This is a genomic window from Sphingobacterium sp. UBA7631, from assembly GCF_002483935.1.
Classification (GTDB): domain Bacteria; phylum Bacteroidota; class Bacteroidia; order Sphingobacteriales; family Sphingobacteriaceae; genus Sphingobacterium; species Sphingobacterium multivorum.
On record NZ_DLIX01000002.1, the window covers coordinates 57,672 to 519,044 of the forward strand.

Here is a 461,373-nt window from a genome sequence, read left to right on the forward strand (position 1 = left end):
AAATATTTTCTCTGCTGTAGTTTTCGGGATGCGGTATATGGACTGATCTTTCCTTTAATTTTTGGGATAAAAATGCCCAGTCGATCTGATGTTTAAATGATAGCCAAACCGCCAATCCTCCTTGTGGAGAAGTATAGCTCACATGATCCTGCAGATATTTGTCTACTTGGGCGATCATGAAATCACGTTTCTTTTTGTAAAGCAGCGTTGCTTTTCGGATATGTCTACGAATTGTTCCATCCTGAATGAGTTCCAGGACAGCTTGCTCCATAATATTGTCACCTTGTATATCGATGATGTAGCGAAGTTCGGTAACCTGCTGGAGTAACTGCTCGTTTCTTGTCGCCAGATAACCGATACGGAGTGCTGGTGCAACAACTTTGCTGAGTGTACCGATGTAAACAGTATTGATCAGTTCCTGCTGTGAAGCGAGTGGGTAATAGGGCGCTTGTTCAAAATGAAATTCGTAATCGTAATCGTCCTCAATGATCGTGAAGTTATGTTGGTTGGATAATGCTATTAATTGTGATCTCCGTTCTTTGCTTAAGGTCACAGTGGTTGGATATTGTCGATGTGGAGTAAGATACAGTGCCCTAATATTGCTTTTTTTCAATAAATGTGGGAGAAGTTCATCAACAATAAGACCATCGGTATCGACAGGGATCGGAATCAATCGCGCACCTGCTTTTTCAAAGATTTTCCAGGCTGAATGGTATCCAGGGGACTCCACAAAGATATAATCATCGTGCCGTAATAGGCATTGGGCGACCAGGTACATGGCCATTTGACTTCCACGACTGATGCATAGGTTATTTTTATCAATGTGCATGTTGCGCTCGATGTTGAGCATATTGGCGATTTCTTCCCGAAAATCAAGATGTCCTCGGGGATCGGCATAACCCATCATTTTCCAACGTGCGCTGCGCTTAAAAATCTGACGATAGGCCCGTCCGAGCTGTTCTATCGGGGCAATCTTGCTGTCTGGATTACCATCATCGAATATAATACGTGTGGGGGCTTGATGATCAGATAATTCGATCTTTTGTGCAACATATAGGTTAGAGCCATAAGGTAATTGAGCCGCTACAAATATACCTCTACGTGCCTGACTAACCAGCCAGCCTTCGCTCAACAGCAACTGTATGGCATCAATTACCGTGTTTCGGTTTAATTTTAGTTGGGCTGCAAGAGATCTGCTACTGGGTAAGGCCGTTCCTTTCGCCAATCGACCTGATTGTATATCAGCAGCAATGTTATCCGCTATTTGGATGTAAATCGCTTTTGAAGAGGATCTGTCAATATCTATCGTTAAATTCCAAGGTCTAAGCATGAGGCTATTGTATCGGGTAATTGTTCAAATATACAATTGTTCTGCAGGATTAAAACACATCGGATAGATGATGCATGATCAGTGCTGCGCTATTCTATTTAAGATGAGTTGTTTTGTTTATTGTACGTGACGGCTGGACTAGGAATAAATAACCATCTTGGACTAGGAATGAAAGGAGATTTAAGTTGATTTTTGAGTTTTACTAATCGAAGTCATTCATGAAACCATTTCCCGTTTTTGAGAAAGTTGATATTGCGATCGAACGAGCCCTTGGTTGCTTTGTTTATGATAAACAGCAGCAGGCCTATTTAGATCTATGTGGTGGTCATGCCGTTATTTCTGTTGGGCATAGCCATCCGCATGTTGTTGAAGAAACTATACAACAGATGAATAAGATCGGATTTTATTCAAATGCAGTTACAAACGATCTTCAGGATCGTTTGGCCGAGCGCTTGGGCAGTGCCTGTGGTTATCCTACATATGCTGTTTTTTACAGTAATTCGGGGGCCGAAGCAAATGAAAATGCACTGAAGTTAGCTTCGTTCCGTACGGGAAGGAGGAAAGTATTGGCGATGTCAAATGCGTTTCATGGGAGAACCTCAGCCGCGGTTTCGGCAACGGATATCCGGTCGATTCGTGCACCATTAAATGACAGTGAACAATTTGTCTTTACACCCTTCAACGAGATCTCCAGTTTGAAAAAACAATTGGAAACCGAAGAATATTGTGCTGTAATCATTGAACCTATTCAAGGTGTCGGGGGGATTCATCGGGCAAGTCCTAGTTTCTTACAGGAAGTAAGAGCAATCTGCACGAAAACTGGGACTATGCTTATTTTGGATGAAATTCAATGCGGGTATGGGCGCACGGGACGTTTCTTTGCACATCAGCATGCTGGGATAGAAGCCGATTTAATTACGGTGGCCAAAGGGATTGCAAATGGCCTCCCGATGGGGGCGACAATTATTTCGCCTAAAATAAAGCCGGTCACGGGGCAATTGGGCACTACTTTTGGCGGTAGTCATGTGGTTTGCGCGGCGGCACTGGCTGTACTTGATGTCATCCAAAAAGAGCAATTGATTGATAATGCCGCAGCTGTAGGTGAATTTCTGTTGAGAGAATTAAGAAAAATTCATGGCGTAAGTGAAGTGAGGGGGCAAGGATTGATGATTGGCGTAGAGTTTGAAAACGATATTCAACACCTACGGGAAGAACTTTTGTTTTCTGAAAAGATTTTTACAGGATATGCAGGACGCTATACCCTCCGCCTATTACCGCCGCTCTGTTTCACCATGAATCACGCGGAGACATTTTTGAAGAGTCTACGGAAGCTTGTGCATAAAGAGAAACTAGCCGATGATGTTTCGGTATATTGATTGGACCCGCTGTATTGATTTTTTGCGAAGTTTTAACGAAGGATTCTCCAGATGAGCTGTTGCGCTTTGATAAATGTTGTAAAAGAAGTAATTTCACATCTAGCGTATTTAATCAGTAATAGCGTATAATGGATTTCAAGACAACAAAAAAATATTTGCCTACAGCGGGTTTAGTGAGTATTAAGGAAGATAAATTATTATTGGCGTATAGCAACAATAGAAAGGCATGGTATCTGCCAGGTGGGAAGATTGATGCAGGGGAGGAAGCCCTGCAGTCCCTACGTCGCGAGATTTTGGAGGAGTTGAATATCAATCTGGATCCGGATAAAATCTCGTATTATTGCCATGTAACAGCTCCGGCGTACGGGCTTGTGCCAGAGGTTATCATGGAACAGGATTGTTTTCTGTACCCATTAACAGAGCAGATCGAACCCAGTAATGAGATTGGCGCCGTTCGTTATTTTTCACACCAAGAGTACCAGAAAGAACCTATCCAGGTCATTGGCGTTTTGCATGTGTTTGACAAGTTGAAGGCTGACGGATTGATTTAAAAAATCCTGTCGCCGCTAGATGCCATAGCCTTCATTGAGGCAGCTGATACCCTTTGTGTCTTTTAAAGGAATAATTTTTTGGCTTTTGGTATCCATTCGCCATGCCTTGATGATTTTGTCGAAATATTCTTTGCTTTCATCGACCCGGCTAATAGCTATAATTTCGCTGTCTGGTTTGTCAACTTGCTTGCAGTTGCATAAGCTGAGTTGCTCGTTGGACTTCAGTTTTTGAATATTGATGGTATCCAAAATCTTGTATTTGACTTTACCTTTGCTATCATCGGGTAACAATTCCTCTAAAATACAAACACCATTTTTGGCATTTGTAAAATAGCCGGCAGCAAAGCGAAAGTCTCCTTGGGTATTCTTGTCGGTTTCAATAAGCGCACCAGTTGTATAGGTATAAGATTTTAATTCAGCAATTTCATTGATCTCACGGAATACTTTCCCATATAAGGGGTTTTTCTGATCGTTAACGGTCTTGAAACTGGACCAACTGCAAATGGATAGCATTGCAATGGGTATAATTAGTATATATCTCATGGTTTTCAAAAATTAAAAACGTTGTTTAAGTTAACAAATCTTTCTGTTATATTAAACAACGTTTTTACTGCAGCACTATTGTGTTGACAGACTTTACTAGAACTTATTGCGAGTTTATTTAGCCTGTGATTCTTGCGTCTTTTGAGATTCTTTATATACTTTGTTGTCCTCGTCATCCATTTCCATGTCGAGATCTTCTTCTTTGTATTTTCCCATTTTTAAGTGAAAGTTATCTGGAGTGCCCGTAATTCGCATAGGTATCCCAAAGATTCCAAAAGGAGGTAAGCCCAGTCGAAAACCCAGGTTCATCCGCCCATCTAAGGTCACTTGACCTTCAAAACGAGGCCTGAATCCCATCATTTTCATTTTCGTGCGTTCGATGGTCATCACATTATTTTTGATATGGGATTTAATAACAACTTTTTTCACTTCGCCATCTTTCAATTTTTCCTTGGAAGTAGATTGACTAATTCCATTAAGTAACTTGAAGCCTCTGAATTTAATTTGATTCAGTGTTAGGGATCCATCGCCGACGATGGAGGGCATTACTGGTTGCATATTGCCATTCAATAAACCACCCAATTTATAATCCAATGAAACCAGGCCATAAGCATTTTTGGCAGAGCTAACCATTTCTCTGAATAGCGGTATCTCTTTGTAAGCGCGTTGAATATCAAAGCTGTCAGCTTTCACAGCATAATCAAAACTTGCTCTACGTGGATTTATAGGACGATAGCTTCCGTTCATATCTACTTTCAGTCCCGCTAGTTCAAAGTTTGTCTTATGAAGAATCATCTTACCGTCTTTTACCTGTAGGTCACCTTTGAAGTCTTTGATATTCATTTTATTATATGCTATGGCATTGACAAGCCCCAAGACCTGAACGTCCAAATTTTTAGGCAGAAGAACTACACCACTTTGCGAAGAGCTTGCAGTCGTCGATGTGGCCGGAGAAGCAAAAACCATAAAATCATCCACATTGATTTTCTTGCTGCTGAGTGTAAATTGCCCCTTTAACGGTGCTTGACTACTTGTTGCATAATTAATAATGTTGTTGAGATATCCTTTGATGGAAATATCATTCTTCGCATAGGCTACCAAGAATTTATCGAAATTCATTTTCTCCTGATAAAAACTGAAGTTCCCACTTCTAATTGCAATAGGCTGTGGAAGCATGTCGGACTGAACCTGGATGTTTCCAATACTTAACTGACCACTATTTTGGAGTCGGTTATAATGACCATTGGTGGCATCGCTCTGTAAACCTTTTAAACTGAAATCCGTATAGATAAAACCATCGACATTGGTACCATCTAATGCAAAGAGTTTATAAATAGGGCCGAGATTAAGCTTACCCTTGGATTGTATGCTGTACTTTATATTATTGAAGTTCTTGAGGTCTGCATTCAAGAAAAATGGTTCGCCAGCAAATGTAAATGATACCGGTAGGATTTTGACATTCAGATCTCGAAGTGAGCCTTTTTCGTTATTGACAAAAGCTTCGACCTGAATATTTTCCATCGGGATAGGATAATCATTTGACTTGATCAAGCCATTCTTCATCACGATGGATGTATTGGTTTCGGGAAAAATGTTTCGTTTGAGATCCACATAACCTTTTGCCATGAGGTTGACATCCACTAATCCTGCCAATTCAACTTGTTTAATGGGATAGAAATTTTTGATATCTGCTAAATTAAATGAAGCTTTTAAATCCGAGTTGACCGCAATTTTATTAAAATCTGTTATTGAAATAAAACCCTTTATATAGTTGTTAAGCGCCTGAACAGAAATATCATGGATTGCTATTGATGCACTTTTTAATTGGCCATCGGGATCCTTTGCTTCCAGACGATAAGCAATTTTGTCCAACCCCTGTGGGAGGTTCGCCAATTTGAATTTACCATCTACGAGTGTATTTTTGATATCAAAAGTAGGAATGGATGCAATGTATTCCTGTTCGCGTTTTTGAAGTCCTACCTTACGAATAGCTTTGGCGTATGTTCCGTCGATTTTTGCGTAAAGATTCCATTTTCCACCAAATGAAAAGTCTGGGAATTGTAGGGATTCATTGAGTTTACCGAGATCAAGATCACTTTTTATGTTGGCATGCACGGTTACAGGGTGTAAACCCGCAATGTTGCCCTGTGCATTGAAATAGCCTGAAGCAACTTTAAAGTCAAATTGTTTCAGATCAATTTGTAGTGAGTCTGGATTCAGTGCCGGCAGGTCTATCCGTAATTTTGCATTCCAGTCTGTCAGCGGATTGGTGGATTGTTTATACGCGAGAAAGCCATTGTTGACCATGAGTCCAAGGGAAAGATTAGGCATTTTGTTGTTGTCGACAATATAGTCTCCTTCTAAATTGACAAAAACCTCCGATGTACCTTTCACGGAGAGGTCCTTGATCCAAGAAGCGTAGCTATTTGGGACTAATGAAAGTAATTCGGCCAAGGTGCTTTCCTGTGATTTTAATTTGAAATCCAGGTGATAACCATGGGAGATAAAAGACAACAACCCACGGAAACGAACCGGTAATTGATTTATTTTAATATCATTTCGTTCGAAGACGAAAGATAAGGTATTGGTATTGATCCGTGTTAGCAAATTGGCATCGATCGACTTTTTGTCCACATACAATTCATTGTCAAAGGAAAATGAAAAGGATGCAATTTTTGCACGTGTGTTCAAGTCAAAGATATTTGACATCAGATCTCCCTTACCCTCATATTCCAGATCTTTTGCCTCTATCTGTAGCGGAATGGAGCGATCTTCATAATGGAGATTTGTTTTTTCAAGTTTAATCAGTTGGAAGGCTAAAGCACTGCTTTCGGAATTGTCTTGTGTTTTTGTAGCATCAGCGGAGCTAGATTTATAAATATTGTAATTGGCATTTCCCAAAGAATCAACCAGGATATTGATCTTCCCGCTGTTCACGATAAACTTGTCGATTACAATTTTAGATTTGAGAAGACTCATAAGGTCCACGCCAAAACTGACTTTTTTTGCAGCGAGCAGCGTGTCGTTTTTGAAAGGTTCGGCCCCTTTTAGTAAGACATCATCCATCGATGCAGTAAGCAAAGGGAATTGATCAAAGAAGGTTAATCTTACTTCGGAATAATTTAATTCACCTGTAATGTGCTCGTTTACGAGCGATTTGACCTTGCTGTTTACTTCATTTTCGAATATATAAGGAATAGATAATATGCTGATAACGAGTAGTACGGCGATGCTTGTAAAAACGATAGCGATACGTTTCACAACTTTTATAAATGTTGCTTTTGACACTTTGGAATTTTTTGTGGTTACAAAAATCAGAAAATTATTATTAATCTCAGTTATGTGATGCATTTATTTTGAAAAGGGCTTGGATTATGTCGTTTTTCATTGACAAGAGGCCGCGTTAAAGCCTTTCTTGCGAAGTGCTTTGCATAGGCTTTTAAAAATTTCATGTATTTTTGCAGCGTGAAATTTCGATTTAAAAATGCCGAACAGAAGAATAGTATCATCCTGACTGCCTGTTTGTTTTTGTTGTTGTTGATTGGGGGGGGCTTGCTCGGTATTATCCATCATAAAGTAGACCTCCTTAAGAAGAGGATACTGATCGATTTTGCAGATGAGAATATGTTGCTTGTCAAAAAGCAATTGGAGTTGTTGCAGCAAGATCTATTCCTTTCGGAAAAAAAGATCTTAAATCAGCCCGCCTTTGATCTAAAAGAAAGTGCTGACTCGCTGTTGGTCGTTTTGCCGGTTGGACAAGCGGACTCTGTCAATCAGCGAATGCTTACCTTGTTACGCACACGGACAATAAATCACCGACTATATCACATTTATCTGGATGTAGTAAAATTGAATGCCTATTTCGCGGAACTCAATTTCGGAAGACGAGCTTATTTCGAGATTTACGACGACCGTGGATTATGTGTGTATTCTCCAGATAATCGAAAGTGGGGCAAGCGGGCCAGTACAGCAGTTGCAAAACAAGGACAGATTGTGAAATCTGATTTTCTTCAGCTGGACGTTATGGTCAATTCGTATCCCTGTAACATTCTTTTAGTGGGTGGTGAAATCAAGGTGTATGTCTTGTTGCTGAGTATTGAAGAGGAAATCCAAGAATTGCTAACGTATAGCATCTTGCTTGGTGTGGGCTTGATGTTGGTAGCTATGGTGTTAATCTACTTTAATATCGTGGAGCGTCGCAAGATTCAGCAACTGAAACTGCAATCCCTGAAGCAAGAGAATGAATATACGCGCATGCAGTTGGTTCAACTGCGGCAGCAGATCAATCCGCATTTTTTATTCAATACATTTGGGTCGCTTCAATACCTGATTGGAAAGGACAATGATCTTGCGAAGTCTTTTATTGGCAAGATGACAAAAGTCTACCGGAAGATGCTCCGCACAGATGAAGCCGAATGGTCATCATTAGGGGAGGAGCTGGAATTGGCCAAAGCCTATTTCTTTTTACAGCAGGTGCGGTTCGGAGCGGCCTTAAGTGATATGGAAATTCGGCTGCCAGCAACATGTTTGGATCGGAAAATTCCACGTTTGGGCCTGCAGATGCTGGTAGAAAATGCGATCAAGCATACCCGTATTTCGATCGAACATCCGCTGAAGATTCAGATCATCTATCTTGTTGAAGAAAACGTGCTGGAAATCCGCAATAACTGGCAGCCCAGACAGGGGGCAGAGCTGGAAGGTGAGGGGTACGGACTTAATTATTTAGCATCCATCTATCGTTATTATGCGATGTCGGGCTTTCGGTACGGGATAGAATCGGACTTTTTTTCGGTATACTTACCACTCTCATCCAGTTGAAAATGAAGAATAAAAGATGGTCGGTTTACGTGTTCATGTTTTTGTAGCGCGTGTTCATACCTTTAAACTGCGTGTTCATCGCTTTGCATACTTTTCTGTATAATATTTTTAACAAATTTGGCTCCTAATCTAGAAATATTAGTTCGTGGTTAGCCTAATCCTATCCGATCAAATAGCATAAATTTTAAGTATAAATGACTTGGAATTGACCTGCTTGGAATAGACAAAATTACTTTCTAATCGTTCTGTAGTAAGCTAAAATTAGCTTATGGATAACACGAGATAATAGCTTGATGATTCGTCATCACTTTTGAAAAACACATGGAGTGCAACGAGCTCAGATATCACCTTTGAAAACAAGGGCTCAAAATATTTATTTGATGAAAAACACTTACACTAAGTTAGCCATAGGTCTTTTATTTTCCGCTGGTCTAATGCAATCTTGTTCATTATTGCAAACAGTAGGCCTGCGAAAAAAAGAAACGGTTACTTCTGCTAAAGATTCTATTGCCAAGAAAGATACGACAGCTGCGTACGGCAAATTGTTTAAAGATGCCCGGGTTGATACTGGTATGTTTACGGTAATTCGTAAGGAAAATAATTACTATTTTGAAATTCCATTGAAAAAGATGGGGCAGGATATTCTGTTGATACAGAAGCTGTCTTCCGTTCCATTGGCTTTAAATGAGGCTGGGGTAAACAAAGGAATGAATTATGAAAATAAGGTCATCCGGTTTACACTCCGCAAGGAGAAGAAGGAGGTGTGGGTTTCGGAGATTAAGCCTCAGGTTGAAGTCCCTAAAGGTGACGCAATAGCCGCTTCGGTATACGATAATTACCGCCCTTCTTATATTGAATCTTTTAAGATTGAAAGTTATTCAAAAGATTCAAGTGCTGTTGTAATCAAAGTCAATAAGGTATTTGATGGTTCAGAAAAGAGTTTTACGGATGTGTTTACTTCCTTGGGTTTGGGAACTTCACCTAAAACCAGTATATCTACAGTTGAAGATATCAAATCTTATGCGAATAATATCGTTGTGAAGTCTGTATTTTCTACCAAGGTGACGGAAGGTAATGAATCTGTACCGGTTTCTTTGGAAATTACAAGTAACCTTTACGAACTGCCTGAAACGCCTATGGTTGCCCGGTTTGCAGATCCAAGGGTTGGTTTCTTTACTTCGCCGCGTTGGTATTTTAACGATAAACAACAAGAACTGGATAAGAAAAATCTGGTCAATCGCTGGCGTTTGGAACCGCGTGACGAAGACAAAGCGCGCTATCTGAAAGGGGAGCTGGTCGAACCCAAAAAACCGATTGTCTTTTATTTGGACCCAGCGACCCCAAAACAATGGCGTCAGGCCATTATTGATGGCGTACATGATTGGCAGGTCGCCTTTGAAGCTGCTGGCTTCAAAAATGCAATTCTGGCCAAACAACAGCCCGATAGTGTCAAATTTGATCCAGACGACGCTAATGTTTCTTCTATTGTATACGCAGCATCTGCTCAAGCTAATGCCATGGGGCCATCTGTTGTTGATCCACGCTCAGGGGAGATATTAGAAGCTGACGTGATTTGGTGGCACAACGTCATGACTATTTTGAACAGTTGGATGCGCATACAGACCGGTATCGTAGATACATCAGTACGTGCTAATGTTTTCTCCGATGAGAAAATGGCACATGCTATTCGTTTTGTGTCGTCCCATGAAATTGGACACACGCTTGGATTGATGCACAATATGGGCTCTTCGGCAAGTTTCCCTGTTGATTCGTTGCGTAGCAAAAGCTTCACCGCTAAAATGGGAGGGACCGCTCCTTCCATTATGGATTACGCACGTTTCAATTATGTGGCGCAACCTGAAGATGGTGTGGAACAGATTACTCCCGTGATCGGTGCTTACGACAAGTACGCCATTGGCTGGGCCTACCGCTGGTATGGCAAAACACAGCCTTGGGATGAAATCCCTTTGCTGAGAAAGGAAATTGATAGCCATGTACATGATCCTATTTATCATTACGGTGAACAGCAAGACTCTAAAAATATCGTTGATCCGCGGGCTCAATCGGAAGATCTTGGTGATGACGCCATGAAGGCTGGCGAATATGGTATGCTGAATCTGCGTCGCATGATGCCTAATATTATCAATTGGACAACCAATGTCGGCGATGATTACTACCGTGCCGGTAAGTTGTATATGGGCGTGGTTGGACAATGGTATGCATATGCTGATCATGTTTTAAATAATATTGGTGGTATTTACCTCGAAAATGCTGTTTTGGGTGATCAAAAAGATGCCTATAGCCCAGTACCAAAAGACAAACAACTACGTGCTTTGGAGTACCTCAAGAAGAATGTCTTTTACATGCCCGAATGGTTGTTCGTTCCGGAGCTGATGGCAAAAACTTTTCCATTGAAAGATTCTCCGATAGGACCATTTGAGTACGCTCCTTATAACTTACAACGTGAATTTCAATACGCTATGTTGTATAAACTGGTCAATGATGAACGTTTGCTGCGTATGGTTGAGATGGAAAATCTTTTCGGAAGTAAGAAAGCATGGAGCGCACCGGAGTTTTTAACTTCTGTACGTCAGACGGTTTTTGCTAAAACCATCAGCGGACAATCGTTGGATCTTAAAACACGGATGCTGCAACAAAACTATGTGGATGTGCTGATGGTCTCTACCAACAAATCGATGGAGAAACTAAATGCGAAGAAACTAGCAGGTATCGAGCAGCTGGTTGAAGCGACGCAACCTGACCTATGTTTACATCCACAACATGCATCCTCTTCAAAAGCTGGACTGCGGAATGTACATGTCACTGGTATGATCCGTACTTCGGATATGCTGACTTATAAACGCGCTGAATTATATGAGATTTACCAGTTGTTGAAACAAAAGCAGCGGACTGGTGATGCGACGACAAAATCGCATTACATGGATCTTTTATTGCGTATTGCAAATACCTTAGAATTAAACTAATATATTAACATCTACCAAAATGAATAAGTTTTTAATACCGTTGACCTTCATGTGTGTGCACGTTGCGCATGCGCAGGAATCCAGAGAATTGAAAGGAAAGGTTCTGGATGCGGTCACTTTAAAACCTGTCGTGGGGGCGACAGTTGTCGTTGAAAGTTCGGCAGTAGCAGAAGATATCGGTGTACCTAATCAGGTGCAGCAGTCGGCATTGGGTTCATTGACCGATGCGGCTGGTGAATTTCGCTTAAAAGTGCCTAGTAATTTAAAATATGTAACGATTAGCTATGTCGGGTACCAGCGTATTCAGGTGCCGGTATTTCAGGATCATAAGACAATCTTGCTTCAGCCAAGTGGTGAATCTTTAGATGAAGTGATCGTAACAGGTTATACGGATATCAAAAAACGTAAGAATACGACGGCTTACAATAAAATCAATGTCGCTGATATCAAACAAACCGGAGTTTCATCGATCGACGAAATGTTGGCTGGTCAGGTCGCAGGCTTGCAGCTGAGTAATTTTAATGGTGGACCTAACAGCGCGCCACAGATCCGTATCCGGGGTACGGTATCACTCAATGGCACACAAGACCCCTTATGGGTCATCGATGGCTTACCGATTGAAGGAGCTGAATTGCCCAAACGAATTGACAAAGACAATTTAAATAGCTTGAGTAATCTTCCGATTGCGGGTATCAATCCTGACGATATCGCCGATATTACGGTATTAAAGGATGCAGCGGCGACTTCCATCTATGGCGCGAGGGCGGCAAATGGAGTCATTGTGATTACCACAAAAAGGGGGAAATCTGGACCTGCAAAACTGCAGGTATCAGCAAATACTTTTGTGACGCAACGTCCGGATTTCGGTAAACTCAACCTGATGGATGCCAATGAAAAAGTGGACTTTGAACTCTTGATGGCCGACCGCACCGATTTAAATTATCGTGCGGATAAGGGGGCCGTTATGCGGATATTAAACAAAGCAAATGCATTGGATGCTTACCGTTCGGGTGGTTTGGCAGCCTTATCACCTGAAGTACAGCAGTCAATCAATCAATTGCGCACACAACAGACGGATTGGGGAAAAGAACTTTATCGTCAAGCTTTGAATCAGCAGTATTCAGCTTCAATTTCTGGTGGTAATGACGGGCATCGTTATTATTTGTCCAGCGGTTTTTACGATGAGAAGGGAGCAACAAAAGGAGCAGATCTTCGTCGTTATTCTTTGACATTAAATAATGACTTCAATATTAACGACAGATTCAAAGCTGGAATCAATCTATTAGGATCCGTTTCAAATAGGCAGAACCCAATCCAGGATGACGATGCCTTTACTAATCCTAGTAATTATATGCGTTTGGTTAATCCATACTTGACTGTACGTGATCAATCTGGTAAATACAATTATGATCCGGATATTGAAGGCTATGAAAAAGATACCTATATTCCTTTCAATGCTATAGAAGAAAGGGAGAATACCAAATATACGTTAACGAATAAGGCACTGAAAGCGATTGGTTACCTGGAATATACTATTATTCCACAATTGTCATTACGCTCCGAATTTGGTTTGCAGTTTGATGAAAACAGCACAGAAAAATTTGCCGATCAGGAAAGTTATAATACGCGCAAGTTGCGGGCTTCGACGCGGTATTACGATTCTGCAACTAAAACGTATAAATATTTCTTGCCTACAGGAGGTAAGATCGAAAATATCAATAATAGTATCTTCCAATATAATTGGAAAACTTACCTAAAATATAACAAAACTTGGAACGACAGACATGAGCTGGAATTGATGGGAGGAACAGAGCTGCGCCGTAGTACGAATAAAGCCGTATCAACCAAAGGTTTTGGCTACAATCCAGCGACTTTAACTACACAAAGTATTGTTTTTCCAAATAGTAATGATCAAACAAACGCCAAATTCCTTCAGTATAGTAAGGGATATATCGAGAACTCATATGCCTCTTTTTATGGAAATGCGACCTATACGTTTGATCGTAAATACAACGTCAATGGTAGTATTCGTTATGACGGCTCAAATATGTTCGGTGTAGATCCGCAATATCGTTTCTTACCAATCTGGTCTTTGTCCGGATCCTGGAACGTACTTGAGGAGGACTTCATCAAAGGAAAAACGGCGTTATCGGATCTCCGTTTACGTGCTTCCTACGGTATCCAGGGCAATGTCGATCGGAATACCTATCCATTTATCGTTGGAAGGTATGGAAATTCGACTTTAATTCCGGGTTATAATGAAGGAACAGTTACGGTTGAGATACCTGCAAATGATAAATTACGTTGGGAGCGTACGCAATCTTATAATGCTGGAGTTGATCTAGGTCTATGGAAGAATAGATTGAATATTACGGTTGACTATTACAACAGAAAAAGTACCGACCTAATAGCTTATAGTGCATTGCCTTTAGAAAACGGTTTCCAGAATGTGCAGGTCAATTGGGCCTCAGCACGAAACCAAGGTGTAGAACTGACCATATCAAGCCGTCAGATTCAAACAGATAAATTCTCCTGGTCAACGGACTTTAATATCGCACATAATGACAATAAGTTATTGAAGGTTATGAATGATCCGAAGGCTTATGCACCAGAGGCACAGGAAGGGCGCCCAATCAGTGGTCTATATGTGCTGGAAACGGCTGGACTGGATAAAGATGGTGTGATGCAATTTAGAAATCAAGATGGATCGGTTTCAAGCTTTGAAGAGTTTTATGGTTTATACGATCCTTGGGCTGATTTCTTGCCGGGTTATATGTCGCAAACCGACATGACAGCTGCAGAATACCGTTCTAAATTTAAATACAAGGGTAGTAAAGATCCGAAGTTTATCGGTGGTATGACCAACCGTTTCCGTTATGCTAACTTTGACTTGGCGATTTCAGCTGTCTTCAATCTGGAGCGTTGGGTAAGCCGTACACCGACTTATAATCCAGCGAAGGTCGACCGCGGACAGAATTATACAACAGATCTTTTGAATGTCCTACAAAAGGGTGGTAATATGCCTGCTTTGGGAAGTATAAGTTCTGAATTAAATGACCGCTGGATGGCCTACGCGTGGTTGGAGAGTAATGATCCAATCAATTCATTCAGCCAGTATGATATTTGGGCTAAGAAAATGAGTTATGTCCGTATCAATAGCGTACGTTTGGGATATACACTACCTCCTGCACTAAGCAAAAAAATTGGTGCAAGCAATTTACGCGTGAATGTAGAAGGACGTAATCTATTTGTTTTCGGAGCAAATTATGAAGGGTATTTTGATCCGGAGACTTATGGAAACTATTATGCGCAGCCGATCAGCAAATCTTTTGCTTTTGGTCTGTCAGCAAGTTTTTAATTCTTTTAACTGATTTATAACATGAAAAAAATAGTTTATTTTGGAATGGTAATGGCTGCTAGTGCATTGGCATCCTGCAATAAATATTTAGATATACAACCGGTAGGAACGGTCATTCCTGCCTCGGAAAGTGATTTTAGAGGGTTAATGACAAGTAGTTATACTGGTTTTCCTGCGCATAAGTCTTATTTGTCCTTGCGTACAGATGAACTATTGTTGGATGAAAGTTCGACAGATGCGGCTAGAACCAAAGATATCTATCTTTGGAACGATCAAAACCCCGATCCTGCAACAATTGCTTATCCTTATTTGGCATTCTATAAAAGTATTTTTTATACGAATCAGATCATCAGTACGATCGATGACAAGTTGGCTAGTAATGGTACAGTAGACCAGATCAAGGGTGAAGCTTATCTCATGCGGTCTTATGCTCATTTTGAGTTGTTAAATCTTTACAGTGAGGTCTATTCGGCGAGCAATGCAGGGCTTCGGGGCGTTCCTTTATCAACAAAGATTGACCTGGAACAACGTTTTGTTCCCGCGACCATTGGAGAGTCTTATACGCAGATCCTGACTGACATGGAAAAAGGGACAGCGTTACTGACTGTGGATGATCAGGCAAAAGGTGTTAACTATCGCTTTAGCAAACGCGCTGCTTTTGCAATGGCCTCACGCGTTCATTTATACCGCGGTGAGTGGCAGGAAGCAATTGATGCCGCTAAAAAAGCTTTGGTTATAAATGACAAATTGGTTGATCTCAATGTTGCTGGAAGCCTACTTCCGAATGATTTTGAATCCACAGAGATGATTATGGCTTTGGAAAAAGTATCTGTTCCTGGAGTACGTACAAGTTCCTTTATTTCACCGGCCTTATTAGACAGTTATTTAGCAGGTGATTTGAGAAAAGGTCGTTACTTCCAAAAAAGTGGGGGCGATTATGTATCCCTCAAAGGTGGAGACAACCGTTTTAACGTGAGTTTTAGAAATGCTGATCTTTATTTGACGATGGCCGAATGTTATGTTCGTCTGGGAAATACAGCAGAAGCATTAAAATACCTGTCTGCTTTAAAGAAAAACAGATTTACCGCAGATGCATACGCCAAAGAAACGAAGGCCGACGCAGGTTTGTCAAAGGAGCAATTGCTAGATGCGGTTCTGCTGGAACGCAAGCGTGAACTGGCGCTAGAGGGATTACGCTGGTATGATCTAAAACGGACGACAAGACCGGCGATCACACACAGTAGTTTCGGTAGGACGGTAACCCTGCAGCAGAACGATCCACGTTATGTGATTCGTTATCCACAGGAAGCAATCAATAATAATCCCGATCTGTTAAAATAATCGATTTTTTTTTATCCTATATATATTAATCCATTTTCTTTTTTTGGGGAAATGGATTTTTTATTACATTCAACCCATGGGATGGAAAATACTGATTGTCGAAGACGAAGACTGGGCTTTTGTAGGCTTAAAGGAAATGTTGACTGCGCTCTATGGAGAAAGCGAACTGATCTTTACCAATGCAAAAGAGGTTCAGGAAGCGGTGACGACGATCAATAGAAATCAATTCGATCTGATTTTTATGGATATCCACCTGATGGATGGGCTGAGCTTTGAAATTTTTAAACAGGTATCGATCGATGTGCCACTGATTTTTACGACTGCTTACGAACAATATGCATTGGAGGCCTTCCAAAATAAGGGTTATGCCTATCTGTTAAAGCCTTTCGATAGCGACGAGTTGGCGGAGATCATGAAACGTATCGAACCGCTACTACCCAACGTAGAACCTCGGCTCAAACAGCGCTTCCTAGTGAAATACGGTAATTTTTTAAAGTCGCTGGCCATTGCTGATATCGCCTATTTTATGGCAGAAGACAAAGAACTGTATGCCGTAGAAAAAGGATCGGGAATTGCATATATTATTGAAGATACCATCACACATCTCGTTTCACAGGTGGATCCCACAGTTTTCTTTCAGATCAATAGGAAATTCCTTGTTCGGATAGATGCCATCCAGTCCATGTTAAAGATTAGTCGAAATCGAATCAAGTTAGAGCTAATGCCTTCAACCCCAGAAGGAATTGTCGTCATTGTTAGTGAGGAACGGTCCCCGAAGTTTCAAAAATGGCTTGATCAATAATGGTGAGTTAGCTAACGAAAAAATATTTTTCTAGACATAATTATAAATTAAATTGCTGAATATTAATGTTTTTTGTTTTTAGTTCTTAAAATCTAGTAATTCAATGGATTTTGTTATATATTTGCACTCGAATAAAATCTATTAAACAAGTAGTTTTTATTCGAGTGCAAGAAGCCGCCGTGTTTTTTGTTTTTAATCACACTTAACTTATTTAGTAAAGCATTCTTACGATGTACGCAAAACTTAAATACATTCCTATTGCTGCTATAGCATTATCGGGGGTCAATATGAACAGGCTCTATGCTCAGCAGCGGGCTATACAAGGAAAAGTTGTCGATGCCAATACCGGTCACCTACTTCCTGGAGTAAATGTTCGCATTTCGGGGCAAAATCAAGGAACCTTAACGAATTCAAAAGGAGAGTTTACAATCAATGTCACAGGTGACGTATTACCTGTATTGGAATTTTCTTTTGTTGGTTATGAATCTCAACAGCTAAAAGCAACAAGCACAAACTTAACATTGTCCTTGAAACCCTCCAGTACAGATCTGGAAGAGGTGGTGGTCGTGGCTTACGGTACTGCCAAACGTACAAACATAACGGGATCGGTCAGTACAGTAAGCAGTAAAGCGATCGAAAATAGACAAGTGTCAAATATTACCAAAGCATTAGAGGGACAGGTACCGGGCTTACAGTCCGTGGCGTCCTCGGGACAGCCAGGTACTGAAGCAGCCATCCGTATTAGGGGTATCGGCTCCATTAATGCCTCCAGTGCACCTTTGATCGTGTTAGATGGTAGTCCCTATGCAGGAGATATTAACTCCATCAATCCGAATGACATTCAGTCCATCTCTGTTTTAAAAGATGCAGCATCAAGTGCACTTTATGGTTCCAGAGGGGCAAATGGGGTGATTATCATTACCACAAAGTCGGGTGTGACTTCCGACAACACCAAGATTAATCTCAATTTTACACAGGGCTATTCAACACGTGCAGTTCGTGACTATGATCAGGTGTCGACCGATGAATATTTTCAACTCTATTGGGAAGCTTTAAGAAATAAAAACCTATCAAATGGCCTTACGGCAGAGCAAGCGGCGTCCAATGCAAGTAAGACCGTATTGACAGATTTAAATATTAATCCTTACGGCAGTCAATACCCACAGCCGGTCGGCGTAGATGGTAAATTGGTTGCTGGAGCAAAAGCGCTTTGGAATGATCCATGGACCGACGTATTGCAACGTACTGGGGTGCGTACACAGGCAGACCTCGGATTTAGCGGTGGTAGTGCAAAGAGTACCTACTACATTTCAGGAGGTTATCTCAATGATCAAGGAATTGCAATTGAATCGGGCTTTAAACGCTATAATCTGCGTGCAAATATTGACAGTAAGGTCAAGTCTTGGTTAAATGTAGGCCTGAATATAGGTGGTAGCAGTACACAACAAAAATATCCGCAGTCTGAAGACAGTAATACGGCTAATATTATAAATTTTACGAGACTGGTCCCGTCTTTTTATCCGTACTATGAGCGGAATGCGGATGGCTCATATGTCCTTGATGGAGCCGGAAACAAGATTTACGATTTTGGAGAATATCGTCCAAGTGGTGCGACTCCACGTAATAATCTGGCAGCATCTCTTCCTTTGGATCGAAATGATATCCGCCGTGAAAATCTATCTGCACGAACCTATCTGGAAGTGTTGTTTTCTAAAAACTTAAAGTTCAAGTCGACTTATAGTCTTGATTATCTCAATGGAAATACGCACGACTACACTAATCCATTGTTGGGCGATGGTGTGAACACCGGGGGGTATGTGTATCGTTCAAACGTCCGTACGGTCGCACAGACCTGGAATAATTTGCTGACCTATGAAAAGCAGTTTGGTTTGCATTCCCTCAATGTATTGGCCGGACAGGAATACTATGATTTTAACAGCAGTAATATAAATGGTAGCAGACAACAGTTTGTACTTCCTTATTTTGACGAACCTGCTGCTGCATCTCAACTTAATAATTTTACAGGATCCAGTGTTGATTATAGGTTACTGAGCTTTTTGGGAAGAGCGGAGTATAACTATGATAACAAATACTATTTTTCAACTTCCTTACGGACAGATGGCTCATCTCGTTTTTCGCCGGATAAACGTTGGGGTACATTCTGGTCTGTGGGCGGCTCATGGAAACTGAAGCAGGAGGATTTTCTGAAGGATAATACAACGGTTAATCAGTTAACCGTCAGAGCGAGTTATGGTGGACAAGGAAACGATAATTTAGGTACCTATTATGCTTATAAAGGACTTTATACGATTGCCAATAGCTTAGGTAAGGGCGGTACCTATACCGGCAGGTTGGCTACACCGGATCTAAAATGGGAGTCGAACCTTAATTTGAATGTGGGGGTTGACGTATCCGCTTTTGAGAACCGAGTGTCGTTAAGTGTGGAGTACTTTAACCGTCGAAGTAAAGACTTGCTATTTACAATGCCAATGGCTTATTCAACAGGATATACAGGCTATGATGCAAATATAGGAGCGCTGAAAAATACAGGTGTCGACGTGGATATTCGTACTGTCCCGGTTCGAAATGAAAATTTTAAATGGAATTTAGACGTCAATCTTTCGCATTATAAAAACAAGATTACAGCTTTGCCAAAAGATAACAAACCGATCATTACAGGGAATAAACTCCTGCGCGTAGGCGGAAGTATCTATGATTTTTATCTGCCGGAATGGGCTGGAGTAAATCCAGATAACGGTCTGCCGCAATGGTATACTGCTGATAAGGACGGTAATAAAACAGGTGAAAAAACTTCGGAATACAGTAAGGCCGGTAATTTTATTGCCGGAACTTCATTGCCAGATCTTGTCGGCGGGATTCAAAACAGTTTCACCTACAAAAATTTTGATTTGTCTGCTTTATTGAGTTTTAGTTTGGGTGGACAGATATTAGATAACGATTATATTCAGCTTATGCATAGCGGTAATAATCCAGGACGCGCTTGGTCAAAGGAGATCCTCGAGCGCTGGACGCCTGAGCATACGCAGACCGATGTGCCTAAATTGACAACTGATAACTTGAATTGGACTTCTTCGTCCACACGCTTTCTTTACAGTGGCACTTATGCACGCCTTAAAAATGTAAGTTTAGGTTATCGATTACCTTCGGATTTATTGAAGCGGATAGGTGTAGAAAAACTTCGCGTCTTTGCAACAGCCGAAAATCTATTGACATTTTATGGTCATCAAGGAATGGATCCAGAACAGACGGTAAATGGGGCGACCTATTTTCGCTATCCGGCAATGCGAACAATCTCTGGTGGTATTCAGCTTGTTTTTTAATGCCTTATTGTTAATCTGAGAATTTAAATGAAAATCATGAAACTAAAAATTGTATATATCATATTGGCGCTCTTCCTAGTGAATGCATCATGTAAGGATGCGCTTGAGCTGGATCCGACGACCGCAGTGCCTGAAGGTGAAGTTTTTAAAAACACCGACAATGTTGCTACGGTGATCAACGGTACCTGGAAGTATTTAAATGATACCTATTTTACCTATGCTAATCCGGGATATACAGCGGTGATGCGTACTAGTGATGCGATGGGAAGTGATGTGGCGGTGACCACCAAATATGGCTATCGTGATGCTTATGCCTTTACCGAATTGACAAATAATCGATCAAATCGTGTCAATTCTTTTTGGATTATGTTGTATAAGGTGATCGATAACATGAACAATGTCATTGCAAAGGTAGATGGGGCCGAAGGCTCTACTGAAACTAAAAATGTGTTAAAGGGAAGAGCTAAAGCATTACGTGCATTTTCCTACTTAAATCTGGCCACATTTTATCAGTTTAGTTACCTCAAGGACAAAAATGCGAAATCTGTTCCGATTTATACCGAACCCAGTACACTATCGACTGAAGGAAAATCAAGGTCAACACAGGCAGAAGTGTATGAACTTATCTTGAAAGATCTCAAAGACAGTGAAAGCTTGTTGGCTTCTGCTGGTCGAGCGGATAAATACGAAATCAATGCAGAGGTTGTTTATGGTTTGCTCGCTCGGACTTATCTGCAGGTTGGCGAATGGAAACTGGCCGCAGCGTATGCTGAAAAAGCAGCTCAGAAGTATAATTTAATGACTCCGTCAGATTATCAGGCGGGTTTTAATGATCTTGGAAATAGCGAGTGGATTTGGGGGCATCAGCAAACTAACGAGCAAAATGTGGCAAGTTATACATTTCATTATTTGGATGTTTCGTCAGCTGGATCTTATTACTATAGTTTTATGGCCGATCCTTATTTTAAAGATTTATTCGATACCAGTGATGTGCGTTACGCTTTATTTGAATGGGATAATTTACCCGGTCGGGAGGGCTTTCTACGGTATAAGAAGTTTAAGTTTAAATCGAATTTGATCGGTGACATTGTGTATATGCGTGCTTCGGAAATGGTTTTGATCGCTGCCGAGGGGTACGCACGGGCTGGTGAAAAAGATAAAGCAGTAGCAGCCTTGAATAAGCTGCGTGCAGCGAGGAATGCAAAGCTGTTTTCAGGAAATGATACGGATCAATTAATTGCAGCGATCCTGATTGAAAGACGAAAAGAGCTTTGGGGGGAAGGATTTGCCCTGTCGGATATTCTTCGGACACAAGGAAAGGTTGCACGAAAATCTTATGTTGATGCAGACGGCAAGCCTATTCAAGTCCAAATTGTGGGTGCAGATGGCAAACCGAAGCTAGTGAACGGGCAGGGGCACCGGGTTATTAAGTTTCCTAATGGATCTAATTTTGTGGAAAATAGCCCTTATTATTTGTTTGCTATCCCATACGAAGAGACTGTGCGGAACCCGAATCTGTAAAGTTAGTTGTTGGTTTATTATTGAAGAAATCCGGTGTACCCTGTGCATCGGATTTTCTTTTTTCCCGCTCGCCCTTCTTCTTAGGCTGTATATTGTGGTTCCTTATGTTGAAGAATGCTTCCTTTTTTTAGTGTCGCCCTGTTGGCCCTGCTGCGCGTTGGGCTCTTCTCGATTTAAAGGTTGTCATCTTTTTTCTCTCGTATGGTATTTTTTCAGCTGGCTTATCGTGTTACTGTAAATTTGGACAAGAGATTGCGTCGGTAAATAGGGTGAGGGTTAGTTTTCCACATTATGTTAATAACGTTGTTGAAAACCTGTTTAAAAGAAAAATACAGTTATTAACAGTACTTATTAACATTATGTTGATAACCTTTCTTTTTCTTCTTTTTGCTTTTGTTCATCCAGATGATGTATCCTGTGATGGGCAAGGAAGCACAAAAGAGACTGGCAAGGCAAGCGATAATTTTTGTTGTGAGTCCACCGATGGCACCGGTATGAATATCATAGTTAAGTGCACCGAGCTTATCCCCATACTGCAATTCGTTGCTGGATTTGACTGCTGTAAGACTGTTTTCTTCTTTATTATAATAAAGCCAGTCAAATACACCACTTCGTTTTTCATGATGTCTCACCTGTATATCCATTGCTGTTTCGGTCTCTTTTTTTAGTCGGATCGACATCATTTCAGCATCCGGATAATTTGCCAAGGCATACCGCAGCGCATTGTCCTGAAATTTCTTTTCCACAGCGGGCAAGGGTATAGGGGAGCTACGTGTGGAAGAAGCTGTTGGCGACTGCAATAAATTGAATGTTGCGCTATAGGTCTTTTTAAAATCCGGAAAAGCAAAAGCGAGTCCCGTAATGGCAAAAATCAATCCGATAAATAAACTGTAAAATCCGATGACATTGTGGAGGTCGTGGTTCAGTCGCTTCCATTTGACTTTGGTATCTAACCAAAAACTGCGCTTGAGATTCTTGCCCTTCCATTTTTTTGGCCACCAAAGAACAATACCACTAAGTAAGATAAGGACAAAAATGACCGTTGACCAGGCGACGATAGGGTGGCCATATTGCTTGCCGAAGAGGAGGTTTAGGTGAAGCTGAAGCACTAACTGAAAGAACTCTGTTTTTGAATTCTCTACTTGCTGTACCTGGCCAGTATATGGATTGATGAAAACGCGTTTGTAATAGCGGTAATAATTCCAATGGCCAAATGCTTTTTCGTCCGTTTTTATGGCACGAAATACCCAGGTACGATTCTTCGAAGGATAGAGATCAACCCGCGTGATTTTTTGATTTTTTTTGAGGCTTTTCTGTGCGCTGTCAAGAAGTGTGCTTAATGGTAGTGGAGTTTTTGAGTGGATGGTTGTATCGGAGATAAAATATTTTTCAGGATAAGCCCAGAGCTTGAGCTCATCCTGAAAGGTGTATATGCTGCCCGTCAGGCTTAGGATGAATACCACAACTCCGGTGATGATTCCGAGCCATTTATGCAACCAAAGAATGACGGTCTTAAACATATTAAAATTTATAATTGATGTTAAATGAGGCCAACATACCTTGTCCTTTGACGTATTCTTCATTTAAGGCACGATATTGACTGACAACAGGGTAATAGTTTTTATTGAATAAGTTTTCTACACCCATACCGATAGACCATTGTTTGTTTACTTGGTAATTTCCATTTAAGTTAAATAGGTCAACAGTTTTAACGGGGCCTTCACTGTTTTTGTAGACGCCTTTATCGTTTGGAAGAAAGCGATCCCGGGACCCGGTATGTACCCAAAAAAGCTGAAAGGTTAAGGGTTTGATTGGCGTGTAATAGATGTATCCCGTTGCTTTGTCTGGCGAGATCCGTGAACCATTGAGGTAGGATTTTGATCCATCGTCTTTTTTTGACTTTCCTTCCACATAGGCATAGGTTCCACCGATGGTCAATTGAGGCGAAATATGAGCGCTTAATGCAATTTCGTAACCATACACATCTTCTGGAAGACGTTGTGGCATCAGGTAACCGCCAATGTCCACCAGTTCAACACCCATTTTTGAAGTACTGTAGTAATAAGATGCTGATAGCTGGAAAATGCTGTAATTGCTTGAGAATCCGATTTCGTAATTATTGGTGATAATAGGATCAGTTTTTAGGCTATCTAAATCATTATCTGTTGCCCGACGTACAATACGGCCAAGTTCATTGATCGCGAAACCTTGAGAGAAACTCACGAAGGGATTAAAGATCGCGAATTTGTTGTAACGCAAACCTGCATTGAAGGTCGCTCCTTTGTAGGGGATATTGCCTCCTTTTACAGCAATACTTCCTTCGTTGTTGGGACCTGTAGCGATGGTATTGAAATCCTTTATTTTGACTGTTGCATTTTCATAACGTACACCGCCTTTAAAGATTAAGTTTTCTAGGAAATCAATTTTTACCTGGGCGTATGGAGCAACGTTTAACATATTCATATAGGGAATATAGACCCTGCCATCGGTCAGATTTTGATCCGTAACATCATTTAATAAATCCACACCATAGGTGATATCCGCATTGGAACCCAATACCTGGAAAGGTGTGTTTAGGTTAACGCGTAGGCCTTTTTTCTCCGAGTTGATCTGTGTTTGTCCCGGACCGTACCATGCAGAGGCTTTCTCAACATAACGGTTCATGGATCGAAATGTATTGTAGTATGCAGAAGCAGTTAAGGATGTCGAAGCGAATAGATTACTTTTAGTATAGGTCAACATGGCATTATGGTTATACGGAGTTCCGGCAGGTTTGCCTGGATCATCGCCTTTTACGCCTATCGTTGGCGTTTGACCATATACACCTGTTTGGCTGATGTATCTGTTGTGTTGGTTACTTCTGTAGAAGTTGTACACTGCTGTAATATTGGAACTACTATCGATACGGTATCCGGCCTTTAAAAATGCATTGTATTGATAGGTGTTCGAAAGACCGTCTGTCTGACCAAGGGGAACTCCGTCGCCATCGCGCTGCAAGCCAACGTAATCGGCCGAACCGCTAACGGTATAATTCCATCTGTTTTTTTGTCCGTACAAGGTTTGTCCTATGCGATATCCCATGGTGCCGGCGCTGTGTACGGGATTGAATGTTGTTCGTAGACTGGTGATTCCTTGGATAGCTGCAGCGTCTTTGGAGGGATTGCGTGTAATGTAATTGATAATCCCGCCTGCCGATCCATTTCCATAGATGGATGTGGCACCTTTGATAACCTCCACGCGCTCGATGACACTCGGGTCAATGGTCCGGAGATCACGTTGTCCATTCATCAAAGGTGTAGATTGCGGAATTCCATCGATCAACACCAGTACAGATCGCCCACGCAGTGTTTGTCCAGAATTGGTCGCTTTGTTGGTTGAGGTTCCCAAGCCCGGGATGGTATTACCCAAAATTGTGGAAAGATTGGTGCTTATCTGACTTTGAGCTTCGATTTCTTTTGTGGTTAAAATAGAAACTGAAGAAGGAACAGTTGAAATGTTTTCCGCTTTACGTCCAGCTGTTACGATAATTTCATCTAAAAGTTGAGTAGAATTGAGCTGAAATAACAGGGGCTGTTGAACGGTATCTAAATTAACCATTTTTTCAACCGTTGAAAAGCCTGTATAAGACACACGCAATTGAATGGGATTATTCAACGGTCTTTTGGCAAAAATGAATTGTCCAAGTTGATTAGAATAGCCGACGTTTTTTCCGTCAACTTTGATATTCGCTTGACTTAATGGTTTATTGTCACTGTCCTTGACAATTAGGGATAATTCTTGTGCATTGAGTTGAGCGCTTAAAAGCAAAAGTATTCCACTGCTGAACATTGTATAGCATGTTCTATTTTTCATGGTAATTTATTTAGATCAAATATAAATTAATGCGCAAATATAGTTTATTTTATCATTGTGCCAACAGCTATACGTTATTTTTTTGATTTTTATAGATGTTAGGTCGTGATTTTCAAGTTCATTTTGTCGCACTTGATGCATATGAATTGGTAAGCAAATGTTTACGGGCAGGGGGTTACACGAATTGAATGCTTTATTAAAGATTTATTGATCTTGGATGATTAATTTAGCATACTGTTTTTTGTGTGTCGCAGGCTTAGAGATTTTAACGTAATTATAAATTCATGAGAAGAACATTTTTTGCTTTTTTTCTTTTTGTTTCGTCGTACTCAATCGTCGTCGGACAAAAAATCCACTCACTCGCGTTTGCTTCTCCACAGGCGATGCGAGATTATTTTACCTATGCTAGCGACAAAAAAATTGTCAGTGGTCATCGGGGAACGATTGAGGCTGGGCTTCCAGAAAATTCGATTGCGGCATTTGAGGCCGTGCTGCAAAAAACAACGGCTATTTTTGAAATCGATCCGCGTTATACCAAGGATAGTGTTGCTATTTTGATGCATGATGCGACATTGGATCGAACCACAAATGGAAAAGGAAAAATAGCAGACTATACCTGGGATGAATTGCGTAAACTGAAGCTAAAGGATCAGGCTGGAAATGTGACCAACTATGGTATTAACACACTTGATGAAGTTATTAAATGGGCAAAGGGTAAAACTATCCTCAACTTAGATAAAAAAGACTTACCATTGGCGGCTACAGCAGCAATACTAAAAAAATACAATGCCTACAGTTGGGTGTGGGTTACGGTACATAATACTGAACAGGCAGCGTTTTATTTGGCGCAGAATCCAGAACAGTATATGTCCATGCATATCAAAGATCAAGCTGCATTGGAGAAGTTTAAATCCGCTGGATTACCCTACGACCGTATGATTGTCTATATCGGGCCAGAACTAAAGGATTCCAATCAGGCGATGTATCAATTTTTCAACAGAAAGGGTGTGATGTGCATGATTTCAGCAGCACCTACCTACGATAAATTGAAGACAAAGGCAGAACGTGCCGAGAAGTATAAGGCCATATTTGCGGAAGGAGCCTCCATTCTTGAGTCTGATCTTCCTATGGAAGTTGGCGAAGTAATCGATTCGTTTTGACGAATTATTATCAATCCAAATCGATATTGTCATCTAAAAATTTAAGATACTTAGGTGATTCATCGTCGAAAATGTCTCTTCCTTCCATCATATAAGCGCGGAGAAGATATTCCTGGGCAGACTCGCTATTATTGTCTTCCAAATAGCACTGTCCTAAGCGCAGCATGATAAAAGGGTTTTCATAGGCATTTTCGATAATGTTCTGTTTTGCCTTTTCAAAATGGGAGAGTGCATTGCGAAAATCGTCCATTAAGAAAAAGGCATCTCCAATGGAAGCTTCGAGCCAGAGGCTTTCCGCATGAACATTTTGCGGACTAGGGACTAGATCAAGCGCTTCGGTCCACACCCGAATAGCTTCCTGATAGTTGCCTTCATCACATTGGATGTTTCCTTCCTCGCTAAGTTGGTCTATTCTGTCTAATGTTTGATCATCCATAGCATTTTATTCTTTAGAGTGCTATACGAAGATAAGAAATCTACAGAAAAAAAGCGGAAAAATTAACTTCTTCCGCTTTTTTGAAATTGTTTTAATCTACATTTATTCTACATCAAACCACAATTTAGTGAGTAATGTATTGCTGCCCTGACGTGCGATAGCTTCCTGATAGCTCGTTCCGTTGAGTGATTGTTCGGTTCCCGGGTAGAGAAAACGCAAAGGAATTTTGCCATTTAAAGCACCAGCTTTCGCTGGTGTTAATTGCGGATAATCTAACCTACGCCATTCTGCAAAGGCTTCTAAGCCCTGTCCATACAAGGCAATCCATTTTTGTTCGCCAATGGATTTTTTGTAGCTATTGGAATCGAACTTAATGGCTGCCTGGCTGAGATAGCTAACGATTTGATCATTGCCAACGTTGTATTGCTCCAAAGAAGCACGGATTGCCTTCTGATAGTAGTCTGCTGCGTCACCTGTAATAAATCCTCTGCTGACTGCTTCTGACAAACCAAAAAGTGTTTCCGAAAAGCTTAAGATTACTGCTGGAGCATGTGGGTCTCTAAAATAGATACCAGGTCTTGAAGTACGGGCGAATCCTAAGTTACTGGCGTCGCTTGCCGTTAAACCATTTGGTACGCCGATATATTTTTCTGGCGTTGAGGTAGTGGTTGTATCGGCATAAATACCTAAGCGCGGATCGTTAAGTGAACGCAATTTGTCGACAATTGTCTTACTGACTCTATAGTCTTCCCGTGCTTCAAACGATGCACTGACCGGATTACGATAGGGAGCGTCGCGATAGATGAGCTGTGCATTGTCTGCATTTGAAGTCAAATAGCCACTTCCTTCTGCAGCGATCTCCTGTAATGTTGTTTTGGAGAGGCTTGGTAATCGGTCTGCGATACGTAAAGCAATACGTAGACGGAGGGCATTTGTAAAACGCTTCCATTGTGCGATCTTACCGTTATAAATAATGTCTCCTTCAATATTTTTTCCACTCGGATTTAATAAAGCCTGAGCACTTTTCAGATCGTTTAATAAGCCTGTGTATACTTTTTCTTGCGTATCGTAATGTGGTGTAAGATAAACGTCAATATTTCCCGCTTCTGTGTAAGGTATTTCACCATAAGCGTCCGTAAGTAGCGAGAATACCCAAGATTGTAGGACGATTGCCACCCCCTTATAGTTGTCATTTCCTGTGCTTGCCGCCAGTTTTTGAATGATTTTCAATTGGCTAATGCTTTTCGAGTACCAGGTAGACCAACCCTCGTTAAAATCATTATTTGTAAAGATGTAACGATCGGGATCAGTATACTGTATTCTCGCCCAATGTTGAACAAATAACAAGCTAGACGCGAGGTTGTTACTTATACCCCAGTAGCTATCTGTTGTCGTTTTAATCGTACTGGTCAGCAGGTAGGCCGGCTGAGGAGTTTCTGCTTCATTCTGATTTTGGTTTACTTTTGCCAACTCGTCTTTACAGGACGCCGTTAGGCCCAGTAAGAGAAAAAGTCCTGCTATATGTTTGTTATTTATTTTCATTTTCTATCGTTATTTGTTTATCAATTAGCTGTTATCAACGGTACTTGTACCTTATTTGCTTTGTTAATTGCCAGTTACTTGTATAAATCCGTAAGTTTTGTTCTATTTTTAATCCGATTGTTTCATTTTCTTAAAACTTCAGGTTCAAATTGAAACCAAAGCTTCTGGTTGTCGGCAATTGCAAACTTTCCAAACCTTGGGCATTTCCTGTATTAAAAGCTGTTTCCGGATCAATGTTGGGCGCATTTTTATGAATAATCCACAAATTACGACCTACTAAAGAGAAAGATGCTCCCTGAAAACCAATTTTGGAAATCCAGCGATTGGGTAATTGGTAACCTAGTTTTACCTCGCGCAACTTGACATAGGAAGCATCGAATACATTTGCTTCATTGGTTCTATATAACGTTTTATAATATTGTTGTGCCGAAACAACTTTCGTGTTTTCCGAACCATCTGCATTAACGCCATCTGCAATAATACCGTCATCATAGGTAATACCGTTGACAGTATAACTCAAGCCGCCATGTTCAGCATCTCTTCCTGGAAGCGTGGAGGCTAATACTCCTGTTCCTGTACCGGTAGCATTCGTGCCAGAATACAGCTTTCCACCATGTTTGATGTCGATCAAAAAGCTTAGATCAAAGTCTTTGTAACGGAATTGATTGGTAATGCCACCTAACCAGTTGGGTGTAAATTTTCCAAAATAATGGTTGACAGGGTCGGTAGCAGGTGTCCCATCTGCATTTACAATAATACGTCCGGCGTCATTTCGTAAAAAGCCGGTTCCGTAGAGAGTTCCGTAGGGTTTCCCGACTGCAGCCAGGACCTGTACTGTTCCCGAAGAACCGATCGTATAGCTTTTTAATAATCCGGCATCATCTAATTCTACGACTTTACTTTTATTCGTCGCAAAGTTTACATTGATGTCCCATTGAAAATCCTGTTTTTTTAACGGGGTAACACCGAGTTGAATTTCCAACCCTTTATTATTGATTTTTCCGGCGTTGACAAGTTGTTTTTTGTAACCTGTTGAAGGGCTAACATCAACGCTTAGGATTTGATTGATACTATTGATATCATATAAACTTAGATCCAAACGTACCCGACTTTTGAAGAAGGCCAACTCGGTACCTAATTCCGTCGAGGTTGTTGTTTCAGGTTTTAGATCTGGATTTTTCTTGATGTCATTGACTGATAATTGCGGGCTATTTCCGTAAGGCGCACTAAAAAGATAAGAATCTATTAAATTAAATGGATCGGTGTCTTTACCTACTTTAGACCATCCGCCACGTAATTTCCAAAAAGAGAGTATATTGCTTTGAATAGCAAGAGCATCTGTCAATACGATACTTGCGTTTGCTGATGGGTAGAAATAAGATAGGTTATCAACGGGTAAAGTTGAAGACCAATCATTTCGTGCCGTCAGATTCAAAAAAGCATAATTCTTATAGCCTAATTGTGCGGAAGAAAAAATGCTGTAAGCTTTCAAGGGACTATACTCACCTGTTGAGATCAACGCATCTCTCGAGTTTGCCAGCGTGTATACGTCAGGTACTGCCAAACGCGGTGCCTTTTGGTTATTCCGTTGTCGGGACTGGCTTCGTATATTTCCACCCCCTAGGATGTCCAATGTGAAGTCATTGGAAAGGGGACGGTTATAATTTAAAGTAAACTCCGTATTATTTTCATTTACGGTGTAAGCATCCTCTTCGTAAGAGCCATAGGGCGTACCATTCGTGCCATATGCGATTCTAATTTTACGCCGATCCGTATAATAATCGTTACCTGTACGGAAGTTTGCCGTCAAATGCTTATTGATTTTATAGTTCAAACCAATATTGCCAAAAATGCGGTCGCGCTGCTGCTGAACCGTATTCTCTTCCGCAATGAAATAAGGGTTGCTATAATAACTATTGTTCCAATTGACTAGATTGCCGTTAGCATCCCGATAATTTTTTAGACGCGAAACATCCACTTGCCTTCCAAACCACGTAAATTGTAACATGTAACCATTTGAACGGAAACCGCCAACACCTGGTAAATTACCAGAATTCGTGCGTACATAGTTTGCGTTGGCCGTAAGGGTTAGATCTTCTGTGATTTTATAACGTGTATTAATATTGAAATTGTTTTTTTCAATGGAAGAATTTGGAACAATCCCCGTTTGATTGCTATTATTATACGAGAAACGGTAATCAATTTTGTCAGTTGCATCGGCAATTGAAATACCATTGTTTAAGGTTCTTCCCGTACCAAAGAAACTCCTGACGTTATCTGGATGTGCTACAAATGGCACGGCTTCACCATTGGAATAAAACTGAGGAATCAGTCTGCCGTCCATCTTTGGCCCCCAGCTTTCGTCCACACCATCATTTATCCCACCACCCTTGCCATCTACATAGCTAAATTTTCCATCGGCACCTTGTCCGAAAACATTTTGATAATCGGGTAAAACGGCAAGTCGTTCGATTGTATTATTTGAATTGATGTTTATTCCTAGTCCTTTGCGTTTTTTTCCGGATTTTGTTGTAATCAAAATTACACCTGCGGCGGCCCTTGAACCATATAATGCAGCGGCATTAGGTCCTTTTAGTACACTGATCGATTCAATATCTTCACTGTTGATGTCTGAGATTGCATTAGCATAATCCCGATTACCGCTCGTACCCAACTGGGAATTATCAACGGGGGTTCCGTCGATCACAAATAATGGCTGATTATTTCCCGCAATTGATGTTTCTCCGCGGATAATAATCCGGGAGGACCCCATATTACCTTGGCTATTTGTTACCTGAACGCCAGCAACCTTTCCCGCAAGTGAATTGACTAAATTACTTTCTTTAGCTTCCGAAAGATCCTTTCCTTTCAGCTCCTGAATAGAATATCCCAATGTCTTTTTTTCCTTCGAGATATTTAATGCCGTCACAACGACTTCGTCGAGTTGTGAAGTCGTTGGCAGAAGTTGAACAGTCGTGAAACCTGTAGGATTGGTTTGAACAGTCCTAGTTTCAAAGCCAATGTATTGAATGCTGATGTTGAGTGAGCTTCCGGTCGAAGGGAACTCAAATAATCCATTTGCATCTGTTTGAACCTGCTTTTTACTGCTTGTTTCGGTAACTGTAGCCCCTTGGATAGAATTGTTGTTGTTGTCGACTACCTTTCCTTTTATAGTGGTTTGTGCGTATAGCGCGCCAGTACTAAGACAAAGCGCGGCCATTACGACAAAATTTATGTTATTTTTTGCCATACTAATTATAATAGTGAGTTTATTGTTTGAGTTGGGTTATAGGAGATATTTGAAATTTACTTGTAAAAACATCCCCTTAGGACATTCGTTTTTCAAGGATATTATCTGTATGCTGTTTCATGTGTTAAAAAATGTTAATGCAAATATATAAAATCTACCTGATAACTATACTTTGTTTTTTTGTTTTTTGTAATTTTTGAGTCAGAATGATGAGATGTAGTCGTTAAAGGAGCGGGGAGGCTAATTAATCAAGTTCGTTTTCTTTCCGGAATACCTTCATATGTTCTATGCAATATGTTGCCTATCAGAATATTGATTGGCGGATACGAATCATAAACGGCGACGCACGAATTGTAAATCTTTGTATTCTTAAATAGGAAAGGGCAACATTCTTGTTCAGCCATTCCATGTAATAAAACGTATAACGCAATGATTATTTTTGGCACAAGAACAAAGGTATTAGCTAACAGATCGCAATCGGCGATTGGCAACTGTGCATATTGTGGTACTGCTCAGTCTCTTTTTGCATACAGACAAGTGAAGTATATTCATATTTTTTGGATACCCCTATTTCCATATGCCTCGGAGATTATTACCATGTGTACCCATTGCAAAAAGCTAAGTTATCAACGTGAAATCGACCCACAAACACTTCAGTCCATATCATCGGGAACTATCCGTAAAACACCTATTGGATATTTTGCGGGCTTAGTTCTGATTGGACTTTTTGTATCCGCTATTGTTATAGCAGGAATTTCCGGTGCAAAAAAGAAGGAAAAATACCTGAAAGATCCAAAGGTTGGCGATGTGTATGAGGTTTCTTATACAAAAGATGGAAAAACCATGCGTACGCTTTATCGCATCGCCAATTTAACGAAAGACTCTGTTACCTTTGACCTAAACGATTATGAAGCGGATAGCCGAAAGGGCCTACGCAAATTGCGCGAGCAACATGCAGATAGCTATTCTGAAAAGCAACGTTTATCACGAGCTGAACTTGAAGAAATGAAAAGTAAGATATCGAATATTGAAAGATTGTAATGATTATTTTTATCGTTGTTATAAACAAGCTTCAGCTCTTTACCTGATCTATTTCTTTGTTTTGACAATATTAAACTTGTGAATATAACCTACCATAAAATATTGTTTTAATGTTAGTGAATTTCCAAAATACGTCCTGTTGCCCTGACTGCCCCAATAATTTTGGGTATTCTGATTCAATATGTCAAAGCCAGTCAATTTTAGCTGTGAATTGTTTTTCAATGTGTAATAGACTGAAGCATTTAAGATATGGTAGTTTTTTCTTCCACTCAATCCGCTGGCCCGGTTATCTAGCGAGTAGGTAGATTCCAATGAAAACCCGTGGATCGGATTAATATTCAATCCTGCGCCAATTTTATGTGTTGAATAGGTTGATTCAATAAAGTCGGGGTTATCTTTTACCGAATTTATGTTTTTGTTCCAAGAATAAGTGTACTGTGGTGATATCGTCACCAGGTTTTTCCACGTGGCGGAAAATTGTTGGCTGGCATTAATCCCTATATTGGTCCCTTTATTATCAACATCATTGATGGAACTATAATTTTCATAGGTGTAGATATTGTTGTTTTGCGATAGATAGAATGACCAATTTTTATTAGCTTTTAGGTTGTATCTCAGGTAAGTATAGGCACTATAGTTATATTTTGAGCCAGCGAGAAACATCTGGGTGGTCATTTGTCCTGTATTGTTGTTTCGCCAGCTACGGCTCCCGATGCTGTTATTGACATAATTGATATTTCCATTTACATTAAACTGCAATTTCGAGGTATACTTATAGTAGGATATACTAACATTCTGTTTTTCGATATTGTTGAATATAAAAGATGTCTTTCGCGTCTACAATGGATTTAGATCCATGACGAGCTGTTGAATTCCGTAGAGTTCGGGAGACTCGAGATCTTTGTACCAGCCGAGGTTTAGATCTTTATAACGGATGTTAATATTGGGAAGCCAGTAGCCTAAAGATGATTTCTCGACCGAATTGATTTTAAGTAAATCAAAATGATTTGCCTTTACTTGATAGGCTGTTCCAAACTTTACATTGAAATCTTTGGTTGGTCTCCAGTAAAATATAATCCCCGTAATATAATCCTGGTATTTGTAACGGTAACTATTTTCATAGGGAGCAGCATGTACTTCTCCTGTACTGTCGCGGTTGATGTACACACTCTCCTGTGGTCCCTGCCGGTTGGTGACATAGGTAAAATAATAATCAAAGTTGAGTTTTTTAATAGCTTTATTGTAATAGGCCGCACTAAAATAGAGGTTGTTGGAATTATTTTGTGTTAGGTTTTTATGCCATAGACTAGTTTGAGGATTCGCTGTATCGTAAATATTGGTAAGCTGGAAAGAGCTGTCGGTCTTTTCATTGGTATTGATGGAAACCGTATTTCTAAACGATACAATATGATTTTTATGGAGTTGTTTTTCGATATAGAAACCATGTGAATAGTTCAGTGTATTTTCATTATTTCCTCCTGTACCTGTTGCGTCATTTAGTTTTTTGAGATCCGTATAGGAGCGGCTCCTTCCTAAGGTTGAGCTGTTTTTTGTATTGATACCCAAACTCGGTGTAAATTCAAAGTAGGCTGTGGTGTCCATGCGATGACGGAGCAGGGTTTTGATATTATGCCCTACAGATCTCTCCTGTTGTTGGTAATTGGATTCTGAATATTGTTTTTCCTGGTCGAATAAAGAAATTTGATTGCCTGTATTCTGATTTTCGGCTTTATTATATTTCAGCATATACATGATATTCAACTTGGTTTTCTTTCCCCAGTCATTGTTGAGGTTAAATCCTAAGCCAATATCGTTGGCTTTACCTGAATAGTTTCTACCTCCAAAATTATCAAAACCATAATTTTCGGAACGACCAAGCCCAGCTTCTTGGTTCAATTCATTGTAGTCAAAACTTTGGCGGTTAATGTTATTTCCGAAACCGATTAAACTCAGCTGGAGTGTATCCTTAAATGTATTGAATAAACCGCCAGCCTCATATTTACTCCGGGTACCGGCACTGCCATAGAGCTTACCGAAGCTCGCTCTGAGGAAATCTTTCTTAAATTTTAAATTAATCGTGATCGGCAGTTTATCTTCGTCTTCATTATCCTTTTTTGTTTCACCCTTATCACGGTACACCTGTACAGTTTTAATAAGCGAAGCGTCCAGGTTTCGTGTAGCAATACGGAGATCACTCGAAAAGAAATCCTTTTCATTTACTTTTACTTTTGAAACCTCTTTTCCTTGATAGTAAATCGAACCATCCATATTGACCTGCAGACCAGGAAGTTCTTTGAGCAATTCCTCTACGTTGGCATTGGGGCGAGTTTTGAAGAAGTTGGTGTTATATTCTAACGTATCTTTATTCATCCGCACGGGGGGAATGATATTGACGACTACTTCATCGAGACTTTTGGAATCGAGCTTTAATAGAGTGAAATCATAATTTTCTCCGTTAGGAATATTGAATTCTTGACGAAAGGGATTTGCATTGACATGTGAAATAAAAAGTGTTAGTGCGGTGCCTGTTGGAATTTTAACAAATTCAAACTTACCTTTTGTATCAGTAAGGAGATAGGAAACCACGGAAGAGTCTTTTGAATTGAGAATCGTTACAGTTGCTTTTTCTAATGGTTCCGCGTTTTGAGAAAATACCGTTCCGAGAACTTTTCCCTTCGATTGGCCTATAACTATAGTTGTGGTTGGTAATAAAATTAAAAATAAGTAAATTTTCATAAAATTTAAGTACGTATATCTTGGCTATATTGAGGGTAAAAATGATTAAATGTAAATCATTTTAATACAATATTAAAGAAATGAATTTTATATTATAAATGAAAATTTATTAAAAAAACAATCGATTGCGGATTTTATTTGTTACAATATCTTTTGAATTATTTGTTTGAAGGGCAATCTTTTTGCGATGATTATATTGTGCTTCACGATATAGCTAGCATTTCGATAAGCAATTTGAAGAAGGGTATTGTATTAAAATGAGGGTATCCAGTAAATCGGATACCCTCATGGCATTATTGGTCGATGTTGATTTTGTAAATTGCTTCTGCTTCTTTGTCATCAAATTGTCGCATTTGCGTGAGAAGTTTCTTTTTCATCCGTTTGACGACGCTTCGATAGGTAGGATCCTTGTAGACATTATGGAGTTCATTGGGATCCTTTTGAAGGTCAAAGAGTTCCCAATTTTCGATCCGTTTATAATAGCGGATCAATTTATACCGATCATCACGAACACCAAAGTGGGGGCTCACGGCATGTTCGCCATTTTCAAAATAATGATAGAACAGATCTTTCCGATGTTCCTCGCTGTTATTTTTCAGAACATGAACAAAAGATTCACCTTGCATATCTTTCGGTTTTTGGATAGCAGCTAATTCCAATAGCGTGGGAGCGATATCAGCGTTGACAATTTTAGCATTTATAGTTGAGTTTGGGTGTAACAGGGCTGGGTACCGCATGACCATTGGTGTACGAAAAGACTCCTCATACATCCAACGTTTATCGAACCAGCCATGTTCACCCATATAAAAACCTTGGTCTGAAAGATAGATTACAATTGTATTTTCAGCGAGGGATTTTCGATCTAAATAATCCAATACTTTCCCGATGTTGCGGTCCATGGATTGGGCAGTATTGAGATAATCAATCATATATCGTCTAAATTTCCATTCAGCGAGCTGTTTTCCTGTCAAATTACCCTGTTTCAACTGTTCATAAATAGGACGGTAATAGGCGATATAGCTGTCCTTTTGAGTTTGGTTCATCCGCTTGAAGTTACCGTCGGCCATCATGTCTTCCAACGAATTGAACATTTTGAGATCGTAGCCCATTTTCATGTCCTTGTCAATGGACATTTCCTGCAATGCAGCTGCCGGCCTACTTTGGTAATTGTCGTAGAAAGTAGCCGGTAAGGTGAATTTTACAGCATCATAGCTCCCAAAGTCCTTTGGATCCGGCATCCAGGTACGGTGTGTAGCTTTGTGACCGATGATTAGACAAAAGGGCTTCTCAGCATCTACGGTATCTAACCAATCAATTGCTTTTTCGGTTACGATATCGGATACATACCCTTCAGTGCGTTTGCGGCCCTCTTTGCTGATAAAATCTGGATTAAAATAGGTTCCCTGCCCAACAAGAATGTCATAATAGTTGAAACCTTGCAGTTTGTCTCCTAAGTGAATTTTACCCACCCAAGCGGTATTGTAACCTACGTTTTGGAGCTGTTTCACAAAAAGATCTTGGCTAAAGTCGAATTCAGAAGTTTCATTGTCTTTGAATCCATTTTTATGGCTGTACTTGCCCGTCAATAATGTAGCCCGGGATGGTCCGCAGATGGAATTGTTTACAAACGCATTTTTAAATAGAGCACCCTGAGCAGCGATGCGATCTATCTGTGGTGTTTTTCCGTATTTCGAACAATAGGCGCCTATTGCCTGATAGGCATGATCATCGGAAATAATGATAATGATATTAGGCTTTTTTTGTGCAAATGTATTTTTATGCAGAAATGTTGCGAGTACAGCAAATAAAAAGATCCTGAGTTTCATTGTGTTTTCGGTTTAAATTGAATGAATCAAGCTTTTTTAAGCTATGCGATTTGAAATAGTATAGCGTTAGCGAAGCATTATAATGCTGACTAAGATAATGATTATTATGTATTACATAAAATAATTAAGTGAGTGAATTTACTTTTTCATATCATTGCCGCTGTATTTTTGATTCGGATTACAATGAGAATAAAGGATAGATCAGATCTTTTTTATAGGACAATTATGGGATTTAAGGCAATATTAAGTGTATACTCTTCGCTTTAGTAGATGCTTAAAGCCCAATCATATAATCGGGCCTTTCTATCGTAAAGTGAATCAATCCTGTTAAACAGATTATCCAATAGATTTCTTATATAAAAAGAGGCGCTGATAATGATTATCAAGATGCTTGCGCATGGCATTTCGAAACACCTCAGCATTGCCCACCTTCAATATATCTACTAGGCCTCGGTGTGAGATAAAGCTTTTCGATGAGCTGGGACTGGTCAGTAAGCCACTGCTGTGCACATACTGAAAAACAGGTAAAAGCATGTTCTGAAAGTCTTTGAGAATCGTATTTCCAGTTATTTCGTAAAGCTTACCATGGAAGGCAATTTCAGTTTCAATGTCGAAAATAGTATTATCTGCATCTATAGGTTCTTTTGCAACGATCGCTTCCAATTCCTCAATGTCCTTTTCTTGTATATGTTCAAAGAGAATATCCGCCATACCTATCTCCAGAACCATACGCATTTCAAAAAGATCCTGTAAGGTCTTGTTTTCCATAATGGTCGGATAAAGTGATTTGCGTAGGGGTTTTATAAGATCTGGACTCGTTAAAACAGCTCCGCGATGTTTTTTGGACTCGATCAATCCGACCATACGCAACCGCAACATGGCTTCGCGAACCACCGTACGACTTACGCCAAGGGTTTCTGCCAGCTCAATTTCCTTAGGTAAAGCATCTCCAACCTTTAAGCCTTGATTGACAAAAAGATTGATGATTTCTTTTTCGGCACGATCTACAAGAGAAGAAGTATCAATTGTATTCAGATGTTCTATGAGCGAAGAATTCGGTTCCATATATATTACATAATAGCGCATTAGGCGCGTTAAGGCAAAGATAATTAATAAATGTGATTAATATGTTATACATAATTTAATTAAAATTTGTTTTTTACATTTTGTAATTTATATATTTGCATATATGTAATACTTAATACAAACCAATATGTATTCAAACCTAAAATTACGAACCCTTCTCAGCCTGTCTATTTTGATGGGCAACATGCTCTTAGCGCAAGCACAAGACCATGCCGTGCGGGGTAAAATTACCGATGCAAAGACAGGGGAATTGCTTGGCAATGTGACTGTAAAAGTCAAAGGGTCCAGCCAATCTTTGCAGACAAACGCTGATGGAACATTCTCGATCAGCACGAATCCCAATACCGTATTAATTATCACGTCTACGGGGTATAGACCATATGAAGTGAAAGTTGGGCAATTAAATCAATTGGATATCAAACTCGAGTCCAAGGTTGAGCAAATGGATGAAGTCGTGGTGGTCGGGTATGGAAAAATGAAGAAGTCGAATTTAACGGGGTCTGTAAGCAGCTTGGATAAAAAAGTGCTTGAAACTGGAGTTCGCTCGAACCCAGCTTCTGCTTTAGCGGGTACGATACCGGGTATTCGAGTGCAGCAAACTTCAGGAAGACCGGGAGCTGTACCCACGGTTGTGCTTCGAGGTGGGACTACGTATGGCGGCGGTGGCACGCCATTGGTTATTGTTGACGGCTTGATTAGAAATGGATTTAATGACATTAATCAAAATGACATTGAATCGATAGATGTCTTAAAAGATGCTTCTGCTACAGCAATTTATGGTGCTAGGGCTGCAAACGGTGTGATATTGATAACCACAAAAAGGGGAAAAGAAGGTGTTTCCAATATTACATTGTCGTCTAAAGTTGGTGTCAATAAATTGAACAACCCTTTTGATTTCCTAAGTGCCAAAGATTACTTAAACTGGAGTAGAAAAGGTGTTCAGGTATCTGGGCAATATCAACCGTCCCAATTGAATCAATTAACGAGTGTGGGCCCCTTTGGTACGGGGAATAAATATAAGGATGATAAAGGAAATATCCTAGATGGTAATCTTACCAGCAATGCCGTGTGGAGTACCATGTTGCTCGATGATACCAATCGTGAATTGTTGCAACAGGGATGGCAGACCATGATTGATCCTGTAACTGGAAAAGAACTAATTTTTAAAGATTTTGATTATGCTAAATATGCACTTCGTGATGCTAGTTTGACGCAAGATTATAATATCGTATTACAAGGTGGGAACGATAAAGGTAAATATTATGGAAGTGTGGGGAAGTATAACGAGAAAGGGATGCCAATCAATACTTTTTATGATCGTACAACTTTTGTGTTAAATGGCGAATATAAAGTTAAACCTTGGCTACATTCATTGTCAGGGGTGAATTTCGCGTATACGAAATGGCGTGACGCTATTAACGGAGAAGGAAACTATATGACGCGGGCACTGGGGGCCCCTCCAACAATGCGTGGTACAAATGCCAATGGAGATCTGCTCGTTGGTCGTGATTATCAAGATGGGAACCCTCTGGTAAATGATGATAAGTTCATTCGTAAAAATCTAAATCAGAAGCTTACGCTTACCCAAGCTTTTACAATTAATTTTTTGGAGAATCTTAGCTTACGCGTCAGTGGAAACTGGTTTTTTAACCAGTCTACTTCGGAGTCCTTTAATAAGGATTATATAGCCAGCCCAGGAAATTATGTTCGCACAAGAAATTCCTCGGCTTCCTATGATAAAATATATAATCAAACCTATAACGCAGTCTTAAATTACAGAACTGAAATCGCGAGTTCGCATCATATTGACGCGATGTTGGGGTCGGAATTTTTTGATACGTATAACAATGGATTTACAGCTGCGGGAAGTGGAGCTCCAACAGACGACTTTATGGATCTTGGATTAACGAGTCCAGAGGCCAATAAAAGAAGTATCGATTCATACCATGATCGACAACGTATCATGTCCTATTTTGGACGAGTAAACTATGACTATAAAGAAAAATACCTTTTGACATTGACTGCACGTAGAGATGGTTATTCGACATTACTAAATAATCGATGGGGAACCTTTCCTGGAGTTTCAGTCGGTTGGGCTCTACACCGTGAAGATTTCCTGAAGGATTATTTAGGCACTGATAAAGTCGTAAATACGTTAAAATTACGCGCTAGTTATGGAGGGAACGGTAATGTCAGTGGAATCGGATCTTATACACTTCAAGGTTCATATGGCACAAACAAGTATGATGGGCAAGTGGGGTACACCATGTCCACGCTTTCAATTCCAAACCTCAAATGGGAGAGTTTGATTACAAAAGAAGTCGGACTTGAATCCAGAATCTTAAATAAGATTGATTTGAGTCTTGCCTATTATCATCGGACGACTAAAGATAAGATTGCAAGTTTATCATTACCAGCTTCAGCCGGTTTTACTACAATTACGACCAACAATGGTGATATGCAGAATCAGGGAGTCGAAATTGGGGTGAATTATCAAATGCTGAGAAGGAAAGATTGGGATCTAAGCTTTAATTGGAATACGGCGTATAATAAGAACAAGATCTTAAAATTGCCTTTTAATGGCGTTGAAAATAACAGACAAGGCGGTTTACAGGTTTATGATCCAAAATCCAAAGAACTCATTTGGGTAGGAGGCAATCAGGAGGGGCAAGACCCGAATGTTGCTTATGCTTATGAAGCCATCGGGATCATTCGGACAAAAGAACAGTTGGATAGCTATGCCTTGCAATTGAAGGATCTGATCGGTGCACGTACATTGGTACATCCGGATGTCTATAATGCGTTGTCCAGTAGTGAGAAGAATTTATACTATCCATTAGCTTTAGGCGATGTTATGTGGAAGGATGTAAACGGAGATGGTATAATCAATTCTTATGATAGGGTGTATATGGGAAATACAGTGCCGAGATGGACGGGCGGATTTGGTGCAGCTTTGCGCTGGAAGAATATTAACTTGAGTACCCGTTTTGATTACGCATTGGGCTATGTTGCTTATGACGGACCGAGAGCCTGGTTTCTTGGAATGATGCAGGGAACATTCAATACGACAACAAGTGTATTTGATACATGGACACCTGAAAATCCAAATGCAAAATATCCGACTTATTATTGGGCAGATCAATTATTTAAAAATAATACGAGTCGGGAAAGTAGTATGTTTTATAATAAAGGAAATTATCTGGCATTTAGAGAGATTAATGTCTCTTATCGCTTGCCTAAATCCATTGCTAACCGATTAAAAATGGAAGATTTAAGCATCTCCGCCACAGGCCAAAATTTACACTATTGGTCAAAAAATACATTGTTCTCCCCTGAAAGTGGAAGTGTGGGACAAAATGGAGGCGGATACCCTCTTCCTAAAACATTTATACTTGGGCTTCAATTAACATTTTAATTCCAAATTATGAAAAAGATATTTATATATATAGGTCTTGCAGTTTTTCTGTTTTCTTCTTGCAAAGAAATTGACTTAGACCTTAGTCCCGAGGATTACTTTGCCAGCGGCAGTTTCTGGAAAAGCAACGAGCAGGTTGCTGGTGCTATGTTGGGACTCCACACCCAGTTACGTGGACAACAGCAAAACTTATGGAATTTGGGTGAACTGCGTGCGGGAACCTTAAGAGATGGTACCAGTTTTACAGGAACAGCATCATTGAACTCAGCAGGGATAATTACACAGGATATTCGTGAAAGTTCTCCTGGCATATCGGGCTGGGCTGGATTGTACGCGCCAATTTTTCAGGTAAACAATTTTATTTATCAGGTTGAGAAAGCCGATTATTTGACAGATCTGCAAAAGGGCTACTATTTGGGGCAAGCCTACGGACTGCGTGCTTTTTATTATTTCTATTTGTTTAGAACTTATGGCCGGGTGCCTTTGGTGACAGAACCACAAGCAGCAATTAATACCCCGACCTCGGCAGAAGAAGCATATAAGGCGCGAACAGAAACGGAAAAGGAAACCTTAGACTTTATCAAATCGGAAGTTGATAAATCGGAAAAATCGTTTTCAGGAAACTACGAGACTAAAAATCAAAAAGCACAATGGTCTTTGGCGGCAACAAAAATGTTAAAAACGGAGGTATATTTATGGTCGGCCAAAGTTGATGTGGATGGAAAGGCCCCAGAGAATAGTCTTGCGGAATTAAAACTTGCAAAAGCCGCTATAGAAGAAGTAATTCCTAAATATACGCTTGTCAGCAATTTTGCAGAGTCCTTTAAATCTGCCAGTGTACCAGCGATGAAAGGTAATGCTGAAATGATCTTTGTACTTCGTTACCTAAATGGAGAAGCGACTTCATTTTTCAGTAATTTCATTTATGCGGCAAGTGATGATATCACAGGCTATGTAGATGATAATGGGCAGGCAATTCCAAAAGATCCTCTTCAGGCTGGATCCACGGGTTTGATCCGTTACGAGTATAAAATGGACCTCTACAGATTATATGAAAAGGCTGATACGAGGGCAAATGCAACATTCCTTAATTTTAATAAAGGAAATACATCTGCCATAGTATTTAGAAAATTCTTGGGAACTTTGATAGACGGCGTTCGTAACTATTCTGATGATTATCCTGTTTATCGTCTATCGGAAGCCTATTTATTGTTGGCGGAAATTAAGAATAAATTGGGAGAGGATCCAACTGCTGAAATCATGGCTGTACGTAATCGGGCATACGCTGGAAAAGCACCTTTGTTTATAAATAGCAGTTTTGAGGCAAACGAATTAGCGATCTTCTATGAACGTACAAAGGAATTTGTGTCCGAGGGCAAGCGATGGTTCGATTTGCGACGCATGCAGGATTCTGCTGGAAAACCATTGGTGTTTCGTAAAGATTTGAACTTAGTCGGCGTATTGAACAATATTGATGGTCAGAAACATAAAATCTTATGGCCAATAGACTTGGGGACACTTACTGTAGATCCCAAATTAAATGATCAGCAAAATCCAGGTTATAAGGGAACCTAAAAACGAATATCCTGTCTCAATCCCACGCGAAGGTCTGAGACAGGATATTGTTAACTTTTTATATAAAATACCATATGCTAAATCAAAAAATCTCAGGATTAATTGCAGCGCCATTTACTCCTTTCGATGAAAACGGAGAATTGAATCTTGAGCTGATTCCGCAATACTATGCGATGTTAAAGCGCAACCGCGTCACGGGTGCCTTTATTTGTGGCTCTACCGGAGAAGGGGTGTCGTTGACTTTTGAGGAAAAAGTTGCAGTGATGACAGCTTGGGCCAGATTGACAAAAGAGGATGATGCATTTACACTCATGATGCTTCTGGGCGGAACAAATATCAAAGAATGCCAACAATTGGCTAGGCTGGCCGAGCAAGCAGGGGTCGATGTCGTGTCATTTACTGCACCATCTTATTTCAAACCTGCTAATGTGGATCAATTGGCAAAATGTTGTGTGGAAATTGCACGTGCGGCACCGAATACGGCTTTCTATTATTATCATATTCCTGTATTGACCGGCGGAAATTTCCAGATGATCGACCTGTTGAAGCAGATTGATGGGGTGATACCCAATTTTAAGGGAATCAAATATACACACGAAGATTTTATGGATTTTCTAAGCTGTATGAATTATGCAGATCGCAAGTATGATATGTTATGGGGAAGAGATGAGAATATGCTGTCCGCTTTGGTATTAGGTAACAAAGGAGCGGTCGGAAGTACCTATAACTACGCAGCACCTTTATACCTTGCACTTATGGAGGCTTATGATAAGGGAGAGCTTGAAAAAGCTAATGCTTTGCAGCAGCAATCTATCGATATGATCACGTTGTTAGGGAAGTATGGTGGTATTTCAGTAGGGAAAGCGTATATGAAATTAATTGGGCTTGACTGCGGAGCATTTAGATTGCCCGTGAAAAATATGTCTGTTGAGCAGTTTGAACTGTTTACGGAAGATGCGGTGAAAGTTGGCTTTCAGGGTTTTTGCGCACATTAAGTTAGCTCACTTGTTCTTGTGGGCTAACGTGTTTCCCTCAGGAGATAACTAAGAATAGCTTGGCGAGTATGTTCAACAATAAATAGATATGACAAAACAACATTGGATGGGAGTTATCGTGGGAATACTGTTTACAGGAGCTGTTGATGCGCAAGTCGGTCAATTGGAATGGCATAAAGGCATTACGTTGCCGGCTATGCAAGATGGAAAGGCGCATATTGGTTTGGCAGGACCAATAGCTGGTGTCACAGGCGATTGTCTTCTGATTGCCGGTGGAGCGAATTTCCCGCATTTACCACCCTGGGAAGGCGGTGCGAAAGAGATCCAAAAAGAAGTATTTATTTACAGAAAAGAAGGGGTAAGACTACGCTTAGCAGCGCAGGATAGTCTTTCTATGGCGGTTGCATACGCTGCCAGCCTGAGTCTACCCGATGGATTGCTGGTTATCGGTGGAGAGACTCCTGAAGGAAAAACAGCCGCTTGTCGACTAATTAAATACGATGGCTCTAACAAGAAAATTTCGGTGTCAGACTTTCCGGATCTCCCATTTCCGCTTGCCAATATGGGAGCGGTAGTTTATGGGAATAAACTCGTCATCGTCGGTGGTGAAAAGCAGGATACGGTATCGGACCAAGTGTTGCAATTGGATCTGGCGCATCTTGAAAAAGGATGGGGCTGTGTGGGAAAATTACCCTATGCCGTCTCCCATGTACAATTGTTGTCTGATAGCCAAAATAATCTTTATCTACTGGGTGGAAGAAAGGCTCATCCTGAGAGCCCTTCAACGTTATACCATGAATTATGGTGCTCTACCGATGATGGTCGTACCTGGTCTAAACAGGCAGACATTCCTTTTCCTGCTGCGGCAGGAACCGCATGTTTATTACCCGACCAAGGAATATGGTTGCTGAGCGCAGATCGGGGTGATACCTTCCATCGGGTGGAATCGTTGATCTTTGACGCTAAAAAGGAAGCGAATCCATCGAAGAGACAGCAACTTATTGATGCTAAAAACAAATTGCAAATCAATCATCCTGGTTTCGGTAGAGCAATATGGCGCTATGATTTGAATCTTAAAAAATGGAGCCGGATGGCGGATCTGCCATCGGATGGGCCGGTGACCACGACAGCGGTGGTCTGGGACGACATGATCATTTTGCCTAGCGGCGAAATTAAGGCAGGCGTTCGTACTCCTGAGATTTTAGTAGCAACATTTTCTAATAAATAGGATTGAAAAAATAAGATATAAAAAATTCATATAACCCTGATAAAGCTTAAGATGATCTCTTCTTTACGACATAAATCTTTTTACCCGTGGCTCGTTGTAGCACTCCTTTGGGGGGTCGCTCTGCTGAATTATATGGACCGGCAGATGCTATCAACTATGCGCGAAGCCATGCAGGTCGATATTCCACAATTGCAGCGTGCTGAGACTTTTGGTGTATTGATGGCCGTGTTTCTTTACATCTATGGTCTTATGAGTCCGATAGCGGGTATCGTTGCCGATCGTAGCAATAGAAAATGGCTGATCGTAGGCAGTCTTTTTGTTTGGTCAGCGGTAACTTATGGTATGGGGATGGCGCACGATTACACAACACTATTGGTACTACGGGCTATTATGGGGTTTAGTGAAGCGCTGTATATCCCGACAGCCCTTTCCTTGATCGCCGATTACCATACTGGAAAAAATCGATCGCTGGCCATTGGGCTACATATGACAGGACTCTATACGGGGCAGGCTTTAGGCGGTTTTGGTGCAACATTAGCCGCTTCAAAAGGATGGCATACTGCTTTTCATTGGTTTGGAATTATCGGAATATGTTATGCCCTCCTACTTGCAGTCTTGCTCCTGGAGAAGAAGCACGGACCGTCAACTGATGAGCGTACTTCAGAAGATCAATTACCCCTCTCTAAAAGCTTACTGCTGCTATTTTCCAATGTAGCATTCTGGATTCTATTGTTTTATTTCGCCGCTCCAAGCTTACCGGGTTGGGCCATCAAAAATTGGCTGCCAACATTGTTTGCAGATAGCCTAAATATTCCAATGGCCAGTGCAGGTCCATTGTCGACAATTACAATTGCGATCTCATCCTTTATCGGGGTTATCGTCGGCGGAATACTCAGTGACCGATGGGTGCAAAAACATATCCGCGGTCGCATCTATACCAGTGCCATTGGCCTTGGACTGACTATACCGGCTTTATTGTTTTTAGGGTTAAGTCAGACCTTACCTGCAGTTGTGGGGGCGGCAGTCTGTTTTGGAATTGGCTTTGGTATTTTCGATGCCAACAATATGCCTATTCTTTGTCAGGTTGTTCCCAAAAATTTGCGGGCAACCGCTTATGGCTTTATGAATATGGTAGGTGTATTTGCTGGAGCTGTCATCACACAATGGCTGGGAAGATTTAAGGATGAAGGCCATTTTGGGTTAGGATTTGCATTATTGGGGGCTGCGGTACTGTTAGCACTTCTCTTGCAAATCGTATTTCTTAAACCGAAAACACTGGAAAAGTAACCGCAGCTATATCCTGAATGAATAGATCATGAATATGAAACCCTTCATCCACATAATGCTTATCAGTATTTCAAAAAAAGGAGGCCTACTTTTTTGTTTGATCCTTTCCATCTTAATTTCCTTGGGACAGCCCCGGACAAAGGTAGCTTGTATTGGTAACTCCGTAACCTTTGGTTATGGCCTCGGCAATCCTAGGCTGGATTCTTATCCAGGGCAGCTTCAGTCATTGTTGGGCCAGCGGTTTGAAGTACGGAATTTTGGCCATTCAGGAGCCACTCTTTTACGTAAGGGGCATAGACCTTATTTTAAAACAGAGGAATACAAGAAGGCCTTGGATTTTAAACCCGATGTTGCCATTATACATTTGGGACTCAATGATACCGATCCGAGAAACTGGCCAAATTATAAATACTCCTTTGCATCAGATTACGCGGATTTGATTGATTCCATACGATCCGTTAATCCCAAAATGCAAATTTACATCTGTCGATTGACGCCTATCTTTAGCGGTCATCCGCGTTTTCTCTCAGGAACCCGCGATTGGTACAACCAGATTCAGGAATTGATTCCTCAGATTGCTCAAAATAATCAAGTCAGACTGATTGATCTCAACACCCCGCTTCGGTATCGAATAGATCTTTTCGACGACTACTTGCATCCAAATAAGCAAGGAGCAACAATGATTGCGAGACAGGTGGCTAATGCACTGGTACCTCTTAGCCAAAAACTACAAGTGGCCGAAACCATCGGTTCGGATATGGTGCTCCAGCGTAATTGGGAGAATAGCATCTTTGGTAAGGGCACTGCTGCCGCTGAGATCAACATTGTTTTCAATAAGAAAAGCTATAAGACTAAGGTCAATCCTGATGGTTCCTGGGAAATCAAGTTGCCCAAAATGGAGGCTGGGGGATCTTATGACATCGAAGTAAGTTCCGGCAGAGAGAAAATAGTGTTGAAAAATATTCTTTTTGGCGATGTATATCTCGCTTCGGGACAATCGAATATGGCTTTTCAACTTCGCCGTGCCGCAAACAGTGATCCGTTGATCAGAAATGCCGGTAGACTACACAATCTGCGCCTTTTTAAGTGCCGCAACCTTGTGGAGACCAATGCAGTTGCATGGGATACCGTAACCTTAAGGGAAGTAAACGATTTGGCCTATTTCAACGGCAGCTGGAGGCAAGCGAATGAAGATGAAGCAGCACAGTTCTCTGCAGTTGCTTATGCTTTTGCTGAACAAATAGCCAGAGAACAACATATTCCGATTGGCATTATTGATCTGTCTGTCGGTGGATCCAATACCGAATCGTGGATTGACCGTAAATCATTGGAAAACGATGATTTGCTGGCTTCTTATATTCATAACTGGCAAAAATCTGATTTTGTGCAGGAGTTCTGTCGGGAACGTGCGGGTCAGAATCTCGCTGGTTCGAACGTGAAAAATCAACGTCATCCGTATCAACCAGCTTACAATTTTGAAGCTGGCGTTAGCAAATGGTTAAACACCGGGTTGAAAGGAATACTGTGGTATCAAGGTGAAAGCAATGCGCATAATATAGAACTTTACGAACGTCTTTTTAAAACATTGGTTTCTTCCTGGCGGAAGAATTTTCACCAAGAACTGCCCTTTTTCTTCGCGCAGCTCTCCAGTATAGACAGGCCTTCATGGGGAGATTTTAGAAACGCACAACGCTTATTGGAGAAGGGCATTAAAGGTACATACATGGCCGTAACGCTCGATGTAGGAGATTCTTTGGATGTACATCCCCGTGAAAAGATTACAGTAGGCCAGCGCTTGGCAAATTTAGTGCAGGAACACTTGTATAACGTTGAACTGAATGCCGATCATCCTAATCCGGTCAGTTGTACACTTCATGAGGATAAGCTGGTATTGATATTTGATCATTGTAAAAAATTAAAAACTCAGGAAAATACAGCGGTAAGAGGATTTCAGCTGATGGACAATAAAGGAAGGATTTTCAATGTAAACGCAAATATCGTATCGGATAATACCATCGAGATCGTTAAACCGAATTTCCAAATCACCAAAATCCTGTATGGATTCGAACCATTCAGTAGAGCAAATCTTCAAAATGAAATTGGAACACCGGTATCCACTTTCGCTTTGACGATTCAATAAATAGAAATGAATTGATGTAAGTAGTAAAACACATGAAACAGATAAGTATAAAAGATACCGCAAAAATAATAGACAGGGATTACTTGAAGGATTTGGAAGTATTCTATCGTGATCAGCTTTTAAAAGACACTGTACCATTTTGGTTTCCACGGTCCATTGACCATGAATATGGCGGATATTTGTTCATGCGCGATCAGGATGGGACTTTGATAGATACCGATAAAGCCGTATGGATACAGGGAAGGGCATGCTGGTTGCTGGCCACACTTTACAATACGGTTGAACAAAAAGAGGAATGGCTGGAAGGAGCCCGAATCGGCTATGAATTTTTGAAAGGGCATTGTTTTGACGCTAATGGAAAAATGTATTTTCATGTTGACCGCCTAGGCGATCCTATTCGTATGCGTCGCTATTTCTTTTCGGAGACTTTCGCGGCAATCGCCTTTGCAGCCTATGCAAAAGCGACTGGAGACGAGGAGATAGCAGATGAAGCACGACATCTGTTGGGAATTTGCCTCGCGTATGCAAATGGAGAAAAATTGATCGAACCAAAGTATGAAGCCACAAGGCCAATGAAGGGAATAGGTGTGCCGATGATTATGATCAATACGGCACAGCAGATTCGTGAGACCATTGGGGATCCGCGTTGTGATCGTGTCATCAGTGATTGTATCGCACAGATTGAACGTGATTTTGTTAAGGACGATATTCGCTGCGTGATGGAACAAGTAGGACCTGAAGGTGAAATTGTCGATCATATTGACGGTCGTACACTCAATCCCGGACATGCTATCGAAGGAGCTTGGTTTATCCTACATGAAGCTAGATCCCGGGGAAACGATCCGCATTTGATTGATCTAGGCTGTCGTATGTTGGATTATATGTGGGAACGGGGCTGGGATAAAGAATATGGTGGTATACTCTATTTTCGAGATGTCTATGGAAAGCCAGTACAAGAATATTGGCAAGATATGAAATTTTGGTGGCCGCAGAATGAAACGATTATCGCAACATTACTCGCTTACCTGATGACTGGGAATGAGAAATATAAAAATTGGCATCAGCAGATCAATCAGTATGCCTATGATCATTTTCACGATAAAATCAATGGTGAGTGGTATGGTTACCTCCATCGTGATGGGAAGATTGCCCAAACCGCAAAAGGGAATTTGTTTAAAGGTCCTTTCCATCTCCCTCGCCAAGAATGGTATTGTATGCAAACTTTAAAGGAATTTAATTCTCTTAAGTAGAAGATTATGGAGCACCAAAAGTCCATTACATGTACATTGCTATCCGGTCTGCTGGTTATTCTTATTTTAATCAGTCCTTTATGCTGTCTACCGGATTCAATCAAACCTCCTTTGCTTCCTATGCCCCATGCTGTGAGCTGGAAAACAGGGCGTTATTGTTTACCGGATCTTGTCCATGTGCATATCAAAGGGGAGGTTGAAAATGCTGATAGGCAGATGTTAAGCCTCTTGTTGAAAGATTGGAATGTAACTCAGATTATTTTCGACAACTTCAAGAATAAAAATATCACCATTGTTTGTGATCACGAATTGGTTTTACCTTCGGCATCATTGGAGGCTTATCGGATCGACGTAGATGAACAGGGAATACAGATCGAAGCCAGAACGAGTGCCGGTGTTTTTTATGCCTTACAAACTCTGGGTCAACTCAGAGGCAGTGATGGCAAGTTGCCCTATTGCTCCATTACCGATTATCCTTCCTTTCGCTGGCGCGGTTACTTGGTAGACGTCGGACGAAATTTTCAGTCAATGGATGTGCTAAAAGAGCAGATCGATATCATGGCGCGCTATAAACTGAATATTTTTCACTTTCATTTCACTGAGGATATTGCTTGGCGACTGATCAGCAAAAAATATCCCGGTTTGACCGACTCGACGAATATGGAGCGTTGGAAGGGAAAGTATTATACCGTTGAGGAAATGCAAGAACTAATTCGGTATTGTCGTGATCGGCATATCCAACTTGTACCCGAAATTGATATGCCGGGACATTCAGCAGCATTTCGCCGTTATTTTAAAACTGATATGCAGAGCGATAGCGGCATAGCTATCCTCAAGGAACTGGTTAAGGAATTTGCAAACACTTATCCGGGACTACCTTATCTGCATATTGGGGGGGATGAGGTGAAAATTCATAATCAAGAATTTTTACCGATGATGACAACATGGACGGAGGATTTGGGTCTAAAAACTATTGGTTGGGAACCCGGCGGCAATTTGCAGCCAAACACAATCCGGCAGCTTTGGATGGGTGGCCCAAAAGCTATTACCAATGATTCGCCTTTTGAAGTCATTGATTCAAAGCACTTGTACATCAATCACATGGATCCTTTAGAAACGGTGACGACCTTGTTCTATAGGCAGTTGGGCGGACAGTCTGCAGAAAATGAAAAGTTAATGGGTGCTACGCTATGTTCATGGCCCGATCGCGCGGTGAAGAATGAAAACGATCTATTTCGTCAAAATGGAGTTTACCCCGCTTTATTGACATTTGCGGAGCGCAGCTGGCGAGGGGGAGGGGATTTTGCATGGCGTAGTAATATCAAAACGGATGTGAAAGGATTGGCTGATTTTGTCGAATTTGAAAAGCGTTTACTTACACATAAACAACTGTATTTTAATGGTCTTATCTTTCCCTACCACCAACAAAGTAGGCAAAAATGGATATTATACGGGCCTGTGGAAAATAAAGGCGATCTGGGTATGGCCTTAAAAAATGAAGCTACAGGAGATTTTAACGCTTTGAAAAAGATCGGCGAGTTTTACGGAGGTACCATTGTATTGCGCCATTGGTGGGCTGATGTTGTTAAAGGGGCGATTGACCGTCCACTTGAAAATAGTACCGTGTATGCCCTGAGCAAAGTGTGGAGTGAAAAAGGGGGCAACCAAGGTTTTTGGATCGGTTTTAATGATCTCTCGCGTTCGTATGCCAGTGATTCACCACATTTGGGGACCTGGGACGATCGAATGAGCACACTTTGGGTCAATGGACATAAAGTGCTTCCGCCAGATTGGCAACAGGCGGGTAAAAGGGGAGACCTTGAAATCCCCTTAATTGATGAGGGATACAGTTACCGAAGTCCTACGATGATTCAATTGCGCAAGGGCTGGAATACCATTGTAGTCAAACTGCCCGTGGGGAAATTACAAGGGAAAGACTGGCAAAATCCACTGAAATGGATGTTTACCTGTCTCCCGATTGAAAGGGAGCAGTAAATCGTATATCTAAATGCATGAATGCAGATGAAATTTTTAAAGAAAAGTAACAATAAACTTATATCGATATGAAGAAATTAGGGACAATGGTGGTATTTGCAATGTTAGCCAGTATCTGCCACGCACAGGAAGTGAATGTGTTTGTTTCAGGCGAAGAGGGCTATAAAAGCTATCGTATACCTGCCATTGTAAAGGATAAAAATGGACAGTTAATTGCTTTTGCCGAAGGTCGGGTGGATCATGCTGGCGATTTTGGTAATGTGGATATTGTTTATAAAACCAGTAAGGATAATGGAAAGACCTGGGGGCCATTGCAAGTCGCTGTGGACAACGATAATTTACAGGTGGGAAATCCAGCACCTGTAGTTGATCTATTGGATCCAGCATATCCTCAAGGACGTCTCTTACTTTTTTACAATACGGGGAATAATCATGAGGGAGAAGTGCGCAAAGGGAGTGGCCTGCGGGAATGTTGGTCAATTAGTTCATCCGATGGCGGTAAAACATGGTCCAAGCCACAGAATATTACGCTCGAGACACATCGCCCCAATCAACCGTCAGTAAATGCGCAATATACCTTTAAGGACGATTGGCGAACCTATGCGAATACACCCGGGCATGCTTTACAATTTGATTCTGGTAAGTATAAAGGACGCATTTATATTCCTGCTAACCATTCTGAAGGAAATCCAAAAGAAAATGGCAAGGACTATTTTGCGCATTCGTATTACTCGGACGATCATGGAAAGACCTTCAAGATAGGGGCGAGCGTGAAATTTGAAGGATCAAATGAAACCATGGCCGCGCAAATATCGCATACAGGACTGTATATGAATTCCCGTAATCAACAAGGTAACGTAAAATCGAGGATTGTGTCCTATTCCAGTGATGGTGGTGTCAGTTGGGATACAACCTATTATGATAAAAATCTGGCCGATCCAGTCAACCAGGGCTCGGTACTTTCCTGGCAAAAGAAAGGAAAATATGTATTGGCTGTTTGTAATGCTGCATCAACCCATAGAAGGGACAATCTAACCGTTCGTTTAAGTAAAGATCAGGGCAAAACATGGTATTTCAATCAGGTCGTTGCCAAAGCTCCCGAAGGTGTGAAAGGGGATTATGCTGCTTATTCCGATTTAGTACTTTTAAATAAAAATAAACTCGGTGTTCTATTTGAAAAAGAGAATTACAGCAAAATTGTCTTTCTGCCAGTAAATTTTAAATAATCAGGCACATCGTGTTATCGAAATAATACACATTTTCTTTCATTTCTTCCTTTTGGTTAAAACAGGAAGGAAGAAATGAAAGAAAAAAATGAATCTTCGTTTCTAATGCAGCTTGCTCCACAGGCTGTCAAATAACGCTATAAACTTAATTAAAACCAATAATCCAAAACTAAATGAGAAAAACCAAATTTTGGCTGGTGTTGAGCCTAATCGCAACTAGCCTGTCTATTTTTGCCTGCAAAAAAGACTCGACAACAACAAAAACTTCGATTCCGGAAGTAAGTAAGGCGAAGGCCTCGACTAAGCTATTCAATGCTACTGCCGTAGCGACAACAGATTACGAACTGATCTGGTCGGATGAGTTTAATAGTAACGGGGGATTTGATTCCACAAAATGGTCTTATGCAGACAGGGGCACTGTCGCATGGAATAAGTATATGACCTCCTTGCCGGCTTATGCATCCCAAGACGGGAGCAATCTTGTATTGCGTATGGATAATGCTGTTGTAGCCGGAGATCCTGTTGCCTATCATGCGGGTGGAGTTAAGTCGATGGGAAAATTTAGTATGACTTATGGTAAAGTTGAAGTGAGGGCTAAGTTTACACAAGGAAGAGGCTCCTGGCCTGCGATTTGGATGATGCCCGAACCGGCTACGGCGTATGGAGGCTGGCCAGCCTGTGGTGAAATTGATATTATGGAGCATGTCAACAACGAAAGTGTGATGTATCATACGATCCATAATAGCTCGGTTACCAATGCAAATGGTGGAAGCACCGCTTCAAAAGCGGCCACTTATAATACGACAGATTACAACTTATATACGATGATCTGGAGTCCAAACGACATTCGATTTTACGTCAACAATGTATTGCAATATACCTACGCAAGGGTTTCTGGTGGCGGAACGCAACAATGGCCATTTGACGTACCTTTTTATCTGATTTTAAATCAGGCCGGTGGAGCTGGATGGCCAGGAGCGATCACAAATGCTGACCTGCCCTTTAGTATGCAGGTTGATTATGTACGTGTGTATAAGCTACCTTTATTTAGCAATGGCGATTTCGAAAGTGGTACCATCTATCCATGGACAACATGGGGTGGCGGATCATCGGTCGTTTCCACCGACGCCCGGACAGGAAGCAGATGCATCCGCGAAACGGGCGGGGAGACATCCATTGAACAATACCTGACCGGTTTAACGCCAAATGCGACCTATCGGTTCGGTGGCTACGCCAAAGTGTCTACAGCTGGCCAGTCAGTTAGTATCGGCGTCAAAAACTTTGGTGGAACTGCAGTCAATGCGACTATTGGTACGACCAGCTATTCCAATGCTTCGGTTACTTTTACAACTGGCGCCAATAATACTACGGCTACGGTCTATTTCTATAAACCCTTGAGCGGTACTGTGTATGGTGATGATTTCTATTTAGAAAAACTGTAAAACACCTTAGTTGAAAGAGCAGCGGTTTAGTTCAACCACTGCTCTTTTAGCGATACTGCGTGATGACGAGGGCATCGGTCCGCATGGAGGATGTCGGTATAACTTCATAACTACCTAATGAAAAATTTCAGATAATGCCGAATAAGGGCCATGAATCGTTGCGGTAGTTAACGGCAGTATCTCCTTATTTCCTTAAAACGAGTGTATGTCCATTTTGATAGAGTGTCATTTTGTTTTCGTTACGTTCAAAGACGATCTTTACACCAAATTGCGGTTGGACCAGCGTGTTTCTATCCTTCGCTTTTAGCTGAAATGAAGATTGACCAACGACCTGTCCAAATACCTTGTTGCCCTCTCTCGTAATATTTATCTGAATAGGAGGTTGCTCGCTTTTATATTCGCCAATGAGACTTGAAATTTCTTCCTCCGTCAATTGTAATTCCGCAAGATCAGGAAGTGGAAAGGGCCTTTTATAAAGTTCGCCCAGACTGAACTTTAAAATTTCATTATTAGTATAATTGTTGGCATTACTAATGATAGCGACATTATAATTGCCATCATCAAAATGGCCAGCGACAGAAGAGTAACCGTCTATACCGCCTGTGTGGCCAAAGCCTACATGTTCATAGAAGGGCAATTGGAATAAGCCGATCCCATAGCCCTGATCTATTTTTTTCATCTCTTCCAGGCTTGCAGCATTGATGATTTTATGGCTAAATAATGCATTGAAAAATCTGGCCAAGTCTGCCGGAGTTGACCACACTGCGCCAGCACCAAGCGGAACTGAGTTGTCCGTGTGTGGTTCAAGGGTCCATTCTTGTGTATACCGATAAGATTCGCTCAGATCACTGCCGTTATTTTGTGGACGGCCGAATGTGGTTTGTTCCAACTTTAGTGGCTGGCAGATATACTCTTTCAATAAAGAAGCATAGTCTTTTTTCCATACTTTTTCCAGAATATAAGTAAGTAGAATGTAGTTTGAATTACTATATACATGCTTGCTGCCGGGGTCAAATTCAACTCCGCCTTTGACGATACGTTCAACAAGCTCTTTCTCTGTCTGTGGTTTAGTATTCCATGTCAAATAATCGTTGTCATCCGTGATATTGTGTAATCCGCTGCTATGATTTAACAGTTGGCGAACGGTGATTTTTCCAGCGTCTGGAATATCTTTAAAGAATGCGGAAATTGGTTCGTCTAACTTCAGTTTTCCGAGCTCAACTGTTTTTAGTACAAGTGTTGCTGTGAAAGTTTTGGAGATTGAACCTATTCCATAACGCGTATTTATGTTGGCTTTCTTTTTCTGCGCCAGGTCTGCATATCCAATCGCCTTTTGATAGAGTAATTGATCGCCTTTGCTGATCGCAATACTGCCCATCCAGACATTATTTTTATCCATAACGGCCATCAGGCTGTCCATGCGAACAGGTGTGAATTCCTGGGCTTTGAGAATGGGGCTTGATAGGGTTCCTAAGAGGAACAATAACACTGTGGTTCTTTTCATAATTTATGGGGAATAGATTTTTTGAGTTTCAAAATTAACGTGGAGGAATAGTAAAGTCCACTGATGATAAATAGAAAGGCCGGAATGAAATAATTGCCCAATTGTTCGTAACGTAGGGCTTCTTCGTGCTGTAAAATAAGTTTGCCGAATATGAAAAACTTGTTGGGCGCATAGAAGAATCCGACTCCCTGAGGATCAATAAACTTGGCCACGATGAGAAATACGGCGATGAGCATCAGGGTATAGATGATATAATAAATCATGTTTATGATCCCTTGTGTGAGCATGATAGGTACCCGTAATAAGGATAGGGATTTACGAGGAGATTCTATTGACGGGGCAATGGACGTTGACAAAATCATTTCCTTGATAAAAGTCTCTGGTAACCCGAGTTTATCTAAGATTTCTTGGAGCTGACTAGGCATGGCGTCATGGATTAATTGTGGGGGAAGCTGCTGTTGCAATGCCTCAAATATGTGGCTATTGATTTCACATAAGATATCCTGTCTTTGCTCCAAGGCTAATTTTTTTACAAGAGCCGTCGCTGTTGACATGTAGTCTTGATATAGCTGAGCTGAGGATCTATTTGTAAAGGGTATCTGGTTATAATGCATGCGTCAAAGTGGTTAAATGTTGGTTTAAGCTTGTCCAGTACGTTCTCATCTCTAAGAAAGTACTTTGGCCTTCCTTTGTTATTTTATAATATTTTCTTGGAATCCCAGTTTCCTGAGGCACCCAGTTCGATTCGACCAGGCCTTCGTTTTTTAAACGGATCAATAAGGGGTATAATGTTCCTTCAGCAATATCAATGGCCGTTTTCTTCTTGACCTCCTGGATAAGATCGTAGCCATAGTATTCCTGATCATAGGCAAGAATACCTAATACAACAAAAGAAAGACTTCCTTTTTTTAGCTGTGAAATCCATTTGTCAATAAATTCTTTGTTCATGGAAGTAAATATATAACAAAATACATAGTAATACAATGTATTGTTTTAAATTTTTAATATACCTTTTAATGAAAGAAAGTGTCCTAATTAAAAAAAGATGGGGGAAGTGGATTTGATGTTACTTCGATTGAGTTTTTGCTAAAAAAAACACTTGAAGTGGGGAACTTCAAGTGTTTAACCTAACCAATTATTAACCTAAATTTATGAAAAGTATACTTTCTCAAGTATAACAAGCTATATTCAATATCTGTGCCATTCTATTTGTTAGTTTTATAATATTTTTCTTTGTGTTATTTTTGTTACGTATTATCTCCGGATTTGGTTGATGTTATATCTTATTTGGTAATATTTTTATGTTTTTAAAGATATTCAACAGCCTAAAAAAGTTCTGAGTTAATTTTCTATACTATTTTTGACTACTTTATTACCCAAATTGTCCTTTTGTGTATATAAAAGAAAACAGCCCCTGTCCGAAAATAGGGTAATTGTTATTACACAACGTAACACTTGAAGAGTTCTTTCCACTCATCATCAAGATTGCCTCTGTATACATTTTGTTTGGCGCGGCGATACCAATATTCTGCATTCCATTGATCACCTTCTTTGCGGTGTAAATAAGCATGAACATGTGCTGCGTCGGTTCCCCCCAATTGATCGATGAGGTCGTGCGCGGTTTTCCAATTTCCTTTCAGATCATACCAAAGTGACTTTTGTACCGCTGTCCAATGCTGAAGTGGACTTTCAAGTGATTGAAATTCTTCTATTGTCATATTTTTTTATTCAGTTATTTCTTTGCTCCAAATTTCATAAATATCGTCTCCTTTCGAGCTTTTTCCTCTATGCTGCCATCTGCCATCTACAATTTCACCGTCAAAGGCCAGTTCTTGCCCAACTCGATTATTGTCTCTCGAAAAGAATTGTATTTTTTCAGTATACCGATTGTTATCGTATTGATAATTGCCCCCGCCAGTACCATAGAAACCTTTTTGTGCAGGATTAATCGCTATCCATTGAAAATAGCCATCAACCAATATTTTGATTGTTTTGCGGTCTGCTTTCGGAATATCCTGCATTTTTTCTCCTTGTTGGCGACCAGTGATGCGCCAAAGTGCGTCCAGGTCCTGCGGGACTTTTTTCTGTTTAATATAGAGATGATAGCTATTGGCTATTTTTAGGCGAAGGGAGTCTGCTTCACTCCGATACGGCAATTGAGTTGTTTTGCCGATGGCAGATGAATCCTGTGAATTATACTCGATGGCGATATTGATCAGATTAGGCTGTTTATCAAGTGGCCCACCCCAAGTATGTTGAAAACGTTTTCTGACATCATCGTAACTTATAAACGAGATATAATGATCTTTAACGAGCATTAAGTGTTTATTGATGCCATCCTGGTATAGATAGGCTCCGTCGTGAAGTTGCTGTGCCTGGATTTTAGAAAAATAAATTCCAAAAAATAGGAAGAATAGTAAGGTACAATTTTTCATAACGGGTCTAAACTTGTTTCCTCTAAAGATACAAAATAAAACAGCGATACGAATGACGGACATTGGATTTAATCGAATCAAAAAAAAGCTGACCAGTCGCCGCAGCGCCGCCAAAAAATGTTAAGCACTTTTATGAGGGGCAGTCCGGCGAACGGTCAGCTTTTCGATAGGATGTTACAACTATCTATTTGAACTTACTCGCCAATGCAGCGAGCTTGCTGGCCATATCCGTTTGTGGCTCGGCCTGCTTTTTAGGTTCATTTTTTTTGTTTTTGGGTAGCGCAGGTTTTTCATCTGTTTTCATTGACAATGCGATACGACTACGCTTTTCGTCTACTTCTATTACTGTTACCATGACGTGTTGCTGTACTTTGACGACTTCATGGGGGTCCGATATATAGCGATTCGATAATTGGCTTAGATGTACCAAGCCATCTTGATGTACGCCAATATCAACAAAGGCTCCGAAATTTGTAATATTCGTCACGATTCCTGGCAGCTTCATACCCACTTTTAAATCCCCAATGGTATTGACGCCATCTGTGAATGAGAATGCTTCGAACTTTTCCCTTGGATCTAATCCGGGTTTCGCTAATTCATTGAGAATGTCATTCAATGTCGGTAATCCAACTTCCTCTGAGATATAGTTTTTCAAAGGGATCGATTTTCGCAAGTCAGCGTCAGTCAATAGATCTTCTACTTTTTTGCCAAGGTCTTTGGCCATTTGTTCGACCAATGCATAACGCTCGGGGTGTACCGCCGACGAATCCAGTGGGTTTGCGGCATGGCGGATGCGTAGAAAGCCTGCAGCTTGTTCAAAGGCTTTATCGCCAAGGCGAGGAACTTTTTTCAGTTCGCGCCTGGAGGCAAAAGGACCGTTCTCATTCCGGTATTTGATGATCTGTTGTGCCAGGGATGGACCAAGACCGGAAACGTAGGATAAAATTTGTTTGGAGGCCGTATTCAATTCGACACCGACAGCATTTACGCAACTGATGACGGTATCATCCAATGAAGTCTGGAGTTTATTTTGATCTACATCATGCTGATATTGTCCGACACCGATCGATTTTGGATCGATCTTAACCAGTTCAGCCAATGGGTCCATCAACCGTCTACCAATAGATACTGCGCCGCGTACCGTAACATCTTGATCTGGAAATTCTTCACGGGCAGTTTCGGAAGCCGAATAAATAGAGGCTCCACTTTCATTGACCATTACGATGGTAACGTTATTTAATCCGAGTCTCCGTACAAATTCTTCCGTTTCACGACCGGCGGTTCCATTGCCGATTGCGATGGCTTGGATATCATATTTTGATACTAGATACTGAATTGTTTTTTTTGCTTCTGCAAGTCCATTGGCGCCTGTATGCGGAAAGATGGCCGTATTTTCTTTAAGCTGTCCCTGTTCGTCCAGAACAACCGTTTTACAGCCTGTACGAAATCCTGGGTCGATCGCGAGCAGCCTTTTCTGCCCTAGTGGAGCGGCTAGTAGTAGTTGACGCACATTGTCGGCAAAAACTTTGATGGCTTCTTCATCGGCTTTTTGACGTGTCAATACACGAATTTCCGTCTCCATAGAAGGTTTTAACAGCCGCTTGTAGCTATCGACCAAGGCGAGTTTTACCTGAGCTGCGGCATCGTTGGAACCCTTAATATAGATCGATTCGATACCTGGTAGGATTTCTTCTTCATTGATATCGATATCTAAATAGAGTAATTCCTCTTTTTCTCCGCGGCGCATGGCCAGCACACGATGTGAAGGTGCATTTTTCAACGGTTCAGACCATTCGTAATAATCTTTATACTTTAGTGCAGCTTCTTCCTTTCCAGGAACTACCCGTGAAACAAATGTGCTTTTTTCGAGGAATATCGCTCTCGCTTTGGCTCTCACTGTCGCATCTTCCGCAATGATCTCTGCGATGATATCGCGGGCACCGGCTAGTGCCTCCTCTGTATTCTTAACGCCTTTTTCTTCATCTATTAAACTGTCGGCAAGGGGGAGGAAATCTCCTATTTCTTGTGCTAAAATAAGATCCGCTAAAGGTTGCAGACCTTTTTCACGTGCCACACTGGCGCGAGTTTTACGCTTGGGTTTGTAAGGCAAATAGATATCTTCGAGACTGGCCATGGTTTCGGCACCCAAAAGCTGCTGCTCAAGCTCCGGTGTCAATTTTCCCTGATCGTTGATCGATTTAAGAACAGCTTCTTTACGTTTATCTAAATCACGCAGCTGCTGGAAACGATCTCTGATCGTGGTGATTTGAACTTCGTCCAAACTACCCGTCATTTCCTTACGGTAGCGTGAGATAAACGGAACAGTAGCGCCTTCGTCTAATAGTGCTATAGTCGTGCGAACTTGTTTTTCGCTAATAGAAAGCTCATTAGCAATGGTAATTTCGTGTGTTGATAAGCTCATTGTCGGTTTAATCTTAAAAAGTAGAGCTGTTGAATGGTGATTCAACAGCTCTAAGTATATCTAATTATAAACTAAAGTAGTAAAATTAAGCAGGTTTACTGGTATTGTCCTGCTCAGGAACTTTTTTATCTTCTACCTCGTTGTTTTTCGTTTCAGCAAAATGATCGTTATACCCGTACGTGATGTGAGATGGCTCTTCGCCATAATCGGGTTGTTTATGTGGGTTATGCTCAACGACACCGGCAGGTGTTGTGAATTCATATTTTTTCTTTGGTTGATCTGTTTCTGAACCTTCTACGGCTTCCTGTGGCTTAGCCCCTTCTTCGTGTGCTGCTTGAGCTTGCTCTTCAGCCAAACGAACATCATTAGGAACAGTTTCTTCTTTTACTTCTGTTTTAACGTCTATGTCTTTCTCGAAATTATTGATTTGATCTGAAATTTCACGTTTGATACCTTCTGATGCATCTTTGAACTCACGTATTCCTCTTCCTAAACCTCTCGCCAATTCAGGAAGTTTTTTGCCTCCAAAAAGTAACAAGATTGCAAACACAATTAAGATCATCTCTTGTGTTCCGATGTTTAGAAATGCTATTACTGGATTGTACATACTCTTTTTCCTCTTCTTTTGATTACTAACTAGATGCTAAGGTACATTTATATTTCTATAGTTCTTAGACCCAAAAGTAAATTTAAGATAATTTTAAGGTATTTGAAACATAAAAATTACTTAACAAAGTGCGGTTATTTGATGGGTGTAAATTGTTATATTTTTGCTAAATATTTTTTAATATGACGATAGGGCGGAAATATCTTCGTATTTTTGTGGCTATTTTTTTGGGAAATCGATTATGTTGGGAAAATTTAAAACATTTAAACCGTATTACAAAAGTACGATGGTATTGGCGGGGCCGGTGGTGATCTCACAATTGGGACATACGCTGGTGCATACCGCAGATAGTGTGATTGTTGGACATTTTGCAGGAACCATTCCATTGGCGGCAGTTTCGTTGGTACATGCTGTTTTTATGGTTGTTATGGTCATTGGTTTGGGGATAGCGTATGGCATCACGCCATTGATTGCGCAAGAGAATGGCCGTGATAATAAAAAAGAATGTGCTATTTTGTTGTCTAATAGCTTTTGGTTAAATATTATTGCGGGACTCTTGTTATTCGCATTGGTCTATTTTGGTTCAATGTTGGCGATCGATCACCTCAACCAAGATCCGGCTGTGGTGAAGGAGGCAAAGCCTTATTTACTTATTCTGAGTTTATCGATGCTTCCATTAATGGTATTTAGCACCTTTAAGCAATTTGCTGAAGGCCTGGGGTTTACTAAGCAAGCGATGAATGTAACTATTTGGGGGAATGTATTGAACATTATTTTGGCGATCATCTTTGTCAAAGGGATGTTTGGCATCAGCCCAATGGGGGTCAAGGGAGTCGGATACAGTACATTGATCGACCGTGTGTTAATGATGTCTGTGATGATGACCTATGTCTTGCGATCGCAGAAATTTAAAGGATATATTCAATACTTTAAAGTGACATTGGTCGATCGGGAGCGATTGTTGAAGATCGTACGGATCGGGGCACCCGTGGCTATGCAATATGTCTTTGAAATTGGGGCTTTTGCAGGGGCATCCCTATTAGCCGGTACCATAAGTGCGACAGCGCAAGCTTCTCATCAAGTAGCCATACAGCTGGCCGCGATGACGTATATGATGGCGAGTGGTATTGCTGCTGCTGCAACAATCAAGGTGGGGAATAGTTATGGTAATCGAAATCTTTTTCGTCTCGAACGATTTGCCATCACGTCGTATCAATTGGTGTTGATCTTTATGGTGATTACAGCGTCTTTGTTCGCGCTATTGAATGATTATTTGCCTTATATCTTTACCTCAGATCATGCCGTGGTGATTATTGCTTCTCAGCTGTTGATTATTGCGGGCCTTTTCCAATTGTTTGATGGTACGCAAGTTGTCGGTCTGGGAGTGTTACGTGGGATGGGGGATGTGAATATACCAACCCTAATCACATTTATCGCTTATTGGATTATTGGGCTACCAAGCGGCTACCTCATGGGCGTCGTATTTAACTGGGGTATCAAGGGGATTTGGTATGGGTTAACGCTGGGCCTGCTAAGCTCTTCGCTTTTACTGTACCTGCGGTTTCAATTGGTGATTAAGAAGAAAAAAATACAGTTCGAACAAAGTATGTTTAAGTAACAAAACGTATATACTAGATAACAAAAAACGGCTCTTAACAGAGCCGTTTTTTTATTCTGATTGTTAGATTACTCTATTGCTATCCCAGTTTTCCAGGTAGTCGGCCACACGTTTTAAGAAAGTACCTCCGAGAGCACCATCGATTGCACGGTGATCGTAAGAGAGTGACAGATACATCATATGTCTAATACCAATCATATCGCCATACTCTGTTTCTATGACCGCTGGTTTTTTCGTAATGGTACCGACAGCCAAGATTGCAGCTTGCGGTTGGTTAATGATAGGCGTTCCCATAATATTACCGAAAGCGCCGATATTGGTGAATGTAAATGTACCATCTTGGGTATCGTCAGGCTTCAATTTATTCGCCCGTGACCGTTGTGCGAGGTCGTTGACACTTTTACTCAACCCGACTAAGCTTAATTGGTCAGCATTTTTGATGACCGGAACGATGAGATTGCCATTAGGCAATGCTGCAGCCATACCAATATTGATGTTTTTCTTCTTGATGATATTGTAACCGTCGATCGATATATTGACCAATGGAAAATCTTTGAGAGCCTTGCTAATAGCCTCGATAAACAAAGGGGTAAACGTGATGTTTTCTCCTTCGCGTTTTTTATAAGCATCTTTAACTTTATTGCGCCACAAAACTAAATTGGTGACATCTGCCTCAACAAAAGAACATACATGGGGAGAGGTCTGTACGCTTTTGACCATATGGTCTGCTATCAATCTCCGCATACGGTCCATTTCAATGATTTCATCACTGCCATTGGCAACGGTGTGAACATGCGACGGAGCGCTGGAGGTTATTTTTGGAGATTCCGTACTCATGCCCGTGCTAGTGTTCGTGTGCTCTGCCGGAATGGCTTTTGTCGATTTTGAGGAGGAATCCCGATGCGATACATACGTTAAAATATCTTCCTTAGTCACTCTTCCCTCTGCTCCGGTACCCTGGATACGGTCAAGTTCATCCTGGGACAATCCTTCGTGACGTGCTATATTTTTCACTAAAGGTGAATAAAAGCGAAGGGTATTTTCGTATGAAGAAGATGGAATTTCAGCTGTTACATTGGGCAGCTGGTCTACACCTGGGATGTTCAATGCTATGATCTCTTCGGGAGTTGCCGCTGAAGGAGCGATATTTTCTTGTGCTTGAATCGCAGGTTCTTCATTTTCGCCTTCAATTTCTATAATTGCAACGACTTCACCAACTTGGACAGTCTGGTCTACGGTATAGCAATGCTCTTTTAAAACACCTTTTACAGGGGAAGGTACCTCTGAATCAACTTTGTCAGTTGCAATTTCCAATAAAGTGTCATCTTCCTCAATCAGGTCACCAGGTTGTTTTAACCATTTTGTGATTGTTGCCTCGGATACACTTTCTCCCATTTTTGGGAGCAAGAGTTTATATAAAGCCATATTTTTTAGCAATCTCGTTATAGAAAAACGAAGTTAAATAAATTGTGGTTTACTTTCAACAATTTAAAATATTATTCCTTAAATAACGTGTTTTTTGAAATATTATTTTACTTTATTGTGTATCCTGTTCTTTTTCTTTTACAAGCAACTTCCATAGAAGTAATAAAGCATTCATACGGGTACGTTCGATGTTGATCAGTCTGTCGTTATCAAATTGAAACTTCTTGGTTAAAATTTCCTTTTTCCCGGCAACAGCCACCCAAATAGTGCCAACTGGTTTCTCAGCTGTTCCACCACCTGGCCCCGCTATTCCAGTTGTCGCAATAGCATAGTCGGAAGAAAATGCCTTTTTTGAACCGGAAGCCATTTCGATAGCAGTCTGCTCACTTACTGCTCCATATTGGATTAGTGTTTCTTCCTCGACGTTCAACAATTGTTGTTTTAACGCGTTGGAGTAGGGGATGGTACCACCAAGGAATATCGTGCTGCTTCCCGCTACCGCGGTTATTGAAGCGGCGAGGCTACCTCCGGTACAACTTTCTGCAGTAGTCAATGTAGCACCTCGGCGGCCAAGCTCTTTAATCAGATAGGGCTCGATGCTTGTGTCATAGTCCGCGATGACATGGTGTTGTAAACGATGGAGTAGCTTTGTTTTAAAAAGGGCAACCTGGAGCATAATGTCAGATTTATTCCTGCTTTTTCCAGAGAGTCTCAATCGGATAAAGGCCAAGGTTGGTAGATAGGCCAATTTTATGCTGGAAGGAAGTTCTGCTTCGATATCCTTTATTTCTTCTGCCAAATATGATTCTCCGATTCCGCCAACCAAAATGGTCTCGTGACAGATAAATAAGTCAGGATCCTGTTTGGCTAATAGGGGCAGCACATGTTTTTCCATCAGAAATTTCATCTCAAAGGGCACGCCAGGCATAAAAATAAACCTCTTTTGGTCCTGATGGACCAGCATGCCGGGCGCGGTGCCATAGTCGTTAAATAAGACTTCACAATTCGCTAAAACATCGGCCTGCTGTAGATTGATGTCGAGCATCTTTAGATTGCGCGATTCAAATATGTTGGTCACATGCCGAAGTACATGCTCATCGCGGATCAAGGTGGTTCCAAAATATGCTGCGGCCGTTTTTTTTGTCACATCATCTTTCGTCGGGCCCAGACCTCCAGTGATTAAAATAAGATCTGCCCGCGTTGAAGCCTCTTTCAATGTCGTTGAAATAGCCTCTTCTGTATCAGGGATCGATGTCATTTGAACGATATCGACTTCGAATTGGAGCAGTTGTTTGGCAATCCAGCCTGAATTGGTATCAATAATCTGACCGATGAGAATCTCATCGCCTATGGTAATAATCTCTGCTTTCATCTTTAAAATAATTATGCGACACATCCCTACGGTGAAAAATACATATGTGGGTATGTATCGTGTTTGATTTTCTCAATCTTCTGGTGTTAAAATGTCCATGCGCTAGCGCCTAAAAAATGAAAATTCAATCCCAGAAGATTCAGTATATAAACTTACATAAAATTGCGGCTCAACGAAATGTTTAAGATGTATTTGATGGAAGAAGTTTTTTGAAAAGAAACTGAAAATTCTTTTTGGCCAATATGAATATAACATTTCAAAAAAAAAGCAGTTATTTTAAAAATAACTGCCTCCTGAACTGGCTCTTTTTGTGAGCTTAAGATCTTGTAAGATCGATGCCTTGGCACGAATGGTGACGTTGTAGCTTCGGAACCGCCCAAAAGGCATCCAGCCAAATGACATATCCCAACAATGCAGATCGCGATAGATATTGAAAGAGGTCATGACCACTTCCTTCTGTTTGAAATCGTACCCCGATTGAAAGGTGACTTTCCATTTTGGCGTAACACTGAAGTCGCCATGTAAATTCAATGTGCTTGTGATCTGGCTCTGCATTCTTCGTGTACTGGAGTTGAACGATTTTGCCATATTGAAACTGAACGATGCCGCAAGGTTCCATGGGATGTTAAAGTCCACAAATGCGTTTGGATCTGAGCTGATTCGAGCTAAGGCTTGTGCCTGTTCGGGAGTCATACCCGCTCCTGTCATTTCTTTTCTTAAAGAATCAATATTGTTATTACGTGATTTCGCAGCCTTAGGATTCAGACTATAGTCAAAGGAAAGACCAAAGTTTGTCAGGCGCGCAAGGCTACCGTCTTTAATGGCGTAGCGATTGACACGGACACCATTTTCGTTGACCGAATAAGGATCAAATGTACCGTTGAAGTTTACATTCATCTTTTGGTCGAAAAAAGCTGTACGGCCAGAGAAAGTAATTGGGGACAACTTTAGCGAGTCGGCCACAAAGTTGTAATTTCCACTGAACGTCAGACCTTGAAGAATAGGGATTTTCTTCATACCGCCATCCGTGGTGTCAGATTTACTTTTGACCTTTGCTTCGATATTATTGTCAATGGAGAAACCTATCCCCGCAGATTTTCCTGCGGAAGGGGAACCGTAGACACCCTGGCTAAAGATTGAGTATACATTTCTGTTTCCATATTGATCGTTATAATGCTGATAGAAACCATATTTTGGATCCGAAAAGTCGGGTCTATAGTTCAGGTTGATTGACGGTGTAACAACGTGTCTGATCTGCTTAAGGTTACCTATTTTAGGGAAATAATTACCATAAACCTTGGTCGAAAGTCCGGTCGATACCGAGTAATCGTATGCACGATTGAATCCCTGAACGGTATCGATACGTTGTTTATAACCTGCAGCGGTATTGTCGATGCTTTGTCGCGTACTTTGTAAATACCAACGTTCGGTATAGTTTACACTGGTATTGAACTGGAAATATTTAAAAGCATTGAGTGATAGACTGATTGGAATATTGTGTTGGAAACCATTTTGGAATTTTTTGAAACCTCCTGGTTTAAACAACAATGTATCAATGGTACTGACCGAGTTTTGCGCCTGGAAACTATAACCGACATTGATGCGTTGATACCATTTTTGTTCACCGACACGGTCTTTGCTGTCAAATGGATTAAAAGAGGATACGTTTAAGCTGATGTTGGGTAAACTCATCTGTATACTGCGTGTAGCCATGTCCTGGTTATGCGTTAAGCTGGCCGTGAGGTTTACCTTACCATCGGCAAATACTTTTCCATAACTGATGGACGATCCCATACGGTTACGGGCAAGATTTTCATAGGTATTTTGTGTACTTCCGGTTCCGGTATTTTGAAAGAAAGAACTTGTACCAAAGTTAACACTTGCAGAGAAAGATGTTCCTGGATTGGCTTCCTGCCGTTGGGTATGGTTCCATGTGACGTTAAAATCCTTATTGGAGCCGTAATTGGGTGTTCCTTCAATACCTGTTTTGGTATTGGCGTAACGGATATTAAAACCACCGTTAAATTTGTAGTTGACGGTATAGCGCGTATTGATGGAAGCTTCCCACGAACCTTTAGAATACAAGGAACCTCTAATCTCACTGTCCCAGTAATCGTTGAAGGCCAAATACCAACCGATATCCCGCATGGAGAATCCTCTGGTATAATCTTCTCCAAAAGAAGGGAAGAGAAACCCGGATGCTCTTTTATCTGGTTTTGGGAAAAATGCAAATGGAAATGCCACGGGCATCGGTACACCCATCACGACAAGGTAGGCCGGACCAGAAATAATCTGGTTCTTAGTGACAATTCCTTTGGTGATATGAATTCCAAAATGGGTATGCGGATAGGGTAGATTACAGGTACTATATAATCCCTTGTAAATAGACATTTCGTCGTAGATATTCTTTCGAACAACATTGGCCTGGATAAATCCACCATCAACTTCGGTCATAATACCGTAGGTATTTCCCTCTTGCTTTTCGTAATCGTAGTAGAGTGAATCTACTGTTTTCGGTGATTCACCATTACCCATGATGACAATAGGACGCCCTACATATTTACCACTTTTGTCGTAGATCCCAGAAGCAAAAATCTTTTTCTTGTTTCGATCAAGACGGATATAATCGGCAGAAAGTTCAAAATCTTGGTACTTTACTTTTGCTCCGCGATAAAGGTGACTGATATTCTTGGCAACTTCAGATTTCTGCGAGTCAACCGCAATAATGCTCACTTCGGCCTGCAAGCCACTTCCTTTTTTCTTGGTTGTATCGTTTACAGATTTGGTCGTATCTGCAGTTTTCGATTTACTCGTATCTTGCGATTTATTGGTCGCCGAAATAGGATCTTTACCTTGAAGTCCGTTCTGTTTTAATGGAATATTACTTTGAGCAAAGCTAGCATTGCTCATTGCAAGAATGATAAATAGTGTTAAAATGTTGATTAACGACTTCAAAATTAAAGACAAATGTTATTTTTGTGAAATAATGTTAAACTTCGAGAGACAAAATTAGTCAAAAAAGCAATAGAAAATATGTTAAATATCGTTATCTATTAAAGAAATAATATTGACGCATTTTGATTCGTTTATAGTAGAGCAAATAATTATTCAATGAAATCAGATTTAAGAATTAGAAAATGGTGTAGCGTTGTGTTCGCTACTTTGGGATTTTTTTTATTGAATTCTTTCACATTAAACAATGGGCAAGCAGTGCCTCCAGACTACCAAATAAAAACGATTGTAATTGATGCGGGCCATGGCGGTAAAGATACCGGAGCACAAGGGCGGCGATCGTTGGAGAAAAATGTAGCCCTTGAAGTTGCGTTAAAATTGGGAAAGCAGATTCAGAAAGATATTCCGGGTATCAAGATCATCTACACGAGAACGACGGATGAATTTGTTGAGCTTTACAAACGTATTCGCTTGGCGAATGCCAATAAAGCAGATTTATTTATTTCAATACACTGTAATTCCAGTGGTGCTAGCGCACATGGTACCGAAACATTGGTCTCGGGTTCGCATCGTTTGGGACAGCAAGATGCTGCAGTTCGTGAAAATGCGTCCTTGTTACTGGAATCAAACTATAAAGAAAATTATCAGGGATTTGATCCAAAAGACCCTGAAAGTGCTATCATCTTCTCCTTGATGAAAAACCGATTCCGTGAAAAAAGTATTCGTCTGGCGCAGATGATTGAAGGTGAGTATGTGAAGGCAGGGCGATATAGTAGAGGATTCTGGGAGAAAGGCTTAGCTGTATTGGCTGAAGCAGGTATGCCCGCTGTGCTTACAGAAATTGGCTTTATTAGTAATAGAGAAGAAGAGAGCTACCTATTGTCTGATGAAGGGCAACAGGAAATTGTCAATAATTTAGTTTCCGCTCTGAAAATTTATAAAAATTCTGTAGAACGCTAAACAGATTTGCTTTTATGCTGTTTTAAACTTAAATTAATGATCATTACTAAATAGATTATTTGTGAAAATTTCAAACGAGACAAAAGTCGGCATATTAGCAACAGTTGCGATAGTTTTATTATTTATTGGCTATAGCTTTCTAAAAGGAAATGATGTTTTTAGCAGCGACAACACATATTACACAACTTATGAAGCTGTCGATGGCCTAACTCCATCAAAACCTGTTTTAGTAAATGGTTATCAAATCGGTCGTGTATCAAAAATGATTCTCCTACCTGATGGCAAAATTAAGACAGAGTTCAAAATACACTCCCATTATGACGTTCCAAAGAATACAATTGCGCGGATTTCAAGCACAGATTTGTTGGGAAGTAAGGCCATTGTTTTCGAAATGGGCAACAGTAAGGAATTGGCAAAGGATGGGGACTTTTTAGCTTCAGGTGTCCAACCGAATATTATGGATAAGGTTGAACCCATTCAAAAACGGATCGAAACAATTACCATTAAACTGGATTCAACATTATCGGTTGTCAATAATGTCTTAGACAAACAGTTTCAGGATGACTTTAAAAGAAGTATTCATAGCATTTCCACTTCTTTGAAAAATGTAGAAGGCATCACCAAAGATGTCGAAGGTCTAGTGGGGGATGAAAAGGGGAGACTCAATCGAATCATGGCCAATCTCGAATCAATTACATCCAATTTTTCACAAAATGGCGAGAAAATCAATGCGATCATGTCTAATCTGAATAATATTACCGATAAGGCCGCCCGATTGGATTTTGAACATACCATGAACAAAGTAAATGCCGCAGTCAATGATTTTCAGGAGATCACGGGAAAAATCAATAGTGGTAAAGGATCTATTGGTTTATTGTTAAATGACGAAGCGTTATATAATAATCTCAATAATGCTTCAAAGGAAATGGATAATTTGATGAAGGATGTGAAAGAGAAACCCGGGAAATATATCAAACTTTCCATCTTTGGAAAAAAAGGCGAGAAATAGATTTCAGCAATCAGATCAAATAGGATACATAAAAAAGCCTGCATATTGCAGGCTTTTTGTTTTTATATGTTCACTCCCTGAGTAACGCTTTTTGGAATTTAAACAGGTGAAGGCCGACTTTGTCAGTTGCGAAAATACCTGATTTTACAAGCGGATTTTACACATCTCGTTATAAAGTTTCCTTAAGCCAGGTAAAGAATTCTCTTTGCCAAACTTGTGCGTTTTGTCCTGACAGTACCCAGTGATTTTCATCAGGTAGGTAGACCAAACGGCTCTTAATTTTTTTGAGTTGAGCCAATTGGAATGCCGCTAACCCTTGTCCGATTGGAACACGATAATCTTTTCCGCCTTGAAAGATTAAAATTGGCGTGTGCCAATTATTTGCTTTTTCAATGGGGTTGAATGCGGTATAGGATTGCTCATTTTTGCTATCCCAGTACGCCCCACCCAGTTCGTGGTTGGCAAAAAAGAGTTCTTCTGTGGTACCGTACCAGCTTCTCATGTCGAATAAACCATTGTGCGCAATGAAAGTTTTGAAACGGTTTTGATGCACGCCAGCTAGTTGATAAACAGAGTATCCACCATAACTAGCTCCAATCGCCGCGCGACGAGTTGTATCTACATAGGATTCTTTGGAGATATCGTCTATCGCTGTCAAGTAATCCCGGATTGGCTGACCGCCCCAGTCCTGAGAAATGGCTTCATTCCACTTTACCCCCCAGCCAGGCATACCCCTACGGTTTGGAGCGATGACAATATAACCTTGTGATGCAATCAATTGTAAATTCCAACGGAACGAATAGAATTGCGTCAGTGCAGATTGAGGGCCGCCTTCACAGTACAGTATGGTTGGATATTTTTTTGCAGGGTCAAAGTTTGGCGGATAGATTACCCATGAGAAAAGATCTGCTCCATCGGATGCTTTTGTGATACGCTTCTCAATTTTGTTTTCGCTGATGCTTGCATATTTTGCATCGTTGACTTTGGTGACCGGAGTTAATGCTTTGGTTTTTAGATCAAAGCTGAAGATTTCTGTTGCACGGGTAAACTTTGTCGAACTAACGATTAATTTGTCCGCTACTTGGCCTACAATCCCGGTGATGTCAAAGTCTCCTTCCGAAATTTGCTGTATTTTTGGTGAACTTTTAGCTTTGATATTGGTCGGTACTTCAAGTTCAAATAATTGAACGGTACCTTTCGTAGCAGCTGTAAAATAGATTTTTCGATTGTCACTGCTCCAGATAAAACTATTGACCGTACCATCCCAATGTGCTGTTAGATTTAAACGAATTGAGCTGTTTTTGTCAAATAGTATGATATCATTTTTGTCCGATTCATAACCATCGGTCTTCATGCTGAGCCAGGTTAGGCTTTTTCCATCGGGAGAGTATGTTGGAGCAGTATCATACCCATTCATGCCTTCTGTCAGGTTAGAAGTCGTTCCGGTAGCGATATCATAGCGATAAATATCGGTATTGGTACTGACGGCATAGTCTGTTCCGAATTTCTTTTTACAGACATACAGCACGGCTTTGCTATCTGGAGACCAGGCAAAATCTTCGGCGCCACCAAATGGTGCCTGAGGGCTATAAAAGGCTTGGTCCTTCAATAGGTCTACCGGCTCACCAACTTTGCCATCAATAAAACTCGCCACAAAAGGATGACTAAACTTACCATCATTGAAGGTATCCCAGTGCCTATAATCTAAGTTATCATAGATATAAGCGTCTGACTTTGGTAATTCGGGGTATTTATCTGTACTGTGGTATTTTTTTACCAAAACGGACTGGCTGAAGAGTATTTGCTTACCATCAGGCGAAAATTTGATATTTTCTAAGGCGATATCGCCATTTGTCAATTGAAGTGCTTCACCCTTAGATAGGTTCTTCTTCCATAACTGCCCTTTTAACAAATAAATTACGTCGCCATTTGGTTCGATCTGAACGACTGTTTCACCGCCTTTTTGATCGGTGAACTGCTGGTTGGTACCATTGATCAGAGAAACCGTATATAGATTTTTTTCACTTGAATTGCTTTCCAAATTATAATTGGAAACACCATATACCAATGTTTTGCCATCTGCAGAAAGTCCTTCGGCCGAAACACGACCAAGATCCCAAAGTGTACTTGGGTTGATTGGTTGTGGCGATTCCGACACTAATTTAAAATTGCTTTTTCCACCTTTGCTTTCTTGCGCATTGCTTAGGTTACACGCCATAATCGCTAATGTAAGTATTGTAAGTTTTTTCATCTGTTTAAACATATCTATGCCGCTGAAAAATTTCTTCGCAAGTTACAGAATTTGGTCATAAATGCTAAGTCAAGTAAAAAAATAGCCATCTCTTTCATGTAGAAATGGCTTATGAGAATTGTAAATCCCTATTTTTTAAGTAATATCTGAATCAAGACCCAGTAAAGTCGCAGATGTTGTCTATTGATCCACATGGCTATTGTCAAATTGGTACCAGTTTATTTTTGTTGAAACGCGCATCAAAATCGCCAAAATGATAAAGATGCCAATTGTTCCAGCGATAAGGGAATAATCCCGAAGTTGCATAAGGATATAGATGAAGAGATAAAATAAAGCCAGAATTGAACTCAGCAACAGCGCCGATTTCTGGTCTTTGGTAATTGATTTAATGAAACTGCCAATCAGCATAACTGTCGCTACAGAAGCGGTTAAATAAGCTAGATTAAATCCAATATGCTCGGAAAGTGCGAGTAGTAATGTGTAAAAAAGAACCATTGCCGCTCCAATTAGAATATATTGGATGATATGGATCCGTTTTTTCTTGATCACCTCGGTGAATAGGAGGGAAGTAAAGGTCAGAATGATGACTAAAATACCATATTTGGCAACCCGCGTTGTTTTTTGATAGTTGTTGATATCTGGTAAGAAGTTGATTGTAATCATGTCCGTGTTATCCAATAGGTTATTTGCAGAGGCAAGTGTAGTGGTGACGGTTTGTGCTGCTTTTTGTTCATTGCCCTCATTTCCATTTTCGAGCTTGTTATCGAACTGATAGATTGGACGGGCATCGCCAGTCCATTGTTGGGGCAGCTTCCGACTGAAAGATGGGATTTCCCATGAAGCCGAAAAATTGGATGTTTCGGTATTACGTTTGCTCGGTAAAAATGCACCAGTGAAACTTGGATTAGCCCAGTTACCCTTAGCCTGGATATTTGTCTGATCACTAAGAGGGAGGAAATTCAATGATTTGGATCCTTTTAAGTTTAGCTTAATCTTGAAACGATTGTCCGTTTTCTGCGGATCCAAAGATACCGGACAGACTAAATTTTGAGTGAATAATTTGAGATTATTAAAGTCTGGATCGAAAGTTAACTCGTTACCATCCCAATTCAAGGATGGGCGCTTGCCTAAGCCTTTAAAATCCTGGATACCGAAAATAAGCTTGCTGCCTTTCCAGTCAATTTGCTCATGAGGGACCTCGAGTTTTTCTAGGGATATTTTGCCAAAGGAACCTTCTAATGTGATGTTGCTGTTGTAAACTACGGTATTATAAATACCTCTAGCGAGATGTTGTGGCGTTATATCTGTTGCGATATTGGAAGTTTTGGGTAAGACAAATATCCATTTCAGCTCTTCTCTAAGGTTAGATTTCTCGGCTTTTTCGGCAGAAAGTGGGATACTCTCGCGATAGGGGATGGCGAGTACAGGGCTTGAGATAACCTGATCCTTTCCCCAATTTAATGTAATTCCGTCCGATACTTCCTGTTCGCGGTTTTTCCGCTCTTCAATCAAATCGCTGATTAAGGCTAGCGGAATAAGTAGTATGAGGGAAAGAAAGAAAATGACAAATAGCTTCAGGACAGTAGAATTACTGATTTTCTCAAAAATTGAGGTTTGCGCTGTCGGAGATGAATTGTTGTAGTCCATGATTTTATCGGTTTAAGTTAAGTTGAATGTTTTTGCTGTATAAGGCAATTTGAAGCTCCGTTAATTGCCAATGAAGGATTTCTTTAAATTCTAAATGATGAAAGCTCTGGAGCGATCGCCCCTTTTGAAAATGTTTTTTGTAATAACCGAAGTATTCAGGAAATAAGGTACCGCCAATAAAAATCATTGCCATGAGATACAGACTCATCTTTCCATTACCAAGCAAAAGGAATTGCATGGCAATTTCATCTTGTATCTCTGTTCCGGTTTCAGTCAGGATATGAAAGACATCGTGATTTTCCAGTTTGGGCATGACATCGAAACCTTTATTTTCATAAAAGAGCCCCAAATTATGGCCGATGCTTCCAATGGGGTAGGTCATGAAATCTGCTTTAGAGATTCCCCAGGCTTTTTTGTTCCATTTAAAGATGTTTGCATATACTTTGGAGGACCAATTGTAGAGATGCAGCATCAGTTTCAATCTAATTCCTTTCATTTAATTATGTTTTAAAAGTACTTTGGTTTTCAAAGTAAATGGATAAAAAAATTATTTGTATTGCTGTTTTATTAAATTTTCAAGTGCAATAAGGTGATTTTCAAAGGCTTTAAGTCCTTTTGTTGTTCTTTTGTATCTGGTGTTCGGCTTCCGGTCGACAAAGCTCTTTTCGACAATAATGTATTCTTCTTTTTCCAAAGTTTTTAGGTTGGAAGCAAGGTTACCATCGGTTACATCCAACAATTCTTTCAATGAATTAAAATCATATTCTTCATTGGCAGCGAGAACACTCATAATTTGGAGGCGAACTCTGTTTTCAAATATTTTGTCATATAAGGAAAGATCTAATTTCACGATTCGTACTTTTTGTAAACGATAAAACCATAGATGATGTGTAGTACACCAAATCCCAATCCCCATAATAGTAATCCGATTTCTGGAAAACATATACCAATCAAACCCAGGCAGATTTCCAGTATACCCAGGCCTTTTGCTTCGGCAAAGGTATAGATACTTCCCGCAGTCAGTGCCAGTCCATAAAAAATCAGCAGCATAGCAGCAATCAGCTGGTAGTAGCCTTGGACAAAAAACAACAAGGATATCATGCCACCCGTTAGTAAGGGGATTGAAACTGCAAATAAAAGAGATTTGCTTGTAATGTTCCAAATCGACTGCTTATTTTTTCTCGCCTTTTTACGTGCCATTAGCCAGCCGGTCACCAGGGATGTTAAGAGGACGATGAGCGCAATCATTAAAAACAGTAGGGGCCTATTCAGATTTTGGCCCAAGAGTAGAGCGGTACTTTCGGGTTGGTGTATAATATAGTATCCCAATAGCGTTCCCAGCAAAGCATAACAGCCCATGAGTACACCTGATAATCCGCTTATTGAAACAAATTTGGACGATTTTTCCATTAATGATCTGATCTGCCCAAGTTCTCTAAATAAATCTTTCTGTTCCATAAAAGTACTTTGATATTCAAAGTAAATGAATAATAATGAATTATGCAAGGGGTTGGGAGAATATTGAAAAAAAATAAAAAAAAGAGTAGAAAATACTTGCAGGATATAGGTTTGGTTTCTATCTTTGTGGCATCAAAAGAAATCCTAATGCGGAAGTGGCGTAATTGGTAGCCGCACCAGACTTAGGATCTGGCGCCGCAAGGCGTGGGGGTTCGAGTCCCTTCTTCCGCACTTGATGTCCTCCCGAACTTAAAACCTCGGGAGGATTTTTTTATGAATGCGATATAGCTAAAAAGAGTATGAATATTTCACACGAGAATGTAGATGCAATCAATGCGGTAGTCAACGTCGCATTAGCACCTGAAGATTATAATCCTCAAGTCGACAAAGAGATTAAAGCGCAAGCTAAAAAAGCAAAATTACCAGGGTTCCGTCCAGGTCAAGTTCCAGTGGGACATATCAGACGCACTTATGGTAAATCTATTTTATTTGATGAGATCAATAAATTAGTGAATGAGAAAATCACTAATTATATTGCTGAAAATAAATTAGAAGTTTTAGGTCAACCACTTCCTTTGGAAGATGATGCACAATACAGCTGGGATTATAAAGACAATTTCAACTTCAAATATGAAATTGGTCTTGCTCCTGCTTTTGAATTGCCTTTTACTGCTGAGACTGAATTTACTTCGTACGAAATCAAAGCTGATGAAGAGACATTGGCAGATCGTATCAAGAACTTGCGTCGTAGCTATGGAAAAATGACTAATCCAGAAGTATCTGAAGAAGGTGATGTATTATATGCAACATTGAAACAAGATAAAGAGGAAGGTCTAGAAAAAACAACTTCTATCCGCACAGATATCGTAGAAGATGCTAAGATCAAAAAATCATTAGTTGGTCTTAAAAAGGACGATGTTGTTAAGATTGATGTTAAAAAAGCATTCAAAACTGAAGATTTAGCACGTATCTTAGGTATCACTGAAGAGGAAGCAACTGCTTTAGACGTCACTAAATTTGAATTGACTGTTAAGAATATCAACCGCTTAGAAGAAGCTGATCTTAACCAAGAATTTTTCGATAAATTATTCGCGGAAGGTGAAGTAACAGAAGAAGCTCAATTCACAGAAAAAGTGAAAGAAGAAGTTGAGAATTTATTCAAACAAAATTCAGATCAAAGATTACGTAATGATATGTATACTTTTGGTATGGAGAAGGTTGATGTAGCTTTCCCTGAAGAGTTCTTGAAAAGATGGTTGAAAGCAACTAACCCAAGCATTTCTGAAGAAGAATTGAACGAAGGTTTTGCTGATTTCTTGAATAACTTGAAATGGACAATCATCGAAAATCGCGTTGTTACTGAAAATGGTCTTGAAGTTAAATATGATGAAGTTATCAATTTAGCAAAAGAACGTATCTACGCGCAAATTAAGATGTACAACATCAACGAAGAGCCTTCTGATGAGCAGTTGAATCAATTTGCAATTCAATTGTTGCAAGATAGAGAACAAGGTAATCGTTTGTTCGAAGAAGCTAAAGCTTTAAAAGTATTTGATCACTTGAAAGGTTTAGTGAAATTGAATGCTAGTGAAATTGAATACAAAGAATTCGAGAAATTGGCATAAGCGATTTTTAAAATAAAAAGAAAGTCCCGCCGATCTATTTGGAGGGACTTTTTTATTTTCAATGCAGCGCGTCGCCTGGTGGCAGCTTAGACACTATTCGTTTATTGTTGTTCAGATCATCCAAAGATTGTTTGTGTAGGCTGTTATATGGAGCTGAAATACAAAAGTTCTGCTGATGGCATCGAGGCGTACTCCCAGAATAGGGACAATGGGGTTGGCATAGGAGTTGGGCTGCTGGAGTTGGATGAGGTCTGCTGGATTTAAAATGGTCCGCTTGAGTTGGATGGGGTCTTCTGGAATTGAAATGGTCCGCTTGAGTTGAACGAGCTCAGCCAGAATGGAAAAAAGACCTGTTGAAATAGCCAAGGGTCTAAACGAAACGTTAATTGACCTTGCTTTTCTTTGTTTCAGTAGGAGCTGTCGTAATCGTCTTCTTGCCAAAAGGGAATAGCCTTTTCAAGAACTCTGAGAAGCTGTTAAATTCCTGCCGATAAAGTAATCCGAAAGCACTTATATACTCGCCGTCGTTGGGGCTAAGAAGAAAGTTGCGTGTATTTAGGCGATTGGAAGCACGTAGGACCAAACGGCCGTCTTTTCTTAAATAAAACATAGCCTCGGCATCGGTTGAGACCCGATCTGAAAATACATTCAGATCCGTTAGAGCCTGACTTCTACGGTCGGAGATACCGCCTGTCAAAACAAGCCTGTCGTTGAATAGGCGCAGCGAAGCAGATGCATCATTTAAAGATTTGATATTAATATCAAAGAAATTGATGTTAAGCGATTGGGCTATGATGTTGTTGATCTGGTTGAACGCTATTTCAGTTCCCGCAGATAACAAGGTATTGTTTACTTCTTTACCGAAGTCTGTTTGTGTACCAGGTGTAAAACTACGTCTCACGATTAGGCTAAGCGCTTGTTGATTGACATTGTTGGCATCTGAAAAGTATCCTTGTAGTTCATCCTTAACCCCGGGGTTTTGTGGAAAGTTGATATCAAACGTGATTTCCGGCTGACTTAACTGCCCTTTTAGGATCATGTCTGCCTGTGCCAATACACGCTCGGGGTTTTCTTCCCGGCCTGCGGCATTGTACAAAGGCGCTAAGCTTGTTCTTTGTTGGTAGATGGCATTGATATTAATATTCGCTTCGGTTGGGTTTCCTGCCCATCGTACGGTACCGCCCTCTTTGAGATCAAAAATCTTGTTGATGTAATCTTGGGCAGTGAAATTGAATTTTCCACTGTTGATGATAAAATCCCCAAACATTTCAAAATCTCCCAATGAAGATATCCGCATATTGAGATTGCTGTTTCCTCTTCCTGATAATTCGCCCATACTGGAGAATAGATTTATTTCGGCATTCGGGTTTATCAAGAGGTCCATATTCATCGTCAGACCGTTGAAATCTCGTTTTTTTGTGTTTTTCTTCATTTTGGTCGAATCCTTCTCAATAAAGTAGATAAAGTCGGTATCTGAGATCGTACTGGCGCTATTGAAAGGGATATTGATAACAGTATTTTCTTCGGATTTAGCACGTATATTGATGTTCATGGCCGAAGTTAGTCCTTTAAACTGGAAGGTTCCCGAAGCGTAAGCGGTTCCGTAGTAGACGTTATTGTCCTTTACCGTGGTATTTAATACCATGAAATTCTTCGTTTCTGCAGTTACATCGATATCGGGATCACTCAATTTGTTGAGATCTACAACGCCATCAATGGTTGCTACATTGTTTTTGGGATCGTATACTTTTAGCCCTGTCAGAAAAATTCGGTTATTGGTAACCGCAATTTCGTCAGAAAGTCGGTAGGGTGTTTTGAGGTAATTGATGACCATCGAAGCATTATCCAATTTTCCGGAACCTGTAATTTTGGGGTTGAGGATATCGCCTTCGATATCGAGGTCTGCATTGACCTTGCCCTGAATATTGGATACCAGGCTTCGTAAAAAGGGCTGGAAAACAAACACATCTGTGTTTACGAGTTTAGCTTTGAGATTAAGCTTATTGTTTTCACTTAAATGGTTATAGGAACCTTGTAACTGAATTAATTTATTTCCTTCCTGTATCTTGCTGTCTAGTTTTACCAGTTGATTCTCGGGGTCGTAGTTGGCACTCAGTGCTAATGAGCCGATCGGAATATTGTTATACAGGATAGGCGATGTTTTTATATTAGCGACAATAAAGGGTGCTTTGAATACAGAATTAACTTCAATATTTCCGTTTAAGTTGCCGGAGAGATTGATGCCATGGGGCTTGGTAATACCATTTAAGGATGTAAGATTAAAGTCCTGAAATTTGAGATTGATCTGATCACTGACTTCGTTGGACAGGATGCCATCGATGTGGACTTTTTGTTCGTCGTGACTCAGCGTCAGTTTTTCAAAATACCATTTTCCTTTCGATATTTTCAATTGTGCATCATTATTGACAAGCCATCGCTCTCTATTGATTAAGATATTCGATGGATAGAAATTGATATAGGCAGGTTTGGCATGGGCGAAGCGTATGACGCCATTAAGATCCAGACTATTGCTTGCTTCAAGTTCCGACATTTTGATGTTAAATTGTAAACTGTCGTTTGCCAAGGTATTTGAAATATTGACGTTTTTAATATAGGTACTGTCGGTAAAATTTATGCGATCGATGGAGGTCTGCAATTCCATATTTTTCAAATTGGCATTTTGATCCACAATCAGGTGAGTTAGTCGAATACCATTGTATTTGAATTCGGGTGCGTAAAAATTAAAACTGGCCGTTTGTTTTTCACTTTCAAATTTTGCATTGAGTGTAGCGCCGCTGTCTAAAGCAATGTCCTTTCGGAAGAATGTTGCGATTGGTTTAAAAGAAGTTATATTAATATTCAGGTCAAAGTCCTGGCGATTAAAAATGTTGTTTTCAAACCCGATTGCCGGAGCGTATCGCATGGCTAAAGCTTTAAAATAAGGAACGATTGTATTGAGGTCTATTCTTCCTTTGAGATCAATGTGTCCGATAGCCGACTGCAAGGTAAGGGAGCGTGCATTTTCATCTCCTTCGGCAAGGAAATTGATATCGCGGATGACGAATTGACCCTTAGAGGAAGTGAAATTGACACTGTCTGATTTAAATTCACCGGTAATATTATTGATGTTGTCCCCAATTAAACTGGTGTGGAATTTCGTGTTAATAATATTGATGGAATCCCCCTGAAAGAAGTTGAGCTTTTTTAGATTCGCTTGTTGGATATCAGCATCCAGGTGATAGTTGGGTTTGAAAGACCAATCGATATCTGTGGTAAACTGTAGTTTTAAATTTGGATCATATATTTGCCCTGAAGCAAGAACTAACTGTTTATCTGTATTTCCTTCAATTTGTATATATTGATAGCTGTAATTCTTGAAATTGAAATTGCTGAGATCTCCTTTTATCTTTAAGCTCAGTTTCTTGGGGTCGGTACCTGTTCCGTCAACCTGTAGGTTGAAGCCTGTAGTTCCCAGATCTTTTAGTTTTGTTATCCTACCTACATCGAACTTTTTAGATTGAAAATTTCCCGCATATTTTATTTCCTTCTGGATATCCAATAAGGCGTCCGCTTCAACATTACCGATTGCAGTCGTGAATACTCCCTTGGTCTTAAATTTATTGTATAGGCCATTTAGGCTACCTTTGAATGAAAATTTGTCGAATATCTGGACAATTTCAGGGAGTTTAAAATTTTTTAGATTTCCGAGATCGCTAATAACGTCATTTAAGTCTTTGTGCTCAGATGAAATTCCTACACTGGGAACAATAAATTTAGTTTTGTCAATATCAGGTAGACCGATAATCTGAAGCTTACCTGCCAAACTGGTTTTTTTTCCAATTGTTAAATCGACCTGTGATGCGTTGATGGAAGATACCGTTCCTTCTAAATTTGCGCGCTTGATATTCACGTCAAATTTGACTTGGTGCATAGGAGAGGAAAAGAAAGCAATATCCTCGGAGTGAATACGGGAGTCCCGAGCAAGAAGTTTTACATGAACTTTATTGATGAAGTCCGAAAAATCGTCAAAGCTGTTGTAGCTAAGCTTGATGTAATTTTTGAATGTAGAACGGTTGGTGGCTAGCATAAGCTCGCTGAGTTCAATGCTTGTCTTGCTTACTGTCGTTTGTCCAAGAAGACCTTTGATCACTAGACCTTTCTTTTCGCGCAGATTGAATGTCTTTATGTTCGCCGAAATTTGATTGGAATCTATTTTTATCTTATCAAAATGGGCGTTAAGTTTGGAAATACCTAAATCTCCAAAATCGACCACTTTATTGTAATGCTTACGTCTATGGTTAACATAGCTAAATGTATTGTTCTTAATAATCAGTTCCTTTATATCGAAGATGATTTTTTTTGAACTTTTCTTTTTTTCTTTTTTAGGTGGGTTAAAGTAACGGATTAAAAATGAGATATTGGAGCTGTCCTGAAATTGCTCAAAAGTGGCTTCGGTATCTTCAATGGTTAGTTTGTTGATCACAATTTTGTTCAATTCAATGAATTGAGAAAGGTTGACGTTGGCTTCTAACCTTCCTGATTTTAATATTTCTTTTCCTTGTGGACTATAGAGTTGAAAATCTTCTACTACAATAGATTTAAAAGGTTTGAAATAGATGCTTTTGAGGCTTATTTTGGTGTTTAGTTCGTTGGATAAATAGTCGACAGCTTTTTGGGCAACATAATTTTGTACCGGTTTCAACTGTAGTGATAACGCCAATGCAAGCAGTATAATGAATATACTACCAAGGACTATTGACACTATTTTAATTATTTTTTTGATACTTTTGTATTAAAATTTATTACCTCAAGCTATGGCTATTATTTTAGGGATTGAATCCTCTTGTGATGAAACCTCCGCTTCTATCTGTATTAACGGTGAAATTCATTCAAATGTTATTGCAACTCAGGCAATCCACGCAAAATATGGTGGAGTGATTCCCGAGCTTGCTTCACGTGCTCATCAACAAAATATTATTCCAACAGTGGAAGAAGCCATTCGCCAAGCAAAAGTAAGCAAAAATCAAATAGATGCAGTGAGTTTTACGCGGGGGCCTGGATTATTAGGTGCACTTTTGGTTGGAACATCATTTGCAAAATCATTTGCACTTGCACAGAATATCCCTTTAATTGACATAAATCATATGCAGGCGCATATCCTGGCTCATTTTATTGAGGATCCGAAGCCGAATTTTCCGTTTTTATGTCTTACTGTTTCTGGTGGTCATACGCAAATTGTATTGGTGAAAGATTATTTTGAAATGGAACTTTTGGGAGAAACATTGGATGACGCGGCAGGGGAGGCTTTTGATAAAACAGCTAAAATCCTGAATCTACCTTATCCCGGTGGACCGCTTATCGATAAATTTGCAAGAGAAGGTAATTCAGCCGCTTATAAGCTGCCCGAACCACAGATTCCAGGTCTTAATTTTAGTTTTTCAGGATTGAAAACTGCGATATTGTATTTGGTTCAAGATCAATTGAAGCAGAACCCAGATTTTCTGACACACCATATGGCCGACTTATGTGCTAGTGTACAATCGCGTATTGTATCAATCCTACTGAATAAATTGAAGAAAGCAGCAAAGGAAACTGGTGTTAAGGATATTGCCATCGCGGGTGGCGTTTCGGCGAACTCTGGCCTGAGGCAAAGCTTAATTGAAATGGGCGAGAAATACAATTGGAGGGTGTTTATTCCAAAATTTGAATATTGTACCGATAATGCAGCGATGATTGCTATTGCAGGTTATCACAAGTTTTTAAAGAAAGATTTCGTTGGTCAGGACGTTGCTCCTATGGCTAGGATGCATCTGTAGTTAATACGGGTATATGAGTTTCCCCGCACACTGTCCTTCGGTGCCGGGGAAACTTAAACTTGTTTATTTATAAGGGGGAACTGTACCCATAAGCTTGTGCCGCAGAGGTAAATAAATTTTTCTTTGGCTGGTAAAAGTTCAGTTCATAACCCTCAGCACCCCAAAAAATGCTGATAAAACTAATTCCTTGCTCAGAACGCAATACGGTTAGTATCTGAAAAGCCTCGTTGTCAAACTGACCGCCATCATCAACACGCCAAGTGCTGATATCATCGTATAAAGCCGGGAAATCCAAATTGATCAGCTGTTCGTCCTTTGCGTAGGAAAATACAGCTAAAGCAGAGTCTTGTTGATTTTCAAACACCGTAAGATTAAACTCGGACTGATCACTGAGGATCGCAACTGTCGTACTTTTATTAATCTTCCTATTGTATTTCTTTTCAAGCTGCTCCTTAATCTCTGGAGAAGTTTCTTTTTGAACTTTTGTAAACTTCTCAATTTTATACTGATCTATAAAAGCTTTGTTGACAAGCATACCAAATTCGCCAGACTTGATCGCGTCACTAATTTTAAATAACGAACCTTCACTATTCGCAAAGTTCCGGGCGGTCTGTCTTCCGTTACTCTCTTTGTTGTCCATTTTATTCTGAACAAATTCAAGCGGGCTTACCTGATTTTCCACAATCACATAGTTGTATTTTTCAGGTCCTTCCATCGCTTGATCCATAGGTAAAGCGATAAGTGAATCTTTTTGTTGGTTTAAAAAACCAAAATATGGCGAAATAGTCTTTTCCTTGTTTTCGTGCTTGATTGCAGTTTTGGATTGATTTTGATTGTTCCCGCAAGCATACAATGTAAGTAGAAAAATAGCTGAAAAAAGTGACTTCATAAGTATTTTGAATTTTTTTTGTGAAATATAAGGCTTTCGCTCATCATAATGAAAAGATTTAAACTTTAATGTTATGATGAACTCTAAATTGAATATCTACCGCAAAGAATGGCTGGACGTTATTTTTGCTGGTCGCAACAAAATGTACGGAGCTTACGAGTTGCGAAATCTCTCTGATAGAGCAACAAATATGGGGTTAGGAATTGTTGTTTCTTTTGCAGTTTTGCTGATTGCAGGATCCTATACATATAATAAATATTTGAAGCAAACTGTTCCGGCCGTGATTTATGAAGTACGAGATATTGGACCCGACATGCTGGAAGAAATTCAAAAGAAGGTGGAGGAAAAAGAGGAGGTTCCTGAAGAACCTGTTATGATGCAGGAAAAAGCCCCGCAGCAGGTTGCCCAAGATGTATCCAAATTTGATTTGGTTCGGATGCCCGATATAAAAGTGACCGCAGCGAGCAGAGTTACCGAAGAGCTTGTGAGTCAGGATGAGTTGAAAAACCCCAATACAATGACCTCAAGGATCACATTGAAAGCAAGTCCATCGGGGACATATATTGCGCGCGGTGAATTTGGTTCTTCAAAAAGAGATGGTGATATTACTGGTTCTAAAGATGGTTCATTATCGGGAGGCGGAACTGATGATAATGCTAACAATACATTTACATCAGTAGAAATTATGCCAACACCTGTGGGGGGACTGCCTGCCTTTATGAAGTGGATCGCCGAGAATTACAACTTTCCACAACAGGCCTTAGACCAAGGAGTTTCGGGTGTTATAGAGGTTTCTTTTGTCGTTGAGAAAGATGGATCACTGACAGATATTGCTGTTAAACGTGATATGAAATTTGGTACGGGAGATGCTGCTATAAACTTATTGAAGAAAGCGAAAAAATGGAAACCAGGAGTGCAAAACGGGCTTAAAGTACGTGTAGCGTATACTTTACCGATTCGTTTAAGTGCTGTCTCCCAATAAATGCTTCTTAACTTTATTTAACAGATCATCAATTAAACTTTCGATAGCCGAGACGACTCTTACTGATAAATAAGTTGAAAATGAGTACTTATTAAAAAGAATGATTGTTGGTTTTATAAAAAATAAAGAAATGAAAAAGTTGATGTTAAGTTTGGCGCTATCTGGATTGATGTTAGCCGGTTTCGCTCAAGAAAAAAAAGATGTTAAACCAGAAATGAAAGAAATGCAAGCTTCTATGCATAAACATAAAACAGGAAGAATGCACGATAGTTTTAAAAATAAAACTCCAGAGGAAGTTGCTAGAATGAAAACTGATCGAATGGATCAAAAGTTGAAATTTACAGATAAACAGCGTAAAGATATCTATGCTTTTAATTTGAAGCAAGCAAAGGACCATCAGAAATTAGCTGCTGAACGCAAAGAATATCGAGCAAAAGTGAAAAAGCAACGTGTGGCAGAACATGAAAAAATGATGGGAATGTTAACTCCAGAGCAACAAAAAACGCTAAAAGATTCCTATGCTGAAAATCGTAAAATGCATAAAGAACATTGGAAAAAAGACAGACAGCTGAAAAGAAAGGACTTTAGAAAAGGAGAAGTGAATAAAACAAATGATGCTGAAGTAAAAGCTTCATAACAATTAAACAAGGATAGTTTTCATATTAAATAGTGGTGAGTGTTAGTAGAGGAGGGAACCATTGGTTCCCTCTTTCTTTTTTGTTATTCTTTATTTTTTTGATGTTCTTTCCATTGTTTAGAGAAAGATTTGTCTGCCAATTTGGGTAGCTCTCGTTGATCTCCCCAGGTTTTCTGAAAGAATTTTTTGAGGAAGAAATTCTTGAATTTTCCGCCAAAGAAATCAATCAGTTTTCTTCGCATTATCCCGTAGGTGAACCACTGCCAGACTTTTTGTTCCGTTTTTGTTGCCAGCCCCTGATCAACTGAATCTTTTCTGTTAACGAGAAGCATGCGCTGTATGTCAATACCAACGGGGCAGACCTCGGTGCATTTTCCGCAGAGTGTGGAGGCGTAGCTCAGGTGTTTGAATTCCTTCATGCCATTTAAATGTGGTGATATGAGCGATCCAATTGGGCCCTGATAAGTCGTTTCATAGGTATGTCCACCGATGTTCTGGTAGATTGGGCATACATTTAAACAGGCTCCGCAACGAATGCAGTACAAACCCTGACGTTGTTCTTTCTGCGCTAAGAGCTTACTGCGGCCATTGTCAAGCAGTATAACATACATTTCTTCGGGCCCATCTGATTCATAAGGCTGTTTTGGCCCAGTGAGTAGCGTATTGTATACTGTTAGATTTTGACCCGTGCCATGTGTGGACAGGAGTGGCCAAAAGACTTCTAAATCTTGTACATTGGGAATGATTTTTTCTATTCCAACGACGGCGATATGTGTTTTGGGGAAGGTCGATGTCAATCGGGCGTTTCCTTCATTTTCGGTAATTGCTATACTTCCAGTTTCGGCAATTAAGAAATTGGCTCCTGTAATCCCAATTTCTGCCGATAGGTAACGATCTCGAAGTAATTCACGGGCCTTCATTGTAAGTTGCTCTGCAGATGCATCTAGTGGTGTGTCAAATTTCTCGTGAAAAAGCTTGGCAATATCTTCCAGGCTCAAATGCATGGCCGGTGTAACAAAATGATAGGGCTTTTGATCCAGCAGCTGAATGATATACTCGCCAAGATCAGTTTCTATGGCTTCAATATTTTTGGAAGCCAGAAAATGATTAAGCTCAATCTCTTCTGTCGCCATCGATTTTGACTTTACGACAGATTTTGCTTTTTTACGTGCAATGATCGAATAGATTTCGTCCAAGGCTTCCGTAGCATCATTGGCCCAGATTATTTTTCCGCCTCGAGCCGTGAAGTTTGCTTCAAATTGCAACAAATAGCGATCGAGATTTTCCATGACCTTCCATTTGATCAGGTTCGCTTTTATCTTACTATTTTCAAGGTCCGCAAATTTGCTCTTGCCTTTTTCGAAAGCCATGCTGTATTTGTCGATATTGTAATTGATAATATCGCGGTGTTTGGTGTCAAATGCTTTTTGCGCACTTTCCTTAATAAACGTATTAGCGGTACTCTCTGCCATCTAATCTGCTAATTTTTCACAAAAAAAAGTTGGTAAAAATTACCAACTTTTAAATATACTGTTAATAAATTGTTTCTCGAAAATCGAGTTAAATAATTTATGCTTTTATCGCAATATTTAAGCTTAGCTCGTCCAGTTGCTCTTGGTGAATGGTTGACGGTGCGCCAATCATAACATCTCTTCCCGAGTTGTTTTTTGGGAAGGCAATCACGTCGCGGATGGAATCTAAACCTGCCAATAAGGATACGAGTCGGTCAAAGCCAAAAGCCAATCCGCCGTGTGGGGGAGCCCCATAGGTAAAGGCTTCCATCAGGAATCCAAATTGTTTTTTTGCTTCTTCAGGGCTGAATCCCAAATGTTTGAACATGAGCGATTGAAGGTCTCTGTCGTGGATACGGATTGATCCACCGCCTACTTCTACACCGTTTAAAACAAAGTCATAGGCATTTGCCCTTACTTCTCCAGGATTGGTATCTAAAAGTGGGATGTCTTCCGGTTTTGGAGATGTGAATGGATGATGCATGGCATGGAAACGGCCACTTTCTTCGTCCCATTCCAATAGTGGAAAATCAACAACCCATAATGGAGCAAAGGTTTCTTTGTTGCGGAAACCAAGTTGTGACGCAACTTCAAGGCGTAATTCATTGAGTTGTTTGCGAACTTTGTCTGTTCCACCAGCCATAATTAACAATAGGTCGCCAGGTTTCGCGTGGAACGCTTCTGCAATTGCCGACAGTTGTTCTGGTGTGAAAAATTTATCAACGGACGACTTCACTGAACCGTCTTCATTCACACGCGCATATACCAAGCCTGTTGCGCCAATCTGTGGACGCTTGATAAAATCTGTCAATGCATCCAGTTGTTTTCTGGTGTAATGCGCACAATTTTCCGCATTGATACCAACCACTAGCTCCGCTGCATCAAATACAGGGAAACCTTTTCCTTTGGCAACGTCGTTTAGTTCGACAAACTGCATTCCAAAACGGATATCTGGTTTGTCTGATCCATATAGGCGCATCGCATCTGCGTAAGTCATACGTGGAACGGTACCTAGGTCAATTCCCTTGATTGTTTTGAAGATATGTTTTGCAAGACCTTCAAAGATATTTAACACATCTTCCTGTTCTACAAAAGACATTTCACAGTCTATTTGCGTGAACTCTGGTTGACGGTCTGCACGCAAATCTTCATCACGGAAACATTTTACAATTTGGAAATAGCGATCAAAACCTGAAACCATCAATAATTGTTTGAAGGTTTGTGGGGATTGTGGTAACGCATAAAATTCTCCAGGATTCATACGGGAAGGTACGACAAAGTCGCGTGCTCCCTCTGGAGTTGATTTGATCAGATAGGGGGTTTCTACCTCCAGAAAGTTTTGGGAGTCAAGATAACGGCGTACCTCTTGAGAGGTCTTATGACGTAAAATTAGGTTCTCACGTACAGGATTACGACGTAAATCCAGGTATCTGAACTTCATTCTGATATCATCACCACCATCTGTTTCATCTTCTATTGTAAAAGGAGGTAATTTAGCGGCATTTAATATTTCAAGATTTGAAACCTTGATTTCAATATCTCCAGTAGAGATTTTAGCATTTTTATTAGAGCGTTCGATAACTTCTCCAGTTACCTTGATGACATATTCTCTTCCGAGCTCACGGGCACTTGCGCGCAAGGACGCATCATCATCTGCATTGAACGTTAATTGTGTGATACCATATCGGTCTCTAACATCGATGAAAGTCATACCGCCCAAATCGCGCGATTTTTGAACCCATCCACTTAGGGTAACCGTTTTCCCTAAGTCAGCTAGTGTTAATTCTCCACAAGTGTGTGTTCTGTGCATATCGTTATGAAAATTATATTTGACGCAAAATTATTGGTTTTACTCGACAATAACGAATTCTGTTCAGGTTATTTGAGGAGCCTTCTCCCACTTTCTGCCACATCTTTTGTTTCTGTTTTTGACTCCTCCCACTTTGCCCCCTTTTGGGACATAAATTGGCTAAAATTAAATTTCTAAAGAGGAAATTTTTACAATTCATTGCTGATTTTGATAAAAAAAAGAGCAAAAAATCACTTCTGGCGTAATAGCTTATTTTTCAGGAAAATTGGCTTTTAACTGCTTGTAAATAAGGTTTTATATGTATTTTTTTTGAAGTCGACTTCTGTTTGTTGTAGCGATTTGTTGATGTGGAAAACTTTTTTATGTTATAAAGTGGGGGAAAGTGGGAGAAAGTGTATACTTTTACATTTAAATTAGAATAGGATAATTGACGACATGACTCAGTTGATCGGAGAATTCGAATGCAAGTTAGACGCCAAAGGAAGAATGGTGTTACCAGCTGCGCTCAAGAGGCAAATGCCTCATGTAGAGCGGGATGGTCTTGTGGTGAATCGCGGTTTTGAGAAACATCTTGTATTTTATCCAAGGGAAGAGTGGGATTTGATGACGGCTAAACTGGCTAAATTGAATCAATTCGATCCTAAAGTTCGGGCGTTTGTCCGTGCTTTTACGCGTGGCGCTACGGAATTGACATTGGATGCTGCGGGTCGTGTTTTGTTACCCAAAAGTTTGCTGGAATTTGCAGGAATAAGCACTGAGCTGGTTTTGGCTTGTCAATTTAATAAGATTGAGGTTTGGTCAAAAGAAGGGTATGAGGAATTGATGGGTGATGGCGGTGTAGAGGATATATCATCTTTGGCTGCGGAGGTAATGGGAGATATTAATTTTGGACTATAAGCGTATGGAGAATGTATATCATGTTCCGGTAATGTTACAAGAATGCATGGATGCTTTGGCTATTAAGCCGGATGGTATTTATGTGGATGTGACTTTTGGTGGTGGTGGCCATTCTCGAGAGATTCTGAAGAGATTAGGGCCGAAGGGGAAGTTGTTTGCTTTTGATCAGGATCCGGATGCATTGGAAAATGCAGTTGACGATCCTCGTTTTACGTTGATACACCAAAACTTTAGGTTTCTAAAGAATAGCCTTCGTTTGGAAGGTGTACGTTCTGTAGATGGTATTTTAGCAGATCTAGGTGTTTCTTCGCATCAATTCGATGCTGCAGATCGTGGCTTTTCTATTCGCTTTGATGCAGACTTGGATATGCGTATGGATCAGGTGGGCGATTTGGATGCAAAGTCGCTGTTGGCAACCTATTCGGAGGAGGATCTGCATCGTATTTTTGGTATGTATGGTGAAATCATGAACGCCAAGTCGCTTGCGAAAACAATTGTTACTGCGCGTTTGTCACAGCCGATCCAGACTGTTGCTGAATTGAAAGAGGTGATTCAACGTATGGTTCCAAAGGGTAAAGAACATAAGTACCATGCACAGGTATTTCAGGCTCTTCGTATCGAAGTGAATCGCGAGTTGGAGGCGTTGCAGGAATTTTTGTTGCAGACAGTTGATGTACTCCGTGTTGAGGGCCGATTGGCTGTGATGTCCTATCACTCTTTGGAGGACCGTTTGGTTAAGAATTTTATGGCTAAAGGTAAGTTTAAAGGGGAAGTTGAAAAGGATTTTTTTGGAAATGAAATTAAGCCATTTCATGTGTTGAGCCGTAAAGCAATTACGGCATCTGCACAAGAGTTGGCGATAAATAATAGATCGCGCAGTGCGAAACTGCGTATTGCTGAAAAGTTGAATTTGTCTTAAAAATGGAGCGAGAGGATGAGCAGAAATACGATAAGACAGAAAGAATTGAGTGAAGAAGTTCAGGAGGAACTGCAAGAAACTGTCGAGGAAAAGGCGGAAGAAACAGAAGCGTTTATTAAAACGCTTTTTACCGTTGGAGACCTTTCGTTAAATAAAATATTGCATTACTTGCCTTTCGGAGCTTTTATTGCCTTTCTGATGTTACTGTATATTTCCAATCGTCATTTTGCAGAGCGAACTATTCGGAGTATCGATAAAGTGAGTAAAGAGGTAAAGGAATTGGGCTGGGATCATAAGTCTCTCTCTGCCGAACTGATGAAAATGTCTACACAGACAGAAATTGCCAAACGTGTCGATTCTTTGGGGTTGAAAGAGCGTGTGGAACCACCGATCAAGGTTGAAGTTATAAAGAATAAAGAAGATAAATAGGAAGAGTTATGAGTATCAGAAATACGATTCTTGTGCGTGTCTATTTTGCTTTTGGGCTTATCGTACTACTTGCGTTTTTGGTATTTGGAAAAATGGCCAAGTTGCAGTATGTCGATGGAGAGCATTGGAAAGCTTTAGCGGATAGCCTTTCTATTCAGGAACGGGAGGTGGAAGCTGCTCGTGGTAATATTTATTCAAATGACGGAAGCTTATTGGCTACTTCGGTGCCTGAATATGAGCTTCGTTTTGATGCAATGGCGATTCCCGAAGAAGATGAAGAGTATTTCAATTTGAAAGTTGACTCCTTGGCTATTAAACTTGCTGATTTTTTTAAAGATAAATCATCTCGGCAGTATTTGACATTATTAAAACAGGCTCGGAATAAAAAGCAGCGCTACTTGTTGCTCAAACGTAATGTGTCACACCAAGATTTAAAGCGGGTAAAACAATTCCCTTTACTTAAATCTGCACGTGTCAATAAAGAACGTTTTCCAAGTTGTTTGATTACAGATAGGCAGAATAAGCGTATTTTACCTTTTGTCAATCTCGCTGCGAGAACCATCGGTTATAAAAATGTGAAAGAAAATATTCATGTTGGTTTGGAAGGGGCATATGGCGAATATATCGACGGAAGAAGCGGAAAGAGGTTAATGCAGCGTATTGCTGGTGGGGTATGGATTCCTGTTAACAAAGATATTGAGGTTGCCCCGGTTGATGGGTCTGATATTATCTCTACTATTGATGTGAATATGCAGGATATGGCGCAAAGGGCTCTGGAGAAGCAGATGATTACGAGTAATGCGGATGAGGGCTGTGTCGTGATGATGGAGGTGAAAACAGGCGAGGTGCGTGCGGTGGCTAATTTTATGCGCGATAAAGACGGAGTCTACCGTGAAAAGTTCAATCTTGCAATAGCACAAAGTGCAGATCCAGGTTCAACATTTAAGTTGGCTTCTTATCTGGCTTTGATCGATGATAAGAAAATAGACTCGAGTACAACTGTGAATATTGGTAATGGTAATTGGCCAATTTATAAGCATACGATTCGTGATTCACATGCGCCTAAGAAGTCTATAATTTCAGCGAAAAGGGCTTTTGAGGAGTCGTCGAATGTGGGTGTTACGAAGTTTGTATATCAAGCCTATAAAGATAACCCGGATCAGTTTACATCAAAGCTACATTCTTTTGGTTTTGGTAAGACGCTCGATCTACAGATTCCCGGGGAAGGTGTGCCTTTGGTGAAAACGTCGAAAAGCAAAAGCTGGAGTGGGTTATCGTTGGTACAGATGGCTTACGGCTATGAAATGAAAATTACACCATTGCAAACGTTGACATTTTATAATGCTGTCGCAAATAACGGAAAGTTGATAGCGCCGCTATTTGTTAAAGAAATTCGGCATTTAGGAAATACTATTCAAACGTTTCAAGCGAAAGTGATTAACGAAAAGATCGCTTCGGATCATGCTTTAGCAGAGGTGAGGGGAATGATGGAAGGTGTTATGACTGAAGGAACAGGTAGAAGTGTTGCTAGTCCGTTATATAGCTCTGGTGGTAAAACAGGTACAGCACAGATGGCTGATGGTTCGAGGGGGTACGGTGCCAGACGATATCAATCTTCATTCGCGGGGTATTTTCCTGCGGAAGATCCAAAATATTCCATTATTGTGGTAATCCGTAACCCGAGAAATGGATACTATGGTGCATCGATTGCAGGGCCCGTGTTTAAAGAACTTGCAGACATGGTATATGCAAACGATATGGAAATGGAGGGGAAAAAGACGTTTAAAGCGGTCAATGTAGGCGGAAGAATGCCATTGACTTTGCAGGGTTCGAAGGAAGCTAGTAAAAAAGTGTACGATAGGTTGGGAATTAATACCGTGAATTGGGATACAATTGCCCGGGGAGAGGTGGATACCTCTACACGAGGCGTGCCATTTATGGATTTAAAATATAAAGAAGGAATTGTTCCGAATGTGGTTGGCATGGGTTTGATGGATGCTTTATATGTTGTGGAGAATGCCGGATTTAAGGCGCGCGTGACGGGAAAAGGAAGAGTTGGAATACAGTCGTTAGCTGCGGGGCAGAAACTGCCTTTTGGAACGGCGATAAATTTAGAACTTAAGTAAATGATGGATTTAAAAAAAGTATTGCATGCTATCCCTGTACAGCAGGTTGTAGGGAACCTCGAAGAGGTCGATGTGCACTCTTTGTGCTTTGATTCCAGAAAAGTGGAGTTGGGAAGTTTGTTTATCGCAGTGCGGGGTGTTCAGACAGATGGTCACTTGTTTGTAGACAAGGCAATTACCTCGGGGGCAAGAGCCGTTATTGTAGAGGAGTTGCCCGAAGAGACGTTAGACTCTGTCGCTTATATCTTGGTGGCTGATTCTGCTTATGCTTTAGGGGTTGCTGCGGCTAATTTCTACGAAAATCCTGCTGAGCAGTTGAAACTTGTTGGGGTGACCGGTACGAATGGTAAAACGACAGTAGCCACATTGTTGTTTCAGCTGTTTACTGAGCTAGGCTACCATGTAGGCTTATTATCTACAGTACAAAACCAAATTGGAACAAAGATTATACCAGCAACGCATACAACACCAGACCCTATTCAATTGAATAAATTGTTACGGGATATGGTTGATGATGGCTGTGATTATGCGTTTATGGAGGTTAGTTCGCATGCTGTCGTTCAGGAACGTATTGCAGGCTTGGTGTTTGCGGGTGCAATATTCACGAACATTACGCATGATCACCTGGATTTCCATAAAACTTTTGATAACTATATTAAAGCGAAAAAGAAGTTTTTTGACGATCTGGATGCGAATGCTTTTGCTTTGACGAATGCTGACGATAGAAATGGTCAGGTCATGCTTCAAAATACAGTGGCACATCGGAAAAGCTATGGCTTACGTTCTGGAGCGGATTTTAAAGCAAAGGTGATCGAAAGCCATTTCGATGGTATGTTGATGAGTGTTGATGGACAGGAAGTATGGGTAAAATTGATCGGCGATTTCAACGCATATAACCTTTTGGCGGTTTATGGTGCCGCTATCTTGCTTGAGCAGGAAACGGTGAAAGTATTGACCGCACTCAGTACCTTGAAGGGGGCAGAGGGGCGGTTTGAAACGATGAAATCGACTTCTGGTGTTTTTGGAATTGTGGACTATGCGCATACTCCTGACGCAGTTGAAAATGTATTGAAGACCATAAGTTCATTGCGACGTCCAGAACAAAAAATTATTACCGTATTGGGGTGCGGAGGCGATCGGGACAAAACTAAACGACCTGAAATGGCTGAAGCGGCTCTGCGTTATAGTGATCGATTTTTGATTACGTCCGACAATCCGCGTACAGAAGATCCTTATCAGATTATTAAAGATATTGAAGCCGGTGTAGCAGCAGACCAAAAGGCGAAGACGCTTTCTATAGCTGATCGTAAGGAAGCGATAAGGACAGCATATCAGCTGGCTAATCCTGGGGATATTATCCTGGTTGCAGGAAAAGGGCATGAGAAATATCAAGATATAAATGGTGTAAAACATCATTTTGATGATAAAGAAATTTTAGAGAATACATTTAACGAACAATAGAAATATGATGTACCATCTTTTTACGTGGCTTAGCGAATATATTCATATACCTGGAGGAGGTTTGTTTCAATACATCTCTTTTAGGACATCTATGGCTGTAATCGCTTCATTGATTATTACCACGGTTTTTGGGGGAAAATTGATTCAATTCTTGCATAATAAGCAAGTTGGAGAGACAATTCGTGATTTGGGGCTTGAAGGAGAAAAAAAGAAAGCTGGTACGCCGACAATGGGTGGGATCATCATTATTGCAGGTATTCTTATCCCTACCTTGTTATTTGCTAAATTGACGAATATCTATGTGATTATCATGATTGTGACAACACTTTGGATGGGCGCAATTGGATTTTTAGATGATTATATCAAGGTCTTTCGACATAATAAAGAAGGCTTAGCTGGTAAGTTTAAAGTTGTTGGACAAGTTGGCTTGGGAGCAATAATTGCTTGTACGATGTACTTTCATCCAGATATCGTAGTTCGAAAAGGGGTCGATAAACCAACCTCTACCAAGCCTGTTGAAGTGGTTATCAATGAAGGTACAGGTGAGAAGACCTACGCTGAAAACGTAAAATCATCGAAGACGAATATTCCGTTTTATAAAAATAATGAGTTTGATTATGCCAAGGTGTTTAAAATATTTGGACTACAGAGCGATTATCTGACTTTTATCGTCTTTTTAGTTGTTGTTATTTTTATCGTTACGGCAGTTTCAAACGGCGCAAATATTACGGACGGTATCGATGGTTTAGCCACGAGTACATCCGCCATCATTGGTGTTACTTTAGCCATTTTAGCGTACGTGTCGGGTAACGTGATCTTTTCAGATTACCTCAATATTATGTATATCCCCAATTCCGGAGAACTCGTGATTTTCGCTGGGGCATTTGTTGGCGCTTGCGTAGGTTTCTTATGGTATAATACGTATCCTGCTCAAGTTTTTATGGGTGATACGGGAAGTTTAGCGATCGGCGGTATTATTGCTGCCTTTGCTATTTTGATCCGGAAAGAACTATTGATCCCAATTTTGTGTGGTGTGTTTCTGTTGGAAAACCTTTCGGTTATTCTTCAGGTGTCGTATTTCAAATACACGAAGAAGAAATATGGTGAGGGTAGACGGATCTTTTTGATGTCACCATTGCACCATCACTTTCAGAAGAAGGGGTATCATGAAGCGAAAATTGTAACACGTTTTGTTATTGTAGGAATCATATTGGCCATTCTTACTATTGTAACATTGAAAATTAGATAATGATGTCAAATATTGCAACAACATATTATCCTCAATCTGGAAGTCTGGTCATTTTAGGGGCAGGCGAAAGCGGTGTTGGAACGGCGATTCTTGGGAAAGAAAAGGGATTTGATGTATTTGTGTCAGATAAAGGGCTTATTGCAGACCACTATAAGGAACAACTAAAAGCGGAGGGAATAGCTTTCGAAGAAGGTCAACATGACGAAGGCCGTATCTTGAATGCTGCACTGGTTGTAAAAAGCCCTGGTATTCCAGCGACCGTACCATTGGTCGTTGCATTGAGAGCAAAGAATATACCTGTGATTGCAGAAATTGAATTTGCGGCGCAATATACGGATGCAAAGTTAATCTGTATTACAGGGTCAAACGGAAAGTCTACGACGACGATGTTGACTTATGAAATGCTTAAGCATGGCGGTTTAAACGTCGGATTGGCAGGTAATATCGGGAAAAGCTTTGCATTGCAGGTGGCTAAAGAACAGTTCGATTGCTATGTATTGGAAATATCGAGCTTTATGCTGGACGATATGTACCATTTTAGAGCAGATGTTGCTGTTATACTGAATATTACTCCTGATCATTTGGATCGCTATGACCATAAAATGGAAAATTATGTGGATTCAAAATTCAGAATGATTCAGAATCAAACGGAGAAGGATTATTTTATATACTGCCTGGACGATCCGGAAACAGTTAAAGGATTGGAAAGACATCATAGTAAAGGGACCTATTTGCCTTTTACACAAGAACAACTTGTTGAATTGGGGGCTTATTTAAATGCCAACAAAACAATAATTATTAATACACCAAATAACGATACATTCACTATGAGAGCTGAGGAATTGTCATTGCAGGGGAAGCATAATATTTATAATAGCATGGCTTCTGGGTTAATTGCGAAAGTGCAGGAATTGAGAAATCAAGTGATGAAAGAAAGTATGGGATCGTATGTGAATATTCCACATCGCCTTGAACATGTAGCCTGTATCGGCGGTGTAAATTACATTAACGATTCAAAGGCGACGAATGTAAATTCGGTATGGTATGCTTTGGAAAGTTTCTCTACACCAATCGTGTTGTTATTGGGGGGCGTGGATAAAGGAAACGATTACAGTATGCTTGCTGATTTGGTCAAAGACAAGGTGCGCGCTATCGTTTGTCTAGGAAAAGATACGGCTGCAATTCATAAAGCATTTGAACAAGATGTGGAGATTATTGTCAACAGTACCTCCATGCAAGATGCCGTGGTATTGTCGTCCCACTTAGCTCAAAAAGGTGACACCGTCTTATTGTCTCCTGCTTGCGCTAGTTTTGATTGGTTTAAGAATTATGAAGATCGTGGCGATAAATTTAAGGCTGCTGTAATGGAATTATAAATGGTGTAACCCAATAAGAGGAGGAAGGATATGCTACAGAATATAATGTCTAAATTGAAGGGTGATCGATGGATATGGATCATTGTGATTATCTTATCGGGATGGTCACTTTTGGCTGTATACAGTTCGGTGGGTACCTTGGCTTATAAAGAAGGGAAAGGGACTGAAATGTATCTGTTAAAGCATTTCTCTATTATTGCCATAGGCTTTGTCCTGATGTATCTTTCTCACAAGTTAGATTATCGGTATTATGCGGGTATATCCAAAATAATGATGGGTATTACAATCCCTTTATTGTTGTTTACGCTGTTGTTCGGAAGTAAAGTTAATGAAGCTAGTCGTTGGTTGACTATCCCTGGTATAGGTTTGACCTTTCAAACATCGGATTTAGCAAAGTTGTCACTTATCGTCTTTCTTGCAAGGATGTTATCCCGAAAGCAGGAAGAGATCAAAGATGTGAAAAAATCGTTCTTACCCATTATGGGGTCGGTGTGTGGTGTGTTTATTCTGATTGCCTTGGCCAATCTATCTACCGCATTGATGCTGTTTGGCGTGAGTGTTTTATTGCTCTTGATCGGACGGATTAGTTTTAAGCAGATTGCCATTGTTTGTTGTGGCGGAGGGGTGCTCCTTATGATGGTTATCTTCTTTGGTCCCCGTAGAACGACTTATATCAGCCGGGTAAAATCTTTTTTTCATACTGAAAAAGTGGATAAAACGGTATCCTTCCAGGATGATAAAAATTATCAGGCAAACAATGCGAAAATTGCTATAGCAACTGGTGGGCTTTTTGGAAAAGGACCGGGAAATAGTGTGCAACGTAATGTGTTGCCGCACCCTTATTCCGATTTTATTTACGCGATTATCATTGAAGAATATGGAACAGTCGGGGGGGTGATTCTGCTATTTCTGTATTTGGCATTTATGTATCGATGTATACGTATTGTCACGATGAGTCCCAAAGCTTTTGGTACTTTTCTGGCTGCGGGTTTGGGATTTAGTTTGACAATTCAGGCTTTGGCCAATATGGCTGTTGCCGTCGGATTGGGACCAGTAACGGGGGTTCCGCTTCCACTAGTGAGTATGGGAGGAACCTCGATTTTATTTACGAGTGTCGCCTTGGGAATCATCCTGAGTGTGAGTAGAAATATTGAAGAATTAAAAGGTAAAGAAGAGCTGGATGAAAAGCCTAAACCGAAAAAAGTGGTTATAGGATCTATTCCTGCATAATAATAAATTAAGCATGGCAATTCGCGTAATTATCAGTGGTGGTGGAACCGGAGGACATATCTTTCCGGCGATTTCAATTGCAAATGCGTTGAAGGCAATGGATCCTGCAAATGAAATTCTATTTGTGGGTGCCAATGGCCGGATGGAAATGGATAAAGTGCCCGCAGCAGGATATAAGATTGTTGGACTCGACATTCAGGGAATCAATAGAAAGCAGCTGTGGAAGAATATCTTTTTGCCGTTTAAGCTTATGAAAAGTTTAAATAAAGCAAAAAGCATAATTAAGGATTTTAGACCGGATGTGGCTGTAGGGGTAGGTGGTTTTGCTTCAGGTCCATTGCTAATGATGGCCAATAAGCTGGAGGTGCCAACAGTCGTGCAAGAACAGAATTCCTATGCTGGTGTAACCAACAAAAAAGTTGGTGCTAAGGCTGCAAAAATATGTGTGGCTTATGAGGGGATGGAGCAATTCTTTCCTACGGACAAAGTATTGCTCACCGGCAATCCAATAAGACGCGAGTCTATTGCGATAGCGGGAAAAAGAGAGGAGGCCTTAGCGTTCTTTGCGTTAGATCCACACAAAAAAACAATTTTGGTACTTGGCGGTAGTTTGGGGGCTAAAACATTAAATGAAAGTGTTGTTGCTTACCTGAATGAGCTAAAGGAGGAAGAAGTGCAGCTGATTTGGCAATGCGGTAGTTTCTATGTTGAAAACCTACAGGCGGAGTTGACAGGTAAACTTCCAGGTAATATCAAGATGCTGGCCTTTCTTCAGCGCATGGATTATGCTTATGCTGCGGCAGATTTGATTATTAGCCGTGCTGGAGCCGGTACCATCTCTGAGCTCTGTGTGGTTGGAAAACCTGTTATCCTTGTGCCTTCACCCAATGTGGCCGAAGATCATCAGACCAAAAATGCAATGGCATTGGTCAATAAAGGCGCTGCATTACTGGTGAAGGATAGTGATGCACAAAGAGACTTAATACCTGCTGCTTTAACTTTATTAAAAGACGCAGATCATGTCGCACAATTAAGTGGGAATATTAAAAAACTCGGTAAGTTGAATGCTGACGTGCAGATTGCCGAGGAGGTGTATAAATTGGTTAAAAAAAAATAGACGAAGTATGAATCTAGATGCAATAAAACAAGTTTACTTGATCGGAATAGGTGGTATAGGCATGAGTGGCCTTGCACGCTATTTTAAGCATTTGGGCTGTGAGGTGAATGGATATGACCGTACAGAAACTGAGCTGACTAAAACCTTAGTCAAGGAAGGGATTGCGATCTCCTATCAGGATGATATCAACACGATTGATGCTATTTTTAACGTACCTACGACGGAGACATTAGTCATTTTTACACCGGCTATTCCTAAAGATTCGAAGATTAAAGCTTTTTTTGAATCACAAGGACATACGCTCTATAAACGATCTCAAGTTTTGGGGATCATTAGTGAGAGTAGATTTACAGTAGCGGTTGCTGGTACACATGGTAAAACGACAACTTCTACAATGGTGGCACATGTATTGAAAGATTCGGGCTACGACTGTTCGGCCTTTTTGGGTGGAATCAGTTCTAACTACGGTACCAATGTGCTTTATGGAAATAATAATACAGTTGTGGTTGAGGCTGATGAGTTTGATCGTTCATTCCTGACGCTTCACCCCAATATCGCAATAGTAACTTCTTCTGATGCGGATCATCTGGACATTTATGGCGATCGGAGCCATTTGCTTGAATCGTTCCAAATGTTCTTGGATAAAGTTGTTGAAGGAGGTACACGTATTATAAAAAAAGGCCTCGAGTTTGAGGGGCAAATAAGTTATTCAGGCCATGAAATCGCTGATGCATATGCTTCCAATGTGCATGTACGCGATGGAGAGTTCTTTTTTGATTACAAAGATACCAACGGACGAATAGATGATATTCATTTGGGTATCCCTGGTATCCACAATGTTGAAAACGCGGTAGCTGCGATTGCGGTAGCCCGTTTACTTGGAATTGCAGACCAAGCTATTAAGAAAGCGTTGACGACATTTAAAGGCGTGAAAAGAAGGTTTGAATATATTGTCCGTAAACCTGGAGCGGTGTATATTGATGATTATGCGCACCATCCAGAGGAACTGCGTGCATTTTTAACTTCGATGCGGAAATTGTATCCTACGAAAAAGTTAAATGTGGTCTTTCAGCCGCATTTATTTACGCGTACGCGGGATTTTGTGGATGGTTTCGCCGAGGTATTGTCCATGGCTGACAAGCTGTTGTTAATGGAAATCTATCCTGCACGGGAGCTTCCTATTGAAGGGATCAATTCGAGTTGGTTATTGGATAAAATTACGGCAGCGGAAAAACAGCTTGTAACTGCAGAAGAAGTCTTGGAATTTGCACGCGATGAAAAGCCGGAACTGATTGTTACAGTTGGGGCAGGTGATATTGACAAATTGGTTAAACCGTTACAGGCAATTTTAGAGCATGCTTAAAAAATTACGTAACATACAATGGAATCGTGTCCTCTACTTTACACTATTTTTTATAGGTGTAATTGTTGTCGTCGTGATTATGACTATTGTGGGGAAACGTGATGAGCAGCAAGTTTGTAAAGATATTAAGATTGTCATTGAAGGTACAGAAGCCTTTATTGATCAGGCGGATATCTCTAAGTTAATAGAACATAACTATGGTAGTTTCGTGGGAAAGAAAGTCAATGGAATTCCCTTTCAGAAAGTTGAAAAAACCTTACGTAAATTACCTTATGTGTCCGATGCCAGTATACATGCCGATATGGATGGTACGATCAGAATTAATATTAATCAGCGCGAGGCTGTTATGCGGATCATCAACAAAAATGGAAAGGAGTTTTATGTTGACCCCAAAGGATTGAAGATACCGACAACGTTGAAGTATATACCGCACATCATGGTTGCAACAGGGAATATCGCAGAAGGATATAATGAAGCACTGGATACCATAGCAACACCATTGATTAAAGATTTGGTTAAGGTCGTTGAATTTATCAAAAATGACGAATTATGGAGTAATCAGGTTGTGCAGATATATGTGAACTCGGATAAGGATATTGAACTTGTACCTCGTGTAGGGACACAGCAATTAATTGTTGGATCGGCAGATTCATTGGAACAAAAATTTGAATTATTAAAGACCTTTTATACGCAGATCATGCCAAAGGTAGGTATAAATGCTTACGGTGTTGTCAATGTGAAATATGGAGGTCAGATCATCTGTGAAAAACGAGGAAACTGGAGTTTTTCAGGCGATCAAACAAAAAAAGTAGCAAATAATACATTATAGTAATACAGCAACAATACAGGAAATTATGAACTCAAAGGCAGCAGAAATTGAAAGAGAAAACCCAATTATCGTGGGACTCGATATTGGTACTACCAAAATTTGTGTTACGGTTGGGAGACGTAGCTCAGGAAACAAAATTGAATTATTAGGTGTGGGGAAAGCGGACTCTGCCGGTGTAAGCCGCGGAGTAGTTGCTAATATCCAGAAAACTGTGGGAAGTATTTTAGAGGCTGTTGAGATAGCCGAAGCACAGTCCAATGTGGATATTAAAGTGGTGAATGTGGGAATTGCTGGCCAACACATCAAAAGTATTCAACACCGTGGAATATTTACCAAAACCGATGGTGACGACGAAATCATTCGACGCGATATCGAACGACTGATTTCGGATATGTATAAACTGGTACTGCCTCCAGGAGAAGAAATTATACATGTTTTACCACAGGAATTTACGGTAGATAACGAGCCGGGGATTCGCGAACCTATCGGTATGGCGGGGCGTCGTATTGAAGCAAATTTCCATATTATATCGGGACGTGTAACTGATATTAAAAACATCAAAAAATGTATTGATAATTCCAATCTGGAAGTTGCTGAATTGATTCTCGAGCCTTTAGCGTCTTCAGAAGCTGTATTGGATGAAGACGAAAAAAATGCTGGTGTTGTATTAGTAGATATCGGTGGTGGAACCACAGATGTTGCCATCTTCCATGAAGGAATTATTCGTCACACAGCCGTGATTCCTTTAGGCGGTAATATCGTCACAGAAGATATCCGTCAGGGATGTTCTGTTTTGCGTTCCCAAGCTGAATTGTTGAAAACTCGCTTTGGATCAGCTTTAGCTGATGAAAACAAAGAAAATGAGGTGATTTGCGTGCCCGGATTAAAAGGTCGTGAACCAAAAGAAATTTCTGTTAAAAACCTAGCTTATATCATCCAAGCTAGAATGGAGGAAATTATTGAGCACGTGTATTATGAAATCAAATCTTCTGGATATGAAAATAAACTGATCGGTGGTATTGTGATTACCGGTGGTGGTGCTCAATTAAAACATTTGGTACAACTTGTTGAATATATTACTGGAATAGATTGTCGTATCGGATTTCCGAATGAATATCTTTCTAAGAATGAGGTTTTACCAAAACCGTTGTTTGAGGAATTGAAAAGTCCGTTGTATGCAACAAGTATCGGCTTGTTGATCAAGGGAATCCAGTCGCACGAGGAAGAGGAAGATAGCCGGAGAGAAATGCACGCCCCATCTAAAAAAGTGCAGGCCGCTACGGTGACAACAAAAGAAGTTTCTGAACAGCAACAAAAGGAGCAAGGATTATTGTCATGGTTCAAACGTTTTATCAAAGACGGTAATGAAATCGATGACGCAAGTTTTTTAGATAAGAAGTAAGTTTTCCACAATAGTTGAAGTTTTCCACAATTTAACAAATGTGGAAAACTTTTGTTGAAATTATATTATTATTACATTACATATAGTGGGTTTGATTCGTTTTGATATCATCTTCATTGTAAGTTAAATAGGGATAAGTTATGTCAATACAGTTTGAAATGTTAAAAGAACAATCTTCAATAATCAAGGTTATTGGGGTTGGTGGTGGTGGCGGCAATGCCGTAAACCACATGTATAAACAAGGAATTAGTGGGGTAGATTTTATCGTGTGTAATACTGATGCGCAAGCATTGGAATTGAGCCCGATCCCAAATAAAGTTCAATTGGGGATAAGTCTGACCGAAGGAATGGGAGCAGGAGCAGATCCTGATGTAGGTGAAAATTCAGCGATCGAAAGTATTGAAGATATCAAACGTATGTTGGGTACCAATACCAAGATGTTGTTTATTACAGCTGGTATGGGCGGTGGTACTGGTACCGGTGCTAGTCCTGTATTAGCGAAAGCTGCCAAAGAATTGGGTATTTTAACTGTTGCGATTGTAACTACGCCCTTTACGTTTGAAGGTAAACGCCGTCGTTCACAAGCGGAGGAAGGACTTTCGGAATTACGTAAATATGTAGACTCTTATCTTGTGATCTCAAATGACCGCCTTCGTGAGATCTTTGGTAATTTGACGATGACTGCGGCTTTTGCAAAAGCAGATGATATATTGACTACCGCGGCAAAAGGTATCGCCGAAATAATAACTATCCCTGGTTATGTAAACGTCGATTTTAAAGATGTTCGCACTGTTATGAACGATAGTGGTGTTGCCATAATGGGAAATGCTGTTGCCGAAGGTGAAGATCGTGCATTACGTGCAGTGGAAGGTGCCTTAGCTTCTCCATTGTTGAAAGACAATGAGATTGAAGGTGCTCGCTATATTTTATTGAATATTACTTCTGGAACGAAAGAAGTAACTATGGATGAAGTTGCGATCATTACGGATTACATTCAGGAAAAAGCTGGTTTGTCAGCAGATTTGATCTGGGGTAACTGTATTGATGAGAATTTTGAAGACGAATTGTCAGTAACAATTATTGCCACTGGTTTTCAAACATCTGAAGAACGTGATAAAGAACGTGAAAATACAAAGGTGTCTATGCCCTTAACTGCTGAACCGGCTAATTCTTTTATCAAACCTGTTTCTCAGGTAGCACCAAGAGAAGTTCCAGCTACGAATAGTTTCGTAACTCCGGTTCAACGTGTGGATACACCAGCACCTTCTACAAATACTTCTACTCCAAATAATTTGCAATCTGACTTGTTCACTTCGCCCAGAAATGCGGTACAACAACAGGTAGCTGTTGAGGAACCACAGGTAATACGTCATGATTTGGGTTTTGATGGTGGTTATGAAGAGGAAACTACATTTGGAGATAGTGATTTTCAGTTGAAAACCTCACCGTCAGTGTTTCAATTCCAGATGCCAACAGTGTTTGATTCTTACACAGCTCCTTCTGCGTCAGGATATGAGGAAAAACCTACATTTTCATCAAGTACAACAAATGAGCAAGTAGAAGTCCCTCAGGTAGAAGAAGAGCAAGTTTCGTTTGAAGATCAGCTGGTTCGTACAAAAGAACGCATCTTGCGTCTTAAAGAATTGAGCATGAAACTAAAATCTTCTAATGGTCTACATGAGTTGGAAAACGAGCCTGCTTATAAGCGGAAACAAATGTCATTGGAAGATACACCGCATTCTTCACAATCTCAGGTGTCTCGTTTTACACTTTCCTTTGAAGACGGAAATACTGAAATTAGACCGAACAATTCTTTCCTACATGATAATGTAGACTAATTGATTCACCATAAAATAACAAAAAGCCATCCAATCGGATGGCTTTTTTAGTATCTTTAAATACCGAAATAAGACAATTATACAAGCTATGACGACAAAATTAAATAACCCTGTATGGGTAATGAGTTCTGCATTTGATAAATTATCCTTACCAGAGTTGATTCAGACGACCAAAAGAATCGGAGCAGGGGGGATAGACCTTTGTGTGTTTAGAAAAGATGGTACCCGTGAAGATCATACCGCAACGCATTTGGATTATGATGATTTTACTCCTGCAAAAGCGAGGGAAATCATTGAGCTGTTCAATCAGGCTGATTTAAAACTTTCGCTTGGTGCTTTTGAAAATATGATTGGCGGAGATCCTGAGCAACGAGTGAAGAATCAAAATCATTTATTGAAATTGATCCGTATTGCACATTTGCTGGGAGGTGATGCAAATAACGTTAAGGTAGGGACATTTGTGGGCTACAATCATGAATTGGGCAATCAAATTGATGGATTTCAGAAAAATCTTGAAGAATACAAGCGTGTATTTGCGCCCATTGTTAATTATGCAGAGAGTTTAGGTGTAACGATCCTTTATGAGAACTGCCCAATGGAAGGATGGCGCTCATCACGTTATAGCTCTACCTATAACAATCTTCCAGCAGTGCTTGCTGCTCGTAAATTAATGTATGCGATGATACCAAGTAAGGCTCATGGTGAGATCTATGATCCTTCACATGATGTCTGGCAAAATACAAACCCAATAGACGTTATTCGTAATACGGACATCACGCGCTTACAACGTATACATGTGAAGACTACGCGTAATCTACAGACTGCTGCACGTATTGATTGGGGCGGGATGTATCCCATGCAGCATGTTGACGCCGAATTGGCTAAAAAAGCGAATGTAAGTATACCGGGCCACGACTGGGATAGACATCATTACGAAGCTATGTTGCCAGGCTTTGGCGGATCTGACAGTATGGATTGGCGCGGGTTTGTTGACTTATTGCAAGAGCGTGGTTTCAGTGGTCCCTTTGAGATCGAAAATGAAGCTAAAAACTCGAAAGACACGGGTGATTTTTCTGCAACGGTTCAAGGTTTTACAACCTGTCTTAACTTTTTGGCACCGATGCTATGGGATTTAGAAGCAGAGGTGGGGTATTCTTATAAGAAATCTCAACCTTTAAAAGATCTGAACGTAAAAGATGTTCCTGTTGTTACGATGGATGAGTTAATTTAGTATGATAAAAATACACTCCAACAAAATGACTAGTTGTTGGAGTGTATTCTGAACAGTTCGATAAGTTCAGGAATATTAGAAACATTGAGTTTTTCAAAGATTCTGCTTTTATACGTGCTCACTGTTGAAGGGCTTAAGTCCAACAAGCTAGATACTTCAATAATCCCCAGTCCCTTTATCAATTGTTTAGCAACGTCCACCTCTCTATTTGACAAACGTGCCAACGGATTTAGTTTTGTCAGCTCAGACTTACTCTGCGTCAATTTCTGAATGTATAGGTCCTGTACGTTGCTCGACATATACTTTCCTCTATCCTGAATAGCCAAAATAGCATTGGAAAGTTCAGCCATAGCTGTTGTTTTGTTTAGGTAGCCTACTGCTCCGGCTTCGATATAACGTAAAGCATAAAGTGATTCGTCATAAGATGAGAAAATCAAAATTTTAATGCTTGGCCGAATTTGAAGGATTTCCTCAACGACACGTATATTATTTCCTCCCGGCATATTAATGTCCAATAATAATAGGTCGAAATCCTCTACCTTTATTTTTTCAAGAACCTCGTCAAAGGTTTCAGCTTGGAATATTTCTGCTTTTTGAAGAGTTTCTTTAATAATAACGGAGGCTCCTAATCGTACAATGCCGTGGTCGTCTGCTATAAGAATCTTTTTCATAGATATGCTATCTGATGCTGGGCTTTAATTACTGTATGAAATAAAGTACTAACAATATACAATATATCTTGATATTTTACTAGTTAACGGGCAAATATAAGAAATTAAAGTTAATAAAAATTAGTGGGGTGCGGCGTACATGTCTTTTTTATAAAATAGGACATGGGTTAGAAAATATAGCACAATATGAGTTTAACGATAAAAAATTAGCATATTTTAATTAGATTTATGTGACAAATATTAGTTTTGTCATAATTCATGGACTAAAAAATTTAAATATGGGATTTTTAAAAGAGTTTAAAGAGTTTGCAATGCGTGGCAGCGTAGTAGATCTAGCTGTCGGTGTTGTCATTGGTGGAGCTTTTGGTAAAATTGTTACCTCATTGGTTGATGATATTATCATGCCACCCATTGGTTATTTAACTGGGGGTGTTGATTTTTCATCCAAAAAATTGATTTTGAAAGCTGCTGATGAAGCGACTAAACAAGCTGAAGTATCTATTAATTATGGAAACTTTATTAATGTGGTTATTCAATTTTTAATTGTAGCATTCTGTATTTTTTGTGTTATTAAGGCTTTAAATTCGTTGAAACGTAAAGAGGAAGCAGCTCCGGCGGCCCCTGCAGCACCGACAAAAGAAGAAACGCTTTTGACTGAGATCAGAGATATTCTGAAAAATAAATAGGGCAGGGTTTATACTTCATTTATAAAAATCAGCACAGTCAAACTGTGCTGATTTTTATTTTACGGTAGTTGAAAAATTGTTTTTTGAAGCTGTAGCTGAATAAATTAGCTTATCCGTTTTACATTAACTTTAAATGTTCGTAATATTGTTTGTTTTTGTCTAAAATAAACTTTACTTTTGCATTCCTCTTGGGGAGTTTTGTATTAATTGAAGTAAGAACAAATTAGCATAATAGCGTCATGAAAAGAACATTTCAGCCATCGCAAAGAAAAAGAAGAAACAAACACGGTTTTAGAGAGCGCATGAGCTCTGCAAACGGTAGAAGAGTATTAGCTTCACGTAGAGCTAAAGGTAGAAAACGTCTTACAGTGTCTGACGAATACCGTCACAAAGGTTAATCTTTGACAAGGATCGGTGGCCGCTTATAAGAGCTTTTTCTAATAAGATTAAGTCATCGTATGAAAAATACATTTACAAAAGAAGAACGGTTATGTGCGAAAAGGCGTATTGATACGCTTTTTAAAAGCGGTTCTTCTTTTGTCTTGTATCCATTTAGAATTGTTTTTATCTTCGAGAAAAACAATGAGGCTGACGATATTCCCTCCAGTCAGTCTATTATTTCCGTATCCAAACGTAGGTTCAAAAGAGCAGTTGATCGCAATTCGATTAAACGAATGATGCGTGAGAGTTACCGTTTACAAAAATCGAATGATTTGATTCCGTTTTTGTTGAAACATAATGTAACTTTGTATCTAGCTATTCAATATGTAGGCAAGCAGATCTTAGCGTATGATGTGTTTAGCACCGCAATGAATAAAATGCTGAAAAAATTGCAGGATGAATGTGCTGAAGTTTATTTGGAAAAAGGGGATTAGACCCTTGTTTAGTTTTATTTTCTTGGCTATTATTCGTTTCTACCAAGTTTTTATCTCACCGTTTTTAGGCGCTAATTGTAGATATACACCTACCTGTTCTCAGTACGGTAAGGAAGCGATTCTGAAATATGGTCCTTTCAAAGGTGGGTGGATGGCTTTGAAACGAATTGCACGTTGCAATCCCTGGGGCGGCCACGGGCATGATCCTGTACCTTGATTTCTATAATGACGATGAATAATTTAATTTTACAAATTGATACTTCAACCACGATTTGCTCGGTTGCTTTGAGTGAAAATGGTCAAACGTTACAGGTTCTCGATCTCGATGAACCTAATGCTCATGCGGCTAAATTGACTATTTTGATCGCCGAAGTCCTTAAACAGACTAACCGAACGATGCAGGATTTAAGTGCTGTGGCGGTGAGCATGGGACCTGGCTCTTATACAGGTTTACGTATAGGGGTATCTACGGCCAAAGGTCTCTGTTATGCGTTAGATATACCTTTAATCGCTATTAATACGTTAGAAGCTTTGTTTCTAGGGTATAAGGAGCAATTTGGTTTAACAGCAGGTGATGCTTATCTTCCCATGATCGATGCCCGTCGTATGGAAGTGTATACAGCTGTTTATGACCATAATGCTGCATTGGTGAAAGCAACATCAGCAGAAATTATCGATTTCGATTATTTCAATGAATTATTGCTGAACTACAATCGTGTCCATTTATTTGGTTCGGGTGCCGATAAATTTGAAGATTTGTTCAACGCAACGGATCGAGTCAATGTATTGAGCGGATTTGATGATTCCGCGGCTTTTCTGTCGACGTTGGCCTTTGATAAATTTCAGCGGAAAGAGTTTGAGGATGTTGCTTATTTCGAGCCATTCTATCTTAAAGATTTTTTGGTTACTACGGCAAAGAAAAAGGTTGGCTTATCATAGCCAACCTTTTCTTTTGAACCACAGATAAATGGCAAGGGATATGGCCACCATGATCCCCATGGCTACTGGATATCCATAGTACCATTCAAGTTCGGGCATATTTTTGAAATTCATTCCATAAATTCCTGCCACAAAAGTGATGGGCATAAAAAATACGGAGAAAATTGTCAAGATACGCATAATCTCATTCGTGTGATTAGATGAGATGTTGAAATACACATTAAGCAGTTGAGCTACATTTTCCGATAAGTTTTCGTACAAGGTTGATGTCCGGACCTGCAGATCTTTTAAATCCCGGGTATAGACATCTTTTTTTGACGAAGAATGAAAATGCTCGACGACCTCCCTGTAGAGAAAGATGACCTTTCGCGCAACATCAATCTGCCTTTTGATAAAATAAAGATTTTTCAGTATCGGCTGTTGTTTCATGCGTTTGAGGAATATCAATTCTTCGTAAGCATCGATTCGTGTGGAAAGTTGCTCTAACGTTTGGCTAAAGGTAAATACAGCTGCAGTCGTGATAAATACAGCCAGTTTACGGCTATTTCTTGTCTTGATGGACGTGAATTCAATATTTTTAAGTTTTTCTAAAAACTCGATGCGACGTTTGTGTACCGTAATCACAAAATCACTTCCATAGAAGATGGTCAGGCGATCGGTGATTTCTCCGATACTGTCTGAATTTTCTTTGAAATTGTCCGACATGACACGAAGAATCACAAAAGTATAATTCTCAAATTCTTCAATTTTAGGTAGATGTTCTGGTTCTTTGGAATCCTTGATCGAAGCTTCATTCAAATTGAAGCGCTCTTTGATGAAGGCGAAGTCTTCTGAAGTTGGCTCAGCTATATCTATCCATTCGTAGTTTGCGATTTCTTTTTCAACAATCGTTCTGACCATAAATCTAATTTTAGTAAGGACAAGATAAGAAAGAAAATAAAAAAAGCCATCAACTTAGTCGATGGCTTTCCTTAATTGTGATGATCTTCTATTTGTTTGAAGATTTATATTCTTCGTTCAACTGTTTGATTACCTCATTCGTGATTTCCAAAGATGGGTCGGCATACAATACAGTTGGGTTGGTCTTCGAATAAGTCAGCACCAACTTGTAGCCATTTTCTGCAGCATGCTTTTTCAGGAATTCAGTAATTTTATTATAGACATTGTTGAATTCTTCAGACTCGTCTTTTGCAATGGAAGAAGAAGCTGTTTGGTCTAAACGTGCAAGCTCATCTTGTTTACGTGCTAGTTTTTGTTCCGTAGCTTGTCTATCAGGAGCAGACATTGTAGCGGCATTTTTTTGATATTCGGCAACTTCCCGTTGGAACGCAGTACTTTTGGATTGCAGATCTGTTTGTGCTTTCTTTACTTTGTTTTCAAGCTTTGATTTAATGTCTTTAAAATATTGATATTTTTCAGAAAGTGAATCCGAATTTAAATAGACGATTTTATCTTTGTTACTTCCCTGGCTCTCCTTGCTTACCGTATTGGAATCATTTTTTGCAGGTTCGTTTGCTGTTTTTGCACCTTGGTTACATGATGCAATAGTTCCAACCAATAAAAGGCCAAAGGAAACTTTCGATACAATTGAAAATATAGTGTTCATTTTTTTGTTATTTGCAAATTATTACTGAAAACAAACCTAACATAAAAAAATCGAAATTCTAGTTTTTAGTAATAAAAAAGTAAAATTATCCCTGGTATTATAATTCGGAATATAGGCTCAATACTTCCTTATGGACTTGATAAATCGGCCAAAATTTCGTATTTTTGAATATTACATTTAAGAGGTTTTCAATGAGCGAAGAAAATAAAAATGCATCCACCTATTCGGCCGATAATATTCAGGTATTAGAGGGTTTAGAGGCGGTTCGTAAGCGTCCATCCATGTATATTGGTGACACCGGTGTAAAAGGATTGCACCATTTGGTATACGAGGTAGTTGACAATTCAATCGATGAAGCTGTAGCGGGATATTGTACAGATATCTTCGTTACTATCCATAAAGATAATTCGATTTCTGTCCGGGATAACGGTCGTGGTATTCCTACAGGGATCAACAAAAAAGAGAATAAATCAGCTCTAGAGCTTGTAATGACCGTATTGCACGCCGGAGGTAAATTTGATAAAGATACATACAAGGTTTCTGGTGGTCTGCACGGTGTCGGTGTTTCCTGTGTGAATGCGCTGTCTACTCTTTTGAAGGCCGAGGTTCATCGCGATGGAAAGATTTTCCAGCAAGAATACCAAATAGGTAAACCCTTATATGATGTGAAGGAAGTTGGTGTTTCGGATAAGACGGGTACTATTGTAACATTCCATCCAGATGCGACGATTTTCACGCAGACAACGGTTTATAATTACGATACATTGGCCAATCGTCTTCGTGAACTTGCCTTTTTAAATAAAGGTGTGAGTTTGACGTTGAATGATGAGCGTGAAGCAAATGAAGACGGTTCTGAAAAGAAAGAGACATTCTATTCAGAGGGCGGTCTGAAAGAGTTTGTGAAGTTTTTGGATGGTAACCGTCAGTCGTTGATTCCAGAACCAATTTATGTTGAAGGCGTAAAACAAGGTATCCCTGTTGAACTGGCTTTACAGTATAACGATACCTATTCTGAAAATGTCCATTCTTATGTGAATAACATCAATACGATTGAAGGTGGCTCACATGTTGCAGGTTTCCGTCGTGGTTTGACTCGTACCTTGAAAGCGTATGCGGACAAGTCAGGTTTGCTTAAGAACTTAAAAGTAGAAATTACAGGTGATGACTTCCGTGAGGGATTGACAGCAGTAATTTCAGTGAAGGTTGCAGAACCTCAATTCGAAGGGCAAACCAAAACGAAATTAGGTAACTCTGAAGTCATGGGGGCTGTAGATGTTGCCGTAGGTGAGATCTTAGGCGTTTATCTGGAAGAAAATCCACGTGAGGCAAAATCTATCGTTCAAAAGGTTGTCATTGCGGCTCAAGCACGTGCTGCTGCACGTAAAGCCCGTGATTTGGTACAACGTAAAACCGTTATGGGAGGCTCCGGACTTCCTGGTAAATTGGCCGATTGCCAAGACAATGATCCTACAAAATGTGAGATCTATTTTGTCGAGGGGGATTCTGCGGGTGGTACTGCCAAGTCTGGTCGTGATAGAAAACATCAGGCGATCATGCCTTTACGTGGTAAGATCCTGAACGTCGAAAAAGCAATGGAACATAAGATCTACGAAAATGAGGAGATCAAAAACATGTTTACAGCTTTAGGCGTCAGTGTGGGTACAGCCGAAGATGCTAAGGCGCTGAATCTTGAAAAGTTACGTTATCACCGCATCATCATCATGACCGATGCCGATGTGGATGGGTCCCACATTACAACTTTGATCCTGACATTCTATTTCAGATACATGAAGGAATTGATCGAAAGAGGATATGTATATATCGCTACACCGCCGCTATACTTGGTGAAAAAAGGGAAAGAGCATGAGTACGCTTGGAATGAAGACCAACGTATCAATGCGATTCAACGTTTGAAAGGATCAGGTAAAGAAGATAGTGTACACGTACAACGTTATAAAGGTCTTGGAGAGATGAATGCTGAGCAGTTATGGGATACAACCATGAATCCTGAAACGCGTACCTTAAGACAGGTGACAATTGAAAATGCAGCTGAATGTGACCGTATCTTCTCGATGTTGATGGGTGACGAAGTTGCCCCGCGTCGTGAATTTATCGAGAAAAATGCACGTTATGCGAAAATTGATATTTAATTGATCTGATCATAAAAGAATAGAAAAAGCCTGATGAAATTTTTTCATCAGGCTTTTTTTATTCTTTTATATTTCCTAATTTCATAGGAGTGAATCGTTTTTCTGCCGGGATAAAGGGTTCATCGCCTAGCATTTAGCCAATATTAATTAAAACCTATTATGAAATATTGTAGCAAAATTTTGCTCTTTATAGGTTGTTTTATTGGAATAACCTGTTTGGCGCAAACAAATGAAAAAATCGATCTCCAAGATTTATTTGAAAGCTTATCGGATGAGCTCGCAGCAGATGCTGATTTGAGTGAATTCACTGAAAAGTGGTATCATTATCTCAAACACCCGATCGATCTCAACAAAACGGATGGAAGAGAACTCACAGAATTACAGTTTTTGGACCCTTTATTGATCGAGCGTCTACTGGAGCATAGGACCATTTCAGGAAATTTTATTGACGTGCTTGAACTACAGTCTATTGAAGGATTTAATGAGCGTGTAATCAGTTTACTGTTACCTTTTGTGAGGGTAGGCCCCGGATCTCCTCTTGAAACCCTGAAATCGAGAAATTTTAAACAGGAATTTACGGTACGATATGCCCGGACACTCGAAAAAGCAAAAGGGTACCGTATTGTCGATACGACGAAATCCCATTATCTCGGCGATGCCAATCGCTATGCTTTTAGGTATAGAGCCCAATTGAACGCTGTGGTTCAATTAGCGGTCAATATGGAGAAAGATGCCGGGGAGCCCTTTTTTAGGGATAAACAAAAAATGGGATTTGATTTCTATAGCCTAAGTGTATCGATAAAGAATTTTGGCCGTTTCAGGAATATCGTAATCGGCGACTATGCTTTACAATTCGGACAAGGGCTCAGTATGTGGAACGGTTTGAATTTTGGAAAAGGGGGATTGGTACAGCATACAGCAAGACAAGGGATTGGAGTAAAGTCATATACTTCCTTAAATGAGGCAAATTTTATGCGGGGCATTGCCGGGACACTACAGATCGGTCAATTTGAGGTTACACCCTATGTCTCCTATCGATCCATTGATGGAAAAGTTAACCGTATCGCTTCTCCTGCTACGATTTCAACAATCGCGAGTACCGGACTGCATCGGACAGCAACCGAACAGCAATACCGTCATGCCGCATCTCAACTAGCCTATGGACTGAATCTATTGTGGCGCTATAAACGGATCAAAATGGGTATTCATTTCAATCAGACTCAATTGAATGCCTTTAAAACAAAAGGCAATGCTATACGGCAAGAGGCGGACTTTGAAGGTGAATTGCTCCGAAATATAAGTTTATATGTAAACTATACGATTCGAAACACGTATTTATTTGGTGAATATGCCAATAGTATCGATGGCGGTTCAGCATTATTGACAGGAGCTATCATAAGTTTACATCCACGTTTATCATCGGTTATATTGCTTCGGGACTACAAGAAGAATTTTCATACTTTTTATGGACAAGGATTTGGTGAATCGGATAACAGCTCCAACGAACAGGGTGCTTATTTGGGACTTACCTATCAACTGGGAAGAAAATTGCTCTGGTCGAATTATGCCGATGTATTTCGTTTTCCAGGAGCAAAGTATCAGGCTGATACGCTATCTACAGGCGCCGATTTCTTTAGCCAGCTGAGTTACATGTGGTACAAAAAAGGCCAACTTTCGTTGCGCTATCGCAACCGATTGAAACAAGTGAACTACCAGGGAGAGGGGCAAACCGAGCATGGGCTTGTGAATACCGGCAAACAGCAGTTCAGGATAGAATTTCAATACCGCCTAAGTTCAATATGGACTATTCGCTCCCGGGTAGAGGCCAATTTATTCCAAAAAGAGTATCAGGAAAATGGTTTCGGATATATGTATTATCAGGATATACTTTGGAAGTCTACCACTGGAAAATTGCAGTCGAATATGCGGATTGCGTATTTCGATGCGGCAAGTTATGACAATCGGATCTATGCTTATGAGCGAGACGTATTATATGCCTCTGGGTTTGGAATGTACAATACAAGGGGATGGAGAATGTATTTCAACCTACAGTATCGATTAAGTCGCCATCTTCAGGTATGGGCCAAATATGGGGTCTATTATTATCCGGGACGAGAGCATATCGGGACTGGATTAGACCAAATTGAGGGCAATAGAAAATCCGAGGTTAAGGTACAGTTGCGGTGGCAGTTATGAAAGAGCTGAGTTTTACACAAAGATTAGAGCGGCTGCCTATTCTTAAGATAGCGATCTTATATATTGCGACACTTCTTTTCGTCCCTAAAATACCGATTTCGCGCCCTATTTTTCAACTTATACAGCAGGTATTGGTTGTGATGACTCTGTTAACGATAATTAGTTATTTTTTTAAAGGTACAATTCGCAAATACGGGTATACCTGCGGGTATTATGTATCTATTGTATTATTTGGGATCTTCCAATTTTGGCGCGAGGACCCTTTGGTTGCAATCGGTCATTTCTCCCATATAATGACAGATCGTTATGTGGTTAAAATTATTGAAGAGCCCAAAGTGAAGCGTGGTATCATTCGTTTTTCTACAGAGGTAATAGGGGCTTACCAAAAAGGTGAATTTATAGAAACGACAGGTAGACTCATGTTATCCCTAAAATCCAGCCAGAAGAATACGCTGCAGTTTGGTGACCTATTGTGGTTAAAAGGTCAGCCCCGGGAAATAGCTCCGCCATTCAATCCAATGGAGTTTGATTATAGGGCGTATTTGAAAAGGCAGTATGTCTACCATGAACTTTTCGCAGTCTCTGGTCAGTACAAGCTGATCAGCCGGCAAGAAACAACGACTTTTTCGTTGATTGCGCTCGCTTTACAAATGAGAAGATATTTTTTGCTCAAGCTTCGACCCCATATTAAAGGGGATGAGAACTTTGCTATTGTGTCAGCTTTATTATATGGTTCGCGGAGCGATATCAGTGCCGAAAGCATACAGGCCTTCACCAATACGGGAACGATACATGTGTTAAGTGTATCCGGAATGCATGTTGCTGTTTTATTCGGGTTTTTATCCCTTATTTTCAAACGAATTGCCTGGCCTTCCTATCTCAGATGGTTGCCGCTAATTTTGTTATGGAGTATGATCTGGATATATGCTTTTATTGCAGGGCTTGATCCGCCCATTACGCGGGCGGCTATTATGATTAGTTTTGTACTCTGTGCACAGCATTTTAAACGAGGCTTTTCAACGCTCAATTCGCTTATTATTGCCGCAGTATTGATTCTGTTGATCGTTCCAAGGGCGGTTGCTGATGTGGGTTTTCAGCTGTCCTTTTTAGCTGTTTTGGGTATGACGATATGCTCGCCGCTTGTCGAAGCATTCCTTCCGGTCAAAAGACCGATATTGCGGCTTTTGAGAGATACATTGGCTGTTTCTGTTGCTGCGCAAATACTGACAACACCACTGAGTCTTTATTATTTTGGGCAATTCCCAACTTATTTTCTGGTAGCCAACTTATTAGTCGATTTTCCTTCAACCCTAGCGATGTATCTCGGTTTTATCATGACAATTAATCCAATGGAGGGGATTAACGATTTAATGGGTTTGCTCTTGGAGCATCTCATTGCTTTCATCTTATACGGTTTGAAATGTATTGACCGTTGGGCTTTTTCAACAATAAAAGTTGATCCTATGGGGCTTGAGCTCCTATTTTTGACCTATTTTGCACTGTTTTCTTGTTTATATGCTTTTCAGTGGAAAGATAAAAAATACGTTTGGTTAGGGGGATGCTGTGCAATTGGAATGCTATTGATCACTGTGCAAAAACGCTTAGAAAATAAAGATGCAGAACGATTTCGGGTCTATAATACGAAACAAGAGTTGACGATCGGTTATTTCAAAGGTGGGCGCGGTATCATTTACAGCACATTTGATTCTTTGCAAGCCCGGGGCTTGCAATATGCATGTGGAAGAGAAATTCAATTATTGACGAAAGAAGAAGTTCAGTTTGTGGCTTTGCATGGCCAGGAGCGTAAAAACTATCTTGTTACGCTCCCCTTGGGTAAAATCGCTATTCTGTGCCATGCCGTAGAAACTATGCCACATGCTGACCTCGTTATCGTTAGGAAAAATTTATTAAATGGTTTACCCCGATTATTGAGGCAAATCAGACCAAAACTTGTTATACTGGATGGATCCAATTCACAGGAAAAATCCAAGCATATACAACGTACGTTAGATAGTTTGGGGATACAGAATTATCTCATGAAAGATAATTTTGCGTATGTTTGGGATAAGGAGAATTTATGACGCAAGATAGTATATCAATCTTAAGGCAATACTGGGGATTCGATTCATTTAGACCCCTGCAGGAAGAAATTATTCAATCGGTCATTTCAGGTAAAGATACTTTGGCTTTGTTGCCAACCGGCGGAGGGAAGTCGATCTGTTTTCAAGTACCTGCCTTGATGCGAGAAGGGATTTGTATTGTCGTTACACCGCTTATCGCATTGATGAAAGACCAGGTTGAACATTTGAAAAAAAATGGAATTCAGGCGGTCGCAATATATGCTGGAATGCGGAAGAGGGAGGTGGATATTACCTTGGATAATTGCGTCTATGGGCAAATAAAATTTCTCTATCTTTCTCCTGAAAGATTGTACAATGATGTAGTAAGGGAGCGCATACGATTTATGAATGTAAATCTATTTGCGATAGACGAAGCACATTGTATTTCTCAATGGGGATATGATTTTAGACCGCCCTATTTAGAACTTGCTAAATTACGGGAACTGCATCCCAAGGTGCCTTTTCTGGCCCTTACAGCGACCGCAACGGAGCGTGTCATCAGCGATATACAACAGAAACTGAGCTTTCCGAAAGAAAATGTATTTGTCAAAAGCTTTCTCCGGGACAATTTGGCGTATATGGCCATTGAAGAAGAGGATAAGATGGGACGTATGGTCCGGATTATACATAAGTTGGGTGGATCCGGTATTGTCTATGTCAGAAACCGGCGAGAAACGCAGGAGATAGCCCGTATTTTGGTCAATAACGGCATTTCGGCAGATTATTACCATGCCGGACTTTCGGGGCAGGAACGGGATCAGAAACAGCAAGGGTGGATGACAAATGTTGTTCGCGTTATTGTAGCTACCAATGCGTTTGGGATGGGAATTGATAAACCTGACGTGCGTTTTGTGATTCACCTCGATTTGCCCGATTCACTGGAGGCCTATTATCAAGAAGCCGGTAGGGCAGGAAGAGATGGCAAGAAGGCCTATCCCGTTATTCTTTATCAAAAGACAGATGAGCAGAAGCTTGTCGATAATTTGCAAGCTAGCTTCCCTGATATTCCATTTATTCAACAGACCTATCATTACCTGTGTAATCATTTTCAGATTCCCTATGGTGCTGGAGAAGGAGTGACTGTAGATTTTGATGTTGTTGCTTTTGCCAAAAAATATCAGCTGCCATTGGTTCCTGTTATGAATGCGCTGAAGTTTCTGGAGCGGGACACTTGGTTGGTTTTGTCCGAAGCTGTCACAATCCCCTCACGGTTTAAATTTGAAATTGATAGCGCCGAATTGTATAAAGTTCAGGTGCAGTATGTAAAATATGATAAGCTCATTAAGGCTATTTTACGCAGCTATGGTGGTGTATTTGAAAACTATATCCTCATTAATGAATACGAATTTGCACGTAAGTTGGGTCTGCCTTATGATCGTGTTGTCGAGCTATTGAAGTCGTTAGAGTCATTGGAAATAGCGAGTTATCTGCCTTCTACAGATGCGCCACAATTGACCTTTTTGCAGAACCGCGTCGATTACAAACACCTGCATATCGATCATATTTTTATTCGCGATCGCCATCAGGTGAAAGAAGAAGAAGTCAATGGCATGATCGGTTATATTGAACGTAGCAATTGCCGCAGTCAGTCGCTGTTGTTATATTTTGGAGAAAAAAATGCGGGGTTCTGTGAAGTATGCGATTTGTGTCTGATCCGTAATCATCAGAAAAAGCAGCGCGCAGATATAAAAGCAGAAATCAAAAGTAGTTTGCTCGCTGGCGCTAAAAACATTCACGATTTGGTGGCTAGTTTGACGATAGGTACAGAAAAGAAAAGAATAGAGATTATCCGCGATCTCCTGGATGCGGAAAAAATCCGCTTGGAGGATAATCTCTACTCTTGGAATACCTTGTTTTAAACTATTTTTCGATGGGTAGATTGAGCTCTTCGCGACCCCATTCTGACCAAGAGCCATCGTATACGCGGATTTGCTCGTGACCAACAAGATGAGAAGCAAATGCTAAGATTGAGGCCGTGATACCCGATCCACAGGAGAATACATATTCATTTCCGGTAGCATTATGATGATCAAATTGCTGTTTCAGTTCACCAAGGGGTTTATAAACGATTCCATCAAGTAATTCTTCGAAAGGGAGGTTTTTGGAATGGGGGATATGTCCACCATGAAGGCCTTTTCGAGGTTCAGCGACTAAACCACTAAATCGACCTTTACTTCTGGCGTCAAAAATATTCACTTGAGCATCCCGATAATGTGTTAAGATATATTCTTTGTCAGCATAATGGTTGGCTTGAAATTGGGCTTTAAAGTTACCGGGTTTTACAGCAGCTGCATACTGGTCTACGAGCGGTAATTTACTTTTTTTCCAAGCGGGGACGCCACCATTTAGAATAAATACCTGTTCAAAACCCATGACCTTAAACATCCACCATGCCCTTGGGCTTGAATAAACACCCCATCTGTCATATAACACGACGGTACTATCCTGATTGATTCCTAGGCGTTGCATTTCCCGTTCGAATACTTCTGCCGATACAAGGGTATGTGGTAATTTAGAAGTAGAATCCGAAAGTTTCCCTTCGATGTCAAAAAATTGAGAATGGGGTAGTACTTCGAACTTGGCGTCCTTGATGGATTGGCCAACTTTGTCGATGGTGCAATCAAGGAGGACAATGTCTGTATGCTGTCCCAATGATTCCATAAGTTCGGTGGGGTTGATTAAGGCTGATTTGAATGACATAACAATAAAGTTTATTGCTACAAAATTACAAAAGCATCCCTATAAAAGCAAAGCGGCTGTTCTTTTGGAACAGCCGCTTTTTATGGATTGAAATTGCTAATTACTTAGCGTTTTTATCATTTTCCATTTGCTCTTTCAATTGAGCTAATACGTCTAAGTCGCCTAAAGTAGATTTCTCAACAGAATCTTTTACTTTTTTCACAGCTGAAGACTCAGCTTTAGCGTCTTTTTTACGGCTGTTAGACTCTTCTTTGCGAGCTTCTTCTTTCTCTTCTTCCCAGATACGAGAGTGAGAAATTACCAAACGTTTGTTCTCTTTGTTGAACTCGATGATTTTGAATGAAGTAACTTCATCAACTTTCAATGAAGAACCGTCTTCTTTAACAGAGTGTTTAGAAGGACAGAAACCTTCAACACCATATTGTAAAGCTACGATATCACCTTTGTCACCAACTTTGATCACAGTACCTTCGTGGATAGAACCTTCAGTAAAGATCGTTTCGAAAGTATCCCAAGGGTTTTCTTCCAATTGTTTGTGACCTAAAGATAATTTACGGTTTTCTTCATCCAATTCTAAAACAACTACGTCTAATGTTTCACCAACTTTAGTGAATTCGTTAGGGTGGTTGATTTTTTTAGACCAAGATAAATCAGAGATGTGGATCAAACCATCGATACCTTCTTCCAATTCAACAAATACACCGAAGTTAGTCATGTTTTTAACAACAGCTGTTTGTTTAGAACCTACAGGGTAACGCTCAGTGATATTTTTCCAAGGATCTGGAGTCAATTGTTTGATACCTAAGCTCATTTTACGCTCATCGCGATCTAACGTTAAGATTTGCGCTTCGATCTCATCACCAACTTTCAAGAACTCTTGTGGAGAACGTAAGTTTTGTGACCAGGACATTTCAGAAACGTGGATCAAACCTTCAACACCAGGGATGATTTCTAAGAAAGCACCGTAATCAGCAACTGTTACGATTTTACCTTTAACTTTAGAACCAACTTCTAATGCAGTATCTAAAGATTCCCAAGGATGCTCAGATAATTGTTTCAAGCCTAAAGCGATACGTTTTTTCTCGTCATCAAAGTCTAATACAACAACGTTGATTGTTTGATCTAACGATAAAACTTCTTTTGGATGCTCGATACGACCCCAAGAGATGTCTGTGATATGCAATAAACCGTCAACACCACCTAAATCGATGAACACACCGAAATCAGTGATATTTTTAACTGTTCCTTCTAATACTTGACCTTTTTCTAATTTAGCAACGATTTCAGATTTTTGGTTTTCTAAATCGTTTTCAATTAATACTTTGTGTGATACGACAACGTTTTTGAATTCGTGGTTGATTTTCACAACTTTGAATTCCATTGTTTTACCTACGTATACATCGTAGTCACGGATAGGTTTGATATCGATTTGAGATCCAGGTAAGAATGCCTCAACACCTTTGATATCAACGATAAGACCACCTTTAGTACGGCTCTTAACGAAACCAGTAATGATTGCATCATTTTCCAATGCCTCATTGATAGCTTCCCAAGATTTTTGAGTTTTAGCACGTTTGCGAGAAAGTACTAATTGACCGTTAGCATCTTCTTGAGATTCAACGAATACGTCAACTTTGTCACCAACTTGTAATTCTGGTAAGTCACGGAATTCTGATAAAGAAACTAAACCGTCAGATTTGAAACCAACATTTAAGACTACGTCTTTGTTGTTGATAGAAACTACAGTACCTTCAATAATTTCACCTTGGTTAACTTGGTTGAAAGTATCTGCGTATTGTGCTTCAAGTTTAGCGCGTTCAGCTTCGCTATAATTTCCGAAACCTTTATCATTTGCATCCCAGTCAAATTCACCTTCTGGTGTGATCCAAGTGTTTGATTTGATTTCGTCGATTAAGTTTGAATCAGCTTCTGATTCAATTTTTTCAGTGTCTTTCACTACTTTAGTGTCAGCACCTTGTAGCTCTGCGTTTTTCGCTGCTAATTCTTTTTCTGCTTCTTGTTTTTTTGCCATTAATTAATTTTCTCCTTTTTCCTACTTTGTAGGAGTTGCAAAGGTACAAAAAAACTTTAAATGCAAAATTTTATTTTTCTTATTTTATTGAAAGACTTTCAGTTATACAGGCCTTTTGCTTTAGACATGTAAAGCTGCCTGTTCGAACGCTCGTTTAGCGTCTTCTACCGTTCATTTGTTGCCAACCTGACGGGGTAAATGAAGCTTTAAATAATTTTATACACCTATTCGTCTCTCTTAAAAGAGTTGAAAATGCGTGGTTTGGCAATAACAATGGTTTGTTTAGACAGCGCTATTGCTGCATTAAGCTCATAGCCCAATAATAAAATAAGCGTATTCAGGTAAATCCAGAGCATAATGACGATCAGTGTCCCAATGGATCCATAGAGTTTGTTATATGCACCAAAATGATTGATATAAAAGGTAAATATGGAAAACGTCAATATTGCTAAAATGGTAGCCATAGAAGCTCCGGGACTGAAGAGTTTCCATTTATTGGAGTTGGAAGGACCAAATTTGTAAATACAGCTTACCGTGAAAAAGTAAATAGCAAATATTATCAACCATCGGGCTACTTTAAGTAGAATGGCCCAGAAGCTCGACTTTATACCTGTTGTTTCCTTGAGGTAGTCTATGGTAATGCCAGCTAGGGTAAATATTGTCATCCCAACTGTTAACGCAAAAATAATTAGGAAAGCCAAGGCTAAGGCAAGCAAACGTTTTCTGACCCATGGCCTTCTTTCCGTCATGAGGGAAGCCTTATTGAAGGCATTCATCAGAGAGGCCATACCATTGGTTGCAAAATAGGCCGCAAATAAAAAACCGAAAGAAAGTAATCCACCATTTTGGTTTTTAATAATATCCTCCAAAGTCGTTTCAACAACCAGAAAAGCATTTTTGGGAATAACCACGGCCAGAAAGTCCAGCAACTGTTCCTGAAAATTATTGATCGGAATATAAGGGATCAATGTAAATAAAAAAATGATACCCGGAAAAATGGCCAATAAAAAGCTATAGGAAAGGGAAGAAGCCTTGCTGACAATGGAATCTCTCGATAGCTCCTGAAAGAAAAATACGGCCACAGTATAGAGTGGTAGCGAGCCAAAGCCAGGTAGTACGACACGTTTACTCCATTCGATTAATCTAAAATAAGGTTCAATATTTAATAGCCATTGGTGGATTTTCCCCATATCAATTAAAATAGTTACTCATCTTATCCAAGAAAACCTGTGGCGGCATACAAGGTCTATTTTTTTCCATGTTGACAAAGACCAAAGTTGTCTCGCCCTGGTTGAGTAGTTCTCCGCTTTCATTGAACAGTTCATATTCAAAAATAATACGGACGGCAGGTTTCTGGCGGATTGTTACCCGTATCGTGATCAAATCATCGTATTTGCCCGGTTTTAGGTATTTTGTTTTCATCTCCGTAACGGGGAGCATGACCCCCATTTCTTCCAGCTCCTTATACGATATCCCCGTGCTCCGCAGCATTTCAGTCCGCGCTATTTCGTAAAATGCAGCATAATTTCCATAATAAACATACCCCATTTGGTCTGTTTCTGCATAGCGGACACGAATCTGATGGTCAAATACAAACATTATTTTTTAATATTTCTGGCGTCCAATGCCTGTTGAAATTTACGTGCATTGATCAAATGCTCAGCCTCTGTTTTTGCAAAATTATGATAGCCCGAAAAATCATCTTTAGCACACATGTAAATATAATCATGTTGCTTAAAGTTTAAGACCGCATCAATTGCAGCAATACTTGGAATTGAAATAGGACCTGGAGGCAAGCCCCTATAGATGTAAGTATTGTAAGGATTGTCTGTTCTAAGGTGCTTATTCAATACCCTTCTAATGGTAAAGTCGTTGTTGGCAAAGATCACGGTAGGATCAGCTTGCAATAACATGCCTTTTTTGAGGCGGTTTAAATATAATCCGGCGATCATGGGCATTTCATCCTGGTGTAAGGCTTCACCTTTGACAATAGAAGCCAATGTACTGACTTGTTGCGGTGTCAGGTTAAGTGCTTTTGCTTTTGCAGTGCGATCTGCATTCCAAAACTTTTTCCATTCATCATCAAAACGAGCAATTACTTTTTCGGGATTGGTGTTCCAATAAATTTCGTAGGTATTGGGGATAAATATAGCAATCAGATTTTCTTTTGTAAATCCATATTTCTGTGCTGTAGCCTCATCATTTAGTACCGCGATAAATTCTGCAGAATCTGCCTCAAAACTTTTACCAAGGAGTGCGGCCATATTCTCTTTCAGTCGCACATTGGAAAATCTGAATTTTACAGGTTCTTGGTAGCCACCAATCAAATTGCCAACTAAGCGTCTATTGTTCATACCAGGGTTTAACAGATAACGTCCGGGTTTTACACTTTGCTCATATTTTTTATATTGTGCGGCACGCTCAAAGGAAGCGATGTCATCCACAAGATTTGAATCCTTGATTGATTTCAATACATCTTCATATTTTTCGCCCTCGTGTATGTACAGGTATTTTTTCTCTCCCGATACATTGGAAGCATAAAATGCTTTATAAAATGTCCAAGCAAAATAACCTCCGACAACGATAACGATCAGGGCAATGATTTTTAACCAACTTGGTATTCCTTTTTTATTTTCCATGCTAAAATTTTTTATTCATTTGTTGTTCGCTATTAAGGGCATTCATAAAGCCTTTAGCGGTCAATGGTTGATGAAATCGCCCAGATATGGATCGGTTTCATCTTTATATTTTATACAATTCCTGAATCTGCAACAAACGCTAATCCATCATAATGGAGATTATGCCATGCAGCTTCATTTTTAAGTCAATACACTTAAAAGCCAAGACTATTCCCTTTACTTTCTTTTTCTTTTTTCTGCCCTGCAGTTGGATTTGTTGTTGTCGATTTAGCTGCTGGCGTATTTGTTGTGGTACTTTTCGCTGGAGCAACGGGCTTAGACTGAACCGGAGCTTTTGCTGCTGGCGGAGTAACCTGTGTTTGGTTTGCCTGTGGTTTAGGAGTTGGCGTACCTCCAGCTGGAGCACCTGTAGTTGTTGTTGGTGCCGTCAATGAGAGCGTTATGTCTATTTTAGCCCCTAAGCTGGTTAAGCCTTTTTCTATTCCTGGTGATTGTACACTGATTACTGCGGTGGCTGTATCCGTTACATTGGGATCATAAGTCACTGTGCCTAGGCCTAGACCAGCTCCAGATAGGGCAAACTTCGCTTCGTTTAATGGAAGACCAATTAAGTTGGGTATTTCCACTTCATTAGCACCGAGTCCATTTCCCAAAACTAGATCTATACGTGAACCCTTAGGAATCATGCGCCCGTTACGGATTGATTGTCCAGCAAATTGAGCATCCAATACGATGTCCCTAGCGATATCGGCGACATAAGAAGTGTCTCCGATTCTAAGGTTATGGTTTTTCAAAATAGCCGTTGCTTCGATCAATGTTTTATCCTTTATATTCGGAAAGGCAACTTCAGGTGCAACTTGTGTGATAATGGTCAAATAAATAGTCCGCCCCGATTTTACATGAAATCCTTGTTCGGGATCCTGCTCGATGACCATTCCTGGTTTGGCGTCCATCTGGTAGACGGAGTCAATTTGATATTCCAGCCCCGCGTCTTCCAGCGCCTGGATGGCAGCACTGATATGAAGGCCTTTCACTTTAGGAACGGCTATAGATTCATCATGTTTGGTATATATTTTCAGTCCAACATAAACGAAAAGGAATAGACATACTATCGCGATAAAAGCGGCAATAAGATTTTTCCTAAAAGTAGGGGTCTGAAGATATTGTACGACTTTGGACATTTCTCTGTTTTGATAAAAATTAATTCTGCATAGAACCGCAATATTAAAGCCAAGTTTGCAGAATGATTAAATAAAATTATTCCTCACAAAATTATTCGTTTTTCCGTGTATAGCAAATTATATTTGCTATTCGAATCGCTAAAATTTATGAAAGCAAAAATAGCATTAATAACTGGAGGTTATACAGGAGAAGCTGAAGTTTCTTTTAAAAGTTCTGCCTTTGTCAATTCTCAACTTGATCACGACAAATACGATATATATTTGATTACAGTGACCAAAGAAGCATGGTACTATGAAGATTTGGACGGTAAGCGGCATCCGATTTCAAAAGCAGATTTTACACTTCCATTGAACGGAGATACCTTAAGCTTTGACTTAGCATTTATTATGGTGCATGGTGTGCCCGGAGAAGATGGAAGACTTCAGAGCTATTTTGATTTATTAGATATTCCATATACCTCATGTGATGCCTTGACTTCGGCATTGACTATGAATAAAGGGTATACAAAAGCGATCTTATCGGATATTCCCGAGTTGCATTTGGCAAAATCGGTCTTATTGTTTGAATCGCAACGCCCTGAAGCGGTTAAAATCGTCGAAAGCAATCTTTCGCTGCCGTATTTTGTGAAACCTAATGCCGGTGGAAGTAGTATCGGAATGACCAAAGTAAAGGAATCGGCACAACTGCAGGAAGCGATTGATAAAGCTTTTGATGCAGAGAATACCGGGAAACAGGTTATTGTTGAAGAATTTGTGACTGGACGCGAATTTTCCGAGGGAATTTTTAGGAATTCAAAAGGCGAACTCGTTGTTTTGCCGGCTACCGAAGTTCGTACTACACGTGAATTTTTTGATTATGAAGCCAAGTATGTACCTGGATTGACCGAAGAGATTACACCAGCATACCTGACTACGGAAGAGCAGGAGCGCGCTGCACGTATTTTAAGGGAAATTTATGTGAGATTGAACTGTAAGGGTATGGTTCGGGTGGACTTCTTTTTAGAAAACGATACCGATAAATTTTATTTTATCGAAATTAATACCATTCCGGGGCAGACTCCACAAAGCTTTATTCCGCAGCAGGTACGGGCTTTTGGAATGAAGGAGGGGGATTTTTACGGGGAGTTGATCGAAACGGCTCTACAATCGAAATAGTTTTGTTCTATCTCAGTAAGACTTGAGGCAGGGACTATATGGCTGGAGCGCGGATAAGCATACATTCCGATGATGATATACTGCATTTCCCAGCCACAGCCCGCTGATCATTCGCATAAGCAGCCTTCTAGCCAAGGGGGATAAAAATACGCCACGATGACGATGCGCAAAAAAGGCTTTCAATTTTCTGAGAGCCTTTTTTGTGTTTTATTTTCTGAAATCAAATTTCGATAGATCGGGTTTAAACTTTTTAACTCTTTTCAGCTCCTCCTGATAAATTACCTGGCCGATATTTTTTAAAAAAGGATAGGTTACTGTTTCATATTCATAGCGTCCATCGTTGTAGATGCCATTTTCATTGGACTGTACAACAACGGCGAGCATAAATTCCACGCCATGTTCAAAGTCGACGATATAGGCATTATCAATATTATAGCCATAGGAATCTCCATACTTGTTGAAGATCCGGATGTTGGGATTTAAGATCGCATTTTTTTCACGGCCATAAAAAAGGAGCTTGCTATACGTTGGCCAGAATTCTGCTGGATCATATTTTGGAAAATCCGATTCAAAGGGGTAGCGCGACATATAATCATAGAGGAGCGCGTAGTCATCTTTTTTCAGATTGAATCTTTCTTGAGGCTGAAATGCTTCGGGAAATAACAGCTTCTTCAATATCAGCTGTTGATCTTGCAAAGCGTATACATTTAATCCTTCAAAACTCCAGGGTTCATGAACAAGTTCATCTTTATCGTTCATGTAACCTTTCCCCTGAAGCGTATTGGACAGCTTGATGGTATAATCCTTGGGATCGAACTGTGCTTCTTGTTTATAGATAATATCCTTCCCCTTATAAAAGGTGACGGGGTTAGTATGTTTGGCCCATATGCCTTTGTCGCCAATAGCAAGACGGTTGACAATGCGGCTGTAATTAGTGCCGTATTTTTTTAGTTTCGCATTCAGTTCTGCACGGCCAATAAATTCGAAAAGCCTGTTTTGGGCATCGTTGTCGCTGGTTAATAAGATCTTTTTAACATATTGAGCAACAGATGGAAGGCCATTGGCTGCGGATTCGTCCACAAGAACCTTAGTCTGCTTTTCAAAAGCAGAATCGATGCGTAGTGGGGTATCTTTGCTGAGACCGGCAATATGCAGGTCATTGATTTTTTCCAAAGCCAGAATTGCTGTCGGCAACTTCACTGTACTTGCGGGATAAAAATACCAGTTCGGATTCAGTCGATAGCTATAGGACCTGAAATGTGGCTTATTGGATTTGTCACGATCAATCTGTGTATACAGAATTTGTACTTCATTTTTCGTCGGATGACTTAATATGTTTTGAAATAGATCGGGATGACTTTGGAGTAATTTTTCCAGGTAAACAGTATCTATCTTCTGAGCGTATAGATCTGACATGAATAGAGTAAGAATTAGGGTGAGGTATTTTTGCATGTGCTTTAGATCAAAGTGTCGCGCCTGTTTAGTCTTGTCGATTAAGCTCTTCTATAGCTTTTAATGGTGATAGGATCATGAAGCAAAAAGCTCCATGATCCTATTGCGTTTTGCTAGTCGTAAACATGGAATTATTTTCGCGTATAAACTTCAAAGGTATAAGCAAATGCATGTTTGTCATCGGCCTGATGCGAATCTGAGGAAACTAATTCCCATTCTTCTGACGGTAATTCAGGAAAGAAAGCGTCACCTTTGATAGTTGTATGTACGCGCGTCAGAAGCACTTTATTTGCCAAGGGTAACGCTTGCTGATAAATGTTTGCGCCACCAATGATGAATACCTCACGTTCATCCCGGCAATACAAGAGTGCCTCTTGGATGCTGTTGGCAACATCAATGTCTTCTCCCTGGAAATTCGCATTACGTGTAATGACAATATTCCTTCTGTCTGGTAATGCTTTGCCTATGGCCTCAAAAGTCTTTCTGCCCATTAGGACAGAGTGCTCAACGGTATTTCTCTTAAAATATTTAAAGTCGTTGGGTAAATGCCAAGGCATCTGATTGTCGATTCCGATGGCATTGTTTTCCGACGCAGCTACGATTAATGTGATCGTTGGGTTGCTCATTTTTGATATAAGGTGATTATTCGTTCGCTAAAATATATTACAAAATCAGGTACCTTCCTTGTTAAACGGCCACCGGAGCTTTGATATGTGGATGGGATTCGTAGTTTAACAATTCAAAATCTTCAAACTTAAAATCAAAGATATCTTTTACTTCAGGGTTTATTTTCATCTGGGGTAGCGCTTTTGGCTCGCGGCTCAATTGGAGCTCCGTTTGCTCGAAGTGATTACTGTAGATATGTGCATCGCCAAGGGTGTGGATAAACTCTGCGGCTTCCATGTCGCAAACCTGTGCGACCATCATCGTCAATAAAGCATAAGAGGCAATGTTGAAAGGAACGCCCAAGAATATATCGGCACTACGTTGATAGAGTTGACAGGACAATTGCGGCTTTAAGATACCTTTTTCAGGTTGTGCCGGAGCGACATAAAACTGAAAAAAGGCATGACAAGGAGGTAATGCCATATGCTCTATTTCGGCAACATTCCATGCCGATACAATAATACGGCGTGAATCCGGTGAATTTTTTAGCTGGTTGATAACCTGTGTGATCTGATCGATATGACGGCCATCGGGTGTTGGCCAGGAGCGCCATTGTGATCCGTATACAGGGCCTAAATTTCCTTGTTCGTCAGCCCACTCGTCCCAAATGCTTACGCCATTTTCTTTGAGATACTGAATATTAGTTTCACCTTTAAGAAACCAGATCAATTCATGGATAATGGATCGCAGGTGTAATTTCTTCGTCGTTACCAAAGGGAAACCTTCCTGAAGGTTGAAACGCATCTGATATCCAAAGACACTTTTGGTACCTGTGCCCGTACGATCTGTCTTTACAACACCATTCGTATATACATGTCTGAGTAAATCTAAATATTGTTTCATCTGTAAAAAGTAATTATTAAATACCAAATATCAATGCTATAATCGAACTGGACAGAACGAATAGCACTATTTTATGTGTCTGATTCTCAATCGGGGAATATTTGAATACATCATGTCCGGCTCTAATTTAGTTTGTCCGTAATAAGCCGCCGGTGCATTCAACCTTTCAAGATAGTCAAAACTAAGGAAAATCCTTATAACGAGAAAGTCAAAACTTAAAATGATAAGAGGGGTTACTGAAAAAAAATGTAATTTTGCAAAATATTATGGAGAATAAAAAAGTAGCTTTTTATACACTTGGATGTAAACTGAATTATTCGGAGACATCATCCATTGGTCGTTTATTTAAAGATGCGGGCTATGATACCACAGCGTTCAATAGCCGTGCAGACGTTTATGTAATCAATACATGTTCGGTAACGGATAATGCTGACAAGAAGTGTAGAAAAGTAGTGAAGGAAGCTTTAAAGCACTCTCCCAACGCCTATATTACGATTGTTGGCTGTTATGCGCAGCTAAAACCAAAAGAGATTGCAGAGATTCCCGGAGTGGACATGGTCTTAGGTGCAGCTGAAAAGTTTAATATTATTGAGCATATCAATGATTTGACGAAACAGGAAAAAACGATCGTTTATAATGGTCCAATCGATGAGACCAATCAATTTGTCTCGGCTTATTCGATTGGCGATCGTACGCGTACGTTCCTAAAAGTACAGGACGGCTGCGATTATTCATGTACATTTTGTACGATTCCTTTGGCACGTGGCGGAAGTCGCTCGGGCAAGATCGAAGATATTGTGCGTCAAGCAGAAGAAATTGCAGCTTCAGGCGTCAAAGAAATCGTTTTAACAGGTGTAAACATTGGCGATTTTGGCATTCGGGATGGTAAGCGCGAAGACCGGTTCTTGGATTTGGTACAAGCACTGGATGAAGTCGAAGGAATTGATAGAATCCGTATTTCCTCGATAGAACCCAATCTTCTTTCCAATGATATTATTGAGTTTGTGGCCCAATCAAAACGTTTTGTTCCACATTTCCATATGCCATTGCAGTCTGGAAGCAATAAAATTCTGGGTTTAATGCGCAGAAGGTACAAAAGAGAGCTTTACACAGAGCGCGTCGCTTTTATCAAGTCATTGATGCCTAATTGCTGTATCGGTGTTGACGTTATTGTCGGATTTCCGGGAGAAACACGTGAAGACTTTATCGATACATACAATTTCTTGAATGATTTGGATATTTCTTACCTGCATGTCTTTACCTATTCAGAAAGGGAGAATACGATTGCTGCTCAAATGGACGGTGCTGTACCGGGAGCTCAACGCAGCGACCGTAGCAAAATGTTGCACATCCTTTCGGAGAAGAAGCGCCGTGCGTTTTATGAGTCACAGCTTGGTGAGACTGGTGATGTTTTGTTTGAAGCAGACGAAAAAGATGGTTATATGCATGGTTTTTCTAAAAACTATGTCAAAGTACGGACCTTATACGATCCATTATTGGTGAATGAGGTTGTGCCGGTTAAATTTATTGAAGTAACGGATTCCTGTGAAGTGGAAGTAGAAGAAATTCCGGAGACACTGACACATTAACCTTTTTAAGATTTATAACATACAAAGGTTTAACATATAAAAAAGGCAATCTTCTCTAATAAGATTGCCTTTTTTCGTTAACGGGAATTCCATAATTTCCCTATTGATTGCAGCACACAGTTGTGTTCCTGATCAAATTGACTGCAGTACTCCGACCGGAAGTGGATCGGTCGCCTAATGCGTACTGCTCTTTGCTGCATTTAACCAGATGACGGTACCCAAGATCAAAAGTACCCCGAGCCATTGTATCGTGGATACACTTTCATGAAGTATAAAAAACGACATACAGGTGGCTACGGGTAGCTCCGCCGAACTTAATATTCCGCCTAAGGAGAAGCCCGTTTTCGGTAGGCCATAGGCAAATAATAAAGGCGGGATGACCGTGCCAAATAGCGAGAGGATCAAGCCGAAATAGAGGAAGTTACCATCAAATTGACCATTCCATAAATAAGCAGGTGGAAACAAGGTGAAGACCAGTATACAGGCCCCCGTTACCATAATAGCGCTTTTTTGAATGGGGTGATAGTCATTGCCGACACGACCGTTGACGATCATGAAGACCGAATAGGCGGTCGCTGCTAAAAGACCAAATAAGACACCTGTTAGGTTGAGGTGTTGCAAGCCTTTTTCAAGAAGTCCAGTCGCTAATAATGTTGCAATGAGTACAATGCCGATACCAATCAGGTTGTTTTTTGAAGGTTTTGCCTTGAAAAAGATAAATTCGATTACCACACCGATCCAGATATACTGCATGAGCAGTACGATGGCCAACGAAGCCGGGACGAGCTGTACACATTTGTAATAGAGAATGCTCACCAAACCGGTCGAAGTACCACTGATTAATATCTTGATCCATGAAGATTTTTTGCTTGAAGAGTGAAATGACTTTGCCGAAAAGAGTTTGATGATGATATAGATAAGCCAAAGGATAAGCATGCCAAACAATACCTGAATTCCCGTTACCTCTCCTAAATTCAACCCTTTACCATAGGCTTTTTTAACAAACGTTGATAGTATCCCAAAACTACTCGCACCTAAAAAGACAGCTAATGCACCTTTTAATTTTTCCATTCTCAAATAAATTAGGCGTCAAAGTTACGATTTCTGAACAATTCTTTTTCTTATCTGACGTTCTTATCAAGAAAAGCAATCTCCGGGGGCAAGCAAATTTATTGGATATCAACAGCAATTTAATTAAGTTTGTCATGCAAGTAAGTTTGTTAAGCAAGAACGTAAATCGAACAGCATGGGTGTCAGATCTTATTTTATCTTCTTTTTAGGTGCAGTTCTATTTTTGAGCAGTTGTTCAACGAAGAAAAAGGTACTTAGCTCCAAAACACATTCTTCCAATGGTTCGGTTTTGACAGATGCGAGCTCAGCGCGTGGAAAAACTTTTTCGGGATCCAAACTTGACAATTATGCAGACTTGCTCAATGTGAGTACCAAAAAACTAAATCCGCATCTTTATTCTTTTATTGACGATTGGATGGGGATACCGCATCGTATGGGTGGACAGACCAAATCGGGGGTAGATTGCTCGGGATTTGTTAATCTGCTCTATATTGAAGTATACAAAGGGAATTTGCCGCGGACTTCGCGTGACATGGAAGGAATAGTAAAGAGAAAAAAGGTCGATAAACTTGAAGAAGGAGATCTCGTGTTTTTTTCTTTCGGACGAAATGGAATAGATCATGTTGGTGTATACCTGCATAATAATAAGTTCGTTCATGTTTCGACACGGAAAGGTGTTATTATCTCTGATCTTTCCGACAGTTGGTATGCGAAGACCTTTGTTGACGCGGGCTCTCCCAATATCTAGACGCGTGAATTTCATGTAGGTTTTATGTCATATCTTGATATAAACTTTTATACCCTGTATAAATCCTTATTTTTGTCAAAATTTTATAGAAATGACAATCAAGAGTAAGAAGATTTTTTTGGGCCTTTGTATTATTGTGCCGTTTTTGATGTATTGTGTTTATTACTACAGTAATATGATCAAAAATGCCCCTTTTCGTTTTGCCGATTTTGAATCCATTGAATTCAAATATGGCGAGCCGAACCACATGGTCAACGAATACAATTCAAAAACACGTATCTATAAATATTTAGACAAAAAAGATTCTCTAATTACCGATACTGTAAAATTTACAAAAGACGATTTATTATACCTGCATCGCAAAGCAATGGAGCTCGGCTTTTGGAACTTGGATACCGATATGACCGGTCCTGAATGGCAGCAGGATTCAACAAATTCTAAAGTCCCACGCTTTTATTTAGAGTTCACCTATAAAGATAAGTCCAAGCATATCACTTTGGATGCAGATTTTGCAGGCAACCCTCGGATGCACGATGCGGCAAAATCAATGATCGATGAAGTCAACCGCATGTTGGCAACTGCGCAAGCCAGATAGTTAAGAAATAGGCCCTAAGGGTAAAGAGAGAAATCAAGTCATTGGTTTCTCTTTTTTTGTGCCGAATATCCGTCTGAAAACAAAGGATGGAAGAAGGATTTAACCGGCCAACAACATATATGTTAATGGGGATTTTATAGGGACTTAATAGGGACCTGATAGGGACCTCATTCGGATGAATACGTATAAAACACGGATAAGGTCCCTATAACCATACTGCCAAATATGGATTAATTAATACAAGAGTATTAAATGGCTTCCTTTGTTTTTTTGATAAATTCTTTATATTCTCTTTATACTCCGTTAACCTGAATCGAATACTTTAGCGCCAAAACAAAATTTCATATGAAAGCATTTTTGGCACTAGCAATTTCCTGGGCATGCGTAAACGCTGTGCAGGCGCAAGATTTTGCAAAAGGAAAAGTTTATCTGGACGTAAACAAGAACGGAAAATTAGATAAAAACGAACAAGGCATTGCGTCTGTTTCTGTTAGTAACGGGCGTGAAGTGACAACGACTGATAAAGATGGTAATTACCAATTGCCCGTTGGAAATGACAACATCATTTTTGTGGTTAAACCAACAGGCTATGCTTTGCCCTTGGATGAAAATAACCACCCAAAATTCTATTATATCCATAAGGTAAACGGTAGTCCAGTTTCAAAATACCCTGCTGTTGCTGCTACAGGAAAAATCCCTGCTGCTGTAAATTTTGCAATGTATCAACAAGATGAGGATCCTAATTTTTCAGCTTTCGTTTTTGGGGATCCACAGGCTTACACGGAGGAAGAACTGGCCTATTTCAAAAATGGTGTGATCAATGAAATTTCCGATAAGACAATTGCGAAATTCGGAATAAGCTTAGGCGACTTGGTGGGAGACGATCTTTCACTTCAGCCAAAATATAAATCGGTGATTTCCACGATGGGCTTACCATGGTATAATGTCATGGGAAACCACGATATGAACTATGATGCTAAAGTCGATAGCCTCTCCGATGAATCGTTCGAGCGGACGTTTGGCCCCAATAATTATGCGCTCAACTATGGAAATACGCATTTTATCATTCTTGATAATATCATTTATCCGAATCCACGGACAGGTAAAGGTTATTTAGGCGGATTCCGTAAAGATCAGCTTGATTTTGTGGAAAATGACTTAAAAAACGTTGCTAAAGATAAATTGATTGTGTTGGCATTTCATATTCCTTTATACCATCAAAACTCGGATGTCTTTCGTAACGAAGATAGACAACGTCTGTTCGATATTTTGGCTCCATTTAAGCATACCTTGTCTTTATCCGCGCATACACACTTTCAGCGGCAATATTTTTATGGACAAAACGAAGGATGGAAACAAGAAAAGCCACATCATGAATATAATGTGGGTACAACCTCGGGCGACTGGTATTCGGGCGAGTTGAATGAAAAGGGAATTCCTGTTTCTACAATGCGGGACGGTACACCAAAAGGGTATGCCATCTTAAAAATCGAGGGTAACCAATACAGTTTTGATTATAAGGTTGTCGGTAAGCCAGCAACGTATCAGATCGATTTATATGGCGCATCGGTCGTTCCAGAAAAATACACAAAGAGATATCCGATATACGCTAATTTTTTCATTGGAAAGGAAGGTGACAAGGTAACGTATAGAATCAATCAGGGCGAATGGAAGGAAATGGATTTTGTCAATGAAAACGATCCGGCATTCCTAAATTCTCTTGCTAAATACGATACAGCAACTGAATTAAAGAATACGCGTAGACCTTCGAACCCCGAAAAATCCAGTCATCTGTGGACAGCTAATTTGCCCAAACTTAAAGCTGGTAAATATCAGATTGAGGTTCAGGCGGTTGATCTTTTCAATAGAGTACACCTGGCAACAAAGACTATTGAGGTGAGATAAATAACCATTTGTAGAGTTGTTTTAAGTTTAAAGATAGCTTAAGATGCACTTAACATAACGATCCTATATTTGTGTAGAGTAATTTTTGATTCATAAAGAGTTAGGGTTAATGTGTAGATCTGTTGTGAAACACGTCTGAAAATTTAGTTTGTTTTTAAAGTGAAGGTAATCTCCCCAGATTACCTTTCACTGTTTTAGACCTTTTAGGCTATCTTACGATACCAGCATTTAACTGCTTCTCGGCTGGCCTGTTCTTACAGTTCATTTGATTTATGCAGACAAGGTTTTGCCTGGTAATTCGTTTGGTATGAACCTTAGCAATATATGAACACATAGTTCGCTGAACACTTGGTTCGACAGCGATATTTTCTTCTGAAAGTGTCTGACGTTATTGTCCAGAAAGAACATTCCGTTCGCTTTTATTGTTGTTGGTCTGCGAAGTCATGAAGGCTTTTAAGCCGGATAGCACGCCGAAAATCATCCGATGCCGGATTTTCAAAGATCTCCAGGTCGAAGTATTTTGTGGCGGCAAATAGGTGGTCGAATACATCCGAAACAATTCCTTCGTAATATTCCCAGCGGATATCGTTTACAAAGAAATAAAGTTCGACTGGAACACCGTGTTCGGTTGAAGCAAGCTGACGTACCATTAGGGGCATGGTCTTGTGGATATTGGGGTTTTGACGCAAATAGGTGAGAGTGTACGCTCTGAACATCCCTAAATTGGTCATTTTGCGACCGTTTATGGGGCTTGATTGATCTATCTGCTGTTCGATGTTGAATTGGTCAATTGTCCTGGCACGCTCTTCGATATAAGGCCGCAGGATCTGTATATTTTTGAGCCTTTCGATTTCTTCATTTTCTAAAAATCGAATCGTGGAAATTTTGATATTTATGGCCCGTTTTAAGCGCCTACCTCCCGACTGCTGCATGCCCCTGTAATTTTTGAACGAATCCGACAATAACGTATGTGTTGGTATCGTCGTAATGGTCTTATCAAAGTTCTGTACTTTTACATTATTGAGATTAATTTCTTTGACCGTTCCATCGGCGCCATATTTGGGCATCTCTATCCAATCTCCGACACGGATGGAGTCATTGGCCGAAACTTGTATACTGGCAACAAATCCCAGTATAGTGTCTTTGAATACCAACATCAGGATTGCGGATGCGGCACCCAAGGATAATAAGAAGGACCAGGGAGATTTTCCTGTCAATATCGAAAAGCAGATCGTTCCACCGATAAATAATAATATAATCTGACAGACCTGTAAATAACTCTCCAGGGGTTTGTCGGCAAAAGATTTTTTCATGCGCAGCATATCCCGCAAACTTTTCAGGAGCGAATGAATAATCAATAAACTGACGACAGTCGTCGCTATGTCAAGTACTTTATTGCTGTTTTCTTTCCAGGTTGGAAAACCCATGAAGATAATGGGCATGATGTATTGTGCCACTAAGATCGGAACAAAATGAGCAACAAGTTTCAGTGTTTTATTACGGATCAACAGATCATCAAAGCGGTTTGTACTACGTCTGATGGCTTTGATTGTTAACAGGAGTAATGTTCTTTTGGTGAAATAGTCAATGACAATCAAAAACAAGACAACCAGTAAGAGTAAAAGGATCGAGTTAACAAAATGACTCCACTGATTATCAAGGCCAAATTGTTTAATCCATTGAAATGTCCAATTATAGATGTGGGATTGAGAGTCTTTGAATAATTCCGTTGCTGTGCTTTGCATGTTACAAATATACAAAAAGCCGCAATTAGCGGCTTTTTGTTATTTTGAATTGAGCGGTTCACGCTCGTGTTTATGTCTGAAGAAGACCGCAAAAAGGACTGCTATAATCAAGGTGTAGATGGCAAAAGCTAGCCAGATGTCATGCCAGTCTTTTAGCATGAGGTTACCACTTAACATGCCGTCAGGTAAGATTGAGATACTCTTTTCCTGCAGAAAATGTAGAAAATGGGTGTTGTCGATTGTTGTATCTAAATATTGTGCGAGATCTTTGCTGTTTTGAAAACTTTTGGTAAAGTAGTGGTCAATGATCCAACCCGATGCAAAACTGCCTACAACGGCACCAAAACCATTTGTCATCATCATAAACAAACCTTGTGCCGAGCTGCGTATGCTTGATGTTGTCGAAGTTTCGACAAATAAGGAACCTGAGATATTAAAGAAGTCAAATGCCATACCATAGACGATACAGGATAATACAATCATCCAAAGTCCGCCTGCAGGGTCACCAAAGGAGAATAATCCAAAACGTAATACCCAGGCTAACATCGAAATCAGCATGACCTTTTTTATACCGAATCTTTTGAGAAAAAATGGAATAGCCAAAATAAATAGTGTCTCGGATATCTGGGAAATCGACATAATGATAGTCGAATATTTCACAACGAAAGATTCTGCAAATTTAGGATAGAATTTAAATTCATCCAAGAATACATCACCGTAGGCATTGGTCAGTTGGAGTGCGGCCCCCAAGAACATGGAAAAAATAAAAAATAAAGCCATTTTATAATTTCCGAAAAGTTTAAATGCCTCTAAGCCTAATAGTTGTGTCCAGGAAGCATCTTCCTGTTGTAACTTTTTTGGTGGACATTTAGGTAGCGTAAAAGCATAGAGACTTAAAGCCAGCGCTGCGGTTCCGGCGATATAAAATTGATAAGCTGTAGCCTTGTTGCCGGTTAAATTGGTGATCCACATGGCGACGATAAAGCCTATCGTTCCGAATACCCGGATAGGGGGGAATGCCTTGACCAAATCGTAGTTATTTTCATTCAATGCCGTATATGCAATGGAGTTGGATAGGGCCAAAGTGGGCATATAAAAACACATCGCCGCTAGCATTGCATAAAAAAAAGTGTTTGGATCATTTACCTGCGGTAAATAGAATAAAACACCCGCATAACATAAGTGAAGGATAAAATATAATCTTTCGGCATTTATCCAACGATCGGCGATAATTCCCATCAGGGTAGGCATAAATAAAGAAGCGATCCCCATGGTTGCGAAAATAGCTCCAAATTGTGTACCATCCCATTGTTTTGTGCCAAACCAATAGTTTGCTATTGTAATCAACCATGCTCCCCAGACAAAGAACTGAAAGAAGCTCATAATGGTCAATCTTAATTTAATAGACATAAATCGATGTTATTTAAAATTTTTATTTCGCTTTAATGAAAGGAGTTATTTTCTTTTGGAAATCTCATCCCTAATCAAGGCAGCCTGCTCGTAGTTTTCTTCGGTCAATGCCTGATTAAGTGCTTGCTCCAGTTGCTCATCTGTCAACGAGGAGAAAGGATTTTGTGGGGATTTTGAAGGTGTTTTTTCTTCGACCTCAACAACACTTGGATCCTGAACTTTGTTGGATTTGTCCAGGTTTTCCAAAAATGCAAACTCATGTCCTTCAATGATAATTCCAGCAGAGGACATAATAAATTCGTAGGCATAGATCGGAGCTTCAAACCGTACAGCCAGTGCAACTGCATCGGATGTGCGGGCATCAATCTCTACAATCTTGTTGCCGTCGGAACAGATAATTTTAGCATAAAATATCCCTTCAATCAAATTATAGATCAGTACTTCAATGAGTTTAATACCAAAAGAATCTGCAAAAGATTGAAATAGGTCGTGTGTGAGCGGACGACTAGGAATCATTTTCTCTATCCGAATAGCAATAGCTTGAGCCTCATGGCTGCCGATGATGATGGGCAATCTTCTGTTGCCCTCCACTTCTCCCAATACAAGAGCATAAGCGCCAGATTGTGTTTGACTATAGGATAAACCAACGATATCTAATCTGATTTTCTTCATTTTAATTCCAAAGCGGTCTACAAACTTAGATAAATTTGCTTTTATATGCAATTATAACAACTAAAAACTCCCCATTCATTTTGGATAAATGGGGAGAATATATCGGATGAAAGCTTTAAATACCTTTGTAAGCCTTCAATGCCTGCGTTAATTTCGGAACGACGTCGAAGGCATCGCCTACAATTCCATAGTCGGCCACCTTGAAAAAGGGCGCTTCTGGATCTTTATTGATGACAACGATTGTTTTGGATGAGCTTACTCCAGCCAGATGCTGGATTGCTCCGGAGATACCGATTGCGATATAGAGATTGGGACTCACTACAATACCTGTCTGGCCTACGTGCTCCGAATGCGGGCGCCAGCCAGCATCGGATACGGGTTTTGAACAGGCTGTAGCCGCGCCAAGCACATCGGCGAGTTCTTCAATTATCCCCCAGTTTTCAGGTCCTTTTAGACCACGGCCGGCAGAGACGACGATTTCAGCTTCCGGTAGGGATATTTTGTCTGTTGCACGAACAATCTCTTTGACCATAGTTGTAAAATCTGTTTGGTCAATATTCGGAGCAAAAGTTTCGACATTTGCGCTATCACCGGTCTCTTTTGTTTCATATGCATTTGGACTAAGTGCGATGACTTTTATATCCGAGGTTAGTTCGAGCGTAGCGAAAGCCTTATTGGAGAATGCTGTTTTTTTGACAGTCAGTTTGTCGCCATTAATGGTCGGCAATTCGAGTGCGCCATCGGCCAGACCAGCCTCCAATTTGGCTGCAATACGTGGAGCGAGTCCCTTACCTGAGAATGAGTTGGACAGCACAAGTATTTTTGAACCGGTACTTTTTACGGCTTCAGCAATGATGCTTGCATACGCTTGGTTTACAAAAGAAGCAAGTTGTTCATTATTGACATTTAATACTTTGGAAGCACCGTACTTGCCCAAACCAGCAAGTTCGTCTTCAGCGACATTTCCGATTGAAATAGCCACAAGATCAGTCTGTATGTTGTCGGCGATGGATTTTGCATAAGAAACAACTTCAAAAGCTGATTTTTTGAATTTTCCATCAGTATTTTCTACATATACGAGTATAGACATAGTGTTTTAGCGTTTAAAGATTAAAAAACTTTAGCTTCGTCGTGAAGAAGAGAAACTAATTTTTCTACCTCGGCAGCGTCAACAAGTTTGACCGTACCCCGTGGAGCAGGCGTCTCATAGCTGACAATGTGTTCAAGAACGTCTATTGCGGAAGGTTCCAGCACATCCAATGGTTTGGTCCGTGCGCTCATAATACCACGCATATTCGGTATTTTGGGTTCGGCAACACCTTCGGCAGTGCCAATGACGATGGGTAGCTTTGCTGTCAATACTTCTTTTCCACCTTCAATCTCGCGCTCAACTGTGACTGCGTCGCCCGCAATGTCAACTTTTTTGGCAATGGAAACAGAAGGGATATGCAGCAGTTCTCCTACGATTGCTCCCACTTGAGCACCGTTATAGTCGATTGATTCGCGGCCGGTTAAGATCAAATCAAATGCATTGTCTTTGGCATATTGTGCTATCTGATTCGCAACAAACCAAGCATCGCGCGGAACGGCGTTAATCCGTACAGCATTGTCTGCACCAATTGCCAATGCTTTTCGAATGGTTGCATCAGTCGATGCATCGCCCACATTGATGACAGTTACGGTTCCTTTTCCACCTTCGGCCAACTCAACTGCTTTGGATAAAGCAATTTCATCATAAGGGTTTATAATGAATTGTACACCAGCTGTATTAAATGCAGTGTTGTCATTTGTAAAAGTGATTTTGGATGTAGTGTCAGGGACATTACTTATACAAACTAATATTTTCATATACGATTGGTTTTACTCAAACTTACCATATTTTCTTTCAATTAAAAAGTGCTAAGGCGTTTTAAATGCTGTTAAAAAGTCGTCTTGTGATTTTGATGAATTTGTAATTTTACCAGTTTTTTTCTTTTATTTTTTTTGATGTGATATAATATTGAGGTGTTTTGTTGTCTTTTTTGTAATTTTTTATTTTAAATAGCCGGTTCTTGACAATAGATTTATTACGTCAGTAAATTGTCATTTTATATGCTAGCATAGTAATTTCATAAAGCATCACAGCTCATTCGGGGTTCCTGTTTATAAAAACCTTTCGTGTGATATGGAGAGACGGGGAATTGTTTTAGTGGATATACAATTAAATTGCATATAATATGCAATTTGTCTAAGTTTGAAATAAAAAAGATATGTCGACACGATTGGATCAACTGAATGAATTTTTGAAAGAGAGCCCTGAAGATCCATTTTTAAAATATGCGATTGCAGCTGAATATCTCAAGCAGGAAGATGAACAAGAGGCCATGGTAAGATTTGAGAATTTAGTACATACAAATCCAGATTATGTAGGAACGTATTATCATTTGGGTAAATTGTACGAAAAATTGAATAGACAGGAGTCCGCGATTAATACCTATAGATCCGGGATTGAGATCGCTCGCAAGACGCGTAATTTCCATGCTTTGGGCGAGTTACAAGGTGCATTGTCATTCTTGACAGACGATGATGAAGATGATTTTTAATCTTTTCTAAATTTTTGGTATTTAATTTGTTATGAATTTATTGGTGTAACTGTTAGATGCTGATTTTTTTGAATTTGGAATGAGATGAAAAGGTATATTTGGATTGTGGGTTTGTTATTGACAATTGGAATGGTGGGATGTGATAATCCCAAACAAAGTGTTGCGGTCTATAAAGATAATTTACAAGACCTAAAAGGTAGGGATAAGGCGGAAGTAGTGATTGGTGAATATAGAGGTGTCATGCCTTGTGCGGATTGTGATGGTATAGAAACGCTTATTTCATTGCGCGCAGACAACACCTACCAATATTCATCTAAATACCTTAATAAAAGTGATGATGTGTTTATGCGTGAAGGGAAATGGAAATTGGATGGCAACATCATTACATTGGACGGCGTCGATTATAAGTTCAAATTAGGAAATCGGATACTCAGCCAGCTGGATCTTTCCGGAAATGATATTACGGGTGATATTTCCAAATATTATGTCTTGACAAAAAATTGATATATAGCCTAAGGGCTATATTAACACATAAAAAAGCCGAAAGTATACTTTCGGCTTTTTATGTTTTTGGATGTATAGCTGTTTTTCGGCTATTGAATAAGTTCCTTCTTGCTGCAAGCCTGATAATTTATTTTTCACTTGCGGGGCATGCCTGACGCTTTACCTATAAATGTTATTTGTTCTTTGTACAAAGTTCTTTCAAGGTTGCTACCACAAAATCGACTTCTTCCTTTGTATTATGCTTGCAGAATGAAAAACGAACCGAAGGACGCTCCGAGCTTGATTTGATTGCACCCAATACATGCGATCCGATGTCTGTTCCTGAGCTGCAGGCACTGCCACCAGAACAAGAGATCCCTGCAATATCCAGGTTGAATAAAAGCATGTCAGCAAGGTCACTACATGGGAAAGAAACATTCAGTACGGTATACAGTGATTTTTCTGGTTCAATAACACCATTAAAATCAATTTCGGGGATTGCTTTTTGCAACTCGTCGATCATATAAGATTTGAGTCCTTGAATATAAGCGCGGTGTTCTTCCATGTGCTCATAGGCAAGTTCCAAAGCTTTGGCAAGACCCGCTATTCCATAGACATTTTCTGTTCCGCCACGCATGTTACGTTCTTGTGCTCCACCGTAGATCAATGGTTTAATTTTGTTGTTGGCGTTAATATAAAGAAAACCAACTCCTTTCGGGCCATGGAATTTATGGGCAGCTCCGGTTATAAAATCTATTTTCAGACTGCCAAGATCATGTGGGTAATGACCCATGGTCTGTACAGTATCCGAATGGAATATCGCATTATACTTTTGGCATAACTCGGCGATGCGTTGAATATCGTTGAGATTTCCGATCTCATTATTGGCATGCATAATGGAAACAAAAGTACGCGGATTGGTACTTAAAAGTTCTTCCAGCTGGTTGAGATTTAAATTACCTTTCTGGTCAACTTCCAATAAATCAAGGTGTACCTTACCAGCTTTCTCCAACTCCTCTAACGTATGCAATACCGCATGGTGCTCAATAGGTGAGGTGATGGCATGGGTTATTCCAAAGTCGGCGATTGACCGAACGATGGCCATATTGTCCGCCTCGGTTCCGCCCGATGTGAAGAAGATCTCTGCTGGAGATACATGAAGTAGATTGGCAATCGTTTTACGTGCTTTTTCTACAATTGTTTTTACTTGTCGTCCGTGACTATGGATAGAAGATGGATTTCCAAAGTTATTGTCCATCACATCGACCATTACTTTTATTACTTCAGGATCTAAGGCTGTAGTCGCTGCATTATCAAAATATACTTGCATGCTGCAAAATTACAAATCTCTCAAGTAAATTAGAGGTATTAAATGACTTATTTTTATCATTTTATTTTCCTAATTGTAGCTGACAGTGCTGGCGTAGCGGGTCTCATCAGAATTAGGCTCTTTTGCCTGGAAAGGAATAAGATGAGTATTTTTCCGTTCTGATGAAAAAAATAGCGCCAATCTATTACTTCAGTTTGGCGCTACTTTTCTATTTTGACAAGTTCTTTTTTGGTCTGACCACGATGAGTATCACAATTCCTCCTAGTGCGAGCGCCAAACCCAAATAGGCAGCGATATCACCTGCTTGCGTGTAGAACGTAATTTCTTCATTTAAATTGATTTCCTGATTTAGGGCCGCAGGCTGCCACCATTTAGTCTGTTGTACAATATCACCACGTTGATTGATAAAGCCTGAAATCCCTGTATTTGCCGATCGGGCAACCCAGCGCCTGTTTTCAATCGCACGCAGTTTTGCATACTGTAAATGCTGGTCTTTACCGGAAGTATTGCCCCACCAGCCATCATTAGTGATAATAGCAATAAACTGAGCGCCTTTTTTGACGTATTTGGAAACATAATTGCCCCAGATGGATTCATAGCAGATAACGGGTGCGGCACCAATACCGCTCTGGGCATAGAATACCGAAGGTTCAGCCTGTTTTCCGTAGCCACCCGTCGTACCACCGAATGCTTTAAATAGAGGTTTCAGGAAGTTCATCGCTGCTCCAAAAGGCATTTGCTCTACGCCCGGAACGAGTTTGGACTTATGGTAAAACTGAAGTTTGGAGGAATAATCGATCAATGTTGCGGCATTGAAATTATCCTGATATACATTAGGAGCTATTTCACGCGCAGTAGGTGTTTTTGCATAGTTGTACAGCTGATAACTTTCAATACCTGAAAGTACATTGCCATTTTTATATTGATCTAAAAATTTTAAAATGCGCTGGTAAGAATAAGTTTCCCTAAAGTTTTCCTCATCAAAATCGCCGTTCTGTGAAAGCGCAGTTTCAGGCCAGATAAAAAACTCTGTATTGGGTTTGGCGACCGAATTTGATAAAGAGAATAAGGTATTTAATTGTTCTTCAGGACTTAAATTGAATTTAATATAAGGGTCAATATTCGGTTGTACAACGACAATCTGTGCCGGATTCTGATGTTCTTCGTAGTTGAAGTAACGTATCAGCGAGTAGGTGCTGGGAACTAACAATACTACAGCCAAAGAAGCAATCGGGACAATCTTATGTTTGATCGGATAAAGTCCTTTTCGATTGAGGTAAAGTGTAAATACTAAGATATTGACCAGCCAGACCCATATTGTTCCGCCATAAACCCCTGTGATGTCATACCATTGGATCAATTGATGGAAATTGGCGAAACCATTACCCAAAGTCATCCAGGGGAAGGCTAAATCCCAGGATTCGTGTAGAAATTCATAGCTTATCCAGAATCCCATTAATCCGAAAAGGGATAACAGGATGTTCGTTTTACGTCGTAATTGCCCATAAAGCCTGAAAGCTAGCGCCATTAAAGCGGCGCCAAGGCAAAAAGGGATCAGACTGATGATAACAGCTGCAAAAGGCGGCATAACTGCCGAAATGGAGTTGTATACCCAATAAATAGAGGCCGTATTCCAGACAACTGCGGTGAGTCCTGCAGTAAGAAATATGTTGAGGCCTTTCTTTTTGAATGTTTCACTCCGGATAATATTTTCCACTGCAATGAGTAGTGGAACAAACCCAATAAATAACAATGGACTGGAATAGGGGATTGGAGGCCAGCCCAACCACAATAAAAAGGCACTTAAAAGTGCCAGTAAATAGTTGTTTTTCACTATATATTTTCTCCCATTTATGATTATAAACTGGATAAAACTTCTCTCTTTTTACTCTCGTATTCCTCTTGGGTAATCAATTGTTTGTCGAAGAGTGTTTTTAATTTTTTGAGCTTTAAGGTAATCTCATCATCTTCCTCTTCTTTAGCGGGAGCAGGTGGGACGATAGGGGCTGCCGAAACTGGAGGAACAGCAGGAACTGATCCGTTCGGTTGCTGTGCCTGAATTGGCGCCGGTGGAGTTGGCTGGCCCGATATATAGGACTGTGGCGCCGATGGAGCAGGCGCTGTAACTGCTGGCTGAACTGCTGTATTACTTTCTTGTCGCTCGATGATCACTTCCTTTGCAACTGTTGGAGCAATGACTATTTTTTCTTTTTCGGCGGCCAGTTCGGCTTTTTTATAATTTTCAAGTGCAGCTTTGATATATTGATAAAGCTTTCTCGCCTGAACTTTCGGGATATAATCTATGCTCAGATTTTCTCCTGTAAAAGGGATAACAGTCACTTTTGAACCAAATATTTCTTCCTTAAAAGCAATATCCTTGATGTCTTGCCAGCCGAAGATTTCAAAATCAGTGGCCAAGCCCAGTTTGGTAAATTCGCACATAAAAATGCGTTTATTACTAATCGTGATACTATCCGGTAAAATGGTTACAGCAGGTTTCTTTTGAACTGCGATATAATCTATTTTTTCTCCTGGAGTAAGCATATCTTGGACTTTAGTCACCAATTTTTCAATGATTTTTATGTCCTGCCCGTCCTGTGCAAATTGTTCCATGTTCATGTCAAATACTTTTTAATACCTAAAGATTGTCAAAATTTATTCCAATCCTGCTACACAAAATACAAATTCTCCTTTAATCGGATTGTTTTCAAAGTGTAATTTTAAATCAGTTAATGTTCCCCGAACATTTTCTTCATAGAGTTTGCTCAACTCACGTGATATCGACCCTTGTCTTTCTGGTCCAAAAACGGTGATAAATTCTTCTATGGTTTTGAGAATACGATGTGGCGACTCATAGAAGATCATCGTTCTTTTTTCTTCGGCCAACGCTTTTAAGCGTGTTTGTCTTCCTTTTTTTACGGGTAGAAAGCCTTCAAAGCAAAAACGGTCGTTGGGAAGCCCCGAATTGACAAGCGCGGGTACGAAAGCTGTTGCACCTGGTAGGCACTGTACTTCGAGCCCTTCTTTGATGGCCTCACGTACCAGTAAAAAACCCGGATCTGAGATCGCCGGTGTCCCTGCGTCCGAAATTAAAGCAATGTTTTGCCCTTCTTTCAGAAATTTAATGATTTCAGATACCGCTTTATGTTCATTGTGCTGATGATGCGCAAATACTTTTTTGTCGATTCCAAAATGTTTTAAAAGCGGAGCACTGGTCCTGGTATCCTCTGCTAAGATGAGGTCCACTTCTTTCAGGACATTGATCGCACGAAACGTCATGTCCTCCAGATTGCCAATAGGTGTTGGAACTAAATATAACATGGTCAAAGTTAAGTTTTTTTTACTATATAATATGCGCTAAAACATTCTGTGCTTTTTGGAGTTTTATTTTAAAGATTATGGTAAACTCCATCACTTTATTTTAAATAAATTATGCAATACATTGAAAAAATACAGGCACATCTGGGTGCTGAAGCGAGTTATTTGTTAGAATTTGATCAACCCGCAGTTTCCAAAACAATGCTTCATCTTCCACAAGCAGCATTTATTGACCAAGTATATAGTTCGAGTGACCGTAGTCCTCAGGTCTTGCGGAGTTTGGGGCAACTTTTTGGAACGGGTCGATTAGCCAATACCGGTTATCTTTCGATACTGCCTGTTGATCAGGGAATCGAACACAGTGCAGGAGCTTCTTTTGCGCCAAATCCACAGTATTTTGATCCAGAAAATATCGTCAAGCTAGCCTTGGAGGGAAATTGTAATGCCGTGGCTTCTACCTTTGGTGTTTTGGGCGCTGTTGCGCGAAAATATGCACATAAGATTCCGTTTTTGGTTAAAATAAATCATAATGAACTATTGACCTATCCTAATCGAGCCGATCAAATCTTGTACGGAACGATTCGCGAGGCCTGGAATATGGGGGCTGTTGCGGTAGGGGCAACGATTTACTTTGGGTCTGAGGAATCCGACCGTCAGATTATAGAGGTAGCAAAAGCATTTGAAGAAGCCCATTCCTTGGGGATGGCGACGGTATTATGGTGTTATCTGCGCAATTCGGCGTTTAAAGTTGGCGATACAGATTATCATTTGGCTGCGGATCTTACCGGACAGGCTAATCATTTGGGCGTAACGATCAAAGCAGATATTATTAAACAAAAACTACCCGAATTGAACGGCGGCTTTAAAGCGCTGAATATGGGTAAAAGCAGTTATGGAAAGCTGGATGAACGCATGTATACCCAGCTTTCTTCCGATCATCCTATTGATCTGTGCCGCTACCAGGTGCTTAATTGCTTTGCCGGTAGGGCAGGCTTGATCAATTCTGGCGGGGCTTCGGGGCAGAATGATATACAAGAAGCTGTAAAAACAGCGGTTATCAACAAGCGCGCAGGTGGAACAGGTTTGATCTCCGGCCGTAAGGCCTTTCAAAAACCAATGAATGAAGGTGTCGCATTATTACATGCCATTCAGGATGTTTATTTATGCGACGAAGTAAGCATAGCTTAGCAAATGCGCGACCCCTGAGTTCATCAGGTTGAGTCTCAGCATAGGGTTTGCAAGTATAAATCAAATTGTAGAGCGTATCGATTAAGCATTTAATCGATACGCTTTTTCTATGGATAAGGGTTTGTAAAGATCTATTCCATTGAAGACAGACCTTCAATGGGTTGATGAATGTTAACCGGTGCGATGGAAATAGAGTGCCGTAAAGCAGTCAAAAAGCCTTTTGAATGGTGGTTTAGGAATAAAATAGCTTGTATATAAAGGCAAATTTATCTAAGTTTGTTCACTATTTTAAATAACACATTTATATTATGTTGCAATTAAATTATATCCGTGAGAACAGGGATACGGTAATCGAAAGATTGGCTGTCAAGCATTTCAAGGAAATTGGATTGGTCGACGAAATCATCAGTTTAGATGAAGATCGCCGTAAGATCCAATCGGAATCGGACGCACTTTCGGCAGAGGCTAATGCGGCAGCAAAACAGATTGGAGATCTGATGCGCCAAGGTAAAAAAGAAGAAGCTGAAACCGTTAAATCCAAATCCTCGGGATATAAAGAGCAAGTGAAGCAACTTTTGGATCAATTGGGTACAATTGAGGCACAATTGAATGAGAAGATCGTACAATTACCTAATTTACCGCATCAATCGGTTCCAGCAGGTGTAAGTGCTGAGGACAACGAAGTTGTTTTGAGCCATGGCGAAATCCCAGCTTTGTCGGACGAGGCATTGCCGCATTGGGAATTGTTGAACAAATATGATATTGTTGATTTAGAGCTTGGCGTAAAAGTTGCCGGTGCAGGTTTTCCTATCTATAAGGGTAAAGGAGCTAAATTGCAACGCGCCTTGATCAATTTCTTTTTGGATCAGGCAGCAGAAGAAGGATATGAGGAAGTACAGGTGCCCATTTTGGTCAATGAAGATTCTGCATTTGCTACAGGACAATTGCCGGATAAAGAAGGACAAATGTACTATGTGGGTAACGACAATCTGTATTTGATCCCTACAGCTGAAGTTCCGGTCACCAACATTTATAGAGACGAGATTGTGAAGGAAGCACAATTTCCAATTAAACATTGCGCTTATACACCCTGTTTCCGTCGTGAAGCAGGTTCATACGGGGCACATGTACGCGGATTAAACCGCTTACACCAATTTGACAAAGTGGAGACGGTGCAGATTGTACATCCTGAAAAGTCCTATGAAGTGCTGGAAGAGATGAGTTTATACGTACAGGGGCTGTTGCAGAAATTGGAGCTGCCTTATCGTGTATTGCGCCTTTGTGGTGGAGATATGAGTTTCACTGCTGCATTGACCTATGATATGGAAGTATATAGCTCTGCTCAGAAACGTTGGTTGGAGGTATCTTCCGTTTCCAATTTTGAAACTTATCAAGCGAATCGTTTGAAAGTACGTTTTAAAAATGCTGACGGCAAGATGCAACTGGCACATACCTTGAACGGTTCGGCATTGGCTTTACCGCGTATCGTCGCAGCGATATTGGAGAATAACCAAACAGAAAAAGGAATTAAGGTTCCCGCGGTTTTGGTTCCGTACACCAAATTTGAGTATATCGATTAAGTTTCAATAAATAAGTCATCTTTAGACTTATTTAATAACATCATGAAAGACGCTCAGCCTGAGAAGGTAGAGCGTCTTTTTTTTTCTGAAAGTGTCTGATCTTATTGGCCAGAAAGAACCGTCAGTTTGCTTTCATTGCGTTAGTGTCTGCGAAATCATGAAGGTTTTGTTATAACTCGATTTTTAGATGTTTAGAATCATTATAAATTAACTATAATTTCCATATGAAAAAATAATAGAATGGCATGTTAATGTTTTCTTATAACATTGTTAATGTTTTGTTAATTATGGTTCGTTCCGTATAAAATTCTGTCTAAAAATTGTTTGATGACTTTTTATTCTATAATGCTTCTTTTGTAACAATTTGTAAAATTGTGAACTTATTCTTGCGGTATTTCCTGCTATCAATAGATTATGTTAAAAAACTTGTAAAAGCAACTTTGGCTTTCTATATTTGACACCGCTAATAAAAATCGCACTAACTATTATTGACTGTAAATTATTGAAGAGAAGATATTTTACAGCTGAGTATTTTTCAAAATGACCGACTCTACATCTACCTGGTCTATTTTCTATTAATATTTTCAACTGTTATTTTTAAAACAGTGTTAAACTTTTTTCGCGTTTTGCTGTTTGAGCTATATGTGCTTAAGCAATTTTGTTAATGGATATAAAAATATATCAATATATAGGATTAGAAAAATAATAAAATTAACTAACTAAAACATGAAACAAACATTACTAAGTTTTCTTGTTGGCGGTATGATCTTGACTTCGGTTGCATTCGCTCAAGAAAAAAAGATTAGTGGTCGTGTTACATCTGCTGATGGTAAAGCAATACCGGGGGTTACAGTAGTCGTACAAGGTACTAATCTAGCTACACAGACAGATACTGAGGGTAATTACACAATAAACGTGCCCACGGGAAAAGTTATCGTATTCCGTTCAGTTGGTTTCGATGAAAAAACCATTATTGTTAATAACAATAGTTCGGTGTTCAATGTCTCTTTAGCAAATCATGACAATGCATTAGAAGAAGTTGTTGTGACAGCTAATGCGATCAAAAGGGAGAAGCGCACATTGGGTTATTCGGCTCCAACATTAAACAATGAAGAGCTCCGTTCGGGACAAAATTCCAGCGCTTTAAACTCTTTGGCTGGAAAGGTAGCGGGTGTGAACATTACATCTACATCAAATGCTCCCGGGAGTTCATCTCGTGTTGTTTTGCGGGGAGGTTCTTCTATTTCTGGGAATAACCAGGCATTAATCGTAATCGACGGGGTACCAATCGATAACTCGAGCGTTATTGGTGGAGGTGGTTCACTTTCGAGCGTTGATTTTGGTAATCGTGGAAACGACATCAATCCTGATGATATTGCGTCTATGACTGTATTAAAAGGCCCAGCTGCAGCAGCATTGTACGGCTCACGCGCTTCCAATGGCGCATTGATTATTACAACTAAGTCGGGTAAAAAAGGTGGTGGAAAGACAGATATCACGTTCAATTCAACGAATACATTTTCGTCTATCCTAAAATTGCCTGATCTACAAAATGAATATGGACAGGGGTATTCTGGGTACAATAAAGCTGGAGATCTAGTTTTTGTCAATGATCCAAAAGAAAACTGGTCATGGGGAGCTCCGTTTACGGGAAAAGATCAAGAGTGGGGACAGGCTATTAATGGTGTGAGACAGGTTAAACCTTATTCGGCAGTAAAGAATAACATTCGTGATTTTTTCAACACGGGATTTGCAACGGATAATAACCTAGGTTTTTCAGGTGGAAGTGAGAAGTCGACCTTCTATTTGGGATTAAATTCATTGAATTCAAATGGTGTTTACCCTGGGAACAAAGACACTTTTAATAAATATGGTGTAAGATTTAACGGACAAACAGAGTTCTCGAATAAATTTTATGCTGGAATTTCTGCTAATTATAGCCAGATAAATTCCAATAATGTTGCCGGTGGTCAAGGGGGAGCTTCCGTATATAACAACTTGTTGCAGACTCCAAGGGATATTCCTGTTACCAGTCTTAAAGATCTGAACAATCCTTACAATTCATATGGATATATAGATGCGAATGGCTTGGCTCACAGTAATGAATATGGTTACTATGGTGCATATACAAGAAATCCATACTGGGTACTTCAAAATTACAATAACTACGATAATGTAAATCGTATCATGGGTAATTTTAATGTTGGATATAAACCATTTGAGTGGTTGGATTTTAAAGAACGCGTCGGTGTGGATCATTACACGGATCGTAGACGTTCGGAATCACCAAAGTATAGTTTTACTCCGATTGACAAGACATCAGGTAACTATTCTAAAGGAAATGACCTAATCAATAACGGAGAATATCGTATCGATGAATTTAATGTAACTGAAATTATTCATGATTTTATGGTCACAGGGACACATAAATTTAACGAGGATTTCCAAGGTTCATTGATGTTAGGTAATAATATTCGTCAGCGAAATACATCGAACTCAAGAATTGCGACAAATGAAAGTGGTGGTCTGGTTCAACCTGGATTATATAATCTTGCCAATTCAAATGGACCGTTGAATTTGATTGAGGATTCATGGGCAAAACGTCGTTTAGTTGGAGTCTACGCCGATTTAAACTTGTCATATAAAAATTTCGTGTACTTACAGGCTACTGCCCGTAACGATTGGTCATCAACATTACCTAAGAAAAATAATTCTTTCTTCTATCCAAGTGTTAGTGGTTCATTTGTGTTCTCTGAATTATTAAGTCCAGAAATTAAGAAGGTTTTATCTTACGGAAAGTTACGTGCTAACTATGCAAAAGTAGGTTCGGATACTGACCCATATCAGTTACTAACTATTTTTTCAAGGGGTGAGATAAATGGTGGATTTGGTAGCACAACATTTCCTTTCGGTAACGTTTCAGCATTTATGTCGGGAACTGATCTTGGGAACGCTAATTTGAAGCCAGAAATTACAACTTCAGCTGAGATCGGTACAGAGTTGGGCTTTTTTCAAAATCGCTTGACTGTGGATTTTTCATATTATAGCAATAATTCAAAAAATCAAATCCTAGCTATTCCAATCGCAAATTCTACAGGTTATCTATTTAATGTCGTTAATGCTGGTAAAATTAAAAATAGTGGTGTTGAATTGGCTTTAAGAGGTACTCCTATAAAAACGGAAGATTTTAGCTGGGAATTGATGGGAACATTCACTAAAAACAATAACAAAGTTGTTGAATTGATGGATGGAATAGATCAGGTAACTTTGGGTGGTTTTTCCGGAATGTCAATTGTTGCCGCAAAAGGTCATCCTTATGGTGAGTTTTATGCCGTTACAAATGCTAAAGATGCAGAAGGTAGAACGATTGTGGATAAAGAAACCGGTCTACCGATTCCAACATCAGAAGCACAATATTTAGGAAGTTACAATCCCAAATTCCAGGCTTCTTTGGGAACAACTATTAATTACAAAAATTGGTCTTTGGGTGCATTGTTTGATATGAAACACGGTGGCGTATTCTATTCGCGTACGAAAGATATTATGGCTTTCAACGGCACGTCAACGGAAACTGGTGGTGCTCGTTTTGGTCAAATCTTCCCGAATTCTGTGTACTTAGATGATAAAGGAAATAGTGTTGTAAATACGATTGCAACGTACGATAAAGTGGATTATTATCCATATTTAGAGGCAGGTATGAATGTTGTGGACGCTTCTTATGTGAAATTACGCAATCTTACTATTTCTTATAAATTTAAGAAAGAGCAATTGAAAAATACACCATTTGGCGATGTTACGGTTGGACTATTTGGAAACAACTTGTTTATCTGGACGCCGAGCGAGAACAAATATGCCGATCCAGAAGTAAATTCTTCAGGAGCTGGAAATGCACAAGGTTTCGATTATACGGCTCAACCTTCATTACGTAATTATGGTGTAAATGTGAAGGTTTCCTTCTAAATTTTAAAGAATATCAAAATGAACAAGAATATTAAAAAGTTTGTTTTTGCTGCATTATTAGGAACTGTAGCATTTACGAGTTGCAATAAATATTTGGATGTAAACGAAAATCCAAATAATCCAGAAAAAGTGGAACCGAATTTATTGCTACCTACGGTTGAAGCAGGACTAAGCCAAATAGTTGGTAATCAGCTACAGGTTTATGGTGGACTATGGGCGCAATATTGGACACAAAGCCCTTCTTCATCGCAATATCAAGTTATCGATCAATATAACCTTAAGACAACAAATACTGATCGTGTTTGGGCTACAATTTATAGAAGTACTTTAAATAATGCTGAGATAATTATTAACTCCGAAAAAGGAGTCAATAATTATACAATTGGTATGGCTTATTTATTGAAAGCATATACATTGCAGGTTGCGACAGATGCATTTGGAGATATTCCACTTAACGATGCACTGCAAGGGGCGTCAAATCTTAATCCTAAATATCAAACTCAAAAAGAAGTTTACACGGCTATCTTTGAAAATATAGATAAAGGTATTGAGTTGTTAAAAGGATCTTTGGGCACTTCTCCAGGAGAGCAGGACATGTTTTTTAACGGTGACAATGATGAGTGGATTAAATTTGCTAATACGCTAAAATTGAGAGGATATCTTCGTATTTCAAGTGTAGATGCTGCAACTGCTCAGGCAGGCATTAAAGCATTATACGCTACAAATCCTACCTTTGTTGATGGGGATGTCTCTATAGCTTTTACCACGACGGGTGGTAACCAAAATCCTTTCTACACCGAAACTGTAGGTTTGGATTATGTTCAGAATGTTGTCGCAAGTGGGACGTCTGTTCAAGCAATGAAAGGAATAAGTGATGATCGCTTATTTAAACTTTATGATAAATTGAGTGGTCAAGATACTATTGCTTACCTTCTTCAAGGTGATTTTAGAGGACAAAATACAAAGCTTGTTTCACCTCCGTCAGCGTTGACTGGTGCAAACGCAAGGTCAACCATCTCAGCTGTTGCTCCAGTTAAAATTTTCTCTAAAACAGAAAGTTTGTTTTTGCAGGCTGAAGCTGTTTCAAAAGGATGGGCTGCTGGAGATGCTAAAACATTGTATGAAGATGCCATTAGAGCATCCTTTAGTGGACTTGGCTTAAATGCTTCAACTTACCTTGCTAATTCGTCTGTAACGTTTCCTGTTGGGAAGAGTAAGGAAGAACAATTGAAGGCAATTATTACACAGAAATATTTTGCATTAAATGGTTTTCAGAATTTTGAAGCGTGGACCGAATACCGTAGAACTGGATATCCAGATTTCTTGATTCAATCTAAAGCTTCAATTATCGGAGCTGGACAAATGCCTCAGCGTTTATTGTATCCAAATAGTGAATTGACATCAAATTCAAACTATCCCGGTACAAAGATTATTACTGAACGTGTGTGGTGGGATGTTAAATAATCCATTGGACTGACTTTTTATGAGCGGCAATTTCGAAAGAAATTGCTGCTTTTTTTTGAGATATATTGTGGGAAAAGCTACATTTTCTCCTTGTTAGCGCAATTATATTTATGTAAAGATCGATTTCAGTTTTAATTATGCTTGTTTTGACAGGAGCCAATATGGAAGCTTTTTCTTCTAAAGCAAGGGGCATATCGCTTATTAGCGATACAATAGTGAATTATTTTTATAAATCAGGAAATTTAGTTAGAATAAAACTTGCGTCTCACTTTTATAAATGTATTTCCTTGATATTATTCGCGCCAACCAATTGTTAATTACTCCTAAAAGAAGCTATCATAGGATCACTATGTTAGAAAATATGCGAATATTATTAAGAAGTAACTTTTTACCGTCCCAAGCAGGTTCGGGTGAGTGATATCACTTATACCGGAGAATGAGAAAGCCCTTTTTATCTGAATTTCATTACAGACGCTATTCGAAGAAGATTGCTGGCTTTTGAGGTATGGGGAATCATATAGTACATCACATGTTTTAAAATGGTATAAAAGTAAAGAAAAACAAACCAACCATTAATCCATCATTCCGACAAAGGGATACAATATAATGTAGAGGGAATATCAATATTACGTAACCAAGTGGCACGTCAGGTGTTGTATGACGGAAAACTGTGATCCTTAACAAAATACCATCACTGAACGGGCCAACGGTATACTGAAGCAAGAGCTCATGACTCATACCTACCATTTAGATCGGCATTTGATAAAGCAGATTGCAGCAGAAGTAATCGATAGTTATAATAATGACAGACTATCACATTGGTCAAATCATATACTAACTCCAAATCAGATGCATATGTACTCAGGACTTACAAAATTAGACAGTAGTAACCTATCGGATACCACTGTCTAATTTTAAGTGTTTTTAATCACTGAAATCTGTATCTATTTTTCAGGACTGGTAAAATATTTAAAATTATCATCAATCCTAATATTGAGGATTAATTTCTTGCGAATTGTCTTGAATCTGTAGATAGCTCAATGAGCAGGAATTTTTGGACCTAGCAAGCCAAAAATCTTACTTACATTATAACTTTGCATCATTCGTTTAAGTTATTGGACCACCACCATTGGTAGGTATAACCGTAAAGTTGTAAAATATATCTTCGGACGTGCCACATGAGTTTGTTATTCTTAGCCGCATTTTGCATTGGTAGGGAATCGTTCCCTGATGACTTTTTACATGAACTATTACGGTTTTTCCAGTATTACCATTCGGAAAAGTTATCCTACTTGATCCAATGATATGCCACTCATATGTCGCTCCAGGAATATCTTTGTCAACCCCGAAAGTTGCATCTTGAATTCCTACTCCTTTAGGTGCGGTTATGTCTCCATCTCCGTATATGACAAGCGTCGGTGTTCCAACAATAATCTCTTTCTCAACAGTTTTTCCATTGGAAGTTGATTTCAACTTAACAAAACCGCTGGCCGTACCAGTTCTAGTTATTTTCCATTGGCTTTCGCTTAATTTTGATAATAGTGCAATATTGGTAGCATCTACCAATGTTACAGTACCTGGATTAATAATAGAATAATTCGCTTCATCACAAATGGAACTAGGACCGTTTATTGAAGGCAACGGAGCAGAAATTGTTATAGGATATATCTTATCATGTTTAAACCACTCTCTTCCAAATGTAACTTCTGGAGCCCAGCCAGCTTTTTCTTGATTTGGAATTCCCACAGCGGGATTAAAATAATATTTATATCGAAGCACAATAGTTGTACCTTCGAATGGTTGATAACCCGTTGTTTGTCCTCTATTTATTGTTAGTTTAAAATCCTTATAAGTTGAATTGTTATAAACAACTCCACCAACAGTAAAATCTGACCGGTTGAAACTTGGCCCATCTGCTGAAGCAATCACTTGGTCACCACTCATAACTGCGATACTAGTTTTAATATCACTGAAATAAGGCTTATACATTCCGCTTACAGTTATTCCAAATGATCCTTTTATATCAAGCGTAGTAAGTGTGTAATCAAATGGGATTACAATTTTATTGTTTAAAACTGCAGGATTAGTGACTGTAAAATTATTTGGATAAAGTGCGTTTCCTGAATCATCACCCTGTGACTTTGCTAAAAATACAAAACACATTAAAATTAAAATGGTTAAGGCTTTTTTCATTTTGCAAGATTTTTCTTTAGTTCTTTCAAATCTTCCATAAACGGTTCTATTTTATGAATGTGCTCTATGTTTTTATATCTGAATCCTAAACTGTCCTTTACAAAAGTTAGATCATCCTTAGGAAGACCAACCAAAATACTAAATAGTTTTTTGGTTTCTTCAATACTGAATCTTTCGTTTTTTAACACAAAACTGTCCTGGTCAGGCTCAGCAGCCTGCTCTTTCTTACACGCGCCAAAGCCTAGCCCTAGCAGCGCAATAAATAATAAATATCTTTTCACTTGGTAATATAATTAGCGTGTAAGATAAATAATTTTACTTTTAAGTGTGTATTGAAGGTTGCGTTCTACACAAAAGTGTAGTGCAATAATCTGTTATACTGCTTTAATATTATTATCATTAAGCTATCTCTTACGGTATCGTTTCAGATGCAATAATATTCTATGACATCTATAGTTTAATTGAAAGTTGTGGTTAATGGAATTTATTTGGTTTTTTCTGTAGTTCTCGATTAAAAATGGCTGATAATGGCGTTTTCTTGCCAGTTTTTCAAAATATAACTCCGATCAAGGAGCAAGGCATTTTTTTCTTAAAAATGAATTTTGAAAATAAGACTTTGCCGAATGACAGAAAGTCAACACTCCACTTGAAAAAATATCGAAGCCAGATTCTCGGGGCTTTTTATAAAGATATCTTCTTAGTACGCTTCAAGTACTAAGTCCAGCTAAGGTAAAAATTAAGCAAATGCAGGAGCTACGATGTCTATCATCCCTATAAGATTCCCATTTCCACAAACAACTACTTTGTATAATCCGAATGCAAAAAAATATTCCAATAGATGTAGCGGTTTGGTGGGTATGTAATCATGCAAATGCTGGTCTTGGAAGGAAGATAATCTTTCCGAACCTAGTGAAATATTTTAAGTTCTCAAGAGGATTAAACTTCTTGAGAGCTTTTTCATTTTTATGTATTTCATTGGATTTGATTGTTTTTTAACTTTTTCTTGATATTTCTGACATAAAAAGGATAGCTGAGCTAAACTCAAAAAAGGATCTTCCTAATCTGTTCCTTTTAAGTTTCTTTTTGTAAGATAAGGCTCCGCACGTTGGGAAATAATTACATTTTGTTACGTTTGTGTTTGAAAATAATATCTTAATTATCAATAGTTTGTGATGTGTTGTAAAATAAATGTTATCACAAAGTTATGCTTGCATTGCAAAAGATAAAAAAAGTTATAAATTTGTATTTAACATTTTTTAACAGCTGAAACAGCACGATTAAAAGATGTATGACTAACTAACATAGCATATAATAATTATTGAGAAGTAAAAAAATTGCTAGCCAAGCTGCTTTATTGCCAAGAATTTAAATAAACATACTTAATTAAACATAAACATATGAAACACAAACTACTCAGTTTTTTATTGGGTGGTGCTATCCTAACTTCGGTAGCATTCGCCCAAGAAAAGAAGGTTAGTGGAAGAGTGACAGGTACAAATGGCGAGGGGTTGCCAGGCGTTACTATTGTTATTCAAGGCACTAACCAAGCCACACAAACCGACGCAAACGGTAACTATTCTATTAATGTTCCTACTGGAAAAATTTTAGTCTTTCGCTCTGTAGGCTATTCAGACAAAACAATTACCGTTGCACAAGGTTCAAGTTTATATAACGTACAACTGAATGACAATGCTTCTGTTCTTGATGAAGTCGTAGTAACTGGTGCGGGTCTTCAGGCTAGTCGTCGTTCTATTGGTGTTACCCAAACAACTATTAAAGCAGATGATCTACAAAAGGCAAAACCGACAAACATCGTGACCGGCCTTACTGGAAAAGTTGCGGGTCTAACAGTACAAGGAGTTGGTAGTGGTGTAAATCCCAATTACCGCGTAGTATTGAGGGGAATGCGCTCTTTAACGGGTAATAACCAAGCCTTAATTGTTATTGATAATATCATTTCTCCTTCAGCTATGCTGGGTAATCTAAACCCTGATGATGTGGAAGATATCACCGTACTGAATGGTGCTTCTGCTGCTGCGCTTTATGGATCACAAGCATCAAATGGTGCCTTGATCATAAAAACGAAAAAAGGTGCTGCTTCCCAAGGCCTAGAAGTGACAATCGATAACACAACAACTTTTGAAAATTCGGTTTTTTTACCTAAGATGCAGAAGTTATTCGGGTCTGGTGCGGATAAATATGTTCAGATTTACACACCTTATGAAAACCAACAATATGGACCTAAATTTGACGGTTCAAATGTGTTAATTGGCGATCCGCTCCAAGATGGAAGCACGCAATATACACCATATTCTTATAGCGGTGATAAAGATAAATTCTGGGAAACCGGCGTTACTAATATGACCAACTTGTCTGTTGCATCAAAGCTCGATAAAAGCTCATTCCGTTTTTCTGGTCAGTATTTAAATTCTACAGGTACGGTTCCTGGAGATAAATACACAAGAGCTTCAGCTCGCGTAAATGGGGCTAGAGAATTAAGTGATAAGTTGAATATTTCGTATTCTTCTTACTATGCACAAAATCGATATGATCAGACATCAGCGAATTCTTCCATTTATGATGCAGTTTTGAATCAACCTGGACAAATCCCTTTATTAAGTTATAAAGACTGGAAAAATAATCCGTTTGCTGACCCTAGCGGTTATTACAATGCTTATTATAATAACCCATATTTTGTGGCTGCTAATAATCGTCAGAATATCCGTAATGACTATTTTATGGGGAACATTGACTTAAGTTTCAAACCATTACAATGGTTAGATTTTACAGGCCGTGTTGGTATGACAACTGCCAATCAGTCTTATAAATATACGACGGGTAAATATTCATTTACACCTTATGCAGCAGGGCTTCATGGTTCCTATAAGGCTAATAATATTACGGGTAATGTTACAGATGCATTTAACTATACTACAAATATAGCAACAGACTTTATTTCCCATGCGACACATACCAATGGTGATTTCAAGTTTGATTATACTTTACTCTTCCAATTTTTACAAAATCAATATTCAGGTATGAACGCCTCTGTAAGTGGCTTGGTCATTCCTGATATTTATAATCTTGGGAACTCATTGAACAATCCAAGCGCGGGTCAATCTTCATACCTCGCCCGTACATTTGGTTTATCTGGAAAAGTGGATGTTGCGTACAAAAATTATCTTTACTTGAGTCTGACTGGACGTAATGACTGGGTTTCTATTCTTGATCCAGATCATAGATCGTTCTTTTATCCAGGTGTAGCATTATCTTTTGTAGCGACTGATGCTATTGACGGATTGAAAGATTTTGAACCATTAAATTTCTTGAAGCTGATTGCTAACTGGTCAAAAGTGGGACAAGTTAACGTAGGTAGTACTTCTACATTTGGAGCTTATGCAACTGTTCCAACTTTCAGCCAAGGCTCAGGATATCCATATAATGGCGTCGGCGGTTTTACAATCGGAAATCAGATTGTTCAGCCTGGATTAAAGCCTGAAATGACTCGCTCAATTGAGTTGGGCTTTGAGTCACAATGGTGGAATAATCGGATAACTGCAAATGCAACCTATTTTAACAATAGAACAACAGATAATACCGTTCCAGCTATCATCTCATGGGCAACTGGATACAGCAATTACCTGGTCAATGCAGGTATTACAACTGGTAAGGGGATTGAATCTAAATTGACGGTTACACCGATCAGAACACAGGATTGGGATTTAACGGTAGGCGGTAACTTTACCTATATTGATAATAGAGTAGAGGCAGTAGGAGCAGGTCTAACACAATTGGCTTTGGGAACATATGGAGGAAGTACTGGATCATACGCAATTGCAGGAGAGAAGTTTCCAGTGATCATGGGTTATGGTTATAACAGAGACCCTCAAGGACGGATTATTGTAGATAAAAATACGGGGTATCCAACAAAAACAGAAAGCTTGATCAATATGGGGCCTGCAATGCCTACGCACACACTTGGGTTGAATCTTAGCTTATCTTGGAAAGACCTGACGTTCTATACGAGTGCTGAATACCGCACTGGAAATTATATCTATCATAGAGGAGCAAGCACTTTTGATTTTTCTGGATCAGGAATCAATACTGTCGGTTATGATAGAGAGCGTTTTGTTATCCCTAATTCATCTTATTGGGATGATGCAACACAATCTTATGTCGCTAACACGAATATAACAGTGTATGATGGCGGTTCAGATTATTGGACAATGGGAACCGGAAGAAGGGATATTGATGAAACTTATGTGACTTCGGCAGCTTTCTGGAAGATTCGTGAAATGTCAGTAACCTATAACATTCCTAAAAGTTGGTTAGCTGGACAAAAAGTAATTAAAAGAGCTCGAGTAAGTGCGCAAGGTCGTAACTTATTCTTATGGACTCCAGCAACGAACGTTTACACCGATCCAGAATACTCTGACGGAAATGGTTCTTCAAACGGAAATGCGATTGGTTTAACTGGTTTGAGCCAAACCCCACCATCGAGATACCTTGGATTCTCTGTTAGTTTAACTTTTTAATCTTACTACAAATGAAACGAAATATTAAATATATAATGTTGGGATTGGTAGCTGCACTTTGTACACAAGGTTTACAATCCTGTAATAAAGCGTTAGATATAAATACTAACCCAAATTCACCGACTTATTCTACACCTGAATTGGTGTTACCGCAAGCTATGGTCGCTACAGCTCAGCAAGTTCCAGGTTTTAATACCTATGGAGCACGCTTTGTAGGATACTATGCGACATCTGGTGGGGTCTCGGGTTGGGGAGATATCCTGACATACGATTATGCAACAAGTGCGTTCGGTGGTTTATGGAGCGGGGTTTATAATACACTTACGGATTTGGATTATGTTGTTAAAAATACCTCCGGAAACGCGGGTTATCAGGATTTAAATCAAGCTGCCGTAGTGTTGATGGCCTACAACTATGCTAATTTAGTAGATACCTACAATGACATTCCTTATTCTGAAGCACTGCAAGGAGCAGCATTCTTAACACCGAAATACGATAAAGCAAGTGATATTTATGTCGATTTGGCTAAAAAGCTCGATGGAGCGGTGGCGTATTTTAAGGCAAATGCTTCTTCTGATGTATTTAAAAAATCGGATATCATTTTCAAAGGAGATAATACCTCTTGGGCTAAATTTGCTAATACACTTAAATTAAGGTTGGTATTGCGTGCAGGCAGTAAAGCGGCGTTTGCAAATAAGACGATAGATCCTATTGGTGTAATTACAGATGATGTGATTGTACAACCTGGATTTACTAAAATTGCGGGAAAACAGAATCCAATGTGGAATACCTGGGCATATGGTGCTGATGGTGCTGCTGTAGGTACATGGGGAACGCAATTTATCCCTACACCATTTGTAATGGCTTTTTTTGATGGATCTAAATTAAGTGATGAAGCACGTGCGAACTTGTTTTTTGCCAATGGTATTTCAACAAACGTAAACCAGTTGGGAAATACAAACAATCCGCCAGTGGGAATCTCTCCTTCTGCTTGGGTTATGAAACCAGCCTCAGGAACAATCAGTGCAACAAACTATAGAGGTTATGGTGTTATTAAAGGACCATCTGCAGGTCAACCTTTAATGCTTGGTGCAGAAGGTAATTTTCTTGGTGCAGAAGCTGTCGTTGAAGGATTACTTTCAGGTGATGCGAAAACATTTTTTGAAAACGGAATTAAAGCTTCTTTCACTTATTTAAATAAAAATGAGTCCGATGTTGTATCAAATGGTGCAAATGCGGCTACTTATTTGACAAGTTACGTGTCTGCCAATGCAGGTAAATACCTGGCAGACTGGTCTGCAGCACAAACAAAAGACCAAAAATTAGAGGCTATTGTGACACAGAAATATATAGCAATGAACTTCTTATTTGGGCACGAGGCGTATAATGAATACCGTAGAATTGGTTATCCGAAAATTGCAGGTGGAAATGTGATTGGTAATGGTAAGTTGAACTTTATTTCTACTGAGTCACGCTCGACCGCTCCTGATAAAAATCTTGCTAGGCTACCTTATCCAGCAAGTGAGTTCAGTTATAACGGTGCAAATATCCCGACGGTGAATAAATACACTGATAAATTGTTTTGGGCAAAATAAATTGATTTGAAATGAAAAAGATTATAAATTATATTTCGGTACTGTTGTTACCGTTTATGTTCACAAGTTGTTTGAAGGATGATGCAATCATCGGTCCCGATGCAGGTGGGAATGTTGAAAATATCATCGAGTTTAAAAACTTTGTAGCGCCATCTTCGGGGACATCTAGTAAATATCCGCTGTATATTCAGGCTTTTGATATGGTTCCAACAACGGATTTTGCAATTCCTGTTCAAATAGCAGGGGTGTATAATCCGAAAGCGGATGTTAAAGTTACACTAGAATTGGATAATAGTATAATTACTGCTTATAATGCACAGAATGGATCGAAATATCAACCGTTGCAAACAGCGAATTATACTGTTTCAACTTACGAGATTACAATTCCAAAAGGTCAAAAAATTGGAAACTTAAACATCAAGTTTTTTCCTGAAAAATTCGATTTTAAAGAAAGCTATGCTTTGGGATTAAAAATCAAATCTGTAAGTGAGGGGACAATCTCTGGTAATTTTGGAGCAATAGTCTTAGGTGTTGTACCGAAAAACTTATATGACGGTGTTTACACCGTTGAAAAAGGGCTTGTACAACGTTATACTGGCGGTGCTTTAAATATTGGTGATGCATTGAACGGAAGTTTGGCTGGTAATCCAAAGGTTACGCTTAAATCAATAGATGGAAACACTGTCGAAATTACAAATATGAGATGGGCAGGTGGTACTTCTGGTATTGCTGGTATCGACAACTTGCGGGCGACAATTAACCCTGCTACTAATGAAGTCACTATGTTTGCTTTAGGTGCACCGACATTAAGAAATATTGCGGGGAAGGTCAATAAATATGATCCTGCAACAAAAACATTTACATTAAATTTTGACTGGGCACAAACAACGAATAAGAGAGAAATTCTTGATCTTCAGATCAAATTTGATTCTCCTAGACCATAGTGCTACAAATTTCACATAGAAAAGGTCGNNCGACCTTTTCTATGTGAAATTATTTTCTTTAGTGGTGCCTTAGTCTATGTTTTTATGTAATAATTACCTATATTTAGTTAACAATCTCTAGAACTTATATTATGAAATTATTAGGTACCTTATGCTTTCTGGCTTTGTCCATAAGTCTATATGGCCAGAATAACCCAGCCCGTCCTAAAGAGGGTGATGAGCAGTTCGCAGCGAAATTGAATAAGCAATTAAAATTATCGAATTCCGAAATACAACGTGATATTTCGGGCGAAGTAGTTCTTGATTTTCGTGTCAACGAACATGGGAAAATTGATTCAATTGATATCGTTCGGGATTTGGGCGATAAAATTTCACTCCGCTTGATCGATATTCTTAAACGATCGGGGGATTGGGAACCTGCTAAGAAGAATGGATCACCAGTAGCTTCGTGGGTTCGTTTTCCTTACAAAGTGTTAAGCTTGAGAGAATCTGCTAGTTCGTCGCTGCTAGTAAAGGCAGAACCAATTGAAGGCATGTCTACTTTCATTGAAAAATTCTATAAAAATTTCCAATATCCACCTGAAGCACTGAAAGCAGGCTTGTCTGGTGATTATGAGTTAAATTTTATTGTGAAAGAAGATGGGAAAATTACTGGTGTTAAATTAAAAGATGATCCTGGTTATGGTGTGTTAACGAGTGCACAACGTGCCCTAAACAGAGCAGGTAAATGGAAGCCAGCAACCCAAAACGGGGAGGCTGTAAAGTCTTCGGTTGTTGTTCCATTTAAGTTAAGCTTGAAAGAGTTTAGATCTCATATTTAATTAGTAAAGTGTTTTTATCAATTCCTAAAATAGAGGTAGTATTTGCTACCTCTATTTCTTTTCGCCAAACTGAAGTACATATCCATTATTATCATAAATAGCAAACTCGCGCATCCCCCATTCGAAAGTTTCTATTTCGTAACATATTTTGACAATATCCTTCAATTCTTCCCATAAATTATCAATATCATCTATGTTAAAATAAAGGGACCCTGTAAATTGTGCTGTTTCAAAAGCAATGCTTTCAACAGGATGCGAAAACATGATTTCGATGGTTCCACTTCGCAGTAGAGCCCAGTTCAATGCTTCGTTTTTTTCAACACATGTAAACCCGAGTTTTTCAGTATAGAACTGAATAGTTTGATCTAAGTTTTTTGTATATAATATTGGATTTAAGCTTTTGTAGTTCATCTTTATTTGCCTTTGATTGTTTTGAACTATTGTTTTGTCTTTTTGATAGTAGTTATGTGTTTTTTTTTATATTGTTATCGATTGTAATGATAGTTTTATGATGAAAAATACAAAATATTGCAGTATTTATTGTTACTTCATGAAAAAAATATTTACTTTTTTGGATTAAGGTGAGTTGTTTGTGTAATTGTTTGGTATTTAGTATTTTTTGTGTCGTTTTTTTGTGTGAAATACTATGATTTATATCGTTTGTTTTCCAGTTTTTTGATTCTATTTCTAACTTCTTGTTGCATCTTTAAAAGATTGTTTTATCTTTGCTTTTAACAAAACCTTAACATTTCATGTCTAGTTTTGCACACTAACTGTATTAGCCTGTTGGGCTCATCACTTTTGAAAAACATATATTAAAAGTTTCTTCGGTGCTTTTATCGTATTTAGTTAGATAAACTACTTATTTAAACAAACATAAACATATGAAACACAAACTACTCAGTTTTTTCGTGGGGAGTATGATCCTGTCGTCTGTTGCTTTTGCGCAAGAGAAGAAGATTAGCGGTCGTGTAACTGGCGCTGATGGGAAACCGTTGGTAGGAGTTACAATTGCCGTTCAAGGATCAAACATTGCTACTCAAACAGATGCAAATGGAAAATATTCTTTATCAGTTCCAGTTGGTAAAATGATGGTTTTTAGATCTGTCGGTCATTCTGATAAAACTGTAATCGTTAAAGAAGGACAATCATTATTCAATGTGTCTTTAGAGGATCAGAATACGGCATTAGATGAGGTCGTTGTAGTCGCTTATGGTACTGCCAAAAAAGAATCTGTGACTGGATCTGTAACTTCTGTCTCCGCAAAAGATATCGAAAAGAGACCGGTTACCAATGCATTTGCAGCTTTAGAGGGATCTGCTGCTGGTATTCAACTGAACAATACTTCTGGTATGCCAGGCGCAGAACCTAGTATACGGATACGTGGATTTTCATCATTGAATGGATCTAACAACCCGCTTTATGTCGTGGACGGTGTACCTTTTGGTGGTAATATCTCCGATATCAACCCCAATGATGTGGAAAGTATTTCAGTTTTAAAAGATGCTTCATCATCTGCACTTTATGGAAGTCGGGCTAGTAATGGGGTAATTATTATTACCACCAAGAAGGGTAAGGCTGGCCGTTCTCAGGTTAATATCTCAACAGATCAGGGTTTCTACTCGAGAGGTATTGCCGAATACGATCGCGTGAATGATAGACAATTTATGGAAGCCATGTGGCAGGGATATAGAAATAGTTTACTGACTAACAATTCGGCATCCTATCCAACAGTTCAATCTGCAAATGATGAAGCAACCAAATCTTTGGTGAGCAACTATTTGAAATTAAACATCTATGATAAAGCTGATGATAAACTATTTGATTCCAATGGAAAGCTTGTCTCTGATGCCCAAATAAAAAATGGATATGCAGACGATTTGGACTGGTTTAAAGAAGTAGATCGTGTGGGCCATCGTCAAAATTATAACATTGATGGAACTACTGCTACAGATAAAGCAAAGGTTTTTTATTCGACAGGATACCTAGACGAGAAAGGATACATTAAAAATTCGGGTTTAAAGAGGTTTACAGGTCGTCTAAATGCGGAATTGCAAGCTAAAGATTGGTTTAAATATGGCTTTAACTTAGCAGGTTCACATCAGATCTCAAATCAAATTAGTGGTTCTACTGACGATGCAGGTTCATTTGTTAATCCGTATAATTATGCAAGATCGATAGCACCAATCTATCCAATTCATTTGCATAATGCAGACGGATCTTATGCATTGGACGAGGCTGGAAAAATACAGTATGATAATGGTGAATCCACAAGATTGCAATATGTCGGAAGACATACCATTTGGGAAAATGAATTAAACAGAGACCAAACAGTTCGTAATACAGTAAATGGTAGAGGCTTTCTTGAGTTCAAGTTTCTGAAAGATTTTACACTAACTTTAAACGGTGATTTAAATCTTCGCAATTCAGAACGTCGTACGTATAATAACGCAATAATAGGGGATGGTGCCGGTCAGGGTAGAGCGGCTAGGAATATTTATCGCTACAAAAACTATACAGTTCAACAATTATTGACCTGGAACAAAGATTTTGGTTTACACCATCTGGACTTATTGGCAGGACATGAGAATTATTCTGACAACTGGAGTTATCTATATGGCTATAAAACAGATGAAATTTTTGAAGGCCAAACTGATATGGTAAATTTTACCAAAATTACATCGCTGTATGACTATCAGGAAGATTATCGTGTAGAAAGTTTCTTGTCTCGTGCTCGTTATAATTACGCTGGTAAATATTTTGCGGAGGCGTCGTTTAGAAGAGATGGTTCATCTCGATTCAGCCCAGACAATCGTTGGGGGAATTTTTGGTCATTAGGTGGTAGCTGGAGTGTATCTAAAGAAGATTTCTTTAAAGATATGCTGAATACCGTTAATGAGTTAAAGGTGAGAGCATCTTACGGTGAAGTAGGTAATGATGAAAGTGCAAATAAATATTCCTATTTATCATTATATGAGTTAAGCCAGAATGCGAATGCAGGTGCGGTCTTTAAAAGTCAAAACCCTTCTCCTGATTTAATATGGGAAACTTCAAGCTCTTTCTCGGCAGCAATAGAGGCAAGATTATTCAAACGTGCAAACTTGAGCTTTGAATACTTTAATAAGCAGTCACAAAATTTGATCTTCGATGTTAATCTACCATTATCTGCCGGAGCAACATCATCTTCAAGTGCAGTATCAACAGTTACAAAAAATATAGGCTCAATGTCAAATAGAGGCTTTGAGTTAACTTTTGATGTAGACGTGTTAAAAGGTGATGGTTGGAGATGGAATGTTGGTGCCAATGCAACTTGGTTGACAAATAAAATTTTATCACTACCTGAAGAGAATAGGGAGAACGGAATTGTAACTGGTAATTTCAAATGGGTTGAAGGCGGTGGACGTTATGATTTTTGGTTGTTTAAATATGCTGGGGTAGATCAGCTTACTGGTCGTTCACTTTACCTGGCAGATACACAGCGTTTTAATGTGAATGGTTCTGCGCCAGGAAAAGCAGAGATCCCTACAGCGGAACTTGTTGAAATTAATGGAAAATACTACGTAACTAATGCTTCTAGCTATGGTCTAAGGGGCTGGTCCGGATCGGTTATTCCTAAAATGAATGGAAGTTTCAATACCAGCTTTGAGTATAAAAACTTCAGCTTCTCAGCGTTATTCACTTACGCTATCGGTGGTAAAGTATACGATTCTTCCTATGCTGGTTTGATGGCCATGTCCGGTACTCCAAGTGCGTTGCACTCGGATATCATGAAATCGTGGAACGGTATCCCTGATGGAATGACAGCATCCTCGGCAAATAGATTGGATGTAAATGGCATTCCAGCTATTAACTTTTCTCAAAGTAGTATGAATAATTATGCTACTAGCGATCGTTTCTTAGTTGACGGATCCTATTTGGTTATCAAGAATATTGCGGTGGGTTATAGTTTGCCAAAAAAATTGGTTAGTAAAATAGATTTGTCTTCCGTGAGAGTTGTTGCTGGAATTGAAAACTTGTCTACAATGACAAAACGTAAAGGAATGAACCCACAACAGCAATGGAATGGTACCAGCACAAATGCGTGGGTTACTCCACGTACAATTTCTTTTGGTGTAAAAATTGGATTATAAGAAATCAAACAATGAAAAATAATAAATATATAAAAGTATTGTTAGCAGGAATGATTCTTGTTTCTTCTTGCAAAAAAGACTATCTAAATACAAGTCCTACAGATTCCGTTGAGCTTTCTAAAGTATTTGAGACGACAAAAAATGCTGAAGTAGCCGTTAACGGTTTGGCAAAAATGATGACCCAACAGTATTTAGGTAGCCAAGGCTTTAATGGAGAGGGGACAATCAAAATGTACTATGGAAACTATCCTGGAAACAATTTTTTTGTCAACTTAAGTGGCTGGGCAGACATTATTAATGCAAATTATAATCAAAACTTAACAAGTATTTACTTGTATTATCCTTGGTTTTATTACTATAAGATCATTGGTAACGCAAATCAAATTGTCGAAAATATAGATGCTGCGAATGGAAACTTAGCCGACAAACAATTTATAAAAGCGCAAGCATTGACTTACCGTGCTTACAGTTACATGATGCTAGCTCAAATCTATGGAAATAGATGGAGTGACTCAAATAATGGGCAGACAAATGGATTGGTGTTAAGAAAAGATGTGTCAACTGGAGATATGCCTTTATCAACCTTGAGCCAAACTTATGATTTGATCTATACGGATTTGAATGATGCCATTTCATTATATGAATCTTCAAAAATTAACCGTAATCCAAATGCCAATTATCAAGTGAATAAAGATGTTGCTTATGCGGTTTATGCTCGAGCTGCTTTGAACAAGCAGGATTATGTCAATGCTGAGAAATATGCAATTCTAGCGCGTGCTAATTATAAATTGATGAACAATACGGAGTATAAAAGTGGCTTTGCAAATCCAAATGGAGAATGGATTTGGAGTAGCTACGGTGCGTCTGATGAAACGTTATACTTCTATTCATTTCAATCGTATATTGCATATAATTCATCGGCAAGTGCTGTTAGAACAGCGCCGAAATGTATCAGTAGAGAATTGTTCGATAAAATTCCTTCAACAGATATTAGAAGAGATCTTTTCTTAGATCCAAAAGGCGAAGCGTATACAACAGCTACAGGATTGGCCGGAGCGACGATGAAGGCTAGGGCATTTGCCTTATATCCTGAATTACAGTCTAACGCTGTGCCATACGCTTACATGAATTTTAAGTTTAAAGCGAATGATCTACCGGGTGTTGGAAACTTAAATCACTTTAGGGCTTCCGAGATGTACCTCATTGAAGCTGAAGCGAAATTTTTCCAAAATAAAGCAGCAAGCGAAGTTCAAGGTGTGCTTAATACATTAAACGCTACTTCAGGAAGGAATGTCAACTATGTTTGTACAAAAACAGGCACAGATCTACTTAATGAAATTAAGCTGTATCGCGCGGTTGAACTATGGGGCGAAGGATTCGATTGGTTTGATATGAAACGTTGGGGAGATTCTATTGTAAGAAGAAATAATGCGAACGGAGGTAATTTCCTTACATCTCTAGCTGTTACGATTAATCCTCAAGATAAAAATAAGTGGACTTGGTCTATTCCTCTTCGTGAGAGCGATTATAATAAGGGGTTGGAATAATTCTAGGTATGAATCAATAGGATTGAAAGGCCGGTACAATTTTGTATCGGCCTTTTTATTTTAAAAATTTCTCAATGTATAGAAACTACCTGCAAGGTGATATATTACCAAATCATTAATTTTATGTATATAAATTAATAGACTAACAATTTATTAATATTAACTTAATATTGAGAATCTATTTTTACGCCGTTGAAAGATGATGGAATAGAAGAAGGAAAAATGATTCTGCTCGTATCATATCATCAAAAGCGAAAAAGATAATTTATTTAAAATTCTCATGAAAAAAGCACTTTTACTCTTAGCTCTGATAGGACCCGTTGTAGCACTTGCGCAAAATAATAATGCGCCCTCCAGCTATGATCCACATGATATCAAGATTACGGGGTACCTTCAAACACAGTTTCAAAAGGCGCAATCTCCTGGAATTACGTCCTTTTCAGGTGGGGATTTTTCAAAGAATTCGGATAACAGATTTATGATCCGCAGGGGACGTCTTAAAATTGATCGGGTGGATACGTACTCCAGTATTGTCTTTCAATTGGATGCTACTCAAGATGGCGTGCAGTTAATGGATGCCTTTATTCAATTGCGTCACCCAAGTCAAAAAGGCCTTAGTTTAACGGCGGGACTTTTCAATAGACCTTTTGGATATTCCATTGTATACTCATCGGGCTATCGTGACTTTCCGGAACGGGCACGTGTATTCCAGACGTTGATGCCACGCGAACGTGATCTTGGAGGGATGGTAAGTTATCATCCTGGGGGTAAAGTTAAATTCTTAAATTTAGATTTAGCCTTGGTGAACGGTAGTGGTCACTCCGCTAAGGACTATGATTCTAAAAAGGATCTGATCGGTAATCTTGCTTTTAAATTTGATAGTTTAGCCGATAAAAAACTTCATTTGGGCTTTGGCGGCTCGTTCTATAAAGGTTCAGTGCGTAATGATACGAAAACGTACTATACGCCCAATAGCAATGGTTATACAGCGCATACCAGTGATGAGAATGAAGGTAAAGCCATCGGCAGGAACTATTATGGAGCAAACTTACAGGTAGAGTTTGATAATAGCTTCGGGAAATCCAGTTTCAAAACCGAATATGTGGCAGGAGACCAGCCTGGAGTTGCCGGTGGTGTCGATATTAAAGGACCTTACGCCAGCAGAAGTTTTACAACCCAGCCGACAACAGACCTTTATCAACGTAAATTTAATGGATATTATCTTTGGTTTACGCAGGAGATTGCGAAGACCGGTATTACTGCATTGATAGCGTATGACGTATATGATCCAAATACGAAAGCAAGTGGCATGACAATCGGCATGCCTGATAATTTTACGGCCGATGGCGATGTTAAGTTTAGTACGCTGGGCTATGGTCTTGCATATCAAATTAACAATAGGATAAAACTGACCGTATATAATGAGCATGTAACGAACGAAACCACAAGTTTACCCAACTTTTCGGCTGATCTGAAAGATAATGTTTTCACTACAAGGCTGCTTTATCGTTGGTAAATTGGCTCAGTGCTGTTTTTTCGCGAATATCGGTGTTGAGGGGGAGGATCAATATTTAGTTTGACCAATATAGTAGGTTGTTTAGGCCGTTTGATTTAGAGATCTCCCGACACTTAGATGTTTTTCCGAATCCGGCTCAGTGATGATGCGGTAATCCCTAAATAGGACGCTAACATGGCTAATGGAACACGATTGGCTAAACCCGGGTAAAGTTTTAAGAACAGGAGATAGCGTTCTTTGGCATCGAGATTCATCATGGTATTTGCCGTTTTTAACTTACTTTCCACCACAAAAGCATAAAGTTTGGCCATCAGCAACGGCCAAACTTTAATTTCCTTTTCAAGAAGCGTAAAATTCTCAAAATCAAGGCTCCAGATCTCACTATCTGTGAGGGATTCTATATAGTCGTTGGAAGGTGTTCGATCCAAGAAGCTCTGAAGATCCCCAATAAAACGACCTTCATAAATAAAATAACGCGTAAAATCGTCGCCTTTACTGTTGTAATAGAGCGAACGGAATACCCCCGATTCCACAAAAGCAATGCTATTGTTTACTTTACCGCAAGCGACAAAATAGCTTGACTTTGGAATACTCTTTTTTTCGAATTCTTGTCGAATTAAGTTCTCTTCTCGCAAATCGAGCTGTCCAAATTTTCGGATGTATTCCAGTAATTGCTCCATGTTCCCTTTATATTACTTAGCTAATTTAATCAATTCTTCACGTTGAGGTCCTGTTGAAAGATACTTTATGGGAACTTCTAATTCTTCTTCGAGAAAAGATATAAATGTCCTCAAGGTTTGTGGAAGCAAGTTTGCTTGCTTGATATTACAGAAATCGGTATTCCAACCTTTTAAATATTTCCAGATCGGTTTAATTTTTTGTTCAGAAGATTGGGAAAATGCTAAAGAAATTTTTTGTTCATCTATTTCATAATGGGTACAGACGGGGATGTCAGCCATTTCGTTCAAAATGTCGGCCTTCGTAAGAACGAGTTCCGTAACTCCGTTTAACATAATGGCATATTTTAATGCTGGGATATCCAGCCAGCCGACACGACGGGGACGTTTGGTATTGGAACCGAATTCAGCTCCCTTTTCCCGTAAATCATTGGCAGCTTGTCCTGTGATCTCCGTTGGGAAAATACCATTCCCCACACGGGTGCAATAGGCCTTTGTAACGCCATAAATTTTATCCACCAGTTTAGGCGACACACCTAAGCTTACACAGGCTGCGGAGGCAATCGTATTTGATGAGGTCACATAGGGATAACTTCCATGGTCGATATCAAGCAGAGTTGCCTGCGCGCCTTCCGCCAATACCTTCTTGCCATCTCGGATCGCCTTATTCAGAAAGATTTCAGTATCTATAATTGGCACTTGTTTTAAGGAAGTGCATCCTTGAATAAAATTGTGGTAGAGCTCTTCGAATGCAGGCATTTCTTGTCCCAAAAACTGTAGTTCTTTGTATTGGCGGTTTAAAATTTGATATATGTCAGTGTCAAAACTATCCGAGTGAATATCACCAACGCGAAGGTTCTGTCTGAGTATTTTATTGGAATAGCTTTGCGCAATTCCATTTTTGGTCGTTCCTATCGTGCGATACAGTGGGGACTGTTCCATATAGATATCCCAATAACGATGGGTCGGTAAAACGAGATGCGCTTTTTGGGATATCAAAATTCTATCAACGAGATCTTGATCTGGCATAATGTGCGCTAGTTCTTCGATTTCTGCTTTAAATGCTAATGGGTCAACTACCACACCGGTGCCAATAATGTTTTTAACATGCGGTGAAAAGATGCCTGATGGGAGTAGTTTAAGCGTAACTTTGTTACCTTGATAGTAAATACTATGTCCGGCATTTGCGCCGCCATTAAAACGGGCGATAATGTCATAGTCGCTTCCGATCAGATCAATGAATTTTCCTTTACCTTCGTCTCCCCATTGGAGCCCAATTAGAATGTCCATGTTGCGTTTGTCTTGAATTTATGGTCAAAGCTAGGGCTTGCAAGGCGGAGGACAATTGCCATTTGGCAAAAAGTGCTCCTCATTATCATTTGGCCAGCAGTCTTAATGCGTATGGATTGCACTTAAGCTTGTTTGTGTCCCAACCGTTGTACTTTTTGTAGCCATTTATTCCGTTTAATAGGATCGGAAGTTTTGATAATTCCGATATAGGTGACTTTAACCGGCGATATTCCACAAAATTGAAGGGTGGATCTTTTTAGTTGATTAACACTTGGCCTGCCGTAAACTAAAGCATAATACCAACTTGGTTGATCGAGTGTTGTAATGATCCGGGCAGTTTTTCCTTTGAGTAATTTGTCCCAAAATAGAGAGTTTTCGCGATATTGAAAAGCCCGTCCAGGTAAAAAAAGTCTGTCGATAAAGCCTTTCATCAAGGCTGGAAGACCGCCCCACCAAACGGGATGTATCCAGACCAAATGATCGGCCCATAAGATGTCTTCCCAGGCAAGAAGTAGGTCCTGCTCAAGTTCTGTCCGTTTACGATAACCAAATTCAAGGTTTGGATTGAAATCTAGGTCAATAATATGGATTGTTCGTACTGTAGCTCCGGACGCTGCCGCAGCTTCTTGATAGGCATTTGCGATGCCAAAATTGAAAGATTCCCGATTCGGGTGGCCATTGATAATCAGTATTTTTTTCTCCATGATGTTTTATTACATCACAAAAATAGAAATAGGGCTACCGTCTTTACAGGACAAATGTCTAAAAAGAAATTTCGCTGCGAATACGACTTAAATGACGTTGTGTAATGCCTAAATAGGAAGCGAGGTATTGTAAAGGAAGCTGTTGGATAAAATCAGGATGATCTTTGAGTAAATTGGCATAACGTTGTGATGCGGTTTCTTTTTGTAATTGAAAGACGCGTTTTTCAAGTTCAAGATATTGTTCCTCGGCAATCATTTTAAGGTATTTTGTCCATTTTAGGCTATTTTTAGCAAGCTTATCAATCATATTTTTTTTGATCGTCCACAGTTCGGCAGGGGTAATGGCCTGCATGGTCTCCATACTTGGCCCGCCTGTAATAAAGGAGGAGTAGGCCGCTATCCATGTATTGGGAAAGCGGAAACAATAGGTAATATCTGCCCTATTCGCACTGCTATAATAAGAACGGAAGATCCCTGATTGTATAAATGCAACCTCATGACAAGGTTGATTCTCTTTAACAAAAAAGTCGTTTTTGTTCAGCTTTCTGTATTCAAAAAGCTGAACAATCTGATTGATCTCTTCTTCGTCGAACAGACGCAAAGACCGAAAATATGTTGCTATCATGAAGTCCAAACTTAGAAAAATTGCGGTGTTCCTACAAGATAGATTCGATGTGTTTTAATCGGCTCAATGTTTAGTTTGCCGATTGACCAACAGGGTAGATTTTTAATTCGCATCAATTAGAATGGCCAATTGCAGGCACATTTGATCGGAGCGATTGCTCCAAGCATGATTGGTGCCGCGTTGGATGACAATATCGCCGGCTTGTAAAAGCGTTTCTTCTGTATCTGTAATCAAGTAAATCTCTCCTGAAAGAATAACGATGTAATCTAAACTTGCTGTCTGATGCATGAGGGGATGAGGGGTACCAATCGTCGTTTCTATACCAAGTTCCCGATCGGGTGGGATCTGTACATAGCGGAAGTACGTGCCATTTTTGATGACTTGGGGTATAGCGCTGTTTTCTATGGGATGCTCTTTCTCAAACTTGGCCGGCATTTGGCTGGTTTGCCAGATATCGGAAATAACAAGATTGGGATAGTGCTCTGATACATTATCGACCAATGCATCCGCTTCGATAAAGGATTTTCCGGCACGTATGCCTGTCACGATTCGTCTAGGTATAGTTCTCATTGATTTTGTATAATTAATTTATTGCCTTGAGTCTGGTTTTTTTTCAACATTAGATGCCCTTTTTCTATTGTTTCGGGGCTCAGTTTACCAATAAGATAAATAGGGGCGGGTTGAATAATTTCTTGCTCAATAGTGTGTCTGATTCGATCCAGTCCATTTTTGAAATAGGGATAATTCAGTCTTTGGGCGTGGATAAAGTTGGATATATTGATGATCTGTGCGGCCGAACTAAATAGTTGGTCTCTTGCTGCCGCGGTCGTAAAATGTGTGATGTCGATATAAGTTCCATAGGGTTTTAATACTGCGGCGGCGACTTCCGAGAGATGCTGCCCCACCGCATCAATAGCGACGTCAATACCTTGCTGATTACTTTTAAGCTTGATTATTTCCGTTAAATTCTCATTTCGATAATTGATGACACTGTCTTTTTGCAGTCCTAGTTGGCGTAATTTTTCAATACTGCCCATACTTCCTGCTGTCGCAACGATATTTTTAATGCCGTTAGCCAGGAGTAATTTTAATGCAAAAAGACCCACGCCTCCAGACGCTCCGGTTAGGAAAATATGATCTTGCGGATTAATTGCTGCTCGGTCGAAAACCTGCAATGCGGTGATGCCAGCGGTAGGAAGTGCTGCTGCTTGCTCAAACGAAATATTTTTTGGCTTAGGGGCAACGAGGCCGGCTGGTAACTGAATGTATGCTGCATAGGTTCCGTTACTGCCCATGCTGCCACAGGCAAAAAATACTTCATCTCCAATTGCGTATTCACTTACATCTGAACCTTTATCTGTGACAATTCCTGCCCCTTCTCTACCAAGTATGGGTGAAAATATATAACGTCGTTCAAATTCATTTTCACGCATCTGGTAGTCTATGGGGTTGAGTGCTGAAGCTAATATTTTAATTTTCACTTCGTTGGACTTCAGTTGAGGAAGCTCAACCTCCGCATTTATCAATTGATTGTCTTTATCCAGTATAACCGCGTTCATATCGCTATTTATTTAAATGATGGCATCCCTATGAAAAATTCCTGCCGAAATAATGTATGTTATATCAGCATTCTTTCATCTTATATAGTTGATATGACAAATCTACCTTTCGTTTGCTATATATTTGTTGGTAGTTAACAAGTGGTAACTAGTCGTTGGAAATCAATATGGGACAAGTTTTGGAAGGAAATCAAATGCGGGAGGCGAGTTGTACAGAAGAATTGCGCGCTATACGTGACGCGCTGGATATTTTGGGCGGAAAATGGAAATTGATGATATTGCGTTATTTGGCTAATCGGGAGTTGCAGGAAATTTATTTCAAAAAAATGGAACGGGAGATTCAGGGAATTTCTGCAAAAGTGTTGACAAAAGAACTTCGAGACCTTGAATTAAACTTGTTAGTCGCCCGCCAGCCCAGTGAAGACCCCGTGAAAGTGTTCTATAAAATTACCGCCTATGGTAAAAGTGTATTCCCCGTTACCGAATCACTGGTCAGTTGGGGGTTGGAATACCGAGAGAAAGTGAAACAAGAACTCGCTGCATTAACGAAATAGCAATTTATTCCGATTGAAGAATTAACTTTTTGATCAGTGAAATCTGACCAAGGTGATAATAGCTATGTTCGATTACAGCTTCGATATTTCTGAGGTAAGATCCATACTTTTTATCAATAAATGGCTGATCGAAGAGGTTTTCTTCAAATTGGGCAATGCTGTTGGCAAATGTGGCTGCGTTTTTTAGGAATCGATCTACTAGTGTATCCCAGTCTGCTTTGGATTGGATAGGCGGGATATCAAAGCTGTATTTATCACTAATTTCCAATTTTCCATACGTAAATGCAGCTAGTAAACCTTCTAGGTAATAATTGATATGATAGGTTAGCGCAGCGATGGAATTCAGATTATTTATTTTGAATATGGCCTGTTCCCAGGTCGTATTCAGTAGTTGTTCCTGATAGTTGGTGTTGGCAATCCAACGTCCATTCAAAAAAACTTCGCGAAGCCTGTCTGCAATAAATATACGTCTTTCCATTTTGTAATTTATCTTTCTAATAATCAGTTGTTCTACTGCTTTTGTTTTATTATACGTTTACACTATACAGCATCGTCGAGGAATTATAATCGACTATCTGTCCAATTTACATACAATTTTCCGATTCTTCATCTTCAGTTAATCTCTTGTTAATAAGACTTTTCTTTTTTTGTATAAAGTCATTGTTACCACGAAACTATGTTTACACTAACCGGAAGAGATCTAAAAAATGTTTGGGACCAATTTGTGAAAGAGGAGTGTGAAGATTCATTTTATGCTTTATACAAACATTATTACCATTATCTTTCCTATTTGGGAACGAAAAAGAAAATGTCGGTACAGCGTATTCAGGATAGTGTGAATGATGTATTTCTACATCTTTGGGAAAAGAAGACTGACAATCAAAAAATACGCAATCATCATAATTATATTATTACGGTTTTCTTTCAAAAACTTTTTCGCAAGGAAACACTGCAACTGACAGATTTGGATTTTGTGGAAGAAATCCATGATCCGTCAATCCATCACTCTGTTGAAGAACAACATATACGTGCGGTAACAACAAATACCGTAACACAGTTGGTTGAGGAGCATATGGAGCAATTGGGAACAAAACAACGGCTGGTGATTTACCAACGATTTTTTTTGGATCTTTCTTATCAGGAAATCGCTGATGCCAATCAGGTTTCGATCCATACGATCTATAATACCATTTATAAATCCCTAGAAAAAATAAAAAATAACCTTTCTAGTGAACAAGAAATCTTTCTTAAAGTTGCCGTAGGGCTACTTTCTTCATTTTTGTTGATTTTTTATTAAAAACGAGTAGTGAAAAAATGACCCTGCCCACTCTATTGTATAAATTACGATTAGAGTGGTATGAACGAACTTAATTTGCATGCGTTATTATTGGACGAATCTTTTGTGAACTATTGCAAGGGAACGAATAAAGAGGATATCGAAAAATGGGAAAAATGGTTACAAAAATATCCTGAACATAAAGCGTCCATAGCGGAGTTGCAGGAGACCATTGTGGCAATGGGACATTATGCGGGTGAACTATCCGTTCAAACAAACTATGATCGTTTGCAGTCTCAAATAAAAAAGCGCGCTAACCAACACCGCTTTACAGAAATTGGTATGGCTGTCTGGTTAAAAATTGCGGCGCTCCTAGTCGCTGTTAGCGCTATCTCACTGTTTCTATTTAAACAACAGCTTGCTGAAGAACAGCCAAAAAACGTGCAGCATATTGGTGCTCCAGGAAAGGATGATGCTCTATTAACACTAAAAGATGGCTCCGTTGTTTCATTAGCTGATATAAAAAATGGAAGTGTGGTAGCACTTCAAGGCGGGGTAGAAATACAAAAGAATAAAGACGGTGAATTGGTTTATAAAGCCGTTGAACAAGGGGAAGCAGCCAGCACTGCTGTGAATAAAATAACGACCAATCGCGGAAACCAATATCAAATTATATTGCCCGACGGATCCAAAGCATTTCTCAATGCAAATTCGACGTTGACCTATCCTTTGAAATTTAGTGAAAACGAACGGCATGTCCATATGACCGGAGAGATTTACTTTGAAATTGCAAAAATTGAGACGGGAATAGGAGTGGGAAGGCGAATTCCTTTTTACGTGGAGACAGCAAATCAAAAAATTGAGGTGCTTGGTACGCATTTTAATGTGAACGCATATGATGACGAACCTTATACAACAACAACTTTATTGGAGGGAGTTGTACGCGTTAGTTCGAAAAAAAGAAATGAATCGGTGCTCTTAAAACCAGGGCAGCGGGCCTTGTTAAATGAAGCCCTGCGTGTAGAAAATGTCGATATCTCTCAGGAAGTAGCTTGGATAAATGGTGACTTTGTTTTTAAAGGAGAGGAGTTAGTAAGTCTGCTGCGTAAAGTTTCAAGGTGGTACAACGTGGATGTAGCATGTCCCGAACGACTTGAAAAGCTGAAATTTGATGGTATGGTATCGCGTTCTCAGCCGCTATCTACCATTATTGATATGTTGCAAACAACAGGAAAAGTAAAATTAACGCTAAATGGAAGGAGGCTTATTGTGATAGATTGACCTATCTAATTTTTACGATAAGCCGGATAAAAACAACCAAAGGTGCTGGTAACACCTTTGGTCAATGTGTTAAGCTTATCGATCATGTTGCGATTCAATGATCATCAAATAATATTAACAACAACAAATATATGAGTTTTTATCAATGCATGCGTGTTATGAAAATCACCATGGTATTTTTAACTTGTTTGTTGGTGAAAGTCAGTGCGTTTACTTACGGTCAACGTATTACACTTAACAAACAAAATAGTCATATCCCAGCTATTTTAAAAGAAATAAGGCAGCAGAGCGGTTATGACTTTTTTTACGATAATGGGCTCTTTAACCGAGCAAAACCCGTTAATGTCAATCTAAACAATGCAACTGTTGAAGAAGCATTGAATATATGTTTTGCAGGACAACCGTTCGGTTATGTTGTGAAAAATAAACTGGTTGTTGTTACGGCGCTTCGGACTGTGCTGGAAGAGCCCGCCGATGTATTGCAGCAGCGCTTGGTTGGTCGAGTTATTGATCAACAGACAAAAAGGACATTGGCCAGTGTTTCTATCCGTGTTAAAGGGACATCTGGAGGAACGAATTCTGATACAAATGGAAACTTTTCGCTATCGATTTCTAAAATTCCTACTGTTCTCGTTCTTTCCTATCTGGGCTATCAGACCAAGGAAATTGAAATTAATGATGTAAAGGAAAACCTTGTTATTGGATTGAGCCCTCTTGCTACAGCATTGGAAGAGGTCACCGTTCAGGCAAGGCGTAAAATGAACACTGAAACGGCCGTGCTGGAAGAACGTAAACGCGCTTCTATTGTACAGGATGCTATTTCGGCCGAATTGATTGAGCGTACGGCCAGTATCACAACTACACAGGCGTTACAGCGCGTTACTGGTGTTACGGTGACTGACGATAAATATGTGGCAGTAAGAGGGCTAGGTGATCGATCTGTGATCGGTCAGTTGAACGGCGTAAGATTGGCTTCTTCTGATCCTGACCGTAGTGCCATCCCATTGGATCTTGTTCCAGCTTCCTTATTGGATAATATTACCGTTTATAAAACAGTAACACCAGACAAACCTGCCGATGCTGCTTCGGGTATCGTTGAGCTGAAAACGAAATCTGTACCTGAGAAAATGACATTTGAGCTTATCGCTCAAACCGGGCTCAATTCCAACATTGGTTTGGGTGGGAATTATAACAGCTTTTGGAACAGTGAGATGGGATTATTTGGAACACGAATCAATAAAAAAGACCTTTCCTCGGATTTTCTAAATCTTGCAACGCAATATCCCAATGGATTAAGTTCTATCCAGGATATGATCGCCAATAGCAACTATAGTCCCTCAGGATACCAGGAGGTAAACCGGGTTAATGCGATTATGAAAGGGTTTGATCCCGTTATGACAACTCGATACCGCCGCGCGCCCATGAATCAACTTTACTCGGCAACATTCGGTAATAGTTATGATGTTTTTGGAAAACACAAACTGGGGCTTGTTGTCGGAGGAAATTATTATAGAAGAACCGCTGATATTTATCAGGGTGAACTGACCCAGTATAGCATCTATCAAGGGGTAGTGACTGGTAATCCTGATATTTTTAGTTTTAGAAATATCCCTAATTATATTACACCGAATAGTCTTTTTATGGGGAAGTATCAAACTTATCGTGAAAATACAGGAACCGAAACACTAAACTATGGTACACTTGTAGGGGTCACCTACCGTTTTAATCCACAGCATGAGGTCAGTATGCAATATTTGGGAAGCTGGGGAGGAGAGTCTATCGCAACAAATTTAAATGGACGCTATGAGTATTCGGGTTTGCCTGGCGAAGTCAGAAGTACTATTCATTCGCTTAAACAGACTTTCCGTAATCTGAATACCTTTAACCTACAGGGCGAACATAAGTTTTTGAAAAATGAGCTCTCGCCTCGTTTGAGTTATAATGTTGCAACGTCAAAGTCCACACAGAATGACCCGGATTTTAGATTTGCTAGTCTTGTAGACTACAAACCTCGGGGTGGAGGATGGTATCGGCGTCCCATTATAGGTGAGCAGGCTCATTTTGATGACTATGTATATTCTGAACATCTCTATGCACTTACATCGGGCTATGTAAACGGATTCGGAAATTATGGTATTATTCAAGCTGAACCTAATGGTCGGAGATGGAGAAATTTGAACGAAGATAATTTTAATGCAAAAGCTGATCTGAGTTTTCCTTTCAGGCTATTGGGTGAAAAGCAGTTGTTTAAAACGGGATTCAATTATTTATTTAGAGATCGTAAATTTACAGAAAACCAGCTGTTTCTGCCAGGGTCTAATTTCACTGGAAATAAATCAATTCCATTATATGATGTTCAGTGTAATTTAGACCGTTTGGTAAGCAATGAAATTGTAGGTGTTGTATTACCAAAAGCGGGGCAGGGTGAAGGTATGATGCCAGTAGGTGGTTTTCTATACAATAGCCAAAAATCGCCAAATAACTACAAAGGTTATTTTGAAACCAATGCATTATATGGTATGCTGGATCTCAAGATTGCTGAACGATTCCGCATGGCCGGAGGAGTTCGGTTTGAGATGACAAATATTGGTTCGACAGTGGATACTGCGAATGTATTTTTAGACCCTGCACTGACCGCAACATCTCCAGATGGTACACGTATTCCTCTGGATCCGATTAATCCCAATTCTGTCTATAAAACAAAATATAAACCATTCTATTCTGTCAATGCAACCTATACGTTGAATGACAATATGAATTTTCGTGGGGCCTTCAACACGACTCTGGCGAGACCCGAATTGCGTGAGATTACCAATGTATTTGAATTTGATGCCTTTCAAATGGGCTTAGTTGTTGGTAATCCCAATTTGAAAAATCAATATACCCAAAATGCGGATTTTCGATGGGAATGGTTTCCTGCTAAAGGAGAGGTTATTGCCGTGTCGGCTTTTGGAAAGCGTATAGAAAATCAATTGGTTAAGGTCTTTAATCTAAAAACCCAAGGGTTAGCTGCTACTTATCCTGAATTTCCAACCATCCAATTTCAGAATGACGGTAATATTGGTAAGGTATGGGGATTGGAATTTGAAGTTGTCAAGAATTTGGGAACATTATATGATCCTTTAAAAAACTTGTTTTTGGGTACCAATCTTTTATTGGCTCAAAGTGAAATTAAGAAATCTGCGGAGCGTTATGAAGCAAATCGTTCACTGGATAGATATACCCCAAAAAATAGTCCGTTGTTTGAACAGGCTCCCTATTCGATTAATGCTTGGTTAAACTATGATAACGAAAAATCAGGAACCGATCTCACTGTGACCTTTAATATGGTTGGGGAACGCTTAGTCCAAATTAATCTGACAGGGGAACCAGATCTGTATACACAGCCCGTGCCTTACCTTGATTTTGTTTTTTCCCAAAAGCTAAATAAACGGATCTTGTTTAAAGGCTATGCCAAAAATATAATGAATCCTGCTATTAAAACTGTTTATGCGAATCCGCAAACCGGAGGAAAGTGGTATGGAAATGAGTATATCAACAGAAGTTATAAGCGCGGTGCGGAAATTATGATCGGTTTTACCTATAACTTATTTTAATCCAATGAAAATCAGTATGTGTAAACGCGTGAGTTGTCGGTTTTTTGCTGTTACAGCTTTATGTTTTTTATCCTTTGTTTCTTGTAAAAAGGAAAAACTGGATGTGATTAATGACAATCGTCCTGTAACTGAAAACCGGCCAAATTCAAATACTAGAATTGTTAATCTATCTGACTTTAATCAGGTTGTTGCTAATGGCGACAGCTTGACAAGTTTTGTTGTGTTGCATCCGTTAAATCCGGGGAATCATAAATATCCTGGAACCTCATATTTCCCAACAGACGGACGTTTGACAAAGATATGGACAGTTCCACAAGATCTTTTTGACCAGAAAGAAGAGGCAGACCTTACGTTTGCAGCTCGCTTTTATCAGGGTTTTGGTTTGAACCATGATTTTAAAGTCAAGGTTGACAATAGTTATGAGCAACCTAAGGATTATTTTTTGCTTCCTTCCTTATTCATGAATGGTCAACCGGAAGTTGTTGCACTAACGCGTGCTACGACTAGTCCCACTAAGCCAGACCATTTTAAAATCCGCATTGTTAATCTCGGTGGGACAATTAAAAATCCAGCTATTGGAATGAATGGTCCGCAAGAAAATCTCGTTGGTCCAATTTCTTTAGCCTATGCCGATGGTACATTGGTGAATCAAAAAACCAGTGCAATAGCAGCTTCTCAGATTAGTTCTGATTACATCGAGTTGCCTTATGGGACTTATCAATTCAAGATATTGGTAGCAGATGGCAGACCCCTTCCTTCTTTGGGCTCAGGTCGGTTTGAGTACGGGCTCATTGATTTACCGACTTCCACCATCCCAAAAGATTATGCGAAGTCTACTAATTTTACTTATGCTCCGATTCAGGATTTTCAACCTGGTGGTGTTTATACGATCGTAGTCACTCCACAGCGATTTAATTATTTCTCCAATGAGCTGAATGAGACAGTTTCAGCCTATCAAAATTCGTTTCAGATCATTACAGATATTGCTGCGCCAACGAATCAAAGTTATTTGAGGATACAAGGTGTAAATGCATATAAGGATCAATCGATAGGGTTTAGGGTCGATGGAAAGGTTATTGCCAGTGGTATCGGATTTGGAAAAGGAAGTAATTATAGTGTGTTTACCCAGAAGCAATATGATATTGAGGCTATAGATGCAACTGGAAACGTACTTGCGACGATTAAACAGGAATTGCGGAGCAATCAAAATTATACGTTATGGCTCTATCCTGATCGAAATGGAAAGGCTCAGTTGCTTCTCATTTCCAATGATCTGAGTGGTACGCTCCCTTTACCGGCTGAAGACGATGGGACATACAGCCGGCTAGCTTTTAAATTCTTCTTCTTTAATCGCTTTTTAAATCTATCGGCAAGCAATCCTTATATCACCTTTACGCTACCTAACGGACAGCCTTTCGGAAACAGTGGCAATGTAAATCTGCAACCTGGGATCCCTTCGATTAATATGCCTTATACCAATGTAAATATTATGGCGAATCCCTACGCAATAATGGCTTATCGTTCTAAACCAGACGTAATACCAGGTGTCTGGGCCGACGATATTGACGTATTGCAATCGACGGAGTTTATAGCAAATAAATCGCTGTATACAACCATTGGAAGGCCTCTGCCAGCATTTGAGCCAGGGATTTATACTGTAGCATTGATTGGAAAAAGTGGTTCGGGATCGTCCGATAAAGAAAAAGCGCGAATGATCATTATCAAACATAATAAATAATGAAAAAGCAAAATATATCAAGTCGTATTTGGCTACTGGCCATTTTTATACTATTGCTTGCTTCCTGTACGAAAATTGAATATACACAGATTGCCGAGCCGGCTTATCTACGTGTTTTTAATAATGTCAATTACGTACAGACTATGGGTAGCAAAGATGATAAAGTACCCTATTTCTGTATGCTTATCAATCCAAAAATAGGTTCTGATGGAAAATTTACAGGAGCGGAAATTATAGGTGATTTCTTGGATAAACGAGATCCTTATGCTCCCCCATATCCTTCTCACATCGGGAACAGTACAGACCCAAGCAATCCCGAATATCCAGGAAAGGAAAATGTCCTAGTCGGTCCTATTTTAAACGGATTTGACCTAAGTAGCTGGGCTCAGGTGCCTTCAGGCGAAGTAAGGGTCGTATTTGCGTATCGTCCAAAAAATACGGTACCCTTCTTCGAATTGGAAGATCGTTTGAAAAATGACATTCTAATTGACACGGTGATCAATCTTCAAAGCAAAGAAGTTTATACACTCCATCTTTTGCAAAGGGATTTTTTAAAGAAGGATCATGGAGTCTTATTGAGACATGAAAATTTCTATAAACTCCCTTTATCAGATTCATTGGTGTACGTAAACTTTTACAATATGAGTGCAAAAGGGTTCTGGGAAGCCGATGCAAGCTTAAAAGATGATGATTATCGGTTGAAAAGCTTCAAAAATGGTGTTAAGGATGATATGAATGTATTTTTGTCACTTTATGAAAGTCAGGAAGAGCTCAGCCATTATGCTGCGAAAGTAAATGGTTACCAAGGGCGTTTTTTGACGACCGTTAAACGTAATACAAGTTCAAATGAAGTGAACGCCTATGCAAGTTTTCCGTTATGGGCGAGTAGTAAATCCAACGGTATCCGCACAGCTATTTGGCAACGATTTGACTTTTTTACACCTGGAATGGATCCCGTCGCGAATCCATTTTATGACAGTGAGACAAATACAGGTGGCAACTGGGCTGTACTTAATTGTCTCCTAAACGGAAAAGTAGGATTGACCAGTAATGAAAACGGAACACTGCTTCCAAATTTGTTGGTCAACGTACATTCGGGAAAGGATAATCCACGCACTTTCGCAACGGTCAATACGATCGAAATTGTCAATGGTCGCGTCTACCTAACGACTATACAACGAAAATATGCTCCACCTATTTACTAAAATTAGCAGAAATGATTCAATATAATAGCAAAATAGAACAGAAGGTTTCACTGCTTCATGCTATAGGCTGGTTTTCTGCGTGCTTATTTATTTTGTTGCTACAAGGCTGCAAACATGATAATCTCACGGTGCCCCAACCTAATGAAAATATACGACCGGCAGCCGATTTTATTCGTAATAATTATGAAATGCGCCTCTTTGATGCAGCGTTGGAGAGAACTGGTCTGAATGTCGAACTAAATGGCAAAGGTCCATTTACAGTTCTCGTTCCAAACGATCTCGCTTTTAATGAGATCGGTGTGTTTCGCCCAACCGATTTTGATCGAATGAATAAGGATAGCTTGCGGAGACTGATTTCTTATCATATTCTCCCAAGGCGTCTTTATGTGAGCGATATTCCGAGTAACTCAGTGGATTTTAGGTATGCAACACTCGAAGGTTCCGAATTGTATGCCTCAATCGGTTCTGTCTCACCTGGGGCTACTAATCCCGTGAATATGCTGTTTTTTAGCGGATCGAAAGCGATCCGCAAAGACGTGGTTTTATCCAACGGGGTGTTGCATGTGCTGGATAAGGTTATGAAACCACAATTTGAAAAAAATATTCAGGATTGGCTCAGTGACAAGAAAGACTATACCGTTTTTGTGGCTGGACTGAAGAAATTTGGTCTGTGGGATCAGTTTGCTGGAAAAGGCCCTTTTACGGTATTTGCACCAACAAATGAGGCCCTAGAAAAGAGAGGGATTACGATGGAATTTTTGGATAGTGCTGTTCCACAGAATTACGTCCCTGAGGTATTGTTTGGTGCCTACATCATGTACGATAAACATTTTTTTATATCGGATTCACAGGTTTTTACGATCATTAATTCGAACGGTAATTACAAATACCACTTGAAAGATAAAGTACATTATATGGAATATTTTGCCAATGAAGTCTATCCGACTTGGAAATTGAGTTATAATATGAGACTCCGGGACAATGATACTTTCTATTCGATTATACTCGCCGATGTAACGTATGCTGTCGGCGCTAAAATGGACTATTTGTGTAGTAATGGTCTGGTACATGATTTAGATCAAGGGCTGGTAAGCCCAGATCAAGCGATAAAAAAAGGAAAAGATGAAAAATAAATCAATAAATGCCGTTTGGTATATGCTATTGTTATGTACTACTGCTGTGTTTGTACTGCTATCTTGCCAAAAAACTGAGTTTATGCCGGAGCTTGTGGGGGAGGAAGTTCCCTATAAAAACGAAGCTTCACAGGATGTTACGCAACTATTGACAACGCATAACGAAGCAAAAGTTTTTTTAGCAGCATGGCAGAAAAGTAACATTGTAGCACTGATTAAGGCTGCTGGAGTCAATACAAAAGTGACCGTATTGGCGCCAACCGATAATGCGTTAAAGCAAGTTGGAATAACACTAGAGACTATTCAAAAAATGACTACTGAGGAAGCTGCCGATTTCGTTCAATTTTACAGTTTTTTAGGAGATCTTAACCAAATTAAACTTGGTAAATATAGTCTCATGGTTCGATCGATGTTAAAAAATCAAAATTATCGAGTACCTTTTTATGATAATACCGAGCCAGTCGGCAGACGTTACGACATCTATGCTTATCGTCATTATCTCGCTGTGAAAGATGGCGATTTGCTAGTCAATGGTAAGTCTAAAGGAAAATTAGCTTATGAGCCCGCGACAAATGGCGGTATCTATATGTTGGAAAAAGTGATCGAAAAGCCTACTATGACCATATTGGAGACGCTAATAGCTGACGGAAGGTTTACTTTTTTTGTGGAATCCCAACGTTTATCCGAGGAAATGTTTTATGAAAAAATGTTGGATGATATTGAGCCTCTATGGGGATATCGTATGAGTAAAGAGGAGTTTTTGAGCTATTATCCAGAGGCCAGAGTTTCCTATCAACGAGGATGGGATATCGATAGGGATCCATTTTACAATGAGTTACCTAATCTCAACCTGACAGCCACATTTGCACCAACAGATGATGCCTTTCGAAAAGCAGGGTTTAATAGCGTGGCCGATATTCTAGCTTTTAATGCTAAACGGGGAGATGTAAGATACGACGACTTGTATTTTGAACCACGTGGATCATATCCGACAGATACTTTATTCAGTTTTCATCGCAATTGGGGCAGAGTGTTTGCAACTGAGGATCCTGCTTATGGCATAGCGATGTCCAATAATACAGTCTTTTATAGTAATGATCTGGATCCTGCCTTGTTAAACGATTATTATGTGAATATAGGGGGGAGTAGTCAGGTTCGATACGCTTATAAGATGCCTTTAGCTTTTTCTAAAAATGGAAACCAGATCCAAATGAAAATCAAAGAAGCCGAGCAAGCACCGATCAATATTATTGAGACAGATATCAATACGGTTAATGGACCGATCCACGTTGTTGATAACCTACTGCTTCCAAAAGGATTTAAACTTAAATAAAAGATGAGACGACATAATTTTAGTTATAGCAAGTGTAGCCTATTTTTGCTGACGATCAATCTATTATTTGCTTGTAAAAAGGAAGAAAACACGACGAATTTTGACAATAATAAGGTCAACTTGGTCGTTGCCGATAATTTTAATTTATCGGTATTTAATGCTGCATTGCGCGTCAGTAATATGGATAAAGAGCTGCAAAAGGGCGAAGGTCCCTATACTTTGCTTGCTCCATCCGACAATGCCTTTGGAAAGGCGGGTTATCCAACTGTGGTGAGCATGCTGTCTGAACGCGCAGCAATAGTTTCTAATATCGCTAATTATCACATACTGGATGGAAAATATGAGCTCAATAAGCTTCCTTTTCTGTTTAATCAAGAATTGAAAACACGTCGCGGTAAGGTCTATGCCACACACTGGGTCAAAGGCGCCGATACAGTACTGACACTGAATGGAGCACGTATATTGACACAAAATTTGCCTGCATCTAATGGACTGATTCAAGTGCTCGACCGCGTTATGACTCCCTATGTACATGATAAGATTGTCGATGCTATCAACGCAGATGCGAGTATCAGCATATTTGCTCGTGCTATAAAAAGGACCGGCATTTTATCCGAAAAAACAAATCAGGGAGCCTATACGGTTTTTGCACCGAATAATGCTGCAATGACTCTGCTGGGATTTCAATCCGTGCAGGATGTGGAGCTGGCCAATTTGGACGACCTGAAAAAGATAGTCCGCTATCATATTCTCCATGACCGTCGTTTTGTGTACGACTATATCTTGAGTACGGGTGATACAAATATGTCTAAGCAAACCATGCTAGATGGTAACAGTGTTGACATTAAGTTGGTTCCAAATACCAGTTCTCCGGGCTCTTTTAGCGGCATAACACTTCGGGGTTTGGGGAATACAAATGATGTCTTATTACAGAAACAGGATATCCTTACCGGAGATGGGGTACTACATATTGTTGATCAGGGGCTCCGGCTAACACAGTAATAAGAAGATTTATCTAACGAATTAATGAAACATAGCAATGAATAGATATCAAAATGACAGTATATGCATAGGAAGATCAACCATGACTTTCTATCCTATAATGTCAATACTAAAGCTAATTTTACTCTTTTTGTTTCTTTTGCAAGCGCTCAATTCTTTTGCGCAGGAAACTTCGGGTACAATTAACGGAAAGGTGCAAAGTAGCAGTGGAACTCTTGTGGAGAAGGCGACCGTTACTGTGATACACACACCAACAGGGACCCGTTATGTGCAATCGACCGATAAAGATGGACGTTTTACTTTAAATAATATTCGTATTGGCGGTCCATATACAGTTGATGTAAGTAGCATTGGATTACAAACAGAACGTAAAGAAAATATATTTGTGCGTTTGGGAGAAACCTTGCAGACGGACTTTATTATGCAACAGCGTAATGAAACACTTAGTGAGGTCGTTGTGACTGGCCGGAAAGCTGATACAAGGGCTGGGACAGTAGGGACGGGAAATCATTTCAGTGGCGCGCAAGTAAGGAATATGCCTACAGTCAACCGTTCGATTACTGATGTAACTCGGCTTACACCGCAAGGAAGTCGCGATAATAGTTTCGGTGGTACAAACTTTAGGTATAATAATGTCACGATAGACGGTGCCATCAATAATGATGCAATAGGTTTTAGCCCCTCTCTTGGTGGACAAACGGGGACCTCAGGAATGGCAGGGAGCAGTACAAGAACAAACCCCATATCAATAGACGCCATTCAGGATATGCAAGTATATTTGGCTCCCTACGATGTCAAGATCGGAAATTTTACAGGCGGTTCGGTCAATGCTGTCACGCGAAGTGGTACAAACCAAGTTGAAGGATCGGTTTACGCCTATGGACGGAATGCCGCGTTAACGGGTAAGGACCGGGTGGGAACTTTGGGGAAAATGAATAAAGATTTTTATGATTATCAAACAGGTTTCCGAATAGGGTTTCCTTTAATAAAAGATAAATTATTCTTTTTCAGTAATGAGGAGTTTACCAGGCGCCAAGATCCTACGCAGTTGCGTGTTGGGACTATCGAAACAGCTCATATTTTGGAGCAGCGCGATGTAGAAGCAATAGCCGAAGCCGCTCGTTCACGCTATGGTGATATTTTTAATATTGGAACCGCAGGTAATTATACAAATTGGTCCCGGTCAACCAAGTTTTTCAATCGTTTAGACTGGAATATAAATGCCAAACATCAGTTGGCAATCCGTAACAATACAATCTTTAGTAAGGCAACTCATATGGATCGGGATCAACAGGATTTTCGGTTCAGTAGTATGGCCTTTGAACAAGAAAACAACCAAACAAGTACCGTTGCAGAATTGAAAAGTAGATTTAGTAATAATCTTTCTTCCAATATTGTGTTGGGATATACACAGGTAAATGATCGACGCGACCCTTTAAGTGATCCTTCCTTACCTCAGGTACAGATACAAGGGCGTACACCGGGCACAACAATTTATCTTGGAACTGATCGTGAAGCTAGTATATTTAATATGCGACAAGGTACCTGGGAGATTACGGCCAATCTAAATTGGACAAAAGGTAGGCATAAATTGTTATTTGGAACACATAATGAGCTTTATCGCATTCGGTATGGGTTTGTTAACAGTTGGAATGGTCGGGTTGATTACAATAGTATTGCGGATTTCGTCGCGAATGTTCCGTATCGCGTAAGAGGAAGTTACAACTATAAGGATAATTCACGTTCTTACATTCTGGATCATCCCGCGGCTAACTTCTCTGTTGATATGTATAGTCTCTACATTCAGGATGAAATCCGTATCAATGATCGTTTCCAAATCATACCTGGACTTCGTGCGGATTTGGCAGCATTGCCAACAATGCCGACACGAAGTGATAAAGTCAATGACATGTGGTCTGACCCCACTTTTGGCACAACCTACACCTATACGCCACCAAATCGGTTAAGAAATGAGTTTCTAAATAGAATACAGTTGTCTCCGAGAATTGGCTTTCGATGGGAGGCAATGGACAATAAGCAACTGACTGTCCGGGGTGGCGCCGGTTTGTTTACAGGACGTATACCGTTTGCCTGGTTGGCTTATGCATACTATAATACGGGTAACAGTTATGGTGCTTTCGATCAAAAAGCAGACCAGAAACCATTTGCACCCGGCTCTGACCCTATAAAGCCAAGTCCGAATGGAATAGGTGAGTTTATAGCGCAGAATGGCGCTGTTATTAATGATCCAAGTACCGGAAAAACGCAGGTTGATCTGGTCGATAACAATTTTGTACTGCCGCAGGTGCTGCGGTCCAGTTTGGGTATAGATTACAAAGTTGAAAGCTGGAAATTTACGGTTGAAGGTATTTATACAAAGAATATTAAAGATGTTCTATTTCAGCAGCTGAACAACAAGGATAACCCATTATGGTATGGGTATGACGTCAATAAACAACAACCTGTTTATAGCGGTACTGTGGATAATCGTTTCTCGAATGTATATCTTCTGCGTAATACCAATCAAGGTTACCGCTACAGTATAACAGGGACCATTGGGAAAACGATCAAAGAAAAATTGAATGCCACGCTGAGCTATACCTATGGAGAATCAAAGGATTTAAGTAATGGCGTACGTAATTCTATGGAAAGTAACTGGCAACTGAATCAGTCACTTATTCCTAATAATCCAAAGTTAGCTTACAGCAATTTTGATATCCGTCACCGTATCGTTTCGAGTATAAATTACGAACAAACTTGGCGTAATGCAGGGCGTACGAATTTTACCTTGTATGTCAGTGCGCAATCTGGAAGTCCATTTACCTATGGTATCGTCAATAACAGCATACAAGGCTTGCCACAACAAGTAAGTTTGGTTTATATTCCAAGACAGACGGAAACAATTCATTACTTTAAAGATCTTGCAAATGGTCTTTCTGCTCAGCAGCAAGCAGATGCTTTTAATCGGTTCATTGATGGTAATGATTATCTGAGCTCCCGTAGGGGTGATTTTACAGCGCGTAATATGGGACGTACACCATGGAATGTACAGGCAGATCTTCGAATTGCACATGATCTCTTTCTTCAGAAGTCAAAGAAACAATTTATAACATTTTCGGTGGATGTTATGAACTTGACTAATCTAATTTCCAAGAAATGGGGTATTCAATATTTTTCGCCCAATACATTTAATTCGACGAGTAGTGTGGGTCTTACCCCATCATTATTTCCGCCGAGGCAAAATGCTGATAGCTGGCCCGTATTTACCTTTAGTGATCCTGGGCAGCCTTATAGCATCGATTATTTTAACTCAAGAGCACAAATACAAGGTGGGGTTCGATATACATTCTAGTTTGGTCATTTGGGAAAAACCTAAAAGGATAGCGGATATATAGTTATAAGAATTTATTCCAATGAAAAATACAATTAATCTAGTCATCATATCTATATGGATGGCTATTGCGACGATCGGTTGCAGTAAAAAGGAAGAATTGGTCGATAAAATTCCGGCTAAAGTGGATAGTTATTACCCTAATTCTGGTAAAGCAGGTACACTAGTTACGATTGAAGGAGAAGGCTTCAGCGGGGCAATTACAGAATTTTCTGCAACAGTTGCAGGGAGTTCGGCAGAGGTGATTAGCGCTACTCCAACATCGGTTGTTTTACGTGTGCCAAAAGGTGACAAAAGTGGCGGAATTGTCTTGAAGTATGGAAGTAATAGTTTTGATGTTGGTACGTATACCTATCAAGATCTTTCAGTCTCAAAAATTTTTCCGACAAATGGTACAGGCGGCACCCAACTACGGATTGATGGGGAGGGCTTTGGTAGTACAGATAAACCTGCAGAAGTCTATGTTAATGGCAAAAAAGCTTTGGTTGTGAGTGTTACAGATAAATTAATCGTTGCAGAAATTCCGGAAGATGCGGGGTATGGTGCTGTAGAAGTTCGTGTGGATGGTAAAAAGTCGCAAGGACAGAATTTTACTTATCAGGTCGTCCGCAGTATTAAACCATTAACAGGTGGGGCGGGAACCAAAGTTACCCTAATGGGTGAAGGCTTCGAAAAAGTCAATTCGGGGAATATCGTTGATTTCAATGGAAAGATCGCGGTCGTATTGGAGTCTAGTCCTGAAAAAATTGTCGTAGTGGCTCCAGCTGGTGTCAGTACCGGACCTCTATCCGTGAATATCAATGAACAGAAGATTTCGGGTCCGAAATTTACGGTTGTAGGCAAGCCTGAAATCGGCGCAGTCTCTCCTTTGAGTGGCCCAAAAGGGGCTGAAATGATAATAAATGGGCTATTATTTAGTAAAGAACTTGATGAAAATCAGGTTTTTATAAATGGAAAGCAAGTTGCTATTTCTTCAAGTAGTGAAAATCAGCTTAAGTTGATCATTCCTGGTGGAACTGGATCTGGAAAGGTAAGGGTTGTAGTCAACGATCAATCCGTGGAAGGACCACAGTTTAAGGATCAGACGCTTGGTATTCGTTCTATAAGTCCAGACAATGGTTTGGCGGGAACAAGTGTAACTTTATTGGGAACTGGATTTAGTACAAATGCTGCCGAAAATAGGGTTTATTTTAATGGTGTTTTGACCCCTGTGACAAGTGCTAGTGAGAATAAGTTGGTTATGGAGGCACCACAGGGTGTTTCAACAGGCGAGGTAAAGGTAATCGTTGGCGGTCAGGATGCTTTAGCACCGCAACCGTTCCGTCGCGCAGGTGTAATGACATTCGTAGGGGGGCCAGGAAGTACGGTATTCGGCAATAACCTAGCTGGAATGGCGATAGATGCGCAGGGAAATTTATATGTCGCAGATCCGGAGAATAAACAAGTTAAAAAGGTGTCCCCGACTGGAAGTGTATCTATTTTGCAGGTAGATGGTGCCAATGCTGTATTCGACTATCCTACAGGAATAGTTGTTGACCCACAAAATAATATTTATGTCAGCGATCAGCGAGCAAATCAGATTTTTAAAATTACACCTGCGGGCAAACGTACTGTATATGCAAAAGGATTTTCTCCGGGTGCAATGTGTTTAGATCTGTCAGGGAATTTATATGTGGCAGTAGCTGGTTTTGCGCAGGGAATAAACAAAGTCAACCTGGCTGGAGGTTATACGAAGGTACCCGGACCTAGTTGGGTAATGGCTAAGCCCTTTGTGGATAGTCAAGGAGTTTTGTATTATTCGGATCAGAACACGAGCAGCAATAACGGGATCGAAATTGTAAGACCGGGTGATGCACGTGGGGAACGTTGGGTTGGAGGTTCGGATGCGGGCTATCAAGATGGGATTGGAACGAACACATATTTCAACGGAATAGGCGGTATCACAGCAGGATTAAATAACAGATTGATTGTTGCCGATAACCACAATTATGCTATTCGGGAGGTCAATATGTCGACACGAGAAGTGATTACTTTGATAAAGGGAACGAATGGATATGTGGATGGGACTTTATCGACAGCACGTTTTGGTCTGATAAAAGATGTGGTAGTAGATAAAGATGGTAATGTCTATCTTCTGGATGTTAGTAATAAAGCTATTCGGAAACTGTTTTTGAAATAACAATTGTACATAAATCCCCGATGCAATCGTATTGTTTTTTAGGAGCTCCTCTCTTTAAAAATAATGCGGAGTATGTGTCGGGGATTTTTATGTTAATAATGAAACGACAGCTTTAGCTATTGTGGCAAATTGACAATGATTAAAGTGTATTATTCGCAAGTAAGAAGTCTCCGTAGAAATCGGGGATATTGCTGTCGTAAATTGCATTTGCGACAGCTGATATTGGGTAGTCGACTTTAACGATCTCGGCATTAATTTGTTTTTCAGATAAGGTGATTATTGTGTAAGTTGCTTTTCTGTCTTTTTCCTTACTTCGGCCCACCGAACCACAATTGATAAAAAAGACGTCTCCATCCTGTTGAATATAAGAATGGTGTGTATGTCCCATCACCAGAATATCGATTGCTCTTTGCTTTAATAGGGTCGATAGAGCATGCTTTGGAGTTGATTCATGGATGTATTCGTCATTGCTTTGGAGACTGGCATGGACAAGAAGGATTTTCCTAAAACTCGTTCCAAGCTTGAAGGTTAGTTCAATGTTGTAGGGTAATGTTGCTAACCACTTTTTATGAGGGGCCGATATCTCCTTCTTGCTTATGTTGATGGCGATTTCTCGATTTGAAGTCTCTATTACATCATGGTGTGGTAAAGGGATAATGGCTTCGTCAAAAGCAATTCTTTGGTCATGGTTTCCCAGTAGACATGGAATGTTTTTTTCTTGTATTCTGTCAATGACTTCATTCCCCCAGGGGGCGAAATCAACAAGATCACCTAAGCAGTAGATTTGTGTTAATCCGCTATTTTTGATATCTTTTAATACCGCATCCAATGCAATTAAATTGGCATGAATATCACTTATTATGGCAAGTTGTATCATATTCTTATGCTACAAACATAATCATTCGGGTAATCAGTCAACCTACAATTTACGAGGTAAGGAAGAAAATGATAATAGCATTATAATTTTTGTACTAAAAGGGGAGTAGTTGGTTGAAATTGGTGAAGAAATACTTTAAAATAAGCACATAGCTAATAGCCTCAGATATGTGCTTATTTAGGTGGTACGTTACTAAAGATTCATTCCACCGGATACCTCAATACGTTGTCCGTTGATCCATCTTGCGTCTTCGGTACAGAGGAAGGCCACCACGCCGCCGATATCGTCAGGTACACCAGCACGTCCTAAAGCTGTAACAGCTGCAATATGCGCATTTGTTTCTTTGTTATCCCGCACATGCCCGCCACCAAAATCAGTCTCGATCGCGCCAGGAGCAACAACGTTTGCTGCAATACCTCGAGGACCGAGTTCTTTGGCAAGATACCTCGTCAGTACCTCTATTGCTCCTTTCATCGAGCCATAGGCAGATGATCCCGGAAATGCAAAACGTGCGAGACCAGAGGAAATATTGATAATACGTCCACCATCATTCAAATAGGGAAGAGCTTTCTGCGTGAGAAAAAATACCCCTTTATAATGGATGTTATAAGCTGTATCAAATTGTTCTTCTGTGGTTTCTATAAAGGGGGCATATAAGGCGGTTCCTGCATTATTGATTAGGAAATCGAAGTTTGATTGCCCAGTTTCTTGTTTTATATGCTGTGTAACTCGTTCGATGAAGAGATCAAAAGACTGCACATTACCTGCATCCAATTGGAATGCAGCTGCATGCTGACCTAAAGATTGTATCGTAGCAACTACATGATCTGCTTCCTCCTGATTGCTATTGTAGGTTAGAATGACATCGATTCCTTTTTTTGCAAGGCTAACAGCCATGTTTCTACCTAAACCACGGCTTCCGCCTGTTACCAATGCTATTTTACTTGTAGCCATTTTAATTTGTTTTAAAGATCCAACAGCACAAAGATCCTCCGAAAAGTTATACTTTTCCTTGCGAAATACAAATGGATATTTGCGAAATTCAAATTATAACGATTGAGAACGAAAAATGTTTGGGGCAAAGCCAGTTTGCTTCTTGAAAAAATTGGAAAAATGAGCGATCTCCTCAAAGCCAAGTGAATAAGCAATCTCAGAGACATTCCAATCGGTTTGTCGCAGTAAAATTTTTGCCTCCTGTGTGACTCTGGCTGCAATGACATGGCTGGTTGTTTTTCCCGTATTTTCCTTTAAAATTTTATTCAGGTGATTGACATGTATGGCAAGTCGTTCCGCAAAATCATTAGCTGTCCGTAGTTGTAAACGTTGCATTGGAGATTCAATGGGAAATTGTCTTTCTAGCAATTCTATAAATAATGAGGTTATTCTATTAGAGGCATTATGTGTGGGATTTGTTATACTTTTGGGTTGCAGCTTTTGCCCATAATGAATGATCTCAAGAACATAATTTCGCAACAGATCGTATTTAAAGACGTACTCTGAAGAAAGCTCTTTATTTATTTTTACGAAGATTTCCTCTATTTCAATACGTTGTTCTTCTGATAATTGAAAAATCGGAAGGCCGCCCGGTTGAAAGATAGGGAGATCATCTATGTTAACACCACTTTTATTTCGGGTTAGAAATTCATCGGTGAAAACGCAGAAATAACCCTTCTGATGCTCGTCTTTCGGTATCCAATGGTAAGGAACTTTTGGGGTAGCAAATACAAGTGCTGATTCATCGATTTCGATCACTTTGTCGGCATATTCAGCCGTGTTTTTCCCTGTGATTAAGCTTATTTTATAGTACGTACGCTTATTGTAGGGCATGATCGGTTTATCTTTTAATGTAGCTGCAAGTTCCTCAAAGTTGAATACATTAAAATGACCAATCTCTCTTGCGATCTCTTTTGGAATGCTCGCATTGATCTCCTGATAAAACTGTTCAATGGAAGTTGTTTTCATTTAAATTCGATTTGCAATAATCAAATGTACTGGTTTTAAATTACATTCGATACTCGCAGTTATGTTTTTGAGATTTTGCTATTCTCATCTTAATGTAAATTGCAATATTATATTTTGCACAATATAATTTCTTACCATACATTTGTACAAACAAAACAAATTGAAATATGAAAACGTTATATAACATCGGCGCGACAGCCAAAGGAGGACGAAACGGTCAGGTAAGAAGTGAAAATGGTGTACTGGATTTAGCTGTTCGTATGCCAAAAGGACTAGGAGGTGCGAATGATGATTATGCCAATCCAGAGATGCTTTTTGCTGCAGGTTACGCTGCGTGTTTTGATAGTGCCTTGAATTTGGTCATTAGGTCAGAAAAAGTAAAAACTGGAGAGACTTCGGTAACTGCACATGTGAGTATTGGACAATTGGATAATGGTGGTTTTGGATTGGCTGCAGAATTACATGCAAATATACCTGGCGTAAGCTTAGAGTTAGCACAACAATTAATTGAAAAAGCACATCAAGTGTGCCCTTATTCAAATGCAACTAGGGGTAATATGGATGTCAAATTGACGGTATCAACTAACGAATAATATATGAATTATATTGCCAACGTGCTTACAGCACTCGTACTTTTAGAACATGTATACATTGTATGGATGGAAATGTTTGCTTGGGAAACTGCAGGAAAACGTAGTTTTGGAAAGGCTCTCCCGGCAGAATTATTTAAGCCAACGAAGGGGCTTGCTGCAAATCAAGGGCTCTACAATGGCTTTCTCGTTGCAGGTTTAGCCTGGTCTTTTTTTATCAATGACCCCATCTGGAGTCACAATGTACGCCTGTTCTTTTTAGGATGTGTCCTTGTTGCCGGTATTTTTGGTGGAATTACAGCGAGCAAAAAGATATTTTTTGTACAAGGAGTTCCTGCATTGTTGGCGTTGTTATCCGTTATACTCGTAAAATAAAAATATAATTATATGTCATTAATAGAAGATTTACAATGGCGTCATGCTGTGAAAGCATACGATCCGACAAAAAAAGTTAGTCAAGAAAATATAGATAAAATCGTTGAAGCAGCGCGCTTTGCACCGACTTCCTCGGGCTTACAGCCATTTAAAATATTGATTGTTGAAAATCAGGCATTGAAAGAAGAATTGGCAAAAGGAGCACTAAATCCAGACTGTATGCGTGAATGCTCACATGTGCTTGTTTTCGCTGCATGGGATCGTTATACAGAAGAACGTATTGATAAAGTTTATGATTTTACTACAGATGAACGGGATTTGCCAAGGGGACGCTTTGGCTCCTATACGGACAAGTTAAAATCTATTTATCTGAATGAAGCTGCAGAAAGAAATTTTGCGCACACGGCAAGACAGACTTACATTGCTTTAGGTTTAGCTTTGGCTCAAGCAGCGGAACTCCGCGTTGATTCCACGCCTGCCGAGGGCTTCGATAACCGCGTCGTGGATGAGGTTTTACAATTAGAAAAACATGGACTTAAAAGCGTTTCATTGATGTATGTTGGTGTGGCGGACTCTTCGAGAGATTGGATTTCGTCAATGAAAAAGGTTCGAGTACCCAAGGAAGAGTTTGTCGTTGAGTATAAATAGTTGATTATTCTCTTTCAATCCCTCGAAAACTCAATAACTTTGCAAGATGGATGATTTATTAAAATTAGATAAACAGCTTTGCTTTTCAGTGTATGTGCTACATAGGGAAATTATGCAGCAGTATCGAACTATTCTTGAAGAGATTGACTTGACCTATCCACAGTATATCACCATGATGGCTTTATGGGAGAATGATGAGCAAACAGTAAATCAATTAGGAGCTAAGTTATTTCTGGATAATGGAACGCTTACGCCACTATTGAAGCGCTTGGAGACTAAAGCTTTGCTTACTCGAACACGAAGTAAAACTGACGAGAGGGTAGTCAAAATCAAACTTACAAAGCAAGGATTACAATTAAAAGAAAAGGCAAATTGTGTTCCCATGCAGATTTTTGAAGCCTTAAAGCTCGACTATGCTGATATGGTTCAGCTTAAAGCCTTGGCAGAAAAAATCGTGAATAATGTTGGAAACAGCTAGTTTTTATACGATATGATATCAAAAAAAAGGATTAAATACACCTGCCTGTATTTAATCCTTTTTTTTTGATATGGATTGTCTTGAGCTATAAATGTTCACGTGCCTTTTATTATACATCATTTTAGCATATTTCGGATTTTTTGACAGGACTATAATGTGGAGATTCGTGGTATGGAAAATGTCATTCAAAACATAGAAAATCTAGATTGGCCTGCGATTACAGAAGAAATGCATAAACAGGGTTATGTAGTCATTCCAAATCTATTGACAGATTTACAATGCGATCTATTAAAAAAAGGGTATAGCGATTCGACGCTCTACCGTAAAACTGTCGTTATGGAGAGATATCGATTCGGAATAGGAGAGTACAAATATTTTGACTACCCACTACCAGAGTTGATTCAAACAATTCGATCCCAACTTTATCCCCATCTGGCCGTCATTGCTAATGCTTGGTTTCGTGCGCTGAAAGTCGATAAGTCGTTTTCGATGAAACATGAAGACCTTTTGACGGATTGTCGCTTGAAAGGACAAGAACAGGCAACAGTATTGATTTTGAAATATAGTCAAGGAGGTTTCAATACCCTACATCAGGACTTATATGGAGAAATCTATTTTCCGATGCAAGCGGTGTTTATGTTGAACGAGCCAGAAATAGATTTTACAGGGGGGGAATTTGTCCTAACGCAACAAATACCTAGAGCGCAGTCAAAGGCTATTGTTTTAAAACCCCAAAAGGGAGATCTCGTCCTATTTGCGACAAATTTTAGGCCTGAGAAAGGACGAATCGGATATTTTAGGGTTAATATGAAACACGGGGTGAGTGAAGTTACGGCAGGTGAACGCCATGCGTTGGGTATTATTTTTCACGACGCCGAGAGATAAAACCCGCACAATGGAATGGCATAAAAATATATCAGATGCTTCATTGCACGCCAAGATTCGAACCGGAGAAATTCGCTTAGGAGGCAATGAAAAACTAAAAATTTATGGATTGCTTTGTTGTATTTCGGGAAAAAGGATGAAGCGGGAGAACAGGGTCTTTTTTGCCACTGAGCAAGAAGCGCTAAAGCATCAATATCGTCCTTGTGGGCACTGCTTAAAAGCGAACTATGTTGAATGGAAGGAAAAAAATAGGAGATTTGGTGAAGTGTAGGTCGCATTAAGTTCTCTTAGATAGAGAATCTAAGTAAATCGAGTTTGGAAAAAGTATCTTATGTCAATTTCCTTGTGTATTGTTGAATTTTGTGTTTATCTTGAGGCAGGGTTAGTTATCGTAGATCAAAAGAAAAATGCGTTTATTTTCGATTGCTGTTTATTTTATTTTTTCGGCTCTGCTGTTGATAAGCTGTGAAGAGCGAAGGCGAGATACTAAAGTATTGAGTTATATGGCGCATAATGAACGGGATAGTGCCCGTTTGGATCTTAATCTTTTTGAGAGCCGTTTTTATGGCAAATTGTTCTTTTATAGACCTGGAGGTGAGGTTGATTCGGGAGATATTCGCGGGAATATCCAAAAAGACACATTGCTTGGGGACTATTATTATACGCCATTTGGCTGGGGACAGAAAAAAAGAAGACCCTTTGTTTTATTAAAAAAAGGGTCTCTGTATATTTTAGGTACAGGAACGGAGCAAGTGTATATGGGAATTCCACATTATATACCTTCAACCGTCAATTTCCAAGACCCAAAGTTTATCTTTGAGAAAGTTAATCAGTAGCCCTAATCATCTAAAATAGGCGTCTACAGTATATTTTTTAAACGAATATATTGTAGTAGCATAATGGTTTTTCCATCTTTGATTTCACCTGTATCAATCATATGTAGTGCTTCTTCGATATTGATTTCTAAAATTTCAATATGCTCTTCCTCTTCTTCTAAACCACCGCCATCGCCAACTTTCATGTTATTGGTGTATTCTGCTATAAAAAAATGTAGAATTTCAGTTACAGAACCTGGAGACATATAAGCTTCAAAGATCTTTTTTGCTTCCTTAATCTGATAGCCTGTTTCTTCTTCTGTTTCCCTGCGTATACAGTCGTGGGGAGAATCTTGATCAAGAAGACCTGCACAAGCTTCGATAAGCATACCTGATTCATTCCCGTTGATGTAGGTGGGTATTCGAAATTGTCTTGTTAATATGACTGTTTGAGTACTGGTATTATAGAGTAAAATGACAGCTCCATTGCCACGATCATAAGCTTCTCGGCTTTGTTGCTGTATCGTGCCATCGGGTTTGCTGTATTGATAAGTCACTTTTTTTAAAGTGTACCAGTTGTCTGATAGAATTTCAGTTTTTACAATTTTAATATCTTTTATTGCCATTTTTAGCGCGTTAAAGTCAAAAGATAAAAATAAGAATTGCAATCCAAACTAAGCAGGAAAAACTAAGAGAAGCCTTGATGAATTTATACGAAGTGTTGATGAACCTCAGTGCGTTCTAAATTGTTTTGGATTCAGACCTGTGTGTTGTTTGAAGAAATTAGAGAAGTAAGGGGAGTCAACGAAACCAAGTTTGAACGAAATTTCTTTGATAGATAAGTCGGTTGCTTTTAACAATCGTTTTGCTTCCAAGATAGTTCGTTGTTGAATGAGCTGGCTCGGAGATACTTCGAGCTTTTGACGGCAGATTTTAGTAAGGTGCGGAGTGGATATATTAAGTTGTTTCGCATAGAAAGATACCGACTTCTCATGCTGAAAATGGATGTCAATTAACTCTTGCAACTTTAAAAGACGTGGATTGGAGTCATTATTTTGTTCATTTTGTACTATTTTCTGTACCTCTTTGCTTATTATAGATGCGACGACAGCTGTGCGAGAGTAGATAATTGCAGGAACGCAATTGTGATCCTCAAGTTCTTTTCTTATTGCATTAAATTCATAATAAAGCAGAGCAAATGTTTCGCTAGAGAGTGAGATAACAGGAGTACGTTGATAGTAAGCAAATGAAAAATGGAAATTGGGCGAAAATTTCTCGAAGTGTTCCCTATCGACCATCAATTGGAAACCAGTTGTATTGGCCCCTAATTTCCAACTATGAACTTGCTTTGGAAACAGGATATGGATTTGATGACGATCAATATGGTAATCTTTAAAATCAATCGTATGAACACCTTCTGCTTGGTCAAAAAGTACCAATAAAAAAAAATGATGCTGGTGTGGACGCGCTATATGATGTTCACCACGTAATTCCGAGTATAAATATCCTTGATTACCCGCAAGCTGGTCTTTTCTAAATTCTTGAATATCTATTGTTGGAAATAACTCCATCGAAATGACTTTGAACCTAAATATAACTATTTTATTTTAAACCATCTTCCAATACCTGTTTGCTGATGGTGAATTCACGATAGCCAAAGGCTCCGGATTTATAACCAATTACGGCGCCAAATTCAATGCTTTTTAAGGAAGATGTCTTTGGGAATACAGAAGAGCGGTATACATTGGCCGCAGCTAAAGGTTTTTCGAATACACGAAAGTGTATACCATCCTTTGAATAGGCGAGATAATTCATATCTGAGGTAAATCGGTCGACGTTTCCAATTGCCAGACATAAAAAATAATATCCATCAATATAGGAACCTTGCAGATGCCAAGTCGAATACCCCTTGCTGAATTCTAGCCAAGGTTTGTTCATAAATTCAACTTTCTTACTGTCGCGATATGCTGTAAAATCTAATCCATTTGTAGAAATACGCGATAGGATATTGGTCATAATTGGTGCTTTGTAGCTAGGCATGAAATCCACTTCGTAACTGGTCGTTAAATTTGTCGAATTTCTCACAAATGTTGGAGAAAGGATGTGGTTATCTTGGAAAGATGTTGGTTCATTACTATTATACACGAGTTCCAGCGGTGTCCAGTCAATCCCATTTTTTGATGTCTGCCTTACAATAACACGTTCAGCTTCTTCATTTAATTTTTTATTGTTGTTTGCGCTTTTGGCACCCCATTTTTTTAAAATTTTGCTTGAGAAAAAGCAACCTCTATAATATAGTTCGAATTCCTCACCGTTGAAATTCCAGTCTACATCGGACCAATAACCTTGATTGGGGCTACCATCTTTTTGGATGAAAGAATCTTCTAGTGCCGGACGTCGTTGAATAGGATTTATTAATCCTGCCGGAGTGATCCATTCTTTTCCATCATTAGAAACTACCACAGTCGGATTTTCATAGAGTGAGGCGGTACGATCTGACCCTATTATGCCAAAATATGGCGTAAATACCATCCAATATTTGTATCCTTTAAAACCGGCAGGGAAATATTCAACATCTGGGTGGCAATAACTCGCACTATTGCCAGAGATATCGCGTATCCAGCCTGGCAACTCTTCGCCAGGTTGGTTTGCATTGGCAGTTGTATTAATTTTTATTGAACCGAGGTCAGTTGTGAAACCTGTAGGTATGGGTAATTTATCTTTTTCAATGACTTCTGGATCCGGTGGTACAATTCCTGGATGAATATCTCTTTTACAACCAATAAATAACAAAAAGCCTAAAAAGAAATAGGTAATTCTCTTAAATGACATATAGATCAATAAAAATAAAATATAAATGATAATCCCTTACGGTATGACTTTTCCTGTTAATCTTAGCTAAATGATAGCAAAAATGATTTATTTTTTTTATTTCTCAAAATCGATTTAATAAAATACTTTTATATGTTATAAATATTTGGTTTTCTGGTTTATAAGTGTCTTTTTGACTTGTGTTGATGAAATAAACTAATGGATGATGTGCCTAAGGAACTTTCTGTTCAGATTTTGGACGATTCAGCAAACTTTCAATGCTTAATATAAATTTGTTATGTTTGGGAACGCGAAATTTTTTTCTATTAGTGACATGATAACAAGCTAGAAATCTATAAATTGCTTTGAGGTTCAACTTAATATTTTGCTGGATAACCTATATTTTTTTTTGATGCTGGCGAGGACTTTCTTGTAGTATTTCGTTTTATCGGTTTCGTCAATAACAACAATTTCAACATCGTTTGCTTGAAGTAATTGCATTTTATCTTTGGAGAGCGCGTACCATTTTTTTGTTGTATAATAGAAGAGTTTATTTTCAATAAAGGTACTTCGTCTATAAAACTTATTTCTGGCGCGGTAGGTTAGCAACCACCAAAGGTCTATTTCTACAAAATCAAGCGATAGGCCTAGGATATGGATATCCTTTGTAAAAAATAAATCAATCCATGATTGGAGTTTAGTATCTTTTTTTCGACTTAATCTTTTAATTAATGCAGCCTTGTAGACTGTTTGCGAATTATAATTTGTCCCATTAACGACATAATCCCTCATTTTTTGCAATTGACCACAGTAATGTTCATAACCGAGGTTAATGGAAGAGGGATTTAGGCAGTCGCCGTGGATGTGCCAATAGTTCGTGTTGCCGATTTGGTGTTTACGAAATACACTGTAGGTTGTTTCACGGATAAGGCCAGCATTTGCTGTTGCGGTTTCTCCTTCTAAACTGAATTCATAGTTAGTTGTGATGATATTTTCGATCGAGAGATCCCGAATTAATTGGTGGATTTCATTTTGATTGATTTGAGAGACACAATCCGATATATAGCTTTTAAGTTCTCTTTCATTAATATGCTTTTCTCGAATTGCGTTAAGGAATATTTCCTCATACAACATAGGGAACGGTTTTTGTCCATTTTCCAATGAGCTAACTTTATACTTTTCTTTGATGTTGTGTAGCAAATCACTCCAGCTTATCCCTGGTGAAATATTATTAATGTCGTTCCCGACTAATAAAGCAAACTTGTTCATTGTATTGTAAATCAAGATTTACGTCTGTAAAGTTAAATGAAGATGTCAATCGATCGCATCTTTTGATATAACATTTAATCGATTGAATTTAGATTTCTTCCATACGAATTTAATAAAAAATCGAAGGATTTTGTACATGACCACAGCGACGAAAGCGTTCTTAATCTCATTATATACCGCATGGAAACAATGTGATGTAAATTGAAACTTCTGTAAAAAATGGCTACGTCATTGCGATGGACGGATCAGTCAAATATGTTGGTTTTATTCGTCAAAAAAGGCTAGGCGAACCAACTTCCTAGCCTTCACGGTATAACTCATCCTATGCTATAACAAACAAATAACAAAGGAATACAGGAAATGTTTGATGTCTCTTCAAGGATGGTCTGTTGTGATATGGCTTGACAATGATATCACGGTCTTGGCAACATATTCCCATAAATTATAGTAGTATTTTGTTGTGTTATTCTCGCTTTTGAGAGTGCTATGAAGAGCAAGTCCTGTTAAGCTCGCTTTTGGTGTATACGTACATCGATGAAAATTTTGCACAATATTCGGTATCTGTAACCTACCGCTTACATCCAGCTAATAGTGCGCTTCACTGCGCAGGATCACGCTTAACTTTGTATAAAACAGAAGCTAAATAACTCGTAATAAAGTGTGTTTCCCTTCTCTCAATACAAGTTTTTTAGTGTAAGAACAGATTAATTCATAAAAAAATCGTGATATGGAAATTAAAGAAAACAAACTTATCGGTGTTTCTTATAGAGAAACACCAAACAAAGGTGGGATTATTAAACCCATTTATATTATTATGCATTACGACGGTGCGTCCAATGCTACAAGTGCAATTGATTGGATGACCGATTCCCGGAGCAAGGTTTCCGCTCATCTTCATATTAGTCGTGATGGTATCATAACGCAATTGGCGCTTTTTAATACAAAATGTTGGCATGCAGGCCTTAGTACTTGGGCCGGTCAAAAAGATTTGAATAACTGTAGCATTGGAATCGAATTGCAAAATAAAGGGATGGAGAGTTACACTGAAAAGCAGATCAATGCGGCAATAGCAGTATGTAAAGCAATTATCCGTACTTATCCGATTCGAGAGATTTTAGGGCATTCGGATATTGCACCTGGAAGAAAGGAGGATCCAGGGGTACAATTTCCCTGGGAAAAATTTAAACCGTTAACAAAAGGAAGTTATAATGGAATTACTTGAGATTTTAGAGAAATTGATTATCCCTGTAGCGACAGCTGTAGGGGGGTATCTTGTTGGAAGGCCTAAGCAGCAAGCCGAGGTGGAGGCGACAAATGTTGAGAATGCCGGAAAGGTAATTGAAAAATGGGAAGGCTATGCCAATAGGTTAGAGAAAGATATTGAGCATTTACGGACGATCATTGAAGATCTTAATGAAGGGTTACATTTGGCAAATGACGAACGTATGTCTTGTGCTAAGACTTTAGCGGATTTGCAGGTAAAATATGATGATCTTATGAAACTTTATAATAGGCTACAGATTGAATTAAAGCGCGTTAAAAATGAAAAATACACTACAGATAATCGCAATGCTGCTACTGGTTAGCAGCTGCGGTTTGTTTAAAAAGGTTGAGAAAACCAATGCATCACAAGAGTTTGGCATCAAAGAAAAAAATACAGAGTCTGCTACTATAGCACAGAAGACAGGACATATACAAGTTGTTGGATTAGCTAAAGAGGCTTTGGTAACAGATGAATATGTGATGCAAGTTGAAGGTGAGGGGATTCAGATTATGCAGGATGGCGTTGTTCAGCTACATAAGGGGAAAGTCTATGCGAAAAAGGAACATTATTCTGAAAAGCTGCAGCTTGAAAGAAGGTTAAATACCAATTGGAAAGATCACAAAGCAAAAAGTAGTCAGCAAATTGAAACGAAAACGGAGCTAACTAAAGAACAATCAAAAGAGGTTGCAAAACCAGCAGTGTCAAGTCTTCTTTATTTTTTAATGGGGTGCAGTATATTGGTCGGCTTGATTATTTGGTGGATAAATAAACGTAAGTTGATCAGAATTTGGTAGTTACCCATTAAAAAGATCGTTACCATTATATTTTAGTAAAATTCAGTAAATAACACGAAATAGTCCTTGAGTATAAAATTCAAGGACTATTTTGTAGAGCTGGATACAGTTGCTGAATGAGCAGAGCTGCTGTGATTGTATAAAATAATATTAATCCCCATCGAAATGCCGGTCAATAAGGTAATAATTGGCAATCTGTTTAATCTCTTTTTTGAAATCACGATAGAGGTCAAATTGATTGCAAGCACAGATGATAGATTTCTGTAATGTGTCATTGTTTATTTTTAAGTAAGGACCAAGTTCCTTGTATATGCTACTTTTTACTTTTGTTTTCAGATTATTTAATTTTTCCGGCTGAAAGATACGTAGAACAACGGCGATAGCTTTGTAACGATGCTGTATGTCCTTGTAATTGATATATTCGCCCATAATCTGCTGAGAAGGAATGCCCACAAATTGACAATAACAGTCAATTACTTGGCTGATTTTGGAAAGATCAGATTCATAGATCTTATCGATGGATTTTAGTATCTCGGGATGATTTTCTTTTAAGAAACTCATGATGAATGAATAATATAATGTGTTCATACGTTGTGAACGATTTTTGTCGGTTACTATACTGCTTTCCTCTTTTCGTAAAATATTGCTGGTTTTTTGTAGTTGATAATAATCCACTGGGTATACAATGGGCTGTCTGAGATGTTGTGACATGAGCTGTTCCATTTTCTTTTATCTTTAAGTATGAACTGATTTTCGTCTCGCAAATTGCAAATCCTACGAATAGCTGATCTGCTTACTACCCTGCTTATCTATTCTAGGGGTCTATATTTTTTTTATTGTTTAACAAAGTTAAACAAATTTGTTAATCTTGCAAGTTTATTAAAACCTAATTTTTACTTTTTATATGAAATAGTAAACTTATTTGTTTAACTGTAATGCTTTGATAGTTAGAATTTTATTGTTTTATTTTGATTGTCTATTTGTTTAGGTTTAATAAGTTGTGTAACTTAGTGTCAGATTGTTATATATTTGTGTAACATTTGTTAAATACCCGATCGACTATGGAAACTTATCCAAATAATAACTTTGAAGTTTTACGCTTGGAGATGCGCGTTACTAACCGTGAATTCGCGTCTTTACTAGGGGTACGCGAGCAGGTGTACTCGCGTATTAAAAAAGGAGAGTATCCTATTGGACTTACGATGAAAACACGTATTCAAGCGGCTTTTCCTCATGTTCAGTATGACTGGTTGCTGTATGGAAAAGGTGAAAGAATGGAGGTAGCTCCTTTAGTGCAACCCGACACGATAGCCATGCTTAGTATTGGTAATGGTAAGTCAATAGGATATTTTTCGGAGGACGTCAAGTTTATTGACGAAAATAAGAATAATATATTTTTTGAAGTTTCCCCAGGACGATATTTGATGCAGACAAAACTTGTCACAGAGAAAGCTAAAGCCGGGTATCTTTCTGGCTTTTCTGATGCTGAATATATGGACGATTTACCGGCACATTTTATTACAGTCACTGAGTTTCATAAAGGTGCCTATCGTTCTTTTGAAGTTAGTGGTGATAGTATGACCGATGGAACAGACGCAAGTGTATTGGACGGTGATATTGTGACGGGACGTTTGATTAAAAGAGAGTTATGGCAATCAAAATTTCATACCCACAAATATCGGTATTGGGTTGTTGTACATAAATATGAAGGAGTTATTATTAAAGAAATTGCTCATCATGATGTCAATAACGGAATTCTTACCCTTCGTTCGCTAAACGCTGATAAAACAAGGTACCCAGATTTTGCAGTAAGTTTGGATGATGTTGACCAAATTTTTAATGTTGTAGATATCAGCCGTTCGCTTTAGGAATAGCCTAGCTCGGATTATTTTCGGTTTGACGGTTCATCTTTTCATACCAAAGTTAATAGATGGACCTTTTTGCTTCAGCTATATATGCGATAAATTAACCCAATCGCGCACTGTTAATTGAAAGTTATCCGTACCAAGTTTGTATGGTGTTGCTAAAAAATATAGAAATAAAAACTAANNTTAGTTTTTATTTCTATATTTGGCTATAAATTGAACGTATGCGGACATGTTGTTGCGTCCTATCTTGGCGCTCCTAGTATATATTTAACGTTAAGAAGACTGATAACGTGACGAGAATATTGGTTGCTCATTATTCAGGCATGTTCGTAGCGTTCAATTGAAATAATAGGTACATGTGCGTAGGTTATCAACGCGGGGTGGAGGAATTTTCGAATAATTGAACTATCTACTAAGCTGTACCTATGGACTTGCCATTTACTAATCATCATATGTTTATTTTTAAAGCCAGGTTTCGAAATCTGGCTTTTTTATTTCTTATGCTATCAATTGTTGTTAGTTTTAATCTTTGACAAAGCTTACATCGGTTATTTTATAGGAAAAATTATCTTTTTCCCGTTCATTTACAGGTTTTTCCATCTCATTGTAGTGTACTGTTCCTGTCATCTTGAATGTTGTATGAGAATCTAGGTTGATTTTTTCTCCCTTATCGTCAAATACATAAAAGTTCTTAAGCGTATAATTTTTCTGATCTGTAGGAATTTCAAATAAAACATTGTTCTTTTCTGTCCCTACAGGTAATATAACGCTGAATGCAGTGAACTTTTCAGAACTAAACGCATGAGATTTAACTACGAAATTCATGGCCATAGTTTTTGATTTTCCTGATGAGAATGTAAAAGAAGGCGCATCAAATTCACCTGTTAACGTAATAGTTTTGTTTTGGTTGTCATAGTTTGATTCGATCGCTTTTACCGTATCGACAGAACTACCATTGCAAGATGAGAACAACCCTATGGCTGAAGATACTAATAATGATGTTGAAATTAAGTGTTTAGTTTTCATGGGGAAAAATTTCATTAATTGTAAAGACTATTTTTATTGATAGATAACTTCTGCTTATTAATGTTTTGGTAATCTATCGAAGATTTTTTGGAATCTTCGATATACCTGCCTTCATGCTGATTTACACTCACATTCAATAACATCCGTCGATTAATTTTTATAAAAGTAAGGTATTGAGGAAGAGGTTTTAGCACTTGATTTAAATTCGGGGGGAATGGATTTAAATTCGCATACATTGGACTTTTTTTCGTCTAAAAGAGGTCGGTAAATAATAGCAAGTTTTTTTCGGTGGAAATGCCAGTAAACGGGCTATATGGTATTTGATCCTAAACTATTACCTCATATTATGATCAATTTCTTGCTTTAAAAAATACCAAGTTAATAATTAAACAAGTGAGTGTAAGTAAAGAGCAGCAAGTTCGGATGTTATTCCAAAATACCCAGGGTTTTTCAAAGGCATCACGTGCAAGTCTTAAAGATTTTTCTGGAGATATAGATAGGTCGATCGAGGCCAATTGATTGTTCAAGGGGACATTCTGTGTGCCTGTGACCACAATTACACCAATGATATAGCTTAGGCATGCTACTAGTATTAGATAAAATTTTGGTGACGATAGATCCAAAGATAATATTGTAGCCATCAATAATAAAATTGGAGCGCCTAGAAAACAGCAGTAAAAAGCTGAATTTAGTATTTCTTTATTAATATTTTGCATGGCGGTCAAATAGGCTTTATCGCTGAGTTTATCTAGCCCCAAATTGACCGAAAAGGTATACGAAAAAAATAAGCCTGATATAATAGCCGAAAATATTGTTGCCAGCGCTAAAATGATGTCTTGTAATTTCATGTCTATATTTTTTTGATGTATCATGTTTTGCTGAACTCATTGTCTAAGCGTTCTGATTTATCAAAGCATTGTTTTCTTATCGTAAATTTTTCGAAGGAGTTGAGGCTAAAAAAAATACACACTTTCGTTGCTCTCGACCTTAGACAATACAAAAGTTGTGATAATCAGGGAGTCAATATAGAATAAAAACGACAGTAACCTATTTTTTGTTAAATGACGCTGGAGTTGTGCCTGTGAAAGTCTTAAAGACACGAATAAAATGCGATTGGTCGGCAAATCCATTTTCATAAACAATTTCCGTTATCTTTCGGAAGTCTTTGCTATTGAGCTGTTTAAAAGCGGCCTGAAATTGTACCATTTTAGCGAATTGTTTAGCGGATATCCCAGTTTCCTTGAGAAACCTTCTTTCAAAAGTTCGGATGTTCAATGCTTCTCTTTTTGCAATTTCTTTAATAATGATTTGGCCCTGGCTTTCGATGATTTCAAGAATTGCTCGCTGAATCGAAAAATCAAGTTTATTTTTCTTGCTATCGAAAAAGCTGAGAAGCGATTGTGTCAATAGTTGGATGCTGTTTTCAGTTGTTGAAAATGAGGATAATGTGCCGGTAAGTTGGTGGAAGGTTGTATTTGAAGGAGTATTTAGATCATAACAGTCGTCGTTTATGCTTTCGGGCGAGATGCCCCAAAATGTCCGTAATACAAATGGGTAAAATTGAAAAACGATAATCTGAAAAGGGCCTTTTACATCGATTGAAATCGGTTTTATTGTCTGACCATAAAGGAAAATCTTTGACATTTTTTTATCATGAGGCTTGATTGTAAAATCACCATAGCATCGTTGAAACAATAAACCAGGGTAACCATCAGCATAAAAAGGTAAGTTTACGCAATCATTCGTCTGACTTTCAAACACTAGGATCGCCTTTACGAATAATGCAATGGATGTATCTGGACAGATAATCTGAGGCTTCATTTATAAATTGTTTGGCTTTGCTTTACGACTTTTTATAATTTTAAATATACAGAAATATGAAATAAGAATATATGGATAATCGTTGGATTTCGATTAGTGGATTTACTGTGACCCGTAGTGTTTAAAGTATATGTCGTTGATTCAACTTATTTGAAATAGTAGAGCGGTTTTTTTCTTCTCACCTGAAATAATTGTGCATGTTCCAGTAATTTAACATAATTATTTTGCCAATAATTGGCAATCCAATTTGAATCCAATGAAGGGTTGTAATGACTCAGGTCACTTTTTAAAACGACTGAATCCACTGCTGTTCCAACATTCCAAATGCTTATTTTGCTGTAACGTCCCCTGTAGGGAGGGGTATAACATTTAATAGCCTGTACGCAACTGTCAACCGAGGGATAATCATAACTGTCGAAATTATCCAATGTTGCAATGCTGATTTTCTGATAATTTTCATCAATCGCAAAGAGTTCTGAATGTGTTTCGATGATTTCTCCGCAAATTGAGTTCCTGGATTTCTCTTCGTTCCAGAAATACTGAATAGGAAAACTATGCTTATAAAGCATGGTTTTCCCTTTGATTTTAAGTGGTTGGCTATTGTGGTATTCACCTATCTCAATAAAGTTCTCAACCTTAGGATTAAACAAATAAGCATGTTCTTGCCACTTTTTGTTCCATACAATATCCTCAAAACCGTCTTTATTTTGATCGGTAAAAGATAATCCTGAATTATTGGTCCCATAATCCATATCTCGCATAATGAGGTGCCAATGATTATCCTCTAACTTTTCTACCTGAAAGAAACACGCTGAGTCGTTCTTAAAGACGGAAAATCTATAATGTTTTTCGGCTATAAAAGAACAGTTCTGTTCTATGAGGTTATAATCCTGAATTTTTAAGCTATCGATTTTTTGGTAGAGTAAAAAAGAGTCAGTTATATGCGTATTATCGTTTCGAGAATTGCAGCTATAAAATGTTATTGCGAATAGCCCCAATAATAATTTCCAGCTCTGGTTTATTATTTTTGTGCGGAGTTGCTGTTTGACATATCTCATATTAATTAAACTGTGCCGGTGCATATTATTGATCGTCTGAAATACTTTTGTTCAGTGAACTTTGACAATAATGGTTTTAATATTATGATTTGTATTGTTGTTAAATAGCGTACAAAATAAATTGACTTTTTATTATTGTACTCAAAATTGAAACTACCATTATAGTTGGCTCCCACTAAATTTATTTGTGTTCAGGTCGGCAGCTGAAAGCGTTTTTAGAAGTTCTCTAGCTGCGGCGCTACCTGCACGGTTTGCACCGATTGTCGATGCTGATGGACCATAACCCACGAGGTGAATTCTTGGTTCTTTTGCGACCATAGTCGCTAGTCTGCCTGCCATTTGAATGCCACCCTGTTTTTCTTTTGGTAGCACTGCGTCTAGATGGCTCAATGAACTTTTAAAGCCTGTATTCCAAAGTATAACATCTGCTTGTTGTTCTGTTCCATTGGCCCATTTGATCCCCTTTTCTGTTATTTCTTGAAACATTGGAAAACGTTGAAGGACACCCCGTTTTTCCATCTCCTGGATTTCTGTAGAATAGGGGAGGCCCGTAACGGAAACGACAGACAAAGGTGAAAGCCCCAATCGTACACGTTCCTCTACCATAGCAACCGCATTATGCCCGGCCATGTCATCAAATGGCCCCTCTCTGAATAAAGGCGGTCGTCGTGTTACCCAGGTTGTCGTTGTAACCTGGGAAATTTGGTCCAATAGCTGAATGGCAGAAATACCGGCTCCAACAACAATAACATGTTTGCCACGAAAATACTCTGCAGTTTTAAAATCCTTTGTGTGGAGTTGCTCGCCCCGAAATAATTCTGCACCTGGATAGGTAGGAATATAGGGGTTTTCCCATGTTCCAGTGGCGTTGATAATACCGAGTGCTGAGAAAAGAGTTTCTGCCGTATCGATATGAAAGCGATCTTGGTACATGTAGACTTTTTCTACTTTAGCTGGTCGATATACTTGAAGTCCAAATTTTTCTTCATAAAGTTTAAAATAATGGGGAACAGCGGTGTTGGCTTGAACTTCCGCCCCTTTTGTTGATAAAGTCTCCTCAAACGACATGCCGGGCAAATCGTGTATTTTATTGACTGTACTTAAGGTAAGGGAGTCCCAGCGAAATTGCCAGGCTCCTCCTGGTGTAGAGGCTTCATCCAGGATGATAAAATCCGGCCCGATTTTAAGTCCGAGCTTCTTCAAATGATAAGCAGCAGAAAGTCCAGCCTGACCCGCACCAATGACTGTAATTTTTGTTTTGTAGCGAATGTTCTTTATCATACGAAAGAGGAGTTAACGCCAACCAAGTTCGGGAGCTACGTGTTCCAAAATGGCTGAAAGAATGTGGACATTGTAGTCGACCCCTAGCGTATTTGGAATGGTCAATAATAGCGTGTCTGCTTCCTGTATTGCTTCATCTTGCGCTAATTCTTTCACGAGTTGATCTGGTTCTGCGGCATAACTTCGCCCAAAAATCGTCCGCTTGTCCGATTCGATTATCCCAATTTTATCTGTTTTGTCAGCCTCTTGCCCGAAGTAATAACGATCTAAATCATCGACCAGAGCGAATATGGATCGACTGACTGAAACGCGGGGTTCACTAGGGTGCCCTGCTGCTTTCCAGGCCTCTTTATATAAACGTATTTGTTCGGCCTGCTGAATATGAAAAGGTTTGCCATTTTCATCATATTTCAAAGTGGAACTTTGCAGGTGCATTCTGTTTTGAGCAGCCCATACAGCCGTGGCGTTCGATGCTGCTCCCCACCAGATACGATCACGTAACCCTTCCGAATGGGGTTCGAGCCTCAGCAGACCGGGCGGGTTTGGAAACATTGGATAGGGATTTGGTTCAGCGAAACCAATTCCTTTAAGTTTTTCTAAAAATTCCAATGCTTTTTGCCTTCCCATATCAGCATCTGTTTCGCCCTCGTTGATATTGTAACCAAAGTGACGCCAACCATCTATTACTTGTTCAGGCGATCCTCTGCTGATGCCGAGCTGCAATCTGCCCCCGGAGATTAGATCTGCAGCTCCAGCGTCTTCCACCATATAAAGGGGGTTTTCATAGCGCATATCAATGACACCGGTGCCGATCTCAATTTTTGAGGTTTTGGCTCCAATGGCCGATAATAAAGGAAAGGGAGATGCTAGCTGATTCGCAAAATGGTGTACACGGAAATATGCACCATCTATGCCTATTTCTTCAGCAGCTACTGCTAGATCTATGGATTGCAATAAAGTATCGCTTGCGGTCTGCGTACTATATGCGGGATGCTTGGACCAATGGCCAAAAGATAAAAAGCCTATTTTTTTCATAAATCACAATGGGATTTGATGTCAATCAAATTTAATAAATGTTGCGATTATATCGGTAGTTTGGATTGTCCGATGGGTGTCAATAATATATGGTTTGAATGAATTTGCCAAATGACAAGTAGGCTGTGGCTCAAAAAGAGTAATTTTATGTATTATTCAATTGTATAAGTGATTCAGAGTGATGCTTTCAGACAAATTATTACAACAGATCGAGTTTATTAAGGAGATCGACAAGATTAAATATATCCAGCGCAGGACAAAACTTTTCAATAGTGACCGTCCCGAAAATGACGCTGAACACAGTTGGCATCTTGCCCTAATGGCTATTGTGCTTTTAGAACATGCAAATCAATCAGTGGATTTATTGAAGGTAGTCAAAATGGTATTGATACATGATATCGTCGAAATCGATGCAGGTGATACTTTTATCTATGATACAGGAAAAAACCATACCAATACAAGTGCGGAGCGTTTGGCAGCTCAGCGGATTTTTGGAATTTTGCCTGGGCAGCAAGCAGAGGAACTCATTGCGATCTGGGAAGAATTTGAAGCTGGTCAAACGCCGGAAGCACAGTTCGCACGAGCGATGGATCGATTGGAGCCACTTTTACAGAATAGTTCCAATAATGGTGGAACCTGGAATGAACCTGGTGTAAATTATGAAAAGGTTTATGAAAAAAAATCTGTCATTAAGGATGGCTCAGCAGTATTGTGGGAATATGCAGAAAAATTGATTGATGCTGGAGTTGCTCGGGGGATTCTGAAAAAAGGAGAGTAGGTAGGATACTCATCAATGGCCAGCAGTAATCCCGATACTATTGCTGACCATTGTGGTTTTATAAATATACATTAATCGTCATCATCCTCTTTTTGTTCGCTTACCTTTAGGAAGGCGGCTCTTTTTGGAGCTGGAGCAGATTCACCTTTAAGTCCCTGCCATAGAATTTCATTGAATACCAAATCAGGTACCGCGTCTTCTTTCGACCAATCATATTTGTCACTCCATACAGCTAGTTTCCCTTTACTTGGATTGCGCTCATTGAGATCTACATTTGCGTCGACATGATCAAATGGAGTATAATCGGGGTTATTGCTAAACGATCGCCACATGGGTGTTGCAGCAGCGTCGTATTGCGTCATTGGTTTCATCCCTAAAATCAGCTCTATCGTTCTAATCATCCCTGAGGTTGAATACATGGTGTGATCTACAGATCTTCTTTTTACATAAGGGCTAATCAAATAGGCAGGACTACGGTGTGCATCCACATGGTCAGGACCATTCTGGGCATCATCTTCCAGTATAAAGATCGCAGATTCTTTCCAGATTGGACTCTTGCTGATATGGTCAACAAACATCCCAACAGCGAGGTCATTGTCCGCTACATGAGCATAAGGGGACTTTTTGCCGGCACGCATCCCTTCCGTATGGTCGTTGCTGATTCGAATGGTTGTCAATTGGGGCATTTCTCCTTTTTGGATGAGTTGATCAAAATCAGCTTTCCATTGTCTTATACGTGTGGTGTCGGCAACACTCAGGTCATAACTTGTATATCCAGTGGCAACATGCCCTTCCAAAGATTTTACGTTGGGTTTTCCTTTATCTGCGAATTCACCATAGGTGCGATAAGATACCTGATGTCGCTTGGCATTATCCCAAATAAATCCGCCTTTATTGTTGGCTATTTCTCGTTCCCCTTCTCCTCCATAAGTGCCGCCGCGACCGCCATAGCTTGATGGCCAGGTTTTCTCCAGATAGTCGGTGGCATAAGCACCCATACTCCAATTGTGCCCATCCGCACTAACTTCCGCATCGACATAGAAATTGTCTAGAAGTGCAAATTCATTGACAATTTTGTGTTGATTAGGCGTGATTTTTTCGCCGAATAAACAAAGTGAAGCGTCTCCATTTCCTTGTTTAACATCACCTAGAACTTGATCGTAGGTACGATTTTCTTTGATGACATAAAATACGTATTTGATCGGAGAGGGGGCTCCAACTTTCATTGGAATAGGGTTGCCGGCTTCACCCTCTGTTTGCAGCTCTTTTTCTTTCGAATAGGGCGTATTCCGGTATACCGCACGAGAATATAGGGCGAGTTCTTCTGGTTTAGGATCAGGTATAAAGCTTAACGTTCCCCTAAAAAGACCGGCAATATATTGTATCTCTTTTGGTTTGTTGAGGTCGCCTGCATGACGATCGACTTTTTCCTTTTGGTCTGTCGGATTGGGACCTTTTGGATTAGCTTTGGATGATAAGCCTTTACCATTTGTAACCAGAATTGTTTTATCGACTACTTTTACATTCGTTGGATACCAGCCCACTGGAATAAATCCTTTCGAAATAGATCTCCCAGGCTTGCTTACGTCGAATACTGCTAAACAATTGTTGTCTGCATTGGCTATGTAAAGGGTTTTACCATCTGTGGACAAAGCAACACCATTGCTGGTCGATCCACTTGGAGCATTAGGATACAATGCTGCATTCAATGTTTCTACGACTGCTCCTGTTTTAGTATCGATTATGGATACCGAGTTGTCATTTGCGTTGGCGACAAAAAGCCATTTACCATTTTTACTAAACGTAATTTCATTTGGGTGGCTACCCACAGGGATCTCTTTGGTTATCTTATTTTGTGTAACATCCCATACTAAAATCTTTTCTCCGCCCCAGACGCTGATATAGAGTTGTTTTGCATCAGGTGTTAGCTGGCAGGTATACCCCTCAGCTCCCAAATCATAAGTTGCTTTCGTTGCTTTGGTTTTTAAGTCGATGACATATAGTTTTTTATCTTCTCTGGTGACAGTATATAATTGTTGTTTGTTTTTATCATCTACAGCCAATCCGGCTATTCCTATTTTATTGGGCCATGGCTTGCCAAGAACAATAGAATCTTTGGATGCAATTTTTCCACCGTTGATTTTATAGATCCTGATCATGTTATCATGTCCCCCAGAAGTATACAGTGTATTATCATCGCTCGAAAAAGCCAATCCATACCAAGATTTTGGTATAGCAATACTATCGATTTTTCGTTGTGAAGCGAGATCGATAAGATCTATTGTTTGTGTACTTTGTCCATTGTTGCTGACAGCTGCAAGCTTTTTATGATGACTGATAACTAAGTTCAGCGGTAAATCTCCGAGCTCTATCTGTTTCCCAACAGGGGTTAGTGTCCAGCCATTTGGTAGTCCAACTTTATTGCTTTCCAAAATTGAACTAATCCTATTTTGTATATTGTTTTGACTGAATGTGAGTTGTGAGGTTGCAAACATACACGTTGTCAAAATAAATGTTCCTATTCTTTTCATGGGACATATTTACGAAATTGAGTAGTCAGACTAAATAGGAAGCTTCAAAATTAAAGAAAACTTAATATTGGACCGCGAACTTAGTGTAGGTGATGACGCGCTGTTTTTTAGTATGGTCAAGGGCCTCTGAAAATCTGTAATACAGGACTGATCAGAAAATTTTGCACGGAATACTCTTTGTAATCGTTTATAACAAGGGGTGATCGGTTAATAGGTAAAACTCTGTTGTTTACCGATGAAAATTGTTTTTTCACCGAAAAATTATGGTGTTTTACAGTTTGTTTTTTGAAATTGGGCGGATAAACTATTCAATCTTTATTTATGATACACTTCTTTAATTCATTGGCAATTTTAACTATAGTAGGATTGGTAAGCCTCTCTACCAATGTGAAAACTAAAGATTCCCAGGCCAATATTGGAGACACGATGGTAGAATATAAATCTTCAATCAATGGCACTGTAAAGCCTAATACCTTACACAGTATGCGGCAAGATAAGATTCATTTATATACCGACTGCAAAGATTCCATTTTATAACATGAACTTTCTTATTTGAAGCTGCTGTTTTTATTTTTGAAAAATATAATTTTTAAATTACTTTTTTGTTATATAGATTAATTTCGTATATTGAGTTATAGTGAAAAATCCAAAGGGTATGTTACGGCATCTGTTCATTTGTGTAGAGCTCTAGCGTAATTTCTAGCTTTGGGAAGCCTATATTTTTAAATTGATTATTCTTAAATAGCTTGTTATGAAAAAGAAAAGTTCGTCGTGGTTTTTTTATGCCATTATTGCTATTGTCATTTGCGTATTTCTATTATTGAATCTACCAGAACTTATTCAGGGATTTATGAACGGTTACAATTCAGTTATTAAATAGCAACTCGATGTTCACCGTTTAATTTCCCATATTTACCGAGTTTTTTACTGTCTTTATCTAAATTTTGTAGCTGTTGCACGCCCCGTATTGTAGTTTAGAATGAGTAAACGGAATAGGACTAATACCGTATTTCTTGAATGGAACTTAATCTGATCTAATGAAACGAGTCGAAATATTTAAAACCAATGTTTATCGAATGAAAGATGCACAGCAAATTGTTGCAACTCTTGTCAGCCTGTTTTCATCTTATAAAATTAACTTCGATCTTGAAGATGAAGAACGTATTCTAAGAATTGAATCTTCGCAATTGGAAATTGAGACCAACAGCATTGTTAGAAAGATGTTTGAGTGGGGTTATCGTTGCGAAAGAATCATTTAATCATTCATATAAAATAAAAAGCTAACTATTATATTAATTTTCGTTGTAAATTGCGCTGGTAATTTGTTGAACAAAACTGTTGGCAGTCCCTAAGGATGTTATGTCTAATAGTCAAGTATTTCAATATAAGATTACTCAAAAAAACATTGTTGGTAAGCGTAATATATCGGATATGATAGGCAATAGCATGCTCATTTTTTTAATGCTCTTTATTCTTAATACAGACTGTTTTGCACAAAATGGAACACCGTTAACGATAGGCACATCAGAGATATTGCATTCAAAAGTTTTGGCTGAAGACAGAATGATCAACATTCATCTTCCCGACAATTATAACCCCAATGATTCTGTTCGCTATCCAGTAGTATATGTTCTTGATGGTAGTATGGATGAAGATTTTTTTCATATAGCCGGTATTGTACGTTTCAGTACACAACCCTGGATCGATAGATTCCCGCAAAGTATTGTTGTTGGAATCGGTGGAAACACACGAAGGAGAGATTTTACCTTCCCTGTTGAAAACACAGATTTTATAGAAAAGGAAGGTTTTCAAAAAGCGAGCTTTCCTTCGTATGGTGGTTCAGAAAAATACCGGATATTCCTGAAAAATGAATTGATCCCTTATATAAATGGCAATTTTAAATCGAACGGAAAACAGACTTTAATTGGAGAATCATTGGCAGGACTTTTTTCATCAGAAATATTATTTAAACAACCCGAATTATTTGATGATTATATTATTATAAGTCCAAGTTTATGGTGGGGAGAAGAGTCTTTATTGACGCATGGGGAGAAGTTTCTGCAAACTAATTTGAAAAAAAATATAAAGGTTTATCTCGGTATCCCCAACAAGGAAGAAGACATAAGAATGTTTGATGAGGCTATAGCGTTATCGGAGATTCTTAAACGAAATAAGAAGATTCATTTTGTATTTGATTACATGCCTGATGAATTGCATTCGACTGTAATACATCAAGCGGTCTACAACGCTTTTAAGAAGTTGTATCCAAAAACGGCCTATTCAAAGTAGCAATATGTCTATTCTGAGATTAGTTTTATTTTATACTTAGTTTTGTGCGATCACGCCACTCATCTTCCAGGATTGACATCAATAGCTTGTCGTGAAATTGATTATCTCTAAAACAGGCTTTAAGCATTCTTCCCTCCAATTTAAAACCAGCGTTTTCATATGCTTTTATGGCTGTATAGTTTGGCTCAGATACCGTCAGCATAATTCTGTTGAGCTCTAGTTTTCCAAATCCGATAGCTAAGATTAATTTGGTAACTTGAGTGCCTATTCCCTTCCCCCATTCTTCGCGATCACCTATAAAAATAAAATACTCTCCAGATCTGTTTGCTTTGGAAATATTACAAATGCCTGTATAACCAATCAGTTTATTAGAGTCGTTTAGGAAAATTCCACGATTAAAATTTTTAGAATCGTTGACAACGGAGAGAAACCAATTGTCGATTTGATCCCTTGTGTTTAGCGACTGAAAAAGAGAAAGGGAGTACTTTATAGACATCTCATCATTGATCCATTCATAAAATGGAGAGACATCTTCGAGTGAGAGTAGTTTTAAGTTAACCATCGTTTAATGTATATTGTAGTCGTTATCTTAGAAATTATTCAGGTACGTAAAGAGAAACTAGTTAATGTTCTTTTTTACCCACAGTAGTAGTTGTTCTTGTCTATTCTAAGGTTTTTGTTAGAAAATGACAGCAACATTATTTGCTGTTAGCATTGATTGGAGTAAATTTTCTTCGCTATTTTCTTGACCATGTTATTTTTACTGCCGATAGGTTGGAAGTCTCAAGACGTTGATTCGGTTCGAGTTCAAAGCCATTTTTCATATAGAAACCTAACGGTGAATTATATAGGTAATTATTATTTTTTTTCTCCATGTGATGGTCTATCACCCAGCCGTTAAGCTCTATTTCTTCAGATTTCAATTTGTCAAGTAGATTGGAACCTATTCTTTTTTTGTGTAAAAGACTTGAAAGTATAATAACAAACCAACGTTTTGCATCGCGATCAAATTTTGAGGACCAACCGAGAATTTGCTCATTTTGTTTGACAAGGATGTGTTGTGGTTGGCTTAAGCTTTCCAAATAGTTCTCAAAGGCCGAAAGGCTGGAATATGCCATAGCTGCGGGATATTCTTCATTCCATAATCTCATGATCGCAATTTTTTCGTTCCTGTCAAGTTCAGAGGTCATCAGATATTCAGTCGACAATGTATTCATTTAGATTAATTTACCCTAATTTACTGAATTATAAAGAATAGAGTCAAAATATCTATCTGGTAGTTTACAACATCGCGTATGAACTTATAGTCCGAATTCATTAGCGAATTTACCGCTTTATTTTAACGGCTTAATGATTACTTGATCGACCATTTTCCCCTGCTGATCGAGAATTTTGAAGATTCCTTTTTCGTCGTCTAAATCTACGCGGAGCACATTGTTGTTGGAATTTACAATGATCGGAAATTGTACTGTATTTGTCGCATTTTTGATAATGTGTCTATGTAAATGTCCTGATAACATGATCTGTGTTCCTGCTTTGTTGAGGATAGGAACAAATTTCTCCAAAATCTCCTGTTCCCCGTGCCAGCCACCAAAAGGGGGCATATGGCAGATTACGATCTTATATTTAGCATCTTTAAATGACGGGTTCTCAACTGCTTGAGCTAACCAGGCCGCTTGTTCGCTTCTATAGTTATCCATGTCTACAATACCGCTATATTCAATGTCGGTATCGGGCTTGTCTTCACCGCAATCTAAGACGATAAAACCGGTATTCCCATGCTTAAATTGGTAATATAGTTTACCTGTTGGTGTTGGGAAATATTTGGGATATTCAATGGCAAAAGGTCCACGTGTTTCATGATTGCCTCTTGCATAAAACATTGGTTTTTCACTGGCGAACTTTTTAATGGCGGTATCCATGAACCCCTCATACAGCTGTGTTTCACTGAGTAGATTACTAACCATATCACCGTTGAATACCACAAAGTCACTTGTCTTTAGATTGCCGATATCCAGTAGCTTATCGAGTACCTCATTGCGCTCATGAATATCATTGACAACTGTAAAATGGGTGGAGCTGGCATGGCCAAAGGTTTGGAAAAATAAGGGTGCCTTTTGATAAACATCACTGGCTACTACTTTTCCATATTGTACATTGACGCCAACATGTTTGAGGACTTCTTGACTATACACACGATATCTATAGCGTGTTCCAGGTTTTAGGTTGTTCAATGTAACTTGATGCAACGTACCTACTTTTTTGAAGCCATAGGCAGCCGCATAATATTTTGGTCTTTCCTTAAAGTAAAAGTGACTGGAGTCATCTGGGGCCAGCTCAACCCAGCCAGTAGCAGGCTTGTCTGTCGTCCAAATAATGGAAACAGATTGCTCTGTTAATCCTTGAATTAAAGGTAAGTGATTTATTCTGATCGCATCCTGACCAACTGCCATAAAACAATTGAAGAACAACAATAGGATGATGCATTTTAGTTTAGTCATTGTATTACCTGGGTCTATAATTGATTTTGGAACCTAAATCGGTTTTTTCTTGCGCTAAAGATATAAAATTGTGTGAACAAGCTATGGATTGAAATGTAACAGTCTTGCTAGACTAAAAGATGTCTCGTTTTGTTTTTTGCTAAAAAAGTGCTGTAAACAGGTAATAATTAAGAAAATGTGACCTGTGTTTGGCACTTATATTTGGAATAACCTAAGTAAGAGCACCTAATCAAACACAAATGAAAAAGATAGTTTTATTTTTATCTGTGTTTCTAACTTCACTAATTGCACTGGGCCAGCAGATCACGGGAACCGTACGTGATAAAAATGGTAAACAATTGGCCGGAGTAACTTTGAGAAACACGAGTACTTCCAACAGTACACAGACCGATGATCAGGGGAATTTTAAGATTTCAGGTAAATCCGGAGATATCTTAGAGACAAGTTTTATCGGATACGAGCGGGCTCGTCAACCCATTCCCGAGGCAGGCAAAATGACCTTTACCCTGGTCGAAACATTGAGTATTCTAGATGAAGCCGTAGTGATCGGTTACCAGAGTACCTCCCGCAAAAAAGCGACCGCTGCGATTTCAAGTATTTCGGGTAAAGATCTGGAAAATCTTCCGGCAGCCAGTTTTGATATGTTGCTTCAGGGAAGATTGGCCGGCGTCAACGTTCAGAATTTTTCTGGCGCTCCAGGTGCTTCGCCGACATTGGCTGTTCGTGGTACATCGGCCGTTAGCCTGAATTACTCCAATGACGATTATTACAATGTCATTAGTAATCCACTCTATGTTATTGACGGAGTTCCGCAGCCAACGGAACAATTTGTAGGCCCGAATACAGGAACAGGAACAAATTATCTAGCAGGTCTGAATCCGAATGATATCGAATCTGTGGATGTGCTCCGAGATGCTTCTGCCGCCGCAATTTATGGTTCTAGGGCAGCAAATGGGGTGATCATGATCACGACGAAAAAAGGGCGTAACGGAGATCCGCGTTTTATGTTAACCGGATATGGTGGTCTAACGCAACGGCCCGAACTCCGTGAAGTGACACTCGGAAGAACCGAGCGTGAGCAGAAGATGAGGATACTAAAGAATCAGCTTTCTTCCAACGATTTCAGAAATCTGCCCTTTATGCTTACCGATTCGTTGAACCCTGCATTCAATGGGAATACAGATTGGCAGGATCTATTCTACCAAAAAGGAAAGATTAAGAGTGCAGATCTTTCTGTTAGCGGCGGGTCAGCGATTAGTTCATATCGTTTTAGTGGGAACTATTACGATGAGGCGGGAATCATTAAAGCAACCGGATTTAAACGCTATACTGGAAGGCTCAATTTGTCCAGTAAGGCAATCAATGAACGTTTAACGATCAATCCCATTGTGGCCTATTCGTATAATAAGCGAGCGCGAGGAAGCGGGAGTGACGTGAGCCCAATTGCCTTGAGTGCCGGTAGTATGCCATCATCACTTTTTAATCTTTCAGATGCAAAAAAAACTTACCTTTTGGGTACCTATAATAGTAGTCTTGATAACAATGAATCTTCTAATCTGAATACCAATCTAAATCTGATTTTCAATATTGCACCAGGATTAACTTTTACGTCCCAATCCGCCTATATCAAAGATATGGCCAATAGGGCTTATAATAGGCCATCAGCTTTGATGAGCGGTGCCGGTAATTATTCGTCAGCTTATTCTTATGAGAATAGCCAAGTCAGGATATCGAACTTTTTAACTTATATCAAACAGTTTGGAAAACACTCTTTAAATGTACTACTGGGTCAGGAAGCGGAAAAAAATAAAATGCAAAATGTATCCGCATGGGGTAGTCAGGGGGTATCGGATCAGATCCAAGTGGTTACAGGATTTCTGCAAAATAACATCGGTGCCAACTCCGATTTGCAAAAGTGGTCACAGCTGTCCTATCTCGGTCGCTTTTCCTATGATTTTGATAGTAAATACCTGTTTTCAGGGGCTGTCCGTGCGGATGGATCGTCCCGATTTGGAGAAAACAACAAATGGGGATATTTTCCGTCCGCATCTGTCGGCTGGATTTTAACTGAAGAAGATTTTCTGAAAAACAATCCTATATTCACCTTACTTAAAATTAGAGGAAGTTATGGATTGACCGGATCTCTCCCTAAAAGTAACTATTTGCAGTATAATCTCTATAATGTCAATAATGGGGGGTATCAGGGTAATTCCGGAGCAACTTCCTATAATGGCCAAGTGGCTATTACACCAAACTTTAATAATGGCGTTGCCCAAAAAAATCTCAGCTGGGAGCGCAATAGGCAATGGAATTTAGGTGTCGATATGGAATTGTACAAGGGACGTTTTACAGCTATGGTAGATGTATTTAATAAGGAAAACTATGATGGGCTATTTGACGTCATGCTTCCCGTCACGTCCGGATACGATTACGCCAAAACAAATTCGGTAGGAATCCGCAATTCAGGTGTCGATATTCAATTGTCTGCTGATATGTTCCCACGTAGCTCCACATTGAGCTGGCGGTCTAATTTAAATATTTCCTATGTCAAGAATCGGATCATGAATCTGCCAAATGGCGGCCGCGATATGGTCATGGATGGCGATCGATTTGATAAATCTCATATCCTCTCGGTGGGCAGCCCGATCAATGCATTTTATCTCTATAAAACTCTGGGGGTTTTCTCGACCCTGGACGATATTCCGGTCAATCCATATACAGGCGAACGCTATCGAAATTCCAATGGAACATTCAATCCCGGAGATTTTTATTTTGAAGATATAGATGGCGATTATTTTGTAGACGTATTTAATAGTGGTATTAATCCAGATAAAAGGGCGATTGGAGATCCTAATTTTAAGTGGACCGGAGGCTGGAATAACGTCTTTAGTTATAAAGACTTTTCGCTTACTTTGTTTTTTACCTACGGTTTTGGGAGGGATGTACTGAATCTTTTTGAATCAGATCAATTCAGTAACTCCACTTCGGGCGATGCGACTTCAAATTTTGCTTACTATTCGATACGGGATCTGGACAAACTCAATATCTGGAAACAGCCCGGCGACAAGGCCGAATACGCAAAATATGATATCGGCACCTATCGTTACTATTACACCTCTGCGCAGACTTTCTTTTTAGAAAATGGTTCCTATATGCGATTTAAGAACCTGATTTTTTCTTACAACCTCCCTGAACGGATCAGCAAGAAATGGAGTATTTCCAAAGTGAGATTCTTTGGTATAGTGGATAATGTTGCCCGTTGGCAAAAATCAAAAAAATTGCCGGATGCCGAGGCTGTAAACCCATATGGAGAGTATAACGGTGGTGGTTATCCGATTCCAAGAAAATATACATTAGGATTTGAACTAACTTTTTAAGACGATGAAAAGATTTTTTTTAAACTATAGACTAGCGGTGCTATTGATGCTGGTTTTCTTGCTAGGGTCATGTAAAAAGTTTTTGGTGGAAGAACCCGTCAATTCGACTTTCGCGGGCGCATATTGGAAAAGCTCAGGGGATTTACGGAGTGCTATGGCAGGTAACTATGCTTTGGTACGGGATGTGATGAATTCGGGTAACTGGAATCCGAGTCCACGATACTTTATGTATGGCGATGCAATTGCCAAGAATTATTTTACAATCCAATATAATGGTGATGGACTCGAAGGGATCCAAAATGGAGATTTTACATTTCAATACAATGTAGAGAATTTTGGAGATTGGACCAAGTACTATAAAGCGATTACGATGAGCAATATCATTATTAATCGAGTTCCTAAGGTGGCGGACGATTTACTGACCGATGTGACCAATCCAACGAAGTTCAAAAATGAGATGCTTGGAGAGGCTTATTTTTTACGGGCGTTCACTTATTTTATGATGCTACGCGTGTGGGGAGACGTGCCCGTGGTAACGGAAGAATACGACGACCCTATTTCTGCTCCAGAATTAGCACGGAGTACCAAAAAAGAGGTTATGGCGCAGATCGAGAAGGATGCACTGCAGGCACATGAATTGTTGCCTTGGCAATATTCACTTGTTGGGAACGCCAAAGTCACAGCCAATAAAGGCGCGGTGAATGCATTGTTAGCTCATTTCTACCTTTGGAAGGCAACAATGAGTGATGTCAATTCAAACCAACCTGATCTCGAAACGGTAGACAAAGCAGATAAAGCCATCGATGAAATCTTAAATAATGGTATGTATTCATTGACCGACACATCTAATTATTATAAGACTTTCGAAGGACTTTCGAGTGAAGGTATTTTTGAAATTGCAATGAGTGAAAATACACGCGAAGGAACCAATCAACATATTGCCAATATGTTTTTGAGAACTGCGCAGCTGGCAACTTCTGGAACAAATTCGAGGTGTTATGTCAATGCAGATTATCTGACAAATCATTTTTATAAAATAGACCAGGTTTGGGACTGGTATTGGAATACAAGTTTGCAGCAGTGGGAGTGGAAGGCGATGCCTTCACAGGTCTTCGACGATAGTGATATTCGTTGTAGACGTAATTTTACCGATCTAAACAGTGATAAACCTACTTGCGTAAAATATCAAAGTGTTGTCTACCGTAATCCCTCACAAAAGCAAGATGCTTATGTTAGCAATAATCTGATTGTCTTTAGGTTAGCGGATATGCGCTTGTTGAAAGCCGAAATTGCACTTTATAGAGATCAAGTTTCCAAAGCAATAGACATCATCAATGAATTTAGAAAAAGGAATGGCGCCGATGAATCTGCCTTCGTGGATAATACATCGAGTAAAGACGATGTCATGTACGAATATATTATTGAAAGAGGAAAAGAACTTTATCTCGAAGGGCATATTTTTTATGATCTATTGCGAACAAGGCAATACAGCAATTTTGTTCCATGGCTCTCGGAGTCCCGCTTCCGTCAGGAAGGATTCTATTGGCCAATTAATCCAGCCCTATTCAAAAATAATAACAAGTTGACACAGACCTCATACTGGAGAGGAAAGGTGTAAGCACTAAAAAAAGAATTATGAAAAAGATAACAGGATTGTTTGCGTCAATATTAATTTTTCTTTTCGCATGTAAGAAGGATAATTATAAAGTTGATGGTGGAAAGAGCGATGCCAACGTGAACCAGACAACTTATGATTTTTTGAAGCAGCATGGTAGCTTTGATTCGTTGGTTAAGATTATAGACCGTGCCGGTATTAAAGATATTGTGAATTCAGATGTCACGTTCTTTGCAACGAGCGATTATGGCGTACGAGATTATGTAGCCGCCAAAAAACAACAAAGGATCATTGAGGTGGGAAACGAAAATATTCAGTTCGGGATCAATAACATCCCAGTCAAAGAATTACGTGATTCGATGATGATCTACCTATTCGATGGAAAGATCACACGAGAAAATCTCAGCCCTGACAACAAATATTTTGTAAGCAAGCTTGGTGCAATTCCCAATGTCAGGTTCAATATCAAATTGCGCAGAACACGTGACTACAGCGATTATCTGGATTATGTAGATTATCTCAATTTCACAAAGGTGATCGGTACTCTTGATGCTGAGGAACCCGATTATAATGCGATTCCAAAAGATCAACTTGATAAATCCTATGATTGTCAAACCTCGGGAATTAGGACGACGACAGGTGTATTGCATGTATTGCAAAACACACATCGTTTATTTTTTAACGCCGGAAAAATGGCTGATTAGAAACTGATATGAAAACGAATTTAAAAATTTTATATAGCTTGCTGTTTGCTTTTGCGCTGACTTCTGGCTGCAAGAAAATTGAAAACGGCTTTTTGAGCGAAGGTATACGATATAAAGATAATACCATCTTTTGCAAACGTGGAATGTCCCTAACGATGTCTGACCGTATTAATACAGATGGTTCTACGCCCCCCTATACATTCGAATTGTTAAACTTAAACGATGAAGCAACAGGTCAGCCCGCACCGGATGTCTTTTTTAAAGAATTTGACATTCTAACCTTTAAGCCTGGTTTAGTGTTCAATGCCGAGACAGATACCACGGTCGAACTACTCAATAAAAAGAGAGAAACAGTAAAGAAAGCCCCGATGGAATTTAATACAGTCAGTGGACAGCTGGTTTTTAATCGAGCTTCTGCCAATCTACCTTTAGGGCGTTTTAATTTTGATGTCAAAATGACCAACCCTAGAGGAGAGCGTGTATTCCCTAAATTGGCAACCATCGAGATTGTAGAACCTACGATTGATGATATGTTTAAAGTAACCTATCAAGCGGCAAGTGGATCGAGTGCTGCAGAAGTTTTTACCGGAATTACGGCCCCAAAGGTGACTTGTACAAAAATTTCAAACGATGGCGCTCGTGTTATCCTAAAGATCGTCGATAAAAATGGAAATGCATTCAATCCTAAAAATGGAGAAGTGATCAAACGGGGGGATCGACCGATGTTTGAATCTCATGTGAAGTTTAATCCAGTCCAAGTGACAGATAATTCGTTGATCTGTGATTTTGAGGTTGCACCTTTTCCGCTTGCTAAATTAATTGGAAAAGATGGAACAGATTGGGGTTTTCTCAATTACTATCGCATCCCCATGAAGTATGCCCAAATCGACGGCTTAAGTGCTAATAATGTCAACCCTGTTTTTGGATTCCAGCTATTGATGGAAGGTACTTATGAGGTTCAGGTAAAACTGCCAACGGTAACTCGTATTACACAATAAAGATTAGGGGAGCATAGTAAGTTCCCCACACTTTATTAAACCCAGATCTATATTAAACTTAGATGCCCACAGTGCGAAAATTAACCAATTATGAGCAAATTTTGACATTTTATTAGATGTGCGATTGACATTTCTCAATATGTTACGCTTGTTGTCTATATTTAGTAAAACCAATGTTGAGTAACCTAATACTAACATGCTATGAAAACGTTACAATTTAATATTCCTGTAATTAAAGGACAAAGCATCACTGTCCAGGAGGATATCTCGGAATCGTTCTATCCACATTTGCATCGTCATCAAGAAGCCCAGTTAATGTGGATTACGAAAGGAAAAGGTGTGTTGCTTGTGGATGAAACCCTCCATGCCTTTAAGGAAAACGATATATTTTTCATCGCTGCTCACCAAGCACATGTATTTAAATCTGTATCCGAGGATAAGGCTAGTGATGCCGCTAGATCCATTTCGATCTTTTTTGATCCGGAAGGGAGGTTGAAACAACTTTTTATGTTGGGTGAATTTGAATCCTTGGAGCAATTTTTAAGTCAGGATTCCAGGGGATTTAAGATTCCGGAGGTGGATTTCGACATGGTATCTAAGCGTATGCTGTTATTAAAACAATCGGAAAAGATCGATAAAATGATGCATTTCTTCTATTTGCTCCGGACACTAGCCCAAATTTCAAAGAGAACAGACGCGCTCTGTCCCGAACCGATGGAGACTGTAGTCGGTTCCACTGGAAAAAATAACCGCATAGAGAAGGTTTGTCATTATATCAATACACATTTTAAACATGGGCTTACTTTAGAAAGTGTTGCAGAAAGGGCACACCTGTCGCCACAGGCATTCTGCCGTTATTTCAAAAAACACTGTGGACTCACTTTAGTTGGTTATCTAAACCGGATACGAATTAATGAGGTTTGTAGTCAATTGGGAAAAGATCATTTACATTTGGAAAATATCTCATTTATTGCTTACAACTGCGGCTTCAATAGCATTACAAATTTTAACCGCGTATTTAAACAGATTATCGGCTGCACACCGAAAGAGTATATTTTGCGCTATGATCAGCGCTATACAGAAAATACAATTGTTTCATATGTTTAGTTTAAGGCCACGTCGTGAGACGTGGCTTTTATGTGGAGAGATTTAGTACGATCAGAAATCCTAATATTCCTAATTTTTGAAGCATAGTCTTCATAGATGGTTTTATATTTGATTAGTAACGCGTTGTTTGGAGTATAAAAGTAATATAGCTATTATCCGCAATAAATTTTATAAAAGCGTCATGTACTACCCTAAAACTAAAGAAAAACTTGTCTTATGCTAAGGTCGATTGGAAAATCTATCTATAAATTCGTTAATAATAACGGAAAATCGAGGCCGTATTTAATATTCAAAAAATAAAAATTGGCAATGGAAAATTATAGTCAAACTATCCAGTTGGGTGTAACAAAGGATCGGGTCTTTAAAGCACTAACCGATGAAATACCATTTTGGTGGACAATCATGTTTGAGGGCTCTTCCAATAAGAAGGACGATAGATTTACAATTCGCTTTGGAGATCTTATTTACAAAGTAATGCAAGTGGAAGACTTACATGAAAATGCAAAAGTTGTTTGGCATGTCGAAGATTCATTGATAGCCCTTCCCGAATTGAATAATCAAAAAGAATGGATTGGCACAACGATCGTTTGGGACATCACAGAAAAAGAAAACGGGATTGTGTTGCAACTTGAACATATTGGCTTATCCCCTGAAATCGAATGCTATGATATTTGTACAGATGGATGGCGACAATTTGTGAAAAGTTTAGAAGCATATATTGAAACAGGTAAAGGACAGCCTTTTTCGAATTGATCCTTGCTAGCAAATATAGCTTCTGTTAAGGTATTACTATCTTCATAGTGGGTTGGATGTGACAACCAAGCTTCCGGAATGGATTTTTTATCATAATAATATATAACTGTGAGCCTGCCCTTGGGGGGCTCCAGTATCTGTCTCTCCTCCGAGATTAATAATCCCTAAAACAGTGCCTCTATAATTTTTCTTTCCCCCAAAAAGTACCATAGGCTTGATTCTAAGCTGTCTATCATATATCCATTGGATCCCAGCTCATCTTCAGATTTACTCCTGATGTTATGTAGATTAATGCGGTCGAAATAAAACCTCTCCGCTGTGGAAAAATTGATTGGATCTGAATTCAATGGAACTAGGATAGCTATAATTTCTGGTAGAAGCTTTGTTAATTGTTTGATTAATTTATGAAAATAACAATTAAATTAATAATCTGTTTGATGAAATAATTGAAATAATTTACGATATTTGAATGAATTATAAAACTGTGAAGAAATAAAAATTAATATGCTTTCTGAAATATCAATGGCCATACGGATCTACATTAGTGTGGAAAGCATTTATTTCTAGAATTGAATAAGAACAATGGAGTATTTTTCCCAACTTGGATACCATTCTAACGAAATCATAAAATTCGCTGCTGCTAGCGGAATCTTTTCCCTACTTTTAAAATGTGGTGAAGTAATCCATTTTACACCACAAGATCCGGAGCATTTTAGAGCCTGGTTGATTGAAAAAAATATTGAAGATATTAAAAGCGAAAAACAGCAGCGAGAATTTTTGAGGACTAGCATTTAATACCATAAACAGTAGATAATATTTTGGTGAAAAGCCAAAAATTATATTTTTTTATATAAAAAATCAATTTATACGATCTTATGAAAAAGACATTACTTCTATTGGCGCTGCTGATTTGTATGACCATTAATAGCTTTGCCCAAGAAAGTTCGATGTTATGGAAAATTTCCGGTAATGGTCTAAAACAAGATTCTTATTTGTTCGGTACGATCCATATGTTGTGTCCAGACGACTTTGTCATCAAACAGAAGAATTTAGATGCACTAAATGCTAGTAAAAAGGTAGTTTTTGAAGTTGATCTTTCCAAACCAGAAAATGCAAAATCTCTACAGGCATTTACTGTTTCGGAAGTTTTATAAAGTCATTTTCTGAAGACGATATCAAAAAGATGGACAGCGTGTTGATCGCACAGCAGCTTTCAATCAAATTGTTGGATTATGTATCACCTGTTGCTGTTATATCCTTGTTCTCGATGAAAGGATTTAATTGCCCGGATCCGACAAAGATGAAGTCTTATGAGGTCGAGCTGTCAGCACTTGCGACCAGCCAAGGAAAGGTAATAGGAGAGTTGGAGACACCTGATTTTCAATTTAATTTGCTGAAGGATCTTATTACACCCAAATTGTTCATGGAATCTGTTTTTCAGTTGGACGAATACCCTGCATTGACAGTCAAGATGGTTCAAGCTTATAAATCAGAGAATTTGGAAGAGTTGACAAAATTGCTCCAAGATCCAGCCTGGATGACGAAAGAACAAAAAGAAAAATTGTTAATTGGGAGAAATTTGAATTGGAGTAACCTGATACCCCCTATGATCAATGAAGAATCCTGTTTTATTGCCGTTGGCGCAGGGCATTTGACCGGTGATCAGGGGCTGATTACCTTACTCCGAGAAAAAGGATTCAAAGTAGAGGCCGTAAAATAAATCTTATCTTAGTGGATATTTAAAACTAAGAAAAAAATGGCATCCGAGCACAACGAAACAGTAGAGATATTGAAAACAGGTGGCAAGACATATTTGATTTTTGGTATAAGTAGGGGATTAGGCAGAGTTATAGCGTTGAATTTGCCAAATGAGAATGATCTAATATTTGGTATTTCCAGGAATGAACCAAATTATTTAAGTGCCAATTCAGACATCCGATGGATTGCTACCGATCTATCCCAACCGAAAGAATCTTCGGAGACGATAAAGGCGGTAATAGGAAATCAACGGATTGATTATTTTATCTATAATGTTGGGATATGGGAAAAAGACGCATTTACGGAAGCGTATAATTTTGCAGATAACAGCGCCTCCGAAATAATAAACTTAATCAATACGAATATTACGTCTTGCATTTTAAATGTACAGTCGGTAATAGATAATTTAAGACAATCGTCCAACGCTAAGATTATATTGATTGGTTCTACTTGGGGTTTAGATAACCACAGTGGAAAAGAAGTTGCATTCTCTGCGACAAAGTTTGCATTACGTGGTGTTGTCCATTCCTTACGAGAAAACCTTAGAAAAGATAAAATAGGTGTTTCCATATTAAATTTGGGCTATTTAGCGACAGAATTTGATCATAATGAAACAATAGAAAACGTTATTGTACAAACACAAGGTAATCTTATTCCCCTGCAAGATGTAATCCAAGCATTACGATTTATTATCTCTACTTCGGCGGCAAGCTGTGTAAAGGAAATTAATATGCCGGCAATGTGTGATTTTAATCTATAACATTGCTTTTGATCCGCACTTCTTGCCGTTATAAATTTTTTGACATCGCGATAAATTTGCATTTGGTCAACGTATACATGCACTATATCAAAAAGATTGGTGCTTGAGCCGTCCAAAAGCTTCCTTTGTTGAAAAAACATGAGGAAACAAGTATTATGTGCAGTTATACTCAGCGGTTTTACTACGCTGACTGCACATGCTCAAAATGCAGTATCGGGACAGGTTGCTGTAGATTATGTCCCACTATCAAATTATATTCGCCCTGAAGATAGTGTTAAGACAGGTTCAAAGAGCGATTTTAGGAGAATACAGTTTAACCTGGAAGTTCCACTATCCACCAAAATAGACTCTTCTGGCAATATAAAACGCTGGTCCTGGAAGATAGGGGCAGCTTATGCAAAGATGGAAAATAGAGGGTATGAAGAACCCTTATTCCCGACTGAAATGCTCAATGCGGAAATGGGACTTCAATACCTGACCTCATTAAGGAAAAATTGGTCTCTATTGACTTTCGCCTCCGTTGGGATTTATTCAGACCTCGTTAAAGTAAATGGTAAGGATATACTGGGGCAGGGAGGTGTGCTTTTTATTAAAAAATTTAGACCGAATTTAGCGTTTGGATTTGGACCTGTATTGAGCAATAGTTTTGGCGTGCCAATGATCCTGCCAGGTTTGTATTTTGATTGGAAAACAAATGGAAAAGTGAAGTTCAATGTGAATTTCCCGCAAGGTCTATCCGCATCCTATCACCTCAATGAATTGGTTGATCTTCGTGCTGTCGTTAATCTAGATGGTATGACTGCAGAGCGAGAAAAGAATGGGAAATCTACTTTGGCCGGTTTTATGTTATTGACAGCTGGGCTTCAGCCTCAGTTCAATTTGGGCAAGAGCCTGAAGCTCCAGCTGACCGGCGGAAGCACACTTGCCAGATTGTATGTAGAAAATGATCGATCCTTAAAGAGTTTATTCAAGAATAAAACGCAGGAAGATCCCCGATTTTCACCGACTTTCTATACTTCCGTAGCATTTAAATGGAATATGCCTTAATCATCGGCTAAGGAGCTTCTTAAAAACAATATTTTGGAGAAGCTCCTCCCTTTTTGTGCGCGAGATTGGCAATTCTTGGTCCTGTATATATACTCTCCCTCCAGTAATGATGTCAATGTGGTTTACATTGACTAGGTAGGATTTGTGAATACGAAAAAAATGGTTGCCGGGTAATGCCTCTTCCAAAGCTAACATGGTTTGATGGATTGTAATTGTACGCTCTTTAAAGTGAAGTTTTGTATAATTTTGCATACTTTCCGCGTACAGAATATCTGTCCAGGAGATTTTAACAAAAGCATCCCCCTGTCTTACAAATAACATATTGTCATTCGGACTACTTTCCTGTAAGGGTTTGTTCCGCTGTAGAAAAAGCTGATAAGCTTTGGTGCTGGCCTGATAGAAACGCTGGAAAATTATAGGTTTGAGGAGGTAATCAACAGCTTGAAGTCTGAATCCTTCCAAAGCATATTCTGAATAAGCTGTGATGAAGATACATAAAGGCGGGTTTTCAAGGGAGTCTAAAAAGTCTATACCATTGAGATAGGGCATATTAATATCTAAAAAAATAAGATCTATATCGCCCTGCTGTAACCTCGAAGTTGCAGCTAGTGCTGAAGGAAATGTTTCCACTAAATCCAAAAAATCGATCTGCTCGGTCATTTCGGCAATATGTTGGCGCAGCATAGGTTCATCGTCTACGATGATACATTTCATTTTAATTTCTTCCATTGTCAATAGTTAGCTGTTAAGATCGATGGTTAGTTGTATAGTAAAACTGTTGTCAAGTTTATGGATTGTTAACGAATAGTTGTTTTCATATTGCAGTTCCAGTCTTTTTTTTACATTTTCCAGCCCTATGCCCGAGTGCCCAGTCGAAGCTAATTGCGGATAGTCCTGATAACTATTACTGATGTTGAATTGAAGTTTTCCTTCTTCCTCAACACAGGATAACGCTATGCCTCCTTTTTGATTTGGAAGACGGTTTACGTGTTTAAATGCGTTTTCGACAAAACAGATGAGCATCAATGGTGCAATATATAAATCCTTTGAAGATTGATTCCATGAACAGCTTACATCCAGTTCGTCGCCCCATCGCATTTTTTCTATGGCTATAAAATCCTGTAAATATTGCAGTTCGCGTGTTAAAAGTACGAGGGGTTGGTTGCACTCATAGAGCTGGTACCTCAGAATGTCCGAAAATTTCAGAAGCAAATAATCGGCCATTTCCACATTCTTTTTCATGAGGATATGAATATGGTTCAAGACATTAAACATAAAATGAGGATTGACCTGATCCTGTAAAAATTTCACCTGACTTTCAAGGAAATTCTGCTGCAATTGACTGTGGATGCGTTGAATATCAGCATGTTCCTGATAAAATCTAATCCCGCAGGCCGTACCATTGATCAGTAGGGAAGATGGAATACCTTGATAGAAATGAGTGAGTATTAGATCTGTCCGTTCATGGTTAGATATTCCTTCTTTGGTGAGAATGAAGTAGTAATCTATGCCACCAATTAAAATAGCTAAAATGATCACAAAAGCGATCGCTTTCAGCACAAAAGGTTTCATTTGTCGAGTCTTGATCGCTTCAGGCAAAACCCGGTCACTCAGCCATTGTGATACAACAATGGACGAAACCATAATTAGTGATGTATGGAATAGGGCCTGTAACGCATTGAATTCATCTTTTATTTGAATCCATACTGCAAATCCAAGTACAAGCCAAAAGAGGCTAAGGAAAAGATGTTTATTTAAATAGTCTTTTTTGAACATATCACGATTTAAAAAAAAATACCCTTGGAGCCTGATTCCTAGGTAGCTCCAAAGGTAAAACTTATTCATTGTTTTAGAAGATAAAGTAACCCAATCCAATAGAAAATGCCTGTGGTTTGGATTTAAAAGATTTGTTAAGGTCAGAAAAACCGCGTTCATAGCGAACATCAAGTGTAAATCGCTGAATATCGACTCCCAAACCGCCGGTAACTTGTAAGTTCGATTTGTCAAAATGTTTGATTCCCTGTTGTATTGCTTTGAGAGGCGGCAAATTGTCGTTTAGCGTATAGCTGTAAATTGCACCAGCTAATACTCGGAAATTGATGTCCTGATTTTGGTAGATTTTGTAGCCTGCAACGACGGGGATATCAATCGCATTCCATTTGAGTTTGCTTTCGGTTTGCCCTTGCGGTTTAAGGGCTGCTTTGCGTTTATTGAAAAGAGCTTCACCCTGGATATAAGCTCTTCCAAGATTAACTCTTGCCATACCCCCTACGTGTAATCCTATGGCATATTTGTCATCTAAGTCTGCTAATTCGGTATTGAGTTTGTTGAGACTACTTCCCCCTTTAATACCCAATTGAATGAAAGGTTGCTCCTGAGCAAACAGTTTTTTGCTAAACATCATGGCAAATAATACGATGCATGATAAAATTGCGTTTTTATTCATTTTATATTGTTTTAATTTGTCCAAAAGAACAAAGGATCAATTCCTCGGCAAAAAGAGTTTGACGAACGGCATTTTTGGAGTGACGAAGGTTATTATAGGGATGATTAGTCTGTCAAGATTTCTATTTGTTTGTCAAGATTTCTGGCTTAAGCGTCTTTTTTCTAGGATTGATGGGAAAAGGTCTATTATTTTTTTTAACTTACAAGATAGATTTTGTTTGGTCAATTGTGTTGTACAAATAATCGATTTCATGAAAAATCCGTTGAAGCGAACGTTTTCCTTTTCCTATCTGGTATGGCCGTTTTGTCTGCTTATACTAACATCCTGTTCTAAAGAAGGACTTAATTCACAAGGAGGTCTAATAGATCCCGGTTTTAAAGCTGTCAACTTACAAACCGGAATCAAGGAAAATGTGATTCCGATCAAAGCGGATTTATGGTATGTGTCCTATGTCAAAGATGTCCTTACAGGAGAAATATTGAAAGATTCCACTGGAAAAAAGCTCAAATTGGAGCTTACGGGCTCGATTGGAGTTGACGGTGGATGGCTACAGTTGGAAAAAACAATTAATAACGAGCTTAAATTGACCTTATTGGAAAATTTTAGTGATCAGCCCAGGAGTTTTGCCATTGGCATATTGTCAGCGGATAAAATGGATGAAGTGAATTTTATTCAAACTAGGGCTGATGGATATGAGTTGGTCAAAAAAGAAATCAAAGAAGTAAAAGAAAACCGGAAGATCTATGTCAGTACCGAAGGGTGTACTGCGATGAATCTGGTAAATAGCTCAAATCGAGAGCGAAAAGTCGATATCACTGCCATTTTTAAGGACGTAAAATATAGTTCCGAATTCATAAGTGACAGCTACGGTGCTTTTGACTGGCTCAATAAAACAGATTCTACGATTTTCATGGATGAATTAATGGTAAATGGTGGAGTTCGCTGGCAAGGTAAAGTTCCTTACAGCAAAGGCAAAACTTTTGAAAATTATATTAAATCTGGAGATAAACAAGAATTGCTGCTCAAAGCCAATGCCCAGATGACCGTGAGAGGTGAATTTAAATACCTCGAAAGAACTTGCAATTATATCTTCACCATCAAGAATAAAACATCCGGGCACGAATTCCAAGTGAAGGGTACCTGGAAGCAAAAGGTTCCGCTGACCCCACTGACTATTTTGCAATAAGATTATTTATGAGGTTTTAAGCATAACAACAATATAATGACCTTTTTGTAATTCTCAGTAAATAAAAAAGCCACATCAGATGATGTGGCTTTTTTATGATCTGCTTAATAGCTATACAAAGTCTTATTTGACTTGTGTAATTGTTCCGTTAGTAACGCTTCCCCAATTTGTAAGACTTCCATAAACAATTAATTTAGACTTACTGTTGGCAAATTCTACCTTTCCGCTACCATTAATAGTCAAGTTACCGTATACGACAACTTCACCGTCAATAACCATCTTACCATTGATAAATGAAGTGGATTTTGATCCTACAGTTCCTTTAGAAAGTGAGCCAGTTACACTCAAGATACCGCTTCCGTTTACGGTAAAAGTTCCACCAATAACACCCGAGCCTACCAAATTCATTGTTGAATTGACGTTAATGTTTTGCTTCAAAGCGATTGAACCATACATGTTGAATACACCGCTGTTGATGTTAACGGAATTTCCATTGATATTGAGTGTGCCACACCAGTTAAAATTCCGGTTGATATTAACGTTTGAAGCAAATGTTTTTGTATCCGAGTAGCTCGCTTCATTATTGACATTCAGGTCTGCTTGTGTATTACCTGTGAAAGCTGGATAAGTACCATTACAGCTTGGAGTTGTTGGTTTCAGATCGATGAGTTTAAGAATTTTTAAGCCACCTTTTCCCGTTGCCACAAAAACATAGTTATCTCTACTGATCACAAAATTACTTGAACTGTTGTCAATGGCATTGAAGCTTGCACTACCGATATAGTTAAAGTTGTTTTGTGTATCAAATTGATAGGCTGCGATACCAGCACCACCGTTGGCAACAAATACACGTTTGTCGTTTGCGGAAACAGCATTGGTCACAATATCTTCCGGATCCATGTTGCTGTCATCAGGACTTACTGGAATACTAATGCGTTTATCCAGAGCTCCTGTATTTATATTATAAATACCCAAGCCCTGAGCGCCTTCAGAAGCTAAAAGATAACTGCTGTAAAAATCGATAGTACGTTTTGCTGAACTTGGATTTTGACCCACATTGATTGTTTTAACCGGATCAAGATTATTGGATACAACTTTTATCCCCTGTGTTCCTGAAAGCACATACACTTGATTCTGGTATGTTCTTACAGATAGAAGATCCGCAATAGTTACCGATTTTTCGATAGCGCCCGAAGATTTATTGATTTTAGAAATAGCACCCGCATTACCTGAAACAGCATACTGGCTTTCGTTGTTAAAAGTAACATCTGTTGCCACATAGCTTGGCAGACCTGTATAACGATAAGCATCGGTAGGTAAGCCATTCTGAAGCGGTAAAACAATAAGAACTGCAGGGGAGGTCATTTTTGCCAATACACCTTCATCTGCTGCTCCAGCTAAGAGTAGACTATTGCCATCAACTTCCAAGGAGCTAATGTCGATATTCGGCAATTTAGCATTTACAATAAGACGTGGGTTATTAATATCTGAAATGTCGATGACATCGACACCACCAAGATAGCGATCGCCTTCGGTATTGTAACTTACATAAGCGTAGTTGCCCGAAACAGCAACATGGGTTGCCCGAAGCTTATTGCCTTCATAATCCGGAGGAGCGACTTGTGCGACCAATGCTAATGAGAAGTCTGGGTTTTGAGTGGCAGTGACTGTCGAACCATTGGCTGCTCGCTTACCGGATGCTAAAAGATTAGATAACGGCAATAAACCAGCATTTTGATGATCTAAACGTGCATTCAGTTGGCTCGCATTATTGTCGATAACAACAGACTGATTATTTTTAGGGTCATCAATGTTATCATTGTTTTTGTTACAGCTAATAATTGCGGTCAAGGTCAATGCTAAAAGTGGCAGGTAAAATTTCTGTTTCATAATATTATATATCTATCACAAAAGTAAACCAAAAATCTTGTAGTTAAGTTTTGTTGCGGTTAATTTTTATAAAGCTGTAGTTGTTTTACTACTACATTTTATGCCGTGTAAACTTTTAATGAACATAAATTTTTCCACAGCATGTTCAACTAGGTTTAGCATCTGTAACGCTCGCAACAGCTCCCTTTCAGCTGTGTAATGGGGTACTTAAGAAATGTGGTTTTCTCTTCGACTAGATTATAAAATGAAATTGATAATTTTGAAAATAGCTAAACCACTCAAAAGCCTGTAAATTATTTGTATGCAAAGAATAATATGTTTTACCGTTAGATACCTACTTTTCAGTGCTATTTATCTGCAAGGTTGCATAAATAGTGGAAGTACCCTAGAACAGCGGGAAAAAGAGTCCTCGGTCCCGATATCATCTAATTTTGATTCACTGGAGTATTATTTTATGGATATTGATTTAATTAAAATAGGTGAATTGGAGGACAAAAAGAATAAATCTGAGAAAGAGCGTCTTTTGTTATCAATATTGGAAGATGATAAGTTGGATCTTTCCCTTTTATCTCATTTGAAGAATATAGGATATGTTAGAGGCTCACTGGATCAATCTCTCTATAGTACTGTCGACTCACTATTTTTCTTAAAAACAAGAACCGATCATGTCGACACCTCTTGTATTTATGAATTTCGAGATATCCTTGTGTTCTATAAAAATAAGCAATGCATGGGGATCGCTAAGATCTGTTTTGATTGTAAAGCTATGGTTTCATGGAGCGAAAAACCAAATTTCGCAGGTTTCGGTGATTGGGAAGATTACGATAAATTGTATCTTTTACTCAAGAAAAAGTAAAATTTCATCAATAAATAAGCGAAACCATCCTGAGATGGTGAAAGAAAATAAGGTAGTAAAAATTCATCCGAAAATAACATATGTTTAAAATGAAACAAGTAATAAAAATCGTATTTATAGGACTATTCTTGACATTGTCTTTAAGCTCTTGTAGCGAGAAACTAAGTGGAAAGGATCAATCGTCCTTTGATAGTTCTCGTAAAAAAGTAGAAGCAAAGCTGAATGATAAAGAAAAAGCGAACTTGGAAAAGGCCTTGCGAGTGGCATTATCCGAAGCGATGTGGCTCAAAATGAATGAACCTGAAAAGTATCATGAAGAATCAATAAACCATATATCGTTAGGTCTGATCGATGGCAAATCTTACGGTGCTGTATTGGACCTGGCCGATGATATCCTTCAAAAGCAGCAGGAACGGAAAATAGTGCATCTTCAACAAGAAATAGATAGTTTGCAAAAGCAGAAATCTGAATTTGAACGGGTAAAAAAAGACCTGGCCGTCTTTCAATTGGAACCTATTGAATTGGATCTCGAAGATTTTTTTGGCGAGTCTGTCCCAAGAATCATTGTAAGTATGAAGTATATAGGCAAACAGCCGCTAACAGGAAGTCAAGGTTTTTCGTATGTACTGAAAAAACGGTCTTCACAAGCTATTATCAGCGACGAGCAATCTATTTTTGGCGAATCTGACAGTGTACTCCAGCCAGGTGAATCCCGGGTCAACACGATCGTTTTTAATCAGCAAAAAAAAGAGTATCCTAAACTTTGGAACTTCGCTAACTATCCCGTCAAAGGAATCAACCTGGCAGACTACGATTTGGAATTGATTGTGACAACACAATCCATCAAATCCAATGATCGGGAGACGGTTCTTCCAAAAAGTAGTGTAACGCTGATCAATGAAAATTTAAAGAAATTGGAAGATGAAATCACCGCATTAAAGAAGGAGAATATTAGCCTTGACGATCTGCAATTGACCTAGTTTTTATCATCCATTCGCCTATTCTGTGCTGTGAAAATTATTTAAAAGGATCCGATAGCACCTTTAATTTATAGGTTATTCGGTCAACGTTGACAACCTGACGAATTTTAGATTAGACGAAATAAATAGGGAGCCGATAGTAACATCAGCTCTCTATGTATTCGTAATTCTCGGAATAATCGTAAACAAGCTCCTTTTGTTTATAATTCCGATTACAGGTGTACGTTTATTTCTTGTCCCACCAAACTTTCGATAGGAAGGAGTCGCCATTTGTCATTCGTGCCGCAGCTTCCTTGAGATTCGACGCGTTCAGCTCAGCCTCTTCACTGGAATAAATCGCCCGACGTGGTATTTGTCCGTTGGTGGAACCTGGGTTAGGACCGGGGGTTAATCGAGGATATCCCGTACGTCGCCACTCAGCAAATGCTTCCATATCTCTGCCAAATAGGTGAATCCACTTTTGTGTCGCTATTTTCTCCATCTTCTGTTCGTCAGTCAGACTGTTTAAACTTAATATAGGTTCGTAGGAAGTTGGAATTGCCGCCATATTGTAGGGCGGAAGCGCCAACGCAGCTTTCACCCCTTCTGTAAAGAATGTTTGGGCATTGGCACTTGTAGCTCCCCAGCCTAATAGAGCCGCTTCGGCTTTGTAGAAACAGATATCCGAATAAGTAAAAGCATAACTCGGAATTGGAGCAAAGCTAAGACTAAACCAAGTTGATTTATTCGCTGTTGAATAATTGGCTCGAATCAATTGGGATAGTTGATTATCGGTCAGCGAGACCCCAATGCCCTGATAGGTTGCCGTACCATTGACATTGACTGGTTCGGCAAGTAGTGGAAGCCTAGGGTCGTTGTATTCTTTTAGTTTATCGACTAATGTATTGGCAAGATAACGTAGATCGGCACTTCCTGTTGTCATTTGACGCAGGATAGGGTTTTGGTTTTCAGCTTGAGCATCGTTGTAAGTCGGCACAGCCGCGTTGTCACTGTTGCTACTGAATAGACCTACTGTGGAGGTCATGGCTTCGGTAACCGTTTTCTGCGCCAAAGAAGGATTGGCGTACCGCAAGCGTATGCCGAGCTTTAATTTGAGCGAATTGCCAAATTTTTTCCATTTGTCAATGCTGCCTTTGTAAAAGAAATCTGAGGAGCCGTAAGACAGGTCTCCGCTGGTCAGCCTCGCAATAGCAGCATCGACTTTTTGAATGAGTGCCGGATAGATATCTTCTTGCTTGTCAAATTTGGGTGTACGGTTAATTTCCTTAGTGGATTTTGTAATCTCGGAGTAGGGGATATCCCCAAACAAGTCTGTAAGGCGTTGATAGAGGTAGGCTTCATAAAGTTCGGCAATAGCCAGTTTACTCCTGCCTTCTGCATTGTCTTCCTTGCCGCTCAATTCTTGTTTAATCTGAACGATATTGCGGAGCAAGGTGTAATGCTGTGACCAAATAAGATTTTCGGGTCCTTCAAAATATCGAGATACAGGTACTACCGGCCCCCCCGCCCAATGTTGGATCCAAGAGCCGAACTTGTTGTTGGGTAGTTCTCCAGACTCCTGAAAAGTACCATCACGTAGAACGCGGGCTATCAGTAAGGAAGGATCTACAGTGGTGACAGATGTTGGGGGCGTGTTGATTCGTTCGAAATCTTTGGTACAGGAACCTAGTCCAGCCACAGAAAAAAGTCCGACGATGAATGTATTTTTAAATAGTTTCTTTTTCATGATAATAGGTTTACAGGCCAACAGTGAGGTTAATACCGAATGTGCGCATCATTGGAAGGGACGTTGATTCTATACCGATGGAGCTATTGTTTACGTTGAAAGCAGAAGCTTCTGGTGAAAATCCATCCGTTTTCCGTTGAAAGTAAAAGAGGTTACGTCCATACACGCCAAATTTTAGCGAGCTGACGAGTTTATGCGGCATCAGTTTCTTCGGGAAAGAATACGAAAGACTGATTTCGCGCATGGCAATATAGCTCATATCATTGATCATTTCTTCGGATACCATGACCTCTTTGTCACTCGCAACCATGTTCCAATAATCTTGTGCGGCGACCTGTTTACTATTTTTTGTTCCTGTGCTTGTCCAATTGCCTGATCCATCTTTTTGTCCCACGATCCCCTCGGCAATGTAGCTGCCATCACGTCCTTCTAAGGTCTTTTTAGAAGTACCATAAATAATCTGCTCACGGTTGGACTGGGAGAAGATCACACCGCCCTGGCGGATGTCGACAAGCGCATATAGATTGAAACCTTTATATTTAAAGGTATTGGCAAAACCTCCCAGCCAGTCGGGTTGCGCATTGCCAAGATCAGTTTCTACACGCCCAGCTGTGCGCAAAGGCAGCCCATTCGTAGGATCGATCAATCTATTTCCCTGCTCATCTTTGATCCATGCAAACTGTGTCCCAATGAGCTGGCCAAATGGTTTTCCGACCTCCGCAACCACATTTATCCCGCGGTCTGTAGCGAGTAAAAAGCTTTCTACACCGGGATAGAGTGATTCTACTTTATTTCGGTTGCGGTTGTAATTGAAGGTGGTATTCCATTCAAAACCCGATTCGCTTTTGATTGGTGTTGCTCCCAAGACAAATTCAATACCTCTGTTGCTAATTTCTCCAGCGTTGATCCTGTTTTTTACATAGAGACTGGAAGGGGCGATTGGTACGTCCAGAATCTGATTCTTTGTCTTGGCCTGATAGTAGGTAAAAGAGAACGAAAGTCTGTTTTTCAGAAATCGCAGATCTGCCCCAGCTTCGATCGACGTGGTCAATTCGTTTTTCAAATTCGGATCAGGAATAATTTCTGTATACGAAGCCATCGGTACACCACCGTGGGTGTACTGGTTGAGACTATAGGCTCCTGTCAGCTGATAAGGGTTTCCTGAACTCCCTGCTTGTGCCCAAGAAGCCCTGATTTTAGCAAAAGACAGGGCTTCAGACTGCCATTTGAAAGCATCCGATAAGACCAAACTGGAGCTTACAGAAGGATAAAAGAACGAATTATTTTCCTTTGAAAGAGTCGAAGACCAGTCGTTACGGGCGGAGAAATCAACAAACCAATAGTCTTTGTAACTGAATTGACCCGATAGATAAGCCGAATTAATCTTGGACTCGATCAGGTCAAATATGTAACTATTTGTCGTGGTGTTATTGATTACAAAGAGATTGGGAACAATAAATTGATTGCCCGAGTTGCCGGTCATACGCAAATACCTACTTTGATGGCTGGCCCCTAAGTTGGCACTGAGTTTAATATCGTCGGTCAATTTAAAGTTAGAACTGGCCAAAACATCAAAATTGTCTTCGCGGGCTCTGATGACCTCTTCTCGGATGTCGCCTTTTCGGTTTAGACTCTGGTAGGTATTAATGGGGCGGTAGCGGAACCGTTGATCGGTATAGAAGTCGGTCCCTCCAGTCGCTGTAACCTTAAGCCAAGGAGCGAAGTCGTAACTTAGACGGAGCAAGCCTATAATACGGTCCCGCCGGTCTTCGTTGTGGTTTTCATGAATGGTCCAAAAGGGGTTGGCAGTAGAACTATTGGTGGCATATGTTTTCTCCAATCCTTCCGTCAATCCAGAAAATCCGAGCTGTCTACTAATCTCCTGTGCGGTCCATTTATACTGGGCCATGATGTCGTTGCCCAAGCTTCGCGGCTGGCTGATGAATAGGTAAGCAGGGTTGTCTGCAGCATCGGCCAATGTAGGCCGGTTCTGTCCCCTTTGGGCGATATAGTTGGCCTTGATGTCGATATGAAATTTATCGGTTATTTTGGCTTGGGTACGTAAACCGAAATTGTTTCTCTTTAACGTATTGGTGGGGATATACCCCTTTACATCTGTATTGGCAAATGAAAAACGGTAGTTTACTTTGTCGGTTCCGCCATCGATACTAAGGTTGTTGACAAACTGTTTCTCTGTTTGAAAAAATGACGAGTAGGTATCTGGCTTTGGTGTTAACTGTAAGATGTTGCCATAAGCGTCTTCATAAGTCTGACCTTCCATTTTTGCACCCCAGCTAGCCCGTGTTGTACGGTCACGTCCAGCACTCATTTTAGGCATACCACTGTAGCCATTTTTCAGGGCCTCACTCATGGAGACAATTGTGCCGTCATCTTTTCTGAAGTGTGTAAATGTACCATTCAAGCCTTGGCCATAGACATTCTGAAAATCAGGTAAAACCAAGCCATTGCCCAATGAAAAATCTGTACCATAACTAAAGCGGGTTTTACCAGCTTTCCCAGATTTAGTTGTGATCAAGATAACGCCGTTACTTCCTCGCTGACCATAGAGGGCTGCAGCGTTTGGGCCTTTCAATACCGACATGGTTTCGATGTCTTCGGGATTGATGTTTCCGATTCCGTCACCATAATCGGTTCCCCCAGATTGGTTTGGAGATGAAATGTTTTGATTATCAATCGGTACTCCATCAACAACATAGAGCGGCTGGCTATTACCGATAAGTGAGTTGTTACCACGTATCACGACCTTGGATGAACCTCCGGCACCGGATGCCGCGCGGCTCACCTGCACGCCGGCAACTTTACCCGATAGAGCATTCGCCACATTGGTTTCCTTGCCCTGCGTCAGCTCGTCGCCTTTGAGTTCAGCGACCGTATAACCGAGCGCTTTTTTTTCGCGTTTGATACCAAGCGCTGTAACGACAACCTCCTGTAGGTTTTGCGCACTCGATTCCAAACTGATATTGATCGCTAGCTTGTCTCTTTCTGTAATGGTGTAATCCAAAAGTTCTCTGCTTTTAAAACCGATAGACGATACGCTGATCTGGTAGCCCTGTCCAGCGGGAATCTGGTCGAGCGAAAAAGTCCCATCAGGCCTGCTGGTTGTTGTTTTTTTCATTCCGCTCGTCGCATTACGTATGGTAACCGTCGCCGAAGGAATGGGCTTCCCAGCTTCATCTTTGATTACTCCGTTAATGGTCGCATTTTGTTGGGCATTAGCAAGAAGATAGCTTGTTGACAAAAGCCCCATGAGTCCAAGACGCAGTGCCCAGTTTACGTCGGCTCGAATGTTGGATCTCAACAATAGCATAGTCAGGATACTATGCTTGGAAGGTAAATAATTGTGCATAATTTGTGGGTTAATTAAGTGAATTTTATTCGGTTTGTACATGGATGGTTATGCTATGAAGTGCTTGGATATCAGTCAACACGCTGATGTAGGCTGATGCTGTATTTTTATACGTTCCACTATAATATTTATATTGAATATCTTTGGGATCAAAACTCAGCCGCACTGCATAATTATGGCTGATGATATGAAGCACATCTTGTAAGGGGAGGTTTTTAAAGATCAATTGTTCCGATGTTTTTAGATAAGATCCCCGTTTACTGGATTGAGAAGCATTGATTCGGGTCTCAGCAATAATCTGTTGCTGTTTCCGGTCAATGCTGATTTCCTCATTGGGTAGAAACTGCAGATTTAAGGATTGTTCATTTCGGTAACCTGTATCGCTTTTGACTTCAATACGACCTTCATATAGTTTTATCTTCGTAATCGCGGCACCCTCTTCGTCGACGCTGAAAACGGTGCCAAGTGCCGTTGTTGTCAAACCTGCCGAATGAACTCGGAAGGGCTTGGTCTTATCCTTTGCCACAGTAAATTTGGCTTTGCCTTTTAATAGAATTTCTCGCGAGCTAATCCGTGTGAAATCTGAACAGAATTTTACTTCAGAATTGGGGTATAGTTCGATCGTAGATCCGTCTGGAACTGCAATTTGTTGAATGGTATTACCTGAATTGATATAATATAAATTACTTGGTTGCTCCTGCGATGTGGGCTGGACTTTCTTCGCGCTACGGTATGCGGTGGTATGTTTAGGAGAATCGATTTGGGTTAACCCCAGCCAAGCTCCGATTCCAATGAAGATAATAATGGCAGCATATTTTAACCAGTTAAATTGATTCTTGTTTTTTTGCCCTATTTGTTTGAAAATATGCGCTTTTATTTCTTTTTGGTTTTTAAAGTCCGAATCCACCTCATATTCTTGCCATTCCGCCTCTGGCATAAGATCCTCCCAATAAAACTCGTTATTAGCTAGCGCGTTTTCTATGGCCGCAATTTCTTCCGCATTGGCTTTACCGCTTAGGTAATTGTCGATCAATTCTTTTGTAATCTTCATCTAATAAGATTACGATCGAAAATGAGGTAGCCCCCAATGAAATTAAAAAATAATTTGCACCAGTATACTGAACAATAAAGCCTTGCGAATGGTTTTTAGTGCTAGCGTTAGTTGGTTTTCTACGGTTTTCGTCGATATGGCTAGCTTTTTAGCAATTTCTTGATGCGAAAGATTGGAAAACCGGCTTAGCATAAAGATCTCCCTGCGTTTCTTTGGTAATTTATCGACAATTTCATGGAGTGTGGATGAAAGTTGTTTGGCATAAAAATCATCATGAGGACTATGCCGCAAGACAACTGTCTGATCGTGATCCAAAAGTTTCTTTCGATTATACTCTGCTTTGACCAAATCAATCACTACTGTTCGGGTGATACAGAATATCTGGGATTCTATGCTGGAATCAATATTTTTGTCACGCATATTTTTCCAGAGTTTGATAAATACACGCTGCACAGTTTCTTCGGCTAGATAAGAAGATTTGGTTTTGTTGAGCGCATATTGGTATACTTTGGAACTCCATAGGTCAAAGTATTCCTCAAATCTTCGGACAATAGACGCATAATTGATTTCCATAGTGTAGGCTTGGAATAAATGAATTTAGCGATAATGCGCTTTCGCTCCAAGTTTTTTAAAAAATATTTTGCCTCTTTTCTTAGTGGATGAGATTTGTTTTCTGAATGATCTTCGATGTACGGTTATAGACTCTCAATTGGGCGTTTCGTCTTGGTCGGATTGTATTAATACCCTTAGACTGTATTTATACCTCTTCTTGGGCGTTTTGATACGTATGTTTCGAATCTTGTATTTGGACTGGCACAAAGTTTGAATTTTACCCTGCTGTAATACATAAATTATTCACATTAACACATCGACGTATGAAAAAATTAATTCAAACACTGGGACTAAGTATGCTTATTTTAACAGTATTAGTAGGCTTTACATCATGTAGCAAAGATGATGATCCGGCTGATAACGATCTTTTTGTTGGAAAATATGAAGGCACTATTGGCTTTGATGACATGAACAACAATGATAACGATGTTGCCTCGGGAGAAGGAACGGTTACTGTAACAAAAGTTGGCGATACCTATAATTTTGCTTTTGGAAATGGCATTCCTAATCTCAATGGAGTAGATTTTGAAAAAAAGGATAACGTCTTAGTTAATATCGGCTCAGCAGGTACGGGATTTATCCGTATTGATGCCGGTAAATTGACAATTGGTTATACAAAAGACGGCAAGGCATGGACGGCCAATTGTAATCGGAAATAGTCTTGCGAAAAATAGAAAGCGCCTGTTTGCCAGGTGAATGTTGTGAGTTTAACATTTTATAACATTATTTTCTAAACGATTTACGGAGCGATACTGTTCTATTAACAAACAATAAAACAAAGTAATTATGAGCGAATTAACATGGAAAGGCCGTTGGAACGAAATCAAAGGCAAGGTAAAACAACAATATGCAGACCTTACCGACGATGATCTATTGTATGCTGAGGGCAAAGAAGACGAATTGGTAGGTAAGCTTCAAAAGAAGACCGGTAAAACACAAGATGAGGTAAATAAGTGGTTGAACGATTTGTAGGTTTAGTATTGTGTGATAAAAAGCGGATAACAGCATTGTTATCCGCTTTTTTAATTTGATAGCAATTTCCTCAATGAACTTTTATGCTTGTTGAATTCCTATTGCCTTGTACGGATTGTTTTCGTTACAAATCCCCAACAGCGCAATACCTTTTATTTTTTGTTAAAATTGAATCGTCGCGCAATGCTAAATCCCCAGCGAAATTGCCCTTTGCCCCATGAGCTATTTGTTTCGCTGATAAACTGAGATTCTTGTATTGCGGTCGCATTGGTAAAATTGAGGTGGAAGATATGGCCTCCGGTATCCATTTCTAGACCGACACCCAAAGCATTATAGTAACGTTGACCACCCACTTCTTCACGGTACTTCTTGTTCGATGCTTTTCGGAAAGGCAATGTATAGTCTGCGACTAGCGCAATTCGATTACTAACCTTAGCCCGCCCACCGATACCGATAGCGAATACATCATTCTGATCATTAAAAGCCGTATAATTTCGGTGAAGATAAGAAGGAACTACAACGAGCGAAAGATCTGAACTGAATTTTCGGGCGATGATGAGCTGCGTTACATAACTCAATCGGTCATTGAAGTTCTCAAAGCTTGCTGCTGAAGACTTATCCGTACTAGCTTCCATCGCGGATAGGGTAGTGCTTCCAAAAAAAGCTACGGAAACAGGTATGCTATTGTCGACGGTTTGTTCGATAAATCGGTATTTCACATTCCCCTCAAATAGCTGCCGAACAGCCGTTGCGCCCTTCGCGCGGGCGATTCCAATGTTCAGGTTATCGAATAAACCATAATCAAAACCTATTCGGATGTCGGTCGAATTATCGAGGCCAAAGAAATTTTTACCTCCACCCGCGCTGCCCGCGATATCGCCAAAGCGGTGATCTACTCTAAAGTCCATTTCATTACGATGAATTGTTTCTGTGGTCTTGAGATTGATCAAATTGCCGGATTTAAAGGTCGCCGTGACTTTTTCATTTTTGGGTGCATCGATATGGATTAATTTATCGAGATCTTCCTGCGCAAATGACTTTGCGAAAGGAAAGCAAAGCAGTATAAGTAGTATTTTTCTCATTTGTAATGAATTCGTATTATGGTTTGTAGGTCGCATCAACGGTGATTTTGACTACTTCAGCAATTTTTTTTCCAACGATGGAAGGAATAGAAATTTTATGATCCGCAAGTCTAACCTGAAAATTTGCTACCGCTTTTATCGTGCCATCTGTAACAGTAAATGTTGCCTTTGTACTGTAAGGTTTAGTAACCCCATGGATTAGAAGTGTGCCTCTTACGTTCAGCGTATAGCTGCCATCCTTTGTTAATTTGTCCGCGTTGTCGACTTTGCCTTTAAATTCTGATAGGGGGTATTGATCACTTTCCATGTAATTTTCATTGAAATGCTCCTGCATGAGCTTTTTGTCAAATTGAAAAGATGTATTTTTTACCCGAAAGATGATATCTCCGGTTTGAAGGTTCATCGCCGAAGCGCCTAAGGTACTTTTGGCTTCGATGTCTTCCAATGGTGCATTACTAAAAAAAGTGATGCTGGTCTCTTTTGAAACAAAAGAAGCCTTTTGCTGCGCAAAGGTCGTCATAGCGATGAGCATCATGAAGAGCGCTATGTACATGTTGATTTTTTTCATATGCCTAACATTAGTTTTCAGGTGAATTCCTTTTGATCCATGCATCCAGCAGTTCTATTTCTTTTGCGGAGAGTGAGCTGCCTAGTGGCATGGATTTGGTCACCAGTACCGCATTATTAATCTTTGCAATATTGTCTTTGACGGAGATATAACCACTGAACGTCCATCGTCCACTTGCCGAACGTCCTGTCGCGTGGCACGAACTACATTTCGTTTCAAAGAATGCTTTAGAAAAATTCGTGTAAGACACATTTAGTACCGTCACAGTTTCAGTGCCGTTATCCGGATTGTTCGTAAGTTCTTGCGCCTGCTTTTTGGTACAGGCGGAGAAGGAGAGAACTGTTAAGGTAAAGAAAAAAATGACTAGGTAATGATGTGCTCTGAGGCAAGGATTTACGGTTTTTAGATTTTGTGCCATAAGTTTGAATAGTTAGTTTTGGCTTAGTTAGCAGGGGCAACGGCAGAGTTGTCGTTTACGATTGGCCAAACGCCAACGCGTGGGAAACTTATCCCTTTATTATCTCCACGCTGTGTATCCTGGCCGAAGTAATATAAGGGCCATCCTTTGAACGTTAATTGTTTCTTTCCATAGACGGTAATGACAGCGATGTCAGCCGTACGAACAAGCGAAGGCAGAGCTCCAGTCTCTTTTTGAAAGATAGGCCAGATCGCATCATTACTGAAATCTGCAGCAGTATAATTGTTTTTGTTGAATTTGTCGGGTTTAAAGGCATACAACGTTCTGCCCTTATCATCGGTCAGGTAAATTGTTTTTCCGGTTCCTTCGGTATAGTCGCCTAAATAGTTTTTAGTATCGTGTCCGATAAGTTGCGCATTCGCAACCATGAGTAAATAATCAGGTTTGGCCACGTACCATATTTTATTGACAGCATCTCCTTTCACCTGACCGGATTGACTATCGCCTGCATAATAGTAAAGCGGCCAGCCCTTAAATGTGTTTTGTTTCGAGCCATCTTCACGTGTTATTTCACCGATCAGGCTTTTGTCAATTTTTAGGTCTGTGCTTGTTTCACTGCTGTAATAAACCGGCCAAGTGGCCAAACAATTACCGCTGCAGGTTGAAGCTCCTTTTGTATCATTCGAAAAGAAATAGAGTGTTTTACCGTCGGCATCGGTCAGAATATTACCAAATTGGGTATTGGCAGACATTTGCACGCCCTTGTTTTTATTTTCGACATTGCCAGGTTCACCATCGCTTTTTGAACATGCAGAAAACAATGTTAAGGTCAATAGACCACCTATAAAAGTTAATTTGACTTGTTTTTGGTTTGATTTCATAATGGTATGTTTTAAAATAATGTCTTGATATTACGATCAGGTCAGCGAAAAGGTTGCTTGGAAATTGAGTCGAAAAAAAATATTTTTTGGAGGCAACCTTTTCGATTATCCTCTCGTATAAGACTTAATACTATATTTATCAAAAGAAAGAAGCAATATCGAGTGGCGATAACAGAAGTTGACGAAAAATCTATCCATATTATTAAAGGATGTATTGATGAGGACCGCAGGGCCCAGAAAGATCTTTACACCATCTACTACGCTATGTCTTTAGGGATATGTCTGCGCTACGCTAATAACAGGGAAGATGCTATCAGTATTTTAAATGAAGGCTTTTTCAAGGTTTTTAAAAATATCAACAAATATGATTCTCAGAAGCCTTTTTCCATATGGATCAAAAAAATCATGACAAATACTGCAATTGATTTTTATCGGGCAAAGATTAAACAGGGCATCTTGGTAGATGTATCCATGTATGAGCATACCATTATTGAGGATGATAGCATCAGTCAAAAGTTAAACTATGAAGATTTATTGGCGATGGTACAGCAGCTTCCACCTGCCTACAGGACAGTGTTCAATCTCTATGCGATCGATGGTTATGGACACGAAGAAATTAGTGGCATGCTGGGAATTGCCATTGGAACATCAAAATCTAATCTGCATAAAGCACGTGGTAGACTGGCGGAAATGGTGGAAGTTCAAGGGGTAAAATTTGGTAAAACGGAGGAGAAAAGATGATGGAAAAGGATAAGAATAAGATTGATGAGCTATTTAAGTCGGGCTTAAGTGATGCTAACTTTGACTTTGATGAATCACATTGGCAAAATATAGAATCGCGATTGGACAGTGAAAGGCGTGTAAAGAGACGAAAGATCGTCGTCTTAACGAGCTTGGTAGCTACACTTGCAGCAGTTTTAACGATCTTTTTTGTTTGGAATAGCGCGTTATTTAAAACCAATAATTTACCAGGTGAAATAAATACAGCAGGTATTTCGCCTGAAAAGGAGGTTCCGGAGAACAAAACTGTTCAACCTAAGGAGTATTCGCCAGACGAAACCAAACGGGATCAAGATTGGATTGCATTTCAGCCGAACAAACGTGCGAATAATGTGTTCCAGATTTCAAATGAAACCATCGTACTGCAAGATATCCGCTTGGGGAAGATAGCCGATTCAAATCCGATAATCGGGCAAGAAAGAAAACTAAATACTGTATTCACAATTCCAAGCATGGAATATAACAATCAAAGATTGCCTCATTTCAACTTAAGAGAAGAACCGGTTGAAGGGACAGGGGAGCGTCTGGCAGCCATTTATCAGCCTAAAGAAAGTATGGGATCCAATGCGCAGGAAAGAGAGCGGTCGGTTGTTAGTTTCTTGGCCGGGCCAGATCTGACAAGCGTGCGGGGGGCAGGTAAATCCTCCCTTAGTGAAAATATCGGTTTGGCCTATTCCTATCCTCTCACAAAGGCACTGCGTGTGTCTGTGGGTGCTACCTACGCTAAAAAGAATTATACGTCAGCGTATAAATTTTATGCGCCATCAAATCCACCGGAAATGACGCAATTGCCGAGCAGTGTGAGCGCTGTATGTGATGTTCTTGATGTACCACTCACAGCGAGTTATACGGTTTTGAAAGGTAAAAAAGTGAAGTTCAATGTCAGTGCAGGACTTTCGAGCTATTTTATGCTAAAGGAAAAATATACCTTCGACTACGAAGGTGGAGGTAGCTATGGCGGATCTCAGAAAAGTGCCGTCTATGAAGTGAATGGAGAGAACCAGCATATCTTTGGTGTTGCCGATTTCTCGATCTCCATTGAGAAGAAAATTAACGATAAAATTAATATTGGCGTAAAACCTTTTGTTAAAATGCCTTTGACAGGGATAGGTTACGGAAATGTAGATCTGGAATCTAAAGGCGTTGCGTTTACCTTGGGAATGAGTTTGTAATGCGGAATCGCTCGGCTTTCGTTTGGGGCATGTTCGGTACAGCTTCGCATCAGGGAGCGCCTCTGGGCGTACTAATCTTCTATTTCATTTCTAATGTGCTGTTCGTATGTGAACAATTCGAATAATAACTGTTCGCATACGTACATTTCATTTTTTGAAGCAGATCCTAAATTAGGCTATAATGCGCTTCAGAAGGTATAAATGAACTAGAGGACCCTATGGTATGGTATTTGGCACAGAGCTAACAAAATTGATCTTATGTTCTTTATGCATTTTGAAGTTCAATTTTCATTTTAGTCATTCACTATAAATAAATATATAGGTTGTTTAGCCGCGTCGGGAGATGCGGCTTTTTTTTGAGGGCAAAAAGCCTGATTTGACGAATTTGCCCCTTAAAATAAGAAGATTTTACCCCCCTTCCGTTGTAACGTTTTTGATAATATTGCAAGTGTCAATACGACATTTTATGGTGTTGGCAATATTAAATAACCAAGAGTGTTTGCCTGATTAGCTGAATACCCGCTCCAAATCATATAAAAAATAGGTGTAGGAAAAGTAAGCTGGCTAAAACTCAAAAACAGCTAAATAACCAAGTTTAATTATGATGAATTTACCAATCAAAAGTGGATTGTTTGATCCTTGAATTCCCAATGAAACGCAATAATGCTACCTCATATTGCCGTACTACGCTTCATCAAAATATTTTAATTACTAAACAGTTTTACTTATGAAAAGAAAAATAGTATTCACACCGTGCTGGCTTTGTTGTATCTGCTTTTTACTTTTAAGCTTACAGCAGACTTATGCGCAGTCAATAACTGTACGGGGCCAGGTTACCGAAAATAATAGGCCACTGGCCGGAGTGACCGTCAAAAATATCGGTTCCACAGTGCAAGCACAAACAGATACACAGGGAAAATATACGATCAGTGCTGCCACAGTCACGGCATTAGAATTTACCTTTCTAGGTTATGCGAAACAGCGCTTTGAATTCAGTCAGCTCAAACAGATCAGCCAAGGGAACTACGAGCTTAACGTGCAACTTGATGCTTCCGAAGGAGATGTTTTGGATGAAGTGGTGGTGGTCGGTTTCGGTTCGCAGAAAAAAACAAACCTGACCGGTTCGGTTGCGGTGGTGGATGCCAAGCAACTAGAAAATAGGCCGGTAAGAAATGCGATCCAGGCACTGCAAGGACTGGCACCAGGACTAAATATTTCCCAAAACTCGGGAACGATGGAAACCAATCCATCCATTAATATCCGGGGGACGGGCACCATCGGAACCTCTTCTTCGGCACCACTGATTTTAATCGATGGTTCTGAAGGGTCTTTGGCGGCACTAAATCCACAGGATATTGAAAGCGTATCTGTATTAAAAGATGCTGGAGCGGCTTCAATTTACGGCTCTAGAGCTGCCTTTGGGGTTATTTTAGTTACTACAAAATCTGGAAAGGCTGGACGTACATCGGTAAATTATAATAATAGCTTTCGTATGAATGCCCCAACATTAATGCCGAAGATGATGGATTCTTATACATTTGCGCAATACTTTAATCAGGCCGAAGTCAACGCAGGTGGTTCACCACATTTCTCCGCGGAGCATCTGCAGCGCATCCTGGATTATCAAAACGGAAGCCTGAAAAATTCGACGATAGTCGATCCAAACAATAAATTGTATTGGGCTGAAGGATATGCCTATGGTAACGACAACAACGATTGGTTCGATGTCATGTATCGGGATCAGGCTTTTGCTCAGGAGCACAACCTAAGCCTCAATGGTGGAACCGAAAAAACAACTTATTACCTTTCAGGTAATATTATGAAACAACAAGGGTTGATGGCCTTCAATACGGATCATTACGACCGTTACGCTGTTGCTGCTAAAATCAATTCTAAAGTATCTGACATCTTTCAGGTAAATTACAACGCGCGATTGGTGCGTGAAGACTACGACCGTCCGGCTGCATTGACCAATAGTTTTTATGATGATTTAGGCAGACAGGGCTGGCCAACGCTGCCTCTGTATGATCCAAATGGATACTTGTTCAGTTCTCCCTCACCTGCACTTGCCATGAAAGAAGGCGGACAGGATAAATCAAGTAAGGATTACATTTACCAACAGTTACAACTCATCCTCGAACCTATTAAAGGATGGCGTACAACTGGTAATTTTAACTATAGAACCACAACTCAATTTCGTCATTGGGACTCGCAGCGTCTTTACAACCATGACGTGAATGGTGATCCGTATCTGTATAAAAACTCATCCAATGTGTACGAATTTGGTTTAAAGGAAAACTACTATAACATTAATATCTTTTCTGATTACGATAAGAGCTGGGGCGACCATCATGTTAAAGTTATGGTCGGTGGTCAGATTGAACACACGGCCTATCGCAATCTCGGTGTGCAACGCGACGGAATCATTATCCCGGATCAACCGGTATTGAATCTGACCTCCGGCACAGACATCAATGGAAAAGCAGTAGTGCCTTCTGTATCTGGCGAATATCAAAAATGGGCAACAGCGGGTTTCTTCGGCCGATTGAATTACAATTATGCAGAAAAATACCTATTGGAAGCTAATTTGCGTTATGACGGTTCATCACGCTTCCGCAGCGATAGCCGCTGGGGCTGGTTTCCTTCAGTTTCTGCAGGATGGAACATCGCCAAAGAAAACTTTATTGCAGAGTCGGCACCATTTATTAATATGCTGAAATTAAGAGCTTCCTACGGAGAACTGGGTAATCAAAATACCGATGTCTGGTATCCGACTTATGTCACGCAACCAACGGGTACAGCCAATGGCGCTTGGCTAATTAATAATGCTCGACCAAATTCTGCTTCGGCTCCAGGCTTGGTAAGTGCCTTATTGACCTGGGAATCCATCAATACCAAAAACTTAGGCGTCGATTTTGCTTTTTTAAATAGCCGTCTTTCTGGGTCTTTTGAGGTCTTCGAACGGAAAACATTTAATATGGTCGGCCCAGCTCCACAGTTGCCTAATACATTAGGAACCCAGGTTCCTCAAACAAATAATACCGACTTAAAAACAAGAGGGTTTGAAGCTACACTGGGCTGGAATGACCGTACAGCCAGTGGTTTCGCATATGGAGCAAAGTTTCTCCTGTCGGATTATACCACAACAGTAACACGCTATCCAAACGCAATAGGGTCATTATCAAACTATCGGGAAGGCCAAAAGTTAGGTGAAATATGGGGATATCAAACCCTTGGTATCGCAAAGACAGAGGAACAGATGAGTCAACATCTGGCGAGCTTGCCCAATGGTGGACAAAATGCATTAGGAACACAATGGGGGGCAGGCGATATCATGTATGCGGATTTGAATGGCGACGGAAAAATAGATGGTGGAAGCAATACAGAGGCCGATCCTGGTGATCGTCGTGTGATTGGAAACAGCACGCCGCGTTACTCCTTTGGATTGAATCTGAATGCGGATTACAAAAATTTTGATTTTAGTGTTTTCATGCAAGGTGTCATGAAACGCGACTATTGGCAAGGTGGCTATTATTTTTGGGGAGCAACTTCAAAATGGTGGTCAACGGGCTTGGTCGATCATCTTGATTATTTCCGTACCGCAGACAATCCATTGGGCGAAAATCTTGATGCGTATTACGCACGTCCTGTTTTTGGAACCTCCAAAAATCAACAGACGCAGACGCGCTTTTTGCAAAATGCAGCCTATATCCGCATAAAAAATATTCAGCTAGGCTATACCTTACCGAAAGAAACAACCAAACGTTTTGGTGTGGAGCGTCTACGCGTATACGTTTCCGGAGAAAATATCTGGACCGGCTCAAGTGTAGCGGGAATGTTTGATCCCGAAACTATTGATGGCGGAAGCAACGGAACGGTTTATCCATTGACAAAAGTATGGTCTGCAGGTTTAAGTGTTACATTTTAAGTCGATTCATTATGAAATTCAATAGTACTATTTTTAGATTGATGCAATTGGGCCTTGTCGCTTTGGTAGGCCTAGCTTCCTGCAATAAATATTTGGATATTGCACCCCCTTCGTCCATCATACCTGAAGCGTATCTGGATGAGGAATCACAACTTGCTGCTTATACCGTAAATCAATATGCTGGACTGTTTCCTTCGCATGGCAACTGGTCCTTTGGCACGTTCGGCATCGACGGAAATACAGACAATATGGCTACTCCAACACTCGATAATAAGTTTATTCCAGGCCAATGGCGCGTTGGATCGAACGGCGGTGACTGGGATTTTTCAAGTATTTATCAGATGAATTATTTTATCAATACGGTGGTTCCCAAATGGAAGGAAAATCGTATTCTCGGAAATTCCAGTAACATAGCACATTATATCGGTGAAGCCTATTTTTTACGGGCTTATGTTTACTTTGGGAAATTGCAGGCCTTGGGCGATTTTCCGATTATTCGCAATGTGATGTCGGATAAGGATAAGAGTATTTTAGTGGAAGCGAGCAAGCGTTCACCAAGAAATGAAGTCGCGCGTTTTATACTTTCAGACTTGGATTCGGCCATTACCTTGCTGAACCAAAGTTCTCCCGATGGCAAGAAACAGCGGATCTCAAAAAATGTAGCCCAGCTGTTCAAGTCCCGAGTAGCTTTGTACGAAGGTACCTGGCTCAAATACTTTAGCGGAACCGCATTCGTCCCTAAAGGACCAGGATGGCCTGGTGCGGCAAAATCATACAATAGCAATTATGCATTTCCGACGGGAAGTATTGCCGGAGAGATCGACTACTTTTTAACGCAGGCCATGGAATCGGCAGCTGCGGTTGCTGACAATGTGCCGCTGGTGAGCAACACCGGAATAATAGAATCTGCCAACAATGAGAATCCTTACTTCAGTATGTTTGGTGCCGTGGATATGTCCAGCTATGGCGAAGTACTTTTGTGGCGACAATACAACCAGAGTTTGGTGACACACAATGTACCGGTATATGCACAGCGTGGCAATTATGCGGTTGGTTTGACACGCGGCCTTGTTGAAAGCTTCCTGATGTCCAATGGACTGCCTATTTACGCCGCGGGCAGCGGTTATGCGGGCGATGATTACATCACAGATGTTCGGAAAAATCGCGATGGTCGTTTACAATTGTTTTTAAAAGAGCCAGGCCAAAAGAATGTATTGATCAATATTGGACAAGGTACTCACTACACGCTCATAGAGCCCACCCCGACTGTATACGATACCGATTGGGAACGACGTTATACAACGGGGTATACTATACGTAAAGGTATTTCATACGACGGTTTACAAACGCTAAACGGACAGGGATTTACGGGTAGTATTACCTTCCGAGCTACCGAAGCTTACCTCAATTATATGGAGGCCTGTTTCGAAAAGAATCAAAATTTAGATACGAAGGCGCAGGCCTATTGGCGCTCATTGCGTACACGTGCTAAGGTCGACCAAGATTTCAATGCAACCATTGCTGCAACACAAATGGAGAAAGAGAAGAAAGATTGGGGCGCGTATTCTGCAGGACAGTTTGTGTCACCTACATTGTACAATATACGTCGCGAACGCAGAAGCGAACTCATGGCGGAAGGTCTACGTTGGATGGATCTCAAGCGCTGGCGTGCGATGGACCAGCTGATTACAACAGCAGACCATTTTGAAGGCTTTAAACTCTGGGGGCCGATGAAAGATTGGTACAAACCCGAACAGCTGATTTATGGCGCTACCAATGATAAATCTGTCGTTTCAGATCCTGCACGGAGTGAATACCTCAGACCATTGGAGATCCGAAGCAATGCCCTGTCTTATACTGGGGTGAAATTTGCCATGGCGCATTATCTTGCACCTATTGCCGTCGAGCATCTCCAGTTGGCTTCGGATGATGGTACAGCAGAAAATTCCGTTATTTATCAGAATCCAGGATGGTCACTGATCAGTGGAACTGCCCCAACCGGCTTGTAGAAATATAAAAAGGGATATGTGTCATCTCATTATTACACAAATACGAATATATCCCTCTTTTTGACTCAATATCCCCCTTGACTACGTAGGAAAAGGGGGATATTTTTGTTTACTGATCATCACGAGCAGTTAACTCAAAGAAACTTAAACTAAATCATGAAAAAACTTTTATCTGTCTGTCTTAGTTTGCTGTCAAGTTGTTTTATCGCCTATAGTCAACAGCCCATCCTACCGCAGTATAAATTGGTCTGGTCGGATGAATTTGATTATAATGGTGCACCCGACACGACTAAATGGAGTTACGAAGAAGGTTTCAAACGTAACCGGGAAGAGCAATGGTATCAAAAGGAAAACGCTTTCTGTCGTAATGGCCTGTTGGTTATTGAAGCAAAAAAAGAACAACGTAATCATCCGGGTTTTATTCAGGGCAGCTCTGATTGGATTGCCAGCCGTAAAAAGATAACCTATACTTCGGCTTCGATAAATACTTTAGGAAAGCAGCACTGGAAATACGGAATTTTTGAAATCCGCGCGCGTATCCCTGTTGGAGAGGGCCTTTGGCCCGCATTCTGGACTTTAGGCACGAGCAAGGAATGGCCATCCAATGGTGAAATAGATATCATGGAATATTATCGCGGCAATATATTAGCCAATATCGCAACTGGCACTGACCAACGGTGGAAAGCACATTGGTTCGGTAAGACAAAAGCAGTCAAAGATCTTGGCGGAAAGGCTTGGGCAGATCAATTTCATATCTGGCGCATGGTTTGGGATGAAGATGCCATTACGCTTTATGTGGATGATATGGAAATGCTTCACGTCCCTATGGATCAATTGGTCAATCGGGACGGTACAGGATTCAATCCATTTACCCAACCACATTATCTCCTGTTAAATTTGGCCCTCGGTGGAATAAACGGTGGCACGATAGCTGATAAATTACTTCCCGCTAAATATGAAATTGATTATATCCGGGTCTATCAAAAAATAGAACGTGCTGAAATGAATAGTTTTACGCCAGGGGAAATATGGAAAGACCAATCCGGTGATGTGATCAATGCCCATGGCGGCGGCGTACTTCATCAAAATGGAAAATATTATTGGTATGGTGAGAAACGTGGCGGAACGACATCCCAGGGCGTCAATGTGTACTCATCCAATGATTTGTATAACTGGAAGTTTGAAGGATTGGCTCTCACACCTAGCGCAGATTCTACAAGCGATATTGCCTGGGGCTGTATTATGGAACGGCCAAAGGTTATCTATCATGAGCAGCTGAAGAAATATGTGATGTGGTTCCATCTTGAGTTGAAAGGGCAAGGCTATGCAGCAGCCAGGGCCGCCGTTGCTACCAGTGACTCTCCGCTTGGGCCGTTTCAGTTTGTCCACAGCTTCCGGCCAAATAACAATATGTCACGTGATATGGGTTTATTTGTAGACATCGATGGCAGGGCTTACCAAATCTATTCATCGGACGAAAACTATGCCTTACGCCTGGTGCAATTAACCGATGATTACCTGCATGTGACAGCAAAAGATTCCTTACTCTTCCGGAATCATCGGGAAGCCCCAGCTTTATTCAAGCATAAAGATCAGTATTATCTGATCACCAGCGGATGCACCGGCTGGGCTCCAAATCGTGCAGAGCTCCATGTCGCTAAGAGTCTTTTTGGCCCCTGGAAATCCCTAGGGGATCCAATGCAAGGGCCAAATTCGGCTTTGACTTATGGCGGTCAATCCACATTTATTCTTCCTGTCGCAGGAAAAACAGATGCCTTTATCTTTATGGCCGACCGCTGGAACCCCAAAGATCTTATGGATAGCAGATATATCTGGCTACCGGTAGATCTCCAGAATGAAAAAGTACAGATAAATTGGAAGGATCAATGGGATTTAAGTGTATTTCACTAGGCCTGCCGTATGGCCGTATTTAACCTAGATTCTGTGAAACAAACCACTCTTTTTTGAATTGATTTCTTAATCGCTAAATAATAAAACATGCAGTTTGTGAATAAATTGGTGCTTATTCTACTCTATAGTTTGATATTCAATTTTGGACATGCGCAGTCCAGTGTTACCTTGACACATGGACCGCGTAAAATGCAACAGCTAGATACTCTTGTCCGAAAAGGAATCCCTTGGTTGGATGAAACGATAACCGAAGAAAACCGGCTGCCCATGCATACCGATTTTGTTACCTTTCCGAATACGTCTCAGATCGTCAATAGCGATTGGCGTGAATCTTCCGCTTATTTAAGTTTGAATGGACCCTGGAAATTTAAATGGGCACATAGTCCGTCAAAATTACCGGCCAATTTTGAATCGTTGACTTATGATGATCATCTTTGGGCTAATTTTCAGGTGCCTGCAAACTGGGAACTCAATGGATACGGTTTCCCGATGTATACGACCTCCGGTTTTGAATTCACTTATTTGATCGGAAAACCAAATCCACCAATTGTGCCGATGGATTTCAACCCCACGGCGGTGTACCGCCGAGAGGTAGTCATTCCTGAGGATTGGCAGGGCAAACCTATTATCCTCCATATTGGGGCTGCCAAATCAAATCTATCTGTTTGGGTAAATGGTCAATATGTGGGGTATGGGGAGGATAGCAAATTACCTTCCGAGTTTGATGTAACAAGATATTTGAGAAAAGGAAAAAATCTAATCACAATGCGCGTCATGCGTTGGGGAGTCGCAAATTATTTGGAGGATCAGGACATGTGGCGCCTCAGTGGAATCACACGAGACTGTTATCTGCTGGCACGGCAACCGATATATCTACGTGATATTCAGTTGGCACCGACCCTCAACGATTCTTTTGATGAAGGACAGCTAAATACTAAGCTGATTTTTAACCAGAGCAGTCAAGATGAGTTAAGAGCAGAGGTTTCATTACATAGAAATGGTCGTCTTGTGTCAGTTAAAACTGTTAAAGTCTCGGGACAAGAGATGGATATTGCACAGACCATAGAGCGTCCTGCACTATGGTCGGCCGAAATGCCAAATTTATACCAGGTGACTGTTAAGCTAATAGACCACGAGGGTAAACTCAGCGAGGTCGTTCCCCAGCAAGTGGGCTTCCGTCGGGTTGAGATCAAAGAAGGTCAGTTGCACGTGAATGGACAGCCTATACTTATCAAGGGAATAAACAGGCACGAAACAGATCCTGTAACAGGGCATGTGATCTCCAAAGAAAATATGTTGCGTGATGTACAGCTCATGAAAAAGTTCAATATCAATGCTGTCCGTACCAGCCACTATCCCAATGCCGAATATTGGTTGCAACTCTGTGATCAATATGGATTGTATGTGATTGATGAGGCTAATATCGAATCTCATGGCATGGGCTATGATCTGTCTTATACGATGGCCAATAGGCCGACCTGGGAAAAGGCACATGTTGCCCGTGTTGAACGTCTTATTCAGCGCGACCGGAATCATCCCAGCGTAATTATTTGGAGCATGGGCAACGAAGCTGGAAATGGCTACAATTTCTATCGGGCCTACCTCCGGATGAAAGAGCTCGATAAAAGTCGCCCTGTACAATACGAAAGGGCTGTGAATAATTATGGGGAATTAAGATTTGATTGGAATACCGATCTGATTGTTCCCATGTATGCAAGCCCATCGGCGATGAAAAATTATGCAGCGCGCAACCCTAAGCCCCAAAGGCCCTTTATTCAATGTGAGTATGCCCATGCCATGGGAAATTCATTAGGAAACTTTAAGGATTATTGGGACATCATTCGGGCAAATAAAGGAATATTCCAAGGCGGATATATCTGGGATTTTGTGGACCAATGTTTTATTAAAATCAACGCTAAAGGCGATACGGTTTATACCTATGGTGGAGACTATGAGCCTAAGGAAGCCATAACGGACTGGAATTATGCTTCCAAAGGCATTTTTTATGCTAATAGGACACCCTATCCGCATGCCTGGGAAATGAAGAAAGTATATCAAGATATCCATAGCAACCTAATGAAGGAGAAAAAGATACAGGTTTACAATGAACGTTTTTTTACTGGACTTGACAATGTTGAACTTCAATGGGAGCTTATTGTTGATGGAAAGAAAGCCCAATCTGGTTTAATCAGTCACTTGAATGTGTTGCCGCAACAATCTGGTGTGCTGTTTATCCCTTATCAAACAGATGCACGTGGGGAGAAATTTCTGAATCTGACTTATCGATTGAAAAAAGCCGAACCCTTACTTCCTATGGGGCATATTATTGCAACCGAACAGTTGTCTTTAGGTGGTGTTTTTCAACCTAACACAACCATTGTGGCACAGGGGAAAATTAAGACTGAGCGAAAAGATGGAAATCTGATTATCTCGGCAAAACAGCTGCAGATGGAGTTTGACCTTAAATCAGGATGGCTGACCAGATATCATTACAAAGGACGGGATTTAATGGATGAGCATGCTTTATTTAAGACTAATTATTGGCGTGCACCGAATGATAACGATTTCGGTGCAAATACACCTGAAAAACTGAAATCTTGGAAACAGGTTACGGATTCTATTGAATTACTTGAAATTAGATCCGAATTAATCGATAGCCTGGTCTATGTCTATGCGGCCTACAAAATGCCTCAGGTATATGGACAGTTAGCAATGAAATACTGCATTAATCAACGGGGTGAAATGCGCGTTTCTCAATCATTCATGGCTGACACCACAAAAAAGGTTGCTGTTCTGCCACGTTTCGGCATGCAATGGATCATGCCTGCTGGATTTGAGGCCATTAATTACTACGGTAGGGGACCACAGGAGAACTACATCGACCGTAATTTTGCATCGCATGTCGGAATTTATAAACAGACCGTCGATCAACAGTATTTTCCTTATGTAATGCCACAGGAGACAGGTAATAAGACCGATGTCAGGTGGATGGAAATAAGAAATAAGCAAGGTGAGGGATTGTTTTTTACGGCAGATTCTACTTTCAGTATGAGTGCCTTGCATTATTTTGATAAGGATTTGGACGACGGTCCCAAGCGACAACAACGCCATGCCGCTGACCTTGTCAAAAGGAAACAAACGCAAGTTAATATTGACCTCAGACAAATGGGCGTAGGCGGAATCAATAGCTGGGGAGCATGGCCGCTTCACGAATATACATTGCCGTACAAAGATTATTCATTCTCCTTCGTTTTAAAACCAGTCGAATAATTATAGCGTCCTGTACAGCAGAAAGAGCTCGTGATTGTTGTACAGGACTTATTTTACTTTTTAACAATTCAGACTAAGGCCGGTCTACATGGAATTCATTCTGAAATGCTTTTCGGTACTTTTTGACATAGTCGGATGGTGTATCGCCAAACAATTTGTTGAATTGTTGTCTAAAGTAGCGCTGATCGTAAAAACCTGTTAAGTTAGCTACTTCATTAATTTTCGAATCTGTCAAAATAAGCATTTCTGCTGCTTTTTTGAGTCGTACCGACCTGATAAATTCATTGATCGATTTGCCTGAAATTGTTTTAATTTTTTTATAAAGTGACGAATGACTCATCCCCGTTTTTTCGGCAAGGCTTATTACAGTCAATTCTTCCAGTAGGTTCTCTTCAATAATCTCAATGCACCGTTCTATGAATAGCTTGTCTGTGATCGATATCTTTAGCTCATTCGACTGTAATGTGATAGCGTTAAGGAAAAAGTCCTGAAGGTTCTTTTTGTTCTGCAGTAATGTCTTGACCCGAAGCAACAATATTTCCGAATCAAATGGCTTGTGGATATAATCATCGGCACCATATTGAATTCCGGCTAACTTCGTGCCGTCGGAAGTACTTGAAGTAAGCAGGATGATTTGAATATGGTTGAGCGTAGCATTAGATTTTACGGCTTTGCAGAGTGACAATCCATCCATCTCTTCCATGATAATATCACTTATGACCAGATCAGGTTGTTTTTCGTTGATCATAGCTAATGCCTGAACGCCATTACGGGCACCATAGACCGTATATTCTACCTTAAAAATGTCGGTAAGATAGCTGCGGATCGCATCGTCGTCGTCAACCAATAAGATACTGAATTTTTTGCTTGATATGGCCGTTGGAAATGTGGGAGCTGTTTCTGTCACCACTTGTGCATCGTATAGCATTTGAATCCCCGACTCGTTGCGGTGCGCTACATCTGCCAATGGTTCTTCGGCCGGCATTTGTTGTGCCACGATAGGCAAAACGAGGTCGAATGTTGTTCCCGCTGTTGCTGAACTCGTATAACTTATTTTTCCGGCGTGCATTTCAACAAAAGTTTTGACCAGATACATGCCGATCCCGAATCCCGTTTGTTTTTTGGGGCCAGTCAGTGGATCCGAAAAATATTTGTCGAATATTCTATCGCCAAGATGTTCGGGGATACCTTTTCCCGAATCCTTAATCTGAATGGTTAATTCCCTACCCTGTTGCGATAGAGCAATATGAATAGCGCCATCGGAAGGCGTAAATTTAAAGGCATTTGATATGAGATTGCATAAGATGATCTCAATTTTTTCTTTGTCGGCATTGACAAAGACCGGATCGGAATTTTCCTGGAACTGATAATTTATCTTTTGTAATTTTGCCTGGGCAGCGAAATATAGAAATATTTCTTTCATAAAGCTTTGACAGTCGAAAATGCTGGTTTTGAGCTGTTCGGCACCGTCCTCTGTTTTTCTAAATACAAGCAGCTGGTCCACCAAGCTCAAAAGCCTTTTGGCGTTCCTGTGTACTACCTGAAGGGAAGCCCTGTCTTCAGACTCTTTATTGGTCTTCAGCAGATCTTTAATCGGATTAATAATTAGGGTCAGCGGTGTTCTAAATTCATGCGATATATTGGTAAAAAATGCGTGCCTCTTTTCATTGAGTTCTCTTTCCTTTTGGATGGTGAATTTTGAAAGCTGTATTTCATAATTTAAAGCGATTTGCCTCCTCCGATAGCGCAGATACCATAGCCCCGTATAGATCATAGCCAGCGTGTAAAGCAGGTAAGCCCACCAGCTTCTATACCAAGGCGGGAGAATTTGAATCTCGAGCTTAATCTGCTTATTTGTCCAATTGCCTTCCGAGTCGGTCGATTGAATAAGCAGGGTATAATTTCCTTCATGCAGGCCGTTGTAATTGATAGATCGGGTAGACCCGGCATCGTTCCATTGCTTGTCTAAACCTTCCAAGCGGTATCTATATTTTATCTTTTGTGGCGAATCAAACTCCAAGGCGGCAAACTCCAGCGAAAAAGTAGATTGATTGTAGGGAAGGGTCAATTTGTGAATAGTATTATCTTTTCCAATATCGACCCGGTCGCTCAGTTCGGCAATCTTTTTATTGTTAATCTTAAGACTTGTGATTGCTAAGGCAGGTTCATAAATTTTCAGTTTGATACTATCTGCATCAAAGATGTTAAAACCGTTGTTTCCTCCGAAAAGAAGATGGCCATCTTTGAGCTTAAATGCTGCTCCATAAGAAAACTCGTTGCTTTGAAGCCCATCCGTTTCTTCGTATCGTACAATTTTTTTAGTGGAAGGATCGAACTTCGAGAGGCCATTAAAGGTACTTAACCACAATTTCCCGGTTTTATCTTCCAAAATATTAAGTACGGCATTGTTACTCAAACCTTCATTTGTGGAATAATTTTCGACAATCTTTTTTGATTTGCTATCAAATGCCAAGAGCCCTTTACCTTCTGTTCCTAACCAAAGTCTGTTATTTTTTCCGAGCCGAATGGCACGAACAGGTTTTCCGATTAAATACCTGGCGCTTTTTCGTGTCTTCTTGTTTAGCTGTATGATCTCATTGTAATTCCCCATCCAGATATTGCCTTGTTTATCGTCAATCATGCAATTGATATCATAGATGTCTTCGCTGAAGACTTCAAATTGGTCGCTTGTCGGATTATATGTATACACTCTTCCCTCAGAAAATGTCGCTGCCCAGATCTTCTCATCCTGATCCTTAAAAAGTAATTGTACACTGTTATTTACGACCCCATTTGGCGTCCTGCAAACATAATATTTTAAACCCGAACCTTTTGCATAACGCGCAATGCCCCTTTCGGTTGCGATCCATAGATCTCCGTTAGTTCCGGTCAAAAGATGGTTTATCGTATTGTCTGGCAATTGCTGTGGCCCTTTTTGAAAAGATTGAACCTGATTGGTCTTGTTATCCCATACATAAAGGCCATCACCTTCGGTACCAATCCAGATCTTGTTATCATACTCAACGAAAGAACGTACAAATTTGTGCGCTAAGTTAAATCCCGCATAATGTTTCTGCTGTAAATAATTAAATTTATAGCCATTGTTATCAATGGTCTCAATGCCGCCCTTTCCGGTGCCAATCCATATTTTACGCTGGGAGTCTATGTAAACCGTATAAATGGTTTTGCTATTCAGTGAAAATTGTACGGGCTGTAGAACATTTTTATTTGCTGCTTTTCCATGAGATAGGTTAAGTATAAAAATGCCATTGTTTTGGGTGGCTAACCAAAGTTTGTTTTGCCCCTCCAGCGTCAGCATGTTGATCTGGCTCGATTTAAGCTCCTGTGGATACAAGGACGAAAGCATATGGTCTTTGATTTTCCAAACAAATAGCCCCTCGTAATTACCAATAAAGAGTTCACCGCTGTTTGTGCTAGCCATACAGGTTGCACTCGTAATAGCCTTCGATACAAGATTCAACTGCTGAGTTTTTTTGTCGAAAGCGTATAAACCGCGTCCCTCTATAAAAACCCATACCATGCCGGTCGCGTCAATATGCGTGGCCGATACGTGGTAGTATAAGGTGGATAGGTTCGATTTATAATCTTTAAAAGCAATTTGTATGGCATATGCTTCTTGATGACTTTTGTAAAATAGCCCCCAGCCGTTTGTGCCGATATAAATATTATTATCACTATCGATTTGAATGGATTTCGTATCGGCATTGAGATGATATGACCGTTTTGATTTTTGGTCTATATAATTTAAACGCGTGAAAGTATCAAAATTTCGGTCGTAGACTCCAATTCCTTGACCAGTTCCTATCCATAATTTTTTATTATGGTCTTCTGCTATACAATAGATATAATTATGCGGAATGCTATTTTCGTTATTTAGCTGATTTCTGTAGGTTTTTATATCATAACCGTCGAATCTGTTTAGCCCGTCGTAGGTACCAAACCACATGAAGCCCTGACTATCCTGAAATATAGATTTCACCGAACTATTGGATAAATCTTTATTCATCTCCTTGGGGAATTGCGCGTGGGTCAGCGTGCTTGTGTGAACAAGGATAAGAACTAATATCAGGATCAAGGCCTGACGTGAATGTAGGAGTCTGTTCAAACTAGGCATGTTAGCAGCGATGTTAGTATGGTATTTCCGATATCAGATAATTTATCGATTCTTCCTTATCATAGGTTATTATCTTGAAAACAACTTTTGTGATCAGAAAAAGTCAATTTGAAGATTATATGGTTAAAGATACGATTGTTTTTTAAAATAAGTGTATATTGTACGTTTATTTAAGGCGAACAGTTTTTACGAGTAAGATTTTGCTTCATAAAGCAAAAAGAGGACGGGATGAAAGTAATAAGTGTCTCTATTAAAATAGTGTACAAACCAATTTAAAGCAGCTTATGTGCTAGTTTATCAAAAAATACGATACATCTAAATATATGCGGATCAATTTCATCTTATGTCTATTGTTTGTAGGACATTTTTCATTTGGACAGCAATTGAACAAAAAGACCGTACTAGCTCAGCTAAGTAAGGCAAACCAATACTGGCAGTCTCATCATAAGCCCGAAGTTTGGGCGTTTTGGGATCAGGCAGCTTATCATACCGGAAATATGGAATTCTATAAGATTTCAAAATCAGCAGGAGACTTAAAATATTCTACGGATTGGGCGATATACAATGATTGGAAAGGAGCCAAGTCTACCGATACGCAACTGTGGAAATACAACTATGGGGAAACAGACGAACACGTTCTTTTTGGTGATTGGCAAATCTGTTTCCAAACCTATATCGATCTCTATCATTTATCGCCAAGCCCTGAAAAGATTGCACGTGCTCAAGAAGTCATGGAATATCAGATCCACTCCAATAAACAGGACTATTGGTGGTGGGCCGATGGTTTGTATATGGTGATGCCGGTGATGACTAAAATGTACAAATTGACAGGGAATTCACTTTATCTGGATAAGATGTATACTTATTTGCAATATGCCGATAGTATCCTGTTTGATCAGGAAGCGAAATTGTATTACCGTGATGCAAAATATGTTTTCCCCAAACACCAGAGCTTACACGGCAAAAAGGATTTTTGGGCCCGGGGCGATGGCTGGGTTTTCGCGGCATTTGCGAAGGTTCTTCAAGATCTACCTGAGGAGGATAAACATTATACCTACTATCAGGAGCGTTTTAAGGAAATGGCAGCCGCTATCATGAGTTGTCAACAGCAGGAGGGATTCTGGACTCGAAGCATGTTAGATTCCGAACATGCACCCGGCAGGGAAACAAGCGGAACCGCTTTTTTTACTTATGGACTGCTCTGGGGAATAAATAATGGATTGCTAAGCGATTTTAAATTTAAAAATGCTGCGGTTAAAGGCTGGAAATATCTTAGTGAGGTCGCTTTACAACCCGATGGCAGAGTTGGGTACGTACAACCGATCGGTGAAAAAGCTATCCCCGGACAGGTGGTGGATACCAACTCTACAGCTCCTTTTGGTGTAGGTGCGTTTTTATTAGCCGGCTCGGAAATGTATCGTTATTTAGCTCAAAAATAGATTGGATTTGAAAATGAAAAATAAGATTTTATTGTTCTTGGCCATTCTTCTGACAGGCCATACTGTCTTTGGACAGGGCTTGAAGGAGAAACCTGCATCAACAAAAGAGACGGATAGAGCTTTTTGGCTTAAAGAAATGGATCATATGCTGCGTCCCGTCCTCTGCAGTCTGGCCCATGATAGCCTGCGGTTAACTATGCCACAAATGACTTCTAAACACGTGGATAATAAGGAACAACGCATCAAAGTGCAATATGTTGAAGTCTTGGGAAGGGTATTGTCAGGCATAGCACCTTGGCTTTCCTTGGATGGCGGTTCGGCTGAAGAGATAAAGTTACGCGACCAATACAGAGTATGGACTGTTCAAGCACTTAAGAATGCTTTGGACAGCAGCGCACGTGATTTTATGCGTTTTGATCTCGGTGGTCAACAGCTTGTTGATGCCTCATTTATCGCTTTGGGATTTATGCGCAGTCCTTGGCTGTGGGATCATATCGACAATCAGACAAAAAAGAATTTGGTAGCATCCATAAAAATTACGCGCCAATTTCGGCCAGCTTATTCAAATTGGTTACTCTTTTCAGCAATGAATGAAGTTTTTTTAGCGAAATATTCGGATGATTGGGATGTGATGCGCGTTGATTATGCGCTGCAGCAATTGGAACAGTGGTATGTTGGAGATGGAATGTATATGGATGGTCCACATTATGCGTTCGATTACTATAATAGTTATGTTATCCATCCCTTCTTGGCCGGAATTATGGATTTCATACAGTTGAAAACTAAAAACTATGATGGGATGTTTGCAAAAATCAAGCTTCGAAATGAGCGCTATGCCCTAATTCAGGAGCGGCTGATCAATGCCGACGGCAGCTTTCCCCCGACAGGAAGGTCTGTAATCTATCGCGCGGCAGCTTTCCATCATCTCGCAGATATGGCGTTCAAGAGACGACTCCCCGGGGAACTCAGCGAAGGACAGGTGAAGGCTGCCCTGTCTGCAGTACTGAAAAAATCGACCGAAAACCCAAATACGTATGAAAATGGCTGGTTGACACTGGGTATGTATGGTAATCAGCCGGGCTTGGGCGATCCATACAATAATCAGGGGAGCCCCTATTTATGTTCAGTAATTTTTTTGCCTTTGGGATTACCCGACGGAGATTCTTTTTGGACAAGTGAAGCGAGCGACTGGAGTGCACGGCGTATCTGGTCAGGACAGGACTGGCATAAAGATCAGGGTAAAGCCATTCAATAACCCCAAATTCCGGGAATAAGACTCCTTTCAAAAGGACCTGGTGGACTCAACAAGTGTATAAAAAATTCAATGAAGCAATATCTAAATCAACTAGTAAGAGTGGGGATGCTCACTTGCGCGTGTCTCCTGTTTATTTACAATGCACAAGGGCAGAAAATTAAGAATACGCTTGTCGGGAATGGCTGGGCAAAGAATACGGTCAACACAACCGTATTTCGTAAAAATTCATTAACCAGCAATGGTAAATACCAATATATCGCCTATTATGACGAAGCTGGATATGTAGTTTTAGGCCAGCGATTACTTTCTGGCAAGGTGTGGAAGTTGCGACGTACCGGCTATACTGGGCATGTGAAGGACGCTCATAATGTAATTAGTATTATGGTGGATAAGGCTGGATATCTCCACGTTTGTTGGGATCAGCATGACAGCAAGTTGAGATATGCACGTACCCTTCATCCCAATAGTCTTGTGCTGGGTTATGAGCAAGCCATGCTGGGACAAAATGAGTCAAAGGTAACCTATCCCGAATTCTTAAAGTTGCCCAGTGGCGAGTTACTGTTTTTATATCGTGACGGCGGATCCGGTCATGGTAATCTTGTGGTCAATAAGTACGATAGTAAGCAGCAAAAATGGGAGCGGATGCATAGCAATCTGATTGATGGCGAGGGACGGAGAAATGCCTATTGGCAAAGTTATGTGGATCGTCGGGGGACGATACATCTTTCTTGGGTATGGCGGGAGAGTCCCAACGTGGAAAGCAATCATGATATGGCTTATGCATGTTCAAAAGATGGCGGATTAACCTGGCAAAAGAGTAATGGAATGCGGTACGATTTGCCCATGAAAGAATCTACGGTCGAGTATGCGGCCCATATCCCCCAGCAGCACGAATTGATTAATCAAACCTCTATCGCTGCGGATGAAAAAGGGAATCCTTTTATCGCTAGTTACTGGCGTGATGCAGGAACACAGATCCCACAATATAAGGTAATCTATTTACAAGAGGGTGAATGGAAGATCCGGTCTTTTGATTTTAGAAAAACACCCTTTAGTTTGAGTGGTGGTGGAACAAAGGATATTCCAATCGCCAGGCCCCAGGTGTTGGTTCGCGGAAAAGACAATAAAATAATGTTGACGCTGGTCTTTCGAGATCAAGAGCGCGGTTACCGACCTTCGATACTGAGGTTGAATGGCATGCATCAAGAGGCTAATGACATTATTGATCTTTGTGAGCAGTCCGTAGGGGCTTGGGAACCTACATATGATACCCAGTTGTGGCAAAAGAAACGTAAAGTTGCTTTATTTGTGCAGTCTACAGTGCAAAAGGATGCTGAGGGACTCGCTGATGCTCCCGCGACAGCAATACGGGTAGTAGAATGGCGTGATTGAGAAAGAGTACAGCTCGAAAGTATAGTGGATACAAATTCTTACTCCACTTTTAAACTGTCGACCGGATTAGCTTTTGCAGCGGCTATTGCTCTCGTACATAGGGTTAGAATGGCAATGACCAGTGCGATGATCCCCGCACCTACAAGTATCCACCAGCTGACCGAAATGCGATAAGCGAACTCTTGCAGCCACTGATTCATCAATAACCATCCGAGCGGCAGTGCAATCAACAGGGCTATACCGACCAGTTTAACCATATCAGAGCACAGTAGATAAACGAGGTTGCTGAGTGTTGCACCTAATGTTTTGCGTATACCAATTTCTTTTATTCGCAATTGGATAGCGAATGTGATTACACCAAATAAGCCTAAACAGGCAATAACGATAGACAACAAGGCAAAAATTAAGAGAATTTGACCCTGTTTCGTTTCCGAATTGTATTGCTGTTCAAAGGTCTTATCTAAAAATGTGTATTCTAAAGGATAATCGGGGACATATTTACTGTAAACTTTGTTTATATGCGAAATTGTATGGTCTACATTTGTCGATTTCATGCGAATATAAATATTGTCCATTTCCATTTTATTAGCTGGAAGTTCTAGGATAAGAGGCTCTATTTTGTGCTGAAGCGAATAAATATGAAAGTCGCTGACGACGCCGATAACAGATTTCAGGATGGATTTTCCAGTTGTGTCTCTTCCAAATTCGATCCTTTTGCCTATCGCGTTTGTCCAGCCTTGTTTTTTTGCAAATGCCGCGTTTATAATGACAGAGGCGCTATCTGTTGGCATGGTACTGTCGAAATTTCTTCCCTTAACTAGTTGGATATGCATTGCTGGGATAAAACTAGGGTCGATTTTTAGGGTATTGGCGAGTGTAAAGTTGGGATCAATTTTTCCATTATTTTCAACATTGAAAGTACCCACGCCAATGTCGTTTTTCCCAATTGGATTGCTGGCGAACGCTACTTCTGTAATATGGCTATCTTCGAGTAAGCTATTCCTGAGCTCGTCGCCTTTATTTCGAGTGGATTCATTGTCCAGATGGAAAACCATGACCTGATTTTTGTCGAAACCCAGGTTTTTTGTCGTCATAAAATTCAATTGTAGAAAAATGACCATGGTGGATACAATAAGCAATACTGCGATTACAAATTGAAAAACCACAAGTGATTTTCTCAGTAGATGTTGGAAGCCATGTGTTCCGATCTGATTTTTTAGCGAAGGGATAGTCTTTAGTCCAGCAAGTACTAAAGCTGGATAAATACCGGTAGTGAATACTAAAAATACGATAAATGGAAGTACAAACAATAAGGTTTTCCCTATTCCAAAATGCCATAAATCCAATTGCTTACCGATCATTTGGTTTAGCCATGGAAGAAAAGTTGACGCCAGCAATATGCTTAACAATGCTGCACAAAAGATGATTAAAGACGTTTCAACAAGAAACTGCTTTGTTAGATTTAAAGTGCTGGATCCGATTACTTTCCGGACGGCAATTTCTCTCATCCTTATTGAAGCCTGCGCCGTCGTGATATTAATATAATTTACGATCGCAATTAAGAGTACTAACGCACCGACAATGGAAAAGATGTAAACATATTTGATATTGCTATTATTGCCAAGCTCATAACTTAGATTAGAATGCAGATGGATATCCGTAATTGGTTGTAATTCGATTTTATAATCAAAATCGAGGTCCCGTCCATGAATATATTTTTTTACGATATAAGGAAGTTTTTTTTGAAGTTGGGGCAAGTATGACTGATCTTTTAATAGTACGTAAGTATAGAGGTAAAGTTGATTCCAATCCGGATTAAAGTCTTTTGAAAAGGAACGGATAGCTCTGAAGCTGAAATGTGTATTTTGAGGTACATTTTGTATAACAGCCGTGACAAGGCTGGGTTCAGATTTATTGAAATAAAGCGTTTTATTGACTGCTGTTTCTACGGATCCAAATAATTGTACGGCTAAGTCTTCTGTCAGTACAATAGACTGGGGATTAGCCAATGCCGTTGCAGGATTGCCAGCAAGAAAATTATAGTCAAATAGATTGAAGAAATTCTTGTCTGCGAGGAAGATTTCGTTGACTTTTGTTTGTTGATTATCAATGGTAATTATGCCTCCGCCCTCGATATCGAATCGGGTAGCTTCCTTTACGCCGGGAAATTCATCTTTAATAACATTCGCAAGGGGACCTGCAGTTCCTGTTATGTCAAAGGAACCACCATCCCATTTTCCGTGGGAAACAACGCGATATATACGGTCTGCCTGCGTAAAATAACGATCATAACTCAATTCATCATTCACAAATAAGAGGATAATCCAGCATGCGGCTAGGCCCAACGATAATCCTAGTATATTGATTAAGGAGAAGATTTTGTTTCTGAACAATTTCCGCCAACCGACTTTTAAGTAATTATACATGATTTCCTAATTTTAATCTTAAAAATTCATTGCATTTCATGTCATTTTTATCTCATGCAACATGCTTGAGATCAATTGGTTTTAAACGCATCAATAGTTTTGCCTAAACTTTAAGTTTCTGATTTTCAGTGTTTTGTTTGTTTTTGTAACCGTATTAAATTGTTCGATTGTGAACAATACTGTTCGCTTGCGAACGGAGAATGGAAAATTAGATTACTTCTAGAAGATACGCTGAAATACATATTATAGGTCAAGAAAATAACGAAATAATTTCTACAATTGACCAAATGTTTTTACAGTTTTTTTAGTTTTGATAAATTATTAATTGTTAGTTTATGTGTAAAATTATCTTTTTTATTGTATGTTTTTCTGTATTCAATATCTGCCGTGCCCAAAACAAGGAAGTAACCAAATTAGTCGATCAATTCATCGATACACTAGAGGCTCATTCTTTTATGCGTAGTAGAGTCGATTTCGATAAAATGCGTCAAGAAACAAAGTTGAACGTCAGGAATATTAATTCGACTGATTCATTAATGCCAACTTTTAAAAAGATAGTTGCAGGTTTAAATGATCATCATTCGAGTGTACATAGAGTAAAAGGTATCGTAGATGAATTGGCGTTAATTAAAAAGTATGCTTCCACAACCTATGCACAACTAGGGATGCCTGGGCCAAATTTTCAGCATCGATTGATCGAAGATAAATATGCATACATTAACGTTCCTGGTGTTGATCTGGAACATCGCATGTATATTGACACTTTACAAAAGCAGTTGCTTGAACTAGATGGAAAACAACCCAAGGCTTGGATTATTGATTTAACGGAAAATGAAGGTGGTAGTTGTGCTCCGATGATCATTCCCTTTCATGCTCTCATAGATACCACACAGACCTTTTGTTATTTTGATGGAACATTGGACAAAGATGGAAAGGAGGTTTTGGTAGATAAATTTCAGATTCCCCAAAATGGTTTATATATAGACAATGATGTGGAAGCAAAGTATTTTAAATTTTATACTGTTCAAGTCTTACCGCTTGTAAATAATAGGATACCAGTAATTGTTTTGATTTCGGGAATAACGGGAAGTTCAGGAGAGATTGCTGCATGTCATTTTTTAGGACAAAAGAATGTGACCGTCATCGGTACAAAGTCAGCTGGTTTAACATCAGGTAATGAACTTTATTATGTAGATAAAGGATATTCCATTAATTTAATGACTGCGTTGTTGCACAATAGAAAAGGAAAATCTTATGATGTTGGAGAGCGAATAAATCCAGATATAACGATTACGTATCCGGAGGATATTCAAAGCCGTAGAGAACAACATCAATATATATTAGAAAATAAATCAATATTTATCAATAAGGCACTTGAGTTTTTAACCTCTGAAGGTATTTAACTTCTATTAGAACTTTTTTTCGCTATCAGCTTATTGTTTTAATCTTCAATACGCATTTGTTGGATCAATTTCAGAGCTTGTTCTTTCCAGTCTCCGATAAAGGGCTCAAGATCTGAATAACAGTTTTCATAAGTATAAGACCATTCTTTATTTTGGTCATCTGGTAAATAAATTGAGAGATAGCTTTGCTCATCGTTCTCAGTTTTAAATGCATAAACTAAATACTTTTTATTATTCTCGGTCAATTGTCCCAGATAATCAATTTGTTGCGACTGCATATCCCATTCGGATTCCATGTAATCGTTTACAACAATTTTTCCAATTTCAATTTGCTCCTTATACTTGGGGGCTATCAAATCTTCGCGTTTTTTCTCTTTAAGCCCCCTCATCAATACTCCTCTTTGCGATATATTAACATTGATGCTATCAATTAATTTTTGATTCAATGGCAGACCGAGAACCAAAAATTCTGTTGCGGTGGAGGCTCGCAGATAACCTATTTGTGTATTAGCGAGCAACTGATGTTGATATTTTAGTAGTGAATCTTTTTGATCATATAAACCCAGTATTTTCACATAATCACTTATCCAATAAGGATCGAAACTATCCTCTGATTCCTGTTCGGAAGCAACTTTGGACAGGTCTTTGGCTAGATATTTCATTACATTCGGCAGATAAACCTTTACCATTTCACGGCTATTGCGCACAGTGCTGTCCTTAGCGATTTCTAAACAAATATTCAATAGTGTAGGTCTGTAATTATCGATAGCAAATAATGGAATGACCTGTTCTAAATTCCCAGCTACGTATTTATGGGAAGTGCGTAAAGGCTGTAGTAATTGCCATACTTGGTAATCAACATCGGGTCGATGATGATTTAATGCCTGGAGATACCATTCAAGCTGTGTTGAATCTATTTCATAGATGGTCGGGAAGATTGCTATTTTGATCAGGTCCGGTGTTGTCGGATCCTTAAGTATATTTTTTAAAAGAGGTATGCTCCGTTCATCATGATTCTTTACCAAACTATAGATCAGGTTTCTTCGAAGCCCACTGTTCTGCTCGTCATCGACCTGTTTTTTGACCAATGTTTTATAAATTAGTGCTAGGTCATTTTTATCAAATTTGTAATTGAGCTCCAATGTGTTTTTTGCGTTTTGACTAACGAGAGAATCAGTGCTATAGATATCTTCAAAAAGAGTTGCTGCTTTTGAGCTATATACGTCAAAGTTCGCTGTAGTACCTGTATAACGGACGGATTTGATAATCCTGTTTATATCTATTTTTTCAACTGTTTCTTGTGTGCCGATAGCATCAAATCCATAGGATATATTGCCTCTGATCCAGATCGCTTTTTTATGATAGTTAGCTGTTAATGAATCGCTACTTGTGTAGATTGCAGCGGTTATATTGTCGGATCGTAGTGTGTCGTAATGGACCATTTTCTCAGATTTCTTTTTTGCAGTAGCCTGTATTTCGGCATATAAACAGTCGGTTTTTTCCAGCCGATAATATTTAGGCAGTTTAGTGATTTCCAAGAGAAAGGATGTGCTTGAATTGCTGTCGGCTGCGGCATAAATATGAGATTCGCTATCAAGTTGCTCAGCTACATTCTCATTTTTTATCTTTATCAACGATGTAGCAGGAAGTTTTAGCTTCATACTGTTTACGGTGAAATCTTTCCAGTCGGCTTCCTTAAAAGGAACCATACGGAAGGAATTAAAAAAAGCGCTATCCATTTCTTTATTATTCTTATCCAGGTTTTCCTGAAGTACTTGATAAATTCGGTTCCCGCGGACCCATGTTTCTGCGAATAGGTTTGATTTGTTCAATTGGGCTTTTATTGCCATGCCCGTTATATTCTCCTTCTCCCTTGGCTCAACAGAGGTAACGGTAAGCGCTGGATTTTTTTTAAGGCTGTTTTTGAGCGTTTTCAGCATCAGGGATCTGTCTGTCATGATATAGCCAATCGGATAATCGTGATACTGAACCATATAATTTATTTTTCGATCCCTATCCATTGAAAAATAATTATGTATGCCATATTGGAGCTGTTTATCTCCGAGCTGCTCTGAACCTGTCTGGAAAAGGTATTGAATTTGCGTCGGCATTTTTATTGCAAAAGCACCAATGTCATTGACAGATTCATCTATTTCAGCAGGGCTGTCGAGAGGAAGGATTGTGAAGCCATTGAAAAAGCGGTCCGACAAATACCTGTCTAATGGACTTTTGCTGGTAAAGGCCGATAAGCTATATAATGTATTGTTCTTTAGCCAGAATTCCCATTTAACCTCCATGCCATTATTTGCGGTGATCAACTGCATACCTTGGGCACCATCCTTTTCAAGAAATTGCTGAGATACAATAGGGAACTTGCTTTTGGCAGTTTTTCTTTCGTATTCTTGTTTTAAAATTTCTTTCGCAGTAAGTCCATTCAGGTCACCAACAAATTGAGCCGACACCATAAGTTCTGTTTCTGTGCTCAGATCACCATAGATGATGTTTGTTGCACCCAATGTATTTATCCTGTAGATATAACTTTTTGGTAATTGGACAGTATATCCAAAGATAGAGTCCTTTTGGGGCATCCATTCCATCGTACTGAAGTCTATTTTATATTTAGAAGCCAGATCTGTTTTTTTTGTCTTAACGGGGCGGAGCTTATAGCCTTCATTTTGTAAAAGGTGGATGAGTCCTAGGTCACCTGCAAGATGAGCGGCCCCCACGACCGCGCAGAGCGTACCTTTATCGAGCTGCAAAATTATATTTTTTAGCATCGTGTTATTCCTTCTTTGCATTTCTTCAAGATCAATATGGGGTGAAATCGCGTTCCAAACACCAGCCAGGTCTCCAGAGCTATACAGTTGCATCATATCCTCCAGATACTTATAGTATTTTGTACTATCACTTTTGTTCGCAAGATGAACCAATTCGTTACTTCCATCAACATCCAGTTGATTTTCTATTGGCTCTAGGCCAACAATATATTTTCGTTGCGATTTGGCTAGGCCATAGAGATAAGCATCCAGTACGGCGGTAATATCGTCCGGTTTGTCGTTGCTGGGATTCATGAGATATTTAACAATAAGCGGAGATGCCATTTGCTGGGAATCCGGCATCACACCATACTCCTTTTGATAGCGTTTTACAAACTCTTTTTTTTGTACTTCTGTAAGCGCTATCTTTTTAAGTGTTGATTTTTTGCTGTATCGAAAATCCCATATCTGTTTATACAGTGTATCGGGGTGTACTTCCAAAGCCAGTGCATCTGTATTAGCAATAGCCACAAATATAGAATCATTGCTATTGATCAGACGCCGGTCTTTTAAATGTACAGAGCCTAACAGGTAAGAAGGTTTAGTTAGCCCCTTTCCGGTAATCTCCCATAAAAAGCTTGTGTATTTTGTTTCTTGAGCATTAGCGTTGCTTATAAACGAAGTGAGACAGGAAAAAATAAACACCCATAAAAGGAGTTGCGTGTATATTGTGGCGCTGACAGATTTATACATTTGGTTGATAGATCAATATTATGGTTCTAAGAAATGAAGCTAAAGCTATTTACTTGGTAGCATATCTTACTATGGCTAAAAATTGAATTGATCATATAAGATTCAAAATCAAAATAATCTATTAAAAATAAATAAATTTCAATAGATGCGCAACAGAACCTCCTTTAAAATCTTTTGTTCACAATTGTTGAATCCTGGTTTTCAGTTTTAATTAAATGGGCGTAAATCAGGAAGTACAATTCATCTTTTAGCCCGCATTTAATAGGGTGTACGCATGTGAACAATATCGCTATAAACTGTTCGCATCCGTACAGCTACTTTTTCTGAAAAAGATATGGAATATGCTTTAAGAGGCTATAGAAGCCGTTATTGAACTCACAGGACAACTGGTATAGTATTTGGCACGAAGCTAATAAAATTGATCTTATGTTCTTTATGCATTTTGAAGTTCACCTTTTCATTTCAGTCATTCACCGAGTTTTACCCGTTGTTGATCTAAAGTCTGTGAGCAAGAAGCATCTAGAGCAGTAATTTTGAATCAACAAATAAGAACAAAAACCATCATGAGCATCGATGGAAATGCTCATGATAGCTTCATCACAATTGAAGAACAAATTATTTAGATGAAAAACTTACACGATAAAATAAAGATATTATGAAAACGCTAGTAAAAAAAATCGCAGCAGCAGCCTTAATCGCAATTTCAACATGTACGATGGCAGCTGAAGGTCCCGGATCAAAATCAGCAAAAACAAACGTTAACCTATCAACAGCAGACTTTGCTTTAGAGCACTATGTTGCTGTAATGACTGAAGGTGAATCGGCTGGTGTAGAACAATTGTTTGCTGAGGATTTTAATCAAAAGGTCCAAACGGCAAAACTGAAGTCAAATAGCCGTAGTGAAGTGGTTAAGTCCTTGAAAAAACAAAAAGGCGAAAAGCTTAACTGTACAGTGAGTACAGATGTACTTGAAGAATCGGCAGATTATATGGTGGCTAGGGTGACCTTGAAATTTGAGGATTTCAGCAAGACAGATCTAGTGACTTTTGTCCGTGAAGGAAATGACTGGAAAGTGTCCAAATCGATCAATTCGTATAAATAGGAGTCATTTTAATTCAATATATAAGTTGTAGGGCCACATCAGGAGATGTGGCTTTTTTTATTTTATTGCGGACAGTTCGTTTTTCTAACTCTAACTTACGAAACCTGCGCTAACATTCAGCATCGTTATACGTGAATTTGCTAATCATCATTTGCTTCTTTCGGGACAAATGCTCACTTATGGCAGGAACCAAGTTATCTTATAGATACGTATTCCTTTGCTGTTTCTTTGCTTTTTTACCAACGAAACACCAACGAAACACCAATGAAACACCGAAGAAACACCAAAGAAATAGCAGACGAAGCCCAAGCCAATCCCAAAGAAGACCCGAACAAAGAGCAAAGAAACACCAAAGAAAGACCAAGTAAGAAGCAACGAATATGTGCATATGATTTGCCTTGAGAGCTCAGTATTCGTTGATAGATCAATACAAGCATTTGCACTGTATTGTTCGGTCTTTTTTGTTTGAACCGAAATGATCTATTAGTTTTTATAGTCCACAGGTAATTCATACCCTCTTTGGTTCCTTAAAAGACTTAGCGGTGGTAATCCAATTTCTTTTCTTCGTGCATCTACCTCATCAATGTTCTCAATCGGCGTAACAATTCTTTTGTTTTGTTTACCCATTTCCCAATAGGATCCATAAATCTGTTTTTGACGGATTATGGCTCGGTGTCTATCGATAATTAAGGCCATGTTAAAAGGTGGATACTTGAGGTCTAATACCGCTTTTTTCATTAGTGGCGTCAAAATTTCAATATTTTTGGCATCCTCAATCCCATTATTTAAAGTATGTAATAATAATATAAAGATAGCGTTTACGCCATCCATGCCAACAGTTTCAAGATTCGGGAAACCTGTTCTCGAAATAATTTCCTTGATTACCCTCATATTAGCCGTGTCACTAGCAAAAATAAGAGAATCGGCTTTTTTGTATTCAATAACTCCCAATAAGGAACGCAATGCCTGATCCTTTTCCAACATATTGAGTAAAGTTGTACGGTCCTCCAAATGAGCTATTTTGCTTAGATGTTTTTGACGAAGAGAATCGTAGGTTTTTCTCCAATTGGTATGCTGTTTTAAAAAACTATTCACATTACTGTCAACCTCTAGCATTCCTAAAGAAGCACCGTTTAAAATAGATTGCTTTAAATATTTTTCTGCTGTTTTATTGTCTTTTACTTTTAGTGATAATTTTACCAATTCTATATCAATAAACGGATCTATATCACTAATCTTGACCATTTTTCGATATAACAAATAAGCTTCAGGTGTCTTCTTTTCAAAAATTAAACTATCTGCGGTATTCTTTAAATAAAAATAGGAACTGCTTTTTTGAGCTTTCACATGACAGGAAATAAAAATTAAGAAGAAGATAAAAAATGACTTAAGCATATGTTATATTTATATACCTAAATATAATATATTGTCATTAATAATAAGAATGTGTTTTTTATTCATTTGGTTGGAAAAGATAAAATGTATTGAAAAATAACGATCCTATTAAAAATTCTCTTTTTTAACTAAATATTGAACAATAGTGGTGTATCAGATTATTCTTATTTTTATTATTGCTATCTGTCACATTGAAAGGCTATGCTCAAGAAGCATTTGAAGGGGAAATTATTTATCAAAATAGCTTTCAAAGTAAGAATTCAAGCGTCACTAGTGAACAAATGAAGATTCTTCTAGGTGATAAGCAAGAATATTTTATTAAATCGGGGAATTATAAATCGTGCACAAATGGTGTCGGTATAACAATACAGTTATATATTGGTGAAACCAATAGACTTTACAATAAGACGAGCCGATCCGACACACTTTATTGGTTTGATGCCGATGTGAAATCAGACGCAGTTATAAGTTATGAGCTCGTTAAGAATAAAGAGAAAATATTGGGGGAAGATTGTGATGCCTTGATTTTAAAGACGCAAGGTGGGCAGACAACCTATTTCTACACATCAAAGTACCCTGTTGATTTTACGAAGTATCAGATGCATAGTTATGGAAACTGGAACTACTATTTATCAAAAGCCAAGTCTGTTCCATTGAAAATTGTGGTCGATAATGAGCAATTCAAAATGGAATCGGTAGCTCAAAAGATTGAAGCAAGGGAGCTTCCTGACGATTTTTTTGCAATATCAGTCGATACACCGATAAAGAAAACGAAATAAATCAACTTGGTCAGCAGACAGTAATCATTAATCTTTTGCTAGGCTTTTATGCGGTGTGCGTATGCGAACAATCTATTTTGAAACTGTTCGTATGCGCACATTTTCTTTTTCGTAAAGAATCTTGAAAATGCCTTTAAATGTGCTGAGAGGCACAAATGTTCTTATTGTAGCCACTGGTATAGTATTTGGCATGCAGCAGCTAAGATGGTTGTTATATTCACCTTTACATTTCCGCCATTCACCGATATTCAAATATCGTTGGTCTAAAGTCCATAGGCCAGAGATATATTGAACTTTAGTTTTGGATCAACAAGTAAGGGTATATAGACTAACACAATAGAACAAAAAGATAGTATGAAAGCATTCGTAAAAACATTCACGGCAGCAGCTTTAATCTGCTTATCGTCAGTTGCCATGGCAGCTGAAAAACCAGTATCAAAACCAGAAAAAATTAGCATTAATCTTTCCACAGCAGACTTCGCTTTGCAGCATTATGTTGCTGTAACGACGGCTGGAGAATCTGTGGGTTTAGAGCAATTATTTGCGGAAGATTTCAGCCAAAGGATCCAGGCTTCCAATATACAGACCTACTACGGACGCCAGGCTTTGATTAAATCTTTAAAAAAACAGCAGGGAGAAATTCTGAACTGTAAAACGCATATCAAGATTTTCGAAAAATCCGCAGATTATATGATTGCAAAAATTGTATTGAAATTTGACAGCTTTAGCATGACTGACCTAGTGACTTTAGTTTATGAGAATGGCAGTTGGCAGGTATCCAAGTCAGTCCATTCCTATCAGTAAGAACCACTCTTTTATTTTTTCTTCTTGGCTCCATTATTGTATAAATTCAGTTGCCGATAGAGCAATGGAATAGCATGTTTTGTTCTAAATCGTTGAAACGAAGCAACTATGAGGTGTAAATTACCGAATGTGCTTGGAATTCTTTAGTTTTGAATACACTAGTTAGGGATAACCCTATGTCTCCTCGGCAAAGGAACGTTTGGAACAATTCAGAAATACGGACGAACAATGATATTGAAAGAAAGAATCGGTCACAATTACCTGAAATACCTGTTTACTGGTACGCTTTCGGCTTTGCTGGTTACAGGTTATTCGCAGGAAGTGGGGAAACAACAGAAAGAAAAGAAAGAGAAACAACAGCAACAGCAACAGCAACATAGTGTGCAAGGTGGCGGCGGAGAGGTTCAAACCATGGATTCCATTGATGTCGTACGCGACTACCGGCCTATGCTGGCCGATGCGGTCAAAGTACGCCGTAGTCCGGATATGACGCATATCAACCGCGATGCTATCGAGACGGAGCTGCGCCAAATTGCCACAGCCACTTATTTAGCACAACAAAAATATAAACAGGCCTATTATCACGAATTGATGAAACGGCACCCAGACGCTTCGCAAAGTAATATCGATAATTATCGCATCAGCTATCTGGCTTATGGCGCTGGCGAATACAAAAGAGCGAGCGGTATGCTGGAGGCCATAAAACCTTCGGATGCCTTTTATCAGGGGGCGATCATGACATTAGGCCATATCGCTCTGGAGACTGGCGACAAGCAAGCTGCACGAAATGCTTTTGTCAAAGCGACAAAACTGGATTTAGACCAGCAAGTGAAAGCCGATGCGCTATTTAACTATGCTAAAATCTTGTTTGCAATGGACTCCACCCAAGCGGCACAAAAAGTCCTCGAAAAATATATCGCCCAAGAAGTGAAACCTGTCGATCCGGGTTCAAAAAGAAAGGAAAGTGCCGAAACACTATCCGCTGAAATCCTACGTGGGACCACCAACTTCCATGCTGGTGTTAGTATGCTGGAATCGTTAAAAGAGCGCGGTCGGGAAGTCAATGCGATCTATCAAAAGGTCACCTATTACCGCGGACTTGAGTTTTATAACGAGCGTGCTTTCGAAAATAGCATATCCATGTTTATGCGATCTGAAAAGTTTCCGGTCAATGCTGAAATGGCCGCTCTAGCGACCTATTGGAAAGCAGAGGCCATGTATGAAGTGCGCAAATTTGGTGAAGCCGTAGAAAACTTCTCCCAGTTTCTGAGCCTGCCCGTTGCTCGGAATAGCGACCTGTATAATTATGCAAATTATGGGTTGGCGTATGCGGCTTACCGAAACAACCGTTTTGAACTGGCGGCCAATTATTTTGAACGTTTTTTGGCTGCTGGAGGAAATGCGGTGGATCAAAATATACGCTATGATGTCATTGCACGTCTGGGCGATTCCTACTTGTGTCTGCGCGACTACAGCAGGGCCAACAAATACTACGATCAGCTGATCAACAGCAAAGCGCCCAATCAGGATTATGCCTTATTCCAGCGCGGTGTTTTATTTGGTCTGCAAGGCGATAATGAAACCAAGCTAAGTACGCTGCGATCCGTGCTGAAACAATTTCCATCTTCGAACTATGCAGATGATGCGGCCTTTGAAATTCCCTATACTTATTTCACGATAGGTGATTATGGCCGTGCAATCGAAGGATTGCAAGCAATGGTCGAAAAGTACCCCCGTAGCAGTTATATTCCGCGCGCCTTAATGACCATAGGGCTCGTGCAGTACAATAACGATGAGCCCGAAGCGGCGAAAGCGACTTTTCAGAAAGTGGTGGAGAAATATACCCGAACTGCTGAAGCCGAGCAGGCCATGCGTTTCATCGAAAATATTTACCTCGATCAGGGGGATGCTTCAAGCTATATCCGTTATGCTGTCGGTACCAATGTCAGTAATCTGAGTCCCGCAGAGCTAGATAACATGGCTTTCCAGGCCGCGCAGTCGCTATTCGCCAGGGGAGAATACGGAGCGGCTGTAGAAGCGATCAACGCCTATTTTGATAAATTTCCAAAACCCAGACAAGAAAAATTCGCCCGTTATATCCGTGGAGTGAGTTCGTACCGCACCGGGCATCCGCAGGAAGCATTACACGATCTAAATATCATATTGAACGACTGGACGAGCAAATATTCAGAGAATACCTTGCTGACGGTTGCTGCGCTATATCTGGATCTTAAAGAATACAATGAAGCCATTGTGCACCTCAAAAAATTGGAGCTCAACGAAGAATATAAAAAGAACTATGGCTATGCGGTAACGAACCTGATGGTGTGTTACTTCGAACTCGGCGATATGGAGCAAATGGCTAAGTACGTGAGCCTGGTCAAGAATTACAACGGAGCAACGGAGGAAGAAATAGCGAAGGCGCATCTGTATAGTGGAAAAGCCTTGCTGAAAGAAAAGAATGTAGCGTCTGCCATGAAAGAATTCAACCTGGCTGCGCTGAAGAGTCAATCGGCTATCGGCGCAGAAGCACGGTATCGTGTAGCGCTTTTGCAATACGATAACAAGGAATATGATAAGGCGCTGGAAACAGCCTTTGATGTGATTAACAATAGGGAAGCGCAAGAATACTGGGTTGCCAAGAGCTTCCTGGTGCTTGCTGATGCCTATGCGCGCAAAGGCAATGCTTTCCAGGCGAAGAGTACCTTGAAAAGTGTGATTGACAATTATGACAAAAACGATGATATCGTGCCTGCAGCGAAAGAACGCTTACAGAAGTTGAAGTAATACTTCTAAAAATTTGGCATACGCCAGATGTGATAGAATTTTTCATGTCTTTCGAATGAAGAGGATCGTATGGAACATGAACCTAAAAAGCCCGAGAACAATCGGGCTTTTTACATTAAGTAGACTGCTATAAATCTGATAAGAAACCTCCCTAATAATTATAAACGATATAAAATCCAAGAAGAAGAGCTGTTTCTTTATCACTTAGTCTCCATAAGTGAATGATTTTATTCACATCGTCCTTCATAGCGGATTAAATCCTAATTTTTGTACAAAAACGAACCATTTCTGAACAAACCAATACCATAGCGGTAGCCTGCCATAGCTATTTTTGTAATGCATCCCAATAAATCAATTTGATTTGAACACACCAATAAATTATAAACTATAAGAAGGGGGCTGATAAAACGGAAATCCAAAAACTAACAAGCAATAGACTTAAAAAATATGTTCAGATACGAAATAATAAACAGACAGATAATATCAAATAGGATAATCAAAAGTGTTTTTATCCTCTTATTTTGTACTTGCGCGTCACTTGGCTTCTCTCAAAAAAATAAAGCCCAAGGCGGTGCCGGCAACTCGGGGTATATCTTATTAAAGCCAAAATACGATGGACATTCAGTCTTGCGCAACCCTTTAAATGGTTGGGTAATGTATGCTCCCCGTAATGCCGACGATTCGTATTGGGATATCGAATATTTTGTGCCAGCATTGGGTAAAAAGGTAAAGGTCATCGATTATGCTTCGGCATGCTATGTACGCACGAGCTGGTCTTCTCTGAATCCCAGTGAAGGCGTTTATGCCTGGGATGATCCAAATTCCAGAATAGGAAAGCTCTTAAAAGGCGCGCAAAAGAGAGGGTTGCCCATAGCACTCCGTATAGTGGTAGATGGCCGCGACCAGGGACAAAATACACCCAAATTTGTGTTCGACCTTGGAGCCAAATATTATTTGGAAAATAAAAATCATCCCGATAGACAAACTCCTTATCCTCAGGATACGGTATTTAGAAAATACTACACCAAATTTATCACAGCTTTGGCCCAGGAATTTAATGATCCTGAAAAGACCTCTTTTATTGATGCCTATGGCTTAGGAAAATGGGGTGAAGCACATTATGTTGTCTATGAAGATCCCAAAATGGCAACGCCCGAAAGTACTGAAAAAATAAAGGAAGAAACCTTGGACTGGGTGACCAGTTTATATGCCAACACATTCACAAAAGTTCCTTTGGTTATCAACTACCATCGTCTTGTAGGTCATCCCGAAAGTTGGGGAGCAGTCAACCCGAACAGTGAACGCTTGTTGGATAAAGCTATTGATAAAGGTTATAGCTTGCGCCAAGATGCTTTTGGCATGACTGGCTATTACCAGAATTGGGAAAAGGATTTTGCCAGGAAATGGAATTTTAAGCGTCCTATCATTATGGAAGGGGGCTGGATTATTGCTCCAGGTAAGCACCGTTATTGGATAGACCCGAGTGGAAAATATAGAGAAGGTCATGATGAGGATGTTAGAAAAGGAGAGTTCGACCTGTCGGCCGAAGCCCATGTGAATATGATGGACTTTAGAGCGGGGGGAGAAACTGAATCCTGGTTTAAGTCCTTTGATCTGGTTCAACGGTTTATTACAGAAGGGGGGTACCGTGTATATCCAGACCAAATCAATCTCCCTCAAGATATCAAGTCGGGAAAGATAGCGCAAATCTCCCATCGTTGGCAGAATATGGGCTGGGGCTATTTTCCTAATAATATTCCACAATGGAACTACAAATATAAAGTTGCTTTTGCACTGTTAGATGCCAAAGGGAATGTTAGAAAGATTTTTGTAGATCTTCAGAGTGAACCGTCTGCTTGGTTGAAAGGTGCTGCTGCAAGTTATAAAATAAATGCAAAAGTAGATCTACCTGCAGGAATATATAGCTGGGCAGTCGCCATTGTTGATACAACCAAGGAAAATAAGCCGGCAATTCAACTTGCCCTTGATGGAGATTTGACGGCTCAGGGTTGGACAAAGCTTTCGGCATTGCAGGTAAAATAGAAAATTTTATAAACAATTAACACCTATTATGATAAAGCTGATCAATCTATCTTTGATATTGTCCCTTTTTTTTAGCCTGATAACCTCCAACCTTGTTGCTCAGCAGAATATGGCCAATGTGTATGGTAGGCGAACTCAATCATTAAATGGAAAGTGGGACGCTATTGTAGACTTATACGACCAGGGAAGAAAAAACCAAATCTATCTGAATAAAAAGGCCGAAAATAAGACTGATTTTTATGAATACGCTTTCGAGAATGGTCTCCGTTTAAATGTACCTTCGGATTGGAACAGTCAAATGCCTGAACTTAAATATTACGAAGGTACCATCTGGTATGGCCGCAAGTTCGATGTATTGAAAGAAAGTGACGAAAGGCTGTTCTTATATTTTGCTGCTGTAAATTACCGTTGTCGCATCTATCTCAATGGACAAGAGATTGCACAACATGAAGGTGGTTTTACTCCCTTTCAGATTGAAATAACGGATGCAGCTAAAGAAAACGATAATTTTTTGGCAGTTGAGGTAAATAATAGCCGGCAGGTTGATGCCATTCCGGCAATGGCCTTTGATTGGTGGAACTATGGCGGTATCACCCGAGATGTCTTTTTGGTCAGCACGCCAAAAGTTTTTATCGATGATTATTTTGTTCAATTGGACAAAACCAAAGCCGATAAAATCAATGCGAAGGTCAAACTTTCGGAAAAGATGGCCAATTCCTCGGTAACTATCGAAATACCGGAGCTACAACTAAAACAAACGCTTAAAACAGATGCTCAGGGGGAAGTAAAAACTTCATTCCTATCGAGAAAAATCAAACGTTGGTCGCCCACTTCACCTAAACTGTATAACGTGAAGATTTCAACGCGCGACGATCAAATAGAAGAGGAAATAGGTTTTCGCAATATTTGGGTAAATGGGGAAGATATCTTCCTGAATGGCGAAGCTATTTTTCTCAAGTCCATTTCATTTCATGAGGAAATACCTCAGCGCAAAGGTCGTGCTTTTTCACAGGCAGATGCAGTGATGCTGCTTTCAGAAGCGAAAGCTTTAGGCTGTAATATGATTCGTTTGGCACATTATCCACAAAATGAATATATCGTGAGAACGGCCGAAAAAATGGGTTTCTTGTTGTGGGAAGAAATTCCCATTTGGCAGGGCATCGATTTTGAAAATGAATCGACCAAAGATAAAGCCGGTAAAATGATGCGGGAAATGGTTGCTCGAGACAAAAATCGTTGCGCACTCGCTTTTTGGGGGGTAGCCAATGAAACCCAACCGTCCGAGCCTAGAAATGCTTTTATCAGGCATTTGATTGCTACATGCAGAGCCGTTGACACGACCAGGCTTATAACCGCTGCTTTTGATCTTGTTCGTTTCAATAAGGAGAAGGAAACCTTTGTTATGGATGATCCTTTTACGAAAGAATTGGACGTCGTAGCTGTCAACAAATATTTAGGCTGGTACCATTCCTGGCCAGTTTCTCCTAATAAAGCAGTATGGGATGTGGCAAAAGGCCAGCCTTTAATTATTTCTGAATTTGGAGGCGAGGCGTTGTATGGCAAAACGGGCGAAAAGGATGTCGTCAGTTCATGGAGTGAAGATTACCAAGAGACTTTATACAAAAACAACCTCGAAATGTTTAAGCATATCCCAAACCTGCGCGGAACTTCACCCTGGGTGCTATTTGATTTCCGTTCGCCTTTCCGTTTTCATCCGACCAATCAAGATGGCTGGAACCGAAAAGGACTGGTGTCGGATCAAGGCTATCGCAAAAAAGCCTGGTATCTAATGAAGAATTATTATGAGAATAAATAGAACTTCAATCTTAGCGCTTCGAAAACAGCCCTTAAAGACAATTTCACACTGACAAAGGCTATTCGGCCTGGCGCGCACAGAATAGGTTGGTGAAGAGAATGAAAGTACATAAATAATCGAAATATAAAATGGAAGAATACAAGATAAGTATATACAAATACGTTAAAATAATATGCCTACTGGGGTTTCTAGTGCAAGCAACCTTTTTAAAGGCGCAAGATGTCATCGATTTATCGGGTACTTGGGGCTTCCAAACTGACGTGATGGATTTTCGAAGGGGCTCCCTGTCTCCCCGCTATAATCACGGTTTACAAGGAACAATTAAACTTCCGGGTATTACCGACGATTATCAGATAGGATATCAAAATCCTTATAAATATATTGACCGTCTGACCCGAAAATACGAATACATGGGGCCGGCATGGTACCAACGCGATATCGATATTCCTGCTGACTGGAAGGGAAAAAAAATATTCCTATATTTTGAGCGCACCCACTGGTTAAGTTCAATTTTCGTAGATACCAAGGAAGTTAGCAGCATCGATTATGTGAGTGTGCCTCACAATCACGATCTGAGTACTTCCTTAAAACCCGGAAAAAAGCATCGTATTACCATTTGTATCGATAACCGATTTCAGTACAATACACATAAATGGAACCATGCACATACTGAATTTACGCAGATTAACTGGAACGGTATCTTGGGAGAAATGAAACTACTGGCCATAGATCCGGTTTATGTGGAAGACCTTCAGGTATACCCAAATATCACCGATCAGTCCATAAAAGTAAAATTACGGATCAATAATGTAACAAAAAAAAAGGTAAAGGGAAAGGTTTCCTTTGCTATCGACGGAACAAACTACAGTCTTAAAAATGAAATTGCTTTGTTAAGTACCGATTCGGTCACGTATATAGAGACAAAAATTCCCTTAGGTAAACAGATTAAACTGTGGGATGAGTTTAACCCAAATATTTATCGGATTAACTGCCAGCTGAATACTTCCGACGGTAAAAATAGCTACCAGCATGAAAAAGCGACCACCTTTGGTATGCGTGAAGTAAAACAAGGAAAAAACCATGTCCTGCTCAATAATCATCCGATCCATTTAAGAGGCAATGTTGAAAATGCAGTGTTCCCAAAAACAGGGCATGCTCCGCTCGATGATGCCTCTTGGGAACGCATTATGATACTGATGAAGGACTACGGCATGAACCATTTACGTTTCCATTCTTGGTGCCCCCCGGCGGCGGCCTTTCGCATGGCAGACAAACATGGGATATATTTTGAAGTGGAAATGCCTATGTGGGGGAAAGACGCCGAACCCGATGAGGCCAGATATAACTTCTTCCGCCGTGAAATTAAAGCTATTTTGAAAGAATACGGCAACCATCCTTCGTTTGTTCTGTACTGCAACGGCAATGAAATTACAGGGAACTTCGACTTTATTGAGGAACTTACCGCCGAAGGCAGAAAAGCTGATCCTCGTCATCTTTATAGCGGTTCTACTGCACGGACAAGAGTTAAATCAGATCAATATTACGTGTCCCAGCAAACCAACAAAGGGGCTGTAAAGGTTTACGAAGGTCAACCGGGTGCTGATTGGGACAAGAATGCGGAGTCTGATGTAGATGTGCCCGTCATTTCACATGAGTCGGGACAACGTTGTATCTATCCAAATTTTGATGAAATAAAGAAATATGCCAACAGCCCCGTAGAGGCCCGTAATTTTGAAGTATTTAGCGATTTATTGCAAAAAAATGGCATGCTGGACCAGGCAAAGGATTTCTTCAGAGCATCTGGTGCGCTGACCGTGCTGGAGTACAAAGCCGTGATTGAAGCCCTGTTACGATCGGGTAAATCTGCCGGATTTCAGCTTTTGTCGATGAACGACTTTCCGGGACAAGGTTACGCACCCGTGGGGATATTCGATCCTTTTTGGGATTCGAAAGGATTGGTTACGGCAGAAAAATTCAGGGAGTTTTGCGCGCCAACAGTCGCTCTACTACGCTATAACAAAAGCAGTTTTTTCAACACAGAAACATTTAAGGGTAAAGCCGAGGTATATAACTTTAGCAATTCTGCACTTGAAAATGCGAAAATTAAATGGTGGTTGACCGATACCGCTGGTAACGTATTGAAAAAGGGAACGCTGAAAAAGCAAACCATTGCTAAAGAGAACGTATCGCCGGTAGGTGAATTTGAGATTTCCCTGAAAAACATCGGCACCCAAAAAGTTACGGTTCATCTTGCGGTGAACGATAGCATTAAGAATAGCTGGGACATTTGGGTATATCCAAAGCATCAACATCTGATGCAATCTACAGCAAATGTGTTGTACACCGATGTCTACGATGATGTTGCAAAAAGGCAGTTGGCCCAGGGCAAAACCGTGGTTTTTTATCCTTCGCCAGACCAGGTAAAGGGGCGAAAATCAATGTTTCACAATCATTTTTGGAATCCCATTATGTTTGCATGGGCACCGATGACCATCGGCAACCTGGTCCATCATAAACAGGCCATGTTTAAGGATTTTCTTACTTCATACCATACCGATTGGCAATGGTGGGATATCCTAAACCATGCAAAAGTAATCGAAATGCAACATGCACCACAACAACTGCGTCCCTTTATACAGGTCATCGACAGTTACGACAACAACCAGAAATTGGGTATTGGTTTCGAAGCCAAACTGAACGGCGGGAAACTGCTGGTACTGGCATTGGATACCAAAAATGATATGGACAACCGTCCCGCTACCCAACAATTGTTGTACAGTATCGATAATTATGTAAAAAGTGAGAAATTCTCGCCGCAAGTGGCCGTAGAAGAGACCTTTATTCAGTCATTTTTAGAGAAATAAAAAGGATTAAACGATGATAAGAACAATGATATTGTCTATGATGACTTTTCTTTGGGGGCAGATCCTCATAGCACAGGAAATTATGTTAGAAGAGAAAGCATCCGTAAACCAGGTCTATAATAAGACTGACGAGGCGGAAAATGCATTATCTTTTAATGATTTGGACATCGAATCGGGCTATGTACTTTATAAGACCGAGATAAACACTGATGCCGAAAGCGAAGAGCTGGAATTGGAAAACGTACGCGATTATGCCGTGGTCTATGTCGACGGTAAGGTGCAGGGTAGCCTGACAGATAAGAGTAAAAAACTAGCCATCAAAGCAAATCCAGGCAAACACTTGCTTCAACTTTATGTCGAGAATATTGGTAGGATCACTTACGGACCAGAAATTACAGATAATTCAAAAGGGCTATTTGGCACCATTACTTTAGATGGAAACGACCTTCAAGACTGGAAAATGATTCCCTTAACGGTTCGTAATTATCCACTGAGGGATTTGGTTTTTGAACAAAGACCAGCTAATGACAGCCCCGGTTTTTACAAAGGTCAGTTCGAACACAATCTGTCCGGAAACAAGTATCTTAATATGACAGGATGGGGAATGGGCGAGGTCTGGTTAAATAAAAAATATTTGGGATCTTACTGGGAGGAAGAAAAACAGCAGTCGATATTAATTCCTTCGGCGGATTTAATACCCGGAAAAAATGAACTTGTAATCTTCGAACTCAAAAATAATCAGCAAAAGAAGATAAGTTTGTCCCCAACGCCTGTTTTTAAGTAAATTGGTACTGTTGGCTTCGCATGGAGCTGAACAGCTGAAAAAGAGCTAAGGCCAGAATTTCGACGAAGCTCTTTGCCTAATAGTATGATAATCGAAGTTTATAGAACCACTGATCAACAATTAGCTTCAGGTATTTTGTTTGTAACTGGCACGCGTAAATCTTGGATTGAAATTTAAACAGCTTTAATAGCATCGGTAAATGAATAAATACAGTCTGATCATTTGTTTCGTCATTTTTTGGGGGCAATGTGTTCTCGGTATCGATCTTTCGAGGTATAGATTTCATTTGATGCCCGAAACTTCTTATTATGGCGGTATACAGAGCATCGCAAAAGATAGTTTAGGGCGTATTTGGTACACGGGACCCGATGCGCTCTTCATGTACGATGGCAACAGTTTTTATCAGTTAAATGATATCGTCTCTGCGATCAAACCAGCACAAAAATGGGGTTATGGTTCTTTAATTCGGGATAAAAAGGGAAATCTGTTTCTAGCTTCTGGGCAAGGTTTATTAAAATTCGATTACGAACGGTTTTCTTTTCATGTCGTGGTTCCCGGAATGATCCGTTCGCTTTGTGTACATAGCGATGGTCAGGTTTACATGCTGTCAGACAATAGCATACTACGCTATAATCCGCAAAATAAACAGACAGAAAGCTTTTTATTGCCCAAAAACAAGTCTTTCCAAAATATATTGAGTGCTAAAGATCACGTGTTTCTAAGCCAAGGTGCTGTTGTGTATCAAGTTGAAATGACGAAAAAACGCTTAATCCAGTTTGCGGATTTTGGTAGTACGACAAATCAGGTGAACGATGCGGTTGCGTATGGGGGCTTATATTACTTTTTAACACAACGAGGGGGAATCCATGTAACGGATTTGACAGGTACCTTAAAACAGAAGATTCCGGTAAGCGTAGCGGGAAATTCATCTGTTTTAACCAAAAAACTTTATCTGGACCAAACCGGCGTAATCTGGGTGGCTACACAGGCCGGATTATTTTTTTATGATCCCGCGACTGAAAGTAGCAGTGCCTTACGGATGAACCTGAACGATGCCTATTCATTGCCTAATAACTCGATATGGACGATTTATCCAGACCCGGACCAAGGAGCCTGGATAGGTACTTACGGTGGTAAAATAGCTTATTGCTCGCTTTACGATTCCCGAGTACGTTACTTCAAGCCCAGCCCAGGGGGACTCAACCACCCCATAGTCAGTAGTTTTCAGGAAGATCATCTGGGAAATATATGGATCGGTACCGAGGGGGGGAGCCTGAATTACTGGAATAGAAAAAAGGATCAGTTTAACCCTCTAGAAAAATCGCAGGGTAATTCGTCGAGTCCCCATATGATTAAACGCCTGAAATTTGACCGAACGAGCAAAAAACTGTTGATTTCAGCCTATAACGGCGGTATTGGCAGTTATGATGTAGACAATCAGCATTTCAGCAGTTTCAATTTCCGCTCTCCGGAGAGCCAGCAACCACTCACCGTTTATGATTTTGTAAACGATAAGGAAGGCACCTGGTGGATGACAGATCCCGATAAATCATTTTTATATCGAAGGAAGCCTCTGGGTTCTATAGAGATGGTGAGCGTCCTTAATGCGCAGGGCAAAAAAATGGAACTCGAAGTCGAAGCATTATATGTGAATAACCAAGATCAGCTCTGTTTAATTAGCCATCAAGGATTTTTTGTTGTAAATCCCCATACCTTAAAGGTATTGAAGCACTACGTGCTCAAAGATGCTTCCTATTCAGCAAATTACCTGTGTAGTTATACAGCGACTTCAAATGGCGAAGTGTGGTTGGGAACATTGGGTAAAGGCGTAAATGTACTCAGAAGAGATGGGACATATGTCAACTATAGTGTAAATAACGGATTTCCGGCGAAAATGGTATTTGGCATATTAGAAGATGTTGCGACGAAAAATATCTGGTTAAGTACCAGTGATGGTCTTTTTTGTTTCAACTGGAAGTCCAGTAAATTTGAGAAAGCGAGATTTTATCAGGAAAATAACATTGGTTCATTTTATATTCATGCCGCTTACAAAACTTCCAAGGGTGAAATGCTGTTTGGTGGTACCAATGGATTTCTACTTTTCGATCCGGCGTACCTCAATAAAAATCTGCAAAAACCGAAAGTTTTTTTTACAGGATTTCTGGTCAACAATAAACTCGTGAAACCAGCGGATGGCTCATCAGTTTTAACGAAAGACATTGGTAGTCTTTCCAATCGAAAAGAAGACAAGATAAGGCTCTCCAGTAGCCAGTCTAATGTAGAAATTAAGTTTTCGGCAAATAGTTATCTATCCGCAGAGAAGAACCAGTTCGCTTACCGGATGTTGGGGCTTGGTGAAGACTGGCAAATCAGTCATGCCAACCAGAAATCTGTACAGTTTCTCAATCTTCCAGGCGGAGATTATATCTTTGAAATCAAGGCTTCCAACAATGATGGGCTATGGGGCGATCAAATATCACGATTATATATCCATGTCGATCCACCATTTTTCTTGTCGTGGTGGGCTTATTGCTGCTATGCAGCACTTGTTTCTGCTCTGCTCTTTTTCATAATGAGATATTACAGCAATAAAAGAGTGTTTAAAGAGCGATTAGCACTCGAGCGTTTAAAAGAACAGAATATGCAAGAGCTGAACCAGGCGCGTACCGACTTCTTTACCAATATCTCCCATGATTTAAAAACACCGCTAACCCTTGTTTTACAGCCGCTTAAGCAACTCAAAGATACGATTGTGGCCAACGATACTGCTTTGGTCTACATGGATTTAATAGAGAAAAATGTATCTAGAATACAGCGGATGATTAGCCAATTACTGCGCTTTCGCGAAATAGAAAGCCAAAAAATTACACTCAATCCGCAGGTTGGTGATTTTATCAATTTTGTAAGGGATATATTTAGCCTTTTTGAACTCTATGCCAATAAAAAAGGTGTTGAAACCAATATTTCTGCGTACAAGGACAATTTATATGTGGCCTTTGACTATGATGTTATCGAAAAAATATTGACTAATCTGTTTTCCAATGCCCTAAAATATACACCAGATAATGGGTATGTGGGCGTACGTATCTATAGTGCAACAGCAGAAGAAAAAGAACGGTTTCCTTCGTTAAATCCAACGGAAGTCGAATACATCTCCATTGAAGTTATAAATACCGGTGATTGTTTTTCTGAAGAACAGATCGCGACACTTTACACTTCTTTCAACCGCTTATCTTCTCATCGGCCAACTTTTGAAGAAAGTTCAGGACTTGGACTTGCTATTGTGAAAGAACTGGTAGATGTGCTGGAGGGTAAAATATGGATGGTCAATAAGACCGATAAAATTTCATTTACCATTTCACTACCGTTAAGGAAACAGGCCGGGGCAGGCGATATGCAGCCTAATGTGTATGATTACACCGTTTCTGAAATCGACGATATTATTACGCAGGATACTGCAGCCCCAGAAACAGGATCGATCCCTATAAAAAAGACAGATAATATCCTGCTCATTGAAGATGACCAACAGCTGCGTGTTTATCTGGAGCAGCGTCTGGCCGAAAAATATAATGTGTACACGGCGAGTGACGGGGAAGAGGGCTTAATTAAAGCCGAAAAAATTTATCCGCAACTTATTATTACCGATTTGATCATGCCAAATCGCAATGGCTTGGAAGTATGCCGTAGCCTTAGACAAAATTTTAAGACTAGCCATATTCCTATTATTATGATTTCGGGTACGGGAGATGACAACCAGAATAAAATAAAAGCATTGGAATATGGCGCCAATGTGTTTATTGATAAACCGTTTCATGTCGACTATCTGTTGCAACAGACCGAAACCACTCTAAGAAATCAGCGGGAACTAAAAGAAAAATACAGCAAACACGTTCAGGTAGATCCCTCCAATGTAACCGTTACCTCCATGGACGAGGAACTGCTGATTAAGGCCATTCAGGTCATTGAAGAAAATATTGACAATGCAAGTTATTCCGTAGAAGATTTTGTGGCTGATATGAACGTAGGCAGAACCATTCTCTATCAAAAAATACATGATATTGTGGGAATGTCTATCAAAGAATTTATTTTGAATATGCGACTGAAAAGAAGTGCTTATCTGTTAGAAAAATCGGATTTGACGATAGCTGAAGTTGCTTACCAAACCGGGTTTAACAATGCCAAATACTTTAGCGTCTGTTTCAAAAAACAGTTTGAACTGAGCCCTTCAGAGTTTAAGAAAAAGGTTTCCAGTGGAAAGAAATAAAAATACAGCCAATAGTTTACCGATTTACCCTTTCAGATAGGAGAAAGGCAATTCTATATTTTTGAAATCCTAACGATCATGAAAATGACAATTTTTAGAAAAACGTTTCTGCTTACATATTGCTTTTGCTTGTTTAACGTAATTTATCTGACAGCGGCTGTCGCCCAAAAGGTAGATGAGACTTCGATCAGCCCCAATAAATACAAAAGTGGTTCCCAGTCAGAACGTATACAAAAAGCCATAAATGAAGCAAAAAAGTCGACTAGGAAAGTAGTGATCCCTAAATACGATGCGGTAACGAAAAAAAGTGTCTGGCTCATCGATCAGGCCATTTTGCTTCCGGGCGATTTTGAACTTGAATTGAATAACTGTACCATTAAGCTATCGGATAAATGCCGGGATAATTTTATTCGTTCGGCAAATGCAGGGTTGGCAATTAAAGATATAGCACCCACAAAGAATATCAAGATTATCGGAAAAGGAAATGTTCTTTTAGAAGGAGCTGATCATCCCAGAGCTACCGGTGACCATAATAAAATCTTGTCCTTAAATCCCAGCGGATTTGGACAATCTTATGGTACAGATGCAGGTAAGCCTGGAGAGAACCAAAAAGGTGGATGGCGGAACCACGCCATTATATTGGCTCACACTGATGTATTTGAGGTTAGCGGCATTACATTAAAGGATTATCATGGGCATGGACTGGTATTGGAACGCTGTACAAACGGTAAGGTAAGCGATATTACTTTTAACGTAAGGCAGGCCGTCACTGTTGATGGAGCAGACAAACAGATTTTGAATCAAGACGGCATGGGCGTACGTTTTGGCTGTAAAAATATTCTTATTGCAAATTGCAAAGGTAAAAGTGGTGACGACTTTATTAATATAGGATTAACAGACACCGGAGTGGGAGCAGGCGAAGAAAATGTCAATGTGGTCAGTGGTTCGATATATCGGGGCGAAATCGACAACATTTCAACTATTTATCTTCAGAACTGGCAGGACTTCTATTCAATTTCACACCGATCCATACGGATTATGCCTGTGGGTAAACTTCGTATAAGTCATGTTTTTATCGAGAATATGGTCATCAGTCCGCTAGCAAAACAAGGTTTGGTGGTCGAGTATGGCGAGCATGTGCAGGGCTTATTTGTAAGAAATTTAATCAGTCATCAACCGATAAAAGCCAAAGGTATCTCGCAGGCCAGTTTCCGCGATATCATATATAAAGGTCAGGGTGAAGCTATCGATGTGCAACCAAGCGATACCGTTATCCTAGATCATCTAATGTGTATAAAAAACGAATAATAAAGCGCTTCTAACCTCCATTTTACAGCGAAAAACACATGTTTTTGCCTTTTGTACAAAATCAAACCATTTTCGTACAAAAACGAACCCTACGAATTGGTGATGATAATAGTTTTGTCTTAACCAATTTTAAAAAAGCAAAATATGTGTATGAAAATTCCTCCCGACCACGTGATTAGGCTCACGCAGGGTAATCCGAACTGACCTATTTTAAACTCATATTCTTTACGAGAAAGGGAAAGTAAAGAACGCAAGTAAATTTTAAACTAACCATTATAAATCAATGATACAAAAGATACATTTCTGGCTCAGGAGCTGGATAATGAGTGCTACCCTATCGGTGGTGGCGACTAATTATGCTTATTCGCAAGCAACAGATCAAATAAATGTCAAAGGTCAGGTCACCAATGATGCAGGAGAAGGCCTTAAAGGTGTTTCGGTCATGATTAAAGGGGCGAAAACCGGTGTTCAGACAGATGCAAATGGCCGTTATACCATTCAGGCATCACGCACGGCTACGCTACTGTTTACCTACATCGGTTTCAATAACCAGGAATTAAAGGTCAATCCATCAGGAATCATCAATGTGAAGATGTCAGGAAATAATGTCCTGGATCAGGTTGTGGTCGTAGGGTATGGTACAGCCAAGAAGAAAGATTTAACGGGAGGTTTGGCCGTGGTCGGCAAAGAGCAGTTAAGCATGGTGTCTACCTCAAACCTGATGGATCGTTTGGTGGGACAGGTGGCCGGTTTCTCCATTACGACCGGCGAGGCTGCGCCGGGAGCGTCACAGACCCTATTGATACGGGGTGAAAATTCGATATCGGCCAACAATAGTCCATTGATTATTTTAGATGGTATTCCCTACAGCGGATCCCTGGCAGATATCGATCCCAACAACGTCGAAAACCTTTCGATCTTAAAAGATGCCTCCGCTTCGGCTATCTACGGTTCGCGTGCGGCCAATGGGGTTATTCTGATACAAACAAAACGGGGGGCGTTGGGTAGAGCTCAGGTAAACTATAAAGGTTTGATCGGCATGGCCGAGCCTATGCAACGCATCAATGTCATGGGGCCAAATGAATATATCCGCTTTCAACAAGATATTGCCCGAATTAGGCAAGGCTATACTGGAGCGCTATTGGATCCTATCGCCGGGGATATTATTAGCGTAACAGAGCGCGGTAATTATGCGAAAGGCATTACGAACAATTGGCAGGATTACGTCTTTCGAAAAGCCATGACCATGGATCATCAGCTGAGCATTTCAGGTGGTACAGAGAATACAAAATATATGGCTGCCCTTGCAGCTTTGGATCAAGAGGGTGTGGTATACAATTCTAAGTTGTCCCGTTTAAATATAACCACCAATGTGGACCAGACTTTTAATAAATGGTTAACCACTGGTGTTGGCCTGCAATATACCCGAAAAAGCGACGGTGGTATTACGCCAAATTTGGAACATGCCATAAAACAAAGTCCTTATGGAAGCTATAAAGACGAATCGGGGAAGTATGTGCCCGAGCCCATGGAGTATTCATTGATCGTCAATCCGATGCGCAACGTCAATGCGATTCAGGATAGGTATAATAACAACTTCTTTCTTTCGGGCTATGCCAATATTTTGCTGCCGGTGGAGGGCCTTTCCTTACGATCAAATTTTGGTTATAATTACCGGAACTCATTTACAGGAACCTATTACGGGCGCAACACCTTTGAGGGCCGGGATCAAGGTACGCAAGCCGGAGGTAGTGCTTCCATTAACAATTCCAACTATAACGATTATACCTGGGAAAACCTGCTCAAATACGAGCGGCAGATCGGCGATCATCGTTTTGATGTGACGGGTTTATTCAGTATGCAAAAAACGAAAAGCTGGTCAACAGCCCAGAGCGGTGCAGGTTTTGTAACCGATGATACCGAATACTTTATGATCGGTTCGGCCAGCCGTCTAGTTTCCAATAGTGCTTCGTTGTCAGAATCAGCTATGCTGTCGTATATGGGCAGGATAAATTATGCCTACAAAGGTAAATATCTATTAACCTTGACAGGACGTACAGACGGAGCCTCGGTATTTGGTTTCAACAATAAATACGCATTCTTCCCTGTGGCCGCGGCAGCATGGCAAATTGGAGAAGAGCGTTTTCTGAAAGATAACGTCAAATGGCTGGACATGCTGAAAATCCGTCTTTCTTACGGTGCCAACGGTAACCAGGCGATTACACCCTACCGCACCTTAGACCGCCTATATTCCAATGTAAAATATATCTGGGGCGATGATGGTACTGCCGTTACGACAGCCTATTTGGCCGGTGATGGTGTGGGGAACCCTAATCTGAAATGGGAAACCACCTATTCGACCAACCTGGGGCTTGACTTTCAGTTGTTTAATAATAGATTGGGCGGTACTATTGATGCTTATCTCTCTAAAACGAAAGATTTGCTGATGACCCGTACTGTACCGATCATGAACGGGTATAACCGAATTTGGGACAATATCGGCGCTACCCAAAATAAAGGTATTGAGGTCACCTTAAACTCGACGAACGTTAAAGGAGAAAATTTTCAATGGAATACGACCGCCGTGTTTTCCTTAAACCGCGATAAAATTGTCGAGTTGAGAGGGGATGGTATCGATGATATTGCCAATAACTGGTTTATTGGTCAGCCATTGAGAGTATTCTACGATTATAAAATGATCGGTGTATGGCAGAATGGTGAAGCCATTACTGTTGATGGGGCAGCTCCCGGAGCCGCTAAATTGTACGATCGCGATGGCAATGGAAAAATAGAAGCCAGTGATCGGGTAGTCATCGGGTCTAAAAACCCACGCTACACTGCTTCTTTAGCCAACCGGTTTGCTTACAAAAATTTTTATGCATCAGCTTTATTGACCGGTGTTTTTGATGTATGGCGCGATGATCACATGGCCAATCTAGGTGCTTGGACTTTTGGAATTACCAACTATGTACACGATGCCAATTATTGGACGCCGGAGAATCCTAATGCGACGATCGTTTCGCCGGGCTATCTCAATCCATTGGGACACGGCTATTATAAAAAGGTGAGCTACGTACAGGTGAAGAACATCACCTTTGGCTATAAGTTGCCACACAAAATTGCTAAAAAGGTCGGTGTAAATGGTATTGATATAAACGCTAGCGTCAACAATCTCCATACGATTTCTAATATCAGGGAGGTACTCAATTACGACAACAGCTGGATGGCCTCTTATCCAACAGCACGATCGTACATGTTTGGCTTAAATGTAAACTTCTAATCGAATAGGACATGAAAATGAAAAATATTATCACAACAAGTTTGGGACTTATCTTATTGTTCACCTTAGGAGGCTGTAAGAAGTTTCTGGAGGAAGAACTGAAAACTGAACTGGCCCCCTCCAATACCTATACCAGCACCTACGGTTTCGAGGTGGGGAGCGCTGGTCTATATACGCTCACCCGTTCAGAATACAATACCTATGGCGAAGGTGGTGCTTTTATTCACAATGGTGCCTGTCCATACGAAGCCTTACAGGTCTCTACAGATATCGCCGATGCCATTAATAGCGATGGCTCTTTGACGGCTTTTGCAAACCTTACACTTACTGCTTCCGAGCGTTTTGTGGGTACTTACTGGAACTGGGCTTACAACCTCATTTCATCGGCAAACCTGATGCTGGTTTATTCCGAAAAAAATACCAATTGGGATACGCCCGCTGATAAGGCACGTTTTCAGGCTGAAGCCCGCTTCTTTCGGGCTTATGCTTACCGCACCTTGGTTTATCTCTATGGCGATGTACCCTATGTGGAAACTATCCTGTATGATTTTCAGCTTAATTTTACACGCACACCAAAAGCTGAAGTTATTGGACATATGGTAGACGACCTGAAGTTTGCCGTGGATAACCTGCCTACCAATCCAGACGGCGTCAAAGAAGGAAAGCTGACCAAATGGGCAGCGAGCCACTTACTGAGCGAAATCTATCTGCTGCAGGGCAATCATGCCGAAGCAGAAAAGGCCGCATTGGCGGTCATCAATAGCGGTTATTATAACCTGATGAAAAACAGATACGGCGTGAATAGCAGCAAACCAGGCGATGTATTCAGCGATTTATTTCTGGAAAATAATCAAAATAGGAAAAGCGGCAATAAAGAAAGTATCTGGGTATTGCAGTTCCAGTTTAACACGATCGGCGGTGGTACCAATTCAGATGACTGGACCCGCCGGGCTTGGATACCCAATTACTCGACGATTACAGGATTTGTTTTGGCTGACACCTTGGGCGGCCGTGGTATTGCACAATTAGTGCCAATGAAGTGGTGGGTCGGTACCACAAGTACCAATGCTACAGGCAATGTCGCTGGTATTTTCGAAGCAAATGATATCCGTAATTCAGGTTATAACATTAAACGCAACTGGTATTACAACAACGCGAATGAGACCTCACTATATGGTAAAAAAGCCAATATTACCGAGCAGACCTGGTTTACGACAAAAAGCTTATTTCCAGCGATTACAAAATTCTTTTACGGACGTACTGAAAATTTAAGTTTGACCGGTAGTTATAAAGATCGTATGAAATTCCGTTTGGCTGAAACCTATCTGTTGCTTGCTGAAGCCTATTTGAGACAAAATATTCCAGATAAAGCCGCGCAAGCCGTCAACGAGGTGCGGAAAAGAGCCGGAGCATCCGAAATCACGGGCGCACAGATGAATATGGATTTCCTGCTCGATGAGCGTATCCGCGAATTAGTTGGCGAAGAAAGCAGAAGGTTTACCTTGGTGCGCACTAATACCTTGGTAGAGCGTGTCAAAAAGTATAATAATGCGATAAAGGATAAAATTACGGACAACAATATCTTATGGCCTATTCCACAGGTGATCAGGGATGCCAATACAGGGGCGCCGTTCCCGCAGAACCCAGGTTATAATTAATGGTAGCGGGAAGCTGTACGAATAGCATTTGAATTTTCGGCAGCTTCCCAACCCGATAACAAACAGCAGCGACGCCAGTCAGGCGCATGATTCTATCCAAACGTTAGCAAAAATATAAATCAATGAAAATCATCAATTATTTATACAAAACCTTATTTTTCTTAAGCATGGTACTTTGCCAGTTATCCTGCAAACAGGAAATTCAGGATATACCCAAAGTCAATGAAACGATGGCCCTTCAGCCTTCGTCGGAAAACATTACGTTGGACGAGGTCAATTTGACCAAAGATATCGTCACATTTAACTGGAAGCCCGCCAGGGCGCAGTCAGATGATCATTTGATCAGCTACAGTACCATGTTGGATGTTGTGGGAAATAATTTTGGGACTGGTACAGCCATATTCAATTATGAAGACGATAATGTATTCAGCAGAAGCTTTACTTCCGAGCAATTGCAAAATTGGGCAAACGAAAAGTGGGGCATACCCGCAAATAAGAGCTTTACGCTGGAGTTTAGAGTGGTCGCCCAATGGGAGAGCGGTGCTACTTTTGAGGCACCCGAAGTACGTACCGTAAGAATTACAGTAAATCCGATCAAGGCGGTTGTTTTTGATGCCGATAAAGTGTTCTTGAGCGGAAGTGCCGTTGGCGGAAACAAGGTGGAGATGCCAAAAACACTGGAAAATTTGGATCAGTATGCCTATGTCTTGAATTTGCAGCCGGGCGAACTCGAAATTCCGGTAGAATTTAACGGTGAGACCAATTACGTCGTTACTTCCGATGGAAGCACCTCATTAAGCGATGGGAATGCTGTTGGTATTAAGATGAGGGAACGTGTGTTCTCCTGGAAAATAGAAACTGCTGGAGAATACCGTGTCGTGGTCAACATGCAAAAGGCCACAGCAACAATCTATTCACCCACAAAAATGCTTGCAGCAAAGACCGTGACCTGGACAGGTGATCAACCTTATACGACAACGGTGACAGATTTATGGATGCACGGAAGTATCAATGGCTGGGGAACTCCGGTTAAAATGGATTGCCAAGTAAGTTTGGCCGATCCGCAAGTTTTGGTTTATACCGGTGGTAAAGTAGGGACTACGAAGTTTATCGTGACTGGAGATAACAGTAATAACAAAAACCTGGCTTACGCATTTAGTGCTCCGCTCACGTCTGCGGGGGTGGCCCAGACCTTGACGCTCACTCTGGGAAAAGCAACTGAACTGGGCGGGGGCAATTCGAGTGCAAATCGCAATTCTTATTTCACTATCCCGGCGACGACCAATGTGCTGATTTTTGATTTAAGAAACATGACAATTCTGGCGTTAAAACGGTAAGCAACCGTATCCAAACGCATAAATTAACTTTAACATTTTTGAAAGTGAAAAATATAAATTATAAAAAAGCCTGTTTCAAAGCATTTACTGTTATGCTTTGCTTTCTAGCAGTGTCATGTAAGAAAGAAGGCGCCGAAACTGAAAGAGCACTGTCGGGCACCTTGGTGAAGCCCAGTTACAACAGGAGTGCCATGTTTCGTAACCCTTTAAATGGTTGGGTCATGTATGCCTCAGCTTCGGGCAATCCCTCTTATTGGGACACCCAATTCTATGTACCTGACTTAGGTAAAACGGTCAAAGCAATTGACTATGCATCTGCCTGTTATATCCGTACCAGCTGGCGAACTTTTAATCCTGTAGATGGCGTATATGCCTGGAGGGATCCCAGCACCGCAATCTATAAAATGATCAAAGGGGCACAAGATAAAGGATTGCCAATCGCCTTTCGTATCGTGGTCGACGGTCGCGATCAAGGAGCAAATACGCCGCAGTTTGTTTTTGATGCAGGCGCCAAGTATTATGTGGCCAATGCATCTTTTCCGGACAGAAAAACGCCGGTGCTGCAAGACCCTGTTTTTAGGAAATATTATAGCAAGCTGATCGAAGAATTAGCTAAGGATTTTAATGATTTAAATAAAACATCCTTTGTAGATGCCTATGGACTCGGATTGTGGGGCGAGGGGCACAGTGTAATATATGAAGATCCCAATAACCCCTCTGGTCAAAATATTGAGGCCATCAAAGAAGAAGTCGTCGATTGGATTTCGGATGTTTATTCAAAGAATTTTACAAAGGTCCCCTTGCTAATCAATTATCATCGCGTAGTTGGCGACCCAGCGGGCAATGGAGCTCCAAATCCGAATTCGGAGAAGTTGTTGAATAAGATGATCAGCAAAGGATACAGCCTGCGTCAGGATGCCTTTGGAATGACCGATTATTATCAAAGCTGGGAGAAAAATTTTGCTAAGGTTTGGAATTTTAAACGTCCGATTATTATGGAAGGCGGTTGGATTACCACAGGTACCCATCGCTACTGGACTGACTCAAGTGGTAAATATAGGGAAAACCATCCCGAAGATGTTCGGCAGGGCGAATTTGACAGCTCTTTGGAAGCCGCTGTAAACATGATGGATTTCCGTATCGGTGAAATTGAAAGCTGGTTCACCAAGTCCTTTACATTATGCCAACGTTTTATTTCTGAAGGGGGGTATCGTTTATATCCCGATCGCGTCTATTTACCGGAGAAAGTCAATACCGGTACCGAAACGACGATTAACCATCGCTGGCGGAATATGGGCTGGGGGTATTTTCCGAACAATATTCCCCAATGGAACTATAAATATAAGGTAGCTTTTGCACTGCTGGATGAAGAAAATAAGGTGAAAGAAGTTTTTGTAGATGATAAAGGAGAACCTTCAACCTGGCTTAAGAATAATCCAATAGCGTACGAATTAAAAGCCAAGGTTGGCCTTCCCGCTGGAAACTATACTTGGGCCATTGCTATTGTCGATACCTCAAATGAAAACCAGCCGGGCATAAAACTTGCCGTAAATGGTGATGTGACCAATACCGGATGGTTAAAACTATTGAAGGTGCAGGTACAATAAAATTAAGCAGAGATTGTTAGAAACAGCTATCAAATGATTGATTGGTAGCTGTTTTCCATTAAGGATTTTTGAATTGCATGTAAGCAGCTGAAATTGCACACATGTCAAAGAAGGTAAGCATTGATAAATCTTTTGGAATAGGCCGACATCAACGCATGACTACATAGCGAGGCCTAAGCCCCGCTATGTTTTAGCAATTATAATTCGAATGAAATATAATTTGCAGACTATATTCCTAATTCACCATGGGCAAGCATATGTCTGTAAATTGTTCTGCAGTTGTCGAAGAATCCTGAACAGGAATTTTCGACATAGGTTTGCGAAGTGAAAGTGTCAATCACTTGGCCACTACTATTGTAGACAGTTAGCGTATAAACACACTTTGTTAAAAACTTTGCATTGTTTTCCTTTGTTAATTCGGCAACTTCAACTTTGTTTGTGTTTTCAGTTGCTGCGGAAGTACTTGTTTTTACTTCTGCATTTTCTTTTGGTGCTTTTGTCTCCGTGCCTGCAAAAGCCGCTGTCGATAGCGCAGCTACGGCTATCAGACTCATCAATAACTTTTTCATTGTTTTTAAGTTTTTTTGTTAAACCATATATGCCTTTTGAGCATGTTGTAATTATCTATTAATAAAAATAAGGACATGGAAATTGACTGACGTAAACGATTGGTATTCGCGAGGGTTGATCTATTATTCGCGCTGACTTATTCGATATTAGTTTATCCGGTAAAATCGAGAGCTAGTTGGTCAAGTAACTTCAATAGCCTTACTTCATGTAATAATAGCGATCCAATCTACTTGGACAGCTCTGTTTTTTTATAAGGCGACTGAGCTCGTAATTATGGATATTAATGTTAATTTTATATGAAATTAACATCTGTTAGGTTAATTTGCATCAATTAAATATACCGAATTCATGATCGTTGGACTGAAACATATTTCCATATCAATGGACGATTTTCTCTTATTACAAGCTGGAGATCAGTCTATTTTTGGTATTGTGTTCAATTATTATCAGCCGATTATTTATTTTAAAGTCAGACAACTCTGCAAAAGTGACAGTGATGCGGAGGAGGTCACACAGGAAGTTTTTATTGAATTTTATTTAAAAAGAATGCAGCTCTCCGGTCCGGAAGCCATTTTTCCCTTTCTATTTGCTATTTCAAAGAGAATGGCCATATCCAATTTCCGTAAATCGCTGGTCCGATCCAACTATCTGCAGTCGCTTCAGCACAGTTGGCCTGAAAGTTCTTTTTCGCTCCAGGAAGAATTGGATGGCAAAGAGCTACAGGTCATCTTAGAATCTATTATTGCACAATTGCCTCCACAGCAGCAGGCAGTTTACCGGCGGAGCAAGTTTGAAGATCAATCTTATCAGGAAATTGCCGATGAAGAAGGGCTCTCCAAAAATACCGTGCGTAATCACCTCAGTCTCGCCTCAAAATTTGTCCGGTTCAAGCTGGATAAAATCCTTTCCATCTTTTTTTTCTAAGCAACTCGGGTTGCCACCTCTTTTCCTGTAGTTGTAATTAGCCATCTCAGGGGGCTAAAAAGTTAGGTCGCCTAAAATCCGTAAAAAAAAATTTTTTCTATTGGTACTTTTTCCGGCTTCGTGCGATTATGTAGTTGAAATCGATCCAAAGGAATGAACCAAATTGAACAATACAGCCAATTAATACGTAAATATCTTGCTGATCAAGCCAGCAAAGAAGAACAGGAACTGCTTGTAGGATTAATGGATGATCCTGCATTTCTGCAGGCTTGGGAGAAAGTCTGGCGAGAGAACTCGTACCCTGCAAAGCCCGCAACATACCCCGATCCACATCGGATGATGGAAAATATATTAGCCGATCCGAGATTAGCAACACCTGCATCTACGTACCAAAGAACTACAGATGGACATTTTAATTTCAGGAGTAGATGGTGGCAGGTGGCGGCAATCTTTCTTGCGTTCTGCGGAGCCGTGCTATGGGGCTACTACAACTTTTATACCGTGGATATGCAGCCAAAAGAGCAGCTGTCTACGGTGTCGATCGTACCGGGTTCTGATAAAGCCATAATCATTCTTGAAGATGGAAAACAGATCGACCTCAGTTTGCTCCATGCGGATACAGTCCTTGACCAAGGCGAATATTTGATCACCAAAGATAACAAAGGTCAAATCAGTTATAAGCTCAAAGACATGTTGTCACCAACAAATAACATCGTCTACAATACGGTCGTAACCCCTAGAGGTGGAGAGTATACATTAAAGATGGCCGACGGAAGTCTTGTGCAGCTCAATGCAGGCAGTAAGATCAAATATCCTGTAAAATTTGATGCGAAGTTGCGGTCGGTGCAGCTCGAAGGTGAAGCCTATTTTGAAGTGGCTAAAATGGACAATAAAGGCAAACGGGTACCTTTTATCGTGCAAAGTGGAGCACAGACACTCGAGGTTCTTGGAACACATTTTAACATCAGGAGTTTTGGGGATCAAATCGTTACCACGTTGGTAGAAGGAAAAGTCAAGCTATCTTTTGGCGATGCTGCCTTGAAAGAACAGGTCCTAGCGCCCAATGACCAGGTCGTTTTCGATAAAAGCCGCAAGAGCGTGAAAAAGGAACAAGTGGATCCGTTCTATAGTCTTGCCTGGAAAAATGGAAATTTTGCTTTTGATAATGCATCCATTCAAACGGTCATGGACGAGGTAGCACGCTGGTATGATGTCGAGATCAGTTACCAAGATCAGCTGCAGGGACAGCACTTCTCCGGGACAATCTCCCGCTATGAAAATATCGATAAATTGTTGAAAACAATTTCTCTCGCCGGTGGCGTACATTTCGAACGTAAAGGAAGGAGGATATATGTGCTAAACTAACGCTGATGAGAAGGGAAGCATATATAACAATCAGGAGCGCGCCAACGCCCCTGAAAGTTTTGTCTTTTTCTCGACATGGATGAATAGTAAAACCGTTAAATTTTATCTCAACCGAATGCAATTTAATAAAAAAAAATTGATCGGACCGACCCAATTATGTCAGGTAAGATCCCAGAAAATACCAATTTCTATGAAATTGTCATTAGCAATTCCTCTCTTATTCGCAGCCAATTTGCAGCTGCATGCATTTTCTTTTGGCCAGACCGTCAATCTGAAGCGGAATAATGTGAAAGTGAGTGCTGTCTTGAAAGAACTGCAGAAGCAAAGCGGATACAATATTTTTTACAACGAATCGCTGATCGCAAAAGACGACCGTATCAGCGTGAGCTACCACAATATTTCTTTTGAAGAAGCCTTGAAAGATCTATTGGCCCAGTTGCAGTTATCTTATGTCAAAGCGGATAAAAATATTGTCTTGAATAAACAAGTGGATCAGCCCGTTCGCCAGGTATCGGTTACGGAGGCTCCGCAGCTGTACCCGGTCAAAGGATTTGTCAAAGACGATCAGGGCCGACCGTTGGACAATGTTACTATCAGTGAAAAAGGCAAAAAGGAGAAAACACTCAGTCGGGAGGATGGCAGCTTTCAGATCCAGGTCAGCAGCCCGGATGCCATACTTGTATTTACGATGGTTGGCTATCAGCCGCTGGAAATAGCGCTGGCAAAGCAGTCGACATTGCATGTGACCATGAAGCCGGCTATCAATGCAATGGAAGAAGTTGTCGTCGTGGGCTACGGTGTACAGAAAAGAGCCAATCTGACGGGAGCTGTGTCGCAGGTCAATGCGGATGATATCGCGCTGCGTCCAAGTGCAAATATTGCAGGTACACTCCAGGGACTTATGCCGGGCTTGAATATACAGCTCAACAGCGGTGATCCATCCAAAACACCCGATATCAATGTGCGGGGATTCAATTCCATCAATGAGGGCGGCCCGCTGGTATTGATCGACGGGATCGAAGGGAATATCACACGGGTTAATCCCAACGATATTGAAAGTGTTTCTGTCCTGAAAGATGCTGCTTCGGCGGCCATTTATGGAGCCCGTGGTGCTTTTGGAGTCATCTTGGTCACCACCAAAAAAGGAAAGGCAGGAACAGTTAAGGTCGATTATGTCAATAATTTTGCCTGGACTACACCCGCCTCCCGTACCGACTATATCTCCGATCCCTATGTCTATGGTAAAACAGTAGATGCCGCACTGTATGGTTATAACGGCAGTTCCTATACACGTTACAATGCAATGGACTGGGACGCAATTAAAATGGTGGCTGCAGGTGAGATTGCGCCCTTTCATGAGAAACAGACAGACGGAACCTATAAATTTTTCTATAAGACCAACTGGTGGGATTACCTATTTAAAAAATATCAGCCCTCCAACTTCCATAATATCGCCATTTCAGGTGGCAGTGAAAAGTTGAAAGCCTATCTCTCTGGACGTGTATTCAAACGGGAAACGATCAACAATATCAATGACGATGCGAATATGGATCGCCAGAATATGAAATCCAATTTGGTATTCACGCCCAACAGCTGGTTGGAAATTTCAAACAATGCGCAGTTCATCAACGAAAAGGATAAAGAATATGGGGGGTACAGTAATGGTCTGGGGGGACTTTGGAGCACGACGACCTGGTATAATCTAATGCCTTTTTACCCCAATTTTGTCGATGGTATTCCAACGGATATCGGTGTGGGTACTGGCGGTCAGGGAGCCAATGCAGGGCTGGAATCCGGAAAAAGCTGGGAGGTACGCAATAGTGAAGAGTTTACCAATACCTTCCGTGTCCTGCTCAAGCCAATGAAAGGCCTACAGGTAAATTTTGATTATAGCAACCGTATCGAAAACTTTTCACGGAGCACACGCCTCAACCCCTTTAGTTACTATTCGGGCAACAAGCTCAATTATACGACAGCAGGGCTCAACCGTCTGACAGAATACCGCTGGAAAGACAAATATAACGCGATGAACCTGTTTGCGACCTACGAAAAAAGTGTGGCGCAAAAACATCAGTTCAAATTATTGGTAGGCTACAATCAGGAATCCTTTGACCGGGACCGTATCGCCGGGGCCATGGACGACCTGCTGATCGAAGATCTATCCAACCTGGCGCTGGGGACTTCCATGTATAGCCTGAGTGGAACAGCTGAAAATTGGGCTATTCAGGGTGTATTTGGCCGTTTTAATTATGCCTACGATAATAAATACCTGCTGGAAATAAATTCACGGTATGATGGTTCGTCACGCTTTCCAAGCGGGAGCCGATGGGGATTTTTTCCCTCCGTCTCATTAGGCTGGCAGCTAGATCGTGAGCACTTCTGGGAATCGATCAAAGGCAGTATACCTACCTTAAAACTCAGAGCTTCTTATGGCAAGCTCGGCAACCAGACTGTAGGTGTCAATACCTTTAAAGAATTGATGACGGTGCAGCAGTTGGCTTGGCTAAATGGAGGCTCCCGTCTTATCGGGGCGAGTACACCGGCACCGTTGCCGAATGTCGTCACCTGGGAACGGACCAAAAGCATTGACTTTGGCGTTGATCTTGGGCTGATCCAGAACAAGCTAAATATCAACTTTGACTGGTATCAGAAGGATGTTGAAGGCATGTATCTTCCGGGGCAGCCACTTCCAGCGGTATTTGGAGCTAATGAACCGCGTGAAAACTATGCTGCTTTGCGCAATAAAGGTTTTGAAGTGGGGGTAAGCTACCAGGATAAATTTGACCTTGCCGGCTCACCCTTTCGTTTCAACATCGCCGCAAATACCACTAATTTTAAAGGGATCATTACGAAATATAATAATCCACAAGGCTTGTTGAGCTCCTATTACGAAGGACAGGTGCTAGGGCAGATCTGGGGATACCATATCGACGGACAGTTTCAGTCCGATGCGGAGGCATTGAGCTACCAGAATAGTTTCCAGGATCCACAATTGTCCCTCTCCAAAGTATATAATGATATTCTGAGTGTGTCGCAAAATAGTGAATGGAATATGTTGCGCGGCGGCGATGTGAAATACGTGGATCTCAATGGTGATGGACGCATCGACAAAGGCGATAATACGCTTGCCAACCACGGTGATATTAAACCCATTGGTAATGCCATGCCGAAATTTCCATTTGGAATCAATATGAGTGCTTCCTGGAATAATTTTGATCTCTCGGCAGCCTTTGCTGGTGTTGCCAAACAGGATTGGTACCCGACAGGAGATTTATACTGGGGTTCCTACCAGCGCCCATATCTTTCCTTTGTACGCAAAGACTTGGTAGATAATGCATGGACGCCGGACAATAAAGGGAACAGGTATCCACAGATCTATCGGGGATACTCGTCGCTGCAGAGTGGAAGGTCGCTGTACGAATTGAACGACTATTACCTGACCAATGTTGGGTTCCTACGGATGAAAAATTTTACGTTGGGATACACCTTACCGCAGAAATGGACAAGGCGCTATAAAGTTGAAAAATTACGGTTTTACTTCAGCGGCGAGAATCTGTTGACCTGGAACTTTGGCCATCTGACGAAGTATATAGATCCCGAACAAGCAGGTGCAATGATCAATTATAATTCGCCTGCAAGTGCCAATGATCCTGCGGATTCCTCGGAGCGGGGACTGCTACGGGACTATCCCATGGGTAAAACTTATTCTTTTGGTTTAATGCTTACGCTTTAATACTTGACAACGCAATGATAATGAAACTTACAACAAACACCTATAAACTACTTGGTCTGTTGATCTTGCTATCGCTGGCAGCTTGTCAGAAAGATTATTTGGACCGTCCCTCGGAGGACCAGGTGGAAGCGCCTTATTTTTTCAATACAGCAAAGGATCTGGAGGTGGCCACCAATGATTTTTACACCTTTTTACCCAATGAATCCTGGTATACAAACGATGGTAATTCGGATAATATGATACCCCTTACGGTTGCCGACCGGATCAAGGGCAATCGAACTGTCCCCGTGGGAAGCGGTTCGGGCGGTTGGTCCTGGAGCCAGTTGCGCAAGATCAATTATTTTCTGGCCAACTACCATAAAGTTCCCGACGCTGTAGCACAAAAGAAATACGGCGGCATAGCCCGTTTTTTTAGAGCGAATTTTTATTACGATAAGGTGAAAACTTTCGGTGACGTGCCCTGGTACGGAAAGGTGCTGAGTGCCAAAGATGAAGACCTTTTCAAGGCTAGGGACACCCGGCAGCTGGTGATGGATTCCATTATGGCCGATCTGGACTATGCGATCGAAAATATACCAGCTGAAAAACGGCTTAACTTGATCACTAAATACACGGCGCTGCTGCTGAAAGCAAGGGTGGCACTCTTTGAAGGAACATTTAGAAAATACCATCAGATCGCAGGACATGAAAAGTTCCTGAATGAGGCTGTTAGTGCATCGACCGAATTGATGAATAGTGGGGCCTATACCTTGTACAGCCAGGGCGGTGCGGATCAAGCCTATCGGAATCTATTCGCCCGAAATAATCAGGATCAGGTGGAGACTATCCTTGCCATTGATTTTGAACTGGGCATGCGTGTGCATGGCCTTGGCTATTCCTTTACCTCAGCAACTTCGGGGGCGTACGGTATCGCCAAAGATATGATCAATAGCTATCTGATGAAGGATGGAAGCCGTTTTACGGATAGATCAGGTTACAAGACCATGGAATTCTATCAAGAAATGCAGAATAGAGATCCAAGGCTTACACAGACAACAGCGGGGCCAGACTTCCGAGCTAACGGCGAAACAGCGAATGAGCCTGTCAACTTGACGATCACCACGACAGGCTACCGTCTGATCAAGGCATTGCCGGATAAATTGCAATGGGGCGTATCGGCCTCCTATTTTGATGTCATCTTATTCCGTTATGCGGAGGCACTGCTGATCAATGCCGAAGCAAAAGCCGAACTTGGGACGATCAGTCAAAGCGACCTTGACTTGACGGTCAATAAGTTGCGTAGCCGTGCGGGGATGCCGATGCTATCCCTCGCTGAAGCGAATGCTAACCCTGACCCCTATGTGCTGGCCATGTATCCCAATGTTGATGCTGGTGCATTCAGGGGAGTTCTTTTGGAAATACGGCGCGAAAGACGGATCGAATTGTTCAACGAAGGACAGCGCTGGGATGACTTAATGCGATGGAAAGCCGGATCCAAACTGAATCAGCCTATTGTCGGGGTTTATTTTCCCGGTATCGGAGCTTATGATTTTACAGGAGATGGCAAGGCGGATGTGTATGTCCATACAGGTAATACATCGGGTGCACCGGGTACGGTGACCACCTTGATCAATATCAATCAGCGGACACTTTGGGACCCAGTTTCGAATACACAGAATGCCAATAAGGGGTCACTTGATCCATTTTATCAACGGGGTAAGTTTGATGAAAAACGTGATTACTATGCACCGATCCCAATCGAAGATATCAAGTTAAACCCAAATTTGAAACAAAATCCTGAATGGGAGAAATTATACAGATAACATGAAACAACTTATTTTTATTTCGATCCTCTGTTATCTTTTGATCCCTGGATATACGTACTGTCAAAAACAGGATCGGCCTGATTATGCCGTTGGCTACTCTCTTGATATCCGGAAGATAGCATTTGAAAAGCTAAAAGCAGACAAAGAAGCTGGTATGGATTATATAGAGATTGCAGGTCTCGGAAGCTTCGTCAATGCAGACCTCAGTTTAAAAATCCCGCAGGCTGAATGGTTGCTTAAATGCGATTCGTTGGCCATTGTACTGAAAAAAGCTGCGGTGAAGGTATGGTCTATCCATATGCCCTTTTCCGCCAAAATAGATATCTCTACGCTGGACGAACAGCAGCGGCAGCAGGTGATGCGAATGCATTTGCAGCTACTGGAAGGTCTTTACCGTCTTCATCCGCAGGTGATTCTGTTTCACCCATCCTATTATCTCGAACCCAACAGACGCGAGGCCCGCAAGGAGCAGCTGGTACGTTCTGTCAATGAGTTGTACACGGCGGTATCGGGGGCAGGGCTTCAACTCGTCATCGAAAATATGCTCGGGCCTTCGCTGACGGTAGGGGAGCGGGAACGACCCCTACTGCGGACCGTAGAAGAATGTCAGGAACTTTTTGCCCGCTTTCCTGATCAGGTTGGCATTGCAGTGGATATGAACCATATTGCACATCCCGAGCGGCTGCTTTTGGCTTTTGGACCGCGCGTCAAGACGCTTCATGTCGCGGATGGGGATGGAACAAAGGAAAGTCACTACCTGCCTTGTAATGGTAAAGGGCAGAATGACTGGAATACCATATTGGCCGCACTGGAAAAAATTAAATATAAAGGTGTATTCATGTTTGAGTGTCATTATGAAACCACAGCCCAGCTGATTGAATGTTACCGTCAGCTGCAGCAGATTTATAGCAACACAAAACAATAAGTAGGTTCAAAAAACATTGATTATAATGAAAAAATCGTTATATATTTTTATGGTTCTTTTGTCTGCCTTAGGCATACAGAGCTGTAAAAAAGATAAAATCGAAAGTGAGCAGCGGCTCCTGGTCGATCGGGATTATATGGAGGTCGGCAGTAGGGCCGATACCTATCAGTTGGACATCTTGGCGAATGCAACGATTACCGTCAGTAGCGACAAAGACTGGATCAAACTGGATAGTACGGTGTATCCCAAAGGGAAAAATAAGATCCGGTTTTCTGTTTCGAAAAATTCGGAGGATGAACGTTCGGCGACTTTGCTGCTCAGGCTGAACGATAATGTATCGCAGGAGATCTTGATTTTGCAGGAATCCGGAAAAGTGCCCGTTTTTTATGTGACTCCCGCAGGTAAGGGAGATGGCAGTTCGTGGAGTAGTGCTACAGATCTCGATCAGGCACTCGAAAAAGCAACGACAGGCAGTACCCTATTCTTGGCCGAGGGAACCTATATTCCAACTAGAACCATTCGCAATGGTGATGTGAATGAGGAATCCGATAAAACCATAGAGATCGCAAAAAATGTCAGCCTAATAGGCGGATACGCGGCCAATGTCAAACCTGGAGATCAGCCCAATCCGGCCTTGTATAAAACCATCTTTCAGGGGAAGCTTTCCAGTGGAAAATCGGTGTTTCACACAGTCACAGTGACGGCAACCCCGGATCCTGAAAATCAGGTTATGCTGGAAAATATCAGCATCAAAGGGGGAAATGCCACCGACCGCAGTGCCAGTACAACGATCGATAACGTAAAATTCAGCCGTGGCCAAGGTGGCGGTATGTTAATTGGTATGGCCAGGGTTCTGCTCAAAAATGTGGAGGTGATTGATAATAAAGCGACCGCAGATAAGGGAACTGCAGGTTTTGCTGCCGGCATCTATGCGTTTTCAGGTGCCCAGCTCAGGTTGGAAAATTGTCGCATCAACAATAATAGCAACAGCGGAAATAACGGTGGCGGACTATGGATCGCCGATGGGTCACTGATTGCCTACGATAGCCAGTTTAATCACAATAGTGCCAAAGGCACCGCAGGGGGCTTACACGCTTATCCAAATGCAGCTATTACACTCTATAATTGTGAGGTGGTTGGCAATTCAAATACATCCTATGGAGCAGGGGTTTATCTGCGTGAAAAATCAAAAGGGGTATTTGTTAATTGCCTGCTGGCTGAAAATTCAAGTACATCAGCCAACGGCGGTGGCGGACTGATGCTGTATGATAACTGTCAGGCAGACGTAATCAGTACAACCATTACCAAGAATGCCGTTGTTGGTCCCGGCGGAGGTGTCTATCGCCGCAGCAATGTCAACAACTTGACTTTGATCAATTCAATCGTTTCGGGCAATATTCAGGCGGGCAGTTCAAGCGATGTTGATGCTTATTCGGATAACATTGCTGTTGTTCCATTAATCCAGCACACTGTTGCTACGAAGGCGGTGTATGGCGCTGATGGAAGCATTGTTCCAAAGCTAAGCTTTGAACCTGCGACCATGCTGAATCCGGATTACCTGCCCATCGGTGCCGAAAATCCGTCCATGAGTTATGGTTTAAGCTCATCCGGATTGCTGGAGCTTGCCAAGAAATATAAGCCGGCATTGGACGATAGTCGCATGCAACAAGATATCAATAATAACCCGCGCTCTTCTACTTGGATGGGTGCAAAAGTGAAATAAGATGAAACAATTAAGCTGTTTATTTATCCTTACCCTTCTTCTATTGGGCAACAGCCGAGCTGCTGAGCACAAGAATATCCTGCTATTATTGGGTTCAGCCGATCCTGAGGTATTGGCCCAGCGGGTAGATGTTGCTGCCCAGCTCTACCATATCCGGCCGATAGATGCTATTGTGGTGTCTGGAGGTTGTGGTGCGCACGGTTCCAAGATTTGTGAAGCTTCGTCCATGGCGCTGCAATTGGTCAGCAAGGGGGTACCTGCGGCATTGATCTTCAAGGAGGAAAACTCCAAGACGACGGTGCAGAATTATATTTTCAGCAGACGCCTCAAAAATAACGCTGGAGAGCGAATCATCCAGCCTGGAGATACGGTGTATGTTGTTTCCAACCACTGGCATGCGATCGCTGTTGCTGCACGCCTGGAAAAATACGATGGGGTGACAGCGAAATTTTTTATTGAAGGTGCTATTCAGCCCAAAAAGGAAGACCGTCTTGATTATGGCGGAATATTTAACGCTTACGATGACAACCATCTTTTTACGTTAAAAGGCACCTGGCTGACACCGGAAGCGGTATGGACAAAAAAAGACAGCACCTATTATCTCACACAGGATATGGTCTACACAACGGATGTAGCTAACACAAGCTATAGTGTCAGTCCAGTGGAGAAGCTGTTTCCTTTTCTGAAAGGGAGTTCAGAGTTTAATCCACCGATATATATTGACGACGTGGTCGTATGGTACATCCTCTTTGATGGCTATTGCCGTAAAGTTTCAAAAAAAGATTTTAAGGTGCTGGATGAACAACCGATTCAGAAATGGCTGACGCTGCCAGACACATTGAACTGGAGCCAAATCAATACAGGGTATATCCAGGGAAAATCATTGGTATTGATCGGAAAGGACAAGGTGCTATTGGCGGAGCGAAAAGGAAAGGCCTTTCAGTATGAGCGGGAAACTGTGCCGCAACACTATTTTGCCAACTGGCCCTATAGCTGGGGGACGGGCAACGTAAGTGCGGCAAGATTACTGCCATCAGAAAACAAGGTCGTCTTTTACCGCAATATGGAATCGGCCGTATCCACTATTAACCAGAAAACAATTGAAAAAGTGGTTCCATTAAAATTAAAGTGGATCGGCGAAATAAAGTAAAAAAGATGAAAAGAAATTTTATATATAGCTTATTGCTGCTTTTTCTTGTTATTTCATGCAAGAAAAATGAGGGCGGAACGCAGCTGCCCTATGACTACAGTATTCCCCAGGAAGAAAACTTGGCGGAGATTATCAATACGGCAGCTTGGAATACAAAAACGGTTGCTGACGGTGTGCTGTGGAAATATTACCAATTTCCACGGATATTTGAATCCAAACAATATGTCAATGTATTTGAGATCGATCTGAAGAAAGGCATGCAGCTGGAAATTCCCTATGTGAAGACCGGATTTCTAAAAACAAGTGTTGCCGCGACGGCTAAGGGCGCTTTGGTGGCATTTAACGGCAGTTACTTTAATACCAGTACAGGCGGATCAACCGTATTTTTCAAATACGATGGCCAGGTAATCAATCAGACTGTGAATGGATTTAATAGCTACCGTGAAAATGGTGCATTTACCTTTACGGGGCAAAGCTATCAGATTGTGCCGAAACCCGCAGGAGGCTGGGGGACGCTGAGCGCCACCGCTGCACTGGCTGGCGGCCCGTTATTGATGCAGAATGGTCAGGTGCTGGAGCAGTTGAATGTAGATTTCAATACCAGCAGACATCCCCGTACAGCAGTGGGGCTTACCAAGGACAATAAACTTATTGTAGCTGTTATTGATGGCCGCTCATCACAATCACAGGGACTGACGATACCCCAGCTGGGCGAGTTAATGGCTGCCTTGGGCTGCACTTCCGCGTTAAACTATGATGGTGGCGGTTCCTCCACAGCTTGGGTGAAGGGCGAAGGCGTGGTTAACTATCCTTCAGATAATGGAAAGTTTGACCATGAAGGTGAACGCGCTGTAGCTACGGTATTTACAGTGAAATAAATTCGATACCTTTATAAGTAGATGGCCATCTTATGGATAATATGAGATGGCCACTATTCAATTAGAATCATTTCTATTGCTATTAATTGAAACATCATGAGAAAAAAGACAAGTATCCTATTTTTCCTCCTTCTTGTTTGTGGCTCAGTATCTTTATACGCCCAGCAGGTTATTTCGTCGGCCAAATTTGAGCTGCAGGGAAGAGCTTTTGAAAACGCACCAAAATTTCATCGGATAGATACAGCGAAGTACAGGCAACTTCCTGCTGCGGTAAAGAAATTATATACCCATGCTGCAGGAATGTTTATTACGTTTAAGAGCAATACGAGCAAATTATCTTTACGATGGAAGACGGCGGATGCGGCGCTAGGCAATAATTCCACGCCGATTATGTCACGGGGTTTTGATGTATATGTAAAAGAGCCCAGTGGGTGGCGCTTTGCAGGGGTAGCTCGTCCCGATCTGAACATGGCGGAAAGTAAAGCTACGCTTGTTGAAGATATGGCGAAAACAGAAAAAGAATTTCTTGTTTACTTTCCCTTGTATAAAGAGCTATTGGATTTTGACCTGATTATTGATGACAAAGCCACCTTTGTTGGTACCAGACAGTCTTTTAACAAAAAGGTCGTGATTTATGGTTCCAGCATCGTCCATGGTGCTTCCGCAAGCCGCCCGGGATTAGCTTATCCAGCGCAATTAGGGCGGCGGTTGAACGCCAATGTGATCAACATGGGCGTGAGTGGCAATGCCCGGATGGAGCCTGCCGTGGCTGATATGCTATGTGATATTGATTCTATGGGTCTACTCATCATGGATTGTGTGCCAAATAGTAGTCCCGAAGAAGTCAAAGAACGAACGTTTAATTTTGTGAAACGGATTCGTAAATCCCATCCTCAGGTACCCATATTGCTGATAGAGAGTATTACCCGTCAGGTCGGCAATTATAATTTAAAATGGAGCGCGCAATTGACCGAGCAGAATAAGAATTTTAAGCTACAGTATGAAAGACTGCTACAGGCAGGTTACAAAAATTTGTATTACATACCTACAGACCATTTGATAGGTGATGATTCGGAAGGAACAGTGGATGGCACCCACCCTACAGATGTGGGATTTGAAAGGATGCTTAAAATAATCGGGCGTAAAGTAGAGGCGATTCTAGAAAATAGTCCGTAAATCTTCACCAGCTTTCCACTACTACTCCGGGAGTAATCGCTGACTTTCAGAAATACGCAGACATCTAATCGTGTCAGTTTGCAGAAGCAGGGACGTATTTGTAAACCCCTTAGAAGCCAAAAAAAGGGCCTGATTCTCATCAGACCCTTTCTGTTAGCGTTTAATTGTACAGTAAATATTGGACAGACCCTATGGTTTTCAAAAGGCAATGTTTTTATTTTTGGGGTGTACCTTATTCAGCTAATGCTTTGACGATGGCTATGCCTACAGCTTTGGCTGATTGCGGGTTTTGCCCAGTGATCAATCTGCCGTCAATAGTGACATGGGACTGCCAAGGTTCGGATTTTTCATAAATCCCACCTATTGCTTTTAGTCTATCTTCTAGTAAAAAGGGAACAACATTGCTGAGCTTGACAAGCTCTTCTTCTTCGTTGCTAAAGCCATTAACTTTTTTCCCTTTTATCAAATATTCGCCGGTGCTCAGTTTGATGTTGGTTAAGCCTGCAGGTCCATGACATACAGCTGCAATGACCCCATTTGCCTCATATATCTTGGTGGCAATCTTTGCGATTGATGGGTCGAAAGGCAGATCCCACATCGCACCATGTCCTCCGGCGTAAAAGATGGCTTTGTATTCTTCAGGTTTTACCTGAGAAGGTTTGAGTGAATGGGTGATTTTATTGTGGTAGTATTTATCCTCCCAGAATTTTTTGTTAACGGGATCATTTAGGTCAAATCCATCCACAGGTGGATTTCCGCCCTGTGGGCTAACAAAATCAATCTCATATCCGGCAGCTGTTAAAACCTCCCATGGATGCGAGACTTCCCCGAGATAATAACCTGTTTTTTCGCCTGTATTGCCTTTTGTATCGTGACTAGTCACTACGAATAGAATTTTTGGTTTTCGGTTTGTTGCATAGCAATGCGTTACTATTAAGATTAATAAAGCCGAAAATATTCCTATTTGCCTAAAGAGTTGTTTTGCTTTCATATTGCTTTGATTTTCTTCTTATTGGAACAAATTTCTTGATTTTGTATGGTAATTTACCGTGACCTACATCACAAAATTAAAATTCACCTCCCCATTTCCGCTATTTACCGAGTTTTCCGGTCTGTTAGTCTAAAGGCCATAGGCTAGGGGCCTATTGTGTTGTAGTTTTGAGTCAACAAATAAGAACAGATAAACTAACAATATAAAATAAAGACATTATGAACTCATTAGTAAAAACATTCGCAGCGGCAGCCTTAATCACAGTATCAACTTTCGCTATGGCAGCTGAAGGACCGGGAACAAAATCGGCAAAAGCAAACGTTAACCTTTCCACAGCGGACTTGGCTTTAGATCACTACGTTGCGGTAACGACAGAGGGAGAATCAGCAGGAGTAGAGCAGTTGTTTGCAGCTGATTTCAATCAAAAGATTCAAGCTACCAATGCGCAGTCTAACAGCCGTAGCGAAGTGATTAAATCCTTGAAAAAACAAAAAGGAGAGAAGCTGAACTGTACAGTAAGCACAGACATCTTAGAAGAATCCGCAGACTATATGGTGGCTAAAGTGACGTTGAAATTTGAGAATTTCACTAAAACAGATCTAGTTACCTTGGAGCGTGTAGGCAATGACTGGAAAGTTTCCAAATCAATCAATTCGTATAAGTAGAAGCCATCTCAAATAAATATATATGTTGTAGAGCCATATCGGAAGATGTGGCTTTTTTGTTTTGGCGTATAGACAACATCCATGGTAAAGGGATATGTCTTTTTTTTTGCCTTTTATCAAATTTTTGATCTTAAAAGAAGGGTAGCTTTGGGATATTAAATAAATCAATTATGAAAAAGCATAGTTTCTTAATGGAAAGACTAGTAAGATATAAAGCGTTTATTAATATCATTACAATATTGCTTTTGTTGCTTTTACCTCTACCGGGTGAAAAGTTTACGCTCCTTTTTTTTATGGTGTTATTTCTTGCTCTATTTCAATTTTTTACTTGCCTGAATTATGTTGATTTCATCAATATGTGGGACTTAGTTGTTCAAGCTCTACTGGCGGTTATTTATATTATAATCTGTACAACAGTTTTACTGCATTCGTTATATATCATAAAAAGAAGACTGGGAACTACATTAGATAGGATATTTTCGATAGTTATAGGGATAGCAGGTCTTTATAGCCTACATGCTGTCCTACAATACCCGGATATGTTTTCTTTTGCTTGGCTTGCATTATTTTTCATTTTCAATATAATGAGATGGATGCTTATAACAAAGGCTGATTATTAGCGGATGATATGCTTATTGGAGCAAATAAAGGATCCCGAAAACTAGGGGTAGTACGTTTTAGTTTAGAAGCCAGATCCTGAAATCTGGCTTTTTACGTCAAAAGGGCCTGATTCTCATCAGACCCTTTCTCTTAGCGTTTATTTGTACAGTAATTTTTATGTTTCCTATCGTTTCCTCTTTTTTGTTTCGTCATCCAATGTTTTTTAAGACTATTGGATTTTCACTGTACGACGCCAATTTTTATGTTGAACCTTTCTTTCGAAAGGTAGCTTGTAGCCGTTTTGTATTATAAGAACAATAGCCAGTTCAAAATAGTTTTATAATTTTTTACTAACTGCAGTTTTAATTCAAAAAGCTTACGCTCTTAGTGAAGTACAGGTTGTACTAGTAAACATTTGAAACATCCTTTGATTATCAACCAGAGCTTACAACTCGGGATTAATCATGAAGGACCGCTAATCATAAAATACCTTCAGCTGCTCCAGCCTCTTTTTTACCAGCTTACTTTTCATCGGTTCAAAACTCATGATTTCTTTGCTGTTCTGTTTTACGGATACCCGAAACGGCTGGTTTAGCTTTGCTGTCAAATGATAGATAGCCACTAGCTCAGCGAGGTCTTCAAACCATGCAGCTGTACTGTAAAGTGACGCGAAGGGTGTTTTTTGAAGCTCTTTGTAAATTTTAGGTGCATCAGAAACTGACACCTGCTTTCCGCTCCGGAAGCGTGCGGTTGCCAGCAAAGGGCTAATGAACGCTTTCTCGGGCACATTCGCGGCATGCCAGATACCCCGGGTAAATGCTGTAGGTGCCGCAACTGTATCACTTTCGAAGGAGTGAGGTGTAAGAGCCAGCACCGCATCCACTACATGCGTTGCCTCGTGAATCAATACGTACACCATAGCGTCCAGCTCGCCGGCATCTATCGTTACCTTCAGTCCGCTATCTTCAGGAAATGTGTAGTATGAATTCTCCTTCCATGTGGCCCATTGGGAAACAGTTTCATTAATAATCTCTGCACGAAAAGTGATGTTGAATTTTTGGGTTGAATCGGCTGTTTCAACCGGGGATGTAAGTGCCGTGTTGGGCATATTATCCATGAAACTTATACTGTGCAGATGTTGTTTCAGAATTTTACTATGTAGCGGCGACAGCATGTTAAAAGCCTTTGCGACCTTGTCTTTTTCTTTGGCTGTCAGTACATGATCCACTGGCTGCAAACCTGCTTCGCGAAATTTGTTGAAAACTTCGTCCGGTGCCGGTTGTATTCGTTCCGCCAATGCTGATAAGGACCGGCTCTCTGGAATTTGCGCGCGAAGAGCCATCGGGATAATAAGAGAAAAAAATAAGTAAGTAAAGAATCTGCTTATCATATTGAATTTTGTTTTGGAGCAAAAAAGACTGAATTTACAAAAAAGACTGAATTTAATTTATGGCAAGAAATTTTGCCCGGAATGCTGATGGCGTTTCACCTGATTTCTGCACAAATAGCCTGCTGAAGTATGCTGGATCTTCATATCCCAGTTCATAGCCAACCTCTTTTGCCGTCAGATTGGTATGTACCAGCAGCCGTTTTGCTTCTAACAGAATTCTGTTCTTTATGACATCATTAGGCTGTGGCAGATTGAGCCTTTTAAATTTATGGCTAATCGTTTTTGGAGCCATAAACAGCAGCTCGGCATAATCGGCAACATGGTGCTTTTCTTTATAATGTTCGTCAACCAACAAGGTAAACTTCCTGAAAAACTCCAGGTCGCTGTTCTGTTCAGTAAGTTCTTTATCGAGATTTTGCTTTTTCCACAATCGTGCAGATTTGATGAACAATTGTTTGAGATAGGTACGAAGCATCTCTTCCAGCGAGGTATCGTTCAATCCGAACTCATCCGTAATCTGTCCGAAAATATAGCTAAAGAAAGGAATTTCGCCACTGTCCAATTCCACCATCGGCATATTGTAGATGTTGCTGAACAGCAATCCGTTACAGGCTACTTCCTCATCATGTATCTGGATACAATAAAAGTTGCGGTTGTAAAAAATGAAGTGTCCCTCTTCTTGTCCGAGCTTCTTTATATGCAGATGCTGATTGGGGCTTATAAAGAACAGGGAGGGCTGTTTTACGGAATATTCAGTAAGATCAACCTGTAACTCAGTTCCCATTGAAAGAAGCAGTACTTTTATGTATTGTTTATAACCCGCGCCATTAATGGAATCGACATTTTCTTCATGCAACGATATAAGTCCTATGGTTTTTAGGTCGTTTCGAAATACTTTTTCACTTGCCATATTGGTAAACTAATGGGGTTAAAAATACAAATCTCAGTTCAAATAGAAACAGGAGAACATAATATTCTTGCTCTCCTGTTTTGCAATTCATCATGATTTTGCAAATTTCTCCAGCTCAGTATTGAATTTTTCCATTTCTTCGACAAATAAGGCATGACCGCTGTTTTCAAAGCGGATAAGCGTTGCATTTTTTATGCCTTTCTGTAATTGTTCGGCCCAAACAAGCGGACAGTTTTTATCATACACTCCCTGAAAGATGGTTACAGGAATATTGATTTTTGAAAGCTGGGGGCGTAGGTCCAAATCGCGGAGTGCGGTGATCGATTCTGTCATGGCATAAGGAGAGGCCTGCAAGTTGATATTCTCCAACCATTTTTCTACGTTTTTAGAGATATTGCCCTCTTTCGCCACGAAGCCTGCACCGAAACTTGCGATTAGATCCTCTCTTTGTGTTTTGGTTGCGTTTATCAATCCTTGTACCACTTCATTCGGCAATCCGTCAGGAAAACCTTCCCGCTGTTTCCACGATGGTGCTGCCGCCCCAAATAGCGCTAGCTTGCTTATATGGGCGGAGTTATATTTTGTTACATAATGCAGTACCACTGCGCCACCGAGCGAAAATCCTCCAAGCGTAGCATTTTGTATGTCCAGTTTTTCCAGAGCCACTTTTATATCATCGGAAAAAACATCAAAGTCATACTTTCCGTAAGGTTTATCTGATTTTCCAAAACCACGAAGTGTAATTCCAATCACTCTGAATCCTCTGCGGGATAGATATTGGTATTGGTATTCGTACATTTCATCGCTCAATGGCCAACCGTGAATCAATACAATAGGTTTACCTTCGCCAAGGTCGGTTACATGGAGCTTTACTCCCTTTTCTACTTCGATGTATTCTGCTCTTCCGGCAGAAGCTGGTACTCTTTTCCCTTGAGCAAGAATAGAAGTGCTCAATAAAGTCATCACTAAGCTGATTGTTGCAATAATTGTTTTCATTTTTTTAATGTTTAAATTGTTTAAAAGTTATGATACAAAGATATAATCAGCTTAATTCGAAAGGAATGGATAATGGTGGATATGTATTGTACTTTTTTCCCTAATAAAGAATTTAAGGGTAATAGCCGTGAATCCAAGGTAATATTGAAATTTGAAGTTCTTACCAAGGCTGATCTCGTAAATCATCTATTTATTAAGGTCACGTCGAGAGATGTGGCTTTTTTATGGTTTATCTATTTTTATTTAGTACGGTTTATTATCCTAAATAATCTTGTCTGGGATTTGACTTAACTGTGAAACTAAATAATTAATGGGGACGGTCAATTCAGATTGGTTACAATAGTATTGATCAATAACGCCGTAGATTTCAAACAGTGATATATTAAAGCCATCTTCGATGTCATTGTAGTAAATTATTTGATTTCCAAATAAAGCAACCACCCAAAAGCCCCCACTTTCATCTCCAAATGATTTTTCTTGCCACTTATGAGGAGTTACTTTGATGAGATTCCAAAGGTTTAAAGCTTTATAATCCATTGTCAGTTCTGCCTGCAAAATAAGAAGTTCTATTTTGTCAATTGATATCGGTGTCCACATGCGCTAAGATAATGAAATTTTAAAGTGAATTATCTATCTCGGAGTCTATAGCTTCATTGAATCGTTAATTCAAATGATAACTTTCATCTCCCCATTTCCGCCATTCACCGAGTTTTCCCGATCGTTAGTCTAAAGCCGATAGGCTAAGAGCCTATTGTGTCGTAGTTTTGAGTCAACAAATAAGAACAACAGAACTAACACTATAAAATAAAGACATTATGAAAACTCTAGTAAAAACATTCTCAGCAGCAGCTTTAATCGCAGTATCTACATTTGCTATGGCAGCTGAAGGGCCTGGAGCAAAAGCAACAAAAGCTAATATTAACCTTTCTACTGCAGATTTCGCTTTAGAGCACTATGTTGCGGTAACGACTGAGGGAGAATCGGCAGGTGTACAGCAGTTATTCGCTAATGATTTCAATCAAAAAATCCAAGCTACCAATGTGCAGTCTAATAGCCGTAGCGAAGTGGTTAAATCCTTGAAAAAGCAAAAAGGCGAAAAGCTAAACTGTACAGTAAGCACAGATATCATCGAGGAATCGGCAGACTATATGGTCGCTAAAGTGACTTTGAAATTTGAAAACTTCACCAAAACAGATTTAGTTACTTTGGAGCGTGTGGGCAATGACTGGAAAGTATCCAAATCAATCAATTCGTATAAATAGAATTTTACCACTGGTGGTTTGCCAGTATTAAAAGACAAACCACTAGTGAATCATATGTTTATTAAGGCCACGTCGTGAGATGTGGCTTTTTTACGTCAAAAGGGTTTGACGTTAATTGAATGCTTTACCTCAACTTTTGTATGTAAAGTAGTTTTTTACTTCTTTGGTGTTTATTATTAATTATGTTTTTTTTGTCGTTATTTGATGTAATAGATAACTATTGTGAAATTATTGGTTTATTGATCCTTAATTTTCTTCTGTTTGAACACTTTTGTGTAGTTGATTTCTCTTTATGTTATTTTTTATCGAATATGTAGTATGTTTGCTTTCGTTGTAGGTTTTTTTAATTAAATATGATTTTGTAGTAATTTTTTTTAAATAGAATAATATATATGAAAAGTAATATAAAGTATTTTAGTATTTATGCCATGGTGTTTCTTCTGCTTGCTGCCTGTAAAAAGGAAAATGGCGTTGTGAAGCCACCAGTAGATCCACCGATAGAAACGAATGATTTGAAGTTGAAGCTAGATTCAAAAAAGGTGCTTGATTTTCAAAAGATCACCTCCTCCAGTTCAGCGTCTTCTCTGGCGGAATCAGACATAAAAAAGTACTTTGAGGATCGTGTTGATCTGTCAATACCTAAAGAAATTATCGTTGAAAAGGACTCCACAATCCTCATTAAACAATATGGTATTACAGAGCGCTACAAGTCAAAATGGGAGAAGGATGATCTTTATCTCCAGAATAGCGACGAATCATCGTGGAAGCTAATCGGCGCGAAAAAGAACAAAACAGATTTTGTGCTCAGCATGAGCTTTTATTCAAAGAAAAGTGTTACTCAGTCATCACAGAATTTTTTGATAGGGCAAGAATATAATCTAAAATCTTATGATCACCTGTTGTCTAAAAATGCTGAGAATACAGATTTTATTTGGCTGAAAATTGACTTACTATATAATAATACCAAATAATGATTAAATACATCACACTACTTCTCTTTTTAGGAACCGGATTTTCAAAGATTGCCGTGAGTCAAGAACAGAAGTCAACCCTCATAACGGTTAAATCACCTGAAGAATTATATGTCGGAGCAGTATTGGAAAAGCATACAATCAATTCTCCGATCCCCCCGGTTCTGAATGTCATATTAGATAATATTGTCGTCAATTTTGGCGGTTTAAATGTTAAGAGTAAAGTCATAAAAACCGAAAAGACATCATTTTACAAAGCAATTGAAGAGGCTCTACAAGGGAAACGCTCGGATAACAGGCGCTTTTCATTTGATATAAAAGAATTGAATGGCTATAATGATGTTTCTCTTTATTTTGGACAGCAGATTGATCTGGCAAGTTGGTTCTCCATCACCGAAACGGCAAAGAAACCACGGACATTACTGGCTATCAATATGGAAAAGATTGCTTTTACAGTAGATATGGACTTACCTGCCGAAGGAACTTTTAACACAAATAAAGAGCTTCTTAATAAATACGATATAAATGACCTCATTTATATCAATACACTTTCTTTCGGAAGAAAGGCCGTTGTTATCGTCGAATCGGACTTAGCTGGTACATTGGTCAAAGAAGCGTTATCCGCTCAGCTTAAAGGGAACAAGCTTGCTGATAAAGAAAGAGCCGTTCTCGCAAACTGCAATTATCATGTTGCTTTCCTTGGAGGGCGTCACAGTGATTTAGATTTCAGTGCCGGACAACTATTGCAACAACTAATAAATTATATTGATACAACGTTGGATGTAAACAATTACGGAGATCCTATTGCGTATAAGGCCGCTTATTTAAAGAATCACCAAATTTTTTATAATTCATATTAACCATTTTTTTGTTTCTTATTTAACCTATTTTTTAATCATGAAAGTTTTCAGGACCTTTTGTGGTGCACTTATATTTTTCATAATTGCATCATGTAACAAGGATAATCTATCCATTCATACCGAGAATAGTCAGGTGCCGAATGCGAGTGTACGCAAGCCATATCAAATCAAAATAGACTCGTCATATGCTTATCAAGGTGATTCTTTATATAAAGTCATGGCACGGGAATACAGTAGCCGTTCTGAATCAAATGTTAAAAATAACCAAAGTAACGCTCTTTTTGTAAAGAAAGCGACTATAGCAGGGATGACACCTGAGGACGAAGCTTTTTTCTCAAAAAGACATACGGTAAAAAGTACTGAAGCGATGTTGTATCAGGGAAAAAACTTTATTTTTCCAGGGGCGATTTTGGAAGGGAATAGTATATCCAAACAGGTCTATAATCCTATTTTCCTTGCGAATAGAAAACCGATAACAGTTTCAATGAGCTTGACTCACACTACCCCTAAGCCGACAAGCCGCATCATTACAAATCCAACATACTCTAAGCTGGATGATTACGTCAAAGAAATGGCTATTGGTGGAAGTTTTAAGCAGAACGAAAAATTTATGTTTCAATATAGGCGTTTTACTTTTTATGATGAGATCAAAGAGGCATTTGGTACCGACGTCAATACACAAAGATTGTTCTCCTCGAAGAGTGAGAACAGCAGTACGGAATCTCACAAAATATTGCAGTCTACCGGACTTTATGTGAAATTCTTTCAGGGTAGTTTTACTGTAAATATGGATATAGCACCACTAGCAGATCAGCCGATCCAAGGTACTTCTGGTGAACCACCTGTTTATGTTAACTCAGTTACTTATGGCAGAATGGGAATACTTGTTATCGAAACAGATAAAGAGTATCAGTTTGCCGAAACGTGTATAAGAAAAGAATTTGACCGAATCTTCTATAACAAAACAGAAACTTTAACAACAGAGGAAAGGAAATTTTTTGACGAGACATCGTTTAAAGTCCTTATTATGGGAGCGGATAGCGATTATACGGTACAGACTTTTAAAGGGTATTCTTATTTTCTGAATTTGATTTACAACTCGAAGTTTACCGAAACAAGTTTTGGTGTTCCTATTGCGTGTTCATTTTCAGATGCAAATACACATCAATTGGTTGAAACAGAATTTGTAAATACGTCATTTGTGGAGCCCTTGTATGTAAAAGTAAACAGAGAGAATAGTGTCTATGAACCGGACGCATCAAGCAACAATTATCGTTCTAGGGCGAATATTGTTTTAAACTTCTTTAAGGATAGAGAAAAGACTAAACCTGCTTATCCCTATACTGACATCTATTTTGAGGTGCAAAAATATGAGAATAAATGTATCTATACGCCCAATCAAAACAATTGGCCTGAAATTTTGATGGATTGCCAGAGCAGCTCCGACCTCTTAAAACTAAGAAATATTAATCTTTCGAACAGACTGGTTGTGGGGACCGAATTCTCCTCTTATGAAAGTAATGGCCCCGAACCCATGCCGGATGAACCCAGACGATATTGGGAAGCAACAGATTATCAATTAAATTATAACTTAAGGTCGAGTCCATTTTTTATTACTATCTATTAAATTAAATATATAATTATGAAACAGATTTTTAAATTAATTTATGCTGTACCTATTCTCCTTTATTCATGTAATAAGGAAGGAGCAAATCGTCTTGATACAGCTCATGTAACCCAAGAAGGGGTTGCCAAAAAAGACAAAGGTCAATGGGATAAAGTTTATACCATTAAAGATGGAAAAGAAATTGATATAACTCCTTCAGCAAATTCTAAACTTCGTGCTTCTGCAAATACTGCTAATGTCGAACAATTTTATGAGATAGCAACATTGGCCCCCAATTACATATTTTTAGGCTCAGTACTTAGTGCACAATCAATAAATAGCGGTTTGTATGAACCTGTAGGTTATACCAGTTTATTAAAGCCGAAGGTTACGGCTTCATTTTCACTGCCAGTACGGTCGAAGGAGATTTCTCCAACTCGCTCAGGTCTAAATAATGCTGTTATTGATGCTATTGGAGATAAAGATTTCAGCGGAAGACAATCACAGGTCTTTACATACAAAATGAAACAGATAGATTACTATAAAGAAGCTAAGCTTGCTTTTGGAGCTAATATAAATATCGCCTCTGTTTTTTCAATGAGTGCATCAGTCGCCAGCGGCAAAATTCTGCAAACCTCTGCGCTAGTCTGTGATTTTAGCCAGACTTATTTTAACGTATCAATGGATATACCAGATGACGGGAATATTTTTAAAGATGAGCCAACCAGACAGGGATTTTTAGCGAAGAATCCGGTGTATGTTAATTCAGTTAACTATGGGCGCAAAGGGATAATTCTAGTAGAATCATCAGTAAACTACAGTGAGTTATCTGTAGCTGTACGTGCGGCGTTTACAGCAGGTATAGTAAATGGTTCTGTATCTTTAGATGCGAATACAAAAAAGATTCTATCCGAAGCTCAGATCACGATCTGTATCATAGGAGGAAGTGGCCAAGATGCTGTCCGTACGGTTAAAGGGTTTGATGAATTTCAGAACTTCATTATAAATGGTGGAGTCTATACTACGGATGTGTATGGCGTTCCTATTTCTTTTGGCGGTGCATATGCGTCGACAAACGGAATGTTCCAGACAGAATTCGAACTGTAATAAAAATATATAAGTGTTTTAGAGCCACGTCGAGAGATGTGGCTTTTTTACGTCAAAAGGGCCTGATTCTCATCAGACCCTTTCTCTTAGCGTTTACTTGTACAGTAATTTTTATGTTTCCTATCGTTTCCTCTTTTTTGTTTCGTCATCCAATGTTTTTAAAGACAATTGGATTTTCACTGTACGACGCCAATTTTTATGTTGAACCTTTCTTTTGAAAGGCAGCTTGTAGCCGCTTTGTATAGTAAGAACAGCTGTCGATTTAAAATAGTTTTAAAAATAAATGTTTCGATTTTTTAAATTGACATTTTTGAAATAAGCTCTTACTTGTTAGACATTATTATCGAATTTCTAATCCAAATATCTCTTCGCTATTTTTTCTACTAGCAATTTGATATCATCATAGCGGGCGATGCTCAAAAGCCAATCTTCAGGTATACTTTCCAGCCCATAGTACAAACCAGCTAATCCGCCCGCAATCGCAGCCCCGGTGTCTGTATCTTCACCAAGGCTTGCAATAGATAATACAGTGTCTTTATAGTTGTCTTTTTCCATAAAAACCCATAGGCTTGATTCTAGACTATCGATCACATAACCGCTGGACCTTAATTGATTATGTGTCTTAGATCGGATGTCATGCAAAATGGTGCTATTAAAATGAATTATTTCCGACTCAGGGAAATTGATGTCCGTCCAGAACTTTGAAACTTGATTCCGCATTTCAGCATAAGCCTGCTCCTTGGCCAAACCTAGCAAAATGAGTTCGGCTAATTTAAGATAGATAAAACATGCCATTGCAGCGCGTATGTGCTTATGCGTTAGGGCGGAAATTTCCCAAATTTTCTCGAATTGTTCCGACGGGCTAAGTCCTTTGATCTCAAATAAAAGGGGTAATATTCTCATTAACGAACCATTGCCGTTGTCTTGTTCTCTCGCCCGATATTTTAGCAAATGTAGCTCTCCGATTTGCCTGGATCCGATAATATCTTTAAGCTCACCGATCGATTTAGCCGTGGTGATGCCGATATCAAAGACTTCTCCTCTTGCTGTCCACAGCTTACCTTCCTTCCAAGCTATAAATTTTTTGGAGATATCTACCAAATCATATCCACCTAACAGCGAGTCTGCAAGACACAAGGTTAAAGATGTATCATCTGACCAGGTACCCATAGGTTGATTATGGCTGCCAAATCCGATCATTTCGGTAGCTGGATTTTTTAGCATTTCTTCTTTCGACCTGAATTCAAATGGTACACCAAATGCATCACCAACCGCGATGCCAAACAATGCTCCATACATTTTATTTTTCGCTTGATTAGCAGCTGTATTAGACTGTATATTCATAAATAATTTGATCGTTGATTCATATCAATATAATAAAAAATATTCACCTTCCCATTCCCGCCATTCACCGAGTTTTCCCGAGCGTTGGTCTAAAGCCCGTAGGCTAGGGGCCCAATGTGTTGTAGTTTTGAGTCAACAAATAAGAACAGATAAACTAACAATATAAAATAAAGACATTATGAACTCATTAGTAAAAACATTCGCAGCAGCAGCCCTAATCGCAGTATCAACTTTCGCTATGGCAGCTGAAGGACCAGGAGCAAAAGCAGCAAAAGCAAACGTTAACCTTTCCACAGCAGACTTCGCTTTAGAGCACTATGTTGCGGTAACGACTGAAGGAGAATCAGCAGGAGTAGAGCAATTGTTCGCCGAAGATTTTAATCAAAAGATCCAAGCAACCAATGTGCAGTCTAACAGCCGTAGCGAAGTGGTTAAATCTTTGAAGAAACAAAACGGAGAAAAGCTGAACTGTAAAGTAAGCACAGACATCATCGAGGAATCGGCAGACTATATGGTTGCTAAAGTCACGTTGAAATTTGAGAACTTCACCAAAACAGATCTAGTTACTTTGGAGCGTGTAGGTAATGACTGGAAAGTATCCAAATCAATCAATTCGTATAAATAGTATTTAATAATTAGTGGTTTGCCAGTAATAAAAGACAAACCACTAGTGAATCATATGTTTATTAAGGCCACGTCGGGAGATGTGGCTTTTTTAGTTTGGAAATTTGCATTTGAGCAACAAAAGATTATTTTTTTTGCATAATACCATATTTTTTGTTTTGATCGCCTTTGGCATTTGCTCCTGCATAGCTATCTAAAATCCGCATGGTCGCCGCTTTTAGCGAACGTCCGAATTCCGTGGGATGATAACCCGGTCCAGTAAAAAATTCTACCTCATGATTGATTTTTGAATACCATACTCTCCCTACATCCTTGGGACCTAGGGTATCTGGTCTCGTTATTTTCACAAATCCCTCGAGTTTGTTTTTATCTAAGCCTATCACTTGATAAGGCTGTGTCTTACTCTGACAATCTACCTCAATATATTTTTCCCCATTCCAGCACATGCACTCTTCAGGCGTCAGAAAATGTACGGTAGTCAATATTGTCAATACCAAAAGCGCTACACCTGAAAACCTCAATACAAGTTTGTTTTTTTTGAAAAATGATCGGGGATAATTAAATCTGTCAATATTTTCCCGATTTTGCCTCATTTCATTTAAGTCGTCTTGAACGTCTAGATCGTCTATTAATTCTTCAGCTTTTTCTTCTTCCGGTTTATCCTTAAGTTCTTTGTTTTCACCCGTCAATGTGGAAATCATTGATGAACCTTGCGATGTTGGCTCTTTATCGCCGGTAGGAATTAAAGGGGCATCTAGTTTATCAGTCAGTGATGAGCTTTTTTCTTCACCTATTGGCGGTGGATCTTTAGGTTCATCTAGTGTTGAACTATCATAGCTGTATCGGAATGGCCTCGGCTGATAGTCCACGAGTATTGCGAGTAGCTTCACTACTCGGTCTTCAGGATCTTGCGTAATGTTAAGGGCAAATTTCTGCAATGCCTTTAATGACCCAGTATTGTATTTCGCTATTGCTTCTTCCAAGTTCTTTTCTTTTTTATATGGATCAAAGAACTTTTGTAAAATTTCGATATCCTCGGGCGGTAAACCTTCGGATAATCTAACTAAGCAATAATCTCTTAGCTTGGCGGGAGAAGGATTAACTAATAAATCATCCAGCTCATGGTTGTTTTTCTTTGCCTCATATAGGGCAAGAACCTCTTCTTTAAATTTGGCAAATGTCGTTGGCATGGCATCAAAATTAAGCTAATTCTACACCGGAATTTACGGAATCCCGTAAGTCAATCCATTCTTTATACATCGGAATTCATAGAATCTTTAGCATTTTATCGGACCTTTCGGACCTATCGGAATCATTTGATAAAAAGGGTTTTAACGGCTATAACTTTGTTCTCGAAGTCAGATGATGGATCGATTAAAATATAAACTAAGATACTAATCTGATTTCACAATGAGAAGATCTCGCGGTAGTCTTTAGCCGGTTTGGGAAGCAGCTTCTGCCTCCCGCGATTGACACTCTTACTTCCCAAAAAATTCAGAAGGCCTTCTGAAAACATTTGTAGCAATCCCGTGCATGGTGCACGGGGACTACTCATTTTTTCAACTTTTTAAATTTTTTGAATCATGTGGAGTTTAATATTATATTTTCTATTTGGAATCGGTCAACCGTCTAATTCACAGCCTAGCGCAGGAACACCAACAGTACAAACGGCAGATACGCCACCGCCAAATCCTGGTGATGACGGAGATGGGGGAGATGTTGGTACCATAAGACCTCCGAAAGGTAAATAAGAATTCAATAAAGAAAAGGTGGTATTTTTATGCCACCTTTTCCTGTTTTTAAGCAAATTTTTGTTTGGTCGTTTTATTTCAATATTTTAGGGTAAAATTAACCTCGCTTGAAACATTGTTATTTATATTTTTTATGGTTTACTCTATTTTTTTCTTGTAAGAGAGAGACAGATGAGAATCAAATCAGTAAGCAAAATCCTTTTTTCGACAAGGCATATGTTTACTTAGATAAAGGAAAAGCAGACTCTTCTTTTTTCTTTTTTGATCAGGCGAAGCAAGTTTTTATAGATCAGAAAGATAGCATTGGTGTTGCCAAATGTCTCATTAATATGGCAATTACTCAAGTTGATAGAGGTGATTTTTATGGCGCACAGGAAACATCTTTAGATGCTCTTAAATATCTTAATAAAGGGAAAACAGAGCATCGTCTTCTTATTAGTTTAAATTTTAATAATCTTGGTGTATCATCTTATGAACTGGGGGATTTTTACAAGGCTGTTGATTTTTACGAAGATGCGATAGAGTTTTCTGATGATTCAATATCTATTCAAACCTATTTAAATAATACCGCCCGGGCTTATCAAGATCAAAAAGAATATTCTAAAGCAATTTCTCTTTATAAACGCGTGTTAAAGGAAGAAAAGAAAAATTCGTCCTCTTATGCAAGAGCATTAACTAACTATGCGCAAGCCATGTGGTTAAATAATCCTAATTATGATCCTTTGGGACAATATATTGAAGCTTTTCATATTAGAGACAAAATAAATGATCTATGGGGACTGAACTCTAGCTATGCTCGATTCTCAGATTATTATGAAAAAAATAACCGCGATTCTTCATTATATTATGCTCATAAACAATATGCGATTGCAAAGCAAATTAATAGTGGCGATGATCAAATTAAAGCCCTAGAACGGTTAATTAAAGTCGTTCGTTCAGATTCGGTTACATTCTATTTTAATCAATATAAAATCATCTCTGACAGCATCCAGCAGGCCCGAGCAGCCGCCAAAAACCAATTCGCCCTAATCCGCTACGAAGTTGAAAAAAATAAAGCCGATAACCTGCGACTGGAAAAAGAAAATGCCGAAAAGCAGAACCGCCTGGTTAGACAGCGTGCCATTACAGGTGCAAGTATTTTTTTACTCCTATTAGCTGTTGTTGGAGGAACGCTTTGGTACAAACGGCGCAAGCAACGTCTTGAACTCGAAGCACAGAATCGGGTCAAAGAAACACAGCTTCATCTTTCTAAAAAGATCCACGACGTCGTGGCCAATGGCATCTACCGGGTAATGTCGGAAATTGAACATGGCGATGAAGTGGATCGTGATGGTGTGCTCGATAAACTGGAAAATATGTACCATCAATCACGCGATATCTCCCACGATGTCGAACAGGAAACGATCACAGAGACACCTTATAACGAGCAACTGGCAAGCCTACTCAAATCCTTTGCCGCTGACCATCGGAAGGTATTAATCGCTGGTAATGATGCCGAACAGTGGGACGATATTAGCAAACGTATTAAGGATGAAGTGAAGCATGTGCTTCAGGAGCTAATGGTTAATATGAAGAAGCATAGTCAGGCCGAACAAGTCGTCGTACGTTTTGAAAAATCGGAGCAAAAACTCAATATATTCTATAAGGATAATGGTGTTGGAATCCCTGAAGAAAAATCGAATGGAAAAGGTTTAGCCAATACGGTTTCCCGTATTGAAAGCCTTGGTGGTAGAATTACCTTTGTCAATGAACCGGGAAAAGGGCTCAATATCACGACCGTTATCCCATTATAAAAAGACAATAATGTATGTTTAAGAAAGTACTCATTGCCGAAGACCACGAGATAGCCAACATTTCCGTGCAGAAAACCTTGCACGACCTCGGTATTCACAATACCAAATATGTTTATTATTGCGATCATGCACTGACCTGGATTAAAAATGCGATCCGCGATGGCGAACCATATGATCTGCTGATTACGGATATCGAATTTGAAGATGATGATAGTCCGCAGGAGATAAAGGATGGCCTTTCACTGATCAAAGCTGTCAAGATTGTACAACCAGACATTAAGGTTATTGTCCTGACGGCCAAGGACCGCTCGTCCTTGATCAATGACATGTTCAAGAACAATGAGATCGATGGCCTTGTACGCAAAGCTCGACGCGATGGCCAACATCTGCGCGAGGCATTGCAAGCGGTTGATCAGAACCGAACGTACCAATCGCCCGACAGTAAAAAATTTATTCAGGAGCAGAACTCGCACGAGTTTACGCAGTTTGACCTGCATATCATTAAACTCCTGTATGAAGGCGTGTCCCAAAAAGAAATGCCCGAATATCTCCAGCAGCGTGATATCCGCCCGTCGAGCCTGAGCAGTATCGAGAAAAGGCTCAACCTCATGAAAGATGTACTAGGTTTTACCAAAAATGAACAGCTTGTTGCACACTGCAAGGAATTAGGTTTTATATAAATAATCTTTGCTATCGGATTACGGTTTTCCGTAAAGACTCTTGGGGTTATCGTGCTACTTTTGTGCAAGCAAGGTAAATAACGTGGTAGGGTTGCTTGCCGAAAATACGATATCTGATGCATTCACGATATTTAGTGCCATATTTTAACCAATAACGTGATGAGAAAAGGCTATCGTAGGATAGCCTTTGTTTGTTTCATGATTATCTGTAAAAGCTAGATTTATGAGCGGCCCAGCTGAATGCACTATTTTTAATCAGCCTGATTTGAAAAGGTATTGATTGAGTTTAGCGCATAGTAAGCGATTCCATTTTCGGGGTATTCTTGCAGGATTTCTTCGTAAAGCGCTTTTGCTTTTTCGGCTTGCCCGGTCTGCGAATAACAGAATGCAATATTGCAAAGTCCCATCTCTCGAAAGCACATTTTTGAAGAACTCAAAACTGTAATGACACGATACTGGTCAACCCAGCTGTTTCTAGTAAAATAATCAACACTCTCTTTAAAATGTACAATCGCTGTTTCAAAGTCATTTTGTTTAAGTGCTTTCAATCCCTTTCGATGACTTTTTGGAATAGTAATTCGCAACACTAGCGCTATAACGCAGAAGATCATTACGCCATTAAATATATCATCTGTTTTGGCGATATACTCATAACCATAAAGAAAAGCGATCACTATGGCGAATACAGTTAAAAAGGATGGCCAGGATATTGACCGATTTATTGGAAGATTTGAATTCATATGGATAAGAAATACGTTTTGGCTGTAATTTCTCCAAAACTACACAATTTAGGATACAATGACTCCTACTGCCTTTTATTTTTTTGTTAAGTAGAGTGCCTGTCGAAATCTAATCGGTCCTAAGTTTAGTCTTTACGGGAAACCGTAGAATCGCGGTTACGGTTTTTGATAGTTTTGAATCGATAAATCAATAAATAGCAGCAAAGTCAATTAACCGTATTTAACTGAAAAACACTATGAACACAGATCAATTGATCCAAGATACACTCTCCGATAGCAGAGTCATCTACGAACGTGTTAGGCAAGAACTTTCTAAAGCTCGATCCGAAGTTCTGATAGCAATGGCCTGGTTTACCGACAATGAATTGTTTGCCACAGTTCAGGGATGCCTTGATCGTCACGTTAAAGTTTCTATTATTATCTCCGATCAGCCCGATAATGAAAAGCTGGATTTTTCACTTTTAGAAAAGCAGGGGGCTGAAGTAACCAAGGTCAAGAATGTCGGCTGGGGGATTATGAATCAAAAGTTCTGCGTGATCGATCAGAGCGTAGCCATAACAGGATCCTATAATTGGAGCAACAACTCCAAAAGTAACAACCATGTAAGCGTCATCGTGACCAATTACCCGAAGACCATTTCGGAACTTACTGAAACTTTTCATGGAATCCGTACGAGAGCTATACGAATCAATAATGGTGAATCTTTGGAAGATATCATCGCATCTGAAAAAATTGAAATACCCATGCAGACGAAATTAGAAAATCAAACCTCGAGATACAAGGTGTCATCGGACAGAGATCTCAATTTTCAGCAACAGTCTTTAAAAGAGTTCAAAGATGTTTTGGATAATATTATAGCTTCGGAGGTTGGCGCTTTTGACAAAGATTTAGTCAAACAGAGCGGATATAACCGAGCCAAAGAAAATAACGGGGATCATCAGATACTTCACCAGGCAATGGACAGTCTTTACTCTAATTTTATCAATGAAATTGAAGTAATTGCCGAGAAGAAGGATCGTTTGAAAGTCCGTATTGACGAACAGCAAAAGGTGAGTACGACCAATATGGAATTTAAGACCGAACAGGAAGTCGAAAAGATCAAAACCAATACATCCTTCGATCAGCAGAACCTGGATTCGGATATCAACATCTTGACAACAAAAATTGAAGAGAAGCGTCTGCAGATCAGCTCCAACAATAATACCAAGATACCATTTTTAGAAAGCAAGATCGTAGCGCTAAAGCAAAAGATTAGGGAGCTTGAAGTGGAGTTTGTAAAACCTAGTATCAATAAACCTGTGATGGCCATACTGATAGCAACTACATTGCTGCTTGCCCTTTATATCTTTGTATTCTATTCTTCGGTAGCCTATATCTTTATTTTTTCCAAAGAAGATATCAATAAAATGATTTTGATGGGAGCTGCCAATATTGAATCACCTGAAGTATTCAATCCACATGCTATCTCCAAAATAGGGCAGAAGGGATTGGGTGGTATACTATTCCTTTTTCTTTTTGTCGCTATTCCCCTAGCATTAGGGATGTATAAAGTGTTTAAAGACCTATTTGATTCAAAAGAAAAAGTAGAAACATCCAATAACAGTATCTGGCAGAAAATTAAAGGTGGCTTTATTGACAACCTGGGAATTATTCTTATCGTCATTGTGGATATTTTTATTGCTTTTAAAGTATCAAAAAACATCAATGATATCGATCTGTTGACCAATCAGACAGACCAGCATCTTACCTTGTCAACCGTATTCCAGGATAGTAATTTTTGGCTTGTATTTATCCTCGGGGCTTTGGGCGTTTTTCTATTTGGGTTCTTCTTTGAAAAACTATTGGCTCAGATCAACGAGCGTAATCTGTCCTTCCAACAACAGAAAACCAAACATATCGTACAGAGCCATCAGGCTGAAATCGAAGAATACCAAGAACAGATCAATAAAATCCAGCTCGAGAACGATGCATTGCAGTCCGAACTCTTTGCATTGCAGGTCAACAAAGAAGAGAAGATAACACAGGTGCAGCAGCTGCCCATTCAACAGAATGAACGTGTAGGAAGCTTACAGCATCAATTATTGACTTTCAAAGAGCGCATCAGCAATATCGGACAGATTTATAAGAGCCAGATTGACAATGATAAATTGCCTATCTCCAAAGCCGAGATGGAAAATAGGGTCAATATCTATATGGAAGGATGGAGCAAATATTTATATGAAGTATATGCGATCCTAAAAGCCGAAAATAAAACCCGTGAAGCCGTAGGGGAATGTGAGGCTTGGCTGTCGAATCTAGGATTGCAATCTGATATCAAACATGAACTTTTAGAAGACCTTACAGCTTTTAACAACTAATCCATCAACCAATGAAAGTAACTAACATCTTGCCATTAGCCATCTTACCATTTCTTGTTGCGTGTATGAATGACGGTTCCTCTAAAGAGGAGGAGCTGTCCAATAATCAAGTGATGCTCAAAGACTATAATATTATTATTGCTCCAGATCTCTCCAATCGGATCAATATGGCGCTTTATCCCAAACCGATCCATGATACGGTTCTGATCAGCAATTTAATTGGTCATAGCAGTGATCTGCTGACCTTGAATACCCGCCGTTCAGGACAAGCTGATATTTATAAAATTGACTTTATCAACCGTGGGATATTGAACGGAACATCATTTGACCCTAAAAAAATGACTATTGATTTTAGCCGATTTGACAACAACCAGATGGATCGGGTCAAGTACATTCGTCAGGGATTGAAATCTGACGAACAGCAGTTTTCAAATGAAGTGATACGGGTGTATGATTATTCATTAAAAAATCAGACGGGAGCCGATGTTTGGAACTACTTTAATGAAACAGTTAAAGCCTCTTTGGTAGATGCCTCCCCTAAACGCATACAAAGTGGAAATAATTTGCGAGTTGACAAGAAAAATAACAATGTCGTTTTGCTTTTGACTGATGGTTACCTTGAGAATGCCAATAAGGGAAAAGGCTATCGCTTAGACCCTGCATTAATCGCTAAGATCCGCCAGGACTTTAAAGCAAGTAGAAAATCTGATCTGGCTGCATTTATTAAAGCTGATTCGGCCTATGCACTCAATAAGACAGATTTTAACTTAAAAGATGTCAATATATTTATTGCCGAGCTAGTTGATCGATCATTAGATAAATATGGTGTTGCAAAAGAGCAGCCAACAGATTTTCAGATCATTAAGGTTGTTTGGGAAAAATGGCTGAAAGATAGCGGTTCGCCCAATGTCAAAGTTGTTCAGGCTGTCAATACCAAGCAGGAGTTTTACCAAGAGTTTGAACAGTTTCTTAAAACACTATAGGCAACATGAAAAAATGGGTGAATATAATGATCAAACTGGGCGTAATTGCCCTGTTTATTATAATTGTGTTTTTGATGAGCTGTTCTCATGCCGAACGCACGTTTAGATCAGTTGGTTTTTTTGAAAAAACCAACCTTCCGTATATTGAGGAAGTCAGGGTTTACAAAGTCGTAGACGGCGACACATTTTGGGTTAGGAACCGTCAGGGGAATAAAGTGAAAATTAGACTGATTGGTATAGACGCACCGGAGGATAGAAACGCCTTCCATAAAAAGAAACATCCATTTGGAATAGTCTCTAAACGGTATCTAGACAGTTTGATTCTCGATAAGAATATTCGATTGGAATATGATATGGATTCGCTTGATCGTTACGGTAGGACATTGGCCTATGCTTATCTTAATGATGTTTTTATCAACGAGAATATGATCAAGAATGGCTATGCTTTATTGATGACAGTACCACCAAATGTAAGGTATGCTTCACAGTTTGTAGAAGGACAAAACCATGCAAGATTAAATCGATTAGGACTTTGGAATTCATACGCTGTACCTAACTTGGATTAATACGCTCCGACTGAAGATATCTTTTAAACGCCTGTTCTCGTATTGGACAGGCGTTTAACTAGCTTGGCCAGTTTTGGCCTAGATATGCCAGCCATATCTTCTTCATCATAATTTCAAAGATGACTTGATCCTTTTTTGATATAAGTTTTGGCTCTTTACCCTTGTGTTTTTTGATCAGTACATGATCGGGCAAAATTTGGATATTGGAAATTTGCCCATAAGTTAGTTTCGAAACGCCATCGGTAGAAAAAAAGTATAATTTTTTGTTGGTCATCACGATTGAACCGCGCTTGATCAATTTATAGCTCGAATATCCTTTCTCAGAGCGTAATTCAAACCATTTAATGTCATTCTCCTCGTATAGGCATATTTCATTCTTCACGATCTCTTGAATTGTTCCCCATCTTTTAAGGGGTTTCATTTCAAGTTGCCAGTAGGAAAGGTATTTATTGAGCATTTTCCTTGTGGATTTAGACAAATTGATCTGACGTTTTTTTAATGAAGTTTCTAGTTCTGTCATTTCATTAAATGACATCCGTTTTTTTGCAATAAATGGTCTGACTAAAGCGTCCGTAAATTGCGTGTTTCGTTTGTCTTTAATCTCATTTAGAATCGTATCAGTAATCTCAAAGAATTGGACCAATTTATTAAAATGAAGGAAATCAGTATCATCCAGCACCTGATCCTTAAGCAGTTTGATATATAAACTATCAATCACATCAATACCTAATTTTCGACGGTAATATGTCGCAGTGCTGTTGTCGATGAGTAACAAAGACTGTAAATGCCTTATATTATTCAGCTCTAATTCACTGATGATCCCATTTTTACAGCATTCATTAATATAAGTAATATAAAATTCTTCCATATTCAATCCGAAGCTTTTGTATACGGCGGTACCATACTTTGATACGATCAGCTCCATGTCATGGATTCGGACCGATTCTATTGCCTTATTTGCAAAGAGGTTATTGATTTCAATCACACAGTTCTCATCCGGCTCTTGCTTGAACCAACCTTGTAAAAGACTTTTCTTGATGAGCGGTTTCTTTTCAAATATTTCCTTATTCATATTGTCTGTATTCTTGATATATGGGATCATTCCAGTTACATACACCACCATGCCAGGAGCAAGCTCCCCGGCCTCGTGCGTTAGATGTGGTGCCGTCACAGCATCTTGTCACGTAGCCGATAATTCTTTTTCTTAAGGGATTGATTGTATTATATAATCTTTGAGCTGCGGTCGACCCAAGCGCTATCGCTGTATTGAGATCGTTGACTGCTTCCTGTGGCTGCCTTAGCTTTTGGTAGCATACCGCACGCCGATAGTAATGGTCAACATTTTTATCTTGTGCTAATAAGTCATCCAATTTGCCTAAGGCATCGCTATACTTACCATGCTTGATTAATAGGTCTATTTGCGTCGATATCAACTTATTTCGCTTATTTGTCAACTGATCTATTTCATCGCTAAACTTTGCAAAATTGTTTGCTCGATCAATCAAACGAAGGGACCTGTCGATATCTTTTGCTGGAGCATCCAGTAGTTTCAAGTAATGATGGAGACTATCTTTTCGGATGGCTTCATTTTTTGCCTCCACTTCTTTTTTGTGTTTTTCAGCCTGTGCCAGTAATGCTCTTTCCTGTTCTTTTTGCAGCTGAAAGTGATGGCTCGCGATGCTAACAGGAATTGAAAAGATTATTAGAAGTCCAGTAATAAAGAGTTTTACTTTGGGAACCAGCTTGACGCGAAGCAGATTTTCCCATCCTGATTCAGTCGCGGGAATAAAAAGTGTTGATATAGCGGCCAAGATCAATCCCGTTAATAGGTTGTTAGCAAGCACGAAAGCGGATAGCATAATACTACTGGAGAACAGCATTTTCCACCAGGAGAATGTCTTTGTGTATTTTTGGCTGCTTGAACCGTGGAAGATATCTTTAAAGACCTTTTTGTTCGGCGATATCAACCCACTTACATATCTTCTGTTCATCATATAGAATGTTTTTTCGGCGCGAAAAATAAATTAGCTAAGTTTATAGGAAAAAATCGCTTAAGAATCCTTTCCCTAAGCGATAACCAGATTATTGCGATAAATGAACTGTATTTTATTCATAGTTTTTTAGTGCATCTGCAATTTCCTGCCGATAATTATAGATCTCGTCCAAAGAGGTTAAGAGCTTTTTGACTCCCTTATCTTTTCCTTCTGAAAATACCTCTAGGTATTTATTTGTCGAATTGAAATGTAGACGGGCTAGTGGTTTCCGATTATTATCATCGAGCAATATACCGAAGTAGGATTGTGTATCCCGGAAGGCGATGCGCGAAGAGGGGATATGCTCCCGCAAAATTGCTTTGACGATCTGTGAACCTTCGATTTCTTCCTCCGTTGTAATGATTTTATTCTCGTTTCCAACATTCTCATCTATGGGTTCAAGATCTGGAGCAGCTTTTGGCGGAATAGCATCATTGATGCTCAATGCCGTCTTCAATCTTGAATTTATGGATTCATTGATCGATGATGAAAGTGCCTTTTGGGTATATTCTTTAAACGCTGCCATTCTTGAGGCGATCAGCGGTTTCTCGAAAAACCTGCTCACCAATAATTTGACAAGTTCATCAGATGGACCTTGTAGTTCTTTTTCAAATTCCTTACGAATAGCTTTAATATATTTTAATCCCTCTGCGGAATCCAGTATTCCTTCGAGATGATATCCATTTTTTGTGAATTTCTCCAAGATCTTGATATTGGAATCTTTGAGATTGGAGAGGTCTAGCGTGAAAAAAGGTTTTTCATCCATGATATTTGGCTTCTCCAGATCAGCGTAAAAGTTATAGATATGTCCATTGGTCAATACGCCGAATCTTGCTTTTGAAACATGAAAATAACGATGCAACTGTGAATTGTGCGCATCCGCTGTTTCTTTCCAGTGCTTACACTCGATGATCAAAATAGGCTCGTTATCTTTCTTGATGACATAGTCTACCTTTTCTCCCTTTTTAGTGCCGATATCACAGATAAATTCAGGGATAACTTCGGTTGGGTTGAAGATGTCATAACCCAAAATCTGAATAAAAGGCATGACAAAAGCATTTTTTGTGGCTTCTTCGGTACTTATTTGATCCTTAAGATTACCTACACGTTGATGTAGTTGCTCCAATTTAAGTCGTAGATCGTTTTCCATAATGTTAATAAATATTGATTGTCGTCCAAATTTAATCAGGAAAACCCTGTCGGTGTTACGGGTTCCCGTAATGCTAAAACGGATGTTTTAAATCGATGTATCACCGCAGTTTCCTTTATGGGAAACCGTAAAAAAAGACTCAGTACGGGCTATAAATTTGTTTTCAATTATTAACTATAAACATCTTAAATACAAAACAATGGCTTGGACTTTTAGAAGAAGAGTGAAGATCGTCCCAGGGATACATCTAAACTTTAGTAAGAGCGGTATCTCTACATCAATTGGGGTAAAAGGGGCAAATATGACCTTCGGTACCAATGGTACTTATTTAAACACAGGAATACCGGCATTGGGAATTTATAATAGGCAGAAACTAAATGGGAACGGTTCACCATCTTCTTCTCCCGTTGTGCTGGATACTCCACCTGCGACACTGCCATACATAGCTCCGGTGGAAGTACGAAATCGAGGTAATATATTTAGCGCCGATATTCATGAGATCACGAGCCAGGATATGGCGGGCATAAAAGAGGCAATTTTACTGGCTCGGGAGCAGCGTTTATCGTTAGAGAAAGATCTTGTTGAAATTAATGCAGCGATCAAATCCACGAAGAACAAAAAACTAATGAGTTATCTTTTACTATATGGATTGATCAATAAATCAATACCGGCGCGGATGAATGAAGATATTAATGCGCAGGAAGAAGCTATCAAGCAGACAAACGAGCAAATAGAGGCCTCTTTTGTTGATTTACAAGTTGATTTTGACCTTGAGTTAAAACAAAAATATGACGTCTTGGTCTCAAGTTTTATCAACTTGGCGAAAAGTCAGAAAATATGGGACGTGACAAGTGCTCATTATGAGGATCGTGCCATTACTCGATCGTCTGCCAGTACCGTTGTAAGCAGAACTGATGTTCGATTTGGATTGAAGTCGATCCCTGAATTTAAATCCGATATAAAGGCATTGTATTTCCAAAATGCAAATGGCGCAGATCTCTACATCTATCCAAGTTTTATCGTTATGTACAGCAGATCCAAAGAGTTTGCTATTATCGGTTTGGACGAAATTAGCTTACAACAACATGCGGTAAGATTTACAGAGACGCAGGGTGTGCCAGCAGATTCAAAGACTATTGATATGACCTGGGCTAAGGTTAATAAGGATGGGAGCAGGGATAAACGGTTTACCGGTAACTATCAAATACCTGTAGTACGCTATGGCGAGATTAAATTAAGAACTGCCACTGGGGTCAATGAAGAATATGAGTTCAGTAATTATGAAGCAACCGAGGCATTTGCAAATGCTTTTACTGAATATCAGCGTTCGGTAAGTCAACTCGTCCAATGCTAGGAAAATAAAAACTTTAAAAACTAATAACATGCAACAAGAACGACAACACGGCAATGCTGAGAGTTTCTCAAGGAAATCGGGAACTCTAATGAGTAAACAGTTTCTTCCCATTGGAGAAGTCAAATCTGTAAAGATCCAAGTCGTGCAGTACAAGGATTTAATTAATGAAAATAAGGAACAGGCGATTCGTTTTGAATACGAATACTACGATAGTTATTTAGATCAGACGGAAACCAAGCTTGGTTCATTGGATAAGGATGAGCTAGAAGGACTTATAAAATCCATTAATATTATGAGAACGGTCGTTTTTAATTCATTTCCTGAACACTATACTGAAGTAGGTTTTGTCAGTAGAAATGGATTTAAGGCTGGATGTTATTCTATGCCCGGAGATTGGAAATTCTATTTGCAGTTAGATCAATATGATGACCGGTCTTACATTTGGCTCACTAAAGAGGATTCAGCGACAATTTTAAATATTTTAGATCAATCTAACGAAAGGTTACTAATGCTAGGTAACAACGTTGATTAGTCATTGTTTTTTTTCATACAGAGTTAATAATATGAAACTCTGTATGAAACATTTTTAAATTAGCGGTGGTCATCTTTTAGATATATTGGTTGATTTCATTGACTAGCTCGATCAATGGAGATTTAATTCTTTTATTCCCTAACTGTGCATAGGATAAAATATTGATGGTAGTGACGTCAAAAGCTATACAAAAATTGGTAGCCACTTCAAAACTGTCCGAATAGTTTAGCTCTAGATAACGGTACAGTATGTCTGTAATCATTGAAAGTTCATCTTGCGTAAAACCATCTAATTTAGCGACAAACCATATCGCGCCAATTTTTTTCACGCCATTATCTTCAAAAAGAAAAACGTGATTTGGTTTCGCGTATAATGGTAGTTTTTTTAACACAACAATAGATTGTTTTTTTAATCGCTTTTGAAATTGAAACTTTTTTGGCTTTAACTGGGAAAAGTCGAATTCTTCAAATTTTTGAAGGATATGAATGTTTCTTTGAAACATGTTTTTGGTTATTTTAGCATCGCTGTTTTCAATTTTCTCTAGTAGTTCGTCAATCTTTTCAACTATTTCAGTATTGTTGCCTGCAGCAAATGCTCTGCTAATACAGCTTACAGCTGATGTCCAATAGTCGCCACCACTCTCAGACTTTTCAGGTTTTATCTTAGGCTTTTTTAGTTTTTCTACTAATGTCCGGCGCCCTTTGGGGCTCTTTCTATTAAACTCGACCAAATGGGAAATCGTTATTTTATCCATGAGTATTAGATTTTAATTGTATGAACTGTTATTTTTATAGTAGTCTGGTTTACTTTTTAAGCTCGTCCATTTTACTTTTTGCATTCGCAAAAGCTGTTTCTATGGTCTCACTTTGGTCAATGAATAATGTAGCGTCAGATCCATATTGTTCAAGCTTAATATACCAAGTCGCTTTTCCTTTACTTACGAAGTAGCCAACTTGAAATCCGTCGACCGTGATAAACTTATTCTCTAGATAATCTGGATTTGAAGCAATGTCATTGTCTACCTGACCTTTTAATGCAGTAAGTGCTTTTAATATTTCAATTAGATCACTGTATTCAATAGAGGCCACCTTGTCGCCATATTGTCCTTGTTTTTCGATCTGATAAAAGTACCCCATGGCGCTGCCACTTATTATCTTACGAATTTTTGTTTCACAAGAATTATATGTCGTTTTTAGTTTTGGAAGTTTTGTCTCTACAAATTTGGTAATAGTGCCTGTTTTCGAGACAAAAAGATCCATTTTTGTTCTTTCAGCTTCTTTCTTTGTTTCTTGTGCATGGCTAGTTGCTAACATGCTAACGAATGTAATGGGGATAAGTAATTGTTTAATCATGAGTATCTTGAGTGTTTGACTGAACAAATTTACCGCGCATTTAAGTTGCTATGCTACGGGAAACCATAACCTGAATAAGAAATAGATAAATATTTTACCTCCCCATTTCCGCCATTCACCGAGTTTTCCCGATCGTTGGTCTAAAGCCGATAGGCTAGGAGCGTATTGTGTTGTAGTTTTGAGTCAACAAATAAGAACTAAAAACTAACAATATAAAATAAAGACATTATGAAAACGCTAGTAAAAACATTCGCAGCAGCAGCTTTAATCGCAGTATCAACTTTGGCTATGGCAGCTGAAGGACCTGGAGCAAAAGCAACAAAAGCTAACATTGACCTTTCCACCGCAGATTTCGCTTTAGAGCACTATGTCGCGGTAACTACGGAGGGAGAATCAGCAGGAGTAGAGCAGTTATTTGCAGCTGATTTCAATCAAAAGATCCAAGCTTCCAATGCGCAGTCTAATAGCCGTAGCGAAGTGGTTAAATCCTTGAAAAAACAAAAAGGGGAAAAGCTAAACTGTACAGTAAGCACAGATATCATCGAGGAATCGGCAGACTATATGGTGGCTAAAGTGACTTTGAAATTTGAAAACTTCACCAAAACAGATCTAGTTACTTTGGAGCGTGCGGGCAATGACTGGAAAGTATCCAAATCGATCAATTCTTATAAATAGGAGCCATCCCTTACAAATATATATGTTGTGAAGCCATGTCGTGAGATGTGGCTTTTTTACGTCAAAAGGGCCTGATTCTCATCAGACCCTTTCTCTTAGCGTTTATTTGTACAGTAATTTTTATGTTTCTTATCGTTTCCTCTTTTTTGTTTCGTCATCCAATGTTTTTAAAGACTATTGGATTTTCACTGTACGACGCCAATTTTATGTTGAACCTTTCTTTCAAAAGGTAGCTTGTAGCCGTTTTGTATTGTAAGAACAATAGTCATTTCTAAATAGTTTTATTGGAGTAAATTCAAAGTTTAAAAAAAATGAATAAATTAGATTTGAAAAGTTTTGATGCTCAAGACTTGAGTGTTAATGAAATGTCGACAATCGATGGTGGAAGATTTATTGGCGACTTTTTTTTAAACTAAAGTTGCAGATCTTATTGTAGACTCTATTGGATATAGTATGAATAATCCTGAGCGGGGCTGGAATTCCACATCTTTTGGTCACTACGGAGGAGCTAGACCCTAGTATTAGATAAGGAGACGCCGTTCTCCTTATGAAAAAAATATTATAGATGCCGAAATATATAAATCGATTATTGAAGTTACCTGTAACTTATTTATATGTTGTGATGATAATTGCTTATGTGATTATTGATGTTTTGTGTAATTTAGTTCTCATTGACGTGCTCAAGTTAGCGTTTGTGTCAAACGAAGTGGTTCGTGGCCAAGGGATTTTAAAAATTTTCCTATATGCAATAATTTTAGGTCCTTTTTTTGAGACATTATTATTCCAATTTATTCCTATAAAACTCCTGTCTACATATACTTTTTTTAAACAAAGGGAATTATTGATGGCTTTAATTTCTGCCCTTACTTTTGCTTTGACTCATATGTATAGTTTATATTATTTTATTTTAAGTTTCCTTATGGGAATAGTTTTTGTTTTTTTCTTTTTCATCACGGAGTTTAAGAAGAAGGGGACTGGTCTTTGGCATACTATATTCTTACATGCTATTATCAATTTAATGGTATTCTTAAATAAGTATTTTATATAATTTTTCAGGCTTTCTATCTTGTGCTTTATCCTTCTGTAGTGGTTCGAGCATTTAATAAAGACTTTAATATCATTAAAAATATACAATTCAAAGCATCAGACAGTACATTTATTTTCATAAGATTGTTTCCATGATCTTTTGAATTGGTAACTTTTTTCGATAATTATTTCATCTACAAATAAATACTTTGTTGCAAAATTTAAAAAGGGCATAACTTAGCCATAAGTTTCCATTCACATCCCCATTTCCTGTCATTCACCGAGTTTTCCCGATCCTTGGTCTAAAGCCTATAGGCTAGGGGCCTATTGTGTCGTCGTTTTGAGTCAACAAATAAGAACAACAGAACTAACACTATAAAGTAAAGACATTATGAGAGCATTAGTAAAAACATTCGCAGCAGCAGCTTTAATAGCATTATCCACATTTGTTATGGCATCTGAAGTACCTAGCAATGTCGAGAGATGTGGCTTTCATGATCCATTTAAAATAGCGAGTTGCCTCGGGGATAACTAGTGAGTGGAGCTCAATTAAAATAATTAAGTGGAAAGAATAGATGAATTTAGGAGAAGAAATAGGAGAAGAGCAAATAGAATAGACTTTTAATAACGCTCGTACAATAGGCTGTGGGCTGTTTCAGAAGGAAAAATGTAAATATTTTAGGGAAGGAACTAGGGAAAGATTAGGAGAAGAAGTAGAAAGAAAGTAGAAAAATTAGTAGAGAGATAGTAGTATCGCCTTGTTTATAGATCTTGAATGCACTTGAGTTAATCGTATAGTTTAATCACACCTTTCCCTACAACATCTCATACAACGACGCGTTGATAAACTGGATAGCCTTAGTTTTCCTCTTACCATAGCCTGCATGGTTATGACCAAAAACGTGGTATCTCGGTGATCGCTACAACACGAACTCACGGATTTCGTCGCTGCTCTAGGCATTATTTGCTAAAAACTGCTAATTATAGATGAGCTTAAATAACTTTTACAGGGGTTGTGTTCGTACCTGCTTCGTATAGCCTTCGGATCAGGACATGTAGGGTTCGATTGTTGACCAGTATCTGACCAGTTTTTCCCTGTACAGAGACTGGACAAGGTCTGTTGGGTGTCTGTACAATATCTGTTGATTATCCGAACGTGGTACGAATCTGATACGAAGCAGACTTACCTCCCTATTTCCGCCATTTACCGAGTTTTCCCGATTGTTAGTCTAAAGCCCATAGGCTAGGAGCCTATTGTGTTGTAGTTTTGAGTCAACAAATAAGAACAACAAAACTAACACTATAAAAAAAGACATTATGAAAACTTTGGTAAAAACATTCGCAGCAGCAGCCTTAATCGCAGTATCAACTTTCGCTATGGCAGCTGAAGGACCTGGAGCAAAAGCAACAAAAACAAACGTTAACCTTTCCACAGCAGATTTCGCTTTAGAGCACTACGTTGCGGTAACCACAGAGGGAGAATCAGCAGGAGTAGAGCAGTTATTCGCCGGAGATTTCAGCCAAAAGATCCAATCTTCCAATGCACAGTCTAACAGCCGTACTGGAGTGGTCAAACTATTGAAAAAACAAAAAGGCGAGAAGCTAAACTGTACAGTGAGCACCGATATCATCGAGGAATCTGCAGACTATATGGTAGCTAAAGTAACTTTGAAATTTGAAAATTTTACCAAGACTGACCTGGTTACCTTGGAGCGTGTAGGTAATGACTGGAAAGTATCTAAATCAATCAATTCGTATAAATAAGAGCCATCTCAAATAAATATATATATGTTGTAGAGCCATATCGGGAGATATGGCTTTTTCCTTTCATTCCTAAACAATATTTCGGATATTTGGACAAAGGCCAGTTTTTAGTTAAAGGATTTTATCATGTCGGATATTCAGCAGTTAATAGCACAGATCAGAGCATTCAGAGATGCGAGAGATTGGGGAACAGTTTCACAATTCTAAGGACCTCGCAGTTGCATTGAGCATTGAAGCGTCTGAGCTTCTGGAACTTTTTCTGTGGAAAGGAAATGAAGATGCCAATCCTGACAAGTTGAAAAATGAGCTTGCCGATGTACTCATGTATGCGCTATTGCTTGCCGATAAGCACGGCCTTGATGTTAAGGAGATCGTGGAGGACAAGATGAAACTCAACAATGAAAAATATCCTGTAGAAAAAGCCAAGGGAACTGCTAAAAAGTATAATGAACTGTAATTAATAACGCATGTCAGAATTGGATATTAAAGAAGTTCATATTGTTCCCGTCGGTAGCACAGGAGAGGTTAAGGATACAGATAGCAAACTAGATTTTTATAACAGCGCACTGGTTTATCTGCTCAACGATAAAAGGTCAATCTATATCGGTGAATCTATCGATATCAAGAACCGCTTTTCAAGCCATAATAGACACGACAGCAAGAAAGACCTTTTAATACGACATGCGATCTATTCGCATTTGTTCAACAAATCCGTTACCCTACATTTAGAAGCATTCCTGATCAATCTTTTCTCTGCAGAAAAAGGTCTGAAACTGATCAACCTTGGCAATAACGGGCACTACTATCACCAGAAGAAAGAATATGAGGTATTGTTTCCACAGATCTGGAAACAACTTGAAGAACTTAAAATAGCGCGCACGTCTACCAGTCTGCTATCATCGACAGCCTTCAATCACGTTTTTCTTCAATCTTGTTAAAAAATCTGAAACTTAAGTTCCGAAGAGAAAATACCAGGCTTGCTATTATATGTAACTTCCGTGACAAAATTTCCAGTTCCATCCCTAAACTATTTACAACAACCTCTCCGCGATCTCCGCCTCGCCAACCACTACACCGCCTTTCAGGTACATCATCCGCTCACCACTTTTATAATCCGTGATTATGTCAAAGTGACCATTACAGGTTCTCATGCGTGAAAGCAATGCTTTCCTACCTGCCCTAAAGCCTTCATGTTTAGTTACGTCAAATACATATTTAGAGCAGCTATGCCTAAATATACACTTACGTCTTCTTTCAGGTGGGATGATCAACCAATACAATCGGATCGCGGTCAATAGGAGAGACTTCATGGCCTTGAAAATACCACCATCTGTCTTGCCGTCGTATATCCAGGTTTATTATTAAAACAACCATTTTCGGCATGTACATAAGTTGTGACGCTTTCTAGTCTTACATAGTTCCATCCTCCTGATGCACCCTGATTAATCAGGTTTTCTAATTGTTCTGCTACTTGATCCGATGTGCCTGTCCTTGGGTCTATCGATGCTACAAAAGGTACTACTTTGTATTCCATAATATCAGTATTTGATTGGGTTAATGATTTAATTAAAGCTATATAATAAAATATTGAAAATCAATGTGTTTTGAGTTTTATTGCAATCCATTTTACAATATTGTCAATTTTAAGAATAAAAAATTACAGATTATTACGGCTTCCCGTAAAAGTTATGCCTGTGCACCAGGTGGCTAGCTACTGTATTAAAGAACATGTCAAGATGAGGAATGCTTTTGCATTTTATCTGACCTCTGAAGACTGGCTTTTACGAACCAAGATCAGTATTTTTAATACACTGAGTTTTGCCAATGAGCAGTTTTACGATCCTATCAAAGGCATTTTGCAGTTTGATGTGTCCGATCTGGTGCTGATTAAGCCCAGCGGGCGAAATCAGGTCCGCTTGCAAAGGCTGAAAAACAAATTGGATAAGCAAGAGATCGATGGCATCAAAAGATCGATTTTGGCCATTGGCGATGCTCGGGTTGTCTTAGGTGACTGGCAACAATCGGTGTATTTTTTGTAGAGCGGAGGATCTCGGCGAGTCAATTCAGATAACATGATATCAATATGAGTTTTTTACATCCATTTCTCTAAAATCAGGAATAACGGTATTATGCTTGTTTTTCGAAAAGACTTACTTGTTTATATATTTCTTTATTATCGGCGAAAAACGCCGATNNATCGGCGTTTTTCGCCGATAAATTTAAATAGTTTAAACATGAATATGTATTCTCAGAGAAGGAAAGATGTGTTAAAATTAGTGCCGGAGGGAGCTTTGGTTACCAGATCTTGGCTACAGCAGAATGATCTCACAGGCCATGCGATCGATAATTTATTGAAGAGTCGACTATTGGAAACTGTGAAAAATGGAGTATATAAACGTGAAGGGGCGGAAGTGGAATGGGGGGATATTGTCTATTTCCTGCAGAAACAGCTAGATACAGATCTAACCATTGGAGGCCTATCGGCTTTAGAACTTCAGAAACTGACCCATTATCTCCCGATGTCTAATCAACGCTTGATTCATTTATATGGCCGGGATAATCTTCCCATATGGATAAATAACCTTACAACAGGGATCAAATTTCTTAAGCATAGTTCTGGCTATTTATTTGGTAATAGTTTTGAAGATGAAAGGCCGCTAGCATTACTTGAGTTTACTAGAGCTTTCAGTTGGAAAAATACAAAGGAAGGCTTACGTATATCCATTCCTGAAAGAGCTATTTTGGAAGTGATGAATCAAGTTCCCCAAAATATATCATTTGAACATGCGGATGAATTAATGCAAGGATTAAATACGCTTTCTCCTAGGACACTCCAAAGATTATTGGAACTGTGCACAAATATCAAAGTTCGCAGGCTTTTCTTTTACCTTGCCGAGCGTCAAAATCATACCTGGTTTACAAAACTTCAATCTGAGAAAATAGATTTTGGATCTGGTAATCGTGTGATCGTCACAGGTGGGAAACTAAATAAGAAATATAAAATAACTGTTCCTGATTTTTATGAGTAAGAAAGAAGAATATGCCGAGCAGGTCCGTTTATTGATCCGATTGTTACCTATAATCGATAAAGAAGACTGTTTTGCACTTAAAGGCGGTACGGCTATTAATTTGTTTTATAGAGATTTGCCAAGGCTTTCCGTAGACATCGATTTGTTGTATCTGCCAATGGAGGATCGCGACGCCTCTCTTGAAAATATCAGAGCTGCATTAGCGAGAATAACAGATTCCATAAAGAAATCGATTGCAGGTGCCCAAGTTCAAAATACAACACTACAACAGGATAATTCTTTACGAATAATAGTTTCACTTAATGATGTTCGTGTTAAAATAGAACTATCTCCTGTTATACGTGGAAGCCTTTTCCCAGCTGTCAGAATGGAAGTGCGGCCGCAGGTTGAAAAAGAATTTGGTTATGCTGAAATGCTAGTTGCATCACACCCAGATCTGTATGCTGGTAAACTTTGCGCTGCCCTAGATCGTCAACATCCCCGTGATTTGTTTGATGTAAAACAGTTATACGAAAATGAAGGATTAACGGAAGAATTACGAAAAACATTTCTTGTATTTTTAATAAGTCATTTTCGACCGATGGCAGAACTGCTTAATCCAAACCGAAAAGATATCTCAGGTATATATGAAATGGAGTTTGCGCAAATGGCAGAAATTGAAGTTTCTTTAGAGGAGCTACTTTCTGTACGGGAGAAACTGATTGCAGATATCAACAAGGAGATGACTGATAGTGAACGTAAATTTTTACTCTCTGTCAAAAATAAGACACCTGATTGGGCACTCTTAGGATTGGACGCAGCTTTAGTCTCGGAACTTCCTTCAGTGAAATGGAGATTAATCAATTTAAATAAAATGTCAGAGAATAAACACGTGACCGCTTACAAAAATCTAGAAGCTGTCCTATATCCTTAAAGTCAAGCTGAATAGGAGAGATGTGGCTTTTTACGTCAAAAGGGCCTGATTCTCATCAGACCCTTTCTGTTAGTGTTTATTTGTACAGTAATTTTTATGTTTCCTAACGGTTCTTCTTTTTGTTTCGTCATCCAATGTTTTAAAAGACAATTGAATTTCCAAGGTGTACGTCAATGAAACATTGGTATTGCTAGCTATAATATAGATTTCAAGTTTGAGTTGTTCACACCTTTGTTTTTAAAAAAATCTTCGAATGGTATTCCATTTATTTTCTTTGTTTTATACCAAAGGTTGAGTTTTCTATTAAGCTGTTTGTCGGGCATATAGTTTAATTTAGCTTTTTTAAAATAGTCCAAAAAATTACCGTTTAATATACCATTGTCCCAAAAGAACTCAAAATCTCCAATACCTTCTACTGCATACCAGTCACTACCTTTATTTAAACCTGCACTTTTTGTAAAAGGAATGTGCGGTTCATTTGTCCAAAATCTATCTATCGCTATAGTTCGGCCTTGATTATTTAAATTTATGGTAGTATCCTTTATTATTCCTCCTTTTAGCGTATTTAACTTTTCAGCGGAGAGATAATTTTGTTTTGAAAAATTCTTACTTTGCGGATATATACCAGCTGCATTGTTTCTATAAGGCTCCATATAGCCATCACCAATAAAATAGGATTCAGTTAAGGTCTCATTGTCAACTAAAAAATATTCATTTTTTTGCTTTATCACGATTTTATAATCCGTTCTTTTCAAGTTGAGTGATGGCGTCTCTGAAAAAATACCTAAAGGAGCATAAGTCGCATAAAATATATCTTTTGCTGAGGTTCGCAATAGGCTATCCAAAGAAATTACGTTTATATCCTTGTTAACAATGGCTTTCGAGATATTTTTTAGCTCAAATTTAGACCTTGTCAACGGCGTTATTGTAACTAAGATATCAACGGGTAAACTTTTCCCTTCACGTTCAAAGCTTATAAAATTCTGAAATACTTTTTGATTTGAATCATCATCAGTTATGCTTTTTTTGAACAGAAAGTTATAAATAGTTAAATCTGGGAAATTGGTGCTGTCGGATCTGATTTCTGCATATGTTCTTTTGCAGAATAAATGCCCTTCCAATGAATCGGTTAGTTTGTCTTGATCAAATACAACATATCGGGTTTGAGCAAAGCAGCTACCAATAAGTTGGAAGGCTGATACGGCTAAGAAAGTAAATAAGATTATTATTTTGCGCATGATATTTTTTTATTACTTAACGGTCCATTGGGATCAACATTACTATGTGTTTTTAAAAATTCATTGAATGCTGCATCTGTAATTTTATAGTCCTTCTTTAATTTGTCAAATAGCGATGAAACATCTTGCGCCATTTGAGCATTGACAGAAGGGTCAAACATTTGTCCAGCTTGTCCAAGTCCAAGCATACTGGCCATAACATATTCATTTGAGGAATATCTATTACCTCCCCAAGCTTTCAAAAAACCAATCATAACAGGAAATACATTGTCGGACATCATTGTTTGATGATCACGATAATCTCCATTGAGGCCAGCTTTCTTCTGGATTTCAAGCGTTTTCAATGCCGATGTAAACCAAAATTCCTGAATTTTTTCATCCACAATACCATCTGCGTTCATCTTATTAGTTTTTAAAAAATAATTTGAATAGGCGTGAATTGCTTCGTGAAGAGCTGTAGCAGCAATTACGAGGTCTGAAGAATTATTTAATGCATTTGCGTTGAAATAGATATCTACATCACGGTTTGTACTTTCAGTAGGATTTGTAGCTGATGCAAGTCCATAATTGTACCCTTTATTAGGATCCCAAGACATATCTGTTTTGAAGCTCCATTGTAAATTGGGGTTCCCAGTTCCATTTCCATCCAACGTAAAAGGTTTAACCATGTCTTTAAAAGTACTTAAATTTTCAAGATTCTTCAAAAAACTCTCCATACAAGCATAATTTTCAAACTTATATTTGACCGTGCTTGGAGAAGTGCTCGAAGCTCCGCCAGGGCTACCTGTCGAGGGGGGAATATTTGAATAGTCTTTTGGTCCCCCAGAAAGCCACTGTTCGTAGTCCTCATCTCCACCTGTCGAACAATAAACAGCATTCAATACACCAGCTACATATGCATAAACGCAAGGTTCTCTCATTGGCGGGAATCCTGCAATTAACCCACTACTATTGATATCACCTTTGTATTCCCTAATTATAATTTTGTTAGAAGAGAGAAATTTCGTTACAATTTTCCCTTGGAAATGTTCACGTGAAGCTTCTGAATTTGGTAGGAAAGAAATAAATGAATACCCCCATTTATTATCCTTTTTCTGTGCTTTCAACCAAAAATAGTCGGCCAGATTTATTGAAAACGTGGAGTCACCATAATAAATCGGCTCCGCACTGTTTATTTTGATATATACATTGCTCTCATCTTTCACTACAACAGAATCCCATTTGATATAACTTGTGAAATTGGAGTTGAAAAAATTTTCATTGTCAGCGTGGGGATTTTGAGCGTAAAACTCCTTTTTAATTTCGTCTATGTTATCGTTACTGGGAGAAAGCTGATTTTTCTCTTTAGTACAAGAAACAATTAAAACAGCTATTAGAATTGGTATAATAAGATGTTTTAATTTAAAGATAGCATGATTTAATGTAATGATGTTCTTTTGCATTATTTTGTGTTAGTGTTAATTTTAAATTTAATATAGTAAATAATTTAATATTAAAGCTTTTTTATTTTGTTTTTTTATTATAAGTTTTGTTTTTCAGCTATTTACCCTAAGAACATCGAATTAAGATTAGGCCATTTGAGTTGGAGACCAACGCCTATTGTCACCAGGCCATGGGAATTAGATATAGCCTCAATTAATTGTTCTATTTGTAACAATTATTATTCAACGGTAAATTTTGTGCTTAGATAATTTATTCCCTACGAATCTGTTTTGAATTAGAAGGATATTTACTAACATAGTGAGCAGAAAAGATGAAGAAAATCGTTAAAATTAAAGTACATAATGGCAAAGTCATTTCAAATTAAAGAATACCCCTTCAATCATAAATTAGAGAACCTATTGTTAGACCATGAGGATTTCTTTTTGCGCCGGCCTATAATTTACTTACTTAAAAATAATGAATCCAAAGAAGTCTATGTTGGAGAGACGACTGACATGGTGACGCGCTTTAGGAACCATCTGAAAAGTGAGAAAGGAAAATCGTTTACTTCTGTTTCTCTTATTTTGAGTGAGTTTTTTAATAAATCTGCTACATTAGATATTGAGTCCAATCTTATTCGCTATTTGGCAGCAGATAAGAGTTTTAAACTTCAAAATGGTAACCTTGGGATTCGAGACCACCAATTCTATCAACAAAAAGAAATCTATCAGAAACAGTTTCAGCGTATTTGGGCAGAATTGATGGAAAAGGGAATGGTTAAATATACGCTAGCCCAAATTGATAATTTGGACCTATTCAAGTATTCTCCCTATAAAAGTTTGTCCAACGATCAGATCATAGGATTGAAAACAATCCTCTGGTGTTTGCTCGATGAAAAAGCCAAACTTAGCTTGATTCACGGCGCGGCCGGCACTGGAAAATCGATTATAGCCATTTTTCTTTTTAAGCTGCTAAAGACAGATTTAAAAGATTTCAATTACTTGGCTTTTGATGAAAGTGACGAAGAATTATTTGAGTTAGTTAAAAAAGTTAAAGAAAAATATTGTGAGCTAGAAATGGCATTGGTCATTCCAATTCTATCTTTTAGGAAAACTATTTCAAAAGTATTTAAGGATATCGAGGGATTATCATCTAGTATGGTAATTAGTCCATCTCAAATAGGAAAGAGAAAATATGACTTATTAATTATTGATGAGGGACATCGTCTGAAAAGACGTAAAAATTTGGGTATTTATTACAAAGTTTTTGATTCATTTAATGATGATTTAGGTTTAGACAGAGATACAGGTACAGAGTTGAATTGGGCAGAGCTAAGGTCTGATAAAACTCTCATTTTTTACGATAGATTTCAGTCTCTCAAACCTTCGGATGTTGCCGCTAATGATTTTTTAGAGCTGGAAAAGAAGGATACAACAAGAAGTGAAGAATTGCGTTCACAGTTTAGAGTTCGTGGAGGAATATCATATATGGATTTTATCCATGAAATTTTTTCTGATCACACGAGCTTGGAACCTAAATTTTTTAAAAATAAGCGCTATGAATTCTTGTTGTTTGATAATTTGGAAGATATGCATAAGCGGATAAAAAATAAAGAGGGTAGAGTTGGACTTAGTCGTATGATGGCAGGGTATGCATGGGAATGGAAATCCAGAGATAAGAAATCAATCTCTGATATTTCAATCGGGGGCTTTGAGTTAAAGTGGAATAGTCGTATTAAGTGGATCAACTCCCCCAATGCGATTAATGAAGTTGGGCATATCGAAACTGTACAGGGACATGATCTTAATTATGCAGGGATAATTATTGGTCCTGAACTCGATTATGATTTTATTACCGGATCCTTTGTTGTTTATAGAGACCGTTATTTGGATATGAATGGAAAGAATTCTATAAAAGATATTGGGATACTAAAGGAATATATTTTCAATATATATCGTACGATGCTTTTTAGAAGTATATTTGGAACCTATGTATACGTTTGTAATGATAATTTACGTAAATATTTGAGGCAATATATTCCTACTCGCTATGCTCTTGATTTTTGATGTTTTGGTTTGATGAACATTTTAATATTAGATTCCTCTAAAATATGTATATCTACAAATAATTATTTAATTTACGGGCTAACAAAGCCGGTTAGTTAGAATGATTATTTACCATAGTACCAAAGAGAAGTTCTCTTGCGATATTCTCACCAATGATATTGATAATATTATCCAGCATGCGCTTGTAGAACGTACAGGAAAAAGAGTGGGTGAGGCAGAACTAAATTCCTTCCGTAACTCGCTCAGCTATATGGACAAAGTTCTTCATGATGGTGAGATACCTGCTGACTGTGGTATTTCTATCGAGTATCATATTCCGCAGACCTCGAAGCGGGTAGACTTTATAATCAGTGGTTCTGACGGGAATACAGATAATGTTGTTATTGTTGAACTTAAACAATGGCAAACTGCTGAAATCACCGATAGAGATGGTGTTGTGCGAACCAGATTTAAGCAAGGGATGAAAGATACTGCCCATCCCTCTTATCAAGCCTGGTCTTATGCTGCACTATTAAATGGATTTAACGAAGCTATTGCTGAGGAGAATATAAATTTACACCCCTGTGCCTATCTTCATAATTATGCTGATGATAATTCCATCCGAAATGACTTCTACCAAGGTTATATCGATAAAGCACCACTCTTTTTAAAACATGATGCTTTAAAGCTAAGAGAGTTTATCAAAAAATATATTAAGACTGGTGATCGTTCGGATATCCTTTTCAGAATTGATAACGGTAAGATCCGACCAAGTAAATCTCTCGCTGATGCCCTCTCCAATATGATCAAGGGTAATACGGAGTTTTATATGATCGATGATCAGAAAGTTGTTTTCGAGACAGCAAAAAAACTGGCACTGAATTCTTCCGAAAACAATAAGAATGTCTTGATTGTGGAAGGAGGGCCGGGTACAGGGAAATCGGTTGTAGCCATTAATTTATTGGTACAACTTATCAAAACTGGACAATTTGCACAATATGTGACTAAGACTTCTGCACCGCGTGATGTTTATTTTGAAAAATTATCGCGTGATAAAAAGAAAATAGAACTGAAACAGCTGTTTGTCGGTTCAGGATCTTTTATGCAAACTCCGGCCAATAGTTTTAATACCCTTATTGTCGATGAGGCACACCGGCTGACCGAAAAAACTGGTTTCTACAGGATGGGAAATAATCAGGTTGAAGAAATCCTAGATGCTGCTCACTGCTCCATCTTTTTTATCGATGAGAATCAGCGGGTAAGTCTTGAAGACTATGGTGAAATTGCAGTGATCGAAGAGTTTGCAAATAAAAAAGGTATTAATGTTCATCGACTAGCTTTAGAATCCCAGTTTAGGTGTAACGGTTCCGATGGTTACTTAGCTTGGCTAGATAATACCTTGCAAATCCGAGAAACGGCTAACACCACTTTGGACGGATTAGATTATGATTTCCGTGTGATGGATTCACCAGATCAATTGCGTGATCTGATTTACGAGAGAAATAAAATTAATAATAAAGCTCGCATCGTTGCAGGCTATTGTTGGCCTTGGGCAAGCAAAAAGAAAAGTGAGGCCTTTGATATTATCTTTGATGAATATGACTTTAAGATGCGGTGGAATATGACCGCTTATGGTGGGGCATGGATTATTGATCCCAATTCAGTGACTGAAATAGGATGTATCCATACCGCTCAGGGTCTTGAAGCTGATTATATCGGTGTCATTATCGGTAATGATCTGTTGGTCAGAGATGGCGAAGTGCTCGTTCAGCCTACCGCAAGGGATAAAGATGATAGAACGATATTGGGCTATAAGAAATTACTTAAGGAAAATCCTATCGAGGGTAAAGAACTTATAAAAGCAATTATAAAAAATACCTATCGTACTCTCATGACTCGGGGTATGAAAGGGTGCTATATCTATTGCACTGATGCGGAGACGAATACATTTTTCAAAAAACAGTTGGAAGCTAAACGATAAAGAACTAATAGGCTGGTTTATGAAGAAATCTCCTGGATATAAAATATCCTTAGTGATATTTTTCGGATATTTGGGCATAAGCAAGTTTGTCGTTTAAATATATTACTATGTCGGATATCCAAGAGTTAATAGCAAAGATCAGAGCATTTAGAGATGCCAGAGATTGGGAGCAGTTTCACAATTCCAAAGATCTTGCAGTGGCATTGAGTATTGAGGCCTCAGAACTTCTGGAGTTGTTTCTTTGGAAAGGCAATGAGGACGCTAATACTGATAAGTTAAAGAATGAGCTTGCCGATGTGCTGATGTATGCATTACTGCTTGCAGATAAACATGGACTCGATGTGAGGCAGATCGTTGAGGACAAGATGAAACTCAATAACGAAAAATACCCGGTAGAGAAGGCAAAGGGAACTGCCAAAAAGTATAACGAGTTGTAGATCAATTTAAGACTAGCCTTTTCAATTAGAGTAAAATGATATGAAATTCAAATTTAATTTTCATATCATTTTATAATAAACACTTTATTTAAAACTTTTTTTAGGATTAAAAACTTCGGAAGCACACCATTTCACTGCCGGTGGTTTTGAAGTTTTTACTTTTTATAACACACTTAATTACCTAACCTATAATTTCGCTGATAGTGTTGAACGTTATTTTAATAATGAAGTTGATGTTAAGCATAACGTGGAGGATAAGGTGAAACTCAAAAACGGAAATAAACAGTTGGAAGGTCTAATAAATACATCGAATTAAATAATGACGAAATAGCTACAAATTATTTCGGTTTACAATTAGAGTATCCCTTACTTTAAAGTCATTGTGTAGATCTCGACTCATGTAATACGGAAACCCGTAAATAGTTAAAGTATAGTTTTTTTTAATTTGTTTGTTATAGTAGCTATTAATGCATTTGATATATTTTTTGTATCTTATTGATGCCATAGGGTAGATGTCGTCATATTAAACTACTTACTAACAAATATTTATCTAAATAAAACTATGAGTGTATTCATTGACGGTTTTTCTCATCTTCATCTTTTCTCGGAGACCGAAGGAAAACAAAATTTATATGATAATCAAATCGCAGCTGTTGGCGCTGTTATAGCTCATTTTAGTACTAAAATTCAACCTGCGTTGGTAACGATGCCGACAGGTACAGGGAAAACAGCGGTAATGATTTTGCTTAGTTATGCACTCAAAGGGAAGAAGGTATTGGTTATAACACCTAGTCAATTGGTAAGAGAACAAATAGCGAATCAATTTAGAAATCCGGAGATACTTGTGTCAAAAGGAGTTATTAGCAAAGGCTTCTTACCTAAGGTCTACGAAGTTGTTGGCGAAATTGAAGATAACATTGACTGGAAAAGAAAATGTGAAGAAAATGATGTCATTGTCGGGATTCCTGCAACATTAAACAAAATCCTACTTAACGAAGATCCTATGAATGCTGTTAATTTTGATCTATTATTCGTAGATGAAGCACATCATAGTCGAGCTAGTTCTTGGCAGGAAATTCTGAATAGATATATATCATCTAAACAAGTGTTGTTGACAGCGACACCTTTCAGAAGGGATAAAAAAGATATCAAAGCCAGATTAGTATATAGCTATCCCCTTAAACAAGCATATGAAAATAAGCTTTTTAGTAGAATTGATTTTATTCCTGTAAATACAAGTAATTTAGAAACACCGGAGGCCAAGAATATTGCTATAGCTAAGAAAGCAGAAGAAATATATTTAAATAGAGCAAACGCGGACCATAGGATAATCATTAGGACAGATAGCCGGACTGCAGCAAACAAATTAAATACAATTTATAAAGAGCATACTGATTTAAAACTAGAAGTAATACACAGTAATCTTTCGGAAAAATTTATTAAAAGTAGGATTGCTAAGTTGCGATCAGGAAATATTGATGGAGTTATCTGTGTCAATATGATGGGGGAGGGTTATGATTTTCCAGCCTTAAAAATAGCTGCAGTTCATGTTCCTCATAAATCACTCGCTATAACTTTGCAGTTTGTTGGCAGAATTTCAAGGACAAATATTGATGAAGGAAATATCGCTAAAGTAATTGCTGGCCAACATGAGTTTGAGATAGAATCCTATCAACTATTTAAACACGATACAAAAGATTGGTCTATTGTTTTGCCTGATTTACATAAGGCTAAAATTCAAAAAACAGAAGAAGAACAGGATTTTTTTGATTCGTTTCAAGATCTAACAGAGGAAGTTCCCTTATTTGATTATGATGTGGAGGAGACTCTTCAAGTAGATGATGATGACTTACGCCCCTTTTTCCACGTCAAAGCATATGAAATAATAGTGCCACCGGAAAAAGCAGTTTTCGATAAGGAATTGTTAGAAGAACTTATTGACATTGCTGTTGAAGTTGACTTTAAAGGAACAAGTTTGTTCAAAAATCCAATAGTGCGTCATCACCATATAAGTACAGAACACGACATTGCTATCTTTATCGTTTCCGAATTAAAGACACCATCATGGTATTTAAAAGATGATCAATTAAAGGACGTAAAAAATGAATTAGTTATTATTCATTTTAATCGGGATAATAGGTTATTATATATCTGTTCTACAATTAAAGAAAATGAACTTTATGAGTATATTGCTGAACAATATTTGTTAGAAGGTATATTACATGACAAAATTCCTCTTCCATTATTGAAACGGGTAATGGCTGGGTGGAAGGAGGCAAAGTTGTATAATGTTGGAATGAAAAGCCGTAAAACAAAAGGGAATACGGAATCATATAAAAATATTCTCGGGTCACAGGCTCAAAAAAGTGTCCTCAATACAGATAAATATAGTTACACCAGGGGACATTCTTTTGGAGGAGGATTTGATCCAATTTTTAAGAAAGAAGTAATGATTGGAATTAGCCCTGCTTCAAAAATTTGGACCTTAGAAGATAATAAGATCAAATATCTTACTGAATGGCTTAGTATTGTGAGTAGGAAAATAGGTGATGCTGAAATGGATAATCTAGCGGCTCCTTTATCTGATCTTGATAGTGGTAAAGTTGTTAGCTGTTTCTCGGATGAAAGTGTATTTTTCGGAGATTGGGCACCAAGTTTTTATCATAAGTTAACTACAGTCTATTTTCTAAATGAATATGGAGAACCTGCAGAAATGGCACTTATATGTTCTTGTAGTATCTCGGTTCTTGAAAAAAGTAAAGATAGAGTTCTTATTAAGATTTCTAAGAATGGAAACAATGCTACAATTATTTACTCCTTAAAACCTAAGATTAAATTTGAATATGATCCACAAACAGAGAATACCTTGGCAATAAAGAAGGGCGAAAAATTTACCTCGGACCAAGTTTTTCTTAAGCTCTTGGCCGAAGATCCTATACAACTTTATTACGAGGATTTGTCTAAACAGGATGGACGTGTGCTGTATGAGTTTGGAAAGGAAATTGGAACGCTAGATGAAAACAGTATAATTAGTCATAATTGGCCAGGTCATGTGAACTTGAAAAAAGAATTTTTCTCAAAAGAAGATATAGAAAAGAACATTGAGCAAAATGATAAACGGATTTCTATACATGATTATATCATTGAGGAGGCAAAGAAAACATTTGACGTCGTATTTTATGACCATGGCTCATTAGAAATAGCGGATGTAATAGGGTTTAGAAAAGACAAGATTCAATTTTTTCATTGTAAAAAGCAGAGTGGTAATGTTCCGAATTGTAGTATTGATGATAATTATGAAGTAACTGGTCAAGCAACGAAATCAGTCAATTGGGCAAATAGGAAACTTCTGCTAAAGCAGATTTGTGAAAGAGCAGATAGGAATGAAAGTCACAAAAAAATAAAAAAAGGCACATTAGAGCAAATCAAAGCTATTCTGAATTCTTTCGAAACTCCAGTTATCCCTGTCGAAATAACAATAATTCAGCCAGGATTGAAAACAAAAGGTTTAACTAAAAACCAGAAAGCAGCATTTAAACGAATTGTCCTTTTGTTATCTGGTGCTGAGGCTTTTTTAAATGATGTTAGCTCCTGTCAGTTAAGTGTTTGGTCTTCTTGATTTCCCTACTGATAGCCCCGTAATGAAGATTGGAAGTATTGTCTTCTGAAGTGATTCAACCAAGAATGAAGTCTTTTATGGTATTGCGGAATAAACAAAGGGTAAGGTTTTCAAATCAATGACGTTTTGTGTATTGGTGTCCAATTACAAGTCACGAGCTTCTGTGACATAGCATCCTCAAAGTTAAGTTCTGCGTTATAGCTCGCTCAAAAAATATGCCTTTGGTCGGGCGGATTGGGAGTGTAAACTGAACTGTGTCATTGGATAATTAACCAAAATCTAAAAGCCTCTATCAAGTTTGAGCCTATCCCCAAATTTAATGTAAAGTTGGGATATGGTCAAGCCCCAGTTATGCACTGGCATTGTCCACTTTTTAGAGATGTCCTTTATTATCAGAAACATCAGCTTCATAAAAGCCTGCTCAGAACTGAATGCACCTTTAGACTTCGTTATTTTTCGGATCTGACGGTGCATTCCTTCAATAGGATTAGTGGTATAGATCGTCTTACGCACCTGCTCATCATACTCAAAAAAAGTAGAGAGGTTTATCCAGTTATCGAGCCATGACTTAGCGGCTATGGGGTATTTCTTGCCCCATTTCTCTTCAAAGACCAGTAGCTTTTCATATCCCATTTCTTCGTTTACAGCTTTATAAATGGGCTTTAAATCTTCAATAACAGCCTTTTTGTCCTTTTCTGTAACGTAGCGCATGCTTGATATAATCTGATGGACAATGCATAACTGAACTTTTGTTTTTGGAAAAATAGCTTCTATAGCTTCAGGAAAGCCCTTCAGTCCATCAATACAGGCTATCAGGATGTCCTCTACACCGCGTTGCTTTAGATCGGTGAGTACGGATAACCAGAATTTAGCTCCTTCGTTTTCCGAACTATAAAGCCCTATCAGGTCTTTGCGACCATCCATTCCTATGCCCAGGATATTATAAATGGCCCGGGACTCAACCGTACCGTTCTGACGGACTTTATAATGCATGCAGTCTAGGAAAAACAAAGGGATAGACGGCTTCTAGCGGACGACTTCGCCACTCGTTAACAGCAGGCATGACGCTTTCTGTAATACGGGATATTTCAGTTGCAGAAATCTCCATAGCATACATCTCACGGATAAAATCACTTATTGCACGTGTGCTCATACCTTTGGCATACATGCTCAGCACATGACCTTCCAGCTGTTCTGTTATAATAAGCTGACGTTTGGGAACTACCTTGGGCTCAAATGTACCAGATCTATCCCGTCCAGATTCAAGTTCAAATGTACCGGTATTAAGACCTCGAACAGTTTTTTTGGTCTTGCCATTTCGACGGTTGCTATTGCCCGAAGCTTTCTTTTCGTTCAAATGGACTTTTACCTTCGTAAAGACCTTGCATGGCTTCTGCCTTGAAGCGTTCAAAACGGCGAAGCCCTCTTGAGTACCTATTAAAAAACAAACACTAACGAAAAATCGAATGGGTCTTTTTCTTTCATGACCGTGTCGTTTGAACAATTGAATATAAATAATCTTATTGAATTATTCCTCTGACACAGTTTACGTTACAGTCTCCAATTTTTAATAAGAGAGTAAGGCATATATATTATCACGAACTCTCTTATCCACTTATGTAGTTGTATAGTTCGTGATAATATCATTTTGTGCAAGGAGATATTGCCTCGTCCTGAAAAATTGTTTTTCCGGGACGAGATATTCTGAAACCTAGCTTCGGAGGCTAAGATTGATTTTATTAACAAACTGTTTTCAGTTGAAACGTCTTACGATCTACAATACTCTAATAGACACTCAATTCGTTTTCTTCTTCTCCCAGCACTTTTAGTACCTGCTGACATTGTAATTCTGTATTGTTTTATTAGTTCTTCTTCAGATTTATTTAGATATTTGGTGTAAAATTCCTCTAATTTGTTTTTAAGAGTGTTAAAATCTATTTGATCAAAATTAGACTCCTTAAGTTTTTCGATCGCAAATCCCCAAAGAGCATAAAAGTGGCTTACACCATCAATCTTGAATTCAGTTAAGTTTAAATTTAAATTATTTATAAAGTTTGTATCTTCTGTAAATTTTCGCTCATATTCTGAAAGATCATTGGGGGTGGAATTTGAAAAATGTTCGATTTGTGCATCTATAAACTCTGGCTTATCACCAGCAATAACATCTTGAGTGATTGTCGTTATCAATAATTCAGTAACGTATTCTTCATCTTCTAACCTATTACACTGAAGTTTATCTAACACGGGTTTTATCACCTGATTTTTAGAAAGTTTTTTTATTAATTTATAAAAATCATTTGAATTGTATTTTGCATTTCTTAATTCCTGTTTAGTTAAAGGTTCTCCATTTCTATTTAATCTATCAAATATATTATTTACAACATCGACTTGATTTGTATCAATGTATTCAATTGTTATATCATATCTCCAAAAGGATTTTTTCCATTCTGATAAATTGGTTGAATCTAGGTCTTTAAAAGAAATGTTTGATAATTCCTCAATTCCAAATCCATCTGAATGAAAATCTTCTGGAGTTCGAATCTCATTTTTTATGAAACTTAAAATAGCACTTAGCCTTTGCTTACCATCAATTACATCATACATAGTTTTACCAGTTTCTTCCTCAATATGCTGATGCAAGAAAATTGGAGGTATTGGAAAGTTTTTTAAAATTGTGTCAATTAAGAAAGATTTTTTTGAAACGCTCCAAACATCCCCTTTTCTTTGATAGCTAGGACTAAAATTATATTTCTCTAATTGAAAATTTTCCCAGAAATTCGCAATGTTTATTGTAGTACTATTTCTACTTAGTATGTTCATTATAATAAAGGTTTTGAGTTCCCATAAAAAATAACTTTGTCAAAAAGTGTTGTTATTATTGCATTAAAGACTTTTGGAGTATATGGGTTAATAACTTTAACTTCTTCGATTTCCGGATTAATACTTGTTAGAATTGAATCAATTTCCAGCCGGTCAACATGCCAATATGATAAGCCACATATTAATAATTCATCATCTTTATTTAAACCTTGGGCTATAGATTTTGCTTTATCTCTAATTTCTTTTGCCCATTTAAAGTCTAATCTACTTGAGTCTCCTGCAGGTGGTATAATTGCATTTACAGAATTTAATGCGTCTATATTTTCATAAACTAATGAGAATTCTTCAATTTGACCATCGTTGGAATCACTATCATATCGTATCTCAAATGCTTCTTTTTCTTTCTTGACTTTATGAGAGAAACTTATAGATCCGTGAGGCTTATAAATTGAAATCTTTTTGCTGTTATCTTCCAAATTTGAGACATCAAATTCAATATTATTTTGTTTCAAAATTCTTTCTAACCAAATATCGTAATTGAATGTTACAATATGTATTTTATTGACATCTGTAGAATTATATAGTTTGTTTAGGAATTTAAACCATGGCCAATCTGTAAGGTTTTCAGCTGTAATATCTATTAAACTATTGTAGTGTACAAAAAGTGCTTGTAGGTAGGTTACAAGTTCTTTGTATGCTTTAATGTAAATGTTGTTTGATTTTTTATTGTTTCGATGTAGTATATTGGCACAGGTTATAATATCCTCAATAAGGTTTATGGCATCATCATCTGGCATATTTGGTCTTGCACCAAGTGTCCATAAATTGGGGCAATATCTGTATGATAAGAAACCAGGCTTATCATTACCGGGCCATGGAACAAGGTTTCCATTTGAGAATAAATTTTTAACATTAATTTCTCTGTCTTCTTTTTTGGATAAAAAATTAATTAAATCTATTGTGAAACCGTTTCCAATTAAGATATAGTAATTCTTACTCATTTAATTTGTAGATTTTTTCTAAAATTTCCGCTAATTCTTCGATGGCGTTATAAACAAGCGGGGTTAATATTTATGGCACGTTCAATTTTAAAAAAAATAACAGGTGTTTGAACGTTGTCTAAGATAATAAAAAATAATGCACCTTTAAACTATTACATATTGTTTGTGCATTTCTCAATATTTAATTCACGCTTCTTCTTCTCGACCATAGGATTTTTCTGTAATGTTTATAAACCGAAAACATAAATTTGGAAATCCATTTAAAATTTCGAATAGTGTGAAGTATTCGAAAAAATGCCTTAAATTATAAAAATTCTCATACGCATAGTTTTTTAATTTCGTTATTTTTTTATACTATAAAATTACTTTATCATCATTTTGTCTCCTCAAAGCGTTGAACCAAGAAGAGTTGATTTTTTGCGATGCGACGGATCTAAGTAATCTAAAGATAATCTATTTAGTTTCTTAACTGTTGAATTACTCATATTTATAACATGCTTTGGACTTATTTCTCCTTCTTCAACTTCTTCACCTCTTCCGCCAAATCAGCAACTACCTTAGTTAAATCCAAAATCGCTTTAGTTTTAACAGCGTCGTCCTGCACGAGTTTTTCTAAAAGCATCTCTACTTTTCCAAGACTGTTATAGGTAACATTAGGTTGATTGCTAAGCCCAAATGAATTTTCCGAAACGGTAAATGTGTTGTTGTTTTGGATATTAAATATGGCTTTCTCTTCATTGAAGGCACGAATAAATTCGACAGTTACCCCTAAAGCGTCAGCCAACTCCTTTAAGGCTGGTTCAGCAATAGTCCATGAGTTTTCAAACTCAGAAATGCGTCGTTGGTCAAATTTGCTTTCGCATTTTTGTCCTAAAGCCTCCTGTTTCATACCCATGATTTCACGAATTCTTTTTAGATTTTTTCCTTCGTGTATTTTCTCTTCTTGAAATGCAACGCCCATTTTTTATATATTTTAATAAGTTCGGTAATTTACCGGTATTTTACCATTTTGCTCTAAATAATTGGTTCCTTACCTTTGATATAAAGATACGATTATTTGTCGATAAAATGAGCTTTATACATAGTCTAAAGCCACTTTTAAAGTAAATTATTTGTCTTTAGTAGATTAAAACAATACATTTGCACCATCTTAGGTGGCTGCACTTATGAGTCTTGTCTGTGAAACGTGAGAAATTTCAAATGGAGCAAGGCGATTAAGTGGATCAAAACGCCCGTCAGCAATGGCGCGGCGTCCGCTTACTCGTTCCATCGGCTTCTCACGGCCGCACAGACGGTAGGTTGGATGTCGCGCCATTGCCGTTTCTGATACCTGCTAAGGGACTCGTTTTTATAAACAAACGAGTTATGAACAAAAAACAAAGATCAAAAAACATCATCACTGCCCCCGAGTAGCTCGGCTGGTTTGGCCAAATAAGATTTGGCTTCTCTTGCCATGGACCGCGTAACGCCAATATTATACACCTTCGTGACCCCTCATTCAAACGCGATCTGGCTCCCAGAATGAATTAATTATTACTAATGTGAACTGAGTAACATCAGGCTCCCAATAAAAAGCTGATTTCGATCGGAGAGGGGATGCTATGTACTTTCGGTTAAAGATTACAGACTGAAAAATGAAAAGGATTTTAGCGCTGCAATTTGCTTTTGATTGGTTTATTTATGAAGTCCATAAGGTTGATTACAGCCCTATAAATGAGATTGAAGCATTTTGGAATCACTATGCACTAGAGACTGTATCTGCTAATATACTCCAGCTTTTGAGCACATATCTTGATGGTGGCTTAGGAGAAAATAGGCTTCTAAAAGATGAGGAAATGCAAGAATTTGCAACCGCATTGTATCGGGTGTTGATCGCATACTGTGTCGCCAATTATCGCCATATAGATCTCAGTAAAATGAAGCTGTCAGCAGAAGCTGAAGAGCGCATCGGAAAAGATTTAGAATTGAGCAAAAAGATCGCTGAATTTTTCGGTCGGTTATCGAATAACCACTAACAAACTAAATAATGAATACCCTACAATTACTAGCCTTTGTAAGGCTATATATAACCTATATATTTCAAGTACCTGTGAAGCACTACTTAAGCACAAATATAGTACTAATTACGCAAAATTTGCGTAAGAAAATTAGACAAGGAAAAACGTACTTCAAAGGTACTTCGATCCGGCTAAAAAAGCGCTGTACGATTAGCGCTCAAAATCTTCTAAAAAAAGCAGATTCTTCGGGCAGCCGTCGGCTTTTGTTTGAGGATCGTTCGACACTGCGTCGTACCAGCGTCGCCTCATCTTCGGGAACGCCTCGACTGTTGTTCGACTGCGCTTCGGGTAGGAGTCGAAGCGTACTCGAAGCCTTGCCGAAGCCGAGCCAAAGGTGTGCCGAGCCTGTCTCGAATATGTCCCGAAGAAGTCTCGAAGCTGAGCCGAAGGCCAGCCGACCAGTGGAAGAGATATCACCTTCTTCGGACTTTTGCCTGACCAACTTCGCCCCAGCTTCTGCCTATTATGCAGTCGGTCTTGAGTTTTCATCGGGATCTCATCGGGCTACACCGATCAAAATCCGATGCCGACCCGATGAAAAACCGATGAAATGTAAAAATTCTGCAGGTATTGCTCAAAAGATGGTCGAAGATTTTCAGCAGGTGGGAGATTTTAGATTGACTTATGGAGTAGAATCTGAACGATCTGTTTTAAGGTTCTTTAAGTCGACCTGTAAGGCTTTGGTGTTGCGAGCTACTTTGCCTGGATCAATAGGTCAAGTTGTTCAGCGGGCTTTAAAATACTTTTTATTCGTTGCAGATTATAAGCGTGCCTATCGCATGGTTTTGACATGTTTGTTTTTATGTTTAGTTTCTATGTTTAGTTTATCAGCTCAGACGCCCCGCAAGGACAGCGGGGCCGATGGGCTCTCCAGTCTCGCTGCGCTAAAACCGGGCGATAAGATACCGGAAGCGGTATGGGACCAGTCGCTCGAACTGAACTATTTCAATGGAATAAAGAAAACAATCAAATTCGCTGATTTGAAAGGAAAGCTGATCCTGCTGGATTTTTGGGCGACTTGGTGCCCCTCGTGTATTGAGGGATTTCCACATCTAGAAGATGTATTGGCGATTAATAAAGATGAGATTGCCGTGCTGCTTGTCAATAGCACACAGACAAAGGATACACAAAAACGTGTTCAAGATCTAAAGAAAAAATATAAAACGGCATATGGCTTTCAGACTTCCCTTCCTTATCTATTTGGCGACACCATTTTTCAGCAATTGTTTCCTCATAACGCGGTTCCACATGTCGTTTGGATAAATAAAGATGGTATTCTGGTTGCCAATACTTATCCCAATGCATTGTCAAAAGAAAATATAACAGCAGTGCTTCATACTGGAAATGCAGATTTCCATCAAAAAAAAATGAGGACCAATAAAGAAGTGGCTCTGATAACCAATGAAATGCTGAATAACGGATTTTATGCAGGTTCTGTTTTTCAGACTTATCAAGAAGGGTTAGATGCTAGTTCTGGAAATTATTCGTTCGACGGAAAACGGACTAGGTATCAGCTATTGAACCTCAGATTCTCTCAGCTCGTGGCCATAGCATTTCAAAAAGAATTGAAAGGAATACCATGGAGACATTGGCAGTTTGCTACAAGCAGCGGAGTAAACCCTAAACACAGACTCCTGACCCCAAATCGTTATGAAAATAGCTTCTGTTATGAAATGGTGGTGCTGGATTCTTTGCCTAAGAGCAGAGCGAAACAATTTTTTACGGAAGATTTTAAAAAGTTCTTTGGGATAAAACTATCTGTAGAAAACAAGCCAACGGATGTATGGCCCGTCAGTTTCAATTCAGCTGCCGAAAAGATCAGGAGCAAAGGTGGTATCCCAGAAGTTTTCCTAGGAGATTCGCAGACGGAAATGAAATTCCGCAATATTCCATTAGAATTGCTGGTGGATAACCTCAGCCTATATTTTCATCGTCCTTTGGTAATTGGAGCGTCCAAAGAGGTACTTGTAGACATGACCATTCCTAAAGATTTTGAAGGCTGGGAAGAGGATACGCGAAAGGCATTTCTCCGAGCAATGGGTTTAGAGCTTAATTCTTCGCAGGAGACTATTGCCTGTGCATCATTTTCATTAACGGATAAATAGGAGGGCAGGATATGTATATGAGAATGTTATGCATCCTAAGTGTTTGGATGTGCTGGCTTACGTCCTATAGTCAGGTAAAAGAAAGAAACATAGTTCGGGGAGTAATTATATCAAGCGAAGACTTGCGCCCATTGCAGGGCGTCACTGTGCAAAATATGGTTACAAATATGCGTTTAAAAAGTGAAGCCGATGGAAGTTTCGGAATAAGCGGAGATTCGCGGGATACACTTCGGTTTTCGGCAATGGGTTATCAGGAATTACGGGTATTGGTAAAGGATGTGTTGGCTAAAGGTAGGGTTTTGATGGCTGTAAAGGATAATTACTTGGAAGAAGTGCAGATCAATACGGGCTATCAGATTTTAAAACCCAATGAAACAACAGGTTCTGCCAGCGTGATTTCCAATGATATGCTCAACCAGCAAACTGGTACAAACATTTTAAACAGGCTCAATAACGTGGCCTCTGGGCTGAGATTTGAAAATCAGCCCAGTACTGTCAGTGACAGACAAAAGCTGAATTTTTCTGTTCGGGGTCTCAGTACCATAGATGGTAATCTTGATCCATTAATAGTATTGGATGGTTTTATTTATGAGGGCAATGTGGCTAATATAGATCCGAATAGCATCGAATCTATTACCGTTTTGAAAGATGCGGCGGCAAGTTCGATATGGGGTGCAAGGGCTGGAAACGGGGTTGTGGTCATCACTTCTAAAAAAGGAGGTCAGGGTGCTGGCAAAATAATGAATACCACATTTAGCAGCACATTGATTACAAAAGCGAAGCCAAACCTTGATCAGGTGTATCAATTGTCCAATAAGGATTTTATCGATGCAGAGTCCATGTTGTTCAATAAGGGATTTTACGATTGGCTTGGGAATGGTTTTCAGTATATCTCGGTCACGCCGGCTATAGACATATTTGACAGGACAAAACGTGGATTGCTGACTCCTGCAGATTCAGCAGATCTGATCAATGAGCTTATGACAAAAGATGGGAGAAAATCATACCGTGACCTGTTTCTCGAATCGCCCTTTTCGCAACAGTATTCCTTAAATCTTTCGGGCGGCAGCAGACAGTATATTTATGGTTTTTCCGGAGGCTATACCCGAGAAATAGACGAGTATGCAGGACGGTTCCGAAAGTTGAATTTACAGCTTACCAATAGCTTCCAGCCTACAGAAAAACTGGACATTGCGATCAACCTTTTGTTTACAAACAGTATTTCTGAATCAGGCAAGCCGAAGTTTGAATCACTTCAATACAACGGTAAGCAGGTGCCTTACATGGATTTTTACAATAATGATGGCTCTCAACGCGCCTTTTATCCAGAATATAGGGGTACTTATATGACCGAAAATTATGGCACACCTTACTTAGACTGGGGGTATTATCCATTGACTGATTATAAGCAGGCTGTTTCAACGACAAGATTGAATGAGTGGTATTCAACCATAAGTGGAAAATATGAAATTTTACCTTTTCTAGATGTAAGTGTCGGGTTCCAATATCAGATTCAACAAACCGATCTGCAAGGACTATATAATGAAGAAAGCTATTATGCCCGAAAGAACATCAATCAATTTATGGAGGTTTCAAATGGGGGAAGTAGCATTACATATCATATTCCCAGAGGTGGGATCAAGAGCAAAGACTTCTCCTCAGGACGGTCTTACACCGCAAGAACGCAGTTAAACATGAATAAGTCATGGGGCCTGCACCGGTTGATCGGTATGGCTGGTGGAGAAATTCGCGAAACAGCAAGCAAGGGTGAAAATTATTGGGTATATGGTTATAAAGAGAAGCCCTTACAGGCAGTTCCGGTAGACTTTACGACATATTTCACTATAGCGCCTTCAATGGTGCCAATGGGTATTACGGGAAGTCCATCTTTCACTGATCGCGTGAACAGGTTTGTATCGCTCTATTCAAATTGGAGTTATATTTTTAAGGATCGATATGCCTGGTCGGGAAGTTTTCGAAAAGATGGAGGCAATATATTCGGAGCAAAAACCAACGATAAATGGTCTCCGCTATGGTCTACAGGTCTTTCTTGGGATATCGGGAAGGAATCGTTTATTGCCCTTAAGGATGTAGATCGATTAGAGTTAAGGGCTACCTATGGTTATAGCGGGAATGTTGACCTGCGTAAAACGCCGCAGCCTATCGCCAGTGTAACTGCAGGTACTTATACAAGATTACCTGCACTGACGATCTCAAAATTGAATGATCCATCTTTGAGATGGGAGAAAGTGTCCACCTTCAACCTTGGACTGGATTTCTCTCTGTTTAAAGGTCGTCTATCTGGTACGGTGGATCATTACATTAAAACAGGAAAAGATCTGTATGGGCTCACTGATTTTGATTATACCGCTTGGGGTAAATCCAATACAGTAACCAAAAATGTTGCATCCATGAGAGGAAAAGGCTGGGATATCACACTTTCAACGAATAATCTGGATAAAGCGGTGAAATGGAATTCTAGGCTGCTTTTGAATTTGAATAAGAACAGGACTACGGCATATTATAGGGCTTTGAACGGTGGCGTATCATCTTTTTTGGGCGATGGAAATACCATCACGCCGATACCGGGGATGCCATTGAATGCACTATCAGCCTTTAAATGGATGGGGCTCGATAGTGAGGGAAATCCACAAGGTATCCTCCGTGGTGAAGTCAGTAAAGATTATATCGGTATCAACAACGCTGCATTTAACGACGGACTGGAAGGCGGCAGCATCGTTTTTTATGGTTCTGCCAAGCCGCAGGTTTATGGATCACTTATAAATACTTTCGGATGGAAATCTTGGACGCTTTCGCTAAATGTGAGCTATAAAGGAGACTATTATTTTAGAAAACCTTCAACTTCCTATTATAACCTTTTCAACCGAGGGACTGCTTTTCCTGATTTTGAGATGCGCTGGCAGCAAGCAGGGGATGAATTGAAGACTTCAGTGCCTTCGGTGCAATATCCATTGGAAGATTTTAGGGATGCGCTATATGTGCAATCTGAGGTAAATGTATTTAAAGCTGATCATTTGAGGTTAGAATATATAAACATTTCATGGGATAAAACCCTGAGGCTTCAACAGCGCGCTTTACGTATGAAATTTTATGGAAATGTAAGCAATCTGGGCTTACTATGGACGGCGAATAAGCAAAATATTGATCCTGAATTTCCTTATCGGATCTCGCCCCCAACGACTTTATCTTTTGGATGCCAGTTAAATTATTGATCATAAATGAATCTTGAAATGAAAAAGACGAAAAAACACTTTTGCTTTCTTACGATCTATCTCGCATTATTCGTAACATTCCATACATCCTGCAACAAGTATTTGGATATACAAGCAAACAAAAATCAGGTAGTACCAGAGGATCTGACAGATCTGCAGCAGATATTGGATGGCTCGCAAAACATTAATTTTAATTTTTGTTCCATAGGTGAGGTTTCGGCTGACAATTACTTTTTGAAGCAAAAGGTATTTGATGGCCTAAATGAAGTGGGCAGAAAATTTTATACCTGGGAATATCCCGTTTATAATTTTAATAACGATTGGGCAAAAGCTTATATCACTGTCTATAACTGCAATTTAGTGTTAGATAAAATTAAAGAAATTAAAAGAGCGGTGGCAAATAAAAATGATTGGGATAATGTAAAGGGCAGTGCCCTTTACTATCGTGCCAGCCAGTATCTTAGTTTGGTATGGACTTATAGTAAAGCATATCAAGACGATACATCTCCGAAGGACTTGGGTATTGTGCTGCGTAGTACCTCAGATTTTAATGTAAAGTCTGAAAGAGCAACTGTTTTAAAGACTTATCGTGTTATAGTGGATGATCTTTTAGCTGCCGCCGACATATTGCCTGATAAAGCAATTCACGTCATGAGACCATCAAAAATAACAGCATATGCGGGATTGGCGAGAGCTTACCACTCGATGGCGAAATACGATTCGGCTTACTATTATTCGGACAAGGTTTTATCGGTAAATAGAGAGCTGATGGATTATAACAACGCGGCTGAAGTGAAAATCTTAGCTTCATATCCTTTTACAAGATTTAACAAAGAAACACTCGGATATTTTGAACTTGTGACCATTAATGCACAAATAGGAGTTAATAACGCTAATATTGATTCAAATCTTTACCAGTCTTATCATGATAATGACCTAAGAAAGCAGGCCTTTTTTAAAATGAATGCAGATGGCTATGTTTCGTTTAAAGGCAGTTACGCGGGTAGTGCAAATTTATTTGGTGGGCCTGCTGTTGATGAAATGTTTTTAATCCGTGCGGAATGCGCTGTAAGAAAAGGAAGCATTCGGGAAGGATTGGATGATATGGATTATCTATTATCCCGACGTTATAAAATAGGAAGTTATATACCAGCTCATTTTGAGCTTCAGGAAGAAGCACTTGATTTTGTTCTTGGGGAAAGACGGAAAGAGCTGCTCTTTAGAGGTTTGAGATGGATGGACCTGAAACGTTTAAACGAAGAGGGGCGGGGAATTCAGCTCAAAAGAAACGTGAACGGGAAAGAATATATGCTCAAACCGAGAGATAATAAATATGCACTACCATTGCCTGAAGATGTGATTATGGCGACTGGAATGCTTCAAAATCCTATTTAAGAAAAATTTTTATAATAGTCTTTTTTTGAATTATATACCTTAAACGAGAGACCAGCATTATTTGAAACTGGTCTCTTGTTGAAGAACAGTCAATAGATTAATTGGAAACGAAAATCTTCAAACTAATCTTTGGCGAATACGAAAAATTAGCTTCTGTTGTGAATGTTAATTTCAGTTTCACTATCTCCACCACTTCGTTCAGGGATAAAACCCGCACCAGTAGAGATTTCTGTTAACTCAATTTGACCGGGATCTAGTTCCCCTGCCGAATTTAGGTCTGAGGTCTCCACTTGCATAGAACAGGCTTTATTGTCGCCTGAACAGGATTGACCATTTGGTGTCGTTGTCCAATTCGACTCGTTTGAAACCTCTCCGCTTAATAGCGGATTTCCCTTGAAATAAACAGTTACAGGAGCCAAACTTTTTCCTGTATAAACTTCAGCACCTTTAAATGCTGAGAATCCGATAATCATGGCTCCGCCTAATATCATGTAGCCATAATTGTTTAAAAATTTGGTTAGCATAATGCTACCCTCCTTTCTGTATTGCAAGCCAATAATTGATTAGTCATGCTGTTGGCCTGCATACTATTGGTAAATAAATAGTGTCGGTACGGTTCTGTGTACCGATCGTATCTGTATGCCAGGCTGCCTACTATAGGCCTACTGACGCTGTCATATACTGGAGCATGATCCATACTGTCTGGCATAAACCAGATTTCATGTGTTGGTTTAAATGCTGTGTTTTTATAGCTTAGGATTTCTATCGCTAGAATAACCGTTAGAAAGAGGCCGACAGCGGTCTTGTTGGTTAAGTTGCTTTGCTCGTGTAGCAAAACATTACGATTGAGTACTAATCCTGCTAGCGATAGACCGAGAATAACGAGGTTAAAGATCAGATGCGCTGTCCAGGAAATATTACTGAGAAAGCTGGTACATATGCAAGGTTTCTTGTCATATACATCAAGGACGCCAAGGGCAATATAAATCGAAAATAAGGTGATCATGATAGTCGATGCTATCCAGCCCCAATGCTGTAGGCGGCGTGCAGGCAATCCCAACAAAGCTCCGATGCTAATTTCCAGCAGCGGAAGCAACCAGAAAAGTAGTGGAGCAAGTGCGCTAATAACCGGTTGCTGCTGCAATGCAATATGAAATGCACCGAGCTGCCAGAATTTTTCAATACCTACATAAACCCAAAAGAGGATCATCGCCGTCCGGAGGATTTTGTAAATTGTTGTATTGGTTTTGTTCGCTTCCATAGCTTTAATTATTTGTACAGCGCTACTTATTATTTTCTCCGCTGTTTTTTTCGTTTCAAAAACAGGGCGCCATACCTGTGCGCCCTGCTCGGGTACAGCGGCCTGCTTCAGCGTCAACTTCTACCTTTCGTACGCTTCAAAACAAAGATAGATCGGATTTCAGCCGACTGCAGGGGTAGTAGATGGGTCATATGAGCCAGCGAATACCGTTCTAAATAGCTGTATGAATGGGGGCGGGGAATTAGAGACGAAATAACTGCTATGGGCATGGCGCAGCAAAATAGCCTACAGAAATGATTTTAAACAGGATTTAAAACCTGATCAGTTCTTTTAGCGCAGGGGTAACGGGGGAATACCCCTGCTTTTTAAAATTTGGATGGATTTTTATCCATTCAATTCGGGGAACTTTTCGTGCAATTCATTCAGCATCGTCTTCAATACTTTGCGTAGGTGGACAGCAGCCGGAAATTCGCTGCCTCTGTCCATCTTTGTGAGGCTGTGTATCGAAAGCAGTATGCCTTCCTTGGTTTTCACGAGTTTTGAAAATTCTTCCGCTGCTTCCTTTTTCTCGGACGATCGCATGACTTTGGCCTTCACACATAAATGTAGCCAGAGTTTGAGCTCCTTTCCATTCAGATTGCTATGGATAAACCGATAGGGAACAGCGCTGGAAGACTTATCATCTTCCGTTTCCATTTCAATATATTGGCACATCAGCATGAGCAGCGTGCTGCGGTTGGGATCATAGGCAAAGCCTGGGATGGCGGAGAAATGCTGCGGATACCGCAATAGATTGTCGGTAGCGGCCGGGTCAGCTTCGTAGAACTCCTTCCAGCGATTTAAAAAGCCGATATGGTTAAAATTAAAATTGATCATCAAGATCAAAAAGCGGGAAGGCCAGTTTTTATGCTGACGCTCGTCCTGGGCCAGTTGCCTGAGCGCATCAATCAGCTGAACAAGGTAGTGCTGATGATGATATTGCAGGTAGGGTATTTTGCCCCGCTGGAAAAGGCTTTCAATGGCGGAATGCACTTCATCCAGATAAGCTTGGGGAATCTGTTTAAGCCTTAACCTCTCTAAGCTGTCTTCGAGGTGAAGATCTATATATTGCCTGATGCGTTTTTCATGATGCTGCGGTAGCGGTGTCAGGGGATTGATATCTTTCTTAAATAAAAATTCTACACTTTCCAGTAGTTCCTCCACCCGATGAAGCGTGTTGAGTTCCTCGGAAATGGACAGATCGCAGCAGGTGTATAACACTTCATGCAGACGAAGTAACTGCGTATGGTAGAGCTGTATGCCACGGATCGCCTGATCGGCATGGGTATATTGCCGATGGAGGGCCAGGGCATCGTTCAAATGTTCGGTACAGGCAGAAGCGATTGCTTCCAGTTGTTTGGTTCGGCTGGAAGGGCTGATATGGGCAAAGGTCTCTATTAAAAGCATCAGGGGATATAAGCTTGTGATCATTTGTACCTCCTTTTCATTTCTTTGTGATACCATGGCCAGCCATATACACCTGGATGCAGCGTCATGTTCAGCTTGCCGCCCTCTTTTGCCTGCTCAAAAGTCTTTGGATGTACCTCGACCGGAAATTGGTATTTCTCATCTTCATACGTAAATGACACCAATAATTCATGTATGTCGCAGCAGACTGGGCATTTCTGTACCACTTCGGCCTGGATATAGACCGCTTTGGGACTATCAACATGCTTGCAATTGTTCATAATAAGGTTCATCCGGATGTACCAGGTACAGGCTAGGAGCATCAGTGGAAATTGGATGGCGTACAGCGTAATCAGTTTTGCACGTTTCAAGAAAATTAAATGGGCTACCGCACAGCTGCCAAGAGCGATAGGGAAGGCATGTTTAAATGCTGGCTTCAGCGGTTGCGAGCTGAGCAGCAGTTCATAGGGTAAGAGGTCATACACTGCTATACTGCAGATCTGAATACAAATAAAAAATAGAGCAAAAAGCTGGAGCACCACATGGTGGGTACGGATTTCCAAAAAAGGAATCAGCAGGACTAGGACACCGATACTATAAACCTTTAGGTAAAATGCCGACGCTAAAAAGGATCCATATACAGTCACCACGATCGCGATAAAAATCAGGATGTGATTGCGGCTGATCCGTCTGAAAAGATGCATGGGAGGTCTCATACGCAGGGCTGTTAAATCAATGATTTGATATCAAATTAAAATTACCTATAACGCATGCTATTTGGTTTGAATATTATCTTTATTTCAATAAGCGCATGTTTTTCGCATCGAACTCCCTTTTTCTGTAACGAAGCATCCATTTTATACAATAAAGAACGTGTTTATAAGCTAAAAAGGTGTGTTTCTGCGTATTTGGCAGGACACAAAAGGGTGGTTTATCGATCTGATGGTACTGTTTAAAAGAATTAATGGCTAAATTTAGTATACAGAAATTTTTTTAATAGGAGATTTTTGGAAAGCATTAGCCTCGCCTGCATTTATCTATCGATCAGTTCAAGGTTAATCTTTGAAATTAACAGTACATTATGGAAAGTAACCAACAGGTCAAGTATGCTAAAGATACGGAGATGCACGTACATTATCCAGATTTCATCTGGGTGTGGATCGCTTCGTTTCTTTTTGGCGGCATCTGTTGGTATATTGGAGCGGTAACAGCGCTATCAGGCTGGTTTGATAGCAAGCCGCTGATCATAAGCTATCTATTTAATGTAGTTATCGCTGCATTGACACTCTTTTATATAAGATGGGGGATCAAGCTGTTGGATAAAAAGAAAAGCTGGCGAATGCATATGGGTGATCGTATCGGAACGCAGTTCTTTTTCTGTGTACTACTACCGACCGTATTTCTCTTTGGAATTATCAAACCTGTCGTTCCTCCAAAAAGTGAATGGATATGGCTGCCTTTATTGGTCATATTTCTCTGTATCCTGCTTTTTAACATGATCTATGCCACTTTTTTTTATTGGAGTTTTAATCAGAAAAGGGAATTGTACGTCATCAAGCTGGAACGGACTTTAGAAAGGCAGAACAACGTAGCAGTCAATGCGGATGCGCAAATTGACGCACAATCTTTTGATTTGTATGATACTATAGATCCGGCATCGGCCGATGAGACCGTTAAGGAAACAGATGCTGTGGAGGAAATCGATCTGACGCTGCTCAAATCGATAAATCCGGCAGAGGAGGAGTTTGTGATCAACAACAAGTACCTTACAAAAAAGATTATGTACACGGAGCTGGGTATATTTCTATTTGAGAAGACCAATAATACGCCTATCGTTAAGCTATACCTAAAAGAAGATATGGAAGATAGTAAAGGCTGCGAGCAGCGTAGCCTGAACGAAATTGTGCGCGATACCCACGGCTTTGTGCAGAAAATAGACCGGCATCACGCGATTCCATTGGACATAATCAAGGCCTGCTATCAAATGAAGGGCGGGCGGCTTCGCATCATTTTGCATGTATCGTTTGGAGATATCGACAGTTTTGTCGTTTCGTCGACCATTTCCCGTAGGATAAAAGACTGGGTCATGCTGCAGGTACCTATTGAAAAAGAGAATATACTAAATAATAACCTTTGATAGATTGATTATGGAAAGCATGAAAAGCAACACTTGGAAATGCCGGGCCACAGGCAAGGTGGCATTTCCATCCCGGATCGAAGCCCAATATGCGATGTTCCGTTTTAAATTACGCTCGCGTGTCAAAAATGTCACCAATGGTAAACGCATCAAACACCGGATGGGAAAACCGGCTTGCTGCAGAGCTTATTATTGTAGGCTCTGTGAAGGGTACCATATCACCAAATGGAAAAAGAACAATTTTGAGCGTTACAAGAAAACGGCCTTAACTTGGGACATTTCGTCCGTGATAAGCGACTGGAACTATCTATTGGAGTAGTGTAATAGTTCTCCGCTTGTGTCAGTTAGAAATCGAAAAATGAAATGATTGTTGGCCAACTAAGGTATTATTCTTTGAATTTTAATAAATTAGTAGGATGAGATATTTAATAGTCCTATTGTTAAGTTGGTTTACTTGCTATTCGGCCGCTGCACAAAACCAAGCGAAGGGAAATAGTGCCGTTAAAGATGAGAAGACTTATGTATTGGTCGCCAATAAGATCAATACCGATTTTAATTATAAATTGCTGGATGATTTTGAGCAGTCTTTTTCGGCATTGATCAAGGAAAACAACAGCCGTGAATTGGTATTCAATCCCATAAATGGCAAATACCATTATTATAAATTTGTCGCCACCTATAAAGCAAGGGGTATTTTGCCCGATAGTGATCCTGCAAAGCCGGAGCAAACCTTTCACAATATCTTGATCATCAAAACCGACGACCAGCAAAAGATTGTAGATGGCTATCATTTTGTGCTCGAATGGGGCGAAAAGCCATTATCTTATCCCTTATTTAGGATGAAAGCTGCCGATTTGCTCCTAAAAGAAGGCCTATCATTGAAGCAGCTGAACCTCAAAAGAGTGACGGACAATACGGATTTTGATAGCGATGGTAAGATCAAACTGTCGAGCTGGTAACGTTTAAAAAAGTTAAGAATAGCTTAGAACAATCGTATGGAACTGGATAGCCTTTACATAAGTATTAAAATAGAAAAATCGAGATTAAACGAGTATTTTTCTTCTAAACCGATTTCCCCGAACAAAGATGATAATTGGTCGCAGTGGTGGGAGAGCCGGCAGATGTACAGCAAAACAACGTTGGAAATTATTCCAAGTTATTCACAGGCGCGCATTCGTGAAGTCTTCGATAATCTGCTCAAGGATCAATTTTATGGAGCGAAGGAGTATTATGATGAGGAAAAGCAACACTGGAAATTCGCCGTACTCAACTTCAGTGAAAACTATCTTGAAATATTGCCGATGCTGGCTCTCTTAAAACAACTGGAGGGCTACGTTTTGGAGGGTTATGCCCTGATTTTTGACTGGATGTGGGGTGGTGATACGGTGATGGCCTATGTTGACTTTACCGCGGGAAGTGCCTTGCTCGAAACGGTTACGGAATCTTATGCGGTCGAACTCAAACGATTTGAAGAAGCTAATCAAGGCTTACAATCGCTAGCTGAAGAGCTGGGGGCCGGCTAACAGCTAGAAGTGTCTGCCTTCATGTGCAAATTATAACCTAATATCACCTTATTTTAACCTCTTTTAGTTAAGCATTGTAATACTAAATTGGCTATGGTATATTTAGTGTCATATTGACATTTATTTAAATCTAAATTGTTATGAAGCCAGTTCAGTTCAAAGTTCCTGCTCCTCAGGATAAATCGATCTATATTCAAGAAGATGTGCTGGATAAGTTTTATCCGCATATGCATCGTCATGAGGAATATCAATTAATCTGGATTAAAGAAGGCATTGGCCAGCTCCTCCTTGACGATAATGTGCATGAATTTCAACCCGGTGACATTTTTCTATTGGGGACAAACCAGGCCCATGTGTTTAAAAGTTTCATTGCAGGCGAAAGTGTGCGGTCTGTCTCCTTATTTTTTAGCGCGAAAGGAGCACTGTCTACCATGGCTACCATGCCCGAACTTCGAAACCTGCTTGATTTTGTGCATAAATGCCAGCGGGGGTTTAAGGTTCCACCGAAACTTCAGGGGCAGGTGTGCTATTATATTGAAATACTGCAAAAGTCCGACTTTCTGGATCAGCTTGTCAATTTTTTTTATTTGTTAAAATCACTCAGCAAAGTATTTACTGAATTGGAGCCCCTTTCGGGTGTACAATTGCCCAAAAGGGAAATCTCCAAACCTTTCCGTATTGAAAAGCTATGTAAATTTTTGGAAGAGCATTTTAAAGAGAATATCAGTTTGGATGAAATCGCTGAAAAAGCAAATCTGACACCGCACGCCTTCTGCCGCTATTTTAAAAACTGTACGGGAAAGACATTCATCGCCTATTTGAATGAACTGCGTATCCGCGAAGCCTGTAAATTATTGGGTTTAGGAAGGCACGATTCGATCTCTTTAATAGCCTACGATGCTGGCTTTAATAGCATCACTAATTTTAACCGTGTTTTCCGGAATATCTTAGGGGTATCTCCTAAGATATACGTCCGCAACTACCGGAATTACCTATACGATTAACGGACTTTTTAATCGCTTTACGCCTTTTGATCCCATCTGGCCAAAGGTCGCTCAATTTCCTGCGCGATTTCGGCGCTGATTCAATTCCGTCTAACCATAACAGGAAGAATATTTATGCTATGGTTAGACGGAATTGCTGTTTTATGCACTGTGCTGCAATCCTACACCTCGCCAATAGGCCTCTTTTTCTTTTGTTAAAATGTTAGAACGAGTGGGTAAGATCTGACCGAAAACCGCTGTTTCGAAGCACTAATTTTGTTACAGAAAGAACAACTAATCAATTTTTTAACATACTGTAGCCGCCTTTTTTAGAAAGGAACCGCGTTTATCCCAGGGGTAGATGTGTGGTCGACGGTATGTTAAGATGAACACCTGCTTAACGAAATTATGACTATGCATGAAAACCTTCCAAAAAAATGCTTAACGGGTATTTTTATGTTGCTGCTGTTGGTCTGTCAACAGCTGTATGCGCAACAACAGAGAACGGTCACGGGGATTGTTAAAGACGAAAAAGGCACACCTTTGTCTGATCTGAGTATTTTAGAGAAAGGCATCCGCAATGCCACCAAAACAGATGCGGATGGAAAATTCAGCCTACCGCTTAAATCGGCAAATCCAACCCTGATTTTTAGTTACGTCGGTTATGTACGGCAGGAGAAACAGCTGCGTGCCGGCGAAAATACACTTCAGATTACGATGAAGGAAGATGGAACGGGGCTGGATGAGGTGGTCGTAATGGGCTATCAGGATGTGCAGCGCCGGAAGACGACAGGAGCTATTGCTACCGTAAAAGGGAAGGATTTTGAAAATACGCCCTATGCAACCTTCGATGCCATGCTGCAGGGACGCGTGGCCGGTCTGACCGTGTTGAGCACATCGGGTGAACCCGGTACCAATAACATTGTCAACATCCGCGGGACGAGCAACCTGGGTCTAGCAGACAACCAACTGCAGGCGCCCTTGTACGTGATCGATAATATTATTTACGACGTGAGTGATATCCGGTCGGCTTACGGTAATGCAAGTCCTTTGCAGGCCATTAATCCCAACGACATCGAATCGGTTGATATCCTGAAAGACGCTTCGGCATCGGCCATTTATGGCGCCCGTGCTGCCAATGGGGTCATTATCATCAAAACCAAACGTCCGGCGCAGGGGAAACCCGAAATACGGATCTCGGCATACAATGGAGTTTCCAGCCGTCCGGCCATGAAGCCCATCACCGTGGGAGCCGCCGAGCGCAGGCTGAAAATGAACTTGCTCTATCAGGGTGGATCGTATGACTGGTTCAACAATGGGTCCATTAGCCCCATGCTGACAGATAGTTTAAATCCGGCCTTTAACAACAATACCGATTGGCAGGGTCTTTTTCTGCAGTCGGCCAATATCAACAATATCAATGTGAGTATCGGTGCCACCATGGAGAAATTTTTATACCGTTTCTCGGCACAGCGTTATTATGAGCAGGGCGTAATGATGGGCTTTGAAAATGAAAACCTCACCCCACGCCTGATGTTACAGGCCAACCCGACGGACAATTTCCAATTTGAGACCAACTTGTTCGCAGGTTTTACTAAAGCGAAACATGGTTCGGGTGACGATACCAAATATCCTTTTAGTACCTGGGGATTTCCTTCTTCTTTCTATCAGATTACAGATGTAGATGAGCAGATCTATACCGGGCGCTACGACGGTCTGATGGATCGCGATAACTCCTTCAGCCTGAATGGAAACTTCGCTGGGACACTCAAGAAATTTCTGATCAATGGCCTGACCCTGCGCTCGCAGTTTTCGTTTAATGTCAATAATAATACGCGCGATCTTTTTCGTCCCAAACTGCTGACAGGTAATAGAAACTATGCACAAAATTGGGTGAATCAAAACAAGCGCTGGGAATGGGAAACCTATTTTAACTACATTAAGAGCATCCGCAACATCCACAATTTTACGGCCGTTTTGGGTACTGGTATTGAACGGAACACGTCCAATGAAAACTATATGTATGGCTATAACGACAATGGAACTTATGTGAAAACCGTAAGCGGTATCCCTTCCGGGCCGGATCTCTATGCGACGACTTCCATCAGCGAGCGCTCACGCGTATCGGTATTCGGTCGTTTTGGCTATGATTATAAGGACAAATACCTGCTTTCTGCAAGTTACCGGATGGATGCCTCGTCGCGTTACAGCAAGGATAACCGCTGGGGTATTTTCCCGTCCATATCTGCCGGCTGGGTACTTTCGGAAGAGCCTTTTTTCCAGGGAGCCAAAAATGCCATATCCTTTTTCAAAATAAGGGGTAGCTATGGTATTACAGGGCGCGATCCGGGTTCGTACTACGCACGCTATACAGGACTGACTTTTGATGCATCTTATGCAGGATCGGTGCTGGAAAATGGTATTGCTGGTTCGGTACTCTCGTATAACGGTAAGCCGACAGTATCTCCTAATTATGCGGCGGCGGCAACATCACCGACGATCCGATGGGAGCGCTCACCGCAGTTTAATGCCGGATTCGATATGAACCTGCTGCACGACCGAGTTACGGTAACTGCCGATTTTTATGTGCGCGACTCCAAAGAGTTGGTTTACGATCTGACGATGCCCGCTACTTCGGGATATAGCACCGTCTCCAATAATTTTATCAGTGTGAGAAACAGTGGTGTGGAAATGACGATTATCTCCCGAAATATGGCTCCTTCGTCGGCATTCCAGTGGACGACCAATTTCAATATGGCTTATAATAAAAATTATGTCACCAGCCTGCCGGATGGTGGAAAGGAAATACAAGTGGGACCACCCTGGATGCAACGCGCCCTGAATGTAGGCCAGCCTATTTTTCCATTCAAAGTATGGGATGTGGATGGCGTATATGCGACCAATGCTGACGTGCCTGTCGATCCATTGACCGGAAGAAGAATAGCGCACTTTAATCGGTCGGTCCTTTATCAGGCTGGCGATCCGCGCCGACGGGATGTCAATGGGGATTATGTGATCGATTACAACGACAAAATTGATATGGGAAATCCAAATCCTGACCTCGTAGGCGGATTTATCAATCAGTTCTCCTACAAGAATTTTAGCTTATCCACGCTCGTAAGTTTTGTCTTTGGACGCTCCTTGTGGAACGGTTACCTGTCGGATAAATTACAGGACGCCGGTTCATCTGCCCTTTATTCGACCTGGGGAACCAATTCGGCGATTGCAGGCGATTTTAAGCCGAGCGACTTCTGGATGAAAGACGGCGATCAGACCAAATACCCTACTTTGTTTCGCAATACGGTAGACAACTGGCACATCGCCAACAGCACGTTTGTGGAAAATGCCAGTTTTGTACGCCTGAAAAATATTCAGCTGAGCTACACATTCCCGCAGGCCATGATTAAGAAACTTAAGTTGAAAATGCTCCGCATTTATGGGGTCGTGGATAATGTGGCTGTTAAGTCCTGGTCTTCTGTGCCGGACCCTGAAGCAGTGGAAGCCAATGGTTATTCAACGGGTAACGGATATCCGATCCCGAAGAAATGGACAATAGGCTTGGATGTTACCTTTTAATCATGTCAGTTCCATCGGATAACGGTGGCTTAAAATTATTTAGAGATGAAAAGAAAAATATTGTTTTTAATGCTGAGTGCTTTCATGTATCTCGCTTCAGGCTGCTCCAAGTTTCTGGACATTGAGCCTGTCAGTTCGGCAACCGACGAGAACTTCTGGAAAACGCAGGAAGATGCCAATAGTGCAACCAACGCCATGTATGCGCTGCTGCGCAAGGCCCTAAATCAAGCCAACGGTATGGCCTACTATGCCTATGGCGATTTGCTAACGGACGAAATTACTTCTTCGACCAACGCAGACTTTAGTCCGATTGTCAATATGCAGCTCAACACGGCTGTAGCAGCTTCGGAAACTTGGCGGCCCGCGTATCAGCTGCGGCGCTATGATGTCTTCTATCAGGCCATAGACCAGGCCAACCGCGTTATCCAGAGGCTACCTAAGATGGACGAAAATGTCTTTGACAATGTATCGACCAGGGATTACTATATCGGCGAAGCTTACTTTGTGCGTGCATTTGCCTATTTCTATATAGCGAGAGTATGGGGAACAGTGCCAATTATCACAGCATCTGTGGTGCCCATCGATGCTGTAAATCTCCCAGCAAGTAAAGAGAGCGATGTGTTGGATCAGAGCCAGGCAGATCTATCCAAAGCACTGACCTTATTGAAATGGAATAATATTGACCAGAATGATTTTGCCTTGCGTGCGAATATCGGAGCAGCACTTGCCCTGCAGGCACATCTGAGTGCCTGGCGCGGCGAATATGCCGACTGCATCGAGGCGGCCAAATCGGTACTGGAAAGCGGCGAGTATTCCTTTGTGGGAAGGGACAGTCTGAACTACCGCAGTATTTATCAGGGAAAATCCAACGAGGGTATTTTTGAAATCTCCCAAAATGGGGAAAACGAAGGTACAAACTCGGGAATTGGATACTTTTCGCTAGCCGGACCTTATTTTCGGACTTTAACAGATCCAATTTTAAGAATCAGTCAGGATTACATTAAAACGCTCTTTAAAGACAGTAACGATAAACGATTTAAAAGTGTGTTTGATATGGTTTATAACGGTAACTATGCGCTGTGTACGAAATATGCAAATGTTAAGTTTTCGAGTAATGCGTCAAATGCCAATGCGATTTTTAAAAATAACATCATCATCTTTCGCTATTCTGATATTAAGCTGCTGATGGCAGAGGGATTGGCCGCAACGGGTAAAAATAGCTCCGCAGAAACCATTTTAAATGAAATCCGCACGCAAGCTGGACTGCCTGCCTACACAAACGAGGAACCGCTCATTGAGGCCATCTTTAGTGAAAGAGCGCGCGAGCTTTTTCTGGAAGGCCATCGCTATTACGATCTCGTGCGGTTGTATAAACACTTTAACGTCTATAAATTTCCGGAAGGCAAAATGAACCAGTCGCAATTTAATGCGAAGAAATACTTTTGGCCATTTGATCCATCGTTGTTGTCTGCCAATCCTATGCTGAATCAGACACCATACTGGGGAACTGTCAATATGTAAACCACTAAACCTAAAAAAAATGAAAACCTTATATCGATTTGCGTTGCTGATGGCTTTTGGACTGACCGTGATCGGTTGCAAGAAAGCAGCTTATCTGACGGATGACGGCCTCCATACAGCCGAAGTCAATCTGTCTACTTACGACTACCTGGCAGCTCATCCTAATGGGATGTTTGACACCCTGCTGCTGGTAATTGACCATTTTAAACTCAAAGACGAAATCAACAAGGCGAAAACCTTTTGGGCGCCTTCGGATTATTCGGTCAACCGCTATTATAAACAGAAGGTAGACTCGGTGAAGTATGTGGATGAAAATGCACAGTATTCTTTTGACCAGTTTCTCAACGAAATCCCTGTAGATTCAGTGAGGGCATACATCTACAACGATGCCCCTTACAATTTAGAAACGGCCAGCACAGCGTATACGACGATTAGTAATGCGGCCAATGTGGGTGGATTTTTCTATCATAAGCAAAAGCAGCCCAAAGCGGCCTGGTCTTCGCAGCCTGTTTATTATCTGTACTACGTCAAAGTGCGTGGCGAGGCCGATCAGATCAGTCCCGACGGTATTGTTACGGTCAAAGAAGATGATCAGGCCGATATGCGGGTATATTGTCAGACTACTGGTATTAAAACAGCTTCAGGAACTATGCTGAATGTGTTGGCCAATACACATACGTTTATCGGCGATTTTGTGCCGCGCATCCTCACGGGGCCTAAAATCGTGGAAACTGGTGCTACGCTTACCTTTACCTACGACCTGAGTATTAAATACGATGCCGCCGGTTATACTGGCACCACAGTAGACGTTTTGCTTCCGCGTTTAGCACGCTTTTATGGCGTAGAGAGTGGGGCAATATCCGCATTGGTAGGCAAGGACATCACCTATTATGCCGTGCAGCCTGATGGTAACTTAAATGCAAACAGTACCGCGAACGCACCAGGACACTGGTTCGATGCCAAAGGGCAGACCTGTTCGTGGGGTGCCGATGCACGCATTGTATCTGAGCTGGCAACCTCAACGATGACCTTTAATATACTGCAATATCCAGGGCAAACAACGGTGGGTAGTACCTATACGGTACGACAATCCCTCGTGTACAAGTCGAAAACAAAGGGTGATTTGAATGCTGTTTTTGTATTCAACATTAAGATCAAATAAATTATGAAACTAGCTGGATGGATTCCGCGGCAGTGCTGAATCAACCGGATGGTTTCGTCACACATGAAAAAATAAAACAGATGAAAAAACGAAGTTTTATAATCGGCTTAGCAGGTTTATCCCTCGGGCTATTGGATTCCTGCAAGAGTGATCAAATAGGCTATTTAAGTGAAAATATACGCTATAATGTGGAGAATCTGCAGGTCAATCAGGGGGCAGTGGTGTACACGGATGCCATTGTTGCCAATGGAAGCACAACCCCGCTGACCGTGAATCTGCTTGCGGTAAGAAATAAGGAAACCGGCGAGCTCTCAACAGAATTTTCAAAAGAGCATGAGATATCCACCTACCTGGCGGAGATCACCTGGCGGGATACCACCCTGGATCTGTTGAATGCCAAGATCGGCAAAGCTAAATATCCACCGATGATGCTCAATGCGACCGGTGGTCGCGTGGGTTTTACACAGGCGACGCAATTTGTGACCCCGGGACAGTACACGATCGATGTGGAGGTGAGCAATGTCGCCGGACAGAAAAAATTTAAGAATATACTGGACTTTAATGTCATCGGTGCTAAGAAGGAAGATATTTTATTTAAATCATGCACGAGTTCGGACTACGGGGCCGAATCCAATTTTCTACCGTATACAGACTATGAGATCGTCGTAGAGCATCAGGCGGAAGGAGAAAACAAAATTGTATATCAATGGGAAGATAAAAACGGCAAGCCCTTCAATCCTAAAAAAGGCGAGGTCATCAAACGTGGGGACCGGCCGACATTCAAAAATTGGTCGCCTTACTATCCGGAGGAAGTTACCGATACGGGCTTGGTGTATCGCTATCCAGATGTTTCGGGTCTGGTGTATCCCATCATGAACGGTACTTATGTAGGCACAGAATTTTGGTCGGGTGATCCCATTTCTTATTACCGTATTGTTGGTACGGCGAATACGCTGGGACGTAATCTTAACCCCGTATCGACCATCAAATTCTACCGAAGTGGTACCTATACCGTTCGCTTCCGTTTTTTGACCATTACACATAGTTGATCTCTACCTATTAAACGCTCAAATGATGAAAAGTATAGTATTGCATAAAGTCCTGCTGACGCTGATTTCAGCACTTGTTTTCCTTTCGCAGGGATGCAGCAAAAAAGAAGTAGCGCTTCCTGTCGAGGAAGAGGTCACCACGCCGCCCGTTACTGTGGGAACAGATTCTTTGAAGATTTATAAGCCAAAGGAATTTGAAGGCATGGATTATAACGATAAAGGGAGCAAATGGTCCTATTCGCGGAGCCGTCAGTCGGAGCATTTTATTGTGTTCTGGGGTGCAAGTTATGGGAAGAACGATCCCAATGCGAACACCGTACCTGAAGAATATCGCGTCGATATTGATGATCTTTTGGCCAAGGCCGAACAGTTCTACGCATTGAACGTCGGCACGCTGAAGTTTGCAGAACGCAAAGTGAACCGATCCAATCTGGATAAATACAAAATGATGATTTTTGTGCATTATACGACAGAATGGATGGCGTATGGCGGCGGTTACGACGATACAATAGGGGCACTGTGGATTAATCCGGCGACCTGTAAACCGGTGGGTTCTGTAATTGCGCACGAGATCGGGCACAGTTTTCAATATCAGGTATTTGCCGATCTGAAAGGCGGACATGGGTTTCGTTACGGCTACGGCGGGACGAGCGGCAACGGATTTTGGGAGCAGACCGCGCAATGGCAGGCCTACCAAACCTATCCCGCACAGGCATTTTCGGGAGCCGATTTTCCCGTCTATACCGAAAATTATCATCGCCATATTCATCACGAGAAATATCGTTATGCCAGCTATTTCATCCATTGGTATTGGACCAGCAAACATGGGATCGATATGATTGGCCGCATCTGGCGCGAAGCTTTAAAACCCGAAGATCCGGTGCAGGCTTATATGCGTATAACGGGTATCGATGTGAAGCAGTTCAACAATGAGATCTATGATGCGGCGGCCCACTTTGTGACCTGGGACCTGAACAGCATCCGGGAGTATGGGAAGAATTATATCGGTAAGCTGACGACCAAATTCACCCGGCAGTCCAACGGTAGTCTTCGCGTTGCCTATGATCGTTGTCCGGGCACTACGGGTTATAATGTGATTCCACTAGACCTGCCGGCTGCGGGAACTAAGGTTTCGGTAGCTTTTAAAGGCCTACCAAATGCTGCCGGATTCAATCCGGTGGATGCCAGCCGTGCCGGATGGCGCTATGGCTATGTGGCATTATTGAAAGATGGCACGCGGGTATATGGTGACAGGACGGAAGGCACGGAGAATACGGTCGCGTTTACTGTTCCGGCCAATTGTAGCAACCTCTGGTTTGTCGTCACTGGTGCTCCATCTGTTTACCAACCACATGCCTGGGATGATGACGACAGCAACGATGAGCAATGGCCTTACGAAATCAAAATACAGGGTACAACGGCTATGGGATACAATGAGGTGAGCAGTCAGCCGAAAGATATCGCATTGAATTATGACCTGAGCTTCCCGGCAGATGCTACAGGGTATTCGGGTACGCAAGTAAGCGTCAATGCGACTCAGCTAGGGGAGGCCTTGGCCATACCTTCGGCAGACCTGGCGGTTTTGATGAGCAGTGGAAAAATTAAGTTCTATGCTGTGGAGCCGAATGGAAGTTTAAATCCCAACAATACGGCCACCGGGTACGGGCATTGGTTTACGCCTGCCGGGGCCGTCACCAACTGGGGCGCTAGTGCGGGCTTGTTTTCGGAATTTAACGCAAGTACGATAACGTTCTCGATCGGACAATATCCGGGAGCTCTGGCAGCTGGAAAGAAATATACCATTAAGCAGGCACTGGTGTATACCTACGAAGGAGCGAAAACCGTACAGGCGACGTTTACATTTAATGTGAATGTGAAATAAGAGTTAGTTGGAACCGCTAGATTAGGTGATGGTTCATATGTTTATGTTTATTTAAGTGAAGGCCACGTCGGGAGATGTGGCTTTTTGTTTGTTGTCTGGAGTTGAATAAAAATGTAAAGCGACGAGGAAATTAAATTTTTGCAGCTTGATGATTATATCGGGATTTATAGCCTTGTTGAGCCAAATGAACTGTTTTTGAAATAAAAGATTATTATATCTGGGGGACCAGGCTTTGAATAATTAAGTGCTGGAGAATTTAATCAGAAACTCCGGTCAGTAGGATGCAGCACCCTTGCTTGAAGAACTATCATCCTTGTTTCCAGGTTGCAGTCATAGAGAAGTTCTTTTTCTATAGTACCGGAGAGAACGTTGTTATGCAGCAGAATTTCTATGATATCTTTTCTGTGGAGCGCACAATTCATTTTGCTATAAAGAATTTCAAGGGGATTTTTACAGGATTTGGTGTTGTTTTTTTTGAAAATAGCTGTGTATATCCCTGCCAATCGCTCAATTTCGTGTTCATCTTTTGCCTTTTCGGCGATTTCGGTCAGTAGCTTCGAGTCGCCACTTCTGTAATTAGAAATCAGCAATTCCAAATAGTCAATCGGATTTTTGGCTGTTTGTATTTTCTCCAGAGCAAAGTCTCTAATGGCTTTGCTTTTTAGATGTTTTAGTGCATTAAGGGCATTTTCAGCTATGCTGTTTTTGCCTGTTCCCTTTTGTTTAGCAAAGTCTAAAATGAATTGGCTATCATAAGGAAATTTGTGAAAGTCAAAAATATCCAAAAGGCGTTCAATATTTCCCTGGTCCGTTTCTTTCAAAAGATGCTTTGCAATGGTGTTTATCTCTTCTTCTGTTAGCTTTCTCATTCTTGCAAAAGAAATACAGGGTTTACTATTTAACACTTCATCAAGAATGTCTTTGTATTTTTGGGGTTTTGTCCGCTGCGTTTTCTGGTTTATTTCTGTTCGCTGTATGTTGTCAAGGTAAAAGCGAATGAACTTATTAGTTTGGGCTTTCTTTTTAAGTTCTTCAGCAACCTGTATGCTTTGGTTTTCTGCTTGAAAATGCTGAATTATGCCATCGTTTTGCCAATCGTCATGGTGTTGTTCAATGTATTTTCCAAATTTCTCGGCAACGTAAAATAAGCCGTTTAGTCCATCAAGTTCTAGTATTTCATAGGCTCCGACCCAATCAGCGCCGGCGATCGGATTGTTTAAAAACCGGTCATAAATAGCTTGTTTTGCCTCGGTGTCATTTTGCTGCGCGTAAAGTTTTGCCAGGGCAAACAAATGTGTCAGATTCCAGGTGTCATCCTGTTCTTTTGCCAAGCCCTGCAAAACGGCTTTACGGATTTTGTCTTTTTGTTTTGAAATAGAAATAATCTCAAAAATATAAGTTGCCCGGTCGCCTTCAGACTGTCCGTCATAGGCGAAAATGTTTAATGCGCCTTGTATAATTTGATTCGAAAAGTCAATTTCAGGATGCTCTTTTACGATCAGATATGCTTCACCTGTTCCGCGTTTCAGTGCATGTAGAAATTGTCGTTTTAGGATTCTTAAATCGGGCATAATCGAAAGAATGGGGTTTAAAGAAAACTCAATGAGAGGGGATGCGCCTGAAAACTGCTTTTAATTTATCGATTGTGATCTTCAGCGATGATTTCGTCGATCTCATTACATATTCGCTGTATCGGTTTTGTAAAATAATGCTGTGCGAGCTGCACCTTCTTTTCTTTACCCTGTTCATTTAGATAACGGGCGTGAAGCGATACACTCACGGTGATGAGGCCGTACTGCTTGAGTTTATGGATTGTAAATCCCTGTAGGCTTTCCAGCGGAACAGTCACCTCTTTGCCCAAAAGTCCCTTTCGGACGCGCATTTCCCGTCTGTCCATGTCAATGATAAAATAGGCTCTAAGCAGGGAAATCATCAAGATAACGACAACACCAAGCATCCACCATTTGAAAGAGGATTCGGGCATTTTGATGAACCCAACTAGGGCCATAATGAAAAATATACCAACCAAAGGAACATAGGTTCCTAATTGGGGTTTCATTTTGTACTCGTTTCCGTTTCTTTCGAAGTTTTTCATGTGCTTATCGCTAATTTAGCTATATCAATATTCCAATCTGGTGATGCGGTTATCTGGTATGTTAAATAATTGATTTAGAGAATATCATTATTTGGTGGCGCATTGAGCTAGATTTTCAGTAAATGATTTCATTTTTTAAGTTTCCTAGTAAATAAAGTTATAAATTTACTTCAGTAAAAAAAAGGCCAAAAAAACACTACATTCTTTAATTCTGGATCATTTAGTGTGAGTACGATTTCTGATGGGGGAATAAGCATGAAGATAATTTGTAGTAGATTAGCTTAACAAAATATGAGAAGAAGTGTGCGAATTATATCGCTGGGGTTTTTATTGTTAATCATTGAATATATTATTTGTGTTCTTTTATTTTCTATTGAATCTTTTTTTAAGCACGATAGTCAACTAAATCTTGAGCACGCAATAAGAGGAGCTACCGAAGTAAATTCCTTACGCTTAATATTTTACTTTCCCCTGTGGTGTTTTTTTATGTATTATATATATGATAAGATAAGGTTTAAAAATGTATTGATAAAGCTGGCTTTAATTAACACTGGATTGATATAGAATTAAATTGTAACGGCTTCCTCATAAACGGAAAAACGATAAAGCAGTGGAATGAATTTGAGGAAAGTTATGGTAATAATATTTATTCAAAGTAAGAGCCAATTCTTATAAGCCCTTATCTATTTTGGGGATGGCTTATTTAATTTAATTAACTGGTGAACCTCAGGATTTCTCTTTTGGAACTTGAATTATGGGAACCTATTCAAGGCCAATACTCAAAAACGGCGATATAGATATTACAGGTGTACATGAGTTTTCCTTGGGTGAAGGGGGAGGGGCTGGATACGGTAAAACTACGACAATTTCACTATTTCAGACAAAGTAACAAATATGAAAGCAATTTATAGTATCCTAGCTTTATTAGTTATTGGATGTAATGATCCCAATAGATGTGAAACAACTAAACAATATGCTGAAAGTTTCGAGGCTAATGTTGTTCTTTTAAAAGAACCTAAGATCAAGTATCAGGATTTTATCTTGGTTGGAGTTGATCCAACTACTAAGAGAGATACAGTACAATTGCTGCCCGGTAGGTGGTTTTACCATGTTACACCTTTTTGTGATTTAGGTGATACCATCGTTAAACGGAAAGGCATTCCCATAATTGAAGTCCATAAAACAAAAAAGATGTTCGATACTACTCGGATTGACATAGAGTTAAATTGTATTGATTATTTCATAAACGGAAAAACGATAGAGCAGTGGAATGAATTTGAGAAAAGTTACGGTAATAATATGTATTCAAAGTAAGAGCTAATTCGTTATTTCAAACAAATTAAAATGAAAATAATTTATAGTATCGCGTTAATCGCTTTAACAGGATGCACAACGTCTTCTAATGACGGTTGTGAGAAATATATGGAGTATATAAATGGACTTCAGACAAATATAATCCTTCTAAAAAAAACTAAAGTAAAGTTTGAAGACTTTATTCTTATTGGAGTTGATCCTAGTACAAACAGAGATACTGTTCAATTTCTTCCATCCAGGTGGTTTGTTCATTTAAAGCCTTTATGTGATTTGGGAGATACTATTGTTAAACGTAGGGGGACTTCTATTATTGAACTTCATAAAACAAGAATGAAATATGATTTGAGACAATTTGATCTTACTTCAACTTGTGGCGATTATTTAATGAATGGGATGTCTTATGATCAATGTAATCAATTTCAGGAAAGTTATGATAAAAAGCATCATTCACAATAAGAATAGATCTTCATAAGCCTATCTATAATGGGTAAGGGCTTTGTTTACTTAATTGGCGAAACTCAGCACTTCTCTTTTGGGACAAGAATTATGTGTACTTATTCAATGCCGCTAAGGTCCGACGGCAAAATAGATCCTGATAGGGCACATAAGTTTACTCTGGTTGAAGGCGTTGATGCAGGTTATGGTAATAACCACGACAATTTCATTATCACAGACAATTAATAAATATGAAAGTAATATATAGTATACTCATCTTGCTAACTATTGGATGTAGTGATCCAAATAATTGTGAAGAAACTAAACAATATGTTGAAAGTCCCGAGGTAATATTATTCTGCTAAAAGAACCTAAGATTAAGTATAAAGATTTTATCCTTATTGGAGTTGATCCTATTACCAAAAGAGATACCGTACAGTTGTTGCCCGGTAGATGGTTTTTCCAAGTGACCTCTTTTTGTGATATAGGTGATACCATTGTTAAACGGAAGGGCATTCCCATAATTGAATTTCATAAAACAAAAATGAAATATGGTACCACGCGATTTGACATAGAAGCAACTTGCGACAGTTATCTCATAAATGGAAAGACGATAAGACGATGGAAAGAACTTCTGGAAAGTTATGATAATAATAAGTATCATTCACAGTAAGAACTAATCCTTATAAACCCTTACCTATTTTGGGGCGGGCGTGTTTAATTAACTGGTGAACCTCACGACTTCTCTTTTGGAACTGGAATTATGGGGACCTACTCAAGGCCAATACTCAAAAAAGGGCGACGCACTACGGGTATAAATAAGTCTTTCTCTCGGGGAAGGAATTGGTGCAGGTTATGGTAAAACTATGACAATTTCATTATTTCAAACAAATTAAAAATGAAAGCAATTTATAGCATACTACTATTATTAACTTTTGGATGTAATGATCCCAATGGATGTGAAGAAACTAAACAATATGCTGAAAGTTCTGAGGCTAATGTTGTTCTTTTAAAAGAACCTAAGATCAAGTCTCAGGATTTTATCCTTATTGGCGTTGATCCTAGTACAAAAAGAGATACTGTGCAGCTCCTGCCCGCTAGGTGGTTTGTGAATGTGCAACCTTTATGTGATTTAGGTGATACCATTGTTAAACGGAAAGGCGTTCCTATAATTGAAGTTCATAAAACAAAAATGAAATACGATACCACACGATTTGATATAGAATTAACTTGTACCGATTATCTTGTGAATGGAAAGCCCTTAGATCAATGGAATGAATTTCAGAAAAGTTATAATAATAAGCATCATTCACAGTAAGAATCAATACTCATAAGCCCTTATATATAGGTAAGGGCTTTGTTTACTTAATTGGCGAAACTCAGCACTTCTCTTTTGGGAGCGGAATTATGGGGACTTATTCAATGCCGCTAAGGTCCGACGGCAAAATAGATCCTGATAGGGCACATAAGTTTACTCTGGTTGAAGGCGTTGGTGCAGGTTATGGTAATAACCACGACAATTTCATTATCACAGACAAATTAATAAATATGAAAGTAATATATAGTATACTCATCTTGCTAACTATTGGATGTAGTGATCCAAATAATTGTGAAGAAACTAAACAATATGCTGAAAGTCCCGAGGCCAATATTATTCTGTTAAAAAAACCTAAGATAAAGTTTGAAGATTTTATCCTTATTGGAGTTGATCCTATTACCAAAAGAGATACCGTACAATTACTGCCTGGTAGGTGGTTTTACCAAGTGACTTCTTTTTGTGATTTAGGTGATACCATTGTTAAACGGAAGGGCGTTCCCATTATTGAAGTCCATAAAACAAAAAAGATGTTCGATACCACTCGGATTGACATAGAATTAACTTGTAACGGTTATCTCATAAATGGAAAAACTGTAAAGCGGTGGAATGAATTTGAAGAAAGTTATGGTAATAAGTTGAATAGATCGTATAACTCCCGTTAACATGAAGGGTACACATCATTAGAAATATTTATGATAACAAGCAATAGGACAGATATACTCCCATACGATAGGAATCATTATATTGAATTCCTCTTTGGCGAGCATATTTCATCACTTAAGTGGTACGGTGTTTCCTTTCAAGTAGAAAATCATCCTCATATTCATGTTTGTTGTATATGTATGCTCAGAATTGTTGATTTATATACGAAATACGCTGAAAAATAGGTAATGGTGGAGTTATGGAAAGTCAGCACAATAAACATCGTAAGAAATAAACTTCCGTAACATAGCATTATGAAAATATATTTAAAAATGGGCAATCAGAAATGAAAAAAACGAAACAGATTCTACATTGGTTGCTAGCCAGCATGATGAGTTGCCTGCTGCTTATATCAAGCTGCAATGGACCTGTTGTTGAAAATAACAAGATAGACAGCGCATCTAGGACAAACAGTGCTTATATAAAAGTTATCTTTGAAAATGGACTTATCCAAGATGATAAATTTAGCTTTTCAACGTTTCAACGAAATATATTTGATTACGATGCTGTTGCAAAGGTCCATGATAAACTACTAGATAGTGCCGAATGGAACAAGTTGTATAAAACGATAGTAAATAAATATCGAACCCAGGGAGATACCGTTAATCACGATGACAATAAAATGTATCCCTATGGCGACTATAAAATTTACCTGATTACATCTAAAGATGATATCTTGTTAATTAATAATGATAACGATATTTTTTATAGGAGCAAAAACGGCATCGTCACGTTTCGGGATAAGGATTTTGGGGATAAAATTAGATCGCTGATTGACTATTACAATTATTTTGAGAAGGTCGATCTGATCTATTTATCTGGAAATTCAGCATTTTTGGATAAACATAAATATGAGGCGATAAAAAATCCACCAAGTCCACCAAAAACTTATTATGAAGTCGATGTAAAATATAAATAGGAGCGTATGGGATTACGATTGTTACTACTAGTTTGTTTATCAGCTTTTTTTTGTAGTTGTCATTCTGACAACAAGAAAGTGGCTTCAATAGATCCTCGTCCTAATGAAGTTAGCTTTTCTAGAGAAGACGCAGACACATTGGACAAATCCGCAAGTATTAGGACGTTTGTTCTAAGCGATAGTAGTGAATTTTTTTACGATCGAAATGATCTACTTTTTGTATACGGAAAAACAAAAGGGAACAGACTTTTTATGGGGCGCTTACTGTGGTTTAGAAACTATTTTAAGGAAAATATGGATACCGAGATAAGTTTCTCGCAATTTCTTAATAATCTCTTAACGAATCCGCAAGATGAAGCTTTTATAGCCGAAATAGTTGATAAATATGGGATTTTTAATCAAGATCCAGAAGTATTAAAATACGTTGACCAACCTATTTCAGAAGCTATCGAACGATTTACGTCCCGTATTCCTGGATCGGCTATATTGCGCTTGGAAGATGAGTTTCTCAGTCCTCTTGATACAAAATATTCTATTGCTTATCTGTTCTATTTAAAAGGTTTTTCACTTGATGAAGATGATTATGAACCGCATAGTTTTTTTGTTCCGTTGAATAAAAATAATTGATGTATTGTTTCTTTCGATTGCTCATTAAATAAAGTAGCTGCTGCATTGTTTTGCGTAAAAACTTACTAAATAACCCCAAAAACCCACAATGAATATTAGGGCGAGAAAACTAATTATGAAAAACCTATTTAAAATTATAGCGTGCTTAGTCATCATTCTTCAGCTAATATTTTTGGTCGACAAAGGCAATGATTTGATAAATTATGAAGGATATTTAGGACTTCCAAAAGGTTCCTACGGCTACCCTGTTCCATATCACAGTATAGTGTCAATATGCTGTCTAATCACATTGTTCACTATAAATATGCTGATCTTAATCATTAAGAAGAGGCGCTTTTTTTATCATACCTCAATAGCGCTTACTACAATATACATGGTAATTATTGGATCTGATCTTTATTTGCATAGATATTCAAATCCAGTCCTTTTTAAAGAAATCTTATTTATTTCTTTAGTAATATTGCTTTTTACTTCATTGATCCCTAGATTTAACGATCTAAACGCAAAGTTAAATATAAATAAGCTAATCCTGATTTTAGCACTTACCTTTGGTATTCTGATGTTTTTGCTTTGGTTCCGAGTCATAGGATAATTATTATGAATTTTACGGTTTGTTATATGAAAACTGTTTACGGAGATGTAGAACGATCCGTGACGTTAACGCGAGATATTATGCATAATAAATGGATTAACTTTCTGGAACGACATTTAGGTAAACATGAAATAGCCGGTTTGTCGGATGAGATGGAGATTGAAGGGGATTTAGGTATTTCCGGAGAGGATGGCTATGAATTTTTCGAAGACTTTTGTACAACTTTTAATATTAAGACCAATGGTAACAAAGCGGATGATTTTTTTCATCCAGAGCCGTCTTTTGATATTTTTAACTTATTGTTTTTGAAAAGGGACGTGGGCCAGAAGAAAAAGCTTACCATAGGAATGCTTAAGAATATTATTGTACAGGGATCTTTTTAAGTATTTTAAGGAAGAAGGCTCGTATTCTTCGAATATTGATATTTCATCGAGTGAACTGCCATTCGTTTTGAAAGTACTGGATCATTCGCATATCGACCTATTAAGTGTGGATAAAAAGCTGCTGTTGCAATTTCGGGACGCTAGATATCTTTAGATAGTGGTAAAAAAGGTGCCAAGACAGATGTAGTTTGGTTGACAGTTTATAAAAAGTAAGAAGGTTATGAAATTTAAAGTTCGATTTCCTGCTCCTTATCAAGTTATCGATGTAGATGATGATAACCTTGATATCAATATTATTTTGGAGAATGATGAGGTTTATTTTGGAACATTGTTTACGTTGACCAATATCGATAAACTGATGGAGAAAAATCGTGAAATCTATTTTTGGTCTACAGACATGCTTATTGTAAAAGAGCTCTCTTATCAGGGGATTCATGCAGCGCTCCAAGCTGTATTAAATGAGGGCTATTTTAACTCAGTTTTCAGTAAAATAGGTGTGGTCAAGGATATTTATTCCAATATGGAGTGGAAAGATTTTTCGGAAGTAGTATCGGAGTTAAAGGTGCAATTCATTGAATGAAACTAATGTAACAAGGCCAATGCTGATAGACGAGCTTTGGTTATTAAACCTATTCGGTAATTGAATTATCGGAGAGGGGCAAATTTAAATGGAAAAATAAATTTAGTTGCTTGTAGGAAGCAAAGGTATGATAAATAAAATATTACAGTTAGATTTTGTGCTGTCAAAATGGTTTGCAGGAAAGAGGAAGACAGAAAATGTAGTTCCTGGACTAGCTTATTTATTCTTAAGTAAAGTAATCTATTTAGGGGAAGTATTAGTCTTTTTAATTTTAAAATTAGTAGGTGTTAAGGAGCCTATCTTTATGGCATTTGGTATTGTGATCTATAGTCTATTAGTCATTTTAACTGGCCGTTCACCCATTGAACAAACCGTGAGAAATCCAGTATTTGAGAAAAACTATAAGAGTTTAAGTAAATCTCAGGTCTATATAAGAAGAGCCATTGCTCTTTTTATATTAATAGCATGTTTCTTTTTTATGATAGTTGGCTCGATTATGATCGGGAGAATAAAGTTTTGATAACAAGGATTTATAGCGCTCCAAGCATCTATTTACCTTAATTTAATAAAAGACCCATTCGTTTCGTTTTTCCATCCGTCAGAAATCCGAATAGACTGATCACTAAATTCTTTTCTATAGTTCAATCTGTTTCAATTTAATGTGAACAATTTGAACATATTTTTCCTTGTAATCATCCGTGAGAAAGCTATAATCAATCAATTCTTTAACTTTATCAGCATTTTTTCTGAAGTCTTTATAAATATTATTTCTTACGAGCTCAGATATTCCCAAACTTTGCGCAAGCTGGTTAAAATCTGACCGTTTTATTTTTCGTTTACGACCACCCAATGTGAGAGCCATATCTTCCTTATCTTTTGGGTAGATTAAGTTAACATTGATGAGATCGTATGCTGGTGATAATATAACACCATGATTTGTATGCATGAGTGAAAAATTCTTGAGATGCATGTCGTTATTTCCAGTTAAAAAGCTAAATAGCACGAGCCTAAAATATTTGATTGCATCTAATCCTGTGTTGGATGCAAATTGCTTGATGATTTTTCCTACGCGTTCATAGGAGCTATTGTATTTTTGCTCGGTCAGAAGCTGCGATAATTGACATAAATCTTCAACGTGGATTTTTTTGCCCTTCTTTCGGTCAAATCGTTTTGTAATGTATGCTAGTTCTCCTGTGGAAGTTCGTATTAATCCGTGTTTTGCTGTTTCTATCTTAAATAGCGCTGCGAGGTGCATGGTCAGATCTTCTACTTCCGGCATGAGAAGATATTCTTTTGATTGAGGTTTTAGAATATAATCTCCCCAAAGACCAACTAAGGTAAGTCGCTTATTGCCTTTTTCTCCATTTAGACTGAGTGATATTTTTGGCTGTACGCCAGTTATTGCCAATCGCTCAGCTACAGTAACTTCGCCTAATTTTCTCAATTTTTCCTGATCCAACTCCAAATAGGGAACTTGGGTTGTTCCAAAAAATACTCTTGAACATGCTGCATGATACTCCCCAGTTTCAACTGGCTTATAGCAAAATAAACAATTAGCCATCGCTTTCCGCCTCCATCGGATAAACAGAAACTGCTCCTATAGTGTCTCGACAAAGGTTTATCAACAGCGCAAAACGATCTCTGGGATTGAGTTTCCAATGTTTTTCACCGATTTCCAATAACCATCCTTCAGGAATTAATCCATCAAAAAACGGAAATAATATATTGCTATAATAAGTGTTTTCGGAAATCGGTAAAGTTAAACTGATAGGTTGTGGATCCATTTTTTTTAGATAATTCTCGTCATAACTAAATGAATAACCATGATCAGTCTCAATGAGATATCCTGCCAAGTCATCATGAAAGTATATTTTTGCTTCGCGCGCCATCACTCTTTAATTTGATCAATTACACCAACTTCTTTACCGAATAACGCTAATATGTCATTTATTTTGTCTAAACGTAATGTTTTTTTTCCCTGCTCGAAGTCACGCACAAACCTTAAACCGACTCCAGCATTCGCAGCTAAATCTTCCTGTGTTAGCTTTAATTCTTTTCGTTTCTGTTTTACAAACACTCGTAATGAATCCATAATTATACCCTATCTGATATAAATATAATAAATATTCTTAAATTATACTATATCGGGTATAATTTGCGTGTTTTTTAAGTGCTTTATACCCGTTCGGGATTAAGAAGCCTCATTTCTGTCATTTTCATTAGTCTTCTTAGAAATTCTTTAAGGGTAGTGTTATTTAGACGGAACTTCTGTTTCAAGGGATATCTTTTTATATTTAAATGGTACTTTAATGGGGACTTATCGAAGATCACAAGTTTATACCACAAATGGTGGTACTAGGATTTGTCTGATCATGAAAAGCTTGAGAAGATAATGAAATCTGAAGTAAGAAGGCTATGAAGTTGGGCCCGAATAAAATCAGCCGAGGATTATGTCGGTTCAATTAAAATGGGGAAAATAATAAGATTTATGAGAGGAAGCGCATTTATTTGCATGGTCGTCGTAATTTTTACAGTTTCTTGTAATAGTACCCCTAAGGACCATGTTTTGGTTGAGGCCGTAACAGTCAATAGTGATATGTTTGGTGCTTCGGATTACGCTATTGAAATACGAGAAGACTCCTCATATCGGGTAATTGATTATTCCATAGGTCTTGATTCTGCTACGTTAGAATTAATAGACCCTAAAGAAAATCCTCAGTTGTTGGCAAAGAATACTATTACGGGTAAAGCTATAAGGTATGGAAATGCTTTCTTCTTTACTCCTGGTTTTAAACGGGTTGATAAAGCTTTATTACAAAACGGCTTTATGGACTTATATATAGGCGATAGCTTCTTTAGGAGGCTACGACTACAAAAAGGAGATACGTATAGTATAAATTATTTCGATCAAGAGAGGTTTCATGATTATGCAATTTTCAATGCTCCAAAGGATTCTGTTTTTGATAATAGTTATAATCTGAATCAAAGAGATTTAATTTTTATTGATTCTGTTCTAACATCAATTTTGAAAAATAAAGATGGTAACAATGCATTTTACAAACAATTGAAAGTTTATAGTAATTCAGATAGTGTACTTGTTGACGTAAATATTTTCTTAAAGAACAACAAATCTCTGAAGGATTTTTTTAGGTACTATCCTATAATTTCTTTTGATTCGCCCACATATGAAGGTGCCTATGGGAAATTAGAAATTAATCTTTCAAAACGCACTTCTTCAAAATTTTCGCTGGATTAAGAATATGAAAACTAGCAAGTAAACCCAAAAATTATCTTTTGGGCTTACTTTAAAAGGGTTTAATCATTCATCTCGTTATAATAGACATCCGTCTTGCTCAGGATCTGCTGTACCTGTTCGTACTGTTTTTTGCTAAGCCCTGTATCGTTCAAAAAGAAGAGACCGCTCCATTTTATTTTTTTTACGGAAGCCAAAAATGCTTCCCATTGCAGGGGATTATTCGTAAACGGTACAAAAACCAGTTTGGGATTATTGTACAATGCCGCTGGGAAGCTTGTAAATTGATTGAACGAAAAATTGGCCTTTTCCAGTTTTTTTAATGCAGCAATAGATTTCGGCAGCGTCGATAGCCCTGCATGCTCTACCCCGAGTTCCTTCAGCTCCGGTATGCGATCAAATTGATCAGGCAGATCCGTCAGTTTGGTTTCGCCCTTATATTTGCCCGAAAGGTAAAGGAAGGATAGTTTGTCCAAACTAAAAATTTCCTCAGGAAAAGTGCTGAACACATTCCCGTTAAGCCCAAGCTGTTTTAAGTTTTTGAGTTGTGCAAAGGATGCTGGCAAGCTCGTCAAGGGATTATTGCAGTTGAACTCTTCCAGCGCTGTCAGATTGGAAATACTTGCGGGAAGTACACTGAGATTATTTCGGCTTAACGTGATCTTTTTAAGTTTAGGATGGGCTGCTGTGATTTCAGGAAATGTGTCGATGTCCAGGCTGCTGATTTCCAGTGATTCTATTTGACTGCCCTCGTCCATAATCTTTTGTAGTATCTCGCTGCTGAGCTTCTTTCCAGGTATGGAAGAGTTTAGGGACATGGTTTGTACCTGGGACAGATCTGTGTTTACTACTTCCTCCAGTTTCTCCAGATTGAGTTCTTGCCCATCTGTCTTTTTGATACGCACCTGATCTGCCGCCCGCGTAGGCATGGATATCATAACAGGCATGCTTTCCGAAGTACCTGCCTGTTCGATCACCTTTGGTGGCTCGGGGATAGGTTTCACCACTGGTGGCGGGCCCTGTTTCTTCTTTTTTTTCTGCGCTGAAACGGTTAACGTAAGTATGGATAAACTGAATACAATAATATATTTTTTCATGTGTGTACTTTGTCTTTTGTCGTTAAAGCAAAGATGCACATTTTAAGGCTAGTCTTTTCGGTAGATTTATATCCGATCGTTTTGGCTTACGATTCGTTCCACCTGAAACAGTATTTAAAATACAGTCCGAATGAGGTGTCAACGTAAGAAGAGCGGTTGGATTGTAAGAGCTCCCTGATCAATCAATGATCAGGGAGCTTGTTGTTAAAGGGAGTAAGACGATTTGTGAAATAGGCGCTGGGCTATTTCGTTTCGATCTTGTATACGTAAATCGGGATTTCTGGGTCTTTGACAGTGGGTAAAGACAGCTTTAGCGCATCTCTCCCTTGTGTCCATTTCACCTTTGAGGAACTGCCGAGAAGCGCTAAACTTTTGATCTCGAGGCTACTTTTTGCAAGCTCCGGGATGTCGATCGTAGCGGTCGAAGGGCTACGCACAAAAAGATAAACATTTTTCCCTCTCTGCGTAAAGCGGTAGTCTGACACGATTTCTTTCGACGTTGCATCATTCACGGCATCTTTCATGTCGGCTTTATCCTTTTCGGTTGCTTTGTTGTCCGACTGCACGGTATGTATTGTTTGTTTGGTTCTGTTCCAGACCGTCGTACCGTAAATCGCTTCACCATTGGTCTTCATCCAGTGTCCAATGATGCGAAGATTTTCCTGACTTTCAACTGGCCAGGTACCATCACCTTTGGGGCCGACATTGAGCAGCAGGTTGCCCCCCTTGCTCACGACTTCAATAAGGTTGCGGACCAACAGCTCGGGGCTTTTCCATTTTGTGTCATGTCTATTGTAACCCCAGTTTTCACTCATCGTGATGCAGGCTTCCCAGTTCTTGCGGGCAGTAGAAACAAGCGACTGCTCAACAACAGCATAATCGCCAAGCCCATTGCCTATCCGGCTGTTGATGATACAGTCGGGCTGGATGGAATGGATCAGATCTTTGATTTCCTGACTTTGTTTTTTGGTGATCAGCTCGGGAGTATCAAACCAGATAATACCGATAGGACCATACTGTGTCAGCAATTCGTGCAGCTGCGGTTTGACCTTGTTTTCGACGTATTTGTTGAGGTCTTTGGCATCTTCGTCGGGATAGTCCCAGGTATTGCTGCGCCCGGCTTTGGTAGGCCAGTTGGTGGGCACATCGGGGTTCTCCCAGTCGCGCCCCAGTGAATAATAGAAGCAGAGCTTGAGGCCGTATTTCTTGCAGGCCACGGCGAGCTCCTTCATCGGATCTTTTGCCCAAGGGGTGCGCTTGACGATGTTATAGTCGCTGACGGCTGAGTTATACATCGCAAATCCATCATGGTGCTTGGCTGTGATCACCAGGTATTTCATGCCGGCATCGTGGGCCATCTGAGCCCAACGGTCGGCATCAAAGCCTGTTGGATTAAACTGATCGGCGATCTTTGCATAGGTCTTGACGGGTATGCGTTCGTAGAGCATAAAATGCTCGCCGCCTTTGGTGGGATGGCCGTCCCAGTCGCCTGCGGTCTGGGAATAGAGCCCCCAGTGCAGAAACAAACCGAATTTACTGTCGGTAAACCAAGGAGCGGGCTGCGCCTGCAGGTTCAACCCGACCAAAGCTAATAGCACAACCAGCAATGGCCCTGCGTTCCTTAAAATTAATTTATGCATTGTATTTCCCAAATCTTTTAACGGTTTTGTACTTTCATGGATGAAACCTTGTCGTTGAAAGTCGAAAGATAAGAAGACGATGATGTGACGACAAGACTGTCGCCCGTAAAATTATCATTATTGTATAACGTCACTTTAACATTGGCCCCAACTTTAATGGAAGAGACGCTATTGTCTGTCACCCCTTTGGCCAATAAATCTGCGGTGGTATATTGCCCTTTGCCAAAGCTTCCTTTCACACCGGCATAGGACGCATTGGAATAGGTATACACCGAATCCTGATTGGTTGTCATGAGCCCGCCGACATAGTTGAATTCGTAAACATTGGATGTTGTATAGCCATTTTGCAATAATAATTTTACCTTAAGCTCATAAGGTGTATTGCTTTTGTAGTAAAGTTCATTGAGATCTATAGTACCTTGGATGACACCAGAGGAAACGGGGGCAAATTTCCAGGTGACTGCATTGTAATCTTTGTTGGCTCCTGTACCTTCGTTGTTCACATTGGGGTCCATATAGACCAGTATCTCACTCACAGGTAAATTGGACGTATAATTTCCAGTAATAAAGATTTTTTGTTGACTGTTATCAATGGCAAATTGAGGTTGTACAGAATATGTAGGTGTTTGGTAAGGGGTAGCTGTCGCTACTGCAGGTTGAAAAACTTCATTTCTGTTGAGAATCGCAGCATCGGAGCCTGTTAGAAAAGTAGGCTGTCCCTTGCTAAAACTCACATTGCCGCTTCCCATCAGTGATGTGCCCAATGTAGGTTCTTCACTGACATATTTAGCGCGGTTATGCGGCAAATTTAATCCATGGCCCAATTCATGTAGCATGCCGCCGAGATAGTTTGAGCTAGGGTTTGGAATTCCATTGACAGACATGGAGGAATTATCTACTGCAAAGCAGTATTTTCCATAGCCATAGAAAGGTTGGCTGTTATCGCCATCTGTTCTTGCAGGCAACAGCACAAGATAGTGATTGTTGGATGAAAATTGGCTTGGATGGGCAGCTCTGTACGTATTGATCTCATTTATAATTTTACCAGCGGATACGGCTGAGCTGTAGGGGTATTCTGCCTGAGCGCCCGCCGCAGGGATTTCAATGATATTAACTAGGCCTGCAGAATCTTTTGCCAGACCCAGATAACTGCTGTAACCATAACGTGCCATCTCATTATGCAGCCAATCCTGGAAATGGACAAATAGTTGAGATAACCGTGTTTTGTAGCCGGGTAAGGCTGGATTGTCTGTGGGGACAAACATGATTATATTGAGATTTACTGGATTAGTCACAAAGGTAAGGTTGGAAAGTGTGGTGTCTATGGCACCATTCGATGACGCTTTTAACCGTTGAGTTTCTGCTGCATTTTGCTCTACCAAGGGCTTTGAACAGGCGAAAAAAAGTGATAGGACCGCGGTCGACAATGCAAATCCTTTCATGATCTGCATCCATCTTTTTGTTTGTTTTGTCATAATTTTTGAAGTAAATAATTTATAATTGTTCATGTATATTGGCGGCTTATAATTATTCAAAATACAAGCCTATAGTAAGAAATGGGGTTGTTTTACAGGGATTTGGAACTAAGTAAACCGTTTCTATAATTTGAAAAATGGTAAAGCGAATAAATGTTATTTGGTGAGAAGAAGACTACCAGACGGGTTTGTCTGATAGTCTAAACTAAACACTAAATAAACAAATGGTCATCTCTTACCATTATTCTTTTGACTTGTTCATATGTCCGCTTTTATTTGGTTACATTGACAATATACCAAACATGGAGTTCGCCAGATCGTATGGTTATGGTATCCTTACCGACGGTTAAGCCGGTAACCAAGCCTGTATTGCTATATGTTGCAATTTCTGGATGTTTGCTGGTATAGGTCGCCTCAGTGACACTGCGGTTTCCCGGATTGACTGCCAGATTGATCTGAAGCGGCGTTCCGATTTTAACAGGAATCTGCATGAAACCTCCAGAAAGTACAGCTTCCCGAACAGTCAAGTTGTCTTTAATGGGCCCCAAGTCCTTTTTGCATGCGTTCAACCCCATAGTTACACATAGGAGGCTAATCAACAGGTAGATATATACTTTAATTTTCATGATGTTATTTTTTTTTTATTCATATTATTTTGCGCCCAGCCATCCTGGATTCTGAACTAGCTGATTACCGTCCAACGTGAGATCATATAAAGGTAACGGCCAGTAGTATCGGTAGTCTGCCCATAAGGCGACACCATTTGTAATGTTGGCACTCCGTGGATAAGCGATGATAAACCCGTTATTATCCAAAAAGATGTCTTTATTGACTTCTTCTTTTAAGGCGATAATAGGTTTGGCGGTATGTGTTCCATCGTACAATTTTCCTTTTTCAGCTGTAAATTTCATGCCGCGTAAGGGCACTGTCATCAGGTTTCCCGCTTTCCAGCGCATCAAATCTTCGTAACGACGGTCTTCCAACACCATTTCAATACGGCGTTCGCGTCTGATTTCACGGATGATGGGGCTAACGGAATAATCAAGTTTTGCAGCATAGATCTCATCAAGCCTAGGATCAGCAGGAAGGTTGCCAAGCTCAAGCTTGCTGCTCGGGTATTTCGCAAAGTCAAATCCTGCACGTTGGCGTAACAGATTGATCGTCCGATCCAGGTCATTCTGTGTCAGCGTGCCTAAAATGGCTTTTGCTTCTGCTAACATCAACAATACCTCTCCATATCGGAATTCAATGGCCGTTTGTTGTCCGTTTGTTGTCGCTTCGTTTTCGGTACGGTCACCCATCCAATGCTTAATGGGTAGATAACCCGTAACAGTTGTGCCGCCGCTCACATTATACGATAATCGAGGATAGGTGATGCCATTTTTCTCCAGACTGGTTGTACCGTCAGTCCTGTTGAATAGTGACCGGTTTTCCCCCGGATAATTAATGGTCTGCTTTAGCCGTGGATCGCGGTTTTCGAGTTCGGACCATAGACCATCATAGCCTTTGAAAAGTGGGTTGGCGGTGTAGCTGCCTGCGGATCCTGACGTATAGATCGGTTTACCGTCAATACACAGATATTCATCGATCAGGCCTCGTGTTGCACCTCCAGCAGGTCTTCCGCCAGAAATACTGTTGTTCTGATCCCAATAACGCTGCGTTGCGTGACCGACAACAGTACCATCATAAACACGGGCTAAGATAGCCTCTTTATTGCCATCGGAATTTGGATCTTTCTTGAATGTGAATAATTTCCAGTAAGGAGTTTCGCCCGTAGCATACAATTGATAGCGACCTGATGCGATGATTTTTTCGCAAGCATCCACAGCTGCTTCCAAAAAAGGTTTTGCTGTGCTTTGTAGAGACAGCTCGTTGTGATAGGTCCTAAAGGAGCCTTCGAACAGGCCTATTCGTGCTTTTAAAAATAGCGCCATATCCTGATTGATACGTCCGTCTGGACGCCCAGTAATACCTTCTAGACCAGCAACAGCCAGATCGATGGTCTTCATTAACGAGTCGGCAACCACCGTTCTTTTATCGCGTGGTTTGTATAATTCCTCGCTGTTGATGTTGAGGTCGCTCGAAAGCCAGGGCACATCGCCGAAAAGCATTAATTTGCGGTAATAATCCATCGACTTAAAGAAATAGGCTTCACCGATATATTTGTTCAATCGCGTGGCATCATTATTCACCGCTGGCAATGCATTGCGGTAGTTTTTGATGAAATAATTGACGGAGCGCAGGTTTTCCCATGTCCAGTCAACTGAAGTACCTGCATTGGGCGGAATAAAGGTGTTGTCCATCATACTACTAATGTTGCCGTAGCGGACCATATTGTCAGTCATAAAGTCGGATGCCAACAAATGGCTGCCACCAACAACATTGGGGTTGACTTTAGCATCAGCCCAGCCCGAACCATGCCCTAGAATATAGCGGTTATAGAGATTATTGAGGTATAATGTCAGCTCTGTTTCGGTATGTAAGGAGTTGTCATTCGATAGTTCAGTTTCGGGACTTAGCTGTAAAAATTTATCGTTACAGGACTGCGTCAGCAAAAGGGAGGAAGCTGTTGCAATCACGATCAATCTGAATATATTTTTTTTCATAGTAGTAATGGTTAGAATACAATTTGGGCTCCAAAAGCAATTGATCTTTTTTGTGGATAGTCGGCAGATATCTGATCGACATCAAAAATTGTTGGTATTTTTGTAATTTCAAAGATGTTGTAACCGGCAAGCGTGAAACGCAGGCGCTCCACACCAAATCGTTTGGTCATCTCTTGCGGTAGGGTATAGCCCAATACCGCCTGTTTAAGTCTCAGGTAGGCCCCATTGATGAGGTATCTGTCCTGCACATTGACTGAGGAACCGTACATTGGAAACTCAGCATCTGTGCGGTCCGGTGTCCAAGATCTTTCATACATCCATTTTGAGCCTGCTCCACCGCCCCAGTAGGAAGATAGTCCGGCCCAGATATCACGTTTCAACACACCTTGGAATAAGAAGTCAAGATCGAAATGTTTATATTGCACGTTTCCGGTAATACCAAATCGATAACGTGGTGTAGAATTTCCAATAACGACGCGGTCGCCTGGATTTGCCAATGTATTCAGTCCGGCATCTATCTTTCCATCAGGAATGCCCTCCGGTCCGCCAAGATCCTGATACCAGATATATCCCGGATAGAGGGTGCCTTGATAAGCTCCATTGTAGATCCAGTTACCATTGCTTTCGTTTCGTCCCGCAAAATCACTTTCCTGTAGTATACCACCGGTACGGTAACCCCATATTTCGCCGATCGTTTTACCATCATACATCACCTCCCTGCCCGAAGAATTGGTAATCATCATGCTGGTGTTGGCTGCGTAATGCTGTACTTTGGTCAGGTAATCGGACAGGTTGAGACCTACGCGATATCGTAGATCGGGATTGATGGTTTGTTTCCAAAGGAAGGAAAGTTCAAATCCTTTAGTTTCCAAAATACCCGAGTTTTCCAGCGGTGCGGCCGTCCCTAATGTTGTCGGAAATGAGGCACTTCCATCGGTGAGGATGTCGGTGGTCTTTCTGTTGTAATATTCAAATGTTACATCGAGCCTGTTTTTGAGAAATGTTCCATCAAATCCGACGTTCCAGGTTCTGGCTTTCTCAAATGTGAGGTAAGGGGAAACGAGTCCCGGCGGGTCGATATAGACTATTTGCTGCCCGTTGATTAAGTAAGGAGCCTTGCCTGTATTCATCGTTGCCTGATAAGGATAGATGGATGAGGGCTGATTTCCTAATTTCCCCCAACTTCCGCGCAGTTTAAGTTCGTTGAGCCAGTTCTTCGTTCCGGCCATAAAATCCTCCTGCGATATCCGCCATCCGGCAGAGAAGGATGGGAAGGTGACAAATCGATCTTTCTCCGTAAATTTGGCGCTTCCATCATAACGTAGGTTACTCTCAAAGAAATACTTCTCAGCAAAGTTGTAGTTCACACGGCCAAATACGGCACGTCCAGCCAGGGTGTATGCATTTCTGGATACTGTATGTAAAGAAGGATCTTCTGCAGCATCTGGGTTCTGTATATCGGGCGAGATCAGTTTACGGAATGTATTGGTAATCTGATTAAATTTTGTCTGTTCCTGATTGTAACCCACTACGGTGGAGAAATTGTGTTTCTCTGCCCAGGTCTTCTTATAATCAGCATAGATGTTGACCAGGTATTTATTGGTGTTATTATTGTCAAAATAAGCCCGGTTTTCCGCCGCCTCGGCTTGCTGCGATGTATATTGCCAGGAGTCTACGACTTGGTTGAATTTGGGGCTGTATCGGCTCAAGCTATAAGACTGGGGCTGATAACTGAGGTCGGCCTTTAATTTCAGCGCATTCGGAATCAAGGTGAATTCGGGGGAGATCAACAAGGATACTCTTCTATCCATCGATTGGTTATTTGCACCATAACTTAACCAGGCAAGGATGTTGTCAGTATAGGTATTGGGCAATGGATCATTTGGCCCCGTTTGGATAGGCATATTGATGTTTTTGTTTGTCTCACCCATCATGGCCGACCAGATGCTTCCCTTACCGCCGACGATATATGGACTATTGAAATTTGTCTGGTCAAAACCTATTTTACCAAAAACGCTGAACCAGTTATTTACTTTGGCATTGATGTTCATCAGCGCATTGTAGCGTTTCAACTTATCGGTGTTGATCTTGTACATGCCCGATTGGTTTTGTAATCCCCCGGAGATATAGTAGTTGATGGACTCGGCTCCACCGCTCAAGTTCAGCGTATGTTTTTGCATCGGCGTCCATTTTTTGACGGCTTCCTCAAATGGGTTAACGTTAGCGACCCAAATAATGCTGTTTCCTTCCTGATACCATGCATTTTCGGGACTGGGATTGTCCATGTACTTTTGGATCATCTCCAGCTTTTTTTCATCTGCTGTACCTGGCTTGCCATTCGTCCATAGGGTCCGATCCATGCCCGATTTTTGGATTTCATAGGCGTTTAAAATGTCAGGCAGGCCAGATGGCGTATCAAAGTTGGAGTCGAAGTTATAGGCGATCTTGCCTTTTTGATTGAATTCACCACGTTTAGTACGGACCAAGATGACACCATAGGCTGCTTTTGTACCATAGATGGCTGCCGCAGAGGCATCTTTGACAAAAGACATATCCATGATGTCATTCGGGTTGAGCTGGTTCAGGGCACCGGTAGAGCTTTCTACTCCATCTATGATCACCAAAGGATCACCATTGACGGATTCGAATACACCTGTATTGCTATTGTAACTCATGGATGTACCACCCCGTAAGTTAAAACCCGGAGTACTGTTTGGCGAACCATTTCCGAAGGTGATATTCAGATTGGGGACAAGCCCCTGTAAAGCCTGTCCGATATTGGCAACCGGCCGATTTTCAAAAGCTTCCTTACCGACGTGGGAAATGGCTCCTGTCAAATTGACTTTCTTTTGGGTACCAAATCCGACCACAACAACTTCCTCCAAAGCACTGTCGTTCTCTTCCAAGGTTATTGTCAAAGCACTGGCTGTTGCACTGTTAAACCGCACAGTCTGTGCTTTGAAGGAAAGGTGCGAAATGGTCAGCGTACCTTCCGCCTGGACGGTTTGCAGCGAAAAGTTTCCTTTGCTATCGGAAGAGGTCCTGTTGTTGCCGCCGTTGATGCTGATCGTTGCGTTTTCGATGGGTGTACCGTCTTTTTTGGAAACCAATTGCCCATTTATCGTATACTGTTGTTGCTTGGGCTGAAGGGAAGTTTTCGGAGCGCTCGGCAAGACGATGATATGATTTTTGTGCATCTCAAACTGTAAGGGGAGCTCATCTGACAGTTCTTTGAGCAGGCTTTCCAGCTTTTGGTTGGAGACATTGACATTCACCTGTTTGAGGCCATTGAAGAGACTTTCATCATAAAAGAAATGATAACCGGTCTGTTTTTTGATTTCAGTAAAAACCGATTTTAGGTTACCCTTATTGATATGTAAGGTGACCTGCTGTGCTTCGGTTTTGCCGTAGACACCATAGGTAAATAGTAAACCCAGGAAAAGGGTGGCTTTCACCTTTTTGGAAACGAGGGGTGCAAAGCTAGGTTCAGCCATTCGGTTCCCGAATAGGTAATCTTTACATTTGATAAAGTAATTCATATTTTCAGTAATAGGGTTGGTTTTTTGTTTAATTCACATCTAGATGTTATTCAAGCACTGCTGAATAGAGTAATAGGAATGTTTGTTGGAGTAGGTAATATTTAAATCATCTTTAGTCCTCCTTTGGTTTTTAAAAATTGGTTTATCTTCTTTAGCTTTTATTCTTTACGGTGACGGTTTTTCTGTCAATTTCAAATTCAAGGCCGGCCCCGCGTTTAATGAGTTCTAAGGCTTCGGCGAGGCTTACACTTCGGCTCATGCTTCCGCCAAACTTTTTCTTACTGATCGGTCCTTTGTAGATAACCTGGATATCATACCAGCGTGCCAGCTGTTCCATAATGTCCTGAATCTGGTCGTGTTCGAAATAGAAATAGCCATGTTGCCAGGCGGTTTCCTTCTCGATATTTGCCTGAGATACGCGCATGTCGTTGCCGTCGAATTCGACTTTCTGTCCAGGTACGATTTGTTTTGTCATTTTATTTTTATTGGTCAGCTGTATGCTGCCATTGATTAATGTGACATTGGAGGCCGCATTGCTGTAGGCCGTCAGATTAAAGGTTGTCCCCAGAACTTTAACAGCACCGTGGATCGTGCTGACGATGAAGGGACGATTTTTTTCGTGGGCCACTTCAAAGTAGGCCTCACCCCGTAGTTCCACATTGCGGGTCGATTTACCAAAGGCCAAAGGATAGCTCAGTTCGGAAGCTGAATTTATCCAGACTTTGGTACCATCGGGGAGTACCATCCGGTAGAAGCCCGATTCAGGTACTTTCAACGTGTTTTTTAGGTTTGCAAGTTCGGCCTGCCCGCTGTTTGGTTTGTACTGCAACTGGCCATCTACGATCCGAAGCTGTTCGCCATGCGTTTCCTCTATAGTCGTTTTCTCGTCAGAAAGAGCTACAGTTTTACCATTGGAGAGGGTAAGAGTGGCTTTCTGTCCTCCTGGCAATACATCGTTGTTATACCGATAGACTTGATCGGCGACAATTTGTTTGTCCTGAGGAGCAGAGTTTAGAAACCATGCGACACCTAAAAAGATGAGTAGGCTGGCTGCAAGACCTGCATAGATCTTTAGTTGGCGCATGCCGCCGGTATGTAATGGTCGTTTTGCTAGCTCGGCCGACGTATAATTTAGTATCTTCGTTCTTGCGCGATCCAAGTCAAGGTTATTCCAGAACTCCGCATCGCTAGATCTGAGCCCCTGGCTGGTGTATCGTTCCCATCGTTCGTGTAGGGTCGGATCATCTTCAAAGATTTTTTGGAGAGCCTGCGTATCTGCTTGGCTCAATGTCCCGCTAAAGTGCTTGACTAAGAAATCGACGAGTATAAATTGGTGATCCATCATGTTGTTCAATTGGCTGTATAAGGAGAAGAGCCATAGGGGGCGTAAAAGGATGGAAGGAAAAAAAATAAAAATTATAAATCCTTGTTATTCAGTGAGTAAAAATAATAAAAGGAGGAGTGCTCGTGCATCTAAACGTGATCTGAGAAGCTGTATAGCTCTTTTTTTCTGACTTTTAACAGTGTTGATGGAGATGGTCAGGTTATCCGCAATTTCTTCGTTGGAGAGTTTGTCGAAGACGGCCATATGCAATACCTGTCTGCAGCCCTGCGGTAGTTGGTTGATGGCTTCCATAAGCTGGTCGATGACTTCGGCCTGTATCATGGCATCCATGACGGTCTGCTCTTCGGTCATGTCCTTGTCGAGCTGGTCGACGTATTTACTTTTTATTTTTTCACGGCGGATGTGTTTGAGGCAATTGTTCCGGATGGCAATGAAGAGATAACCTCGGCGTGTATTTTCATCATCGGGTAGGGTATTGCGGCCCTCGCAGAGCCCTGCGAAAAAGCTCTGAACAACATCTTCAGCCAAAGCTTCGTCGTGGAGGATATTGTTTGCAAAGAGACAAAGCTGTCGGTAGTATTGCTGAAAAAGAGATTCAATATCGTAAGGTAAAGCTATCTGCAAATTTTCCACCTTGTTTGATGATGTATAAAGAAATTGACATAACAGGAGCTCTAGGAGCACGGGTATAAATATAGGGAAATATGCTCAGGTTTTGGATTTGAGAAAGGCAGCTGTTCTTATATTTCTTCGAAAACGTTTGAGTGCCGGCAGTTGTTCCGTTAGTGATACCGATCTGCACTACAGGAAAGAGCCAGGATGCAGTGACGTACCATTTGTCTATCTGAAAAAGCGGCCTTGCTCTGAGGAGATCGGCCGCTTTTTGTTATTCCTTCGATCCCCATTCCTTTCCGCACCCAAAAATCATCGGTAGGATAGCACATGAAATCAACACGCTTGGGCATAACGCCAGCCCCGTTGAGTAAACTTGTAATACGTTGCTGTTCTTTCCCATCATAGGCGATGACATTGATGCGTTGCAATAGGTCAAACAATTTTACGTCGAATGATGTACTTTGAATAAAAAAGCTATGGATAAATCACATATGCAGAAGATTGCACGGATTGGATTAGGTGCTTTTTTGGTTGTTGCCGGTATCGGACATCTGACCTTTGCCCGTAAGGAATTTCAGGCTCAGGTGCCAGACTGGGTTCCGATCGCCAAAGATGATACAGTTGTATATTCAGGTTTTGCGGAAATTGCTTTGGGTGCTACACTGATTTTAGCACCTGCCAAACAGCGATCGAACGTCGGAAAAATCGCAGCCGCATTTTTTGCAGCCGTGTTTCCCGGAAATATTGCCCAATATAAAGACCATCGGGATGGCTTTGGATTGGATACGGATGGAAAGCGGCTCGCCCGTTTATTTTTTCAACCCCTATTGGTGGCTTGGGCATTGAAAAGTACAAGCAAGAGCTGATTGGATGAAGACCGGTCGATCGGAAGCTGATACGAATTGTAAAAAAAAACAAACCATCTGCCTGCGGCTGTTGTCCTATAGGTACCCATGTAAGGAGTAACTTAGTTAAAAAGGTCGGGTGTTCCATTTTCATCCGACCTTTTTTATTTTTTTGCGCTATTCTTTTTGCTAATTTCCAACCTTTTCTGTTTTTTTATTGCCCATTTAAATAATTATATTCGCATCAACATACAAAATAACTAACCTATAAAAGTACAGACCTGATGGAAGAAAAAAAATTAAATGAACTGAGTAATGAAGAGTTGTTGGTTCTTAAGAAGAAAGCCAAACCCACGAAAATCATCAATGCATCGATCATTGGCTTTTGTTTAGGGATAGCCGCCTACAGTGTATTCGTCGCAGGCATAACCTGGCCGACAATTTTTCCCCTGATTCTGGCGGTCCTAGCCTATAAATATTTTGGTAAAAATGAAAAGGCTGTCGATGCGGAGTTGAAAGCCCGGAATCTCAAATAGAAAAAAGCAAACCATTGCAGTTGCGCTGTTGTTTCTTTTTAAAAGAATAGCAGAACATGAGAAGGGAACAAATAGACGCATGGATAGCCCAAGGCTACAATGTGCTGGAGCAGAAGAAACCTAAAGTCGTGCAGGGCGATATCTCGGAATACCTCAATCGCTGTGACGGACAAGGTACGGAGGTGTATGCCTTATCCGAGCTGCAAAAATGGTCGGATCAGGAGCTTGCGCAGATGGAACTGAAAAAATATGCGGATCAGTATGGACAGATGGGCGAGAAGCTGTTTCTACGGAATGAAGCAATTCGAAATAAAGACGTCGAAAAGTATGAGGCATTTTTACTACTATTTTTTCCGGACAGTGTTGAAAAAGAGCTGGAGGAAGCTCGCTTTTTGGCCGATCGTGTAAAACGTGTCAGTAAGGAAGAAATGGAACAATGGGTCGTATCGAATCATGTCAATGTACTGATGTCGGATCTTCATTGCCTGGACTATGGTTCCATTATGAGCGGTATGGTGCTTCCCTCCGAAGAGGTAGTCAGTTATACCGACGATGGGCTCAGCGACACCATTGATTGTCACGTCACCCCCATGGAGTTCTTTTCCCATACCGACCACGACTACTACTGGATCGATCCTGTTATAAAAAATCGTAATTGAATCCCTTAAATAGGCCTTTTGGACTTTCTTTTCATACGGATTAAGGTAAAGCATCTCGAACACCATCGAGATGCTTTATTTTTTTTGAATGGTTTGGGTAGCACGTAACGCTGTTAAAAGTATACTTGTTTAGTAGTCTTTATTGAAATTTTATTATTTTTGCACAGTATTAATCACATTTTAGGATTTAGATGTGATGAAAATGTGGAGTTTTTAGAAAAATAATAATTACGTAAGATATTTATAGTAATAACTATATTTGTCCAAATCAATACATCATGCCTAAGTTGGAAAGTTTGAGTGACGAGGAACTGCTTCTTTTGGTTGCTAAGAACCAGGATGGGGCGTTTCATATGTTGTATGAACGGTATAAGGCTGCTCTACTCATTTATGCGATCAAGAGAGTTGGCGAAGATGTGGGCGAGGATCTTGTTCAGGATGTTTTTATCCGTACCTGGAACAACAGGTATACCATCGATTATCAGGACGATTTCAAAGCTTATCTTTTTACAGCCCTACGGCGGCGTATCATCGATTATTTCGCCAAGGAAACGAATGCCCAGGGCTATCTCGAGGATTTAAAGTCTTATGGGAATGAATTTGCTTTTGAAGAGGCCGATGAATCTATCCGTACGCAGTCTTTTAGCGATTCTATATTTGCGGTGCTCCATCGCTACGGGCCACAATATCAGGCCATTTTAAAATTACGGCTACAGGGCTATTCCAACCCTGAAATAGCGACCTTATTGGGCCTTTCGGAGAAGACCGTGCGCAATCAATATTCATCTACTTTAAAAATCATCAGGTCTAACTTTTCATCGTTTTTACTTTTTTTATTTTTCTAAGGGACAATCGTCCAGTAGCGCCGTTTACCTTAGTATAGCACCATTAGGGCTGGACTAACAATTATGACTATGAAGATTGACGATTCACTATTTGCAAGGTATCAGGCTGGGCAATGCTCCCCAGAGGAGATGGCTGTGGTTGAACGTTGGTTGGACCAACTTGATAAGTTTCCGGAACCCGAAGATGCTCGGATGCTAAGCTTATTGGAAAGGCTGGATGAAAAGATGCCTTTCATGAAAAAGCCTAAAAAACAAGCGACATGGCCGTGGATCGCTGCAGCGAGTATACTGGTTTTATTGACAACGACGCTGTATTTATTTTGGCAGAAACAGTCCGATCGGATTTTATATGCCAGCATTCAGGAAATCAAAGCCCCGTTGAAATCAAATGCCATCGTCGTATTGGAAACCAACGAAGAGTTTGACTTGGATAAACTCAAGCGTAACGACACTTTGCAGGCCATGGGTTACCGTATTGTGCGGACTGCAGACGATCAGATTACCTACCTTACTGATGCGGACAATACTTCAAAAGTGATCTACAATACCATTCGTACAAAGACCGGTGGTACAGCCCATGTACAGTTGGCCGATGGGACGAAAGTTTGGCTGAATACCAATAGTGAACTACGTTATCCGATCTATTTTGAAGGCAATATCCGCGAGGTGGCCCTCCGGGGTGAAGGTTACTTTGAGGTGGCCAAGCAGGAGCGGAATCATAAACGGGTACCATTTTTTGTACGTGGTGACCAACAGACCATTCAGGTGCTGGGAACGAAATTCAATGCCAATTTTACGACCAACAATGAAACAGCTTTGCTTGAGGGGGCAGTGGCTTTTTCTGATCGGGGATCAAGTCTGGCGCAAGCGCGCGAAGAGAAATTCACTGTGCGGATCCGGCCAAATCAGGTTTACAATGGCAAAAAGATCACCGAAGTAAAAGATATTGAACGTTACATCGACTGGATGGAGGGGTATTTTGATTTAAATGAAGTCAATGTAGAGCAGCTGTCGCGGAAGTTGAGTGCCTGGTATGGCGTAGCTATCCGCGTAGATGCCAGTGTGGCTCAAGTGCAGCTATTCGGTCGTGTGCGACGCGACAAAAATTTAAAAGAAGTGCTCGATCTCATCGCAAAGGTGCATCCGATGAAATATACCATGGAAAATAATTACATATACATCAAATAGAAAAACGACAGACTAACAAAAACTAACCTTATGAAATTGAACGTTTACCATTTTGAAAAAAAAGTGGCGGCTACCGATTTGCCCAAAGATGTCGGTAAGTACCTGTCTAAATTAGTGCTTAGTGGACTACTTTTATCGGTGACCATGGGGGTGTCACATGCGCAGAACATTACACTAAAGGAGCATAAAAGTTCGATGTTTCAGGTGCTGGAAAAGATCCGTAAACAGGCAAATGCTGATTTGATAGGGGATTTGGCTCTCCTCAAGAATAGCAAACCCATCAGTATTCAGGCGGATAGCAAAAATATCATTCAGGTGCTGAAAGAGATCTCTGAAAATCAACCTGTCGACCTATTATTTCAGAACAACACCATTTTGGTACGCAGAAAGCAACCTACCTCTTCAGGACCGGTCAGCAATCAGCGTCCGCGGCAGGGAGCTGAAAGTTCGGTAGAGCAACATATCAGGGTAAGAGGCCGTGTTCAGGACAATAAGGGGAAACCCCTTGTTGGTGTGTCCATCAAAGTGGTGGGTAGCGCCAATAGTGGTGTTTTGTCGGGAGAAAATGGTGTTTTCTTCGTCGTCATTTCGAAGAAGACCGATTTGCTTTTTTCTATGGTGGGCTATGAGAGCAGGCGCGTCGAGGTTTCTTCGCCAGAGCCATTAACGGTAACGCTCGAGCAGGTAACCAATAAAATCGAGGAAACCGTAGTGACGGGTTATACCAAAGTGCGACGGGACAACTTTACAGGCGCTGCTACGATGGTGACTCGGCAGGATCTGGAGAAATTCAATTCAACCAATATTTTTACGGTATTGCAGGCGCTAGATCCGTCCTTTAAAGTGGATGAACGTGTCACTGCAGGCTCCAATCCCAATGTGATGCCACAGATCAATATTCGTGGGGTATCGAGTGTCGGTGAATATGCTGTAAATGCACCCCTGATTATAATGGACGGTTTTGAGGTGCCCCTAACTACGTTGTATGATATTGATGTCAATCGGATTGAGTCTATTTCGATTTTGAAGGATGCCAGTTCCACGAGTTTGTATGGTTCGCGTGGTGGGAATGGGGTGGTGGTCATTGAAACCCGCCTACCCAAAGATGGTAAGTTTACCGTAACCTACGATATGAAACCTTCGGTGGCGATGGTCGACCTCTCTGATTATAACCTAATGAATGCTGCCGAGAAGCTGCAGTATGAAAAATTGGCCGATCTTTATACTTCCCGAAGCGGAGACCCTTCCTGGGATCTGATCCAGCAGGAAAGCTACAACAACCTGCTCGCCAAGCGGGAACAGGATGTAGCAGCGGGAGTGAATACGTATTGGTTGAAGCAGCCCGTGCGAAATACGCTTTCCATTAACCATAGTCTGCGGATGGAAGGTGGGGGCAATGGAGTCAGATATAGCCTCGAAGGTGGTTATTTTGACAACAAAGGCGTCATGAAGGAGTCTGGAAGGACGCGTGGTAATGCCGGCTTTACATTGATCTATCGTATTCCCAATGTGATCACATTTCGTAATGTGGGTACTTACCTTTACAGCAAGGCCTACAATAGTCCGTACGGCGACTTTAAAACTTATACGGCACTGAATCCTTATGAACGGATCTACGATGATCAGGGGAATTATAATATCCGCTTCGGTGAACTCGGGCAATGGTATAGCTGGGGACCAACACTGTATAATCCGTTGTATAATGCGGGACTTGGTTTTCGTGATGAACAGGTGAGCCAAACGCTACAGAACAATATGTCGATAGAGTGGTATGCACTGCCCAAGCTAATTGTGCGTGCATCGGGAACAATCGTTCGTACCATTACAGATCTAGACCGGTACAAATCGCCATTCCACACCGATTTTGCCACCGTCACCGACGCCAATTTGCGTGGATCCTACACTTTTGGCAACCAAAACTTTACCAAGTATGAAGGTAAAGTGGATATGCAGTATTCCAATAAATTTGGTAAGCATCAGGTCGTGGCCAATGCGATTGCCGAAATCAGAAAGCAGAATACCGTGGGTAATCTCAATACAGTAACGGGATACGTGGACGATCGTTTTATGACTCCTCAAATGGCCTTGCAATACGCCGTGGGATCGCTGCCGAAGTCAACTTCATTACCAGTTCGTTCGGTGGGCTTCCTTGGTTCGCTTTTCTACACCTACGACAACAAATACAATGTGAGCGGTACGCTGCGTTCGGACGGCGCTTCGATCTACGGAAGTCAAAATCGTTTTGGAACATTCTGGAGTACCGGATTTTCGTACAACATGCACAATGAGGAATGGTTCAAAAATAGCTTCCTGACCAAACTGCGCTGGTACCTGAACGCGGGTACATCAAGTACCGTAAGTGAATTTAATGTGGGGATGGTGAGTACCGCCTACAACTTTTTTACGGGACAAAACTACTATAATCAGTATGCCGCCATTTATACAGGGCAGGGGAACCCGGCGGTACGCTGGCCCGAACAGCAGCAGCGAAGTATCGGTGGCGAGTTTGGGATTAAAGGCGATCTACTAAGATTGGATGTTTCCTATTATGACCGGATCACCAACCGTATGATTTCTACGGTGAATGTCGCTCCTTCGTTTGGCTTTTACAAGGACAAGTTCTTTCAAAATCTGGGAAAAGTACAGAATAAAGGGTTTGAGGCTATGGCCAATCTTCGCGTGTTGAACAACACGGCAAAGGATTTTAGCTGGTACCTCTCCGTCGGGGCGGTACAAAACAGGAGTAAATTGAAAGAGATATCCAATGAGCTGCGTACCCTCAATGAATCGCTTGTGAAGAAAGATAACAAGGGCAATGTGATCCGTCCATCGCAATTCTATCAGGAGGGCCAGTCGCTGAGTGTTATCCGGGCGGTACCATCGCTGGGGATTGATCCGGCCAATGGCCGTGAGCTATACCGCGATAGAAACGGGAATGTGACCTATCAATGGGATGCCAATAACCAAGTGGTAGTGGGTAACGCGGAGCCGACATTGTATGGGAACTTAGGGACAACGGTCAACTACAAGGGCTTGTCGGTACAAGTCATCGGCAATTATTCTCTGGGAGAAGATATCTATAATCAGACCTTAATGGACAAGATCGAAAATAATTCTGCGTATCTCAATGCCGACCGAAGGGTGTTGGAAGAGCGTTGGAAACAACCTGGAGACCTCAGCCGATATAAGGCCATCGGCGACCAATCGGTAACACAGCCTTCGAGCCGCTTTGTGCAGACGGAGTCTTTTTTGCGTCTTTCCACAATCAACGTCAACTACTCGTTTAGCAATGCCATCCTCAAGCGGTATAAGCTGGAACGCCTTCGGCTCAACTTCTCCATGAACGATATGTTCCGTTGGAGTACGGTGCGCATGGAACGGGGGATAGATTATCCGTATGCCCGTGAATTTAATTTTGGTGTAATGGTTCAATTTTAAAGCATGAAAAAGTTAATAATCGCCATCGCTGTGCTCTGCATACTGTCGGGCTGCGAAAAATTCTTAAATGTTAATCCCACTGATAAAGCTTATGAGGAGGATCTGCTCACAAATCGATCGGGCTTTAGTGCAGCATTGGCTGGTGTATACGAAACCATGAATACGGATACACTCTATGGCCGTGAAATGAAATATGGTTTTATGGAAAGCCTGGTCGGATCGTATAATGTGACCAATTCGGGGCACAACTACTACCGGTCCTTTCGGTATGAATACAATTTTGATATACCTAAAAAAACGATTGCCAATATTTGGGGTAAATTTTACCAATGCATCAATCAGACCAATATTATTCTGGCAAACGTAGACCGTATCAAGACGGATGAAAACTACGATCTGATCAAGGGGGAGGCCATCGGCCTGCGGGCATTTTGCCATTTCCAGCTGCTGAAATTATTTGGCCCTGCCATTTCGAACGAAGGGGCTTCGGCACAGGCGATCCCGTACCGGGATGGGGTGACCTATTCGGCGACGAAGTTTTCTACAGCAGCCGAGGTGATCACCTTATTGGAAAAGGACCTCGGGGAAGCTCGTGCTTTGCTAGAAAAGGATCCGATACGTTCGAATGCACGTGATGCTAATTTAAACCAATATGCTTACGAACATTACAATAGCTTAATTGATTACCGTGGTATCCGAATGAACTATTACGCAATCGTGGCACTGCAAGCTATGGTTGCGCAATGGAAAGGTGATCTAGTTGGCGCGGGCAAGTATGCCGAAGAGCTGATTACGGAGCTCAAGACCACGCAGAGCGTTAGGTTGACCCTCGATGGAGAAATCGCCCCGGGTGCTTTTGCGCGTATGCCCATGGAAAATATATTTGCACTGTTTTCCAGTAAACTGGGCGTGATGGTAAGTTTGGTTTTTGCGCAGCCAGATGCGACTATTTCAAGCTCGACCTCACCCTTTTTATTCCCTAATTATTCGTGGTTGCGAACGAACCTTTACAACAGTACGGTGCATGGCTCGCTGAATGATGCTCGTCTGGCCAATTGGTTTACACAGCCCAATACCGCGTATCCCTGGAAGCTTTCGAAGTACCTATTTGATCTCAAGCGATTGCCTTCGGAGGTCAATTATCGCCCGGCTTATGAAAACAAGATCATTGGACTGCATACCATCTATATGATTGCGGCCGAAAGTAATGCTGCTGCTAATCCAACCAAAGCAATGGAATATCTCAACCTGGTGCGCAAAAGCAGAAACATCAGCACTGATCTTGTGCTCAACGCAGATATGACACCCCAGAAGCTCAAGGATCTGATCTTTGACGAGATGCGCAAAGAGAATATTGGTGAAGGTTACCTGTTTACAGAATATAAACGTCTGTATAGGGCCATTGATCGGCCTACACTGGTACAGCCTAAAAACGAAATATTCAGGCTGCCAATTCCAGATGATGAATTGTTGTATAACCCTCAAAACTAACCGAAATGAACAGATATATTTTGCTTTTTTGTGCTGCCGTTATACTGGGTGCCTGCAATAAAAACGACAATATGCTCCAATTTGACGATACCCAGAGTTACATCTATTTTGCCTATCCAAATGCCAATACCAGATCTGTAGAAAAATTTGCAGATAGTGTCTATTATGGATTTGCGTTGGATGCCGATCTGCAACGCAAGGAAAAGACCCTTGCGATTCCGATCGGTATCGGCGGAAGGGCGAGTGCGAAAGACCGTAGCTATACGTATGTATTGGAAGATTCGTCCAAATATGATCAGGCTGCCGTGAAATTTTCAGCACCGATGATCGGCGCCAGCCGCTATGTGGATACCCTCTTTATCACATTTCAACGTACAGTCAAAATGAAAGCTGAGCCCACGGTCTTGTATCTGCGCATGGAGCAAAATGAGGCTTTCGCTCCCGGAAACCTATACAATCAAAAAATACGGATTGTGGTTGACGATATACTGAATGAACCGGCTTGGTGGAATACCTGGAAAAATTATTTTGGCCCTTATCAAAAAGAGGTGTTCCAGCAATGGATGCAGGTCTATCACCTTGGCGCCGACCCTTCACCAGATCTGACGACAGGGGCGCCGGGGCCAATATATTATTGGAATAATATGCCTACTTCGGCTATTGCAAGCTGGTATCCTGTCACCTTCAATTATATTCAGGTGCTCAAACAGTATTTTATCGATCACCAGGTCTATCCTGATGGCGACAGTACAAAAGAACGTATTCTATTACCTTAACGATGAAGCAGATGAAATTTATAAACCGATCTTTTATCCTGTTCCTGGCTCTTCTGATTGTAGGAGGCTGTTCTAAGGATCTAGGTAACTATAATTACAAGGACGTGAATACGATAACAATCACGGGCCTGCTGGAAGCTAATCATCCGACGGGACGAATTTATGAAATCCCGTTTAACGATACGATTCGGTTGAATCCAACAGTGATGGGGACGCTTTCGGCTAGTGATACGACACAACTCACCTTTGAATGGAAGGTGGACTCTGTTGCAGTCAGTAAATCGAAAAATCTATTTTATGTGGCCAATAAGCGTTATGGTAAGATCTCGGCCGAGTTTACTGTAACGGACAGATCTACGGGAATAACAAGCAGCTACAATTGTTTTTTGAATATTGTGAACCCGTATAAATGGGGGTACTATGTACTGACACAGGATAAATCGAAAGCGGCATCATTGTACTGCCTATCGAGCATTACCAAAAAAGCTTCCTTTGATCAGGTTTTATTGCCCAAGTTAGGTAAGCTGGGCCAGAATCCGCTGTCGATCAGTGGGACCAAAAAGTATGGCGCTTCGTCAACAGACTTTTATAATGTGTTGACCATCGGGATTCGGGATGCTGTAAATCCTGTCGTGGTCATTGATTCCAGGGAGTTTGTGCCTACGCTGCTGTACAATTCTTCCAGCTATGTCGGTGGTGGCAATTTTGAGCTTCGTCCAAGCCAGGTGATGAACGACCGATACAATGACGTGATCTATGTGGTTAATAAAGGTAAGTTTCATGTACTGCGGAAGGGCGCTATAGCGCTGCCTGCTTTTATCAACGATCCGACGGATTACCAGATTGCACCGAATGGTGTGGCCGCCCCGCTGGGCAATGGTAGATACTTTATGAGTGTCTACGACGAAAAGAATAAAAAAGTGCGGGTGTGGGATAATGGTATTACGGCCAATGAGTATGTTTATATCAATGATTATAAAGATATCCTGGGGCAGGAGCTCATGAATGGAAAGGTATTTTTGGCCTGTAGTTATGCCAATATCCCTTCGATCAACCATATCTACCTCTTTAAACAGGACAATCAATTGTATTCTTATCGTTTGGATTACGCTGCGGATTATAAACCGAAATCGTTCAGTCTACTGGGCAGCGGTCCAATGCCGACAACTAGTGCAATTGGTTATGTCTATTTTGATGGTCCTACAAGCCGTTGGTTTATGGCTAGTGGCAAAACCATTTATATGGCCTCTTACCTCGGTGTCGAATTCCAGAAATATGTGCAGCTGCCTGAAAATGCCACTGGAGATATTGTCAAATTTAAGATCCTGGATGGCAAGCTGATGATAGCAACCAATGATCTGACCGCCAGTAAGCCTGGGTCCATCTATATTTATAACGCAAACACCATGGTCTTGGAACAGTCTTTTCCACATGTGGTTGACGAGATCGTCGACCTCCATTTAGGGATATTGACGCAATAAAAACTGTTAGCTCTTAAAGCATAATATCATTCATTTAAACATGTATAAATCTTAAAATATGAATTTGAAATCAATAAAATTAGCCATTCCGCTACTACTATTGGGAAGCCAGGCTGCTTTTGGACAATTAGCTGCAAAAAAAGGAATTACTCAGGAGGAGCTATATAAGCACCTCAATGGTTTGTTTCAGAAAGGGACAGATGAATCGAAGGCAGAAATACTGAAAGAAGCTGAATTTCTGGCGAAATCGAAAAAAGAGGAAGACCAACTGCTGGCAGGACAGATCTACAATGGCTTGCAAAATGCAGATAAAGCCGATGCGATAAAGGCAGGTATCGCCAAAAAGTTTCCAAAGGGAATTACCGCACGAAATGAAGCTTTCGGTAAACTGTTTAAAGCGGAAAATCAGACTGCGGCACAATTAGAAGAGCAGTATACTAGCTTAATTAAAAAATTTCCGGAAAATAGCTACGCTGAAAAAAATAGAGGAATCTATGGTTACGGCATGGGGACTATTGCACAACAGTATGCAAAAGAAAAAAACTTGGATAAGGTCAGTTATTATCTGGAACTATTGAAACCCAAAGACAATTATGCTAACGCTGTTTTTGCGATCGGACGCGAGTTAAACCGACAAAAAGAGTACACTTTTTCACAAAAGATGCTTGAACCCGTCTATGGCAATCTAATTCAGCTGAAATCTGAAGGTAAGAAAACTGTGGGTGGTCAATACCTGGGGGCTATTGGCCTGCAGTATGCGGATGCTTTAATGGGCAACAAGGATGTGGATAAGGCGCTTGAAGTATTGGACAAGGTGCGCACAGAATTACCGTCCGAATCGGCAACGATCGCCTATGCCAAGGCGCTTCAGGCAAAAGGACGCGATCTGGATGCTTTTCAGCTTATGGAAAAGGAAGTTGTCAAAGAAGGGAAAGATCCCAAAATGATGGAAGTACTCCTGCCTTTGTACAGTAAGCTGAATAGCGGGTTTTCGGACACGACGGCTTATCTCAAAGCGCTAAATGGACGTATTGACGAAATGCTGGTTACAAAATTGAAGGGTGAAATGATCAAAAAAGAAGCACCTCAGTTTTCGTTGGTGGATCGTTCGGGCAAGGAGGTATCTTTGGCGGGCCTGAAAGGAAAGGTGGTTGTACTTGACTTCTGGGCAACCTGGTGTGGACCATGTAAAATGTCATTCCCGGGCATGCAGGCTGCGGTCAACAAATATGCAAATGATCAGGAGGTCGCATTCTTGTTTATCAATACCTGGCAGAAGGAGGAAAACTATAAGGAACTTGTCAACAACTTTATCAACGACAATAAATATAGTTTCCATGTCCTATATGATGAGATGAAGGAGAAGGATAAGTCTGTCGTTTCGGCCTACGGTGTCAGTGGCATCCCTACTAAAGTGGTGATCGATAAAGATGGTTTTATTCGCTTTCAGTCATCGGGTAGTGGTTCGGATGTCGAAAAGATCGTTAACGAAATTTCAAACAAGATCGAATTAGCCAAGAAAGGTTAAGGTATCCTCCAAGCTAGAACTGCGATTTGGCGGTCAAAAATAGGAAAGATAATGTCCCAGAAAGTCCATGATTTGCCAATGTTCTCGTTTGGCAGATTATGGACTTTTGTTTATCTGGGTTTAAGCTACAATTTCTATTGGATTTCCCTCTGGATCAAGTATGACACTTTCATAATACCCATCGCCCGTCGTACGGGGTTCGCTTTCGATAATATATCCATCCGACCGTAATTGCTCGGTCAACTTATCGACAGCATCTTTTCCACCTACGCTTAGGGCTAGATGGGTATAACCTTTGCTCAGGCTTCTGTCAGCTGCTGCTGCAGTGATATCAATACGGTTCATAATCTCTAAACGTGCGTCTGACTCGCGGAATTTAAGAAAGTAGGATGAAAACCCTTTCTTCGGGTTATGGTATTTTTCTCCGCTAACAGTACCAAAGTATTTGGCGTAAAAAGCACGTATTTTCTCGAGGTCATCGACCCACAGGGCGAGGTGTTCTATTCGCATGGCAAATCTTTTTATTTAATTACATTGCAATATTATGCAAATTTGCATAATATTGCAATGTAAAATTTATCAGAATGTTGAACAAACCGATCATTAACGAATCGATAATTAAGGCAAAAACAGCGACACAGGTTATGTTTTTGGTATGTGGCCTCGCGCTATCAAGCTGGGCACCGATGGTACCTTTCGCCAAGGACCGTCTTGGTCTTAACGATGGAGAACTGGGGCTTTTACTGCTGTGTTTGGGTGGTGGTGCACTATTAACGATGCCTCTCTCTGGTTTTTTTATTGGGAAACTTGGGAGTAGACAAGTGATTTTGATCTCAGGTATAATTGCTGCCGTTGTGCTCCCTGTTCTGTTGATGGTAACAAATAGCTATTTGATGGCCTGTGTTCTTTTTATATTTGGCTGCAGTATAGGTAGTATAGATGTGGCTATGAACGCACATGGTGTGCAGGTTCAGAATGCCATGGGTAAACCGATCATGTCATCTTTACATGGGCTGTTCAGCGTAGGTGGCCTATTTGGATCGATCGGCTTGGGTTTTCTGATAAAGATGGGGCTAATTCCGATTTATGCGGCAGTTACTATCGCTATCTTTTTAATACTGCTATTGATCTTACAATATCGAAAGCTGCTGGGTTACCATAAGGAAAAGGAAATCATTGTCGAGTTTTCCCACATTGATGAGACTCGGGTTTCCAAAAAAAGATTTCAATGGCTCAGGTGGAGTGTGCTGGTACTTGGGCTGATGTGTTTCATCGCCTTTCTGTCGGAGGGAGCGATGTTGGATTGGAGCGCCATATTCTTGCGGGATCACAAAGGCGTATCTCCGGAATTTACGGGAATTGGATATGCGGCCTTCTCCGTAGCGATGGCGGTGATGAGATTGCAGGGAGATCGATTAGTAAGTAAGCTGAATAGTAAAGTGGTGGTGATCGGTGGGAGCCTATTGGCGTCATTAGGTATTTTGATCCTGGTATTTAGTCCCTGGCTTTCTGTTACACTTGTTGGATTTGTCCTGTTGGGACTGGGAGCCGCCAATATTGTCCCAGTATTTTTTAGCGAGGGTGGCCGGATTGAAGGACTTTCACCGACAGTAGCCATTCCGGTTATTTCAACCATGGGCTATGCAGGTCAGCTGGCAGGACCGGCACTTTTGGGTGCTATTGCACAGCATTTTTCTTTGATCATTGCTTTCGAAACAATAGCTTTACTTTTTCTAGTGGTAGCCCTTATCTATAAAATCAGGAAGTAATAGCATGTTAAAAGAAGAGCGTTTTGAGGTAATCCTCCGCGAATTGGCGAGTCGGAGGAAGGTGAAATTTGAAGAACTGGCGGTATTGTTGGCGGTATCGGAAGATACCATCCGTCGCGACATAGATCTTCTCTATCGGAACGGCTTGCTTTCCAAGACCAGGGGTGGGGCTATGCTTCGCGAAAAAGATCCGTTGACTTTCCAGGATAGGCAATCGTTTCTGACCAAAGAAAAAGATATTATTGCATTAAAAGTACAGCAGTTTCTGAAAGATGGCATGACCCTTTTTGTGGATGGTGGCACTACGACATGGGCCGTAGTGAATGCGATGCCATTGGATATCCGGATCCGGATGGTTACGAATAATTTTTCCATCGTGCCGCTGCTCGATAAGTTCAAAAATGTGGAACTTATTTTTTTGGGTGGTAATTTTGAACCCGATCTGGCTGTAACTTCAGGCATCACAACCTGTATGGAAGTTGCTAAATATAACGCCGATATCTTTATTATGGGAACTTGTGCTGTAGATCCTGAGCTCGGTGTATCGGCAACGTCAGCTGCAGATGGCGAAACAAAAAAGATGATGGTGCAATGTGCAAAGAAAACAATAGCCTTAGCCAGCCAGAATAAGCTTTATCAAGGGGAACTGTTTAGGGTATGTCCAATAGATTCGCTCACGGCATTGATCACCGACCTGGACTCCAATGATCCCGAATTGAATCCATTTAGAAATATGGATCTGCAGATTGTATAGACGGCCTGACTATTTTGGCCTTGTATTGTGGTCGAATTCAGTGAATAATCATCCGTGCGGCAAGCTCTTTTGTTTACATGCTGCTGCGAAGTGGTATTGTTGTATCCGGCAGAATGACGGGTAGATAGCGTTAGATGATGTGCCTTTTTTCGGTAGCCAGTGTCAATGTATGTTGTAGATCCACGACGTCGCCGATGATAATGATGGCTGGATGTCCCATGTTATACTCTTTGCTTATTTTTACGAGATCTTTGACTTTGCAATGCACTTGTCTTTGTTGAGGTAAGCTCGCGTGCTGTATAATCGCGGCTGTTGTTTCTCCTTTACCGTGTAACACATAAGTACGTGCAATTTCGTCGAGCTTACGCATGCCCATATAGATAACTACTGTAGATCTGCTCTGAACCGCTAGTTGCAGATCGGATGAAAGGGTTCCATCTTTCTTCATGCCTGTCAATACCCATACGCCTTCACTTACACCGCGATGTGTTAATGGAATATTATGAAGGCCTGCGCCTTGCATGCTGCTGATACCCGGAATATAGGTGATGTCAATGGATCTGTTTTGCACGGTAAGCCATTCTTCAAAACCCCGGCCAAAAAGATAGGGATCACCACCTTTAAGTCGTAGCACCCTGTCGAATTTGCTGCAGTAATGTAGGATAAGTTCATTTATTTCTTCCTGAGGAACGTATTTTCCATAAGGATGCTTGCCAACATAGTGTTTTAAGCAGTTTTTGTCTGCTATTTGAAGGATTTCTTGATTAATTAGGTTGTCATATAGGATCACTTCAGCATTTTCTATCGCTTTATAAGCTTTTATGGTAAGTAATTCGGGGTCTCCCGGTCCAGAACCTACAATAAATAAGGTTTTTTTCTTTATTTCTTTCATTATATCCTTTTTTTTGTTTTTATTTTATATAAAAGTATTAAAAAATATGACTAAAATCATGTTTTGTGTTAATTTTTATGTTTTATTTTTGAAAAAATATTATAAAAATCATATTTATTTTGATTTTTTGATTTTTTATTCCATAAATTAGTGTTATTGAAAGTGTAAATTGATTTTTTTCAATAAAAATTATGATTATGGATAGAAAAAATGTTGTTATTATCGGAAATGGTATGGTTGGTAATAAGATTTGTGAAAAATTAAAGCAAAAATCTAATAACCTAGGTATAACTGTATTCGCAGAGGAGTCAATTCGAGCTTATGATCGTGTTCATTTGACAGATTACTTCAAAGTTTCGTCCATTAATGAACTTTTTTTGCTAAAAAATGAGTGGTATATAGAGAATAATGTAAAAATCCATTTAGATGATCCTGTTATTGCTATAAATCTCTTGAAAAAGGAAGTGAAGTCTCTAAAAGGGATTACATTAAATTATGACTATTTGGTTTTTGCGACAGGTTCTGCCCCTTTTGTTCCTCCTATTCCTGGGATTGAGAAAGAAGGGGTGTTTCTCTACCGTACAATCGAAGACTTGGAGTTGATTAAGGCTTATGCGGCAAAGGTCAAAACTGGTACGGTCATGGGGGGCGGACTTTTGGGTCTTGAAGCTGCTAAAGCTCTCCTAGATCTTGGCCTAAAAGAAACTGCTGTGATTGAATTTGCTCCCCGCCTGATGCCACGCCAGATCGACGATAGTGCCAGTGTGCTTTTGCAGCATAAGCTCGCGGAATTGGGCTTGCGTTGCTTATTGCAAAAATCCACAAGTCAACTGCTGGGTGATGATCGCCTCACAGGAGTCGCCTTTAACGACGGCACCTCCATGGCGACAGATCTGCTGGTGATATCGGCTGGTATACGTCCCCGTGACGAACTCGCCAAGAAGTCGGGCCTAGCTGTCGGTGAACGGGGTGGAATTTTGGTGAATGCACAGATGCAGACCTCAGACCCTTCAGTTTATGCCATCGGTGAATGCGCCTTGGTGAATGATATGATTTATGGTCTGGTGGCGCCGGGGTATGAGATGGCTGAAATTGCGGCAGCTCAAATCGTAGGGGAAGAAAAATCTTTTATAGGGTTTGATATGAGCACTAAACTGAAACTGATGGGAGTTGATGTGGCTAGTTTTGGAGATCCTTTTATCAGTGAACCTTATGCTCGAACGATCTTATTGGAGGATCGTAATAAGGGTATTTATAAACGACTAAACGTCAGTACAGATGGAACGCGGCTATTGGGCGGAATACTTGTCGGGGAAGCGACAAGTTACAACATGTTGCTTCAGATGGTTAACAATAACCTCGCATTAGCAGAACATCCAGAACTTCTCCTTTTCGACCAACAGCGTGACAGCAGGTCGGCTTCTTCTGGTCTAGAGGCTCTTCCTGATGCGGCGCTAATCTGCAGTTGTGAAGGAGTTTCTAAAGCACAGATTTGTGATGCTGTAGCAACTAAAAATTGTGAAAATGCGGACGCCGTAAAGAAATGTACCAAAGCCGGATCAGGATGCGGCGGCTGTGTGCCGATGATTAAGGACCTTGTTAATTACACCATGAAACAGCAAGGGAAATACATCCGGAGTACCATCTGTGAACATTTCAATTTGAGCCGTCAGGAGCTTTATGATCTGATCAAGATCCACGAGCTTAAAAGTTATGATCATGTATTGGATGCGTTGGGCCATGGCCATGGCTGCGAAGTATGTAAACCTTTGGTGTCTTCCTTGCTTGCCAGTCTTTGGAACGAGATGATTCTTGGCAAGGGTAATGATGTGGCTCAGGATAGTAACGACCGTTATTTGGCTAATATACAAAAGGGTGGGACATATTCGGTGGTTCCGCGTATTCCAGGCGGTGAAATTACCCCGGATAAACTGATCGTTATTGGGGAGGTGGCCAAGAAATACAGGTTATATACAAAAATTACGGGTGGACAGCGCATTGACTTATTTGGTGCACATCTCAATGATCTGCCATTGATTTGGGAAGAACTTATTGCTGCGGGTTTTGAAAGTGGACATGCTTATGGTAAGGCACTACGGACTGTTAAAAGCTGTGTAGGCAGTACCTGGTGTCGGTTTGGGTTGCACGATAGTGTTTCTTTTGCGATACGGATAGAGGAACGCTATCGTGGACTACGTGCTCCGCATAAGATCAAGTCGGCCGTTAGTGGTTGTATTCGCGAGTGTGCTGAAGCGCAGAGTAAGGATTTTGGAATTATTGCAACCGAAAAAGGTTGGAACCTTTATGTTTGCGGCAACGGTGGAAGTAAGCCGCAGCATGCCTTATTATTAGCCTCGGATATCGATAGTGAAACCTGTATCCGTTATATCGACCGTTTTTTGATGTTTTATATCCGCACCGCGGATCCGTTAACGCGGACTGCTACCTGGCTCAATAAAATGGAGGGCGGAATAGATTATCTAAGAAATGTTGTGGTACAGGATAGTCTGGGGATGGGTGATTCCTGGGAACAGGATATGCAGCTGCTTGTTGATAGTTATCGCTGTGAATGGAAAGTCGCTGTGGAGGATCCGGAAATTCGTAAACGCTTTGTTCATTTTGTAAATGCACCAGAGGAGAAGGATGAAACTGTTCGCTTCGAAAGCTTTCGCGGACAGAAGAAAGCTGCAGATTGGAACATCAATACTTATTAAATATAGAATCACTAAACCTTTTAATTGAAATCATATGAATATGCAAATTGACATGCAGTGGCTGAAGGCTTGCCGGATTGAAGATGCCATTGAAAACGGCGGAGTCTGTCTTAAATTGAATAACGAACAGGTGGCCTTGTTTTATTTTGCCCGCCGCAATGAGTGGTATGCCACGCAGAATGAATGTCCGCACAAACGGCAGATGATTTTAAGCCGCGGGATGTTGGGCTCTTTGGGTGAGACGCCGAAAGTCGCTTGTCCTTTCCATAAAAAAACCTTTGCCCTAGATACAGGTGAATGTCTTTCGGGTGATGAATGTGCGATTAAAACTTACCCGGTGAAGGTTGAAAACGGAAGTGTTTTTATTGGAATGACTGCTTAGCTAAGCTAATAAATAACTGAATCTAAAACCTTTTAAAACAAAAATACCATGGATTATATTAGCCCAAAAGAGGTTGCTGGTGCAATGATGAATACCGCAATCTACAAATCTACGCTTCCAATCAAAGATCTATTGATACGGGGAGCATTGTCAGGAGCCTTATTGGCAATTTCTGTCACACTCGCACTATTGGCGACTTCCCAGACGGGACTGAGCTTAGTCGGTGCATTTGTTTTTCCGGTGGGTTTTGTCATTATCGTTATCCTTGGTCTGGAGCTGGTGACGGGAAGCTTTTCGCTGGTGCCTTTAGCCTGGTTTGAAGGTAAGATCAATTTTAAGGCGATGGCCAATAATCTTTTCTGGGTTTTTCTGGGCAACTTGCTGGGCAGTGTGCTCTTTGCGATTTTGTTCTGGGCGGCTAGCACAGAGACCGGGCAGTCGAGCCAGCTCGGAAATATCGAACATAGTCTGATTCTGATCAGTGAAAAGAAAACCCTTGGATACAGCAGTCATGGTGCGGCGGGTTTGTTTTCTGCTTTTGTCAAAGCTATTCTGTGTAATTGGATGGTCTGTATGGGCGTGGTGATGTCCATGACTTCTAAGTCTACCCTTGGTAAAATTCTAGCTGCGGGTATTCCGATCTTTATATTCTTTGCATTAGGTTATGAGCACGCTGTTGTTAACATGTTTGTGATCCCTGCCGGGATGATGTTTGGTGCAAAAGTGACGATCTCCGACTGGTGGCTTTGTAATCAGCTGATCGTAACCGCTGGAAACATTGTTGGCGGTCTGCTATTTACGGGGATGGCTATCTATTATACTTATCATCAAAAAGAAAAGGTATCAACTTCACAAAATTGAATTTTTATGGATCAAATGAAAAAACTATTGACGCTAATCTTGTTGCTGATTGCTGGCGATAGAATTTATAGTCAGGAAAAAATAATAAAAGGCAGTTTGTTTGAAGGCATTGCGGTAGCGGGCTACGTCGATCGGGGTGTTTACTTCAATTGTACCGGGCCAGCTGTGAAATACATATTCGCACCCAAAAGCTGCCTGTTGCTTGGTCTATTACCTAGCTTAAAACTGAAAGAAGATAAGGTTGAATCGGGGAAGCCAAAGAACTCCTGGATCACGCCCTCTCTGGGATTTGGTTTAACGGCTGTATTCCGACATATTGCCATTCAGCTGCCAGCATTCTATACCGCAAAAACGAGTGCTGCTGATGGTAAATGGAGATTGGGAGTCGGTATGGGCTTTAAATTTTAAGGTGATGTATTTTTAAGGGAATATATGATTTGGGGAGTCGTTGGCTTTTCTAGCTAGTTTAACTCCCCATTGTTTTCTTCTGATAGATCCTGTAAAAGCTGGAGGTTTTTAATAAAAATATCTTTTTTGTCCATTATGATGGCTCCTAATTCGATAAGTTCGCTCAGCGTACGATATACGGTCTCGTACGTAGCGCCTACGTAGGAAGCCAAGTCTTTTTTGCTTAGGGATAATCCAATATATCCATCCTTATGTCCCTCGCTGAAAACACGGTGAAGTAACAATAGGCTCCAGGCAAGGCGATTTTTAACAGCGAGCTGTGTCAGGCGGGTCATCTTTTGTTCAGAAAGATGTAGTTCGTCGGCAAAAAACAACATCAACCGGTAACTCAGCTCTGGATTTATGCGTAGCGTGGACAGGAAGAACGGCATTTCGACGAAGCAGAGCTGTGACACTTCCAGGGTTGTTGCAGAAATAGGGTAGACAGTTTGTTCGGTACTGATTCCGCGATGGCCAACGATATCTCCTTTTTTTGCAAATCGTACAATGGTTTCTTTATCCCCCAGATTACGGTGAACTTTGACAAGTCCCGACTGGATGAAATAAATGCCCCGAACGGATTCTCCTTCGGTGATAAACTGTTCACCTTTTTTTAATTTGATATTCTTCCGATGAAGGTCGATCTGTCCGAGCCAATCTTGTAAGACATAACGGCACATAAGGCAGGAGTGATCGCAGGGATTTGTTTTCTTCGATTTCATCAAAGTCTGATTCGTATAATGGACTGTTTGTTGTCTATTCAAAGGTATCATCTATTCATTTAAATTCCTATATTGCCTTTTATAAAAAAAGTCATATAGGATGTTTTAAGGTCTGAAAAGTATGGAATTCGATGAACAATTACATCTGAATTTTAATAGGTGCGTTGTTAACACGTTTATTTGAAATCAGCACTTATTGTTTTCTTTGGAGTAGTGTAAAGACCAATAGTATTATGAACCTAAGAACTTATTTAATTTTTGTTACTCTTTATTGCATGTTGCCTCTGTTTTTATCCTGTGGTTCCAAAGAGAAAAAACGGGAAAAGGAATTACGGATTTTGTTCAGTCGCGAATTCGTTGATGAGCAGTCTGCTCAAGAAAATTACTTGAGTGATTCTTATAGAAATCATGCGGTTGATTTTTTTACGGCCAAGAATGATACAGTTCCATTAGCGAAATGGGATATTCTTCTTGATGAAATGGCCAAGTTAAAGCGGTACAAACCTGAAATGAATGATATCAGACATAAACATAATTATTGCTCAAATCTAGAGATTACGTTTTTTGATCATGAAAAATCCTTATGTCAATTATGCTTGAATCCAGATAATAGAACTTTAAGACTGAATTATTTGGTGTATGAGGCTTCTCCTGAACTGATTTCTTTTTTTTGTAATTACATTTCGGCAGATTCGGCAGCTCTGGCTTTGAGTGGAAAAAGCAACTATGTGAAAAAAGTAATGTTTAATGACAGGAGCGTAAAGTGAACGCAGTCAACAAAAACCGATGGATGCGTGGGAGGTGAATTGCTTAAAACATAAAAGGTTATATAGTTATGATGAAAAGAAGAGAGATGAAGATTTTACAATTGTTTACCGTTGTTTTTTGTGTGCTTTTCTTGAGTTGTAGCCATCATGTCGAAAAAAAGCTAGAGGCAGTAATTGATGACCCCAAAGATCTGGAACTGCCTCGGGAAGTAGCTGATTCGCTTTGGCGTCGAGCAATTAATGCAGGAGATTTCAAGGCTTATAATGAAGTGTCAAATAATTATTGGCTTATCTTAAAGATGCCTGAGTTGTATTATTATGCACAATTGATGGCAAATAGACACGAATGCCCTGAGGCTTATTTGCATCTCTATAATCTGCTAACATTAGAAGGAACAATGAGTGGAATCGAGCTTGCAGGCAGGGATAGTCTTTCTCGGAACCAAGCCCTGTTTTATTTGCTTAGGGCTTATGAGCTCGACGAAGAAAATGCTGTCTCTTATGTTCATAAGGAGTTTGGACATCGTATTCCCCCTCCTAAATCGATTACTTATTTAAAGAAAATTCAAAAATTCATCGAGAGAAAAAAATGAGGGCGATGAGTTTCTGTTAGCCCACCTTAAACCGTTTGGGATATTCGCCTGTGGTATCTAGGCTAAAAAAATCATCGAATTTTTCTTGAGGCGTATGGGCATAATAGTCGTTTAGTAGCCCTAAAAAACCTGTGAGGTTGGGTGCAATAACATTCCGGTCATTGTCTTTATTCCAGTATTCAATCAATTGACCTGCCTGCCCCGTAAAGATGCCCCCTAGATCATAGCAGATATAACTTCCGCCGCCGTTATGGAATAAAGGGATCCAACGTTCATTCCACCAGTTTTCGATTTCGAAGTCCATACCAATCATATTAGTCATTTCCTGCGCTGTATCCAGGGCCTCTTCTAAGGGGATGAACGTCGAATTGTTCACAAAGGCTTCATAACTTGTTGTGCGTTGCCCATTTTTTCAACGATAGAGTGCTTTAAGATCATGAGGTATCTCCATATCATAGTGCTGCTCAAGCGACCTAAACTCTTCTGCCGATAATGGATCTTGTAGATCGGCATACAATTCAGGTCTTAGATTTTGGATATAGCTGTCTAATGTTGCTAGCGTCTGTTGCATAGTGGTCGATTTTTGATGCATTCATAAAGTTAGTCATAAATAACCGGGTATGCGAATAATGCTATGTGCTTAGAAGCGTAAGAAAAGTTAAAAATGTTAATAATTATTTAATGGGAATTAATGTAAATTTATGTCAGCATAAAGCTGTAGCTATGTTCATCATTGGATAAAACGATAGCAGATGTTCACCTGTTATTTATGCAGGTATCCTTTTTGTAATTTACTGAATACGCATGAAAAAGATCGAACTAATCCCACTTGTTGGGATTCAAATTGAAGGTATTGGTCCTGTTAATCTCGGTGCGGGCCGTGCTGAAGTCCAAGGTGTACTTGGCGCTCCTTCAGATGCGCTGGACAACCAATATTATTATGATGAACTCGAACTGAGGCTTGATTTCGATAGCCAAGGGATATTGGGCTTTATCGAAAGCATCAATGGCCCTTATCCCGAAAAAACTGAAATCAGTATCTATGGTGTTAATCCATTTCAGGTGGAAGCGGCTGAACTGGTCACCATCTTAACGGATAAAAACCAGGGTGAGGTTGATGATGCCGAAGCGGGGTATTGTTATACATTTTTGAACAGCTCTGTTGGTGTCTGGCGGCAGATGACTGAAGAGGATGTTCAGGAGGAGATTGAGGAAATCAAAGCCGATGGTGAATACGAAGACAATGCGGATATGCTGTTGGAGGACCTTGAAAAGTCAAAGTTCTTTTGGACGATCGGCATTGGAGTAGCGGGATATTACGCGGAATAAGGTAAGAGGTGGAACAGCTCAGTGCAGGTACCTACTATGGTACCTTGAATAGGAAATTTAATTCCAATGAACTACTTGTTTCAGATGCTATTTATACACTGGAAAAAGTGGACTGGCATTACCATGAAAACCCGTATTTTACCTTTATTTTGGAGGGGAATTTGTTGGAGGGAAGCAAAAAAGGGATTCATCATTGTACTGCCGGAGACCTGCTTTTTCATCATTGGCAAGACCCTCATTACAATATAAAACCAGATGGGTGTACACGAGGTTTTCATATTGAACTAGGTCAAGGCTGGTGCTGGAACGAGATGGCGGCCTTGCATCTGCTGGAAGGCAATATGGATATTCATCTGCCGGAGGTAAGACTGCTCTTCCATAAACTTTTTTGGGAATCTTTCGATCGGGATAATAGTTCGGGACTTGCAATGGACAGTTTGTTGTTAAATGTGTTTTCTTTGTTGCATCGCGACCGGATCGTAAGCGAACGTAAAGTTCCGCAATGGGTTTATATGCTGCGTGATTATTTGCGGGTTAATTTTACCAATGAGCTGAATCTGACGACGATATCCCATCTTGTCGATTTGCATCCCGTTTATTTGTCGCGTGAATTTTCCCGGTATTTTGGTGTAACGATGGGTGATTATATCCGCAAATTGAAAGTGGAAAATGCGGTGCTGCTACTGCGTGAACCGGGCCTTTCGCTAACCGAAATAGGCTATCAATCAGGTTTTGCAGATCAAAGTCATTTTATACGTTGTTTCAAAAATCTGTTTGGATCCACACCTGGGGAGTATCGCAATAAGATAAACGCATAAAAAGTTAATTTCATTCTATTTTATTCATTTGGCTAATACTATTTTTACACAAATAGATTGGAAAAAGCCTTATGAACTATCTTGTTATATTTTTTTTATCCTGTTACCCTCTGTGGATCAATGCGCAACAACATTCGGGACGGGATACTTTGCAGGTTCACTTTGACCGAGAAATGCCCGTTGAAATTTTGTTTGCAAGTTCGCGGGAACTGTTACAAAAACAAGAGTTTACGCATAACTATGTACTCTCACCAAAAAGTAATCTGTTTTTTGCGGTCAAACTTCAAAAACCATTGCGCTATTATCAAAAGATCCTAGCGCCAAAGCTAACGGAAATTGAACTTTTTCAACGGGGTAATTTTCAATTTACGTTATGGATCGATGGAAAAGTAATCTACAGGAGCAATTTATCTCCTGGGGCCCCCCAGCAGGAGATACAGCAACAGGAGACGACCTTTAAACGTCCCCTGATCGATCAAATCAATGGACAGGGATCCTGGTCAGAATCTTTCTGGAATCGTTTTCTTTTTAATGGTGGTGAAAAGGCGCTAACGGATGGAGAACATCATCTTAAGATGGAAATCAGACCTTATGTAAGCCTTGATCATCTGGTCGTTGGTGACATCATTGCAAGTGGTGAACTGCAGCTTGCTGTCCGTATGAATCCGGTAGTAAATCCAGATAAGTATATGTTGCAGGTTCCAGTCGCTTATCCTGGATTGAACGTATCAAAAGCCAAGTTTGACCGCCGTAAGATGCAGCAGTTAAAAGGAATGATTGAAGAGGGGATTTTTAAAAAGGTAAATGGTATTGTGGTATTGGAACATGGAAATCTACTGGTAGAAGAATATTTCAATGGTGAACATCGGGATAGCCTACATGATCCAAGGTCGGTCGGCAAAATTTTTGCATCGACCTTAACGGGAATGGCTATTGCCGACGGTTATATCAAAGATGAATATCAAACATTAGATCAATGTTATGATTTTACCAAATATCAACATCCTGATCCTGGTAAAAACAAAACAACAATTCGTGAATTATTGACCATGAGTGCTGGCTTTGATGGTAATGATGAAGATCCCAATAGCCCCGGAAATGAGGAAAATATGTATCCTACAGCAAATTGGGTAGACTTTACCTTAGATCTTCCTTTTCGAAAATCGTTGCAGCGACAGTGGCATTATTTTACTGCCGGAGTCGTTGTATTGGGAGATCTACTCCATAAACACGTGCAAGGTGGATTGGAATCCTATGCGGAAAAAAGACTGTTTGCCCCATTGGGGATAAGGAGATATCGCTGGGAATACACACCACAAGGGCTGCCAAATACCGCTGGCGGTATTCGCATGAACGCACTTGATTTTGCAAAATACGGCCAGCTCTATAAGAACGGTGGGCGCTGGAACGGCAACCAGATTCTTCCGCAAACCTGGGTTCAAAAGAGCCTTTCCAAACAGCTTATGATTCCTGAAAGGGAGAACGAGTATTATGGCTATCTATTCTGGAACAAGTGCTTTAATGTGGGCAATAAGGCGTACGAAGCGTATTATTGCGCTGGAAATGGCGGGAATTACATTATTGTTATGAACGATATTCCATATGTGATCGTTATTACGGCCAGTGCTTATGGTCAAGCTTATGCGCATAAGCAGGTCGACCGGATCGTCAGCGAATTTTTGCTTCCAGCCTTAATTAATGCCGGTAACTGATCTATTTTTAAAGTAGCATGCTGTTTTTTTATTGAAATTGCTGCCTAAATTCCACGGGACTTTGTTGGGTATTCTTTTTGAACACTTTACTGAATGACTGTGGATGTTCGAAACCCAGTTCATAGGCGATTTCACTGATGGAGAGGGAGCTCGTGCTTAATCTTAATTTAGCATACTCGATCATTTTATGCTGAATATGCTGTTGGGTGTTTTGTTGTGTGTAGATGCGGAGCAGGCTGCCCAGGTAGTTTGGTGATAAATTGAGCTGCTGCGCCAGGAAGCTGACGGTTGGTACGCCATGCTCCACAAGTATGTGTTGCTGAAACTGTGCTGACAGTAACTGCTCAAACTTGGTGACCAGTTCCTGAGTCGATCGCTTGCGGGTGATAAATTGACGTTCGTAAAATCGTTCGGCGTAAATCAGCAAGCGCTCGATCTGTTTGATAATGAGTTCGCGGCTAAATTTATCGATATTGGACTGATACTCTTTTTCTATATTCTGCAGAATATCGACAATGATGGCTTCTTCTTTGTCCGAAAGAAAAAGCGCTTCATTGACCTGATATTGGAAAAAATCGTACGAGTGAATATGTTTTGCAAGTTCGCTATTCCAGAGAAAATCGGGATGGATCAACAGGATCCAGCCGCTGGGTTGTGCCTGTACTTGCTGATTGATCTCCACTTGTAGAAATTGTAGGGGCGAGATAAAGGTGAGTATGCCCGAGTCGAAGTCATAGTGCTGCTGTCCATAATTGAACCGGGCATTTACATTTCGCTTTAAACCGATCGAATAAAAATGTTGTATCCAATTCAATTTGCTATCATTTATGGGGTAATGTACTTGACTATAATCAACCAAGCTGATCAATGGATGTTCGGGCTTAGGTAGTCCGCAAAAGCTGTGGAATTCCGAAAGTGAATGAAAGCGAAATGTATTCTCCATCTTGTAAATTTAATGAATTTCTAATTTGATTATTGTGAGATTTCCTTGTAAGCTTTTTATGCTGAGTTAACCAATTATTGGGATTATTCAAAACCCGTTGATACTGTATAGCTTTTCCATTTTTCGATCTCCGTCATAAGCATATTGATCTTATTTTTTGCCAGCTCATACGCATCTTCGCCCATTAAAAAATGAACTGGGGGCTGTGCGAGCGTACTTAACTCAATTAATAAGGTTGCTGCTTTCTGGGGATCGTTTGCCTGATTTCCATGGATCTGATGCAGATGGGTAGCTTCGTTTTCTCGGGCAGTGACGTACGCAGCGATCGGATTGGCTGCGGTATGTAAGGATCCCTCCGATAAAAAATCAGTTCTGAAGTAACCGGGATAGACCAAGGTCGTGTGTACGCCAAAAGGTTCCATTTCGACAGCGAGGGCTTCAGTAAAGCCTGCGACAGCAAATTTGGTGGAGCAATAAACACCAAAGGCTGGGTAATTTCCAGCGAGCCCGCCGATAGATGCTATATTGAAAATATGACCCGATTGCTGAAGGCGCATATGGGGAGCAATATGCCGGATGGCATTAAGCGATCCAAAGACATTCACTTCGAAGTTGCGGCGTGCTTCCCAGTCGCTGAGCTCCTCCAGGGTACCGGTCTGACCATAACCGGCATTGTTGACCAATACATCAATCTTTCCGAAATAATCAATGGCCGAGAGTACTGCCCGGGCAACGTCTTTGTCATCGGTAATGTCCACTTCAAGCGGCAGAAAATTTTCCTGATCGCCAATTTCATCTTCCAGGGCCTGTTTTGTTCGTGATGTGGCAACCACAAGATAACCTTGGGCGAGCAACTCTTTAACAAGACTGAGGCCTAACCCTTTGGAAGCACCGGTGACAAACCATACTTTTTGTGATTTCATGTATTTCTTTTTTTAAATAAATTGATGTTACAAAGGTGGCTAATCGATCGAGTTTGGATGTAGGCAGATCAACGGATCTTGTAGTCAAATCGTGGATAGCTATTTTTTCCTTAAAACAATTTTAGCTTTTAAATGCTTTATTTAAAGATGATGCACATCTATTTTAAGGTTGTGCACCTTGAGATGGTCGATAAACTTTAAAGACGTTGATATGTTAAAAGAAAATGATGTTGCCCCTGATTTTACCTTGTACGCGACACCCGATCAAAAAATTAGATTATCAGAATTTAAGGGGCACAATGTGATATTGGCATTTTATCCGGCAGATTGGAGTCCGGTATGTAGCGATCAGATGGCCTTATATAATGAAATGCTCAAATATTTCAAGAAATATGATGCGGAGATTATGGGTATTTCCGTTGACAGCAAATGGTGCCATATGGCCTTTGCGCAATCCCGAAAGCTGCATTTTCCACTTTTAGCCGATTTTGAAGCTAAAGGCGAGGTCGCCAAGAAGTATGGTGTTTACGATGAAGAGGAAGGGGAGTGTAAGCGCGCACTTTTTGTGATTGATAAGGAGGGCGTTATCGCTTGGAGTTATCTGTCTCCGACTGCGGTCAATCCGGGTGCAGACGGTATTATCGAAGCATTGGAGAATCTTAAATCAAAATAATTATGTCATTGAAACCGAAGGTCAGCAATGCTGACCATATATTGGGAAATGGCCAGGCCGATCTGACCATTGTTGAATATGGGGATTACCAATGTCCGCATTGTGGTGCAGCTCATCCAATTATAAAAGAAATGATGGCCGAACTGGGAAGCCAGATCAGGTTTGTATTCCGCAATTTTCCGCTTTCGGAGATGCACCCCTATGCAAAACCCGCAGCATTGGCGGCGGAGGCTGCAGCACTGCAAGGGAAATTTTGGGAGATGCATGATGCCATTTTTGAAAACCAAAACTTGCTGAGTGAAAGATTGCTGCTGGATATCGCCGAGCAACTGGATTTGGACATGTCGAAGTTCAAATCTGATTTGCAGGACGAGGCGTTACAGGATCGCGTGGATGGCGATTTTGAAAGTGGTATGCTTAGCGGCGTTAATGGGACACCGACATTTTTTGTTAATGGACAGAAATTTGATGGTGGAGCGGAAGATTTGGTTCAAATATTAGGTGAAAACTGAATATATGAATACTATTTAAACACAGGTGAGCACACGACGAGAAGTCTCTTGCAGGATAATAGATCGTATCGTAAAAACGAATGAACCTGTTGTAAAAATAACGAAATATCGTTGTTTTTAAATTGACTTTTAATTTTTTAATATACTTAAATACAGTTGTATATGTTTGTTGGACTATGAATTGCAATCCAATTAACATATCATGTAAACAATAAAATTCTTAAACTATTCATCATGGCAACATTCAAAGTTCAAGACGGAACAGAAATTTATTACAAGGACTGGGGAACAGGACAACCGATCGTATTTCATCATGGTTGGCCTTTATCCAGCGACGATTGGGACGCGCAGTTGATGTACTTCCTCGAAAAAGGATACCGTGTGATCGCACACGATCGCCGGGGTCATGGTCGCTCGACACAGACGGCAACGGGAAATGAGATGGATACCTATGCGTCGGATATTGCACAATTGGTAGAAGCATTGGATTTAAAAGATGCCATCCATATTGGTCACTCAACAGGTGGTGGCGAGGTCGTTCGCTACATAACCAATCACGGTACTTCTCGGGTTTCAAAAGCTGTATTGATCAGTGCGGTTACCCCGACCATGGCTAAGAGTGCTACAAATCCCGATGGTGTACCAATGGAGGTTTTTGACGAAATAAGATTGAATACGGCAACACGCAGACAACAGTATTTTCAAGATTTTACCCTCGCTTTTTATGGCTATAACCGCGATGGAGCGAATGTACAGCAAGGCGTGATGGACAACTGGTGGCGGCAAGGAATGATGGGCGGCATTAAGGCACATTATGATTGTATCAAAGCGTTCTCTGAAACTGATTTTACAGAAGAACTTAAAAAAGTCGAGATCCCTGTCTTAGTATTGCATGGTGAAGATGATCAGATCGTACCGATTGATATCACGGGTAGAAGAGCGGCTAAGTTAGTCCAAAATGGTACTTTAATTACCTATCCCGGTTTTCCACATGGAATGCCTATTACAGAAGCGGAGACCATTAATAAGGATATTTTGGATTTTATCCAAAAATAAGATTCTGTTGATCTAAAAATAGTTTTTAAATAGTTGTATAAGCCATTTCCATGAACGGGAATGGCTTTTTTTGTTTTATTCCTTGAAGTAAGAAAACTTCTTGCCAATGCCCAGCTTTTTCATTTTGGATTGAAGCGTTGTGGCTGGAATACCGAGTATGGTCGCCGCCCCATTGGGGCCAGAAATACGGGCTTTACAGTTGTGCAATACCCAAAGAATATACTCTTTTTCAAAGTTTGCCAAGGTTTGTAAACGGAAATCCGGAACCTTGCTTTCTCCTACAAAATCACCGTCAGACAATAGTGCGATTTTTTTTATAGTTGAATCTTCCGTCAATAGAATCGAACGTGCAATAACATGTTCAAGTTCGCGAATATTGCCAGGCCAGGAATGTAAATGGAGGTGTTGCAAAACCTTTTTACTGATTTGCTTAGGTGGTTTTTCTCCGGCATGTTTTAGGAGGAAATGCTGGATTAAATGAGGAATATCTTCTCGTCGTTCACGAAGGGATGGGAGGGTAACTGGAAATGCGCTGATTCGGTAATATAGGTCGGCTCGAAAGTTGCCGGCCTTAACTTCGGTTTGTAAGTCCTTGTGTGTGGCACAGATTATACGGACATCGATAGGAATATTTTTATTTCCTCCCACGCGCTCAATTTCTTTTTCTTGTAACACACGGAGAAGTTTGGCCTGGAGTGTTAACGGAAGATCTCCAATCTCGTCCAAAAAAAGTGTTCCGCCCTGAGCCTGTTCGAACTTGCCGATTTTACGTTTTACAGCACCACTGAAACTACCTTTTTCATGTCCAAAAAGCTCACTTTCGATCAATGTGGGCGCAATAGCCGCACAGTTGACTTTTATTAGGGGACGGTCCGATCTGGTTGAAAAATGATGTACAATTTGGGTTGCTACTTCTTTGCCAGTTCCGCTTTCACCTTGAATAAGCAGGTTCATTTCTGAGCGCGCTACTGTTTTGAGCTGCGATTTTATGGCTTGTATCAGTTCACTCTCGCCAATCATCTGGCGCTTTGGGGCCTCTGATTTCTGATCATAACCCTCGTTCTGCTGGAGACCCTGAGGCTGTACTGTGAGCTGCGCTTGGTTACTGGCCAGTTTTGTAAAGGCTGCATGTGCCGACCGTTCGTGCATCAGAATATTGCCGACAGTAATACCAAGCTGTGGGATAAAATTTTTTATGCGATACTCAAGCTGAGGATCGATCTGTTCCAGTCTTTTGTAGCCTAGACTTAAGATCGCCCAATAGTGGTCATGTACTCGAAAAGCTTTGGATACAATTGCTTTATTTCCCTCTTGAATGGCGTGGACAAAGTTTGTCGGAAAAGATTTATCCGCTTTTAAAATTTCGCTGGCTCGGAACAGGATGGGTTCAGCGGAAAGGATACATTCTTTAAAGAATTTGTCTTTACAGCTACGTGATTTGTTCTCACTTGTTTTTGCCTTATTTTTGGATTGAAAAAGAAGGCTATAGTTAACTTCGCGATTATCCGCAATAAATAGCGAAAGCCAATTCTGTCCCAAAAAGATTTGGATTTCGTTTTGGAGCAAATCCAATGCGGCTAGGGTATGAATAGGAGCCATTTTCTGCTGAATAGCCATTTGAGCAAGCTGCTCTATTTCGCGTTGCTGAATGCGATTATAAATCGCTTGCGGATCTGATCCTACGCCTGTATGCTGCATGATGGTCATTTGCTATCTTGTTATCAATAAAAGTCGGATTTAATTCCGAATTTTTTCATTTTGTTATATAGACTGGATGAACTGATCTGTAAGATTTCTGTTGCGCCGCCTGGGCCGGAAATTTTGCCCTTACATGATTCAAGTACACGCAAAATATGTTCTCGTTCCATTTCTTCAAGGGAGGCTAATTTTTGAGATGAGAAATCTGAAATTTTGATTTTACTTTCCAGGTGTTCAGTAAATACCATGTCGTTGATGATGGGCTCTTTTGCAAGCAGTACAGTTCTTTCAATAAGATGCTGCATCTCCCGAATATTGCCCGGCCATGGATAAGCTTGCATATTGGCAAGTGCATGGGCAGAAAAAGCCGTGACGTTTTTCTTGAGTTTAGTGGCGTAAAAGGCTAGAAAATAATTGGCTAGCACCTCAATATCCCCAGATCGCTCTCGAAGTGGGGGAATGGCAATTGGGAAGATGTTGAGCCGATAATATAGGTCCAGTCTAAAGTGGCCTAGGGCGACCTCCTGTTCCAGG

General features: G+C 40.0%; 370 protein-coding genes, 1 tRNA gene and 2 pseudogenes (2 of these 373 running past the window's edge). 223 read left to right on the forward strand and 150 right to left on the reverse strand.

Annotation, left to right across the window (positions count from 1 at the left end):
- A protein-coding gene (locus tag B3P16_RS00560; RefSeq protein ID WP_286840894.1) for a PLP-dependent aminotransferase family protein crosses the window boundary here: on the reverse strand, positions 1 to 1,330 show its 5' portion. The gene continues 107 nt to the left of window position 1, outside the view; 1,330 of the gene's 1,437 nt are visible here — the first part of the coding sequence; the start codon lies at positions 1,328 to 1,330; the stop codon falls past the left edge of the window.
- Between the two features lie 218 nt (positions 1,331 to 1,548).
- Here B3P16_RS00560 and B3P16_RS00565 point away from each other — a divergent pair, with 218 nt between their 5' ends.
- The gene (locus tag B3P16_RS00565) at positions 1,549 to 2,706 is read left to right on the forward strand and encodes an aspartate aminotransferase family protein (RefSeq protein WP_286840896.1); all 1,158 of its coding nucleotides are present in this window, start codon (positions 1,549 to 1,551) and stop codon (positions 2,704 to 2,706) included.
- Positions 2,707 to 2,834: 128 nt separating this feature from the next.
- Complete coding sequence (locus B3P16_RS00570; protein WP_070564777.1) at positions 2,835 to 3,257, forward strand: NUDIX hydrolase; 423 nt, start codon at positions 2,835 to 2,837, stop codon at positions 3,255 to 3,257.
- Positions 3,258 to 3,272: 15 nt separating this feature from the next.
- Here the strand turns inward: B3P16_RS00570 and B3P16_RS00575 are convergent, their stop codons facing one another.
- Together B3P16_RS00575 and B3P16_RS00580 are read right to left on the reverse strand one after the other, a co-directional pair.
- Positions 3,273 to 3,800 carry a hypothetical protein gene (locus B3P16_RS00575; protein WP_286752409.1) on the reverse strand — a complete coding sequence of 176 codons (528 nt, stop codon included), beginning with the start codon at positions 3,798 to 3,800 and terminating at the stop codon, positions 3,273 to 3,275.
- Between the two features lie 114 nt (positions 3,801 to 3,914).
- A complete protein-coding gene (locus B3P16_RS00580; protein WP_286840898.1) occupies positions 3,915 to 7,088 on the reverse strand; it encodes an AsmA-like C-terminal region-containing protein in 3,174 nt (1,057 codons plus the stop codon).
- A gap of 162 nt (positions 7,089 to 7,250) precedes the next feature.
- Between B3P16_RS00580 and B3P16_RS00585 the strand changes: the two genes are divergently transcribed.
- From B3P16_RS00585 to B3P16_RS00615, 7 genes are all read left to right on the forward strand, one after another.
- Positions 7,251 to 8,618, forward strand: a complete 1,368-nt coding sequence (locus B3P16_RS00585; RefSeq protein ID WP_046673923.1) for a sensor histidine kinase — start codon at positions 7,251 to 7,253, stop codon at positions 8,616 to 8,618.
- Between the two features lie 380 nt (positions 8,619 to 8,998).
- Positions 8,999 to 11,602 carry a zinc-dependent metalloprotease gene (locus B3P16_RS00590; protein WP_286840900.1) on the forward strand — a complete coding sequence of 868 codons (2,604 nt, stop codon included), beginning with the start codon at positions 8,999 to 9,001 and terminating at the stop codon, positions 11,600 to 11,602.
- A gap of 19 nt (positions 11,603 to 11,621) precedes the next feature.
- Positions 11,622 to 14,960: a SusC/RagA family TonB-linked outer membrane protein gene (locus B3P16_RS00595; RefSeq protein WP_286840902.1), complete on the forward strand. Its 3,339-nt coding sequence runs from the start codon at positions 11,622 to 11,624 to the stop codon at positions 14,958 to 14,960.
- Between the two features lie 21 nt (positions 14,961 to 14,981).
- Positions 14,982 to 16,301, forward strand: a complete 1,320-nt coding sequence (locus tag B3P16_RS00600) for a RagB/SusD family nutrient uptake outer membrane protein (RefSeq protein ID WP_286752413.1) — start codon at positions 14,982 to 14,984, stop codon at positions 16,299 to 16,301.
- 76 nt (positions 16,302 to 16,377) lie between these two features.
- Entirely contained in the window at positions 16,378 to 17,103 is a 726-nt protein-coding gene (locus tag B3P16_RS00605; RefSeq protein WP_046673927.1) for a LytR/AlgR family response regulator transcription factor, read from the forward strand.
- A 230-nt stretch (positions 17,104 to 17,333) separates the two neighbouring features.
- A complete protein-coding gene (locus B3P16_RS00610) occupies positions 17,334 to 20,444 on the forward strand; it encodes a SusC/RagA family TonB-linked outer membrane protein (protein WP_286840905.1) in 3,111 nt (1,036 codons plus the stop codon).
- A gap of 36 nt (positions 20,445 to 20,480) precedes the next feature.
- Positions 20,481 to 21,965 (forward strand): RagB/SusD family nutrient uptake outer membrane protein, encoded by a 1,485-nt coding sequence (locus tag B3P16_RS00615; RefSeq protein WP_286840907.1) that lies wholly within the window; start codon positions 20,481 to 20,483, stop codon positions 21,963 to 21,965.
- 338 nt (positions 21,966 to 22,303) lie between these two features.
- Here the strand turns inward: B3P16_RS00615 and B3P16_RS00620 are convergent, their stop codons facing one another.
- The gene (locus tag B3P16_RS00620; RefSeq protein WP_286840909.1) at positions 22,304 to 23,485 is read right to left on the reverse strand and encodes a PepSY-associated TM helix domain-containing protein; all 1,182 of its coding nucleotides are present in this window, start codon (positions 23,483 to 23,485) and stop codon (positions 22,304 to 22,306) included.
- Position 23,486: 1 nt separating this feature from the next.
- A complete protein-coding gene (locus tag B3P16_RS00625) occupies positions 23,487 to 25,817 on the reverse strand; it encodes a TonB-dependent receptor (protein ID WP_115049656.1) in 2,331 nt (776 codons plus the stop codon).
- A 284-nt stretch (positions 25,818 to 26,101) separates the two neighbouring features.
- On the opposite strand from B3P16_RS00625, the gene B3P16_RS00630 reads away from it, so the two are divergent.
- Positions 26,102 to 26,977 (forward strand): glycerophosphodiester phosphodiesterase family protein, encoded by an 876-nt coding sequence (locus B3P16_RS00630; RefSeq protein ID WP_286767014.1) that lies wholly within the window; start codon positions 26,102 to 26,104, stop codon positions 26,975 to 26,977.
- Positions 26,978 to 26,987: 10 nt separating this feature from the next.
- Here B3P16_RS00630 and B3P16_RS00635 read toward each other — a convergent pair whose 3' ends face one another.
- The 3 genes from B3P16_RS00635 to B3P16_RS00645 form a co-directional block, all read right to left on the reverse strand.
- Complete coding sequence (locus B3P16_RS00635; protein ID WP_046673933.1) at positions 26,988 to 27,413, reverse strand: tetratricopeptide repeat protein; 426 nt, start codon at positions 27,411 to 27,413, stop codon at positions 26,988 to 26,990.
- A 102-nt stretch (positions 27,414 to 27,515) separates the two neighbouring features.
- Positions 27,516 to 28,955 carry a SusD/RagB family nutrient-binding outer membrane lipoprotein gene (locus B3P16_RS00640; protein WP_115049657.1) on the reverse strand — a complete coding sequence of 480 codons (1,440 nt, stop codon included), beginning with the start codon at positions 28,953 to 28,955 and terminating at the stop codon, positions 27,516 to 27,518.
- Positions 28,956 to 29,085: 130 nt separating this feature from the next.
- On the reverse strand, positions 29,086 to 32,205 hold the full coding sequence (locus tag B3P16_RS00645; protein ID WP_286752419.1) for a SusC/RagA family TonB-linked outer membrane protein: 3,120 nt from the start codon (positions 32,203 to 32,205) through the stop codon (positions 29,086 to 29,088).
- A gap of 429 nt (positions 32,206 to 32,634) precedes the next feature.
- Here B3P16_RS00645 and B3P16_RS00650 point away from each other — a divergent pair, with 429 nt between their 5' ends.
- A complete protein-coding gene (locus tag B3P16_RS00650) occupies positions 32,635 to 33,246 on the forward strand; it encodes a hypothetical protein (RefSeq protein WP_112373683.1) in 612 nt (203 codons plus the stop codon).
- Positions 33,247 to 33,294: 48 nt separating this feature from the next.
- On the opposite strand, the gene B3P16_RS00655 is transcribed toward B3P16_RS00650, so the two are convergent.
- The 4 genes from B3P16_RS00655 to B3P16_RS00670 all read right to left on the reverse strand — a co-directional run bounded on the left by B3P16_RS00655 (position 33,295) and on the right by B3P16_RS00670 (position 38,873).
- On the reverse strand, positions 33,295 to 34,005 hold the full coding sequence (locus tag B3P16_RS00655; protein WP_286840912.1) for a hypothetical protein: 711 nt from the start codon (positions 34,003 to 34,005) through the stop codon (positions 33,295 to 33,297).
- Positions 34,006 to 34,083: 78 nt separating this feature from the next.
- A complete protein-coding gene (locus tag B3P16_RS00660) occupies positions 34,084 to 35,982 on the reverse strand; it encodes a carboxypeptidase-like regulatory domain-containing protein (protein ID WP_286840914.1) in 1,899 nt (632 codons plus the stop codon).
- Positions 35,983 to 36,275: 293 nt separating this feature from the next.
- Positions 36,276 to 37,808, reverse strand: a complete 1,533-nt coding sequence (locus B3P16_RS00665; protein ID WP_286840916.1) for a sulfatase family protein — start codon at positions 37,806 to 37,808, stop codon at positions 36,276 to 36,278.
- Between the two features lie 336 nt (positions 37,809 to 38,144).
- Positions 38,145 to 38,873, reverse strand: a complete 729-nt coding sequence (locus B3P16_RS00670) for a FadR/GntR family transcriptional regulator (protein ID WP_112373680.1) — start codon at positions 38,871 to 38,873, stop codon at positions 38,145 to 38,147.
- A gap of 148 nt (positions 38,874 to 39,021) precedes the next feature.
- Between B3P16_RS00670 and B3P16_RS00675 the strand changes: the two genes are divergently transcribed.
- The 10 genes from B3P16_RS00675 to B3P16_RS00720 all read left to right on the forward strand — a co-directional run bounded on the left by B3P16_RS00675 (position 39,022) and on the right by B3P16_RS00720 (position 55,447).
- A complete protein-coding gene (locus tag B3P16_RS00675; protein ID WP_286840918.1) occupies positions 39,022 to 42,309 on the forward strand; it encodes a SusC/RagA family TonB-linked outer membrane protein in 3,288 nt (1,095 codons plus the stop codon).
- A gap of 9 nt (positions 42,310 to 42,318) precedes the next feature.
- A complete protein-coding gene (locus B3P16_RS00680) occupies positions 42,319 to 43,884 on the forward strand; it encodes a RagB/SusD family nutrient uptake outer membrane protein (RefSeq protein WP_286840921.1) in 1,566 nt (521 codons plus the stop codon).
- Between the two features lie 74 nt (positions 43,885 to 43,958).
- A complete protein-coding gene (locus B3P16_RS00685; protein WP_115049664.1) occupies positions 43,959 to 44,879 on the forward strand; it encodes a dihydrodipicolinate synthase family protein in 921 nt (306 codons plus the stop codon).
- Between the two features lie 88 nt (positions 44,880 to 44,967).
- A complete protein-coding gene (locus B3P16_RS00690; RefSeq protein WP_147282056.1) occupies positions 44,968 to 46,107 on the forward strand; it encodes a hypothetical protein in 1,140 nt (379 codons plus the stop codon).
- A gap of 51 nt (positions 46,108 to 46,158) precedes the next feature.
- On the forward strand, positions 46,159 to 47,394 hold the full coding sequence (locus tag B3P16_RS00695; RefSeq protein ID WP_286840923.1) for an MFS transporter: 1,236 nt from the start codon (positions 46,159 to 46,161) through the stop codon (positions 47,392 to 47,394).
- A 55-nt stretch (positions 47,395 to 47,449) separates the two neighbouring features.
- Positions 47,450 to 49,534: a GDSL-type esterase/lipase family protein gene (locus tag B3P16_RS00700; protein WP_286840925.1), complete on the forward strand. Its 2,085-nt coding sequence runs from the start codon at positions 47,450 to 47,452 to the stop codon at positions 49,532 to 49,534.
- Between the two features lie 32 nt (positions 49,535 to 49,566).
- On the forward strand, positions 49,567 to 50,784 hold the full coding sequence (locus B3P16_RS00705) for an AGE family epimerase/isomerase (RefSeq protein WP_286840927.1): 1,218 nt from the start codon (positions 49,567 to 49,569) through the stop codon (positions 50,782 to 50,784).
- A gap of 6 nt (positions 50,785 to 50,790) precedes the next feature.
- On the forward strand, positions 50,791 to 52,779 hold the full coding sequence (locus tag B3P16_RS00710) for a family 20 glycosylhydrolase (RefSeq protein ID WP_286840929.1): 1,989 nt from the start codon (positions 50,791 to 50,793) through the stop codon (positions 52,777 to 52,779).
- 68 nt (positions 52,780 to 52,847) lie between these two features.
- Positions 52,848 to 54,005: a sialidase family protein gene (locus B3P16_RS00715; protein ID WP_070564862.1), complete on the forward strand. Its 1,158-nt coding sequence runs from the start codon at positions 52,848 to 52,850 to the stop codon at positions 54,003 to 54,005.
- Between the two features lie 173 nt (positions 54,006 to 54,178).
- Complete coding sequence (locus B3P16_RS00720; RefSeq protein ID WP_286840931.1) at positions 54,179 to 55,447, forward strand: family 16 glycosylhydrolase; 1,269 nt, start codon at positions 54,179 to 54,181, stop codon at positions 55,445 to 55,447.
- 184 nt (positions 55,448 to 55,631) lie between these two features.
- Here the strand turns inward: B3P16_RS00720 and B3P16_RS00725 are convergent, their stop codons facing one another.
- The 7 genes from B3P16_RS00725 to B3P16_RS00755 all read right to left on the reverse strand — a co-directional run bounded on the left by B3P16_RS00725 (position 55,632) and on the right by B3P16_RS00755 (position 62,415).
- Complete coding sequence (locus tag B3P16_RS00725; protein ID WP_286840933.1) at positions 55,632 to 56,951, reverse strand: serine hydrolase domain-containing protein; 1,320 nt, start codon at positions 56,949 to 56,951, stop codon at positions 55,632 to 55,634.
- Positions 56,948 to 57,505 carry a hypothetical protein gene (locus B3P16_RS00730; RefSeq protein WP_147282057.1) on the reverse strand — a complete coding sequence of 186 codons (558 nt, stop codon included), beginning with the start codon at positions 57,503 to 57,505 and terminating at the stop codon, positions 56,948 to 56,950. The genes B3P16_RS00725 and B3P16_RS00730 overlap by 4 nt, the downstream gene beginning before the upstream one ends.
- 49 nt (positions 57,506 to 57,554) lie before the next feature.
- Complete coding sequence (locus tag B3P16_RS00735; RefSeq protein WP_070564875.1) at positions 57,555 to 57,899, reverse strand: PadR family transcriptional regulator; 345 nt, start codon at positions 57,897 to 57,899, stop codon at positions 57,555 to 57,557.
- A 491-nt stretch (positions 57,900 to 58,390) separates the two neighbouring features.
- Positions 58,391 to 58,669, reverse strand: a complete 279-nt coding sequence (locus tag B3P16_RS00740; protein ID WP_070564877.1) for a hypothetical protein — start codon at positions 58,667 to 58,669, stop codon at positions 58,391 to 58,393.
- A gap of 6 nt (positions 58,670 to 58,675) precedes the next feature.
- On the reverse strand, positions 58,676 to 59,386 hold the full coding sequence (locus tag B3P16_RS00745) for a hypothetical protein (protein WP_070564880.1): 711 nt from the start codon (positions 59,384 to 59,386) through the stop codon (positions 58,676 to 58,678).
- Between the two features lie 184 nt (positions 59,387 to 59,570).
- The gene (locus B3P16_RS00750) at positions 59,571 to 61,808 is read right to left on the reverse strand and encodes a Tex family protein (RefSeq protein WP_286840935.1); all 2,238 of its coding nucleotides are present in this window, start codon (positions 61,806 to 61,808) and stop codon (positions 59,571 to 59,573) included.
- 85 nt (positions 61,809 to 61,893) lie between these two features.
- Positions 61,894 to 62,415 carry a Sec-independent protein translocase subunit TatA/TatB gene (locus B3P16_RS00755; protein ID WP_046673947.1) on the reverse strand — a complete coding sequence of 174 codons (522 nt, stop codon included), beginning with the start codon at positions 62,413 to 62,415 and terminating at the stop codon, positions 61,894 to 61,896.
- Between the two features lie 241 nt (positions 62,416 to 62,656).
- Between B3P16_RS00755 and B3P16_RS00760 the strand changes: the two genes are divergently transcribed.
- Positions 62,657 to 64,033 carry an MATE family efflux transporter gene (locus B3P16_RS00760; protein ID WP_070564888.1) on the forward strand — a complete coding sequence of 459 codons (1,377 nt, stop codon included), beginning with the start codon at positions 62,657 to 62,659 and terminating at the stop codon, positions 64,031 to 64,033.
- Between the two features lie 63 nt (positions 64,034 to 64,096).
- Here B3P16_RS00760 and B3P16_RS00765 read toward each other — a convergent pair whose 3' ends face one another.
- The 3 genes from B3P16_RS00765 to B3P16_RS00775 all read right to left on the reverse strand — a co-directional run bounded on the left by B3P16_RS00765 (position 64,097) and on the right by B3P16_RS00775 (position 69,740).
- A complete protein-coding gene (locus B3P16_RS00765; protein WP_286840937.1) occupies positions 64,097 to 65,458 on the reverse strand; it encodes a dihydrolipoamide acetyltransferase family protein in 1,362 nt (453 codons plus the stop codon).
- Positions 65,459 to 65,570: 112 nt separating this feature from the next.
- A complete protein-coding gene (locus tag B3P16_RS00770) occupies positions 65,571 to 66,830 on the reverse strand; it encodes a competence/damage-inducible protein A (protein ID WP_286840939.1) in 1,260 nt (419 codons plus the stop codon).
- Positions 66,831 to 67,106: 276 nt separating this feature from the next.
- On the reverse strand, positions 67,107 to 69,740 hold the full coding sequence (locus B3P16_RS00775; RefSeq protein ID WP_286840941.1) for a putative LPS assembly protein LptD: 2,634 nt from the start codon (positions 69,738 to 69,740) through the stop codon (positions 67,107 to 67,109).
- Positions 69,741 to 69,941: 201 nt separating this feature from the next.
- Between B3P16_RS00775 and B3P16_RS00780 the strand changes: the two genes are divergently transcribed.
- A complete protein-coding gene (locus tag B3P16_RS00780) occupies positions 69,942 to 70,742 on the forward strand; it encodes an N-acetylmuramoyl-L-alanine amidase family protein (RefSeq protein ID WP_046673952.1) in 801 nt (266 codons plus the stop codon).
- A gap of 61 nt (positions 70,743 to 70,803) precedes the next feature.
- On the forward strand, positions 70,804 to 71,751 hold the full coding sequence (locus B3P16_RS00785; RefSeq protein ID WP_046673953.1) for an MlaD family protein: 948 nt from the start codon (positions 70,804 to 70,806) through the stop codon (positions 71,749 to 71,751).
- A gap of 169 nt (positions 71,752 to 71,920) precedes the next feature.
- Here the strand turns inward: B3P16_RS00785 and B3P16_RS00790 are convergent, their stop codons facing one another.
- From B3P16_RS00790 to B3P16_RS00810, 5 genes are all read right to left on the reverse strand, one after another.
- Positions 71,921 to 74,002: a S9 family peptidase gene (locus B3P16_RS00790; RefSeq protein ID WP_286840943.1), complete on the reverse strand. Its 2,082-nt coding sequence runs from the start codon at positions 74,000 to 74,002 to the stop codon at positions 71,921 to 71,923.
- 180 nt (positions 74,003 to 74,182) lie between these two features.
- Positions 74,183 to 75,649: a cell envelope integrity protein CreD gene (gene creD, locus B3P16_RS00795; protein WP_286840945.1), complete on the reverse strand. Its 1,467-nt coding sequence runs from the start codon at positions 75,647 to 75,649 to the stop codon at positions 74,183 to 74,185.
- 4 nt (positions 75,650 to 75,653) lie between these two features.
- Positions 75,654 to 76,145 carry a hypothetical protein gene (locus B3P16_RS00800; RefSeq protein WP_201670258.1) on the reverse strand — a complete coding sequence of 164 codons (492 nt, stop codon included), beginning with the start codon at positions 76,143 to 76,145 and terminating at the stop codon, positions 75,654 to 75,656.
- Between the two features lie 51 nt (positions 76,146 to 76,196).
- Complete coding sequence (locus B3P16_RS00805; protein WP_075991269.1) at positions 76,197 to 76,499, reverse strand: winged helix-turn-helix domain-containing protein; 303 nt, start codon at positions 76,497 to 76,499, stop codon at positions 76,197 to 76,199.
- The gene (locus tag B3P16_RS00810) at positions 76,496 to 77,107 is read right to left on the reverse strand and encodes a hypothetical protein (protein WP_286840947.1); all 612 of its coding nucleotides are present in this window, start codon (positions 77,105 to 77,107) and stop codon (positions 76,496 to 76,498) included. The genes B3P16_RS00805 and B3P16_RS00810 overlap by 4 nt, the downstream gene beginning before the upstream one ends.
- Before the next feature lie 149 nt (positions 77,108 to 77,256).
- Here B3P16_RS00810 and B3P16_RS00815 point away from each other — a divergent pair.
- Positions 77,257 to 77,338: transfer RNA gene (locus tag B3P16_RS00815), tRNA-Leu, on the forward strand.
- Between the two features lie 68 nt (positions 77,339 to 77,406).
- Positions 77,407 to 78,732: a trigger factor gene (locus B3P16_RS00820; protein ID WP_286840948.1), complete on the forward strand. Its 1,326-nt coding sequence runs from the start codon at positions 77,407 to 77,409 to the stop codon at positions 78,730 to 78,732.
- A gap of 111 nt (positions 78,733 to 78,843) precedes the next feature.
- On the opposite strand, the gene B3P16_RS00825 is transcribed toward B3P16_RS00820, so the two are convergent.
- Together B3P16_RS00825 and B3P16_RS00830 are read right to left on the reverse strand one after the other, a co-directional pair.
- Positions 78,844 to 79,098, reverse strand: a complete 255-nt coding sequence (locus B3P16_RS00825) for a hypothetical protein (protein WP_286840950.1) — start codon at positions 79,096 to 79,098, stop codon at positions 78,844 to 78,846.
- Positions 79,099 to 79,114: 16 nt separating this feature from the next.
- Positions 79,115 to 83,494: a translocation/assembly module TamB domain-containing protein gene (locus tag B3P16_RS00830; protein ID WP_286840951.1), complete on the reverse strand. Its 4,380-nt coding sequence runs from the start codon at positions 83,492 to 83,494 to the stop codon at positions 79,115 to 79,117.
- Positions 83,495 to 83,546: 52 nt separating this feature from the next.
- Here B3P16_RS00830 and tsaD point away from each other — a divergent pair, with 52 nt between their 5' ends.
- Complete coding sequence (gene tsaD / locus B3P16_RS00835; protein WP_046673959.1) at positions 83,547 to 84,548, forward strand: tRNA (adenosine(37)-N6)-threonylcarbamoyltransferase complex transferase subunit TsaD; 1,002 nt, start codon at positions 83,547 to 83,549, stop codon at positions 84,546 to 84,548.
- Between the two features lie 67 nt (positions 84,549 to 84,615).
- Here the strand turns inward: tsaD and B3P16_RS00840 are convergent, their stop codons facing one another.
- The gene (locus B3P16_RS00840) at positions 84,616 to 85,437 is read right to left on the reverse strand and encodes a hypothetical protein (protein WP_286840953.1); all 822 of its coding nucleotides are present in this window, start codon (positions 85,435 to 85,437) and stop codon (positions 84,616 to 84,618) included.
- 73 nt (positions 85,438 to 85,510) lie between these two features.
- On the opposite strand from B3P16_RS00840, the gene B3P16_RS00845 reads away from it, so the two are divergent.
- Together B3P16_RS00845 and B3P16_RS00850 are read left to right on the forward strand one after the other, a co-directional pair.
- Positions 85,511 to 86,419, forward strand: coding sequence for an energy transducer TonB (locus B3P16_RS00845; protein WP_286840956.1), 909 nt, complete (start codon positions 85,511 to 85,513; stop codon positions 86,417 to 86,419).
- Positions 86,420 to 86,519: 100 nt separating this feature from the next.
- Positions 86,520 to 87,056: a hypothetical protein gene (locus B3P16_RS00850; protein ID WP_286840958.1), complete on the forward strand. Its 537-nt coding sequence runs from the start codon at positions 86,520 to 86,522 to the stop codon at positions 87,054 to 87,056.
- A gap of 83 nt (positions 87,057 to 87,139) precedes the next feature.
- Here B3P16_RS00850 and B3P16_RS00855 read toward each other — a convergent pair whose 3' ends face one another.
- Positions 87,140 to 88,528 carry a LutB/LldF family L-lactate oxidation iron-sulfur protein gene (locus B3P16_RS00855; RefSeq protein WP_286840960.1) on the reverse strand — a complete coding sequence of 463 codons (1,389 nt, stop codon included), beginning with the start codon at positions 88,526 to 88,528 and terminating at the stop codon, positions 87,140 to 87,142.
- A 97-nt stretch (positions 88,529 to 88,625) separates the two neighbouring features.
- Positions 88,626 to 90,377, reverse strand: a complete 1,752-nt coding sequence (aspS, locus tag B3P16_RS00860) for an aspartate--tRNA ligase (RefSeq protein ID WP_286840962.1) — start codon at positions 90,375 to 90,377, stop codon at positions 88,626 to 88,628.
- 435 nt (positions 90,378 to 90,812) lie between these two features.
- On the opposite strand from aspS, the gene mraZ reads away from it, so the two are divergent.
- From mraZ to B3P16_RS00930, 14 genes are all read left to right on the forward strand, one after another.
- A complete protein-coding gene (mraZ, locus tag B3P16_RS00865) occupies positions 90,813 to 91,274 on the forward strand; it encodes a division/cell wall cluster transcriptional repressor MraZ (RefSeq protein WP_070564930.1) in 462 nt (153 codons plus the stop codon).
- A gap of 4 nt (positions 91,275 to 91,278) precedes the next feature.
- Positions 91,279 to 92,193, forward strand: coding sequence for a 16S rRNA (cytosine(1402)-N(4))-methyltransferase RsmH (gene rsmH, locus B3P16_RS00870; protein ID WP_112374039.1), 915 nt, complete (start codon positions 91,279 to 91,281; stop codon positions 92,191 to 92,193).
- A 15-nt stretch (positions 92,194 to 92,208) separates the two neighbouring features.
- The gene (locus tag B3P16_RS00875) at positions 92,209 to 92,622 is read left to right on the forward strand and encodes an FtsL-like putative cell division protein (protein WP_286840964.1); all 414 of its coding nucleotides are present in this window, start codon (positions 92,209 to 92,211) and stop codon (positions 92,620 to 92,622) included.
- Between the two features lie 8 nt (positions 92,623 to 92,630).
- Complete coding sequence (locus B3P16_RS00880; RefSeq protein ID WP_286840966.1) at positions 92,631 to 94,748, forward strand: penicillin-binding protein; 2,118 nt, start codon at positions 92,631 to 92,633, stop codon at positions 94,746 to 94,748.
- Positions 94,749 to 96,209, forward strand: a complete 1,461-nt coding sequence (locus B3P16_RS00885) for a UDP-N-acetylmuramoyl-L-alanyl-D-glutamate--2,6-diaminopimelate ligase (RefSeq protein WP_286752450.1) — start codon at positions 94,749 to 94,751, stop codon at positions 96,207 to 96,209.
- A 4-nt stretch (positions 96,210 to 96,213) separates the two neighbouring features.
- A complete protein-coding gene (mraY, locus tag B3P16_RS00890; RefSeq protein WP_286840969.1) occupies positions 96,214 to 97,458 on the forward strand; it encodes a phospho-N-acetylmuramoyl-pentapeptide-transferase in 1,245 nt (414 codons plus the stop codon).
- A gap of 2 nt (positions 97,459 to 97,460) precedes the next feature.
- On the forward strand, positions 97,461 to 98,834 hold the full coding sequence (murD, locus tag B3P16_RS00895) for a UDP-N-acetylmuramoyl-L-alanine--D-glutamate ligase (protein ID WP_070564947.1): 1,374 nt from the start codon (positions 97,461 to 97,463) through the stop codon (positions 98,832 to 98,834).
- Positions 98,835 to 98,864: 30 nt separating this feature from the next.
- On the forward strand, positions 98,865 to 100,064 hold the full coding sequence (locus B3P16_RS00900; RefSeq protein WP_046673971.1) for an FtsW/RodA/SpoVE family cell cycle protein: 1,200 nt from the start codon (positions 98,865 to 98,867) through the stop codon (positions 100,062 to 100,064).
- Between the two features lie 13 nt (positions 100,065 to 100,077).
- On the forward strand, positions 100,078 to 101,181 hold the full coding sequence (gene murG / locus B3P16_RS00905) for an undecaprenyldiphospho-muramoylpentapeptide beta-N-acetylglucosaminyltransferase (protein WP_286803137.1): 1,104 nt from the start codon (positions 100,078 to 100,080) through the stop codon (positions 101,179 to 101,181).
- A gap of 7 nt (positions 101,182 to 101,188) precedes the next feature.
- Positions 101,189 to 102,544, forward strand: a complete 1,356-nt coding sequence (murC, locus tag B3P16_RS00910) for a UDP-N-acetylmuramate--L-alanine ligase (RefSeq protein WP_286803135.1) — start codon at positions 101,189 to 101,191, stop codon at positions 102,542 to 102,544.
- Positions 102,537 to 103,373: a cell division protein FtsQ/DivIB gene (locus tag B3P16_RS00915; protein ID WP_286752453.1), complete on the forward strand. Its 837-nt coding sequence runs from the start codon at positions 102,537 to 102,539 to the stop codon at positions 103,371 to 103,373. Before murC ends, B3P16_RS00915 begins: the two co-directional genes overlap by 8 nt.
- Positions 103,374 to 103,398: 25 nt before the next feature.
- The gene (gene ftsA / locus B3P16_RS00920) at positions 103,399 to 104,775 is read left to right on the forward strand and encodes a cell division protein FtsA (RefSeq protein WP_070564959.1); all 1,377 of its coding nucleotides are present in this window, start codon (positions 103,399 to 103,401) and stop codon (positions 104,773 to 104,775) included.
- Positions 104,776 to 104,915: 140 nt separating this feature from the next.
- Positions 104,916 to 106,613, forward strand: a complete 1,698-nt coding sequence (gene ftsZ, locus B3P16_RS00925; RefSeq protein WP_286727280.1) for a cell division protein FtsZ — start codon at positions 104,916 to 104,918, stop codon at positions 106,611 to 106,613.
- Between the two features lie 88 nt (positions 106,614 to 106,701).
- Positions 106,702 to 107,844: a sugar phosphate isomerase/epimerase family protein gene (locus B3P16_RS00930; RefSeq protein ID WP_070564965.1), complete on the forward strand. Its 1,143-nt coding sequence runs from the start codon at positions 106,702 to 106,704 to the stop codon at positions 107,842 to 107,844.
- 29 nt (positions 107,845 to 107,873) lie between these two features.
- Here B3P16_RS00930 and B3P16_RS00935 read toward each other — a convergent pair whose 3' ends face one another.
- Positions 107,874 to 108,515 carry a response regulator transcription factor gene (locus B3P16_RS00935; protein WP_070564968.1) on the reverse strand — a complete coding sequence of 214 codons (642 nt, stop codon included), beginning with the start codon at positions 108,513 to 108,515 and terminating at the stop codon, positions 107,874 to 107,876.
- Positions 108,516 to 108,793: 278 nt separating this feature from the next.
- Here B3P16_RS00935 and mscL point away from each other — a divergent pair, with 278 nt between their 5' ends.
- The 5 genes from mscL (at position 108,794) to tsaB (ending at position 111,015) form a co-directional block, all read left to right on the forward strand.
- Positions 108,794 to 109,201: a large-conductance mechanosensitive channel protein MscL gene (gene mscL, locus B3P16_RS00940; protein ID WP_046673978.1), complete on the forward strand. Its 408-nt coding sequence runs from the start codon at positions 108,794 to 108,796 to the stop codon at positions 109,199 to 109,201.
- A 239-nt stretch (positions 109,202 to 109,440) separates the two neighbouring features.
- Positions 109,441 to 109,599 carry a 50S ribosomal protein L34 gene (rpmH, locus tag B3P16_RS00945; RefSeq protein WP_075991291.1) on the forward strand — a complete coding sequence of 53 codons (159 nt, stop codon included), beginning with the start codon at positions 109,441 to 109,443 and terminating at the stop codon, positions 109,597 to 109,599.
- Positions 109,600 to 109,659: 60 nt separating this feature from the next.
- Positions 109,660 to 110,076: a ribonuclease P protein component gene (locus tag B3P16_RS00950; RefSeq protein WP_070564971.1), complete on the forward strand. Its 417-nt coding sequence runs from the start codon at positions 109,660 to 109,662 to the stop codon at positions 110,074 to 110,076.
- Entirely contained in the window at positions 110,039 to 110,293 is a 255-nt protein-coding gene (gene yidD / locus B3P16_RS00955) for a membrane protein insertion efficiency factor YidD (RefSeq protein ID WP_083295891.1), read from the forward strand. The genes B3P16_RS00950 and yidD (B3P16_RS00955) overlap by 38 nt, the downstream gene beginning before the upstream one ends.
- A gap of 14 nt (positions 110,294 to 110,307) precedes the next feature.
- Positions 110,308 to 111,015 carry a tRNA (adenosine(37)-N6)-threonylcarbamoyltransferase complex dimerization subunit type 1 TsaB gene (gene tsaB, locus B3P16_RS00960; RefSeq protein WP_070565305.1) on the forward strand — a complete coding sequence of 236 codons (708 nt, stop codon included), beginning with the start codon at positions 110,308 to 110,310 and terminating at the stop codon, positions 111,013 to 111,015.
- Here the strand turns inward: tsaB and B3P16_RS00965 are convergent.
- The gene (locus tag B3P16_RS00965) at positions 111,010 to 111,915 is read right to left on the reverse strand and encodes a CorA family divalent cation transporter (RefSeq protein WP_070564974.1); all 906 of its coding nucleotides are present in this window, start codon (positions 111,913 to 111,915) and stop codon (positions 111,010 to 111,012) included. The genes tsaB and B3P16_RS00965 overlap by 6 nt on opposite strands.
- An 88-nt stretch (positions 111,916 to 112,003) precedes the next feature.
- On the reverse strand, positions 112,004 to 112,621 hold the full coding sequence (locus B3P16_RS00970) for an OmpH family outer membrane protein (RefSeq protein ID WP_046673981.1): 618 nt from the start codon (positions 112,619 to 112,621) through the stop codon (positions 112,004 to 112,006).
- Between the two features lie 191 nt (positions 112,622 to 112,812).
- On the opposite strand from B3P16_RS00970, the gene gyrB reads away from it, so the two are divergent.
- The 4 genes from gyrB (at position 112,813) to B3P16_RS00990 (ending at position 120,946) form a co-directional block, all read left to right on the forward strand.
- A complete protein-coding gene (gene gyrB, locus B3P16_RS00975; protein ID WP_070564980.1) occupies positions 112,813 to 114,771 on the forward strand; it encodes a DNA topoisomerase (ATP-hydrolyzing) subunit B in 1,959 nt (652 codons plus the stop codon).
- A gap of 159 nt (positions 114,772 to 114,930) precedes the next feature.
- The gene (locus tag B3P16_RS00980) at positions 114,931 to 116,967 is read left to right on the forward strand and encodes a ComEA family DNA-binding protein (RefSeq protein WP_286840971.1); all 2,037 of its coding nucleotides are present in this window, start codon (positions 114,931 to 114,933) and stop codon (positions 116,965 to 116,967) included.
- Positions 116,964 to 119,048: a ComEC/Rec2 family competence protein gene (locus B3P16_RS00985; protein WP_286840973.1), complete on the forward strand. Its 2,085-nt coding sequence runs from the start codon at positions 116,964 to 116,966 to the stop codon at positions 119,046 to 119,048. The genes B3P16_RS00980 and B3P16_RS00985 overlap by 4 nt, the downstream gene beginning before the upstream one ends.
- A complete protein-coding gene (locus B3P16_RS00990) occupies positions 119,045 to 120,946 on the forward strand; it encodes a RecQ family ATP-dependent DNA helicase (protein WP_112373646.1) in 1,902 nt (633 codons plus the stop codon). The genes B3P16_RS00985 and B3P16_RS00990 overlap by 4 nt, the downstream gene beginning before the upstream one ends.
- A 1-nt stretch (position 120,947) precedes the next feature.
- Here B3P16_RS00990 and B3P16_RS00995 read toward each other — a convergent pair whose 3' ends face one another.
- The 6 genes from B3P16_RS00995 to B3P16_RS01020 form a co-directional block, all read right to left on the reverse strand.
- Positions 120,948 to 121,787: a sulfurtransferase gene (locus B3P16_RS00995; RefSeq protein WP_286752457.1), complete on the reverse strand. Its 840-nt coding sequence runs from the start codon at positions 121,785 to 121,787 to the stop codon at positions 120,948 to 120,950.
- 100 nt (positions 121,788 to 121,887) lie between these two features.
- A complete protein-coding gene (rpsA, locus tag B3P16_RS01000) occupies positions 121,888 to 123,819 on the reverse strand; it encodes a 30S ribosomal protein S1 (RefSeq protein ID WP_070564994.1) in 1,932 nt (643 codons plus the stop codon).
- Positions 123,820 to 124,043: 224 nt separating this feature from the next.
- A complete protein-coding gene (locus tag B3P16_RS01005; RefSeq protein WP_070564997.1) occupies positions 124,044 to 125,009 on the reverse strand; it encodes a YihY/virulence factor BrkB family protein in 966 nt (321 codons plus the stop codon).
- 1 nt (position 125,010) lies between these two features.
- Entirely contained in the window at positions 125,011 to 125,418 is a 408-nt protein-coding gene (locus tag B3P16_RS01010) for an acyl-CoA thioesterase (RefSeq protein WP_070564999.1), read from the reverse strand.
- A complete protein-coding gene (mltG, locus tag B3P16_RS01015; protein ID WP_112373644.1) occupies positions 125,418 to 126,458 on the reverse strand; it encodes an endolytic transglycosylase MltG in 1,041 nt (346 codons plus the stop codon). Before mltG ends, B3P16_RS01010 begins: the two co-directional genes overlap by 1 nt.
- 194 nt (positions 126,459 to 126,652) lie before the next feature.
- Positions 126,653 to 127,639 (reverse strand): PASTA domain-containing protein, encoded by a 987-nt coding sequence (locus B3P16_RS01020; protein ID WP_070565008.1) that lies wholly within the window; start codon positions 127,637 to 127,639, stop codon positions 126,653 to 126,655.
- A 147-nt stretch (positions 127,640 to 127,786) separates the two neighbouring features.
- On the opposite strand from B3P16_RS01020, the gene B3P16_RS01025 reads away from it, so the two are divergent.
- The gene (locus B3P16_RS01025; protein ID WP_286752458.1) at positions 127,787 to 128,794 is read left to right on the forward strand and encodes a D-alanine--D-alanine ligase family protein; all 1,008 of its coding nucleotides are present in this window, start codon (positions 127,787 to 127,789) and stop codon (positions 128,792 to 128,794) included.
- A 207-nt stretch (positions 128,795 to 129,001) separates the two neighbouring features.
- Here the strand turns inward: B3P16_RS01025 and B3P16_RS01030 are convergent, their stop codons facing one another.
- The 3 genes from B3P16_RS01030 to B3P16_RS01040 form a co-directional block, all read right to left on the reverse strand.
- Entirely contained in the window at positions 129,002 to 130,210 is a 1,209-nt protein-coding gene (locus B3P16_RS01030; RefSeq protein WP_286752459.1) for a serine hydrolase, read from the reverse strand.
- Between the two features lie 167 nt (positions 130,211 to 130,377).
- Positions 130,378 to 130,872 (reverse strand): dihydrofolate reductase, encoded by a 495-nt coding sequence (locus tag B3P16_RS01035; RefSeq protein WP_115049706.1) that lies wholly within the window; start codon positions 130,870 to 130,872, stop codon positions 130,378 to 130,380.
- Between the two features lie 61 nt (positions 130,873 to 130,933).
- Entirely contained in the window at positions 130,934 to 131,755 is an 822-nt protein-coding gene (locus tag B3P16_RS01040; RefSeq protein WP_070565019.1) for a thymidylate synthase, read from the reverse strand.
- A gap of 266 nt (positions 131,756 to 132,021) precedes the next feature.
- On the opposite strand from B3P16_RS01040, the gene mtaB reads away from it, so the two are divergent.
- Positions 132,022 to 133,344, forward strand: coding sequence for a tRNA (N(6)-L-threonylcarbamoyladenosine(37)-C(2))-methylthiotransferase MtaB (gene mtaB / locus B3P16_RS01045; protein WP_112373639.1), 1,323 nt, complete (start codon positions 132,022 to 132,024; stop codon positions 133,342 to 133,344).
- Positions 133,345 to 133,518: 174 nt separating this feature from the next.
- On the opposite strand, the gene B3P16_RS01050 is transcribed toward mtaB, so the two are convergent.
- The gene (locus B3P16_RS01050; protein WP_112373638.1) at positions 133,519 to 134,415 is read right to left on the reverse strand and encodes an EamA family transporter; all 897 of its coding nucleotides are present in this window, start codon (positions 134,413 to 134,415) and stop codon (positions 133,519 to 133,521) included.
- Between the two features lie 175 nt (positions 134,416 to 134,590).
- On the opposite strand from B3P16_RS01050, the gene B3P16_RS01055 reads away from it, so the two are divergent.
- The 3 genes from B3P16_RS01055 (at position 134,591) to B3P16_RS01065 (ending at position 137,663) form a co-directional block, all read left to right on the forward strand.
- Positions 134,591 to 135,163, forward strand: a complete 573-nt coding sequence (locus B3P16_RS01055) for a C40 family peptidase (RefSeq protein ID WP_046673998.1) — start codon at positions 134,591 to 134,593, stop codon at positions 135,161 to 135,163.
- Between the two features lie 91 nt (positions 135,164 to 135,254).
- Positions 135,255 to 135,758 (forward strand): hypothetical protein, encoded by a 504-nt coding sequence (locus B3P16_RS01060; protein WP_286752460.1) that lies wholly within the window; start codon positions 135,255 to 135,257, stop codon positions 135,756 to 135,758.
- Positions 135,759 to 136,103: 345 nt separating this feature from the next.
- A complete protein-coding gene (locus tag B3P16_RS01065) occupies positions 136,104 to 137,663 on the forward strand; it encodes a calcineurin-like phosphoesterase family protein (RefSeq protein WP_286840974.1) in 1,560 nt (519 codons plus the stop codon).
- A 419-nt stretch (positions 137,664 to 138,082) separates the two neighbouring features.
- Here the strand turns inward: B3P16_RS01065 and B3P16_RS01070 are convergent, their stop codons facing one another.
- The 5 genes from B3P16_RS01070 to B3P16_RS01090 all read right to left on the reverse strand — a co-directional run bounded on the left by B3P16_RS01070 (position 138,083) and on the right by B3P16_RS01090 (position 143,338).
- Complete coding sequence (locus B3P16_RS01070; protein WP_286752462.1) at positions 138,083 to 139,408, reverse strand: mechanosensitive ion channel family protein; 1,326 nt, start codon at positions 139,406 to 139,408, stop codon at positions 138,083 to 138,085.
- A 39-nt stretch (positions 139,409 to 139,447) separates the two neighbouring features.
- Positions 139,448 to 140,818 (reverse strand): nucleoside permease, encoded by a 1,371-nt coding sequence (locus B3P16_RS01075; protein ID WP_070565037.1) that lies wholly within the window; start codon positions 140,816 to 140,818, stop codon positions 139,448 to 139,450.
- 45 nt (positions 140,819 to 140,863) lie between these two features.
- Entirely contained in the window at positions 140,864 to 141,490 is a 627-nt protein-coding gene (locus tag B3P16_RS01080; RefSeq protein ID WP_046674002.1) for a bifunctional nuclease domain-containing protein, read from the reverse strand.
- 115 nt (positions 141,491 to 141,605) lie between these two features.
- Entirely contained in the window at positions 141,606 to 142,580 is a 975-nt protein-coding gene (locus tag B3P16_RS01085; RefSeq protein ID WP_286752463.1) for an electron transfer flavoprotein subunit alpha/FixB family protein, read from the reverse strand.
- Between the two features lie 20 nt (positions 142,581 to 142,600).
- Entirely contained in the window at positions 142,601 to 143,338 is a 738-nt protein-coding gene (locus B3P16_RS01090) for an electron transfer flavoprotein subunit beta/FixA family protein (protein ID WP_286752464.1), read from the reverse strand.
- Between the two features lie 401 nt (positions 143,339 to 143,739).
- Here B3P16_RS01090 and B3P16_RS01095 point away from each other — a divergent pair, with 401 nt between their 5' ends.
- Together B3P16_RS01095 and B3P16_RS01100 are read left to right on the forward strand one after the other, a co-directional pair.
- Positions 143,740 to 144,072, forward strand: coding sequence for a tetratricopeptide repeat protein (locus B3P16_RS01095; protein ID WP_046674005.1), 333 nt, complete (start codon positions 143,740 to 143,742; stop codon positions 144,070 to 144,072).
- An 84-nt stretch (positions 144,073 to 144,156) separates the two neighbouring features.
- Positions 144,157 to 144,576, forward strand: coding sequence for a copper resistance protein NlpE (locus B3P16_RS01100; protein WP_286752465.1), 420 nt, complete (start codon positions 144,157 to 144,159; stop codon positions 144,574 to 144,576).
- Between the two features lie 172 nt (positions 144,577 to 144,748).
- On the opposite strand, the gene B3P16_RS01105 is transcribed toward B3P16_RS01100, so the two are convergent.
- From B3P16_RS01105 to rsmI, 4 genes are all read right to left on the reverse strand, one after another.
- Entirely contained in the window at positions 144,749 to 145,885 is a 1,137-nt protein-coding gene (locus B3P16_RS01105; RefSeq protein ID WP_286752466.1) for a cysteine desulfurase family protein, read from the reverse strand.
- 208 nt (positions 145,886 to 146,093) lie between these two features.
- Positions 146,094 to 147,719, reverse strand: a complete 1,626-nt coding sequence (gene lnt / locus B3P16_RS01110; RefSeq protein ID WP_286752467.1) for an apolipoprotein N-acyltransferase — start codon at positions 147,717 to 147,719, stop codon at positions 146,094 to 146,096.
- A gap of 23 nt (positions 147,720 to 147,742) precedes the next feature.
- Positions 147,743 to 148,504 (reverse strand): PH domain-containing protein, encoded by a 762-nt coding sequence (locus tag B3P16_RS01115; protein ID WP_286840977.1) that lies wholly within the window; start codon positions 148,502 to 148,504, stop codon positions 147,743 to 147,745.
- A 36-nt stretch (positions 148,505 to 148,540) separates the two neighbouring features.
- Positions 148,541 to 149,206, reverse strand: coding sequence for a 16S rRNA (cytidine(1402)-2'-O)-methyltransferase (rsmI, locus tag B3P16_RS01120; RefSeq protein WP_175441977.1), 666 nt, complete (start codon positions 149,204 to 149,206; stop codon positions 148,541 to 148,543).
- Positions 149,207 to 149,317: 111 nt separating this feature from the next.
- On the opposite strand from rsmI, the gene B3P16_RS01125 reads away from it, so the two are divergent.
- The 4 genes from B3P16_RS01125 to B3P16_RS01140 all read left to right on the forward strand — a co-directional run bounded on the left by B3P16_RS01125 (position 149,318) and on the right by B3P16_RS01140 (position 157,395).
- The gene (locus tag B3P16_RS01125) at positions 149,318 to 150,391 is read left to right on the forward strand and encodes a class I fructose-bisphosphate aldolase (protein WP_115049722.1); all 1,074 of its coding nucleotides are present in this window, start codon (positions 149,318 to 149,320) and stop codon (positions 150,389 to 150,391) included.
- Between the two features lie 308 nt (positions 150,392 to 150,699).
- A complete protein-coding gene (gene serS, locus B3P16_RS01130) occupies positions 150,700 to 151,971 on the forward strand; it encodes a serine--tRNA ligase (protein ID WP_286752468.1) in 1,272 nt (423 codons plus the stop codon).
- Positions 151,972 to 152,697: 726 nt separating this feature from the next.
- A complete protein-coding gene (locus tag B3P16_RS01135) occupies positions 152,698 to 155,931 on the forward strand; it encodes a SusC/RagA family TonB-linked outer membrane protein (RefSeq protein WP_286752469.1) in 3,234 nt (1,077 codons plus the stop codon).
- An 18-nt stretch (positions 155,932 to 155,949) separates the two neighbouring features.
- Entirely contained in the window at positions 155,950 to 157,395 is a 1,446-nt protein-coding gene (locus tag B3P16_RS01140) for a SusD/RagB family nutrient-binding outer membrane lipoprotein (protein WP_286752470.1), read from the forward strand.
- 1,107 nt (positions 157,396 to 158,502) lie between these two features.
- On the opposite strand, the gene B3P16_RS01145 is transcribed toward B3P16_RS01140, so the two are convergent.
- Together B3P16_RS01145 and B3P16_RS01150 are read right to left on the reverse strand one after the other, a co-directional pair.
- Positions 158,503 to 159,588 (reverse strand): hypothetical protein, encoded by a 1,086-nt coding sequence (locus B3P16_RS01145; RefSeq protein WP_286752471.1) that lies wholly within the window; start codon positions 159,586 to 159,588, stop codon positions 158,503 to 158,505.
- Entirely contained in the window at positions 159,585 to 159,869 is a 285-nt protein-coding gene (locus tag B3P16_RS01150) for a hypothetical protein (protein WP_286752472.1), read from the reverse strand. The genes B3P16_RS01145 and B3P16_RS01150 overlap by 4 nt, the downstream gene beginning before the upstream one ends.
- A gap of 1,116 nt (positions 159,870 to 160,985) precedes the next feature.
- Between B3P16_RS01150 and B3P16_RS01155 the strand changes: the two genes are divergently transcribed.
- From B3P16_RS01155 to B3P16_RS01170, 4 genes are all read left to right on the forward strand, one after another.
- Entirely contained in the window at positions 160,986 to 164,123 is a 3,138-nt protein-coding gene (locus tag B3P16_RS01155) for a SusC/RagA family TonB-linked outer membrane protein (RefSeq protein WP_159332775.1), read from the forward strand.
- A gap of 11 nt (positions 164,124 to 164,134) precedes the next feature.
- On the forward strand, positions 164,135 to 165,718 hold the full coding sequence (locus B3P16_RS01160; RefSeq protein ID WP_159729811.1) for a SusD/RagB family nutrient-binding outer membrane lipoprotein: 1,584 nt from the start codon (positions 164,135 to 164,137) through the stop codon (positions 165,716 to 165,718).
- A gap of 11 nt (positions 165,719 to 165,729) precedes the next feature.
- A complete protein-coding gene (locus B3P16_RS01165) occupies positions 165,730 to 166,662 on the forward strand; it encodes a DUF1735 domain-containing protein (protein WP_159332777.1) in 933 nt (310 codons plus the stop codon).
- A gap of 131 nt (positions 166,663 to 166,793) precedes the next feature.
- A complete protein-coding gene (locus B3P16_RS01170) occupies positions 166,794 to 167,483 on the forward strand; it encodes an energy transducer TonB (RefSeq protein ID WP_286752473.1) in 690 nt (229 codons plus the stop codon).
- Positions 167,484 to 167,534: 51 nt separating this feature from the next.
- Here B3P16_RS01170 and B3P16_RS01175 read toward each other — a convergent pair whose 3' ends face one another.
- A complete protein-coding gene (locus B3P16_RS01175) occupies positions 167,535 to 167,894 on the reverse strand; it encodes a VOC family protein (protein WP_286752474.1) in 360 nt (119 codons plus the stop codon).
- A gap of 473 nt (positions 167,895 to 168,367) precedes the next feature.
- Between B3P16_RS01175 and B3P16_RS01180 the strand changes: the two genes are divergently transcribed.
- The 3 genes from B3P16_RS01180 to B3P16_RS01190 all read left to right on the forward strand — a co-directional run bounded on the left by B3P16_RS01180 (position 168,368) and on the right by B3P16_RS01190 (position 174,676).
- Positions 168,368 to 171,613 carry a SusC/RagA family TonB-linked outer membrane protein gene (locus B3P16_RS01180; protein ID WP_286752475.1) on the forward strand — a complete coding sequence of 1,082 codons (3,246 nt, stop codon included), beginning with the start codon at positions 168,368 to 168,370 and terminating at the stop codon, positions 171,611 to 171,613.
- Positions 171,614 to 171,624: 11 nt separating this feature from the next.
- Complete coding sequence (locus B3P16_RS01185; RefSeq protein WP_286752476.1) at positions 171,625 to 173,160, forward strand: RagB/SusD family nutrient uptake outer membrane protein; 1,536 nt, start codon at positions 171,625 to 171,627, stop codon at positions 173,158 to 173,160.
- A gap of 280 nt (positions 173,161 to 173,440) precedes the next feature.
- Positions 173,441 to 174,676: a porin gene (locus B3P16_RS01190; protein ID WP_286752477.1), complete on the forward strand. Its 1,236-nt coding sequence runs from the start codon at positions 173,441 to 173,443 to the stop codon at positions 174,674 to 174,676.
- Between the two features lie 113 nt (positions 174,677 to 174,789).
- On the opposite strand, the gene B3P16_RS01195 is transcribed toward B3P16_RS01190, so the two are convergent.
- The 6 genes from B3P16_RS01195 to B3P16_RS01220 form a co-directional block, all read right to left on the reverse strand.
- Positions 174,790 to 175,356 carry a Crp/Fnr family transcriptional regulator gene (locus tag B3P16_RS01195; protein WP_286752478.1) on the reverse strand — a complete coding sequence of 189 codons (567 nt, stop codon included), beginning with the start codon at positions 175,354 to 175,356 and terminating at the stop codon, positions 174,790 to 174,792.
- A gap of 12 nt (positions 175,357 to 175,368) precedes the next feature.
- Positions 175,369 to 176,643, reverse strand: a complete 1,275-nt coding sequence (locus B3P16_RS01200) for an adenylosuccinate synthase (protein ID WP_286752479.1) — start codon at positions 176,641 to 176,643, stop codon at positions 175,369 to 175,371.
- A gap of 122 nt (positions 176,644 to 176,765) precedes the next feature.
- Positions 176,766 to 177,347 carry an NAD(P)H-dependent oxidoreductase gene (locus tag B3P16_RS01205; RefSeq protein WP_286752480.1) on the reverse strand — a complete coding sequence of 194 codons (582 nt, stop codon included), beginning with the start codon at positions 177,345 to 177,347 and terminating at the stop codon, positions 176,766 to 176,768.
- Positions 177,348 to 177,405: 58 nt separating this feature from the next.
- Entirely contained in the window at positions 177,406 to 177,972 is a 567-nt protein-coding gene (locus B3P16_RS01210) for a Crp/Fnr family transcriptional regulator (protein ID WP_286752481.1), read from the reverse strand.
- Positions 177,973 to 178,074: 102 nt separating this feature from the next.
- A complete protein-coding gene (locus B3P16_RS01215; RefSeq protein WP_112373615.1) occupies positions 178,075 to 178,542 on the reverse strand; it encodes a cupin domain-containing protein in 468 nt (155 codons plus the stop codon).
- Positions 178,539 to 179,531, reverse strand: coding sequence for an NADP-dependent oxidoreductase (locus tag B3P16_RS01220; RefSeq protein WP_286752482.1), 993 nt, complete (start codon positions 179,529 to 179,531; stop codon positions 178,539 to 178,541). Before B3P16_RS01220 ends, B3P16_RS01215 begins: the two co-directional genes overlap by 4 nt.
- 167 nt (positions 179,532 to 179,698) lie before the next feature.
- Here B3P16_RS01220 and B3P16_RS01225 point away from each other — a divergent pair, with 167 nt between their 5' ends.
- Positions 179,699 to 180,085 (forward strand): winged helix-turn-helix transcriptional regulator, encoded by a 387-nt coding sequence (locus B3P16_RS01225; RefSeq protein WP_112374037.1) that lies wholly within the window; start codon positions 179,699 to 179,701, stop codon positions 180,083 to 180,085.
- A 4-nt stretch (positions 180,086 to 180,089) separates the two neighbouring features.
- Here the strand turns inward: B3P16_RS01225 and B3P16_RS01230 are convergent, their stop codons facing one another.
- Positions 180,090 to 180,563 (reverse strand): DinB family protein, encoded by a 474-nt coding sequence (locus B3P16_RS01230; RefSeq protein ID WP_286752483.1) that lies wholly within the window; start codon positions 180,561 to 180,563, stop codon positions 180,090 to 180,092.
- A 198-nt stretch (positions 180,564 to 180,761) separates the two neighbouring features.
- On the opposite strand from B3P16_RS01230, the gene B3P16_RS01235 reads away from it, so the two are divergent.
- From B3P16_RS01235 to B3P16_RS01280, 10 genes are all read left to right on the forward strand, one after another.
- Positions 180,762 to 181,382: an RNA polymerase sigma factor gene (locus B3P16_RS01235; RefSeq protein ID WP_286752484.1), complete on the forward strand. Its 621-nt coding sequence runs from the start codon at positions 180,762 to 180,764 to the stop codon at positions 181,380 to 181,382.
- Positions 181,383 to 181,442: 60 nt separating this feature from the next.
- Positions 181,443 to 182,642 carry a FecR family protein gene (locus B3P16_RS01240; RefSeq protein ID WP_286752485.1) on the forward strand — a complete coding sequence of 400 codons (1,200 nt, stop codon included), beginning with the start codon at positions 181,443 to 181,445 and terminating at the stop codon, positions 182,640 to 182,642.
- A 131-nt stretch (positions 182,643 to 182,773) separates the two neighbouring features.
- Complete coding sequence (locus B3P16_RS01245; RefSeq protein WP_286752486.1) at positions 182,774 to 186,238, forward strand: carboxypeptidase-like regulatory domain-containing protein; 3,465 nt, start codon at positions 182,774 to 182,776, stop codon at positions 186,236 to 186,238.
- A 103-nt stretch (positions 186,239 to 186,341) separates the two neighbouring features.
- Positions 186,342 to 187,976 (forward strand): DUF4397 domain-containing protein, encoded by a 1,635-nt coding sequence (locus B3P16_RS01250; RefSeq protein WP_286752487.1) that lies wholly within the window; start codon positions 186,342 to 186,344, stop codon positions 187,974 to 187,976.
- Positions 187,976 to 189,181, forward strand: a complete 1,206-nt coding sequence (locus B3P16_RS01255) for a hypothetical protein (protein ID WP_115049744.1) — start codon at positions 187,976 to 187,978, stop codon at positions 189,179 to 189,181. Before B3P16_RS01250 ends, B3P16_RS01255 begins: the two co-directional genes overlap by 1 nt.
- An 11-nt stretch (positions 189,182 to 189,192) precedes the next feature.
- A complete protein-coding gene (locus B3P16_RS01260) occupies positions 189,193 to 190,314 on the forward strand; it encodes a fasciclin domain-containing protein (RefSeq protein ID WP_286752488.1) in 1,122 nt (373 codons plus the stop codon).
- Positions 190,304 to 191,647 carry a fasciclin domain-containing protein gene (locus B3P16_RS01265; RefSeq protein WP_286752489.1) on the forward strand — a complete coding sequence of 448 codons (1,344 nt, stop codon included), beginning with the start codon at positions 190,304 to 190,306 and terminating at the stop codon, positions 191,645 to 191,647. Before B3P16_RS01260 ends, B3P16_RS01265 begins: the two co-directional genes overlap by 11 nt.
- Positions 191,648 to 191,650: 3 nt before the next feature.
- On the forward strand, positions 191,651 to 192,649 hold the full coding sequence (locus B3P16_RS01270; RefSeq protein ID WP_286752490.1) for a fasciclin domain-containing protein: 999 nt from the start codon (positions 191,651 to 191,653) through the stop codon (positions 192,647 to 192,649).
- Positions 192,650 to 192,749: 100 nt separating this feature from the next.
- Positions 192,750 to 196,001 carry a TonB-dependent receptor gene (locus B3P16_RS01275; RefSeq protein ID WP_286840981.1) on the forward strand — a complete coding sequence of 1,084 codons (3,252 nt, stop codon included), beginning with the start codon at positions 192,750 to 192,752 and terminating at the stop codon, positions 195,999 to 196,001.
- 61 nt (positions 196,002 to 196,062) lie between these two features.
- Positions 196,063 to 198,219, forward strand: a complete 2,157-nt coding sequence (locus B3P16_RS01280; RefSeq protein ID WP_286752492.1) for an IPT/TIG domain-containing protein — start codon at positions 196,063 to 196,065, stop codon at positions 198,217 to 198,219.
- Positions 198,220 to 198,358: 139 nt separating this feature from the next.
- Here B3P16_RS01280 and B3P16_RS01285 read toward each other — a convergent pair whose 3' ends face one another.
- The 3 genes from B3P16_RS01285 to B3P16_RS01295 all read right to left on the reverse strand — a co-directional run bounded on the left by B3P16_RS01285 (position 198,359) and on the right by B3P16_RS01295 (position 201,058).
- The gene (locus tag B3P16_RS01285) at positions 198,359 to 199,096 is read right to left on the reverse strand and encodes a metallophosphoesterase family protein (RefSeq protein WP_286752493.1); all 738 of its coding nucleotides are present in this window, start codon (positions 199,094 to 199,096) and stop codon (positions 198,359 to 198,361) included.
- A 192-nt stretch (positions 199,097 to 199,288) separates the two neighbouring features.
- Complete coding sequence (locus B3P16_RS01290; protein WP_286752494.1) at positions 199,289 to 200,050, reverse strand: SDR family NAD(P)-dependent oxidoreductase; 762 nt, start codon at positions 200,048 to 200,050, stop codon at positions 199,289 to 199,291.
- Between the two features lie 93 nt (positions 200,051 to 200,143).
- Positions 200,144 to 201,058: a helix-turn-helix domain-containing protein gene (locus B3P16_RS01295; RefSeq protein ID WP_286752495.1), complete on the reverse strand. Its 915-nt coding sequence runs from the start codon at positions 201,056 to 201,058 to the stop codon at positions 200,144 to 200,146.
- A gap of 167 nt (positions 201,059 to 201,225) precedes the next feature.
- Here B3P16_RS01295 and B3P16_RS01300 point away from each other — a divergent pair, with 167 nt between their 5' ends.
- The 7 genes from B3P16_RS01300 to B3P16_RS01330 all read left to right on the forward strand — a co-directional run bounded on the left by B3P16_RS01300 (position 201,226) and on the right by B3P16_RS01330 (position 204,870).
- Complete coding sequence (locus B3P16_RS01300) at positions 201,226 to 201,651, forward strand: organic hydroperoxide resistance protein (RefSeq protein ID WP_159729772.1); 426 nt, start codon at positions 201,226 to 201,228, stop codon at positions 201,649 to 201,651.
- Between the two features lie 3 nt (positions 201,652 to 201,654).
- Positions 201,655 to 202,023, forward strand: coding sequence for a DUF1304 domain-containing protein (locus B3P16_RS01305; protein WP_286752496.1), 369 nt, complete (start codon positions 201,655 to 201,657; stop codon positions 202,021 to 202,023).
- A gap of 12 nt (positions 202,024 to 202,035) precedes the next feature.
- A complete protein-coding gene (locus tag B3P16_RS01310; RefSeq protein ID WP_286752497.1) occupies positions 202,036 to 202,671 on the forward strand; it encodes a nitroreductase family protein in 636 nt (211 codons plus the stop codon).
- A gap of 46 nt (positions 202,672 to 202,717) precedes the next feature.
- Positions 202,718 to 203,149, forward strand: coding sequence for a MarR family winged helix-turn-helix transcriptional regulator (locus tag B3P16_RS01315; protein ID WP_286752498.1), 432 nt, complete (start codon positions 202,718 to 202,720; stop codon positions 203,147 to 203,149).
- A gap of 171 nt (positions 203,150 to 203,320) precedes the next feature.
- Entirely contained in the window at positions 203,321 to 204,034 is a 714-nt protein-coding gene (locus B3P16_RS01320; protein WP_286752499.1) for a 2OG-Fe(II) oxygenase, read from the forward strand.
- 10 nt (positions 204,035 to 204,044) lie between these two features.
- Positions 204,045 to 204,305: an Ada metal-binding domain-containing protein gene (locus B3P16_RS01325; protein WP_286752500.1), complete on the forward strand. Its 261-nt coding sequence runs from the start codon at positions 204,045 to 204,047 to the stop codon at positions 204,303 to 204,305.
- A gap of 232 nt (positions 204,306 to 204,537) precedes the next feature.
- Complete coding sequence (locus B3P16_RS01330; protein ID WP_286752501.1) at positions 204,538 to 204,870, forward strand: hypothetical protein; 333 nt, start codon at positions 204,538 to 204,540, stop codon at positions 204,868 to 204,870.
- Between the two features lie 23 nt (positions 204,871 to 204,893).
- Here B3P16_RS01330 and nudK read toward each other — a convergent pair whose 3' ends face one another.
- From nudK to B3P16_RS01350, 4 genes are all read right to left on the reverse strand, one after another.
- Entirely contained in the window at positions 204,894 to 205,475 is a 582-nt protein-coding gene (gene nudK, locus B3P16_RS01335) for a GDP-mannose pyrophosphatase NudK (protein WP_286752502.1), read from the reverse strand.
- Positions 205,476 to 205,580: 105 nt separating this feature from the next.
- Entirely contained in the window at positions 205,581 to 206,420 is an 840-nt protein-coding gene (locus B3P16_RS01340; RefSeq protein WP_286752503.1) for a helix-turn-helix domain-containing protein, read from the reverse strand.
- 31 nt (positions 206,421 to 206,451) lie between these two features.
- Complete coding sequence (locus B3P16_RS01345) at positions 206,452 to 207,681, reverse strand: hypothetical protein (RefSeq protein WP_112373591.1); 1,230 nt, start codon at positions 207,679 to 207,681, stop codon at positions 206,452 to 206,454.
- Between the two features lie 351 nt (positions 207,682 to 208,032).
- Positions 208,033 to 208,929, reverse strand: a complete 897-nt coding sequence (locus B3P16_RS01350; protein ID WP_115049762.1) for an SIR2 family protein — start codon at positions 208,927 to 208,929, stop codon at positions 208,033 to 208,035.
- Positions 208,930 to 209,656: 727 nt separating this feature from the next.
- Here B3P16_RS01350 and B3P16_RS01355 point away from each other — a divergent pair.
- The 3 genes from B3P16_RS01355 to B3P16_RS01365 are packed head-to-tail and all read left to right on the forward strand — an operon-like array spanning position 209,657 to position 210,987.
- Positions 209,657 to 210,151: an N-acetylmuramoyl-L-alanine amidase gene (locus B3P16_RS01355; RefSeq protein ID WP_286752505.1), complete on the forward strand. Its 495-nt coding sequence runs from the start codon at positions 209,657 to 209,659 to the stop codon at positions 210,149 to 210,151.
- The gene (locus B3P16_RS01360; protein WP_046671699.1) at positions 210,138 to 210,515 is read left to right on the forward strand and encodes a hypothetical protein; all 378 of its coding nucleotides are present in this window, start codon (positions 210,138 to 210,140) and stop codon (positions 210,513 to 210,515) included. The genes B3P16_RS01355 and B3P16_RS01360 overlap by 14 nt, the downstream gene beginning before the upstream one ends.
- Positions 210,472 to 210,987: a hypothetical protein gene (locus B3P16_RS01365; RefSeq protein WP_115049766.1), complete on the forward strand. Its 516-nt coding sequence runs from the start codon at positions 210,472 to 210,474 to the stop codon at positions 210,985 to 210,987. The genes B3P16_RS01360 and B3P16_RS01365 overlap by 44 nt, the downstream gene beginning before the upstream one ends.
- Before the next feature lie 150 nt (positions 210,988 to 211,137).
- Here the strand turns inward: B3P16_RS01365 and B3P16_RS01370 are convergent, their stop codons facing one another.
- A complete protein-coding gene (locus tag B3P16_RS01370; protein WP_286752506.1) occupies positions 211,138 to 211,710 on the reverse strand; it encodes a hypothetical protein in 573 nt (190 codons plus the stop codon).
- A gap of 338 nt (positions 211,711 to 212,048) precedes the next feature.
- On the opposite strand from B3P16_RS01370, the gene B3P16_RS01375 reads away from it, so the two are divergent.
- Positions 212,049 to 212,855: a hypothetical protein gene (locus tag B3P16_RS01375; RefSeq protein ID WP_053003475.1), complete on the forward strand. Its 807-nt coding sequence runs from the start codon at positions 212,049 to 212,051 to the stop codon at positions 212,853 to 212,855.
- A gap of 522 nt (positions 212,856 to 213,377) precedes the next feature.
- Here the strand turns inward: B3P16_RS01375 and B3P16_RS01380 are convergent.
- From B3P16_RS01380 to B3P16_RS01405, 6 genes are all read right to left on the reverse strand, one after another.
- Complete coding sequence (locus B3P16_RS01380; RefSeq protein ID WP_070565311.1) at positions 213,378 to 213,881, reverse strand: hypothetical protein; 504 nt, start codon at positions 213,879 to 213,881, stop codon at positions 213,378 to 213,380.
- A gap of 350 nt (positions 213,882 to 214,231) precedes the next feature.
- A complete protein-coding gene (locus B3P16_RS01385; protein ID WP_286752507.1) occupies positions 214,232 to 214,729 on the reverse strand; it encodes a DUF1772 domain-containing protein in 498 nt (165 codons plus the stop codon).
- Between the two features lie 199 nt (positions 214,730 to 214,928).
- Complete coding sequence (locus B3P16_RS01390; protein WP_070565203.1) at positions 214,929 to 215,702, reverse strand: helix-turn-helix domain-containing protein; 774 nt, start codon at positions 215,700 to 215,702, stop codon at positions 214,929 to 214,931.
- A gap of 146 nt (positions 215,703 to 215,848) precedes the next feature.
- Positions 215,849 to 216,760, reverse strand: a complete 912-nt coding sequence (locus B3P16_RS01395) for a hypothetical protein (protein ID WP_286752508.1) — start codon at positions 216,758 to 216,760, stop codon at positions 215,849 to 215,851.
- Between the two features lie 159 nt (positions 216,761 to 216,919).
- Positions 216,920 to 218,041, reverse strand: coding sequence for an NAD(P)-binding domain-containing protein (locus tag B3P16_RS01400; protein WP_286752509.1), 1,122 nt, complete (start codon positions 218,039 to 218,041; stop codon positions 216,920 to 216,922).
- Positions 218,042 to 218,053: 12 nt separating this feature from the next.
- Positions 218,054 to 219,076 carry an LLM class flavin-dependent oxidoreductase gene (locus B3P16_RS01405; RefSeq protein ID WP_286752510.1) on the reverse strand — a complete coding sequence of 341 codons (1,023 nt, stop codon included), beginning with the start codon at positions 219,074 to 219,076 and terminating at the stop codon, positions 218,054 to 218,056.
- A gap of 181 nt (positions 219,077 to 219,257) precedes the next feature.
- Here B3P16_RS01405 and B3P16_RS01410 point away from each other — a divergent pair, with 181 nt between their 5' ends.
- Positions 219,258 to 219,854: an HD domain-containing protein gene (locus B3P16_RS01410; protein WP_286752511.1), complete on the forward strand. Its 597-nt coding sequence runs from the start codon at positions 219,258 to 219,260 to the stop codon at positions 219,852 to 219,854.
- A gap of 71 nt (positions 219,855 to 219,925) precedes the next feature.
- Here the strand turns inward: B3P16_RS01410 and B3P16_RS01415 are convergent, their stop codons facing one another.
- Positions 219,926 to 222,385 (reverse strand): bifunctional YncE family protein/alkaline phosphatase family protein, encoded by a 2,460-nt coding sequence (locus tag B3P16_RS01415; protein ID WP_286752512.1) that lies wholly within the window; start codon positions 222,383 to 222,385, stop codon positions 219,926 to 219,928.
- A 321-nt stretch (positions 222,386 to 222,706) separates the two neighbouring features.
- On the opposite strand from B3P16_RS01415, the gene B3P16_RS01420 reads away from it, so the two are divergent.
- The 4 genes from B3P16_RS01420 to B3P16_RS01435 all read left to right on the forward strand — a co-directional run bounded on the left by B3P16_RS01420 (position 222,707) and on the right by B3P16_RS01435 (position 224,674).
- Positions 222,707 to 222,922, forward strand: coding sequence for a hypothetical protein (locus B3P16_RS01420; protein WP_070565216.1), 216 nt, complete (start codon positions 222,707 to 222,709; stop codon positions 222,920 to 222,922).
- Between the two features lie 214 nt (positions 222,923 to 223,136).
- The gene (locus B3P16_RS01425; RefSeq protein WP_256602545.1) at positions 223,137 to 223,265 is read left to right on the forward strand and encodes a hypothetical protein; all 129 of its coding nucleotides are present in this window, start codon (positions 223,137 to 223,139) and stop codon (positions 223,263 to 223,265) included.
- Positions 223,266 to 223,422: 157 nt separating this feature from the next.
- On the forward strand, positions 223,423 to 223,644 hold the full coding sequence (locus B3P16_RS01430; RefSeq protein ID WP_070565219.1) for a methyltransferase type 11: 222 nt from the start codon (positions 223,423 to 223,425) through the stop codon (positions 223,642 to 223,644).
- Between the two features lie 187 nt (positions 223,645 to 223,831).
- Positions 223,832 to 224,674, forward strand: coding sequence for an alpha/beta hydrolase (locus B3P16_RS01435; RefSeq protein ID WP_286752513.1), 843 nt, complete (start codon positions 223,832 to 223,834; stop codon positions 224,672 to 224,674).
- 25 nt (positions 224,675 to 224,699) lie between these two features.
- On the opposite strand, the gene B3P16_RS01440 is transcribed toward B3P16_RS01435, so the two are convergent.
- From B3P16_RS01440 to B3P16_RS01450, 3 genes are all read right to left on the reverse strand, one after another.
- Complete coding sequence (locus tag B3P16_RS01440; RefSeq protein ID WP_286840986.1) at positions 224,700 to 225,236, reverse strand: GNAT family N-acetyltransferase; 537 nt, start codon at positions 225,234 to 225,236, stop codon at positions 224,700 to 224,702.
- 175 nt (positions 225,237 to 225,411) lie between these two features.
- Entirely contained in the window at positions 225,412 to 225,825 is a 414-nt protein-coding gene (locus B3P16_RS01445; RefSeq protein WP_286840988.1) for an N-acetyltransferase, read from the reverse strand.
- Between the two features lie 183 nt (positions 225,826 to 226,008).
- Positions 226,009 to 227,175, reverse strand: a complete 1,167-nt coding sequence (locus B3P16_RS01450) for an FN3 domain-containing metallophosphoesterase family protein (protein ID WP_286752515.1) — start codon at positions 227,173 to 227,175, stop codon at positions 226,009 to 226,011.
- Positions 227,176 to 227,414: 239 nt separating this feature from the next.
- Here B3P16_RS01450 and B3P16_RS01455 point away from each other — a divergent pair, with 239 nt between their 5' ends.
- The 11 genes from B3P16_RS01455 to B3P16_RS01505 all read left to right on the forward strand — a co-directional run bounded on the left by B3P16_RS01455 (position 227,415) and on the right by B3P16_RS01505 (position 239,294).
- Positions 227,415 to 230,552, forward strand: a complete 3,138-nt coding sequence (locus B3P16_RS01455) for a SusC/RagA family TonB-linked outer membrane protein (RefSeq protein ID WP_046671675.1) — start codon at positions 227,415 to 227,417, stop codon at positions 230,550 to 230,552.
- Between the two features lie 4 nt (positions 230,553 to 230,556).
- Positions 230,557 to 232,170, forward strand: coding sequence for a RagB/SusD family nutrient uptake outer membrane protein (locus B3P16_RS01460; protein WP_286840989.1), 1,614 nt, complete (start codon positions 230,557 to 230,559; stop codon positions 232,168 to 232,170).
- A 17-nt stretch (positions 232,171 to 232,187) separates the two neighbouring features.
- Positions 232,188 to 232,871: a hypothetical protein gene (locus B3P16_RS01465; protein ID WP_070565225.1), complete on the forward strand. Its 684-nt coding sequence runs from the start codon at positions 232,188 to 232,190 to the stop codon at positions 232,869 to 232,871.
- 8 nt (positions 232,872 to 232,879) lie between these two features.
- A complete protein-coding gene (locus B3P16_RS01470) occupies positions 232,880 to 233,869 on the forward strand; it encodes a DUF5007 domain-containing protein (protein WP_070565228.1) in 990 nt (329 codons plus the stop codon).
- A gap of 201 nt (positions 233,870 to 234,070) precedes the next feature.
- The gene (locus B3P16_RS01475; RefSeq protein ID WP_286840991.1) at positions 234,071 to 234,976 is read left to right on the forward strand and encodes an AraC family transcriptional regulator; all 906 of its coding nucleotides are present in this window, start codon (positions 234,071 to 234,073) and stop codon (positions 234,974 to 234,976) included.
- 309 nt (positions 234,977 to 235,285) lie between these two features.
- A complete protein-coding gene (locus B3P16_RS01480) occupies positions 235,286 to 235,729 on the forward strand; it encodes an SRPBCC family protein (RefSeq protein ID WP_286840992.1) in 444 nt (147 codons plus the stop codon).
- 582 nt (positions 235,730 to 236,311) lie between these two features.
- Positions 236,312 to 236,524 (forward strand): hypothetical protein, encoded by a 213-nt coding sequence (locus B3P16_RS01485; protein ID WP_201665811.1) that lies wholly within the window; start codon positions 236,312 to 236,314, stop codon positions 236,522 to 236,524.
- Positions 236,525 to 236,604: 80 nt separating this feature from the next.
- A complete protein-coding gene (locus B3P16_RS01490) occupies positions 236,605 to 236,883 on the forward strand; it encodes a TraB/GumN family protein (protein ID WP_286840994.1) in 279 nt (92 codons plus the stop codon).
- Positions 236,880 to 237,449: a TraB/GumN family protein gene (locus B3P16_RS01495; protein WP_286841402.1), complete on the forward strand. Its 570-nt coding sequence runs from the start codon at positions 236,880 to 236,882 to the stop codon at positions 237,447 to 237,449. The genes B3P16_RS01490 and B3P16_RS01495 overlap by 4 nt, the downstream gene beginning before the upstream one ends.
- 36 nt (positions 237,450 to 237,485) lie before the next feature.
- Complete coding sequence (locus B3P16_RS01500) at positions 237,486 to 238,247, forward strand: SDR family NAD(P)-dependent oxidoreductase (RefSeq protein ID WP_286768440.1); 762 nt, start codon at positions 237,486 to 237,488, stop codon at positions 238,245 to 238,247.
- 138 nt (positions 238,248 to 238,385) lie between these two features.
- On the forward strand, positions 238,386 to 239,294 hold the full coding sequence (locus B3P16_RS01505) for a DUF6268 family outer membrane beta-barrel protein (protein WP_286752520.1): 909 nt from the start codon (positions 238,386 to 238,388) through the stop codon (positions 239,292 to 239,294).
- Here the strand turns inward: B3P16_RS01505 and B3P16_RS01510 are convergent, their stop codons facing one another.
- From B3P16_RS01510 to B3P16_RS01520, 3 genes are read right to left on the reverse strand one after another with little or no spacing between them, the layout of a single operon-like run.
- Complete coding sequence (locus B3P16_RS01510; protein WP_286768442.1) at positions 239,295 to 240,023, reverse strand: LytR/AlgR family response regulator transcription factor; 729 nt, start codon at positions 240,021 to 240,023, stop codon at positions 239,295 to 239,297. It lies immediately after the preceding gene.
- A gap of 9 nt (positions 240,024 to 240,032) precedes the next feature.
- Positions 240,033 to 241,139 (reverse strand): sensor histidine kinase, encoded by a 1,107-nt coding sequence (locus B3P16_RS01515; protein ID WP_286840996.1) that lies wholly within the window; start codon positions 241,137 to 241,139, stop codon positions 240,033 to 240,035.
- A 4-nt stretch (positions 241,140 to 241,143) separates the two neighbouring features.
- Positions 241,144 to 241,740, reverse strand: a complete 597-nt coding sequence (locus B3P16_RS01520) for a porin family protein (protein ID WP_201665801.1) — start codon at positions 241,738 to 241,740, stop codon at positions 241,144 to 241,146.
- A gap of 250 nt (positions 241,741 to 241,990) precedes the next feature.
- Between B3P16_RS01520 and B3P16_RS01525 the strand changes: the two genes are divergently transcribed.
- Positions 241,991 to 242,926 (forward strand): hypothetical protein, encoded by a 936-nt coding sequence (locus tag B3P16_RS01525; protein WP_286840998.1) that lies wholly within the window; start codon positions 241,991 to 241,993, stop codon positions 242,924 to 242,926.
- 123 nt (positions 242,927 to 243,049) lie between these two features.
- On the opposite strand, the gene B3P16_RS01530 is transcribed toward B3P16_RS01525, so the two are convergent.
- Entirely contained in the window at positions 243,050 to 244,816 is a 1,767-nt protein-coding gene (locus B3P16_RS01530) for a hypothetical protein (RefSeq protein WP_286841000.1), read from the reverse strand.
- Between the two features lie 301 nt (positions 244,817 to 245,117).
- Here B3P16_RS01530 and B3P16_RS01535 point away from each other — a divergent pair, with 301 nt between their 5' ends.
- Complete coding sequence (locus B3P16_RS01535) at positions 245,118 to 245,672, forward strand: hypothetical protein (protein ID WP_286841001.1); 555 nt, start codon at positions 245,118 to 245,120, stop codon at positions 245,670 to 245,672.
- An 89-nt stretch (positions 245,673 to 245,761) separates the two neighbouring features.
- Positions 245,762 to 246,652: a DUF6694 family lipoprotein gene (locus tag B3P16_RS01540; RefSeq protein WP_286802199.1), complete on the forward strand. Its 891-nt coding sequence runs from the start codon at positions 245,762 to 245,764 to the stop codon at positions 246,650 to 246,652.
- Between the two features lie 226 nt (positions 246,653 to 246,878).
- Here the strand turns inward: B3P16_RS01540 and B3P16_RS01545 are convergent, their stop codons facing one another.
- Genes B3P16_RS01545 through B3P16_RS01560 form a run of 4 tightly spaced genes read right to left on the reverse strand, consistent with a single transcriptional unit; the run spans position 246,879 to position 253,369 of the window.
- Positions 246,879 to 248,378: a SusD/RagB family nutrient-binding outer membrane lipoprotein gene (locus B3P16_RS01545; RefSeq protein WP_286802200.1), complete on the reverse strand. Its 1,500-nt coding sequence runs from the start codon at positions 248,376 to 248,378 to the stop codon at positions 246,879 to 246,881.
- A gap of 10 nt (positions 248,379 to 248,388) precedes the next feature.
- Complete coding sequence (locus B3P16_RS01550; RefSeq protein WP_286841002.1) at positions 248,389 to 251,745, reverse strand: SusC/RagA family TonB-linked outer membrane protein; 3,357 nt, start codon at positions 251,743 to 251,745, stop codon at positions 248,389 to 248,391.
- A 25-nt stretch (positions 251,746 to 251,770) separates the two neighbouring features.
- Entirely contained in the window at positions 251,771 to 252,796 is a 1,026-nt protein-coding gene (locus tag B3P16_RS01555; RefSeq protein ID WP_286841004.1) for a FecR family protein, read from the reverse strand.
- A gap of 42 nt (positions 252,797 to 252,838) precedes the next feature.
- Positions 252,839 to 253,369, reverse strand: coding sequence for a sigma-70 family RNA polymerase sigma factor (locus B3P16_RS01560; RefSeq protein ID WP_286752538.1), 531 nt, complete (start codon positions 253,367 to 253,369; stop codon positions 252,839 to 252,841).
- A 302-nt stretch (positions 253,370 to 253,671) separates the two neighbouring features.
- Between B3P16_RS01560 and B3P16_RS01565 the strand changes: the two genes are divergently transcribed.
- Together B3P16_RS01565 and B3P16_RS01570 are read left to right on the forward strand one after the other, a co-directional pair.
- Positions 253,672 to 254,067 carry a hypothetical protein gene (locus B3P16_RS01565; protein ID WP_286841007.1) on the forward strand — a complete coding sequence of 132 codons (396 nt, stop codon included), beginning with the start codon at positions 253,672 to 253,674 and terminating at the stop codon, positions 254,065 to 254,067.
- Positions 254,068 to 254,194: 127 nt separating this feature from the next.
- Positions 254,195 to 254,380: a CsbD family protein gene (locus B3P16_RS01570; protein ID WP_046672091.1), complete on the forward strand. Its 186-nt coding sequence runs from the start codon at positions 254,195 to 254,197 to the stop codon at positions 254,378 to 254,380.
- A 152-nt stretch (positions 254,381 to 254,532) separates the two neighbouring features.
- Here B3P16_RS01570 and B3P16_RS01575 read toward each other — a convergent pair whose 3' ends face one another.
- The 4 genes from B3P16_RS01575 to B3P16_RS01590 all read right to left on the reverse strand — a co-directional run bounded on the left by B3P16_RS01575 (position 254,533) and on the right by B3P16_RS01590 (position 257,329).
- Complete coding sequence (locus B3P16_RS01575) at positions 254,533 to 255,462, reverse strand: DUF5777 family beta-barrel protein (RefSeq protein ID WP_115050753.1); 930 nt, start codon at positions 255,460 to 255,462, stop codon at positions 254,533 to 254,535.
- Positions 255,463 to 255,478: 16 nt separating this feature from the next.
- On the reverse strand, positions 255,479 to 256,030 hold the full coding sequence (locus B3P16_RS01580) for a YceI family protein (RefSeq protein ID WP_286841008.1): 552 nt from the start codon (positions 256,028 to 256,030) through the stop codon (positions 255,479 to 255,481).
- Between the two features lie 10 nt (positions 256,031 to 256,040).
- On the reverse strand, positions 256,041 to 256,295 hold the full coding sequence (locus B3P16_RS01585; protein ID WP_286841010.1) for a c-type cytochrome: 255 nt from the start codon (positions 256,293 to 256,295) through the stop codon (positions 256,041 to 256,043).
- 176 nt (positions 256,296 to 256,471) lie between these two features.
- Entirely contained in the window at positions 256,472 to 257,329 is an 858-nt protein-coding gene (locus tag B3P16_RS01590) for a hypothetical protein (protein ID WP_286752542.1), read from the reverse strand.
- 162 nt (positions 257,330 to 257,491) lie between these two features.
- Between B3P16_RS01590 and B3P16_RS01595 the strand changes: the two genes are divergently transcribed.
- The 6 genes from B3P16_RS01595 (at position 257,492) to B3P16_RS01620 (ending at position 270,399) form a co-directional block, all read left to right on the forward strand.
- Positions 257,492 to 258,070 (forward strand): RNA polymerase sigma factor, encoded by a 579-nt coding sequence (locus B3P16_RS01595; RefSeq protein ID WP_286841012.1) that lies wholly within the window; start codon positions 257,492 to 257,494, stop codon positions 258,068 to 258,070.
- The gene (locus B3P16_RS01600; protein WP_286841014.1) at positions 258,067 to 259,281 is read left to right on the forward strand and encodes a hypothetical protein; all 1,215 of its coding nucleotides are present in this window, start codon (positions 258,067 to 258,069) and stop codon (positions 259,279 to 259,281) included. Before B3P16_RS01595 ends, B3P16_RS01600 begins: the two co-directional genes overlap by 4 nt.
- 727 nt (positions 259,282 to 260,008) lie before the next feature.
- The gene (locus tag B3P16_RS01605; RefSeq protein ID WP_083295897.1) at positions 260,009 to 263,209 is read left to right on the forward strand and encodes a SusC/RagA family TonB-linked outer membrane protein; all 3,201 of its coding nucleotides are present in this window, start codon (positions 260,009 to 260,011) and stop codon (positions 263,207 to 263,209) included.
- Positions 263,210 to 263,220: 11 nt separating this feature from the next.
- Positions 263,221 to 265,218 carry a RagB/SusD family nutrient uptake outer membrane protein gene (locus B3P16_RS01610; RefSeq protein ID WP_286841016.1) on the forward strand — a complete coding sequence of 666 codons (1,998 nt, stop codon included), beginning with the start codon at positions 263,221 to 263,223 and terminating at the stop codon, positions 265,216 to 265,218.
- A 156-nt stretch (positions 265,219 to 265,374) separates the two neighbouring features.
- Positions 265,375 to 267,129 (forward strand): family 43 glycosylhydrolase, encoded by a 1,755-nt coding sequence (locus tag B3P16_RS01615; protein WP_286841017.1) that lies wholly within the window; start codon positions 265,375 to 265,377, stop codon positions 267,127 to 267,129.
- Between the two features lie 87 nt (positions 267,130 to 267,216).
- Positions 267,217 to 270,399 (forward strand): glycoside hydrolase family 2 TIM barrel-domain containing protein, encoded by a 3,183-nt coding sequence (locus B3P16_RS01620; protein ID WP_286841019.1) that lies wholly within the window; start codon positions 267,217 to 267,219, stop codon positions 270,397 to 270,399.
- 73 nt (positions 270,400 to 270,472) lie between these two features.
- Here B3P16_RS01620 and B3P16_RS01625 read toward each other — a convergent pair whose 3' ends face one another.
- A complete protein-coding gene (locus tag B3P16_RS01625) occupies positions 270,473 to 274,426 on the reverse strand; it encodes a hybrid sensor histidine kinase/response regulator transcription factor (protein WP_286752547.1) in 3,954 nt (1,317 codons plus the stop codon).
- 431 nt (positions 274,427 to 274,857) lie between these two features.
- On the opposite strand from B3P16_RS01625, the gene B3P16_RS01630 reads away from it, so the two are divergent.
- From B3P16_RS01630 to B3P16_RS01640, 3 genes are all read left to right on the forward strand, one after another.
- Entirely contained in the window at positions 274,858 to 275,973 is a 1,116-nt protein-coding gene (locus B3P16_RS01630; RefSeq protein WP_286841022.1) for a glycoside hydrolase family 88 protein, read from the forward strand.
- Between the two features lie 13 nt (positions 275,974 to 275,986).
- Positions 275,987 to 277,228, forward strand: coding sequence for a DUF2264 domain-containing protein (locus B3P16_RS01635; protein ID WP_286841024.1), 1,242 nt, complete (start codon positions 275,987 to 275,989; stop codon positions 277,226 to 277,228).
- Positions 277,229 to 277,297: 69 nt separating this feature from the next.
- Positions 277,298 to 278,620 carry a BNR repeat-containing protein gene (locus tag B3P16_RS01640; protein ID WP_120335487.1) on the forward strand — a complete coding sequence of 441 codons (1,323 nt, stop codon included), beginning with the start codon at positions 277,298 to 277,300 and terminating at the stop codon, positions 278,618 to 278,620.
- A gap of 38 nt (positions 278,621 to 278,658) precedes the next feature.
- On the opposite strand, the gene B3P16_RS01645 is transcribed toward B3P16_RS01640, so the two are convergent.
- A complete protein-coding gene (locus B3P16_RS01645; RefSeq protein WP_286841026.1) occupies positions 278,659 to 281,046 on the reverse strand; it encodes an ABC transporter permease in 2,388 nt (795 codons plus the stop codon).
- Positions 281,047 to 281,381: 335 nt separating this feature from the next.
- On the opposite strand from B3P16_RS01645, the gene B3P16_RS01650 reads away from it, so the two are divergent.
- Positions 281,382 to 282,449 (forward strand): S41 family peptidase, encoded by a 1,068-nt coding sequence (locus B3P16_RS01650; protein WP_286841028.1) that lies wholly within the window; start codon positions 281,382 to 281,384, stop codon positions 282,447 to 282,449.
- A gap of 38 nt (positions 282,450 to 282,487) precedes the next feature.
- On the opposite strand, the gene B3P16_RS01655 is transcribed toward B3P16_RS01650, so the two are convergent.
- Positions 282,488 to 285,958 carry a TraB/GumN family protein gene (locus B3P16_RS01655; RefSeq protein ID WP_286841030.1) on the reverse strand — a complete coding sequence of 1,157 codons (3,471 nt, stop codon included), beginning with the start codon at positions 285,956 to 285,958 and terminating at the stop codon, positions 282,488 to 282,490.
- 470 nt (positions 285,959 to 286,428) lie between these two features.
- The gene (locus tag B3P16_RS24300; protein ID WP_153847003.1) at positions 286,429 to 286,545 is read right to left on the reverse strand and encodes a zinc-finger domain-containing protein; all 117 of its coding nucleotides are present in this window, start codon (positions 286,543 to 286,545) and stop codon (positions 286,429 to 286,431) included.
- Between the two features lie 68 nt (positions 286,546 to 286,613).
- On the opposite strand from B3P16_RS24300, the gene B3P16_RS01660 reads away from it, so the two are divergent.
- On the forward strand, positions 286,614 to 287,060 hold the full coding sequence (locus tag B3P16_RS01660) for a nuclear transport factor 2 family protein (RefSeq protein ID WP_286841032.1): 447 nt from the start codon (positions 286,614 to 286,616) through the stop codon (positions 287,058 to 287,060).
- Between the two features lie 264 nt (positions 287,061 to 287,324).
- Positions 287,325 to 287,462, forward strand: coding sequence for a hypothetical protein (locus B3P16_RS01665; RefSeq protein ID WP_286841034.1), 138 nt, complete (start codon positions 287,325 to 287,327; stop codon positions 287,460 to 287,462).
- An 81-nt stretch (positions 287,463 to 287,543) separates the two neighbouring features.
- Here the strand turns inward: B3P16_RS01665 and B3P16_RS01670 are convergent, their stop codons facing one another.
- Positions 287,544 to 288,455: a DUF6624 domain-containing protein gene (locus tag B3P16_RS01670; RefSeq protein ID WP_286841036.1), complete on the reverse strand. Its 912-nt coding sequence runs from the start codon at positions 288,453 to 288,455 to the stop codon at positions 287,544 to 287,546.
- Positions 288,456 to 288,736: 281 nt separating this feature from the next.
- On the opposite strand from B3P16_RS01670, the gene B3P16_RS01675 reads away from it, so the two are divergent.
- The 13 genes from B3P16_RS01675 (at position 288,737) to B3P16_RS01735 (ending at position 313,786) form a co-directional block, all read left to right on the forward strand.
- Complete coding sequence (locus tag B3P16_RS01675; RefSeq protein ID WP_286841037.1) at positions 288,737 to 289,234, forward strand: hypothetical protein; 498 nt, start codon at positions 288,737 to 288,739, stop codon at positions 289,232 to 289,234.
- Positions 289,235 to 289,588: 354 nt separating this feature from the next.
- Complete coding sequence (locus tag B3P16_RS01680) at positions 289,589 to 290,038, forward strand: nuclear transport factor 2 family protein (protein WP_286841039.1); 450 nt, start codon at positions 289,589 to 289,591, stop codon at positions 290,036 to 290,038.
- Positions 290,039 to 290,266: 228 nt separating this feature from the next.
- On the forward strand, positions 290,267 to 292,825 hold the full coding sequence (locus B3P16_RS01685) for a tetratricopeptide repeat protein (RefSeq protein ID WP_286841041.1): 2,559 nt from the start codon (positions 290,267 to 290,269) through the stop codon (positions 292,823 to 292,825).
- 654 nt (positions 292,826 to 293,479) lie between these two features.
- Complete coding sequence (locus B3P16_RS01690; protein ID WP_286841043.1) at positions 293,480 to 294,868, forward strand: DUF4832 domain-containing protein; 1,389 nt, start codon at positions 293,480 to 293,482, stop codon at positions 294,866 to 294,868.
- 28 nt (positions 294,869 to 294,896) lie between these two features.
- Positions 294,897 to 296,684 (forward strand): glycoside hydrolase family 2 protein, encoded by a 1,788-nt coding sequence (locus B3P16_RS01695; RefSeq protein ID WP_286841044.1) that lies wholly within the window; start codon positions 294,897 to 294,899, stop codon positions 296,682 to 296,684.
- Between the two features lie 128 nt (positions 296,685 to 296,812).
- Positions 296,813 to 299,548, forward strand: a complete 2,736-nt coding sequence (locus tag B3P16_RS01700; protein ID WP_286841046.1) for a sugar-binding domain-containing protein — start codon at positions 296,813 to 296,815, stop codon at positions 299,546 to 299,548.
- Between the two features lie 13 nt (positions 299,549 to 299,561).
- Positions 299,562 to 300,332 (forward strand): hypothetical protein, encoded by a 771-nt coding sequence (locus tag B3P16_RS01705; protein ID WP_286841048.1) that lies wholly within the window; start codon positions 299,562 to 299,564, stop codon positions 300,330 to 300,332.
- A gap of 199 nt (positions 300,333 to 300,531) precedes the next feature.
- A complete protein-coding gene (locus B3P16_RS01710) occupies positions 300,532 to 304,596 on the forward strand; it encodes a hybrid sensor histidine kinase/response regulator transcription factor (RefSeq protein ID WP_286841050.1) in 4,065 nt (1,354 codons plus the stop codon).
- A 129-nt stretch (positions 304,597 to 304,725) separates the two neighbouring features.
- Entirely contained in the window at positions 304,726 to 305,904 is a 1,179-nt protein-coding gene (locus B3P16_RS01715) for a glycosyl hydrolase family 28 protein (protein ID WP_286841052.1), read from the forward strand.
- Between the two features lie 283 nt (positions 305,905 to 306,187).
- Positions 306,188 to 309,184, forward strand: a complete 2,997-nt coding sequence (locus B3P16_RS01720; protein ID WP_286841054.1) for a SusC/RagA family TonB-linked outer membrane protein — start codon at positions 306,188 to 306,190, stop codon at positions 309,182 to 309,184.
- 17 nt (positions 309,185 to 309,201) lie between these two features.
- Positions 309,202 to 310,842, forward strand: a complete 1,641-nt coding sequence (locus B3P16_RS01725) for a RagB/SusD family nutrient uptake outer membrane protein (RefSeq protein WP_286841056.1) — start codon at positions 309,202 to 309,204, stop codon at positions 310,840 to 310,842.
- Between the two features lie 122 nt (positions 310,843 to 310,964).
- Entirely contained in the window at positions 310,965 to 312,179 is a 1,215-nt protein-coding gene (locus tag B3P16_RS01730) for a SusE domain-containing protein (RefSeq protein WP_286841058.1), read from the forward strand.
- A 44-nt stretch (positions 312,180 to 312,223) separates the two neighbouring features.
- On the forward strand, positions 312,224 to 313,786 hold the full coding sequence (locus B3P16_RS01735; protein ID WP_286841060.1) for a DUF4832 domain-containing protein: 1,563 nt from the start codon (positions 312,224 to 312,226) through the stop codon (positions 313,784 to 313,786).
- A gap of 227 nt (positions 313,787 to 314,013) precedes the next feature.
- Here B3P16_RS01735 and B3P16_RS01740 read toward each other — a convergent pair whose 3' ends face one another.
- Positions 314,014 to 314,355: a hypothetical protein gene (locus B3P16_RS01740; RefSeq protein ID WP_070566365.1), complete on the reverse strand. Its 342-nt coding sequence runs from the start codon at positions 314,353 to 314,355 to the stop codon at positions 314,014 to 314,016.
- Between the two features lie 382 nt (positions 314,356 to 314,737).
- On the opposite strand from B3P16_RS01740, the gene B3P16_RS01745 reads away from it, so the two are divergent.
- The 9 genes from B3P16_RS01745 (at position 314,738) to B3P16_RS01785 (ending at position 328,035) form a co-directional block, all read left to right on the forward strand.
- Complete coding sequence (locus tag B3P16_RS01745) at positions 314,738 to 315,280, forward strand: RNA polymerase sigma factor (protein WP_159332797.1); 543 nt, start codon at positions 314,738 to 314,740, stop codon at positions 315,278 to 315,280.
- Between the two features lie 153 nt (positions 315,281 to 315,433).
- The gene (locus tag B3P16_RS01750) at positions 315,434 to 316,645 is read left to right on the forward strand and encodes a FecR family protein (protein ID WP_286841062.1); all 1,212 of its coding nucleotides are present in this window, start codon (positions 315,434 to 315,436) and stop codon (positions 316,643 to 316,645) included.
- Positions 316,646 to 316,835: 190 nt separating this feature from the next.
- Positions 316,836 to 320,378, forward strand: a complete 3,543-nt coding sequence (locus tag B3P16_RS01755) for a TonB-dependent receptor (RefSeq protein ID WP_286841064.1) — start codon at positions 316,836 to 316,838, stop codon at positions 320,376 to 320,378.
- A gap of 20 nt (positions 320,379 to 320,398) precedes the next feature.
- Positions 320,399 to 322,180, forward strand: coding sequence for a RagB/SusD family nutrient uptake outer membrane protein (locus B3P16_RS01760; protein WP_286841066.1), 1,782 nt, complete (start codon positions 320,399 to 320,401; stop codon positions 322,178 to 322,180).
- A gap of 1 nt (position 322,181) precedes the next feature.
- Entirely contained in the window at positions 322,182 to 323,108 is a 927-nt protein-coding gene (locus B3P16_RS01765; protein ID WP_115049872.1) for a sugar phosphate isomerase/epimerase family protein, read from the forward strand.
- A gap of 25 nt (positions 323,109 to 323,133) precedes the next feature.
- Positions 323,134 to 324,831, forward strand: a complete 1,698-nt coding sequence (locus tag B3P16_RS01770; RefSeq protein ID WP_070566355.1) for a right-handed parallel beta-helix repeat-containing protein — start codon at positions 323,134 to 323,136, stop codon at positions 324,829 to 324,831.
- A 1-nt stretch (position 324,832) separates the two neighbouring features.
- Positions 324,833 to 325,981, forward strand: a complete 1,149-nt coding sequence (locus B3P16_RS01775; RefSeq protein WP_286841068.1) for a YdcF family protein — start codon at positions 324,833 to 324,835, stop codon at positions 325,979 to 325,981.
- A 5-nt stretch (positions 325,982 to 325,986) separates the two neighbouring features.
- Entirely contained in the window at positions 325,987 to 326,859 is an 873-nt protein-coding gene (locus tag B3P16_RS01780; protein WP_286841070.1) for a phosphodiester glycosidase family protein, read from the forward strand.
- A gap of 96 nt (positions 326,860 to 326,955) precedes the next feature.
- Complete coding sequence (locus tag B3P16_RS01785; RefSeq protein WP_070566347.1) at positions 326,956 to 328,035, forward strand: SGNH/GDSL hydrolase family protein; 1,080 nt, start codon at positions 326,956 to 326,958, stop codon at positions 328,033 to 328,035.
- A 232-nt stretch (positions 328,036 to 328,267) separates the two neighbouring features.
- Here B3P16_RS01785 and B3P16_RS01790 read toward each other — a convergent pair whose 3' ends face one another.
- Positions 328,268 to 329,026, reverse strand: coding sequence for a type 1 glutamine amidotransferase domain-containing protein (locus B3P16_RS01790; RefSeq protein ID WP_201639622.1), 759 nt, complete (start codon positions 329,024 to 329,026; stop codon positions 328,268 to 328,270).
- Positions 329,027 to 329,244: 218 nt separating this feature from the next.
- Between B3P16_RS01790 and B3P16_RS01795 the strand changes: the two genes are divergently transcribed.
- A complete protein-coding gene (locus tag B3P16_RS01795; RefSeq protein ID WP_201639621.1) occupies positions 329,245 to 329,691 on the forward strand; it encodes a nuclear transport factor 2 family protein in 447 nt (148 codons plus the stop codon).
- A gap of 1,075 nt (positions 329,692 to 330,766) precedes the next feature.
- On the opposite strand, the gene B3P16_RS01800 is transcribed toward B3P16_RS01795, so the two are convergent.
- The 4 genes from B3P16_RS01800 to B3P16_RS01815 form a co-directional block, all read right to left on the reverse strand.
- On the reverse strand, positions 330,767 to 331,681 hold the full coding sequence (locus tag B3P16_RS01800) for a hypothetical protein (protein ID WP_286841072.1): 915 nt from the start codon (positions 331,679 to 331,681) through the stop codon (positions 330,767 to 330,769).
- Between the two features lie 52 nt (positions 331,682 to 331,733).
- Positions 331,734 to 332,591: a helix-turn-helix domain-containing protein gene (locus B3P16_RS01805; RefSeq protein WP_286841074.1), complete on the reverse strand. Its 858-nt coding sequence runs from the start codon at positions 332,589 to 332,591 to the stop codon at positions 331,734 to 331,736.
- A 90-nt stretch (positions 332,592 to 332,681) separates the two neighbouring features.
- Positions 332,682 to 333,587: an alpha/beta fold hydrolase gene (locus B3P16_RS01810; RefSeq protein WP_286841076.1), complete on the reverse strand. Its 906-nt coding sequence runs from the start codon at positions 333,585 to 333,587 to the stop codon at positions 332,682 to 332,684.
- 261 nt (positions 333,588 to 333,848) lie between these two features.
- Complete coding sequence (locus tag B3P16_RS01815) at positions 333,849 to 334,184, reverse strand: hypothetical protein (RefSeq protein WP_286841078.1); 336 nt, start codon at positions 334,182 to 334,184, stop codon at positions 333,849 to 333,851.
- Between the two features lie 218 nt (positions 334,185 to 334,402).
- Here B3P16_RS01815 and B3P16_RS01820 point away from each other — a divergent pair, with 218 nt between their 5' ends.
- The 5 genes from B3P16_RS01820 to B3P16_RS01840 all read left to right on the forward strand — a co-directional run bounded on the left by B3P16_RS01820 (position 334,403) and on the right by B3P16_RS01840 (position 339,393).
- Positions 334,403 to 334,849, forward strand: coding sequence for a nuclear transport factor 2 family protein (locus B3P16_RS01820; RefSeq protein WP_153846959.1), 447 nt, complete (start codon positions 334,403 to 334,405; stop codon positions 334,847 to 334,849).
- A gap of 392 nt (positions 334,850 to 335,241) precedes the next feature.
- Entirely contained in the window at positions 335,242 to 335,820 is a 579-nt protein-coding gene (locus B3P16_RS01825) for a hypothetical protein (protein WP_286841080.1), read from the forward strand.
- Positions 335,820 to 336,680: a thiol-activated cytolysin family protein gene (locus B3P16_RS01830; protein WP_153846957.1), complete on the forward strand. Its 861-nt coding sequence runs from the start codon at positions 335,820 to 335,822 to the stop codon at positions 336,678 to 336,680. The genes B3P16_RS01825 and B3P16_RS01830 overlap by 1 nt, the downstream gene beginning before the upstream one ends.
- 37 nt (positions 336,681 to 336,717) lie before the next feature.
- Positions 336,718 to 338,307, forward strand: a complete 1,590-nt coding sequence (locus B3P16_RS01835; protein ID WP_259255081.1) for a thiol-activated cytolysin family protein — start codon at positions 336,718 to 336,720, stop codon at positions 338,305 to 338,307.
- Positions 338,308 to 338,322: 15 nt separating this feature from the next.
- Positions 338,323 to 339,393, forward strand: a complete 1,071-nt coding sequence (locus B3P16_RS01840; protein ID WP_259255080.1) for a thiol-activated cytolysin family protein — start codon at positions 338,323 to 338,325, stop codon at positions 339,391 to 339,393.
- A gap of 351 nt (positions 339,394 to 339,744) precedes the next feature.
- Here the strand turns inward: B3P16_RS01840 and B3P16_RS01845 are convergent, their stop codons facing one another.
- Positions 339,745 to 340,737, reverse strand: a complete 993-nt coding sequence (locus tag B3P16_RS01845; protein ID WP_286841082.1) for an ADP-ribosylglycohydrolase family protein — start codon at positions 340,735 to 340,737, stop codon at positions 339,745 to 339,747.
- Positions 340,738 to 340,915: 178 nt separating this feature from the next.
- Between B3P16_RS01845 and B3P16_RS01850 the strand changes: the two genes are divergently transcribed.
- Entirely contained in the window at positions 340,916 to 341,362 is a 447-nt protein-coding gene (locus tag B3P16_RS01850; RefSeq protein ID WP_286841083.1) for a nuclear transport factor 2 family protein, read from the forward strand.
- Positions 341,363 to 341,486: 124 nt separating this feature from the next.
- On the opposite strand, the gene B3P16_RS01855 is transcribed toward B3P16_RS01850, so the two are convergent.
- Both B3P16_RS01855 and B3P16_RS01860 read right to left on the reverse strand, forming a co-directional pair.
- Positions 341,487 to 342,551, reverse strand: coding sequence for a hypothetical protein (locus B3P16_RS01855; RefSeq protein WP_286841084.1), 1,065 nt, complete (start codon positions 342,549 to 342,551; stop codon positions 341,487 to 341,489).
- Positions 342,552 to 342,766: 215 nt separating this feature from the next.
- Positions 342,767 to 342,916 (reverse strand): hypothetical protein, encoded by a 150-nt coding sequence (locus tag B3P16_RS01860; RefSeq protein WP_159332799.1) that lies wholly within the window; start codon positions 342,914 to 342,916, stop codon positions 342,767 to 342,769.
- 28 nt (positions 342,917 to 342,944) lie between these two features.
- Between B3P16_RS01860 and B3P16_RS01865 the strand changes: the two genes are divergently transcribed.
- The 3 genes from B3P16_RS01865 to B3P16_RS01875 all read left to right on the forward strand — a co-directional run bounded on the left by B3P16_RS01865 (position 342,945) and on the right by B3P16_RS01875 (position 345,585).
- Positions 342,945 to 343,112, forward strand: coding sequence for a hypothetical protein (locus B3P16_RS01865; RefSeq protein ID WP_286841085.1), 168 nt, complete (start codon positions 342,945 to 342,947; stop codon positions 343,110 to 343,112).
- Positions 343,113 to 343,441: 329 nt separating this feature from the next.
- Positions 343,442 to 344,905, forward strand: coding sequence for a tetratricopeptide repeat-containing sensor histidine kinase (locus tag B3P16_RS01870; RefSeq protein ID WP_286841086.1), 1,464 nt, complete (start codon positions 343,442 to 343,444; stop codon positions 344,903 to 344,905).
- A gap of 14 nt (positions 344,906 to 344,919) precedes the next feature.
- Positions 344,920 to 345,585: a response regulator gene (locus tag B3P16_RS01875; RefSeq protein WP_120335528.1), complete on the forward strand. Its 666-nt coding sequence runs from the start codon at positions 344,920 to 344,922 to the stop codon at positions 345,583 to 345,585.
- 251 nt (positions 345,586 to 345,836) lie between these two features.
- Here the strand turns inward: B3P16_RS01875 and B3P16_RS01880 are convergent, their stop codons facing one another.
- Positions 345,837 to 346,325 carry a tetratricopeptide repeat protein gene (locus B3P16_RS01880; RefSeq protein WP_286841088.1) on the reverse strand — a complete coding sequence of 163 codons (489 nt, stop codon included), beginning with the start codon at positions 346,323 to 346,325 and terminating at the stop codon, positions 345,837 to 345,839.
- 236 nt (positions 346,326 to 346,561) lie between these two features.
- On the opposite strand from B3P16_RS01880, the gene B3P16_RS01885 reads away from it, so the two are divergent.
- From B3P16_RS01885 to B3P16_RS01895, 3 genes are read left to right on the forward strand one after another with little or no spacing between them, the layout of a single operon-like run.
- Complete coding sequence (locus tag B3P16_RS01885; protein WP_286841090.1) at positions 346,562 to 348,682, forward strand: phospholipase D-like domain-containing protein; 2,121 nt, start codon at positions 346,562 to 346,564, stop codon at positions 348,680 to 348,682.
- An 11-nt stretch (positions 348,683 to 348,693) separates the two neighbouring features.
- Positions 348,694 to 349,665: a hypothetical protein gene (locus B3P16_RS01890; protein ID WP_286841092.1), complete on the forward strand. Its 972-nt coding sequence runs from the start codon at positions 348,694 to 348,696 to the stop codon at positions 349,663 to 349,665.
- 5 nt (positions 349,666 to 349,670) lie between these two features.
- Entirely contained in the window at positions 349,671 to 350,231 is a 561-nt protein-coding gene (locus B3P16_RS01895; protein WP_286841093.1) for a thermonuclease family protein, read from the forward strand.
- A gap of 58 nt (positions 350,232 to 350,289) precedes the next feature.
- On the opposite strand, the gene B3P16_RS01900 is transcribed toward B3P16_RS01895, so the two are convergent.
- From B3P16_RS01900 to B3P16_RS01910, 3 genes are all read right to left on the reverse strand, one after another.
- A complete protein-coding gene (locus B3P16_RS01900) occupies positions 350,290 to 351,303 on the reverse strand; it encodes a hypothetical protein (protein ID WP_286841095.1) in 1,014 nt (337 codons plus the stop codon).
- Positions 351,296 to 352,225 (reverse strand): tetratricopeptide repeat protein, encoded by a 930-nt coding sequence (locus B3P16_RS01905; RefSeq protein ID WP_286841096.1) that lies wholly within the window; start codon positions 352,223 to 352,225, stop codon positions 351,296 to 351,298. Before B3P16_RS01905 ends, B3P16_RS01900 begins: the two co-directional genes overlap by 8 nt.
- A gap of 112 nt (positions 352,226 to 352,337) precedes the next feature.
- On the reverse strand, positions 352,338 to 353,414 hold the full coding sequence (locus B3P16_RS01910; RefSeq protein ID WP_286841097.1) for a type I restriction endonuclease: 1,077 nt from the start codon (positions 353,412 to 353,414) through the stop codon (positions 352,338 to 352,340).
- 199 nt (positions 353,415 to 353,613) lie between these two features.
- Between B3P16_RS01910 and B3P16_RS01915 the strand changes: the two genes are divergently transcribed.
- Both B3P16_RS01915 and B3P16_RS01920 read left to right on the forward strand, forming a co-directional pair.
- Positions 353,614 to 354,768, forward strand: a complete 1,155-nt coding sequence (locus B3P16_RS01915; RefSeq protein WP_286841099.1) for a DUF4236 domain-containing protein — start codon at positions 353,614 to 353,616, stop codon at positions 354,766 to 354,768.
- 28 nt (positions 354,769 to 354,796) lie between these two features.
- The gene (locus B3P16_RS01920) at positions 354,797 to 355,300 is read left to right on the forward strand and encodes a hypothetical protein (RefSeq protein ID WP_286841101.1); all 504 of its coding nucleotides are present in this window, start codon (positions 354,797 to 354,799) and stop codon (positions 355,298 to 355,300) included.
- Positions 355,301 to 355,376: 76 nt separating this feature from the next.
- Here the strand turns inward: B3P16_RS01920 and B3P16_RS01925 are convergent, their stop codons facing one another.
- Complete coding sequence (locus B3P16_RS01925) at positions 355,377 to 356,054, reverse strand: hypothetical protein (RefSeq protein ID WP_286841103.1); 678 nt, start codon at positions 356,052 to 356,054, stop codon at positions 355,377 to 355,379.
- A 49-nt stretch (positions 356,055 to 356,103) separates the two neighbouring features.
- Positions 356,104 to 356,652, reverse strand: coding sequence for a hypothetical protein (locus B3P16_RS01930; protein WP_286841104.1), 549 nt, complete (start codon positions 356,650 to 356,652; stop codon positions 356,104 to 356,106).
- A gap of 228 nt (positions 356,653 to 356,880) precedes the next feature.
- Here B3P16_RS01930 and B3P16_RS01935 point away from each other — a divergent pair, with 228 nt between their 5' ends.
- The 5 genes from B3P16_RS01935 (at position 356,881) to B3P16_RS01955 (ending at position 361,055) form a co-directional block, all read left to right on the forward strand.
- Positions 356,881 to 357,327, forward strand: a complete 447-nt coding sequence (locus B3P16_RS01935) for a nuclear transport factor 2 family protein (protein WP_286841105.1) — start codon at positions 356,881 to 356,883, stop codon at positions 357,325 to 357,327.
- Positions 357,328 to 357,892: 565 nt separating this feature from the next.
- Positions 357,893 to 358,375 carry a type II CAAX prenyl endopeptidase Rce1 family protein gene (locus B3P16_RS01940; protein WP_286841106.1) on the forward strand — a complete coding sequence of 161 codons (483 nt, stop codon included), beginning with the start codon at positions 357,893 to 357,895 and terminating at the stop codon, positions 358,373 to 358,375.
- A 1,295-nt stretch (positions 358,376 to 359,670) separates the two neighbouring features.
- Entirely contained in the window at positions 359,671 to 360,117 is a 447-nt protein-coding gene (locus tag B3P16_RS01945) for a nuclear transport factor 2 family protein (RefSeq protein WP_182982636.1), read from the forward strand.
- A 172-nt stretch (positions 360,118 to 360,289) separates the two neighbouring features.
- On the forward strand, positions 360,290 to 360,574 hold the full coding sequence (locus tag B3P16_RS01950; protein ID WP_259255061.1) for a nucleotide pyrophosphohydrolase: 285 nt from the start codon (positions 360,290 to 360,292) through the stop codon (positions 360,572 to 360,574).
- Between the two features lie 10 nt (positions 360,575 to 360,584).
- Complete coding sequence (locus B3P16_RS01955) at positions 360,585 to 361,055, forward strand: GIY-YIG nuclease family protein (RefSeq protein WP_286841108.1); 471 nt, start codon at positions 360,585 to 360,587, stop codon at positions 361,053 to 361,055.
- Positions 361,056 to 361,148: 93 nt separating this feature from the next.
- Here the strand turns inward: B3P16_RS01955 and yidD (B3P16_RS01960) are convergent, their stop codons facing one another.
- Together yidD (B3P16_RS01960) and B3P16_RS01965 are read right to left on the reverse strand one after the other, a co-directional pair.
- Complete coding sequence (gene yidD / locus B3P16_RS01960) at positions 361,149 to 361,427, reverse strand: membrane protein insertion efficiency factor YidD (RefSeq protein WP_120335546.1); 279 nt, start codon at positions 361,425 to 361,427, stop codon at positions 361,149 to 361,151.
- Entirely contained in the window at positions 361,424 to 361,651 is a 228-nt protein-coding gene (locus B3P16_RS01965) for a hypothetical protein (protein ID WP_070570510.1), read from the reverse strand. The genes yidD (B3P16_RS01960) and B3P16_RS01965 overlap by 4 nt, the downstream gene beginning before the upstream one ends.
- 202 nt (positions 361,652 to 361,853) lie before the next feature.
- On the opposite strand from B3P16_RS01965, the gene B3P16_RS01970 reads away from it, so the two are divergent.
- The 3 genes from B3P16_RS01970 to B3P16_RS01980 all read left to right on the forward strand — a co-directional run bounded on the left by B3P16_RS01970 (position 361,854) and on the right by B3P16_RS01980 (position 364,059).
- The gene (locus tag B3P16_RS01970) at positions 361,854 to 362,156 is read left to right on the forward strand and encodes a hypothetical protein (RefSeq protein ID WP_286841111.1); all 303 of its coding nucleotides are present in this window, start codon (positions 361,854 to 361,856) and stop codon (positions 362,154 to 362,156) included.
- A 195-nt stretch (positions 362,157 to 362,351) separates the two neighbouring features.
- The gene (locus tag B3P16_RS01975; RefSeq protein WP_153846609.1) at positions 362,352 to 363,146 is read left to right on the forward strand and encodes a type IV toxin-antitoxin system AbiEi family antitoxin; all 795 of its coding nucleotides are present in this window, start codon (positions 362,352 to 362,354) and stop codon (positions 363,144 to 363,146) included.
- Positions 363,139 to 364,059 carry a nucleotidyl transferase AbiEii/AbiGii toxin family protein gene (locus tag B3P16_RS01980; protein ID WP_121127206.1) on the forward strand — a complete coding sequence of 307 codons (921 nt, stop codon included), beginning with the start codon at positions 363,139 to 363,141 and terminating at the stop codon, positions 364,057 to 364,059. The genes B3P16_RS01975 and B3P16_RS01980 overlap by 8 nt, the downstream gene beginning before the upstream one ends.
- A 194-nt stretch (positions 364,060 to 364,253) precedes the next feature.
- Here B3P16_RS01980 and B3P16_RS01985 read toward each other — a convergent pair whose 3' ends face one another.
- Both B3P16_RS01985 and B3P16_RS01990 read right to left on the reverse strand, forming a co-directional pair.
- On the reverse strand, positions 364,254 to 365,297 hold the full coding sequence (locus tag B3P16_RS01985) for a hypothetical protein (RefSeq protein ID WP_286841113.1): 1,044 nt from the start codon (positions 365,295 to 365,297) through the stop codon (positions 364,254 to 364,256).
- Positions 365,285 to 366,739, reverse strand: a complete 1,455-nt coding sequence (locus B3P16_RS01990) for a hypothetical protein (protein WP_286841114.1) — start codon at positions 366,737 to 366,739, stop codon at positions 365,285 to 365,287. The genes B3P16_RS01985 and B3P16_RS01990 overlap by 13 nt, the downstream gene beginning before the upstream one ends.
- A gap of 342 nt (positions 366,740 to 367,081) precedes the next feature.
- On the opposite strand from B3P16_RS01990, the gene B3P16_RS01995 reads away from it, so the two are divergent.
- From B3P16_RS01995 to B3P16_RS02010, 4 genes are all read left to right on the forward strand, one after another.
- Positions 367,082 to 368,785, forward strand: coding sequence for a DUF2075 domain-containing protein (locus B3P16_RS01995; RefSeq protein WP_286841115.1), 1,704 nt, complete (start codon positions 367,082 to 367,084; stop codon positions 368,783 to 368,785).
- A gap of 100 nt (positions 368,786 to 368,885) precedes the next feature.
- Positions 368,886 to 370,745, forward strand: coding sequence for a DUF2075 domain-containing protein (locus B3P16_RS02000; protein ID WP_286841116.1), 1,860 nt, complete (start codon positions 368,886 to 368,888; stop codon positions 370,743 to 370,745).
- A gap of 107 nt (positions 370,746 to 370,852) precedes the next feature.
- On the forward strand, positions 370,853 to 371,182 hold the full coding sequence (locus B3P16_RS02005; protein WP_286841117.1) for a nucleotide pyrophosphohydrolase: 330 nt from the start codon (positions 370,853 to 370,855) through the stop codon (positions 371,180 to 371,182).
- A 562-nt stretch (positions 371,183 to 371,744) separates the two neighbouring features.
- The gene (locus tag B3P16_RS02010) at positions 371,745 to 374,801 is read left to right on the forward strand and encodes a DEAD/DEAH box helicase (RefSeq protein WP_286841119.1); all 3,057 of its coding nucleotides are present in this window, start codon (positions 371,745 to 371,747) and stop codon (positions 374,799 to 374,801) included.
- A gap of 279 nt (positions 374,802 to 375,080) precedes the next feature.
- On the opposite strand, the pseudogene B3P16_RS24380 reads toward B3P16_RS02010, so the two are convergent.
- The 4 genes and pseudogenes from B3P16_RS24380 to B3P16_RS02035 form a co-directional block, all read right to left on the reverse strand.
- Positions 375,081 to 376,189: pseudogene (locus tag B3P16_RS24380) on the reverse strand (IS256 family transposase).
- A 379-nt stretch (positions 376,190 to 376,568) separates the two neighbouring features.
- Entirely contained in the window at positions 376,569 to 377,621 is a 1,053-nt protein-coding gene (locus B3P16_RS02025) for a DUF262 domain-containing protein (RefSeq protein ID WP_286841123.1), read from the reverse strand.
- A complete protein-coding gene (locus B3P16_RS02030) occupies positions 377,621 to 378,622 on the reverse strand; it encodes an SIR2 family protein (RefSeq protein WP_286841125.1) in 1,002 nt (333 codons plus the stop codon). Before B3P16_RS02030 ends, B3P16_RS02025 begins: the two co-directional genes overlap by 1 nt.
- Positions 378,623 to 379,127: 505 nt before the next feature.
- Complete coding sequence (locus B3P16_RS02035; protein WP_286841126.1) at positions 379,128 to 379,583, reverse strand: helix-turn-helix domain-containing protein; 456 nt, start codon at positions 379,581 to 379,583, stop codon at positions 379,128 to 379,130.
- A gap of 673 nt (positions 379,584 to 380,256) precedes the next feature.
- Between B3P16_RS02035 and B3P16_RS02040 the strand changes: the two genes are divergently transcribed.
- From B3P16_RS02040 to B3P16_RS02055, 4 genes are all read left to right on the forward strand, one after another.
- On the forward strand, positions 380,257 to 380,637 hold the full coding sequence (locus tag B3P16_RS02040) for a hypothetical protein (protein ID WP_286841128.1): 381 nt from the start codon (positions 380,257 to 380,259) through the stop codon (positions 380,635 to 380,637).
- 119 nt (positions 380,638 to 380,756) lie between these two features.
- The gene (locus B3P16_RS02045; protein WP_286841130.1) at positions 380,757 to 382,784 is read left to right on the forward strand and encodes a TlpA family protein disulfide reductase; all 2,028 of its coding nucleotides are present in this window, start codon (positions 380,757 to 380,759) and stop codon (positions 382,782 to 382,784) included.
- 47 nt (positions 382,785 to 382,831) lie between these two features.
- On the forward strand, positions 382,832 to 386,017 hold the full coding sequence (locus B3P16_RS02050; protein WP_286841404.1) for a SusC/RagA family TonB-linked outer membrane protein: 3,186 nt from the start codon (positions 382,832 to 382,834) through the stop codon (positions 386,015 to 386,017).
- A gap of 18 nt (positions 386,018 to 386,035) precedes the next feature.
- Complete coding sequence (locus tag B3P16_RS02055) at positions 386,036 to 387,412, forward strand: RagB/SusD family nutrient uptake outer membrane protein (protein ID WP_286841131.1); 1,377 nt, start codon at positions 386,036 to 386,038, stop codon at positions 387,410 to 387,412.
- Positions 387,413 to 387,558: 146 nt separating this feature from the next.
- Here the strand turns inward: B3P16_RS02055 and B3P16_RS02060 are convergent, their stop codons facing one another.
- The 4 genes from B3P16_RS02060 to B3P16_RS02075 form a co-directional block, all read right to left on the reverse strand.
- Complete coding sequence (locus B3P16_RS02060) at positions 387,559 to 387,936, reverse strand: hypothetical protein (protein WP_286841132.1); 378 nt, start codon at positions 387,934 to 387,936, stop codon at positions 387,559 to 387,561.
- On the reverse strand, positions 387,930 to 388,790 hold the full coding sequence (locus tag B3P16_RS02065) for a MauE/DoxX family redox-associated membrane protein (RefSeq protein ID WP_286841133.1): 861 nt from the start codon (positions 388,788 to 388,790) through the stop codon (positions 387,930 to 387,932). Before B3P16_RS02065 ends, B3P16_RS02060 begins: the two co-directional genes overlap by 7 nt.
- Positions 388,791 to 389,057: 267 nt before the next feature.
- Positions 389,058 to 390,176 (reverse strand): hypothetical protein, encoded by a 1,119-nt coding sequence (locus tag B3P16_RS02070; protein ID WP_286841134.1) that lies wholly within the window; start codon positions 390,174 to 390,176, stop codon positions 389,058 to 389,060.
- Complete coding sequence (locus B3P16_RS02075; RefSeq protein WP_286841135.1) at positions 390,140 to 390,835, reverse strand: hypothetical protein; 696 nt, start codon at positions 390,833 to 390,835, stop codon at positions 390,140 to 390,142. Before B3P16_RS02075 ends, B3P16_RS02070 begins: the two co-directional genes overlap by 37 nt.
- Positions 390,836 to 391,200: 365 nt before the next feature.
- Here B3P16_RS02075 and B3P16_RS02080 point away from each other — a divergent pair, with 365 nt between their 5' ends.
- From B3P16_RS02080 to B3P16_RS02125, 10 genes are all read left to right on the forward strand, one after another.
- Complete coding sequence (locus B3P16_RS02080; RefSeq protein WP_286841136.1) at positions 391,201 to 392,256, forward strand: hypothetical protein; 1,056 nt, start codon at positions 391,201 to 391,203, stop codon at positions 392,254 to 392,256.
- 19 nt (positions 392,257 to 392,275) lie between these two features.
- Complete coding sequence (locus B3P16_RS02085; protein WP_286841137.1) at positions 392,276 to 392,575, forward strand: hypothetical protein; 300 nt, start codon at positions 392,276 to 392,278, stop codon at positions 392,573 to 392,575.
- 97 nt (positions 392,576 to 392,672) lie between these two features.
- Positions 392,673 to 393,215, forward strand: coding sequence for a hypothetical protein (locus B3P16_RS02090; RefSeq protein WP_286841138.1), 543 nt, complete (start codon positions 392,673 to 392,675; stop codon positions 393,213 to 393,215).
- 36 nt (positions 393,216 to 393,251) lie between these two features.
- Positions 393,252 to 393,779 carry a hypothetical protein gene (locus tag B3P16_RS02095; RefSeq protein WP_286841139.1) on the forward strand — a complete coding sequence of 176 codons (528 nt, stop codon included), beginning with the start codon at positions 393,252 to 393,254 and terminating at the stop codon, positions 393,777 to 393,779.
- Between the two features lie 140 nt (positions 393,780 to 393,919).
- Entirely contained in the window at positions 393,920 to 394,783 is an 864-nt protein-coding gene (locus B3P16_RS02100; RefSeq protein WP_286727924.1) for an AraC family transcriptional regulator, read from the forward strand.
- A gap of 387 nt (positions 394,784 to 395,170) precedes the next feature.
- Positions 395,171 to 398,338, forward strand: coding sequence for a SusC/RagA family TonB-linked outer membrane protein (locus B3P16_RS02105; protein WP_286841140.1), 3,168 nt, complete (start codon positions 395,171 to 395,173; stop codon positions 398,336 to 398,338).
- 45 nt (positions 398,339 to 398,383) lie between these two features.
- Positions 398,384 to 399,859 (forward strand): RagB/SusD family nutrient uptake outer membrane protein, encoded by a 1,476-nt coding sequence (locus B3P16_RS02110; protein ID WP_286841141.1) that lies wholly within the window; start codon positions 398,384 to 398,386, stop codon positions 399,857 to 399,859.
- Between the two features lie 19 nt (positions 399,860 to 399,878).
- Positions 399,879 to 401,021: a DUF4859 domain-containing protein gene (locus B3P16_RS02115; RefSeq protein WP_286841143.1), complete on the forward strand. Its 1,143-nt coding sequence runs from the start codon at positions 399,879 to 399,881 to the stop codon at positions 401,019 to 401,021.
- A gap of 80 nt (positions 401,022 to 401,101) precedes the next feature.
- A complete protein-coding gene (locus tag B3P16_RS02120; protein ID WP_286841144.1) occupies positions 401,102 to 402,070 on the forward strand; it encodes a hypothetical protein in 969 nt (322 codons plus the stop codon).
- A gap of 22 nt (positions 402,071 to 402,092) precedes the next feature.
- Positions 402,093 to 403,952 (forward strand): DUF4859 domain-containing protein, encoded by a 1,860-nt coding sequence (locus B3P16_RS02125; RefSeq protein WP_286841145.1) that lies wholly within the window; start codon positions 402,093 to 402,095, stop codon positions 403,950 to 403,952.
- 260 nt (positions 403,953 to 404,212) lie between these two features.
- Here the strand turns inward: B3P16_RS02125 and B3P16_RS02130 are convergent, their stop codons facing one another.
- Both B3P16_RS02130 and B3P16_RS02135 read right to left on the reverse strand, forming a co-directional pair.
- Positions 404,213 to 405,523 (reverse strand): hypothetical protein, encoded by a 1,311-nt coding sequence (locus B3P16_RS02130; RefSeq protein ID WP_286841146.1) that lies wholly within the window; start codon positions 405,521 to 405,523, stop codon positions 404,213 to 404,215.
- A 65-nt stretch (positions 405,524 to 405,588) separates the two neighbouring features.
- Positions 405,589 to 406,047: a hypothetical protein gene (locus B3P16_RS02135; RefSeq protein ID WP_286841147.1), complete on the reverse strand. Its 459-nt coding sequence runs from the start codon at positions 406,045 to 406,047 to the stop codon at positions 405,589 to 405,591.
- A gap of 754 nt (positions 406,048 to 406,801) precedes the next feature.
- Here B3P16_RS02135 and B3P16_RS02140 point away from each other — a divergent pair.
- Genes B3P16_RS02140 through B3P16_RS02150 form a run of 3 tightly spaced genes read left to right on the forward strand, consistent with a single transcriptional unit; the run spans position 406,802 to position 407,817 of the window.
- Positions 406,802 to 406,936, forward strand: a complete 135-nt coding sequence (locus B3P16_RS02140; protein WP_286841148.1) for a hypothetical protein — start codon at positions 406,802 to 406,804, stop codon at positions 406,934 to 406,936.
- 5 nt (positions 406,937 to 406,941) lie between these two features.
- Positions 406,942 to 407,361, forward strand: a complete 420-nt coding sequence (locus B3P16_RS02145; protein ID WP_286841149.1) for a hypothetical protein — start codon at positions 406,942 to 406,944, stop codon at positions 407,359 to 407,361.
- A 30-nt stretch (positions 407,362 to 407,391) separates the two neighbouring features.
- Positions 407,392 to 407,817 (forward strand): hypothetical protein, encoded by a 426-nt coding sequence (locus B3P16_RS02150; protein WP_286841150.1) that lies wholly within the window; start codon positions 407,392 to 407,394, stop codon positions 407,815 to 407,817.
- 340 nt (positions 407,818 to 408,157) lie between these two features.
- Here the strand turns inward: B3P16_RS02150 and B3P16_RS02155 are convergent, their stop codons facing one another.
- Complete coding sequence (locus B3P16_RS02155; protein WP_286841151.1) at positions 408,158 to 408,331, reverse strand: hypothetical protein; 174 nt, start codon at positions 408,329 to 408,331, stop codon at positions 408,158 to 408,160.
- 363 nt (positions 408,332 to 408,694) lie between these two features.
- Between B3P16_RS02155 and B3P16_RS02160 the strand changes: the two genes are divergently transcribed.
- The 7 genes from B3P16_RS02160 to B3P16_RS02190 all read left to right on the forward strand — a co-directional run bounded on the left by B3P16_RS02160 (position 408,695) and on the right by B3P16_RS02190 (position 413,437).
- A complete protein-coding gene (locus B3P16_RS02160) occupies positions 408,695 to 409,114 on the forward strand; it encodes a hypothetical protein (protein ID WP_286841152.1) in 420 nt (139 codons plus the stop codon).
- A gap of 230 nt (positions 409,115 to 409,344) precedes the next feature.
- Positions 409,345 to 409,776 carry a hypothetical protein gene (locus B3P16_RS02165; protein ID WP_286841154.1) on the forward strand — a complete coding sequence of 144 codons (432 nt, stop codon included), beginning with the start codon at positions 409,345 to 409,347 and terminating at the stop codon, positions 409,774 to 409,776.
- Between the two features lie 326 nt (positions 409,777 to 410,102).
- Entirely contained in the window at positions 410,103 to 410,735 is a 633-nt protein-coding gene (locus B3P16_RS02170) for a hypothetical protein (protein WP_286841156.1), read from the forward strand.
- Between the two features lie 6 nt (positions 410,736 to 410,741).
- Positions 410,742 to 411,362 (forward strand): hypothetical protein, encoded by a 621-nt coding sequence (locus tag B3P16_RS02175; protein ID WP_286841157.1) that lies wholly within the window; start codon positions 410,742 to 410,744, stop codon positions 411,360 to 411,362.
- A gap of 618 nt (positions 411,363 to 411,980) precedes the next feature.
- Positions 411,981 to 412,337 carry a DUF1493 family protein gene (locus B3P16_RS02180; protein ID WP_286841158.1) on the forward strand — a complete coding sequence of 119 codons (357 nt, stop codon included), beginning with the start codon at positions 411,981 to 411,983 and terminating at the stop codon, positions 412,335 to 412,337.
- Between the two features lie 220 nt (positions 412,338 to 412,557).
- On the forward strand, positions 412,558 to 412,917 hold the full coding sequence (locus B3P16_RS02185; protein WP_286841159.1) for a hypothetical protein: 360 nt from the start codon (positions 412,558 to 412,560) through the stop codon (positions 412,915 to 412,917).
- 127 nt (positions 412,918 to 413,044) lie between these two features.
- Positions 413,045 to 413,437, forward strand: a complete 393-nt coding sequence (locus tag B3P16_RS02190) for a hypothetical protein (protein ID WP_286841160.1) — start codon at positions 413,045 to 413,047, stop codon at positions 413,435 to 413,437.
- A gap of 114 nt (positions 413,438 to 413,551) precedes the next feature.
- Here the strand turns inward: B3P16_RS02190 and B3P16_RS02195 are convergent, their stop codons facing one another.
- Genes B3P16_RS02195 through B3P16_RS02205 form a run of 3 tightly spaced genes read right to left on the reverse strand, consistent with a single transcriptional unit; the run spans position 413,552 to position 415,009 of the window.
- Complete coding sequence (locus B3P16_RS02195) at positions 413,552 to 414,478, reverse strand: HipA domain-containing protein (RefSeq protein WP_286841161.1); 927 nt, start codon at positions 414,476 to 414,478, stop codon at positions 413,552 to 413,554.
- The gene (locus B3P16_RS02200; protein ID WP_286841162.1) at positions 414,471 to 414,806 is read right to left on the reverse strand and encodes a HipA N-terminal domain-containing protein; all 336 of its coding nucleotides are present in this window, start codon (positions 414,804 to 414,806) and stop codon (positions 414,471 to 414,473) included. Before B3P16_RS02200 ends, B3P16_RS02195 begins: the two co-directional genes overlap by 8 nt.
- On the reverse strand, positions 414,806 to 415,009 hold the full coding sequence (locus tag B3P16_RS02205) for a type II toxin-antitoxin system Y4mF family antitoxin (protein WP_286841164.1): 204 nt from the start codon (positions 415,007 to 415,009) through the stop codon (positions 414,806 to 414,808). The genes B3P16_RS02200 and B3P16_RS02205 overlap by 1 nt, the downstream gene beginning before the upstream one ends.
- Positions 415,010 to 415,405: 396 nt before the next feature.
- Here B3P16_RS02205 and B3P16_RS02210 point away from each other — a divergent pair, with 396 nt between their 5' ends.
- A complete protein-coding gene (locus tag B3P16_RS02210; protein WP_286841165.1) occupies positions 415,406 to 416,173 on the forward strand; it encodes a hypothetical protein in 768 nt (255 codons plus the stop codon).
- A 59-nt stretch (positions 416,174 to 416,232) separates the two neighbouring features.
- On the opposite strand, the gene B3P16_RS02215 is transcribed toward B3P16_RS02210, so the two are convergent.
- The 9 genes from B3P16_RS02215 to B3P16_RS02255 all read right to left on the reverse strand — a co-directional run bounded on the left by B3P16_RS02215 (position 416,233) and on the right by B3P16_RS02255 (position 428,927).
- Positions 416,233 to 417,267: a leucine-rich repeat domain-containing protein gene (locus B3P16_RS02215; RefSeq protein WP_286841167.1), complete on the reverse strand. Its 1,035-nt coding sequence runs from the start codon at positions 417,265 to 417,267 to the stop codon at positions 416,233 to 416,235.
- A gap of 242 nt (positions 417,268 to 417,509) precedes the next feature.
- Complete coding sequence (locus B3P16_RS02220) at positions 417,510 to 418,907, reverse strand: alpha-L-fucosidase (protein ID WP_286841169.1); 1,398 nt, start codon at positions 418,905 to 418,907, stop codon at positions 417,510 to 417,512.
- A 17-nt stretch (positions 418,908 to 418,924) separates the two neighbouring features.
- Positions 418,925 to 420,382: a hypothetical protein gene (locus B3P16_RS02225; protein WP_286841170.1), complete on the reverse strand. Its 1,458-nt coding sequence runs from the start codon at positions 420,380 to 420,382 to the stop codon at positions 418,925 to 418,927.
- A 272-nt stretch (positions 420,383 to 420,654) separates the two neighbouring features.
- Complete coding sequence (locus B3P16_RS02230) at positions 420,655 to 421,008, reverse strand: Ig-like domain-containing protein (protein WP_286841171.1); 354 nt, start codon at positions 421,006 to 421,008, stop codon at positions 420,655 to 420,657.
- A gap of 24 nt (positions 421,009 to 421,032) precedes the next feature.
- Positions 421,033 to 422,988 (reverse strand): RagB/SusD family nutrient uptake outer membrane protein, encoded by a 1,956-nt coding sequence (locus B3P16_RS02235; protein WP_286841173.1) that lies wholly within the window; start codon positions 422,986 to 422,988, stop codon positions 421,033 to 421,035.
- A gap of 11 nt (positions 422,989 to 422,999) precedes the next feature.
- Complete coding sequence (locus B3P16_RS02240) at positions 423,000 to 426,527, reverse strand: SusC/RagA family TonB-linked outer membrane protein (RefSeq protein WP_286841174.1); 3,528 nt, start codon at positions 426,525 to 426,527, stop codon at positions 423,000 to 423,002.
- A gap of 151 nt (positions 426,528 to 426,678) precedes the next feature.
- Positions 426,679 to 427,872, reverse strand: coding sequence for a FecR family protein (locus B3P16_RS02245; RefSeq protein ID WP_286841176.1), 1,194 nt, complete (start codon positions 427,870 to 427,872; stop codon positions 426,679 to 426,681).
- A gap of 84 nt (positions 427,873 to 427,956) precedes the next feature.
- Entirely contained in the window at positions 427,957 to 428,556 is a 600-nt protein-coding gene (locus B3P16_RS02250; protein WP_286841178.1) for an RNA polymerase sigma-70 factor, read from the reverse strand.
- A gap of 98 nt (positions 428,557 to 428,654) precedes the next feature.
- On the reverse strand, positions 428,655 to 428,927 hold the full coding sequence (locus tag B3P16_RS02255; protein ID WP_286841180.1) for a hypothetical protein: 273 nt from the start codon (positions 428,925 to 428,927) through the stop codon (positions 428,655 to 428,657).
- A 36-nt stretch (positions 428,928 to 428,963) separates the two neighbouring features.
- Here B3P16_RS02255 and B3P16_RS02260 point away from each other — a divergent pair, with 36 nt between their 5' ends.
- From B3P16_RS02260 to B3P16_RS02305, 10 genes are all read left to right on the forward strand, one after another.
- Complete coding sequence (locus tag B3P16_RS02260) at positions 428,964 to 429,353, forward strand: DoxX family protein (RefSeq protein ID WP_286841181.1); 390 nt, start codon at positions 428,964 to 428,966, stop codon at positions 429,351 to 429,353.
- Between the two features lie 263 nt (positions 429,354 to 429,616).
- Positions 429,617 to 429,868: a hypothetical protein gene (locus B3P16_RS02265; protein WP_046674299.1), complete on the forward strand. Its 252-nt coding sequence runs from the start codon at positions 429,617 to 429,619 to the stop codon at positions 429,866 to 429,868.
- Positions 429,869 to 429,924: 56 nt separating this feature from the next.
- Positions 429,925 to 430,527, forward strand: a complete 603-nt coding sequence (locus tag B3P16_RS02270; protein ID WP_286841182.1) for a hypothetical protein — start codon at positions 429,925 to 429,927, stop codon at positions 430,525 to 430,527.
- A 278-nt stretch (positions 430,528 to 430,805) separates the two neighbouring features.
- On the forward strand, positions 430,806 to 431,372 hold the full coding sequence (locus tag B3P16_RS02275) for a sigma-70 family RNA polymerase sigma factor (RefSeq protein WP_046674297.1): 567 nt from the start codon (positions 430,806 to 430,808) through the stop codon (positions 431,370 to 431,372).
- Positions 431,373 to 431,441: 69 nt separating this feature from the next.
- Positions 431,442 to 432,560 carry a FecR family protein gene (locus B3P16_RS02280; protein ID WP_286841184.1) on the forward strand — a complete coding sequence of 373 codons (1,119 nt, stop codon included), beginning with the start codon at positions 431,442 to 431,444 and terminating at the stop codon, positions 432,558 to 432,560.
- Positions 432,561 to 432,590: 30 nt separating this feature from the next.
- Complete coding sequence (locus B3P16_RS02285; RefSeq protein ID WP_286841185.1) at positions 432,591 to 435,998, forward strand: SusC/RagA family TonB-linked outer membrane protein; 3,408 nt, start codon at positions 432,591 to 432,593, stop codon at positions 435,996 to 435,998.
- Between the two features lie 3 nt (positions 435,999 to 436,001).
- Positions 436,002 to 437,489 (forward strand): RagB/SusD family nutrient uptake outer membrane protein, encoded by a 1,488-nt coding sequence (locus B3P16_RS02290; protein WP_286841186.1) that lies wholly within the window; start codon positions 436,002 to 436,004, stop codon positions 437,487 to 437,489.
- Positions 437,490 to 437,494: 5 nt separating this feature from the next.
- Positions 437,495 to 438,265, forward strand: coding sequence for a DUF4843 domain-containing protein (locus B3P16_RS02295; protein ID WP_286841187.1), 771 nt, complete (start codon positions 437,495 to 437,497; stop codon positions 438,263 to 438,265).
- Positions 438,266 to 438,276: 11 nt separating this feature from the next.
- Positions 438,277 to 439,746, forward strand: coding sequence for a PKD-like family lipoprotein (locus B3P16_RS02300; protein WP_286841188.1), 1,470 nt, complete (start codon positions 438,277 to 438,279; stop codon positions 439,744 to 439,746).
- A gap of 58 nt (positions 439,747 to 439,804) precedes the next feature.
- Positions 439,805 to 441,274, forward strand: a complete 1,470-nt coding sequence (locus B3P16_RS02305; RefSeq protein ID WP_286841189.1) for a TlpA disulfide reductase family protein — start codon at positions 439,805 to 439,807, stop codon at positions 441,272 to 441,274.
- A gap of 120 nt (positions 441,275 to 441,394) precedes the next feature.
- Here B3P16_RS02305 and B3P16_RS02310 read toward each other — a convergent pair whose 3' ends face one another.
- A complete protein-coding gene (locus B3P16_RS02310; protein ID WP_046674292.1) occupies positions 441,395 to 441,784 on the reverse strand; it encodes a VOC family protein in 390 nt (129 codons plus the stop codon).
- A gap of 74 nt (positions 441,785 to 441,858) precedes the next feature.
- On the opposite strand from B3P16_RS02310, the gene B3P16_RS02315 reads away from it, so the two are divergent.
- Together B3P16_RS02315 and B3P16_RS02320 are read left to right on the forward strand one after the other, a co-directional pair.
- Positions 441,859 to 443,043, forward strand: coding sequence for an MFS transporter (locus tag B3P16_RS02315; protein ID WP_112373451.1), 1,185 nt, complete (start codon positions 441,859 to 441,861; stop codon positions 443,041 to 443,043).
- A 4-nt stretch (positions 443,044 to 443,047) separates the two neighbouring features.
- Positions 443,048 to 443,797 carry a DeoR/GlpR family DNA-binding transcription regulator gene (locus B3P16_RS02320; protein ID WP_286752996.1) on the forward strand — a complete coding sequence of 250 codons (750 nt, stop codon included), beginning with the start codon at positions 443,048 to 443,050 and terminating at the stop codon, positions 443,795 to 443,797.
- Positions 443,798 to 443,927: 130 nt separating this feature from the next.
- On the opposite strand, the gene cobA is transcribed toward B3P16_RS02320, so the two are convergent.
- Entirely contained in the window at positions 443,928 to 444,689 is a 762-nt protein-coding gene (gene cobA / locus B3P16_RS02325) for a uroporphyrinogen-III C-methyltransferase (protein WP_286752995.1), read from the reverse strand.
- A gap of 197 nt (positions 444,690 to 444,886) precedes the next feature.
- On the opposite strand from cobA, the gene nirB reads away from it, so the two are divergent.
- The 4 genes from nirB to B3P16_RS02345 are packed head-to-tail and all read left to right on the forward strand — an operon-like array spanning position 444,887 to position 449,054.
- On the forward strand, positions 444,887 to 447,403 hold the full coding sequence (gene nirB, locus B3P16_RS02330; RefSeq protein WP_286841190.1) for a nitrite reductase large subunit NirB: 2,517 nt from the start codon (positions 444,887 to 444,889) through the stop codon (positions 447,401 to 447,403).
- A 34-nt stretch (positions 447,404 to 447,437) separates the two neighbouring features.
- A complete protein-coding gene (gene nirD, locus B3P16_RS02335; RefSeq protein ID WP_112373448.1) occupies positions 447,438 to 447,785 on the forward strand; it encodes a nitrite reductase small subunit NirD in 348 nt (115 codons plus the stop codon).
- A gap of 48 nt (positions 447,786 to 447,833) precedes the next feature.
- A complete protein-coding gene (locus B3P16_RS02340) occupies positions 447,834 to 448,646 on the forward strand; it encodes a formate/nitrite transporter family protein (protein WP_112373447.1) in 813 nt (270 codons plus the stop codon).
- Between the two features lie 6 nt (positions 448,647 to 448,652).
- Positions 448,653 to 449,054, forward strand: a complete 402-nt coding sequence (locus B3P16_RS02345) for a hypothetical protein (RefSeq protein WP_236560135.1) — start codon at positions 448,653 to 448,655, stop codon at positions 449,052 to 449,054.
- Positions 449,055 to 449,107: 53 nt separating this feature from the next.
- Here B3P16_RS02345 and B3P16_RS02350 read toward each other — a convergent pair whose 3' ends face one another.
- Entirely contained in the window at positions 449,108 to 449,866 is a 759-nt protein-coding gene (locus B3P16_RS02350; RefSeq protein ID WP_286841192.1) for a Crp/Fnr family transcriptional regulator, read from the reverse strand.
- Between the two features lie 182 nt (positions 449,867 to 450,048).
- On the opposite strand from B3P16_RS02350, the gene B3P16_RS02355 reads away from it, so the two are divergent.
- Both B3P16_RS02355 and B3P16_RS02360 read left to right on the forward strand, forming a co-directional pair.
- Positions 450,049 to 450,582, forward strand: coding sequence for a hypothetical protein (locus tag B3P16_RS02355; RefSeq protein WP_286752992.1), 534 nt, complete (start codon positions 450,049 to 450,051; stop codon positions 450,580 to 450,582).
- 68 nt (positions 450,583 to 450,650) lie between these two features.
- Positions 450,651 to 451,175, forward strand: coding sequence for a hypothetical protein (locus B3P16_RS02360; RefSeq protein ID WP_286752991.1), 525 nt, complete (start codon positions 450,651 to 450,653; stop codon positions 451,173 to 451,175).
- A gap of 16 nt (positions 451,176 to 451,191) precedes the next feature.
- On the opposite strand, the pseudogene B3P16_RS02365 reads toward B3P16_RS02360, so the two are convergent.
- Together B3P16_RS02365 and B3P16_RS02370 are read right to left on the reverse strand one after the other, a co-directional pair.
- Positions 451,192 to 451,572: pseudogene (locus B3P16_RS02365) on the reverse strand (SMI1/KNR4 family protein); the annotation flags it as partial.
- A 15-nt stretch (positions 451,573 to 451,587) separates the two neighbouring features.
- On the reverse strand, positions 451,588 to 451,746 hold the full coding sequence (locus B3P16_RS02370; protein WP_286841194.1) for an SMI1/KNR4 family protein: 159 nt from the start codon (positions 451,744 to 451,746) through the stop codon (positions 451,588 to 451,590).
- Between the two features lie 233 nt (positions 451,747 to 451,979).
- Here B3P16_RS02370 and B3P16_RS02375 point away from each other — a divergent pair, with 233 nt between their 5' ends.
- The 3 genes from B3P16_RS02375 to B3P16_RS02385 all read left to right on the forward strand — a co-directional run bounded on the left by B3P16_RS02375 (position 451,980) and on the right by B3P16_RS02385 (position 455,034).
- Entirely contained in the window at positions 451,980 to 452,504 is a 525-nt protein-coding gene (locus B3P16_RS02375) for a hypothetical protein (protein WP_286752989.1), read from the forward strand.
- A gap of 8 nt (positions 452,505 to 452,512) precedes the next feature.
- Entirely contained in the window at positions 452,513 to 453,322 is an 810-nt protein-coding gene (locus B3P16_RS02380) for a helix-turn-helix transcriptional regulator (RefSeq protein ID WP_286841196.1), read from the forward strand.
- Between the two features lie 71 nt (positions 453,323 to 453,393).
- Positions 453,394 to 455,034 carry a serine hydrolase domain-containing protein gene (locus tag B3P16_RS02385; protein WP_286841198.1) on the forward strand — a complete coding sequence of 547 codons (1,641 nt, stop codon included), beginning with the start codon at positions 453,394 to 453,396 and terminating at the stop codon, positions 455,032 to 455,034.
- Positions 455,035 to 455,062: 28 nt separating this feature from the next.
- On the opposite strand, the gene B3P16_RS02390 is transcribed toward B3P16_RS02385, so the two are convergent.
- Both B3P16_RS02390 and B3P16_RS02395 read right to left on the reverse strand, forming a co-directional pair.
- Positions 455,063 to 455,977 (reverse strand): helix-turn-helix domain-containing protein, encoded by a 915-nt coding sequence (locus B3P16_RS02390; protein WP_286752986.1) that lies wholly within the window; start codon positions 455,975 to 455,977, stop codon positions 455,063 to 455,065.
- Positions 455,978 to 456,060: 83 nt separating this feature from the next.
- Positions 456,061 to 456,900, reverse strand: a complete 840-nt coding sequence (locus B3P16_RS02395; protein WP_046674287.1) for an SDR family NAD(P)-dependent oxidoreductase — start codon at positions 456,898 to 456,900, stop codon at positions 456,061 to 456,063.
- 211 nt (positions 456,901 to 457,111) lie between these two features.
- Between B3P16_RS02395 and B3P16_RS02400 the strand changes: the two genes are divergently transcribed.
- From B3P16_RS02400 to B3P16_RS02410, 3 genes are all read left to right on the forward strand, one after another.
- Complete coding sequence (locus tag B3P16_RS02400; RefSeq protein ID WP_286752985.1) at positions 457,112 to 457,573, forward strand: redoxin domain-containing protein; 462 nt, start codon at positions 457,112 to 457,114, stop codon at positions 457,571 to 457,573.
- A 2-nt stretch (positions 457,574 to 457,575) separates the two neighbouring features.
- Positions 457,576 to 458,085: a DsbA family protein gene (locus tag B3P16_RS02405; RefSeq protein ID WP_088160608.1), complete on the forward strand. Its 510-nt coding sequence runs from the start codon at positions 457,576 to 457,578 to the stop codon at positions 458,083 to 458,085.
- A 234-nt stretch (positions 458,086 to 458,319) separates the two neighbouring features.
- Positions 458,320 to 459,141 (forward strand): alpha/beta fold hydrolase, encoded by an 822-nt coding sequence (locus B3P16_RS02410; protein WP_286841213.1) that lies wholly within the window; start codon positions 458,320 to 458,322, stop codon positions 459,139 to 459,141.
- A gap of 75 nt (positions 459,142 to 459,216) precedes the next feature.
- On the opposite strand, the gene B3P16_RS02415 is transcribed toward B3P16_RS02410, so the two are convergent.
- Both B3P16_RS02415 and B3P16_RS02420 read right to left on the reverse strand, forming a co-directional pair.
- On the reverse strand, positions 459,217 to 460,848 hold the full coding sequence (locus B3P16_RS02415) for a sigma-54 interaction domain-containing protein (protein ID WP_286841215.1): 1,632 nt from the start codon (positions 460,846 to 460,848) through the stop codon (positions 459,217 to 459,219).
- A gap of 14 nt (positions 460,849 to 460,862) precedes the next feature.
- Positions 460,863 to 461,373 carry the 3' end of a sigma-54-dependent transcriptional regulator gene (locus tag B3P16_RS02420; RefSeq protein WP_286841216.1) on the reverse strand. It continues 866 nt past the right edge of the window, so only the last 511 of its 1,377 coding nucleotides appear in the window; its start codon lies beyond the right edge, outside the window; the stop codon is at positions 460,863 to 460,865.

Excerpts from the sequence above, each read along its gene's own strand:
- B3P16_RS01280 (WP_286752492.1), top strand. The coding sequence starts at position 196,063 with ATGAAAAATACAATTAATCTAGTCATCATATCTATATGGATGGCTATT.
- B3P16_RS00935 (WP_070564968.1), bottom strand. The coding sequence starts at position 108,515 with ATGAAAAAGATTCTTATAGCAGACGACCACGGCATTGTACGATTAGGA.
- B3P16_RS01175 (WP_286752474.1), bottom strand. The coding sequence starts at position 167,894 with ATGAACTACAAAAGCTTAAATCCAATATTATATACAAAAAACTTAGAT.
- B3P16_RS01885 (WP_286841090.1), top strand. The coding sequence starts at position 346,562 with ATGAACACAGATCAATTGATCCAAGATACACTCTCCGATAGCAGAGTC.
- B3P16_RS01510 (WP_286768442.1), bottom strand. The coding sequence starts at position 240,023 with ATGGAAGAAATTAAAATGAAATGTATCATCGTAGACGATGAACCTATG.
- B3P16_RS02005 (WP_286841117.1), top strand. The coding sequence starts at position 370,853 with ATGTCGGATATCCAAGAGTTAATAGCAAAGATCAGAGCATTTAGAGAT.
- B3P16_RS01340 (WP_286752503.1), bottom strand. The coding sequence starts at position 206,420 with ATGGAGTTATTTCCAACAATAGATATTCAAGAATTTAGAAAAGACCAG.
- B3P16_RS01870 (WP_286841086.1), top strand. The coding sequence starts at position 343,442 with ATGGCAATTACTCAAGTTGATAGAGGTGATTTTTATGGCGCACAGGAA.
- B3P16_RS01060 (WP_286752460.1), top strand. The coding sequence starts at position 135,255 with ATGACAATCAAGAGTAAGAAGATTTTTTTGGGCCTTTGTATTATTGTG.
- ftsZ (WP_286727280.1), top strand. The coding sequence starts at position 104,916 with ATGTCAATACAGTTTGAAATGTTAAAAGAACAATCTTCAATAATCAAG.
- B3P16_RS01355 (WP_286752505.1), top strand. The coding sequence starts at position 209,657 with ATGGAAATTAAAGAAAACAAACTTATCGGTGTTTCTTATAGAGAAACA.
- B3P16_RS01670 (WP_286841036.1), bottom strand. The coding sequence starts at position 288,455 with ATGCTTAAGTCATTTTTTATCTTCTTCTTAATTTTTATTTCCTGTCAT.
- B3P16_RS02245 (WP_286841176.1), bottom strand. The coding sequence starts at position 427,872 with ATGATGGATCACCAATTTATACTCGTCGATTTCTTAGTCAAGCACTTT.
- B3P16_RS02100 (WP_286727924.1), top strand. The coding sequence starts at position 393,920 with ATGAAGCCAGTTCAGTTCAAAGTTCCTGCTCCTCAGGATAAATCGATC.
- B3P16_RS01580 (WP_286841008.1), bottom strand. The coding sequence starts at position 256,030 with ATGAAAAAAATCAACATGTACATAGCGCTCTTCATGATGCTCATCGCT.
- B3P16_RS01665 (WP_286841034.1), top strand. The coding sequence starts at position 287,325 with ATGAAACACCGAAGAAACACCAAAGAAATAGCAGACGAAGCCCAAGCC.
- B3P16_RS01030 (WP_286752459.1), bottom strand. The coding sequence starts at position 130,210 with ATGTCAGATCTATACGCTCAGAAGATAGATACTGTTTACCTGGAAAAA.
- B3P16_RS02275 (WP_046674297.1), top strand. The coding sequence starts at position 430,806 with ATGCCTAAGTTGGAAAGTTTGAGTGACGAGGAACTGCTTCTTTTGGTT.
- B3P16_RS02070 (WP_286841134.1), bottom strand. The coding sequence starts at position 390,176 with ATGGTATCACAAAGAAATGAAAAGGAGGTACAAATGATCACAAGCTTA.
- B3P16_RS00775 (WP_286840941.1), bottom strand. The coding sequence starts at position 69,740 with ATGAGCAATGCTAGCTTTGCTCAAAGTAATATTCCATTAAAACAGAAC.
- B3P16_RS02220 (WP_286841169.1), bottom strand. The coding sequence starts at position 418,907 with ATGCATAAATTAATTTTAAGGAACGCAGGGCCATTGCTGGTTGTGCTA.
- B3P16_RS01430 (WP_070565219.1), top strand. The coding sequence starts at position 223,423 with ATGAAACGAGTCGAAATATTTAAAACCAATGTTTATCGAATGAAAGAT.
- B3P16_RS01170 (WP_286752473.1), top strand. The coding sequence starts at position 166,794 with ATGAAATTATTAGGTACCTTATGCTTTCTGGCTTTGTCCATAAGTCTA.
- B3P16_RS01920 (WP_286841101.1), top strand. The coding sequence starts at position 354,797 with ATGCAACAAGAACGACAACACGGCAATGCTGAGAGTTTCTCAAGGAAA.
- B3P16_RS00735 (WP_070564875.1), bottom strand. The coding sequence starts at position 57,899 with ATGAACAAAGAATTTATTGACAAATGGATTTCACAGCTAAAAAAAGGA.
- B3P16_RS01325 (WP_286752500.1), top strand. The coding sequence starts at position 204,045 with ATGGAATGGCATAAAAATATATCAGATGCTTCATTGCACGCCAAGATT.
- B3P16_RS00770 (WP_286840939.1), bottom strand. The coding sequence starts at position 66,830 with ATGAAAGCAGAGATTATTACCATAGGCGATGAGATTCTCATCGGTCAG.
- B3P16_RS01845 (WP_286841082.1), bottom strand. The coding sequence starts at position 340,737 with ATGAATATACAGTCTAATACAGCTGCTAATCAAGCGAAAAATAAAATG.
- B3P16_RS01305 (WP_286752496.1), top strand. The coding sequence starts at position 201,655 with ATGAATTATATTGCCAACGTGCTTACAGCACTCGTACTTTTAGAACAT.
- B3P16_RS01605 (WP_083295897.1), top strand. The coding sequence starts at position 260,009 with ATGAAAAGAAAAATAGTATTCACACCGTGCTGGCTTTGTTGTATCTGC.
- B3P16_RS01025 (WP_286752458.1), top strand. The coding sequence starts at position 127,787 with ATGAAAGCAAAAATAGCATTAATAACTGGAGGTTATACAGGAGAAGCT.
- B3P16_RS01970 (WP_286841111.1), top strand. The coding sequence starts at position 361,854 with ATGAGGAATGCTTTTGCATTTTATCTGACCTCTGAAGACTGGCTTTTA.
- mraY (WP_286840969.1), top strand. The coding sequence starts at position 96,214 with ATGATGTACCATCTTTTTACGTGGCTTAGCGAATATATTCATATACCT.
- B3P16_RS01200 (WP_286752479.1), bottom strand. The coding sequence starts at position 176,643 with ATGGACATTCTAATTGGGCTCCAATGGGGAGACGAAGGTAAAGGAAAA.
- B3P16_RS01945 (WP_182982636.1), top strand. The coding sequence starts at position 359,671 with ATGAAAACTTTGGTAAAAACATTCGCAGCAGCAGCCTTAATCGCAGTA.
- B3P16_RS02320 (WP_286752996.1), top strand. The coding sequence starts at position 443,048 with ATGTTAAAAGAAGAGCGTTTTGAGGTAATCCTCCGCGAATTGGCGAGT.
- B3P16_RS01765 (WP_115049872.1), top strand. The coding sequence starts at position 322,182 with ATGAAACAACTTATTTTTATTTCGATCCTCTGTTATCTTTTGATCCCT.
- B3P16_RS01285 (WP_286752493.1), bottom strand. The coding sequence starts at position 199,096 with ATGATACAACTTGCCATAATAAGTGATATTCATGCCAATTTAATTGCA.
- B3P16_RS02010 (WP_286841119.1), top strand. The coding sequence starts at position 371,745 with ATGAGTGTATTCATTGACGGTTTTTCTCATCTTCATCTTTTCTCGGAG.
- B3P16_RS00780 (WP_046673952.1), top strand. The coding sequence starts at position 69,942 with ATGAAATCAGATTTAAGAATTAGAAAATGGTGTAGCGTTGTGTTCGCT.
- B3P16_RS01490 (WP_286840994.1), top strand. The coding sequence starts at position 236,605 with ATGAAAAAGACATTACTTCTATTGGCGCTGCTGATTTGTATGACCATT.
- B3P16_RS01395 (WP_286752508.1), bottom strand. The coding sequence starts at position 216,760 with ATGAGATATGTCAAACAGCAACTCCGCACAAAAATAATAAACCAGAGC.
- B3P16_RS01220 (WP_286752482.1), bottom strand. The coding sequence starts at position 179,531 with ATGAACGCGGTTATACTGGATAAAGACAATCAATTGATAAATGCGGAG.
- B3P16_RS01295 (WP_286752495.1), bottom strand. The coding sequence starts at position 201,058 with ATGAAAACAACTTCCATTGAACAGTTTTATCAGGAGATCAATGCGAGC.
- B3P16_RS01695 (WP_286841044.1), top strand. The coding sequence starts at position 294,897 with ATGATAAAGCTGATCAATCTATCTTTGATATTGTCCCTTTTTTTTAGC.
- B3P16_RS01860 (WP_159332799.1), bottom strand. The coding sequence starts at position 342,916 with ATGAGTAGTCCCCGTGCACCATGCACGGGATTGCTACAAATGTTTTCA.
- B3P16_RS01975 (WP_153846609.1), top strand. The coding sequence starts at position 362,352 with ATGAATATGTATTCTCAGAGAAGGAAAGATGTGTTAAAATTAGTGCCG.
- B3P16_RS00985 (WP_286840973.1), top strand. The coding sequence starts at position 116,964 with ATGAAAGAGCTGAGTTTTACACAAAGATTAGAGCGGCTGCCTATTCTT.
- B3P16_RS01080 (WP_046674002.1), bottom strand. The coding sequence starts at position 141,490 with ATGAAGAAAATCAGATTAGATATCGTTGGTTTATCCTATAGTCAAACA.
- B3P16_RS00605 (WP_046673927.1), top strand. The coding sequence starts at position 16,378 with ATGGGATGGAAAATACTGATTGTCGAAGACGAAGACTGGGCTTTTGTA.
- B3P16_RS01240 (WP_286752485.1), top strand. The coding sequence starts at position 181,443 with ATGAACGAACTTAATTTGCATGCGTTATTATTGGACGAATCTTTTGTG.
- B3P16_RS01160 (WP_159729811.1), top strand. The coding sequence starts at position 164,135 with ATGAAACGAAATATTAAATATATAATGTTGGGATTGGTAGCTGCACTT.
- B3P16_RS02145 (WP_286841149.1), top strand. The coding sequence starts at position 406,942 with ATGAAAGCAATTTATAGTATCCTAGCTTTATTAGTTATTGGATGTAAT.
- B3P16_RS00585 (WP_046673923.1), top strand. The coding sequence starts at position 7,251 with ATGTATTTTTGCAGCGTGAAATTTCGATTTAAAAATGCCGAACAGAAG.
- B3P16_RS02310 (WP_046674292.1), bottom strand. The coding sequence starts at position 441,784 with ATGCGAATAGAACACCTCGCCCTGTGGGTCGATGACCTCGAGAAAATA.
- B3P16_RS00660 (WP_286840914.1), bottom strand. The coding sequence starts at position 35,982 with ATGAAAATTTACTTATTTTTAATTTTATTACCAACCACAACTATAGTT.
- B3P16_RS01070 (WP_286752462.1), bottom strand. The coding sequence starts at position 139,408 with ATGCAAAGCACAGCAACGGAATTATTCAAAGACTCTCAATCCCACATC.
- yidD (WP_083295891.1), top strand. The coding sequence starts at position 110,039 with ATGAATGTGCTGAAGTTTATTTGGAAAAAGGGGATTAGACCCTTGTTT.
- B3P16_RS01415 (WP_286752512.1), bottom strand. The coding sequence starts at position 222,385 with ATGAAAAGAATAGGAACATTTATTTTGACAACGTGTATGTTTGCAACC.
- B3P16_RS01910 (WP_286841097.1), bottom strand. The coding sequence starts at position 353,414 with ATGGAAAACGATCTACGACTTAAATTGGAGCAACTACATCAACGTGTA.
- B3P16_RS01640 (WP_120335487.1), top strand. The coding sequence starts at position 277,298 with ATGAAGCAATATCTAAATCAACTAGTAAGAGTGGGGATGCTCACTTGC.
- B3P16_RS00850 (WP_286840958.1), top strand. The coding sequence starts at position 86,520 with ATGATTGTTGGTTTTATAAAAAATAAAGAAATGAAAAAGTTGATGTTA.
- B3P16_RS01825 (WP_286841080.1), top strand. The coding sequence starts at position 335,242 with ATGAAAAGTAATATAAAGTATTTTAGTATTTATGCCATGGTGTTTCTT.
- B3P16_RS01790 (WP_201639622.1), bottom strand. The coding sequence starts at position 329,026 with ATGAAAGCAAAACAACTCTTTAGGCAAATAGGAATATTTTCGGCTTTA.
- B3P16_RS01625 (WP_286752547.1), bottom strand. The coding sequence starts at position 274,426 with ATGAATAAAGATTTATCCAATAGTTCGGTGAAATCTATATTTCAGGAT.
- B3P16_RS01255 (WP_115049744.1), top strand. The coding sequence starts at position 187,976 with ATGAAAAAGCAAAATATATCAAGTCGTATTTGGCTACTGGCCATTTTT.
- rpmH (WP_075991291.1), top strand. The coding sequence starts at position 109,441 with ATGAAAAGAACATTTCAGCCATCGCAAAGAAAAAGAAGAAACAAACAC.
- yidD (WP_120335546.1), bottom strand. The coding sequence starts at position 361,427 with ATGAAGTCTCTCCTATTGACCGCGATCCGATTGTATTGGTTGATCATC.
- B3P16_RS00840 (WP_286840953.1), bottom strand. The coding sequence starts at position 85,437 with ATGAAGTCACTTTTTTCAGCTATTTTTCTACTTACATTGTATGCTTGC.
- B3P16_RS01115 (WP_286840977.1), bottom strand. The coding sequence starts at position 148,504 with ATGAACATGGAACAATTTGCACAGGACGGGCAGGACATAAAAATCATT.
- B3P16_RS01570 (WP_046672091.1), top strand. The coding sequence starts at position 254,195 with ATGAGCGAATTAACATGGAAAGGCCGTTGGAACGAAATCAAAGGCAAG.
- B3P16_RS00810 (WP_286840947.1), bottom strand. The coding sequence starts at position 77,107 with ATGGAACAGAAAGATTTATTTAGAGAACTTGGGCAGATCAGATCATTA.
- B3P16_RS01330 (WP_286752501.1), top strand. The coding sequence starts at position 204,538 with ATGGCGCATAATGAACGGGATAGTGCCCGTTTGGATCTTAATCTTTTT.
- B3P16_RS01725 (WP_286841056.1), top strand. The coding sequence starts at position 309,202 with ATGAAAAATATTATCACAACAAGTTTGGGACTTATCTTATTGTTCACC.
- B3P16_RS01630 (WP_286841022.1), top strand. The coding sequence starts at position 274,858 with ATGCGGATCAATTTCATCTTATGTCTATTGTTTGTAGGACATTTTTCA.
- nirD (WP_112373448.1), top strand. The coding sequence starts at position 447,438 with ATGAATATGCAAATTGACATGCAGTGGCTGAAGGCTTGCCGGATTGAA.
- B3P16_RS00615 (WP_286840907.1), top strand. The coding sequence starts at position 20,481 with ATGAAACTAAAAATTGTATATATCATATTGGCGCTCTTCCTAGTGAAT.
- B3P16_RS01980 (WP_121127206.1), top strand. The coding sequence starts at position 363,139 with ATGAGTAAGAAAGAAGAATATGCCGAGCAGGTCCGTTTATTGATCCGA.
- B3P16_RS02345 (WP_236560135.1), top strand. The coding sequence starts at position 448,653 with ATGGATCAAATGAAAAAACTATTGACGCTAATCTTGTTGCTGATTGCT.
- B3P16_RS01620 (WP_286841019.1), top strand. The coding sequence starts at position 267,217 with ATGCAGTTTGTGAATAAATTGGTGCTTATTCTACTCTATAGTTTGATA.
- B3P16_RS02155 (WP_286841151.1), bottom strand. The coding sequence starts at position 408,331 with ATGAAATTCAATTATGGGAATGCCCTTCCGTTTAACAATGGTATCACC.
- B3P16_RS02105 (WP_286841140.1), top strand. The coding sequence starts at position 395,171 with ATGACTATGCATGAAAACCTTCCAAAAAAATGCTTAACGGGTATTTTT.
- B3P16_RS02055 (WP_286841131.1), top strand. The coding sequence starts at position 386,036 with ATGAAAAAGACGAAAAAACACTTTTGCTTTCTTACGATCTATCTCGCA.
- B3P16_RS01185 (WP_286752476.1), top strand. The coding sequence starts at position 171,625 with ATGAAAAATAATAAATATATAAAAGTATTGTTAGCAGGAATGATTCTT.
- B3P16_RS00800 (WP_201670258.1), bottom strand. The coding sequence starts at position 76,145 with ATGAAAGGAATTAGATTGAAACTGATGCTGCATCTCTACAATTGGTCC.
- B3P16_RS01265 (WP_286752489.1), top strand. The coding sequence starts at position 190,304 with ATGAAAAATAAATCAATAAATGCCGTTTGGTATATGCTATTGTTATGT.
- B3P16_RS02210 (WP_286841165.1), top strand. The coding sequence starts at position 415,406 with ATGAGAGGAAGCGCATTTATTTGCATGGTCGTCGTAATTTTTACAGTT.
- B3P16_RS00700 (WP_286840925.1), top strand. The coding sequence starts at position 47,450 with ATGCTTATCAGTATTTCAAAAAAAGGAGGCCTACTTTTTTGTTTGATC.
- B3P16_RS01905 (WP_286841096.1), bottom strand. The coding sequence starts at position 352,225 with ATGATGAACAGAAGATATGTAAGTGGGTTGATATCGCCGAACAAAAAG.
- B3P16_RS01770 (WP_070566355.1), top strand. The coding sequence starts at position 323,134 with ATGAAAAAATCGTTATATATTTTTATGGTTCTTTTGTCTGCCTTAGGC.
- B3P16_RS02160 (WP_286841152.1), top strand. The coding sequence starts at position 408,695 with ATGAAAGCAATTTATAGCATACTACTATTATTAACTTTTGGATGTAAT.
- B3P16_RS02030 (WP_286841125.1), bottom strand. The coding sequence starts at position 378,622 with ATGAGTAAGAATTACTATATCTTAATTGGAAACGGTTTCACAATAGAT.
- B3P16_RS01500 (WP_286768440.1), top strand. The coding sequence starts at position 237,486 with ATGGCATCCGAGCACAACGAAACAGTAGAGATATTGAAAACAGGTGGC.
- B3P16_RS00590 (WP_286840900.1), top strand. The coding sequence starts at position 8,999 with ATGAAAAACACTTACACTAAGTTAGCCATAGGTCTTTTATTTTCCGCT.
- B3P16_RS01775 (WP_286841068.1), top strand. The coding sequence starts at position 324,833 with ATGAAACAATTAAGCTGTTTATTTATCCTTACCCTTCTTCTATTGGGC.
- B3P16_RS01840 (WP_259255080.1), top strand. The coding sequence starts at position 338,323 with ATGAAACAGATTTTTAAATTAATTTATGCTGTACCTATTCTCCTTTAT.
- B3P16_RS00645 (WP_286752419.1), bottom strand. The coding sequence starts at position 32,205 with ATGGCAAAAAATAACATAAATTTTGTCGTAATGGCCGCGCTTTGTCTT.
- B3P16_RS01875 (WP_120335528.1), top strand. The coding sequence starts at position 344,920 with ATGTTTAAGAAAGTACTCATTGCCGAAGACCACGAGATAGCCAACATT.
- B3P16_RS00680 (WP_286840921.1), top strand. The coding sequence starts at position 42,319 with ATGAAAAAGATATTTATATATATAGGTCTTGCAGTTTTTCTGTTTTCT.
- B3P16_RS01100 (WP_286752465.1), top strand. The coding sequence starts at position 144,157 with ATGAAAAGGTATATTTGGATTGTGGGTTTGTTATTGACAATTGGAATG.
- B3P16_RS02290 (WP_286841186.1), top strand. The coding sequence starts at position 436,002 with ATGAAAAAGTTAATAATCGCCATCGCTGTGCTCTGCATACTGTCGGGC.
- B3P16_RS01565 (WP_286841007.1), top strand. The coding sequence starts at position 253,672 with ATGAAAAAATTAATTCAAACACTGGGACTAAGTATGCTTATTTTAACA.
- B3P16_RS01965 (WP_070570510.1), bottom strand. The coding sequence starts at position 361,651 with ATGGAATACAAAGTAGTACCTTTTGTAGCATCGATAGACCCAAGGACA.
- B3P16_RS00635 (WP_046673933.1), bottom strand. The coding sequence starts at position 27,413 with ATGGATGATCAAACATTAGACAGAATAGACCAACTTAGCGAGGAAGGA.
- B3P16_RS01610 (WP_286841016.1), top strand. The coding sequence starts at position 263,221 with ATGAAATTCAATAGTACTATTTTTAGATTGATGCAATTGGGCCTTGTC.
- B3P16_RS00745 (WP_070564880.1), bottom strand. The coding sequence starts at position 59,386 with ATGAAAAATTGTACCTTACTATTCTTCCTATTTTTTGGAATTTATTTT.
- B3P16_RS01900 (WP_286841095.1), bottom strand. The coding sequence starts at position 351,303 with ATGAATAAGGAAATATTTGAAAAGAAACCGCTCATCAAGAAAAGTCTT.
- B3P16_RS01660 (WP_286841032.1), top strand. The coding sequence starts at position 286,614 with ATGAAAACGCTAGTAAAAAAAATCGCAGCAGCAGCCTTAATCGCAATT.
- nudK (WP_286752502.1), bottom strand. The coding sequence starts at position 205,475 with ATGGCAATAAAAGATATTAAAATTGTAAAAACTGAAATTCTATCAGAC.
- B3P16_RS00565 (WP_286840896.1), top strand. The coding sequence starts at position 1,549 with ATGAAACCATTTCCCGTTTTTGAGAAAGTTGATATTGCGATCGAACGA.
- B3P16_RS02225 (WP_286841170.1), bottom strand. The coding sequence starts at position 420,382 with ATGACAAAACAAACAAAAAGATGGATGCAGATCATGAAAGGATTTGCA.
- B3P16_RS01215 (WP_112373615.1), bottom strand. The coding sequence starts at position 178,542 with ATGAGAACTATACCTAGACGAATCGTGACAGGCATACGTGCCGGAAAA.
- B3P16_RS01470 (WP_070565228.1), top strand. The coding sequence starts at position 232,880 with ATGAAAACGAATTTAAAAATTTTATATAGCTTGCTGTTTGCTTTTGCG.
- B3P16_RS01370 (WP_286752506.1), bottom strand. The coding sequence starts at position 211,710 with ATGGAACAGCTCATGTCACAACATCTCAGACAGCCCATTGTATACCCA.
- B3P16_RS01085 (WP_286752463.1), bottom strand. The coding sequence starts at position 142,580 with ATGTCTATACTCGTATATGTAGAAAATACTGATGGAAAATTCAAAAAA.
- B3P16_RS02130 (WP_286841146.1), bottom strand. The coding sequence starts at position 405,523 with ATGCCCGATTTAAGAATCCTAAAACGACAATTTCTACATGCACTGAAA.
- B3P16_RS01105 (WP_286752466.1), bottom strand. The coding sequence starts at position 145,885 with ATGCAAGTATATTTTGATAATGCAGCGACTACAGCCTTAGATCCTGAA.
- B3P16_RS00715 (WP_070564862.1), top strand. The coding sequence starts at position 52,848 with ATGAAGAAATTAGGGACAATGGTGGTATTTGCAATGTTAGCCAGTATC.
- B3P16_RS01740 (WP_070566365.1), bottom strand. The coding sequence starts at position 314,355 with ATGAAAAAGTTATTGATGAGTCTGATAGCCGTAGCTGCGCTATCGACA.
- B3P16_RS01815 (WP_286841078.1), bottom strand. The coding sequence starts at position 334,184 with ATGTGGACACCGATATCAATTGACAAAATAGAACTTCTTATTTTGCAG.
- B3P16_RS02350 (WP_286841192.1), bottom strand. The coding sequence starts at position 449,866 with ATGATACCTTTGAATAGACAACAAACAGTCCATTATACGAATCAGACT.
- B3P16_RS02230 (WP_286841171.1), bottom strand. The coding sequence starts at position 421,008 with ATGAAAATTAAAGTATATATCTACCTGTTGATTAGCCTCCTATGTGTA.
- B3P16_RS01545 (WP_286802200.1), bottom strand. The coding sequence starts at position 248,378 with ATGAAAAAGAAACTATTTAAAAATACATTCATCGTCGGACTTTTTTCT.
- B3P16_RS01855 (WP_286841084.1), bottom strand. The coding sequence starts at position 342,551 with ATGCCAACGACATTTGCCAAATTTAAAGAAGAGGTTCTTGCCCTATAT.
- B3P16_RS00720 (WP_286840931.1), top strand. The coding sequence starts at position 54,179 with ATGAGAAAAACCAAATTTTGGCTGGTGTTGAGCCTAATCGCAACTAGC.
- B3P16_RS01300 (WP_159729772.1), top strand. The coding sequence starts at position 201,226 with ATGAAAACGTTATATAACATCGGCGCGACAGCCAAAGGAGGACGAAAC.
- B3P16_RS01530 (WP_286841000.1), bottom strand. The coding sequence starts at position 244,816 with ATGAAACAGAAATTTTACCTGCCACTTTTAGCATTGACCTTGACCGCA.
- B3P16_RS01435 (WP_286752513.1), top strand. The coding sequence starts at position 223,832 with ATGCTCATTTTTTTAATGCTCTTTATTCTTAATACAGACTGTTTTGCA.
- B3P16_RS00760 (WP_070564888.1), top strand. The coding sequence starts at position 62,657 with ATGTTGGGAAAATTTAAAACATTTAAACCGTATTACAAAAGTACGATG.
- B3P16_RS02185 (WP_286841159.1), top strand. The coding sequence starts at position 412,558 with ATGAAATTTAAAGTTCGATTTCCTGCTCCTTATCAAGTTATCGATGTA.
- B3P16_RS02115 (WP_286841143.1), top strand. The coding sequence starts at position 399,879 with ATGAAAACCTTATATCGATTTGCGTTGCTGATGGCTTTTGGACTGACC.
- B3P16_RS02050 (WP_286841404.1), top strand. The coding sequence starts at position 382,832 with ATGTGCTGGCTTACGTCCTATAGTCAGGTAAAAGAAAGAAACATAGTT.
- B3P16_RS00855 (WP_286840960.1), bottom strand. The coding sequence starts at position 88,528 with ATGGCAGAGAGTACCGCTAATACGTTTATTAAGGAAAGTGCGCAAAAA.
- B3P16_RS01410 (WP_286752511.1), top strand. The coding sequence starts at position 219,258 with ATGCTTTCAGACAAATTATTACAACAGATCGAGTTTATTAAGGAGATC.
- B3P16_RS01780 (WP_286841070.1), top strand. The coding sequence starts at position 325,987 with ATGAAAAGAAATTTTATATATAGCTTATTGCTGCTTTTTCTTGTTATT.
- mltG (WP_112373644.1), bottom strand. The coding sequence starts at position 126,458 with ATGGAAAATAAAAAAGGAATACCAAGTTGGTTAAAAATCATTGCCCTG.
- B3P16_RS01520 (WP_201665801.1), bottom strand. The coding sequence starts at position 241,740 with ATGAATAAAAACGCAATTTTATCATGCATCGTATTATTTGCCATGATG.
- B3P16_RS00600 (WP_286752413.1), top strand. The coding sequence starts at position 14,982 with ATGAAAAAAATAGTTTATTTTGGAATGGTAATGGCTGCTAGTGCATTG.
- B3P16_RS00880 (WP_286840966.1), top strand. The coding sequence starts at position 92,631 with ATGAGTATCAGAAATACGATTCTTGTGCGTGTCTATTTTGCTTTTGGG.
- murC (WP_286803135.1), top strand. The coding sequence starts at position 101,189 with ATGAATCTAGATGCAATAAAACAAGTTTACTTGATCGGAATAGGTGGT.
- B3P16_RS01275 (WP_286840981.1), top strand. The coding sequence starts at position 192,750 with ATGTCAATACTAAAGCTAATTTTACTCTTTTTGTTTCTTTTGCAAGCG.
- B3P16_RS01705 (WP_286841048.1), top strand. The coding sequence starts at position 299,562 with ATGATAAGAACAATGATATTGTCTATGATGACTTTTCTTTGGGGGCAG.
- B3P16_RS01550 (WP_286841002.1), bottom strand. The coding sequence starts at position 251,745 with ATGCACAATTATTTACCTTCCAAGCATAGTATCCTGACTATGCTATTG.
- B3P16_RS01600 (WP_286841014.1), top strand. The coding sequence starts at position 258,067 with ATGATGGAAAAGGATAAGAATAAGATTGATGAGCTATTTAAGTCGGGC.
- B3P16_RS01290 (WP_286752494.1), bottom strand. The coding sequence starts at position 200,050 with ATGGCTACAAGTAAAATAGCATTGGTAACAGGCGGAAGCCGTGGTTTA.
- B3P16_RS01425 (WP_256602545.1), top strand. The coding sequence starts at position 223,137 with ATGAAAAAGAAAAGTTCGTCGTGGTTTTTTTATGCCATTATTGCTATT.
- B3P16_RS00930 (WP_070564965.1), top strand. The coding sequence starts at position 106,702 with ATGACGACAAAATTAAATAACCCTGTATGGGTAATGAGTTCTGCATTT.
- B3P16_RS01555 (WP_286841004.1), bottom strand. The coding sequence starts at position 252,796 with ATGAAGATTACAAAAGAATTGATCGACAATTACCTAAGCGGTAAAGCC.
- B3P16_RS02165 (WP_286841154.1), top strand. The coding sequence starts at position 409,345 with ATGAAAGTAATATATAGTATACTCATCTTGCTAACTATTGGATGTAGT.
- serS (WP_286752468.1), top strand. The coding sequence starts at position 150,700 with ATGTTGCAATTAAATTATATCCGTGAGAACAGGGATACGGTAATCGAA.
- B3P16_RS02040 (WP_286841128.1), top strand. The coding sequence starts at position 380,257 with ATGAAAAGGATTTTAGCGCTGCAATTTGCTTTTGATTGGTTTATTTAT.
- B3P16_RS01830 (WP_153846957.1), top strand. The coding sequence starts at position 335,820 with ATGATTAAATACATCACACTACTTCTCTTTTTAGGAACCGGATTTTCA.
- B3P16_RS01635 (WP_286841024.1), top strand. The coding sequence starts at position 275,987 with ATGAAAAATAAGATTTTATTGTTCTTGGCCATTCTTCTGACAGGCCAT.
- B3P16_RS01210 (WP_286752481.1), bottom strand. The coding sequence starts at position 177,972 with ATGATAGCAACATATTTTCGGTCTTTGCGTCTGTTCGACGAAGAAGAG.
- B3P16_RS02060 (WP_286841132.1), bottom strand. The coding sequence starts at position 387,936 with ATGCTAACCAAATTTTTAAACAATTATGGCTACATGATATTAGGCGGA.
- B3P16_RS01245 (WP_286752486.1), top strand. The coding sequence starts at position 182,774 with ATGAGTTTTTATCAATGCATGCGTGTTATGAAAATCACCATGGTATTT.
- B3P16_RS01730 (WP_286841058.1), top strand. The coding sequence starts at position 310,965 with ATGAAAATCATCAATTATTTATACAAAACCTTATTTTTCTTAAGCATG.
- B3P16_RS02085 (WP_286841137.1), top strand. The coding sequence starts at position 392,276 with ATGAAAAGCAACACTTGGAAATGCCGGGCCACAGGCAAGGTGGCATTT.
- B3P16_RS01690 (WP_286841043.1), top strand. The coding sequence starts at position 293,480 with ATGTATGCTCCCCGTAATGCCGACGATTCGTATTGGGATATCGAATAT.
- B3P16_RS02095 (WP_286841139.1), top strand. The coding sequence starts at position 393,252 with ATGGAACTGGATAGCCTTTACATAAGTATTAAAATAGAAAAATCGAGA.
- B3P16_RS01315 (WP_286752498.1), top strand. The coding sequence starts at position 202,718 with ATGGATGATTTATTAAAATTAGATAAACAGCTTTGCTTTTCAGTGTAT.
- B3P16_RS00685 (WP_115049664.1), top strand. The coding sequence starts at position 43,959 with ATGCTAAATCAAAAAATCTCAGGATTAATTGCAGCGCCATTTACTCCT.
- B3P16_RS01225 (WP_112374037.1), top strand. The coding sequence starts at position 179,699 with ATGGGACAAGTTTTGGAAGGAAATCAAATGCGGGAGGCGAGTTGTACA.
- B3P16_RS01810 (WP_286841076.1), bottom strand. The coding sequence starts at position 333,587 with ATGAAAACAATTATTGCAACAATCAGCTTAGTGATGACTTTATTGAGC.
- B3P16_RS02300 (WP_286841188.1), top strand. The coding sequence starts at position 438,277 with ATGAAATTTATAAACCGATCTTTTATCCTGTTCCTGGCTCTTCTGATT.
- B3P16_RS02215 (WP_286841167.1), bottom strand. The coding sequence starts at position 417,267 with ATGAAAAAATATATTATTGTATTCAGTTTATCCATACTTACGTTAACC.
- B3P16_RS02080 (WP_286841136.1), top strand. The coding sequence starts at position 391,201 with ATGGAAAGTAACCAACAGGTCAAGTATGCTAAAGATACGGAGATGCAC.
- B3P16_RS00725 (WP_286840933.1), bottom strand. The coding sequence starts at position 56,951 with ATGAAAAGAACCACAGTGTTATTGTTCCTCTTAGGAACCCTATCAAGC.
- B3P16_RS02180 (WP_286841158.1), top strand. The coding sequence starts at position 411,981 with ATGAAAACTGTTTACGGAGATGTAGAACGATCCGTGACGTTAACGCGA.
- B3P16_RS01455 (WP_046671675.1), top strand. The coding sequence starts at position 227,415 with ATGAAAAAGATAGTTTTATTTTTATCTGTGTTTCTAACTTCACTAATT.
- B3P16_RS01865 (WP_286841085.1), top strand. The coding sequence starts at position 342,945 with ATGTGGAGTTTAATATTATATTTTCTATTTGGAATCGGTCAACCGTCT.
- B3P16_RS00765 (WP_286840937.1), bottom strand. The coding sequence starts at position 65,458 with ATGGCTTTATATAAACTCTTGCTCCCAAAAATGGGAGAAAGTGTATCC.
- rpsA (WP_070564994.1), bottom strand. The coding sequence starts at position 123,819 with ATGGCAAAAAAACAAGAAGCAGAAAAAGAATTAGCAGCGAAAAACGCA.
- mraZ (WP_070564930.1), top strand. The coding sequence starts at position 90,813 with ATGACTCAGTTGATCGGAGAATTCGAATGCAAGTTAGACGCCAAAGGA.
- B3P16_RS01890 (WP_286841092.1), top strand. The coding sequence starts at position 348,694 with ATGAAAGTAACTAACATCTTGCCATTAGCCATCTTACCATTTCTTGTT.
- B3P16_RS00990 (WP_112373646.1), top strand. The coding sequence starts at position 119,045 with ATGACGCAAGATAGTATATCAATCTTAAGGCAATACTGGGGATTCGAT.
- B3P16_RS02265 (WP_046674299.1), top strand. The coding sequence starts at position 429,617 with ATGGAAGAAAAAAAATTAAATGAACTGAGTAATGAAGAGTTGTTGGTT.
- B3P16_RS24300 (WP_153847003.1), bottom strand. The coding sequence starts at position 286,545 with ATGAGCATTTCCATCGATGCTCATGATGGTTTTTGTTCTTATTTGTTG.
- B3P16_RS01750 (WP_286841062.1), top strand. The coding sequence starts at position 315,434 with ATGAACCAAATTGAACAATACAGCCAATTAATACGTAAATATCTTGCT.
- B3P16_RS00705 (WP_286840927.1), top strand. The coding sequence starts at position 49,567 with ATGAAACAGATAAGTATAAAAGATACCGCAAAAATAATAGACAGGGAT.
- B3P16_RS01195 (WP_286752478.1), bottom strand. The coding sequence starts at position 175,356 with ATGGAGCAATTACTGGAATACATCCGAAAATTTGGACAGCTCGATTTG.
- B3P16_RS02150 (WP_286841150.1), top strand. The coding sequence starts at position 407,392 with ATGAAAATAATTTATAGTATCGCGTTAATCGCTTTAACAGGATGCACA.
- B3P16_RS01345 (WP_112373591.1), bottom strand. The coding sequence starts at position 207,681 with ATGTCATTTAAGAGAATTACCTATTTCTTTTTAGGCTTTTTGTTATTT.
- B3P16_RS02280 (WP_286841184.1), top strand. The coding sequence starts at position 431,442 with ATGAAGATTGACGATTCACTATTTGCAAGGTATCAGGCTGGGCAATGC.
- B3P16_RS01400 (WP_286752509.1), bottom strand. The coding sequence starts at position 218,041 with ATGATAAAGAACATTCGCTACAAAACAAAAATTACAGTCATTGGTGCG.
- B3P16_RS00875 (WP_286840964.1), top strand. The coding sequence starts at position 92,209 with ATGAGCAGAAATACGATAAGACAGAAAGAATTGAGTGAAGAAGTTCAG.
- B3P16_RS01035 (WP_115049706.1), bottom strand. The coding sequence starts at position 130,872 with ATGAGCAACCCAACGATCACATTAATCGTAGCTGCGTCGGAAAACAAT.
- gyrB (WP_070564980.1), top strand. The coding sequence starts at position 112,813 with ATGAGCGAAGAAAATAAAAATGCATCCACCTATTCGGCCGATAATATT.
- B3P16_RS01755 (WP_286841064.1), top strand. The coding sequence starts at position 316,836 with ATGAAATTGTCATTAGCAATTCCTCTCTTATTCGCAGCCAATTTGCAG.
- B3P16_RS01515 (WP_286840996.1), bottom strand. The coding sequence starts at position 241,139 with ATGAATAAGTTTTACCTTTGGAGCTACCTAGGAATCAGGCTCCAAGGG.
- B3P16_RS01615 (WP_286841017.1), top strand. The coding sequence starts at position 265,375 with ATGAAAAAACTTTTATCTGTCTGTCTTAGTTTGCTGTCAAGTTGTTTT.
- B3P16_RS01560 (WP_286752538.1), bottom strand. The coding sequence starts at position 253,369 with ATGGAAATCAATTATGCGTCTATTGTCCGAAGATTTGAGGAATACTTT.
- B3P16_RS01475 (WP_286840991.1), top strand. The coding sequence starts at position 234,071 with ATGAAAACGTTACAATTTAATATTCCTGTAATTAAAGGACAAAGCATC.
- B3P16_RS01365 (WP_115049766.1), top strand. The coding sequence starts at position 210,472 with ATGAAAAATACACTACAGATAATCGCAATGCTGCTACTGGTTAGCAGC.
- B3P16_RS01985 (WP_286841113.1), bottom strand. The coding sequence starts at position 365,297 with ATGCGCAAAATAATAATCTTATTTACTTTCTTAGCCGTATCAGCCTTC.
- B3P16_RS01445 (WP_286840988.1), bottom strand. The coding sequence starts at position 225,825 with ATGAGATTATGGAATGAAGAATATCCCGCAGCTATGGCATATTCCAGC.
- B3P16_RS00665 (WP_286840916.1), bottom strand. The coding sequence starts at position 37,808 with ATGAAACTCAGGATCTTTTTATTTGCTGTACTCGCAACATTTCTGCAT.
- B3P16_RS01700 (WP_286841046.1), top strand. The coding sequence starts at position 296,813 with ATGGAAGAATACAAGATAAGTATATACAAATACGTTAAAATAATATGC.
- B3P16_RS01685 (WP_286841041.1), top strand. The coding sequence starts at position 290,267 with ATGATATTGAAAGAAAGAATCGGTCACAATTACCTGAAATACCTGTTT.
- B3P16_RS01095 (WP_046674005.1), top strand. The coding sequence starts at position 143,740 with ATGTCGACACGATTGGATCAACTGAATGAATTTTTGAAAGAGAGCCCT.
- B3P16_RS01650 (WP_286841028.1), top strand. The coding sequence starts at position 281,382 with ATGTGTAAAATTATCTTTTTTATTGTATGTTTTTCTGTATTCAATATC.
- B3P16_RS00820 (WP_286840948.1), top strand. The coding sequence starts at position 77,407 with ATGAATATTTCACACGAGAATGTAGATGCAATCAATGCGGTAGTCAAC.
- B3P16_RS01055 (WP_046673998.1), top strand. The coding sequence starts at position 134,591 with ATGGGTGTCAGATCTTATTTTATCTTCTTTTTAGGTGCAGTTCTATTT.
- B3P16_RS01385 (WP_286752507.1), bottom strand. The coding sequence starts at position 214,729 with ATGAAATTACAAGACATCATTTTAGCGCTGGCAACAATATTTTCGGCT.
- murD (WP_070564947.1), top strand. The coding sequence starts at position 97,461 with ATGTCAAATATTGCAACAACATATTATCCTCAATCTGGAAGTCTGGTC.
- B3P16_RS01310 (WP_286752497.1), top strand. The coding sequence starts at position 202,036 with ATGTCATTAATAGAAGATTTACAATGGCGTCATGCTGTGAAAGCATAC.
- B3P16_RS00995 (WP_286752457.1), bottom strand. The coding sequence starts at position 121,787 with ATGTCATTCAAATCAGCCTTAATCAACCCCACCGAACTTATGGAATCA.
- B3P16_RS01010 (WP_070564999.1), bottom strand. The coding sequence starts at position 125,418 with ATGTTTGTATTTGACCATCAGATTCGTGTCCGCTATGCAGAAACAGAC.
- mtaB (WP_112373639.1), top strand. The coding sequence starts at position 132,022 with ATGGAGAATAAAAAAGTAGCTTTTTATACACTTGGATGTAAACTGAAT.
- B3P16_RS02355 (WP_286752992.1), top strand. The coding sequence starts at position 450,049 with ATGAACCTAAGAACTTATTTAATTTTTGTTACTCTTTATTGCATGTTG.
- B3P16_RS00620 (WP_286840909.1), bottom strand. The coding sequence starts at position 23,485 with ATGTTTAAGACCGTCATTCTTTGGTTGCATAAATGGCTCGGAATCATC.
- B3P16_RS01680 (WP_286841039.1), top strand. The coding sequence starts at position 289,589 with ATGAAAGCATTCGTAAAAACATTCACGGCAGCAGCTTTAATCTGCTTA.
- B3P16_RS01710 (WP_286841050.1), top strand. The coding sequence starts at position 300,532 with ATGAATAAATACAGTCTGATCATTTGTTTCGTCATTTTTTGGGGGCAA.
- murG (WP_286803137.1), top strand. The coding sequence starts at position 100,078 with ATGGCAATTCGCGTAATTATCAGTGGTGGTGGAACCGGAGGACATATC.
- B3P16_RS02270 (WP_286841182.1), top strand. The coding sequence starts at position 429,925 with ATGAGAAGGGAACAAATAGACGCATGGATAGCCCAAGGCTACAATGTG.
- B3P16_RS01125 (WP_115049722.1), top strand. The coding sequence starts at position 149,318 with ATGCAATACATTGAAAAAATACAGGCACATCTGGGTGCTGAAGCGAGT.
- B3P16_RS00900 (WP_046673971.1), top strand. The coding sequence starts at position 98,865 with ATGCTACAGAATATAATGTCTAAATTGAAGGGTGATCGATGGATATGG.
- B3P16_RS01480 (WP_286840992.1), top strand. The coding sequence starts at position 235,286 with ATGGAAAATTATAGTCAAACTATCCAGTTGGGTGTAACAAAGGATCGG.
- B3P16_RS01805 (WP_286841074.1), bottom strand. The coding sequence starts at position 332,591 with ATGGCAAGTGAAAAAGTATTTCGAAACGACCTAAAAACCATAGGACTT.
- B3P16_RS02170 (WP_286841156.1), top strand. The coding sequence starts at position 410,103 with ATGAAAAAAACGAAACAGATTCTACATTGGTTGCTAGCCAGCATGATG.
- B3P16_RS01350 (WP_115049762.1), bottom strand. The coding sequence starts at position 208,929 with ATGAACAAGTTTGCTTTATTAGTCGGGAACGACATTAATAATATTTCA.
- B3P16_RS01450 (WP_286752515.1), bottom strand. The coding sequence starts at position 227,175 with ATGACTAAACTAAAATGCATCATCCTATTGTTGTTCTTCAATTGTTTT.
- B3P16_RS01075 (WP_070565037.1), bottom strand. The coding sequence starts at position 140,818 with ATGTCTATTAAATTAAGATTGACCATTATGAGCTTCTTTCAGTTCTTT.
- B3P16_RS01995 (WP_286841115.1), top strand. The coding sequence starts at position 367,082 with ATGGCAAAGTCATTTCAAATTAAAGAATACCCCTTCAATCATAAATTA.
- B3P16_RS00755 (WP_046673947.1), bottom strand. The coding sequence starts at position 62,415 with ATGTACAATCCAGTAATAGCATTTCTAAACATCGGAACACAAGAGATG.
- B3P16_RS01260 (WP_286752488.1), top strand. The coding sequence starts at position 189,193 with ATGATTCAATATAATAGCAAAATAGAACAGAAGGTTTCACTGCTTCAT.
- B3P16_RS01880 (WP_286841088.1), bottom strand. The coding sequence starts at position 346,325 with ATGAATTCAAATCTTCCAATAAATCGGTCAATATCCTGGCCATCCTTT.
- B3P16_RS02175 (WP_286841157.1), top strand. The coding sequence starts at position 410,742 with ATGGGATTACGATTGTTACTACTAGTTTGTTTATCAGCTTTTTTTTGT.
- B3P16_RS01675 (WP_286841037.1), top strand. The coding sequence starts at position 288,737 with ATGAAGATTCTTCTAGGTGATAAGCAAGAATATTTTATTAAATCGGGG.
- B3P16_RS02285 (WP_286841185.1), top strand. The coding sequence starts at position 432,591 with ATGAAATTGAACGTTTACCATTTTGAAAAAAAAGTGGCGGCTACCGAT.
- B3P16_RS01655 (WP_286841030.1), bottom strand. The coding sequence starts at position 285,958 with ATGTATAAATCTGTCAGCGCCACAATATACACGCAACTCCTTTTATGG.
- B3P16_RS01065 (WP_286840974.1), top strand. The coding sequence starts at position 136,104 with ATGAAAGCATTTTTGGCACTAGCAATTTCCTGGGCATGCGTAAACGCT.
- B3P16_RS01895 (WP_286841093.1), top strand. The coding sequence starts at position 349,671 with ATGAAAAAATGGGTGAATATAATGATCAAACTGGGCGTAATTGCCCTG.
- rsmH (WP_112374039.1), top strand. The coding sequence starts at position 91,279 with ATGGAGAATGTATATCATGTTCCGGTAATGTTACAAGAATGCATGGAT.
- B3P16_RS02390 (WP_286752986.1), bottom strand. The coding sequence starts at position 455,977 with ATGGAGAATACATTTCGCTTTCATTCACTTTCGGAATTCCACAGCTTT.
- B3P16_RS01375 (WP_053003475.1), top strand. The coding sequence starts at position 212,049 with ATGGAAACTTATCCAAATAATAACTTTGAAGTTTTACGCTTGGAGATG.
- B3P16_RS01485 (WP_201665811.1), top strand. The coding sequence starts at position 236,312 with ATGGAGTATTTTTCCCAACTTGGATACCATTCTAACGAAATCATAAAA.
- B3P16_RS02120 (WP_286841144.1), top strand. The coding sequence starts at position 401,102 with ATGAAAAAACGAAGTTTTATAATCGGCTTAGCAGGTTTATCCCTCGGG.
- B3P16_RS00595 (WP_286840902.1), top strand. The coding sequence starts at position 11,622 with ATGAATAAGTTTTTAATACCGTTGACCTTCATGTGTGTGCACGTTGCG.
- B3P16_RS01165 (WP_159332777.1), top strand. The coding sequence starts at position 165,730 with ATGAAAAAGATTATAAATTATATTTCGGTACTGTTGTTACCGTTTATG.
- B3P16_RS02035 (WP_286841126.1), bottom strand. The coding sequence starts at position 379,583 with ATGGGCGTTGCATTTCAAGAAGAGAAAATACACGAAGGAAAAAATCTA.
- B3P16_RS02205 (WP_286841164.1), bottom strand. The coding sequence starts at position 415,009 with ATGGATTCATTACGAGTGTTTGTAAAACAGAAACGAAAAGAATTAAAG.
- B3P16_RS01005 (WP_070564997.1), bottom strand. The coding sequence starts at position 125,009 with ATGGGGAAAATCCACCAATGGCTATTAAATATTGAACCTTATTTTAGA.
- B3P16_RS02195 (WP_286841161.1), bottom strand. The coding sequence starts at position 414,478 with ATGGCTAATTGTTTATTTTGCTATAAGCCAGTTGAAACTGGGGAGTAT.
- B3P16_RS01440 (WP_286840986.1), bottom strand. The coding sequence starts at position 225,236 with ATGGTTAACTTAAAACTACTCTCACTCGAAGATGTCTCTCCATTTTAT.
- B3P16_RS02360 (WP_286752991.1), top strand. The coding sequence starts at position 450,651 with ATGATGAAAAGAAGAGAGATGAAGATTTTACAATTGTTTACCGTTGTT.
- B3P16_RS02410 (WP_286841213.1), top strand. The coding sequence starts at position 458,320 with ATGGCAACATTCAAAGTTCAAGACGGAACAGAAATTTATTACAAGGAC.
- B3P16_RS01760 (WP_286841066.1), top strand. The coding sequence starts at position 320,399 with ATGAAACTTACAACAAACACCTATAAACTACTTGGTCTGTTGATCTTG.
- B3P16_RS02125 (WP_286841145.1), top strand. The coding sequence starts at position 402,093 with ATGATGAAAAGTATAGTATTGCATAAAGTCCTGCTGACGCTGATTTCA.
- B3P16_RS01140 (WP_286752470.1), top strand. The coding sequence starts at position 155,950 with ATGAACAAGAATATTAAAAAGTTTGTTTTTGCTGCATTATTAGGAACT.
- B3P16_RS01360 (WP_046671699.1), top strand. The coding sequence starts at position 210,138 with ATGGAATTACTTGAGATTTTAGAGAAATTGATTATCCCTGTAGCGACA.
- B3P16_RS01420 (WP_070565216.1), top strand. The coding sequence starts at position 222,707 with ATGATACACTTCTTTAATTCATTGGCAATTTTAACTATAGTAGGATTG.
- cobA (WP_286752995.1), bottom strand. The coding sequence starts at position 444,689 with ATGAAAGAAATAAAGAAAAAAACCTTATTTATTGTAGGTTCTGGACCG.
- B3P16_RS00845 (WP_286840956.1), top strand. The coding sequence starts at position 85,511 with ATGATGAACTCTAAATTGAATATCTACCGCAAAGAATGGCTGGACGTT.
- B3P16_RS02405 (WP_088160608.1), top strand. The coding sequence starts at position 457,576 with ATGTCATTGAAACCGAAGGTCAGCAATGCTGACCATATATTGGGAAAT.
- B3P16_RS02385 (WP_286841198.1), top strand. The coding sequence starts at position 453,394 with ATGAACTATCTTGTTATATTTTTTTTATCCTGTTACCCTCTGTGGATC.
- B3P16_RS00750 (WP_286840935.1), bottom strand. The coding sequence starts at position 61,808 with ATGAGCTTATCAACACACGAAATTACCATTGCTAATGAGCTTTCTATT.
- B3P16_RS01390 (WP_070565203.1), bottom strand. The coding sequence starts at position 215,702 with ATGAAGCCTCAGATTATCTGTCCAGATACATCCATTGCATTATTCGTA.
- B3P16_RS01320 (WP_286752499.1), top strand. The coding sequence starts at position 203,321 with ATGGAAAATGTCATTCAAAACATAGAAAATCTAGATTGGCCTGCGATT.
- B3P16_RS00950 (WP_070564971.1), top strand. The coding sequence starts at position 109,660 with ATGAAAAATACATTTACAAAAGAAGAACGGTTATGTGCGAAAAGGCGT.
- B3P16_RS01935 (WP_286841105.1), top strand. The coding sequence starts at position 356,881 with ATGAAAACGCTAGTAAAAACATTCGCAGCAGCAGCTTTAATCGCAGTA.
- B3P16_RS01235 (WP_286752484.1), top strand. The coding sequence starts at position 180,762 with ATGTTTACACTAACCGGAAGAGATCTAAAAAATGTTTGGGACCAATTT.
- B3P16_RS02370 (WP_286841194.1), bottom strand. The coding sequence starts at position 451,746 with ATGCAACAGACGCTAGCAACATTAGACAGCTATATCCAAAATCTAAGA.
- B3P16_RS02315 (WP_112373451.1), top strand. The coding sequence starts at position 441,859 with ATGTTGAACAAACCGATCATTAACGAATCGATAATTAAGGCAAAAACA.
- B3P16_RS01955 (WP_286841108.1), top strand. The coding sequence starts at position 360,585 with ATGTCAGAATTGGATATTAAAGAAGTTCATATTGTTCCCGTCGGTAGC.
- B3P16_RS01575 (WP_115050753.1), bottom strand. The coding sequence starts at position 255,462 with ATGAGAAAAATACTACTTATACTGCTTTGCTTTCCTTTCGCAAAGTCA.
- B3P16_RS00915 (WP_286752453.1), top strand. The coding sequence starts at position 102,537 with ATGCTTAAAAAATTACGTAACATACAATGGAATCGTGTCCTCTACTTT.
- B3P16_RS02135 (WP_286841147.1), bottom strand. The coding sequence starts at position 406,047 with ATGAAAAACTTCGAAAGAAACGGAAACGAGTACAAAATGAAACCCCAA.
- B3P16_RS00650 (WP_112373683.1), top strand. The coding sequence starts at position 32,635 with ATGATTATTTTTGGCACAAGAACAAAGGTATTAGCTAACAGATCGCAA.
- B3P16_RS01940 (WP_286841106.1), top strand. The coding sequence starts at position 357,893 with ATGCCGAAATATATAAATCGATTATTGAAGTTACCTGTAACTTATTTA.
- B3P16_RS02235 (WP_286841173.1), bottom strand. The coding sequence starts at position 422,988 with ATGAAAAAAAATATATTCAGATTGATCGTGATTGCAACAGCTTCCTCC.
- B3P16_RS02400 (WP_286752985.1), top strand. The coding sequence starts at position 457,112 with ATGTTAAAAGAAAATGATGTTGCCCCTGATTTTACCTTGTACGCGACA.
- B3P16_RS01090 (WP_286752464.1), bottom strand. The coding sequence starts at position 143,338 with ATGAAAATATTAGTTTGTATAAGTAATGTCCCTGACACTACATCCAAA.
- B3P16_RS01785 (WP_070566347.1), top strand. The coding sequence starts at position 326,956 with ATGAGAAAAAAGACAAGTATCCTATTTTTCCTCCTTCTTGTTTGTGGC.
- B3P16_RS01590 (WP_286752542.1), bottom strand. The coding sequence starts at position 257,329 with ATGAAATCAAACCAAAAACAAGTCAAATTAACTTTTATAGGTGGTCTA.
- B3P16_RS00695 (WP_286840923.1), top strand. The coding sequence starts at position 46,159 with ATGATCTCTTCTTTACGACATAAATCTTTTTACCCGTGGCTCGTTGTA.
- B3P16_RS01040 (WP_070565019.1), bottom strand. The coding sequence starts at position 131,755 with ATGAAACAATATTTAGATTTACTCAGACATGTATATACGAATGGTGTT.
- B3P16_RS01850 (WP_286841083.1), top strand. The coding sequence starts at position 340,916 with ATGAACTCATTAGTAAAAACATTCGCAGCAGCAGCCCTAATCGCAGTA.
- B3P16_RS00670 (WP_112373680.1), bottom strand. The coding sequence starts at position 38,873 with ATGGAACCGAATTCTTCGCTCATAGAACATCTGAATACAATTGATACT.
- B3P16_RS01800 (WP_286841072.1), bottom strand. The coding sequence starts at position 331,681 with ATGATAAGCAGATTCTTTACTTACTTATTTTTTTCTCTTATTATCCCG.
- B3P16_RS00625 (WP_115049656.1), bottom strand. The coding sequence starts at position 25,817 with ATGAAAAATAGAACATGCTATACAATGTTCAGCAGTGGAATACTTTTG.
- B3P16_RS01050 (WP_112373638.1), bottom strand. The coding sequence starts at position 134,415 with ATGGAAAAATTAAAAGGTGCATTAGCTGTCTTTTTAGGTGCGAGTAGT.
- B3P16_RS01460 (WP_286840989.1), top strand. The coding sequence starts at position 230,557 with ATGAAAAGATTTTTTTTAAACTATAGACTAGCGGTGCTATTGATGCTG.
- B3P16_RS02110 (WP_286841141.1), top strand. The coding sequence starts at position 398,384 with ATGAAAAGAAAAATATTGTTTTTAATGCTGAGTGCTTTCATGTATCTC.
- B3P16_RS01270 (WP_286752490.1), top strand. The coding sequence starts at position 191,651 with ATGAGACGACATAATTTTAGTTATAGCAAGTGTAGCCTATTTTTGCTG.
- B3P16_RS01745 (WP_159332797.1), top strand. The coding sequence starts at position 314,738 with ATGGACGATTTTCTCTTATTACAAGCTGGAGATCAGTCTATTTTTGGT.
- B3P16_RS01145 (WP_286752471.1), bottom strand. The coding sequence starts at position 159,588 with ATGAAAAAAGCCTTAACCATTTTAATTTTAATGTGTTTTGTATTTTTA.
- B3P16_RS01405 (WP_286752510.1), bottom strand. The coding sequence starts at position 219,076 with ATGAAAAAAATAGGCTTTTTATCTTTTGGCCATTGGTCCAAGCATCCC.
- B3P16_RS01020 (WP_070565008.1), bottom strand. The coding sequence starts at position 127,639 with ATGTCCAAAGTCGTACAATATCTTCAGACCCCTACTTTTAGGAAAAAT.
- B3P16_RS01525 (WP_286840998.1), top strand. The coding sequence starts at position 241,991 with ATGAAAAATCCGTTGAAGCGAACGTTTTCCTTTTCCTATCTGGTATGG.
- B3P16_RS01465 (WP_070565225.1), top strand. The coding sequence starts at position 232,188 with ATGAAAAAGATAACAGGATTGTTTGCGTCAATATTAATTTTTCTTTTC.
- B3P16_RS02340 (WP_112373447.1), top strand. The coding sequence starts at position 447,834 with ATGGATTATATTAGCCCAAAAGAGGTTGCTGGTGCAATGATGAATACC.
- rsmI (WP_175441977.1), bottom strand. The coding sequence starts at position 149,206 with ATGTTATATTTAGTTCCAACACCTATTGGCAATCTGGAGGACATGACG.
- B3P16_RS01950 (WP_259255061.1), top strand. The coding sequence starts at position 360,290 with ATGCGAGAGATTGGGGAACAGTTTCACAATTCTAAGGACCTCGCAGTT.
- B3P16_RS01915 (WP_286841099.1), top strand. The coding sequence starts at position 353,614 with ATGGCTTGGACTTTTAGAAGAAGAGTGAAGATCGTCCCAGGGATACAT.
- mscL (WP_046673978.1), top strand. The coding sequence starts at position 108,794 with ATGGGATTTTTAAAAGAGTTTAAAGAGTTTGCAATGCGTGGCAGCGTA.
- B3P16_RS00630 (WP_286767014.1), top strand. The coding sequence starts at position 26,102 with ATGAGAAGAACATTTTTTGCTTTTTTTCTTTTTGTTTCGTCGTACTCA.
- B3P16_RS02200 (WP_286841162.1), bottom strand. The coding sequence starts at position 414,806 with ATGGCGCGCGAAGCAAAAATATACTTTCATGATGACTTGGCAGGATAT.
- B3P16_RS00575 (WP_286752409.1), bottom strand. The coding sequence starts at position 3,800 with ATGAGATATATACTAATTATACCCATTGCAATGCTATCCATTTGCAGT.
- B3P16_RS01535 (WP_286841001.1), top strand. The coding sequence starts at position 245,118 with ATGCAAAGAATAATATGTTTTACCGTTAGATACCTACTTTTCAGTGCT.
- B3P16_RS01380 (WP_070565311.1), bottom strand. The coding sequence starts at position 213,881 with ATGAAAACTAAACACTTAATTTCAACATCATTATTAGTATCTTCAGCC.
- B3P16_RS01645 (WP_286841026.1), bottom strand. The coding sequence starts at position 281,046 with ATGTATAATTACTTAAAAGTCGGTTGGCGGAAATTGTTCAGAAACAAA.
- B3P16_RS01820 (WP_153846959.1), top strand. The coding sequence starts at position 334,403 with ATGAAAACTCTAGTAAAAACATTCTCAGCAGCAGCTTTAATCGCAGTA.
- creD (WP_286840945.1), bottom strand. The coding sequence starts at position 75,649 with ATGGACTACAACAATTCATCTCCGACAGCGCAAACCTCAATTTTTGAG.
- B3P16_RS02140 (WP_286841148.1), top strand. The coding sequence starts at position 406,802 with ATGGGAACCTATTCAAGGCCAATACTCAAAAACGGCGATATAGATATT.
- B3P16_RS00970 (WP_046673981.1), bottom strand. The coding sequence starts at position 112,621 with ATGAACACTATATTTTCAATTGTATCGAAAGTTTCCTTTGGCCTTTTA.
- B3P16_RS01505 (WP_286752520.1), top strand. The coding sequence starts at position 238,386 with ATGAGGAAACAAGTATTATGTGCAGTTATACTCAGCGGTTTTACTACG.
- B3P16_RS01795 (WP_201639621.1), top strand. The coding sequence starts at position 329,245 with ATGAACTCATTAGTAAAAACATTCGCAGCGGCAGCCTTAATCACAGTA.
- B3P16_RS01835 (WP_259255081.1), top strand. The coding sequence starts at position 336,718 with ATGAAAGTTTTCAGGACCTTTTGTGGTGCACTTATATTTTTCATAATT.
- B3P16_RS01990 (WP_286841114.1), bottom strand. The coding sequence starts at position 366,739 with ATGCAAAAGAACATCATTACATTAAATCATGCTATCTTTAAATTAAAA.
- B3P16_RS00640 (WP_115049657.1), bottom strand. The coding sequence starts at position 28,955 with ATGAAAATAAATAACAAACATATAGCAGGACTTTTTCTCTTACTGGGC.
- B3P16_RS00730 (WP_147282057.1), bottom strand. The coding sequence starts at position 57,505 with ATGTCAACAGCGACGGCTCTTGTAAAAAAATTAGCCTTGGAGCAAAGA.
- B3P16_RS02305 (WP_286841189.1), top strand. The coding sequence starts at position 439,805 with ATGAATTTGAAATCAATAAAATTAGCCATTCCGCTACTACTATTGGGA.
- B3P16_RS01540 (WP_286802199.1), top strand. The coding sequence starts at position 245,762 with ATGAAACAAGTAATAAAAATCGTATTTATAGGACTATTCTTGACATTG.
- B3P16_RS02090 (WP_286841138.1), top strand. The coding sequence starts at position 392,673 with ATGAGATATTTAATAGTCCTATTGTTAAGTTGGTTTACTTGCTATTCG.
- B3P16_RS00675 (WP_286840918.1), top strand. The coding sequence starts at position 39,022 with ATGTATTCAAACCTAAAATTACGAACCCTTCTCAGCCTGTCTATTTTG.
- B3P16_RS00980 (WP_286840971.1), top strand. The coding sequence starts at position 114,931 with ATGAAATATTGTAGCAAAATTTTGCTCTTTATAGGTTGTTTTATTGGA.
- tsaD (WP_046673959.1), top strand. The coding sequence starts at position 83,547 with ATGGCTATTATTTTAGGGATTGAATCCTCTTGTGATGAAACCTCCGCT.
- B3P16_RS02000 (WP_286841116.1), top strand. The coding sequence starts at position 368,886 with ATGATTATTTACCATAGTACCAAAGAGAAGTTCTCTTGCGATATTCTC.
- tsaB (WP_070565305.1), top strand. The coding sequence starts at position 110,308 with ATGAATAATTTAATTTTACAAATTGATACTTCAACCACGATTTGCTCG.
- B3P16_RS01925 (WP_286841103.1), bottom strand. The coding sequence starts at position 356,054 with ATGGATAAAATAACGATTTCCCATTTGGTCGAGTTTAATAGAAAGAGC.
- B3P16_RS02260 (WP_286841181.1), top strand. The coding sequence starts at position 428,964 with ATGGATAAATCACATATGCAGAAGATTGCACGGATTGGATTAGGTGCT.
- B3P16_RS01720 (WP_286841054.1), top strand. The coding sequence starts at position 306,188 with ATGATACAAAAGATACATTTCTGGCTCAGGAGCTGGATAATGAGTGCT.
- B3P16_RS01180 (WP_286752475.1), top strand. The coding sequence starts at position 168,368 with ATGAAACACAAACTACTCAGTTTTTTCGTGGGGAGTATGATCCTGTCG.
- nirB (WP_286841190.1), top strand. The coding sequence starts at position 444,887 with ATGGATAGAAAAAATGTTGTTATTATCGGAAATGGTATGGTTGGTAAT.
- B3P16_RS01230 (WP_286752483.1), bottom strand. The coding sequence starts at position 180,563 with ATGGAAAGACGTATATTTATTGCAGACAGGCTTCGCGAAGTTTTTTTG.
- B3P16_RS00710 (WP_286840929.1), top strand. The coding sequence starts at position 50,791 with ATGGAGCACCAAAAGTCCATTACATGTACATTGCTATCCGGTCTGCTG.
- B3P16_RS02295 (WP_286841187.1), top strand. The coding sequence starts at position 437,495 with ATGAACAGATATATTTTGCTTTTTTGTGCTGCCGTTATACTGGGTGCC.
- B3P16_RS00965 (WP_070564974.1), bottom strand. The coding sequence starts at position 111,915 with ATGGTCAGAACGATTGTTGAAAAAGAAATCGCAAACTACGAATGGATA.
- B3P16_RS02375 (WP_286752989.1), top strand. The coding sequence starts at position 451,980 with ATGAAAAAGATCGAACTAATCCCACTTGTTGGGATTCAAATTGAAGGT.
- B3P16_RS02395 (WP_046674287.1), bottom strand. The coding sequence starts at position 456,900 with ATGAAATCACAAAAAGTATGGTTTGTCACCGGTGCTTCCAAAGGGTTA.
- B3P16_RS01155 (WP_159332775.1), top strand. The coding sequence starts at position 160,986 with ATGAAACACAAACTACTCAGTTTTTTATTGGGTGGTGCTATCCTAACT.
- aspS (WP_286840962.1), bottom strand. The coding sequence starts at position 90,377 with ATGCACAGAACACACACTTGTGGAGAATTAACACTAGCTGACTTAGGG.
- B3P16_RS00690 (WP_147282056.1), top strand. The coding sequence starts at position 44,968 with ATGACAAAACAACATTGGATGGGAGTTATCGTGGGAATACTGTTTACA.
- B3P16_RS01205 (WP_286752480.1), bottom strand. The coding sequence starts at position 177,347 with ATGGAGAAAAAAATACTGATTATCAATGGCCACCCGAATCGGGAATCT.
- ftsA (WP_070564959.1), top strand. The coding sequence starts at position 103,399 with ATGAACTCAAAGGCAGCAGAAATTGAAAGAGAAAACCCAATTATCGTG.
- B3P16_RS02075 (WP_286841135.1), bottom strand. The coding sequence starts at position 390,835 with ATGAGACCTCCCATGCATCTTTTCAGACGGATCAGCCGCAATCACATC.
- B3P16_RS00740 (WP_070564877.1), bottom strand. The coding sequence starts at position 58,669 with ATGACAATAGAAGAATTTCAATCACTTGAAAGTCCACTTCAGCATTGG.
- B3P16_RS01930 (WP_286841104.1), bottom strand. The coding sequence starts at position 356,652 with ATGATTAAACAATTACTTATCCCCATTACATTCGTTAGCATGTTAGCA.
- B3P16_RS02240 (WP_286841174.1), bottom strand. The coding sequence starts at position 426,527 with ATGAATTACTTTATCAAATGTAAAGATTACCTATTCGGGAACCGAATG.
- B3P16_RS00885 (WP_286752450.1), top strand. The coding sequence starts at position 94,749 with ATGATGGATTTAAAAAAAGTATTGCATGCTATCCCTGTACAGCAGGTT.
- B3P16_RS01135 (WP_286752469.1), top strand. The coding sequence starts at position 152,698 with ATGAAACAAACATTACTAAGTTTTCTTGTTGGCGGTATGATCTTGACT.
- B3P16_RS00570 (WP_070564777.1), top strand. The coding sequence starts at position 2,835 with ATGGATTTCAAGACAACAAAAAAATATTTGCCTACAGCGGGTTTAGTG.
- B3P16_RS01190 (WP_286752477.1), top strand. The coding sequence starts at position 173,441 with ATGAAAAAAGCACTTTTACTCTTAGCTCTGATAGGACCCGTTGTAGCA.
- B3P16_RS02415 (WP_286841215.1), bottom strand. The coding sequence starts at position 460,848 with ATGACCATCATGCAGCATACAGGCGTAGGATCAGATCCGCAAGCGATT.
- B3P16_RS02190 (WP_286841160.1), top strand. The coding sequence starts at position 413,045 with ATGATAAATAAAATATTACAGTTAGATTTTGTGCTGTCAAAATGGTTT.
- B3P16_RS00790 (WP_286840943.1), bottom strand. The coding sequence starts at position 74,002 with ATGAAAAAACTTACAATACTTACATTAGCGATTATGGCGTGTAACCTA.
- B3P16_RS02025 (WP_286841123.1), bottom strand. The coding sequence starts at position 377,621 with ATGAACATACTAAGTAGAAATAGTACTACAATAAACATTGCGAATTTC.
- B3P16_RS00610 (WP_286840905.1), top strand. The coding sequence starts at position 17,334 with ATGTACGCAAAACTTAAATACATTCCTATTGCTGCTATAGCATTATCG.